Raw genomic sequence first — 458,894 nt, 5'->3', positions numbered from 1 at the left:
GACCGAACTTGGGGAAGGCTTCGAGCAGCGCACCTTCGGCACCGTTGTCGGACATGAACAGGATGAAGGTGTTGTCGAGTTGCCCCTGCTGGCGCAGATAGTCGACGACCCGGCCGATGTTCCAGTCCATGCGCTCGACCATCGCCGCGTAGACCTCCATCGCCCGCGCGGAAATCTGCCGCTGTTCAGCGCTCAGTGCGTCCCATTGCGCGGTCAACCGGATCAGCGGATGCGGCTCGACATCCGCCTCGATCAACCCCAGTGCCTTGAGTTTTTCCAGGCGCTCCAGACGCAGCACTTCCGGCCCCGCGTCGTAGCGGCCACGGTATTTTGCGACGACATCCGCTGGCGCCTGCAACGGCCAGTGCGGTGCGGAAAACGGCAGGTAAGCGAAGAACGGCCGGCTCTGGTCGCGCTCCTTGAGGTATTGCAGCAACTTGTCGCCGAAGGCGTCGGAGGAATAGAAATTCTTTGGCAATTCATCGAGAAACGTGTCGTCCTCGATGTACAGCGCCGGGGTGGACTTCAGCAGACCCGGCGTGTGTTCGTCGTAGGTCGGCTCGAAACCATAGTGGTTCGCCGCGCCCGGCAGCAGCGAGAACGAACGCTCGAAACCGCGCGCCTGGGGCGCCAGTTCAGCGGTCAGGCCCAAGTGCCATTTGCCGCTCATCAACGTCTGGTAACCGGCCTCGCGCAGCAGCTCTGGCAAAGCGACGACACGGTCGTTGAGGTAACCCTCGTAACCCGGTTTGCCGATCAGCTCCGGGGTCAATGCTTCGGCCATGGTGCCGATGCCGGCGATGTGGTGATCGGTGCCGGTGAGCAGCATCGAGCGGGTCGGTGAGCACGTCGGGGCGGTGTGGAAATCGGTCAGGCGCAGGCCGTTGCTGGCCAGTGCATCGAGGTTCGGCGTGGCGATCTCGCCGCCAAAAGCGCCGATGTCGGAGAAACCGAGATCATCGGCCAGGATCACCAGGAAATTGGGACGTTGCGGCATTCGCGGGAACTCCTGTTCAGCAGGCGATGAACGACAGCGGCAGATCGCGGATCTGCGCGGGTTGGTTCGGTTGATAGTGATCGTCACTGGTCAGTTCGTGCAGCAGCTCCTCGCGCAACTGATGGAAGTCAAAACTGCTGCGCTGGCGCGGATGGGGCAGGGCGATGTCGACCACTTGCTTGATCCGTCCCGGACGCGGCTCCATCACCACCACGCGATCGGCAAGGAAGATCGCTTCCTCGACGTCGTGGGTGACCAGAATCGTGGTGATCCTGGCCCGGTCACGAATCGCCAGCAGTTCGTCCTGCATCTGTTGGCGGGTCAGGGCGTCGAGGGCGCCGAAGGGCTCGTCGAGCAACAGGATTCGCGGGCTCGCCACCAGGCCGCGAGCGATCGCCACCCGCTGCGCCATGCCGCCGGAAAGTTGATGCGGATACGCGCGGGCGAAGTCGCGCAGGCCCACCAGATCGATGAAATCGTTGATCCGCTGCTGCTTTTCGGCGGCACTCAGCGGCTCGTTGACCAGCCCCAGGCCGATGTTGTCGGCCACCGTCAGCCACGGGAACAAGCGGTGTTCCTGAAACACGATGCCGCGCTCGCCGCCGATGCCGCTGACGGCTTTGCCGTCGACGCTGATCTGCCCGCGAAATTGCGTATCGAGGCCCACCAGCAAGCGCAGCAGGGTGGATTTGCCGCAGCCGCTGGAACCGACGATGGCGACGAATTCGCCCTCGGCGATGTCGAGGTTGAATTCGCGGATCGCCTCCAGTTCGAAACCGTCGACGTCGAAGGATTTGCCTACGTGGGTGAAGCTGACAATCGGTGCGTTCATGCGTGTCTCCAGCGGGTGGCGCGGATTTCCAGGCGTTGGCCAATGAGGTTGAGCAGGGCGCCGGTGAGGCCGACCAGGAGCATCCCGGCCATGATCAGGTCCATGCGCAGCAGTTGTTGCGCGCCGATCATCTGGCTGCCGATGCCGCCGTTGGACGGCATGAAATATTCGGCGCCGATGGTGCCGAGCCAGGCGTAGATCAGGCTCAGCCTGAGGCCGGCGAAGATCCCCGGCGCGGCGCCCGGCAGCACCAGGCGGCGCAGGCGTTGAGCTAGGTTCAGGCGCAATACCTGCGCGGCTTCGTTGAGTTGTGGCGACAGGTTGGCGACGCTGCGCTGGGTGGCGACAAACAGCGGAAAAAACGCGGCGAGGGCGACGAACACCCACTTCGCCAGTTCACCGAGACCGAACCATGCGGTGAGCAGCGGCACCCAGGCGAAAATCGCGATCTGCCGCAGCGCCGCGAGAGTCGGGCCGAGCAGGCGTTCGCTGGTGCGCGACAGGCCGAGCAACAGGCCCAGCGTGAGGCCGAGTCCGCCGCCGATCAGCAGGCCGCCAAGGGTGCGGCCGAGACTCAGGGCCATTGCGCTGATCAAGGTGCCGTCGAGCAATCCGTGGTACGTGGTTTCCAGCACCGTCAGCGGACTGACCAGAATGTTGGGGTCGACCCATTGTTGATCGGTCGCCAGTTGCCACAGCGCGAACAGCGCCAGCGGCAACAGCCAGGGTTGCAGACGCTGCCAGCCTTCATAACGCGGGCCGCGACGAATTTCAGCGGTGGCCGGATGCGGCCAGTACACCAGTTTCCTGTCCAGCAGACCGATGCCGCGATCCATCGCCACGCCGATCACGCCGATCAGCACAATGCACACGAAAACGATGTCGAGCATGAACAACTGCCGCGCCCAGACCATCAGGAAACCGATGCCTTCACTCGACGCCAGCAGTTCCACCGCCAGCAGCGACGTCCAGCCGGCGGCCAGGGCCAGGCGCACGCCGGCCATGAATGCAGGAAGGGCGGCGGGCAGCACCAGGCGCCGGATCAACAGCCGTGGTGGCAGGCGCAACACGGCGGCGGCTTCGCGCAATCTGGGTTGCGCATCGCGCACGCCGACCAGAGTGTGCAGGGTGACCGGCACCACGATCGCCTTGACCAGCACCACCAGTTTCAGCACTTCGCCGATGCCGAAGAACACCATGAACAAAGGAATCCATGCCAGCGTCGGCACTTGGGCCAGGCCGGCGAAGGTCGGGAAGATCAAGCGCTCCAGACGTCGACTGAAACCCAGCGTCGCGCCCAGTACGGCACCGGCGGTAATCCCCGCCAGCAGTCCCCAGAACAGCCGTTGCAGGCTGATCCACAAATGGCTCCAGATCTCGCCCCGGGACAATTCGACGGCGCTGTTCCACACCAGCGATGGCGCGGGCAGGATCTGCTCGCTCATCCATTGATGGCGCGCGGCGAGCCACCACAGAGCGAACAGGGCGATGGGCAGCAGCCACGGCAGCAGACGCTGGCTCAACGTCGGCCAGCCCCGTCGATTCAGCGGCGGGGCGGCGAGTGGCAGGCGGAGCAAGGATTCTCGGGCCATGGGTGACCTCCGTTGTCGGGTTGCGTGGCAGCCGCTCCCACGAGACAGAAACGGTGTATGCAAAATTGATCTATAAAAATTCAAATCAATACTATTGGGAGATAAGCCAGACCATTTAAGGCTTACAGCCCGATACGCATCCAATGCATTCGAAGAATATTTTCGATGCTCTCCATGCATATCGCTGTGGAAGTCCCGGTGCCGCTCGCTTAGCGTTAAAAGCTATAAAAATGTGCATTTATAGTATTTAAGCGCAGATGTACATTCCGCCTACTTTCGGCTCCTCAATGCCCGTCGTGACCCAAGGAGCCGCACCCATGAACCTTCCCTTCAAACGCGTCATCAGTCTGTTCGCCGCCCCGGCGCTGGCGGGCCTGCTGGCGTTCAGCGCCAGCGCCGAGGAACTCAAGGAAATCAGGATCGCCGTGCCCGACCTGAGCGCCGGTGCCCAGCACAGCGGCGGGGGCATCGTGGATGTCTTGCGCGATCAGCAGATTTTCGAAAAGGCGTTTGCCGAGCAGGGCATCAAGATTCAGTGGAGCTTCTTCAAGGGGGCGGGGCCGGTGATCAACGAGGCGTTCGCCAATGGCCAGGTAGATCTGGCTTATCTGGGTGACCTGGCGGCGATCATCGGCAAGTCCAACGGTCTGGACACGCGCCTGCTCAGCGCCACCGCCCGTGGGGTGAAACAGTATCTGGGCGTAGTGCCGGGATCGGGGATCAAGACCTTGCAGGATCTCAAAGGCAAGCGTGTGGCGATCTTCCGTGGCACCGCGACCCAGTTGTCGTTCGATGCGGCGCTGGCGAGCGCTGGCTTGAGCGAGAAGGACGTGAAGGTGATCAACCTCGATTTCAACGCGGCGGTCGCCGCACTGGCGGCGAAGCAGATCGATGCGTCGTGGGGCAGTTCGGGACTGACGGCATTGCAGGCCAAAGGGCTGGCCGAGCTGCCGCTTAATACCAAGGACCTCGATGGTGCCGGCAGCGTACAGGCGGTATTGCTGGGCACCGGCAAGTTCATCGATGCGCACCCGGAGGCGGTGGCGAAGCTGCTCAAGGCCCAGCAGCAAGCAGTGGACTGGCTGACTCAGGACAGCAACAAAGAGGCTTACGTACAACTGGTGTCGGGCCTGGCGAGTTATCCGTCGGTGATCCTGACGCAGGACCTCAAGGATCAGAATCTCAGCGAAGTGTTCCCGTCGACGCTTGATCCGCTGTTCCTTGAAGGCTTGCAGGGCAAGGTGGATCTGGCGGCGCAACAGAAACTGATTCGCAAGCCGTTCAAGGTGAGCGATTGGGTGGCGCCTGGCTTGGCGGCGGCCCAGCTCTGAATTTGCGGCGTTCTTGAGGGCCTCTTCGCGGGCTTGCCTGCGAAGAGGCCCTAAACCGCGACGCCGATGTCCTGCCGGTCTACCGCCACCAGCGTCTCGATCATCGCCCGTGCTGCCGGCGACAGGCGAAACCCGGTCCGGCTGACGATCCCGCACCGCGCATTCATGCTCTCCAGGTTCTGCGGCAGATTGCGCCAGTGCAGCAGCGCCAGCGAGCCCTGGGCGATGTCCTCGACAAACGCCTCTTCGGTGCCCACGCCAATCGCATTGGATTGCAGCACGACCTTGACCAGTGCCGGGAAATGCTCGGTTTCTATGGTTGGTGAAAAGTCGATCCGCCCGCTGAGGTTCGCCAGCAGTTTGCGAATGCCCGGCGGGATCAATGTGGTCGCCAGCGGGTAATCGAACATGTCGTTGGTCGACAGGCTTTCCTTGCTCAGCAACGGATGCCCCGGGCGGCAGAAAAACACCCCGCGCTTGGGTGTCAACGCACGGGTCTGAAAGTTCGGGTCGGACTCGAAATGGCGGATGTCGGCGATGAAGAATTCGATCTCTTCGCGGCTCAGGGCGCGGCTGAGTTTTTCCCAGTTATCCACCTGAAAACAGGTGCGTACTTTCGGGTGAGCGTTGATGAATTGCGCCACGGCGTCCGGCACCAGTTTCACGGCCGGTGCCGGGCCGCAACCGAAGTGCAGTTCGCCGGCGTCGAGCTTGGTCATCTGCGTCACTTCGGCGCTGAGCAATGCCGCGCCCTGGACCAGGGTCAGAGCGTGTTGCAACACCACCTGGCCTTCGGGCGTGGGGCGCAGATCCTTGTTGCCGCGATCCACCAACACGCAGCCGAACTCCTGCTCCAGCCCTTGAATACTGCGGCTGAACGCCGGTTGCGTGATGCCCATCGCGTCCGCCGCGCGGACAAAACTGCGGTGCTCGTTGAGGGCGATGAAGTAGCGCAGCTGGCGAAGATCCATATGCTTTTCCGGCATCCTAAAAATAGCTCGAAGGCATTTGCGACGAGGGTTGCCTGAGGTTTTAAATGCAAGCTCTTATTCCGTCAACGAAGCATGTGAATATCTATTAGATGTATATGGAATATAGATAGAGCGTTGTTTCGCTGCCGCCAACCGCAAGCAGTCGATGAGGGTCTACCCATGAGCAATGCCGCACTCGCTGTAAAACCCGCTGTCCATGCGCTGGACATTCATCCGGTGGCCGGTCGTATCGGTGCTGAAATCCGTGGTGTGCAGTTGTCCGGCGAGCTGGACGCCGCCACGGTCGAGGCGATCCAGCAGGCGCTGATCCAGTACAAGGTGGTGTTCTTCCGCGAGCAGATCCAGCTCGACGATCAGCGCCAGGAAGCCTTCGCTCACCTGCTTGGCGAGCCGGTGGCGCATCCGACCGTGCCGTCCCGCGAGGGCACCCGTTACTTGCTGGAACTGGACGGTGCCGAAGGCCAGCGCGCCAACTCATGGCACACCGACGTGACCTTCGTCGACGCCTATCCGAAGGCCTCGATCCTGCGTTCGGTGGTAGCCCCGGCCTTCGGCGGCGATACCCTGTGGGCCAACACCGCCACTGCGTATAACGGCCTGCCGACCGAGTTGCGTGAGCTGGCGGACAAACTGGTGGCCGTTCACAGCAACGAATACGACTACGCCTCCGCAAAGCCGGACGTCTCGGCGGAGAAGCTTGAGCGCTACCGCAAGGTCTTCACATCGACCGTCTACGAGACCGAGCATCCGGTGGTGCGCGTGCACCCGGTCAGCGGTGAGAAAAGCTTGCTCCTGGGGCATTTCGTCAAACGCATCAAGGGCTATTCCCAGGCCGATTCAGCGCACTTGTTCGGGTTGTTGCAGAGCCATGTGATCCGTCAGGAAAACACCGTGCGCTGGCGCTGGAAGGCCGGTGACGTGGCGATCTGGGATAACCGCTCGACCCAGCACTATGCGATCGATGATTACGGCACTCAGGATCGCGTGGTGCGTCGGGTGACGCTCAAGGGGGAAGTGCCGGTGGGGGTCAATGGGCAGCGGAGTCAGACCATCAAGGGGCGTGATTGAAGACCAGGAGCCCCTCACCCCGACGGGTGAGGGGCTTTTCTCTGCTACCAAACGCCAATCTGCACCACCTTCTCGCTCTCCGGCTCCCCATAACGAAACCGCTGCCCGCGCACATCGATCTCCTGATGGCTGATGGTGGTACGCCGCTTCAACCCGCGCACCCATTCAAACAGATACCCCGCATGCTCCTCGCGCACCGCCGCGCAGGCCGGGTCATCGCCCAAGTCATGTAATTCCTGCGGGTCATTCAGCAGGTCAAACAACTGCGGGCGAAAGCCGTCGTACGCCAGGTATTTCCAACGCTCGCTGCGCACCATGGTCATGCGGCAGCGGTCGATCGGCTGGCCCAGCCGCTCTCGCACAGGGGCTTGAAACGCATAGTCGTATTCACTGATGGCATAGCGGCGCCAATCGGGGTTTTCGCCGTGCAACAAGGCAATCAACGAACGGCCTTCGAGGCGATGCTCCGCCCCCGGCAATCCCAGCGCATCAAGAAACGTCGGCAGAGTGTCGATGGTTTCCACCAGCCTCTCATCCACCGAACCGCGAGTGACATCTGCCGCCGCACGCGGGTCGCGCACGATCAACGGCACGCCCACCGCCTGCTCCAGCAGAAACTCCTTCTCCCCCAGCCAGTGATCGCCCAGGAAGTCGCCGTGATCGCTGGTGAACACGATCAGCGTGTCATCCCAGCGCCCGCTGCTTTGCAGGAAATCGAACAGCCGCCCGAGCTGGTCATCGACCTGTTTGACCAGGCCCATGTAGGTCGGGATCACGTTGTTTCGTACTGAATCTTTGGAGAAGTTCAGGCTTTCCTCGTGCTGGCGAAAGGCCTTGTAGACCGGATGGTCGCTTGGAAGGTCCGATCGGACCGGTTTGAGAATCGATTTCGTACTGTACAAGGTGTGGTACGGCGCTGGTACGATGTAGGGCCAGTGCGGCTTGATGTACGAGAGGTGTAAACACCAGGGTTTTTCACCTTGCTCACCGATGAAGTCGATGGCGCGATTTGTAGTGTAGACGGTCTCTGAATGTTGCTCGGGAATCCGCGCCGGCAGGTGCGAATGGCGCATTTGCCAGCCGCTGAGGATTTCCCCGTGCTCGCCTTCGGCGGCGTTGGCCCAGTCGTGCCAGGGATTTCGTCCGTCGAAACCCTGTTTGCGCAGGTAATGGGTGTAAGGCGCGGATTCGCGTTTGTCATCGAACAGCGGGTCGTCGGGGAAGATGCCGTCGTGGCGAAAGTACGGCTCGAAACCGACCTCGTTTAGCACCTCGGCCTGTTCGCTCCGGGGATCGATCGCCAGCCGTTGCAAGGCATCCACATTGGCCGTGGCGTGGGTTTTGCCGACCAACGCAGTACGAATGCCGTGGGGCCGCAGGTAATCGCCGAGGGTCAGTTCTTCCAATGGCAGCGGCACCGCGTTCCATGCCACCTGATGGCTGCTGACATAGCGTCCGGTGTACGCCGACATCCGCGATGGCCCGCAGATCGTGCCCTGGGTGTAGGCACGGCTGAACCGGACGCCGGCAGCGGCCAGGCGATCGATGTTCGGCGTGTGCAGATGCGGATGGCCGTAACAGGACAGGTAATCGCGGCGCAGTTGGTCGCACATGATGTACAGCACGTTGCGCACGGGGTTTTGCGAGGTGGTCATGAGGTTCACCGGTCAGAAGGACAGGTGAGGGTTTTCGCTTTCGGCGGTGGTGTTCGGCAAGTGCATTCGGGGAATGGGTTTTATGCAGAAGGTGCATCGGTGCTGAATCAGACCGCCAGCCCCGCCAGTGAGCACACTTCCTCATCCTGCTGATCCATTTCCTTGATCTGTTCGATCATCGCCTCCGCCAGCGGCGACAAGCGATAGCCGGCCCGGCTGACGATCCCGTAGCGCGTGTACAACTCTTCCAGATCATCCGCCAGCCCCTCGATCTTCAGGCGCACCAGTTCGCCCCTGGCCTGATGCAGGGCATCGGAATACGTCCCGACGATCCCGATCGCATCCGAGTGCAGCACCACGCCGAGCAGGCTGGTGCTGTTTTCACATTCCACGTTCGGGGTGAAGTCCGGGCGGCCGCTGAGGTCGACGATGACCTTGCGCAGATTCGGCGGACGAATGCTCACCGCCAGCGGATAACTCATCAGTTGCGCCGCGCTCACCCGTTCGTGCGTCGCCAGCGGATGTCCGGCGCGGCAGCAGAAATGCCACTTTCGCGGGCGCAAGCGGTGGGTCAGATAGTCCGGATCGGCTTCGAAATAACGCGTGTCGGCAACGAAGAATTCGAACTCCTCGTTCAGCAACCGCTTGCTCAGACTCTGCCAGTCATCGACCTGAAACTGCACCCGCGCTTTCGGGTAGCGGCCGATGAAACTGCCGATCGCCCGAGGGATCAATCCCGCTGCGGGCGCCGGGCCGCAACCGAAGCGCAACTCCCCCGCCTCCAGGCCATTGAACTGGCTGATTTCGTTGGCCATCTGCTGCGCGCCGCTGACCAGTCGCCGCGCGTGTTCGAGCAGCACCTGGCCCTGTTTGGTCGGCGGCAGATCCTTGCGTCCGCGATCGACCAACTGGCAGCCGACGCTGTGCTCCAGCGCCTGGATGCTGCGGCTGAACGCCGACTGCGACAGATTCACCGCCTGCGCGCCGGCGACGAAGCTGCGTTGTTCGACGAGGGCTATGAAGTGGCGAAGCTGGCGCAAGTCGATATGCATTTTTCACATAAAAAATATCCGGGAAATGCATTGGATATGCATCAGGTCGACTCCTTATAAAGGCAATCTCTTATGCAGTAAATATTTGTAAATCCATAAATAAATAACTTTAAAGAATATGCAGCGCTGAAGATGTCTGTGTGTTTTTTGACCAGGAGCGTCTTATGAGTCCAGTGAAACGTGCGTCCCCGCTAACGCCCCGACGGCTCAAGCGCCTGCCTTTGGCCCTGCTGCTGGCGGGGAGCGCCAGTTGGACTCACAGCTACGCCGCCGACGCCGAAACCCCGGCACCGGCTCCCGCCGGCAAAACGGCTGCCGACAGCTCGCAGCTGGAAACCGTGACTGTCACCACCCGCCGCCGCGAAGAAAGCTCCCAGGACGTGCCGACCCCGATGAGCGTAGTCAGCGGCCAGACGCTGGAGACGCAGCGGGTCTATCGGATTCAGGATTTGCAGCAACTGGTGCCCAGCGTCAATGTCGCCTACATGCATGCGCGTCAGTCCAGTGTGTCGATTCGCGGTCTGGGCAATAACCCGGCCAGCGATGGTCTGGAAGGCAGCGTCGGCCTGTACATCGACAACGTTTATCTGGGTCGTCCGGGGATGGCGGTGTTCGACCTGATGGACATCGAGCAACTGGAGGTTCTGCGTGGGCCGCAGGGTACGTTGTTTGGCAAGAACACCACTGCCGGGGTCATCAACATCAGCACCCGTGCACCGAGTTTCACCCCGGAGCGCAGCATCGAAACCTCGGTCGGCGAGGACGGTTACTTCCAGACCAAGGGCACGATTTCCGGGCCGCTCAACGATCAGTTGGCCGGCCGTTTTTCTGCCTATCGCACCCGCAGCGACGGCGACATCAAGAACGAATTCGACGGCCACGACCTCAACGGCGGCTCGCGCGACGGCTTTCGCGCGCAACTGCTGTTCAAGCCCAACGAATCGTTCAACCTGCGCTGGATCGGCGACTACAACGAAGAAGATTCCAGTGCCGGCACGCGCGTGTTGTACAGCACCGGGCCGACCATCAACGGCGTCAATCTCTACTCGGCGCGGGCTGCCACGGCGGGGGCGACCCTGGTCAACGGCTCGCACCGCAAGGTCAATCTGGATGGCGACCAGCGCGTCACCGTGCATCAGGGCGGCACCTCGGTGGAGGCCAACTGGACGCTGCCCAGTGACTTCACCCTGACCTCGATCAGCTCCTACCGCTTCTGGAACTTCACCCCGCGCAACGACGAGGGGCTCAACGTGGCGGCGACCTACAATGCCGGGGTTTCGGCGCAAGACAAACAGTACTCCCAGGAATTTCGTCTGGCATCGCCCAAGGGTGAATTCTTCGATTACGTGTTGGGGGCGTACTACTTTGGTTCGGAACTAGATAACAGATCCTTCGCCTATTACGGCCCGCAGGCCGATATCTGGAATGGTACGTCCAGGGGTGCGTTGGCCAACGTAGACAGCGTCGGTCATGGCCACATCAAGACCGACAGCTTTGCGCTGTTCGCCCAGGGCACCTGGCATCTCACCCAGCGGCTGGATTTCACTGCCGGGGTGCGTGGCACCTATGAAGAGAAGAACGCCGATGTCACGCGTGACGCTCCGCGCGGCGGAGTGGCGGTGAGCGGTGCGGCGGCCACGGCGCGGCGCAATCGTGTCGGCGCCTACGATTCCGGCGATCTGAATCAGTACAGTTCCAGCCCCTCGGGCCTGCTGAACCTCAGTTATCGCATTACCGACGATTTGCTCGGTTACGCGACCCTGTCACACGGCGAAAAGTCCGGCGGAATCAACCTCGCGGTGGGCTCTGCGCCGACCGCTGGCACCGACTCGCTGCTGATTGGCACCGAGCGCGCCAACAACGCCGAACTCGGCTTCAAGAGCACACTTTGGGATCGCCGTTTGCAGCTCAACGCCAACGTGTTCTGGACTCAGGTCAATGCCTATCAGACCAACGCCTACGATGCCGCCAACCGCGTGCAATACCTGACCAACGCCGGTTCCGTGCGCTCGCGCGGGGTGGAGTTCGAAAGCACCGTGATCCCGCTGCGGGGCCTGACCCTGAACATCAACGGCTCCTACAACGACGTCCGCTATCTCTCGTACAAGGATGCGCCGTGCCCGCCGGAAGTCAGTCAGGCGCCGGGCGCCCCGGCGTCCTGCGACCTCAGCGGGCACCAGGTCGTCGGCGCTTCGAAATGGATCGGCAACGCCAACGGCGAATACAAATGGAACCTGGATAACGGCTTCGAACCCTACGTCACCGCCAGCTATGCGTTCCGCTCCAAAGCGGTGGGTACGGTGGAGGATTCCGATTTTGGCCAGATCCCGAGCTATGCGGTGGTCAACTTCTCCACCGGCCTGCGCGGCGATTTCAATCAGGGCCAGTGGGACGTCTCGCTGTGGCTGAAAAACGCCTTCGACAAGACCTACTACACGACCCTGTGGACCGGCGGCAACGGCGGCTATGAAGGTCTGCTCGGCACGCCGCGTACTCTTGGTGTCACCGGTCGTTATGATTTCTGATCGAAGCCAAATCACAGGGAAAGTTAATCTCGAGATGATTAGTGCTTATAGCAATTTCGTTGAAAAGTTGCGTGGACAATAAAGGAATCACCAACCATTCTGTGTCTCGTGAGTTTCCAGGAGGAAACTTGCTCTCATCGGAAGATACTTAACCAACGATTAAGGAAATCTTGTTATGTCGAGCATTAACGGAACTTATTTAAACGCTAACTCGGGCGCCAAGCTGGTAATCACCGATGGTAATGATTCCAACGGCAGCTTCAGCGGCACCCTGAGCCAAGGCGGCGTAAACTACGACATCCGCTACGGGAACTACCACTTCCAGAACAGCACCGGCAACCCGACCACGATCGCGGTCCTGGCTCAGAATGGTAATAGCGGTTATCAGACATGGACTCTGTTTTCCCCAGATCATAATTACGCGACACTCCGCGCCACAGGTTCTCGCGTAAACTTCGACGGTGAAGTAGTTAATTTGGGTGGTGAGTTTAAAAAGCAATAACGTAATTCCGTTACAGTCAGGCCGATGCGCATTTGTGCATCGGCCTTTTTATTTTTATATGAAAAAGCATGGCAACTATTCAATCGGTATTAGTTGTCCCTGTTTTCCGGATCATCAATCCATCCAATGCCTTGCACGAATATTTTCAATGCCGCAAAAGCATGCTTTTTCAGGCACCTCGCTGAACGCCTTGCGGGCCGTGGCTTTGCCGGAAATGATCATTTTTCATATTCCATAAATGTCTATCCATAACATCAAAGATTACTTTCGGAGATAAGCCGCACAGCCAATGATTGAGCCATCGATCACGCCGTGGGGGCTGCAAAAAACGGCGCATCGACCGCGTGTGCGAAACCGAACGAAAGAGACCGCAGGGAGTGAAGCAATGGGCAATGTCCAGACCGCCGCCAGTGCTCAGGAAGTGCTGTGGCGCCAGGCGCCGGGTGGCGAATTGGTCGATCTTGGCCGGCCCCATCGCGTGCCGTTGGGGCAGTTGCGTTTGCAGCGTGCGCCCAAGGGCATTCTGAGCCGGCGCGAAACGATTCTGCTCGGCGTACTGGCGCTGGTGGTGCATGGCGCGGTGATCTACTGGATCAACCAGCATCCGACACCGGCGCTGCCGATCGTGCCGCCGGAAATTCCACCGATGACCATCGAGTTTTCGCACCCCGCGCCGCCGGCTCCGCCCGTGGTGCAGCCGCCACCTCCTGCGCCGGTGGTCGAGCCGCCACCGCCGGTGGAAGACGAACTGGCCGTGAAGCCGCCGCCACCGAAACCGATTCCCAAGCCCAAACCGGTCGCCAAACCCATACCGAAACCGGCGCCCAAGGCTGTCGAGCAACCACCGGCACCGCCACAACCGGCCGCCCCGGTCGCGGCGCCGGCTCCACCCGCTCCGCCCGCGCCGGCACCGGTTACGCCAGCCTCGGCCAGCGCCGCGTACCTGAAAAACCCGGCGCCGGAGTATCCGTCGCTGGCCCAGCGTCGCGGTTGGGAAGGCAGCGTGCTGCTGCGGGTTCACGTACTGGCCAGCGGCAAACCGGGTGAGATCCAGATTCAGAAAAGCAGTGGCCGGCAGCAACTCGACGATGCGGCGCTGGCTGCGGTGAAGCGCTGGAGCTTTGTACCGGCCAAGCAGGGTGATGTCGCCCAGGACGGCTGGGTCAGCGTCCCCATCGATTTCAAGATTCATTAAACCGAAACCAATTTCGCGCTAAACGTTTACACGAGGGAACACATCATGACGTTACTGGCCTCTCCACTGGAATCCATCGAAAGCGCGGTGATCTGGCTGCTGGTGGTTTTTTCCGTCGCCACCTGGGGACTGGCGCTGCTCAAGGCTGTGCAGTTCGGTCGCCTGAAATCCCAGGATCGCAAATTTCACAAGCGCTTCTGGGCGGCGTCGAGTCTCGATTCCGCCGCCGAGTTGAGTGAAACCCAGCCCGGCGCCGCCGCGCGCGTGGCGCAGTCCGGTTACGCGGCAATCCAGGTCGGCGAGGCGCCGCAGGCGGCGGACCTGAGTCAGGCGATCAACCATCAGGATCGCCTCGAACGTGCGTTGCGCCAGCAGATAGTGCGCGAGCGGCGTTCGCTGGAAACCGGTCTGGCGGTGGTCGCGAGTATTGGCAGCACCTCGCCGTTCATCGGTCTGTTCGGCACGGTCTGGGGAATCATGGAAGCGCTGAAAGGCATCAGCGCGGCCGGTTCGGCAAGCCTGGAAACGGTCGCCGGCCCCATCGGTGCGGCACTGGTCGCCACCGGGGTGGGGATCGCGGTCGCGGTGCCGGCGGTGCTGGTTTACAACTACTTTTTACGTCGCCTGAAACTGACGGCGGCGGACCTGGACGACTTCGCCCACGACTTCTACAGCCTGGCGCAGAAGAGTGCGTTCCGCGTGCTGATCCACCCGACCGCGCACAAGGTCGCGGCCCAGGGCAACGGACAGAAAGTGAAGGAGGCGTCCTGATATGGCCTTCTCCACGCAAGACAGCGATGAGGTGCTGAGCGAGATCAACGTGACACCGCTGGTGGATGTGATGCTGGTGCTGCTGGTGGTGTTTATCGTCACCGCGCCGCTGCTGACCAACGCGATTCCGATCAACCTGCCCAAGACCGAGGCGGTAGCGCCGGTCGAGCAGAAAGACCCGTTGGTGGTGAGCATCGACGGGGCGGGAAAACTGTTTATCAACAAGGACGAAATCCAGCCGGACCTGCTGGAATTCAACCTCACGGCGGCCAAGGCCAAGGACCCGGAAGTGCGCGTGCAATTGCAGGCGGATGACGGGGTGAATTACGGCGAAGTGGCGCGAGCCATGGCGTCGATCGAGAGGGCAGGGATCACCAAGCTGTCGGTGATTACTGCGCGATAAGGGATTTTCGTTTTTCCGGGGCCGTCTCCTTGGCAGGGTGCGGCCCCTTTTTTTTGCCTCAAGTGAAATAAGCCACAAGCGTCCAGAAAACGTCCGTTTCGCTAGCAGCTTGAGGCTCGCAGATTGATGCTGCAATTCGGTTATTAATAAATAGCTTCTTATTCCTTAACGAATATAAATCCCGTCCCTATACTCGATCAGGAACAGACACGACGCAGGAGAGCTTCCCCCATGCGCAACGAATCAATCCGTTATCTGATTGTGCCGGGCTGGCAAGGATCGCCAGAAGATCATTGGCAAACCCACTGGCAGAACAGCCTGCCCAACAGCGCGCGGGTGGAGCAGGCCGACTGGCTGACGCCGCGCCGCGAGGACTGGGTGGCCGCGCTGGCCGAAGCAATTGCTGCCGATAGCTCGCCGGTGATCCTCATCGCGCACAGTCTCGGTTGCATTACCGTTGCCCATTGGGCGGCCACCGCGCCGTTGCATCATTTGCGTCAGGTTCGCGGAGCGTTGCTGGTCGCGCCGGCGGATGTCGAGCGTCCGGCCTGCGCTCCGGCGCTGCGCAATTTTGCGCCGATTCCGACCGACCTGCTGCCGTTCCCGAGCCAGGTGGTCAGCTCCGACAACGACGCTGCGGTCAGTGCGCCGCGCGCTCTGGAACTGGCGCGCAACTGGGGTGCCGAGGCGGGGATTCTCGCCGGTGCCGGGCACATCAACGTGAAGTCCGGGCATCAGCGCTGGGAGCAGGGATTCGCTTATCTGTATCGCCTGCAAAACCGCATGGAACACCACGCCCGGCGTCGCGCTTGAACACTATTTTTCTTCTATGAACGCCCCCGTCTCCCGGCGGTTCTGGGCGGGAGTCTGCCATGAGTTTCGAAACCTTCGGCCAGCCGTTGCTGACCTTTCCCGATGCGGAAAAAAGCCCCCTGAGCATTCGCGCCAAGGCGCTGGTGTTTGTCGATCTCCGCTCGCGCCAGTTGCGCGAGGAAATGAACCAACTGGCGCCGCGTTCGACATCGGTGCTGATTCGCGGCGAGACCGGCACCGGCAAGGAATTGCTCGCCCGCCACATCCACCGCGCCAGTGATCGCAGCGGCCTGTTCGTGTCGGTCAATTGCGGGGCGATCAGCCCGACCTACGCCGACGCCGAACTGTTCGGCTATGCCGCCGGCAGTTACAGCGGCTCGGCCAGCAGCCGTGCCGGATGGTTCGGTTCGGCCAATGGCGGCACCCTGTACCTGGATGAAATCGGCGACTTGCCGCTGCCGATCCAGATCAAATTGCTCGCTGCCCTGGAAAACCATGAGGTCACCCGCGTCGGTGCCCATCAGCCAAGCCCGGTGGATGTGCGCCTGGTGGCGGCAACCAGTATCGATCTGGCGCAAGCGGTGGCGGCGGGGAAATTTCACGAGCGCCTGTATCACTACCTCAGCGAAGGGCATCTGGAACTGCCGGCGCTGCGTGAGCGCATCGGCGACATTCTGTCGCTGGCCGAGTATTTCCTCGGTATCTACAGCCAGCGTCTGGATCTGCCCGTGCCGCTCATCAGTGAATCGGCGCAGCAGGTATTGGAACAACACAACTGGCCGGGCAATACCCGGGAGCTGGAAAACGTCATTCACTTTGCCTTGCTGGTGAGCACCGGCGACGAGATTCTGCCGGAGCACCTGAACCTGCCCGAGGTGTCTGGCCCGCTGGTTCAGATCGAGCGTCAGGTGGCGAGCATTAGCCTCAACGGCAGTGCCGCCGAACGTAAGGCATTGAAAGATTTACTGTTAAGCCTGAGCGAGGCGTTGTAACCCCTTTTGTGCAACATGAACAAAATGGAATATGAAGCTGAATAAACGTTATTGTCAGGGAATAAAAAATCCCGGTATTGTCCGACTCACGCCAGCGATAGCACTTCACTGGCACTCGTATTAAATGCCGTCGTCGATGACGACCGTGATTCTCGATAAGGACACTGCATGAAAAAGGTTCTGTTGTTTACCGCATTGGCGGCTGCTCTGAGCGCTTCTCTGGCCCAGGCCGGCGAGAAACTGGTGGTCGCGGCGACCCCGGTCCCACACGCCGAAATCCTCGAACTGATCAAGCCGACCCTCGCCAAAGAAGGCGTGGATCTGGAAGTCAAAGTCTTCACCGACTATGTACAGCCGAACGTGCAAGTGGGCGAGAAGCGTCTGGATGCCAACTACTTCCAGACCAAGCCATACCTGGACAGCTTCAACGCCGGCAAATACAAGGACGACAAGTCCAAGTACCTGGTGACCGTGCAAGGTGTTCACGTTGAACCGTTTGGCGGCTACTCGAGCAAGTACAAGACCCTGGCCGAACTGCCTGACGGCGCGACCATCGCCATTCCAAACGAAGGCAGCAACAGCGGTCGTGCGCTGATCCTGCTGCAGAAGGCTGGCCTGATCGAGCTGAAAGACCCGAAAAACGCCCTGGCCACCCCGAAAGACATCGCCAAGAACCCGCACAACTTCAAGTTCAAGGAACTGGAATCGGCCCTGCTGCCGCGTGTTCTGAAAGAAGTCGACCTGGACATGATCAACACCAACTACGCGCTGGAAGCCAAGTTGAACCCGACCAAGGATGCCTTGGTGATCGAAGGTGCCGACTCGCCTTACGTGAACTTCCTGGTGACCCGTGAGGACAACAAGAACAGCGACGCCATCCAGAAACTGGCCAAGGCGCTGACCAGCCCGGAAGTCAAAGCGTTCATCGAGAAGAAGTACAACGGCGCGGTATTGCCGGCGTTCTGATCTGACGCAGCAGCAAAACCCCTTCAAGGTTTGCAAAACGCCGATGGCCAGTGATGGTCATCGGCGTTTTTTTGTGTGCGGGGCAAAACGGCCCTCACGGCCGGGCATTGAGAGCCCTGCGCAACGCTACCAGCAATTTCACGATGTCCTGCGGATCCAGGCGCTGCGGAACTTTTACGTCCATGTTCTCTTCCTTGTTATGGGTTTGGCCGGGGGAGTCTGGCCAAAAGCTGCTCGTCCTTGGAGGGCTTTCCTGAAAAAAAGATCCTTCCTACAGCGCAAGGAAAAATAGCCTTCTTCTTCCTTCTCGGCAAACGCACAGGAATAGTTTTTTGAGTGATATCAATATGCTTTAACGGTATTTAAATTCTTCTTTTTATACCTTTAAAGTCGGTGCCTGCCGGACAGTTACCCGCTGTCCATGGACTGCACCACCGTCGCTTACCGAGCGGCGTCAGGACGTTTCATGACCTTCGATTACGCATTCATCCTCAGCACCCTGCCGGCGTTTCTCAAAGCCGTGGGCGTGACGCTGCAGGTCGGTTTGATCGCCATCGGCACTTCCCTGGTGGTGGCGCTGATCAACGCAACGATTCTGGTGTTTCGCACCCCCTACCTGCAAAAACTGGTGGGCCTGTACGTGGAGCTGGCGCGCAACACACCGCTGTTGATCCAGTTGTTTTTCGTCTACTTCGCGCTGCCGGCGCTGGGCATCAAGGTGTCCGGTTTTGCGGCGGCGATCATCACCATGACCTTCCTCGGCGGCGCCTACCTCACCGAAGTGCTGCGCGCCGGGGTCGACGCGGTGCCTCAGGCGCAACTGGAGTCGGGCCGCTCCATCGGTTTATCCCACGGCCAGTTGCTGCGCTACGTGATCCTGCCGCAAGCGGGGATCCTCAGCCTGCCGTCGCTGTTCGCCAATTTCATTTTCCTGCTCAAGGAAACCACCGTGGTGTCGGCGGTGGCGGTGCCGGAGATTCTCTACACCACCAAGAGCTACATCGCGCTCTATTACAAAACCTACGAAATGCTCGCCGTGCTGACGCTGATTTGCGTGCTGCTGTTCTTGCCGCTGTCGCTGTTGCTCAGCCGTCTGGAAAGGAGGCTCCAGCATGGCCAGTTCGGGTCTTGAACTGCTTTGGGTGTCGTTGCCGCAACTGGCGAAGGGCGCCGGGCAAACGCTGTCGATCTCGTTTTTGAGCATCGCCATCAGCACCGTCGGCGGTGTGCTCTACGGCGTGTTGCGCACGCTCAACGTGACGTGGCTGAACGCGGTGCTGCGGGTTTATCTGGAGCTGTTCCGGGCGATTCCGGTGCTGGTCTGGTTGTACCTGTTGTTTTTCGGTCTGCCGATTTTCTTTGGCCTGAGTCTGCCGAGCTTCTGGTGCGCGGTGCTGGTGCTGTCGCTGTGGGGCGCCAGCGAGGTCGGCGAAGTGGCGCGCGGCGCATTGCATTCGTTGCCGCGCGGGCAGCGTGAGGCGGGGCTGTCGATCGGCCTGAACGCGGCGCAGCTCTACGGCTACGTGTTGCTGCCCCAGGCGTTGAAACGCATGACGCCGCCGACCATCAACGTCTACACGCGGATCATCAAGACCAGTTCGCTGGCGGTGCTGATCGGTGTGGTGGACGTGATCAAGGTCGGCCAGCAGATCATCGAGCGTACCTACGAATCGGTGTTGATCTACGGCGCGCTGTTTCTGTTTTTCTTTTTCATCTGCTACCCGCTGTCGGCCGCGTCCCGCGTGCTGGAGCGGCGCTGGACGCAAGCATGAGCGCATTGATCGAGTTTCAGGGTTTCAACAAATTCTTCGGCGAGCAACAGGTGCTCAACGGCATCGACCTGCACGTGCAGGCCGGTGAGGTCATTGTGATCCTCGGCCCCAGCGGCTGCGGCAAAAGTACCTTGTTGCGTTGCCTCAACGGCCTGGAAAGCGCCCACAGCGGCCATCTGCGTTTTGCCGGGCGCGAGCTGCTGGACAAGGCCACCGACTGGCGCGAGATCCGCCAGCAGATCGGCATGGTGTTCCAGAGTTATCACCTGTTCCCGCACATGAGCGTGCTCGACAACCTGCTGCTCGGCCCGCTCAAGGTGCAAAAGCGCGAGCGTCGCGAGGCGCAGCAGCAAGCCGAAGCCTTGCTTGAGCGTGTAGGCCTTGCGGACAAGCGCGACGCCTTCCCGCGTCAGCTCTCCGGCGGCCAGCAGCAACGCATCGCCATCGTCCGTTCGTTGTGCATGAACCCTCGGGTCATGCTCTTCGATGAAGTCACCGCCGCCCTTGATCCGGAGATGGTCAAGGAGGTGCTGGAAGTGATTCAGGGCCTGGCCCGCGAAGGCATGACCCTGTTGATCGTCACCCACGAAATGGCCTTCGCCCGCGCGGTGGCCGACCGCATCGTGTTCATGGATGGCGGGCGCATCCTTGAACAGAACCCGCCCGAGCTTTTCTTTACGAACCCGCAAACCGCACGCGCGCAGCAGTTCCTGGAGAAGTTCTCCTACGTCGAGGCCCTGACCTCGACGGCTTCGCCCAAAACGACTCCAACAAAGGAACTGGAACTGCCATGAAAACTGCCAAATCACTGTTTGTCCTGCCACTGCTCGGCCTGGCCTTGCTGGCCGGCTGCAATAAGTCCGAAGAACCGGCCAAGCCGAAAGTCGCCAGCGAAAGCACTGCGCCGGCCGGTTACCTGAACAAGATCAAGGCCCGCGACAAACTCATCGTCGGCGTGTTCACCGACAAGCCGCCGTTCGGTTTCGTCAATGAAGCCGGGCGTTACGTCGGTTTCGATACCGACATCGGCCGGCAATTCGCCAAGGATCTGCTCGGCGACGAGAACAAGGTCGAATTCGTCGCGGTGGAGCCGGCCAGCCGGATTCCGTTCCTGCAAAGCGACAAGGTCGACCTGATTCTCGCCAACATGACCGTGACCCCGGAGCGCAAGGAAGCGGTGGAATTCACCAACCCCAATCTGAAGGTTGCGGTGCAGGCTTTGGTGCCGCAAAACAGCCCGGTGAAAAGCCTCGATGACCTGGCGAGCCGCACTACCATCGTCACCACCGGCACTACCGCCGATATCTGGCTGACCAAGAATCACCCGGACTGGAAACTGCTGAAGTTCGAGAAAAATTCCGAATCCCTGCAGGCACTGGCCAATGGTCGTGGCGATGCCTATGCGCAGGACAATCTGGTGCTGTTCAGCTGGGCCAAGCAGAACCCGGGCTACCGCGTGCTGGACGAGAAACTCGGCGCCGAAGCACCGATCGCACCGGCGGTGAAGAAGGGCAATATCGAACTGCGTGACTGGGTGAATGCCGAGTTGGCCAGACTGGGCGAGGAGAAGTATCTGCTCAAGCTGTATGACCAATATGTGCGTAAAGAACTGAGCGATGACACCAGACCTGAGAGCGTGATTGTCGAAGGTGGGAAGTGGCAAGGGTGATTTGATTGCCTGTTGGATTGGCGGTGAGGCTATTCCCTCACCCCAGCCCTCTCCCGGAGGGAGAGGGAGCCGATTCCTGGGTTTTGAAGATTTTTATCAGGCCCCGGCCCTCTGGGAGAGGGTCAGGGTGAGGGCCAATTCCACGCCGGCTCATCGAGCACCCGCTGGCCGACAATCCCGGTCTGCCCGAGGGTCTTCTCCAGCACGATGCAATTGCATTCCGGATCTTCCTGCAACGCCGAAATCAACCGCCGCGCATGGGACACCACCCACACCTGACACTCCTGCGAAGCCCGCATGATCAGCCGGGCCAGCGCCGGCAGCAGATCCGGGTGCAGGCTGGTTTCCGGTTCGTTCAGCACCATCAGCGACGGCGGGCGTGGCGTCAGCAGGGCGGCGACCAGCAGCAGATAACGCAGCGTGCCATCCGACAACTCCGCCGCCGACAACGGCCGCAGCAACCCTTCCTGATAAAACTCGATGGCGAACCGTCCGCCTGCCAGTGGCGCGATGTTCAGCCGGGCGCCGGGGAAGGCATCGCTGATCGCTGCCTGCAGCGCCTCGGGATCGCCGATTTCGCGGATGGTCTGCAACGCCGCCGCCAGATCACGCCCGTCGTGGTGCAGCACCGGCGTGCGCGTGCCCAGTTGCGGTTGGCGCACCGGGGCGTCGGCGTCGCTGCGAAAGTGGTCATAGAAGCGCCAGCGGCGGATGAACTCGCGCATCTGGAACACTTCCGGGGAGTTGCGCAGGCTGCCGACCTGATCGAACAGGCTGTCGAAGTTCGGCGTGTGCTGGGCCAGCACATCCCAGCCGCGACCTTCACGGGCGCGGATCATCGGGCCGTCGCGATCCACCAGCAGGCTGGCCGGGCGATACAGCGGCCCGGCCCAGATGCATTCCTTTTTGATTTCCGGATCGAGAGAGAAATACGAGCGGCTCGGTTCGGGCAGGCCCAGGGCAATCGCGTAGCTGAAATCCTCCCCGGCAAAACCCAGGCGCAGGCGGCGGACGCCCTGGCGCACCGTCGGCTCGATCGCCACTTCGCCGTTTCGCATCCGCCGGCTGATGGTTTCCGGTCCGGCCCAGAAGGTCGAATCCAGCCCGCCCTCGCGCGCCAGCGCATTGACCACGCCGCCCTGCGCGGTTTCCGCCAGCAGGCGCAAGGCCCGGTAGAGGTTGGACTTGCCGCTGCCGTTGGGGCCGGTGATCAGGTTCAGCCGACCCAGCGGAATCACCAGTTTATTGATCGAGCGGTAATTGGCGACCGCCAGGGTCTTGAGCATGAAAGTCCTTCTCTGATGAAACGCTGAATCCTTGTGTAGATTGATCATTCATTACGCAGAGCGTGGTAACGATCAATGTCCGGGAGGAAATACTACGTTCACGCGAGCGAAGCCGGAACCCTGTTCTAAGCTCACAGTCGTATCGTCACTTGCACGTTCGTACACAGGAAGGAGTCTGCATGGCGAGTCCCGGATTGAAAACAGTGGTCATGCTGAGCCTGCTCGCCCTCCTGGGAGCGTGCGGCAAAAAGGAGCAATCGGCAAAGGACTTGCCCCGTGTGTTCGTGCAAGAGGTCAAGCCTGCGGATTACGCGGCGTCGGTGACCCTCACCGGTGACGTCCAGGCACGGGTGCAGACCGAGCTGTCGTTTCGGGTCGGCGGCAAGATCATCCAGCGTATGGTCGATGTCGGTGACCGGGTTTCGGCCAAACAGGTGCTGGCCAAACTCGATCCCAAGGATCTGCAGACCAACGTCGATTCCGCCCAGGCCCAGGTGCTGGCCGAACAGGCGCGGGTCAAGCAGAGCGCGGCGGCGTTCGTCCGCCAGCAGAAGCTGCTGCCCAAGGGCTACACCAGCCAATCCGAATATGACGCCGCGCAGGCCGCCTTGCGTAGCAGTCAGAGCGCGCTGACGGCCGCCCAGGCGCAATTGGCCAACGCCCGTGAGCAATTGAGCTACACCTCGTTGATCGCCGATGCGCCGGGCATCATCACCGCGCGCCAGGCCGAAGTCGGCCAGGTGGTGCAGGCCACCGTGCCGATCTACAGCCTGGCGAAGGACGGCGAGCGTGACGCGGTGTTCAACGTCTATGAATCACTGCTGAGCAACCCGCCGTCGAATCGCACGGTGGTGGTCAGCCTGCTCGACAATCCGAACATCAAAACCAACGGCACCGTGCGCGAAATCACCCCGGCGGTGTCGGCGCAGACCGGCACGGTGCAGGTCAAAGTCTCCCTCGACGGCTTGCCGGATGGCATGCAGCTCGGCTCGGTGGTCAGCGCCACCGCCAAGACTGCCGGCAAATCCGCCGTCGAATTACCCTGGTCGGCCCTGACCAAAAACCTCAGCGAACCGGCGGTGTGGATCATCGACGGCGAAGGCCGGGCGCAGTTGCATAACGTCACGGTGAGCCGCTACCTGACCGGCAAGGTGATCGTCAGCGATGGCCTGCAGGCGGGCGATAAAGTCATCATCGCCGGCGGCCAGTTGCTGCATCCGGGGATCAAGGTCGAGGTCGCCGAAGGCGTCTACAAGGATCTGCAAGTAGGAGCCCAGCCATGAAGCGCGTGCTGTTGTTATCCGTGCTGCTGGCGCTGGGCGCCTGCTCGAAAAAGGAGCCGCCGCCAGAGCCGGTGCGTCCGGTGTTGTCGGTGGAGGTCCAGGCTCTCGACCAGGAAGACCTCGGCCGTTTCGCCGGGAGCATTCAGGCGCGCTATGAGAGCAACGTCGGTTTCCGCGTGCCGGGGCGTATTGCCAGCCGCAACGTCGATGTCGGCGCCGAAGTGCAGAAAGGCGCGTTGCTTGCCACCCTCGACCCGACCGACCAGCAGAACCAGTTGCGTGCCGCCGAGGGCGACCTGGCGCGCATTCAGGCGCAATACATCAACGCCCAGGCCAATGCCCGTCGTCAGCAGCAATTGTTCGACCGGGGCGTCGGCGCCCAGGCGCAACTGGACATTGCCCAGACCGACCTGAAAACCACCCAGGCCTCGCTGGATCAGGCCAAGGCTGCACTGAGCCAGGCCAAGGATCAGCTCGATTACGTGCAATTGCGCACCGACCACAAGGCGATCGTCACGGCCTGGAATGCCGAGGCCGGGCAGGTGGTCACCGCCGGCCAGCAAGTGGTGACCCTGGCGCAACCGGACATCAAGGAAGCGGTGATCGATCTGCCCGATACCCTGGTCGATCAACTGCCGGCGGATGTGGTGTTTCTGGTGGCCGCGCAACTCGATCCGAGCGTCAACACCACCGCGATCATTCGCGAAATCGAACCCCAGGCGCAGAGCGCCACCCGCACCCGTCGCGCGCGCCTGACCATGACCGACACGCCACCGGGTTTCCGCCTCGGCACGGCGGTCAGCGTGACCCTCAGTTCGGCGATCAAGCCGCGCCTGGAACTGCCGCTGAGCGTGTTGCAGGAAGTCGACGGCAAGACGCGGATCTGGGTCATCGACCCGCAGTCGCAAACCGTGTCGCCACGGGACGTCAGCCTGATCAGCCGCAACGACAGCACGGTGGTGCTGACCGCCGGGGTGAAGGCCGGTGAGCGGGTGGTGAGCGCAGGAGTGAACAGCCTCAAGCCGGGGCAGAAAGTCAAAATCGACGAGGACAGTCCACGATGAAAGGGCCTTTCAACTTATCCGAGTGGGCTCTCAAGCATCAGTCGTTCGTGTGGTATCTGATGTTCGTCGGGCTGCTGATGGGCGTGTTTTCGTACATGAACCTGGGCCGCGAGGAAGACCCTTCGTTCACCATTAAAACCATGGTGATCCAGACCCGCTGGCCCGGCGCGACCCAGGAAGAAACCCTCAAGCAGGTCACCGACCGCATCGAGAAAAAACTCGAGGAACTCGACTCCCTCGACTACGTGAAAAGCTACACGCGCCCCGGCGAATCCACTGTGTTCGTCAACCTGCGTGACACCACCAGTGCCAAGGACATCCCGGAAATCTGGTATCAGGTGCGCAAGAAGATCAACGATATTCGCGGCGACTTCCCCAAAGGCCTGCAAGGGCCGGGGTTCAACGACGAGTTCGGCGATGTGTTCGGTTCGGTGTATGCGTTCACCGCCGACGGCTTGTCGATGCGCCAGTTGCGCGACTATGTCGAGCAGGTGCGCGCCGAGATCCGCGATGTGCCGGGCCTGGGCAAGGTCGAGATGGTCGGCGAGCAGGACGAAGTCCTCTACCTGAATTTCTCCACGCGCAAGCTGGCGGCGCTGGGCATCGATCAGCGCCAGGTGGTGCAGAGCCTGCAATCGCAGAACGCGGTGACCCCGGCCGGGGTGATCGAGGCGGGGCCGGAACGGATTTCCGTGCGCACGTCCGGGCAGTTCGCTTCGGAAAAAGACCTGGCCGACGTCAACCTGCGTCTCAACGACCGCTTCTATCGGCTGGCCGACATCGCCAACATCAGCCGTGGTTACGTCGATCCGGCGAGCCCGGAGTTTCGCTTCAACGGCACCCCTGCCATCGGCCTGGCGATTGCCATGAAGAAGGGCGGCAATATCCAGGAGTTCGGCAAGGCCCTGCATACGCGCATGGACGAACTGACCGCCGACCTGCCGGTGGGCGTCGGCGTGCATAACGTTTCGGATCAGGCCGAGGTGGTGGAAAAAGCCGTCGGCGGTTTCACCAGTGCGTTGTTCGAGGCGGTGGTGATCGTGCTGATCGTCAGCTTCGTCAGCCTCGGGGTGCGTGCCGGGCTGGTGGTGGCGTGTTCGATCCCGCTGGTGCTGGCGATGGTCTTCGTGTTCATGGAGTACAGCGGCATCACCATGCAGCGGATTTCCCTCGGCGCGCTGATTATCGCCCTCGGCCTGCTGGTGGACGACGCGATGATTACCGTGGAGATGATGGTCACGCGTCTGGAAATGGGCGAGACCAAGGAGCAGGCCGCGACCTTCGCCTACACCTCGACTGCGTTCCCGATGCTCACCGGCACCCTGGTGACGGTCGCCGGGTTCGTGCCGATCGGCCTCAACGCCAGTTCGGCGGGGGAGTACACCTTCACCCTGTTCGCGGTGATCGCGGTAGCGATGCTGGTGTCGTGGATCGTCGCGGTGCTGTTCGCGCCGGTGATCGGCGTACACATCCTCAGCACCAACGTGAAACCTCACGATGCCGAGCCGGGGCGCACCGGCCGCGCGTTCAACGCGAGCATGCTGTGGGCCATGCGCAATCGCTGGTGGGCGATTGGCATCACCGTTGCGCTGTTCGTGGCGTCGGTGTTTTCCATGCAGTTCGTGCAGAACCAGTTCTTCCCGTCATCGGACCGGCCGGAAATCCTGGTTGACCTGAACCTGCCGCAAAACGCCTCGATGGCCGAGACCCGCAAAGCCGTGGACAAGCTCGAAGCCACGCTCAAGGGCGACCCGGACATCGTGCGCTGGAGCACCTATATCGGTGAGGGTGCGATCCGTTTCTACCTGCCTCTCGACCAGCAATTGCAGAACCCGTACTACGCGCAACTGGTGATCGTCAGCAAGGACTTCGAGTCCCGCGAGGCTCTGAGCCAGCGCTTGCGCGAGCGCCTGCGCAAGGACTTCGTTGGCATCGGCAGCTACGTGCAGGCGCTGGAAATGGGTCCACCGGTCGGGCGGCCGATCCAGTACCGGGTCAGCGGCAAGGACATCGATCAGGTGCGCAAGCATGCCATCGAACTGGCAACCGAACTGGACAAGAACTCGCACATCGGCGAGATCATTTACGACTGGAACGAACCGGGCAAGGTCCTGCGCATCGACATCGCCCAGGACCGGGTGCGGCAACTCGGGTTGTCCTCGGAAGATGTCGCCAACCTGATGAACAGCATCGTGGTCGGCGCGCCGGTGACTCAGGTCGATGACGACATCTACCTCATCAACGTGGTCGGCCGCGCCGAAGACGCCGAGCGTGGCACGCCGGAAACCTTGCAGAACCTGCAAATCGTCACGCCGAGCGGTACTTCGATTCCGTTGCTGGCGTTCGCCACCGTGCGCTATGAGCTGGAGCAGCCGCTGGTGTGGCGCCGCGACCGCAAGCCGACCATCACCATCAAGGCAGCGGTGCGCGACGAGATTCAGCCGACCGACCTGGTCAAGCAGTTGCAACCCGACATCGAGAAGTTCGCCGCCGGCCTGCCGGTGGGTTACAAGGTCGCCACCGGCGGTACGGTGGAGGAGAGCGGCAAGGCCCAGGGACCGATTGCCAAGGTCGTGCCGCTGATGCTGTTCCTGATGGCGACCTTCCTGATGATCCAGTTGCACAGCGTGCAGAAGCTGTTCCTGGTGGCGAGCGTCGCGCCGCTGGGGCTGATCGGCGTAGTGCTGGCGCTGATTCCCACCGGCACGCCGATGGGCTTCGTGGCGATCCTGGGGATTCTCGCGCTGATCGGCATCATCATCCGTAACTCGGTGATTCTGGTGACCCAGATCGATGATTACGAGAGCAAAGGCTATACGCCATGGGATGCGGTGGTGGAGGCCACGGAACACCGGCGCCGACCGATTCTGTTGACGGCCGCAGCCGCGAGCCTGGGGATGATTCCGATTGCCCGGGAAGTGTTCTGGGGGCCGATGGCCTACGCGATGATCGGCGGCATCATCATCGCCACGCTGCTGACGCTGCTGTTTCTGCCGGCGCTGTATGTGGCCTGGTACAAGATTCGTGAGCCGAAGAAGGACCGCGAATAAAAACCTGCGGGAGCGGGCACGCTCGCTCCCGCAGAGCCTCCGGATCTGGCGCTTCAGCGCCAGTCACCGGTCAAAAATGCACAGGCAATATCACCAGCGCCTGCAATCCGCCCTTCCAGCGATTGCGCAAGGTCAGTTCTCCACCGTGCTCCAGCACAATCGCCCGCGCTGCGGATAAGCCCAGACCGACACCCCCTGTGCTTTTGTTGCGCGAGCCTTCCAACCTGAAGAACGGCGCGAAGACGTGTTCGAGGCTGGCTTCCGGAATACCCGGCCCGCGATCCAGCACCTTGATCCGCACTTCCCCGGCGTCGGCCACCAGCTTCATCTCCGGTTCCGTGGCGTATTTGATCGCGTTATCCAGCAGATTGGTCATCACCCGCTTGAGCCCCAGCGGCCGGCCGAAATACACCAGCCGCTGCGGCCCGCTGAAGGCGATCTCGATGCCTTGATCGCGGTAATCATCCTCCAGTGTCTGCAACAGCTCCGCCAGATCGAACTGGGTGGCCGGTTCCAGCCGCGCATCATCGCGAAAGAACTCCAGCGCCGAATTGATCATGGCCTGCATTTCATCCACGTCGCGAAACAGCCGCTGCTGTTGCTCGACGTCGTCGATGAATTCGCCGCGCAAGCGCATGCGGGTCAGGGGCGCGCGCAGGTCGTGAGAGATGGCGGCGAGCATTTGCGTGCGGTCGCGGATGAAGTGCTGCAACTGGGCCTGCATGGCATTGAACGCGAGGATCGCCTGACGGATTTCCTGGGGGCCGAGGGGCTCGATGGGCGGCGCGCGGAAGTCCGTACCGAAACGTCGGGCGCCTTCGGTGAAGCGTTGCAGCGGGGTGGCCAGGCGGCGGGTGGCGACCAGAGCCACGAGGGCGGTGGAGATCAGCACCAGCAGGATGATGATCAGCACGCGCGGCGTTTCGTTGAGGCCCCAACTGCGCGACGGCGCCGAGAAGCTCAGCCATGAGCCATCCGACAACTGGATCACCAGCATGTATCGGGCCTGCTCCGGGGCTTCGGCCCAATCACTGGGTTCATAGGCTTCGATCCGCCGGCTCGTGGCGTGCAGCAATGGCAGCAGGATCTTCGAGCCTTCCTCGGAAACCGGATCGTCCACGGTCGGCAAATTGAGGTCCTGCCGATCAAGGTGCCAACTGACCGTGAAACCGTCCTCCGTCACCGAGCGCGCCAATTGCGCACGCACCGATGGCGGCGCCGCATCGACCAGGCGGGCGATGGTCGCCGCGTTTTCCAGAATGCCGGCCTCGGTCAATGACGGTCGCGCCCAAACCCCGGCCAACTGGATAAACAGGCCATTGAGCGCCAGTGAAATCAACATGGCCAGAATGATGGTCAAGGCGACCCAGCGGGCCACCGTGTCCCGGCGAATCCGCTTCAGCCAGTTCATCGGCGCGTCACGCCGGGGGTGAACAGATAGCCGCCATTGCGCACGGTGCGAATCATCGCCGGGCGCTTGGTGTCGGATTCCAGCTTGCGGCGCAGGCGGCTGACTTGCACGTCGATGCTGCGGTCATAGGCGTCGTGACGTTGACCGCGAGCCAAGTCCAGCAACTGTTCGCGCGTCAGGATGCGTTGCGGGTGCTCGACGAACACCAGCAGCAGGTCGAACTCGCCCGCCGACAGCGGAATCATCACGTTGTCCGGCGAGCGCAGTTCGCGGCGGGTGACGTCGAGGTGCCAACCGGCGAAATCGATCAGCGGCCGTGGCCGTTCCTCGGCCAGCGGGCGGCGTTCGTCGACCCGGCGCAACACGGCGCGCACCCGAGCCAGCAACTCGCGGGCGTCGAAGGGTTTGGTCAGGTAATCGTCGGCGCCCAGTTCCAGCCCGACCACGCGGTCGCTGAGTTCGCCCATGGCGGTGAGCATGATCACCGGCATGGCGTGGCGAACGCGCAGTTGCTGGCACAGGATCAATCCGCTGTCGCCCGGCAACATCACATCCAGAATGATCAGGTCTGGCGGCTGGCGTTCGATGGCCGCCCACAACGACGCGCCGTCGGTGGCGACGTCGACGCGGTAGCCGTGTTGCACGAAGAATTTTTTCAGCAGGTCGAGGACTTCAAGGTCGTCGTCGACAATCAGCAGGCTGTTCACCGAGGGTCACTTAGGGGCGTGAATGGAACCGCCATCTAAAACCATTCGTGGCGGCGCGTCATATATTTCAATCGTGCAACAAAGCGTCAGCGGCGCAATAAACCAGACATTTTTGCGCAAGACTCTGGGCTCAGCATCACGGCGAATTTCTCCCGAGACTTGCCCTATGCCGCGTTACACCTGTGCTCCCTGGCTGGCCCGCAACACCTCAATTGCCGTGCTGGCCGTCGGGCTGGCCGGTTGCAGCAGCCAGTCGTCGGCTCCGGCCGATGTGCGTTGCGCCGATATTGCCTATTCCGTGTACGACCCGGCGGAGCCGGTCAATCGCGGGATCTTCGCGTTCAACCGGGTGGTGGATGACTACGCCCTGGCACCGGTCGCCCGGGGCTATCGCTACCTGCCGGATGTCTTCCAGAGCGGTGTGCACAACTTCGTCGCCAACTTCGGCGAGCCCAAGGTGTTCATCAACGACCTGCTGCAAGGCAATCCACGGCGTTCGGCGAACACGCTGGGGCGTTTCGTGATCAACACCACGGCGGGGGTGGCCGGTCTGTTCGATGTGTCCGGCAAACTCGGCATCGCCCGCCATCAGGCAGACTTCGGCCAGACCTTCGGTGTGTGGGGCATCGGCAGCGGGCCGATTGTGGAGTTGCCGCTGCTCGGCACCTCCAACAGCCGCGACGCGGTCGGACGGGTGTTGAGTTTTGTGGTCGATCCGTTCGGCGACAGCAGCGACACCGTGGACACGCTGTCGACGATCAACACCGTTGGCGACATCGTCGATGGTCGCGCCGAAGCCCTGCCGCTGACCGACAGCCTGCAAAAACTGCCGGACTACTACAGTGCGTTGCGCAATGTGGTCGCCGAACATCGCGCCGGTTTCGTGATGGACGGCAAGCAGGGTTCCCCGCAGGCGACGCAAACGCAATGCACAGGAGCCGCGGCCGATGGTTTTTGAATTGCTTCAACAACAGGTCAGTCGCCACCCGGAAGCACCGCTGCACTGCCGGGAAATCACCCTGAGTTTTTCGCCCGACTGCCGGCAAGTGGTACTCAGCCGCTACAGCGAGCATTACGGCCCGGCGCTGGTGCGCTGGATCGAGCGCAGCCATACGGTTTCGGTCAGCGAGCTGTTTCGCTGGCTGGTGGCGAACGGTGAAACGGCTGTCAGATGTCACGAAGAACCTGCCCGTCATGCGGTTTGATCGAGCGACCGGGACTGTTCGGCAAAAACCTGGAAGCGAGATGCCCGCGAAAGTGCTCTACAAATTTCCAACATTTTGCTGACAGACATCCCGTTCCGGTTGCCCTTACCCTCCTTGCTCTCGACGCAGAAGGGCCATTCCCATGCAGCTTTTTCATCGCGTTTTGCGCTACGCCCTGTTCGCTTGCGCCGGGTTGTCATCGTCCTGGGTGTCGGCCGGCACTGTGCTGGAAAACCCGCTCTGGCGCGTCGAACTCGACCCGGCAACGTTGTCGATCCGCGTCACCCCCGCACAGGAAAAACCGGTGCAGGCCTCGGCCGGCGTCGATCCGCACACCGTCAGCCGCCTCACGCAGAGCGCCACGCACGCAGACTGGCAATGGGACGACGGCGCCTGGACGCTCAGCGCCCGTCTCGATCAGCGTGACCTGTCGCTGTCTATCCGCGCTCGCGATCCCGGTGAGCTGAGTTTCCTCAGGCAACCGGGCAGCGCCATGGGCAAAGGCCTGATCTGGGCGTTGGCGGAGGGGCATTACGTGCCTGCCGGGGATGCACGCTGGCAAGGCTTTCTGCTGGATCAGGGCGAGTTCAATACCACCCAGGACCTGAGCTTGCCGCTGTGGGGCGTCGATCATGGTCGCTTCACGCTGAACTGGATGCTGAGCAATTCCTATAACAACCGGTTGAGTTTCAGCGCCGATGGCAAGGCCCTGGCGCTGGCCGCCCGTCATCAATTCACCTCGCTGGATCCACGCGCAGCGCTGACGTTCACCCTGTCGCTGGGTGATGCCGACCCGCTGGCCGGTGCCAAACGCTATCGTCAGTGGCTGATCGACAATCGCCAATACGAACCCTTGAGCGACAAACTGCGGAAAACCCCTGAGGCGAAGAAACTGCTCGGTGCCAGTCATGTTTATCTGTGGGGCAATGACCTGCTCGGCCCCGCTGATGTGCGCAGTTGGCCGGCGTTGCTGAAACGGCTGGGGAGCACTGATGCTCTCGCCAGCGAGTTGCGTGGTAGCTTCGACGCTGAAACCTTGCAGATCCTCAGCCGCGCCAAAGCGCCGCTCGACCGCTATCAGCAAACCACGTTGCTGCGCGGCCTCAATGCGGCGCTCAATCAAAGGGCACGAAGTGGCTGGCAGGCAGTCGCCGAGCCGGACATGCAGGCACTGGCCGATGGTTACGGGCGGGTGCGCGGGGAAGTGGCGAAGACGTTTGCCGACGCGCTGATAACAACCCCGGAGCGCTGGGGCAGCACGCTGTCACCGGTAACGATCGAGCAGTTGCAGGCCGCTGGATTGACGCGTTTGTGGCTGGGCCTCGGCGAAGGCTGGGAGGGCGGTCTCTGGCATCCAGAAACGGTACGCCAGGGTGTGGCGGCCGGGTATCTGCTGGCGCCTTACGACTCATATGAAACCGCGTTGACCAGCACTGAAAACCCCGACTGGACCACCGCGCACCTCGGCGCCAGGGCCAACCTTGAATGTGCGGTGGTCTTGAGCAGCGGCGCGTTCAAGAGCGGCTTTCAACAATCGGGGCATTACACCCGGCCGCAGTGCGTGCGGCCATTGCTTGAGGCACGGATCAAAGCCGTTCAGGCCCGGGCCGGGTTCAATAGCTGGTTTCTCGATGCCTACGCCACCGGCATGCTGTTCGACAGTTATGGCCCCGGTGCGACCATGACCCAGGCGCAGAACGCCGAGGGCAATGTCGATGCCTCACGTTGGGTGAACGAGACCTTGCAGTTGCCGGCCGGCTCGGAGGACGGCAACGCCACCACGGCACGAGGCGTGCTGTTTGCCCATGGGATGCAGACCCCGGTGATCGGCTGGGGTGACCCCGACATGAGCAAGAACCCCAAGTCCCCGTATTACGTGGGCCGCTGGTTCCCCAACGAAAGGCCCGAGGTGTTCTTCAAAACGGTGCCGCTCAAGGAGCCTTACCGGACGGTGCATTTCGCCCCGCAGACCCGTTTGCCGCTGTATCAGGCGGTGTTCCACGGCTCGGTGATCACCACCCATCACTGGCTGTTCGACAGTCTCAAACTGAGCAATGTGCGGGTCGAAAACGAGCTCACCCAACTGCTCTACAACGTGCCGCCGCTCTATCACCTGAGCGCCGATACGTTGCAGCAGCGTTTGCCGCTGATCGCGCGCCAGGATGCTTTTTTCCGCCCGTTGCATGAACGCCTCGCAACTCAGGCGCTCACTGGTTTTCAGTGGCTGAGCGAGGATCGGCAGGTGCAGCAGACGACCTTTGCGGATGGCACGCGCCTGCTGGCCAATTTCGCGGCGCAGGCGCGTGAAGTTCAGGGGCTGACATTGCCGGGGCAGAGTATTACGGTGCGTTCCGCGCAGGGCAAGTCGAGTTATTTTCAGATCGGCGCGCAGCCCTGAAAAAAAGCGTCAGGCCTTGCGCCAGACGCTGGCGAGCCACGGTTGCTGCTCCCGAGGCAACCCCGCCGGCCGGTAGTAATGCTCAAGCTCCACGAACCCGGCGGCGTTCAGCAAACCGCGCCACGCCTCAAGATCGTGATAGGCGCCGTACCGAGGTCCGTTCCAGCCTTCACGGTTGTCCCCGCGCGGGTTGGAACTGAACAGCACGCCTCCCGGTTTCAGTGTCCCGTGCAGTTGCCTGAGCACCCGCGGCAATTCTTGCAACGGCACATGAAACAGCACCGCGTTGGCGAAGATTCCGTCGAAGCGCTCCGCCGGCAGATCGAGTTTCAGGAAGTCCTGCTGCCAGACCTCGCAACCGCTGTCCTCGCGGGCCATGCGGGCAAACTCCTGCGAGCCATCGAGGCCTACCGCGACGTGGCCCAGGCGGGTGAAGGTCTGCAAGTCGCGCCCCGGCCCGCAGCCGAAATCGAGAATGTGCCACGGCGCCGATCCCTGGAGATGTCGCAGCAGCGCATCGATGTTCTGGCTGACATCGTGATCGCGGGTGCCTTCGCGAAAGCTTTCGGCCACGGCGTTGTAATGGCCCAGGGTGGTCGTGGTGATCTGTTCGAGGTCGTCGGGACTTTGCTTCATGGGCAGGCTGCGCAGGCGATGGAGATTGGCCGAATATACGCCATGCGGCCGGCGGCTGCTGTGCAGTCCATCGCGAGCAGGTTCGCTCCCACATTGATCGGCTGGGAGCGAGAAGGGATCAGCGTGGCTTGATGTGCAGGCAATCGATCGAGCGATCGACCATCGCCTTGGCGATCTCCAGCAAGTGCCAGACCGAGAACACCATGGCGCGGTCCGCGCCATCGAGGTGGTCGCCACACTGATGCGCGGTGACCGAGGCGCAGCGCAGCAGATCGGCGATATACAGTTGGGCGTCCTCGAGTGTCACCTCGTCGCTGATGTTGTACATGTGCAGGTTCCCCGGAGCGGCGACCGGGTTGCCGGTCAGGTGGGAATCGACGGCACGGCACAGTGCGGAACGATCCTTGAGCAAGTCCTCGGTGAAACTCTTGTTGGACGCGAGGTTGAACGGCGGATCGGGAAGGCGTTTTTCCATGAGCAAACTCCTGGCGGTGATGGGAGCCGGCCCGTCCCGAGACTGGACGATCAGGGCAGCGGCTGCACGCAGGTCAGTCACTGACCGCCAGGCTGCGCACAGCCTCCCTGGAGCAGATGAGGTTGTGTGTCCTGCGAAATCCGTACGACTGAACCCGGTCACTGCAGGGCAGTGATAATCGGAGATTAGCCAGCGCAAATTTCAGGCACAAGCGCAGGAAACCATCTCGGAAGCGTCCTGCAAACGAACCTGATCCGGGCTGGCGAATCAGCCCTTTCCGTGTCGGAAAAGTCGGTTTTTCACCGAGGACATTGCCTGAAATTCCGGAGAATTCGCGTTGTGATCCGACCACGCCCAAGTCGCTCATCGGCAGGGTGTTTCAGCGCTTGTTCAACCCCCTCGCCAAGCGGTCGCCACCGAGCTGAATCACCGCCACCAGCGCCACCAGCAGCACGATCACCGTGAGCATGATCTGGCTGTCGAAGCGCTGGTAGCCGTAGCGATAGGCGATGTCGCCCAGTCCGCCGGCACCGATTGCGCCGGCCATTGCCGAGGAGTTGATCATCGTCACCAGCGTGATGGTGAAGCCGCCGACAATCCCCGGCAGTGCTTCGGGCAACAGCACATGCCAGACGATGTGCCAGCGCCGGCAGCCCATGGCTTGCGCGGCCTCGATCAAGCCATGATCGACTTCGCGCAGGCTCACTTCGGCGATCCGCGCAAAGAACGGCGTCGCGGCAATCGTCAGCGGCACAACAGCGGCCCAGACACCATAGGTGGTGCCGACGATCAGCCGGGTGAACGGGATCAGCGCCACCATCAGAATCAGAAACGGAATCGAGCGGAACAGATTGACGAAGGCGCCCAAGGCGCGGTTCAGCACCGGCGCTTCGTAGATACCGCCCTTGTCACTGGTGACCAGAATCACCGCCATGGGAATCCCGGCCAGCAACGCGATCAATGACGACACACCGACCATCAGGAACGTGTCGATGAAACCCTGCAGCAAGCGATCAAACCACATAACCCAGCACCTCCGTGCGTTGTGCCCATGGCGCGGCGCGCTGGCGCAATTGCTCGGCGCTCAAGCTTGAGCCGCTCACCGCCAGCAGCAGTTGCCCGAGGGCATGGCCCTGAATCCGTTCCACACCACCCTGAAGCAGTCTCACCCGGCCACCGAGGGCGCCGAACAGCGCCGCCAGATCCGGTTCGTCCTGGCTGCTGCCGGTGAACTGCAAGCGCAGCACCACGGCGGCGTCGGGGGAGGGCGATTGCGCCTGCAAACGGCTCTGCAACTCTTCGGGCAGGGCATGCTGCAGCGGCGCGAGCAGGGTCTGGCTGACTTCGTGCTGCGGGTTGCCGAACACTTCCCACACCGGGCCTTGCTCGACGATGCGTCCGTGTTCCAGCACCACCACCCGGTCGCAGATTTCGCGGATCACCGCCATCTCATGGGTAATCAGCACGATGGTCAGGCCCAGGCGCCGGTTGATCTCGCGCAGCAGGCCGAGGATCGATTGGGTGGTTTCCGGATCCAGCGCCGAGGTCGCCTCGTCGCACAGCAGAATGTCCGGGTCATGCACCAGCGCGCGGGCGATGCCGACGCGCTGTTTCTGTCCACCGGAAAGCTGTGCCGGATAGGCCTTGTGCTTGGCTTGCAGGCCAACCAGCTCCAGCAGTTCGCTGACTTTCCTGTCGCGTTGTTCCTTGGGCACGCCGGCGACTTTCAACGGCAGCTCGACGTTCTGCCAGACGGTCTTGGCCGACATCAGGTTGAAGTGCTGGAAGATCATGCCGATCCGCCGACGCAGGGCGACCAGGCGGTCCTCGTCGAACCCGCCGATGTCGACCTGATCGATCAGCACCCGGCCCGAGGTCGGCTGTTCCAGACGATTGATGGTGCGGATCAGCGACGACTTGCCGGCGCCGCTGCGGCCGATGATGCCGAACACTTCACCGCGCTGGATCGCCAGGTCGATGCCTTGCAGCGCCGCGACCGGGCCTTGGGCGCCGTTGTAGGTTTTGCCGAGGCCGATAAAGCGCACGTGGGCGCGGTTCAGCTCGGGGTGCAGTTCGGTGCTGTCGGCATGCCTCTCGGAAAGAGAGTGTGGCTCTGGATTCTCCAGTCGCCGTTGGATGGCGGCGCTCATGCTCAGCTTTCCCAACCGGCCTGGTACAGCTTGCCGTGGGCTTTATCCAGGGCGGCGCGCACCGCTGGCGAGTGCTGGTAGATGTCGACGAATTTGATCAGGCGCGGGTCGGTCTTGCTCTTCGGCTGGATCACGAACTGAATCACGTACTCCTTGTGATCGAGGCCGTCGAACAGCAACGCGGAGCCGGCATCGAAGGTCTTCGCCAGGCGAATATAGGCCGGGTAGCCCTGCACCAGATCGGCGTCATCGTAGGCGCGTACCAGTTGCACGGCTTCGACTTGCAGGATCTTGATCTTCTTCGGGTTGCTGACGATGTCGTCTTCGGTGGCCTTGTAGCCAACGCCGGGTTTCAACGTGATCAGGCCGGCCTTCGCCAGCAGTTGCAGGCCACGACCGCTGTTGATCGGATCGTTGGCGATGGCGACGCTGGCGCCTTCGGGCAACTCGTCGAAGCTCTTGTATTTCTTCGAGTACAGGCCGACGTTGTTGATGATTCCCGGCGCGAACGGCACCAGGTCGAAGCCGGAGGCCGCCTTGGCGTTTTCCAGGAAGGGAATGTGCTGGAAGTAGTTCACGTCAATGTCGCCGGCCGCGAGGCTGACGTTGGGCGCGATCCAGTCGGTGAACTCCACCAGCTCGACTTTCAGACCTTGCTTGGAGGCCTCTTCAACGGCGGCTTCCAGCGGAATGGCGAACGCGGCGGTGGTGCCGACTTTCAATGGGGCGTCGGCGGCGAATACCGCCGAGCTGAACAGGCCGAGGGCCAGGGCCAGTGCTTTGACTGGGTGGGTCAGGAGTTTCTTGGTCATGGTGGTTATCCAGTCAGTGCATGAATTTTTATGTCCGGGCAAGGCCCGTGGGAGCGGGCTTGCCCGCGAAACTTTCAGCGGCGCAACGCCGATCCCGTGTGTTGCGGCGGCAGATGCGCTGTGCCGTGGAACAGCTTTTCCCGCAGGCTGCCGTCGTCATAAGCGGTCTTGTACGACCCGCGCCGTTGCAGCTCCGGAATCACCAGGTCGATGAAGTCCACATAGCTTTCCGGGGTGACGATGCGGGTCAGGTTGAAGCCGTCGAGGCCGGTTTCGGCGATCCACGATTCCAGCTCATCCGCCACTTGCTGCGGCGAACCGACCACGGTGATGTAGCGACCGCCGAGGGCGTGCTGGTCGAGCAATTTGCGGCGGGTCCAGTCGTTGTTCTGCAGGTTCTTGGTGGCCGACTGGATCGCGTTGCTCTTCACGTACTGGATCGGTTCGTCGATCTCGTACTGGGAAAAATCGATCCCGGTGGACGCCGAAAAATGCGCCACGCCGGCTTCGGCGCTGGCGTAACTCAGGTACTCGGCGTGCTTGGCCCAGGCCGCTTCCTCGGTGGCGCCGACGATCACGTTCAGGCCCATGAACACCTTGATGTCCTCTGGATTGCGCCCCGCTTGGACGGCGCTGGCGCGTACCTTGTCCACCTGAATTTTGGTCGACGGCTTGTTCTGACCGCTGATGAACACGCACTCCGCGTGACGTCCGGCGAACAGCAGGCCGCGATCGGAACTGCCGGCCTGGAACAGCACGGGTGTGCGTTGCGGCGACGGCTCGCACAGGTGATAACCCTCGACCTGATAGAACTCGCCCTTGTGCTCGACCTTGTGGACTTTGTCCGGCAAGGCGTAGACCCGCTCTTGCGGGTCGTTGAGCACCGCGTCGTTTTCCCAGCTGCCTTCCCAAAGCTTGTAGAGGACTTCGAGGTACTCGTCGGCCTGGTCGTAACGCCGGTCATGCTCGACTTGTTCGCTGAGGCCCATGGCCTTGGCGGCGCTGTCCAGATAACCGGTGACAATGTTCCAGCCGACCCGTCCACGGCTCAGGTGATCGAGGGTCGACATGCGCCGGGCGAACAGGTACGGCGGCTCGTAGGTGAGGTTGGCGGTGAGGCCGAAACCGAGATTTTTCGTCACCGCCGCCATCGCCGAAACCAGCAGCAACGGATCGTTGACCGGCAACTGGATCGACTCCTTCAGCGTCACGTCCACCGCGTTCTGATAGACGTCGTACACGCCGACGATGTCAGCGATGAACAGGCCGTCGAACAGTCCGCGCTCCAGCAGTTGTGCCAGTTCGGTCCAGTACTCGATGGTCTTGTAGCGGGTCGAGGTATCGCGCGGATGCGTCCACAAACCATGGTTGATGTGGCCGATGCAGTTCATGTTGAACGCGTTGAGCAGGATCTTCTTTTTTGCCGCCGTCATCAGATGGTCCCCCGCAGCGGAGGGTTTTCATCGTTGAGGTAGTAGTTGCCGACCGCGTGGTATTTCCAGCGCACCGGGTCGTGGAGGGTATGCACCCGGGCGTTGCGCCAGTGCCGGTCGAGGCCGTGTTCAATCAGGGTGGCCTGGCTGCCGGCGAGTTCGAACAGGGTGCTGCCGGCAGCGAGGGAAATTTCGGTGCTGATCGCCCGGGCTTCGGCCACGGCAATCGATGCGGCGGCGACCGTCTCGGCATTGGACTCGGCCTGCGCCGCATCGACGAATTCGCCGGCACGCTCGAGCAACGCTTCGGTGGCGTGCAGGCGGATGCTCAAGTGGCCGAAGCTCTTGAGGGTCAGCGGGTCTTCGGTGGCGTTGTCGTTGCCCGAGTCGATCCATGGCCGGGTCTTGCTGCGCACGAAGTGCAACGCGTCCTCGAAGGCGGCGCGGGCGATGCCGGTGTCGATGGCGGCGTGGAGAATCTGCGCCAGCGGGCCGACCGTGGTCGGGCGCTCGAAAGCGCTCTGGAATGCAACCACGTCTTCGGCGGCGACGTACACATCCTCGAATACCACCGAGCCGCTGCCGGTGGTGCGCTGGCCGAAGCCGCTCCAGTCGTCGATCACCGTCAGGCCCTTGCTGTCGCGAGGGACGAAGGCCAATTGCTGCACGCCGTTTTCATCGACCACCAACGTCGGAATGCGCTGCGCGTAGATCGCACCGGTCGCGTAGAACTTACGCCCGTTGATGTGGAAGCCGTCGCCATGGCGAGTCAGGCGGGTGATGCGGTCGTGGGCGGTTTTGGTGCCCAGTTCCGCCAGCGCATTGCCGAAGCGTTGGCCGGCGAGTGCTTCGGCGTACAGGCGTTGTTTCTGCTCGTGGCTGCCGTTCACGCGCAGCACTTCGAGGGCATAGAAATGGTTCTGCGGAATCTGCCCGAGGGAACCGTCGGCCCGGGCGATCAGGGCGATGACTTTGGCCAGGGTCACGTTGGACACACCGGCGCCGCCATATTCCCTGGGGACGCTGATGCCCCACAGACCGGAGCGGGAAAACACCTCCAGTTCCGCCAGTGGCAGGCGTCGTTCGCGGTCACGCAGGTTGCTGTCGCGCTGGAAATCTTCGGCCAGGTCGCTGGCGACGATCAGGGCTTGCTCGTCGCTGGTGATGACCGCGACGGGATGAGAAAGAGTCATGTGTTTCTCCAGAGATCTGGTCAAAAGTGTTCTGGTCGTCAAATCCAGGAATGACGAGCCGGCAACGTGCCGTTCAAGCGATAGGCGCCGACCGCGTGATACTTCCAGCGCACCGGGTCGTGCAGGGTGTGGACCCGGGCATTGCGCCAGTGACGGTCGAGGTTGAATTCGGCGAGGGTGGCGCGGCTGCCGGCCAGCTCGAAGAGCTTTTCGCTGGCCAGCAACGAGATTTCGGTGGTCAGCACCTTGGCCTCGGCCACGGCAATCGAGGCGCGGGCGGCGGATTCGGCGGTGAGCGGCGCGGCATGTACCTGATCCAGCACTTGCCCGGCCTTGCGCAGCAGCGCTTCGGCGGCGTGCAGTTCGATTTTCAGTTTGCCGATATCGGCGATCACATAGAGGTCATCGCTGGCGCGTTCGACCTTGGCATCGATCCATGGCCGGGCGCGGGTCTTGACGAACTCGATGGCGTCATCGAGGGCACCACGGGCGATGCCGGCGTCAATTGCAGCCTGGATCAACTGCGACACGGCGCCCTGGGTGTTGGGCTTTTCGTTGATCTTCCAGTTGTCCACCACGAGGTTCGACTCGACCCGCACGTTGTTCAGCAGAATCGTGCCGCTGGCGGTGGTGCGCTGGCCGAAGCCCGACCAGTCGTCGACGATGCGCAGGCCCGGCGTGCCGCGCCTGACGAAGGCCAGCACCTGTTTGCCGTCATCGTTCAGCGCCTTGACCGCGACCCAGTGGGCAAAGAGGGCGCCGGTGGAATAGAACTTCTGGCCGTTGATCACGTAATCGTCGCCATCGGCGGTGATCCGCGCTTTCAGTTCCAGCGTGTTTTTGGTGCCGCGCTCCGGCCCCGCATTACCGATGCGCCAGCCTTCGAGCACGCTCTGGAACAGCTGGTGTTTCTGCGCTTCGGTGGCGCTGCCGAGCACCAGATTGATGATGCCGAACTGGTTTTGCGGAATCTGCCCCAGGGCCGGGTCCGCTGCGGAAATGATCGCGAACACCTCTGCCAGGGTGACGAAGGAGACCTGTGGCCCTCCGTATTCGCGGGGGATGGCGATGCTGCCGAGGCCGCTGCGGGTGAACTGTTCGATTTCCGACCACGGCAGCTTGCGCTGACGGTCGCGTTTGGCGGCCTGCACGCGGGCGACTTGCGCCAGATCATGGGCAGCCTTGATGGCTTGTGCGTCGTTGCGCAGGACTTGCGCGGGCAACAACAACGGGGCGATGTCCAGGTCACTCTGGACGTTTGCGTCTGCCAGACTGGACATCAGTGCCGCTCCTTGGCTGCACGCAATGCCCTGGCGATCTGCACTGGGGTGATTGGGTTCCGGACCATGTTACCTACCTCACATTTCATGAAAAACGCCGCAGGTTTGCGGCGAATGGAAGAATGTCCGGTGGTCCGGTTTATATACCCTAAGCTTGTGTAAAAATTAAATAAACTAACTTTTAGGAATATGTATAGAAGGGGGTATGGACGGGTTGGTTAGGGGGGAGTTGGCGGCCTCTGGGCCGACCATGCTCTTGTCTGGTTTGGGGGAATATCCGTTGCTTCGGGTGTTTTTGCTGGCGGTTTCGCCCTTACGGCGAGTCACCTTTTTCAGACGCCGGAATGCCGGCCCAGCAAAAAGGTAACCCAAAAGGCTTTGCCCCGGCGTTCGGCCCCTCGCTAAGGCTCGGGGTTCCTTCGTTACGGGATTCATCCGGGGGCATCGCCTACGGTTTGCTGCGCTGCACCTCCTCTCGATGTGTTTGGCTTCGCCAAACGGTCGCTGCGCTCCCACCCCCGGATAAATCCCTCCACTCAGCCTGCCGAAGGGGCCGGCACGGCAAGATCAAAAGCGGTACTCGAGCTAACGCTCATCGTGTTGAGTGGTGAGAGGCGGATGCGGACTTCGCGGGCTGCCTTTGCCTTTGCCTTTGCTTTTGCTTTGTTTTTGTGGGAGTGGGCTTGCTCACGAATGTGGCTTCGGGCCGACCTGGTTTTGGTGGATGTACATTTTTTTCTGCCACCTCGATCAGTTCCCTCTCCCTCCGGGCGGTCCGACGTTTCGGGAGGGCTAGGGTGAGGGCCGCGTCTTCGAGTCTGTTTGAAGATGTGCCTGAGTTCACAAACCTCGGCGGCCTGACAGCCGTCCTGCAAGGGCTGTGGTTATTCTCGGCGCGGTTCGGCAGCCTTGGGCAGGATTTTGAGCGGTACTTTCAGGTAGGGGTTCGTGCAACCGATTTTCAAGGTGCGCGGCGGCGCCCAGCGTGAGTTGTTGCCGACCCGGTCGAGGATGCAGTAGGTCACGTCCAGGCGCAGGTCTTCGCCGGCTTCGAGGATGATGGCCGGTGGCACCCAGACCTGGATCGGATGGCCGACATCCGTCTTGCCAATGGGGGGCAAGTCCATGCGTACGTCGCCCCAGCGCAGGGTGATGTCATCGCCTTCGGCCATGTTCAGGTAAGGCTCGATGGTCAGTGGCACGCCGCGTCGGATCTGATTTGTATTGACCCCGCGTCGGCAGATGACTTCGGGCAGGCTGACCGGCGGCAGATACTGATTTTCCTCTTCGCAGCTCGGCGCGAATGGGCCGCCGGGGCAATCCAGTTTGACCTGGACGCGGGTGGTGGCCGACAGCGCCGGTTTGCGGCCGACTTGCATGACCCGGTAGTGCAATCGGGGGGCGCCGTTGATGATGAAGCTCTCCGGCACCCGCAGGCTGATCGTCTTGCCGACGTCGGCGGCGCTCAGCAGGTGGGAGGCGACGTAGCAGCCGTCCCAGAACAGCTCGATCAGGTCGCCGCTGTCCATGCCGGGATAGGGCTCGACTTCAACCGACAGGTTGGCGGCCGCCAGAATGTTGATGCCGGCCCGGTGTGCTTGCGCAAGTGTCGGTGGCGCCAGTGGCGGGGTGTCAGAGATGCAGGTCATCGGTTTCTCTCCTTGAAAGTCTTGCAACGAAGTCCGTTTCTGAAAGAACGAATGGCGTGAATTACCAGGCAATAAAACAGTGGAGCGCTTTTGAAGTTTTATCGAGTCTGGTTGAAGTAGCGGGCGCCGGTTTACGACTAGATAAGAGTTCGCTGGAAGAGGTGTCAAGGCAGCGGATTAGTTAATTCGTGAATTACCGATTAATCAGAAAGCTCCTACGCCTTGCTGTTAATAGGCCTAGGATACGCGGGGAAAAGAGCCACGGATTACGCCGGTTTTTCGGCTGTTTTGCCATCCGTATCGATGAGGCAGAAAGTTATAAAGCGATAAGTCAAGGACACGAGGAAGATGTTGCAGGACATATATATGTGTCACGGCAATAGTGTTTGTATTGTGAATGCCGCAAGGTAATTTTTATCGAGTGAAACATCACTTCCATCCATGGAAGTGAGTGGTAGTACATCGAAAGTTCTCAGGGGTGGTTACGGAACTTGCTGAGGAACTGACGGGTACGTTCTTCTTTCGGATTGGCGAACAGTTCTTTGGCTTCACCTTGCTCGACGATCACGCCCTTGTCGAAAAACACCACGCGGTTGGCCACGTCACGGGCGAAGGCCATTTCGTGAGTGACGATGACCATGGTGCGTTTCTCTTCGGCGAGGCCGCGAATGGTTGCCAGTACTTCGCCCACCAGTTCCGGGTCGAGGGCCGAGGTCGGCTCGTCGAACAGGATCACTTCCGGCTCCATCGCCAGCGCCCGGGCGATTGCCACGCGCTGTTGCTGGCCGCCGGACAGGCGCCGTGGATAGGCGTCTTCCTTGCCCGCGAGGCCGACCTTCGCCAGCAGCTTCTTGCCCAGGGCAATGGCGTCGGTGCGGGGCGTCTTCTTGACCACGATCGGGCCTTCGATGACGTTTTCCAGGGCGGTGCGGTGGGGGAACAGGTTGAAGTTCTGGAACACGAAACCCACGTGCTGGCGCAGGTTGCGCACCAGGCCCTGCTGCTGGTTCAGCGGGCGGCTGGTATCGATCTCGATATCGCCGACCTTGATCCGGCCGCTGGTGGGTTGCTCGAGGAAGTTCAGGCAGCGCAGGAACGTGGTCTTGCCCGACCCGCTGGGGCCGATGATGGCCACGACCTCGCCTTCCTTCACTTGCAGATCGATGCCGTTGAGCACGACTTGACCCTTGAACTGCTTTGTCAGTTTTTCCACGACAATCATGGGGTCAGGACTCCTGGTCGTGCCGATTGACCCGCTCTTCCAACTTGTTCTGCAGGTGCGAGAGCACCGTGGCGAGAATCCAGTAGATCAGCGCGGCGGCAAGATACATGGTGAAGACTTCGAAAGTCCGGGCAGTGATCAGTTGCGCCTGGCGGAACAGCTCCGGCACCTGGATGGTGGCGGCCAGTGCGGTGTCCTTGACCAGTGAAATGAAGCTGTTGCCCAGCGGCGGCAAGGCCGTGCGCATCGCTTGCGGCAGGATGGCCCGGCGCAGGGTCTGCGCGCGGGTCATGCCGATGCTCGCAGCAGCTTCCCATTGGCCGCGTTCGATCGAACCGATCGCGGCACGCAGGATTTCACAGGCGTAGGCAGCCATGTTCAGCGAGAAGCCGATCAGGGCCGCCGGCAGCGGATCGAGTTCCAGACCCAATTGCGGCAAGCCGTAATAGATCACGAACAGTTGCACCAGCAACGGCGTGCCGCGAAAGAACGACACGTAGATGCGGGCCAGCCAGCTCACCGATTTGAAGCGCGACAGGCGCATCAGCGCCAGGCCGAAACCCAGCACCAGGCCGAAGAACATGCCGCCGAGGCTGAGGATCACCGTGTAGTACGCGCCCTTGAGCAGGAAGGGCGCGGAGTCCAGCGCGAGTTGGAAAGCCTCTTCCATTATTTCGTGACGTCAGCTTGGAAGTATTTTTCCGAGATCTTCGCCAGGGTGCCGTCGGCACGCAGCTCGTCGAGGGCCTTGTTCACGGCGGCCAGCAGTTCCGGCTCGCCTTTGCGCAGGGCGATACCGGATTCCTGACGGGAGAACGCCTGACCGGCAGCGACGGTTTTCGGGGCTTTCTTGGCGTATTCGAGGGCTGCCAGGCGGTCGATCAGAATGGCGTCGGTACGGCCGTTGTTCAGGTCGGCGAACTTGGTCGGATCATCGTCGTAGGTGCGCACGTCGGCGCCCGGAACGTTGGCGCGGACCCACTGTTCGTAGTTGGTGCCCAGGCCTACGCCGACTTTCTTGCCGGACAGGTCAGCGGCGGACTTGATGTTCAGCGCCGCTTCCTTGTCCTTCAGCACCAGCGCCTGAATCCCGGAGATGGTGTACGGTTCGGAGAAGTCATACTTCTTCTTGCGCTCGTCGGAGATGGTCACCTGGTTGACCACCACGTCCAGACGCTTGGATTCCAGCGCTGCAAGGATGCCATCCCATTTGGTCGGCTGGATCTTGGCCTTCACGCCCAGCTTTTGCGCCAGGGCTTCGGACAGCTCGACTTCGAAACCGGCCAGTTTGCCGTCGGCGTCAACGAAGGAGAACGGTGGATAAGTGCCTTCCAGGCCGACGTTGATAACGCCTTTGTCCTTGATCTGTTTCAACTGCTCACCGGCAACCGCGTTGCCGATCAGGCCGGCGCTCAGCGCCAGGCCCAGCGAACCTACCAGCAGATTGCGACGTAGTGCGGAAAAATTCATGACAAGCCCCTGTGTTTTCTTATGGAAGACGCTTAAGGAAAGGTGGCGAATCCGGGATTTGGACGACAGCGCTATCCTGCCTTAAAGCAGCTTATGCGTCTCTCGCGAAATTCGCCTGCGGCGAGACTATATGACTGCTTTCTTAGAATTGAAAATAATGAATTTTATTTTTGTTATTCGTTATTTGAATATGCGCAAGTTGAGTATTTGCTGAGCATTCCCACGTTCAGCCGTGGGAATGCCGCCCGAGACGCTCCGCGTCCCCCGCGAGTGGCGGACGCAGAGCGTTTCTTCAAAGAAAGTCTTTGTAGGCGAACAACGCCGGCGCTCCGCCGGTGTGCAGAAAGATGATCGGCCCTTCATCGAAGCGCCCGCGACCAATGCCGTCGAGCAACCCGGCCATGGCCTTGCCGGTGTAGACCGGATCGAGCAGCACGCCGTCCTGACCCGCCAGCAGCTTGACCGCCGCCAGGGTGCCGGCATTCGGTTCGCCATAACGCGGGCCGAAGTATTCGTCCCACAGTTCGACCTTGAAGCTGTCCGGCAGCGCCACGCCCAGCAGGTCGGCGGTGCGTTCGGCCAAGCCCTGGACTTTCGGGCGTTGATCTTCTTCGCTGCGCGACACGGTCACGCCGATCACCGGCAATTGCGGCAACGCTTCGCTCAGGGCCAGTGCCAGGCCGCTATGGGTGCCGGCGCTGCCCGAGGCCAGGACCACGGCGGCGAAGTCCAGGCCGGTGTCCTTGATCTGCTCGGCCAGCTCCAGGCCGGCGCGCACATACCCCAGGGCACCGAGGGCGTTGGAGCCACCGATCGGCACCAGATACGGTTTCTTGCCGTTGCTGCGCAGGCGCACGGCGAGGGCGGCCAGTTGTTCGTCAGCGTTGTCGAGGTTGTCGACCAGTTCGACCTTGGTGTCGAACAGATCCAGCAGCAGGCGGTTGCCGTTGCCGGTGTAATTGCCGTCGTCGGTGCCCAGCGGATTTTCCAGCAGCGCCACGCAGCCAAGACCCAGTCTGGCGGCGACTGCGGCGGTCTGGCGGACGTGGTTCGATTGCAGCGCGCCGGCGGTGATCAGGGTATCGGCGCCCTGGGCGAGCGCGTCGGCGGCGAGGTATTCGAGTTTGCGCAGCTTGTTGCCGCCCATCGCCAGCGGCGTCAGGTCATCGCGCTTGATGTACACCTCGCGGCCGAGCCAGGCGGAGAGGCGTTCGAGTTTTTCCAGGGCTGTGGGTTGGCCGAGCAGGTCGAGACGATTAAAGCGGTCCAGCTGTTGTTTGATCATGAGCCTGTACTGGCGGAGGAAGATCACAGGACTATAGGCACCCCGATTTACCGGGGCAACCGCCAATCGCTTATAGCCAAACGTGCTGAGGCCAGCACTATCGGTTCTTAATTCGCACCCTTTGCGTTGCCGTAAAGTAGTCGCCGTTGACGCGGCCAGACAGTCCGGCCGCCCGTGAGGAGTCTTTACCGTGAGCGAGCGTTCCAGCCATTGGCAATTGCAGACCATCGTCAGCCAACTGCGTACCGCGCGAGATCAGTGGCGTACGCAAAATGGCCGCGCCAGCGGCGAGCAGGGAGGCCGTGAGTTACCGTCCCGGGCGGCGATGGCGGAGATTCTCGAAGCCCTGTGTGGCGCGCTGTTTCCGATGCGGCTGGGGCCGGTGGACCTGCGTGAAGAGAGCGAGGATTTCTACGTCGGGCATACCCTCGATGTGGCGTTGAATGCGCTGTTGGCCCAGGCGCGTCTCGAACTGCGCTACGTCGCGCGGCACAGCGCCCAGGTCGACACCGAAGTCGAAGCTCAAGCGATCCGGATCATCCAGGACTTCGCCCTCGCCCTGCCGGGCCTGCGCAGTCTGCTCGACACCGATGTGCTGGCCGCTTATCACGGTGATCCGGCGGCGCGCAGCGTCGATGAGGTGTTGTTGTGCTATCCGGGAATTCTGGCGGTGATTCACCATCGCCTGGCCCATCATCTGTATCGCGCGGGTCTGCCGCTGCTGGCGCGGATCAGCGCGGAAATCGCGCATTCGGCCACCGGCATCGACATCCATCCGGGTGCGCAGATCGGCCGCAGCTTCTTCATCGACCATGGCACCGGTGTGGTGATCGGCGAGACCGCGATCATCGGCGAGCGGGTGCGGATTTATCAGGCGGTGACCCTGGGCGCCAAGCGCTTCCCGGCGGATGAGGACGGTCAGTTGCAGAAGGGCCATCCACGGCATCCGATCGTCGAGGACGATGTGGTGATCTATGCCGGGGCGACGATTCTGGGGCGCATCACCATCGGCAAGGGCTCGACCATCGGCGGCAACGTGTGGCTGACCCGCAGCGTGCCGGCGGGGTGCAATCTGACCCAGGCCAATCTGCAGCATGATGACGGGACGCAGAAGTAAAACATCAAAAGCCACCCTCACCCCAGCTCTCTCCCGGAGGGAGAGGGCGCCGACGGAGGTGTCTTGCGCTATACATCGACCTGAAAGAACCAGTTGATTATGGATTCGGTGCAGCAAGATCAGGTCGGCGTAACTCTTAAGCATCCCCCAATCAGTCCCCTCTCCCTCCGGGAGAGGGTTAGGGTGAGGGCGCTTTTGACTTTGATTTTTCCACTGAACGAATCCGCCCAAACCCCCGTCATACCCCTCCTCAAGCGGCCGTACGAAAACGACCGTCCAGCCCCGGGATTAGTCCTTAGCGTGCTATCCATGTTTAACTTGAACGTTCATTCAAGTTAAACCGGCGGTTCGCTGCCCGCTCACAACAGGAGGCTTGCCTTTGCTGAGTCCGATCATTTCAGCCACTTCCCAACGCCACGAGGTGCACGTTTCATGAGTGCATCGTCCACCCCCGCCAGCGGTCTGGTGCGGATGAATCCGCCGGTATTCTGGTTCGCCGCGACGGTGATCCTGTTGTTTGGTCTTGTCGTCATCGCCATGCCGGAACAGGCCGGTGCCTGGCTGCTGCAAGCGCAAAACTGGGCGGCCAACACGGTTGGCTGGTACTACATGCTGGCGATGACCCTGTATCTGGTCTTCGTGGTGGTCACCGCGTTATCGGGCTACGGCAAGATCAAACTCGGTGCCGACCACGACGAGCCCGAGTTCAGTTACCTGTCCTGGGCCGGCATGCTGTTCGCCGCCGGGATCAGCATCACGCTGTTTTTCTTCTGCGTGTCCGAACCGTTGACGCACATGATCCAGCCGCCTCAAGGCGAGGCCGGCACCGCCGCGGCAGCGCGTCAGGCGATGCAGATTCTGTTTCTGCACTGGGGCCTGCATGGCTGGGGCGTGTTCGCCTTTGTCGGCATGGCGCTGGCGTATTTCGCCTACCGGCACAACCTGCCGCTGGCCCTGCGGTCGGCGCTGTATCCGCTGATTGGCAAGCGCATAAACGGCCCGATCGGTTACGCGGTGGATGGTTTCGGCATCATCGCCACGGTGTTCGGTCTCGGTGCCGACATGGGCTTCGGCGTGCTCCATCTCAACTCGGGCCTGGACTACCTGTTCGGCATCGCCCACACCCAATGGATTCAGGTTGGCCTGATCACCTTGATGATGGGCGCGGCGATCATCGTCGCCGTCTCGGGGGTGGATAAAGGCGTGCGGGTGATGTCCGACATCAACATGCTGCTGGCCTGCGCGCTGCTGCTGTTCGTGTTGTTCGCCGGCCCCACCCAGCATTTGCTCAATACCCTGATCCAGAATCTGGGTGACTACCTGGGTGCCTTGCCGACCAAGAGTTTCGACCTCTACGCCTACGACAAACCGAGCGACTGGCTCGGTGGCTGGACGGTGTTCTACTGGGCCTGGTGGATCGCATGGTCACCGTTCGTGGGCCTGTTCATCGCGCGGATTTCCCGTGGCCGCACCATCCGCGAGTTCGTCTTTGGCGTGCTGTTGATTCCGCTCGGTTTCACCCTGGCGTGGATGTCGATCTTCGGCAACAGCGCTATCGATCAGGTGCTCAACCACGGCATGTCGGCGCTGGGCATGTCGGCCCTCGACAACCCGTCGATGACCCTTTACCTGCTGCTGGAAACCTATCCGTGGAGCAAGACCGTCATCGCCGTGACGGTGTTCATCAGCTTCGTGTTCTTCGTCACCTCCGCCGACTCCGGCACGGTGGTGCTCTCGACCTTGTCGGCCAAGGGCGGCAACCCGGATGAAGACGGGCCGAAATGGTTGCGGGTGTTCTGGGGCGCAATGACGGCGCTGATCACCAGCGCGTTGCTGTTCTCCGGCAGCATCGATGCGCTGAAGTCGGCGGTGGTGCTGACCTCGTTGCCGTTCTCGCTGATCCTGCTGCTGATGATGTGGGGCCTGCACAAAGCGTTCTATCTGGAGTCGCAGAAGCAGATCGCGCAGTTGCATTCGCTGGCGCCGGTGTCCGGTTCGAAGCGCGGCAAGGGCGGCTGGCGGCAGCGCCTGAGTCAGGCCGTGCACTTCCCGTCGCGCGATGAGGTGTACCGTTTCATGGATTCCACGGTGCGCCCGGCCATCGAAGAAGTGACGGCGGTCTTCGTCGAGAAGGGCCTGCACGTGGTCACCCAACCGGATCCGGCGCACGACAGCGTCAGTCTGGAAATCGGCCATGGCGAGTTGCATCCGTTCATCTATCAGGTGCAGATGCGCGGCTACTTCACGCCATCGTTCGCACGCGGAGGCATGGGTTCCAAGCAAATCAACAACCGCCGCTACTACCGCGCCGAAGTGCATCTGAGCGAGGGCAGTCAGGATTACGATCTGGTGGGCTACACCAAGGAGCAGATCATCAACGACATCCTCGACCAGTACGAACGGCACATGCAGTTCCTGCATCTGGTGCGTTGATCGGAGCAGGGCGCCGAGGTGATTTCAAGACTCGGCGCTCAGCACCATGAATAGCACCATCGCCGCCATCGGCACGCCGAACACCGCGCTGCCCACGGCGATTTCCGACCCGACCGATTGCCCGGCATGCACCACGCCGACCGCGCCGTTGATCACGGTCAGTGCCAGCCACAACGCCGCAAAACTGTAAGCCAGGGTCTGCCGACTGAAGCCAACCCGCTCGCCGATATACAGCATCAGGGCGAGCAGGATCAGGCCGAAGGTGATGATGATCGTGGTGTGCATGGACGCGCCTGTGGGGTATGCGGGGTCTGAGCGGCCGCTTTCGTGAGCAAACCCGCTCCCACGGGGAACGGGTGCTGCTCACGAGGTTATTTAGAGCATAGTCAAAGTGGCCTTTCAGGATCGCGCCAATTTATCTGAGGCCAAATGTACTTTTCCAGCCTGGTCCACATCCTTGTGGGAGTGGGCTTGCTCGCGAAAACGGTAGATTCCCTGCGTGAGCGACGACTGACACGGCGCCTTCAGGTGCTCTCGCGCGCGATCACCTGGCACTGCAGCAGGTTCAGCTGTTGCACATCGTCGCTCGGCAGCACGCCGAGGCTTTCCAGCACCCGTGTTGCCGCCAGTACGCCGATCTCCAGCGCCGGTGGTTTGATGGTGCTCAGACTGGGCAGGAGCATTTCGGCGAACGGGTAGTCGCCGAAGCCGAGGACGGCGCAGTCCCGGGGGATTTGCAGGCCGGCGCGCTGGCCGGCGAGCAGGCCACCGGCGGCGAGGTTGTCGTTGGCGAAGATGATCGCGTCGGGGCGCGGTGAGGCGTTCATCAGGGCTTGCATCGCCTGCTTGCCGGCCTCGAATGGCGCGCGGTCGGCGTCCGGGGCGAACACCCAGGGTTCAAGCCCCGACTCGCGCACGGTGGCGGCGTAACCATCGCGGCGCTCAAGGGCACTGAGGTCGCCGGGGGCGCTGTTCTGGACGAAGGCGATGCGCCGATAACCTTTGTCCAGCAGATACCGAGCAGCACTCACCCCAACCTCGAAATGCGAAAAACCGATCTGCATCGGTTGGCGTTGCGGTTGGTAATCCCAGGTTTCGATCACCGGGATATCGGCTTCGGCGATCATCTTTTCCGTGCCGGCGCTGTGGAAGTGGCTGGTCAGCACCAGCGCCGCCGGCGACCAGCCGAGAAACGCCCGCACCGCGTTTTCTTCCTGTTCGGCGCTGAAGTAACTGGACGCCAGCAACAGCTGATAACCATGACGACTGAGGGTGTCGCTGAAGCCCTGAATGGTATTGGCGAAGATCGGCCCGGAGATGTTCGGAATCACCATGCCGACGATTTTCCCCCGCGCCGAGGCCAGGCCGCCGGCCACCAGATTCGGCACATAACCCAACTCCGCCACCACCGCCGCAATCCGTTCGCGGCGCTCGGGTGAAACCTGATCTGGCTGATTGAAATAGCGCGATACGGTGATGGCCGATACACCGGCCTGACGCGCCACCGCGCTGAGGGTCACGCGCCCGGCGCCACGGCGTTTGCGGGGCTTTTCTTCGCTCAAGGCTTGATCCTTCCTAAAAACCAAAACGCATATAAAAGTAATTTTTCAGTATTGGACGCTCTATGTGCCGCTTGCCAATACTGGCGATGTTAGCGCTAACAATACGCGCTGTCTGCTACTCGCTCGAGCGAATGCCCAAGACACCGATACAGGCGCTGTCGTCGCAGAACGGCAGCGGTTCAGGGCCATTTTCGAGCGGGCAAGCATGCACAACATTCCTGGGGCGACACACAAACTGGCGCAATCGATTCGCGCTGCGGGCTGGCTGTTCACCGGGCTGGCGGCGCTGCCGCTGGCCGATGCACTGGCCGCCGACAGCAGCGATCAGGAGCCGACACTCAAGTCCGTGACGGTCACCGCCACCCGCCGTGAAGAGTCGCTGCAAAAGGTTCCGGTGGCGGTATCGGTGATCGACGGCGAGCAACTGGAACGCGACAACCGCAACGGCGTGGCGAGCATCGTCCAGCAAGTGCCGTCGCTGAATTTCCGTACCGGCGCGTCGAACAAGGACACCTCGTTGTTCGTGCGAGGCGTGGGAACGATTTCCACCTCGCCGGGCGTCGAGCCGACCGTGGCCACGGTGATCGATGGCGTGGTTTACGCCCGTCCCGGCCAGTCGACCCTCGACCTGCTGGATCTGGAGCGCGTCGAAGTCCTGCGCGGCCCGCAAGGCACGCTGTTCGGCAAGAACGCGTCGGCCGGCGTGCTCAACATCACCAGCAAGGCACCGACCAACGACACCCACGGCTACATCGACCAGTCGTACTACAGCGGCAATGAAAGCCGCACCCGCTTCGGCATTGGCGGCAGCCTGATTCCGGACACGCTCAAGGGTTCGATCAGCACCCTGTTCGGCACCTACGACGGCAACGTCGACAATCAGCACAACGGCCAGGAGGTCAACGGCTACAACCATCGCGGCGTGCGCGGCAAGCTGGAGTTCACCCCGAACGACGACGTCACCTTCACCCTGATTGCCGACTACATGCAGTCCCACGATGACGGTCCGAACGGTGTCGTCACCAAGGCCCTGACCCCGGCATTCGCCAACGCGCTGAGCCCGGTCGGCGCCACCAGCCACAATCGCGACATCAACACCGATACCCGCAGTCACGTCGAAGACATCAACAAAGGCCTGTCCGGTCAGCTTGACTGGCAACTGGGTGATTACACCCTGACTTCGATCACCGCCTGGCGCGGCTGGGACAACACCCAGTATCAGGATGGCGACCGTCTCGGCACCGTGACGGCGGCATTCCCCGGCACGGCGGACAAGGGCGACCTGGCGTTCGACCAGTATTCGCAGGAGCTTCGCCTGGCCTCGCCGAAAGGCGAATTCCTCGAATACGTCGGCGGCCTGTTCTACATGCACGGCAAGGACGAAGAGACCTACCGGCGCACGCTGACCACCACCACGCGCACTGATCGCGGCGTCGCCGACTACAGCACCACCAGCGACAGCTACGCAGTGTTCGGCGAAAGCACGCTGAATTTCACCCCGGATTTTCGTGGCATCGTCGGTCTGCGCTACACCCACGATGAGCTGGAATACGACCACCGTCGCGTCTCGACATCGGCGACCACAGTCAGCGGCATTCAACCGGCGACAAGTAGCTCAGGTTCGGTGGACGAGGACGGCTGGTCCGGGCGTCTCGGCGTGCAATACGACCTGAGCGACGCGGTCACCACCTACCTGACCTATTCGCGCGGCTACAAAGGTCCGGCCTACAACGTGTTCTTCAACATGCAGCCGCGCGACACCGAAGCGCTGAAACCGGAAACCTCCAACACCTGGGAGGCGGGGATCAAGGCGACGAGCTGGAACAATCGCCTGACCACCAATCTCGCGATTTTCCACAGCGACTACGACAACTATCAGGCGAACTTTTTCGACACCGTCGCCGGGCAAGTGGTGACGCGTCTGATCAACGCCGGCAGCGTCAGCACCGAAGGCGTCGAACTCGACTACGCCTTGCAGGCGACCCAGCAACTGAAACTGTCCGGCGCACTGGCCTACACCCGCGCGCGCATCGACGAATTCGCCTGCCCGGCGGGTGCGGCGGCGTCCTGCAACGTCAACGGCAAACCGCTGCCGTTCAGCCCGGACTGGAAAAGTTACGTGCGCGCCGACTACACCATCCCGCTGGATAACGGCCTGGATATCGAACTCGGCACCGATTACAGCTGGCAGAGCGAAGTGCAGTACGACATCAGCCAGAACGCCGACACCAAACAGGGTGCCTACGGCCTCTGGAATGCCAGCGTTGCGTTGGCCGATTACACCCATGGCTGGCGCGTGGCGCTGCTGGGCAAGAACCTCACCGACAAGTCCTACTCGCCATTGCTCGCCAGTGGTGGCAACTACATCTACCGCGCCGTGCCACGGGATGACGAACGCTACTTCGGCGTGCAACTGCGCAAGGATTTCTGAGATGAGCCGACAGCTGAAACTCGGCGCGTTCCTCATGGCCACCGGGCACCACGTCGCGGCGTGGCGCCATCCGGAGGTGCCGGCCAACGCGGGACTGGATTTCGCCCATTACAAACGCCTGGCGCAGATTGCCGAGGCCGCGAAGTTCGATGCGCTGTTCGTCGCCGACAGCGTCGCCGCGCCGACCCAGGACATCGCCAGTCGCATGGCGCGCTCGGATCATTTCGAACCGCTGACCCTGCTCTCGGCCCTGAGCGCCGTGACCGAACACATCGGCCTGATCGCCACCGCCACCACCAGCTACAACGAGCCCTACCACGTGGCGCGCAAATTTGCCTCGCTGGATCACCTGTCCGGCGGGCGCGCCGGATGGAATCTGGTGACCTCGGACAACGCCGCCGAAGCACTGAATTTCGGCCGCGACCAACACCTCGGCCATGCCGAGCGCTACAGCCGTGCCCGGGAGTTTCATCAGGTGGTGACCGGGCTCTGGGACAGTTGGCAGGACGACGCCTTCGTTCGTGACAAGGCCAGCGGCACGTATTACGACCCGGAAAAACTGCATGTGCTGGATCACGTCGGCGAGCACTTTCGGGTCAAGGGGCCGCTCAATGTCGCGCGCTCACCGCAAGGGCAACCGGTGATTGTCCAGGCCGGTTCCTCCGAAACCGGCCGCGAGCTGGCGGCGCAGACCGCTGAAGTGGTGTTCACCGCGCAGACTTCGCTGGCCAGTGCCCAGGCGTTCTACGCCGATCTCAAAGGGCGTCTGGGGCGGTACGGGCGCAGCGCCGATTCGTTGAAAATCATGCCGGGTGTGTTTGTCGTCGTCGGGCAATCGGAGGCCGACGCCCAGGAAAAATGTGAAACGTTTCAGCAATTGGTCGAACCCGAGGTTGGCGTCGCGCTGCTTGGGCGTATGCTGGGCAACTTCGATCTGTCGAAGTACCCGCTGGACGGGCCGTTGCCGCAGCTGCCGCTGACCGACAGCGGTCAGCAGAGCCGGCAGAAACTGCTGACCGAACTGGCCGGCCGCGACAACCTGACGCTCGCCGGACTTGGCCGGCGGATTGCCGGAGGTCGCGGGCATTACAGCCTGGTGGGCACCCCCGCGCAGATCGCCGACCGCTTGCAGGAGTGGTTCGAGCAGGGCGCGGCGGATGGCTTCAACGTGCTGGTGCCGCACCTGCCCGGCGGACTCGAAGACTTTGCCAACAACGTGGTCCCGGAACTGCAACGGCGCGGGCTGTTCAGAACGGAATACGAAGGCCGGACATTGCGCCAGAACCTTGGCCTCGCCCGGCCCGGCAATCGATTTGCGTAGCGCCCTTCGCGAGCCTGCCCGCGAAGCTATCGACACCATTTTCAAGACCGACAAGAGAGGATTCGATGACTTACACCGCTGCCGAAAACCGCTATGACTCCATTCCCTACCGTCGCGTCGGACGCAGCGGCCTGGTGCTGCCGGCGCTGTCTCTGGGCCTTTGGCACAACTTCGGCGACAGCACGCCGATCGACACCCAGCGCGCCTTGCTGCGCACGGCGTTCGACCTGGGGATCAACCACTTCGACCTGGCCAACAACTACGGCCCGCCCTACGGCAGCGCCGAGATCAATTTCGGTCGCCTGCTGCGTGAAGATTTCAAGCCGTATCGCGATGAGCTGATCATCTCCAGCAAGGCCGGCTGGGACATGTGGCCCGGCCCTTACGGCCAGGGCGGTGGCTCGCGCAAATACGTCCTCGCCAGCCTCGACCAGAGCCTGCAACGCCTCGGCCTGGACTACGTGGATATCTTCTATTCGCACCGCTTCGACCCGGACACCCCGCTCGAAGAAACCGCCAGCGCTCTTGCCACCGCCGTGCAGCAGGGCAAGGCGTTGTACATCGGCATCTCGTCGTACTCCGGGGTGAAAACCCGCGAAATCGCCGCGTTGCTCAAAGAGTGGAAAGTGCCGCTGCTGATTCACCAGCCGGCCTACAACCTGCTCAACCGTTGGGTGGAAAAGGATCTGCTCGACACCACCGATGAACTGGGCACCGGCGTGATTGCCTTCACCCCGCTGGCGCAAGGCCTGCTCACCGACAAATACCTCAACGGCGTGCCGGCGGATGCGCGGGTCAATCGTCCGGGCGGTGGTTCGTTGCTGCCTTCGCATCTGTCCGAGGCCAATATCGCCCATGTGCGAGCACTGAACGAGATCGCCAAGCGTCGCGGCCAGAGCCTGGCGCAACTGGCCCTGGCCTGGACCCTGCGCGACCCGCGGGTGACCTCGGCCCTGATCGGCGCGAGCCGGCCGGAGCAGATCATCGAGAACGTCGGGGCGTTGAAGAACCTGAGTTTCAGCGCCGAGGAGCTGGCGGAGATCGATCGGTTTGCCCAGGAGGGTGGGATCAATCTTTGGGAGAAGCCTTCGACGGCGGAGTAAGCGTTCGGCGCCGGATTATCCGGCGCCTGTTTCGGCCTCTTCGCGGGCTTGCCCGCGACAGGGTCTCACATTCAATCAAGAATCCGGGTTCAGCGAAAAAACGGCACATCCCCCAACACCGTCGCCCGCTGCATCACCCGCCGCGCCGGGCGGTAGTCGTCCACTGCGTAGTGCTGGGTCACGCGGTTGTCCCAGAATGCAATATCGTCTTTCTGCCAGCGCCAGCGAATGGTGAATTCCGGGCGGGTGGCGTGGGCGAACAGAAACTTCAGGATCGCCTCGCTCTCTGTCTCCGACAGTTCATTGATCTTCGAGGTGAAACCTTCATTGACGAACAGCGCGCGCCGGCCGCTCACCGGATGGGTGCGAATGACCGGGTGCGACAACGGTGGATTCTTGCGTCGTGCCTCTTCCCACTGCGTCAGCGCTTCGGGTGTGTTGCCGTAGCGTTCCAGCGGAAACGAGCGGGTGAAATCGTGCGTCGCGGTCAGCCCTTCGAGCAGGGCTTTCATCGGTGCCGACAGTGCTTCATACGCAGCAATTCCGCTGGCCCACAACGTATCGCCACCGAACTCGGGCAGGAGCTTGGCACTGAGCACCGCGCCCATGGCCGGGGTCGGCAGGAAGGTCACGTCGGTGTGCCAGATCGCGTTGTCGCGCACGTCGGTGACGGCGGTGTCGAGGATCAGCACCTCCGGTTGTTCCGGCACGTTCGGGTAGATCGGATGAATGTGCAGATCGCCGAAGTAATGGGCGAAGCGCGCCTGTTGCGCCGGCTCGATCGGCTGGTTGCGGAAGAACAGCACCTGATATTCGAGCAACGCCTGTTCGATGGCGTCGCGTTGTTCCAGGTTCAGCGGCTGGCTGATGTCGACGCCGCTGATCTGCGCGCCGAGGGCCGAGCTTAAAGGGACGATGTTCAGGCTGCTCATGGTGGTTCTCGTCAATTGCGTGGCCCCGAACTGTCGGGGTAGTCAGTGCAGAAAAATCAGTGAGCCTGGCCGTGCCACGGCACCAGTTTGCGTTGCAGGGCGCGCAGGCCCATTTCCATGGCGAAGGCGATCAGGGCGATGACCAGAATCCCCAGCACCACCACATCGGTGACCAGGAACTGCGCGGCCGACTGCACCATGAAGCCCAGGCCGCTGGTGGCCGCGATCAGTTCGGCGGCGACCAGCGTCGACCAGCCGACCCCCAGGCCAATCCGCACGCCAGTGAGGATGTCCGGCAGGGCACTCGGCAAAATCACGTGGCGGATCAGTTGTGCACGAGTGGCGCCCAGCGACTGCGCGGCACGCAACTTGGCCGGGTCGACGGTGCGCACGCCGGTGGCGGTGGCAATCGCGATCGGGGCGAAGATCGCCAGGTAGATCAGTAGCACTTTCGACAACTCGCCGATGCCGCACCAGATCACGATCAATGGCAGATAGGCCAGTGGCGGAATCGGCCGGTAGAACTCGATCAATGGGTCGAGCACTCCCCGGGCGATGCGGTTGGCGCCGATGGCGATGCCCACCGGCACGGCGGTGAGAATGGCAAAACCGAGGCCCAGGCCGATGCGGCCCAGGCTCGCGCCCAAGTGCTGCCATAGGGTCGAATCCATGTAGCCGCTGGTTGCCAGCAACCAGCCTTTTTGCAGCACGGCCGAAGGGGGTGGCAGGAACAGCGGCTCGATCAGACCGGTGGCAGTGATCGCCCACCAGCCCAGCAACAAGGCGAACAAGGTCAACACGCTGATCCAGCGGGTGCTGAGGCGGCGGCGCACAGGAATTGCCACCGATGGCACGGCGGATTTCACCGCCGCTGCGGAAACGTCGTAACTGCTCATGCGCGCTCCTGCCGCTGGGCGGCGCTGCGTTGCGAGAACACTTTGGCGAGCACGTGTTCGCGGGTTTCGATGAAACGCGGATCGGACTTGATCGCCCGCGCCGATTCGCCGGCGGCGTAACGCTGGCCAAAGTCCAGGTGCAGGCGTTCGACGATCTGCCCCGGATTGGGTGCCAGCAGAATCAGATCCGTGGCGAGGAACACGGCTTCTTCAATGTCGTGGGTAATCAGGAACACCGGTTTGGCGGTGCGTTGCCAGACTCGCAGCAACAGCTCCTGCATCTGTTCGCGGGTGAACGCATCAAGGGCGCCGAACGGTTCGTCCATCAGCAACACCCGTGGGTCGGCGGCGAGGGCGCGGGCCAGACCGACACGCTGTTTCTGTCCACCGGAGAGCTGCCAGATTCGACGTTTTTCGAAACCCGAGAGATCGACCAGCGCGAGCATTTCCCGGGCGCGCTGTTCGCGTTTGTCCTTGGCGACGCCGGCCAGTTCAAGGCCGAAGGCGACGTTGGCCAGGACGTCCTGCCACGGCAGCAGGGCATCGTCCTGGAACACCACGCCGCGTTCGGCGCTCGGGCCTTTGACGGGCACGTTGTCGAGGGTGATGCGCCCGGCGCTGGGTTCGACGAAGCCGGCGATCAGGTTCAACAGCGAGGTCTTGCCACTGCCGGACGGGCCGAGGGCCACCAGCAACTGCTGAGGACCGAGGCTCAGGGAAATATCCGACAACACCGGTTCCGGGCTGCCGGGGTACTGTGCGCTGATGCGCTCCAGCTGTAGCAAGGCCATCGCAGTCGCTCCCGATCAGTTGGTGATGTACTTGGCGCTGACGTACGGCGCGTAGTCCGGCAGCACCGCCTCGACCTTGCCTTGTTCCTTGAGGAACGCGGCGGTGTCGGTGATGGCTTTGGTGGTCGGCGCGCCGAGGTCAGTGACCTGATCCGCCGCCAGCGGGTAGACGTTGCCTTGCAGCAGCAGCGGAATATCGCTGGCCTTGGCGCCGGACAGTTTCACCAGTTTGTCGACGTTGCCCTTGTCGGCGAGCCAGGCTTGCGGGTCCTTGCGGTATTCGGCGTAAGCGTCGAGGGTGACCTTGGCGAACGCGGTGACGATTTCCGGGTGTTTCTCGGCGAAGTCCTTGCGCACGATCCAGGCATCGAAGGTCGGCGCACCGAACTTGGCCAGTTCGCCGGAAGTAATCAGCACCTTGCCGTTTTCCTTGGCCACGCCCAGCGCCGGATCCCAGACGTAGGTGGCGTCGATGTCACCGCGTTTCCAGGCGGCGATGATCGCGGGCGGAGCCAGGTTGAGGACGGTGACTTTCGACGGATCGATGTTCCAGTGCTTCAGTGCGGCGAGCAGGCTGTAGTGACCGGTGGACACGAACGGCACGGCGATTTTCTTGCCGAGCAGATCCTGTGGCGTCTTGATCCCGGAACCGTCGCGTGCGACCAGCGCTTCGGCAGCGCCGATCTGGGTCGCGATGAGGAAGGTTTCCACCGGGACTTTGCGGGTGATCGCCGCGGTCAGCGGGCTGGAACCGAGGTAGCCGATCTGCACGTCGCCGGAGGCGATGGCGGCAATGACGTCGGCCCCGTTATCGAATTTGCGCCAGTTGATGTCGGCCTTGGTGGCTTTTTCATAGGCGCCGTCGGCCTGGGCGACTTTCGCCGGGTCAACGGTGGTCTGGTAGGCGACGGTGAGGTCGGCGGCCTGAGCCAGGAAGCTCGCGGCAGCCAGGGAGGCCACGGCCAGCAGGCGAAGCGGGAATGTCAGTTTCATGGGAGAGCTCCATATCAGGCGACCGAGCGTCGGCGTGAAAGGAGACTAAATGATCTAAGAATCTAAAAATAAATAACTTTTTAGAATGAGCTTATTAGCGGAAAAATCTAAGCCGAGGGGGATATTTCGGATTCTTCGTTCGACGTGAGATCTTCTCCCCCTCACCTCAACCCTCTCCCCCAAGGGGGCGGGGGGGAAGGGGGCCGATCGGGGGCTTTTCAAAATTGGAGTTCGGCTCGGTATTTCAAGTCGGCGCACCTCGCACCCACAACTCGGTCAGTCCCCTCTCCCTCTTGGAGAGGGCAAGGGGAAAAGATCCAAAGCCGATCGATCAGTTGCTGATCGCCAGAATGCTCGCCTGGTACGCCCCGACAAACACGTCGAAATCGCCCACTTCGTTCTGCTCCAGCTCAGCCTGTTGTGCCAGCGACGAGCGCGCCAGTTCTTCGAACTTCGCCTGTTCATCAGCCGCCAGCGGCTCGCTGCGGAAGAACTCCGCGTGGGCCTTGCTCTGACGCAGGGAGAACTGCGCGAAGCTTTCCTTGTGTTCGGCCATTGCCGCCAGCACCTGGGCCGATGGCGTCAGGGACGGGTCGCTGACTTTCGCCAGTTGCGCATCGAGGGCCTTGCTGTGGGCATCACCGCCATGGCTCTGATCCAGCAGCGCGGCGAGCGGGGCGATCTGCTCCAGCAGTTCGCCGGCCCATTGCTTGAGGTCGACCGGTTGACCGTCGCGCTGCAATTGCAGGCCCGGACGGCGACCTTCCTTGACCACGCTGAGGAAGTTCGACGTGGCGTTGCCGCAACTGGTGTTGGTCAGCAGCGGGCTGTCGTTGAGCGCGCAGTACAGCAGGAACGCATCGAGGAAGCGCGATTCGGTGACGTCGATGCCCATCGGCAGGAACGGGTTGATGTCCAGGCAACGCACTTCGACGTACTGGATGCCACGGGCCATCAGGGCCTGGATCGGCCGCTCGCCGGTGTAGGTCACGCGTTTCGGGCGGATGTTGGAGTAGTACTCGTTTTCGATCTGCAGGATGTTGGTGTTGAGCTGCACCCACTCGCCATCCTGATGCGTGCCGACTTCGACGTACGGCGCGTAAGGCGTGGCGACGGCCTGGCGCAGGCTGTCGGTGTAGCTCGCCAGGTCGTTGTAGCACGGCGTCAGGCCGGCCTGGGCGTTGCTCTGGTAACCGAGGTCGCTCATGCGCAGGCTGGTGGCGTACGGCAGGTACAGGGTGTCCGGGTCCAGTTGTTCGAGTTGATGCGCACGGCCGCGCAGGAAACCCGCGTCCAGCGCCGGCGAGGCACCGAACAGGTACATCAGCAGCCAGCTGTAGCGACGGAAATTGCGGATCAGCGCGATATAGGACGACGACTGGAAGTCGCGGTCGGTGCCGACGAAGCCTTCGGTCTGCTTGAGCAGTGGCCAGAGCTTTTCCGGCAGGGAGAAGTTGTAGTGAATCCCGGCAATGCATTGCATGGTCTTGCCGTAACGCAGGGCCAGGCCCTTGCGGTAGACGTACTTGAGCTGACCGATGTTGGAGGTGCCGTAGTAGGCAATCGGGATGTCTTCCTCGGCCGGCAGCGGGCACGGCATCGACGGACTCCACAGGAATTCGCTGCCGAGCTTGCTGTAGGCAAAGCGATGAATCTTGTCCAGGCTCGCCAGCGTATCGGCCGGGTCGGGCAGGGCCGGGGTGATGAACTCCAGCAGCGACTCGGAATAGTCGGTGGTGATCTGTTCGTTGGTCAGTGCGGAACCCAGGCTTTCCGGGTGCGGCGTTTGCGCCAGACGACCCTCGCCGGTCACGCGCAGGCATTCACGTTCGATGCCGTGCAGGCACTGCTCAAGCAGGGAGAGGTTGGCGCGCTCACCGAGCAGAGCCAGGCGGCGGTTGAGAAGTTCGCTCAATTTGGATTCCTTCACGCGTCAGTCGCCCCAATATGGGGGTGGGCAGGACGGTCTACAAGGGTGAAGTTGAAACTGGCGTTTTCGCCTGGTTTTCGGGCCATGAAAGCCCCATTTGAAACGCCAACTTCAGTCCCTGAATCTGGCTGACGCAGGCGAATTGTGGGAGTTGGCTCCCACAGCAAATCCCGGCGCTGCGGTCACAGCGCCGAAATTAACTCAAAATGATGAACAACATCTACAGGACAGCGAACGTGCCTTGTGCTTTTGCGACCAGTTTGTCGCCCTGCATCACGTCGGCTTCGACCACCAGCGTGCGGCGGCCCGGGTGAATCACCCGCGCCGTACACATCACCTCACCGCCTTCGACGGCGCGGATGTAGTTGATCTTGCATTCGATGGTCGCGCTCTGCTGGTCAAAGCCGTGGGTGCTGGAACATGCCAGCCCCATGGCGATGTCCACCAGACTGAACAGCGCGCCGCCATGCAGCTTATTGCCGCGATTGCGCAATTGCGGTTCCAGCGCCAGAGCGACTTGCGCCACCCCGGTTTCCAGGTTGTGCAGGCGGCAGCCCAACAGCTTGAAGAACGCGCTCTCGACGAGCCCGGCCGGAATGTCCATCAACGTTTTTTCAACTGCTTGGCGTTGGCGAACAGAGAAGCCATGGCGTTGTTCGCCGGGGCAGCGGTCGCGGTTTCCTTGCGCGGGGCGTTGTTCGACGACTGACGCGGCGCCGAACCCGGACGCGAGCCACGGGCACCGTCGACTTTCTCGCCCGGCGTGTCGCTCATGCGCATCGACAGGCCGACGCGTTTGCGTGGAATGTCGACTTCCATGACCTTGACCTTCACCACGTCGCCGGCCTTCACCGCTTCACGCGGATCCTTGATAAATTTCTCCGACAGCGCCGAGATGTGTACCAGACCATCCTGATGCACGCCGATGTCGACGAATGCGCCGAACGCGGTCACGTTGGTCACCACGCCTTCGAGGATCATTCCCGGTTGCAGATCCTTCAAGTCCTCGACGCCTTCCTGGAACTCGGCGGTCTTGAACTCCGGACGCGGGTCGCGGCCCGGTTTTTCCAGTTCTTGCAAGATGTCGGTGACGGTGGGCAGACCGAAGGTCTCGTCGGTGAATTTCTTCGGATCCAGACGCTTGAGGAACCCGGCGTCACCGATCAGCGAGCGAATGTCGCGGTCGGTTTCGGCGGCGATGCGCTGCACCAGCGGATAGGCTTCCGGGTGGACCGCCGAGGAATCCAGCGGGTTCTCGCCGTTCATCACGCGCAGGAAGCCGGCCGCCTGCTCGAAGGTTTTCTCGCCCAGACGCGCGACTTTCTTCAACGCGGCGCGGGTCTTGAACGCACCGTGTTCGTCGCGGTGGGTGACGATGTTCTGTGCCAGGGTCGCATTGAGGCCGGAGATCCGCGCCAGCAGCGCCACCGACGCGGTGTTCACGTCCACACCCACGGCGTTCACGCAGTCCTCGACCACGGCATCCAGGCCGCGCGCCAGTTTCAGCTGCGAGACGTCGTGCTGGTACTGACCGACGCCGATGGATTTCGGATCGATCTTCACCAACTCCGCCAGTGGATCCTGCAGGCGACGGGCAATGGACACGGCGCCACGGATCGACACGTCCAGGTCCGGGAACTCCTTGGCTGCCAGTTCCGATGCCGAATACACCGATGCGCCGGCCTCGGAGACCATGACCTTGGTCATTTTCATCGCTGGGTATTTTTTGATCAGTTCGATCGCCAGCTTGTCGGTTTCACGGCTGGCGGTGCCGTTGCCGATGGCGATCAGGTCGACCGAATGCTTGGCGCACAGGGCGGCCAGAATGGCGATGGTCTGATCCCACTTGTTGTGCGGCACGTGCGGGTAAACGGTGGCGTGATCCAGCAGTTTGCCGGTGGAGTCGACCACGGCCACCTTGCAGCCGGTACGCAGGCCCGGGTCGAGGCCCAGGGTTGCGCGCGGGCCGGCCGGAGCGGCCAGCAGCAGGTCGTGCAGGTTGTGGGCGAAAACGTTGATCGCCTCGGTTTCGGCGCCGTCACGCAGCTCGCCGAGCAGGTCGGTTTCCAGGTGGGTGTAGAGCTTGACCTTCCAGGTCCAGCGCACCACTTCGCCGAGCCATTTGTCGGCGGCGCGGTTCTGGTTCTGGATGCCGACGTGCTGGCCGATCATGCCTTCGCAGGGGTGCAGGGTGCCCGGCAGTTCTTCGCCGACTTTCAGCGCGGAGCTGAGGATGCCTTCGTTGCGCCCGCGGAAGATCGCCAGGGCGCGGTGCGACGGCATGCTTTTGAGCGGTTCGTCGTGTTCGAAGTAATCGCGGAACTTGGCGCCTTCCTCTTCCTTGCCGGCGATCACGCGGGCGCTGAGGGTGGCTTCCTGTTTCAGGTAGTTACGCAGTTTATCCAGCAGGTTGGCGTCTTCGGCGAAGCGCTCCATGAGGATGTATTTGGCGCCTTCGAGGGCGGCCTTGACGTCGGCCACGCCTTTTTCGGCGTCGATGAAGCGCGCGGCCTCGGTTTCCGGGGCCAGGTTCGGGTCGTTGAACAAACCGTCGGCCAGCTCGCCGAGGCCGGCTTCCAGGGCGATCTGGCCCTTGGTGCGGCGCTTCTGCTTGTACGGCAGGTACAAGTCTTCGAGGCGGGTCTTGGTGTCGGCGAGTTTGATTTCGCGCTCCAGCTCGGGCGTGAGCTTGCCCTGCTCCTGGATGCTGGCGAGGATGCTGATACGCCGTTCGTCGAGTTCTCGCAGGTAGCGCAGACGTTCTTCCAGATGACGCAACTGAGTGTCATCGAGGCTGCCGGTCACTTCTTTCCGGTAACGGGCGATGAAGGGAACGGTAGAGCCTTCATCGAGTAGCGCGACGGCCGCTTCGACCTGTTGCGGGCGTACGCCGAGTTCCTCGGCGATGCGGCTGTTGATGCTGTCCATAAAACCACCTGACAAATTGTGAAAGCAGGCTCGCGGGCTCGTAAATAAAGGCCCGGAGTCTGGTTGAGCGGCTTGATGATTGCCGCTGCCTGGGCCAAGAGGCACCCCATTGACCCGTGAAATCGAACAATTACTGCGCGGACCATAAAAGAAAAAGCGGCCACCTGCGGTAACGATTCAGACGTTGCCTGACACAAAACGCCGCGCATTATAACCAGCGTTCTGTCATTCGGGGGCGACACAGTCTGTAGGCACAAACCCCTGTTTTCTGGCAGTGAAGGAAAAATCTGCTAACAATGCACACGGTGCGTATAACGGCAGCTACGCCATAATGCGCGCCGAGCTAAAAGGAGCATCCAATGAGCAGCACTGCACAAACTGCTGAAGGCGAAAAAATTCTCATCGTTGACGACGATCCGGGGCTGAGCAGCCTGCTGGAACGCTTTTTCGTCAGCAAGGGCTATCGTGCCCGTGCCGTACCGAACACCGAGCAGATGGATCGTCTGCTGTCGCGTGAAGTCTTCAATCTGGTCGTCCTCGACCTGATGCTGCCGGGCGAGGATGGCCTGACCGCCTGCCGTCGTCTGCGCAGCGCGAACAACCAGATTCCGATCATCATGCTCACCGCCAAGGGCGACGAGCTGAGCCGTATCAAGGGGCTGGAGCTGGGTGCCGACGACTACCTGGCCAAACCGTTCAACCCGGACGAGCTGATGGCCCGGGTCAAGGCTGTCCTGCGTCGTCAGGCCCCGCCGGTGCCGGGCGCACCGGGCAGCGAAGACGAAAACGTCACCTTCGGTGATTACGTGTTGTCCCTGGCGACCCGTGAACTGAAGCGCGGCGACGAAGTACACATGCTCACCACCGGCGAGTTTGCGGTACTCAAGGCGCTGGTGATGAACGCTCGCCAGCCGCTGACCCGCGACAAGCTGATGAATCTGGCCCGTGGTCGCGAGTGGGATGCCCTGGAGCGTTCCATCGACGTGCAGATTTCCCGTCTGCGCCGGATGATCGAGCCTGATCCGTCGAAACCGCGCTACATCCAGACTGTCTGGGGCGTGGGCTACGTGTTCGTACCGGATGGCAACTCCACCAAGTAATTGGTGATTTGTAGGAGCGGGTCTGGCTGGCCGTTGCGCAATGCCAGACTCGCAATCCGCAATATGCGAGCATTGCTCGCTCCTGCAAGTGTGTAGCGGTTATCCATGAAAACCCCCGTCTGGTTCCCCCAAAGTTTTTTCTCCCGCACCCTCTGGCTGGTGCTCATCGTCGTGCTGTTTTCCAAGGCGCTGACCCTGGTTTATCTGTTGATGAACGAGGACGTGCTGGTGGATCGCCAATACAGCCACGGCGTTGCCCTGACGCTGCGTGCCTATTGGGCCGCCGATGAAGAAAACCGCGCCAAGATCGCTGATGCCGCGACCCTGATCCGGGTGGTCGGCGCCGGCGTGCCGGAAGGCGAACAGCACTGGCCGTACAGCGAGATCTACCAGCGGCAGATGCAGGCGGAGCTGGGCGCCGATACGGAAGTCCGGTTGCGCATGCACTCGCCACCGGCGCTGTGGGTTCGCGCCCCGAGCCTGGGCGATGGCTGGCTGAAAGTGCCGCTGTATCCGCACCCGCTGCGCGGCCAGAAAATCTGGAACGTGCTCGGCTGGTTCCTCGCCATTGGCCTGCTGTCCACCGCGTCGGCGTGGATCTTCGTCAGCCAGCTCAACCAACCGTTGAAACGCCTGGTGTACGCCGCACGGCAACTCGGCCAGGGCCGCAGCGTGCGTCTGCCGATCAGCGACACCCCCAGTGAAATGACCGAGGTTTACCGCGCGTTCAACCAGATGGCCGAGGACGTCGAGCAGGCCGGGCGGGAACGTGAACTGATGCTCGCCGGGGTTTCCCACGACCTGCGCACACCGCTGACCCGCTTGCGCTTGTCGCTGGAGCTGATGGGCGATCGCACCGACCTGACCGACGACATGGTCCGCGACATCGAGGACATGGACGCGATTCTCGACCAGTTCCTGGCGTTCATTCGCGACGGTCGTGATGAGTCGGTAGAAGAGGTGGACCTCAGCGATCTGGTGCGTGAAGTCGCGGCGCCGTACAACCAGAGCGAAGAAAAGGTGCGCCTGCGTCTGGAGCCGATCCAGCCGTTTCCGCTGCGGCGGGTGTCCATGAAACGCCTGCTGAACAACCTGATCGGCAACGCCTTGCACCATGCGGGCAGCGGCGTCGAGGTGGCGGCTTATGTGTCCGGTGATACCAGTGCGCCGTATGTGGTGCTGAGCGTGATGGACCGTGGCGCCGGGATCGACCCTTCGGAACTGGAGGCGATTTTCAACCCGTTCACCCGTGGCGACCGTGCCCGGGGCGGCAAGGGCACCGGGCTGGGACTGGCCATCGTGAAGCGGATCGCTTCGATGCATGGCGGCAATGTCGAGTTGCGTAACCGCTCGGGCGGTGGGCTGGAAGCGCGGGTGAGATTGCCGCTTGGGTTGATGCTTCCTCGGGATGCGGTGTAACCCCCTCCCTCATCGGAGCGCCGCCCTCTCCCTGCGGGAGAGGGTCAGGGTGAGGCGGCTCTTAGCCTTTGCCTTTGGTCCGGGTCATATTCGGGCCGCCATTCTTCTCAAGGTGTTCGATGATGATCCCCGCCACATTCTTCCCGGTGGTGGTCTCGATCCCTTCCAGACCCGGTGACGAGTTCACCTCCATCACCAGCGGCCCGTGGTTGGAGCGCAGGATATCCACGCCCGCTACCGTCAGCCCCATCACCTTGGCCGCGCGCAACGCGGTCATGCGTTCCTCCGGGGTGATCTTGATCAGGCTGGCGCTGCCGCCACGGTGCAGGTTGGAGCGGAATTCACCCGGTTTGGCCTGGCGTTTCATCGCCGCGATCACCTTGTCGCCGACCACGAAGCAGCGGATGTCCGCACCACCCGCTTCCTTGATGTATTCCTGAACCATGATGTTCTGCTTCAGGCCCATGAACGCCTCGATCACCGACTCCGCCGCCGTCGCGGTTTCGCACAGCACCACGCCGATGCCCTGGGTGCCTTCCAGCACCTTGATCACCAGCGGTGCGCCGTTGACCATGTCGATCAGGTCGGGAATGTCGTCCGGCGAGTGGGCGAAACCGGTCACCGGCAGGCCGATGCCCCGGCGCGACAGCAGTTGCAGCGAACGCAGTTTGTCCCGCGAACGGGCGATGGCCACCGATTCGTTGAGCGGAAAAACCCCCATCATTTCGAACTGGCGCAACACCGCGCAGCCATAAAACGTCACCGACGCGCCGATCCGCGGAATCACCGCATCGAAACCCTCCAGCGGCTTGCCCCGGTAGTGGATCTGCGGCTTGTGGCTGGCGATGTTCATATAGGCGCGCAAGGTGTCGATCACCACCATTTCATGCCCGCGTTCGGTGCCGGCTTCGACCAGACGACGGGTGGAATACAGACGCGGATTGCGCGACAGCACAGCGATCTTCATGCAACACCTGTGGAGGAGGTAGATACCGGGAACACCGGCTTGTCTTGTACATATTTGATGCCCGGATTGACCACCAACTGGCCGTCGATCAGGGCTTTGGAGCCGAGCAGCAGGCGATAGCGCATGGACTTGCGGCAGGCGAGGGTGAACTCGACCGGCCAGACCCGATCACCGAGGGCCAGGGTGGTGCTGATCACATAGCGCACCTGGGCCTGGCCGTTGGAACTCTTGATGGTTTTGCGCGTGACCAGCGGTGCTTCGCAACGCCGGTGACGCAACTGCACCACGGTGCCCAGGTGCGCGGTGAAACGCACCCACTTCTCGCCATCGCGCTCGAACGGCTCGATGTCGGTGGCGTGGAGGCTGGAGGTGCTGGCGCCGGTGTCGATTTTCGCCCGAAGGCCCGCGACTCCCAGATCCGGAAGCGCCACCCACTCGCGCAGACCGACAACGGTCAAATGGTCAAATGTCTTCAAAAAAATGCTCAACCGTGACAACCGCTCAGCCCGCACGGGGCCGGATTTGCGGTATTCACGCAGAATAATGGTTAAAAGGCGAACGATATCTACAGCCCGGATGACCCGCCTCTGAGGCTGGCGCCGGAATGCACGCATTGTAATCCGGGACGGCGCAATTCATGGCACGACAGAAACGGTAGTACAGTTCACCAATATTTCAGAATGAGGAAATTCCATGGCACAAAAAAGCGAAGAGGACGACAAGGTCCGTCTCGATAAATGGCTGTGGGCTGCGCGTTTTTATAAAACACGCGCATTGGCCAAAGCCGCGATCGAGAGTGGCAAGGTGCATTGTCGAGGGGAGCGCTGCAAGCCTGGCAAAGAGCCACGGGTTGGCGATGAATTCGAAATTCGTACCGGTTTCGACGTGCGCACGGTGAGAGTCGAAGCCTTGTCGATCGTGCGTCGTGGCGCGCCGGAAGCGCAGACGTTGTACGCAGAAACTGAAGCCAGCATCACCAAGCGCGAAGCAGCCGCGGCGATGCGCAAGGCGGGCGCGTTGGGCGTCAGCACCGATGGCAAGCCGAGCAAGAAGCAGCGGCGGGACCTGTTTAAATTTCGTGGGAACAGCAGCGGCGAGTAGAGCGGTTGTCTCTGCGTTGTCAGTGCCAATGCTTTTGCGGGCAGGCCCACTGGCTTGCCCGCAAGCAGCGCTGGATCAGAGGCTACGCACCACACTCATGCGCGAAACCAGCGGAAACTTGCCCAGCAATCCGAAAATTGGTGCGGTCGCCTTCAGCCAGAAATTCGCCGCGTGAAAGGCAAACGGCGTGTAGTAACCCCAGCCTAACGCCCACACCGCCAGCAGCATGCCGCCGATGTAATCGTCCTGACCCCAGTGCGCGCCCGCCACCAGGCGCGGCAGCATGAACAGCAACGCCAGGCCCCAGACCGTGAGGAACTGGCCCAGGGTACGGCTGAAAACCCCCATGAACAGCGCCCAGATCAACAGCACCGAAGCGTGATCGCCGGGGAAGCTCTGGCTCGAGCGGTCTTTCAGCTCCCAGGTTTTCTCCAGATGCGGGAAATAGTCACTGATATGCACCGCACCTTCGAGCACCATCGACGGGCTGCTGTGCTGCCAGTTCATGTAGTCGGAAAATTTGGAAAACAGCGCGCGGATCACCACCATCAGCAGCAGGATCGACAGAAAACCGAAAAAGGCGCGGCGTACATCGATCGCCTTGAAGACCCAGTCACCCTTGATCAGCAGTGTCAGCAGGATCAGCCCGACCACGATGTCGAACGGGCGCAGACTTGCAATTGCCCAGATGTGGAGCCATATGGGGTTGCTGGCCAGAGGCGCATTGAGTGAGCGGAACAGCCACTCGTCGAAAATCACACACAGCATCTGGCCCGTAGGCCATAACCAGAAGGCCAGCAGTGCCAATGGCACCACGTTGCAGAGAACCAGCCGGCCGAGGTTCCACCTTGATTGGAACAAACCCGGATTGTTCATAAAATGCCTCCCATGGCTAAACATCGGCACCAAAAAGAGTGCCAAGAACCGCAAATTTTCATGCTTTGTAACCATTTTGTCATCAAATTCAGATACCCAGACCTATGACCGATTTCCCGGATACCGATTACACCCAACGCTTCATCTTCGATGACAGCGACACTCGCGGCGAACTCGTGGCGCTGGAACGCAGCTACGCCGAAGTCCTCGCCAAGCACCCGTACCCGGAGCCGGTCGCGCAGTTGCTCGGCGAGTTGATGGCCGCCGCTGCGTTGCTGGTCGGCACCCTGAAGTTCGACGGCTTGCTGATTCTGCAGGCGCGTTCCGAAGGCCCGGTGCCGCTGCTGATGATCGAGTGCTCCAGCGAGCGCGAGATCCGTGGCCTGGCGCGTTACCACGCCGACCAGATCAGCCCGGATGCGACGCTCGGTGACCTGATGCCGAACGGCGTGCTGGCCCTGACCGTCGACCCGACTGCCGGCCAGCGCTACCAGGGCATCGTCGACCTCGACGGCGAAAACCTGTCCGAGTGCTTCACCAACTATTTCGTCATGTCGCAGCAGGTCGGCACCCGCTTCAAGCTCTTCGCCGACGGCCGTCGCGCTCGTGGTTTGCTGTTGCAGCAACTGCCTGCCGATCGCCTGAAAGATGAAGAAGAACGCGCCGCAAGCTGGCAGCACATCACTGCGCTGGGCAGCACCCTGACCGCCGATGAATTGTTGAGCCTGGACAACGAAACCGTGCTCCATCGCCTCTACCACGAAGAGCAGGTACGTCTGTTCGACGTGCAGAAATTGCGCTTCCGTTGCAGTTGCTCGCGGGAGCGTTCGGGTAATGCGCTGGTCAGTCTGGGTCTGGAAGATGCTCAGGCGCTGGTGGCCGAGCACGGTGGAAAAGTCGAGATCGATTGCCAGTTCTGCAACGAACGCTACCTGTTCGATGCGGCCGATATCGCCCAATTGTTCGCTGGCGCGGGTGTCGACACGCCGTCAGTTACCCGGCACTAAAACGGTTCAGCGCAGGTAAATTCACTGCTCAACGACGGAATTACGCCGTTACGACGGGAGGACCCTACTCTTTTTGGGCTTTTCTGGCATAATCCGGCCCACTTTTTTCGCGGTAGTAGTGCGGGACTTTCTACTACAAAACGTTTGGAGCACACTCGGCCACTGGCCGACGGGGAACCTCATGACGCAAGCCAATAACGCCGTGTACACCGATCTGAGTGTTGATGATCTGGTTAAAGAAGCCCTGAACCGCGGTGAGGGCGAGCTTGCCGATACCGGCGCTCTGGTTGTTCGCACCGGTCATCGCACCGGCCGTTCGCCAGTCGATCGTTTCATCGTTGAAGAGCCTTCCACCCAGGCCTCTATCGCCTGGGGCCCGATCAACCGCAAGTTCCCGGCCGACAAGTTCGACGCGCTGTGGGCTCGTGTCGAAGCCTTCAACAACGCGCAAGAGCATTTCGTTTCCCACGTGCATGTAGGCGCGGCGGCGGATCACTACCTGGCCGTGAAAATGACCACCCAGACTGCCTGGCAGAACCTGTTCGGTCGTTGCCTGTTCATCAACCCGGCCCAGTACAACCCGGCCGGTCGTGAAGAGTGGCAAGTGCTCAACGTTGCCAACTTCGAGTGCGTCCCAGAGCGTGACGGCACCAACTCCGACGGTTGCGTGATCCTCAACTTCGCACAGAAGAAAGTGCTGATCGCCGGCATGCGTTACGCCGGTGAAATGAAGAAAGCCATGTTCTCCGTGCAGAACTTCCTGCTGCCAGCCGCCGACGTACTGCCGATGCACTGCGCAGCCAACATCGGTGAAGAAGGCGACGTGACCCTGTTCTTCGGTCTGTCGGGCACCGGCAAGACCACCCTGTCCGCCGACGAAAGCCGTTACCTGATCGGTGACGACGAACACGGTTGGGGCGAAGGCGTGGTGTTCAACATCGAAGGCGGTTGCTATGCCAAGTGCATCGACCTGTCCGAGAAGAACGAGCCGGTGATCTGGAAAGCCATCAAGCACGGCGCCGTACTGGAAAACGTCGTGATCGACGACGCCAAGCACGCCGACTACGCCGATGTCAGCCTGACCCAGAACAGCCGCGCAGCCTACCCGCTGGAGCACGTTGCCAAGCGTTCCGAGAAGAACCTGGGCGGCGAGCCGAACGCGGTAATCTTCCTGACCTGCGACCTGACCGGCGTACTGCCACCAGTGTCGATCCTGAACAACGAGCAGGCGGCCTACCACTTCCTGTCCGGCTACACCGCACTGGTGGGCTCGACTGAAATGGGTTCGGGCAGCGGCATCAAGTCGACCTTCTCCACCTGCTTCGGCGCGCCGTTCTTCCCGCGTCCGGCTGGCGAATACGCTGAGCTGCTGATCAAGCGCATCAAAGGCTTCGGCTCCAAGGTCTACCTGGTCAATACCGGCTGGACCGGCGGCGGCTACGGCGTCGGCAAACGCTTCAACATCCCGACCACCCGTGCGGTGATCGCAGCGATCCAGAGCGGTGCGCTGATCGGTGCCGAAACCGAACACCTGGACACCATCAACCTGGACGTGCCACTGACCGTACCGGGCGTCGAAACCAACCTGCTCAACCCACGCAATACCTGGGCTGACAAGGCTGCCTACGACGAAGCTGCCAAAGCACTGGCCGGTCTGTTCATCGAGAACTTCAAGAAGTTCGAAGTGAGCGACGCGATCAAGGCTGCCGGGCCTAAGTTGTAAGACTTAGTTCTGGTGAATGAAAAAGCCGCCTCTTGAGGGCGGCTTTTTTGTGGGCGACAGGACGTCGCCGTCATAGCACTTAAGGCTGAGAGGATTATTCGGCAAGACAAGTGGAGGCTGAAACCTCTGTTTTTCAGGTGACCAAACCTGAATCGCTGATTGGGTAGCGACAGTCACAACTATAGAGTTGAGCTAACTAGTGCCGATAGAAGACAAGGCGCCGCTGCATGTAGGAACGGGATGCGGATCTATGCAGTCCGTTCCTACAGATCAATCACGGTTTTCAACGAATAACCCGATACCCCTCAACATCCAGCACGCTCGTCGTCAGTCCGGTCGCCGGGGTGTAGATCGTGCCCTTCACCGTCGAGAACGGGACGCCTTTGCTGCCCAGCGACACGTAGCGTTCGCCCTGATCCAGTTCGGTGAAGTAGGTGTACGAGCATTTTTCCATGGCTTTGTATTTCGCGGCGGCGTTGACCAGGGCGTCGGCGTGTTTGCGCAGGTCGGCGTCGGTCAGGTTTAGGGTTTTGCTCAGCGAGGTGCCCCAGCGTCGCAGACAGGCTTCGGCGAAGTGGCGCACCATCAGGCCGGGTTCTGCCAGCAGTTTCGGGCCGCTGACGCCGTCGGCGGAGGCGTTGCCGACGAGGGTGGCGTGGCGGCCGGGCATCGGGAAGATGTGGGTACGTGTGCCGGTGGCCGTTTGTGGGATGACGCAACTGAAGCCTTTCGAACGCTCGTCCCGGGCATAGAAACCGACGTACTCCTTGACGTTGGCATTGAGCCGGACACGATGCTCTTGAAAGTTGCCGATGCCGGGTACGGGATCTATCGCAAAGATATTTACCGGAATGTTTTTCAACACGCTGTCATTGAACAGGGCATTGGCCAACATATGGCAACTGATACCGCCACGACTCCAGCCCACCAGATTGACCTGAGTCGGAATAACACCGTCCTTGCGGAAAGTTTTAATGATCTGCTCCTGTAACTTCTGTTGGGTGATACTGCGTTCACCATAGTTGTACTTGCGCCAGAACCAGGAGCCTTCGGCTTTCACATCTTCGATGGGAATACCGGCGGCTTTGAGGCGGTTGTATTCCGCTTCGGTCAGTTGTTCGCGTTGCCAGTCGCACTTGCCGCGAATGATGTTCATCGCGTGCAGCACGTTCTCCTCCCAGCCCTTGCCGAACAGCGTGCCGCTGAGGCCGTAGTCCTTGGATTTGGCGAACAGCTCGTCGGCCTGCAGATTGCTGGTGCCGGGGCCGTCAACCACGATCCATTCGGCGAACTCGCGACCGGTGTGGTGCGAGGCGAGGGTGGAAACCAGTTCGCCGTCCCAATAGCTGGCGTGGCTGGTATCAAACTTGGTGGAGCCAGTGCCGCAAAAGAAAATAGTCAAGGTGGTCATGATATTGCTCTTGGTTGATGTAAGAGCAGTCAGGCTAGTTTTGACTATTTGCTTAATAAAGCAGTTAGTTGTTGCCGGATTTTTGGCTTTGTTATTTTAAATTTAATTGGCTATTTGCTGTTTCGCTGTTTCAAGTAGTTCGCAGCCGTCTTGCGTCAGCAAATAAAGCGCATTGACGATACTCGGGATGTCTTTGACGTCCGCCTGTTTGAAACACAAGCAGTAAAGAGTTTCCAGCAAGTCGCTGGCCGCGCGGATGCGTTGTTGGGCGGCGTCGAGCAGGTCGATGTGGCTGGCGTCGGTGTCGATGACCAGTACCGCGTTGTCACTGCTCTTGAGGGGGCGATAGCGGGTATTCATGGGGCAGGCATGTCCTTTAAAAATCTCTTTTCAGCCGCGATGGTCACTATAGAAGGGCCAAACACGGTGGGACAAGACAGCCGGAATCGACAGAATTCGTAGGGGTTTTACCGGCACTCGGGCATTTGCCCTACACGGTTTGCCGGCGTTTTCACGGCGAAACCCCTACGCAGGCAAATTCCTACGGGATTCTCAGGCGCTTCTACTCAAAGCGCTGTAAGGTGCGCGCCAGAATCCGTAGGGCGCTTGCGTGCGTCCGACACGCGCTTAAAGGGAATTGGGTATGCAGTGGCTACGAATGGCCTCGATCATTTTGCTGTGGGCCAGTGGTTGCCGTTTGACGGGAGCCGCCGATGGGGGCGATGCGCTGGTGCTGGGCAACCTCGATCGCACCGGTTGGCCTGATGCGCTGACCAGTCAGGCCAGCGTCGACACAGCGTCTCGCGCTGAAGCGCTGATGTTCGGCAAGGCCCTGCTGGCCAGTGAGGCGCTCGACGAACCGGGACTCAAGCAACGGCTGGGCGTGGCGCAGGTGCAACTCAAGTCGATCAGACAAGTGCGCGACGGTCTGTGGGATCGCTTGCTCGACACCTATCGCACCGCCAGCCGGAACTGCGACGAGCAAATGTTTTGCCCGCGCGTGCGCAGCGTCGCCGACCTGCGCCAGTTGGCAGCGGGGTTCACGGGCGATATCAGCCCGGCCCATGCACTGTGGGCCAGCAAGAGCCTGGACGTGCATGAGCAGGTACTGAACGAGCAATTGCGAGTGGCAGTGTTGCAGCCGTAGGTTGCCGTCAACCCGTGGCGGTAGCGTCTGTCGTCGTCACCACTGACAGCGGTGGAAGGTCTTCCGGAACCTGCATGCAGCCGCCCGACAGCAGCGACGCGATGATGAGGGCGAGGGGCAGTTTCAATCGGTTCGACATGTTCAGTCCTTGGTGGGAGTCCACGCGCGTCGACCGTCCTGGTGCGACGCTGGTTTCGTGGATAGCGGGAGCACGTTAGCCGCTGGGTCAATGGAGTGGCGATGAACAAAGTGTTTCCGTTTTTGACCCGGTAGGGCCGTACACGGCGCTGTATCATCCGGTATCGTTTTACCCCCAAAACCTTTCTCGACTCGCTGCGATCGCCCGCTAGGCTGTTGGCATGGCAGCGGTCAAAGGAGTGACAGCGAATGCACAACACCCTGGAACAGGTTTTCGGTTATCCACAGTTTCGTCCCGGTCAGGAGGCCACCATCGGCGCGGTGCTGGCTGGGCGCTCGGCGGCGGCGATTTTCCCCACCGGCTCCGGCAAGTCCTTGTGTTATCAACTGCCGGCGTTGTTGCTGCCGCACCTGACGCTGGTGGTCTCGCCGCTGCTGGCGCTGATGCAGGATCAGCTTGAGTTTTTGCGGCGCCGTGGCATTTCGGCGGGCAGCATCGATTCGGCGCAGAGCCGTGACGATGCCAGCGACGTGATGGCCCGTGCCCGTTCCGGCGAGTTGAAGATCCTGATGATTTCCGTGGAGCGTCTGAAAAACGAACGCTTCCGCAATTTCCTGCAGCAGGTGCCGATCTCGCTGCTGGTGGTCGACGAAGCGCACTGCATCTCGGAGTGGGGGCACAATTTTCGTCCCGACTACCTGAAGCTGCCGGACTACCAGCGCCAGTTCAATATCCCGCAGACCTTGCTGCTGACGGCCACGGCGACGCCGAAGGTCATCGCCGACATGCAGGCGAAATTCGCCATCGCCCCGGAGGATGTCGTCACCACCGGTTTCTATCGGCCCAACCTCAATCTGCTGGTGGAGCCGGTACGCGGCCCGGACAAGCGCCGACGCCTGGTGGAGTGGATGGCCGACCGTCGGGGCCTGCCGAGCATCGTCTACGTCACCTTGCAGAAAACCGCCGAGCACATTGCTGAGCACCTCGATCGCAACGGCATTCAGGCCGAGGCGTATCACGCCGGTCTGCCCAACGAACAGCGTGAGGCGATTCAACAGCGCTTCATGAGCGGGCAGTCCAATTGCATTGTCGCCACCATCGCCTTCGGCATGGGTATCGACAAGAGCGACATCCGCAACGTGGTGCATTTCGACCTGCCCAAGTCCATCGAAAACTACAGCCAGGAAATCGGTCGCGCCGGGCGTGACGGGCAGCCCTCGGACTGCCTGGTGCTGGCCAATCGTGACAGCCTCAACGTGCTGGAAAACTTCGTCTACGGCGATACGCCCGAGCGCGACGGCATTCGTCATGTGCTCGATGAATTGCAGGCCGCCGTGCCCGAAGGCCAGTGGGAGTTCTTGCTCGGGCCGCTGGCGGATCAGAGCAATATCCGTCAGTTGCCGCTCAAGACCTTGCTGGTGCAACTGGAGCTCAGAGGCGTTATCGCGCCGCGTTATGCCTATTACGCCGAGTACCGGTTCAAATACCTGCTCGAACCCGAAGCGTTGCTTGAGCGCTTTGACGGCGAGCGCAGGGATTTTGTCGCGGCGCTCATCCAGACATCGTACCTGGGCCACGGTGAACTTCGAGGCGATGTACACGCAGTATTCCGCCGAGCGCAACCGGGTGGTGAAGGCGCTGGATTTCTTTCAGGAGAAGGGCTGGGTCGAGCTAGAGAGCAAGCAGATGACCGAGGTCTACAGTCTGCTGGCAACGGATTTCGACAGTGGCGGGTTGAGCGCCGAGCTTCACGGGTACTTCACTCGGCATGAGCAGACCGAGGTGGCGCGGATTCACGCAATGCTGGAGATGTTCGCCACCGAACGCTGCCTGGGTTATCGACTGGCGGAGTATTTCGGTGATCGCAATGCGCCTGAGCGCTGCGGACACTGCTCGGTGTGTCATGGGCATGTCGCTAGACTTCCGGCGCCACCGGAATTACCGGCGCTTGTGGATAAAAACTTCGAGGCGCTGTGCAGTGACTTTATCCACAGGCATCAGCAGCACACCGGCAATGCGCCGTCGGCTGAACGGCTGACACGATTCCTGTGCGGCATCAGCGTGCCGCTGTTTACCAGGCTCAAGGCGCGGGCGATTTCCGGGTATGCGGCGCTGGAAGACTATCCCTATCTCGATGTTCGCACCTGGACCCAACAGCATTTGCCCGGTTAGATCCCCAAAAGGAACGCTGAACCGGGCCGCATCCATCCGCTGAATGTCGATCATCACGGTAATGAACTTCAAAAACCGCCAGTGGCTGACTATGGTGAGGGCTGTCTTCGGATCGCCAACAAGAGAACAACAATGAGCCAGACATCCTTCGCTATTCAGCAGGCTGCCGTGATCGGCGCGGGCACCATGGGCCGGGGCATCGTCATGTGCCTGGCCAACGCTGGTGTGACCGTGCAGTGGGTCGACAACAATCCACAGATGCTCGAACAGGCACTGACCACGGTGGCAGACACCTACGCCCATAACGTACGGCAGGGTCGTATCGATCAGGCCGAGGCCGATGCGCGTCTCGCCCGGATAACGTCGGCGGCGGATTATGCGGCGATCCGCAATGTCGATCTGGTGATCGAAGCGGTGTACGAAAACCTTGAACTCAAGCAGAAAATCTTCCGTGAGCTTGATGGATTGCTGAAACCCGAAGCGTTGCTGGCAAGTAACACGTCGGCGCTGGACATCGATGCGATTGCCGCGGCGACCAAACGTCCGCAGCAAGTGCTGGGCCTGCACTTCTTCAGCCCGGCGCACATCATGAAACTGCTGGAAATCGTTCGCGGTGCGCAAACCTCGCCAGCGGTGCTGGACGCAGCACTGGCGTTGGGCAAGCGCATGGGCAAGGTCAGCGTGGTGTCGGGAAACTGCCACGGTTTCATCGGCAATCGCATGTTGCACCCATACGTGCTCGAGGCTCGCAAGATGTTGCTCGAGGGCGCTTATCCACAGCAGGTCGATGCGGCGTTGCAGGGTTTCGGTTTCGCCATGGGGCCGTTCCGCATGTACGACGTGGTCGGTATCGATCTGGAGTGGCGTGCCCGGGAGCTGGCCGGCAAAGGGCAGGATGCGCCTGAGATTCAAGTGGATAACCGGTTGTGCGAGATGGGCCGGTTCGGTCAGAAGTCCGGCAACGGTTATTACCACTATGAGCCGGGTAGCCGGCAGGCTGAGCATGATCCCGAGGTCGATGCGCTGGTGCTGCGGGTCAGTGAAGGATTGGGTTTTCAGCGTCGCGAGATCGGCCCGGAAGAGATTCTGGAGCGCTGCTTGCTGGCGCTGGTCAACGAAGGCGCGAAGATCCTTCAGGAAGGCATTGCCGAGTCGGCCCATGACATCGATCTGGTGTACCTCAATGGCTACGGTTTCCCGGCGGACAAGGGTGGGCCGATGGCCTGGGCGGATCAGCAGGGGCTGGCGGATATTCATCAGCGGCTGTTGGCGCTGGATACGCGGCAGGGCGATCAGTGGAAACCGGCGCGGGTGATTGGCGAGCTGGCGGCGCAAGGCAAGGGGTTTGCCGATTATTGAGTGGGTGGCGGTTCTGGCACCTTCGCCGCCAAACCCGTTCCCATGCCGTAGACTTCGTCACTTATCTTCAGGAGTCGACATTGATGTCCAACCCGATGCCGCAACGCAGTGACTACCCGCACTTCCAACCGATCACCACCCGTTGGCATGACAACGACGCCTATGGTCACGTCAACAACGTCACCTACTACAGCTTCTTCGATACGGCCGTGAACACCTATCTGATCCAGGTGGGTGGGCTGGACATTCATGATGGCGAGGTGGTGGGTTTCGTGGTCAGTTCGGCGTGCGATTACTTCGCTTCGATTGCCTTTCCGGACTTGATCGAGATCGGTCTGCGGGTTGGCAAGTTGGGTAACAGCTCGGTGCAGTACGAATTGGCGGTGTTCAAGGCGGGTGAAGACGAGGCCTGCGCGGCCGGGCGTTTTGTCCATGTGTTCGTGGATCGGGCGAGCAATCAGCCAGTGCCGATTCCGGCCGGATTGCGCGGGGCGCTGGAGCGTCTGGTGGTTTGACAGGCAAAAAAAATCGCAGCCCTCGGGCTGCGATTTTTGTTTCACCGGGCAACGGGGCGTTTCACGCCTCAGTCGCGGTAGTACCGGTGATGCTTGCGGTGGCCGTAGGCATGGCCGCGACCCCGGTGGTCGTCGCGGTAGTAGCGACGATGGTCACGATCGCGATCGTAATGACGATCTTCATCGTTGCTCTTGTTGCCCATGTAGTTGCCCAGCGCGCCACCGGCGCCACCGCCTGCTGCGGCGCCGATCAGGCTGCCGGTGGTGCCGCCCATGCTGCGGCCGACCACGTTACCGCCGGCTGCGCCCAACGCACCGCCAATGGCGGCTTCGCCACGGCTGTGTTTGTTGGCGCCGACCGCACTGCCACCCGCGCCGCCCAGGGCTGCGCCGATAGTGGAGCCGGTGCTGCCGCCTAAAGACTGACCGACGACCGAGCCAAGAACCCCGCCCAATGCGCCGCCCACACCTGCTTCGGTGGTGCCTCCGGCAGAAGCGAAACCACTGACCAGGCCGAGGGACAACAAGAGAATCGAGGAGAACTTCATACATGAGCCTCAAAGGGATGACGGCGCGATCCTGAGGCTGTGGATGGGGCGTGACAATCGAAATCCGACGAATAGCACGACCTGTATACAATTATGCAAGTTACTGTTTTATCTACGGAACTTAACCGATTTTCGCCGGTCTTTAGCTACTTCGGACAAGGCCGTTTTCATAGGAAAACGGCCTTTTTTGTGGGCGATTGAAAAGTGAAGCGGGCAAGAAATGTGTTGGTTGAGGCGGTGTTTTCGCGGGTAAGCCCGCCCCCACAGGTACGGCGGTATCCTGTGGGAGCGGGCTTGCTCGCGAAGGGGTTACTGCAGACGCTCGATCAAGCCGTCTGAGCCATGATCAAACCTGTTTCACTCGCTGCTTCCAGGCGGATCGCAATGAACTTCGACGTCGGTGTATGGCTGCCATCGCCGACACTTTCCAGTGGCACCAGCGGGTTCACTTCCGGGTAGTAAGCCGCTGCCTGACCCGCCGGAATATCAAATGCGAGCAGGGTGAAGCCCTTCACCCGACGCTCGCGGCCATCGTCCCACAGCGACACGATGTCGGCCTTCTGCCCGGGGCGGAAGCCCAGACGGATGATGTCGGCCTCGTTGGCGAACAACACGTCGCGCTGACCCTTCACCCCGCGATAACGGTCGTCGAGGCCATAGATCGTGGTGTTGTACTGGTCGTGGGAGCGCATCGATTGCAGGATCAGGTCCGGCAGTTTGCCGGTGGCGCGGGTGCGCTCGTGCAGCAGATCCCGTGGCAGGGCGTTGGCCTTGAAGTTGGCGCGGCCCGAGGTGGTGTTCCACTTGCGCGCACCGGCGGTGTTGCCGAGGTAGAAGCCGCCCGGATTCTTGACCTTCTCGTTGAAGTCCTTGAAGGCCGGAATGGTGTCGGCGATCAGCTCGCGGATGCGGCGGTAGTCGGCCACCAGCCAGTTCCAGTCCACCGGTTGGCTGCCCAGGGTCGCGGCAGCAATGCCGGCCAGGATCGCCGGTTCCGAGCGCATCTGGTTCGACAGCGGCTGCAACTGGCCATTGGAGGCGTGCACCATGCTGAACGAGTCTTCCACCGTGACGGCCTGCGGGCCTTCGCTCTGGACGTCGATGTCGGTACGACCCAGGCACGGCAGGATCAGCGCGTCCTTGCCATGGGCCAGGTGACTGCGGTTGAGCTTGGTGCTGATCTGCACGGTCAGGTCGCAGTTCTGCAGAGCCTGGAACGTGCGCGGGCTGTCCGGCGTGGCCTGGGCGAAGTTGCCGCCCAGTCCGATGAAGACTTTGGCGCGCCCTTCGGCCATCGCGTGAATCGCTTCGACCACGTTGTGGCCGTTGTGGCGCGGCACCTTGAACTGGAAACGGCGTTCCAGGGCGTCGAGGAACGCCACCGGTGGACGCTCGTTGATGCCCATGGTGCGGTCGCCCTGCACGTTACTGTGGCCGCGCACCGGGCACAGACCGGCGCCGGGTTTGCCGATGTTGCCGCGCAGCAGCATCAGGTTGGCGATTTCCTGAATGGTCGGCACCGAATGCCGATGCTGGGTGATGCCCATGGCCCAGCACATGATCACGTTCTTGCCTTTGGCGTACATGCGCGCCGCTTGCTCGATTTCCACCAGGCTCAGGCCGGATTGCGAGACGATCTGCTCCCATGGGGTGTCGTCGACCACGCCCAGGTATTCCAGCACGTTGACGCTGTGCTCATTGAGGAAGTCGTGATCGAACACCGCGGGGGCACCGGCCTTCTGCGCATCGCGTTCCCATTGCAGCAGGAGCTTGGCCATGCCGCGCAACACCGCCATGTCGCCGCCCAGCGCCGGGCGGAAATACGCGGTGTTGGTCGGCTTGTCGCCGTTGGTGAGCATTTCGATCGGGTGCTGCGGGTGCTGGAAGCGTTCCAGGCCGCGCTCCTTGAGCGGGTTGATGCAGACCACCTGAGCGCCGCGCTTCACTGCTTCACGCAGCGGTTCGAGCATCCGTGGGTGGTTGGTGCCGGGGTTCTGGCCCCAGACGAAAATGGCGTCGGCGTGCTCGAAATCGTCGAAGGTCACGGTGCCTTTGCCCACGCCGACACTCTGCGCCAGCGCCACACCGCTGGCCTCGTGGCACATGTTCGAGCAGTCGGGGAAGTTGTTGGTGCCGTAGGCGCGCACGAATAACTGATAGAGATACGCCGCTTCGTTGCTGGCACGACCGGAGGTATAGAACTCGGCCTGATCCGGGCTCGACAGACCTTTGAGATGCTTGCCGATCATGGCGAACGCGTCTTCCCAGCTGATCGGCTTGTAGCGATCGGTTTCGGCGTCATAGACCATCGGCTCGGTCAGGCGACCCTGATATTCGAGCCAGTAGTCGCTCTGTTCCAGCAGCGAGGTGACGCTGTGTCTGGCAAAGAATCTGGCATCCACCCGCCGCTTGGTCGCTTCCCAGTTCACCGCTTTGGCGCCGTTCTCGCAGAACTTGACCATGCCGCTTTCCGGCGAGTCGCCCCAGGCGCAACCAGGGCAGTCGAAGCCGCCGTTCTGGTTGGTCTTGAGCATCATGCGCAGGTTTTTCAGCGCGTTGTCGCTGGTCAACCAGGCCTGGGCCACGCTGATCAGGGCGCCCCAGCCACCGGCTGCGCCTTTATAAGGCTTGTAGCGCGGGACGGGAGTCTGGTCGGCTTGATTGTGTTGGCTCACGAGTGTTTCTCCATCGCTGGGCTATACACCCGCGGCGCGTTCTTTTGCGGCAGGTGAATGAGATTGAGGTTGTGACGACGAGCCCACTGCACGGCAAGGCCGGTGGGCGCGGACAGGCTGACCAGGGTCTGGATGCCGGCGCGCAGGACTTTCTGGATCAATTCGAGGCTGCAACGGCTGGTGACAATCGCCAGGCCGCCGTGGGTGGAAATCTTCTGCCGGATCAGCCCGCCGATCAGTTTGTCGAGGGCGTTGTGCCGGCCGATGTCTTCGCGACCCAGCCGCAGTTCGCCGCTGGCGTCCATGAACACTGCCGCGTGTACTGCACCGCAATGCTGGCCCAGTGGCTGGAACGCGCCGATGCGCTGGCGCAGGCCGTCGAGCCATTGCGCGGGCGGCAAAGGCGCGCCGGGCAGTACCTTGAGATCGGGTAGCGCCTGTTCCACTGCTTCCACGCCGCACAACCCGCAACCGCTGGTGCCGGCCAATTGTCGACGTTGTTGCTTGAGGTTCCAGAAGGCGCGGTTGGCGATGGTCACTTGCGCATATTGCGCCGAGCCGGCACCGGTCAGTTGCAGGTCGTAGATATCCGATGCGTCTTCGATGATGCCGCTGCCGAGGCTGAAGCCGACGATGAAGTCTTCCAGGTCGGTCGGGGTCACCAGCATCACGGCCTGGCTGATGCCGTTGTAGGCGATCGCCAGCGCAACTTCCTCGGCGAGCGCGGTGCTGGCCGATTCTTCAAGGGGAAGATCGCTGTAACTGTAGGTCTGGCTGGCGACGGGCGCGGCCGTTTCAACAGCAGGCGCCGCGCAGACAGGGTGCTTGGCGTTCATGGCATCACCGACGGACTGATCAGCTATAAGCCTAGGCGCGGCAAGTTGTCGCGTCTAATCGCTAATCTCGATCTTCCGATAGATGCTGTCGATCAAGACTCGGCTGGTGATTTCTGATACAGCGCGAAGCAGGCTTCGGCCAGTGCCGAGCGCGGTGCGCCACGACGCATGATCAGACCCAGTCTGGCGAGGGTCTGGGCATGTTCGATCGGTTGCAGGCGCAAATTGTCGGTGAGGGTTTCCAGCCCACCGTCCAGCGGCATCACCGCGCAACACAGCCCGCCATGCACCGCTTGCAGCAATTGATGAACGGCATCGGTTTGCAGCAACGGCTGCGGTGTCAGGCCACGGCTGTGGAAGTTGTGGTCGATGGACTGGCGAAAGTGCATGCCGCTGGTGAGCATGCCCAGCGGCAGTTCGATCAGCGACTCCCAACTCAGCGGCGCCTCACCAAAACTGAAGAAGCGCTGGTCATAGAGCAGGCCCATGCGGGTTTCGCTGAACGCCAGGGACTCGAAGCGTTCGCCGTCGAGACGATCCAGATAAGACACTCCAAGGTCGATGCGGTTGTTTGCCAGTTGCTCCAGCATCTGGTCCGAACTCAGTGATGACAGTTCGAAGCGCAGATTCGGGTGCTGGGCATGCAGGCGCTGCATCAGCGGCAGCGCATCGAAACTCGACAGTGGCACCACCCCCAGACGCAACGTACCGATCAGGTTGCCGCGACACGCCGCCGCTTCCGCCTGCAAGCCGTCGTAGGCCGCCAGCACCGTGCGCGCCCAGGCCAGCACCCGCTCACCCGGCGCAGTGAACCCTTCGAAGCGCTGGCCACGGTTGACCAGCGGCAGATCCAGTTCTTCTTCAAGGCTGCGCAAACGCATCGACAGCGTCGGCTGGGTGATGTGGCAGCGCGCGGCGGCCTGGCCGAAATGGCGGGTTTCGTCGAGGGCGATGAGGAATTTCAGCTGCTTGATGTCCATCTTCGCTCCGGGGCGCAGGCAAGGGGTGGACGATTCTAACGCCTGTGTGGGGGCAGGGTCATTGGTCGGGCTGGAACCGGGAGCGTGCAGCGTGGTCTAGGCTTGGGCGTCTGGAACCCAAATCAAGGAGTGTGCGCCATGAGTCTTTTGAGCTTTGTGAAAGAAGCCGGTGAAAAACTGATCGATCTGCTGACCCCCGGCAACGCCAATGCTGGCGAGCAATTGAAGGAACATATCGCCAAGGTCGGCCTGGGCAATCCGAACGTCCAGGCGACGGTGGATGGCGACAAGGTGACGGTCACCGGTGAAGTGGCGAGCCAGGAAGAGAAAGAGAAGATTCTGCTGGCGGTGGGCAACATTGCCGGGGTTGGCAGCGTTGACGATCAGATCACCGTGACCGGTCCGGTGGCGGCCGCCGCGCGTTTTGTCACGGTGAAGAAGGGCGACACCCTCAGCGCGATCTCCAAAGAGGTGTATGGCGACGCCAACAAGTACAACAAGATTTTCGAGGCCAACAAACCGCTGTTGTCGCACCCGGACAAGATCTATCCGGGTCAGGTGTTGCGCATTCCCGAGTAACGCATGACCGCTGTGGCGCGGGGACAGGTCCCTGCGCCACAGCATTCAGAGACCGGCGATCAGTTCCCGGTAATCCTCGACCGCCGCAAACTCGGCGGTGTCCTTTGGCCCTTTGCGGCTGTCCGGTTCCTTTACGGCCAACAGATGCGCCACACCGAAATTCCGCGCGCTGCGCAGGATCGGCAACGTGTCGTCGATGAACAGGCTGCGCGCCGGATCGAAACCGATGTCGGCCTGCAGGGCGTCCCAGAATTGCGGGTTTTCCTTGGGGAAACCGTAGTCATGTGAGCTGATCAGCCGTTCGAAGTACGGCGCCAGCTCGACCCGTTCCAGTTTCAGCGACAATGAATCACGGTGCGCATTGGTGATCATGATGACCCGTTTGCCGGCGCGCTTGATCGCTTCCAGAAACGTATCGGCATCCGCGCGCAGGGCGATCAGGTGCGCGGTTTCCAGCTTCAGCTTGCGCACCGACAGCTTCAGTTCAGTACTCCAGAAGTCCAGGCAATACCATTGCAACTGGCCGGCGTGGCGCTCGAACAGCGGCTGCAATTCCATTTCCGCCATGGCCCGACTGACACCGTGCAGTTCGGCGTAGCGCTGGGGCAGGTGTTCCAGCCAGAAGTGGTTGTCGAAGTGCAGATCCAGCAGCGTGCCGTCCATGTCCAGCAGAACGGTATCGATGTCGGACCATGGTAATGAAGGCATGGCAACGTCTCGAGCGGTAGAAGGATATCCGACGCAAACAATCGGAAAAGCCGCGTTATAGTAGCGCGTTCACGCCAAGGAGCTTTGCATGCGCCAGAAACCCACCGTACTCGCCCGGGAAATCGTCGCCACCAGTCGTCTGTTCTGTGTCGAGGAACTGAAACTGCGTTTTTCCAACGGCGTGGAGCGTACTTACGAGCGGCTGGTCGGCAAGGGTGCCGGTTACGGCGCGGTGATGATCGTGGCGATGCTTGATGCCGAGCATGCGGTATTGGTCGAGGAGTACTGCGGCGGTACTGATGAGTACGAAATGTCGCTGCCCAAGGGTTTGATCGAACCCGGCGAAGATGTGCTGGCGGCGGCCGAGCGCGAGCTCAAGGAAGAGGCCGGTTACGGCGCCCGACAACTGGAGCACCTGACCGAGTTGTCGTTGTCCCCGGGCTACATGAGCCAGAAGATCCAGGTGGTGCTGGCCACCGATCTGTATGAGGAACGCCTGGAAGGCGACGAGCCCGAGCCGATGCGGGTCGACAAGGTCAACCTGCGCGATCTTTCGGCGTTGGCGCAAAATCCGCAATTTTCCGAAGGCCGCGCCCTGGCGGCGTTGTATCTGACCCGCGATCTGCTGACCCAGCGTGGTTTTTTTCAATGATGAGTGAGATGTCGATGAATTTTCCCCATTCGATGATGGCGCCAGTGGTTGAGCTGGCATTGCAGGCTGGCGAAGTGATTTTGCCGTTCTGGCGTTCCGGGGTTGAAGTCACGGCCAAGTCCGACGATTCGCCGGTGACCGCAGCGGATCTGGCCGCGCATCATGTGATTGTGGCGGGATTGAAAACGCTGGATCCGAGCATTCCGGTGCTGTCCGAGGAAGACGCCGACATTCCCCAGGCTGTGCGCGCCGGATGGCAGCGCTGGTGGCTGGTGGACCCGCTGGATGGCACCAAGGAGTTCATCAACGGCAGCGAAGAGTTCACCGTCAACATTGCCCTGATCGAAAACGGTCATGTGGTGTTTGGCGTGGTATCGATGCCGACCAGTGGACGCTTCTACGTCGGCGGCGCCGGGTTGGGTGCCTGGCGTGGCGACAAGGGCGCGACGCCGGTGGCGATTCAGGTACGTGACGTGCCAGCACCGGGCGAGGCGTTCACCGTGGTTGCCAGCCGTCGCCATTCGAGTCCGGAGCAGGAGCGTCTGTTGGCGGGGTTGAGCGCCAGTCTGGGCGAGCTGCAACTGGCGAACATCGGCAGTTCGTTGAAGTTTTGTCTGTTGGCCGAAGGTGCGGCGGATTGCTACCCGCGACTGGCGCCGACCTCGCAGTGGGACACTGCTGCCGCGCAGGGCGTGCTGGAGGGGGCAGGCGGTGAGGTGCTGGACCTGAGTGGCGATGCGTTCTGCTATCCGGCGCGGGAGTCGTTGTTGAACACGTACTTCCTGGCGCTGCCGGCGAAGGCGGCGTGGCGTTCGAGATTGCTGGAACTGGCCCGGGGTTAAGAGGCTTTTGATGTCAGCGGTGCAAGACGTACTGCCCGCTGAACGTCACTGCTTCCTCATCACTTCCCGCGTTGACAATCCGCGTATGCAGCGTCAACCGCGCCCGTCCATAACGCTGGTACATCGCCAGAAACTTCTTCCACACCGCTGCATTCGGTGCCGGGCAAATTGCTGTGGCATCACCGGTCACGGGCAACGGGTAACTGATCTGCCCCTCCTGGATCACGATATGCCCGTCTTCGATGCCTTCTTCCTTCAGGCGCAAATGCAGCCAGCCCCAGCCCGCCAGCACCGCGCCGCAGTACAGACTGCCGCCGAACATGGTGCTCTTGTGGTTGACGTTGGCCTCGAGCGGCAAGTGCAGGCTCAGTTGCTGTGCATGCCAGTCGAGCACCTTGAGGCCCATGTCCCGGGTGAGGGGAATGTCGTGATGCAGGACGGATTCCAGATAACGACTGTCGTGCTTCATGCCCGGGCCTCTTGTTGAAGAAGGTTGAATTGACCGTGGTTCATTCGGATTCGTCGGCATGACTGCCGCTGTCGGCGAAGTTCAAGCCGTGTTTGCGCAGTTTGTCGTGCAGGGTCTTGCGCGGAATGCCCAGAGCCTCGGCGAGGCTGCGAACCGAGCTGTGCGGACGCGCCAGTTCGGCGGCGATCAGCGATTTCTCGAAGTTCTCCACCTGTTCGCTGAGGCCACCGCCGCTGACTTCGACCGTGGCGCCGCCATGGCTGTCGGGTTCAGTGTTGTCCAGCGCCAGCTCCAGACCGAGGGCGAAACGCTCTGCCGCGTTTTGCAATTCACGCACATTGCCCGGCCAGCTGTGGCGCAACAGTAACGCCCGTTGCGCCGGTTGCAGCGAGTTGGGCAGCAAGCCGTGGCGCTCGCTGGCTTCATCGGCGTAATGCTGGAACAGCACCAGTGCATCCTCGCCACGTTCGCGCAACGGCGGAATGCGTAGCGGTGCGACGTTGAGGCGGTAGTACAAGTCGGCACGGAACCGGCCCTGATCGGCTGCCTGACGCAGGTCTTCCTTGGTGGCGGCGATGACGCGGATGTCCAGCGGGATCAACTGATTGCCGCCGAGCCGCTCGACTACCCGCTCTTGCAACATGCGCAGCAGCTTCACCTGCACATCGAGGCTCATGCTCTCGATTTCATCGAGGAACAGCGTGCCGCCGTTGGCGAATTCGAACTTGCCGATCCGGCGTTTCTGCGCGCCGGTGAACGCGCCGGGTTCGTGACCGAACAACTCGCTTTCCACCACCGATTCGGCCAGTGCCCCGGCGTTGATCGCCACGAACGGGCCGTTGCGGCGGCTCGACAGATCGTGCAGGGCACGCGCGACCACCTCTTTGCCAGCACCGGTTTCGCCGAGGATCAGCACGTCAGCCTTGGTCGCCGCCAGTGCGCCGATTTGTTCACGCAGGCGCAGCATCGGGGCCGATTGCCCGACCAGTCGCGCGCTCAGTTCATTGCGATCGCTGAGGGCCATGCGCAGGCTGCGGTTGTCCAGCACCAGACGGCGCAGGGCAAGCGCCCGGCGTACGCTGTCGAGTAGGGCGTCACTGGCAAATGGTTTTTCCAGGAAGTCATAGGCACCGGCGCGCATCGCCTGCACCGCGAGGGGCACGTCGCCGTGGCCGGTGATCAGCAGCACCGGAAGTTCCGGATCCTGGGCGTGCAGTTGACCGAGCAGCTCCAGGCCGTCCATGCCCGGCATGCGGATATCGCTGACCACCACGCCCGGCCAGTCGCGCTCCAGTTGCCCGGCCAGCCCGGTGGCTTCGGACAACTGAAGGATTTTCAGGCCCGCCAGATCCAGGGTCTGACCGAGGGCCTGTCGCAGGTGCGGATCGTCGTCGATCAACACCACCTGAATGCGATTGTCGATGGTCATGCACTTCGATCCTCGGACGGTTGCAGGCTGACCCCGGGCGCGCCGGCGCGCAGCCGCAGGGTGATCAAGGCGCCACCTTGCTTGTGGTTGGCGAACGACAGTTCACCACCGAAGGCGCGCATCAGGGTTTCACAGATTGCCAGCCCCAGGCCAAGGCCCTGGGTGCGGGTCTTGGTGGTGTAGAAGGGTTCGCTGGCGCGACCCAGGGCTTCCATGCAGAAACCCGGGCCGTTGTCGCGAATGTACAGGTTGACGCCTTCGCCGGTGGATTCGGCACTCAGCCACAGTTTTCGCGGCGGGCCTTTCTCGGTCAGGGCATCGAGGGCGTTGGCGAGCAGGTTGCCAAGCACCTGGCGCAGGCGGGTTTCCCCGGCCTCGACCCACAGGGTCGCGGCAGGCAGATCGCGGATCAGCTCGACATCCATGCTTCGCCGGCGTTTCGCCAGCAGCGCCAGGGCATCGTCCAGCGCCGGTTGCAGGGCCACGCTTTCCGGGGCATGACGATCACGTCGGGCGAACGCGCGCAGGTGGGCGATGATCGAGGCCATGCGCCCGGTCAGCTCGCTGATCAGCTTGAGGTTGCCACGGGCATCCTCTGTGCGCTGGTGATCGAGCAGTACTTCGGCGTTTTCGGCGTAGCTGCGAATGGCCGCCAGCGGCTGGTTGAGTTCGTGGCTGATGCTCGCCGACATGGTGCCCAACGCCGACAGTTTGCCGGCCTGTACCAGATCGTCCTGGGCACGTACCAGTTCCTGTTGGGCCTGTTCGCGCTCCAGCACTTCCTGTTTCAGGCGCCGGTTGAGTCCTTCCAGGTCGCTGGTGCGTTCGGCGACCCGACCTTCGAGCTCCCGCCGCGCCTTGGCTTCGAAAGCGATCCGTTCCAGGTAATGACGACGGCGCTGCATCATCAGACCCAGCAACAACATGACCACCAGCAACGTGGCACCGCCGATCGCCACCACCGTGCGTACCGGACGGTCGATCAGGGTGCGGGGGGCGAGAATGCTGACACTCCAGCCGGTTTCATCGATGTCCCGGGTCTGGGTCAGCCAGGCGCTGGAGCCGAGGTTCAGCGGGCGCGGGTTGCGGGTCGGGTAAGGCTGGATCGCGGTGATCGCCGCGCGTTCGGTGTCGCTCAGGGTACGGGTCGAGCGGAAACGCCATTCCGGACGCGAGGTGAGGATGACCACGCCGTTGTGATCGGTCACCAGCAGTTGTTCCGGGGTCTTGCCCCACAGGCTTTCGGTGTGGTCGAGGTCGACCTTGATCACCAGTACGCCGATTATCTTTTCGCCGTCGCGCACGGCGGCGGCGAAGAAGTACCCGCGCTTGGCAGAGGTGGTGCCGAGGCCGAAAAAACGCCCCAGGCGTCCGGCCATGGCCTCACTGAAATAGGGTCTGAACGAGAAATTGCGTCCGACGAAACTGTCATGTTTATCCCAGTTCGAGGCCGCGAGTGTCTGGCCGGACGTGGCCATCAGGTACATGACTTCGGCACCGGTCTGCGCCGCGATGTTTTTCAGCAGCAGGTTGGCGTTGGCCTGGGTGACGCCGTCGTCCGGTGCGCGAAGGACAGCGCGCAGCGCCGGCAGGTCGCCGAGTATCTGCGGCAGCACTTCGTAGCGATGCAGGGTGCCCAGCAGGTTGGCGACGTACAGATCGAGGGTCTGGCGGTTCTGGCCGACCAGTTCGCTGCGGTAATAGCGCTCTGCCAGATGTTCCAGCGGCCACAGCAGCGGGGCCAGGCACAGGGCCAGCAGGGCAAGGCTGCGCCAGCGGGGGCGACGGGGAAGGGTCGGTGTCATGAGCATCAAGCGCCTGTGGGTACAGGCGCATTATGCCTAGGCTTGCAGACGCAGTCTGCGCACCCGTTGCCGGGCTCGCAGCGGCGTTGAATATTCATACAAGACTTCAGGAAAAGACGTCGGCGTCCTTGAAGAAGGCTGCTGCCTGATCCTTGCCCGACAGTTTTGGCGCTTCGTCCAGCTGCCAGTCGATGCCCAGGTCCGGGTCATCCCAACGAATGCTGCGCTCGGCGGACGGGGTGTAGTAATCGGTGGTCTTGTAGAGGAACTCGGCGAACTCGCTGAGCACCACGAAACCGTGAGCGAAACCTTCCGGCACCCAGAGCTGGCGATTATTTTCGGCGGACAGGCGCACGGCGACCCATTTGCCGAAGTGCGGCGAGCTACGACGGATATCCACTGCCACGTCCAGTACTTCACCAGCGATAACACGAACCAGTTTGCCCTGGGTGTTTTCCAGTTGGTAATGCAGGCCGCGCAGTACGCCTTTCTGCGAGCGTGAATGGTTGTCCTGGACGAATTGGGTATCCAGGCCGGTGGCTTGCTGAAAAGCCTTGGCGTTGAAACTCTCGTAGAAGAAACCGCGCTCGTCACCGAACACCTTGGGTTCGATGATCAGAACACCGGGCAGATCGGTGTTGATGACATTCATGGGGTATTTCCAGTTACAGGTGAGAATGGCCGCCATTCTTGCTCAAAGTGCCGATGAGCGCGAGTGTCAGGCAATATTTCGCTTCAACCTCGTGGCCCGTTCGACGGAGCGGGGGTTGCAGATCGCTGCCGGCAATGGCGATATAAGCGCCTGATAATAATTCCAGGGGTCGTTCATGTCGTTCGCCACGCTGATTCATCGCGCCAGTTTGCCCAGCCCTCAGGTTTCTGCGCAGCAGGCCCTGCAAGTGCTGGCAGAGCATTACGGCCTCAGCGGCAGGCTGCATCCCCTGGGCAGTCAGCAGGATCTCAACTATCGGGTCGACAGCGAGCGCAACCGTTATGTGCTGAAAATCTGTCGGGGCGACTACTCGCTGGTCGAACTGCAAGCCCAGCATGCCGGCCTCAAATACCTTGCCGAGCATTCGGCTGTCCATGTACCTCGGGTGATCGCGGCCAGTAACGGCGAAGATCTGCTGTCGCTGGAAATCGGCGGTGAAGCGGTGCATGTGCGCCTTCTGGATTACATCGAAGGCCAGTCGCTGACGCATCTCGATCATCTTGGTCATGAAGTGGTGGCCGGGTTTGGCCGGCTCTGCGGCGAAATGGATCTGGCGCTGGCCGGGTTCGATCATCCGGGCCTCGAGCGCACCTTGCAGTGGGACGCCCGTCACGCCCATGCGTTGATCCGTCATTTGCTGCCGGTGATCGAGGACCAGGGCCAGCGTGATTTGATCGGCGAAGCCGCCGCCCAGGCCGAGCACCGTTTGCAGCCGTTGCTGGAAAAACTGCCGGTGCAGGCGATCCACATGGACATCACCGATGACAACGTGGTCTGGCAGCGCGACGCTCGCCGTCACTGGCGACTGCAAGGGGTGATCGATTTCGGGGATCTGATCCGCACCTGGCGTATCACCGATCTGTCGGTGACCTGCGCGGCGCTGTTGCACCATGCCGCAGGCGATCCATTCGTCATCCTTCCCGCCGTGCGGGCCTACCATGCGGTCAATCCACTGCAACACGAGGAGCTGCTGGCGCTGTGGCCGTTGATCGTTGCCCGCGCTGCGGTGCTGGTGCTCAGCGGCGAACAGCAGGTCAGCATCGACCCCGGCAACGCCTACAGCCGTGACAATCTCACTCACGAGTGGGAAATCTTCCGGGTCGCCACGTCGGTGCCGCTGGCGCTGATGGAAGCGGCGATTCTGGCGGCGGTCGGCCAGGCGTTGCCATCCATCGACAGCGCAGGCTTTGCGCCGCTGCTACCGGGTCTGGTCGGACGTGAGTTCGCCCTGATCGATCTGGGCGTGCTGAGCGCGCACTTCGAGGCCGGTAACTGGGAGCAGGCCGGCATCGATCAACGCCTGTTGAGCGAAGCCGCCGCCGTTCATGGCCTGGCGGCCAGCCGTTATGGGCAATACCGGTTGTCTCGTACGCGGCCCGACAGCGCCGACGAACCGGAAACATTCCCGCTGCACGTCGAACTGCGTGTGCCCCAAGGCACAACGGTGGAAGCGCCGTTTGCCGGCGTGCTTCATCAGGCCGCCGAGGGCACGTTGCGACTCGATGGTCCGCAACTGAGCGTGCGCTTGTCGGGAGTGGCGGCGTCGCTGCATGGCGGTGCGGCGCTGGTCAAAGGGCAGGTCCTGGGCACGGTCGATGGCCCGTTGATCGTGCAACTGAGCCGTGGCGCGCAGCTTGATGCGCCGCTGTTTTGCACGCCGACCCGCGCGTTGGCGTGGCAGGCGTTGTGTCCGTCACCGGCGGCATTGCTGGGGCTGGCGTGTGACGCCGAACCGGAGCTGGACGCGCAAACCCTGCTTCAACGCCGCGACGCCAGTTTCGCCCGCACGCAAAAGCACTACTACGTCGATCCGCCACGGATCGAACGCGGCTGGCGCAATCACCTGATCGACATGCAGGGCCGCTCCTACCTCGACATGCTCAACAACGTCGCCGTGCTGGGTCATGGCCATCCGCGCATGGCGGCGGTCGCCAGTCGCCAGTGGTCGCTGCTCAATACCAACTCGCGGTTCAACTACGCGGCGGTGGCGGAGTTCTCCGAGCGTTTGCTGAAGCTGGCGCCGGCGGGCATGGACCGGGTGTTCCTGGTCAACAGCGGCAGCGAGGCCAACGATCTGGCGATCCGCCTGGCGTGGGCCTACAGCAGCGGGCGTGACATCGTCAGCGTGCTGGAGGCTTACCACGGCTGGACGGTGGGCGCCGATGCGGTGTCGACGTCGATTGCCGACAATCCGAAAGCGCTTGAAAGCCGTCCGGACTGGGTGCATCCGGTGACCGCGCCGAACATGTATCGCGGTGAGTTCCGTGGCCTCGATTCGGCGCCCGACTACGTACGCAGTGTCGAGCATCATCTGGCGAGACTCGACGAGCAAAAACGCCAACTGGCCGGATTCATCTGCGAACCGGTGTATGGCAACGCCGGTGGTATCTCGCTGCCGCCGGGGTATCTGCAACAGGTTTACGAGCGGGTTCGTGCCCGGGGCGGTGTGTGTATCGCCGACGAAGTGCAGGTCGGTTACGGGCGCATGGGCAAGTTCTTCTGGGGCTTCGAAGACCAGGGTGTGGTGCCGGACATCATCACCATGGCCAAGGGCATGGGCAACGGCCAGCCGCTGGGTGCGGTGATCACCCGCCGGGAAATCGCCGAGGCGCTGGAGGCCGAGGGTTACTTCTTCTCGTCGGCTGGTGGCAGCCCGGTGAGCTGCCAGATCGGCATGGCGGTGCTGGATGTCATGGAAGAAGAAAAACTCTGGCAGAACGCTCGGGTGGTCGGCGGTCACTTCAAGGCGCGGCTGGAGGCGTTGATCGATAAACATCCGCTGGTGGGCGCGGTGCATGGTTCCGGTTTCTACCTGGGCCTGGAGCTGATCCGTAACCGCGAAACCCTGGAACCGGCAACCGAAGAAACCATGCTGTTGTGCGATCGCCTGCGCGAGCTGGGGATCTTCATGCAGCCGACCGGCGATGACCTGAACATCCTCAAGATCAAGCCACCGATGGTCACTTCGCGCCAGAGCGTGGATTTCTTTGTCGACAGGCTGGATCAGGTGCTCGGAGAAGGCCTGTAAACATCGATCACCGGATTTATATCGATAATTCTCGATGATTTTTTGGTTGGTAGATTTTTTATTGCTTCTAAAGCCGATTTTTATCGGCTATAAAGGCTGTAAATCCTAGACGGTTCCCTGGAGTCCTGATCGCCATGACCACACTGAAAAGTACCCCCCGCGCCGATGGCTTCCACATGCCGGCCGAATGGGCACCGCAAACCCAGACCTGGATGATCTGGCCCGAGCGTCCGGACAACTGGCGTCTGGGCGGCAAGCCTGCGCAGGCCGCACATGCAGCGGTAGCCAAGGCCATCGCCCGTTTCGAACCGGTTACCGTGGCGGTGTCCGCCGGCCAGTACGAAAATGCCCGCGCCCGCCTCGACGTACCGAATATCCGCGTGGTCGAGATGTCCAGCGATGACGCCTGGGTACGCGACAGCGGCCCGACCTTCGTCATCAACAACAGCGGCGAAGTGCGCGGCGTGAACTGGGATTTCAATGCCTGGGGCGGTTTTGACGGTGGTCTGTACTCGCCTTGGAACCGTGACTCGCAGGTGGGCGGCAAGATCCTCGAGATCGAGCGCAGCCCGCGTTATCGCACCGAAGGCTTCGTGCTCGAAGGCGGTTCGATCCACGTCGACGGCGAAGGCACGCTGATCACCACTGAAGAGTGCCTGCTCAACCGCAATCGCAACCCGCATCTGGAACGCGGTGAAATTGAAGCGGTACTGCGTGACAACCTGTCGGTGGAAAAAATCATCTGGCTGCCGGATGGCCTGTTCAACGACGAAACCGATGGTCATGTGGATAACTTCTGCTGCTACGTGCGTCCGGGCGAAGTGTTGCTGGCGTGGACTGACGATCCGCAGGATCCGAATTACCCGCGCTGCCAGGCGGCGATGAACGTGCTGCAAGGCAGCACTGACGCCAAGGGGCGCCCGTTTACGGTGCACAAAATGCCGATTCCGGGGCCGCTGTTCGCGACCGAGGAAGAGTGCGCGGGCGTGGACCCGGTGGACGGCACCCAGGAGCGTAATCCTTCGGTACGTCTGGCCGGTTCCTACGTGAATTTCCTGATCGTCAACGGCGGCATCATCGCCCCGAGTTTCGACGACCCAATGGACGGCCCGGCCAGGGAAATCCTGCAGAACCTGTTCCCGCAACATGAAGTGGTAATGGTGCCGGGGCGCGAACTGTTACTGGGCGGCGGCAATATTCACTGCCTTACCCAACAGCAGCCTGCGCCGCACAAAGAGTGAGTGGAGACGTAACAGCTTGAGTTGACTAAACATTCGCTCGGGCCGTTGCTCGTCAGCGCCGCTTGAAGAGAAACCCGCAGCCCGTCAGGACTGCGGGTTTCTTTATATCCGCTGGTCGGCAAAAAACAGGCTTTGGCATAGCTCTTGTATCCGACAGGTAGCACTAGGGAGGGGGGAGAACTTCAATAGTTCTGTCATAAACCTTGGATAACTTAGCCGCTCACGAACGGGGAGAGAGCGCTGACATGAACGCCGAAGTGAACGTAATCAGCGAGCGGACGATGCATCCCATGGCTGTTAACAGTGAGTCGCTCCAGATTGTCGCGCACTGGTTGAAATCCAATGGAACGCGTCAGATCAGGGAACCTGATCCGCGCCGGATGATGATCGAGCGTTACCCCGCTGACCTGTTCAGCGAGGCCGAACTGGATGCCTTGTGGGATGTGATGGCAGGATAAGAAAAACAAACAGGGATTGGTAAAAGCGCTGCCGGGATGGCGGCGCTTTTTTATGGGCGCGGGAAAAATCTGTGGGAGCAAGTCGCTCCCACAATTTTTTGGGAAAGGGTCAGAAGCTGTAGGTCCCGCTCATCACCACGCTGCGCGGCGCGCCCGGCATGATCTGCGCGGCGCTGGTGGCTGACGAGTAGTACTCGCGATCGGTGATGTTGTTCAGCGCGGCGCTGATATCCCAATCCTTGTGACGATACCCGGCCAGCGCGTCCCAGCGGCCGTAGCCTGGCAGTACGGTGGTGTTGGCGTTGTCGGCATAGCGCTGGCCGACCAGGGTCAGGCCGGTTTCGGCGTACCAGCCCAGCTCCGGTTTCCAGGTCAGGAACAGGCTGCCGTTGTGTTTGGCCACGTTGTTCACGCGCTTGCCTTCCAGGCCGTTGTTGTCCTTCTCGATCTTGGTGTCCTGCACGCCGACACCGCCGCGCACGTACCAGTTGCCGGCAATCTTGCCGGTGCCGGTCAGCTCGATCCCGCGTGAACGTTGAAGGCCGGTCAGTACGGTGATGGTCGGGTCATGCGGGTCGCTGGTGCGACGGTTGTAGAGTTCCAGATCGTAGACGGCCAGGGTGGTGCTCAGGCGATCGTCGAGCCAGTCGCTCTTCACACCGATCTCTTTCTGCTTGGTCAGCTCCGGACTCAAGTCGTTGCTGTTGCCGGCGGCACCCGGGGTAATGCCGATCAGACCGCCGCCCACCGGGGAAAAGGTCTTGGTCCACGAGGCATAGAACGAATGATTTTGCAGTGGCGTCCAGACCACGCCGACCCGTGGGCTGGTGCTATGGCTGTCACGATCTTCGGAAATGTTGCGCAGTTTGTTGGTCGACTCGATGTCGAAAGTGTCGTAGCGCAGACCGGCCAGCAATTGCCATTGATCGTTCAGGCGCAGTTGATCCTGGACGTAGATCGCACGGCTTTCGACTTCGGTGTGGCTGTCGCTCGACACCTGCATGCGCCCGGTGTGGCGCAGGTCGCGATTGGGGTTGTACAGATCCAGGGCTGGCACTGGCGAGCTGCCGCGCCCGGAAGTGGCGGCGTTGTACAGCTTCGGGTCACGGCGCTGGCTGCCGGTTTCCAGGCCGGTCAGCAGACGATGCTCAAGACCGAATGTCTCGAATCCGCCTTCAAGCTCGACGTTGTTGTAAACGTTGCGAGTGGTCAGGTCCTGCTGCCAGTGCTGGCGCGTGACCTTGTTGGTCGCGGGCGTGAAGCCGGTGAGGTAGGTGTTGTCGAAATCGCTGTCGAGCTTGAACACCCCGAGGGTGTGGCGCAGTTGCCAGTTGTCGTTGATTTCATAGCTGAGTTTGGAGCGCAGGGATTGCGTCTTGTCGTCGATGAAATCGTGATCGTTGCCGTAGGTCGTATCGCTGCCGACGTTGGCCGGGCGTCCGTTCACGCCGGGAACGCCACGATCCGGGGTGCGGTTGTAGCGGCTGTATTCGTACTGCACCAGCCAGTTCAGATCAGGCGTCAGTTGCCAGCTCATTGACGGTGCGAACAACTGGCGGTTGCCGCTGACGCCATCGCGGTAGCTGTTCTGATCCATGTTGCCCATGTTCAGGCGCAGGCTGATGTTCTCGCTCGGGTCGGTGCTGAGGTCCGCGTAGAGGCTGCGCAGGTCATCGCTGCCACCCTGGGCTTCGATGGTCGAGCGGCGGCCGAACTCGGGCGCCTTGCTGACGCGGTTGACAATCCCGCCCTGGCTGCCACGGCCGTAGAGCACGGCAGCCGGGCCTTTGAGCACTTCGACGCGCTCGATGTTGTGCATGTCGCGCTTGTATTGGCTATCGTCGCGAATACCGTCCAGATAGAAATCGTTGCTGGCGTCGAAACCACGGATGCGCAGGCTGTCGAAGCGGGTGTCGGCGCCGCTGCTGACGTTGGGGATGCCGCTCAAGGCGTCGCCGATGTCATTGATGCCGTAGCTCGCGACGTTGCTGGTCTTGATCGAGTCGATGGCCTGCGGCACGTAGCGTACCGGCGTCGAGGTGCGGGTGGCGGTGTTGCTGACCTTCACGCGCGGGTCATCGGCTTGCGCTTCGGCACTGATCGCGGTGGCGGGCAATTCGGTCGCAGAGTAGGCGAAGCCGCTGGAGAGAAAGGCAGAAAGCCCAAGGGTGACGGGCGTAAGGCTGAACGGGGCAGGCATTGAAAAGCGCATCCGAAAGGGTGGAAGAATTCGAGCGCGCGAATGGTAATGCTTTGCATTTACTGCCGTTAATTATTCGTGAAAAGTACATCGATTCTATTGTTTCAATTTATGTCATGGTTGTTACAAAGCGGATTTGCAGCGCATTCGTCCGATTCGCGAAACAGTCTGAGAGCCAATCCGGCGTTTTTCCGCCGCTGTTGCAGGACTACTCTGCCGCCATTGTTTTCTGCCGGAGTTGCTCCCGATGATTCTTCATTACATTTACGACCCGCTGTGTGGCTGGTGCTACGGCGCCAAACCGCTGGTGCAAGCCGCACAGCAAGCACTTGCGGTCGTCGCCCATGGCGGCGGCATGATGACCGGCGCCAACCGCCAGAACGTTTCGCCGCAGTTGCGCAATTACGTCATGCCTCACGACCGCCGAATCGCCGAGTACACCGGCCAGCCCTTTGGCGAGGCCTATTTCGAGGGGCTGCTGCGCGATCACACGGCGGTATTCGATTCTGCGCCGCCGATTGCCGCTGTGCTGGCAGCCGAGCAGATTGATGGCCGTGGTCTGCACTTGCTTGGCCGTTTGCAGACCGCGCATTACGTGGAAGGCCGACGGATTGCCGACAAGGCGGTATTGCTGGAACTCGCCGGCGCCGAAGGCTATGACCATAAAACCTTTCTCGACGCCTTCTTGCGCGCGGATACCGACAGGCACGTCCAGGCCAGCCGCCGATTGCTTGCCGAGGTCGGCGGGCAAGGTTTTCCGACGTTCGTCCTTGAGCAGGACGGTCAGTTCACCTTGATCGACATCAGCCCGTGGCTAGGCAAACCCGAGGCGTTCGCAGAGTGGCTACGTGAGACGAACCCGGATACCCCATCAGCCGATGGCGTTGCGGTGTGTAATCTCGACGGTTGTGTCTGATCGACATCAAAATCCCTGAACCCTGGCGGTTTTGTGCAAGCGGCTATCGCGATGAAGTCATTTCTTAGACGTTTTTCGCCTATTTAAAGACGATTCTTGAAATTGACACATTGTTAAGGGCGCGGCTACGATTCGGCCCAACGCCTGTGGCTAACCGCCATGACTCAAAATAATAAGAAGGCCCGCCACGGTTTTGTCGTGGGCGGGCCTTTTTTTTTTCGGGGTGAAAAAAGAGTGCATCAGCGCCGTTTCAGCCGTTCGACACAGCGCGTTTCAACCCGTAATAAGGAAAACAAAATGTTGAACAAGCGAATCAGCCTGATCGCGCTGGGGATGTTGAGCGCCACACAGGCCATGGCTAATGACCAGGCCGAATCCAAGGGTTTTGTAGAAGACAGCAGCCTCAAAGTGCTGCTGCGCAACGCCTACATCAACCGTGACTATAAAGACGGCAACGCGGATAAAGCCGAGTGGGGCCAGGCGGCCATCGGTACGTTCTCGTCCGGTTTCACCCAGGGCACCATTGGTGTGGGTGTGGACGCCTTCGGTCTGTACGCACTGCGTCTGGACGGCGGCAAAGGCCGCAGCGGCGCCGGCGGTATCGATTTCTTCAAGCAGGGCGACAGCGGCAACGCGGCTGATGACCTGTCCAAGGGCGGCGCGGCGGTCAAGTTCCGTCTCTCCAACACCGTGCTGACCTACGGCGACCAGATGCCGGCCCTGCCGGTGCTGAACTACGACAACTCGCGTTTGCTGCCGGAAAGCTACACCGGTACTTTGATCACTTCCAAAGAGATCAAAGGCCTGGAACTGAACGCCGGTCGCTTCACCGCCGAATCGCGCAAGAGCGCTGAAGGCCGTGACAGCGGTGGCCTGAAGTCGATCAACGTGTTGGGCGGCAGCTATCAGTTCACCGAGCGCTTCAAGGGTGCTCTGTACGCTTCCGACGTCGAAGACGTGCTGAAGAAACAATACGTGAACGCCAACTACGTGTTGCCGATCGACAAGGATCAGTCCCTGACCCTGGACTTCAACGGCTACCGCACCAAGCTGGACAATTCCTATGTCCGCGAAAACGGTGTAACCGGCGACGACAACAAGATCTGGAGCCTGGCAGCGACCTTCGCCACCGGCCCGCACTCGTTCACCGTGGCGCACCAGCGCTCCACCGGCGACAGCAACCTGGGCTATGCCTATGGCGGCTACCAGAAAGGTCAGGGTCGTGTCGGCGATGGCGGCAATACCATCTACCTGGCGAACTCCTACTGGTCGGACTTCAACGCTGAAGACGAGCGCAGCTGGCAGTTGGGCTACGGCCTGGACTTCGGCGCATTCGGCGTACCGGGTCTGAGCTACAACTTCGCTTACGTGCGTGGCGACAACATCACCACCTCCACCAGCGAAGGCGGCACCGAGCGCGAGATCTTCAACCAGTTCAAGTACGTCGTGCAGAGTGGCCCGGCCAAAGACCTGAGCGTGAAACTGCGTAGCTCGATCCTGCGTGTTTCGCAGAAGTCCAGCGAGTACAACATCAGCGGCAACGAGCTGCGAGTGTTCGTGGATTACCCGATCAACATCTTCTGATGATCGTTTGAGTTGAAAGACTCATGAGAAAAACCCCGATTTGGTTCGGGGTTTTTTTTGACGTTTTTCTGAAAAAAACCGAAAAAACCTGTGTTTTTGTCATTTAAAAGTTCATTTACGGGCACTTCAACAGGCGTTTCAAACAACGCTTCACATGCCTGAAATTCTTTCTCATGGACGCAAATTCTCCACCTAATAAATTAGGTCGCTCAACGCATCGGAGAATTTGGTAATGATCGTTTTAAACAAAGAAGTGGGCGAATCCCTACGGCGCGACAAATATGCCAACGTGCAGGGCGCCGACTTCAACCTGTACGGTCATTTCACCGACTTCACCCGACTGACCCGCAGTTGGGAAAACATGGAGCCTGACAGCTACTACGGTCAGGCAGACGCGGGCATGCGCTACCGCCGTTACAGCGACTTCGAATACAACCCCAAGACCCGCGAGCTGAAGCAGCTCGAGCACCGCGCCTATGTGCAGTCCAAGGAAAACAATGCTTACGTGGGCGGGGTAGTACGGCACTTTCAGGACTTCTCCGACGAAGTCCTGCACTCGCCGGTGATGCGCAGCCTGATCGACACCGATTTCGAAGTGTACAAAAGTGTGCTGCCGGAAGAGCTGCACGATGAAATCTGGCAGTGCCAGATCCATCAGATCCGCATCGAGATCAAACCCGGCAAGCAATTGGAGATCACCCCTGAAGGCATTCACTGCGACGGTTATCCGTTCAGCGGCGTGCATTTCTGGGGGCGCAACAACGTCGAGGGCGCGGAGAGCCGGCTGTACGACATTCACGAGCATCAGTTGGCGTCGACCACCTACCAGGAAATTCTCGACACCACCTACTTCCTCGACCGTGACATGCGTCACTACGTGACGCCTGCGCGCAACACCCACTCTCATGCCATGGCGTACCGGCAGATTCTGGCGATTTCCTTCTCGCGGCCCGGGACCGCTTTCGACATTGTTCGCTAATCAGATCACCCCAGTCGACGGCGTCGAGTGCTCGACGCCGGTGGTGCTGCGACGCGCCACCGCCAAGGACGCGCAGCGCATGGAGCGCTTCTTCCGCCAGTTCGACGAAGTCTCCTTCTGCGAATGGCAGGACGCCAAATGCCTGCGCGGTGTGCTGATCCAGAAAACCACCACCGCCTACCTGGCCCTCGACGTGACCGGCGAAATCGTCGGCGCGGTGCTCGGTGGCATGCTCGGCAGTCGCGGCACCATCAACCATCTGGCGGTCGGCCTGCGCTATCGCAGCCAGGGCGTTGGCCAGCGACTGGTGGAAGCGGCGTCGGCCGAGATGAAACGGGTCGGTGTGTTGCGGATGTTTCTGTTCGTCGACGATGCTAACCTCGCGGGCAAGCGATTCTGGGCTGCCCAGGGTTTTTGCGAGCCTCACGGCGAACGGACATTTGAGAGGGATCTATGAATGAAACGTCCGGCAGTGCGCCGCTGATGGCTGAGCGTCAGCCGTCGCGCACGTTTGCCGAAGCCAGCCCGGTAGTGGCGGGTTACTTTACGGTGTCGTTCGTGTTCGGGCTGATGGCGGTCAACGCCGGGTTGCCCCTGTGGCTGCCGGTGGCGATGTGTCTGTTCGTCTACGCCGGGGCTTCGCAATTCGCGGCGCTGGCGCTGATCAGCAGCGGAGCGTCGCTGACCACCATCGTGCTGACCACCTTCCTGATCAACGCTCGGCACATGCTGATGTCGGTGTACATGGCCAAGGCCCTGCGGGTGCTCGGCCTCAGTCGCATGGAGCGCTGGTGCTATGCCGGCGGGCTGACCGACGAATCGTTCGCCTTCCACAGCGTCAAACTGGGCAACGGCGCGCCGGTGAACGTGCGTTATCTGATCGGCTTCAATCTGTTCTGCCACACCTCATGGGTACTCGGCGGATTGCTCGGCGCGCTCTGCGCGCAGTACGCGTCGCACCTGATCAAGTACCAGCTCGACTACGCGCTGACCGCGATGATGCTCTACGTGCTGGTGTCGCTGTGCAACACCCGGAAAAAACTCGTCGCCGCCCTGGCTGCTGTTCTGTGCATGGGAGCGCTGAGCCTGGTCGGCACTTCGCCGTTCAACGTATTCATCGCCACGTTCGTGGGTTGCGGAGTGGGTGTATGCCTGACCAAACGTTCCTGATCCTGGTGGTCGCGCTGATGATGGCCGTGACCTTCCTGCCGCGTGCGTTGCCATTGCAGGTCAACACCGAGCACTGGCCACCGTTCATCGCGCGGGCGCTGGAGTACCTGCCGGTGGCGATCGTCGCTGCGATCAGCCTGACACCCTTGTTGATCAAGGATCAGCACATACAGCTCGATCGCCCGGAATTTTATGCAGCGATCCCGACGTTGCTATGTGCGTATTTCAGCAAAAACCTCTTTCTCAGTGTGGCGGTTGGGACGGCCGCGTACATTGCGCTCGGCTCGTTCATGTAGCGGCAGGTCGACCACATCGTTCAACGCCTGGCCGGGCAGGTCCGGGTTGTTCACCGCCAGGCGTACTTCGAGGAAGTCCTCGAAGCCCGGGAAAATCGTCAGGCCGTTCTTCTGCGCTGCTTCACGAGAGACCATGCCGACGCCATCCATTTGCGTGATCAACGACAGCGTCAGGGTTTCACTGCAGGAGTAGACCATGCGCTGGCCGTTCTCGTGATTGCCCAGCCCTGCGTCGAGAAAACGCAAAAAGCTGTGGGAATACGGACAATCTTCCGCAGGACGCACCTGAAACTTGTTACCGAGCAAGGTCAGCGGGTCGTTCTCCTGACCGCAATGCGCACCGACCACCTGCACCTGCACTTCCGGCAGGACAATGCTCGGCAGCCCCGGACGCTGCGGGCCGATCAGCACCGCCAGGTCGAAGTCCTCGTTCTTCAGCTTGCTGAGGTTTTCCATCGACTCGGCGTAGCTGAATTCCAACTGATAATCGGGAAACACCTCGATCAGGCGTCCGATCATTCGCCGGTTGAAGTCAGGCGCCAGCGTGGTGTTCAGCGCCACCTTCAACGTGCGTTGTCCCGGCACTTTCAGCGCCTCGACTTTCTCTTCCATCTGACGCGTGGCGATCAGCACTCTGTCCATATAGGGCGTCAGCTCGGTGCCCTGCGGCGTCAGCGTCAGCCCTTTGTTGGAACGGCGAAACAAGCGGAAACCGAACTGCTCTTCGACCTTGTTCAACTGCGCGGCCAACGCCTGCACCGTCAGACAGGAATGTTCGGCTGCGGCCGACAACGAGCCGGTCTGCACGATGCGCATGAGGTTGCGTAAGGTTCTGCTATCCATGGGTAATGCCCTCTGAAGTGGGCTGGGTATTGTTGTGTACGTAACTGCCGATCCGGCGCCATCTGCTGGCTATATTCCTGCACCTGAGCATAGTTGTCGCGGATTTAGTAGCCAATTGATGTCCCCGCCGATGGCTGGAGGCTGACACAGGATCGGGTTTTTTGGTGACGCGGGGGTGATGGGGGTCAAAAAAAGTGCCTTGTTTTGGGGCGCAAAGGCACTTTTTCGCGGGAAAGGTTGAACCTGCCCCATGACAACAGGCGCGCGAGTTCCGTCCGAGAAAACCGCGCGAGCGATGATGGAGGCGCGGGAAATCCGCAGGCATTTCCACGCAGTGCGCAATGAACCAAGGAAGTACGGCCGCTAATTCATTACACCGCATCATAAATGAAGTACCCCGGCCCTACTTTTTCCCCTCCCGCCACACGCCTAAATTGAGCTCCAACACCTGACCATCATCCCGAGGCCAGGTCACTGGAGTCATCGTCATGCCATTTGTCAGCGTACGTATTACCCGCGATGGTGTTACCTCCGAGCAGAAGGCTCAGGTGATCGCCGAGATCACGGAAACCCTGGAGCGCGTCCTCAATAAACGTCCGGACCTGACCCACATCGTCATCGAAGAAATCGACACCGATAACTGGGGTTACGCCGGAATGACCACCACCGAATACCGCCGGCAACTGGCGGAACGGGGCCAGTCATGACCGCCACTGTCACCATCGACTTCGTCTCCGACGTGGTGTGCCCCTGGTGCGCGCTCGGCGCGACAGCCCTGGAGCAAGCGATCGGCAATCTGGCCGGCGAAATTTCGGTAGAGCTGACCTACAAGCCCTTCGAGCTCAACCCGGACATGCCCGCCGAAGGCGAGCCGGCGGTGCAGCACCTGATGCGCAAATACGGTCGCAGTGCCGCCGATGTCGCCGCCGGCAAGAAGATGCAGATCGAACGCGGCAAGGCCATTGGTTTCGAGTTCGACCTGGAGAAGCGCACGCACTTCTACAACACCTTCGACGCCCATCGCCTGCTGTTGTGGGCGGCGCAGGAAGGCAAGCAAGTCGCGCTGAAGAAGATCCTCCTGCGTGCTTACTTCCGCGACGGCGAAAACCCGAGTGACCGTCCGACCCTGGCGCGGCTGGCCAGCGAAGCCGGCCTCGATGCGGTGCGAGCCCGCAAGGTACTGGCCAGCGACGAATTCGCCAGCGAAGTGCGGCAACTGCAAGCGCTCTACCGCCAGCACGGCATCAACTCGGTGCCGGCACTGATTCTGAACGGCACGCATCTGGTGTCCGGTTCGCAATCGGTCGAGTACTACGAACAAATGCTGAGGCAACTGGCTGCGGCCTGATCCAACACCCATTTATTGATTGAGGAATTCATCATGAGCAACTTTAAAAAAACCGTCGTCATCACCGGTGCATCCCAAGGTCTGGGCGAAGGCATGGTCAAAGCCTTCCGTGAACTGGGCTACAACATCGTCGCCACTTCACGCTCGATCAAGCCATCGAGCGACCCACAGATCCTGACCATCGCTGGCGACATCGGCGACCCGGCCACCGCCCAGCGCGTCATCAGCGAAGGCCTGGCCCGCTTCGGTCGCATCGACACGCTGGTCAACAACGCCGGCATCTTCGTCGCCAAACCGTTCACCGCCTACACCCCGGAAGACTACGCGGCGGTGCTGTCGGTCAACCTCAACGGCTTCTTCTACATCACCCAACTCGCCATCACCGAGATGGAAAAACAAGGCAAGGGCCACGTGGTCAACATCACCACCAGCCTGGTCGACCACGCCGTCGACGGCGTGCCATCGGTCCTCGCCTCCCTGACCAAGGGCGGCCTCAACGCGGCAACCAAATCCCTGGCGATTGAATACGCCAAACGTGGAATCCGGGTGAATGCGGTATCGCCGGGCATCATCAAGACGCCGATGCATGGCGAAGAAACCCACGCGGCACTGGGCGCTCTGCACCCGGTTGGGCACATGGGCGAGGTCGAGGATATTGCGCAGGCCGTGGTGTATCTCGACAACGCCGGGTTTGTGACCGGGGAGATTCTGCATGTGGATGGTGGGCAGAGTGCCGGGCACTGATAACGGCTGAAACACAAAGCCCTCGCGGAGATGCGAGGGCTTTTTTATGGGCGACAGATATGGATCTGGAGTCAGCACTTTGACCGCAGTCGATCATCCCTTCCGCAGAGAACACGCAGGAATCCGCCAAAAGCCGCCGTGGTGGCAGGCAGCAGACCCATCGCCGGAACAATGGGGCTGCTTCACCCAAACCCTTCTCGTATCATCAGCGCCTTCGCCTCTGGAACGAACTGTGTGAAATCGCCAACTGGAAAAGCTCCGGCTACCCCTGACGGGACGAAGTGGGACGTAGGCGAGGCTGTCAATCAGCTCTCGTGGGACGACTTGCGCATCATCAAGACGCTCAGTGATTGCGGCAATCGTTCGGCTACGGCCAAGAAGCTTGGCATCAATGTATCCACCGTTTCGCGCCGCGTTGCTCAGGTTGAGCGAACGCTCGGCATCGCGTTGTTCGATCATCGCAAATCAGGGTATCTGCTCACCGCCGAGGGGGCTGAACTGCGAGCACTCGCCGAGCGAGTGGAGCTGGATATCGTCAGCGTCACGCGGCGTGTTTCACGTTCAGGCCAAGGCCCCCTCGGGAAACTTCGAATTACCACCAGCGACTCGCTGCTGCTGTACTTCTTCACCCCCATCATTGCAGACTTCAAGGCCCTGAACGAGGGGATCACCATCGAGGTGCTGGTGGGCAATGAAACCCTCAGCCTTGCCCGGGATGAATCGGATATCGCGATTCGAGCGACGAGAAAACCTGCAGAAAGCCTGGTGGGACGCAAACTGGCGAACATTGCCTGGGCACCTTACTGCTGCGCCAGGCAGGTGACGGCCTTGCCCCTTTTCGAAGAGGGCCAGGCATGGGTGTCATACTCCGCAGCGCTCTGCGGTTTGAAGGCGACAAGCTATGTCGAAAGCCGAGTTGCTGCCGAGCGCATAGCGTACCGCACCGATTCTGTTGCAGCGGCAAGCGCTGCAATCGCGGCGGGCCTGGGATTTGGATTTCTTCCCTGCATGCTGGGCGACATAACCCCAGGGTTGGTACGCGCCGGCCCGGTGGTGCCGGAGCTTCAGGATGAGTTGTGGCTGCTGACTCACCAGGACATTCGAAAATCGTGGCGAGTCAAAGCATTCATGACCTTCTGCGCCGCTGCCGTGGCCAGTCAAAAGCCCTTGGTCGAGGGGCAATTGATACTCCCGGCCACTTAGATCGAAACCGGGAGTGCGGCTCAGATGTCTCGGGCGCCAATCACGGCCTTGCACACGATCTCAATCAGCTGCGGACGCTGGGCAAGTCTCGACACCCCAATGATATTGCTCGCGCACTGAGGCCGCTCAGTGCCATAGGCTGCCTTGCGCACTTTGCCGACCACCGCGAACGCAGCGTCCATGTCCAGTACATAAAGCGTTTCCTCGACAACGTCTTGCATGGTTGCGCCATACAGGGCGAGCAGCTTCGAAATGTTGTCGTAAGAGACCCGCATCTGTTCTCCCATCGAAGAGAAATCACTAGGCTTGCCGTCGGCGTCCAGCGGCGCCGGGGCCACCAGATTACCTTCCTCATCATGGTTGAATTGACCTGATACGTAGATCTCGTTTCCTACCCGCCGTGCCTGGGGATAACCATAAGCCTCTTCCCAGGAAACACCCCAGTAGGCGGTCTGCTTGTTGAACGGTTGTGAAGCTGCCATTGCATTCTCCTGCACATGACGGATCGGCTTGATCCGAATGGATGGGCCGAATGCTAGCAGCGCGACCGTGTATTTGATGGCTCATAAATGAGCCGACAGGGGCGCAAATATGCGCCACCGAGAGGCGTCTTGATTCGTTATCTTTTGCTCGTCCTCAAGCAACGACGCTGAGGAGTGCGCTCGTGGCTACGGTAATGCCCGCAAGGTGCGGGACCCGAGACTTGTGCGATTGAACTTCATCAAGCTGAAAGGAAACAAAAATGAGCAATCCTAAAACTGAAGTCCTGACTCCGCTCAATAGCCAACTGATCTTCATCGATCAGCAGCCACAGATGGCCTTCGGCGTTCAGAGCATTGACCGCCAAACGCTGAAAAACAATACCGTTGCCTTGGCCAAGGCAGCGAAGATTTTTAATGTCCCCACCACCTTCACCACGGTTGAGACAGAAAGCTTCTCAGGTCACACCTACCCCGAGCTACTCGCTGTGTTCCCGGACGCGCCACTGCTGGAGCGCACCTCCATGAACTCCTGGGATGATCAGAAGGTACGTGACGCACTCAAGAGAAATGGTCGCAACAAGATCATCGTCTCCGGCTTGTGGACCGAGGTATGCAACGCCACCTTCGCCCTGTCGGCAATGAACGATGCCGGCTATGAAATCTACATGGTTGCAGACGCTTCCGGCGGCACCACCAAAGAAGCCCACGATTACGCCATGCAGCGCATGATCCAGGCCGGTGTAGTACCGGTGACCTGGCAACAGGTGCTGCTGGAATGGCAACGGGACTGGAAGAACCGCGACACCTACGACGCCGTAATGGAACTGGTAAAGGAACATTCCGGTGCCTATGGCATGGGCGTCGACTACGCCTACACCATGGTGCACAAGGCGCCTGAGCGCGTTCAGCATGGCCCGACCCTGGCGCCTGTCGCTGCATCTGTCTGAACCCTCGCCAGCCCCAGCCCTGGGGGCTGTTCACAGACTTGCGAAGGGTGCGCAGTCGACTGAACCGAGTCAACGAGCCTGGCCTGGAACCACTGGGGACTTCCAAGGCCCGGCGCTGTTCGAGTCAGGCGCTCGCATCCCGTTACCTGGACTAACGGGTGTGTATGAACAAGGACAAATCTACCGTGCTGGCGACTCTCACACTGTCTTCGACAGGGCAGCTCAAACCCTGGCAGATAAGAACTGCCAAACAACTGATGCTGGACAGGCTGGATACCGGCATTTCAGTGACTGAACTCGCCGAAGCTTGCGCATTGTCGCGCAGTCACTTCTCACGCATGTTCAAGGAGAGCACCCGGATGCCCCCGCAGCAATGGCTGCGTGAACAGCGGGTCATGAAGAGCAGAAAGTTATTGAAGACTTCCACGATGTTGCTCACAGAGATCGCACTGGAATGCGGCTTCAGCGATCAATCTCACTTCTGCCGTACGTTCGTGAAGGCTGAAGGCATGACACCGAAGGCTTGGCAGCAACAAGCAATCCGCCCGATTGCTGTTGTTGCTTGAGACGGTAAGGCACCCTCAACGCGTGGGCGAGCCAAACGGACTGAGGTGTGAAAAAGATGACAGATCTATTTTTCCCGGCCAGCTAGTTACGGGAAGTACGAAATCGTCTTGGTGGAGATCAAAACGGGAGACGTGAAATTTTTGGAGGTGGACGTTTTCGCGTTTTGACGTGAGGTTTTTTCAAACCCCGGAAACAACAAAGCCCCTGCATTTCTGCAGGGGCTTTGTTTTGTATGGTGCCGGCACCAGACGAACGGTTGTTGGCTGTGAGGCCCCGATTTTGGCGGGACTGGAATTTGGTGGATTTTCTGACTTGCCTCAAAGGGTATCTATAAAAAATCAGCTAGTTATGGCTTTCTGTGGAATCGAATCGGGAATTTTTTGGCCCTATCGATTGCTGCTATGCGAGAGGACGTCTGCTGCTAAAGACATCTTGAAAGCTTCGGTGAGATCTGAGAACACAGGTTTCGAATACTAGCTAGGAAGGGGCACAAAATATCTCGAAGCAGCCTTTTACAGACGACCGCTATCGACCCAAAGGCGCCTCTGGCTAACGGCTGCTAATGGATAAGAGCAGAAATGCGCTTATTTACTGTTAGGTTTCGTCACATGTTTGTTCTACTTCTTTTAGCTCAATCCAGGTTTGAAAGCTTTCGAGAATTGGCAGCTTCTTCTGATCAAGAATAACCTCTCCCAAAGCTTGATAGAAATTTCGCCTTTCCGAAACTATGTCTTGTAGAACTGACTCGAATACATGCGAGAAGTCCCATGGATAGCTATCAAATCCACTTTTGAGTAAAACCTTCAGTTCAGCCAGCTGAGCCTCTGCGGAAGATGTCTGCAATTCAGAGTATAGGCAGCTGTAAAACAGAACCTCTGCCTTCACTTGCGAGGGGCTTTTCGATAGCAGCAAGATTGCACGATTTAATAGCTCTGGGACCTCGTCGAGTGCACCAGGCTGATTCTTGCAAAATTTCATGGAGGCGAGATTCGCAATGTTGTCACTGCTGTCCGGTTCAATCTCAAGAACTTTATTGTGAAGCGCCTCCGCTTGTTTGTAGTCCTTACGCTTGGTGTTTAGAAATTCCGCATATGATTGCAGTGCAAGAGTATTATCTGGTTCTAGCTCTACAGCGCTTTTATATGCCGCTTCGGCCTTATCATAGTCTTTATGGGAATTTTCAAAAACCATTGCGCGGCAAACAAGAAGCTCTGCGCTGTCTGGATTATTTTCGGCAAACTTATTTATGGTGGCTTCGGCCTTGGTATAATTTTTGCGCTTTATTATTAAGAAATTAATATAGTTGGTAATGTTGTTGGTAGAGTTGGGGTCAAGCTTAAGAGCTCTTTCGTACATTGCTTCAGCTTTGTCGGGGTTATCACGCTTATTTGCTAGTAAGGTTGCGTAGTTTCCGGTTGCTGTCGCATCGCTGGGGTCTAGCTCGATCGCTTTTACATACATGCTCTCAGCAAAATCGTAGTCCTTGATGTGGTCCAAGAGCAGGTTCGCATAATTAACTAGAACAAAAGTGTTAGTCGGATCTGATTCAAGAGCCTTTTGGTAGAGGTCGGAGGCTTTCTCATAGTCTTTTTTGTGCTCTGCGAGGTAAAGTGCTAAGCCACAAATTACATCGGAGTCTTTCGGGTCTATTTCGAGAGCTTTAGTGAACATGATTTCAGCTTCTTCATGCTTCTTAAGTTGCTCTGTCAGAAAAGTCGCATAGCTCCCCATGAGCGGCGCACTGTTTGGGAATTGTTTCAATCCTTGACGATAGATCGAGTCTTTCGCTTCGGTATTAGATTCGTCCCGAGCTTTCAGTTCCCATGCCCACCACGACTTTCCTGCCTCAGCAGATCGAATAAGCACCTCTCCAGTTTTCTGCTGTTCAATTGAACCCCGCGCAGAAGCCTTTCGAAGATTTTCGGACTGTTCTCTATATTGTTTGGATCTTTGAGAGCCAAGCCTTTCAATGTTGTCAGCGATGGCGGTCACGTCAAAATTTTTTATTAATTTCTCCGCGAGCCTGAGCAGAAGGTCATCGAATCCCGGTATCTTAACCAGAATGCCATGATGCTTCTTTAATACTCGCAATGCATTTTCATTTGGCAGATCATCTCGGTAGCACCAGATCATGCGTCCTGAAATCTCTCCAAAATTCAAGCTGTCCAACAGCCCCATAAGACTACCATCATTACCGCCGTAGCCAATCACAATGGGCGTGTAGTATTGAAAGAGCTTTCTTAATGCGGTAGCCCAGGCTTTATCGAGTGTTCCTACGCCAACCTCATCATTTTGAGGTTCAAGAAAAAGATCTCGATGAATTTTGGCAATGAGTGGTCTTCGTAAATGCGGGCGAACAAAATTTGCCAAGGATTCGTGAGCTACGACTAATGGAGACTTGTGAGCATGCATTGCGAGCGCGTCAGCGACGAGGTTGTCGAAGTTTGTCGTAACTACAACTTTATGACGAGAGCTCTGAATTATTTCTGCTAGTAATGAATATCCAAGGCTTGGGGACTTGCTATCCATGGCTTGCTCTAGGGCAGCATAGCCAGCCTCCCGATCATGCCTGAAGCGTCGATCAAATATTTTCGGATAATGTTCTGCTGCAGACTCAAATGTGAGGTCGTTGATGCCGTGTGCCGGACTGTTTGCCCAGATGTCAAAAGTCGTTCCGTCATGGCATTCACGACGATGAAGCTCCTTGAGCCAACCTTCAGCCAAAGTTTTTCCCGTTGGGATGCCAGATGTAAATGATGCGCCAGCACCTAGGATAAAGGCAAACTGGCGATCCGGCATGGTACTGTCAATCAGGGAAACTTCGTCCAAGACTCCGTCCAAGGTCCACTCATCAATATGCTCATCTATCAAAAGGTTACTCCTTGTATCGACAGGTATGAGATGCAGAAACCGTTAGCACTAAGCTCATAAATTTATTTTGATTCCGCATCAGCCCGAGATGAAAAATGCTCAAGAGCGGTCAGTCGCTTTACCAGATCTAGACAGCTTCGCTGTGTTGATCATTCCGTACTCGTCCCACTATTCAACTTGTAGACTTGAAAGTCATTTGCGAGCTCGAGCAGCACAACCGCACTAGATGCAATTTCAACATCAGTAAGCCTGTTACCAGACTTCCTTGAGAATCGGTAAAGCGCGAGCTTACCGCACGTGAAGGCTAAGTGCTATTGCTTGATCCTTTCGGTCAACCTTTAACACCGTTTGAGCGGCCTCCTTCAGCTCATAACGCCACCCGCGACACATATTTATCACCATGAACCACCTGAATGCTAAGACTTCGAATTCAGGCAGTTCTCGGAAGCTGGGCTATGTCACTTCCTATATAAACAACGAGACGAAAGTCCGAAATGGGTCGGTTGCGGTCGGTCGTGATTATCAAAGTCAGACCTTCTTAGCACTTGAAGACCCAAGCTCTTTCTAAACGACGAGCCAGCAGCCGCACGGTCAGCGGGTAGTAATATCGAGTTGCCTTGCATCTCCTCGCTAGTCGGTGGTCGAGAAACCAAGCAACATGTTTTTTCTTCCAAGCCCAAGGTGTTTCTAGCTGCCAGCGTTCAGATATCTCAGCTTGGATGAGCTTTGCTTGTCGTAAATGGCGCTGTCGCGTTGCGTACGATCCCATCAGCACCGCGTCCAAGAAACAGTTCAATATCGAATGGCTTAGTCATGTGCGTCCTCCAATGTAGGCCGCGACCACATCGATCCGACCGTGCCCCAACTCATAGCTGATTTGCCTTCGGGCCTCTCGATCTAGGTTCCTGTCTGCCAGGCAACATTGGCCGCCGTTGATAGGCGCCAGGTGTTGGGTGATTTGCTCATAGCGTTCACATGCATACGCCGTTCGTAGCTCATGGAAGCCTTTGAGCCTGTGTGCATGCATCACGTCCCGCGCTGGGCGGATGATTTCCTGCAGAACATTCAGATAGCTTTCGTCTGGCGCAATCAGGTTGCGGCTACTCGCAGGCGACACCTGTCGTGCAAACCCAAGTGCGTCTTGAACATGGTGGTCCGCCGCAATCCATCGTGGCGCTGAGGCGCCAGCTCGGCCGCCTTTGGTGCCATCCTGGATGTTGATCCTGCCTAGGTCGTTAGCCTCGCGGCTTAACCGTGGCAGATCAGCCAAGATAGCCTCACGCACGCGCATGCCGGTGGCTCGCGCCAACAGAACGATCGCGGCGGCCCGTTGCTGATGATTTCGGCAAAGCGCATTGACGATCTCTTCAATCTGATCACGGTCTTGGCCCTGCGGCACCGACTGCCGAACCCCGGTGCGCTGCATTCCCAGCGCCGTGCTCGGGCTGGGCAATTTCACGTACTGGTCACCGCGAAGTGCTGCCATGGTCCTGTTAACGCTGGATAGCCGGTTCTGTGCGGTGCTGACGGCGAGATCACCGCGCTTAATCATGTCGCGCAGATACGCTGCGTAAGAGGCCAACACCTTTCGATCAATCTGCCGCGCATCATTGATACCTGGCCCTTGTTCGGAGCGGCACCACTTCACGAATGCTTGCCATCGATCACAGTGCGCCTTGACCGTGCCGTAGTGGCCACCGCCGAACATGTCTTTCAGCGCCTGCGGCCCTGCATAGCTCAATTGCCTGCCATAGCCGAAATTACGACCATCACGTCTACCCACCAATGTCATATCGGCCACCTCATCTGCCGTTCTCCAATCCTCGCCCCACGTCATCCCGCCAAGAATGCTGAGTGTTATCAGGGATCAAGGCCCCTGCGACCTGTGGGGTGTCCTCTAGCGCGGGACTAGCGGCTCCTTACGACCGGGAGCAAGGGCATCTCATGATCTGGCCCCCTGAGCACCGTTGCCGGTGGGCGGGTGGGGCTGCATTGGTTGACGAGACCAGTGCCGCAAGATCCTGAGCCGGGTGGAAGCAGCAATGCGATGACCGGGGCATGCCTGACTGTCAGTCAGGTGCAGTCCATTTCCTGGTCTGCGGCACCATCATCTGCATCGCTGTTGCTGGTGACATCGGCGTTTGTCGCGAGGGGAATTGCCGCAAAGCCATGTGCGATGAGGGCTGCAGCCGTATTAGAAGCGCCCGTCTCTTTCCGGGAAAAAGAGACGGGCGCAGGTTGGCACAATGAAATGGCCAACCGGATAGGTTGCTGCAGGGCAGCTATGAAAGGGGATGAGTTGCCGCAGTGGGCACACTGGTAAAAGTAGGCATCCATCACATCGCTGTGACCGTGCGAGCCGCCGGACGTTAATCGCACTTTGGGAGAACCACCACGATGTGGCGTAGCCTTAAAGGTTCTGGCTACCTGGGTTGCTGTCAACGACAGCGCTTTGCCCGATCTTTTCTACGCCTGTGGATAATTCGGGTCAGGCTCTAATTTTCGGGGAACTCTTTGGCTGTGGATGAAATTATCCGCCGGTGGAAATCTGTGGCTTTCCACAGACAGTTGCGTGGGTTTTAGATTTTTTAAGTGAAGTCCATCCAAACAGGGCGGCTTTGCAGCCCTGTTTGGATGGACCCGTGTGGAAGGACGGACTGCGGTGATCTCATTGGCTTACCCACGTTTGGATGCGCCACGGCTATTTTTAGGGCGGTAATGTTCTCACCGACTGGGTGAGCGAATTCATGGACTCGTTGGGAACAGACCACGATTTTTGGCTTGAGTGATCAAGCAGGAAATTAATCGTGGTCTATTTCTGGCTTCCTTACTCCAAACACCATTGCTGTTGACGTTTCCAATCATTTGGAAATCCCATGAGTCTCAAATAACCCAGTTCCTGCTGATCCATGATTTCGGCCAGGCGAAATTTCCACTGGCTGTCTGGACTGATCAAGTCGGTTAGATAGGCCAGCATCGTCAATACGATGTATATCCGCTGTTTGGGTTGAGGCCAGGTGTCAGGCGCATTTTGGATGACCCATTCTTTGGGTAAGGATGGTCGAATCGAGAGTTCTCGGTTCCATAGTCGTGAGTGGTGGGCGCAGCAGTTTCGAATGAAGGTCAGGGTGTGGAGCCAAGAGGCCAGTACTTCGAAGGGCAGATTGAATCTGCTAGCGATTGCTTTCTTGTCGACGCTTTTGCCTATGGCATTGAAGAGGGTAGATACCGTTCCAAGGCTAAGCTCCTCCAGAACAGCCCAGGCGGGCGGCAACTCAGGATGGGCATAAGTCGATCCGTAGAATCGAAAATAGTTATCGCGCATACGGTTTTCAATCCGCTGTTGCTGGACACTATCAACCTGACGGCTCTTTTTTATGCGATCAATCTCACGTCCAAGCTTATTTCGTTCCTTGCTCAGTTGATCTCGCATGGGACGCAGTAGATCAGAATGTGAATATGACGATGAGAAGATTGACGCGTCAGCTATCCAGTCAGGCCCATACTTAGGGCACATGTGATTGCTGATAGTCGCTCGTATGGCGACTTCGACACGTTCGATGGCATCCATGGTTATGCGTCGCAATGAACCATCGAAGCGGTAGATGTCGACGACTGCTTTCAGGGTGCTGCCGGGCTTGAAGGTGTGTTCAGGGTCTGGCTCTTGGAAGGGGCGCATGTAGGGGCTCAGGCGAAACAGCGTGACCACTTCAAGAAAGCGCATAGCCCGATCGTCGTTGGCGACGTGCAGGCCTCGTTGCTTTAGCAGTTCCAATTGCTGTTCTACGCTGAGGGCCGGCTTGTCGAAGGGCCTCATGTAGTTTTCTCCAGGCAAAAAAAACCCGCACGATTTGAGCTTGCTGACTGGGTCAACCTAGGCTTGGCGGGTGTGTTGGGGTGCATTATAGGTAGGTGTAAGAGCCCGTCAACGTCGCGCTGATGTGAAATTGTAACGGCTATGCGCGCGGGCAATGTTTGATCTGTCGATGAAAATAAGGCGTTGTTGGTCTTATCGCAGCAATGTGGTCGCTTCCAGGGGAGTTTCCAAACCCCGGAAACAACAAAGCCCCTGCATTTCTGCAGGGGCTTCGTTTTGTATGGTGCCGGCACCAGGAATCGAACCCGGGACCTACTGATTACAAGTCAGTTGCTCTACCAACTGAGCTATACCGGCGTGTGGGCGACGATTATAGCGATTGGGCGGGTTCTGTAAACCCCTGAATTCAGACTATTTTTGCGCGGGCGTGGAATCAGGCCCGGCGCAGGAGGTTGCGCAGTTTTTGTACGGCTCGCCAGGCGCGGCTGTTTTGCATGGCGCGCAGTTGGGCTTCGGCGTGTTCGGCGCGTTGCAGGGCGTTTTCCAGGTGGGGGTTTAGCGGGTGGGCGAAGTTGTGGCCCTTGCAGAGCTGGAAGTCGTCGAGGGCGCAGGGCTGGACGTCGAAGGCCGGTTTGAGGTTGAGGTGTTCGTTGGCGAGGAAGTAGCTGTTGAGGCCGTCGAACAGGAAGTTTTGGTAGCCGGCGTCGGTGACCAGGTGTTCCCAGGTGTGGTCGCGATTCCATGGGGTTTCGATGAGGATGACCCACGGGCGGAAGCGGCTGAAGTCCATGCCGCGCAGTACGGTTTCTTCATGGCCTTCGACGTCGATTTTCAGGAAGTGGATCGGGCGGTTGGCGGCGTGTTCTTCGCAAATTGAGGTCAACGTCCGGGCTTTGACTGTCAGGCTCTGTACCTGCAGACCGGCGGCTTTTCGCTCTTGGGCAACGATGGGGTCGGCGGTGGAGAGGCCGGTATCGGCGATACCGTAGAAGGTCAGTTCGCCGGCCTGGTCGCTGGCGACGCATTGCAGGGTGGTGTCGCGGGGACGCTGTTGGCGCAGGACGTCGTGGAAGTTTTGCATCGGTTCGATGTTAATGCCGCTCCAGCCGCGATCATAGAAAGCCTTGGTCACCGAGTCGTGGGTCGGGTGGTTGGCGCCGACATCGATGTAGAAGCCGCTTTCGAAGAATTTGAGGGCGCGCCACAGGCGGATGTCTTCGAAATTCTGTGCATAAGAGATGAACGTCACGGTTGCTCCCTGGCGGTCGGGTTCTTCTTATTGGCGTGTACTGCCGGAACTGCGCGAACTTGTATAGCAACGGTGGCGGACGGGCGCAATTTTCCGCCGGGGGCGTCCGTGATTCGGCGGTTATGTCGTTTTGATCTGGGGCTTATGCACAACGGGTTGCGACGAGAGGCTGCTCAGGCAGTATTTTGTGGAAGGGTTCGCATTTGAGGCGCAAATCCCTGTTTTACCGGTTTTTTATGAATGTGAACAAAAAATGACCAGCGCTGTAGGCGGGCCGAAAAGGCCGTGGATATTGGATCCAGGATAATTCCATCAACAGAGTTATCCACAGGCTGTCAAGGTTTAGCGACGCTCAGCCAGCAGCAGGAAATTACGCGGAGTGAGAAGGGCGTCACAGAAGGTTCCAAGGCGTACGACGTAGCCCTGTTCACTAAGGAAAAGTGCCCGGTCAAGATTCAGCCAAAGCTCCAGCGGACGTCGGAACAATCCGCGCAGCAATTCCAGGTTGCGAACTTCGGCTAACCGCTGCCAACCCGCCGCTTCCCATTGCCCGAAATCCGTCTGTCCGATTGTGGATAACTCTTTCAGCGCTGCCAGGTCGCAGCAGTAGTCGGCAAACGGCTTGTCCAGCCAGGCGCTGGGCAGGGACGGCGTTGGAAGGTATTCGTCGATGCCGCGTACTTGCCGTTGCAGCAGGTCGAACGCCAGGCGTCGGGCCATGGAGATATCGCGCTGGCGTCGGACCCGCGCACCGGCGGTGACGGTTTCGCTCATCGGCAAGGCCAGATCTTCCAGCGAAAGCTGTAGGGCGGATCCCGATCCGGCCGAGGACAACGGCAGATATTCGCTGCGATTGATCCGGTTGTAGCAGCACGGTGCGATGGCCAGTTGTTGGCAACCGGCGGCGCTGGCGAGTTGCATCAGGCGCACATGCAGATCACCACAGGCGTGCAGGGCGACGGGGGTGTGCTGAGCGCTCAACACGGCCGCTGCGTCTGGCGCCAGGACATCCTGTTCGACATGCAAGGCATGCAGATGATGGCGCTGACTCAAGGCCTGGCCGCTGGCGACCAGCAACGGATCGTATTCCACGCAGGTCAGTTGCTGCCCTGCACCCAGCAAGCGCCGTCCCAAATGCCCTTTGCCGGAACACCAGTCCAGCCAATGCCGGGGTTGTGAGCTGAATGATAAACGGCGGGCGAACGCTTCGATTTGCTGCCACTTGCGTCCCGGCACATCGACATTCAGTCGGTGCCCCGCGGCTTCCAGCGCATGGCTGGGCAATTCACCGACCGCACTCAGCTCAAGCGAAAGTGCCGCCAATGAAGCGAACGGCTCCGGTGCATCGGCGAGATTGGCGGGATGGTTGTGGGCGTTTTCCGCGTCGTCCAGCGAGCGTCCGCGCAGCCATGCGGCCAATTGCGGATGGGACGTTTCCCAGGGAAGTTGCAGATGAGTGAACGGGCGGGGTTTCCACAGCGCCTGATGGGCTGTGAGAAAGGTATCCAGTGCCGTGAAACGGGCGAGCAGGGCCTCGCCCGTCAGCACGTCGGACGTTTCAGCGCCCCTGGCAGGCATCGACGCGCAACCAGCGTTCCAGCAGCTTGAAGCCGCGAACCAGCACGTAGGACATCAGCAGGTAGAACACGCCGGCCGCGAAGAAAATCTCCACCGGCAGGTAGGTGCGGGCAATGATCGTGCGGGCCATGCCGGTCAGTTCCAGCAAGGTCACGGTGCTGGCCAGGGCGCTGGCCTTGAGCATCAGGATCACTTCGTTGCTGTAGGCCGGCAGGCCGATGCGCGCGGCACGCGGCAGGATGATGTAGAACAGCGCCTTCGGCCTGGACATGCCCAAGGCTCGTGCGGCTTCGATTTCCCCCGGCGGAATCGCCTGGATCGCACCGCGCAGGATCTCGGCAATATACGCCGCCGTATGCAGGGTCATGGTCGCGGTGGCGCACCAGAACGGATCGCGCAGGTACGGCCACATCGAGCTGTTGCGAATCACGTCGAACTGCGCCAGGCCGTAGTAGACCAGGAACAGTTGCACCAGCAGCGGCGTGCCACGGAAAAAGAAGATGTAGGCGTAGGGCAGAGAACGCACATACCACAGCTTCGAGGAGCGGGCGATGCCCAGCGGAATCGCCAGCAGCAACCCGGCGATCACGGCGATGGCGACCAGTTCCAGCGTCAGGGTCGCGCCCTGCGCCAGTTTCGGCAGCCACTTGATGATGACTTCCCAGTTCATGAAGCGCTCCTCGCAAAGCCGCGAGCGGCGCGTTTTTCCAGGAAGTACATGCCGATCATCGCCAGAACCGTCAGGCCCAGGTACATGAATGCGGCGACCATATAGAAGGTGAACGGTTGCTTGGACACGGTCACGCCGATCTGCGCGTGACGCATGATTTCTTCCAGGCCGATCACCGACACCAGCGCGGTGTCTTTCATCAGGATCATGAACAGGTTGCCCAGGCCGGGCAGGGCGATGCGCCACATCTGCGGCATGATCAGCTTGGTGAAGATCCGCCATTTCGACAGGCCCAGGGCCACGCCGGCCTCACGGTGACCTTTGGGAATGGCGAGGATCGCGCCACGAAACACTTCCGTGGCGTACGCGCCGAAGCACAGGCCCAGCGCAATGACGCCGGCAGCAAAGGCGCTGAGTTCCAGGTCGGGATTGCCGAAGAACTCACCGAGGGCGCGCATCGCGTTGACCGTACCGAAGTAGATCAACAGCACCCAGAGCAACTCCGGGACGCCGCGCACCAGTGTCGAATAAAAGCCGCCAAGCCATTGCAGCGGCTTGTACGGGGAAGTCTTGGCCAGGGCGCCGAGCAGACCGAGCACCAGCCCCAGGCACAAGGCCGACAGTGCCAGTTTGACGGTCATCAGCGCGCCGGCGGCGAGCGCCGGGCCGAATCCGTAGAGGTCGATAATCATGGATTTCTTTTCAAATCGCGGCAGGCAAGGCCGGGGATCGGCGCCGTTGTCGAACGGTGCCGATCCGGCCGGTCAGGATCAGTAGATGCTGAACGGGAAGTACTTGTCGTTGATCTTCTTGTAGGTACCGTCAGCGACGATTTCCTTCAGCGCGGCGTTCAGCTTCTCGCGGATCGGGTCGCCTTTGCGCACGGCGATACCGATCTTGTCGCTTTCTTCCACCGGATCACCCTTGAATTCGTAAGACTTGCCGGCGTCGCTTTTCAGCCACTCGTAGTTGACGTACTTGTCGGCGAGGATGGCGTCCAGGCGACCGGAAGTCAGGTCGAGGTAGGCGTTTTCCTGGGTGTCGTAGAGCTTGATGGTGATGTCGTCACCGAAGTTGTCTTCCAGGAAGGTGCCGGCCAGGGTCGCGCGCTGGGCGCCGATCACTTTGCCTTTCAGCGCAGCCTTGTCGGTCTTGAAGTCGACGTTTTTCGGCGCGATGAATTGCAGCTTGTTGGAGTAGTACGGGTCGGTGAAGTCCACCGCTTGCTTGCGCTCGTCGGTGATCGACATCGAGGAGATCAGGAAGTCGAACTTCTTGGCGTTCAGGGCCGGGATGATGCCGTCCCAGTCGGAAGTGACTACCGAGCACTCGGTTTTCATCTTGGCGCACAGGGCGTCGCCGATGTCCTTGTCGAAGCCGACCACGTTGCCGCTGGCGTCTTTGTTGTTGAACGGCGGGTAAGCCGCTTCGATGCCCATCTTCAGGGTCTCGGCCATGGCACCGGCGCTGAAGGCCAGGGTGACGGCGGCGGCCAGGAAGACCTTTTTGTAGTTCTGCATGCGGGTAGCTCCGTTAGCGGTTGCTGGACATGAATTGTTTGCAGCGCGCCGAAAGCGGGTTTTCGAACACCTGCTGTGGCGATCCTTGCTCTTCTACCAGGCCCTGGTGGAGGAACACCACTTCGCTGGAAACCTGACGGGCAAAGCCCATCTCGTGGGTCACGAGCAGCATGGTGCGGCCTTCTTCGGCCAATGCGCGGATGACATTAAGTACTTCCTGGACCATTTCCGGGTCAAGGGCGGAGGTGGGCTCGTCGAACAGGATCACCTTGGGCTGCATCGCCAGCGTGCGGGCGATCGCCGCGCGTTGTTGCTGGCCACCGGACAATTGTGCCGGGTAGGAATGGCGCTTGTCGGCGATGCCGACCTTGGCCAGCAGCGCTTCGGCGACTTCGATGGCTTCGGCCTTGCTCTGGCCGAGGACGCGACGCGGGGCTTCGATGATGTTGTCGAGCACGCTCATGTGCGGCCACAGATTAAAGTTTTGAAACACAAAACCAATCTCGGAGCGCAGGCGATTGATCTGCTTGCCATCGGCGGCAACCAGTTCGCCATTCTTGGCGGCCTTGAGTTTGAGTTCTTCCCCGGCAACCAGGATCTGGCCCTGATGCGGGTTTTCCAACAGGTTGATGCAACGCAGGAACGTGGACTTGCCGGAACCGGAGGAGCCCAGGATCGAGATCACGTCGCCGTCGCGGGCGGTCAACGAGATGCCTTTGAGCACCTCAAGCTGTCCGTAGCGTTTGTGCAAGTTGCGGATTTCAAGCGCGGGCGTGGCCTCAGCCATGTGCGTTCCTCATATATGTTGCGCTCCTGCTGTTGGTTGGCCTTCCTGGCGAGGCGGCCAAGCTAGCATAGCGTTTCAATGGCAGCCAACAGCGCTACGGGCGGTAAACGGATGGCGTGTGGCAGGTTGTCGCATCGGCACAGCAGACTGTCGCCCCATCAACAACCGAACGGGTGTTTGAACGTTGATTTCCGTGGGTGTCGCGTAAAAAAAGGCGCGATGTTGCCACCTTTGGCGGGGTGTTGGAAGCGCTATCCGGCCGAACGTTCCGGATTCGCCCTTTTATTGTGCATCCCACACTTTTTCCGTGTGTTTCTGGTGCGCCGAATCGTTTAGAAAGTGAGTCGCAGGGTAACGTTCTGGCGAATAGCCATTAATCTCAATGACTTGCGATGACTGTCCGGTCGCGCCCAAAACCGCGGGCCAGAAGACTTTGAAACATTTTGGCGCATTTATTGCGTGCAGAATCTGGAACGCCCCGTTGGTTTCTTTTTACGAGAAGGAAAACCAGACGGGACGGACTGAATCGCTTTCCTCGCAAAGGTAGTTTCAATGAGCAGTACCCAAAGCTCCAATGGCCTCGAACAGGGGCTCAAACCGCGTCATGTGACCATGCTGTCGATCGCCGGTGTGATCGGTGCAGGTCTGTTTGTCGGCTCCGGCCACGCAATCGCCGCCGCCGGTCCTGCCGTGCTGCTGGCCTACGCTGCCGCCGGCCTGTTGGTGGTGCTGGTGATGCGCATGCTCGGTGAAATGGCCGTTGCCTCGCCTGACACCGGCTCCTTTTCGACTTACGCCGATCGCGCCATCGGCCATTGGGCCGGTTTCACCATCGGCTGGCTGTACTGGTGGTTCTGGGTTCTGGTGATCCCGCTGGAAGCCAACGCCGCTGCAACCATCCTGCACGCGTGGTTCCCGGGTGTGGAAATCTGGGCCTTTGCCTTGATCATCACCCTGCTGCTGACGGTGACCAACCTGTTCAGCGTGAAGAACTACGGTGAGTTCGAATTCTGGTTCGCCCTGCTCAAAGTCGTGGCGATCATTGGTTTCATCATTGTTGGCGTCATGGCGATTTTCGGCTTCCTGCCGAACAGCCAGGTCAGCGGTGTTTCGCATATTTTCGACACTCAGGGCTTCCTGCCGAACGGCATGGGCGCGGTGTTGGGCGCGATCCTCACCACCATGTTCTCCTTCATGGGGACCGAGATCGTGACCATCGCGGCTGCGGAATCGAAGAACCCTGGCAAGCAGATTTCCAAGGCCACCAACTCGGTGATCTGGCGGATCGGCTTGTTCTATCTCGTTTCGATTTTCATCGTTGTGGCACTGGTGCCGTGGAATGACCCGATGCTGGCAAGCCTCGGCTCCTACCAGACTGTGCTGGATCGCATGGGCATCCCGAACGCCAAGATGATCGTCGACATCGTGGTTCTGGTCGCTGTGACCAGCTGCCTGAACTCGGCCCTGTACACCTCTTCGCGCATGCTGTTCTCCCTGGGCAAGCGCGGTGATGCGCCGGCCATGTCGACCCGCACCAACAAGAGCGGCACCCCGTACTGGGCCGTCATGCTGTCCACCGGTGCGGCGTTCCTGTGCACCTTCGCCAACTACGTGGCTCCGGCGGCGGTGTTCGAGTTCCTGCTCGCCAGCTCCGGCGCCATCGCGTTGCTGGTGTACCTGGTGATCGCGCTCTCGCAACTGCGCATGCGTAAACAGCGCATGGCTCGTGGCGAAAAAATCGTCTTCAGCATGTGGCTGTTCCCAGGCCTGACCTACGCCGTGATCGCTTTCATCATCGCGGCCCTGACCATCATGCTGTTCCAGGACGCCCACCGCGTGGAAATCCTCGCGACCGGCCTGCTGAGTCTGCTGGTGGTGGCTACCGGGTTGCTGGTGGCGCGTCGTCGCAAGCTGCAAAAGAATGGCGCGGTGGTGTTGAACTGATTCGTACCGCGTGATGCAAAAACGGCCGCTGTCAGCGATGACAAACGGCCGTTTTTGTTTGTGCTTGCGGGTCAGTCGTTCTTGTCTTCCGATGCTTCCAGCGATTGCCGGTAAGTATCCAGCGCATTCCCGAAGTCGGTGATGAACTGCGGCTCGCTCAGCCACGCCTGGGCGGTTTCGCGATCCATGCCATCGGCCCACATGCGGTAGTCGATCAGCATGTCGGCGGCCAGGTGAGTGGCGGCCATGGCTTCGTTTTCGGCGTTTTCCATGTCCAGCAGTTCCGGGTGATCGTTGATGATCCCGGACAGCTCGGACAGCAGGATTTGCAGCATGTCCTGGCGTGCGATGGCTTCGGCTTCGCGCATTTTGCTGAACATCGCCAGGGTGTATTCCGGGATCGGCTCGGCGAGGTGGCCGAGGTCATCGTCCAGGGCCAGGGGTTTGCGCCCGACCATGCGGATCTGCTTGGCTTTGGCCTTGGCGCGTTTGGCGCGTTTCTGTTGCTTGTTCAGGGATGCCATGGGAACTCAGTTCGATTGCTGTTGGGATTGCGCGGCGATCGCGTCGGACGCCGCCACATAGTCTTTCTGGAAGTCCGCCGATTCGATCCACGCCAGGGCGCTGGCCTCGTCGGTCTCCTTCGACCACTGGCGATATTCGATCAGCGCGGCGAGGATGAAATCCATCGCGCCTTCTTCGCCTTCCTGCTCGTATACCAGCTCCAGCAGCGGGTCTTCGAGGAATGCGGTACACATCGCCTGCTGGCTGATTTTCTCGGCGTCGATCATTTTCTTGAACAGCTCGGTGAGGTCCACCGACTCGAAATCGATGCGGTCGTCGTTCGGGTCCAGCTCGACCGGCGCTTCGGCACGCTTGGTACGGTTCTGCTTGGCCTTGGTCTTGGCCCGGGCGGCGCGTTTTTGCTGCTTGTTGGCGGAGGCCATGGGTGTTGTTCCGTGCTGCGTTAAAGGGTTTGGCTGCGCGGGACATGCCGCCCCGGTGTGTCGGGGGCCAGTTCGCCGGTTTGCAGCCAGGTCAGAGCGATGGGCCATAGTGTGGCTTGGTATGCGCTGCGAAAAAAGGCGAAATGTCCGACTTCTTCTTCGCCAATGTCCTGCGGCTCGATTCGCAGGTGGGTCTTTTGCGCATGGCTGAAGTAATCGAGCAGGCGTTCGATGGCGGCAATCGTGCCGTAGGGATCGTCGCTGATGCTGATCGCCAGGGCCTTTGCACGGACGTTGGCGAAGGGCAGGACACCGGTTTTTTCCATCAATGCGCGACCGCTTGGGCGCCGCTCGTAACGCGCGGCAGGCGTGCTCCAGTCGCGCACAACGCCTGTCGGCGTATCTTCAAGCCAGCCGAACCGCTTGCCGGGGAAGAAGCCGCAGAACAGCGTGATCAAAGGCATCACAACATGCCATTTGCCGAACATGCGCCAGCGATGTTCGGCGGCGTAATCGCGCCAGTAAGCGAACTGCGCGCCGACCGTCAGCAGTCGCCGAATCAAATGCCCGGATGCGGCCAATCCTGCCGCACATCCGCCGAAGCTGTGGCCGACCACATCGATCGACTGGCTGGGAAACTCCCGTTGCGCACGGCTGAGCATCGCCTCGAAGTCCAGCGCGCCCCAATCGCTCCACGAGGCCTTGAGTCCCTTCATGACCGCCGGACGGGACTCACCGATGCCCCGGTAGTCGTAGGTGATGACATCGAAACCGTTGCCGAACAGATAAGCGGCGAAGCGCGAGTAATGACGACAGCGCACGGAAGTGGCGGCGTTGATGATCACCACCGGACGTTGCGCGTCGGGCAGGGTGTGGCGCCAGGTGAAGCCGCCCAAGAGGTAGCCGTCGGCGGCGGGTTCTTCGAACGGCTCGCCGTGCATTTGCATCGCTGCCGTCGACGTCGGCTCAATCTCTTCCAGTGCAGACATGTTCTGAACACTCACGGGTTTCGAACGTTGCGGTAGCCAACGATAGTCTCGACGACGCCAGCGAACAATCGGCCGGTTCTACTCCGTGGATTGATTGAGCAGGCGATCCTCGATCAATGCCTGTTCTCGATTGAGTTCTGCGCGCAGTTCTTCCTCGGTCGGCAGCACAGTCTTGTAGCTGCTGGCTAACAGTTGTTCATTGCCTTTGAGCATCGAATACCGGGCGACGGAGTCGTTACCCTCGGAGCACAGGATGATCCCGACCGTCGGTTTATCACCCTCGCTGCGTTTGAGCTCGTCGTACATGCGTACGTACATGTCCATCTGCCCGACATCACGGGCGCTGAGCCGGCCGCGCTTGAGGTCGATAATGACGAAGCATTTGAGCAGGTAGTTGTAGAACACCAGATCGATGTACAGATCCGCGCCATCGGTGCTGATGCGCTGCTGGCGGGCGACGAACGAGAAGCCTTTGCCCAGTTCCAGCATGAAGCTTTGCAGGTGATCGATGAGGGCTTGTTCGAGTTTTGACTCCTTGACCCTTCCCGGTGAGGGCAAACCGAGAAACTCCAGAATGACCGGGTCGCGGATAAATTCTCGGGGGCTGTTTTTCATTGACTGAGTGTTGGTGGTGGCTTCCTCCGTTGCTGGTGTTTTATCTCGGCTCTGTAGCAGGCGCTCGTAGTGGAGGGTGAGGATCTGACGATCTAGGGCGCGGCTTGACCAGTTCTGGGTGGCGGCTTCGTTCATGTACCACTGGCGGGCCTTTTCGTTTTGGACGCCCAGTAGTCGGCGATAGTGGGTCCAGCTCAATTCGTGACGCAGTGCGTCACGAATTGGAAATGCCTGATAGAACAGGCGCATATAGCGAAGGTTGGAGGCATCAAAGCCCTTCCCGAACTTGACCGTCAGCTCCTTCGCCAGCAAGGCCAGCAATTGCTTGCCATACCCTGCTCGCTGGGCGCCTTGCTGTTCGAACTCCACGATATGCCGGCCGATCTGCCAACTGGTCTGCACCTGGATGGTATCGACCGCACGCAGTGCCTTGTGTCGAGCTTCGCGTATCAGCTCGCCCAGGTTATCCAGCAGTGAATTGATTTTCGGGTCTTGCGCGTCAACGGGTTCCAGTTGGCTCATCGGTATTCCATGTTGTGAGATGCGGAAGGTGAGCATGCCAACAGAACATGGGGCGGCGATGTCGGGAGCTACCGATAGAACAGAAGGAAGACGGGATAGGGTTTGCAGGAAGTCGCCAGCGAAAAGCGTGTTTGATGTTTTGGTCTGTAGTCCATTTCGTACCTGTCCAAAGTCCCAATCAATCTAAAACCCACTGCGCCACACAAAATCTAAACAAGGGTAACGATTGGGTTCTGCGAGAACCCGGGAGTACCCATCATGAAACGCGTTCTTTCCATCGTGCTGCCTGTCGCCGCCATTGCTGTGCTGATGTTCCCGCTGATGGCACAGGCCACTAGCCTGGAGCCGATCGACAGCGCCGGCGTGCAAGTCCAGCAAGAGCAGCAAAACGGTATCCGCTACCTGTCCGGCGGCATCGGTCTGGATGAGTCCAGATCCATTCAGCAAACCGCCGGTTACAACCTGCACATGACCTTCGCCATTGGCGTGGATAACAAATACACGTCTGATGTCGATGTTGCGATTTCAAAGGCTCAGGGCCAGAACGTGCTCAGTCTGAATCAGGCCGGCCCTCTGGTTTATGTGCAACTGCCGCCGGGCAAATACGCGGTGACGGCGACCCGCAATGGCGTGACGCGGCATGACGTCGCCGATATCGGCGGTGGGGCGGCGCGCAATCTGGTGTTTCATTGGGATGGGGATCAATAGCGGCCGGTGCACTTGCCAGGGATGGCGAGATAAGCGGGTACAATCCCGCGCTTCATGTTTTGTGACGTAAGGAAGCGCGGGTTTGAAAGGGATTTTTCGTTTGGGTTCGGTGGCGGGTGTTGTGTTGATGTTGGCTGGTTGCGGGACGATGATCGGTCGGGTGAGCCAGGGCATGTCCGATGTGGATTACTACAAGAGCGTGGATGGCGGGTTGCAACTGCTCGGTGTGACTGGGAAAGAAAGCAAACCGGCCGCGATCATGTGCTACTTCATGATCATCTGCCCGCTGGTCACGGTTGTATCACTGCCGGTGGATGCCGCAGTCGACACTGTTCTGCTCCCGGTTGATTACGTAAACACCCTCTGAGGTCACGGGGCTGCGCGCTTGCCCTTCGACTTGTCCTTGGGCGCGCGCCCTTTGCGAGAAATCCACCACGCGACCATCAGGATCGCCATCAGCAGTAAGGTGGTGAGGCTTTGCCAGGCGATCTGAAACCAATAAAGCCGGGGTTGCAAGGCGAGGGTGTAGGTCTTGCTCGGGCCGCCCCGGCTCATCGTGCTGATAGAGCCGCTGAGCAGGCTTTGGACAATCAGGTAAACGGACGCGCCAATGGCGATGGTCAGCAGCAGGCCGACGAGTATGTGCAGCCAGAATGAAACGCGGCTCTCGCGATAGGGCGGTGGATGGGGCAGGGGAATGCGGGTGCGTTTCTGGTTCATCGCGGGATGACCCTCTTCCGTAAGGGGTGGCCAAAGTAGCGCGGATCCTGCGGCTGAAACCAGCGCTCATCAAATCCCGGGCATAAAAAAACCCTGAATCTTGCGATTCAGGGTTTTCGGTATTTGGTGCCCAGAGACGGAATCGAACCGCCGACACGGGGATTTTCAATCCCCTGCTCTACCGACTGAGCTATCTGGGCAACGGGGCGCATTAAAAGCGTTTTTCAGGGTTCCGTCAACGAATTTTTTAAAATTTCTTAAATTAATTCCGTCGCTTACGATCCGACCCCCGATTTTGCGGGTTTACTCTGCGGGCGGAACGTAGCCTTCGGCCTGGGCGTATTCCTCGCCGGAGAAGAACTTGTCCATTTCGCCCTGAATGAATTTGCGGTCTTCGGCGTTCATCATGTTCAGGCGTTTTTCGTTGATCAGCAGGGTCTGGTGTTTCTGCCAGTCGGCCCAGGCCTTGGCGGAGACATGCTCGAAGATGTCCTGTCCCTTGGGACCTGGGTATGGAGGACGCTCCAGGCCTTCGAGTTGTTCTTTGTATTTGCGGCACATTACGGTACGGGTCATGACGACACTCCTGCATTCAATACGGCGGCCGCGCGTTCGAGCAAGGTCTTGACCGGGGCGGCGAGGCCCAGGCGCGGCGGGGTGGCGAGGTTATACCAGAGCCAGTCGGCCTCGGCCATGTGATGGCCGGCCTCCTGCACCTGAACCAGCCAGGGTTCGATGGACAACTGGAAATGGCTGAACGTGTGGACAAGGCTCGGCAGCGCCTGCTGCTCGCCTAGCTCCAGCGAGTGCTGCGCGGCAAGATGTTGCAGGTCGTCGAGGTCGTCGAGTTCCGGCAGGCTCCACAAACCGCCCCAGAGGCCGGTGGACGGGCGACGATAAAGCAGGATCGCGCCATCCTCGTTGGCCAGCAGCGGCATCAGCGTGCGCTTCTGCGGGATCGCCTTGCGCGGCTTGGGAATCGGGTAGCGGGTTTCCTGGCCGAGCATGTGCGCTTCGCAGCCCTTTTCCAGCGGGCACAGCAGACAGCTCGGCTTGCTGCGGGTGCAGAGCGTGGCACCCAGATCCATCATTGCCTGGGTGTAGGCGTTGACCCGGTCATGGGGTGTGAAGCGTTCGGCGTTGGCCCACAGCTGTCTGGCGACCTTCGGCTCACCGGGGTAGCCCTCTTGCGCGGTAAAGCGCGCCAGCACCCGTTTGACGTTGCCGTCGAGGATCGGCGCGCGCAGGCCCATGCTGATACTGGCGATCGCTCCGGCGGTGGACAGGCCGATCCCCGGCAAGTCCGTGAGCTTCTCGACATCGCGTGGAAATTCGCCGCCGTACTGGCTGACGACGATCTTCGCGGTCTTCTGCAAATTGCGCGCGCGGGTGTAGTAACCCAGGCCCGTCCACAGGTGCAGTACTTCGTCCTCCGGCGCTTCGGCCAGCGCTTCGACTGTCGGCAGCGCGGCCATGAAACGGTCGAAATAGTTGAGCACGGTGCTGACCTGAGTCTGCTGCAACATGATCTCCGAGACCCACACCCGATACGGGTTGATGCCCTGCTGCCAAGGCAAATCGTGGCGGCCATGGCGGTCGAACCATTCCAGCACCGCCGTGGAAAACTGCTCCGCTCTCATCGTTTGAACAGACCTTTCAATGCGTTTTTCAATTCCGGGCTGACCTTGTCGCCCAGTTTTTCGTCGATTTTTTCACTGAGCTTGTCGCCAGCCATTTTGGTCGCGACCTGGCCGAGACGTTCGTTATCCACACGGCAGGCTTTGGCGCCCAGTTCCAGCGGGCCACGGCAGCGCAGCGGCCACTCGATGCCGACGAATTTCTCGCCGACCTGGCAGGCCGGATCCGGCATGGCGCTGGTGTCGCCTTCGACAATGATGCCGACGCGATAGTCCATGCCCAGCACCCGCAGGTCGATGTCGCCATCGCCGTTGACGGTCATGCCGGGGATGCGCACTTTCAGATCCGGGTTGCTGGCCACGCCGTTACGGAAGGTCAGGTTGCCCTTGAGTTCCTGGAAGGGGGTGTCCTTGCCGCGCGGTTCGCCGCTCAGGGTTTTGCGGTTGAGAGTGGCGATGCCTTTGCACAGTTGCTGTTCAAGGTTGGCGTTGAGCAGCACGCCGTTGTTGATCACGAAACTGGCATTGCCGTTGAGGCTGTCGATCAGCGCCTGCTGGCTGTTGCCGCTGCCGGTGATGGTGCTGGTGAGGTTGACCAGACCCTTGACCGGCGGGTTCTTGCCCTGGCTTTCGAGGATTTTTTCCACCGGCACCCGGTTGATCCGGGTTTGCAGGTTCAGCACCGGTGCGGTCGGACGCACGTCGAGGGTGCCCTTGGCTTCGAAGTCGCCGTTGTACAGCTCGCCGCGCAGGTTCTCCAGGGTCAGCAGGCCGCCCTGGCCGCTGGCCTTGAGCGCGGCGTTCTGGATCGGCAGTTTGTCGAGGGTCAACTGGCCGAAGGTCAGGTCGGCGTTCACATCGAGTTTGCTCAGGCGCTCCACCGGCAGCAGGCGTTCGGTGCTCCAGGCACTTTTGCTCGGCTTTTCCGGCAACGGCGTGCTGCCGGCGCCGGCCATGGCATCGGCTTCGGTGCTGGCGACTTCGGCCTGACGTACTTGCGCGGCGCTGCTGGCCTGGGCGGATTTCGGCGGCAGGTAGCGGTCGACGTTGAAGGTGTCGGCCTTGAGGATCGCGCGCAGCGATTGTTTGGCGAAGTCATCGACGGCGATGCGGCCGCTGAAGCTGCTGTCGTCGAGTTTCAGGTTGATGTTGTCGAACGCCACGCTGGTCGGCGTCGCCGCGATACGGCTGACCAGTTCGACCTTGCTCAGGCTGCCTTCGGCCATGGCCGGCAGGGTCTGGCCGATGCTGTCGACGAATTTCGCCAGGTCGAATTGAGCGATCGAAATAGCGCCGTTGATCTGTGGGGTCTTGTCCAGATCGTTGACCTTCAGCTCACCCAGGGCGCGCAGCTGGTTGGCGGAAATCTTGATGCCGGTCCACTCGGCCACGTTGGCCGCCTTGTCCAGCAGCAACTGGCCCTGGGCGGAAAAGGTCATGGTCTTGCCTTGCAGCGGATCGCCGGCCACTTCGCCGCTGAGTTTCAGATCCTCGAACTTGTAACGTTGCACCGCACGTTCGAAACGCAGCTCGCCATTGAGTTCGGTGCGCACCCGTAGCACCGGCTGATTGGTGCCGAGGAACGCGGTGGCTTTCACCGGGATGTTGGTCGAATCGTGAACCGGGCCGGTGCTCAGCTGGATGCTTTCGGCGCTGAATTGCTTGCCGGTCAACTCGTCGTTGTACTCCACGCGTGCGTTGTTGACGGTCAGGCTGTCGATGTCGAGGCGGATCGGCTGGGCCGGTTTCTCCACGGGCGGGGCGGGAGCCGGGGCTGGCTCGCCAGCAACCACGGGCGGCGTGCTTCCGGCCGGCGCCGGCACCTTGCCGATGTCTTCCCAGTTGCCGTGACCGTTCTTGTCGCGGTTCAGACGCAGGTTCAGGCCTTCGACGCGCACGTCGCTCATCTGCACTTCGCGGCGCAGCAGTGGCAGCACGCGCACGGACAGGCCGAGCATCTGCAGGTCGGCGAACGGTTCGGCAGGCTTGGCCAGGGTCGCGATGCTGGCTTCGTGCAATTCCAGGCCGAGCCACGGGAACAGGCTCCAGCCGATATCGCCATTGAGCGTCAGCTCGATGTGGGCCTTGTCGCGGGCAATCTGGCGAATCTCGTCTTTGTAGTCGTTGGGGTCAAACAGGTGGGTCAGGGCAAAGCCCAGCGCCACGATGACCAGCAACAGCCCGAGAAGCACCAGACCCAGGATTTTGCCGAACGCTTTCATGGGCGAGTCCTTGTAGTTAGTCGAATTCGTAATTTAGCCGGGGAGTATAGCGCTGCATGACTGCCCCCTGCTGCGGCTTGCGCTGAGGCCTGTCCGGCCGCGCCTTGCAGCGGTTCGACAACGGTCGACGGGAGGGTTCCCCGGGGCCATGAGATCAGATGACTCGAAAAAGGTGATATCAGTTTGGTTTTTCTGTCACCTGCAAATGGTAACCTTCGCTCGTTCGTCCGCCCATCTGCGACTTAACGTCGCGCATCCAAGGAGCTTCACCCACACAATACGGCCATGCCTGCGTGCATCAAGGTCGAGGGTGAGCAGTGGCTGGCGAACCATTCTAATAATTGGGGGAAACACCATGAGTACGAGCATCACGGCGGACGGCCTGCGCGCCGATCAGCCCGGGTTCCTGTCCAAGGAACGCATCATCGCCAAGCCCGGTTTCAACCGCTGGCTGGTTCCACCGGCCGCCCTGGCCATCCACTTGTGCATCGGCATGGCCTACGGCTTCTCGGTGTTCTGGCTGCCGTTGTCCAAGGCGCTGGGTGTTACTGCTCCAGTGGCCTGCGCACCGGACATGAGCTTCATCGCACAAGTCTTCTCGTCGCAATGCGACTGGCCGATCTCCATGCTCGGCTGGATCTACACCCTGTTCTTCATCTTCCTCGGTTGCTCGGCAGCCATCTGGGGTGGCTGGCTCGAACACGCCGGGCCGCGCAAGGCCGGTGTGGTGTCGGCACTGTGCTGGTGCGGCGGTCTGCTGATCTCGGCGCTGGGTATCTATACCCACCAGATCTGGCTGATGTGGATCGGCTCCGGCGTGATCGGCGGTATCGGTCTGGGCCTGGGCTACATTTCGCCGGTTTCGACCCTGATCAAGTGGTTCCCGGACAAGCGCGGCATGGCGACCGGCATGGCGATCATGGGCTTCGGCGGCGGCGCGATGGTGGGTGCTCCACTGGCGACCGCGCTGATGAGCCATTTCGCTTCGCCGGCCGGTGTCGGCGTGTGGCAGAGCTTCGTGGCCATGGCTGCGATCTACTTCGTGTTCATGATCGGTGGTGCCCTGGCCTACCGCGTGCCGCCAACCGGCTGGAAGCCTGAAGGCTGGACCGCTCCGGCGAAAAAGGCCTCGAACGCGATGATCACCAACCGCCACGTACATGTGAATGTGGCCTGGAAAACTCCGCAATTCCGTCTGGTGTGGCTGGTGCTGTGCCTGAACGTGTCCGCCGGTATCGGCATCCTCGGCATGGCTTCGCCGCTGTTGCAGGAAGTGTTCGGTGGCAAGTTGCTGGGTAACGATCTGCCGTTCGGTCAGCTCGACGCCGGTCAACTGGCTTCGATCGCCGCGATCGCTGCTGGCTTCACCGGTCTGCTGAGCCTGTTCAACATCGGTGGCCGCTTCTTCTGGGCATCGTTCTCCGACTACCTGGGTCGCAAAAACACCTACTTCGTGTTCTTCGCCCTCGGTTTTGCCCTGTATGCGCTGATTCCGAACCTCGGCCACCTGGGCAACGTCGCGCTGTTCGTGGCGGCGTTCTGCATCATCCTGTCGATGTACGGCGGTGGTTTCGCCACCGTTCCGGCGTATCTGGCCGACCTGTTCGGTACGCAGATGGTCGGCGCGATCCACGGTCGTCTGCTGACCGCCTGGGCGGCGGCCGGCGTTCTCGGCCCGGTGCTGGTGAACTACCTGCGTGAGTATCAGTTGAGCATCGGCGTGGAACGCGCCGCCGCTTACGACATCACCCTGTACATCCTCGCCGGTCTGCTGGTGCTGGGCTTCCTGTGCAACCTGCTGGTCCGTCCGGTGGCCGACAAGTACTTCATGACCGACGCCGAACTGGCTGCCGAACAGGCGCTGGGCCACGACAAGGGTGCTGACGCCAGCACCGTGCTGGAGTGGAAAGCCGCGCCAGGCACCAAGCCACTGGCAATCGCCGCATGGCTGGTGGTGGGTATTCCGTTGGCGTGGGGTGTGTGGGTGACCCTGCAGAAGACGGCGGTACTGTTTCATTAAGATAAAGGCCTGAAAACCTTCAGGCCGACATCGAACCCGTGGGAGCGGGCTTGCCCGCGAAGGCATCGGATCAGTCGATATCGATAGTGGCTGATCCGATGCCTTCGCGAGCAGGTCCGCTCCCTTTTCGTTTGCGGGCGTGTCCGAAATGGCTTGTATGGACATGTCTATCCCCGACAGGACGGGGTTCTATCCGTCTGCCATATCACGTCTCGTGTTTCTGTTTCCCGCCCGCGCCCCTATAATGGCTGCCTTTTTCGCCCAATGATTTTGCGGAGCTGGTGATGGCCGAACGTAAGGCGTCTGTCGAGCGCGACACTCTGGAAACCCAGATCAAAGCCTCGATCAACCTTGATGGCACCGGAAAGGCCCGATTCGATATCGGTGTTCCTTTTCTTGAGCACATGCTGGATCAGATTGCCCGTCACGGGTTGATCGACCTGGATATTGAATGCAAGGGCGATCTGCATATCGACGACCACCATACCGTGGAAGACGTCGGTATCACCCTCGGCCAGGCCTTTGCCAAAGCAATCGGCGACAAGAAAGGCATCCGCCGTTACGGCCACGCCTACGTGCCGCTGGATGAAGCGCTGTCGCGCGTGGTGATCGACTTCTCCGGGCGCCCGGGCCTGCAGATGCATGTGCCGTATACCCGCGCCACCGTGGGCGGTTTCGACGTCGACCTGTTCCAGGAGTTCTTCCAGGGCTTCGTCAACCACGCACTGGTCAGCCTGCACATCGACAACCTGCGCGGCACCAACACCCACCACCAGATCGAAACCGTGTTCAAGGCTTTCGGCCGCGCGCTGCGCATGGCCGTCGAGCTCGACGAGCGCATGGCCGGGCAAATGCCATCGACCAAGGGCGTCCTGTAATGCAGACAGTCGCGGTAATCGATTACGGCATGGGCAACCTGCACTCGGTGGCCAAGGCCCTTGAGCACGTGGGTGCCGGCAAGGTGCTGATCACCAGCGATGCGGACGTGATTCGTGAAGCCGACCGGGTGGTTTTCCCCGGCGTCGGCGCGATTCGCGACTGCATGGCGGAGATCCGTCGCTTGGGCTTTGATTCGCTGGTGCGTGAAGTCAGCCAGGATCGTCCGTTCCTCGGCATCTGCGTCGGCATGCAGGCGTTGCTCGACAGCAGTGAAGAGAACGCCGGCGTCGACTGCATCGGCCTGTTCCCGGGCGCGGTGAAGTTCTTCGGCCAGAACCTGCATGAAGACGGCGAACATCTGAAAGTCCCGCACATGGGCTGGAACGAAGTGAAGCAGACGGTGAGTCATCCGCTGTGGCACAACATTCCGGACATGGCGCGTTTCTACTTCGTACACAGCTACTACATCGAGGCCGGCAACGCGCGTCAGGTGGTTGGTGGCGGTCACTACGGGGTCGATTTCGCCGCTGCGCTGGCCGATGGTTCGCGTTTCGCCACCCAGTTCCACCCGGAGAAAAGCCATACCCATGGCCTGCAATTGCTGCAGAACTTCGCCGCGTGGGACGGTCGCTGGTAAATGGCCGTCAAGAAGTCCAAACCGCCGATCCTGACCCTCACTCCCGAGCAGGAGAGCGAGGCCAATCGCAAGATCCAGCGGTTCATGGAGGATCGTTTCGAACTGGACCTCGGTTCGTTCGAAGCGGCGGAAATTCTTGAGCTGTTTACCCGCGAAATTGCTCCGCACTATTACAACAGGGCGATTTTCGATGTGCAGACCCAGCTCAAGGAGCGGTTTGAGAGCATCGAAAGCGACCTGTGGGCGCTCGAGAAAAACTGATTTCCGAGCCAAGCTGAACATTCAAATTTGAAGGTTTGCCAGATGCTGATTATTCCCGCTATCGATCTCAAGGACGGTGCCTGCGTACGTCTGCGCCAGGGCCGCATGGAAGATTCCACAGTGTTCTCCGATGACCCGGTGAGCATGGCTGCCAAGTGGGTGGAGGGCGGTTGCCGTCGTCTGCATCTGGTCGACCTGAACGGCGCGTTCGAAGGCCAGCCGGTCAACGGCGAGGTGGTGACCGCCATCGCCAAACGCTACCCGACCCTGCCGATCCAGATCGGCGGCGGCATCCGTTCGCTGGAAACCATCGAGCACTACGTCAAGGCCGGTGTCAGCTACGTGATCATCGGCACCAAGGCGGTGAAAGAGCCGGAGTTCGTCGCCGAAGCCTGCCGCGCCTTCCCGGGCAAAGTCATTGTCGGCCTCGATGCCAAAGACGGGTTTGTCGCCACCGACGGCTGGGCTGAAATCAGCAAGGTGCAGGTCATCGATCTGGCCAAACAATTTGAAGCCGACGGCGTGTCCGCGATCGTTTATACCGACATCGCCAAAGACGGCATGATGCAGGGCTGCAACGTACCGTTCACCGCTGCTCTGGCCGCCGCAACGAAGATTCCGGTCATCGCGTCCGGCGGCATCCACAATCTGGGTGACATCAAGTCGCTGCTCGACGCCAAGGCGCCGGGCATCATCGGCGCGATCACTGGCCGGGCGATCTACGAAGGCACTCTCGACGTCGCCGAAGCGCAAGCTTTCTGCGACTCGTACAAAGGCTGAGGACTGACCATGGCGCTGGCCAAACGCATCATCCCTTGCCTGGACGTGGACAACGGTCGCGTCGTCAAAGGTGTGAAGTTCGAAAACATCCGCGACGCCGGCGACCCGGTGGAAATCGCCCGTCGGTATGACGAGCAGGGTGCCGACGAGATTACCTTTCTCGACATCACCGCCAGCGTCGATGGCCGCGACACCACGCTGCATACCGTCGAGCGCATGGCGAGCCAGGTGTTCATCCCGCTGACCGTCGGCGGTGGCGTGCGTACCGTGCAGGACATCCGTAACCTGCTCAATGCCGGGGCCGACAAGGTCTCGATCAACACCGCCGCAGTGTTCAATCCGGAGTTCGTCGGCGAAGCGGCGCAGCATTTCGGCTCGCAGTGCATCGTCGTCGCCATCGACGCGAAGAAGGTTTCGGGACCTGGCGAAACCCCGCGCTGGGAAATCTTCACCCACGGCGGGCGCAAGCCGACCGGCCTCGACGCGGTCGAGTGGGCGAAGAAGATGGAAGGCCTCGGTGCCGGTGAGATCCTGCTGACCAGCATGGATCAGGACGGCATGAAAAACGGCTTCGACCTCGGCGTGACCCGCGCCATCAGTGATGCGCTGGGCATTCCGGTGATCGCTTCCGGCGGTGTCGGCAATCTGCAGCATCTGGCCGATGGCATCCTCGAAGGCCACGCCAGTGCGGTGCTGGCGGCGAGTATCTTCCACTTCGGTGAATACACCGTGCAGGAAGCCAAGGCCTACATGGCCCATCGCGGAATCACCATGCGCTGAAATGGCAGATTTCCTCCGGCGCGAATGCTCCGGAGGGGATCGCTTGCGTGGCGGCGTTGCAATCAAAAGGCCAGTAGACAGCGCAACAGCCTCAAGGCACTCTGGTGCACGCCATGGATTCCGGTAGCCCGACATGATCAAACGCCTGCTTCTCGCTCTCGCCAGCGCTTCTGTGTTGCTGGTCAACGGTGCCCATGCCGAGGGCAATCCTGACACCGACCTGGTGCTCCTCACCGAAAACTTCCCGCCGTACAACATGGCGAAGAACGGCAAGAATTTCGCCCAGGACGAGAACATCAACGGCATCGCCACGGACATCGTCCGCGAAATGTTCAAGCGTGCCGAAGTCACTTACAGCCTGACCCTGCGCTTCCCCTGGGAGCGAGTCTACAAACTCGCCCTGGAAAACCCCGGTTATGGCGCGTTCGTGATGGCGCGTTTGCCGGATCGCGAGAAGCTGTTCAAGTGGGTCGGCCCGATCGGCCCGGACGATTGGGTCATGCTCGCCAGGGCCGACAGCAAGATCACCCTCGAAAACCTTAATGACGCACGCAAATACAAGATCGGCGCCTACAAGGGCGATGCCATTGCCGAGACCCTGACCAAGCAGGGCCTGAAACCGGTGGTGGTGCTGCGCGATCAGGATAACGCGAAGAAACTGATCAACGGTCAGATCGATCTATGGGCTACCGGTGACCCGGCCGGGCGCTATCTGGCGCGCCAGGACGGGGTGACCGGGCTCAAGACCGTGCTGCGTTTCAACAGCGCCGAACTCTATCTGGCGCTGAACAAGGATGTGCCGGATGCGACCGTCGCCAGGTTGCAGGCCGCCCTCGATCAGTTGCGCAAAGAGGGTGTCGTCGACGAAATCATGGGGCGCTATCTGTAGCGATGGGTAGCTCCGCCAGCGGTTGGGGTTCGGCGCTGGTATCCGCTTTCGACTCCGGCAGTGGCACGGCTGCAACGCTGACGGGGGCTTCCTCTTGCGGCGGATACTCGGTCAGGTGCAGGTTTTCGTCATCGGTGTAACCGATGCTGATGGCGACCGGTGTGCCGTCTGCGCGCAACAGCGTGTAGTGGCTTTGCGCTTGATACACCGCCACGCTTCTGTTTTTCCCCGCCATGGCGATAACGTCCAGCGGCCCCGTGCTGCTCCAGCCCTGTGCCGATGTTTCGGTGTGGACGAAATCCTTGGGCAGGTTGGCTGAAAACTTCAGTGCCTGGGCGCCACTCGGTGCATCGAGAGGCCATGGCGCATCGACCTCGATCGACGTGAGGCGGTTGAACACTTGCAGCATCTGCGCGTTCTGCGCCCGGGTCACTTGCCATTTGAACGAGCGGGCTTTGTCACGGGTGTTGTGACCATGGCCGACGAGGACATAGCGGTCCGTTCGCTCCAGACGATAGAACGGCGTGCTGCGCAACTGTTCGCTGGGAGCCAGGTGGTCGGTGACCGTGAACCACGGCAGGCTGATGCTCTGCGTGGTGTTGGCGGTCTCGGCCGCCTCAGGGGGGGCGTGTCCGGCAAGCTCCGGAGGAGCGGGCGGCTGGCTGACCTGGCGAGGGATCTGCATTCGCAATGCGTAGGCAACGGGTGCCGCCGGCCGGTTATGGCTTTGAGTGCCGAAAAAGGTGCCGGGGCTGAAGCAGATTTCTCCCGCAGCCGCACGCGGCGGATCAATGCGCCAGGCGCTGAAATTCTGCCGGGCGCCGCTGCCCTTGTCGTTCCAGATCAAGTCGCTGACGTCCGCCGCGATGAGCAGATCCGCGCGCACGCAGCGAATCGCGTTGAGCAGCGGTTTATCGCGGCCATTGGAGCAGACCAGCCCCAGTGCCACGTAGCCGGTCGGCGGGAGCGGGCGCCACACCGTACAGTCGGCGGCGGCGCCGGAATCCGAGTCTTTCCAGACCCTTTCGTAGTCCTCGGGCGGGCTGAGTGCCCGGTCCCGGGAGCTGTCCTCGGGCTGTGGCTCGGCCTCGCGGACCACCGCCACGATCTGGTTGCCGTTGACGTTGTCGTAGCCGGGAATCGCGAGATCGCCCAGTGGGAAATATCCCGGCAGCGCGTCGGGCGCCGGAGCGGGGCGCCAGAAACTCACGGCCGAGGCGTCCGAGCCCCGGCTGTCCCAGATACGGTGGAATTCCGTGGTGAAGCTGATCAGCAGATTGCCGAACCGGATCGGTTCCGTTGGCCTCGCAGGCGCGGTGCCATTTTCTTCAGTGGTCATGGTCAGTCCTGATGATTGCAAGGCGACTCGGGTGAGTCGCTGACAGTTGCGGGACTGACTATCGGGATCAGCAAGGGATGGCGGGCGGTAATTATGTATTGCCCGGGTTTATCGGTAAGCGCCGTCCCGGCCATGGGCTGCCATCGCCCGATTGCTGCGCACGCTGATCATCTGGCGGATGTCGATCCAGTCGATGCCCTGGGCCTTGAGCTTCGGCAACTCGCGCTCCAGTACCGCCAGGGTCTGTGGATAGGGATGGCCGATCATGACCGCCGACCCCTGCTTGCGCGCCAGGCTGATCGCCGTTTGCAACTGGGTCAGGATCGCCGCTTCGGTGCGTTCGTCATCGAGGAACACATCCCGCGAGACGCTCGCCAGATCGATCTTCTGTGCCTGCTGCGCCGCCACGGTCTGCGCGCTGGTGCGGCTATCGACGAAGAACTTGTGCCGACGTTGCAATTCGCCCATTAGCCAGGCCATCGCTACCGGTTGCGCGGTCATGCGGCTGCCCATGTGGTTATTGATGCCGGCGGTGTAGGGGACCATTTTGAACGCGGCGTCGAGGCGTTTTTCCAGCTCTTCGATGGGCAGTTCCGGATGCCAGGCGAAGGGGCCGGTGGCCGGGTCCATCGGCATGTGGAGGATCACGATCTTGCCGGCGCGGTGGGCTTCGCGGGCGAATTCGGTGGCGTGCGGGGTGTCGGGCATGATCGCCGTGGTCACCGGGCCGGGCAGCGCCAGCACACGGCGATCCCGGGGCAGGTTTTGCCCCAGGTCATCGATGATCAGGCTCAGGTAGGCCTTGTGCGGGGGCGAGCCGGCGGGTTCTGCGTGAGCAACACCCGCCAGCAGGCACAACAGGACGAGGATGAAGCGCAGGCCCATCCTCAACGGCCAGAGGTGATGCTCAGGCCTTTAAGCAGGCTCAGGGCCTGGGCCAACTGGTAATCGTCATCCTGCGGCATTGCCTTGGCCTTGCCACCGGAACCGGTCGGACGATCGGCCCCGCCGTTGCCGTTGCCCAGGTGACCTTGCAGGTCGGCTTCCTTGAAGTAGTCGCCGTCCGCCTCGCTGGTGATCTTGGCCTTGCGCACCTCAATGTCCGGGACAATGCCCTGGGCCTGGATCGAGCGGCCGTTCGGGGTGAAGTACAGCGCGGTGGTGATCTTCAGCGCGCGGTCGTTGTTCAGCGGCAGCACGGTTTGCACCGAGCCCTTGCCGAAACTGGTGGTGCCCATGACCACGGCGCGTTTCTGATCCTGCAGGGCGCCGGCGACGATTTCCGAGGCCGAGGCGCTGCCGCCGTTGATCAGCACCACCATCGGCACGGCTTCGCTTTCGTCCTTGCCGGTGGCGGAGAAGCGCAGCTCGGAGTTGGCGATCCGGCCCTTGGTGTAGACGATCAGGCCTTTGGTGATGAAGTGGTCGACCACTTCCACCGCCGCTTGCAGCACGCCGCCGGGGTTGTTGCGCAGGTCGAGGATGATGCCGTTGAGCTTCTTGCCGTTGTCCTTGCGCAGCTTGGCCAGGGCCTTGGAGACTTCCTCGCCGGTCTTGACCTGGAACTGGGTGATGCGGATCAGGCCGTAGCCGGATTCGAGCAACTGCGCCTTGACGCTCTTGACCTGAATCACCGCGCGGGCGAGGGTCACGTCGAACGGCGTGCCGCCGTCGCGCACCAGGGTCAGGGTGATTTTCTGGCCGATCTTGCCGCGCATCTTGTCCACGGCTTCGGTCATGCTCTGGCCGCGAGTCGGCTGGCCGTTGATCTTGACGATGAAGTCGCCGGCCTGAATGCCGGCCTTGGATGCCGGGGTGTCGTCGATGGGCGAAACCACCTTGATGAAGCCGTCTTCGGCGCCGACTTCGATGCCCAGGCCGCCGAATTCGCCGCTGGTGCTTTCCTGCAGTTCAGCGAAGTCTTCCGGGCCGAGGTAGGCGGAGTGCGGATCGAGGTTGCTGAGCATGCCCTTGATGGCATTTTCCAGCAGGGTCTTGTCGTCCACCGGCTCGACATAGGCCGCCTTGATCCGGTCCATGACCTCGGCGAAGGTGCGCAGCTCTTCCAGCGGCAGCGGGGCCTTGCTGGTGGCGGCGGTGCCTGCCGGTGCGACAGCCGGGGCCGGTTGCGCGGCGAACGCCAGAGGCGCGCCGATCACCAGGGCGATCGTCAGGGCCAGCGAGGTAAGGCGGGACAAATGCAGCATGTCGAACGAACTCCTGAATTAGGCGGCACGCTTATCCTTGCGCGCGGCACCATTGCGCCGGATCACTCGGGTGACCCTGCTGACGAATTGCGAAATACAGCGCTGGTGTGTCCTGCCCGCCACTGTTGCCGACAGTGGAGATGGACTCACCGGCTTTTACCACGTCACCGGCCGACTTGAGCAGCGTCTGGTTGTGACCGTAAAGACTCAGAAAACCGTTGCCATGGTCGAGAATCACCAGCAGCCCGGCGCCGCGCAACCAGTCGGCGAACACCACGCGCCCACCGTGTACGGCATGCACCTGGCTGCCGGCGGAGGCGCTGATCATCACGCCGTCCCACTTGGTACGGGCATCGTCGCCACGGGTTTCACCGAAGCGTGCCAGCAGTCGACCATCGACCGGCCATGGAAGTTTTCCCCGACTTGACGCAAATGGCCCGCCAAACGTCTCGCCGCCGCTGGACACCAGGGCGCCGGGAGTGGATCGGACGGGTTTGCGTGGGGCGTCGCTGTTCTCAGCCTCGGCCTCACGCAAGCGCTTTTTTTCGGCTTCCTGCTGGGCGATGAGCGCTTTCTGTCGCGCTTCTTCTGCCTCACGGGCCTGGCGGGCCAGGGTTTCTTCAATGGTTTTAAGGACTTTAGACAGGTCTGCCTGATCCTGCTCGCGGGCGGCGATTTTCTGATCGCGGGCCTTCACGTCGTCGTTGAGTCTGGCGAGGGCCTGCTGGCGTTCCTTGCGCACCTTCTCAAGGTCTGCACGCTGAGTGTCGAGGCTGCTTTGCTGGGTGAGCAATTGCGCCTGCTGCGCGGAGATGTCTTTTTCGACATTGGCCAGTTGGCGCAGGGTTTCGTTGAAGTTCTTCAACTGCTCCATGCGGGCCTGGCTCAGGTAGTCGTAATAGGTGAGGGTGCGGGCGAATTTCTCGGGATTCTGCTGGTTGAGCAGCAGTTTGAGGTATTCCTGACGGCCGTTCTGATAGGCGGCGCGGGCCTGGATGGCGATCAGTCGCTGTTGTTCAGTGCGCGCGCTCTGGAGTTTTTTTTTCTCCGCATCGAGTCGCTGCAGCTCGGCTTCGCTTTTCTTCAGCTCTTTTTGCAGGGCTTCGACCTGCTTCTCGAGCTTGCCCATCTCGGTTTCAGTGCCTTTGAGTTCCTTTTGCACACCGGATTTTTCTTCCTGCACCTTGCTCAGCAGTTTTTTCAGCTCGGCAATGTCCTGACGCGTGGCATCCAACTGCTGTTGGGTTTGCGCGCGCTCGTCAGCGAAGGCCGGTTGGAGCAGGCAGGTCAGAGCGAGGGCGATCAGGAGGCGAAGCATAGAGGCGGGCGGCACCAGGGTAAGGGACGGCCTAGTATGCCCGCCCCACGCGGCAAAAAAAACGCCTCAAAGCCAACTGCTTTGAGGCGTTCGTCATAAAAAGCCGTTTCAGGCTGATTACAGGGCGTTTTTGATATCAGACCAGAATCGAAGTGCCAGTCATTTCCGCCGGTTTTTCCAGGCCCAGCAGCTTGAGCATGGTCGGCGCCACGTCCGCCAGCACGCCGCCTTCGCGAACCTTGAGGTCACGCTTGCCGACATAGATGAACGGCACCGGCTCGGTGGTGTGCGCGGTATGCGCCTGACCGGTGGATTCGTCGGCCATTTGCTCGACATTGCCGTGGTCGGCGGTGATCAGCGCTTCGCCGCCGACCTTTTCCAGGGCATCGACGATCCGGCCGACGCAGGTGTCCAGGCATTCCACGGCTTTCACCGCCGCCTCGAACACGCCGCTGTGGCCGACCATGTCGCCGTTGGCGTAGTTGACCACGATCACGTCGTAACGCAGGTTTTCGATGGCGTCGACGATGCGGTCGGTGACTTCCGGCGCGCTCATTTCCGGCTGCAAGTCATAGGTGGCGACTTTTGGCGACGGGATCAGGATGCGCTCTTCGCCCGGGAACGGTTCTTCCCGGCCGCCGGAGAAGAAGAAGGTGACGTGGGCGTATTTTTCGGTTTCGGCGATGCGCAGCTGGGTCTTGCCGTTCTTCGCCAGGTAGTCACCGAGCACGTTTTCCAGACTGCCGGGGGCGAAAGCCGAAGGTGCCGGGATGCTCGCGGCGTATTGGGTCAGCATCACGTAGCCGGCCAGTTTCGGCTGGCGGGTGCGTTCGAAGTCCTTGAAATCGTCTTCGACGAACACGCGGGTCAGCTCGCGGGCACGGTCGGCGCGGAAGTTCATGAACACCATGGCGTCGCCGTCTTCGACTTTTACCGGCTCGCCAATGGTGGTGGCTTTGACGAATTCGTCGCTCTCGCCACGCTCGTAAGCGGCTTCCAGGCCTTCCTGGGCGGTGGCAGCGTGGAATTCAGCCTGGCCGTCGACAATCAGGTTGTAGGCCTGGGCGACGCGGTCCCAACGGTTGTCGCGATCCATGGCGAAATAGCGGCCGACGAGGCTGGCGATGCGGCCCTTGCCCAGCGCCTTGAAGGTCGCGTCGAGCAGTTCGATGGACGATGCGGCGCTTTTCGGCGGGGTATCACGGCCGTCGAGGAAGGCGTGCAGGTAGATTTTCTCGGCGCCGCGCTTGAAGGCCAGTTCGGCCATGGCGATCAAGTGGTCCTGGTGGCTGTGTACGCCGCCATCCGACAGCAGGCCCATGAAATGCACGGCCTTGCCGGCGGCCACGGCTTTGTCCACGGCGGCGCAGATGGTCGGGTTCTCGAAGAACTCGCCGTCGCGGATTGCTTTGGTCACGCGGGTGAAGTCCTGGTAAACCACGCGGCCGGCGCCGAGGTTCATGTGGCCGACTTCGGAGTTGCCCATCTGGCCGTCCGGCAGGCCGACGTCCATGCCGCTGCCCGAGATCAGACCGTTCGGCACCGTGGCCCAGAGGCGATCCAGCACCGGCTTCTTGGCCGCAAACACGGCGTTGGATTCAGGGCTGTCGCTGTGACCGAAGCCGTCGAGAATCATCAGGACCAAAGGTTTAGGCGTAGTAGTCATGGAATCGGCTCTGGCTGGAGTTAAAAGAGGGCGCTGGAAAAAGGAGTAGGAGTTTAAAGCGAAGTTCCGACCGCGTCACCGCCGGACGGGGTTTGGCCGACCATAGTGGCTGTGTATACTGGCCGACATTTTAATGCCCTGGAACCTCCTTCGATGGTTGCTCACCTGATTGAATTTGCCACTAACCACTACATTCTTGTCGGTATCTTCGTCGTACTGCTGGCTTTGCTGCTGGCCCACACAGTACAGGGCGGCGGCAAGAGCCTGAGCACCGGCGAACTGACCGCACTGGTCAACAAGGACGCCGGCGTGGTGGTGGATATCCGTCCGAGCAAGGAATACGCGACCGGCCACATCGTTGGCGCGGTGAACATTCCCCAGGACAAACTGGCCGCGCGCGTCGGCGAGCTGGAAAAACACAAGGCCAAGACCATCATTCTGGTCGATGCCCTGGGCCAGACCGCCGGTACTCACGCTCGCGAACTGATGAAGTCCGGCTTCACCGCCGCCAAGCTGTCCGGCGGGATCTCCAGCTGGAAAAGCGACAACCTGCCGCTGGTGAAGTGAAATGACTGAAGTCGTCGTTTATTCCAGCGATTACTGCCCTTATTGCTCGCGCGCCAAGTACCTGCTCGCGAACAAAGGCGTGGCCTTCGAAGAAATCAAGGTCGATGGCAAGCCGCAGGTGCGCGCGGCCATGGCTCAGAAGGCCGGGCGCACCTCGGTGCCGCAGATCTGGATCGGCGGCACTCACGTCGGCGGATGTGATGATTTGTTTGCCCTGGAGCGTGCCGGCAAGCTCGACGCGCTGCTCAAGGCCTGACACACCAAGAACCCTAAAAGACCCAAGATCAAGGACCCGAGATGACTGACCAACAGAACACTGCAGCCAGCGAAGAAGAAACCGCACCGCAATTCTCCTTGCAGCGCATCTACGTACGCGACCTGTCCTTCGAAGCCCCGAAAAGCCCGGCCATCTTCCGCCAGCAGTGGGAGCCAGCGGTTTCCCTGGATCTGAACACCCGTCAGAAGCAACTGGAAGGCGACTTCTTCGAAGTCGTGCTGACCCTGTCGGTAACCGTCAAGAACGGTGAAGAAGTGGCCTTCATCGCTGAAGTGCAACAGGCCGGTATCTTCCTGATCAAGAACCTGGATGCGGGCTCGATGAGCCACACCCTGGGTGCTTTCTGCCCGAACATCCTGTTCCCGTACGCTCGCGAAACCCTGGACAGCCTGGTGACCCGTGGTTCGTTCCCGGCCCTGATGCTGGCTCCGGTGAACTTCGACGCGCTGTACGCGCAAGAGCTGCAGCGCATGCAGGAAAGCGGCGAGGCGCCGACCGTTCAGTAAGAGCTGAACGACGACGCAAGTCCAATGTGGGAGCGGGCTTGCTCGCGAAGGCGAGTGTCAGGCGACATTGATGTCATCTGACTCTCCCGCTTCGCGAGCAAGCCCGCTCCCATTTTTGTTATGCGCGGTTACTTGAAGCCGTTCTGCCGCCATGCTTCGTAAACGGCCACCGCCACGGTGTTGGACAGGTTCAGGCTGCGACAGCCTTCGCGCATCGGCAGGCGCAGGCGCTGACCGGCGGGCAGGGCGTCGAGCACCTCTGCCGGCAGGCCTCGGCTTTCCGGGCCGAACACGAAGGCGTCGCCCGGCTGGAACGCGACGTCATGAAACGGTTGCGAACCCTTGGTGGTGAAGGCGAACACGCGCGGATGACCGAGGCTTTCCAGGCAGCTGGCGAGGTCGGCATGGCGTTGCAGGGTGGCATACTCGTGGTAGTCGAGACCGGCGCGGCGCAGGCGCTTGTCGTCCATCTCGAAGCCTAGCGGTTCGATCAAATGCAGGTGGCAGCCGCTGTTGGCGCACAGCCTGATAACGTTGCCGGTGTTCGGCGGAATTTCCGGTTGAAAAAGGATGACGTGAAACATGCACGGCTCCGAAGGTAAAGATGACGCGCATTCTACGCCGCAAGCGGATCCGCGTTCGAAACTATTCCCGCGTGTGATGGGTTCTCTGGCGATTTTCGGCCTGATGGTCGGGCTGATGATCGGTCGCCTGACCACGCCTGACCCCAGCGTGTTGCAGCAGGTTGAAGTCGCCGATGGCGGGTTGGTGGTGTGGTTCAACAACGAGCCCAAACTGCATGGCGAGATCGTCGATGGCAGCGTCGCGCTGTTGTTCGGCGCCGAGGGCAAGGCGCAGAAAGGCCAGCTCAAGCTCAACGGCAAGGACGTGAACTGGCGCACGCGAGTGAGTGATGGAGGCTTGTTGCTGACGCTGGTGGCGGCCCGTCCGCTGCAAGGCGACTGGGCCGGCAAGGCGGTCGATGACCGCTGGCGACTGGAGATTCATCTCCGGGAGCAATAAAAGAGGGAATCCCCGGCCTGCCTGTACCAAGGTTCCCGAAACGGGCGGGCGGATCGCGGCGATCCGCCCGGTGTAAAGAAGGAACCCCTGACCTGCCTGTATCAGAGGCCCCAAAACGGGGTGGCTCATCGCTGGAGCGTGAAGCCCGGTGTAAAGAGGGGAATCCCCGGCCTGCCTGTACCAAGGCCCCCGAAAGGGTGGGTGAATCGAATCACCTGATCGTGTTATTGCAGGGGACGTGCCAGGTTTTGCATTTGGACACAGAAAAATTATTCAAAAGCGTGAAAGCCCCGGATTTCGGGGCTTTCGGTTTTTTGCTCTGTGGAAGTCAGAGGGCTTTACTGCGCGGATTTGATCGGACAGTTATGCGCGATTACGGGTCATCGTGCTTTGGGGCGGTGCACGGCAGTCCCTGGTGTGCCTGAGTCTGGGGTAGATCCGAGGCTGGCCTTCACCCTAACCCTCATCCCCCTCGTCATCATCCCCACCATCAACCTTCATCCCCAATTCCTTGATCTTGCGGGTCAGGGTATTGCGGCCCCAGCCCAGCAACACCGCCGCATCACGCCGCCGTCCGGCGGTATGTTTCAGCGCGGTCTCGATCATGATCCGCTCGAACGCCGGCACCGCGCTGTCGAGCAGGCTCGACTGGCCACGCGCCAGCGCCTGATCCGCCCACTGGCGCAGCGCCTGTTCCCAATTGGTCACCGGCGCCGAGTCCTGCGGCAGGCTCAGCAGTTCCGGTGGCAGGTCGCCGATATGCACTTCGCGCCCGGACGCCATCACGGTGATCCAGCGGCAGGTGTTCTCCAGTTGGCGCACGTTGCCTGGCCATGGCAGGTTCTTCAGGTATTCCTCGGTTTCGCTTTTCAGCAGCTTCGGCTCCACCGCCAGTTCTTGCGCGGCGCGGCTGAGGAAGTGCCTGGCGAGGGTCGGGATGTCTTCGCGACGGTCCGACAGGCGCGGAATGTGGATACGGATCACATTGAGGCGGTGGAACAAGTCCTCACGGAATTTCCCGGCGTGGACCAGGGTTTCCAGATTCTGGTGGGTCGCGGCGATGATCCGCACATCGACCTTGACCGGCACATGCCCGCCGACGCGATAGAACTCGCCATCGGCCAGCACGCGCAGCAGGCGGGTCTGGGTGTCTGCCGGCATGTCGCCGATTTCATCGAGGAACAGCGTGCCGCCGTCGGCCTGTTCGAAGCGTCCGCGCCGCAGGTTGGCCGCGCCGGTGAATGCGCCTTTCTCGTGGCCGAACAGCTCGGACTCCATCAGATCCTTGGGGATCGCCGCCATGTTCAGCGCAATGAACGGCGAGGCCGCGCGCGGGCTGTGGCGGTGCAGGGCGTGGGCCACCAGTTCTTTACCGGTGCCCGATTCGCCGTTGATCAGCACGGTGATGTTGGAGTGGCTCAGGCGGCCGATGGCGCGAAACACTTCCTGCATCGCCGGCGCTTCGCCGATGATTTCAGGGGTGCGGGTCAGCGCCGGCGGCACTTCCAGGCCTTGCTGCTCCTGAGCGTGCTGGTTGGCACGCTTGACCAGCGAAACCGCTTCATCGACGTCGAACGGCTTGGGCAGGTACTCGAACGCGCCGCCCTGATATGAAGCGACAGCGCTGTCCAGATCGGAGTGAGCGGTCATGATGATGACTGGCAGCCGGGGGTGCTGTTCGCGAATCCGCGCCAGCAGATCCAGGCCACTGGCGCCCGGCATGCGAATGTCGGAGATGATTACGTCGGGCTGTTGGCGGGCCAGGCGGCTCATCACACCATCGGCGCTGTCGAAACTCTGGGTGGTCATGCCTTCCTGTTGCAGGGCTTTTTCCAGAACCCAACGGATTGAACGGTCGTCATCGACGATCCACACGGTTTCACTACGGCTCATGTCGATGTGGCTCCTTGTTCCAGTGGCAGAAAGATCGAGAACGTGGTGTGGCCTGGGTGGCTGTCACATTCGATCAGGCCCTGGTGCTGGCTGATGATGTTCTGGGTGATGGACAGGCCCAGCCCGGTACCGTCCGGACGGCCGCTGACCATGGGAAAGAAAATGGTTTCCTGGAGTTCCGCCGGGATCCCCGGGCCGTTGTCGATGATCTCGATCTTGGTCACCAGGCGATGGCGGATGTGGCCGATGGTGAACTGGCGCATGGCGCGGGTGCGCAGGCTGATGCGGCCCAGGCGCAGCTCGTTCTGGCTGCTGATGGCCTGCATCGCGTTACGCACGATGTTCAGTACCGCCTGAATCATTTGCTCGCGGTCGATCAGAACGTCGGGAATGCTCGGGTCGTAATCGCGCACCAGGGTGATGCAGCCCTGGCTCTCGGCCTCGACCAGTTGGCAGACGCGCTCCAGCACTTCATGGACATTGCACATGGCCAGCGAGGGCAGTTTGTTCGAGCCGAGCATGCGGTCGACCAGATTGCGCAGGCGGTCGGCCTCTTCGATGATCACGTTGGTGTAGTCGCGCAGGCTGTCTTCCGGCAGCTCGCGAGCGAGCAATTGCGCGGCGCCACGGATGCCGCCGAGGGGGTTCTTGATCTCGTGGGCGAGGCCGCGCACCAGCATCTTGCTGGTTTCCTGTTTCGACAGTTGCGCCTCTTCCTTGGTGATCCGCAGCAGACGGTCACGCGGGTGGACTTCCAGCAGGAGCAGGGTCGCGCCGTTGCTCAGGATCGGTGTTACCGCGTAGTCCACGGTCAGGGTCTGGCCGGTGAGGGCGGTGAGCATCGCTTCGCGCTTGGTGAACGGGTGCGCCTGTTCCACCGCCTGGCGCAACGAATTGAGCGCTTCGGTGGACTCGGTGAACAGCTCGCTGATGAACTGCCCATGGCTGCGCTGGCCGCTGATGGCCAGGAGCATTTCCGCCGCCGGGTTCATGTACTCGAGGCGTAATTCGGCATCGAGCAGGATGGTCGCGGTGGTCAGGTTGTCGAGCAACAAACGATGCAGTGCGTCACTGATGGTCATGAGGACCTCTTTTGGAGCATGGCGCGCGCATGGATAAAGCGCTGATGCGAGGAAAATGCAAAAACCAAACCAAGGCTCAAAAAAGATGCGTTCGACGCCTGAAACGGGCGTTTGACGCTCGTTTGCGTGGCGTTCTGCCAGCTTTTGCGGGTAGTTTCGAACCAAAATGGGTTGGAATGTGAGTACGGTGCAGCCTATTGCACCAATATAGTGCGCAAAGCTGAATGGCGTTAGAAGAAACGCAGGAAGGGATTTTTCGGCTCTTCAGGTTTGTCTTTCAGCGGGCATTCCGGGCGCACACCGTAGTCATCGGCGACGCAAGGTTTGATCTGGCGCTTCTGCGCCAGGGAAATGCGCTGCATATGAAACGGCTGATTGGCGGTGCGCTCGACCGTGCGTCCCTCGGCATCGAGTATTTCCACCGACAGGTTGTGGCTGCCGCGATCAATGTTGCTCAGTGGGAACACCGGGCTCGGGCCGGGCTCGCCGGTTGGCTGGCCGTCCAGCAGCAAACGGTAGAGGTGGCCCTTTTGCAGGCCAGGCTCGCTGGTGACGCTGACGATCAACTCGCCAGCGCTGCTGCGGATGGTCGCATCTGGCTCGGGGACCAGTACCCGCAACATGTCGTAGCGAAACAGCGGGGTTTGCACGGATGGCTTCGCCGCCGTCATCGGCGCGGCGACGCTCGAGTGGGCCGGCATACGGTTGCTGGTGGTCAGTTGCACGCGCCTGGCGTTGCCGGGGCGCGGTTGATCGGTGTAGACCCGATTGCCCTGGGCATCGACATAAGTGAAGACCTCGGCCGCTGCACTGAAAGCGATCAGGCCAAGGCACACGCCGATGAGCCAGCGAATCATGGCTTGTGTACCCGCTGCACGCTCAGCGCCACCGCCGGGCTTTGCTGGATGACGGTCTGACCGTCGATCACCTGCACCGCGAGCCGATGCTCGCCCCGGTCGACATTCACCAGTTGCAGGCTCGGCACGTTGCTGGGCTGGCCGTAGGGTTCATCGTCCAGCAGCAGCCGCAACAGGTGCGGCGGTTGCAGGCGCGGCTTGATCAGTACGTTGACGGTGAAGGTGCCGTTGTTGGCGCGCAGGGCTTCTTCGGTGGGCAGGCCGGCCAGTTCAAGGATTTCGTAGGCGTTGCGCGGTGGCTCGCGGGAGTTCGACCCGGCGGATGGTGCGGGGCTGACCGGCGCTTGCGGCACGACGCTGTTGAGCGGCGGCAAATCCACCGGCTGCGCCTGTACACCCTCCGGGGGCTGGTTGCTGTAGGCGGTGTTGCCCTCGGCGTCGGTGTACTTGTAGATCTGCGCGCTGGCGGGCAGGGCGATCAGCAGCAAGATGAGACAGATGAAGGTGCGACCCATGAAATCGACCGGTTTCGAAAGCGATGGGATGCAGCATAGGTCAGGGTGGGCGGTTGGCCCAACTCAGGACATATCTGAATATTTCGATATTCCCCCATCGGCCCTCTTCCTTTGGGAGAGGGCTGACCGTTCACCCACAAAAAAGGCCTCCCGAAGGAGGCCTCTCTTTTGTCACGCCGCGTAGCGCGGCGCTACCGGATCAGCAGCTGTAGTACAGCTCATATTCCAGTGGGTGTACGAAGGTGCGAACCTTGATTTCTTCTTCGGATTTCAGCGCGATGTAAGCGTCGATGAAGTCGTCGGAGAACACGCCGCCCTTGGTCAGGAACGCACGGCCCTTGTCCAGCTCTTCCAGGGCTTCTTTCAGGCTGCCGCAAACTTGTGGGATCTCTTTCGCCTCTTCTGGCGGCAGGTCGTACAGGTTTTTGTCAGCGGCATCGCCTGGGTGGATCTTGTTCTGGATACCGTCCAGGCCGGCCATCAGCAGTGCTGCGAAGGCCAGGTACGGGTTGGCAGCCGGATCCGGGAAGCGCGCTTCGATACGACGGCCGCGTGGGCTGTTGACGTAAGGAATACGGATCGAGGCGGAACGGTTGCGAGCCGAGTAGGCCAGCATCACCGGCGCTTCGAAGCCTGGCACCAGACGCTTGTAGGAGTTGGTGGCCGGGTTGGTGAAGCCGTTCAGGGCCTTACCGTGCTTGATGATGCCGCCGATGAAGTACAGAGCGGTTTCGGACAGACCGGCATAGCCTTCGCCGGCGAAGGTGTTCTTGCCATCTTTGGCGATGGACATGTGAACGTGCATACCCGAACCGTTATCGCCGTACAGAGGCTTCGGCATGAAGGTCGCGGTGCGGCCGTAGGCATCGGCAACGTTGTGTACAACGTATTTCAGAGTCTGAACTTCGTCAGCTTTCTTCACCAGGGTGTTGAACTTGACACCGATTTCGTTCTGACCGGCAGTCGCCACTTCGTGGTGGTGAACTTCAACGGTCTGACCCATTTCTTCCAGTGCGTTGCACATGGCGGTACGGATTTCGTGGTCGTGGTCGAACGGCGGAACCGGGAAGTAGCCGCCTTTCACGCCTGGACGGTGGCCCTTGTTGCCGCCTTCCACGTCCTGGTCGGACATCCACGAGCCTTGCTCGGAGTAGATCTTGAACATCGAGCCGGAGATGTCGGACTTGAACTTCACTTCGTCGAAGATGAAGAACTCAGGCTCTGGACCTGCGAATACGGTGTCACCGATACCGGTGGTTTTCAGGTATTCCTCGGCGCGGTGAGCGATGGCGCGCGGGTCGCGATCGTAACCTTGCATGGTCGAAGGTTCGATGATGTCGCAGACCAGGATCAGGGTCGGCTCTTCGGTGAACGGGTCCAGAACGGCAGTTTCGTCGTCCGGCAGCAGGATCATGTCGGAGGCTTCGATGCCTTTCCAGCCAGCGATGGAGGAACCGTCGAACATCTTGCCAACTTCGAAGAAGTCGTCTTCCAGCGCATCGCGAGCCGGCATGGTCACGTGGTGCTGAGTGCCTTTGGTGTCCGTGAAGCGCAGATCAATCCACTTGACGTCATGATCTTTGATGAGTTGAACCGACTTCGACATAGTGTCCTCCGGGTGGCTTAGGGCTGGTAGTGGATGCCCTTAAATGTTGGTGATGCCGGCGCGAATACTCGACCAAGGCAACCTGCCTCACAAGGGAGCAAATTGCATGCCAGTGCCCCAGCATGGGTTTTTTGCCCCAAATTCACGCTTATAAAGGTCAAAGGCGCCGCAATGGTGAAAATCCCGCCCTTTAATGTAGCGCCGGAAATGAAAAATGACCCGTTTTGGTGCATGCAAAACCTTCTGCACATTAACTGGTTAAACCTTGAGCAATTTCCGCTATAATCCGCGCCCCCCTTTTTCGGCTGGCCCAGCGCGCGCTGTTTTCATGAAACTAATCGTAAAAGTCTTCCCCGAGATCACCATCAAAAGCCGACCTGTCCGGACGAAATTCATCCGCCAGTTGGCCAAGAACATCCGCACCGTGCTCCGCGACCTGGACCCGGCCGTGGTGGTGAACGGTGTGTGGGACAACCTCGAGCTGGAAACCCGCGTTACCGACCCTAAGGCCTTGAAAGAAATGGGCGAGCGCCTGACCTGCATGCCGGGCATCGCGCACTTCCTGCAGATCGACGAATACCCGCTGGGCGACTTCGACGACATCACCGAGAAGTGCAAGCAGCACTACGGCGATGCACTGGCCGGGAAGATTTTTTCGGTGCGCTGCAAGCGTGCGGGCAAGCACCTGTTCAGCTCGATGGACGTCGAAAAATACGTCGGCAGCAAATTGCGTCGTGAGTGCGGTGCTGCCGGCATCGACCTGAAATCGCCGGAAATCGAAGTCCGTATCGAAGTTCGCGACCAACGGTTGTTCGTGATCCACGGCCAGCACAATGGCATCGGCGGTTACCCGCTCGGCGCCCTCGAGCAGACGCTTGTTCTGATGTCCGGCGGCTTTGACTCGACGGTTGCGGCTTATCAGATCCTGCGCCGTGGCCTGATGACGCACTTCTGCTTCTTCAACCTGGGCGGGCGTGCCCATGAATTGGGCGTGATGGAAGTCGCGCATTTCATCTGGAAGAAGTACGGCAGCTCGCAACGCGTGTTATTTGTCAGTGTGCCGTTCGAGGAAGTGCTGGGCGAAATTCTCGGCAAGGTCGACGACAGTCATATGGGTGTCGTATTGAAGCGTATGATGTTGCGCGCCGCGTCGAGCATTGCCGAGCGCCTGCACATCGACGCGCTGGTCACCGGCGAAGCGATCTCCCAGGTGTCGAGCCAGACGTTGCCGAACCTGTCGGTGATCGACTGCGTGACCGACAAACTGGTGCTGCGTCCGCTGATCGTTGCACACAAACAGGACATCATCGACACGGCCAACGAGATCGGCACGGCCGATTTCGCCCGGCACATGCCGGAATACTGCGGCGTCATTTCGGTCAATCCGAAGACGGCCGCCAAGCGCGGTCGTGTTGAGCACGAAGAGCAGGAATTCGACATGGCGGTTCTCGAGCGTGCACTCGAAAACGCCAAACTGGTGCCGATCGATCGGGTGATCGACGAGCTCGGCCAGGACGTACAGATTGAAGAAGTCAGTGAAGCACTGGCCGGTCAGATCGTCATCGACATCCGCCACCCGGATGCTGCCGAGGATGACCCGCTGGAACTCGCCGGCGTAGAAGTACAGACGATGCCGTTCTATGCAGTGAACGCTCGTTTCAAGGAACTGGACCCTACGCGCCAGTACCTGCTGTATTGCGACAAAGGCGTGATGAGTCGCCTGCATGCCCACCATCTGCTCAGTGAGGGGCATGCCAATGTGCGCGTTTATCGACCGAGCTAAGTGCCCGGGGCTGTTTGCCTGTGGCCTGCGTCACCGGCCCCCCGACACCGCCGTCAAGCTGTAACGGCCATGCCGGACACTACTGCTAATCGCTGCCAAGACTTGTCAGCAAACCGAATCCTCTGATCGAGATACACAAGTGATCGAAAATCTACGCAACATCGCCATCATTGCCCACGTTGACCATGGTAAAACCACCCTGGTAGACAAACTCCTGCGTCAATCCGGCACCCTGGAGCGCAACGAGCTCAACGACGAGCGCGTGATGGACTCCAACGACCAGGAAAAAGAGCGCGGCATTACCATTCTGGCGAAAAACACCGCCATCAACTGGAACGGCTACCACATCAACATCGTGGACACCCCGGGCCACGCCGACTTCGGCGGCGAAGTCGAGCGCGTAATGTCCATGGTTGACTCCGTGCTGCTGCTGGTCGACGCTCAAGACGGCCCTATGCCGCAAACCCGTTTCGTGACCAAGAAGGCTTTCGAAGCCGGCCTGCGTCCAATCGTGGTCATCAACAAGGTCGACCGTCCGGGCGCGCGTCCTGACTGGGTTCTGGACCAGATCTTCGATCTGTTCGACAACCTGGGCGCCACCGAAGAACAACTGGACTTCCAGGTTGTTTACGCCTCGGCCCTGAACGGCATCGCCGGTCTGGACCACACCGCCATGGGCGAAGACATGACCGCGCTGTACCAAGCGGTAGTCGACCACGTTCCGCCTCCGGCTGTTGACCGTGACGGTCCGTTCCAGATGCAGATCTCCGCTCTGGACTACAACAGCTTCCTGGGTGTTATCGGTGTTGGCCGTATCGCTCGTGGTCGCGTCAAGCCGAACACCCCGGTTGTCGCTATCAGCGCCGACGGCAAGCGCCGCAACGGTCGTATCCTGAAGCTGATGGGTCACCACGGTCTGCACCGCGTTGACGTTGAAGAAGCAGCGGCCGGCGACATCGTCTGCATCAGCGGTTTCGACGAGCTGTTCATCTCCGACACCCTGTGCGACATCAACACCGTCGAGGCGATGAAGCCGCTGACCGTTGACGAGCCAACCGTTTCCATGACCTTCCAGGTAAACGACTCGCCATTCTGCGGTAAAGAAGGCAAGTTCGTGACCTCCCGTAACATCAAGGATCGTCTGGACAAAGAGCTGCTGTACAACGTTGCACTGCGCGTTGAAGAAGGCGACTCGGCTGACAAGTTCAAGGTTTCCGGCCGTGGTGAGCTGCACCTCTCGGTACTGATCGAAACCATGCGTCGTGAAGGCTTCGAGCTGGCCCTGGGCCGTCCTGAAGTGATCATCCGTGAAGTTGACGGCGTGAAGCAGGAACCGTTCGAAAACGTGACCATCGACATCCCTGAAGAATCCCAGGGCAAGGTGATGGAAGAGATGGGTCTGCGTAAAGGCGACCTGAGCAACATGGTGCCGGATGGCAAGGGCCGTGTGCGTCTGGAATACAACATCCCTGCTCGTGGTCTGATCGGTTTCCGTAACCAGTTCCTGACCCTGACCAACGGTGCTGGCATCCTGACCTCGATCTTCGATCGCTACGCTCCAGTGAAGTCCGGTCACATGTCCGGCCGTCAGAACGGCGTACTGGTTTCGGTTGAAACCGGCAAGGCGCTGACCTACTCCCTGGAAACCCTGCAGGCTCGTGGCAAGCTGTTCGTAGAACACGGCCAGGAGATCTACAACGGTCAGATCGTTGGTCAGAACAGCCGCGACAACGACCTGGGTGTGAACCCAACCAAAGGCAAGAAGCTCGACAACATGCGTGCTTCGGGTAAAGACGAAACCATCGCTCTGGTTCCACCTGTTCGCTTCACCCTGGAACAGGCTCTGGAATACATCCAGGAAGACGAGCTGTGCGAAGTCACTCCTAAGTCCATCCGTCTTCGCAAGAAGATCCTGGACGAAAGCGAGCGTACCCGCGCTGCCAAGAAAGCCAAGGCGTAATTTAGCCCTGGTATGAAAAACGCCCCCGGTCGCAAGACCGGGGGCGTTTTTGTTTGTCTGGGGAAATTTGTGGAGTCTAAAAGCCCCTCACCCTCGGGAGAGGGCTGGGTGAGGGGCCGCTGTATCAGAAGCGCTCGATACCCCGCGAACTGCGCTCGCGCTCCACTTCCTTCGGCTTGTACGCACAATACCCCGGACGCGGGCCGATTTTCGGGTGGTTGCGGCAGGTGTCCGGGCGTTTGTCATAAATGGTGCACAAGCGGCTCTTACGATCCAGGTAGTAGCAATCGTTGTTGCTCATGCGTTGCAGGGTGAAGATGCCGGACTTCTGGTTGAAGCGCTCGACCAGGCCTTCCTTTTGCAGGCGCTTGGCGATGTTCTTCGGCGGATCGCCCAGCTCGAATTCATCGACCACGCCGATGCGCACCAGGTCCTTGATCTTGACCTCGACGGGCAGCGTGCAGCAGCTGGAAATGCACGAGCCGCACATCGGGGCCGAATATTTGGCCCAGGTATCGAGACGGTCGATCTCGGCTGCGGCGATCAGGTTGGGCTTCATCATCGGGAATTACCAGGCGTGTGCATCAGGGCGCGCGATCATACCGGGACTGGTGGATTTTTGAACAACCTTTCGCCAGATTTTTTCTCCACGCATCGACACGTTCGACGGTTCGGCACGGCCCCTGCATTCATTGAGGCAATCGCCAGGGCATTGCCGGACGATCGCTCACTCTCAGGAAAAACTGCAGAACCTGCGCTTCTACGGTCGGTCAGACCGTCTAGGCTCTGACAATTCCCCGTTCGCTCGAGGTCCTATCGATGACTCAAGAACCACTAGTTCGCGAAGCAGAGGTGGCCGCATTCCGCGACGCCGTCCTGACCAAACTCACCTACGCGGTGGGTAAAGACCCGGATCACGCCTTCGACCATGACTGGTTCGAAGCCATCGCCCTGGCGGCGCGCGATCACATGGTCGAGCACTGGATGGACCACACCCGGCAGATTTACCGCAAGGGCCAGAAGCGGGTGTATTACCTCTCGCTGGAGTTCCTCATCGGCCGCCTGCTGTACGACAGCCTGAGCAACCTTGGCCTGCTCGATGTCGCCCGTGAAGCGTTGACCGAACTCGGCGTCGATCTGGAGCGTATCCGCCTGCTGGAGCCGGATGCGGCGCTCGGCAACGGCGGCCTCGGCCGATTGGCGGCGTGCTTCATGGAAAGCATGTCGACCCTCGGCATCGCCGGTCATGGTTATGGCATCCGCTACGAGCATGGGCTGTTCCGCCAGGCCATCGTCGATGGCTGGCAGCAGGAGCAGACCGAGCACTGGCTGGATTTCGGCAACCCATGGGAGTTCGAGCGGCCGGAAGTGGTCTACCCGATCGGTTTTGGCGGCAGTGTCGAAACCGTCACCGATGCCAGCGGCAAGACCCGGCAAGTCTGGTCGCCGGCAGAAACCGTACGGGCGATCGCCTACGACACGCCGGTGGTCGGCTGGCGCGGGGCGAGCGTCAACACCTTGCGTCTGTGGCGCGCGCGTGCCATGGAAGACCTGCATCTGGAGCGCTTCAACGCCGGTGACCACCTCGGCGCTGTCGCCGAAGTGGCCCGCGCCGAGAGCATCTCCAGGGTGCTTTACCCGGCGGACAGCACCGAAGCGGGGCAGGAATTGCGCCTGCGCCAGGAATACTTCTTCGTCGCGGCCTCGCTGCAGGATCTGCTGCGCCGGCATCGCAACATGCACACCTCGGTGCTGACCCTGGGCGAGCATGCGGCGATCCAGCTCAACGACACCCACCCCTCGATTGCCGTGGCCGAACTGATGCGCCAACTGGTCGACGTCTACGACGTGGAGTGGAATGCCGCGTGGGAGGTGACGGTCAACACGTTGTCGTACACCAACCACACGCTGCTGCCCGAAGCGCTGGAAACCTGGCCGGTAGGGCTGATGGAGCGCATGCTGCCCCGGCACATGCAGATCATTTACCTGATCAACGCCCAGCACATCGATTCATTGCGGGCCAAGGACATTCACGACTTCGACGTGCTGCGCGCGGTTTCGCTGATCGAAGAAGACAACGGCCGCCGGGTACGCATGGGCAACCTCGCGTTTCTCGGCTCCCATAGCGTCAACGGTGTGTCCGCGCTGCACACGCAGTTGATGCGCAAAACCGTGTTCGCCGAACTGCACAAGCTCTATCCGGAGCGGATCAACAACAAAACTAACGGCATCACCTTCCGCCGCTGGTTGTATCAGGCCAACTCCGAACTGACCTCGATGCTGGTCGACGCCCTCGGCCCGCAAGTGCTGGATAACCCTGAAAAGCTGCTGGTGGGCCTGGAACCGTTCGCCGAGAAACCGGCCTTCCGCAAGGCCTTCGCCGAACAACGCCTGCACAGCAAAAAGGCCTTGGCGTATCTGATTCACGAGCGGCTGGGGATCGCGGTCAACCCGGCGGCGATGTTCGACGTGCAGGTCAAACGGATCCACGAGTACAAGCGCCAGTTGCTCAACCTGATGCACACGGTCGCCCTGTACCAGGCGATTCGCGCCGAGCCGGAAACCGACTGGGTGCCACGGGTGAAAATCTTCGCCGGTAAAGCGGCGGCCAGTTATCACCAGGCCAAGCTCATCATCAAGTTGACCAACGACATCGCCCGGGTGGTGAACAACGATCCGACGGTGCGTGGCCTGCTGAAAGTGGTGTTCCTGCCCAACTACAACGTCAGCCTGGCGGAGAGCATCATTCCGGCGGCGGACCTGTCCGAGCAGATTTCCACCGCCGGTTTCGAGGCCTCGGGCACCAGCAACATGAAGTTCGGCCTCAACGGCGCGCTGACCATCGGCACCCTCGATGGCGCCAACGTGGAAATGTGCGAGAACATCGGAGCCGAGCACATGTTCATTTTCGGCCTGAGCGCCCAGCAGGTCGAAGCACGCAAGCAGAACCACGAGTTCAGCGCGGCGCCGGACATTGCCGCGTCGCATCGCCTGAACGACGTGTTGCAGGCGATCCGCAGCGGCGTGTTCTCTCCGGACGACACCTCGCGCTACACCGGGTTGATCGATTCTCTGGTGGACTACGACCGCTTCTTCGTCTGCGCCGACTTCGACTCGTACTGGGAGGCTCAGCGGCGCGTCGATGCGCTCTGGCACGACGCCAACAACTGGTGGCGTTCGGCGGTGCTGAATACTGCGCGAATGGGCTGGTTCTCGTCCGACCGGACAATCCGTGAATACGCCACGGATATCTGGAAGGCGCTGGAGTGATTTTTAGCGACAAATGTGCGCAAGGGCCAACGTTTGTTGGGCCGGATCGATATACTGAGCGCCGGATTACGGGCAGTCTCAGGCACCGTTGTGCTCATGTGGGAGTGGATAAGCCCGCTCCCACATTTGGGTTTGTGCCTAGACTGACAGGATTGCCGCATTGCCCCGACTTGGGGCTGCTCAGAGATATCGACCATGCAATGGATGTTCATGTTGATCGGGCTGGTGCTCGGCTGGCTGCTCGACGAGTCGTTCAGCGACGCGCTGCTGGGCGCGCTGCTGGGACTCGCCATCGGGCAGACGCTGCGTATCGCGCGGCTCGGCTCGCAGGTGACGGAGCAACAGCGGCAACTTGAACAGACGAAGGAGGCTTTGCAGGGCGTCGCGCAGCGCCTGTATCGGCTGGAGGGATCGCCTTCTCACGCGGAGCCAGCGCCAAGCGTAGAACCGGTCGCCGAGCCGGTCGCTGAATCTGTCGATGTCGTCGAAGAAGCTCCGGCCCCCGAACTGGTCTGGGAGCTGCCACCCGAACTCGAACCCCTCTCTGCCGTCGCCAGCGAAACCCGTCAGCCACTGCCGGCCGATGTCTGGCGTCTCGACGCTGTTACCGAGCAAGCCCAACCACCTGCCGAACCCCGTGGCCCGAACCTCATCGAGCGCGGCATCAGTGCCGCGCGCAACTGGCTGTTCGGCGGCAACACCGTGCTGCGGGTCGGCGTGGTGCTGTTGTTCTTCGGTCTGGCGTTCCTGTTGCGGTATGCCACCGAGGGCGTGGTGGTGCCGATCGAATTGCGTTACGCCGGGGTCGCGGCGGCGGCGCTGGGTCTGCTGGCGCTGGGTTGGTGGTTGCGTGGGCGCAACAGCAACTATGCGCTGATTCTGCAAGGCACCGGGATTGCGGTGCTGTACCTGACGGTGTTTGCGGCGATGCGTTTGCATCCGCTGCTCGATCCGTCCGCCGCGCTGGGGCTGCTGGTTGCGGTGACGGTGTTCTCGGCCATCCTTGCCATCACCCAGGATGCGCTCGGGTTGGCCGCCGCGGCGGCCCTCGGTGGTTTCGCCGCACCGATCCTGACCTCCACCGGCGCCGGCAACCATGTCGCGCTGTTCAGCTATTTCGCCCTGCTCAACGCCGGCATTCTCGCGATTGCCTGGTTCAAGGCCTGGCGCCTGCTCAACCTGATCGGTTTCGTCGGCACCTTCGGCATCGGTTTCGCCTGGGGCCTGCGCTCTTATGCACCGGAACTGCTGTGGAGCACCGAGCCGTTCCTGATTCTGTTCTTCCTGATGTACCTCGCCATCGGTCTGTTGTTCGCCCGGCGCAAGTTGCGGGACATGCCCGACGCGCCGCAGGCGGGCGATCGTCAGGCGCTGCTGCAATGGTCGGCGCGCAAGGGTGATTACGTCGATGGCACGATGCTGTTCGGCCCGCCGATCGTGGGTTTCGGCTTGCAGTTCGCGCTGGTGCAACACCTGGAGTTTGCCGCCGCATTCAGCGCCCTGGCGCTGGGCATGATCTACATGGCGCTGGCCAAAGTGCTGATGGGTGGCCGGGCGTTGTTGCTGGGGGAAACCTGTCTGGCGCTGGGGGTGATTTTCGCCAGCCTGGCGATTCCGCTGGGACTGGATGCGCGCTGGACCTCGGCGGCCTGGGCGGTGGAGGGCGCAGGAATTTTCTGGCTCGGCCTGCGTCAGCAGCGGCCCTTTGCCCGGGCGTTCGCGTTGTTGCTGCAACTGGGGTCGGCGCTGGCGTTTCTCAGTCAGTTGCGGGTCGGCGAAAGCAGCCTGCTCGACGGCGCGCCGCTGGGCGCGCTGATGCTCGGCGTGGCGCTGTTGTTCAGCTTCTATCAATTGCGCAAGGCGCCGCCGCAGCAGACCTCGCCTTGGGAGCGTCAAGGCCTGCCGGTGCTGGCGTGCCTGGGCCTGACGTTCCTGTACCTGCTGGCGCCGCTGTTTTTCTTCACCCACGGCACGGCGATCAGTTGGGCATTGGCCGGGTTGCTGACGTTGTTTGTCGGCCTGCGCCTGCAATCGCGCACGTTCCTGTTCACCGCGTTTGCCGTGCAGTTGCTCGGTGGCGCGTTGTTCCTGCTGCGGCTGCAAGGCGCCGGGGACGATTCGACAGCGGTGTTCAGCGCCGGCTGGAGCGGTCTGCTCAGCGCTTCGCTGATCGGTCTGGCGCTGATCGCCGGGATGTTGCTGGCGGCCCGCGATGAGATGGTGCGCGGTGACGTGCGTCTGCTGCGCGGCTTGTCGGTGGTGCTGCTGGCGGGTCTGGTGCTGATCAATCTGGCGGTGCTGTTCGTCCTGCCGTGGCAGGCCGCGAGCGCGGTGTGGGCGGCGAGTGGCTTGCTGATTATCTGGCTGAGCCTGTACCTCCGGCAGCGCCTGAGTTTCGTCTTCGGCCTGTTGTTGCAGGTGATCGGCGGTGCGGCGTTTCTGCTGGCCGGGCCGCAACTGCTCGGGCCGTTGTCTGGCGAAGGCCTGACGCCGCTGGGCCATGGCGGATTCTGGACGCCGCTGGTGCTGGGCTTGGCGGCACTGGTCGGCGCCTGGCGCCTGCAACTGGGCAATCACGCGTCGGCGTTTGATGTGCTGAGTCTGCAACGTCTGTCCGAAGTGCTGCTGGTGTGGGGTGCCGGTTGGTGGGCCTTGGCCTGGGTCAGCGAGGTATTGCGCTTTGCGCCGCTGCCACTGCAAGGCTCGTTGTTGCTGCTGGTCGCAGCGCTGAGTGTGGCGTTGTGGACGCTGCTGGCGCTGCGCCTGAAATGGCCGGCACTGGGGCTGCTCTGCACGTTGCTGATCCCGGCGTCTGCGCTGGTGCTGTTGGCAGCGTGGCATTCGCGCTATCACCCGGCGGCGGATTTCGGCTGGCTGGCGTGGGTGGCGGTGTTCGCCGTGCATTTCTTCAGCCTGCGCCGGTTGGCGCCGATGCTGCCGGCGCGAGCCTTGAGTGCCGCCCATGTGCTCGGTTGCTGGCTGCTGATCGGTGTGCTGGCGCTGGAACTGCGTTATGGCCTGTTGCTGTTGTCCGAGCAATACAACGCCTGGCGCTGGCTGGGCTGGGCGATTCTGCCAAGCCTGTATCTGCTGCTGATGGCCGCGCCGCGCAACTGGCCGTGGCCGGTGGCGGCGTATGCCCGCGAGTACCGGTTCTATGCTGCCGCGCCGCTGGCGGTGCTGATGCTCGGCTGGTTCTGGCTGGCGAATGCGGTGAGCGACGGCAACGCCGAACCGCTGCCCTACGTGCCGCTGGTCAACCCGTTGGAGCTGGGCCTGCTGTTCGCGTTGTTCGGCGTTTACGTCTGGTCGCGCAGCGCCGTCGAGCAGTGGTCGATACGCCGGGATTACGCCGATTACGCCACGCAACTGGTCGCCGGTGTTTCGCTGTTCGCTTTCTGCACCGTGCTGGTGATGCGCGCCGCCCATCATTGGGCCGGGGTGCCGTTCGAGCTGGATCTGTTGCTTGAATCGATGCTGGTGCAGGCCGGGTTGTCCATCGTCTGGACGCTGATGGCCCTGGGACTGATGATCGGCGGGCATCTGCGCCATCGCCGCGAAGTGTGGCTGATCGGCGCGGCGCTGATTGCGCTGGTGGTGGCCAAACTGATCTTTGTCGAGTTGAGCAACCGTGGCGGACTGGCGCGGATCGTCTCGTTTATCGGCGTCGGCGTGTTGCTGCTGGTGGTGGGTTATTTCGCGCCGCTGCCGCCCAAACGCGTCGAAGCTGCACCGGCGGCTGACAAACCGGCGCCGGATACCGAAGGAGTGTCGTCTTGAGTCGCATGCTTAATCTGGGGTGGCTGATGCTGGGCGTGGCCATGACGGTCGGCGCCCAGGAAAAACCGGCGGACTTCGCCACGCAGATCCCGCTGGCGGTCAGCGGCAGCGGCCCGTGGTATCGCCTCGAACTGCCGTTGAGCGCGCAATTGCAGGCGCGTCAGACCGATCTCGGCGATCTGCGGGTGTTCAACGCCGCCGGTGAGCCGCAAGCCTACGCCCTGGCCCGTGAATCGGCGCAGACCCGCGACGACGGCCAGATGCACGACGTGAAGTGGTTCCCGCTGTACGACGCGGCCGACGCCACGGGGCATGCGCCGAACGTACGCATCCAGTCCACCACCAGCGGCACGTTGGTGGAGGTGCAGCCGTCCAGTCAGTTAGAGGCGGGCGAGGAAACCCTGCGCGGCTGGCTGCTCGACGCCAGCGCCATCAAGGCACCGTTGCAGCAGCTGATTCTCGACTGGACCAGCGAGCGCGACGGTTTTCAGCGTTTCAGCATCGAGGCCAGCGACGACTTGCAGCACTGGCAAGCGTGGGGCGAAGGGCAGGTCGCGCGCCTGAGCTTTTCCGAAGAGCGCGTCGAACAGCATGAAGTGGCCTTGCCGGGGCAGACCGCGCGTTACCTGCGGCTGCTGTGGGATTCGCCCTCCTCGGCGCCGGTGCTGACCTCGGTCCAGCTCAAGAGCAGCGATCCGCGCCATGTGCCGCTGCCGTTGGTCTGGTCGCAGGCGCTGGCCGGCAGCAGCGCCAAGGCCGGGGAATATACCTGGCAGTTGCCGATGGGGCTGAATGTCGAGCGGGTCCAGGTCGAGTTGAAACAGGCCAACAGTCTGGCGCCGGTCACCCTGGCCGGGCGCCGGGAAAGCAGCCTGCCGTGGCAGGTCGTGGGCAGCGGTCTGCTCTATCGGCTGAGCCAGAACGGCCAGGACGTGGTGCAGAACGAGTTGCAGCTCTACGGGCAAACCGTTCAGCAACTGAAACTGACCGTCGACGAGCGCGGCGGTGGCCTCGGTGAGCAGGCGCCGACGTTGAAATACGCGGTGCGGGCGACGCAGGTGATCTTTCTCGCGCGGGGCGACGGGCCGTACAGCCTGGCCCTGGGCAGCGCCCTCGCCAAACCGGCGAACCTGCCGCTGGCGACGCTGATTCCCGATTTCACCCCGGCGAAACTGGCGACCTTGGGCAAGGCAACGGTGCAGGGCGAGGCGGTTGTCACTCAGACGACGACAACCACGACCACCACCGTGGCGGAGACGAACTGGAAGAAAATCGGTCTGTGGGCGGTGCTGTTGCTCAGTGTGCTGTTTCTCGCCGCGATGGCGTTCAGCCTGCTGCGCAAGCCGCCCACCCATTCCTGAGCCTGGCTGGCGCGGGGCGCCCTTCGCGGGCATGCCCGCTTCCACAGGTTCAGTGTGGGAGGGGGCTTGCCGATGAAGACGATGGGTCAGTCGCTGAAAAGGCTTGATCTATCCCTCTCTCCAGCCACCATCCGTCCCATTTCAAACTACGCTGAACGCCGTGCCTGAACTCTCTTCGGCCGATCCCGTCTGATGGCAGGCATTGCACTGACGCACGTTACCGGGCGTCACCGCTCGCTAGGTTTCCAGACTCCCTGTAAACTGCGCGGGTTTTTAGCCCCCCATTCCACCGGAGCCGTCCATGTCCCGCGTTACCCTGAGTCGCTATTTGATTGAGCAGACCCGCAGCAACAACACTCCTGCCGATCTGCGCTTCCTGATCGAAGTGGTGGCGCGTGCCTGCAAGGAAATCAGCCACGCCGTGTCCAAAGGCGCCCTGGGCGGTGTTCTGGGCAGCATGGGCACCGAAAACGTCCAAGGCGAAGTGCAGAAGAAACTGGACGTGCTGTCCAACGAAATCCTGCTTGAAGCCAACGAGTGGGGCGGTCACCTGGCCGGCATGGCGTCCGAAGAAATGGACAACGCCTACCAGATCCCGGGCAAATACCCGAAAGGCGCCTATCTGCTGGTATTCGACCCGCTGGACGGCTCGTCCAACATCGACATCAACGCACCGGTCGGCACCATCTTCTCGGTACTGCGTTGCCCGAACGAATACCTGAGCCAGAACGAAAGCCTGAACGAAAAGGCCTTCCTGCAACCGGGCACCCAGCAGGTGGCCGCCGGTTACGCGATCTACGGCCCGCAGACCATGCTGGTGCTGACCCTGGGCGACGGTGTCAAGGGCTTCACCCTGGACCGCGAGATGGGCAGCTTCGTGCTGACCCACGAAGACATCAAAATTCCTGCCAGCACCCAGGAATTCGCCATCAACATGTCCAACCAGCGTCACTGGGAAGCCCCGGTCCAGCGCTACGTTGAAGAACTGCTGGCCGGCGAAGAAGGTCCGCTGAAGAAGAACTACAACATGCGCTGGGTGGCCGCGATGGTGGCGGACGTTCACCGCATCCTGACCCGTGGCGGTCTGTTCATGTACCCGCGCGACAGCCGCGAGCCGTCCAAGCCGGGCAAACTGCGTCTGATGTACGAAGCCAACCCGATGTCGTTCCTGGTGGAACAGGCCGGCGGCGCTTCCACCGACGGCCACCAGCGCATCCTCGACATCAAGCCTGAGGGCCTGCACCAGCGCGTAGCGGTGTTCCTCGGCTCGAAAGAAGAAGTCGAGCGCGTCACCAGCTACCACAAGGCTTGAGTCATGAACGCGCCTTGGCAGCCGTTGCTCGACTGGTGGTTCGGTCACTCCGAATCAGCCAGCGCGGTATCGGCTGAAAAGGGCACGTTGTGGTTTGGCAAACGCGACAGCCAGGACCTCGAAGCGCGAGAGCGTTTCGGGGTCTTTGTCGATCAGGCCCTGGCCGGCGGATTGACCGAGTGGACGCAACGTCCCGAAGGTTGGCTGGCCGTGGTGCTGCTGCTCGATCAACTCCCGCGAATGATCTTTCGCGACAGCCCCAAAGCGTTCTCTGGTGACCTGCGCGCGCAACAACTGGTCGCTCAGGGCATCGCCGCCGATTTCGACCGGCAATTGCGACCGGTTCAACGACTGTTTATCTATCTGGTGTTCGAACACTGCGAAAACCTCGCGGTGCAGAACGAGGCGGTTTCCCGGTTTATCGACCTGGTGGCTGAACAGCCGGAAGCGGAGCGGGCGGTGTTTGCCGACAACCTGGATTATGCCGAGCGGCATCAACGGGTGATTGCCCGGTTCGGGCGGTTTCCGCATCGCAATGCGGTGTTGGGAAGGGAGTCCACGGCTGAGGAGCTGGCGTTTCTTTCGCAACCGGGCTCAAGCTTTTAAGTCTTCGCTGCGTTCGCTGATGCCTTCGCGGGCAAGCCCGCTCCCACAGTGTTTTGTGGTGATACACAGATTGTGTGAACACCGAAGATCGCTGTGGGAGCGGGCTTGCCCGCGAAGAGGTCAGTCAGGGCGCCTCAGATTCTGAAGCTGCCTACCAACTGCTTCAACCGGGCCGCCTGCTGCTCAAGATCCGAACACGCGCGCAACGTCGCCTGCAGGTTTTCCACCCCTTCCTGGTTCAGCGTGTTGATCTCGTTGATGTCGACATTGATCGACTCGACCACGGCTGTCTGCTCTTCGGTAGCGGTCGCCACCGACTGGTTCATGCCGTCGATCTCGCCAATACGCTGGGTCACGCTGCCCAGCCGCTCGCCTGCCTGGTTGGCGATGCCGACGCTGCTTTCGCTCTCACGCTGGCTCTCGGTCATGATGCCGACCGCCTGACGCGCGCCGACTTGCAGCTCTTCAATCATCTTCTGCACTTGCTGCGCCGAATCCTGGGTGCGGTGCGCCAGGTTGCGCACTTCGTCGGCCACCACCGCGAAACCGCGACCGGCCTCACCGGCGCGGGCCGCTTCGATGGCGGCGTTCAGGGCCAGCAGGTTGGTCTGCTGGGAGATGCTGGTAATCACTTCCAGAATCTGCCCGATGTTCACGGTGTTGCTGTTCAGGGTTTCGATGTTGCCGCAGGAGTCGCTGATCTTCGCCGACAGTTGCTGCATCGCGTGGATGGTTTTATCCACCACCTGCTGACCGTCTTCGGCCAGGCTGCGCGCATCGCTGGAATGCTGCGAGGCGAGGGCGGCGTTCTGGGCGATTTCCTGGGCGGCGGCGCCGAGTTGGTTGATCGCCGCCGCGACGCTGTTGGTACGCGAGGCCTGCTGGTCGGAGTTGTACATCGAGGAGTTCGAGGCCGCGACCACCCGCAGAGCCACTTCGTTGACCTGGCCGGTAGCCGAGGACACTTCGCGGATCGAGGTGTGGATACGTTCCACGAACTGGTTGAACGACATCCCCAGCGCGCCGAATTCGTCGTGGCCGTGGATGGTCAGGCGTTTGGTCAGATCGCCTTCGCCTTCGGCGATGTCATGCATGGCGCGGCCCATGGTCAGCAGCGGCTGCATCAGCACGCGGATCAGCATGCCGAGCAGGGCGATGATGATGACCACGGCAATCACCATGGCGATCAGCGCCGAGGTACGGAATTCGCTGAGCATCGAGAACGCGGTGTCTTTGTCCAGCACCAGCGCCACGTACCAGTCGGCCGATGGCACGCCGTTGACGCGGGTGAAGGAAATCAGCTGGGTCTTGCCGTCGAACTCGACTTCCTTCAGGCCCGGGCTGACTTTCGGCGCGCCGTTGGGGTAGGCCTCGGCGAGGGTCTTGAGCACCAGTTTGCTGTCCGGGTGGATCAGGATCTTGCCATCGGCGCTGACGATGAATGCGTGGCCGTGGCCGCCGAAATTCAGCGAGTTGATGATCGCGCTGACGCTGCTCAGGTCGATGTCCGCACCGGCCACGCCGATCATCGAACCCTGGCGCTGCACCGGGGTGGCGACGGTGATCACCAGTTTGCCCGACGAGGCAGCGATGTACGGTTCGGTGACGATGGTCTGCTGAGCGCTGTTGGCGGCCTTGTACCAGCCACGCGCGCGCGGATCGTAGTCAGCCGCGCGGTTGCCGGCCGGCACCGAGAACATCACGCCGTCGGCGCCGCCGAAGTAGCTGAGCTGGAAATTGCCGGTGTAGGCGGGCAGGTCGATGATGCGTTTCAGGCTGGCGGTGGCGCTGCCGTCGGCGACGATCTGCTGGGACAGCGATTGCAGCAACTGGATGCGGCTTTCCAGCCAGGTCTGGATGTTGCTGGTGGTCAGGCTGCCGAGTTCCTGCATCGAGGATTCAGTGCTCGATTGCAGGGCCTGGCGCTGTCGGTAGTCGTTGAACAGGATGAAACAGGCGAACGCGACGGCCACCACGAGCGCGGCTGCCAGCAAGATCTTGTGGCTGAATTTCATGTTTCTGGTCATTAAGGGAGCTACCGCGAAGGGGCTGGTCAAGAAAGGGCGGCAATTTGCCACACTCGAAGGCTTTGCGCTGCTCTTATTTCGACCGCCGCGCGCCAAAGATTAGGCGGCTTTGGCGAAAAACGACGAAATGCGTAATAGCCCTACAAAGTGTCTGATTTAGCGATGAAAGCCAGACGAGCGGGCGGATAAATAGCCAGGTGCCCAGGGAACCAGACAGGGGTTTTCTCTTCTAAGCTTCTGGTTGGCGCCAGGCCAACCCCCTTCCGCTCCAGGAGTTACACCATGTCGCTGCGATCTATCGCCCTGCTGTCGTTTTGCGTGCTGTTGGTCGCATGCAGCAAGGTCAACCAGGAAAACTACTCGAAGCTGTCGGCCGGGATGGCCAAGGCGGAGGTCGAAAACCTGCTCGGTAAACCCACCGATTGTGCGGGCGCGCTCGGCATGTCCAGCTGCACCTGGGGCGACCAGAAAAGCTTTATCAGCGTGCAGTACGCCGGTGACAAAGTGTTGATGTTTTCCGGCCAAGGCCTGAAGTAAACCGGGGCTACGCGCCCACGGAGAAGAAAAATGAAGCGGTTATTGCTTATCCTTTTCGCCGGCCTGGTATTGGCCGGCTGCGCCACGACCGGTGAAGATCCGCTGGCGCCGAAGACTGTCAACAGCGTCAATCTCAAGCGTTACCAGGGCACCTGGTACGAGCTGGCGCGTCTGCCGATGTATTTCCAGCGCAACTGCGCCCAGTCCGAAGCCCGCTACAGCCTTCAGCCCGATGGCAACCTCGGGGTTTTCAACCGCTGCCTGACCACGGATTGGCAGTGGGAAGAAGTCAAAGGCACGGCTTATCCACAGGTGCCGGGCAAGACCGACAAATTGTGGGTCGAGTTCGACACGTGGTTCTCGCGGCTGATTCCGGGGTCGGCGAAGGGGCAGTACTGGGTGCTGTATGTCAGCGATGACTACAAGACCGCCATCGTCGGCGACCCGAGCCGCCGCTATCTGTGGCTGCTGTCGCGCACGCCGACCGTCAACGGTGTGGTACGCGAGGAACTGCTGAGCAAGGCGCGTCAGCAGGGTTACGACACCACGCGGCTGATCTGGCGGGCATCGGATCGGCAGATGGCCAAGACGTCCAACTGACGCACAACAAAAAACCTGTGGAGGGTGCCCTCCACAGGTTTTTTTGTATCAGCCCAACAGCTCTCGCAGAACCTGGGTGAACGCGCGGCTGCTGTCCTCTTCTGCGGCATGGTGGCCGTCGCGTACCACCCACTGACCGTTGACCAGCACATCACGCACCTGACGATCACCGCCGGCAAACAACCAGCGGTTCAGGATCCCGTCGCCGCTGGCCGTCGCCAGATACGGATCGTTGCCGTCGAGCACGATCCAGTCGGCGCGCTTGCCGACTTCCAGTGCGCCGATCGGTTGTCCCAGCGCCTGGGCGCCGCCGTCCAGTGCCGCGTCATATAGCGTGCGGCCGACCATTGGCTGATCCGCCCCGTACAAGCGATTGCGCCGCTGGTCGCGCAGACGCTGACCGTATTCCAGCCAACGCAATTCTTCCACCACGCTCAGCGACACATGACTGTCGGAACCGATACCCATGCGTCCGCCCTGGGCGAGGAAATCCACCGCCGGGAAAATCCCGTCGCCGAGGTTGGCTTCGGTGGTCAGGCACAGGCCGGCGATGGCGCGACTCCTGGCCATCAGCGTAACTTCTTCCGGGTTGGCGTGGGTGGCATGTACCAGGCACCAGCGCTGGTCGACTTCGGTGTTTTCGTACAGCCATTGCAGCGGACGCCGGCCGCTCCAGCTCAGGCAGTCATCGACTTCCTTCTGCTGTTCGGCGATGTGGATGTGAACCGGGCATTGTTTGTCGCTGGCCGCCAGCACTTCGCTGATCTGCTGCGGCGTGACCGCGCGCAGCGAGTGGAAACACAGCCCCAGCGACTGGGCTTTCTGCTGCGCCAGCAACGGTCGCAGGCGCGATTGCAGGTTCAGGTAGTTTTCGGTGCTGTTGATGAAGCGGCGCTGACCGTCATTGGGTGTCTGCCCGCCGAATCCCGAGTGACTGTAGAGCACCGGCAGCAGGGTCAGGCCGATCCCGGCGGAGCTGGCGGCCTGGCTGATGCGCAGCGCCAGTTCGGCAGGGTCCGCATAAGGCTGGCCGTTGTTGTCGTGGTGAACGTAATGGAACTCGGCGACCGAGGTGTAACCGGCCTTGAGCATTTCGATGTACAGCTGGCGGGCGATGACGCCCAGTTGCTCCGGGCTGATTTTTCCGACGAGCCGATACATCAGATCGCGCCAGGTCCAGAAACTGTCGTTGGGATTGCCGGCCACTTCCGCCAGTCCCGCCATCGCCCGTTGAAAGGCGTGGGAGTGCAGGTTCGGCATTCCCGGCAGCAGCGGACCGCTCAGCCGTTCGGCGCCGTCTGCGGTGGAATCGGCCTGGATACGGGTCAATACGCCCTCGGCGCTGACCTCAAGACGTACATTATTGGCCCATCCGTTAGGCAGCAGTGCGCGTTCGGCAAAGAAGGCGGACATGGTTCAGCACCCCATCGTGTGTTATTTGTATATACATATACAGACGTTTGCCTGCCCGGTAAACTCCGGCAAGCTAGCAACTTTCATCAAATGAACAGGGATCAACCGTGCCGACTCCGCCTCCAGTCTCCCCGTTGGCCGCGAACATGGGCGAAAGTCCGGCGCCCTTGTACGCCCGCGTCAAACAGATGATCACGCAACAGATCGACAGCGGTAACTGGCCGCCGCACTACCGCGTTCCGTCGGAAAGCGAGCTGGTCAGCCAGTTGGGTTTCAGCCGGATGACCATCAATCGCGCGCTGCGGGAAATGACCGCCGACGGTCTGCTGGTGCGCATGCAGGGTGTCGGTACTTTTGTCGCCGAGCCGAAGAGCCAGTCCGCGCTGTTCGAAGTGCACAACATCGCCGACGAAATCGCTTCCCGTGGCCATCGCCACACCTGCCAGGTCATCACCCTGGAAGAGGAGGCTGCCGGTTCCGAACGCGCCCTGGCCCTGGACATGCGTGAAGGGCAGAAGGTGTTCCACTCGTTGATCGTGCATTTCGAAAACGACATTCCGGTGCAAATCGAAGACCGTTTCGTCAACGCGCTGGTCGCCCCGGAATACCTCAAGCAGGATTTCACCCTGCAAACGCCTTACGCCTATCTCAACCAGGTCGCGCCGCTGACCGAGGGCGAGCATGTGGTCGAAGCGATCCTCGCCGAACCGTCCGAGTGCAAATTGCTGCAGATTGAAAAGGGCGAGCCGTGCTTGCTGATCCGTCGTCGTACGTGGTCGGGGCGTCAGCCGGTGACGGCGGCGCGCCTGATTCACCCCGGTTCTCGTCATAGTCTGGAAGGACGGTTTCATAAATGAGTGGTTTGAAGGTTTTACGCGCCGAAGGCTACCCGCGCATGCCGTGGAAAAACGGCAGCGGCAGCACCGAGGAAATCACCCGCGACGCCGGCGCGGGTCTTGATGGCTTTGGCTGGCGCCTGTCGATTGCCGACATCGGCGAGTCGGGCGGCTTCTCGACCTTCACCGGTTATCAGCGGGTTATCACCGTATTGCAGGGCGACGGCATGACCTTGTGCGTCGACGGTGACGACACTCGCCCGCTGTTACCTCTCGACCCGTTCGCTTTCAGCGGCGAGAGCCAGGTGTCCTGCACGTTGCTCGGCGGCGCGATCCGCGACTTCAACCTGATCTATGCGCCCCAGCGTTACAGCGCACGTTTGCAATGGCTGGAGGGCGAAGAGCGGTTGTTCAGCTCGGCGGCGACGGTGCTGGTGTTCAGTGTCAGCGAACGGCTGGAAGTGAAGGTCGCTGACCGTGTTTCGCAGCTTGGGCGCCATGATTGCCTGCAACTGGACGGTAACACTGGCCTGGTGGAAATCGCCGTCAATGCTGCGTGCTGCGTGATTGAGCTGACGGCACGCTGATCCAATACTCAAGCGACACCTTTGCGGGCAAGCCCGCTTCCACAGGATCTGTGGGAGCAGACTTGCCCGCGATGCTTTTCGTCGCCACCAATCCGTTTCCCATCGCGCACCAACTTGTTACCGAACGCCCCAGCGTGGCGCAAAATCACGCTCACGTAACAACCTTGCACCTTCGCCAAATGTCCTCCGGAAAAATTTCATACACGCCAGAACCCTTGATTCAGGCGCTCTCCAACCCTGTCCGCGATTTTTCTTGAACGCCTCTCCAGCAAGTTGGCCGCTTGATTGCATATGCTTGTATGTACAAGTAAAGACGTATGCATATGAGTTGATCGAGACTCGAAGCAGCGTCCACTGATTCGCTTGTCGCGCAGAGAAGCGCACAGGCTGCTTGCCCACTGCCAGGGTTGGTTTGAATTGATCGCTGAGGAGTCTTTTTCGTGACTGACAACAATCGCACCAAATTCCGTGACGTCGAAATCCGTGCCCCACGCGGCAACAAGCTGACCGCCAAGAGCTGGCTGACCGAAGCGCCGCTGCGCATGCTGATGAACAACCTCGACCCGGAAGTGGCCGAAAACCCGAAAGAGCTGGTGGTCTACGGTGGTATCGGCCGGGCGGCGCGCAACTGGGAGTGCTACGACAAGATCGTTGAAACCCTGACCAACCTGAACGACGACGAAACCCTGCTGGTGCAGTCGGGCAAACCGGTCGGCGTATTCAAGACTCACAGCAACGCCCCGCGCGTGCTGATCGCCAACTCCAACCTGGTGCCACACTGGGCCACCTGGGAACACTTCAACGAACTCGACGCCAAAGGCCTGGCCATGTACGGCCAGATGACCGCCGGCAGCTGGATCTATATCGGCAGCCAGGGCATTGTTCAGGGCACCTACGAAACCTTCGTTGAGGCCGGTCGTCAGCACTACAACGACAACCTCACCGGCAAGTGGGTCCTGACCGCCGGCCTCGGCGGCATGGGTGGCGCCCAGCCACTGGCCGCGACCCTGGCCGGTGCCTGCTCGCTGAACATCGAATGCCAGCAGATCAGCATCGATTTCCGCCTGAAAACCCGCTACGTCGACGAGCAAGCCACCGACCTCGACGACGCGCTGGCCCGTATCGCCAAGTACACCGCCGAAGGCAAGGCAGTCTCCATCGCCCTGTGCGGCAACGCCGCTGAAATCCTCCCGGAACTGGTCAAGCGCGGCGTGCGTCCGGACATGGTCACCGACCAGACCAGCGCCCACGACCCGCTCAACGGTTACCTGCCGGCCGGCTGGACCTGGGACGAATACCGTGCCCGCGCCAAGACCGAACCTGCCGCCGTGGTGAAAGCCGCCAAGCAGTCGATGGCCGTCCACGTCAAAGCCATGCTCGCTTTCCAGAAAATGGGCGTGCCGACCTTCGACTACGGCAACAACATCCGTCAGATGGCCCAGGAAGAAGGCGTCGAGAACGCATTCGACTTCCCGGGCTTCGTACCGGCCTACATCCGTCCGCTGTTCTGCCGTGGCATCGGCCCGTTCCGCTGGGCGGCGCTGTCGGGCAACGCTGAAGACATCTACAAGACCGACGCCAAGGTCAAGGAACTGATCCCGGACGACGCCCACCTGCACAACTGGCTGGACATGGCGCGCGAGCGCATCAGCTTCCAGGGTCTGCCGGCACGTATCTGCTGGGTCGGCCTGGGTCTGCGCGCCAAGCTCGGTCTGGCGTTCAACGAAATGGTCCGTAGCGGTGAGCTGTCGGCGCCGATCGTTATCGGTCGCGACCACCTCGACTCCGGCTCGGTCTCCAGCCCGAACCGCGAAACCGAATCGATGCAGGACGGTTCCGATGCCGTGTCCGACTGGCCGCTGCTCAACGCTCTGCTGAACACCGCGAGCGGCGCGACCTGGGTTTCCCTGCACCACGGCGGCGGCGTCGGCATGGGCTTCTCCCAGCACTCGGGCATGGTGATCGTCTGCGACGGTACTGACGAAGCGGCCGAGCGTATCGCTCGTGTCCTGCACAACGACCCGGGCACCGGTGTCATGCGTCACGCCGATGCCGGTTACCAGATCGCCATCGACTGCGCCAAGGAGCAAGGCCTGAACCTGCCGATGATTACCGGCAAGTAATGCAAGCTCTGCTGGTTGTGGGAGCGGGCTTGCCCGCTCCCTCGCAAGCCAAAACAAAAACAACACCCAGAACAATCCACAGAGGTTGAATCATGGCAGGCAACACCGATCGTGCAGGCAACAAACCGTTGATCGAAAGGCGTTCGATCGACTACATCCCGGAAGTGGAAAGACACGGTCGTCTGTTGAGTCAGTTCACCCTCTGGTTGGGTGCCAACCTGCAAATCACCGCGATTGTTACCGGGGCGTTGGCCGTGGTGCTGGGCGGTGATGTGTTCTGGTCGTTGATCGGGCTGCTGATCGGGCAACTGCTCGGCGGTGGGGTGATGGCGCTGCACGCGGCGCAAGGACCGAAACTGGGCCTGCCGCAGATGATCTCCAGCCGGGTGCAGTTCGGGGTTTATGGCGCGGCCATCCCGATCGTGCTGGTGTGCCTGATGTACCTGGGTTTCACCGCGACCGGCACCGTGCTGTCCGGACAGGCGCTGGGTCAGCTGTTTGGTGTCAGTGACACCGTCGGCATCCTGATCTTCGCCAGCGTTATCGTGCTGGTCACGGTGCTCGGCTATCGAGTGATCCATTGGATCGGCCGTGTCGCCAGTGTCATTGGCGTCATCGCTTTCGTGTACCTGTTCAGTCGGCTGATGAGCCAGACCGATGTCGGCGCGCTGCTGGAAATCCGTCACTTTAGCTGGAGCAGCTTCCTGCTGGCGGTGTCGCTCGCGGCCTCCTGGCAGATCGCTTTCGGTCCGTATGTGGCGGACTACTCGCGTTACCTGCCGAGCAAGACGTCGTCGGTGAAAACCTTTTTCGCCGCCGGTGCAGGTTCGGTGGTGGGCGCGCAGGTGGCGATGATTCTGGGTGTGTTTGCCGCTGCGTCGGCCAACGGCCAGTTCGCCGGTCATGAAGTGGCTTACATCGTCGGTTTGAGCGGCAGTGGTGCCGTCGCTGCGCTGCTGTACTTCAGCATCGCGTTCGGCAAGGTGACCATTTCCACGCTGAACTCCTACGGCAGCTTCATGTGCATCGCCACCATCATCAGCGGTTTCCGTGGCCACTTGCAGGTTTCGCGCATGCAACGTCTGGTGTTCGTGCTGGTGATCGTCGGCGCGGCCACCCTGATCGCGTTGCTCGGCCAGCATTCGTTCCTCGGTGCCTTCAAGTCCTTCATCCTGTTCCTGCTGGCGTTCTTCACGCCCTGGAGCGCGATCAACCTGGTGGACTACTACTGCATCACCCGCGAGCGCTATGACGTGCCGGCGCTGGCAGATCCGAACGGTCGCTACGGCCGCTGGAACCTCCTCGGCATCAGCGTCTATGTGTTCGGTGTGCTGGTGCAGTTGCCGTTCATCTCCACCAAGTTCTACACCGGTCCGCTGGTGGCAGCGCTGGGTGACGTGGATATTTCCTGGATTATCGGTCTGGTGCTGCCCGCCGCGCTGTATTACGTGTGTGCCAGAAAGTGGCACGGCACAGTACCCGATCAACTGATTCTGCCGGTCGAGCAGAGCAGCGTTGCACAACCTAAAACAAGCGGGGCCGGTCGCGCTGCGGCGCAGGCCTGATTTGGACGTGGACAGGGCTGGATGCCTCTTGACTGCCGTAAGCCAACTCATGATTAGGAGCGTCACAACAATGAAATCGAACAAGACCCTGCTGACCACTTTGCTTTCCATGGGCCTGCTGGCCAGCGCTGGCGCCACCCAGGCCGCCGGCTGGTGCGAGTCCGGCAAACCGGTGAAGTTCGCCGGCCTCAACTGGGAAAGCGGCATGCTGCTGACCGACGTCCTGCAAGTGGTGCTGGAGAAAGGTTACGACTGCAAGACCGACAGCCTGCCGGGCAACTCCATCACCATGGAAAACGCCCTGAGCACCAACGACATTCAAGTCTTCGCCGAAGAGTGGGTCGGTCGCAGCGAGGTCTGGAACAAGGCCGAGAAGGCCGGCAAGGTTGTCGGTGTCGGTGCGCCGATCGTCGGCGCCATCGAGGGCTGGTACGTGCCGCGCTATGTGGTTGAGGGCGATGCCAAGCGCAAGCTTGAAGCCAAGGCTCCTGACCTGAAGCACATCTCCGACCTGGGCAAATACTCGGCGATCTTCAAGGATGCCGAAGAGCCGTCCAAGGGCCGTTTCTACAACTGCCCGGCCGGCTGGACCTGCGAGCTGGACAACACCGAAATGCTCAAGAGCTACGGCCTGGAAAACAGCTACACCAACTTCCGTCCGGGCACCGGCCCGGCACTGGATGCGGCGGTGCTGTCGAGCTACAAGCGTGGCGAGCCGATCCTGTTCTACTACTGGTCGCCAACCCCGCTGATGGGCCAGGTCGACGTGATCAAGCTTGAAGAAAAGGCCGGCGTCGACAAGTCCGTGAGCATCAAGGTCGGTCTGTCCAAGACCTTCCACGAGCAGGCTCCGGAGCTGGTGACCGTGCTGGAAAAGGTCAACCTGCCGATCGATCTGCTGAACCAGAACCTGGGCCGTATGGCGAAGGAACGTATCGAGTCGCCAAAACTGGCGAAAATCTTCCTCAAGGAACATCCTGAGGTCTGGCACGCGTGGGTAAGTGAAGACGCTGCCAAGAAAATCGACGCGGCGCTGTAGGTCGAATTCCTCCCGGCCAACCGAGAGGCTGGCCGGGGTGTTCGCCGCAATCGCTTGATTGAGTTTCCTGATTGAGAGCCGCTTATGTTTCCCGAAAGCTTTACCTTTTCCATCGCCGACTGGGTCAACGGTTGGGTCGATGCGCTGGTCACCAACTACGGCGATGTGTTCCGCCACATCTCCGACACCCTGTTGTGGGCCATCGTCAATCTTGAAGGCCTGCTGCGCGCCGTGCCGTGGTGGCTGATGCTGGCCGTGGTCGCTGGGATCGCCTGGCACGCCACCCGTAAAGTGGTCACCACCGCCGTGATCGTCGGTCTGCTGTTCCTGGTCGGCGCCGTCGGCCTGTGGGACAAACTCATGCAAACCCTGGCGCTGATGCTGGTGGCGACGCTGATCTCGGTGCTGATCGGCATACCGCTGGGGATTCTCTCGGCGCGCAGCAATCGCCTGCGTTCGGTACTGATGCCGCTGCTCGACATCATGCAGACCATGCCGAGTTTCGTGTACCTGATCCCGGTGTTGATGCTGTTCGGCCTGGGCAAGGTGCCGGCGATTTTCGCCACCGTGATCTACGCCGCCCCGCCGCTGATCCGTCTGACCGATCTGGGTATCCGCCAGGTCGACGGCGAAGTGATGGAAGCGATCAACGCCTTCGGTGCCAACCGCTGGCAGCAACTGTTCGGCGTGCAACTGCCGCTGGCCCTGCCAAGCATCATGGCCGGGATCAACCAGACCACCATGATGGCCCTGTCGATGGTGGTGATCGCCTCGATGATCGGTGCCCGTGGCCTGGGTGAAGATGTACTCGTGGGGATTCAGACCCTCAACGTCGGGCGTGGCCTCGAGGCCGGCCTGGCGATCGTGATTCTCGCAGTGGTCATCGACCGCATTACCCAGGCGTATGGTCGGCCACGGCATGAGGTGAGCAAATGAACAACGCAACCGTGAGCAAGATCGAAGTCAAAAACGTCTTCAAGATTTTCGGCAACCGCGCCAAGGATGCGCTGGCGATGGTCGGCCAGGGCAAGACCAAGGATCAGGTGCTGAACGAAACCGGTTGCGTGGTCGGGGTCAACGATTTGTCCCTGAGCATCGGCACCGGCGAAATCTTCGTGATCATGGGCCTGTCCGGCTCCGGCAAATCGACCCTGGTGCGCCACTTCAACCGCCTGATCGACCCGACCAGCGGGGCGATCCTGGTGGACGGCGTGGACATCCTGCAATACGACATGGAAGCCCTGCGCGAATTTCGCCGGCACAAGATCAGCATGGTGTTCCAGAGCTTCGGCCTGCTGCCGCACAAGACCGTGCTGGACAACGTCGCCTACGGCCTGAAAGTGCGCGGCGAGAGCAAGCAACTGTGCGCCGAACGCGCGCTGCACTGGATCAACACCGTGGGCCTCAAGGGCTACGAAAACAAATACCCGCATCAGCTCTCCGGCGGCATGCGTCAGCGTGTCGGCCTGGCCCGCGCCCTGGCGGCGGACACCGACATCATCCTGATGGACGAAGCCTTCAGCGCCCTCGATCCGCTGATCCGCGCGGAAATGCAGGATCAGTTGCTGGAGCTGCAAAAGACCCTGCACAAGACCATCGTCTTCATCACCCACGACCTCGACGAGGCCGTGCGCATCGGCAACCGCATCGCGATCCTCAAGGATGGCCGCCTGATCCAGGTCGGCACCCCGCGCGAGATCCTGCATTCGCCGGCGGATGAGTACGTCGACCGGTTCGTGCAGCGGCGGGCGGCGGTGGTCTGATGATCGTTCTCACGCAGAGCGTGGGAACGCTCAAGTCAATGTTCGGATGAGGTTAATGATGTCCCAGGCTGAAAAAATCGTGATCGCCGATGCCCCGATGCGTTGGCAGGATGTGGTCGCCGTCGCCCGTCATGGCGCGCAGCTCGAGCTGTCGGCCCAGGCCTGGGCGCGCATCGAAAACGCCCAGGCGATCGTCCAGCGCATCGTCGCCAGCGGCGAGCGTGCCTATGGCGTGAACACCGGGCTCGGCGCCTTGTGCAACGTCTCGCTGAAAGACGAGCAACTCAGCCAGTTGTCCCGCAACACCTTGCTCAGCCACGCCTGTGGCGTCGGTCCGGTTCTGAGCGATGAGCAGACCCGGGCAATCATGTGCGCGGCGATCCGCAATTTCAGCCAGGGTAAATCCGGCGTTCATCCGCAGGTTGTCGAAGCGTTGCTGGCGTTGCTCAATCGCGGCATCACGCCGCAAGTGCCGTCCCAGGGCTCGGTGGGTTACCTGACCCACATGGCGCACATCGGCATCGCGCTACTGGGCGTGGGCAATGTCAGCTATCGCGGGCAAGTCGTCGCGGCGCAACAGGCGCTGGCCGAAGAAGGCCTGCAACCGGTGCAACTGGGGGCGAAGGACGGTCTGTGCCTGGTCAACGGTACGCCGTGCATGACCGGCCTGAGTTGCCTGGCGCTGGCCGATGCCTCGCGTCTGGTGCAGTGGGCCGACGTGATTAGCGCCATGAGTTTCGAGGCCCAGCGTGGCCAGATCGCGGCATTCGACGCCGAGATCATCGCGCTCAAGCCGCATCCGGGCATGCAACGGGTCGGCGTCAACCTGCGCGCCTTGCTCGACGGCAGTGAAGTGATCGCTTCGAGCAAAGGCATTCGCACTCAGGACGCGCTGAGCATCCGTTCGATCCCGCAGGTGCATGGCGCCGCGCGCGATCAACTGGAGCATGCGACCCGACAGATCGAAACCGAACTCAACGGCTGCACCGACAACCCGCTGCTGCTGGGCACTCCGGACGACTTCCGGGTCATGTCCCAGGCCAACCCGCACGGTCAATCGGTGGCGCTGGCGGCCGATCTGCTGGCGATCGCCATGGCCGAAATCGGCTCGATTGCCGAGCGGCGCCTGGATCGTCTGATCAACCCGCACGTCAGCGGTCTGCCGGCGTTCCTGGTGGCCAATCCGGGGGTGAACTCCGGGATGATGATCGTGCAATACGTCGCCGCGTCGTTGTGCGCGGAAAACCGTCAACTGGCGCAACCGGCGGTGCTCGACAACTACGTCACCTCAGGCTTGCAGGAAGACCATCTGAGCATGGGCACCAACGCCGCGCTGAAGCTGCACCGTGCGCTGGAAAACTGCACGCAGATCCTCGCCATCGAGTACCTGCTGGCGGCACAGGCTTTCGAGTTCCTCAAGGAACAGCGTTTCGGCGCCGGCACCGATGTCGCCTGGCGACTGCTGCGCGAAACCGTTCCGGCCTACGATCAGGATCGCTGGCTGGCGCCGGATATCGCCGCGGCCGCGCGCGTGCTGAAAGATTCGAATCTGCTGTACAACGCTTTACCGGATTTGCACTGACAAGACCCCATACCAGCGTGCCAAGGCGCGGATCGCCCAGAAGGCGGGAAGCGACGGATAACGGAATGCTCCGGAGCGACTGGTAGTTAATAACAATCTCTCAAAAGGAGCATTTAAATGACTGCGCTGAACCTGATTCCCGGCCAACTGAGCCTGGCCCAACTGCGTGACGTCTACCAGAACCCGGTCAAGCTGACCCTCGACAACAGTGCTTCAAAGCAGATCGAAGCCAGCGTGGCCTGCGTCGAGCAGATCCTCGCCGAGAATCGCACCGCGTACGGCATCAACACCGGTTTCGGTCTGCTGGCGTCGACCCGCATCGCCAGCGAAGACCTGGAAAACCTCCAGCGCTCGCTGGTGCTGTCCCACGCCGCCGGTGTCGGCGAGCCGATCAGCGATGCGCTGGTACGCCTGGTCATGGTGCTCAAGGTCAACAGCCTCAGCCGTGGTTTCTCCGGCATCCGTCGCGTGGTGATCGATGCGCTGATCGCGCTGATCAACGCCGAGGTTTATCCGCACATTCCGCTGAAAGGTTCGGTCGGTGCTTCCGGCGACCTCGCGCCGCTGGCGCATATGTCGCTGGTGCTGCTGGGCGAGGGCAAGGCGCGCTACAAGGGCGAATGGATGGAGGCCACCGAAGCGCTGAAAGTCGCCGGCCTCACGCCGCTGACCCTGGCGGCGAAAGAAGGTCTGGCGCTGCTCAATGGCACTCAGGTGTCCACCGCGTTTGCGCTGCGGGGTTTGTTCGAAGGTGAAGACCTGTTTGCCGGTGCGCTGGCGGTCGGTGGCCTGACGGTTGAAGCGGTGCTCGGTTCGCGCTCGCCGTTCGACGCCCGTATTCACTCGGCTCGTGGGCAGAAAGGCCAGATCGACGCCGCTGCCGCTTATCGCGATCTGCTGGGCGAGCGCAGTGAAGTGTCTGACTCGCATCAGAATTGCGAGAAGGTTCAGGACCCGTATTCGCTGCGCTGCCAGCCGCAAGTCATGGGCGCCTGCCTGACCCAGTTCCGTCAGGCCGCCGAAGTGCTGGCGATCGAAGCCAACGCCGTGTCGGATAACCCGCTGGTGTTCGCCGCCGAAGGCGATGTGATTTCCGGCGGCAACTTCCACGCTGAGCCAGTGGCCATGGCCGCTGACAACATGGCGTTGGCCATCGCCGAAATCGGCTCCCTGAGCGAGCGCCGTATCTCGCTGATGATGGACAAGCACATGTCGCAACTGCCGCCGTTCCTGGTGGCCAATGGCGGGGTCAACTCCGGGTTCATGATCGCCCAGGTGACCGCAGCGGCACTGGCGAGCGAGAACAAGGCGCTGGCGCATCCGCATTCGGTGGACAGCCTGCCGACTTCGGCCAACCAGGAAGACCATGTGTCGATGGCTCCGGCTGCCGGCAAGCGCCTGTGGGAGATGGCCGAGAACACTCGCGGGATTCTCGCGGTGGAATGGCTGGCGGCGGCGCAGGGGCTGGATCTGCGTGAAGGCCTGAAGACCTCGGTGAAACTGGAAAAGGCGCGCGGGATTCTGCGTCGTGAGGTGCCGTTCTACGAGAAGGACCGGTTCTTCGCGCCGGACATCGAGGCGGCGACCGAGTTGCTGGCTTCGCGCAGTCTGACCGAGCTGGTGCCGGCGAAGTTGCTGCCGAGCCTGTAAGGACGCCACCCCCTCACCCCAGCCCTCTCCCCCAAGGGGGAGAGGGGAAAGGGAGCCGATATTTGTGCTTTTCAGAACTTGAGTTCAACTCGAAATCTCAGGTCGGTGCACATCGAACAAACACCTCGGTCAGTCCCAGGGTGAGGGGCTTTCAAGGTTTTTTCGAACTGGAGTTCGGCCCGGAATTTCAGGTCGGCGTGCCTCGAAAGAACAACCCGGTCAGTCCCCTCTCCCTCCGGGAGAGGGTTAGGGTGAGGGGGCTCTTGCGGGCTCCCCGCCAAACAGCATTCCAACGGAGGCCAACAGTGAAAACCCTCTGGCAACACTGCCACGTCGCAACCATGGCGCAGGGCGTCTACTCGATCATCGAGGATGCGGCCATCGTGACGTCCGGTGCACTCATCGAGTGGATCGGTCCGCGTCATCAATTGCCTGCCGGCGAATACCCGGCGGTCAACGACTTGCAAGGCGCGTGGGTCACTCCGGGCCTGATCGACTGCCATACCCATACGGTGTTCGGCGGTAACCGCAGCGGTGAGTTCGAGAAGCGCCTGCAAGGGGTCAGCTACGCGGAAATCGCTGCCCAGGGCGGCGGCATCGCCAGCACCGTGCGCGCCACCCGCGAGGCCTCGGAAGACGAGCTGTTCGCCAGCGCCGCCAAGCGTCTGAAAAGCCTGATGCGTGACGGCGTGACTACGGTCGAGATGAAGTCCGGCTACGGCCTGGACCTGGCCAGCGAGCGCAAGATCCTGCGGGTGATCCGTCGGCTTGCCGACGAACTGCCGATCAGCGTGCGCAGCACCTGCCTGGCCGCTCACGCGCTGCCGCCGGAGTACGTCGATCGCGCCGACGCTTACATCGATCACATCTGCACCGAAATGCTCCCGGCCCTGGCCGCCGAAGGGCTGGTGGATGCGGTGGATGCGTTCTGCGAATACCTGGCGTTTTCCCCGGAGCAGGTCGAGCGGGTCTTCGTCGCCGCGCAAAAACTCGGCCTGCCGGTCAAGCTGCACGCCGAACAACTGTCGTCGCTGCATGGCTCCAGCCTGGCCGCGCGTTATCACGCGTTGTCCGCCGATCACCTGGAGTTCATGGACGAGTCCGACGCCATCGCGATGGCCGAGTCCGACACCGTCGCGGTGCTGCTGCCGGGGGCGTTCTATTTCCTGCGGGAAACCCAATTGCCACCGATGGAGGCCTTGCGCAAACACAAGGTAAAGATCGCCATCGCCAGCGACCTCAACCCCGGCACCTCGCCAGCGCTGTCGCTGCGTCTGATGCTGAACATGGCCTGCACCTGTTTCCGCATGACCCCGGAAGAAGCCCTGGCCGGCGCGACCATTCACGCTGCGCAGGCGCTGGGCATGGCCGCGACCCACGGTTCGCTGGAAGTCGGCAAGGTCGCGGACTTCGTCGCCTGGCAGATCGACCGGCCGGCGGATCTGGCGTACTGGCTGGGTGGTGAGCTGGACAAACGCGTCGTGCGTCATGGCGTTGAATCAAGTCTGTAGGAGAGCGGTTGTGGATAAGGTTCTGAATTTCAAACAAGGTCGCGTGCCGTTGCTGATCAGCATGCCCCACGCCGGTGTGCGTCTGACGCCAGCGGTCGAGGCCGGGTTGATCCCGGACGCGAAAAGCCTGCCGGACACTGACTGGCATATTCCCCAGCTCTACGACTTCGCCGCTGAACTGGGTGCCAGCACCCTGGCCGCCGAATACTCGCGCTTCGTCATCGACCTGAACCGGCCGTCCGACGACAAACCGCTGTACGCGGGCGCCACCACCGGGCTGTACCCGGCGACGCTGTTCGATGGCATTCCGCTGTTCAAGGAAGGGCTGGAACCGTCGAAAGCCGAGCGCGCGACCTATCTGGAGCAGATCTGGACGCCGTACCACAGCACTCTGCAGCAAGAGCTGGCGCGACTGAAAGCCGAGTTCGGCTACGCGCTGCTGTTCGATGCGCACTCGATCCGCTCGATCATTCCGCACCTGTTCGACGGCAAGCTGCCGGACTTCAACCTCGGCACCTTCAATGGCGCCAGCTGCGATCCACAACTGGCGACGCAACTGGAAGCGATCTGCGCCCGTCACGGCGATTACAGTCATGTGCTGAACGGACGTTTCAAGGGTGGCCACATCACCCGTCATTACGGCAACCCGGCGCAAAACATTCATGCGGTGCAACTGGAACTGGGCCAGTGCACGTACATGGAAGAGTTCGAACCGTTCCGCTATCGCGCCGATCTGGCCGAGCCGACGCGGGTGGTGCTCAAGGAGTTGCTGCAAGGCTTACTGGCCTGGGGCGAGCGTTACTACCCGTCCTGAGCCTGCCACCCGCCCTGTGGGAGCGAGCAACGCCGCTCCCACAGGGCGGGTAAACAGTCGCCACCGTGCAAGTCCCGGTCGCCACAGTTCGCTTTTCCCCCTCGATGCCTGCGTAATGTTTCGGCCACGGTGCACAAAGACACCGCTCCGACAATAATCCGCTGCCGCTCGAGACGAACCCCGATGAAAAAACTGTTCACTCGTTGTGCGTTAATCCTCACGAGCAGTGTCCTGCTCAGTTCCCCTGTTCTGGCCAGTGACGACGCGTCCTGCAAGGCTGTGCGCATGGGTGTGGTCAACTGGACCGATGTGATCGCCACCAGCGGCATGGCCGATGTGCTGCTCAATGGCCTGGGCTACGAAAGCAAACAGACCAGCGCGGTGCAGCAAATCATCTTCGCCGGCATCCGCGACAAGCGCCTGGACATCTTTCTCGGCTACTGGAAACCGGCGATGGACAAGAACATCGCGCCGTTCCTCGCCGCCAATCAAGTCAAGGTCATGGACAAGCCGAGCCTGGCCGACGCGCAAGCGACCCTGGCGGTTCCGGATTACGTTGCGGCGGCGGGCCTCAAGACCTTTGCCGACATCGCCCGCTTCAAGGATCAACTGGGCGGCAAGATCTACGGCATCGAACCCGGCAGCGGCGCCAACACCACGATCAAGACCATGATCGAAACCAACCACTTCGGCCTCAAGGATTTCAAGATCATCGAGTCCGGTGAGGCCGGGATGCTCGCCGCCGTCCAGCGCGCGGTGAACCGCAAGGAGTTCGTGGTGTTCGTCGGCTGGACCCCGCACCCGATGAACATCAACATGAAGATCACCTACCTGACCGGCAGCGAGGACGTCTACGGCCCCAACGAAGGCGCCGCCACCGTGTCCACGGTGACTTCGCCGGATTACGCCGAGCGTTGCCCGAACGTCCATCGACTGCTGGAAAACCTGACGTTCACCGCCGCCCTCGAAAGCCAGTTGATGGTGCCTATCATGGAGCGCAAGACCCCGCAGGATGTGGCCAAGAGCTGGCTGCGTGACCACCCCGAAGACTTGCAGCGCTGGCTGGCCGGTGTCAGCAGTTTCGACGGCAAGGACGGCGTGGCCACGGTTCAGGCCAGCCTGAAAAACTGATGGGCACTTATCCGCTGTCTGCAGCGATGTCGGCGTTCGTCGCCAAAACCCTCGGCTACGCCAGCGATGACAGCAGCCTCGACGGCCTGCGCAAGGCATACGACGACATGTGCCGGGCGTTCACCCCCGAGCGCCCGGTCGGACTTGAGGTGGTGGACTTCCAGTTGAACGGCGTAGCGGTGCGTTCCTATCGCCCGCCGGTGAAACCACCGTCCAGCGGCTGGCCCTGCGTGTTGTACCTGCACGGCGGCGGCTGGGTGGTGGGCGGGCTCGATTCCCATGACTTCATGTGTTTCGAACTGGCCATGGCGCTGGGCGCGATGGTGGTGGCGGTGGATTATCGGCTGGCGCCGGAGCACCCGTTTCCGGCCGGTTTCGAGGATTGCCTGAGCGTCTGGCGCGCGTTGCGTGGCGGGCCGTTCTGGTTCGATCCGCAGCGGATGCTGGTGGCGGGGGACAGCGCTGGCGGTAATCTCGCCGCCGCGTTGTGCCTGGCATTGCGCGATGCCGATGAACGGCTGCCGAGTGCTCAGGTGTTGATCTACCCGGGCCTCGGGGGCGACGAACATCTGCCGTCACGCCGTGAATGCGCCGATGCGCCGTTGCTCGGCAGCAGTGATGTCGACTGTTATCACGCGTTGTATCTGCGCGGCACCCGTCAGCCCGGCGCCTACGCGATGCCGCTGCTCGCTGGCGATCTCAGTGATCTGCCGCCGGCCTGGATCGCCGTGGCGCAATTCGATCCCTTGCGTGACGATGGGGTGCGTTACGCCGAGCGCCTGAACGCCGCCGGTGGCGATGCGGTGCTGTATGACGGCGAAGGTCTGGTTCACGGTTGCCTGCGCGCTCGCGGCCAGGTCGCCGAGGTCGACCGTCTCTACGAAAAGCTGCTGGGGTTTATGGCTGACAAATTGTGACAGCGTGCGGGCATGCTCATTGACGTAAATCGGGTTTATGATGCCGGACGGCAGAATAATAGAAGTCCCCCCAGGGATGAACTCGACCCCTTACGGAGCGCGCAATGCAGACATTGTTTCCGCAGATCAAACCTCACGCCCGGCACGATCTGGCTGTCGATGACACCCACACGCTGTACGTCGATGAAAGCGGCTCGCCGGAAGGTTTGCCCGTGGTGTTCATCCATGGCGGCCCCGGCGCCGGATGCGATGCGCAGAGCCGTCGCTACTTCGATCCGAACCTGTATCGCATTGTCACCTTCGACCAGCGCGGCTGCGGACGCTCCACCCCGCACGCCAGCCTGGAAAACAACACCACCTGGGATCTGGTCGCCGACCTCGAGCGGATCCGCAAGCACCTGGGCATCGAGAAATGGGTGCTGTTCGGTGGTTCCTGGGGTTCGACCCTGGCCCTGGCCTACGCCCAGACCCATCCGGAGCGGGTGCATGGCCTGATCCTGCGCGGGATCTTTCTCTGCCGTCCGCAGGAAATCGAATGGTTCTACCAGGCCGGCGCCAGCCGTCTGTTCCCGGATTATTGGCAGGACTACATCGCGCCGATCCCGCTGGACGAGCGCGACGACCTGCTCAACGCCTTCCACAAACGCCTGACCGGCAACGATCAGATTGCGCAGATGCACGCCGCCAAGGCCTGGTCGATCTGGGAGGGGCGCACGGCGACCCTGCGGCCGAACCCGCTGGTGGTCGATCGTTTCTCCGAGCCGCAGCGCGCGCTGTCGATTGCGCGGATCGAATGCCACTACTTCACCAACAACGCGTTCCTCGAGCCGAATCAGCTGATTCGCGACATGGGCAAGATCGCCCACCTGCCGGGCGTGATCATCCACGGCCGTTACGACGTGATCTGCCCGCTCGATAACGCGTGGGAACTGCACCAGGCCTGGCCGAACAGCGAGTTGCAGGTGATCCGCGACGCCGGTCACGCCGCCTCCGAGCCAGGTATCACCGATGCCCTGGTGCGCGCCGCCAGCAAAATGGCCCGGCGTCTGCTCGACCTGCCGCCCGAAGAAGCATGAAGGGGCTTCTGCAACGCGTGAGAAGCGCGCGGGTCGAGGTGGCAGGGGAGGTGGTCGGCGCGGTCGACCAGGGTTTACTGGTGCTGGTGGCGGTCGAACCCGACGACACGCGGGCCAGCGCCGACAAACTTCTGCATAAGCTGCTTAACTATCGGGTATTCAGCGATGCCGAGGGCAAGATGAATCTTTCCCTCGCGGACGTTGGCGGCGGGTTGCTGCTGGTCTCTCAGTTCACCCTCGCCGCCGACACCAAAAGCGGGTTGCGTCCGAGTTTCTCGACCGCCGCCCCTCCGGCCCTGGGTGAGGAACTGTTCGACTATCTATCAGGCAAAGCGAAACAGGTGCATGGCACTGTGGCATCAGGTAGATTCGGCGCGGATATGCAGGTGCATCTGGTCAACGATGGCCCGGTAACCTTTCTGTTACAGACGTAAAAACCCTTGAAACATCTTTTTAAGGGCTTTTCGACTGAAAACAGGGATTTTTCGCGATAAATACTTTGTTACCCCTGATGCGTTGTAACGCGGGCTGCTAGATAATCGCGCGCTACGGGGATCAGCGTTCGTTGGTCCATTTTGACTTAGGTAGAGACTTGTCCGGATCCGATTGGGGAATCATTTTGCCCCAGCGGAGTCGGAACAATGCTCGCCAACTTGGCAAGGGTGCTCTGGAAAGGTCGGTTTTCGTGTACCGAAGACCTCACAGACACTTCATCTGGCCGTTGGTTTTTTGATCTGTTTTCGGCGAGGGTTGCTCGTGATTGTTAGTCCCTGTAATGCAGCAAAATTGTCTGCCAAACGCTTGCGAAGCGCTCTGGTAGCGGGCTCGGCACTCGTGTGCCTGCTCAGCGCCGGCCAGCTTTGGGCATTCAATCTTGACGATGTATCGGCCAAGGCTAAAGAGCTGGCCGGGCAGAAGTTCGAAGCCCCGCGCAGCAACCTGCCGAACGAATTCCGTGACATGAAGTTCGCGGACTACCAGAAAATTCGTTTCCGCACTGAAAAAGCCGAATGGGCCGACCAGAAAACCCCGTTCAAGCTGTCCTTCTATCACCAGGGCATGCACTTCGATACGCCGGTGAAAATCAACGAAATCACGGCGAACACCGTCGAAGAGATCAAATACGATCCGTCGCGTTTCGATTTCGGCGATCTGCAGTTCGATCCTAAAGCCACCGAGCAACTGGGTTATGCCGGTTTCCGTGTGCTGTACCCGATCAACAAGGCCGACAAGCAAGATGAAATCATGACCCTGCTGGGCGCGAGCTACTTCCGCGTCGTCGGCAAGGGCCACACCTATGGTCTGTCGGCCCGTGGCCTGGCGATCGATACCGCCCTGCCGTCCGGTGAAGAATTCCCGCGTTTCCGCGAATTCTGGGTGCAGCAGCCGAAACCGGGCGACAAGCATCTGGTGATCTTCGCCCTGCTGGATTCGCCGCGCGCCACCGGTGCCTACCGCCTGATCGTGCGTCCGGGCAGCGACACCATCGTCGACGTCAAGGCGCAGATGTTCCTGCGTGACAAGGTCGGCAAACTGGGCATCGCGCCGCTGACCAGCATGTTCCTGTTCGGCGCCAACCAGCCGTCGAAAGTGCTCAACTACCGTCGTGAACTGCACGACTCCAGCGGCCTGTCGATCCATGCCGGCAACGGCGAGTGGATCTGGCGTCCGCTGAATAACCCGAAACACCTGGCCGTGAGCAACTTCAGCGTCGAGAACCCGCGCGGTTTCGGCCTGCTGCAACGTGGTCGTGATTTCAGCCACTACGAAGACCTCGACGACCGCTACGACAAGCGTCCAAGCGCCTGGATCGAGCCGAAGGGCGAGTGGGGCAAGGGCACCGTCGACCTGGTGGAAATTCCGACCGCCGACGAAACCAACGACAACATCGTTGCGTTCTGGAGCCCGGAAAAAATGCCGGAGCCGGGCCAGCCGCTGGACTTCGCCTACCGCATGCACTGGACCAACAACGAGTCGAACATCCATGCGATCGACAGCGCCTGGGTCGAGCAGACCCTGCGTTCGACCGGTGACGTCAAGCAGTCGAACCTGATCCGCCAACCGGACGGCACCGTTGCCTATCTGATCGACTTCACCGGCCCGTCCCTGGCGGCATTGCCGGCGGATGCGGACGTGCGCAGCCAGGTCAGCGTCGGCGACAACGCCGAACTGGTCGAGAACAACGTGCGCTACAACCCGGAAACCAAAGGCTGGCGCCTGACCCTGCGGTTGAAGGTCAAGGATGCGAGCAAGGCCACCGAAATGCGTGCTGCCCTGGTGCAGAACGTGGTGCCTACCGACCTGGCGAAGCTCTCGCTGCCGGCGTCGAACTCCTCCGTCGCCAAGGCCGACAAGGTTGCCGCCAAGCAACAAGAGAAAGCCGACAAGGAAGCCAAGGCAGCCGAGGCCAAACAGGCCGACGCCAAGCCAGCGGCAGAAGCCAAGGACAAGGCCAACAAAGACGCCAAGCAGCCTGCCGCTGCCGACGCGGCCCCAGCCACACCGGAATCGGCCTCGACTGAGCAAGTCCTGACCGAGACCTGGAGCTATCAGTTGCCTGCCGATGAGTAACTCTCAAGTACAGCCGGAGACTCTTTCCGAGTATCTGGCGCATTTGCCGATGACCGACGAGCAGCGCGCGGAACTCGCGGGCTGCCAGTCCTTCAGCGAACTGCATCAACGCCTGTCGTCCAGCACGTTCGACGCCCCTGCCGAAGCCGCCCAGGCTTCGGTGGGCAAGCGCCTGACCCTGAGCACCGCCGAAGAGCTGGAAGAGGCGGAAATGCTGGTGCTCGACGCCAATGGCCGGGTCAGCCTCAAGGCCACGCCGCCGATCCGCCGGACCAAGGTCGTGCCGGAGCCGTGGCGCACCAACATTCTGGTGCGTGGCTGGCGCCGCCTGACCGGCCGGACCAATCCGCCGCAGCCACCGAAAGACGAGAACGTGCTGCCCGCCGCGCGCTGGCGCACCGTCGGCTCGATCCGCCGCTACATTCTGTTGCTGCTGATGATCGGCCAGACCATCGTCGCCGGCTGGTACATGAAAGGCATCATGCCGTACCAGGGCTGGTCGTTCGTCGATCTCGAAGAGGTCATGCACCAGCCGTTGCTGCAAACCGCCACGCAAGTGCTGCCGTATGCGCTGCAAACCAGCATCCTGATCATGTTCGGGATTCTGTTCTGCTGGGTGTCGGCCGGTTTCTGGACTGCGCTGATGGGCTTCCTCGAGTTGCTCACCGGTCACGATAAATACCGCATCTCCGGGAAAAGCGCCGGCAACGAGCCGATTCCGAAAGACGCGCGTACCGCGCTGGTGATGCCGATCTGCAACGAAGACGTGCCTCGGGTGTTCGCCGGTCTGCGCGCGACTTTCGAGTCGGTCGCGGCCACCGGTGATCTGGATCGCTTCGACTTCTTCGTCCTCAGCGACAGTAACGACACCGACATCTGTGTGGCCGAGCAGCAGGCCTGGCTGGACGTCTGCCGCGAAGCCAAGGGCTTCGGCAAGATCTTCTATCGCCGCCGCCGTCGCCGCGTCAAACGCAAGAGCGGCAACCTCGACGACTTCTGCCGTCGCTGGGGCGGTGACTACAAGTACATGGTCGTGCTCGACGCCGACTCGGTGATGAGTGGCGAGTGCCTGACCAGTCTGGTGCGCCTGATGGAAGCCACGCCGGACGCGGGGATCATCCAGACCGCGCCACGTGCCTCGGGCATGGACACGCTGTATGCACGCATGCAGCAGTTCGCCACCCGCGTATACGGCCCGCTGTTCACCGCCGGCCTGCACTTCTGGCAGTTGGGTGAATCCCACTACTGGGGGCACAACGCGATCATCCGCATGAAGCCGTTCATCGACCACTGCGCCCTCGCGCCGTTGCCGGGCAAAGGTGCGTTCTCCGGTGCGATCCTGTCCCACGACTTCGTTGAAGCGGCGCTGATGCGTCGTGCCGGCTGGGGCGTGTGGATTGCCTACGACCTGCCGGGCAGCTACGAAGAACTGCCGCCGAACCTGCTCGACGAACTCAAGCGTGACCGGCGCTGGTGCCACGGCAACCTGATGAACTTCCGCCTGTTCCTGGTGAAGGGCATGCACCCGGTACACCGTGCGGTGTTCCTGACCGGCGTGATGTCTTACCTGTCGGCGCCGTTGTGGTTCTTCTTCCTGGTGCTGTCGACCGCGCTGTTGGCGGTGAACACCCTGATGGAGCCGCAGTACTTCCTCGAACCGCGCCAGCTCTATCCGCTGTGGCCGCAATGGCACCCGGACAAGGCGATCGCGCTGTTCTCGACGACGATCGTGCTGCTGTTCCTGCCGAAACTGCTGAGCATCATCCTGATCTGGGCCAAGGGCGCGAAAGAGTTCGGCGGCAAGTTCAAGGTGACCCTGTCGATGCTGCTGGAGATGCTGTTCTCCATGCTGCTGGCGCCGGTGCGGATGATTTTCCACACCCGTTTCGTCCTTGCCGCGTTCCTCGGCTGGGCTGCGACCTGGAATTCGCCGCAACGTGACGACGACTCCACGCCATGGAGCGAAGCGGTCAAGCGTCACGGTCCACAGACCGTGCTGGGCTTCTTCTGGGCGCTGCTGGTGATCTGGCTGAACCCGAGCTTCCTGTGGTGGCTGGTGCCGATCGTCGGTTCCCTGATGCTGTCGATCCCGGTATCGGTGATTTCCAGCCGTGTCGGTCTGGGCCTCAAGTCCCGTGACGAGAGCCTGTTCCTCATCCCTGAGGAATACAACCCGCCGCAGGCGCTGCTGGCGACCGATCAGTACACCCACGAAAACCGCTGGCATGCCCTGAACGACGGCTTTGTCCGCGCGGTGGTCGATCCTCAGCAGAACGCCCTGGCGTGCTCGCTGGCGACCTCCCGTCACGGCCAGGCCGAGCCGATCGAGTGGCTGCGCCAGGAGCGCGTGCGTCACGCGATCAAGGTCGGCCCGGCGGCGCTGAGCAACCATGATCGCCTGCAACTGCTGAGCGATCCGGTAGCCCTGGCGCGCCTGCACGAGCAGGTGTGGGCCGAAGGTCACGCCGAGTGGCTGGATGCATGGCGGGCTTCGGTGAAAGCCGATCCCCATGCGCCGTTGCTGCCGTTGCGACCGGTGAGTCTGCAGGCTCAGCCGGCCTGACAAAAAGCCCCGCTAATTTAGCGGGGCTTTTTATTGGTGGCTGAACAGCCCCTCACCCTAGCCCTCTCCCGGAGGGAGAGGGGATTGATTTGGGGGATGTTCCAGCGCTACGCCGACCTGAAAGCGTGATATTGAATCCAATGCCCCAAACAGAGATGTCGAGTCGAACTCAGAATTGGAAACTGACGGAGATCGGCTCCCTTTCCCCCTCGCCCCCTTGGGGGAGAGGGCTGGGGTGAGAGGGTAATTCTTGAATGTTAAACAAATCGTCCATTGACCCTTGTGCAAACGAGCAAGTGCGTTAGCATCCGTCCCCGAATTGGTGCGCCCGGGCTTTTTGGCCCGTTTCTGCTTATTTGCGTGCCGCAAACGCAATGGTTTTGGGGACTTGAAGATGAAGAAGTATCTGTCGATGCTGCTGGTCGGCGTCACGGCACTGGTTGCAGTCAATGCGGCGCAGGCCGGTGCCATCGATGACGCGGTCAAGCGCGGTTCGTTGAAAGTCGGCATGGATCCGACCTACATGCCGTTCGAAATGACCAACAAGCGCGGCGAAATCATCGGTTTCGAAGTCGACATCCTCAAAGCCATGACCAAGGCCATGGGCGTCAAGCTGGAGCTGGTGTCCACCGGCTACGACGGGATCATCCCGGCGCTGATGACCGACAAGTTCGACATGATCGGCAGCGGCATGACCCTGACCCAGGAACGCAACCTGCGCCTGAACTTCAGCGAACCGTTCATCGTGGTCGGCCAGACCCTGCTGATCCGCAAGGAACTGGAAGGCACCATCAAGTCCTACAAAGACCTGAACACCGCCGACTACCGCATCACTTCCAAGCTCGGCACCACCGGCGAAATGGTCGCCAGGAAACTGATCTCCAAGGCCAAGTACCACGGCTACGACAACGAGCAGGAAGCCGTGCTCGACGTGGTCAACGGCAAGGCCGACGCCTTCATCTACGACGCGCCGTACAACGTGGTGGCGGTCAACAAGGTCGGAGCCGGCAAACTGGTGTTCCTCGACAAGCCGTTCACCTACGAGCCACTGGCCTTCGGTCTGAAGAAGGGTGACTACGACAGCATCAACTTCATCAACAACTTCCTGCACCAGATCCACGAAGACGGCACCTACGATCGCATCCATGACAAGTGGTTCAAGAGCACCGAGTGGCTCAAGGACATGGAATAAGGCCGATCGGATAGCGGCCGGTCGGCAAGACCGGGTCGCTCCATTCACGGGCAAACCCGCTTCCACAGTGGATCGCGTACTGCTGTGGGAGCGGGCTTGCTCGCGAAGAGGCCATTCAAGGCAATACGAATTCCGGAACCTGCAATGAAACAGAAAAAAGCCCAATGGCCCTGGCACGTCCTGACCGTGCTGGTGCTGATCGGCCTGGCTGGCGCGTTGTATTACGCCACGTCGCTGATGTCCTACGAATGGCGCTGGAACCGCGTGCCGCAGTACTTCGCCTATCAGGCCGAGGAAACCCAGCGCGCCGCCGACATTTCCACCGTCAGTGAGCTGGTTCGCAAGGGCGGCAGCGCGCAAGTCACGCTGCGCAACGAGGCCGGCGACGAGCAACACCTGACGGTCGACGAGAACAGCCTGCAATTCGCTCAGGGCGACGATGTGGCTGAAGGCGACGTGGTGGGCGTCACCCGTCATTGGGCGGCGGGACCGCTGCTGTGGGGCCTGTGGACGACGCTTTGGCTGTCGGTGGTGTCCGGCGTCCTGGGGTTGTTGATCGGCCTGGCGACCGGCCTGTGCCGCTTGTCGAGCAATCCGACCCTGCGTGACCTGTCGTCGATCTATGTCGAGCTGGTACGCGGCACGCCGCTGCTGGTGCAGATTTTCATTTTCTACTTCTTCATCGGCACGGTGATGAACCTGTCCCGGGAGTTCGCCGGGATCGCGGCGCTGTCGCTGTTTACCGGTGCCTACGTGGCGGAAATCATCCGCTCCGGCGTGCAGTCGATTGCCCGTGGACAAAACGAAGCTGCGCGTTCGCTGGGCCTCAGCGCCGGTCAGTCGATGCGCCATGTGGTGCTGCCGCAAGCCTTCAAACGCGTGCTGCCGCCGCTGGCCGGGCAGTTCATCAGTCTGGTCAAGGACACCTCGCTGGTGTCGGTGATCGCGATTACCGAGCTGCTGAAAAGCGGCCGAGAAGTGATCACCACCTCGTTCTCGCCGTTCGAGATCCTGTTCTGCGTGGCCGGCCTGTACCTGTTGATCAACCTGCCGCTGTCGAAAATCGCCAGTCGGCTTGAGCGGAGGCTCGCGCAAAGTGATTGAAGTCCGCGATCTGGTAAAAGTCTTCGACACCCGTGGCCAGGTGGTGCGCGCGGTGGATAACGTCAGCACCCAAGTCGCCAAGGGCGAAGTGCTGGTTGTGATCGGTCCGTCCGGTTCCGGCAAGTCGACCTTCCTGCGTTGCCTCAACGGCCTGGAAGCATTCGATTCGGGTTCGGTGAGCATCGACGGTCTGCAACTGGCCGATCCGAAAACCGACATCAATGCGTACCGCCGCGAAGTCGGCATGGTGTTCCAGCATTTCAATCTGTTCCCGCACATGACCGTGCTGGAAAACCTCTGCCTGGCGCAGAAAGTCGTGCGCAAGCGTGGCCAGAAGGAAAGCGAGGCCAAGGCCCTGGCGCTGCTGGAAAAGGTCGGCATCGCGCAGAAGGCCCGTGAATACCCGTCGCGCCTGTCCGGCGGTCAGCAGCAGCGTGTGGCAATTGCCCGGGCACTGGCGATGGATCCGAAAGTGATGCTGTTCGACGAGCCGACTTCGGCCCTCGATCCGGAAATGGTCGGTGAAGTGCTGGACGTGATGAAGAACCTGGCCGTGGAAGGCATGACCATGGTCTGCGTGACCCACGAAATGGGTTTTGCCCGTGAAGTGGCGGATCGCGTGCTGTTCTTCGATCACGGCAAACTGCTGGAAGACGCCTCGCCAGCGGAATTCTTCGATGCGCCGAAGGATCCGCGGGCCCAGGCTTTCCTGCGTCAGGTTCTCTAAGCGTAGGGCAAAAAAAATCGCAGCCATTGGCTGCGATTTTTTTGTTTGCGCGGTTTAAACCTTGAAGCGGCCTACCAGCGTTTGCAGGTGAGTGCCCAGGCGCGCCAGCTCGACGCTGGAGGCGGCCGTCTCTTCACTCGCCGCCGACGTCTGGTCCGAGACATCCCGCACGTTCAGCACGCTGCGGTTGATCTCTTCGGCCACGGCACTCTGCTGCTCGGCGGCCGCTGCGATCTGCTGGTTCATCGCCTGAATCGCCGACACGGTGCGCGTGATGTTTTCCAGCGAACCACCGGCACGGCGGGTCAGCTCCACGCTGCTCTGGGTCAACGTGCGGCTGTTGTCCATGATCGTTGCCACTTGCTGAGTACCGTTCTGCAGGCCGACGATCAGCTCTTCGATTTCTTCGGTGGACTTCTGGGTGCGTTGCGCAAGGCTGCGCACTTCGTCAGCAACCACCGCGAAACCACGTCCGGCTTCACCGGCACGGGCCGCTTCGATGGCAGCGTTGAGGGCCAGCAGGTTGGTTTGCTGGGCCACGGACTTGATCACGTCGAGCACGCTGCCGATCTTGTCGCTTTCGCGCTTGAGTTCGCCCATGGCTTCGGTGGAGTGGCCGACTTCAGTGGCCAGGCGCTCGATCTGGGTGATGGCTTCGCCGACCACTTTGTCGCCTTCGCGGGCCTGTTGGTCAGCCGCGACGGCTGCCTCCGAAGCTTCCTCGGCGTTGCGCGCGACTTCCTGCACGGTGGCGGCCATTTCGTTCATGGCGGTGGCGACCTGATCGGTCTCGACCTTCTGATTGTTCACTCCGGCGCTGGTCTGTTCGGTCACTGCCGACAGTTCCTCGGCAGCGCTGGCGATCTGGGTGACGCCGTCGCTGATGCCACCGATCAGTTCGCGCAGACCCTGGGTCATGCTCTGCATCGAGCGTTGCAACTGACCGAGTTCGTCGCGGCGCTGGGAAATCAGGTTGTGGGTCAGGTCGCCGGCGGCCACGCGCTCGGCGACTTTGAGAGTCTGATTCAGCGGAATGATGATCTGCCGGGTGATCGCCCAGGCCGCCAGCATGCCGAATGCCAGGGCCAGCAGGGTGGCGATCAGCAGCAGGTTTTTCGCGTGAGCGGCGTCGGTGTCGCGCACGATGGTCTGGGAGTCGGTGAGCTTCTTGCTGATGTCGATCAGGGTGTCACCCTGAATCGACATGCGCGCCAGGGCCTTGGCATTGTTGACCTGGGAGTCGCGGAACTGGCTGACCGCTGCGCGATAGGCCTTGAGGGAGTCGGTGGCCTGTTGCAGGTTGGCGATGTGCTGCTCCGGCAGCTTGCCAGGCAGGGTCTCAAGGTTTTTCAGGGCGTTGTCGATGGCATCGAGGGCCGGTTGCTCGGCTTCGGCCTTGGCGCTGTAGGTGTAGCCGCGTACCTGGAAGCGCGCCTGCTGGATCAGTTTGCTCAGGTCGATCACCGCGTTGAACTGGCTGACGCTGTCGCCCTGGAGCATGGATTTCTCGACTTCGGCAACACGGGCCACGGCGTTGTCGGCGGTGGCGCCGAGTTTGCTGCGGGCGTCTTCGCGCAGGGCGGTGGCCTGGGTCATGTCGGCGAACGCGCGCTTGTACTCGGCGACGGCCGCCAGTTGCTGGTCGATCATCGCGACGTCGGACGGTTGTTCGATCAGGCCGCGAGCGGTCTGCAAACCGCTGTCGAGCTTGCCCAGCAGGTCGTTGACCGCGCCGGGGCCTTGTTCGCCGCGCCGCGCTTCATAGTCCAGGCGCGCCAGGCGCAGGTCCTTGGTCAGCTCGTTGAGGCTGGAGATGAAGCCGAGTTTGTCACCACGGCTGATGATGCCGCTCATGCCGGTCCAGCCAGTGAAGGTGATCAGCAGTGTCAGCAACAGCACCAGGCCGAAACCGATTCCCAGCTTGCGTTTGACGCTGACGTTTCCAAGATTCTCGGCTAACCAACGGTACATGCGACGACTCCCCTCGGACCACTAAATTGGACTTATGGGGACTGTATCGGCTGAGTGATGGCAATCTGTAACGCAATTCGTCCGGCCATCACCGGACAAAGAGCGGGGGCGTCAGAACAGGCGGGCGAGCAGGGCGGTGACGGCGGTTTCGACCCGCAGAATGCGTTCGCCCAGTTGCACCGGTTGCAGGCCGGCCTTGGCCAGCAGGTCGATTTCGTAGGGAATCCAGCCGCCCTCGGGGCCGATGGCCAGGGTCACCGGCTCGCTCAGGGCGCGAGGGCAGGGTGGATGATTGCCGGGATGGCCGACCAGGCCGAGGGTGCCGTCGGTGATGGCCGGCAGCCGGTCTTCAACGAAGGGCTTGAAGCGCTTCTCGATGATGATTTCCGGCAACACCGTGTCCCGGGCCTGTTCGAGGCCAAGGATCAGTTGTTCGCGGATCGCTTCCGGCTCCAGGAACGGCGTCTGCCAGAAGCTCTTCTCGACGCGGTAGCTGTTGACCAGCACCACCTTCGGCACGCCCATGGTCGCCACGGTCTGGAACACCCGGCGCAGCATCTTCGGTCGTGGCAGGGCCAGCACCAGGGTCAGCGGCAGCTTGGCCGGTGGCGGCTGATTGAGGGACACGCGCAGTTCAGCCTCCCCAGCCTCCAGTCGCAACACTTCGGCCGAGCCCATCAGCCCGTCGATGCGCCCGACCCGCAGGCTATCACCGACTTCCGAGCGGTGGACTTCCTGCATGTGGGTCAGGCGCCGGTCACGCAGCACGACGCGGTCGGCCGCGATGAAATCGGCTTCTTCGAGCAGCAGCAGGTTCATGGCTGGGTCGCTGGCGGCTGGTCGTTGTGATCGTCGACGGTTTCGTCCGGGCGCTCGCGTTTGCTGACCAAGCTGCCGAACAGGATGCCGACTTCAAACAGCATCCACATCGGCACGGCCAACAGGGTCTGGGAGAAGATGTCCGGCGGGGTCAGGATCATACCGACCACGAAGCAGCCGATGATCACGTACGGGCGGATCTTCTTCAGGTATTTGACGTCGACCACGCCGATCCACACCAGCAGCACCACGGCCACCGGGATCTCGAACGCCACGCCGAAGGCGAAGAACAGCGTCATGACGAAATCGAGGTAACTGGTGATGTCGGTCATCATTTCCACGCCGGCCGGGGTGGCCGAAGCGAAGAACTTGAAGATCAGCGGGAACACGAAGAAATACGCGAACGCCATGCCGGTGTAGAACAGCAGAATGCTGGAAATCAGCAGCGGCACCGCGACGCGCTTCTCGTGCTTGTACAGGCCGGGGGCGATGAAGCCCCAGATCTGATGCAGGATCACCGGGATCGCGAGGAACAGCGAGACCATCATCGTCAGCTTCAGCGGCGTCAGGAACGGCGACGACACGTCGGTGGCGATCATCGTCGCGCCGGCCGGCAGGTACTGGCGCAGCGGCGTCGAGACGAAGGTGTAGATCTGCTGGGTGAACGCGAACAGCCCGGCGAAGATGATGAAGATCGCCGCGACGCAACGCAGCAGGCGGGTGCGCAACTCGGTGAGGTGCGAAACCAGCGGCATGTGCTGGTCGTTTTCGGGGAGGCTAGGGCCTGTCATCGGTCATTTCCTGTGTCGCGCCGAGCCCGTATTTGCGCAGGGCAAGGCGCGAGGCGCGTAATTTGGCGTTTCAAATAAGCAACGAGTAACGCAGCCCTGCGCAAATACGGGCCGGCCCTTCGGGTTGTGCCTGAAAGCGGGCCTGGCTGCGTTGTAGTCCTTGGAAAGGTAAAACACATTCCCTGCGGACTACGCCTTGCCTGGCCCGCTTTCAGGCGACAACGCGACACAGGAAATGACCGATGACAGGCCCTTGTCATGGGGCTCGCGGCGGCAAAGTGGAGTCGTGAGGCGCTGGTGTAGTCGGCGCGGCGGTTGGAGCTACGTGTTCAACCGAGTTTTCTGCAACGGCGGGCACAGGCTCGGTTGGCACTGCAACGGAAGCAGGTGCAGTGGTTGCGGCTGACGGATGAATCGTCTGCTCACCCACATGCTCAACCGGTGTCGGCTCCTGCTGAACCGGTGGCGTGAAGATCTTCCGCGCCTCCTGCTCCAGCGACAGAATGTGCTCGTTGTGCAGTTGCCGACGAATTTCGTCGGCGCCGATTTCACGTTCAACTTCCTGTTTGATCGCGTTGAAGCTGCGCTTCAGGCGCCCGACCCACAGGCCGGCGGTGCGCGCAGCGCCCGGCAGACGCTCGGGACCCAGCACCAGCAGGGCGACGAGGCCGACCAGCAGCAGTTCAGAGAAGCTGATACCAAACATTAGTCAGTGCTCACACGTCTTTGCGGATCGGCTCTTCGACTTTCTGCGCCTGCACGTCGATGGTGTGCGGCGGGTTGGCCTGAGCGGTGGCTTGCGGCTGAACCGGTGGCACCGGCTGCGCAGGCGTTACGGTCGGATCGGCCGGCTTCTCGTCGTCGTTCATGGCCTTGCGAAAGCCCTTGATCGACTCACCGACGTCGGTGCCGAGGTTTTTCAGTTTCTTGGTGCCGAACACCAGCACCACGACAACCAGAATGACGATCCAGTGTTTCCAGTCAAAAATGCCCATGTTGCTGTTCCTCTCTAAAAGTTGTTCAGGCGGACGGACGCGAGGCTTTCTCGACGTGTCCGGACAGGCCGAAGCGACGATCCAGCTCGTCGAGTACCGCCTGCGGATGCTGACCCAGTTGGGCGAGCATGACCATGCTGTGGAACCACAGGTCGGCGGTCTCGTAGATCACGTCGCTGCAATCGCCGCTGACGGCGGCGTCCTTGGCGGCAATGATGGTTTCGACCGACTCTTCGCCGACTTTCTCCAGAATCTTGTTCAGACCCTTGTGGTACAGGCTGGCGACATACGAGCTGTCGGCGGCTGCGCCTTTGCGCTCTTCAAGCACCTGAGCGAGGCGGGTCAGGGTGTCACTCATGTTTGTGTCCTGCGGAATAAATGGCGTGCGGGTCTTTGAGTACCGGGTCGACCGTTTTCCAGTCGCCGTTTTCGAAGACGCGGTAGAAGCAGCTTTGACGGCCGGTATGGCAGGCGATGCCGCCGATCTGTTCGACCATCAGGATGATCACGTCGGCGTCACAGTCCAGACGCATTTCATGCAGAGTCTGCACATGACCGGACTCCTCTCCCTTGCGCCACAGCTTGCCACGGGAACGTGACCAGTAGATGGCACGGTTCTCCGCTGCGGTAAGCGCCAGGGCTTCGCGGTTCATCCAGGCCATCATCAGCACGCGTCCGGTCTTGTGATCCTGGGCAATCGCCGGCACCAGGCCATCAGCGTCCCACTTGATCTCGTCCAGCCAGTTTTTCATCTTCGACTCCGACAGCGAACCCCACACTCGAATGGTCGGGCTCAGGCGTTGAAACAGTGTGCCAGCCGATCGCGGAACTGGCTATCGGCGAACGACCAGATACAAGCCGACTGCCACCATGATTCCCGCGGGCCAATGCCCCAGTTCATGCAGCGGGCCACCGGCGGCGAGGATCGTGCCGCCGGCCAGGTGCGCGCTGCCGAGCAGGCGCAGGAACCAGTCGTCCTTGCGTTTTTTCCACGGCGGCGGAGGGTCGCTGGCGTGGGGCTGGGACATGCGTTCGAGCAGATCGCGGGCCATGTTCGACAGGTGCGGAATCTGCTCCAGCTGGCTCTGCACGTTGCCGATCAAGGCTTTCGGGCTGACGCGCTCGCGCATCCAGCGTTCGAGGAACGGCTGCGCGGTGTTCCACAGATCCAGCTCCGGGTACAGCTGGCGACCGAGGCCTTCGATGTTCAGCAAGGTCTTCTGCAACAGCACCAGTTGCGGCTGCACTTCCATGTTGAAGCGGCGGGCGGTCTGGAACAGGCGCATCAGCACCTGGCCAAATGAAATATCTTTTAACGGTTTTTCGAAGATCGGTTCGCACACGGTACGGATCGCCGCTTCGAACTCGTTGAGCTTGGTTTCCGCCGGCACCCAGCCCGAATCGATGTGCAATTGCGCCACGCGGCGGTAGTCACGCTTGAAGAAGGCGAACAGGTTGCGCGCCAGGTAGTCCTGGTCTTCCGGGGTCAGGCTGCCGACGATGCCGCAGTCGATCGCGATGTACTGCGGGCTCCACGGATTGACGGTGCTGACGAAGATGTTGCCCGGGTGCATGTCGGCGTGGAAGAAGCTGTCGCGGAACACTTGAGTGAAGAAGATCTCCACGCCGCGTTCGGCGAGCATTTTCATGTCGGTGCGCTGGTCGGCGAGGGTCGCCAGATCCGTGACCTGAATCCCGTAGATGCGCTCCATCACCAGCACTTTTGGCCGGCACCAGTCCCAATAGATTTGCGGTACGTAGAGCAGCGGCGAACCGTCGAAGTTGCGTTTCAGCTGGCTGGCGTTGGCCGCCTCGCGCAGCAGGTCGAGCTCGTCGTAGATGGTTTTTTCGTAGTCGCTGACCACGTCGACCGGATGCAGCAGGCGCGCGTCGGCAGACACCTTTTCGGCGGCGCGGGCGAGGATGAACAGCCAGGCCAGATCCTGGGCAATCACCGGTTTGAGGCCCGGGCGGATCACCTTGACCACCACTTCTTCACCGGTTTTCAACTGCGCGGCGTGCACCTGCGCCACCGAGGCCGAGGCCAGCGGTTCGACGTCGAAACGGCTGAACACCTCGCCGATCTTCTTGCCGAGCTGTTCTTCGATCAGTCTGACCGACAGCTGCGAATCGAATGGCGGCACCCGATCCTGCAACAGCATCAGCTCATCGGCGATGTCTTCCGGCAGCAGGTCGCGGCGGGTCGAGAGAATCTGCCCGAACTTGATGAAGATCGGCCCCAGATCCTGCAAGGCCAGACGCAGGCGCGCGCCCCGGCTCAGGTCCAGCGGCTTGCGCGGGAACCAGCGCCACGGCAGCACATAGCGCAGCGCCAGGAGAAACCAGGGCAGCGGCAGATCGAACAGCAGGTCATCGAGGCGGTAGCGGATCACGACGCGCTGGATGCGCAACAGACGGCGGACGGCAAGCAGCTTCATGCGTTATCGCTTGGGTCGAGGGATCGGGAAAGGCGCTCGAAACGCGCCTCGAGACGTTCCAGATCAAGTTTGATCCGGTCCAGTTCGCTGAACCGGGCTTCGGCTTCGCGCTGCCCGACGAGGGTGCGCGATTCTTCGGCCAGGTATTCGGCGAGGTTCTGGTTGAGGCTGGCAAATCCTTGTTGATACCAGCGTGCGCGACTGCGCAGGTGGCCGCCGACCAGTTGCGTGGCGACCGGGCCGAGCCAGCGCGAGAGTTCGTACTCCCAGTCCAGCTCGAGGTCTTGCAGGACACCCGCCAGCTCCAGCAGCACGCCGCTGTCGCCGTCGAGCTCGACTTCCGGTGCGTGCAGCACGGCGGTCTTGTCTTTGCTCAGGGCCAGTTTCACCAGGCTCGAGGCCGGGGCACGCAGGGTGCAGTCGACGCCGGTTTCCCAACGGGACGCCAGCATCAGGCCTTCATCGCTCGGCAGGATGAACAGTTGCAGCGCCGGGCTGCGGCAGTCGACGGCAATCACCTTGCCGGTCAGATGCGCCAGGCGTGGCAGCGCCGTGCTGTCGAGACGCAGCACCCGGTTCAGGCCGAGTTCAACGCTGGCGAGCAGCCCGGTGAGCAGCATCAGGGCTTGATGCCGCGATGCAGGGCGACGATGCCTGCGGTCATGTTGTGGTAGGTCACGCGGTCGAAACCGGCATCGACCATCATCGACTTCAGGGTTTCCTGATTCGGGTGCATGCGGATCGATTCGGCCAGGTAGCGATAGCTTTCCGAGTCATTGGTGATCAGCTTGCCCATCAGCGGCATGAAGGCGAACGAGTAGGCGTCGTAGGCCTTGGACATCAGCGCGTTGGTCGGCTTGGAGAACTCCAGCACCAGCAGGCGGCCGCCAGGCTTGAGCACGCGCAGCATCGAGCGCAGGGCGTCTTCCTTGTGCGTCACGTTGCGCAGGCCGAAGGCGATGGTCACGCAGTCGAAATGGTTGTCCGGGAACGGCAGTTTTTCCGCGTCGGCCTGGACGAACTCGACGTTGCCCGACACGCCGACATCCAGCAGGCGGTCACGACCGACCTTGAGCATGGATTCGTTGATGTCGGCCAGCACCACCTGGCCGGTCGGGCCGACGAGGTGCGAGAATTTTTTGGTCAGGTCACCGGTGCCGCCGGCGATGTCCAGCACGCGGTTGCCGGCACGTACACCCGACAGTTCGATCGCGAAGCGCTTCCACAGACGGTGCATGCCGCCCGACAGAAGGTCGTTCATCAGGTCGTACTTGGCGGCTACGGAATGGAAAACTTCAGCGACTTTTTCCGCTTTCTGGCTTTCCGGAACGTTTTTGAAGCCGAAGTGAGTGGTGGGTTCGGCATCGCTGCCTTTGCGCTGATCAGTCATATCGCTGTCACCAAAAGAGAATGCGCGACATTCTAATCCCCAAGACATGCTTTGTCTTGGAATGGCTAAAGGTAAGATGAGCAACCTTCGGGACGATTTGCCGCAGTGGCGGTCAAGATTCCTCGAGCAAGCATTCATAGTCCTATTAAAAAAGCAGGAGTCATCCAATGGCCCGTATTAGTGTTGAGCGTGCCCACAGCCTGGGCAAGGAAGCCGCCCGCGAGAAGGCCGACAAGCTGGCGCAGAAACTTTCCGATCAGTATGGCCTGGAGCCGCAGTGGTCGGGCGATACCCTGAACCTCAAGCGCTCGGGTGTGAAAGGCGCGGTGCATGTGGCCGAGGATTCGATCCGGGTCGATGTGGAGCTGGGGATCATGATGTCGGCCATGAGCGGCATGATCAAAGCCGAGATCGAAAAGGCGCTGGACAAGGCGCTGGTCTGATCCGCTGGAACTGTAAACACCTGCCCTGTGGGAGCAAGCCTGCTCCCACATTCTTTTGGTGCCCCTGGTTTTATGTCAGTTGTTAGGGTGCCGTTTCTAATTTTTCTCCCTACTTTGTGCACGAGCCCGACACTTTTGCGGGCAGTTCCTCAAACCTTCTGCGCGTGAGGTGCACCATGGCCAAAGTCATTTTGAAGAAAAAAATCGACGCTTCGACTTCTGCTCTGAGCGACGTCAAATCCTATGCCCGCAAGATCTGGCTGGCAGGCCTGGGTGCCTACGCCAAGGTCGGCCAAGAGGGTAGCGAGTACTTTCAGGAGTTGATCAAGGCTGGTCAAACTGTTGAAAAGAAAGGCAAAAAAGCCGTCACCGAAAAACTCGAAGCGGCCAACGCCGAGATCGATGAAGCCAAGAACGAAGTGAGCTCGTTCAAAGGTCGTGTCGAAGTTCAGCTCGACAAGGTCGAGAAAGCGTTCGACACCCGTGTGGCCAGCGCCTTGAATCGTATCGGCATTCCGTCTAAACATGACGTTGAGGCACTCTCTGCTAAGCTCGATGAGCTGACGGCATTGCTCGAACGCGTCGCGCGTAAATCTTAAGGAGAACGGGATGGCTGGTAAAAAGAACACCGATAAAGAAAGCAGCTCCTGGATTGGGAAGGTTGAAGACTACTCCCGCAAAATCTGGCTGGCTGGTTTAGGCGTGTATTCGAAGATCGACACTGACGGCAGCAAACTCTTCGATGCATTGGTCAAAGACGGCGAGAAAGCCGAGAAGCTCACCAAGTCCGCAGTCGGCAAGAAAGTCGACGCTGCCAAGGACTCCGCTTCTTCGGCCAAATCGCGCATCAGCGGCGTGAAAGATCGCGCACTGGGCAAGTGGGACGAGCTGGAAGGTGCTTTCGACAAGCGCCTGAACAGCGCGATTTCGCGCCTGGGCGTACCTAGCCGCAATGAAGTGAAAGCGCTGCACAGCAAGGTCGAGACGCTGACCAAGCAGATCGAAAAACTCACCGGCCTGAAAACTCAGCCTGTAGCGGCGAAAACCGCTGCGGCGAAACCGGCAGCCAAACCTGCCGCCAAGCCTCTGGCCAAGGCCGCTGCAAAACCGGCCGCCAAAGCCGCCGCCAAACCTGCCGCGAAAACCGCTGCGGCCAAGCCGGCAGCCAAGCCAGCGGCCAAACCGGTCGCCGCCAAGGCCGTCGCGAAACCCGCCGCAAAACCTGCGGCGAAACCAGCAGCCAAGCCAGCCGCGAAAACCGCTGCCGCCAAACCTGCTGCCAAGCCAGCGGCCAAGCCGGCTGCTGCGAAAAAACCTGCTGTGAAGAAGCCGGCTGCACCGAAAGCAGCTGCGCCGAAGCCGGTCGCAACGCCGGCAGCACTGGCGAGCACGTCGAACTCTGCCGCGGCGCCTGCCCCGGTGGCGACTCCGACTGCTGCATCGACGCCGTCGACGCCAACCAGTCAGTCCTGATCTTCAGGACTCAAGAAAACGCCCGGCCTGTGAAGGTCGGGCGTTTTTGTTTGGGCTTTTGCTTTATTCGTGATCCTCAAGGTATTGCAAAGCCATCCTTTCCGTCGCCACCTTCACCGGTGGCAACAGATGCGGCGCCACCAGCATCATGATCTGGTACACCACCAGCCGAACCTCGCCCTCGCGATCAAGAATCCGCTGGTAGTCCAGGGAAAACAGCAGGGTCATGGTGATCTGCTCCACCAGTTGCCCCAGGGCCTGGGTGTCGCTGACCAGTTGCCCGGAGGCCTTCAGCCGCGCCAGCAACGACGCCAGTGTGCGCTTCAGGGCGTTGAGCAGATTGCGAATGCCCTTGGCCAGTTTCGGCAGGCGTCCGGCCAGGTTCGACAGGTCCTGGAACAGGAACCGGTACTGCGCCAGGCGCTCGACGATCAGGTGCAGGAACAGCCAGTAATCTTCCGGTGCCAGTTCGACATCGGCGGGCGGGTCGAGCAGGGGCGTCAGTTCGCTCTGGAAGCGCTCGAACAGCCCAAGAATCAGCGGTTCCTTGCCGTGAAAGTGGTAGTAGAGGTTGCCCGGGCTGATCCCCATTTCATTGGCAACCTCCATGGTGGAGACGTTGGGTTCGCCCTTCTCGTTGAACAGTTGCAGGGCACATTCGAGAATCCGGTCGCGGGTTTTCATCCAGTCTTCTTAACGGGTTCGAGGCAGGTGGAACGTCAGCGCACACGCACGTAGGTGCCGGGTGCCGCCTCCATCGGTGGATAGTTGGAACTGCCGAGGGTCATCCGGGTTTCCTGCAGGGCGCCGGAGCGTTGCTGCACCCACTCCAGCCACTGCGGCCACCAGCTGCCGTCGACCTTTTTCGCGTCGTAGTACCAGGCGCGGGGGTCGCTGCTCAGTTTGCCGTTCTCGACGTAGTTGGCTTTCGGGTTGCTCGGCGGGTTGAGAATACTCTGCACATGGCCGCTGCTGGACAGCACGAAACGCCGTTCGCCGCCCAGCAGCAGGGTCGAGCGATACACCGCGTCCCAGGGTGTGATGTGGTCGTTCATGCCGGCCACGCTGAAGCTGTCGACCGTGACTTTTTGCAGGTCGATCGGCGTGCCGCACACCTCCAGGCCTCCCGGATGGGTCAGCGGGTTGTGTTTGAAGAAATCCAGCAGATCACCGTGGAAGGCGGCCGGCAGGCGCGTGCTGTCGTTGTTCCAGTAAAGGATGTCGAAGGCCGGTGGCTCCTTGCCCAACAGGTAGTTGTTGATGAAGTAGCTCCAGATCAAATCGTTGGGCCGCATCCAGGCGAAGACCTTGGCCATGTCGCGGCCATCCAGTACGCCCTTCTGGTAGGAGCGACGCTTGGCCGCTTCGAGCGTCTGCTCGTCGGCGAACAGCGTCGCCGGGCTGTCGATCTGACTGTCGAGCAGGCTCACCAGGTACGTCGCGCTGGACACCCGGCGCAGTTGCCGCTTGGCCTGCAAATGCCCTTGCAGCGCGGCAATTGTCAGCCCGCCGGCGCAGGCACCCATCAGGTTGACTTCGCGGGCGCCGGTGATCGCCCGGCAAATGTTCATCGCCTCTTCAACCGCTTCGACGTAGGTCGACAGGCCCCATTCGCGATGGCGAACATCCGGGTTGCGCCAACTGATCATGAACGTTTGCAAGCCGTTCTTCAGGGCGTACTGGACGAAGCTGTTGGCCGGGCTGAGGTCGAAAATGTAGTACTTGTTGATTTGCGGCGGCACCACCAGCAGTGGCTTGGCATACTGTTTTTCGCTCATCGGCCGGTACTGGATCAGCTCGAGCATTTCGTTGCGAAACACCACCGAGCCGGCGGTGGTGGCAACGGTCTTGCCGACCTCGAACGCCTGCTTGGTGACCTGGCGCGGCAGGCCGTCGTTGTGCAGCAGGTCGTCGAACAGATGGCTCAGGCCACGCACCAGGCTGTGACCGCCGGAGTTGAACAGCTCCTTGACCGCCAGCGGATTGAGCAGGGTGTTGGATGGCGCCACGGCGTCGTTGAGCAGGGCGAAGGCGAACTGCGCGCGGGCGCGGTCGTCCTCGCTCATGCTGCTTTCGTCGATCCAGCTCTTGACCTGTTTCTGCCAGCTCAGATAGGCCTGCAGGCTGCGCCGGTAGAACGGATTGAGGCTCCAGGCCGGGTCGGCGAAGCGGTTGTCCTGGGGATTGATCGGGTGCAGGGTTTCACCCAGCAACACACGTCCGAGCTGGCCGCCGAGCTTCAGGGCGTGCTTCGCGCTGTGGACGGGATTGCGCAGGCCATGGGCCGCGACGTTGCGCAGGGTCGAGATCAGGTCCCGACCGCGCAGACCGGTCATCGCACTCTGCGCATTGATGAACACGGCGGGGCTTGGGACCACGCCGGTCGCTGGTTTGTCGCGCATGACTCAACACTCCTTCGTCTACAGGCCAAAAGCAAACTCACCGAACCAGAACACCATAGACGCTGTTACGGGTTGTTGCCTGCGCAGCGTCCTGCCGCGCCTATTTCGGAGCACTTACCGTGCCGGTTATCCGCCCAGCGGTGTCGGATGCGGATGCATCACCGCCCGTTGCCGTTCCTCCTGGAGGAATTTCATGATGATCGGCGCCACCGCTTCGGCCCGGGTAATCAGGAACAGGTGACCGTCGTCGATGATGTGCAGCTGCGCGTTGGGAATGCGCCAGGCGAGCATGCGCATGTTGATCAGCGGGATCAGCGGATCGTCGTCGCCGGCCAGCACCAGGGTCGGCTGATGGATCTTGTGCAGCCAGTGAATGCTGGTCCAGCCCAGGCCCGCGAACAGTTGCCAGTAGTAACCGAGCTTGCCCGCCGAACGCACCTTGGCCGCGTGGCTGGCGGCCAGGGTCGGGTCGCGGCGGAACGAGCCGCCGTAGATCATCGGCGCGATGCGGATCACATGGGACGGCTGGATGTAGCGCCGGGGACTGGCCATCATCCACAGCACTTTCGGCTTGCCCGGCACCATTACCGCGCCCGCCGCCGTGGCCGCCAGCACCAGTTTCTTGCAGCGCTCGGGGTAGTCATGGGCGAACTGCTGCGCCAGCGCGCCGCCCCAGGACACACCGATGACGTTGACCTGGCCGTAGTCGAGGTAATCGAGCATCCGTGCGGTGAGCTTCGCCAGCCCCGGAAAGCGGTACGGCCGGTTTGGCGTCGAAGAACCGCCGACACCGGGCACGTCGAAGGCGATCACTTCCAGGTCCGGATCCAGCGCCGCGACAAAAGGAAACACCAGCTCCAGGTTGGCGCCGATGCCGTTGAAAATCAGCAAGGGCGTCAAGTGAGGCTTGCCGGGGCGTACTGCGGTCCGGATGGTCTGGCCATCCAGCTCGACGGTACGAAAGATGAACGGGTGCGGCATGCTCAAGCCCTGTTGGGTCACACATTTCATAGTCCACTTCACCCGAGTGGGCGCGGGATTGCTCGCGAATGCGGCTTTTCAGTCACCCTTGATATCGGCTGACCGGACGCTTTCGCGAGCAAGTCCCACGCCCACGCTCCGGGGCGAGGTGTGTCAGTTACCGCTCGTGTACATAAGTGCCCGGCGAGGCTTCGCCGGCCGGGTATGCCTTGTTGCCCAGTTTGGTCGGGGCCTTTTTCAGTTCGCCCGAGCGCTCGGCCTGCCAGGCCTGCCAGTGCAGCCACCAGGAGTCGGCATGCTTGGTCGAGTTTTCCTGCCAGTCGTCAGCGTTGTCGGCCATTTCGGTGCTGGTCATGTAGCGCGACTTCGGGTTGCCCGGCGGGTTGAGGATGCTCTGGATATGCCCGCTGCTCGACAGCACGAATTCGACCTTGCCACCGAACAGTTGCGCCGACTTGTAGCAGGACTTCCACGGCGTGATGTGGTCGTTGGTGCCGGCCAGCGAATAGATGTCGGCGGTGACGTTCTTGAGGTTGATCGGTGTGCCGCACACTTCCAGTGCATCGGGGCGGATCAACGGGTTGTTTTTGAACATCTCGATCAGGTCGCCGTGGAATGCCGCCGGCAACCGGGTGGTGTCGTTGTTCCAGAACAGGATGTCGAACACCGGCGGCTCGTTGCCGAGCAGGTAGTTGTTGACCCAGTAGTTCCAGATCAGATCATTCGGGCGCATCCACGCGAAGACCTTGGCCATGTCCTTGCCTTCGAGCACACCGGCCTGATACGAGTGCCGCTTGGCGGTCTCCAGGGTCTGCTCGTCGACGAACAGCGCAACGTCGGTGTCCAGGGTGGTGTCGAGCACGCTGACCAGCAGGGTCAGGGCGTTGACCTTGTTCTCGCCGATCGCCGCGTAATGGCCGAGCAGGGCGGTGCAGGTGATGCCGCCGGAGCAGGCGCCGAGCATGTTCACGTCTTTGCTGCCGGTGATCGCCGTGACCACGTCCACCGCTTCCTTGAGGGCTTCGATGTAGGTCGACAGTCCCCACTCGCGCTGTTCCTTGGTCGGGTTGCGCCAGCTGACGATGAAGGTCTGCACATTGCTGCGCAGGCAGAAGCGCGCCAGGCTCTTGTCCGGGCTCAGGTCGAATACGTAGAACTTGTTGATCTGCGGCGGGACCACCAGCAGCGGGCGTTCGTGGACCTGCTCGGTGATCGGCTTGTACTGGATCAGCTCCAGTACGTCGTTGCGAAACACCACCGCGCCTTCGGTCACGCCCAGGGTCTTGCCGACCTCGAACGCGCCCATGTTGACCTGGCTCGGCATGCCGCCGTTGTGGACCAGATCCTTGGCCAGGTGCGAAAGACCATCGAGCAGGCTTTTGCCGCCGGTCTCGAAGAAGCGTTTGACCGCCGCCGGGTTGGCCATGCTGTTGGTCGGGGCCATGGCTTCGGTCATCAGGTTGATGACGAAGTGGCCGCGCGCGATGTCTTTGGCCGACAGGTTGCTGTCGTCGATCCAGGCATGAAGCTCCTTGCGCCATGCCAGATAGGTTTGCAGATAACGTTTGTAGAGCGGGTTCTGGCCCCAGGCCGGATCGACGAAGCGACGGTCATCGCCAGCGGGTTGCAAGTCGGATTTGCCGAACAGCACATTCTTCAATTCAAGGCCGAAGTGAGTGACGTGCTTGACGCTATGGATCGGTTGTTTGATGGCCTGGGTCAGCACCATTCGAGCAGAGGCCAGCAGATCCTTTCCGCGAAGCCCAACGACAGGATTCAGCCCCAGGGTGTTTTCCGAGGCTTGGTACTTCAAATCATCGTTATTCTTGTTACTCATCTACGACGCTCCATTGTCCTGAGACGAGTACCCGGTTTTCTGCTGTCAGTTCCACAGCCAATGCCAGGTACTACTGCTCGGGTGACCGTTGATTCTGCATAGCTGCTTTACAGTCGTAGAGCACTGCAGGGAACTTGCCAGCTCCATTGGTTACCCGAGTTTAATTTTTTTCGCAAGCGGGCCGCTCCTCGGCGCCGAAGCGGAGCATTCAAACAGATGAATTTAGAAAATGCCCTCTAAACAGTCCGAGGTGCGGACTAGAGCATCAGCTTGACGACGGACTCGTCCGGGTCGCGGGTTTTGCCGGCAGCCTTGAGTTCGGCCAGATAATCGGCCCACAGTGCGTCATAACGTCGCCCCAGCTCGTAGAGATATTCCCAGGTGAACAAGCCGCTGTCGTGGCCGTCATCGAAGGTCAATTTCAGGGCGTAGTTGCCGGCCGGTTCCAGCTTGCTCAGGCCGACATGCAGCTTGCCGAATTGCAGGATCGGTTTGCCGTGGCCCTGGACCTCGGCGGAAGGGGAATGCACCCGCAGGAATTCGGCGGGCAGGGTGAACTCCTCGCCGGACGCGTATTTGAGCGTCAGGGTTTTCGAGGCTTTGTGCAGTTTGATGTCGGTGGGAAGTTGGGTCATGGCCTGGCGTCCAGTTTGTGAGCGACCCGTTCGAATGCGGGAGCGGGCCTGCTCGCGAAAGCGGTGTGTCAGCAACCATCATGTCGGCTGACACGGCCTTCGCGAGCAAGCCCGCTCTCACAGGGTTCGCGCTACCGCTGTAAGAGTTGCTTACAGGATATAACGGGACAGGTCTTCGTTCTGCGCCAATTCACCCAAGTGGCTGTTGACGTACTCGGCGTCGATCTGGATCGCCTTGTCGTCATGGGCGCTGGCCAGGTCTCCGGCGCTGAACGACACCTCTTCCAGCAGGCGCTCGAGCAGCGTGTGCAGGCGACGGGCACCGATGTTCTCGGTCTTCTCGTTGACCTGCCAGGCGATCTCCGCCAGACGCTTGATGCCTTCGGGCTGGAACTCGATGTTCAGGCCTTCGGTTTTCAGCAGCGCGCAGTATTGCTCGGTGAGCGAGGCGTGCGGTTCGCTGAGGATGCGCTCGAAGTCTTCCGGGCTCAGGGCCTTGAGTTCGACACGGATCGGCAGACGGCCTTGCAGCTCCGGCACCAGGTCGCTCGGCTTGCTCAGGTGGAACGCACCGGAGGCGATGAACAGGATGTGGTCGGTCTTGACCATGCCCAGTTTGGTGTTGACGGTGCAGCCCTCGATCAGCGGCAGCAGGTCGCGCTGCACACCTTCGCGGGACACATCGGCACCGCCGACGTTGCCGCGCTTGGCGACCTTGTCGATTTCGTCGATGAACACGATACCGTGCTGCTCGACCGCTTCCAGGGCCTTGGTTTTCAATTCTTCTTCGTTGACCAGGCGTCCGGCTTCTTCGTCACGCACCAGTTTCAGCGCTTCCTTGACCTTGAGCTTGCGGGCCTTCTTCTTGCCCTTGCCCATGTTGGCGAACAGGCTCTGCAACTGGTTGGTCATCTCTTCCATGCCCGGAGGCGCGGAGATATCGACGCCGGACACTTCAGCGACTTCGATTTCGATTTCCTTGTCGTCCAGCTGACCTTCGCGCAGGCGCTTGCGGAACAGTTGGCGCGTGTTGGAATCCTGGGTCGGTGCTTCGTCATTGTTGAAGCCCATGCGTGCCGGCGGCAGCAAGGCGTCGAGGATGCGGTCTTCGGCGGCGTCTTCGGCGCGGTGACGAACGCGGGTCATTTCCTGCTCGCGCAGCATCTTGATCGCGGCGTCGGCCAGGTCACGGATGATCGACTCGACGTCACGGCCGACATAACCGACTTCGGTGAATTTGGTCGCTTCGACCTTGATGAACGGCGCGTTGGCGAGTTTGGCCAGGCGACGGGCGATTTCGGTCTTGCCGACACCGGTCGGGCCGATCATCAGGATGTTTTTCGGGGTCACTTCAACGCGCAGTTCTTCAGGCAACTGCATCCGGCGCCAGCGGTTGCGCAGGGCAATCGCGACGGCGCGCTTGGCATCGTCCTGGCCGATGATATGGCGGTTGAGTTCGTGGACGATTTCGCGGGGAGTCATGGACATAGTAATTGACGGTCCTCAAGCAGAAACAAGCCGTGGCACACGGGCCGCAACAGGCTTATTCAGCGAGATCCTGCTCCTCAATGGTCTGGGTGTGGTTGGTGAATACACAGATGTCGCCGGCGATGCCGAGAGCAGTCTCGACGATTTCCCGGGCCGACAGGTCAGTCTTTTTCAGCAGGGCGCTGGCTGCAGCTTGCGCGTAGGCACCGCCGGAACCCATGGCGATCAGGCCATCTTCGGGTTCGACCACGTCACCGTTGCCGGTGATGATCAGCGAGGCGTCCTTGTTGGCGACCGCGAGCATGGCTTCGAGGCGGCTCAGGGAGCGGTCGGTGCGCCACTCTTTGGCGAGTTCGACGGCGGCGCGGATCAGGTGGCCCTGATGTTTCTCGAGCTGGCCTTCGAAGCGTTCGAAGAGGGTAAAGGCGTCAGCGGTGGCACCGGCAAAACCGGCGATGACCTGGCCGTGGTACAGGCGACGGACTTTTTTCGCGTTGCCTTTCATCACGGTGTTGCCGAGGGAAACCTGGCCGTCGCCGCCCATGACGACTTTGCCGTGGCGGCGGACTGAAACGATGGTGGTCAAGGGAAGAGTCTCCACGCTGCGGGGCGAAAATGCCTTATGCAAACCCATATGGGGGTGGTGGAGGGTTTTTCAACTGCGGGGTCAGTAAGGGGACGAGCGGTGGGCAAGTATCGGAAGACGTAGCGTCTGTGCCGGCGCCTTCGCGTGAAGGCCCGATGCCACAGGGTTTGTGCTGATCCCCATGGCACCGGGTTTGCTCCGGGCAACCGGTGTTTCTGACGCTGTCAGCGGCTCTGGCGTTGTTGTAACAACAGGTTGCTGAAGCCGGCGCCGGCCAGTTGTTTCTGTGCGGTGGTCAGTTGTTCGCGGTTGCTGAACGGGCCGACCAGCACGCGATACCAGGTTTCATCCTTCACCGTGCCGGACTCCACCGCCACCGCCTGCCCCAGCAGAATGATCTGCGCACGGACCTTGTCGGCGTCAGCCTCTTTGCGGAACGAACCGGCCTGGAGGAAGAACTTGGTCACGGGCGCAGCCTTGGTCACCGGCGGTGCGGGTGGCGGGGTGATCCCGGCCAGTGCCGCCTGAGCCCGCGCAGTGTCGATCTTCGCCGCTTCCGCCGGGGTCACCGGCGTTGTCGGGATGGCCGGCACTTGCGGGGTCGGCAGAGTCTTCTCCGGCACCGCATCCGGCGGCACGATCACTTCCGATTCCGGCAGCAGGGTGTAGAAGTCGTACTTCGGCTTCACCGGTTGCGTCGGGCTCGGCGGGGTCTTGTTGGCCTCGGCGATCTTGGTGGCTTTCTGTTGTTGCTGTTGCTCGACCTTCTCGCGCTTGACCGTGTCGCTGCCCTTGCCCGGCTCCAGTTTCATCAGAAACACGATGAACGCGCCGACCGTCAGGCCGATGGCCATCCACAGCCAACCCGGAATCGGTTGCTTCGCTGGAGCTTGATAACGGCTGGCGCCACGCTTGGGTGCAGGTTTTTTCTTGGCAGCCAACTTACATGCGCTCCAGGGTTTCCAGGCCCAACAGCTCCAGGCCTTGCTTGAGGGTACGGCCGGTCAGCGCGGCGAGGCGCAGGCGGCTTTGCATTTGCGCCGGGGTTTCGGCGGCGAGGATCGGGCAGTTCTCGTAGAAGCTGGAGAACAGGCCGGCGACGTCGTACAGGTAGGTGCAGAGGATGTGCGGCGTACCTTTGTCGGACACGTTGTTCAGCACTTCGCCGAACTGCGCCAGTTTGGCCGCCAGTTCCTGTTCGTGGGCGGCTTCGAGGACGATCTGGCCGTCGACTTCGCTGAAATCCTTGCCCAGCTTGCGGAACACACCGGCCACGCGGGTGTAGGCGTACAGCAGGTATGGCGCGGTGTTGCCTTCGAAGTTGAGCATCAGGTCGAAGTTGAAGCTGTAGTCGCTGGTGCGGTGCTTGGACAGGTCGGCGTATTTCACCGCGCCGATGCCGACGACCTTGGCGATTTTGCGCAGTTCGTCCTCGGCCAGCTCCGGGTTTTTCTCTTTGACCAGGTTGTAGGCGCGCTCCTGAGCTTCGGTCAGCAGATCGATCAGCTTCACGGTGCCGCCGTCACGGGTCTTGAACGGGCGGCCGTCGGCGCCGTTCATGGTGCCGAAGCCCATGTGCTCCATGTCCATCGGATGGGTCACGAAACCGGCCTTGCGTGCCACGGCGAACACTTGCTGGAAGTGCAGGGCCTGACGCTGGTCGACGAAATACAGCGCGCGGTCGGCCTTGAGCTTGCCGCTGCGATAGCGCACGGCCGCCAGGTCAGTGGTGGCGTACAGGTAGCCGCCGTCAGCCTTGACGATGATCACCGGCAACGGCTCGCCTTCGGCATTCTTGAACTCGTCGAGGAACACGCACTGGGCGCCGTTGCTCTCGACCAGCATGCCGGCGGCCTTCAGGTCGTTGACCACGTTGATCAGGTCGTCGTTGTAGGCGCTTTCGCCCATCACGTCGGCCATGGTCAGTTTGACGTTGAGCAGTTCGTAGATTTTCTGGCAATGCGACAGCGAGATGTCCTTGAACCGGGTCCACAGCGCCAGGCACTCGGCGTCGCCGGCCTGCAGCTTGACCACCAGGCCACGGGCGCGGTCGGCGAACTCGGGCGATTCGTCGAAACGTTGCTTGGCGGCGCGGTAGAAGTTTTCCAGGTCCGACAGCTCGTCGCTGGTGATCGGGTTTTCCTGCAGGTAGGCCATCAGCATGCCGAACTGCGTGCCCCAGTCGCCCACGTGGTTCTGGCGGATCACTTCGTCGCCGAGGAATTCGAGGACGCGGGCCACGCCGTCGCCAATGATGGTCGAACGCAGGTGGCCGACGTGCATTTCCTTGGCCAGGTTCGGTGCCGACAGGTCGACCACGGTGCGTTGCGCAGGACCGGCCTTGCGCACGCCGATACGCTCATCGGCCAGGGCGGCGTCGAGGCGGTTGGCCAGCGCCTGGGTGTTCTGGAAGAAATTGATGAAGCCCGGGCCGGCGATTTCCGCCTTGCTGACGTTTTCGTCGGCCGGCAGGGCGGCGATGAGTTTTTCCGCCAGATCACGCGGCTTCATGCCGGCCGGCTTGGCGAGCATCATCGCGATGTTGCTGGCGAAGTCGCCGTGGGTCTTGTCCCGGGCGTTTTCCACCTGGATCGCCGGCGTCAGGCCTTCAGGCAACACACCTTCGTTGACGAGTTGGGTGAGGGCTTGTTGGATCAGCTGGCGAATGGTGTCTTTCATGGTCTTCTCTTTCGACCGCTGGCGCGGCGGCGCATCGATGCGCGGGTGGAAAAACTGGGCATTATCCGTTGCGAAGACGGGCTTGCCAACCTTAGCAGGCAGGATGTGGATGTGTGGTGACAAATAGCGCGCTTTCGCGAGCCGGCAATCTTCAGATCAATACAAATCGACCGGGTCCACGTCCAGCGACCAGCGCACCGCCCGCCCGCTCGGCATCTGCTCCAGCGCCAGCAACCAACGGGCGAGCAACCGATGCAGCGGCGCCCGGGCCGTGGCCTGCAACAGAAGCTGGGCGCGGAAACGCCCGGCCCGTCGCTCCATCGGTGCCGGCACCGGCCCCAGCAGCTCGATGCCGCTCAGGCTCTGCTCGGCCAGCAAGCGCTCGGCCTCGCTGCAGGCCTCATCCAGAAAGCCTTCGGCCTGTCCCGGCTTGTGCGCTTCGGCGCGCAACAGCGCCAGATGAGCGAACGGTGGCAGGCCGGCGGCGCGGCGCTCGCTCAGGGCTTGTTCGGCGAAGGCGAAGTAACCCTGCTCGGTCAGTTGCACCAATAAAGGATGGTCGGCCAGGTGCGTCTGGATAATCACTTTGCCCGGTTCTTCCGCCCGTCCGGCGCGCCCGGCGACCTGGACGATCAGTTGCGCCATGCGTTCGCTGGCGCGGAAGTCGCCGGAAAACAGCCCGCCGTCGGCATCGAGGATCGACACCAGGGTCACCCGTGGAAAGTGGTGACCCTTGGCCAGCATCTGCGTGCCGACCAGAATGCACGGCTGGCCTTTCTGGATCGTCGCGAACAACTGGTTCATCGCGTCCTTGCGCGAGGTGCTGTCGCGGTCGACCCGCAGCACCGGGTAGTCCGGGAACAGAATCGCCAGCCGCTCCTCGGCGCGTTCGGTGCCGGCGCCCACCGGGCGCAGATCGACCTTGTTGCACTTCGGGCACTGGCGCGGCACGCGCTCGACGTAACCGCAGTGATGGCAGCGCAGTTCGCCGTAACGCTGGTGTACCGTCATCCGTGCGTCGCAGCGCTGACACTCGGACATCCAGCCGCAGTCGTGGCACTGCAGGGTCGGGGCAAACCCCCGGCGGTTGAGGAATACCAGCACTTGTTGGCCGGCGGCGAGGGTCTGGCCGATGGCTTGTTGCATCGGCCCCGAAATGCCGCTGTCCAGTGGCCGGCTTTTTACATCCAGCCGCAGGAATCGGGGTGGCTTGGCGCCGCCGGCACGCTCGTTCATGTGCAGCAGGCCATACCGGCCGGTGTAGGCGTTGTGCAGGCTTTCCAGCGATGGCGTCGCGGAGCCGAGGACGATCGGGATGTTTTCCTGCCGCGCACGCACCAGCGCCAGGTCCCGGGCGTGATAACGCAGGCCTTCCTGCTGTTTATAAGAACCGTCGTGTTCTTCATCGATGATGATCAGCCCCGGATTTTTCATCGGGGTGAATAGCGCCGAGCGGGTGCCGATAATAATGTCGGCCTCGCCGTCCCGGGCGGCGAGCCAGGCGTCGAGACGCTCGCGATCATTGACCGCCGAATGCAGCAGGGCGATGCGCGCGTTGAAACGCTGCTCGAAGCGCGCCAGGGTCTGTGGGCCGAGGTTGATCTCCGGGATCAGCACCAGTGCCTGCTTGCCGGCTTCAAGGGTTTCGCGGATCAACTGCAAATAGACTTCGGTCTTGCCGCTGCCGGTGACCCCGGCAAGCAGGAACGCGTGGTAGCTGTCGAACCCGGCGCGGATCGCTTCATAAGCGGCGCGTTGCTCGGGGTTGAGCGGCAGTTCCGGCTGGGCCAGCCAGTGTTCGTGGCGCGCACCGGGGGCGTGCCGGCGCACCTCGACCTGGACCAGATTCTTGGCCAGCAACAAATCGAGGCTGTCCTTGCTCAGCATCAGTTTGCTCAACAGCTGATGGGCGACGCCATGGGGGTGCTGGGCCAGGGTCGCCAAGGCTTCACGCTGGCGCGGCGCGCGGGCGATGCGCGGATCGTCGAGGCTGGCGCCGGGGGCGACCGACCAGAAGCGTTCCTGGCGAGCCTCGGCCAGTTCACCCTGGCGCAGCAGCACCGGCAGCGCCCAGTTCAGGGTGTCGCCGAGGCTGTGCTGATAATACTGGGCCGTCCACAGGCACAGCCTGAACAGCGCTGGCGGCAGCGGCGCGGTGGCGTCGAGCAGGGCCAGCGCCGGTTTGAGTTTTTCCGCCGGCACTTCGCTGGTGTCGCTGACCTCGACCAGAATCCCGATCATTTCCCGCCGACCGAACGGCACTCGCAAACGCATGCCCGGTTGCAACTGGGCGCGTTTGATCCCGGCCGGGGCTCGATAATCGAACAGGCGGCGCAAAGGCGAAGGCAGGGCGAGGCGCAGAATGGCGTCGGGCACGCAGGGGGATCTCGATCGGCGGGGAAGGGTGATGCATGGCGTATTGGGCCGGGAGCCTAGCAGACGACCGGTTTGAGGGACAGCTTGCGCGATTGACATTGTCTGGTAGAATCCGCGGCCTAATTACGTGCGGTATTCAACAATAGTGTTGGGTGGCGGCACGCTAGCCTGAGGAATACATCATGAAAGCTGATATCCACCCGAATTACCCAGCAGTTGAAGTTACCTGCAGCTGCGGCAACAAATTCGAAACGCGTTCGACCTTCGGCAAAGCCCTGGCGATCGACGTTTGCAACGAATGCCACCCGTTCTACACCGGTAAGCAGAAGACTCTGGACACCGGTGGTCGCGTTCAGAAGTTCGCCGACCGTTTCGGTGCTTTCGGCGCGAAAAAGGCCTAAGGCCTCTCATTCTGGAAAACCTCAACGGCTTTTCCGGTCTGATGAAAAAGGCGTCCCTTGCGGGCGCCTTTTTTGTGTCCGCGATTTGGCTGTCCGGCGCCCAGGCCTTGTGTCCGACGCCTTCGGGACTGAGCAGCGTCGCCGTGCAACGGGTGGTGGATGGCGACACCTTGCGCCTGAGCGACGGTCGCAGCGTGCGGATGATCGGGCTCAACACGCCCGAACTGGGCAAGCAGGGCCGCAGCGATGAGCCGTTCGCCGTCGCGGCGCGCAAACGTCTTGAGGCGCTGGTGGCCGACAGCGGCGGGCGGGTCGGATTGCTGCCTGGCAAAGAGGCAAAAGATCATTATGGCCGCACCCTTGCCCACCTCTACAGCGCCAGTGGCGTCAATCTTGAAGCGCAAATGCTCGCCGATGGCCTCGGTTTTCAGGTCGCGGTGGCGCCGAATGTCGATCTCGTCGCGTGTCAGCAAGCGGCCGAGCGTGAGGCGCGGCGTGCGGGTCGAGGTATCTGGCGTCAGTCTCCTGTACTGAAATCGGAGCAGATTCAGCGCTCGGGTTTCGCCGTGGTCGGCGGGCGTGTGAGCAAGATTCAGCGCAATCGTGGCGGAATTTTCATCGAATTGCAGGGCGATCTGGTGCTGCGTGTTGCGCCCAATCTGGTCGAACAATTCGACAACGCACGTTTGCTGGCCATGCAGGGCAGGCAGATCGAGGCGCGTGGCTGGATCGTTGACCGCTCACGACGTGGCGGACTCAAAACAGGTCAGGCGCGCTGGCTGCTGCCATTAACCGATTCGTCCATGCTTGAGTTGTCCCGCTGAATAAAATTGTAGACATTTTTTCTGATGATTGTGAACAGTTAAGCCCTTGTGCGCCGTGGCTCTTGGCCCAAAGTCGTAGGGCAGGGCGCTTGACAGGGGTGACCGGGCAGTCTTGTGGGGACTTTGCGAGGCGCGTATCCTCGCTGACCAGTCTGTCCAACAGTAAAAGCGGAATGCCCACATGTCTGATCTGAAAACTGCCGCTCTCGAATATCATGCCAATCCTCGTCCAGGAAAGCTGAGTGTCGAGCTCACCAAGGCCACTGCTACCGCTCGCGACCTGTCGCTGGCCTACAGCCCCGGCGTAGCCGAACCCGTGCGCGAGATCGCCCGCGATCCGGAACTGGCTTACAAGTACACCGGCAAAGGCAACCTGGTTGCAGTCATTTCCGATGGCACCGCGATTCTCGGCCTGGGCAACCTCGGCCCACTGGCTTCCAAGCCTGTGATGGAAGGTAAAGGCGTGCTGTTCAAGCGCTTTGCCGGTATCGACGTGTTCGACATCGAAGTCGACTCCGAAAGCCCGCAAGCCTTCATCGACACCGTCAAGCGCATCTCCATCACCTTCGGTGGCATCAACCTGGAAGACATCAAGGCACCTGAGTGCTTCGAGATCGAACGCGCTCTGATCGAGCAGTGCGACATTCCGGTGTTCCACGATGACCAGCACGGCACCGCGATCGTGACCGCCGCCGGCATGATCAACGCCCTGGAAATCGCTGGCAAAACCCTGGGTGAGGCGAAGATCGTCTGCCTGGGCGCCGGCGCTGCCGCCATCTCCTGCATGAAGCTGCTGGTGAGCATGGGGGCCAAGGTCGAGAACATCTACATGATCGACCGTACCGGCGTGATCCACGCTGGCCGTGACGATCTGAACCAGTACAAGGCGGTGTTCGCTCACGCTACCGACAAGCGCACGCTGGACGACGCCATCGAAGGCGCCGACGTGTTCGTGGGTCTGTCCGGTCCAAACCTGCTGACTGCCGAGCAGCTCAAGCGCATGGCGGCCAACCCGATCGTGTTCGCGTGCTCCAACCCGGATCCGGAAATCGCCCCGGAACTGGCCCACGCCACCCGCAACGACGTGATCATGGCCACCGGCCGTTCGGACTACCCGAACCAGGTCAACAACGTGCTGGGCTTCCCGTTCATCTTCCGCGGTGCCCTGGACGTTCGCGCCAAGCGCATCAACGAAGAAATGAAGATCGCCGCCGCCAACGCCCTGCGCGAACTGGCCAAGCTGCCAGTGCCGCAGGAAGTCTGCGACGCCTACGGTGGTATCTCCCTGGAATTCGGCCGTGAGTACATCATTCCGAAGCCAATGGACAAGCGCCTGATCACCGTGATCTCCGATGCTGTGGCCAAAGCGGCAATCGAGACCGGTGTGGCGACCCTGCCGTATCCGAAGAACTACCCGCTGAAAAGCGTGGATGACGTGTTCAACGGCTGAGTCGTTGTAACGCTTCAACCGAAAGCCCCGGCTCTTTGAGTCGGGGCTTTTTGTTTTGTGTCGGTCGCGATAATGCATTCCAGTTTCAAGACCGGCCCTGACCCTCTCCCGGAGGGAGAGGGGACTGGCTGCAGTGCATGGTCAATCTGCACTGACCTGAAAGTGCCGGGTTGAACTTGCAATCGACTCGATCACTCAGGTCGATGCATCACGCAAGACCACTCGGTCGGCGCCCTCTCGCCGGGCTGGCTTGAAGTGCAATGCGTTTTCCGGAACAACAAAAAGCCCCGCGCTTCTTTGGAAGGCGGGGCTTTTCTGTGCTCGGGATCAGAACAGGTCGATCGGCGCCTGCTCATCCGCCGGCAGCGGACTGCCCGGCACGGCGCCATTGCCAATCTCGTTCACCGACGGTGGGGTGTCCTCAGCCTTGAACAGCTCGAAATACGCGCCAGGCGTGCTCGGCGTTGCCGCACGGCCGCTCACCGGGTCCACGCGCAGGCTCAGGATGCCTTCCGGCTCGGCCTGGGTGTGCGGTGGCTTGTCCTTGAGCGCGGCGGACATGTAGTTCATCCAGATCGGCAGCGCCACGGTGCCACCGAACTCGCGGCGACCAAGGCTTTCCGGCTGGTCGAAACCGGTCCACACGGTGGTCACGTAATCGGCGTTGTAGCCGGAGAACCACGCATCCTTGGATTCGTTGGTCGTACCGGTCTTGCCGGCAATATCACCGCGACCCATGGCCAGCGCGCGACGACCGGTGCCGAGCTTGATCACGTCCTCGAGCATGCTGTTGAGGATATAGGTCGTACGGCCATCGACAATCCGCTCGGCCACCGCAGGTGCCTGCGGCACCGCCGCACTGCCCGGCGCCTCGCCCGGCGTCGCATTGACTGTGAATGCCGGTGTGGCCGGCGCTGCGATGCCATCGGTGGCCGCGCCGCCCTGAGGCACGCTTGGCGGGTTGGCAACGAACAGGGTGTCGCCGTTGCGGCTTTCGATCTTGTCGATGATGTACGGCGTGATCTTGTAGCCGCCGTTGGCGAAGGTGCTCCAGCCGGTAGCGATCTCCATCGGGGTCAGCGTCGCGGTGCCCAGCGCCAGCGAAAGGTTAGGCGGCAGGTCCTGCTTGTTGAAACCGAAGCGGGTGATGTAGTCGATGGTCTTGCCTACGCCCATCGCCTGCAACAGACGGATCGAAACCAGGTTGCGCGACTTGTACAGCGCCTCGCGCAGACGGATCGGGCCGAGGAAGGTGTTGGTGTCGTTCTTCGGACGCCAGACCTTGTCCAGGTACTCGTCGACGAACACGATCGGCGCATCGTTGACCAGGCTGGCGGCGGTGTAGCCGTTATCCAGCGCGGCACTGTAGACGAATGGCTTGAAGCTCGAACCCGGCTGACGCTTGGCCTGCATCGCACGGTTGTAGTTGCTCTGTTCGAAGGCGAAGCCGCCGACCAGCGAGCGGATCGCGCCGTTCTGCGGGTCCAGTGACACCAGCGCACCCTGCGCCTGAGGAATCTGGCTGAACTTGAGCGAATTGTCCTTCTGACGTTGCACGCGGATCAGGTCGCCGACCTGCGCCACATCCGACGGCTGGCGCGGTGCGGCGCCCATGCTGTTGGTGTTGAGGAACGGCCGTGCCCATTTCATGGTGTCCCACGCCACATGCTCTTCGCCGGTGCGGGTCAGCACTTGCACGCCGTTCTTGTCGACCTGGGTGACGATCGCCGGTTCGAGGCTGCTGATGGTGCGTTGCTTGGTCAGTTCGGTGGCCCAGGCTTCGCGGGTCTTGCCCGGCAGGCGCGACTCGGGGCCGCGGTAGCCGTGGCGCTGGTCGTAGGTCATCAGGCCTTCGTGCAGCGCGGTGTTGGCCATTTCCTGCAGGTTGCTCGGCACCGTGGTGGTGACGCGGAAACCTTCGGTGTAGGCATCGCTGCCATAGCGACCGACCATTTCCGCGCGGGCCATTTCGGCGATATACGGCGCGTTCACTTCCGGCGTCGGTACGTGATAGCTGGCGTTGAGGGGTTCGTTGACTGCGGCGGTGTAGTCCGCTTCGCTGATCTTGCCGAGCTTGTACATGCGGCCGAGGATCCAGTCACGACGCTCCTTGCTGCGCGCCGGGTTGGCCAGCGGGTTGAAGCGCGACGGGGCTTTCGGCAGGCCGGCGATCATCGCCATCTGCGCCAGGCTGATCTCGCGGATCGACTTGCCGTAGTACACCTGCGCCGCCGCCTCGATGCCGTAGGCGCGGTTGCCCAGGTAGATCTTGTTCACGTACAGCTCAAGGATTTCGTCCTTGGTCAGCTGCCGCTCGATCTGCAGCGCCAGAAGGATTTCCGTGGTCTTGCGCGAGAAGCTGCGTTCGCTGGTCAGGAAGAAGTTCTTCGCCACCTGCATGGTGATCGTGCTGCCGCCGGACTGGATGTGCCCGCTTTTCACCAGTTGGGTCGCGGCACGCATCAGGCTGCTTGGATCGACGCCATAGTGGTTGGCGAAGTTGTCGTCTTCAGCACTTAGTAAAGCATTGATGAAATTGGGGGGAATGTCGGCGAAACGGATCGGTGTGCGGCGCATTTCGCCAAATTCTGCGATCAACTTGTTGTCGCTGCTGTAGACCCGGAGCGGAATCTGCAACTGAATGCTTCTCAGCGCCTCCACAGATGGCAAACCCGGACTAAGGTAAAGAAACGCGCCGCTGAGACCTAAAAGCAGTCCGCAGAAAACGGCGACGATGGACCAACCGAAAAATTTCAGCAGACGAATCAAGGCTTTTGGACATCCAGGGCAAAGAATGAATTTGGCGACAGGGTTCCGGGAACACACAGAACGGCCTGCGCGGGCAGTAAAAAGCGGAAAAAAACGCTGGGCATTATAAGCACTTTTCCGCCGGGGGCGTCATTTGCGCTTCTGTCAAGACGGGGCGAGGGAACGCAATGCTCATTACAGAGTCCGTAACTCACGGAAAGTCATAGGGAATTGGTAGTGCTAGGACTCTTCAATAAAAAAGCCAATACGTTACTGGGGATCGACATCAGCTCCACTTCGGTGAAGCTGCTGGAGTTGAGCCGTCAGGGCGACCGCTACCGGGTCGAGGCCTACGCGGTGGAGCCGTTGCCGGCGAACGCCGTGGTCGAGAAAAACATCGCCGAACTCGAAGGCGTGGGCCAGGCGCTGTCACGGGTGCTGCTCAAGGCGCGCACCGGGCTCAAGACCGTTGCGGTGGCGGTGGCCGGCTCGGCGGTGATCACCAAGGTTATCGAGATGGACGCCGGGCTGTCCGACGACGAGCTGGAAAACCAGCTCAAGATCGAGGCCGATCAATACATTCCCTATCCGCTGGACGAGGTCGCCATCGACTTCGAAGTCCAGGGCGCTTCACCGCGCAATCCCGAGCGAGTCAATGTGCTGCTCGCTGCCTGCCGCAAGGAAAACGTCGAGGTTCGCGAAGCGGCGCTGGCCCTTGCCGGGCTGACTGCGCGGGTGGTCGATGTCGAGGCCTATGCGCTGGAGCGCTCGTTCGGCCTGCTCGCCACGCAACTGGCAGCCTCCCAGGAGCGCCTGACCGTGGCGGTGGTCGACATCGGCGCGACCATGACCACCCTCAGCGTTCTGCACAACGGGCGGATCATCTATACCCGCGAACAACTGTTCGGCGGTCGCCAGCTGACCGAGGAAATCCAGCGGCGTTATGGCCTGACCGTCGAGCAGGCGGGGCTGGCGAAGAAACAGGGCGGTCTGCCGGACGACTATGTCGGCGAAGTCCTGCAGCCGTTTCGCGAGGCGCTGGTGCAACAGGTGTCGCGCTCCTTGCAGTTTTTCTTTGCCTCGGGCCAGTACAACGCGGTCGATCACATCCTGCTGGCCGGCGGCACGGCGTCGGTGCCGGGGCTGGATCGCCTGATCGAGCAACGCCTGAGCACCCCGACCCAGGTCGCCAACCCCTTTTCCGACATGGCCTTGAGCAGCAAGGTCAACGCCGGGGCCTTGGCGAGCGATGCGCCGGCCCTGATGATTGCCTGCGGGCTCGCGCTCAGGAGCTTCGACTGATGGCGCGGATCAACCTTTTACCCTGGCGTGAAGAGCGTCGCGAAGAGCGGCGCAAACGCTTTCTGCTGTCATTGATCGGCGTGGTGGTCGGCTCGGTCGGTGCGGTGTTCATCGCCGACCAGATCATCGGCAACGCCATCGCCCGCCAGGTGGCGCGCAATGATTACATCGGCAAGCAGATCACCGTGGTCGATGAACGGATCAAGCAGATCAGCGACCTCAAGGCCCATCGCCAGCAATTGGTGGAGCGCATGCGCATCATCCAGGACTTGCAGGGCAACCGACAGATCAGCGGGCGGATCTTCGATCAGCTGGCGCGCACCCTGCCTGACGGGGTGTATTTCACCGAGGTGAAAATGGTCGGCAACACCCTGTCGATCAACGGTGCGGCGGAATCGAACAATCGGGTGTCCGACCTGATGCGCAATCTCGATGCGTCCGACTGGTTCGACGCGCCGAGCCTGAATGAAGTGAAGGCGACCACGGCCGGGCAACTGGATCAGGCCAACGTGTTTCAACTGACCGTGCGCCAGACCCGGCCCAAGACCCTGGAGGACGACCAATGAAACCGTCCGAATGGCTCAGCAGTCTGCGCAGTGTCGACTTCAACGATCTGGACACCAGCAACATAGGTTCCTGGCCGTCGGCGGTGAAAGGCCTGGCCGGGGCGCTGTTGATGATCCTGGTGCTGGCGCTGGGCTATAACTTTTTCATCAGCGACATGGAAAGCCAGCTCGAACTCAAGCGCGATGAGGAGCGCACACTCAAGGAGCAGTTCGCCAGCAAGGCGCATATGGCGGCCAATCTGGAGCTGTACATCCAGCAGATGAAGGAAATGGAAAACTCGTTCGGTGTGCTGCTGCGCCAGTTGCCCAGCGACACCGAAGTGCCGGGCCTGCTGGAGGACATCACCCGCACCGGGCTGGGCAGCGGTCTGGAGTTCGAGGAGATCAAGCTGTTGCCGGAGGTGACCCAGCAGTTCTATATCGAGCTGCCGATCCAGATCACCGTCACCGGCGCCTATCACGACCTTGCCACGTTCGTCAGCGGCGTCGCCGGGTTGCCGAGGATCGTCACCCTGCACGATTTCGAACTGGCACCGGCCAATCCCGAGGGCGGGCCGAAGTTGCGCATGAGCATCCTCGCCAAGACCTATCGCTACAACGACAAGGGGCTGCAAAAATGAGCCCGATCCGTTTTCTCATCCTGTCGATATTGATGCTTGCGCTGAGCGGCTGTGGCGATGACGACTTCCAGGACCTCGACGCCTACATGAACGAGGTTCGCCTGCGCCCGCCGGGCAAGATCGAACCCACCCCGACATTCCGCTCGTACCCGACGTTCACCTACAGCGCTGCCAACCTGCGCAGTCCGTTTTCACGCCAGGTGCGGGTCGACCTGGCGGGCCAGCAGCGGGGCTCGCGCAACGTCAAGCCGGATCCCAACCGGGTCAAGCAATACCTCGAAGGTTTTAACATCGAGCAATTCGAGATGGTCGGCACGATCGCCAATGCCTCCGGTTCCTTTGCGCTGCTGCGCGGAGCGGGCGGGGTGCATCGGTTGAAGGTCGGCGACTACCTGGGGCGCAACGACGGCCGCATCGTCGCGATCAGCGCCAGCCAGGTCGATGTGGTCGAAATCGTTCCCGATGGCGAAGGCGCCTGGCTGGAACGACCGCGCACCATTCCTTTGAAAGAGCACTCATAGTGGAAGTCGAACAATGAACAGGATTTTCTCCACCCTCGGTTTTTCGCTATGGATAGCGCTGCTTTCGCCGATGGTACAGGCGGCCAGTCTCAAGGCGCTGGATGTCGCGGCGCTGCCGGGTGACCGCGTCGAACTCAAGCTGTCGTTCGATGGCACGCCGCCGCAGCCCAAGGGCTACACCACCGAATCGCCCGCACGGATCGCCCTCGATCTGCCCGGCGTTGCCAGTCAGTTGGCAGTCAAGACGCGCGATCTGGGCAGCGGTAATGCCCGCAGCGCCACGGTGGTCGAGGCCAAGGATCGCACGCGGCTGATCATCAACCTGACCCAGTTGACGCCTTACGACGCCCGGGTCGAGGGCAACACGCTGTTCGTGGTGGTCGGGCAGGGCACCAAGGCCACCGTGCCACGGCCGGTGACCGCTGCTCAGCGGGCAACCCCCGCGCCGGCGCCGGCCAGAACCTTCGCGCCGACGGCCAGGGCGATTCGCGGCGTGGACTTCCAGCGCGGTACGGACGGTGAGGGCAATGTCGTCATCGATCTGTCGGATCCCGCCATCGCCCCGGACATTCAGGAGCATGACGGCAAGATCATCCTCAACTTCGCCCGCACCCAACTGCCCGAAAAACTGCGGGTGCGGCTGGACGTCAAAGACTTCGCCACTCCGGTGCAATTCGTCAGTTCCAGCGTCAGCGGTGATCGGGCGACGATCGCCGTCGAGCCCAGCGGTGCCTTTGACTACTCGACGTTCCAGACCGACAACAAGCTGACCGTCAGCATTCGGCCGATGACCGTCGACGATTTGCGCAAGCGCAACGTTGACCGCAACAGCTACAGCGGCGAAAAGCTCTCGCTTAACTTCCAGGACATCGACGTGCGCTCGGTGCTGCAACTGATCGCCGACTTCACCAATCTCAATCTGGTGGCCAGCGATACGGTTCAGGGCGGTATCACGTTGCGTCTGCAAAACGTGCCGTGGGATCAGGCACTGGATCTGGTGCTGAAAACCAAAGGCCTGGATAAACGCAAGATCGGCAACGTGCTGCTGGTGGCTCCGGCGGATGAAATCGCCGCCCGGGAGCGCCAGGAGCTGGAGTCGCAGAAACAGATTGCTGAACTCGCGCCGTTGCGTCGGGAGCTGTTGCAGGTCAACTACGCCAAGGCCACGGACATCGCCAAGCTGTTCCAGTCGGTGACCAGCGCCGAGGCGAAGGTCGACGAACGCGGCTCGATCACCGTCGATGAACGCACCAACAACATCATTGCCTACCAGACCCAGGATCGCCTCGACGAGTTGCGGCGGATCGTGGCGCAACTGGATATTCCGGTGCGCCAAGTGATGATCGAAGCGCGGATCGTCGAGGCCAACGTCGATTACGACAAGAGCCTGGGCGTGCGCTGGGGCGGTTCGATCCAGAACAAGGGCAACTGGAATACCTCCGGGGTCAGCAACGGCTCATCGACCACCATCGGGACGCCGGGCAGTACCAGCACCAACTCGCCGTTCGTCGACATGGGCACGGTCAACAACACCTCCGGGATCGGCATCGCTTTCATCACCGACAACGTATTGCTCGATCTTGAGCTGACCGCGATGGAGAAGACCGGCAACGGCGAAATCGTCTCGCAGCCCAAGGTCGTCACCTCCGACAAGGAAACCGCGAAAATCCTCAAGGGCACCGAGATTCCCTATCAGGAAGCCAGCTCCAGCGGCGCCACGTCGGTGTCCTTCAAGGAGGCTTCGCTGTCGCTGGAAGTGACGCCGCAGATCACCCCCGACAACCGCATCATCATGGAGGTCAAGGTCACCAAGGACGAACCGGACTACCTGAACAAAGTGCAGGATGTACCGCCGATCAAGAAAAACGAGGTCAACGCCAAGGTGCTGGTAAATGACGGCGAGACCATCGTGATTGGTGGGGTTTTCTCAAATACTCAAAGCAAAGTCGTAGATAAGGTGCCATTTCTTGGCGATGTGCCGTATCTTGGCCGCCTTTTCCGGCGTGATGTGGTTTCGGAGAAAAAATCCGAGCTGTTGGTCTTCCTCACTCCGCGTATCATGAATAACCAGGCGATTGCTGTGAGTCGTTGATTCTGTGCGAAATTTGATTCTTGTAGGACCGATGGGCGCTGGAAAAAGCACCATCGGCCGGTTGCTGGCCAAAGAGCTGCGCCTGCCGTTCAAAGATTCCGACAAGGAAATTGAACTGCGCACGGGCGCCAATATCCCGTGGATCTTCGACAAGGAAGGCGAACCCGGCTTCCGCGACCGCGAAGAGGCGATGATCGCCGAACTGTGCGCATTCGACGGCGTGGTGCTGGCGACCGGCGGCGGCGCGGTGATGCGCGATGCCAACCGCAAGGCCCTGCATGCGGGCGGGCGGGTGGTGTACCTGCACGCCTCCGTCGAGCAGCAGGTCGGTCGCACCTCCCGTGATCGCAATCGCCCGCTGCTGCGCACCGCTGATCCGGCGAAAACCCTGCGCGATCTGCTGGCGCTGCGCGATCCGCTGTATCGGGAAATCGCCGACCTCGTCGTGGAAACCGACGAGCGGCCGCCACGCATGGTGGTGCTCGATATCCTGGAACGCCTGCAGCAGCTTCCGCCCCGTTAAAGTGCCGTCGCAAATGCGCTATCCTCGGCGTCCTGTCGAGGGTTGTGGCGGATGGCAGGCGAGCGGCGTCATACCGGCACATGCCGTGAACATTCGATAATTCCAGGCAGGACGCCTGCTTCATCTTCATCGTGGGGACTCATGCAGACACTCAAGGTCGATCTAGGCGAGCGTAGCTACCCGATCCATATTGGCGAAGGCCTGTTGGACCGTCCCGAATTGCTGGCTCCGCACATCCATGGGCGGCAAGTGGCAATCATCTCCAACGAGACCGTTGCGCCGCTCTATCTCGAGCGTCTGACCCGCAGCCTGGCGCAGTTTTCGGTGATTTCCGTCGTCCTGCCGGACGGCGAAGCCTTCAAGAACTGGGAAACCCTGCAACTGATCTTCGACGGCCTGCTGACCGCCCGTCATGACCGCCGCACCACGGTGATCGCCCTGGGCGGCGGTGTGATCGGCGACATGGCCGGTTTTGCGGCCGCCTGCTATCAGCGTGGCGTCGACTTCATCCAGATCCCCACCACACTGCTGTCTCAGGTCGATTCGTCGGTGGGCGGCAAGACCGGGATCAACCATCCGCTGGGCAAGAACATGGTCGGCGCGTTCTATCAGCCGAACGTGGTGCTGATCGATACGGCATCCCTCAATACGCTGCCGGCGCGTGAGCTGTCCGCCGGTCTGGCGGAAGTCATCAAATACGGGCTGATCTGCGACGAGCCGTTCCTGACCTGGCTCGAAGACAACGTCGACAAGCTGCGCAATCTGGATCAGCAAGCGCTGACCTACGCCATCGAGCGCTCCTGCGCGGCCAAGGCTGCGGTGGTCGGTGCCGATGAGCGCGAGTCCGGCGTGCGCGCTACCCTCAACCTCGGCCACACCTTTGGCCACGCCATCGAAACCCACATGGGCTATGGTGTCTGGTTGCATGGTGAGGCGGTCGCGGCTGGCACGGTGATGGCGCTGGAGATGTCCGCGCGTCTGGGCTGGATCAGCGACGCAGAGCGTGATCGCGGCATCCGCCTGTTCCAGCGGGCCGGTCTGCCGGTGATTCCGCCGGAAGAGATGACCGAAGCCGATTTTCTCGAACATATGGCAATTGATAAAAAAGTGATCGACGGTCGCCTGCGCCTGGTGCTGCTGCGCCGGATGGGCGAAGCAGTGGTGACCGACGATTATCCGAAAGAGGTTCTACAGGCCACGCTGGGAGCGGATTACCGCGCCCTGGCTCAGCTTAAAGGTTAATAAGATTCCGATGACTAGTTTGCATGCCGACGAGGCGTTTCTCGGCCATTACCAGTTAAGTCACGACCCTTTCGCTCCACGGGTGCCGGGCTTCAAGTTCTTCCCGGCCCAGCGCAAACCGGTGCTGGGGCAGTTGCATCACCTGGCCCGCTACAGCCAGTTGCTGCTGGTGGTCACCGGCCCGCAGGGCAGTGGCAAGACGTTGCTGCGCCAGGCGCTGGTGGCCAGTACCAACAAACAATCGGTGCAGAGCGTCGTTGTCTCCGCCCGTGGTGCGGGCGATGCGGCCGGCGTGTTGCGACAGGTGGCCCAGGCACTGAACGTGGCACAGGCCGAAGTTAACGCCATCCTCGATCAAGTGGTGCAACTGGCGCTGACCGGTCAGGAAGTCTATCTGCTGGTGGACGATGCCGAACAACTCGACGAGTCCGCCCTTGAAGCCTTGATGGCGTTGGGGGCCGGCGCACCGGAAGGTCGCCCGCATGTGTTCCTGTTCGGCGAGTCGTCGCTGATCGCTCAGCTTGAGGCCTTGCACCTTGAGGAAGAGCGCTTCCACGTCATCGAATTGCAGCCATACACCGAGGAAGAAACCCGCGAATACCTCGACCAGCGGCTCGAAGGCGCCGGCCGTGGTATCGAACTTTTCACCGCGGATCAGATCTCTGATATTCACGAAAGCTCCGAGGGCTGGCCTGGCAACATCAACCAGGTCGCTCGCGATGCGATGATCGAAGCCATGATTGCCAGCCGCTCTGCGGTCAAGCGTCCAAGTATGGGGTTCAACATGCCGAAGAAACACGTATTGGCGATTTCCGCCGTCGTTGTGGTCGCGGTCGCTGCCGCCTGGCTGATGCCGGGCCGCAACAAGGCGCCGACCACCGGCGCGCCGGCCAACGAACAGGCGCAACTGCCATTGGGTCAGGGCACGCCTCAGGCCGGCGGCGCGCCGTCCGTCGAGTTCAATGGCAACACCCAGCCGATGCCGTTGCCGCTGGTCGGCAACTCGCAACCGGTGATGCGCGGCCCGTTGGCCGAGGCGGCGGGTGGAATCACCGAAGGTGACGATGGTGTGCCGCTCGAAGGCTCCAGCAATACGCCGCCGACCGTGACCACCACTGCGCCGCCGGCAGGTGTTCCGGCAGGCCCGGCACCTACGCCGGTCCCGGTTCCGGTTCCAGCCGCCAAGCCGACCCCGGCACCGACCCAGGTGGCGACCGCCAAGCCTGCTCCAGCGGCGCCAGTGGCCAAACCGGCTCCAGCGCCGGCCAAGCCTGTCGCCGCCGCCAAACCGGCGGAGAAGCCTGCCGAGAAGCCTGTGACCGTTGCCAAGGCTGCCGGTGGCAGCTGGTACGCCGGCCAGGCACCGGGTAACTACGTGGTGCAGATCCTCGGCACCAGCTCCGAAGCGACCGCGCAGAACTTCGTCAAGGAGCAGGGCGGCGAGTACCGTTATTTCAAGAAAGTCCTCAACGGCAAGCCTCTCTACGTGATCACCTATGGCAGTTTTGCCAACCGTGATGCGGCTGTTTCTGCCATCAAGGCCTTGCCAGCGAAGGTTCAGGCTGGTAAACCTTGGCCTCGCACTGTCGCCAGCGTCCAACAGGAACTGGCTACAACTCGCTGAAGATTCGGCGGCCTTACCCAGGCCGCCTCTCCCGGCACCTCAAAATCTCCACGAGTGCGCGCCGTCTCCACAGACTGCGTGCCTTGTGGTGTCTGCGTCACAGTAGTCTTTGAGTCGTTGCGGTCAAAATTAAAAAAGTTTTGACTAGCACAGCAGATCGCTTTAAACCTTTCACAAATGCGACATGAATTTGCGACATTTCGTCGTCAAATTTGTGGGCGTCTGTGTCGCTGTGTACAATGACCACCCTTTTGCCCCCGCTAAGCCGGCGTACGTTCGGCGTGGAGCGCAAGTGGTTGAATTGAAAAGAAATTTGCCTCGAAAAGAGGCAGCCTGGTGAGAAAGTGTCTATGAAAGCAGGTCTGTACCAACCAGATGAATTCAAGGATAACTGCGGTTTCGGCCTGATAGCCCATATGCAGGGCGAGCCCAGTCATACCCTTTTGACCACGGCCATCGAGGCCCTGACCTGCATGACCCACCGCGGTGGGATTAATGCCGACGGCAAGACCGGTGACGGTTGCGGTCTGCTGATTCAAAAGCCCGACGCGTTCCTGCGTGCCATTGCCCAGGAAACCTTCAACGTCGCGCTGCCCAAGCAATATGCCGTGGGCATGGTCTTCTTCAATCAGGATCCGGCCAAGGCCGAAGCCGCTCGCGAGAACATGAACCGCGAGATCCTCGCCGAAGGCCTGCAACTGATCGGCTGGCGCAAAGTGCCTATCGACACCAGCGTCCTTGGCCGCCTGGCCCTCGAGCGCCTGCCGCAGATCGAGCAGGTGTACATCGGCGGCGAAGGCCTGAGCGATCAGGACATGGCGGTCAAGCTGTTCAGCGCCCGTCGTCGCTCGTCGGTGGCGAATGCCGTCGACAGCGACCACTACATCTGCAGCTTTTCCCACAAGACCATCATCTATAAAGGCCTGATGATGCCGGCCGACCTGGCCGCGTTCTATCCGGACCTGAGCGACGAGCGCCTGCAAACCGCGATCTGCGTGTTCCACCAGCGCTTCTCCACCAACACCCTGCCGAAATGGCCGCTGGCCCAGCCATTCCGCTTCCTCGCCCACAACGGCGAGATCAACACCATCACCGGCAACCGCAACTGGGCCCAGGCCCGTCGCACCAAGTTCACCAACGATCTGATGGATCTGGAAGAACTCGGCCCGCTGGTCAACCGTGTCGGTTCTGACTCTTCGAGCATGGACAACATGCTCGAACTGATGGTCACCGGCGGCATCGACCTGTTCCGTGGCGTGCGGATGATCATCCCGCCGGCGTGGCAGAACGTCGAAACCATGGACCCGGATCTGCGTGCGTTCTACGAGTACAACTCGATGCACATGGAACCGTGGGACGGCCCGGCCGGCGTGGTGATGACCGATGGTCGCTACGCGGTGTGCCTGCTCGACCGTAACGGTCTGCGCCCGGCGCGCTGGGTCACCACCACCAACGGTTTCATCACTGTCGCTTCGGAAATCGGCGTCTGGAACTACCAGCCGCAGGACGTGATCGCCAAAGGCCGCGTGGGTCCTGGCCAGATCCTCGCCGTGGACACCGAAACCGGTCAGATCCTCGATACCGATGCGATCGACAACCGCCTGAAATCCCGTCATCCGTACAAGCAATGGCTGCGTAAGAACGCCCTGCGTATCCAGGCGACCATGGAAGACAACGACCACGGTTCGGCGTTCTACGACGTCGATCAGCTCAAGCAATACATGAAGATGTACCAGGTCACGTTCGAAGAGCGTGATCAGGTGCTGCGTCCGCTCGGCGAACAAGGCTATGAAGCCGTTGGCTCGATGGGCGACGACACGCCGATGGCCGTGCTGTCCCAGCGCGTGCGCACGCCGTACGACTATTTCCGCCAGCAGTTCGCCCAGGTGACCAACCCGCCGATCGACCCGCTGCGCGAAGCGATCGTGATGTCGCTGGAAATCTGTCTCGGTGCCGAGCGCAACATCTTCCAGGAGTCGCCGGAACATGCCTCGCGCGTGATCCTCAGCTCGCCGGTGATTTCTCCGGCCAAGTGGCGCTCGCTGATGAACCTCGACCGCCCGGGTTTCGAGCGGCAGATCATCGACCTCAACTACGACGAAAGCGTCGGTCTGGAAGCCGCGATCCGCAATGTCGCCGATCAGGCTGAAGAAGCCGTGCGCGCCGGTCGTACCCAGATCGTCCTGAGCGACCGCCATATCGCCCCGGGCAAGCTGCCGATCCACGCTTCGCTGGCGACCGGTGCGGTGCATCACCGTCTGACCGAAAAAGGCCTGCGTTGCGACTCCAACATCCTCGTTGAAACCGCGACCGCCCGCGATCCGCATCACTTTGCGGTGCTGATCGGTTTCGGCGCCTCGGCGGTCTATCCGTTCCTGGCCTACGAAGTGCTGGGTGACCTGATCCGTACCGGTGAAGTGCTGGGCGACCTCTACGAGGTGTTCAAGAACTACCGTAAAGGCATCACCAAAGGCCTGCTGAAGATCCTGTCGAAGATGGGCATCTCGACCATCGCCTCGTACCGTGGCGCCCAGTTGTTCGAAGCCATCGGCCTGTCCGAAGAGGTTTGCGACCTGAGCTTCCGTGGCGTTCCGAGCCGTATCAAGGGTGCGCGTTTCGTCGACATCGAAGCCGAACAGAAAGCCCTGGCGACCGAAGCCTGGAGTCCGCGCAAGCCGATCCAGCAGGGCGGCCTGCTGAAGTTCGTCCACGGTGGCGAATACCACGCGTACAACCCGGACGTGGTCAACACCCTGCAAGCCGCCGTGCAGCAGGGCGACTACGCCAAGTTCAAGGAATACACCACGCTGGTGGACAACCGTCCGGTGTCGATGATCCGCGACCTGTTCAAGGTCAAGACCCTCGCCACACCGCTGGACATCAGTGAAGTGGAACCGCTGGAATCGGTGCTCAAGCGCTTCGACTCCGCCGGTATTTCCCTCGGCGCGCTGTCGCCGGAAGCTCACGAAGCCCTGGCCGAAGCCATGAACCGCCTCGGCGCGCGCTCCAACTCCGGCGAAGGCGGTGAAGACCCGGCGCGTTACGGCACCATCAAGAGCTCGAAAATCAAGCAAGTCGCCACCGGCCGTTTCGGTGTGACCCCGGAGTACCTGGTCAACGCCGAAGTGCTGCAGATCAAGGTCGCCCAGGGCGCCAAGCCGGGCGAGGGTGGTCAACTGCCGGGCGGTAAAGTGAACGGGCTGATCGCCAAGCTGCGTTACGCGGTGCCGGGCGTGACCCTGATTTCGCCACCGCCGCACCACGACATCTATTCCATCGAAGATTTGTCGCAGCTGATTTTCGACCTGAAACAGGTCAACCCGAGCGCACTGGTTTCGGTGAAGCTGGTGGCGGAAGCGGGCGTCGGCACCATCGCGGCCGGTGTGGCCAAGGCCTACGCGGACCTGATCACCATCTCCGGTTACGACGGTGGCACCGGCGCGTCGCCGCTGACTTCGATCAAGTACGCGGGCGCGCCATGGGAACTCGGCCTGGCCGAAACCCACCAGACCCTGCGCGGCAACGACCTGCGCGGCAAGGTCCGGGTGCAGACCGACGGCGGCCTGAAAACCGGCCTCGACGTGATCAAGGCAGCGATCCTCGGCGCCGAAAGTTTCGGCTTCGGCACCGCGCCGATGATCGCGCTGGGCTGCAAATACCTGCGTATCTGCCACCTGAACAACTGCGCCACCGGCGTCGCGACCCAGAACGACAAGCTGCGCAAGGATCACTACATCGGCACCGTCGACATGGTGGTGAACTTCTTCACCTACGTCGCCGAAGAAACCCGTGAGTGGCTGGCCAAGCTCGGCGTGCGCTCCCTCGAAGAGCTGATCGGCCGCACCGATCTGCTGGAAGTCCTCGAAGGCCAGACCGCCAAACAGCATCACCTGGATCTGACCCCGCTGCTGGGCAGCGATCACATCCCGGCGGACAAGCCACAGTTCTGCGGCGTCGAGCGCAACCCGCCGTTCGACCAGGGCCTGCTGGCCGAGAAAATGGTCGAGATGGCGACATCGGCGATCAATGACCTCAGCGGCGCCGAGTTCGATCTGGATATCTGCAACTGCGACCGTTCGATCGGCGCGCGGATCTCCGGCGAAATCGCCCGCAAGCACGGCAACCAGGGCATGGCCAAGGCGCCGATCACCTTCCGCTTCAAGGGCACTGCGGGTCAGAGCTTCGGCGTGTGGAACGCCGGCGGTCTGAACCTGTACCTGGAAGGCGACGCCAACGACTACGTCGGCAAGGGCATGACCGGCGGCAAACTGGTCATCGTGCCGCCGAAGGGCAGCGTTTATCAGACTCAGAACAGCGCCATCATCGGCAACACCTGCCTGTACGGCGCAACCGGCGGCAAGCTGTTCGCCGCCGGCACCGCAGGCGAGCGTTTCGCCGTGCGCAACTCCGGTGCCCACACGGTCGTGGAAGGCACTGGCGATCACTGCTGCGAGTACATGACCGGTGGTTTTGTCTGCGTCCTGGGCAAGACCGGTTACAACTTCGGCTCTGGCATGACCGGCGGTTTCGCCTACGTGCTCGATCAGGACAACACCTTCGTTGACCGGGTCAACCACGAACTGGTGGAAATCCAGAGGATCAGCGGCGAAGCGATGGAAGCCTATCGCAGCCACCTGCAAAACGTGCTGAACGAGTACGTCGCGGAAACCGACAGCGAGTGGGGTCGTGAACTCGCCGAGAACCTCGATGATTACTTGCGCCGTTTCTGGCTGGTCAAGCCGAAGGCTGCCAACCTGAAGTCGTTGCTTTCCAGCACCCGTGCCAACCCGCAGTGATGCGCCTGAAGAGTTTGATGAGGTTTTAACAATGGCTGAACGTCTGAATAACGACTTCCAGTTCATCGATGTCGGGCGCAAGGATCCGAAGAAGAAACTGTTGCGTCAGCGCAAGAAAGAATTCGTCGAGATCTACGAACCGTTCAAACCCCAGCAGTCGGCCGACCAGGCCCACCGCTGCCTGGGTTGCGGCAACCCGTACTGCGAATGGAAGTGCCCGGTGCACAACTTCATTCCCAACTGGCTGAAACTGGTGGCCGAGGGCAACATCCTCCAGGCCGCCGAGCTGTCGCACCAGACCAACACCCTGCCGGAAGTCTGCGGCCGGGTGTGCCCGCAGGACCGTCTGTGCGAGGGTGCCTGCACCCTCAACGACGGTTTCGGCGCGGTGACCATCGGTTCGGTCGAGAAGTACATCACCGATACCGCATTCGCCATGGGCTGGCGCCCGGACATGTCCAAGGTCAAGCCGACCGGCAAACGTGTCGCGATCATCGGCGCAGGCCCGGCGGGCCTCGGTTGTGCCGACGTGCTGGTGCGTGGCGGCGTGACCCCGGTGGTGTTCGACAAGAACCCGGAAATCGGCGGTCTGCTGACCTTCGGCATTCCCGAGTTCAAGCTTGAGAAGACCGTGCTGAGCAATCGCCGCGAAGTCTTCACCGGTATGGGCATCGAGTTCCGCCTCAATACCGAGGTCGGCAAGGACGTGACCATGGAGCAACTGCTCGCCGAATACGATGCCGTGTTCATGGGCATGGGCACCTACACCTACATGAAGGGCGGCTTTGCCGGTGAGGATCTGCCGGGCGTCTACGACGCGCTGGACTTCCTGATCGCCAACGTCAACCGCAACCTGGGCTTTGAAAAGTCGCCGGAAGATTTCGTCGACATGAAGGGCAAGAAGGTCGTGGTGCTCGGCGGTGGTGACACGGCGATGGACTGCAACCGTACTTCGATTCGCCAAGGCGCCAAGTCGGTGACCTGTGCCTATCGTCGTGACGAAGCGAACATGCCGGGCTCGCGCAAAGAGGTGAAGAACGCCAAGGAAGAAGGCGTGAAATTCCTCTACAACCGCCAGCCGATCGCCATTGTGGGCGAAGACAAGGTTGAAGGCGTGAAAGTGGTCGAGACCCGTCTCGGCGAGCCGGACGCCCGTGGCCGTCGCAGCCCTGAGCCGATTCCGGGTTCCGAAGAGATCATCCCGGCCGACGCTGTGGTCATCGCTTTCGGTTTCCGTCCGAGCCCGGCGCCGTGGTTCGAGCAATTCGAGATCCAGACCGACAGCCAGGGCCGCGTTGTTGCGCCTGAGCAAGGTCAGTACAAGCACCAGACCAGCAACCCGAAAATCTTCGCCGGTGGCGACATGGTGCGTGGTTCCGACCTGGTGGTGACCGCGATCTTCGAAGGCCGCAATGCGGCGGAAGGGATTCTGGATTACCTGGGCGTCTGAACCCGGTTCGAAACTGCACCGCAATACCTGTGGGAGCTGGCTTGCCAGCGATAGCATCACCTCGGTCAGTCTGACATTTCGAGGTGCCTGCATCGCTGGCGAGCCAGCTCCCACATTGGTTTCCAGGTGTTGCTGAAATCAGCGAAATTATTGCGACAAATTGACCCGATAGACAAAAGGCTGACCTGCATCCGTGCCTTTTGCGTCGCGCTCTGAGAAAATGCCCGCACTTTTTTTCCGGATGCCGACATGACTGCCCTGAAGAACGACCGTTTCCTTCGCGCCCTGCTCAAGCAACCCGTAGACGTCACCCCTGTGTGGATGATGCGCCAGGCCGGCCGCTACCTGCCGGAATACCGCGCCAGCCGCGCCCAGGCCGGTGATTTCATGAGCCTGTGCATGAATCCGGAATTCGCCTGCGAAGTCACGCTGCAACCCCTCGACCGCTATCCGCAACTGGACGCGGCGATCCTGTTCTCCGACATCCTCACCATCCCCGATGCCATGGGCCAGGGCCTGTACTTCGAGACCGGTGAAGGTCCACGCTTCAAGAAAGTCGTCAGCACCCTGGCAGACATCGAAGCCCTGCCGATCCCGGATCCGCACAAAGACCTCGGCTACGTGATGAACGCGGTCAGTACCATCCGCCGCGAACTGAATGGCCGTGTGCCGCTGATCGGTTTCTCCGGCAGCCCGTGGACCCTGGCGACCTACATGGTCGAAGGCGGTTCGTCGAAGGACTTCCGCAAGACCAAGGCAATGCTCTACGACAACCCGCAAGCCATGCACCTGCTGCTGGATAAACTGGCGCAGTCGGTGACCTCGTACCTCAACGGCCAGATCATGGCCGGCGCGCAAGCGGTGCAGATCTTCGACACCTGGGGCGGCAACCTGTCGGCGGCGGCGTATCAGGAATTCTCCCTGGCCTACATGAAGAAAATCGTCAGCGGCCTGATCCGCGAGCACGAAGGGCGCAAGGTGCCGGTGATCCTGTTCACCAAGAACGGCGGCCTGTGGCTGGAAAGCATCGCTGACGCTGGCGCCGACGCGCTGGGTCTGGACTGGACCTGCGACCTGGGCAACGCCCGCGCCCGCGTCGGCGACAAGGTCGCGCTGCAAGGCAACATGGACCCGACCGTGCTCTACGCGAAACCGGAAGCGATCCGCACCGAAGTCGGGCGCATCCTCGCCAGCTACGGCAAGGGCAGCGGCCACGTGTTCAACCTCGGCCACGGCATCACCCCGGAAGTCGATCCGGAACACGCCGGCGCGTTCTTGCGCGCGGTGCATGAGTTGTCGGCGCAGTATCACGAGTGATCGCGCGTCAATAAAAAACGCCCGGCTTGTGCCGGGCGTTTTTGTTTGCGCGATCCAATGTCAGACATGGATCAGAGATGAGAGGGAAGCAAGCTCTCTACAGGGATTTGGTCAGGCCTTAACGCCACCGAGAGGCGGCAACTTCGCCAGTTTCAACGCCACGATCAGCGCCACCAGCAGCAACGCGCCGATGAACAGGCCGATCCCGTTCCATCCGCCCCAATGCCAGAACACGCCGCCCGCTGTGCCGGCGATGCTCGACCCGGCGTAATAGCTGAACAGGTACAACGATGACGCCTGGCCCTTGGCCTTGGTTGCGCGGCGGCCGATCCAGCTGCTGGCGACGGAGTGCGCGCCGAAGAAGCCGAAGGTGAAGATCAGCATGCCGATGATGACCAGCGACAGGGGCGTGAACATCGTCAGGGCGAGGCCGGCGAACATCAGGGCGATGGTCGCCCACAGCACTTTGCGGCGCCCCAGTTTGTCGGCCAGCGAACCGATTTTCGCCGAGCTGTAGATGCCCGACAGGTACACCACCGACAGCAGGCCGACGAACGCCTGTTCCAGATGATACGGCTCGGCCAGCAGGCGGTAGCCGATGTAGTTGAACAGGGTGACGAACGCACCCATCAACACGAAGGCCTCGAGAAACAACAGCGGCAGGCCGGCATCGCGAAAGTGCATGGTGAAGCCGTCGAGCAGGCTGCGCGGGTGTAGCGAACGAGAGCGGAAGTTGCGCGACTCCGGGAGGATTTTCCAGAACACTGCCGCCGCGATCAACGCCAGGCCACCGATCACCAGCATCGCCGTGTGCCAGCTGACGAAATCGATCAGTACCCCGGTGATCAAGCGTCCGCTCATCCCGCCGATGGCGTTACCGGCGATATACAGGCCCATCGCCAGACCGATGTGCTGCGGATGGATTTCTTCGCTCAGGTAAGTCATGGCGACCGCCGCCAGCCCGCTCAACGACAAGCCGATCAGCGCGCGCATCAGCAGCACGCCGTGCCAGCTCGGCATCACCGAACTGGCGATGGTGCACAGCGCGGCCGCGAACAGCGCGGTGACCATCACCGGTTTGCGCCCGATCCGATCGGAGATTGGCCCGGTAATCAGCAGACCGAACGCCAGCATGCCGGTCGCCACCGACAGGATCAGGCTGCTCTGCGCCGCGTTGATCGAGTACTCATGGGACAGCAGCGGCATCATCGGTTGCACGCAGTACAGCAGGGCGAACGTCGCGAAACCGCCGCTGAACAGCGCCAGCACCGTGCGCATGAACATCGGCGTGCCTTTTTCGATGTAGATCTCTTGCAGCTCGGTCATCACATCATCCGCAGCAGCGGGCGGGACTTCATGGGCAAGGGGGGCAACGGCGGTTTTCACATCAGACCTCGGAGGAGCACGGCCAGGCAGGCAATGAAAAAATCATATAGCTGGCTAATGTTTCTATCCAATATATTGTTCGACCTGTTTGATAGCTTTAACGACCTAATGGGGCTTCCATGGAATTGCGTCATCTGCGCTACTTCATCGCTGTCGCCGAAGAGCTGCATTTCGGCCGCGCCGCACAGGCACTGGGCATCTCCCAGCCGCCACTGAGCCAGCAGATTCAGGCGCTGGAGCAAGAGGTCGGCGCACGGCTTTTCGAGCGGACCAATCGTCGGGTTGAGCTGAGCGAGGCGGGCCGATTGTTTCTGGAGGAGGCGCGGCTGGTGCTGGCGCAGGTCGATAAGGCCGCGGATGTGGCCCGGCGCGCGCAGCTTGGTGAACTCGGTGAGTTGAAGATCGGCTTCACCTCGTCGGCGCCGTTCAACTCGACCATTCCCCAGGCGATCTTTTCCTTTCGCCAGCGCTTCCCGGCGGTGCATCTGAATCTGCGGGAGATGAGCAGCACTCAAGTGGCGGATGCGTTGGTCGAAGAGTCGATTGAAGTCGGGATCATGCGCCCGCTTGGCCTGCCGGATTCGTTGAGTGTCGTGGAGCTGATGCGCGAACCGTTGGTGGCGGTGCTCAGCTCCAAACATCCGCTGGTGCAGGGTCCCGAGGAAGGGCTGTTTCTTTCGGCGCTGGCGCTCGAACCGTTCGTGTTTTTCCCACGCAGCTATGGCAGCGGTCTGTACGCGCAGTTGCTCAGCCTGGCCCGAGACGCCGGCTTCAGTCCGCATTTTGCCCAAGAGGCTGGCGAGGCGATGACCATTATCGGTCTGGTGGCGGCGGGGCTGGGTGTCTCGGTGTTGCCGGCGTCCTATCAACGGATGCGCATCGACGGTGTGGTCTATCGGCCACTGCTGGATCCGGCGGCGGTTTCGGCGGTGTGGCTGGTACAGCGCAAGGACCAGAAGTCACCGATGGCCAAAGCCTTCGTCGACCTGCTCACGCGCAAGGTTGAACCCTTGATCGGCTAATGGCCGCTGGCCTCTTCGCGGGCAAGCCCGCTCCCACAGGGGGAACGCGTTCCAAATGTGCGGGCTTGCCCGCAATGGCTAAGGCAACCGCACCAGATCCCCCTTCAACGCCACCCGCGCGACGAAAATCCCCACCCGGCACTCATACGTATTCAGATCCTTGCGTACATGCTGGTCGTAGTAGCTGACGATATTGGTCACCGCATTCGCCCCGATCCGCTTGGCATCGGCCTGCAGCTTGATCAGGTTCGACTGCAGCACCCACTCGCAGGCATCGCGATCACTCTTGTTGAAACCGTTGGTGCCCAGATCACTGATCACATCCCTGCGCAACAACTGCTGAGTGCCCTGCGGCCCGTTACCGGCCAGATAAAACTTCACACTGCCATCGATCCGCCCGGCGCGCAGCGCGTCCGCCAATACGGTTTCGAACGGCATGTACATGAGGTTGGTGGCGTGGCTGGCGCCGGGGAGCAGGCTGAACAGTGTGGCGGCGATCAGGGCTTTCACTTGCATGGTCATCTCCTTGACGTAGCGAGTGGGGAATTCATCCAGTGTAGACAGTGAATGTTGGCCGTAAAAATATGCTCTGAAATGACAAAGGGCGCCGAACGGCGCCCTTTGTCATTCCTGGCGATTACTTCACGGTCGCCAGATCACCCTTCAACGCAACCCCGGCCATGATCGCGCCCGCGTGGCACTCGTAGGTCGTCGGGTCTTTGCGTTCGTTGCTCTTGTAGAAGCTGACGATGTTGGTCACGGCGTTGGCACCGGCGTTTTTGGCGGCCTGGTGCAGGCTGATGATTGCCGACTGCACCACCCATTCGCAGGCTTCGGTGTCGGACTTGTTGAACGCATTGGTTTTCTTGTTGGTCACGGCGCCGGGACTGATGACGCTGACTTTGCCGGCCGGGGTGTTGCCGGCCAGGTAGAACTTCACGCTGCCGTCGATCTTGCCGGTGCGGGTCGCTTCGGCGACGGCTTTGTCGAACGGCAGGAACACCGGCGTGTCGCGGGCCTGGCTGACGGCCGGCAAGGCGCAGATCAGCAGGGTGGCGGCGGCAGCGAGTTTGTTGAAGCGCATGTGAGGTCTCCTTGACCTGGATTACGACGGTTATGACCAGCGGCGGAAGATCAGCGAAGTGTTGACCCCGCCAAAGGCGAAATTGTTGTTCATCACGTAGTCGTGGTGCATCTGGCGGAATTCGCCGCGCAGGTAATCGAGTTTGCCGCAGTGCGGGTCGACTTCGTCGAGGTTGAGCGTGTGCACATACAGGTCGCGGTTGAGCATTTCGATGCTGAACCACGACTCCAGCGCACCGCAGGCACCGAGGGTGTGGCCAAGGAAGCTTTTCTGCGAGCTGATCGGCATGCGTTCGCCGAACAGGCTGCTGGTGGCCAGGGTTTCGGCGATGTCGCCTTGTTCGGTGGCGGTGCCGTGACCGTTCACGTAGCCGATGACGTCGGGCGTGAGGCCGGCGTCTTCCAGCGCGAGTTCCATGGCGCGGCGCATGGTGACCTGTTCGGGACGAGTGGTGTGCTGGCCGTCGGCGTTGCTGCCGAAACCGACGATTTCGGCGTGGATCCGCGCGCCACGGGCGAGGGCGTGTTCCAGCTCTTCGAGGACCAGCATGCCGCCGCCTTCGCCGATCACCAGACCGTCGCGGCCCTTGTCATACGGACGCGGACTGGTGTGCGGCGCATCGTTTTTCAGGCTGGTGGCATACAGCGCGTCGAAGACCATGGCTTCGGTCGGGCAGAGCTCTTCGGCACCGCCAGCGAGCATCAATGGCAGGCGACCGAACTTGATCGCCTCGTAGGCATAGCCGATGCCCTGGCTGCCGCTGGTGCAGGCGCTGGACGTCGGGATCAGGCGACCGGTGAGACCGAAGAAGATGCTGATGTTCGCCGCCGTGGTGTGCGGCATCATCCGCACGTAGGAGTTGGCGTTGAGACCTTCGGCGACCGAGTTGAGCAGCATGTTGCCGAACGCCTTGATCTCGTCGGTGCTGCCGGTGGACGAGCCACAGGCCACGCCCATGCGCCCGTCCTTGATCGATTCGTCGCCGAGCAATCCGGCGTCGGCCAGGGCCTGTTCCGCCGCCCCGACCGCCAGGCGCGAAACCCGGCCCATGCTGCGCAATTGCTTGCGCGTCCAGTGCGCCGGCACCAGGAAGTCGTCGATCGGCCCGGCCAGCCGGGTGTTGAGCTCGCTGAAACGATCCCACTCGTCCATCCGGCGGATGCCGCTGCGGTTGGCCGCGAAGTTGCCGGCGATGGTTTCCCAGTCGCTGCCCAGCGAGGTGATGCCGGCCATGCCGGTGACGACAACGCGCTTCATCAGCACAAGCCTCCGTTGACCGCCAGCACCTGGCGGGTGATGTACGAGGCTTCCGCCGACATCAGGAAATTCACCGCGCCGGCCACTTCTTCGGGCGTGCCCATGCGTTGTGCGGGGATCATTTTCATCAGCTCTTCGACCGGCACGTTTTCGTCGAGCATCGCGGTGTCGATCAAACCCGGCGCGACGCAATTGACTGTGATTTTGCGCTTGGCCAGCTCGATCGCCAACGCTTTCGCCGCGCCGATCACCCCGGCCTTCGAAGCGCTGTAATTGACCTGGCCACGGTTGCCGATCAGCCCCGAAACCGAGGTGATGCACACGATGCGCCCGGCGGCACGGCGCCGGATCATCGGCATCATGACCGGGTGCAGGACGTTGTAGAAACCGTCGAGGTTGGTGCGCAGCACCACGTCCCAGTCGTCATCGCCCAGGGCCGGAAACGCGCCGTCACGGGTCAGCCCGGCGTTGAGCACCACGCCATAGTACGCGCCGTGGGTGTCGACATCGGCTTCGAGAATGCGTTTGCAGGCTTCGCGGTCGGCGACGTCGAATTGCAGGACGCGGGCCTTGCGCCCCAGTGCTTCGATTTCGCCTTGCACCGCATGCGCCTCGGCCACGCCGCTGCGGCAATGCACGACGATGTCATGGCCGGCCTCGGCCAGGCGCAAGGCGATGGCGCGGCCGATGCCACGGCTGGAGCCGGTGACCAGGATGGATTCAGTCATCGTGCGACTCCTTGTTCTGTTCAAGATACTGCGCTGCTTGGGGCGGACGGAAAACGTTGAGCCGGGCGCTGGCCTCGATGCCGGGTGCATTGATATGGCATTCGAACACACCCATGCCATTGTCATCCTCCAGCGAGCGGATGCCATGAATGGTCAGTTCGCTGCCCGCCGGGAAGGACTCGACGTTGCACTCGAACTTGCGGGTGCCGAGCAGGAAACCCAGCGCCACCGGATTGCCTTTCTGCCGCGCGTGGCAACCGGCGAAGGCCGCGACGCTTTGCGCCATCAGTTCGATGCCGACCCATGCCGGCAGGCTGCCGTCGGGCAGGTTGAACAGGCCGTCGGGTTTGACCGTGAGGCGGGTGTGGATCTGTTCTTCGTCGAAGCTCAGGATCCGGTCGATCAGAATCATGTCGCCAGCGTGGGGCAGCAGTTCGGCGAGCGGCCAGTCGGTCATGGGGCGTCTCCGATAATCAGGCTGACGTTATTGCCACCGAAGGCAAACGAGTTGCTCATCAGGTAGCGGGGTGCAATGGACGACAGGCGTTCGCTCGCGGTCACCCACTTGAGCGGCGGCAGGGCCGGATCGGCCTGGCCGTCCCAGACATGGGGCGGCAAGGCGTGGTCGGGATTGTCGTCGCTCAGGCTCAGCCAGCAGAACGCCGCTTCCAGCGCACCGGCGGCACCGAGGGTGTGGCCGGTCATCGGCTTGCTCGAAGAACACGCCACGCCCTGGGGGAACAGCGTGGCGACGGCGAGGCTTTCCATGGCGTCGTTGTGCTGGGTGGCGGTGCCGTGCAGGTTCAGATAGTTGATCTGCGTGGCTTGCAGTTGCGCCCGGTCGAGGGCCTTCTGCATCGCTTGCAGGGCACCACGGCCCGACGGCTCCGGAGCGGAAATATGGTGGGCGTCGGAACTGGCCCCGGCGCCCAGCAGGGCGATGGCCGGGCCGCTGCCGCGCTGCTTGCTCATCACGAACAGCACCGCCGCTTCGCCGATGTTGATGCCGTTGCGATTGGCCGAGAACGGATTACAGCGCTCACCGGACACTGCTTCCAGCGCGGAAAAGCCGTTGAGGGTCAGTTTGCACAGGCTGTCGACGCCACCGCACAGCACCGCGTCGCACAGGCCGAGATCGAGCAACCGCCGGGCGCTCATCAAGGCCCGGGCGCTGGAGGTACAGGCGGTGGAAATCACATACGCCGGGCCGCTCAGTTGCAGCCACTCGGCGAGGAAGTTCGCCGGAGCGCCAAGCTCCTGTTGCCGGTAGTCGTAGTCGGCGGGGAACTGCCCGTCGCGGATGTACCGGGCCAGACCCTGGCTGGCCTCGTCGATACCCGAGGTGCTGGTGCCGAGCACCACGGCGATGCGCTCGCGGCCGTAGGCCTGGATCGCCTGTTCGATGTCGGCGCGGATCTGCAACGCGGCTTCCAGCAGCAATCGATTGTTGCGGCTGTTGTGTTGCGTGCAGTGCGCTGGGATCGGCGCCAGTTCGCCCTGTACGCCGGCCACTGGCAGCTCGCGCTCGGGCACCCAGCCGGATTCGTGGCGCATGCCCGAGCAGTCGCCGGCGAACAGGTTGCGCGCGACTTCCTGCTTGTCGCGGCCGAGGGCGCAGATCACGCCGAGGGCATTCAGATAGGCGGTCATGGTGTCGGTTCACCGAGTGGAGAAACGCGATACTGCGGGCCTTGGGGCAGGTTCAATTCGAAGCTCAACGGTTGTGAATAACGGATGTCCCAGCGCGCCGGCAGGGAGCGTTGCCCGCCCTGCTGCTGCGCGGCGGGATAATTGAGTGCCAGTTCACCGGCCGGCGTCAGGGCGAACAGCAGGGCGGCGAACAGCTCTCGCGCTTCCGGGTTGGGCGGCAGCAAGCCATCGGCCTGCCAGCGTCCGTCGATCAGCTGCTGACGGGCCTGGGGAATGCCCAGCGGATCCATCATCGACCAGCGAATGCCCGGGCCTTCGCGCTGGATCACCAGCAGCCAGTCCTGCCGCTGTTCGGCCTGCACGCGTTCGATGTGCAGTTGCAGCGGCAGAGGCAACGTCGGGTTGCCGGCCGGCAGCGGGGCCTGGCTGGCGCAGGCGCTCAACAGCAAGGTGAAGGCGAGCACCATGAGTCGCCACACTGCCGTCCTTGTGGGAGCGTGCTTGCCCGCGAATGCAGACGACCATCCAGCGTGGCAAGCGATAGATCCAGCGCTTTTGCGAGCAAGCCCGCCCCCACAGGTTATGTGCGACATCAGGAAGCCTCTTCCAGCGGCTTGCGGGCCACGACATTGACCAGCGTCTCTTCCCGCTGTCCGAACGGCTTCGGCTGGCGCAAGCCAAGGCGCTCCAGCAAACCGAAATCCTTCGAACGGCTCCACCACAGATACGGGTAAGAAACGTTGCACTCGCTGAACGCGAAACCCTGCTGGCGAATCATCTGCAGATACTGCGCCGCACTCTTCTGCACATGCATCGGGTGGCGAAACAGCCAGCGGATCACCCAGGTATCAATGTAGGCCTCGGTGGACTCGGCGAACAGCAGGTAACCGCCCGGTTTCAGCACCCGGTAAAACTCGGCCAGGGCTTTTTCCTGTTCCACCAGATGATGGAAGGTCTGGTGACAGAACAGCAGATCGACGCTGGCGTCCGGCACGTTGAGGGTCGCGCAGTCGCTGCCGATCAACTCCACTTCAAAGCCCTGGCGCGCGGCTTCTTCAGCGCTCAGTTCGAGGCTGTGCGGGTCGGCGTCGACGCCGATCAAGCGCTGCGGAGTGAAGGTCTGACGCAGATGGCGGAACGACTTGCCCTGGCCGCAACCGGCATCCAGCAGCACCGGATTGACGGGCAACGACTCGCCGAACAGCCCGCGCAGATCATTGATCGCGACGCGCAATACGTGGTGCTGCCAGGTGTGGCTGCGCAGGAACCAGAAGCCGAAACGGGTTTCCTCGACGTAGCTGTCGCTCAAGTAATTCATGGGGCGTCCTTTGCACAGAGTTCGGAAATCATCTTCAGCCGGCGGCGCGCTTCGCTGACGAACGGGTTGCGTTCATCCCAGGCGTAACCGGCGAGGATCGAGCAGATCATGCGACGGATGTCCGCCGAGCCTTGCTCGTGGAAAATCACGTCCTGGAAGGTCCCGGCGTACCAGCCTTCGACGTAGCAGCGGAAAGTGTCGACGCCGCGTTTCAGCGGCTCGGCGAATTCGCGTTGCCAGTCGACGGCCTCGCCTTGCAACTGCCGATGCAGCACAGCGACGGCCATGCTGGCCGAGCGCATGGCGATGGTGACGCCGGAAGAGAACACCGGATCGAGAAACTCCGCCGCGTTGCCCAGCAGCGCGAAACCCAGACCGTGCAGGGTCTTGACGTTGGCCGCGTAGCCGCCGAGGGCGCGCGCCGGGGTGTCCCATACGGCGTTGCGCAGTACCCCGGCGAGGCTTGGAGTTTGCTCGACGAAACCGCGCAGGCAGGCATCCAGATCGGCGTCGCGGCCGTTGAAGTGTTCGGCTGCGGCGACCACGCCCACCGAGCAACGGCCGTTGCTGAACGGGATCGTCCAGAACCAGATGTCGCGATGCTGCGGATGGATGCTGACGAGAATTTTCTCGCGGTCGAACGCCGGGTTGTCGATGTGATCTTCGACGTGGGTGAACACCGCCTGGCGCAGCGGGAAATTCGATGGTGCTTCGAGGTCGAGCAGACGTGACAACACCCGCCCGTAGCCGCTGGCATCGAGCACGAATTGCGCTTCGACGCGGTATTCGCTGCCGTCCTCACGGCGTACATCGAGTTGCGGTCGCGTCTGGGCGAAATCGACGCGGACGATGGCCTCGCCATAGCGGATTTGCGCGCCTTGCAACGCCGCCTGATCGGCCAGCAACTGGTCGAAGTCGGCGCGTTGCACCTGGAAGGTCGTCGGTTTGCCGGCGGTGAAGGTGTCACTGAAATCGAACGCGCTGTAGCGCTCGCCCCAGGCGAAGGCCGCACCGGTCTTGCGCTGGAATCCGGCGGCATATACGGCGTCGAGCATGCCGGCTTCTTCAACGAAATCCAGGCAATGGCAGAGCAGGCTTTCGCCGATGGAAAACCTTGGGAAATGCTCGCGCTCGAGCACCAGCACATCATGGCCCTTGCGCTTGAGCAGGGCGGCGGCGATGGCGCCGGACGGGCCGGCGCCGATGATGACCACCTGACGGGATTCCATTTCAGCGATTGGCACGCGAACTCCTTGCCGGGACGGCGACGTGATGCAGCGATGCACGGTGCAGACCGATCAGGGCCGGCAGCAGCGTCGCGATCAAACCCATCAGCATCAGCGCGAAATACAGCGCCGGGCTGATGAGCTGCTGGTGCAGCAAGAGATTGAGAAAGACGATTTCGCTCAAGCCGCGAATGTTCAGCAGCACGCTTTCGCGCCAGCGGCTGGCGCCTTCGAACGACGCGCCGGCCCAGCCGAGGCCGAGCCAGTTGCCCAGCAGTTTGCTGATGATCGGCAACAGCAGCAGTGCCGCCCATTGACCGAGGCTCAGGCTGGACAGCGCACTGTGAACGTCGATCTGGACGATGCCGAAGGTGAGGATCAGCGGAATCGCGATCCACGTCTGCAAGCGGCTCATCCAGCGTGTCGGCAGCGGCAATACCAGCGGCACTTTGAGCAGCGCCATGCACAACAGGTAGCCGATGCCGAAGATCAGTGCGTTGAGTTTGAAATGCTCGGCGACCACCAGCAACGCGAAGAAACCGATGCTGAAAGTCAGTGGCTTGCGCAGCCCCAATACGCGCAGCAGCAACGGTGTACAGGCCAGCCCCAGCGGCAGCAGCAGGCTGCTCAGATGCAGGCTGCCCTGGGCGAGGCCGAACAGGGTCCAGCAGGTCAGGTCGATCAGGATCGCGGTCTGCACCAGACGCCGGGTGGCGGCGGGCGGGTAGTCGATGTGGCGCAGATACAGATAAAGCACCGGGATTGCCGTGATCGCGAACACCAGACCTACGGCCAGCGAATTGATCCATGGCTGCGCCGGCAAAAACCAATAAGCCACTGCGAGGCCGCAGGCGAACGGCACGGCGAAACTCGGTACGGCGATTTTCACGCTCTGGCGATCCAGGCGCAGGTCGATCACGTCACTGAGGATGTGCCCGAGCAACAGCGCGAAGGCCAGGCTGTAGAGGTTTTTCAGCCACGCCGGGGCGATCAGTTCGGCGCCGCTGAGCTGCCAGCCCGGCTCGATCCAGAAGTACATCAACAGCGGCAGACCGAAGCTGGCGAGCAGCAACTGGCTGACAATCGGGATCAGGCCGACATGCCGACCGGCGCGGGTCGCCACGGCGAACAACGCCAGCGCCATCAGCCAGAACCCGATGACCATCATGCTGCCGGCTCCGTGACCGCGACGGCATGGGCGTGGCGCCCGGCCCACGGCGCGAGCATGAAACTGAACGCCAGCCCGAGACTGACCGACAGACCGAAGTTGCTCACCGCCGGGGTGCTCGACACCGCCAGCAGACCGAACGACAGCCAGGTCGTCAGCGCCGCCAGCAGGGTGCCAAGCAGGCTGACGGCCGCGCCGCCGACCTGCTCGCGCATGAGGATCGCGTAATCGACGCTGATCGCCGTCACCAGCAACAGGCCGAACAGGCTGAACAGCGTCAGCGGCTGCCCCAGCCAGCCGAGACTGGCGAGGCTGCACAGCGCGGCGAGCAGCGGCAGGGCGACGATGCGCAGCGCGCCACCGAGGCCGAACGGCAGCATCAGCACCAGCACAATCAGCGCGCAGGAAGCGAGTTTCAGTTCGGCGGCGCTGACCTGCGTCTGGGCGAAAACCTTGTTCAGGTCGCCGAGGCGATCGACCAGCATCACCCCTGGCAAATCCAGCGCCTGCACCCGCAACAGCGCCGGGTTGTTCAGGCCTTGCAGGCTGACCATCGCCGCCACGCCGTCGTCGGTCGGGCCGAGCCACAGGGTGCGGTACGGCTCACCCAGCGGGCCGGCCAGCGCGGCGTCGATGTCCTCGACCGGCAGCGCCTGCAACTGCTTGAGTTCCGCTTGCAGGGCCGCCTCGGGGACGCCGAGGTCGAGCAACGGCTGCCAGAACTGCGGCAACCTGTTCAGTGCGTCGCGCACCTGCTGTTGCTGGTTGGCCGGGCTGAGCAACAGATCGAGGGCCAGATAGCCTTGCAGTTTGTCGAGGTTGACCAGTTGGTCCAGGCGTTCGCTCAGCGCGGCCTGGCGTTCGAGCAACTGCTGCTGATCGGCGGCGCGCACCAGGAAAAACTGGCTGGTCGGCTGATAGCCGGTGATGCGGGCGATGGTTTGCGCTTCATCGGTCAGATGCTGCGGCGCGCCGATCCACTGGCGGATGTCGTTTCTGGTTTCCAGTTGCAGCAGGCCACCGACGCAGAAGGCGATCAGCAGGGCCAGCAACGTTGGGGTTTGCGCATGCTCCAGCAGCTTTTCCCGCAGGTTGACCAGTCGTTCGGCCAGGCGCAGCGGCCATTGCGCCGGGGTCAATTGGAGGTTGTTCAGCAGCGCCGGCAACAGGCACACCGCCGACAGGTAGGCGCCGAGCAGGCCGGCGGCAGAGAACACGGCGATCTGGGTCAGGGCCGGGAACGGCGTCCAGGCCAGCGCGAGGTAGCCGATGGCGCTGGTGATCAGACTCAGGGTCAGGCCCGCGAGGGTCACACGCAGAGCTGGCCAACTGCGCCACGGCTTGAGGCTCCAGCTCTTGGACAGATAGTGCAGCGGGTAATCCACCGCCACGCCGATCAGGCTCGAACCCAGCACCAGGGTCATCACATGCAGGTGGCCGAACAGCGCCACGCAGGCGACCATGCCGAACAGCATGCCCACCAGCACCGGCACGAACGCCAGCAACACCCGCCAGCGACGAAAGGCGAGCAACAACAGCAGCAGGATGCCGAGGGTGGCGCCGCCGCCGACCCAGGTCATCTCGCGGGTGGCTTGCTGCTGACCATTGGCGGCGTACAACAGGCCGCTGGCGGCCAGCAGTTGTACGCCGGATTGCGCGGCCTGCTCGCGGCTGTGTTGCAGCAGGTTTGCGACTTGCAGCGGCAGGTTCATGTCGAAGGCGTTGCCGGTGGTGCGCGCCCGCAGCAGTACCCAGCTCTTGCCGTCGGCGTCGGCGATCAATGCGCCGCTGCCAATGTCCAGTTGCACCGAACCGTGCTGCGGCTGGTTGTTCTGGATGCGTCCGGTCAGGCCGAGCCAGTCGTCCTGGCTCGGCACCAGCGTGAAGCCGGCGAACGGATCGAACAGCGCCTGCACCCGTTGCTGGATGAACGTGTCGGGGTGTTCGATCAGCAGTTGCCGGTCATCGGCCGAGAGCATCGCCAGCCGTCCGTGCAGCAGTTGCGTGCGCAGCGCCGGCAGGTCCGCCTGCAGGTTCCATTGCACTTTCTCAAACAGCCCGCTGGCCTGCCATTGCTCGCCGAGGGTCTGGGCCATGGCGACGGCTTGCTGGCGGTCGGTGTGGCCGACCAGCACCAGCATTTCCCGGTTCAACGGCTCCTGCATGCGCTGTTCGGCACGCAGTTCGAGCGCGTCCGGGTGGGTGCCGGGTACAAGTTCCATCAGGTTGGCCGACAGCGGCGCGCCGTTGCGCCACTGCCAGGCGCCCAGTGCGACGACTGCCAGCAGCAGGATCAGGAATAGCCACGGCAGCCTGCGTTCACTCGGCAAAGTCATGTTGCTCCGCGTCGCTCAAGGGTTGGCTGGCGATGCTGTCCAGCATGCGCAGAACGGTGCTGTCGCCCTGGGTTTCCTGCAGCTCGATGGTTTTTACCAGCGCGCCGCCGTCGATGTTGATTCGGTTGAACACTTGTTTGAGCAGCACCGAGCGTGGCGTCAGGGTCAATTTCCACTGCTGCGCGTCGCCGCTCAGGGCCAGCTCGAAATCCCGTTGCAGGCCGCTGCTGTCGCCTTGCAGCACGGCGAGGAACAAACGGTTCTGCTCGGCACCGGCGCTCTTGTTCGGCAGCAATCCCCAGCCGTTGGCGTCACGCCGGGCGATGCCCTTGGCGGTGATGCGGTAGTCCTGCTGCAGCGGGGTTTTCAGCAGCCAGAGCAGGCCGTGGTTTTTCGCCAGGACGAAACTGCCCTTGCTGAGCAGCGGCTGGGGCAGGGCGCGCAGGTGTTTTTCCTGGATGAACTGGCCGTGGATCACGTCCGGTTTCGCCAGTTGTTCGCTCAACTGTTGCAGGTCGAAGGCGCTGGCCAGCGACGACACCAGCAACAGCGCCAGGGCACTCAGGGATTTCGTAAACAGGTTCATCGCAGCATCCTTTCCACGGCGTCGGTAAAGACTTTCGGTGACGCCAGTTGCATCTCGCGACTGCTGACTTCGACCGCCACCTGCACGGAGCTGGCGCGGGTCAGGCGTTCGCCGGTCCCGGCGTCGGTGATCAGGTAGTGAATCTTCAGGCGGTTTTCCCATTCCACCAGACTCGCGCGCACGTTCAGCCGCTGGCCGAACACCGCGCCGCGCACGTAGCGCAGTTGCAGGTCGATCACCGGCCAGGCGTAACCCGAGTCGACCATCTGGTTGTAGTTGTGGCCGATCTTGTCGAGCAATGCACAGCGCGCCACTTCCAGGTATTTGACGTAATGGCCGTGCCAGACGACGTGCATGGTGTCGACGTCGAAGAACGGCACGAGGACTTCCGTATCGGCGTGAAGCACTCCGGCGCTACGCATGCAGCCTCCAGTGCTGGTCGGCGATGCGTTGCAGGCACAGGCGCAGTTCGCCTTCCAGGGCGCGGTCTTCGATCACCGGCGGGAAGTCCCTGGCGAGGGCTTCGTGCATGGCCGCCAGCGACGGCGGCAGTGGCCGGGCATCCTCGGCCTGGCTGCGCAGCCACACGCCCTGATTGGCGGCGAGCAGCGTGGCGGCGGCGACCTGTTCGGTCAGCTCCAGCACGCGGATCGCGTCACGGGCGGCGATGGTGCCCATGCTCACCTTGTCCTGGTTGTGGCACTCGGTCGAGCGCGAGAACACACTGGCCGGCATGGTGTTTTTCAGGGCTTCGGCGGTCCAGGCGCTGGCGCCGATCTGCACGGCCTTGAAACCGTGGTTGAGCATCGCCCGCTCGGCGCTGGCGCCGGACAGGTTGCTCGGCAGGCCGTGGTTGTAACGCTCGTCCACCAGCAGCGCGAGTTGCCTGTCGAGCAGGTCGGCGACGTTGGCCACGAGGTTTTTCAGGCTGTCCATGGCGAACGCGATGTGCCCGCCGTAGAAGTGGCCGCCGTGGAGTACGCGCTCGGCTTCGGCGTCGATGATCGGGTTGTCGTTGGCGCTGTTGAGTTCGGTCTCGATGAACGAGCGCAGCCAGTTCAGGCTGTCGGCCAACACGCCAAGTACGTGCGGGGCGCAACGCAGCGAGTAGCGATCCTGCAAGCGATGCAGCGGCGCGGTCGGTTCGTCGATCGCCAGATCCTTGCGCAGCCACGCGGCCACCTGCATCTGCCCCGGATGAGGTTTGGCGGCGAACAGACGCTCGTCGAAATGCTCCGGATTGCCCTGCAACGCCACCACGTTCAACGCGGTGATGCGGGTCGCCAGTTGCAGCAGGTAATCGGCACGGGCATAGGCCAGGCAGGCGAGGCCGGTCATCACGGCGGTGCCGTTCATCAACGCCAGCGCTTCTTTCGGGCGCAGCACCAGTGGCGTCCAGCCGAGTTCACGATGCACGTCGGCGGATGCACGGCGCTCGCCACGGAACATCACCTCGCGCTCGCCGGAAAGGGTCGCGGCCACGTAGGACAGCGGTGTCAGGTCGCCGCTGGCGCCCACCGAGCCTTCCTCCGGAATCAGCGGCAGGATGTCGTGTTCGAGAAACGCCTGCAGACGCTCCAGCAGTTCCACCCGTACCCCGGAGACGCCGTGGCACAGCGACTGCAAGCGTGCCGCCAGTACCGCGCGGGTGGCCTGGGCGTCGAGCAGTTTGCCCAGGCCGCAACCGTGGAAGGTGAACAGGTGCTGGGGCAGCGCCTCGACGTGATGCAGCGGCACCGCGACCACGCAGGAATCGCCGTAACCGGTGGTCACGCCGTAGATCACGCCTTCCTTGTCCAGCAGCGAATCGAGGAACCGAGCGCCCTTGGCGATGCGTTCGCGGTAGTCGGCGTCGCTCTGCAACTGCACGGGCGCCTGACGGTTGGCCAGGGTCAGCACGTCTTCGATGCGCAAAGGGCGTTCGCCGAAGGTTACCGGCTCATGGGTTGGCGTCGTCATCGGTCTTCCAGAAAGGGTAAAAGTTGAACCATTGTCGCGGCGCTTCGAGGCAATAGTGACTCAGCCGCAGGGCATAGCGGGTTGCCCACTGATGAATGACCTGTTCGCGTTCGCTGCGCTTCCATTCCACGGCGTCGGCGAACGGTTCGATGGTCAGGCGATAATGGCCGTCGGGCTTCTTCAGGCACATCAGCAGATTGACCGGACATTTCAGCAGCCCGGCCAGCAGCCACGGCCCTTGCGGGAACGGTGCGGGATGGCCGAGGAAGTCGACGGTGACGCTGCGCCCGCCATGCAGCGGTACGCGGTCGCCGGCAATCGCCAGCCACTCGCCGCGCTCCAGGCGTTCGTGCAGTTGCAGCATGATCACCGGGTCGAGTTCGCTGACCTGGATCAGCCGCAGATTGGTTGCCCCGGCCTCACCCAGCAGGCGATTGAATTGCTCGGCGTGCTTGGTGTGGACCAGCACGTTCATCGTGACCTTTTCGCCGATCTCCGCCAGCGCCCGGCACACTTCGAGATTGCCCAGGTGCGCGCCGACCAGCAGTTGCCCGCGACTGCCGCGCAACTGGTTGCGCAGCAGCGCCGGGTCGATGATTTCGATTTGCTCAATGCGCAGCTTGCCGTTCCACACGTCGAGCTTGTCGAGCATCGAGTCGGCGAACGTCATGAACTGGCTGAACACCCGCCAATGGCTCGGGCGCAGGTCTTCACGGCCGCTCCAGTCCGCCAGGCGCTGCTGGTACTGCCAGGCACTCCGGCGCGCGGTGCGGCCGAACAGGAAGAAGTACAGGACGATGCCGTACAGCAGCGGGCTGAGCAGGCGTCGGCCGAGGACCTTGGCGGCAAACGCGGTGAATTTCATCAGCAGGAAACTGCCGCGTTCTTCGCGGTCGGCCCAATGCTTGTTGTCGGACTCGACGCTCATGGGCGCCACCGTCGCCAGAGAATCAGCGGCGAGCGCAGCAACATGCCGAAGAACAACCGGGTGTGCATGCTCGAGATCAGCACGTTGTCGTGGAACAGGCGAAAGTGCGAAACCCCGTCCAGCGGGTAATGCACGCTGGTTTGCAGCCAGCGCATTGGCTGGTTGCGCCACGACAGGCGCACCAGAATGTCCGAATCGAAATCCATGCGCTTGCCGATCCGCGCCGAGTCGATGACCGCCAGCGTCGGTGGCAGCGGATACACGCGAAAACCGCACATCGAATCGCGGATCTGCAGCGACAGGCTGTTGATCCACACCATGACGTGGGTCAGGTAGCGGGCATAGAGCCGGCCTTTAGGCACGCTGTCGTCGTACAGCGGGTAGCCGCAGATCAGCGCTTGCGGATGGGCGCGGGACGCTTCGATGAAGCGGCTGACGTCCTGCAAGTCGTGCTGGCCGTCGGCGTCGACCTGCAAGGCATGGCTGAACCCCAGCCGTGCCGCTTCGCGCAAACCGGTCATCACCGCGCCGCCCTTGCCCTGATTGACCGTGAGCCGCACCAGATACACCCGCTCGCGTTCGGCCAGCCCGTCCAGCACCCGCGCGCAGGATTGGCTGCTGGCATCGTCCACCAGAATGCACGGCAGGCCCTGGGCGAGCAGCGCATCGATCACCGTGGTGATCGCGCTTTCGTGGTTGTAGACCGGAATGACCGCACAGGGATTATGCATCGCCAGCCCCCAGCAGAATCCGCCCGCTGGAGCAGGTGGCCGTGTCATTGCGGTAGGCGAAATACAACTTGCCGCGCTCGGGGTCGAAGCGCAGGTGCAACTGGATTTCGTCACCGGGACGCACCAGTTGCTGGAATTTCAGTACTTCCATGCCGGCGAACGCGCCGCGCAGATTCAGCAGCTGCCGACCGAGGTTCAGCGCCCATTCGACCTGCACCACGCCGGGCAGTACGGGGGCCTTGGGGAAGTGGCCGCTGAAGTAGGCCAGGTCCGGCGGTACGCTCAGTTGCAGGCTCCATTCGCCGTCGGTTTCGACCTGTTCCAGCACTTCGGGCGCCTTCGGGCGGGGTGCCAGCAGCAACGCTTCGACTTCGGCCTGAGGCAGTTTGCCCTGGGTGTTCAGCGGCAGTTGCCGCAGCAGCCGCCAGCGCCGGGGCAAGGCCAGGGCTTCGCAATGCTCGCCGAGATGCCGGCGCAGGGTTTCGGTCAGGCTGCGCCGGCCGTGTTCGCGCAGGGCGTACAGGCCCGACTCGCTGAGCACCAGCAAGGCGCCGAGGGAGGCGCGGTTCTCCTGCACCACGCCCAGACGCGCTTCGGCGACCCAGGCGTGGGCGACCAAGGCCTGTTCGAGCATCGGCAGGGAGATGCGTTTCTCTTCCAGCTTGACGATCCGGTCCAGCCGCCCGAGCAATTCGAAGCGGCCATCGGCGCCGATGCGCGCGGCGTCGGCGGTGTGTTCGACATGCCCGGCCGGCAGATACGGCGAGGCGATCAGCAGGGCGCCGTCGGCGTCCTGGCTTAGCTCGACAGCGGCGAACGGTTGCCACGGTTGTTCGCCCTGACGCCAGGCGATACCGCCGGTTTCCGAGCTGCCGAGGATTTCCGTCGGCCATTGCTGCAAGCGTTGCTGCAGGCTTTGCGCGGCGTCGAGGGGCAGCGCGCCACCGGAGGAAAACACCCGGCGCACGGCGCTCAGGGCCGGCCAGTCGAGGTTGTCGCCCATGCGTTTGAGCAGCGCCGGGCTGGCGACCCAGGCGAAGGCCGGATGCTCGCGGCTGGCCCGTTGCATATCTTCAGGGAACGCCAGTTGCCGGCGCAGGAACGGACGCCCGGCGCACAACGGCCACAGCACCCGGAACAGCAAGCCGTAGATGTGCTGAGTGGCGACGCTGCCGATGATGCAAGCCGCGCCCAGATCCGCGCCCCACAGTTGCTCCAGGGCTTCGACTTCGTTGGCCAGCTGGCGCAGGGTCTTGTCGATGCGCTTGGGCTCGCCGCTGGAGCCGGAGGTACACAGGCTCAGTCGGCACTGGTCGAGATCCAGTTCGGCGCCGCTCAAGGGCGCATGCTGGAAGTGGCTTGGATGCGTGTCGTCGGACTGATCGGTCAGCCACAGATCGACCTCCGTCGCCCAGCGCTGGCGGGTCTGCACTTGCAGGTCCGCCGGCAGCAGCACGCTGACACCGGCGCGCCAGGCACCGAGCAGGGCGATCGCCAGCTCGGCGGCGTCTTCCAGATGCACGGCCAGACGCCGCACGCCTCGAGCTTGCAGGCCGGCGGCCAGGCTCAGGGCGCATTCGCGCAGGTGTGCATGATCCAGTGCCGGTGCGTCGGTGACCGCGCGATCCGGCAGAGCCTTGAGCAACAATTGCTCAAGTTTTATCCAATTCATGGGCGTCCTCTTACCCGTTGTCGTATCAGCCATTCAATGGCAAACATCAGGCCGATCAATCCGTAGGAGATCAGACCGGTGTACAACATCCACCAGTGCAGCGGCGCCCACAGGGTCAGCAGGGCGGCGCACAAACCGTTGCAGAAGAAAAACACGCTCCAGGCCACGGTGACCTGACGGGTGTAGCGGATCGCCTCGGGCGGTAGCTGCGGCTCGCGTAGACGGGCCAGGCGCTCGACCATCGGCGGACCGTATTTCAGGCTCACGCCGAACAGCACCAGCATGAAGCCGCTGATCAGCACCGGATACCAGCGCAGCAGCAACGGGCTGTCGAACGCCGCCAGCAGCAGGCAGAACGCGATGGCGACACAGGCCATCCACAGGCTGCCGGGCTTGCGCTCGCCGGTCAGCGCGCGGGCCAGCCACAGGCTGCCCAGCAGCAGGCCGAACTGCCATGGCGCGAAATGCTCCATGCCGAAATACACCGCAAAGGGGTACAGCAGGCCGGCCAGCAGCAGGACGAGGCCGATCAGTCGGCTCATGCGGCCGGCTGAACCAGACGGTAGACCGCCTCGACCACGTCGCTGACGGTGCGCACCGATTTGAATTCCTCGGCGGCGATTTTCTTGCCGGTCTGGCGCTTGATGTGATCGATCAGGTCGACGGCGTCGATGCTGTCGATTTCCAGGTCCTGATACAGATTCGATTCCAGGCTCACGCGGGCCGGGTCCAGTTCGAACAGCTCGACCAGGGCATCGCGCAGGGTGTTGAAAATGTCGTCACGAGTTTGCATGGTCCGGTCTCAAGCTGCCTGTTTTGCCGTGACGAAAGCCGCGAGGCTTGCCACGTTGGTGAAATGGTTGCGGGTGTCCTTGGCGTCGGCGTCGATCTTGATGCCGTACTTTTTCTGGATCGCCAGGCCAAGCTCCAGGGCGTCGACGGAGTCCAGGCCCAGGCCTTCGCCGAAGAGCGTCTGGTCGTCGCCGATGTCGTTGACGCTGATGTCTTCCAGGCCGAGGGCGTCGATGATCAGCAGTTTTATGTCACGCATCAGGTTAGGGGTGTTCAGATCGCTCATCTTCGGCGAGCTCCTTGGTAAAGAGTTGATGCAAATAATCGTTGAGCTTGCGCGAGGCTTGCGGCGCAGGGCCTTGCGTGGCGAAAGTCTGTGGGTCTATATCGGCCCCGACGCGAAAACTGAAATGCACGCGGCGACGCGGGATCCGATACCAGGGTTCGGCCTTGGTCAAGGTGGTCGGGCTGACCTTGATCATCACCGGGGTAAGAATTTTCGCACCGCGCAGGGCAATCGCCGCCGCACCCCGATGAAAGGCCGGCGCCTGGCCGGGCTGGGTGCGGGTGCCCTCGGGGAAAATGATCAGGGTCTGGCCACCCTGCAAGGCTTCGGCGGCGGTATCGAGCATGTCCATGCTGCCGTCGTTGCTGATGTAGCCGGTGCTGCCCAGCGGACCACGGGTGAAAGGGTTTTCCCACAGGCTTTTCTTCACCACGCAATTGGCGTGGGGCACCAGGCCGATCAGGAACACCACGTCGATCAGCGACGGGTGGTTGGCGATAATCATCTGCCCCGGCCGGCCGAGGCGCTCGGAGCCCTGGATGTCATAGGTCAGCACCCCGGTGCGGGCCATGAACCGGACGAAAAACCAGAACAGCCGACTGACGGTCTGCCGCGCCCGTTGCCGATGCGCGAGGGCATCACCGGGCAGCCATGAAAGCAGCGGAAACACCAGCAGGCGCAGGCACAGCCCGCCCAACCCGAACAGGGCGAAGCTCACGGCGGTGGCCAGCAGGCGCCAGTAGTAGGCGTCGCGGTTTTTCTCGGTCACAGGTTGCGTTGCCAGGTCCATACACGATTTTTCCAGGCATGTTGGCAATAGGGTTGCTGGCCGAGCAGGGTTTGCAACAGATTCAGCGCATGGGGCCAGTGCGCTTTGGACAGTGATTCGGTGGTGCTGTTCAGGGTCAGCCGCCAGTCGGTACCGGGCGTCAGCAACAGGCCCACCGCGTAAGGAAACGGCACGTCGTCGATCCACGTCGAATAGGCGGCGGGCGGCTGTTCCTCGGTGATCACCAGCAGCACCGCCGGCGCACCTTCGTCGAGCAGGGCGGCGGCTTCGAGCATGCCGTGTTCCAGGCCATCGCTTGCGGCGGCAAGGGCGGTCATTTCGCTGGTTTCGCCGCGCATGATCGACCACAGCCCGATGATCGCGTTGTGTACCGACAGGCTGAACTGGGTCGGTGACAGCGGTTGTTCGCCGGCCAGATCACTAAGGATGTCGAAGGTGCGCGGGGTCTCGCCGTGCCGGGAGACGAACACCAGTGGCAGGTTTTCCCGGCCTTCGGCCAACGGCCAGCCGACACTGAACGCCATGCGGGCCAGTCGACTGAGGCGTCGGCGCTGCATGGCCGGCAGGAACGACACATCGGGCGCGGCATCGCTGCTGGCGGGCACGACCGGTTGTCGGCTCCAGGCCTGCCAGGCCTCCACGCTGTCGAGCCCGGGAGCCCACGCGCGCCATTGGGCGATGTTGAAGTTGATCACGAAGATTCATCCCGCCCCTGCGGGCTTCATTGCTGCTCTGGTTCACCAGCCTGTGGCAGGCCTGGCGTGGCGCTTGGCATTGAGTGGCGCGCATTATCCCGGTGCTACGGGTGTGTAGCAAATGTTGGTTACATTTTGCGCAACGAAATGTACCGGTTGGACCGTGATAAAAATGTCACTTGGCCATTATGCAGATCGGCGCTGGGCTGTCTGTCGGGCTGATCGGCGATCAATGGCAGCCTTTGCCCTGATTGCGCGCAGATATTTGCCTCAGACCTTGTAGTCCGTGTCCGTGAAGGTAGCGAAGCGGGGCTGCGCACCACTACACTCGGTCATTCTTTGATACACGGAGGTTTTGTCATGCGGCGCGTGGTGTTCAATCAGAAAGGTGGCGTGGGCAAATCCAGTATTGCCTGCAATCTGGCGGCCGTCAGCGCGAGCGAGGGTTATCGCACGCTGCTGGTGGATCTCGATGCCCAGGCCAACTCCACTCAGTATCTGACGGGGCTCACCGGTGACGACATTCCGATGGGCATTGCCGATTTCTTCAAACAGACCCTATCCTCGGGGCCGTTTGCCAAGAAAAACCAGGCGGATATCTACGAAACCCCGTTCGACAACCTGCACATCATCACCGCCACGGCGGAGTTGGCCGACTTGCAGCCCAAGCTCGAGGCCAAGCACAAGATCAACAAGCTGCGTAAGTTGCTCGATGAATTGAGTGAAGAGTACGACCGCATCTACCTCGATACGCCGCCAGCGTTGAATTTCTATGCGGTATCGGCGCTGATTGCCGCCGATCGGGTGCTGATTCCCTTCGATTGCGACAGCTTCTCGCGTCAGGCGCTGTATGGGCTGATGGCGGAAATCGAAGAACTGAAGGACGACCACAACGAAGGCCTGGAAGTCGAAGGCATCGTGGTCAACCAGTTCCAGGCACGAGCCAGCCTGCCGCAGCAGATGCTCGACGAGTTGATCGCCGAAGGATTGCCGGTGCTGCCGGTTTACCTCACCAGCTCAGTGAAGATGCGCGAATCCCACCAGGCCAGCACGCCGCTGATTCACTTTGATCCCCGGCACAAACTGACCCAGCAGTTTGTCGAGTTGCACAACCTGCTCGAAGACGCCTGAACCTTCAGGGCACGCGGTTTTTCCTGTGGGAGCGAGCCTGCCCCCACAGAGGGATCAGATGCCCTGGCTACGCAGCCACGCCATCAATTGCTGCAGCGGAAACGCCCCGCTCTGCCGCGCCACTTCCTGGCCGTTCCTGAATAGAATCAGACTCGGAATCGAGCGAATCCCCAATTGCGCCGACAACTGCTGATTGGCATCGCTGTCGAGCTTGGCCAGCCGGCACTTGCCCGCCAGTTGCGCAGCCGCCTGTTCGAACACCGGCGCAAACGACTTGCACGGCCCGCACCAGTCCGCCCACACATCCACCAGCAACGGCAGGTCGCCCTTGATCTGGCTGGCGTAGTCGCCTTGCTTGAGTTCGAACGGTTTGCTCAACAACACCCCGGATTTGCACCGCCCGCACTTGGGCTGATCACCGAGGCGTTCGGCGGGGATGCGGTTGAGGCCGTTGCAGGCGGGGCAGGGGATGAGGAGTGGGGTGGTCATGAGCGAGATCCAATGGAGAGCTGATAAAAAGCTAAGTGGAGACGTTTGCTCATATTTTCAATCGCGCAGCCTTTGAGGTCTTGCCTAGGCTGAGTTGCACCGGTCGAGGCCGTTGGTCTGCCTGGCTGTATCGCAACTTGCGATAATTTTGATCTATGATTAACTCCCCATAGCAGAATGCGATAAGGATATTGCATGCATGTGTTCAGTGAAAAACCCATTCGAGAGGCCAAGGAACAATGGCCACAAGCAGCCAGTGCGTTGGCGCAGTGGTTTCGTCTGGCAAGCAGGAGTTATCCAAAGGATTTCTCTGCGATGAAGTCGATATTTCCCGTGATCGACAAGGTTGGCGAGCTTCATGTTTTCGATATTGGTGGCAACAAACTGAGGTTGATTGCTTTTGTCAGCTACCGATCTCAACGGCTCTACATAAAGCATGTAATGGATCACCGCGAATATGATCGCGGAAAGTGGAAGGAGGGAAAGGTATGAGTGCTTTGATCAAAACGGTTGCCGAGCACTGGCAGTTTGTCTCTCCATTGCTTCGCAAACCGAAGAGCGAAGAGGATTACGACGACTTGGTACGGGCAGTCGACGAGTTGTTGGAAATTACTGGCGAAGATGAGTCACATCCGCTGATGAGTCTGGTCGACATCATCGGTGACTGGATCGCAGAGTGGGATCGTACCCATCACCCTATGGCTCAAGCGAGTGGCGAAGAGGTTCTCGGTTACATGATGCGCGAACACGGCCTGACTCAGAGCGACCTTCCGGGTGTCGGTACTCAATCGGTCGTTTCGGAAATTCTGAATGGCAAGCGCAAGCTCAACTTGCGCCAGGTTCGCTGGTTGGCAGAACGCTTCAATGTTCCGATCGATGTGTTTATCTGATCTTGCTCACGACGAACAACTGATCTCCAGATGTTTCCCCCACTCGGGCGGTCGCTGGGCATAACTCTCCATCCCCGGCTGTTCCTCGAACGGTTTGCTCAGCACCGCATGCAGCCGGCGAACCTCGGAGTAATCCCCGCCTTGCGCCGCTTCGATCGCCCTCTGCGCCAGGTAGTTGCGCAAGATGTACAGCGGATTGACCGCATGCATTCGCGCGCGACGTTGCGCTTGATCGGCATCGCCGTCACGAGCGGCTCGGGCGATGTAGCGTTCGCCCCAGGCATCGAAGCCTTTGATGTCGACGAAGTCGTCACGCAGGCGGGCGATCGCCTGTTGCGGTGATTGCTCGCCCAGGTGGCGGAAGAACAGGGTGTAGTCGACGCCGCTGTTCTGCATCAGTTGCAGCAATTGCTCCAGCAGTTGCTGATCGTCGTCCTCGGCGCTGGTGAAGCCGAAGCGGCGGCGCATCAGGTCGAGGTAGTGAGCCTGGAACAGCGGCAGGTACAGGCCCAGGGTTTCGCGCAGGGCCTCGACGCTGATGAACGGTGTCAGGGCCTGGGCCAGGGCGCTGAGGTTCCATTGGCCGACGGGCACTTGATTGCTGAACGAGTAGCGGCCCTGGTCGTCGGAGTGGTTGCAGATGAAGCTCGCGTCGAAGTCGTCGAGGAAGGCGAACGGGCCGAAGTCGAAGGTGATGCCGAGGATCGACATGTTGTCGGTGTTCATCACGCCGTGGCAGAAACCATAGGCCTGCCATTTTGCGATCAGTTCGGCGTTGCGCTCGACGATTTCGCGGAACATCGCCAGATACGGTTCCGGCTGCTCCAGACACTCGGGGAAGTGCAGCGCCAACACATGTTCGCCGAGCAACTTCTGCTGTTCGGGACGCTTGGTGTAATAGAAATATTCGAAGTGGCCGAAACGGATATGGCTCGGCGCCAGACGCAGCACCATCGCCGCGCGTTCCTGCTTCTCGCGCCATACCGGGGTGTCGGAGCCAATGACACAAGCGGCGCGCGACGTCGGGATGTTCAGTGCATGCAGCGCTTCGGACGCGAGGAATTCGCGGATCGACGAGCGCAACACCGCGCGACCGTCGCCCATGCGCGAGAACGGCGTCTGCCCGGCGCCCTTGAGGTGCAGGTCCCAATGTTCGCCGGCGTTGTTGTACACCTCGCCGAGCAGCAGGCCACGGCCATCACCGAGTTGCGGGGTGTAGCCGCCGAACTGATGCCCGGAATAGACCATCGCCCGAGGCTCGGCATCGGCCCAGAGCTTGTGGCCGCTGAACAGCTCGGCGAATTCCTGGGTGTCGGCCACCGCCGGGTCGAGATCCAGCAGCGCCATGGCTGCGGGACTGGCAACCACCAGTCGCGGGTTGTCGATCGGTTCGGGCAGGACATGGGCCGAGAACGCATCGCCCAGGCGGGCGAAGCGGTTGTCGAAGGTCAGTTCGTCGAGGGCTTTCAAGGGCCGGCTCCAGCAGAATGTCCGAACATTCTGCTGGGTACAGGCCGGTTAGTCGAGTTTGGCGGGCGGTGGTTCTTGCAGCGGCTTCTGGCCGTCGACCGGCACGATGGTTTTCGTTTCCGGCTCGATCGGCACCATCTTGTATTCCTGGCCGTGGAGGTTCTTCAGGTAGACCTCCATCTGGCGGAACGAGATGTTGATGTGCTGCTTCTTGAACTCGCGGTTGATGAAGCGGTTGACCTCGTCGATCACCGGGTTGCGGTCACCGAGGTCGCGAACATGCATGCGCAATTCGTGGTCGAGGGTGCTTTCGCCGAAATTCAGGAAGTACACGTGCGGCTCGGGTTCTTTGAGCACCCGTGGGTTTTCCCGGGCGGCCTTGAGCAGCAGTTCCTTGACCAGATCCAGATCCGAACCGTAGTCGACACCCAGCTTGAGCGTGACCCGGGTGATGGTGTCGGTCAGCGACCAGTTGATCAGTTGCCCGGTGATGAACGTCTTGTTCGGGACAATGATGTCCTTGCGGTCGAAATCGGTGATGGTCGTGGCGCGGATGCGGATCTTGCTCACCGTGCCCGACAGGTTGCCGATGGTGATGGTGTCGCCGATCCGCACCGGGCGTTCGAACAGGATCATGATGCCGGAGATGAAGTTGGCGAAGATCTCCTGCATGCCGAAACCGAGGCCGACCGACAGCGCCGCCACCAGCCACTGCAACTTGTCCCAGCTCACGCCGAGGGTCGACAGGGTCGAGACGAAGCCGACCCCGGCGATCACGTAGGACAGCAGTGTGGTCGTGGCGTAGGCGCTGCCCTGGGCCAGATTGAGTTTCGACAGCACGAACACTTCCAGCAGGCCCGGCAGGTTGCGCGCCAGGGCGAAGGTGATGCCGATGATGATCAGCGCACCGAGCATGTCGCCGATGCTGATCGGCACCATGCTCATGTTGGCGCCGGTGCCGCTGGTGTATTCGTAGAGGGTGATGTTGTCCAGGTACGAGAACACTGAAATCAGGTCCGACCAGACCCAGTACAGCGCGGCGATGAAACCGCCGAGCAGCGCCAGGCGAATCAGGCGCAGGGACTGCTCGTTGACCTTCTCGATGTCTAGCGCCGGCTCTTCGATCACCGCTTCGCCATCACCGGCCTCTTTCGCGGCCTGACGTTTCGCCAGGGCGCGCTGATAGGCCAGGCGCCGCGCGGCGACGGCGAGGCCACGGACGAAGGTGGCTTCGATCACCAGCCAGAACATCAGCAGGTACAGGGTGTTGATCAAGCGGTCGCTGAGTTTCAGCGCGGTGTAGTAGTAGCCGAAGCACACCGCGACGAACAACGCGATCGGCAGCAGGGTGAACATCACCGCGACGGCCTTGCGGAACAGCGAAGCGTTTTCGTGGGTCGGGCTGCTGATCAGCAGGCGGCTGAGCAGCCAGGCCATCAGCGCGTAGCAGGTCAGCACCACCGGCATGCCCAGCACGTCATCGGCCAGCCCCGCCGGTTGCAGCTCGGCAACCGCCACCACGGACACCAGCGCCATCACGACCAGGCCGAGTCGACGTACCCAGCCTTGCAGGAATTCGACTTGCGGTTTTTCCCAGCGGAAGTGCAGTTCGGCCACGCCGCCCGGCGCAAGAATCCGGTAAGCGGTGTAGAACACCAGCCACGCCTGGGCCATTTGCAGCAGCGCCGCGCCCATGTTGGCGTTCTGGCCTCGGGCGTCGATCTGCAACGCGAGGCCGCACAGCGCTAGGCCAAGGGCTACCGGCAGTGCCAGCAGAATGTTGATCAGGATCGCCTGCGGGGTGTGCAACTGGCTGTCGCGCTTGAAGTGGCCGATGTCCAGGTGAACCTTGTTCAGGCGCGCATACAGTTGCTTGCGGCGCCACAGCAGCGCGCCGATCAGCAGGGCCAGTGGCAGGAACAGCAGCGGTCGCTGGGTCAGGCCGTCGGTCAGCTCGCTCAGGCTCGAGGCCAGCGGCAGGGTGTCGACCTGACGTTGCAGGCGCTCCGGCACGCCACGCATCCATTCCAGATCCAGCGGCTTGTTGCTCGGAATCCAGAACATCTGTTCATCGAGGGTCGCGCGCAGACTCTGCGCGGTGCTCAGCAGTTGTTTCTGGTTCAGTTGCAGGGTGATCGATTCATTGAGCACCGCACTCAGTTCGCGATTCAGCCGTTCCAGCAGGTCGGCGCGGGTGTTGGCCAGTTCCAGCAGGCTTTTGCGCAACTGCGGCGTGACTTGCTCCGGCGGCTGGGTGGAGAGCAGGTTGTCGACGTAGGTCGCCGGGTTGCTCAGCAGTTCGCGTTGCTGGCTGACTTCGAACTGATACAGGCGAATGTCGGCGATCTGATCCGCCAGGTCGCGATCGACCTTGAGCCGTGGCAGCGACTGTTTCTGTTTATAAAGAATCTTCGACAGCAGCAGGCTGCCCTTGAGCACGTTGATCTGCTCGTCGAGGGCCGAGTCACTCTGGGTCACGCTGTCCAGTTGCTGCTTGGTCTGCAGGTTCTGTTGGGTGACTTCGTTGAGGCGGTCGGTGCTTTTGAGCAGGTAGTCGGAGAGCTTGAGGTTGGCCGCGCTCTCGGTGGCGAGCAGGCTGCTGCCGCCGGCCTTCTGCGCTTCGATGGATTGCTGGGTGACGGTTTCCTGGGACAGCGCCAGACGCTTCTGGTTGATCAGGGTTTGCAGCTCCTGGATCTCGCGGTCCAGGCGATCGGATTTTTCCGAGAGCAGGTCATGCTGGCTGTTGCCCAGATCCTGCAAGGTGCTGTTGCCGGCCAGTTCCTGGCGGCGCAGCGGCATCAGTGCATTGAGCGCCGCCAGCTCGGCGTTGAGCAGGTCGCGCTGCTCGCCGCTGAGGGTCTTGCCGCTGTCCTTGCCGGTCTTGAGGATGTTGTTGATCTGCTGGATGCGCGTCTGGCTGCTGGCGATCTCGGCCTGGGCACGTTCGGGACGGGTCTGGGCGGTGATGATCAGGCTGTTGGCGTCGGCCAGGCTCTTTTGCAGATCGCTTTGCTGGGTCGAACGCTCCGTGAGCATCTGCTCCAGCTGCTGGATGGTCTCCTTGGGGAAACGCTGCGCTACCGGCACCACTGCGCTGGCCTTGAGGCGTGTCAGCTCGCGGGCATTTTCGACGGTCTGCTTCGGCGCGGTCGCCAGTTGCTGCTTGAGATCCGTCAGCTTCTGCTCGTAGTCACGCCGGTTGCCGAGCTGGGTCAGCGTGTTTTGCAGGACAGTTTGCAGGGCTTTCTGATCGGCTTCCGGCAGTTTGCGGTCGGCGATCTTGTCCAGGCTGGCCTGCACGGCTTCGCTGGACGGCGGTTCGGCGGCTTGCAGCGGGCCGACAGAAAGACTCAGGCCCAGCAGGGCCGCGACGAAAAAGGAGCGCAGGGTAGGCATAGAGACCGGGCAAGCAAGTGAGAGTGGACGCAGTTTAGAGGAAGAGCCCGGGGCCGGGGCGACTTCCTTCGGGGAATCTGACGCCCACTTTGGCGATCTTGTTCCCTTCCATGACCGCAACAGTCCAGTGGGTGTTGTTCCACTCCACCTGGTCGCCAACGATCGGCGCGCCCCCGACTTTGTGGGCAATGAAGTGGCCCAGGGTCATGTCCGGATCGATGCCCTCGGCCGACAACCCGTAGAGGGCGGCAACCGCTTTGAGCTGGGCGTCTCCTTCGAGTACGAAGTCGCCGAAGAAGCGCAGATCGAGGCCTCGTTGCGGCGCCTGGCTGAACAGTTTTCCGAGGGCCGGCAAGTTGTGTTCATGGCCGATAACACACAGCAAATCATCGACTTCCAGCACCGTACTACCCGACGGATGGAGCAGTTGCTGGCCACGAAACAGGGCAGCGATACGCGTGCCTTCGGGCATTTTCAGTTCACGCAGGGGCGAACCGATGCACCATTTTTCCGCGCCGAGGCGATAAACGAACAGTTCCCACTCGCTGGTGACGTGGACTTCCAGCGCCGCCCGGGAAATCGGCGCGGGCTCCGGCGGAACCGTTACCTTCAACAACTTGGCGACCCACGGCAGGCTCGTGCCCTGCACCAGCAGCGACACCAGCACGATAAAGAACGCCAGATTGAAATACAGCTGCGCATTCGGCAGTCCGGCCATCAGCGGGAACACCGCCAGAATGATCGGCACCGCGCCGCGCAGGCCGACCCAGGAAATGAACGCTTTCTCCCGGCCGTGGAAGGCCTTGAACGGCAGCAGCCCGACCAGCACCGACAGTGGCCGCGCGAACAGAATCATCCACAACGCCAGGCCGAGGGCGGGCAGGGCGATCGGCAGCAGATCATGCGGGGTGACCAGCAGCCCCAGCACCAGGAACATGCCGATCTGCGCCAGCCAGGCCATGCCGTCGAGCATGTGCAGGATGCCGTGGCGGCTGCGCACCGGGCGGTTGCCGATCACCAGACCGCACAGGTACACGGCGAGGAAGCCGCTGCCGTGCAGGGCGTTGGTCAGGGCGAACACCACCAGACCGCCGGCGATCACCAGAATCGGATACAGGCCGGCGGCAAGGTTGATCCGGTTGACCAGTTGCAGCATCAGCCAGCCACCGCCGAGGCCGATCACCCCGCCGATGCCGAACTCGCGGATCAGGTGCGTCAGCAGGCTCCAGTGCAGGCCGGTCTGGCCGCTGGCGAGCATGTCGATCAGGGTTACGGTGAGAAACACCGCCATCGGGTCGTTACTGCCGGACTCGATTTCCAGGCTGGCCGTCACCCGTTCGTTCAGGCCCTTGCCGCCGAGCAGCGAGAACACCGCTGCGGCGTCGGTGGAGCCGACGATGGCGCCGATCAGCAGGCCCTGGATCAGATTCAGGTCGAACAGCCACGCCGCGGCCATGCCGGTCAGCCCGGTGGTGATCAACACCCCGACCGTCGCCAGCGACAGCGCCGGCCACAAGGCCACGCGGAAACTCGAGACCCGGGTGCGCAAGCCACCGTCGAGCAGGATCACCGCCAGGGCGAGGTTGCCGACCAGATAGGCCGTGGGGTAGTTGTCGAAAATGATGCCGCCGCCATCGACCCCGGCGGTCATACCGACCGCAAGGATGATCACCAGAATCGGGATGCCGAGGCGTGAAGAAAGTGAGCTCACCAGAATGCTTGCACCTACCAGCAACGCGCCGATCAAGAACAGGCTGTTGATGGTCGTCGCATTCAAAGGCAGTACTCCGGAAAGCGTTAAGACGGGCGCAAACTGACCATGCAGTCTGCGTGCCAGCGATTCTAACCTGTTGAAATGTGATGCTGTCAAAAAGGTTTTTGCGCAGGCGTTCTCGGGTGTCGGGTTCGGCTGGCGATTACTGCCCTCGCCCTGACCCTCTCCCGGAGGGAGAGGGGACTGATCGGGGCGCTTTTGCGAAATGCATCGACCTGAAATATCGAGCCGAACTCAAGATCTGAAAGTCCCCCGATCTGCGCCCTCTCCCTCCGGGAGAGGGCTGGGGTGAGGGGGCTCTTGATCTTGCCTCTTACAGGCTGAACCGCCCAACCATGTTGTTCAGATCCAGCGCCAGACGCGACAGCTCATTGCTCGCTGCACTGGTCTGATTCGCCCCGGTCGCCGATTGCACCGACAGGTCGCGGATGTTCACCAGGTTGCGATCCACTTCCCGCGCTACCTGCGCCTGCTCTTCGGCCGCGCTGGCGATCACCAGGTTGCGCTCGTTGATCTCGACGATGGCGGTGTTGATGGTGTCCAGCGACAGGCCGGCGCCACGGGCGATGTTCAGGGTCGACTCCGCGCGTTCGGTGCTGTTGCGCATCGAATCCACGGCGTGTTCGGTGCCGCTCTGGATGCTGCCGATCATCCGCTCGATCTCGCTGGTCGACTGCTGCGTGCGGTGAGCCAGGGCGCGAACTTCATCGGCGACCACGGCAAACCCGCGACCGGCTTCACCGGCACGGGCCGCTTCGATCGCGGCGTTGAGGGCCAGCAGGTTGGTCTGGTCAGCCAGCCCGCGAATCACATCCAGCACCTTGCCGATGTCGCGGGATTCGTTGGCCAGATCACCAATCAGGGTCGCGGTGCTCTGCACGTCGGCGCTCATGCGTTCGATGGCGCTGACGGTTTCCTGCACCAGATCACGGCCGTCACCGGCAGAGGTGGTGGCGTTTTTCGAGGCTTCCGAGGTGCTGACGGCGTTGCGCGCGACTTCTTCCACGGCGCTGGTCATCTCGTTCACCGCCGTGGCGGCCTGCTCGATTTCGTTGTTCTGCTGGGTCAGGCCACGGGCGCTTTCGTCGGTGACGCTGTTCAGCTCTTCGGCGGCGGACGCCAGTTGCGTGGCCGAGCCGGAAATCCGCTGCAAGGTATCGCGCAGCTTCGACTGCATCTTCGCCATGGCCGCCAGCAGGCGCCCGGCTTCGTCGGTGCCATCGACGTGGATCGGCTGGGTCAGGTTGCCCTCGGCGATGGTTTCCGCCGCATCCAGCGCTTTCGAAATCGGCTTGGTGATGCTCAGGGTCAGCAGCCAGGCGAACAGGATCGTCAGACCGGTAGCGATCACCAGCAGCGTCACCACCAGGTTGAAGGCCGAAGAGTACTGGTCGGCGGCCTGCTGGTTGGTGTCGAGGGTCTGCTGGGTGTTGATCTCCAGCAAGCGGTTGAGCACGGTATTGACCGCTTCGGAATTGGTCAGCAGATCGGTGTTGAGCAGGTTGCGCAGTTCATCCACCTGATTGTTGCGCGACAGGGTTTTCATCCGGTCTTCGATCTGGCGGTACTGGCCCAGCAACTGCACGTATTGATCGTAGGCCGCGCGCTCCTGCGCACTGGTGATCAGCGGCTCATAAATGGCCTGGGCCTTGCGGATCTGCTGGTTGCGCGTCTCCAGCAGTTCGATGGTTTTCTGTTGGACATCCGGCTCACGGTTCACCAGCAAGCGGTAGGACAGCACGCGCAGACGCAGGGTCAGTTGCGTGAATTCGTCGAGGCTCTTGATGCTCGGCACGCTGCTGGTGGTGATGTCCTCGGCGGCGCCGCGGATCTTGCTCATCTGGTTCAGGGCGAACACCCCGAGGATCAGCATCAGGCCGCCGATCAGGGCGAAACCGGTGAACGCGCGAGGCGCGATATTCATGTTGCGAAGGGACATGGCGGGATACCAGGAAGGGCCGCATCCATGCGGGCTGAAACGGCTGTTGAGTGACTTATCGGTCATACGACTAAAGTCTTGAGTACCCGTGCGGATTTGTCGCATGCGGCGCCCGGCGACGAAGTGCAGGAACAAGATCGGCAAATCGCAGTCTCTAACACTCGCGAGAACGGTCGACCGCCAGGAAAATCAAGGTCTTGCGCCGGTTTAACCCTGGCATCCACGACGACTTTTCTTTATCGTACGCGCCCTTTGAAAAACGCTTGGAAAATCAAAATGTTGGAAGCATCCCTCAGCCAATTGGAACAGCTCGTCAGCGACCTGGTGCAACAGAACCAGACCTTGACGCAAACCAACCAGACCCTGTCCACGGAACTGGCCCAGGCCAAGGATGAAAACGAAAGCCTGCAACTGAGCCTGATGGAACAGGAAGAGAAACACGGTGCCACCGCCGCGCGCATTCAGGCGCTGGTTGATCGTGTCAGCGCAGGTCCTGTCGGCGCATGAACCACGGAGCAGGGGTAAAGGTCATCTCCATCCTCGGGGAGGACTATTCGATCAAGGCGCCGGCCGGGGAAGAACAGACCCTGCTGGACGCGGCATTGATGCTCAAGGCTGCGCTGGCCGACACCAAGAAGAAGTACCCGACCCTGATCGGCGACCGGCTGCTGGTGCTGGCGGCGATGAATCTGTGTTCGCAGCAGATTGAGATGAAGAAGCAGCATCAGGAAGAACTCGAACGTTACCAAGAGCAAGTCAGCGCCACGGTCGAGACCATCGCCAAGACCATCAATCAGGGTTGATGGAATTGTTGGGCACAACCAAAGAATAAATTGTCGACGATCGTTGTATACAATCGGCACGGCTGTTGCAGTGTTTCAGCCTCTTATTCTTTGGGGGTGCTCCATGCAGTTCTGGCGTCGCAGTATTCAGTGGCAGTTGATCCTCGGCATGGGCACCGCCCTGCTGGTGAGCATTCTGATCGTGGTTGGCATTTATACCCTGGTGGTCAACCGCCTCGCCCAGAGCTATCTGGTCGAGCAGGCGCTGCCGTCGAGCATCGAAGCGACGCGCAACGACATCGAACGCATCCTTATCCAGCCGCTGACGGCCGCCAAGGACATCGCCAGCAACTCGATGGTGCGCGACTGGCTCGCCAGCGGTGAAGACAGCAGCAAAACCGCAGCCTTCGTGCAGTATCTGGAAGGCATTCGCGCCGAACACAAAGCCTTTACCGCACTCATCATCGGCACTCAAACCAGCCACTATTTCACCGAAAAGGGCCTGGATCGCACTCTCAGTCGCTCCAACCCGGCTGACGCCTGGTTCTATTCGTTCCTCGACAGCGGTCAGCACCGCACCTTGAATATCGACAATGACGCGGCCACCGGAGAGCTGGCGCTGTTCCTCGATTTGAAAGTGGAGCAGGCCGGCAAAGTGGTCGGTGTCGCGGGGCTCGGCCTGAGCATGAAAGAGCTGTCGGAGCTGATCCACAACTTCAGCTTCGGCGAGCGCGGCAAGGTCTATCTCGTGCGTTCCGACGGTTTGATCCAGGTGCATCCCGAAGCGCAATTCAGCGGCAAGCGCACCTTGAGCGAGCAGATCGGCGCGACGGCCGCGCAAGCGGTGATGGGTCAAAAAACCGCTGTGAACTCCGTCTTCCAGCGCGATGGCGAAGACTTCCTCGCCTTCAGCCTGCCCCTGCGTGATCTGGGCTGGACCCTGGTGGCCGAAGTGCCACAGTCGCAGATCTACGCCGAAGCCCGGCGGGCGATGTGGATGAGCAGCGGCATTGGTCTGGCGGTGGCGCTGGTATGCCTGGCGCTGGTGGTGTGGCTGGCCCAGGGGCTGGTGCGGCCGATTCGTCAGGTAACAGCCGCGCTGGTAGCGATCGGTAGCGGTGGTGGAGATTTGACCCACCGGTTAGATTCCAGCCGCGCCGACGAGCTGGGCGACCTCGCTCGCGGCTTCAACCGGTTCCTCGACAGCCAGCGCGCCATGATCGGTGAAGTGCTGACCACCAGCGAACGCTTGCGTGTCGCGGTCGGCCAGGTCGCCAGGGTTGTGGATAACACCGCCGAGCGCTCCGGACGTCAGCAGGAAATGACCGACATGGTCGCCACCGCTGTCCACGAAATGGGCCTCACCGTGCAGGAAATCGCGCAGAACGCCGGCAACGCCGCCGTCGCCTCGCAAACGGCCCGCGATGAAGCCTTGCAGGCGCGAGAAGTGGTGGGCGGTTCGATTCGCCATATAGAAAGCATGTCCGATGAAATCGGTGTCGCGGCGGGGGCGGTCGGTGAGCTGGCGCATCAAGTGGCGTCGATCGATCAGGTGCTGGCGGTGATTCGCGGGGTTTCCGAACAGACCAACCTGCTGGCCCTCAATGCCGCCATCGAAGCGGCGCGCGCCGGAGACATGGGCCGTGGTTTTGCGGTGGTGGCGGACGAAGTGCGCACCCTGGCGCGGCGTACCCAGGCCTCCACCGACGAAATCCAGCAGATGATCGGCAGCCTCAAGCAGGGCGCGGAAAACGCGGTTTCGTCGATGCGCACCGGCCAGGCTGCGACGGGCACCGGGGTGGAGTCGAGCCAGCGTACCGGGGCGTCGCTGACGGCGATTACCGGGCAGGTCGAGCGCATCAGCGACATGAACCATCAGGTGGCGACGGCCACCGAAGAGCAGTCGGCGGTGACCGAGGAAATCAACCGCAACGTGCAGGGCATATCCGATCTGGCCCGGGCGACGGCGGGGGAGGTCAGGGCCTGTCGCGAGGACTGCCAGATGTTGCAGCGGCTGGCGGATGATCTGGCGCGGCAGATGGGTGGGTTCAGGTTGAGCTGAAGCTGAAAGTCAAAAGCCCCTCTCCCGGAGGGAGAGGGGACTGATCGATGTGGCTTTGAGGAGTGTGTGCACCCGTCAGAACTGGGTTGGCTGCCAGACCGAGTCGATTATGGGGTCGCCGAAGACCTTTCAGGTCGGCGTATCTCTACAGCATCCCCCGGTTGGCTCCCTCTCCCTCTGGGAGAGGGTTGGGGTGAGGGTCTGGGGCACTCTGCGGTTTAAGATCAGAACCACTCATCCCGCATCCCCAGGCACGTATCATCCCGCGCCTCCAGCAACGCCAGCTCCTGATGACACCCTGGCACTTCCCATGTCAGGAAATACCGCGCCGCCTGCAACTTGCCCTTGTAGAAATCCACATCCGCCGTATTCCCCGCGGCCAAGCCTTCCTCGGCCCGGATCGCCTGCTCCAGCCAGCGCCAGCCGATCACCGTATGCCCGAACACTTTCAGGTACAGCGCCGAATTCGCCAGGCTGCTGTTGACCTTGCCCTGCGCCAGGTCGGTCAGCAGGCCGAGGGTCACGCTTTGCAGGCGCGCCACCAGTTTCTCCAGTGGCTCACGCAGGGCGTCCAGCGATTCGAACGTGCGTGCGCGCTCGGCGGTTTCGGCGATCAGGCGGATCAGTTGCTTGAGTCCCGCGCCGCCGTTCTGCGCCAGTTTGCGCCCGAGCAGATCCAGCGACTGAATGCCGTGGGTGCCTTCATGGATCGGGTTCAAGCGGTTGTCGCGGTAGTACTGCTCCACCGGGTATTCGCGGGTATAGCCGTGGCCGCCGAGAATCTGGATCGCCAGTTCGTTGGCCTTCAGGCAGAACTCCGACGGCCAGGATTTGACGATCGGTGTCAGCAGATCCAGCAACTCATGGGCTTGTTTGCGCTCGGCTTCGCTGTCCAGGGTCGTGGTGTCGTCGAACAGCCGCGCCGCGTACAAACCGAGGTCGAACGCCCCTTCAACGTAGGATTTCTGCGTCAGCAGCATGCGTCTGACATCCGCGTGCTGAATGATTGCCACCGGCGCGGTGGTCGGGTCCTTGCTGTCGGGCACCCGGCCCTGCGGGCGTTCGCGGGCGTACTCCAGCGAGTACAGATAGCCGGCGTAGCCGAGCATCACCGCACCCATGCCGACACCGATCCGTGCCTCGTTCATCATCTGGAACATGTAGCTCAAACCGTGATGCGGTTTGCCCACCAGATAGCCGACACACTCACCGTTATCGCCGAAGTTCAGCGCCGTCGAGGTGGTGCCGCGCCAGCCCATCTTGTGGAACAGCCCGGCCAGCAGCACGTCGTTGCGCTGGCCGAGGCTGCCGTCATCGTTGACCAGGAACTTGGGCACGATAAACAGCGAAATGCCTTTTACGCCGGGCGGTGCGTCCGGCAGCTTCGCCAGCACCATATGGACGATGTTTTCCGACAGCGGGTGATCGCCGCCGGAGATGAAGATCTTGTTGCCCTTGAGGCGATAAGTGCCGTCCGGCGCAGGCTCGGCGCGGGTACGAATATCCGACAGCGAGGAACCGGCATGGGGTTCGGTCAGGGCCATGGTGCCGAAGAAACGCCCGTCGATCATCGGTTGCAGGAAGCGGCGTTTCTGCTCTTCGCTGCCAAAGCTTTCGATCAGGTTGGCCGCGCCCATGGTCAGGAACGGGTACGACGTCGAGGCCGCGTTGGCTGACTGAAAATGCGCGAAGCAGGCCTGGGACAGCAGCGTAGGAAGTTGCATCCCGCCGGCGTCGAAGCTGCGTGCGGCGTTGAGGAAACCGGCCTCGAGAAACGCATCCACCGCCGGTTTCACCTCGGGAATCAGAATCGCCTGACCGTTCTCGTAGCGCGGCTCGTTCTCGTCACCCTTGCGGTTGTGCGGCGCGAAATACTTCTCGGCGATGCTGCGGGCGGTGCCGATGGCCGCATCGAAGGTTTCGCGGTTGTGCTCGGCAAACCGCTCGCGCCGGGTCAGGCCTTCGGCATCGAGGACTTCATATAGCTCGAAAGCCAGATTGCGGGAACTGAGCAGCGTCTCGGACATGGCGGCTTACCTTTTTTTGGAATGGGCCGAGTCTAGGTGTGCGAATAAAGGTTGAACAGGAAGATTGATAACGGTGATGGAGAGGCCAAAAAAATGGGCGCCGGTGAGGGCGCCCATTTTTATTTTGCTGACCGGGTCGTTGATTAACCGATGGTCATCAGACTGGCATTACCACCCGCCGCTGCGGTGTTGACGCTCAACGCCCGCTCGATCACCAGGCGCTCCAGCGCCACGTTGGTCTCGCCCTGGGACAAGCCCTGAACGCCAACGATGGCACCGGCGCGTTTGGCGACCTGCTGGCAGACCGCGCGCAACTGGTCGGAATGGCCGTGATGCAGAACGGCATCGAACACCACATCGTCCTTGTTCCAGTCGGAAACCCGTTTGATCCGCGCCTGAATGTCCTTTGGCAGGCGTGCGAACAGGGCCTTGCCGGCGTCGGATTCCGGCCAGACTGCCGAACCACCCACGGCCAGTACCGCCGCCAGTTGCGTCAGCAGGTCACCTTCGACTTCCGCCAGGCACAGCACATGTTCGCGCGGCAGGATCGCATAGCTGTTGCGTTCGCCGGTCGGGCCGGCCAGCACGCGGGTGATGCCGCTCTGGGACTGCGCCGCGAACTGCACGCACAGAGTGCTCAGGTCGGCGAACTTGTTGCTGTCGGCCCAGGCTTTCAGGGCGGTCAGCGGTTTGCTCATGGCGTCGCGCAGACGCACATCCGGCGCCACGGCAGCATCAACGCGAGCGAAGGATTGTTCGATGGCGTCGGTAGGACGTGTCGACAGCAGACGGTACAGGTACAGCGGGCCACCGGCCTTCGGACCCGTCCCCGACAGGCCTTCGCCACCGAACGGCTGGACGCCGACCACGGCACCGACGATGTTGCGGTTGACGTAGACGTTACCGGCATTGACGGTGTCGATGACCTTGGCGATGGTCTCGTCGATGCGGGTATGCACGCCGAGGGTCAGGCCGTAGCCGGAAGCGTTGATCTGGCCGATCAGTTGATCGATCTCTTTACGCTTGTAGCGCACCACGTGCAGCACCGGGCCGAAGATCTCGCGCTGCAACTCGTCGAAGCTTTCCAGTTCGATCAGGGTCGGCATGACGAAGGTGCCGCGTTTGACTTCTTCGCTGTCGGCGATTGCCACCTGGTACACGTTGCGACCTTTGTCGCGCATGCCCTGGATGTGCTTCTCGATGCCGGCCTTGGCTTCGGCGTCGATCACCGGGCCGATGTCCACGGCCAGACGCTCCGGGTTGCCGAGGCGCGATTCGGCCATGGCGCCCTTGAGCATTTCGATCACACGATCGGCGGAATCTTCCTGCAGGCACAGGACGCGCAGGGCCGAGCAACGCTGGCCGGCGCTGTCGAAGGCCGAGGACACCACGTCGATCACCACTTGTTCGGTCAGAGCCGAAGAGTCGACGATCATGGCGTTCTGGCCGCCGGTTTCCGCGATCAGCGGAATCGGCCGGCCCTGGTTGTCCAGGCGTCCGGCGATGTTGCGTTGCAGCAGCCGTGCAACTTCGGTGGAACCGGTGAACATCACGCCTTTGACGCGCTCGTCGCCCACCAGACCGGCGCCGACGGTTTCACCGCGACCCGGCAGCAGCTGTAACACGCCTTCCGGAATCCCGGCTTCGAGCAGCAGGCGCACAGCTTGCGCGGCGACCAGCGGGGTCTGTTCGGCCGGTTTGGCCAGCACCGGGTTACCGGCGGCCAGTGCGGCGGCGACCTGACCGCTGAAGATCGCCAGCGGGAAGTTCCACGGGCTGATGCACACCACCGGACCCAACGGGCGGTGAGCGTCGTTGCTGAAATCGTTGCGTGCCTGCACCGCGTAGTAACGCAGGAAATCGACGGCTTCGCGGACTTCGGCGATGGCGTTGGCGAAGGTTTTGCCGGCTTCGCGAGCCAGCAGGCCCATCAGCGGCTGGATCTCGCCTTCCATCAAGTCGGCGGCGCGTTCCAGAATCGCGGCGCGTTCGGCGGGCGGTGTGGCCTGCCAGATCGGCGCGGCGTTCAGGGCGCACTGGATGGCGTTGTCGACGTCTTCGACGGTGGCTTCTTGCACATGGCCGACCACGTCGCGGTGATCCGACGGGTTCAGCACCGGCGCCGGCGTTTCGCTGCTGGACGCGCAACCGAGCATCGGTGCGGCTTTCCAGTTGTTGTGAGCGGTTGCCAGCAGGGCACAGGACAGCGACGCCAGACGATGTTCGTTGGCCATGTCGATGCCGCTGGAGTTGGCGCGTTCGGACCCATACAGGTCACGCGGCAGCGGAATGCGCGGGTGCGGCAGGCCGAAACCCCCTTCCACGGTCGCCATCTGCTCGATGCTCGCCACCGGATCGGCCACCAGTTCCTGAATCGAAATCGACTGGTCGGCAATGCGGTTGACGAACGAGGTGTTGGCGCCGTTTTCCAGCAGGCGACGTACCAGATACGCCAGCAGGGTTTCGTGGGTGCCGACCGGAGCGTACACGCGGCACGGACGGTTCAGCTTGCCTTCGGAGACTTTGCCTACGACTTGTTCGTAAAGCGGCTCGCCCATGCCGTGCAGGCACTGGAATTCGTACTGGCCCGGGTAATAGTTCTGACCGGCAATGTGATAAATCGCCGACAGGGTGTGGGCGTTGTGCGTGGCGAACTGCGGGTAGATGACTTCCGGCACCGACAGCAATTTGCGGGCGCAGGCGATGTAGGAAACGTCGGTGTACACCTTGCGGGTGTAGACCGGATAGCCTTCCAGGCCTTCGACCTGGGCACGCTTGATTTCGCTGTCCCAGTACGCGCCTTTCACCAGACGGATCATCAGGCGATGACGGCTGCGGCGCGCCAGGTCGATCACGTAGTCGATCACGTACGGGCAACGCTTCTGGTAGGCCTGGATCACGAAACCGATGCCGTTCCAGCCCGTCAGTTGCGGTTCGAAACACAGGCGCTCGAGCAGATCCAGCGACAGCTCGAGGCGGTCGGCTTCTTCGGCGTCGATGTTCAGGCCGATGTCGTATTGCTTGGCCAGCAGGGTCAGCGACAGCAGGCGCGGGTACAGCTCTTCCATCACGCGCTCGTACTGGGCGCGGCTGTAGCGCGGGTGCAGGGCCGACAGCTTGATGGAAATGCCCGGGCCTTCATAAATCCCGCGACCGTGGGAGGCTTTGCCGATCGAGTGGATCGCTTGTTCGTACGAGGCCAGGTACTTCTGTGCGTCGTGTTCGGTGAGCGCGGCTTCACCGAGCATGTCGTAGGAATAGCGGAAACCCTTGGCTTCGAACTTGCTCGCGTTGGCCAGGGCTTCGGCGATGGTTTCTCCGGTGACGAACTGCTCGCCCATCAGGCGCATGGCCATGTCGACGCCCTTGCGGATCATCGGCTCGCCGCTCTTGCCGATGATCCGGCTCAGGGACGAAGTCAGGCCGGCTTCATTGTGGGTCGACACTAGTTTGCCGGTCAGCAGCAGGCCCCAGGTCGCGGCGTTGACGAACAGCGAAGGGCTGTTGCCCAGATGCGGCTGCCAGTTGCCGGTGCTGATCTTGTCGCGGATCAGCGCATCGCGGGTGCCCTTGTCCGGGATCCGCAGCAGCGCTTCGGCCAGGCACATCAGCGCCACGCCTTCCTGGGACGACAGGGAAAATTCCTGCAGCAGCCCCTGAACAATGCCTGCACGACCGCCGGCACTTTTCTGGTTACGCAGTTTTTCCGCGATGTTTGCTGCGAGTTTGTTGGTGGCTTCGGCCATCGGTGCCGGCAGGCGCGCCTGCTCGATCAGCATCGGCACCACTTCCGGCTCGGGACGGCGGTAAGCGGCGGTGATGGAGGCGCGCAGCACCGATTGCGGGAGGATGCTTTCGGCAAATTCGAGGAAGCATTGATGGGCGTGGTCGGTATGGACGTCGCCGGCATCGTCGCTGTCTTTTGCGGTCAAACCGCTCAGCTCGGTCAGGATTGCACCACCCTCGAGTTTTTCCAGGTAATTGAAAATTGCCTGCTTGATCAGCCAGTGCGGTGTGCGATCAATCGAGGTCGCGGCAGCCTTCAGGCGCTCGCGGGTCGGGTCATCGAGTTTGACCCCAAGGGTGGTGGTAGCCATATTTTTATCCTCATGGTTGCCACAGTTGCGTGGCATCAGCTGGCGGCAAGATTAGCCGTGAGCCGAAAGAGGTGCAACCGGGTGCAACCCTTTTTTTGTCGGAATAATCCGCAGCTTGTCAGGAATTAAATTCTGGAACGAAAGTACCGCTCCTGTTTGGTGCTTTTGCTTCTAGCCAAGCGTTTTTACTGCATCAAAAGGGAGCAAAAACCGCTGCTTTTGCGCTTTATCGGACTAGGTGCAACTAATTCTCAAGAAACTGGTTGCACCACTTTTGCATTGTTGAATAGGATTCGCGGCCAAGGTGCAACCGAGGATAACCCGGTGCGCCGGCCGATGGCTTTCCTGGGGAAACATCGGTCATAAATGCGCGGGGCCAGCAATCGTCTGTCAGGCAACAGTCTGCGAACGGTTCAACCACCGCCGCTACATAAAAACAAAGCCAGGGCCGTAACGTAATGAGCGCAAGCAATCCAACCCTGATCACGTTCGTGATCTACATCGCAGCAATGGTGCTGATCGGCTTCATGGCCTATCGCTCCACGAAAAACCTCTCTGACTACATTCTTGGCGGCCGCAGCCTGGGCAGCGTCGTCACGGCCCTGTCCGCCGGTGCTTCCGACATGAGCGGCTGGCTGTTGATGGGCCTGCCGGGCGCCATCTACATGTCCGGTCTGTCCGAAAGCTGGATCGCCATCGGCCTGATCGTCGGCGCCTACCTGAACTGGCTGTTCGTCGCCGGCCGTCTGCGGGTGCAGACCGAGCACAACGGCGATGCGCTGACTCTGCCGGACTATTTCTCCAGCCGTTTCGAAGACCACAGCGGCCTGCTGCGGATCATTTCCGCGGTGGTGATTCTGGTGTTCTTCACCATTTACTGCGCCTCCGGCATCGTGGCCGGCGCCCGCCTGTTCGAAAGTACCTTCGGCATGTCCTACGAGACAGCGCTGTGGGCCGGTGCGGCGGCGACCATTGCCTACACCTTCGTCGGCGGTTTCCTCGCGGTGAGCTGGACCGATACCGTACAGGCCGGCCTGATGATCTTCGCCCTGTTGCTGACGCCGATCATCGTGCTGCTGGCGACCGGTGGCGTCGATACCACGTTCCTGGCTATTGAAGCCAAGGATCCGGCGCACTTCGACATGCTCAAGAACACCACCTTCATCGGCATCATCTCGCTGATGGGCTGGGGCCTGGGCTACTTCGGTCAGCCGCACATCCTGGCGCGTTTCATGGCCGCCGACTCGGTGAAGTCGATCGCCAACGCCCGTCGCATTTCCATGACCTGGATGATCCTGTGCCTGGCCGGCACCGTGGCCGTGGGCTTCTTCGGTATCGCCTACTTCTCGGCGCATCCGGATGTTGCCGGCCCGGTCAGCGACAACCACGAGCGCGTGTTCATCGAACTGGCGAAAATCCTCTTCAACCCATGGGTTGCCGGTGTGCTGCTGTCGGCCATTCTGGCGGCGGTCATGAGTACCCTGAGCTGCCAGTTGCTGGTGTGCTCGAGCGCCCTGACCGAAGACTTCTACAAGACCTTCCTGCGTAAATCCGCTTCGCAACTGGAGCTGGTCTGGGTCGGTCGCGCCATGGTACTGGTGGTTGCGCTGATCGCCATCGCGATGGCCGCCAACCCGGAAAACCGCGTGCTGGGCCTGGTGTCCTACGCCTGGGCCGGTTTCGGTGCAGCGTTCGGTCCGGTGGTGCTGATCTCGGTGATCTGGAAAGACATGACCCGCAACGGCGCGCTGGCCGGCATCCTGGTCGGTGCGATCACCGTGGTGCTGTGGAAACATTTCGAACTGCTGGGCCTGTACGAAATCATCCCGGGCTTCATCTTCGCCAGCCTGGCGATCTACTTCGTCAGCAAAATGGGCGAGCCGAGCACTGGCATGGTCCAGCGCTTCGAAGCCGCCGAAAGGGACTTCCACCTGAACAAGTGATTGCGCTGAGCGTTCACTGACAGGAAAACGGCCCGTCTCCTACAGGAGGCGGGCCGTTTTTTTATGCTCACAATCTCCAGCCGCTTTATGGGGTGGGCCTGGCGATATTTCTGAAGGGTGTGTCTGTAGTTCCGATTGCAAATTTCGGAAGGTTTTTTCGACAGTGAAAGTAGGGCAAATCTGTTTTTTCTGTCACTGGGTCTGCACCCCTTGCCCCTCATGCAGAATCGCCCGCCTTCATTCTGCAGAGAGACACCGGATGTTCGCGCCTGCCAATCAACCGCGTTTCACGTTGACCCTCGAAGGCGCCCAATCTGACCTCAAAGTCCTTGAGTTCACGGGCAAGGAAGCCATCAGCCAACCCTATCGTTTCGAACTGGAACTGGTCAGCGAAAGGCCGGATCTGGACCTCGAAAGCCTGCTGCACTGTCAGGCGTTTCTGAATCTGGATGCTGAAGGATCCGGTATCCACGGTCAGATCTATCAGGTCGGACAGGGCGATTCCGGCAAGCGTCTGACCCGTTACCACGTCAGCCTTGTTCCGCGTCTGGCCTACCTCGGTCATCGAATCAACCAGCGGATTTTCCAGCACCTGAGCGTGCCGCAGATCGTTGTGCAGATCCTCAAGGATCACGCGATCCTGCGTGATGCCTACGAATTTCGCCTGGGCGGCGATTACCCTGCGCGGGAATATTGCGTGCAGTACGCCGAAAGCGATTTGGCGTTTATCCAGCGTCTGTGCGCCGAAGTCGGCATTCATTACCACTTTCAACACAGCCCGGACGGACACCTGCTGGTGTTCGGCGACGATCAGACGGTGTTCCTGCGTCTGCCCGAGCCCACCCTGTACCTGCCGGGCAGCGGCATGGCGGCCGGGGCGCCAGCGATCAAGCGCTTCAACGTGCGTGTTGAAACCCGTACCAGCGTGGTCACCCGGCGTGACTACAACTTCGAAAAACCGCGCCTGCAACTGGACAGCCGCGCTGAAGCCGAGCGACGACCGGTGCTGGAAGACTATCGCTTCCCCGGCCAATTCAACGAGCGTGAGTCCGGCAGGCAACTGGCCCGGCGCAGCCTTGAGCGATACGGCGCCGATTACCGTCAGGCCGAGGGCCGCAGCGATCAATCCGCACTGTCCAGCGGACATTTCCTGCAACTGGTCGAGCATCCGCGTACAGACTGGAACGATCTTTGGCTACTCACTGCCGTCGAGCACCATGGGCGACAGCCGCAAGTGCTGGAGGAATCAGTTACCAGCGATGGCGAAGAATTCCAGGGTTACCGTAATACCTTTCTCGCCACGCCGTGGGAGGTGTTCTTTCGTCCGCCACTGGATTCGGCAAAACCACGGATGCTCGGCTATCAACCGGCCGTCGTGACCGGGCCGAAGGACAGCGAAATCCATTGCGACGAGTACGGTCGGGTCAAGGTGCAACTCGCCTGGGACCGTGACGGCGAACTCAATGAGCATTCCAGTTGCTGGCTGCGAGTCGCCACCGGTTGGGCGCACGACCGTTACGGCAGCGTGCTGATTCCACGGGTTGGCATGGAGGTGCTGGTCGGGTTCATCGACTCGGATGCCGACAAACCGCTGGTCATGGGCTGCCTGCCCAACGCTGCGACCCCGGTGCCGCTCGATCTGCCGGCCGACAAGACCCGCAGTATTTTCCGTAGCCAGAGTAGTCCGGGCGGCGGGGGCTACAACGAATTGCGCATCGAGGATCGCCAGGGTGCCGAGGAAATCTACCTGCGCGCCCAGCGAAACTGGACGCAGCATGTGCTGCACGATCAACAGGTGCAGGTCGACAATCAGCGCAGCATCGTGGTCACCGGTCTGGCCAGGCATGAACTGAAGGCCGACGAACAGCGCATCACCCACGGCCAGCGCCAGACCGAAGTGAAGCAGGACGACCACTTGTCGGTGGCCGGCGACCGGCATATCCGCGTTAACAACCAGGCGCTGACCGCCAGTGGGCAATTTCATGTCAGCGCCGGTCAGCAAGTGGTCATTGATGGCGGCGCGAGCGCGACGATTCAGGCCGGTGGCCAGTGGATCAACATCGGTCCCGGCGGCATTTTCAGCAGTGTGCCGATCCAGGTCGGCGGCGCGCCGATGGCGGCGATGAGTGCTGCGCCGCAGGTGCCAGGGTTGCCGGAGAAGTTGCTGGCGGCGCCTGCGGCCATGCTGACTGCTGCGCAAATCATGAGCCTGAAAGGCAATGCGCCGTTCTGCGAAGAGTGTGAGCGCTGCAAGGACGGTGTCTGTGCCGCCTGATCTTCAGCCGCGCGAATGGCTGGCACGCCAACCGCTGAAATCCTCGGAGCAATTGTTTGCGATCTTCAGCAATGCCAGCGCTGCCGAGCCGTTCAAGGCCTGGCAACGTTCGGAAGTTGCCCAGGCGCCCAGCGCTGTGTGGGCTGAGACGATCTATGCCGAGTGGGATGCGGTCATGCCCTATGTGGGAATTGTCAGCGCAGACAGTGAGTTTCTCGATTGGGTGGCGACCACGGAATCCCGCGATTGGGGTTGGCTGGCGGTGTCGTCGGCAAGCCTTGAAGTGCTGATCGAACATTTGCGCAGCTTGACCCAAGTGCGGATGCCGGACGGCAAAGCGGTGTTCTTCCGTTTTTGGGATGGGCGTTTTTTGCTGCCGATCCTGCAATCGGAAGCCGTGGAGGCGGCGCGGTTGTTGTCGGTGATCGGGCGTGGTTGGATCAACGGGCAGGCCGTTGAGATCGGGGGCAGGGCGCTGGCGTCGGGGCGGGTTTTCCCTTGGTGGCAGGTGCCTGAGGCGCTGCTGGCGCAGGCGGGGAATGAGGTCCGGATTGCCAATGCCTTGCAGTGGTTGAGCGAAGAGCATCCGCTGTTGTTCGAGGCGTTTCCCGAGGCGGTCCTGTATCGCAAGGTCGGGCGGTTTTTTCGGGTTTCGGCGTCGGAAGAGTCGTCGCAATCGTCGTTGTTGGCTTACTTGCTGGACGAGGCGGAGTGAAATTTCCGGGCGAAGCCTTCGGACATTTCCTTCGAGTTGCGGCGGTTTTCATGAACTGGTGGGCGATGGGGCGCAGGGATAGTCTTTTCGTTGTCACTGCGAGAGTGGTGGCAGGGTGTAGGAACCCTTTACCTATGGTGCATCAGTGCTGTTGTTGATTTGCTGCGCGCAATTTGTGTCAGCAATGTCGTTAGCGGCAGCTGTGTGCGGGGCACGCTTCGGCGTGGCCGAAATCCCATGGGTCGGTTCCTACCCTCGCGCACGGCTGCCACCCAATCCCGTAGGAAGGAGCGTGGCGGTTTATTTTCACATTCCATGGAAGATAGGCATGACGACACTGAAATCCGATCCACCCTACGAAAAAATCCTCCCCCATCCGAGCAACCGCTTCATGGCCCTGACCAGCAATTGCAGCGATATGCCCACCCTGTTCATCGACACCCACGCCCCGCTCGACATCCTGATGGACGCCGCCAACTACCGAATTCGCGCGGTTATCCAGGTACTGGAAAACATGTGCATGCGCGGCTCGGTCGAATGCGACTCGGTGATCCTCAGCGACTTTGCCCAACTCTGCGCGATTCCACTGCGTGATGGCTGTGATGTGCTAGACGTGATTGGAAAACGCTTGCGCACGCATCCTTAGCGCAAGTCTTGCCGTAGATCCTTCCAGCATCGGTTTTTGGAAGGATCATTCAGTCAGGCGAGAAGATTTCAGTTTTGCAAATACTGAACTGCGGCTCCCGTTATCAGACTTCTTTTCTCCAGGCTGACAGGGTAATGACGACGCCGTCTTCCTCCTTGTTTTTTATTTCAACTTTGTAGGTGCCGCCGCCGGTATAGCCTTCAACCAGCGCTCCTGACTCATCGCCGCTGATTTCGGCATCCTTGGCCCGTGCCTTGTAAAAGTCGATGACATCGTAATAGTCGGAGTAAGTGCGCAGGATGACCTCAAAGTCATGCCGTGGACGTCCGGCAATCTCATCCAGATCCCCGTAAATAGGCGCCCCCTTAAGACCTGGCGTGGTGAATACACCGTCCGCACCGGCACCAACCAGATGAGCACGCTGAGGAAGCACGGCGAGCATCGCTTTCGGAAACGTCGCGGGGAGCTGCTTTGGGGTCCAGCCTTCTTTACCTGGGGTTGTAGTGACGTATTCCACCTTCGCGATCTTTTGCGCGCCAGCCCGTGTTTCGGGATCTTCGCTTTCTGCCATGATCGACATCATCGGTGGTAGTTCATTACTCCAGCGCGTCAGCGGCTCTGCATCGTGATGATTTGCCCCTTCAGGCTGAAAAATCGTGAGCACCGTATCCGGCAGCTCATTGCAAGTTAATGGCTCCTCACGGGACTTGACCGTGCAATGTCCATTGACCAAACCCACAGCCAGTACCTGACCTTTCTCATCCAGCATCAACGCCGCGCGTTCACGGCCATTGTTGCCGTCGTCCATAGCGGTAATGACTTTCCGACCCGCAGGCACGTTGTCGGTAAATACCGAAAATTCGGAATCAAGTGCTTCAAGGACTTGCTGGACGATCAGGGTATCGTCGTTGGTGTAACTGCCGGTGGAGTAACCCAGGAAGTCGACCAGTGCAGAGCGGATGGCCGGATCTTCATTAAGTCGCGGAGGGCGTGGAGGAGCGGGATCGTTAGTGAGCAACAGCACTGTCGTGCCATCCGGTCGTTTTTCTGAGCGGAGAGACAGGGCTGTAGCGTCTAGGGTGAAGGCTAAAGCAAAGAGAAATGCGAGGGAGCGGGTGATGGTTTTCAAGTTACAGTCCTTTGTTTGGGCGGAGCGAGTACTAATTGCAGGTGGTAGGTTAGTTTTTTGCGGTGGTATCTAAAAATGGATGGTTATGATTTTATTGGCTAATAACATGGGACTAATGAATTTAATGCACTGCAAATGTATTAATTAAAGATTTTCAGTTCGCCGTGATGTGAGGCTATCCAAAATTAAGCTGGTTTTTTGCGATTTCTGTTTGTCATGCATTAAAGATTTTCTAATTCCACCGGGTAGCCATTTTTTTAATTCTGTTGAGCTCAGCCTCAAATTAAAATTTTGAGGTGCTCTCGTTATTTTTTTCGTGGTTTTTTTCTTAAAGCAAAAAGCCAGATTGGCGAGAACTGAAAGCTTATTAAAAAGCAGTGTCCGCGATCAGAGATTCGCTACATCATCGGCTTAGGCACTCTTTAAATGTCAGAGCTATTTAATTCATTTAGCATAACTTCTTCACTTATTTTTATGTCATCCAAGTTGCTGGGATCTACAGAGCCCCAGTCTTCGTCATCGCCAATTTCAATTATTGTCAGTGGGATATTCTTGCTTTGAAAAAATTTAATTATCGCCCTTATTTTTTTGTCATGCTCCATATGGTCGCTCAGATAGAGTTGACATGTGTAAAAAAAACCCTTTTCACCCATTGCTAGCATGTTTGATGCGCTGCCAACAGCCCATCCAAGTGTTTTGTGCAAGAATTTCGTTGCTTCTACATCTTTTATAGGGTTGCTGCACGAAATGCTTATCTTAGGCATGTCAAAATTCCTCTGGAACTAGGGGGTTGAGTGGCTTACCCATTGTGTCATTTTGAAAGTTGCCACCATGCCAGCGATACAGATGTTCGCTTTTTGTAGCTGGGTAGATGTTTAGTTTGCTGTCGGCCAGTTGTGGGTAATCGAGAGCATTATACATGTGATGTCCCTCTATTGGCTTGTCGTTAAACTTTGGAGTCTTGCTGTTTAGAATGTCTTCTTTTTGTTCATCTGACCAATCCCTTGTTCCAGGCTCGCCTCTCTTGAGCCTATTTTTTTCATCAACCCAAAAGCTTCTAACACCTTTCCGTCTTCTCAAGCTGAAGCGTCTATCCCAGTCATAATGAGCCATCTCATCTTGAGTTGCCGTTCTGTTTGCAATTTTACCTTCTATCGCTTTTTTATTCGGTCCGCTTAACGGTTTATAAGGGGTATCGTAACTTGGTACTTCCGGCGCGCCCTCATCGACAGCTGCTTTAGCACTGGCGTCCTTGGCCCCAATCGCTGGATCATCCCCACCAGATCCCAGGCACTCCAACCCCAGCGGATCCACCCATCCCGTAGGGTTAGGCACGTATTGGTAGTTGTTCAACCCACCCGCCAGCTTGATCGGATCCGGCGTCAGGAACCGTCCAGTGCCCGGATTGTAGTAGCGGTGCCGGTTGTAATGTAACCCTGTCTCCGCATCGAAATACTGCCCCTGAAAGCGCAGCGGGTTATCGATCTCGTTGACGTCGAGCGCTGCCAGGTTGCCATACGCTCTGTACTTGACCGACCACATGATCTCGCCGCTGTAGTCGGTGAGTTCTTGCGGCGTGCCGAGGTGGTCGAGTTGGTAGTAGAACGGCGTGGCTTTCAGTGGGCCTTCGCCATCCAGCATCGCCAACGGGCGGAAGCTGCCGGGTTCGTAGATGTAGCTGCGATAGCGGTTGTCGGCGCTTTCGGCGATCAGGCGTTCACCTTGCCACAGGAATTCGGTGGTGTGGCCGTCGACGGTTTTTTCGATGCGACGGCCAAAGGCGTCGTATGTGTAGCTGGCGTTGCTGCCGCCCGGCAGGCTGACGCCGATCAGGCGGTGTTGGCAGTCGTAGCGGTATTCGGTGACGAGTTTCTGCCCGGCGCCGCGACGTTCGCGGATCAGGTTGCCATAGGCGTCGTAGTCGTAATGACGGTCGCCCTGCATTAGCAGGCGGTTGCCTTTGACGTTGGCCTGGTTGGCGACGGGCAGGTCGTTCTGGCCAAGGAGGTTACCGGCCGGGTCGTGGGCGAAACTCTCTGGGGTGGCGCCGCGAACGCTGATCAGACGATCAAGCGGGTCGTAGTGGTAGCTGCGATTGCCCTTGCGGCTGTCGTCGATACCGGCGAGATTGCCATTGGCGTCGTAGGCGTAGCGGCGCTGGAACAGGTTCTTGTCGCGTTGATCGACGCTGTGCGCTTGCAGGCGCCCCTGGTCGTCGTACTGATACTGGCTGAGCAGCGAGCCCTGCTGACGCTGTTGTTCGCGACCGGCGCTGAACCGGTGGCTGGTCAGGCGCGAGCCGTTGAGGTCGATGCTGGCGAGCTGACCACCGGGCAGGTGACGGTAGTCGAGTTTGCTGCCGTCGGGGAGGCGGCAGTGGCTCAGCTGACCGATGTTGTCGTATTCGTAGCGCAGAGTGCCCCAGCCCTGATGTTCGGTAATAAGGCGATCTTGCAGATCGTATTCGTAGGCGAGGGGCCAGTGGCCGTCGTCGACATTGACGAGGCGGCCAAGCGCGTCGTAGCTGTAGTGGACCTCCTCACCGTCAGCCAGTGTCTTCACCAGCAGTCGGCCGGCGGCATCGCGCTGGTATTCGGTCACCAGTTCGCTGCCTTCGTCGCCGAATTCGGTTTTCTTCAGCAGCTGACCGTTGAGGTCGTATTCATAGGCTGTGCGGCGGCCATCGAAACCGGTTTCCTGTTGGATCAGGCCGTTCGGGTGATAGGCGAGTGAGTAGTGTTCGCCGCGCTCGTTTTCGATCTCGGTGAGCAACAGGCGCGAGTTGTCATAGCGGTAGCGCAACTGGCTGCCATCCGGGTTGATGCGGCGGCTGACCAGATGCAGGTTGTCGGTGTATTCGTAGCGGGTGACGCGGCCGAGTTCGTCGCGTTCGGCGGTGACTTTGCCGTACGCGTTATAGGCGAACGCTCGGGTCGCCCCACCCGGCAGGGTGATCTGGGTCAGGCGATCGACCGCATCCCATTGGTAATGGGTGATGGCACCGGTTTCGTCCTGGCGGGTGATTTGCCGGCCCTGGGCGTCGTAACGATACTTGCGTTGACCGCCATCGGGCAGATGTTCCTCCAGCAATTGACCGAGATTGTTCCAGCCCAATTGGTGACGGCTGCCATCGGGGTGGCGAATTTCTAGTAATTGGCCCTGACGGTTGTAGCGGTAGGATGTTTCGTTACCGAGAGGGTCGATTTGTTGCGTGATATCGCCTTGGAGATTGCGCTGATATTTCCAAGTCGCACTGCCTCGCTTGGCTGTGCGTAGGAAACCATTATGGTATTGGTAGCTGATCGGCTTGTCCTCGGGTGGGATGACCGCGATCAGGCGTCCGGCTTCGCTGTATTGATATTCGGTAATTGCGCCGAGTGGATCCTTCTCGGCAATCAATCGGCCTTGTTCGTCATATGCTTTTTTTGTTTCTGCACCGTTTGGATCAGTCTGGCTGATCAGACGGGCGTTTTTGTCGTGAACATAAACCTGCTCGCAGCCATCGGCATCGACGACAGTGACGATACCGTTGTCGTCCCACACATACCGGGAGTCGATTTGCGCAATGTTGGACCACTGGCGGACGCAGCGGGCGGCTTTGCCTTCGCGTTCCCACTCCCAGTGAAAGCTTGCGCCGCCGGCGAGTTGGCGTTGCTGAATGACGTGTTGATCGTTGTAGCGGTAATGCTCGGTTTCGCCGGCAGCGTTGGTCGAGGCGACCAATTGGTTCTGCGAGTTGTAGCGATAGGTGACCAATGTCTGAATGGTCAGCCATGGGTCCTGGCGTTCGCCGCGATCGTTGTACTCCGAGCGCTGTTGCTGGTAATCCACTGCGACGACATGCCGGTTGTCGTAACGCAGCAGCAGGGAGCGACCAGCTCCGTTGTCAATGCGTTGAATACGGTCGACTAGATCATGGCTGATGTGCAGCCGGTTGTCGTAGGCATCACTAATGGTGGTCAAGCGACCGGCGCGAAAGTGATAGAAACGTGGACTTGATCCTGCTTGGGTTAGGATTAGTTCGCCGGGTGCATCTCCTAGGTATATCGCCGCTTCAGCGAGACTATTGGTGATGCTTGGCAGTTGCTTCGTCGGCAATGGAAACCGGGTCTGTCGGTTTTCGTTGTCGATCCACAATACACCTTCATCGTCTATTTGCAGGTGATGAGACAGGGAATGGCTCCAGCCAAATCCCAGACGATTGTCGTTTTCTACTGCGCTGGTACGGTACAGCCGGGTCCAACTCAAGGGCAACAAGCCGTCGAGTTCGCCGTCGGTGAGAGTCAGCAGTTCTTCACCGGTCACCATCGAGATGGGGTCGCCTTCGCAACGAGTGTTCTTCGTGCATTGCGACGGTTGATTTGCTGGATTCTTGGATTGATTGGGTACGTCATTGACTGGTTCTTGTTTGACCAGCAGGCTTTGCGGTTCTGTTTTTTTCCGAGTAAATACTGAAGCGTTTGGCTCTTTCAGCGTAGGGGTGTCGGCTGTTTTGGGAAGAGGTGCAGGTGCGGGGCCACCACCAGCATCGGGACTGATGGACAGAGGAGCTTTTTTGCTTGCGTCCAGTGGCGCGTTCTTGGCCTTTAGCATCACCGGCTTGGACAGTTCCGTATGGGCCGGGAGGCTATGCTTGCCGCTTGCCTTCATTAACTGCTCAGCCAACTCTTGTAGATATTTGAGTGCTCCGCCAGGTTTTATTTTACTAATGGCTTTAGTTCCCAAGCGAACGGCCAGGCCAGCACCGCCGGTAAGGCAGATGCCGATGACCACGTTGATCAGGAACTCTATGCCAATGCTTGAAATCACGTTAGCGATCACCTGTGGCGGCAACATGCCTACCCAGGCAACAATCGCGGAGATGTAAATGAACATCAGTGGTTCGTCATTGAGTATCAACAAAGCACACGCGATGGCTTCTTTAGAAGTGGCGTACAGCTTTTCGAGTTCGATGCTTGATAAATAGCCACCAAGCTTCTTGGCATTACCTATCGGATCCGCCAGAAGACCAACAAGGTCTTTCAAGTCATCCCATAAGCCAAGCAGCGCCTGTTCGAGGCTATCGAGCGCTTCTTGCAGCAGAATCATTGCGCGCCCTGTGCGATCCGCTACGGAATAAGCATTCCATTGAGGTTGGAACTTGCTCGTCCATTCGCTTTTCAACCAGCTTTCGAGATCGCTAATTACACCTTTGTAAGAGCTATAAAGCGCTTTGACATCGCTCTCCGAGACATCTGGAAAAAAGGTGATGCGATAGAGTTTGCCCGGCATGCAGTTTTCGATGACTTCGATACCACTAGGGCCAATCTTTTTATTGATTGGCGCCCCTACCACGGAATACCCAATCATCGCTTTCTCTACCTGTTCGAGGCGAACCGGAGTATTCCCGATGGGCACGTAGCGTGCAGTTTCGAATGCATGGATCAAGGTGAATTTACCGTCTTTTGGACACACGGCAAATGTTTCGACAGCACCCTTCTTGGTCTTGCGTTGAGTTACGCTGACCTCGTTTCCGACCTTAAATTTCTGGTCGACGTCCATGGCCCAGCCTGTCCAGAAACCGTCGGCCCAATTCTGGTAGTCACTCAGGCAGTTTTTGAAATCCTTGAGAATCACGTTCACGTCAGGCGCCTTGGCATCCAGTACCTGAAGAACCAGGGTTCCAAATGGGCTGCTAATCATGCGTTGACTTCCTTTGTCAGCTGGGCAGCGAGTTGCTCTGCCATATCGTCTGTATTCGGGTTTTGGCGGACGAAGCGCTCGACCTTTCTGCGCAGGTTGGCTTCGGGAAATTCGAAATACAGTTCCGGGCAATCCTCTGCCAGCCACTGCATCAGGTTCTCGACAACGGTGGTGTTGTCCTTTTTAGCGAGCAGGTCCAGGAGTGACTGGGGCACCTCCCACCAGGGCCACTCTTTTGCGGGCGGCACCATTCTTCGCCCGACTTCCAGGCTATGACCATTGACCAGGTAGCGTTCGAACACCGGCAGGACTTCGCCGGCGGCCGCGCCCAGCGCCTCGATGATCGGACAGATATGCCGGCCGTCCCAGAAGCGAAAAAACACCTCGGTAGCATCCGGCATGCGGACTTGGGTCAAGCTGCGCAGGTGCTCCAGAACCAGATCCGGCGCACTGGTAGAGACGGCCAGCCAGCCCCAATCCAATGCGTCGGTTTGCGCGATCCACTGCAGAAACTCCGTATTGGGAGAAATTTCCGCGAGATAGGGCATCACCGGTTGCCAGTCGGCGTAGGGCGTTCCGCCCCAGATGGGCAGCAGCTGTGGCGCCGTATCCTGCTGGTAAAAGGGTTTGAGAGGCTCGGCATCACTCGCCGCACTGATGACCAGATACAACCGCTCGCCGCTTTGCAGCGGCTGTTGTGCCAACCATTTCTGGGGTGTCAGTCGATCAGATGGCACAGGCACCTGCCTTGCATTTCTCGCATTCTTCGCAGAACGGCGCGTTGCGTTTGAGGGTGTTGATCTGGGCCGGGGTGAGGACCTGGCCGGCCTTGTCGGCGTCGGCCTGTTTCAGCACGCCGGGCATCAGCGGGGCGGCGGGGGTGCCGCTGCCGGGACCGCCGCCGGAGTTCATCTTGATCGCCGGGCCGCTCAGGGTGACGCCGCTGGCGTCGATCTTGATGAAGCTGCCGCCGCCGATCAGGGTCAGTTCGCTGCCGGCTTCGAGCACGACTTTCATGCCGCTGCTCAGGTGGATTTCCTGGCCGGCGTCGATGAACTGGCCGGTGCCGATCTTGATGTGCTGGTTGACGCCGACGGTCAGGTGGTCGTTGGCGCGGGCCTCGACCTTGCGGTCGGCGTAGACGGTGCGGTGTTCCTCGGCCTTGAACTCGCTGTAGCTGTTCTTTTCGACGGTGTCGTGGCGTTCGTTGCCGACGCGGATCTTCTGGTCGTGCTCGACGTTCTCGTCCCAGTCGCGCTGGGCGTGCAGGAAGATCTGCTCCTGACCTTTCTTGTCCTCGATGCGCAGCTCGTTGTAGCCGCCACCGCCCATCGAACTCAGGGTCTTGAAGGTGCTGCGGGTCTTGTTCGCCGGCAGCTCGTAGGGGACGGTGTTTTCCTTGTGGTACAGGCAGCCGCTGATCAGCGGCTGGTCGGGATCGCCCTCAAGGAAGGTCACCAGCACTTCCATGCCGATGCGCGGGATGGCGATGCCACCGTACTGGGCGCCGGCCCAGGCGCTGGAGACGCGCAGCCAGCAACTGGTCTTGTCGTCGGCCTGGCCTTCTCGGTCCCAGTGGAACTGGACTTTCACCCGACCGTATTCGTCGCAGTGGATTTCCTCGCCCTTCGGCCCGGTGACCACGGCGCTCTGGCTGCCGAGGATGCGCGGTTTCGGGTGGCGCAGCGGTGGGCGATTGGGCACGTCCCACGGCGTGGCCTGGAAGCGGTTGCGGTAGCCCTGGTGGAAATCGTCCTTGAGCGCCGTGGTGTCGCTGGACACCGACTCCTCCAGCACTTGCGGCTGCTTGCCTTCGTGGAGGACTTCGGTGAGCAGCCACAGGTCGTTCCATTTGGCCTTCGGGTGTTCGCTCAGGGCGAGAAAGTGCCCGCTGACCAGCAGCGGCTGATCGCTCTTGCCCTCGGCGAGCTGGAAGTCGCTGCGGTGACGTTCGAGGGCACGCTTGGCCAGGTGCTTGCCGCGCTCGCGGTCCACGAAGCGGCCTGGGTAGTCGTAGTCCTCGAGGTCGGGCAGGGCGTCGCCACGGTTTTCGCTTTCGAGGGTGATGCGCGGTTTTTCGAAGTCGTAGTCGCGGCGGGTAGTGCGGCTGGTGCGGGTTTCCAGGCGCAGGTCGAAGCGCTTGATCACCGGGTTGCTGGCGACCATGCCGGAGTCTTGCTGGTAGGCCACGGGCGCCAGTTTCGGGAACACCGTCTGGTCATCGCCGAACACCAGCTTGTGCGCCGTGGCGCTGTGCTGGAAGTGGTAGTGGATCCCTTCTTCCTCGCACAGGCGCTGGATGAAATGCAGGTCCGATTCATCGTATTGCACGCAGTAGATGTGCTCGGGATAAACCGAACCGGTCTTGAATGCGTAGGCGTTGCTCTGGATGCCGTGCTCTTCCAGGACCATGCCGATGATTTTCGGCACGCTGAGGTTCTGGAAAATACGCTGGTTGACCCGATGCGCCAGGTACGCCAGTTGCGGGCGCAGGGTCACCGAATAGCGCGTCAGGCGCTTGCCGGAATCGCCTTGCGCGGCGCGGTAGATCAGGCCATGGATGCCGCTGCCGTCAGGCGACAGTTGCAGGAAGGCCGGTTTGTGCAGGAGGGTTTCGAGATCCAGCGACGGCTGCTCACTGACCAGCTCCACCTCGAAGACGAACGGCTGGCTGACGGCTTCCCGACCTTGCAGGGATAACACCTGAAAGTCGCTGGAAAGCCCTTCGATGGTCAGGGCAAAGTGGGTTTCATTGGCCGGCGCGAACATCCCTTGTTCCTCGTGCGTACATGCTGCGCTCGTCGACCACCGCAAGGTGCCAACGCACGCGAAATTCTGGAGGGGCGTAAACAACATCGACCAGCAGGGCTGGTCGATGCTTGTAACGATCAGCCGTAATTAAACGACTGGAGCACGCCAGTCATCGGAACCCGAAGTACCGGATACTTCGTGGGTCCAGGTGATTTTGCGGTAGGTGAACTGCACTTCTTCCAGGTGAGTGAAGTGCGCGTTGCCTGGATCCTGGCAGTTGTGCATTTTGTTGTTGATGGCGACGATGATCGCGTCTTCCAGTTTGGTGGTGTAGTAGTGCTCTTGGGTGCCTTGCGCCGAAGTGCGATACCACTGGATAACGATTTCGCTCATGCGCTCGCCGGAGGTCAGAGCGGCTTGCAGCAGAGGCGAAGCCTTGTCGTAGACCTTGGTGATCACGACTGGCTTGTGCACGCGCTGACCGGTTGGCTGACCGGATTGCGGGTCACGCGGGATGATCACGTCGTGGGTGAAAGCCTGAACCATGACCTGGTCTTCGTGACCTTCCTGGTAGGTGTTGCCCACGGAGTCGGCGGTGAAGGCGCCGGCAGTGATCAGACCTTGTTTTTCGCCGGTAACCGACATGTACGCTGGTGTTGCCATGGGGTGCTCTCCTTGCGGAATAAAGTTAAGGGCCCGGAGGCGATATCGCCCGGTGGGTGCCTGACGGTTATCAAGGAGCGTGCCAGGTTTTGTGCGGGTGCCGGAATCCGGGGCTATAACGCGCTCTGACAGGCGTTTTCCGCCGTTTCGGGTAGTGACTCAGGAAGAAAGTGCGCAAGAAGTTGCGCAGTACTGCGCAACTTCTTGCGCACTTGGCTGGAGGCCACGTGGTACATGGGATCCAGCGGTTTTCAGGGGTGTTTTATTACGTGCAACTGCGCAACTTCTTGCGCACTGCTGTTCCAGGGCAGCGAAACGCTGAAAGCAATAGGGGCGACGCATCCACTCAGTCGCCAACCCCTGACTTGCCGCCCGGTAAAAGGTAAACTTTGCGGCCCTCGCAGGAGCAGCCATGAATTATCGTCACGCCTTCCATGCCGGCAATCACGCCGATGTGTTCAAACACCTGACCTTGACCCGCCTTATCGCCCTGATGGCGCGCAAGGAACAGCCGTTTGCCTATCTCGACAGCCACGCCGGCATCGGTCTGTACGACTTGCAGGGCGATCAGGCCAATCGCACCGGCGAGTATCTGGAAGGCATCGCGCGGTTGTGGGATCAACCGGACCTGCCGGCGCTGACCGCCGATTACATGAAGGTCCTGCACGAGATGAACCCGGATGGCCAGTTGCGCTACTACCCGGGCTCGCCCGAGCTGGCGCGGCGTCTGACCCGTTCGCAGGATCGCGTGTTGCTCAACGAGAAACACCCGGAAGACGGCGTGCTGCTCAAGGACAACATGAAGGGCGACCGCCGCGTCGCGGTGCATCTGGGCGAGGGCTGGCACGTGGCGCGGGCGTTGCTGCCGGTGGCCGAGAAGCGTGCGGTGATGCTGATCGACCCGCCGTTCGAGAAACTCGACGAGATGCAGCGTTGCGCGGCGTCGCTGAAAGAGGCGATCGCGCGGATGCGCCAGACCGTGGCGGCGATCTGGTATCCGGTCAAGGACCAGCGCGCGCTGCGTCGCTTCTATCAGGATCTGGCCGGCACCGGCGCGCCGAAACTGCTGCGGGTGGAGCTGCTGGTGCATCCGCTGGATACGCCGAACAGCCTGAACGGCTCCGGGCTGGCGATCGCCAATCCGCCGTGGGGGCTGGAGGAAGAGTTGCGTGAGCTGCTGCCGTGGCTGTCCAAGAAGCTTGGGCAGACCCAGGGTGGGTGGCAGATGGATTGGTTGATTGCCGAGTAGCAGCGACAAGCTGCGAGCATATTGATGTGATCGTTCCCACGCAGGGTGTGGGAACGATCAGGTGTCGGCTTAGTTGCCCGCCAGGCTCGGCGGCATGCACACGCCGGTGCCGCCAATCCCGCAGTAGCCTTCCGGGTTTTTCGCCAGGTATTGCTGGTGATACGCCTCGGCGAAGTACACGGTCGGGGCCTGTTCGATCTCGGTGGTGATTTCCCCCAGGCCAGCCTTGTTCAGTTCGGCCTGATAGGTTTCCTTGCTCTTGAGCGCCGTGTCCAGTTGTTCCGGGGTGGTGGCGTAGATCACCGAGCGGTACTGGGTGCCGATGTCATTGCCCTGGCGCATGCCCTGCGTCGGGTTGTGCAGTTCCCAGAACATGGCCAGCAACTCTTCGTATTTGACTTTGGCCTTGTCGAACACCACCAGCACCACTTCCGAATGGCCGGTCAGGCCCGAGCAGACTTCTTCGTAGGTCGGGTTCGGCGTGAAGCCGCCGGCATAGCCGACCACGGTGCTGACCACGCCTTCACGCTGCCAGAAACGGCGCTCCGCCCCCCAGAAGCAACCGAGGCCGAAGATCGCGAAGTCGACGTCTTCGAAGAACGGGCCGAGCAGCGGAGTCTCTTCGAACACGAAGTGTTTTTCCGGCAGGGTCATCGGGGTTTCGCGGCCAGGCAGGGCTTGTTCTTTAGTCGGTAGCACGTTTTTGTTCACCAGAATTTCCGAGCGCAGAACCATGATCGTTCCTCTCAGTCAGGATGGGATGTCAATCAACAGACAGCCAGTGTGCCCAATGATGCCAAGTTAATCACTAGCCAAAATGTGGGGGTACTGGCCGGCTTCCACAAGGGGCTTGTGGTTTACAGCGACAACGGGCCGCGCGGGTAGCGCTTGAGGGTGGGGATCAGTTCGGCGCCGGGGATCGGCCGGTCGAACAGGTAGCCCTGGCCGACGTCGCAGCGGTGGCGGCGCAGGAAGGCCAGTTGCTCGGCGGTTTCGATGCCTTCGGCCACGACCTTCAGCTTCAGGTTGTGGGCCATGGCGATCACTGCCGAGGTGATTTCCATGTCGTCCTGGTTGTCCGGGATTTCGTGGATGAAGCTGCGATCGATCTTGATGATGTCGATCGGGAATTTTTTCAGGTAGCTGAGCGACGAGTAACCGGTGCCGAAGTCGTCCATCGCCAGGGTCAGGCCCAGACGCTTGAGCTGATCGAGCTGCAAGTGGGTGTCTTCGGTGGCCTCCAGCAGCAGGCCTTCGGTCAGCTCCAGCTCCAGCAGATTGGCCGGCAACGCTTCTTCCTTGAGGATATTGGCGATGGAGGCGACCAGATCCGGGTCGGAGAACTGCTTGGGTGACAGGTTGATCGCCACTTGCAGATTGCCCATGCCGGCGGCGGTCAGGGCTTTGCTCATGCGGCAGGCCTGGCGCGCAATCCACTTGCCGATCGGGATGATCAGGCCGGTTTCCTCGGCGACGCTGATGAACTGGTCCGGGCGGATCATGCCGCGTTCCGGGTGGTTCCAGCGCAACAGCGCTTCCATGCCCAGCAAGCGACCGCTGCGCAGGCACAGCTTGGGCTGATAGAACACGTCCAGCTCGTTCTGGGTCAGGGCGCGGCGCAGGTTGTTTTCGACGAACAGCTTGTAACTGGCCTCGGCGTTCAGCGCTTCGGTGAACACCTGCACCTGATGTTTGCCATTGGCCTTGGCCTTGTGCAGGGCCAGGCCGGCGTTGCGCATCAGGGTCTGCGGATCACGGCCATGCAGCGGCGCACAGGCCAAGCCCACGGAGCCGGTGACGCTGATCAGCTGGTTATCGACGAACATCGGTTTGTCGAGGGTCATCAGCAACTGGCTGGCGATCTGCTGGCCGGCTTCGAGGTCGGTGTCGTCCAGCAGCACGGCGAATTCGTTACTGGCGAAGCGGGCGAGGCTGCCGCTCGGGCTGAGGCTGTTGCGCAGGCGTCGGGCCAGGCTGATCAACAGTTTGTCGCCGGTCTGGTGGCCGAGGCTGTCGTTGATCCGCTTGAAATTGTCGATATCCACCAGCAGCAGGCTGATCGGGGTATCGCTATCTCGGGCGAAGCGTTCATCCAGATTGCGGATGAACGCAGGGCGGTTGCCGAGGTTGGTCAGGTTGTCGGTGTAGGCCAGGCGCTCGATGCGCTGCTGCGCCAGTTTGGTCTGGGTGATGTCTTCGTAGATGCCGATGTAATGCGTCAGCTCGCGGTTGTCGCCGTAGACCTTGGAGATCGACAACTGGCCCCAGTAGGGTTCGAGGTTCTTGCGGCGGCTCTTGAATTCGCCCTGCCAGCTGTTGCTCTTGGCCAGCGCCGAGGGCGCGTCGAACAGCAATTCGCTGAGGTTCTCCAGGGCCGGCAGTTCCGACAGGCGCTGGCCGTGGACTTCCTCGGTGCTGTACTGAGTGATCGCGGTGAAGCTCGGGTTGACGTACTCGACCACGCCGTCGCAGTTGACCAGCAGAAAGGCGTTGGCGCTTTGCTCGACCGCGCGCTGGAACAGGTGCAGGGCGCTGGTGGCGGTGCGGCGGTTGTGATTGTTGATGACCTGCGCGAACTGGTCGGCCAGTTCACCGGCAAAGGCGATTTCGTCGGACTGCCAGGCGCGGGTGACGCCGGTCTGTTCCAGACACAGCACGCCGACCACCTGGCCGTCGACGCGGATGCTGGCGTCGAGCATGGCGTTGACATCGCGCGGGCGCAGGGCTTCGGCCATCTCGCGGGTGCGCGGGTCGCGCATGGCGTTGTGGGCGTCGATGGCACGGCTGCTGTGCAGGGCTTCCATGTAGTCGGGGAAGCTGCTGACGTCGATCACGTCCGGCAGGATGTATTCCTGGGTCGCGCGGTGATAGGCGGAAATCGGCACCAGTTGCTGGCCTTCGAGGTTCCACAGGCTGGCGCAGTCGATCTCATAGATGTCGCAGGCGCAGCGGGTAATCAGTTCGGCGGCTTCCTGCAGCGAGTTATGGCTGCTGTAGCGCTGGCGGGCCAGCAGCAGGATCAGGTCCTGCTGGGCGCGCACCCGCTCCAGATGCTGGAGTTGTTCCTGCTGGGCGCGCTGATTGAGTTCAAGGGCGATTTGCAGGCGGGAGTTCTGGGTTTCGAGGTCGAGGGACGGCAGCGATGGCGCTTCGGCGAACACGTTGTCGACCGCCAGCAGATAACCGCGCAGCAGGTGACGATTGTGTTGTTTATAGGCTTCGCCCAGTTCCAGGATGCTCAACACGCCGGCAGCGGTGTGCAGCGTGTAGCGCACCAGATAATGGGGGCTGTCGCTCAGTTGCTGCTGGATCGTGTCATGCAACTGATAACGCGCTTCCGGCTCCATCAGGCTGGCGTAGGGCGAGCCGACCAGGGCGCAGAGTTCGACGGCCGGCTGGCCGAACTGGCGTTCGCAGTTGGGATCGAGAAACAGCATCGCCCAACTGGCTTCATTCAAGCGCTCGAAACGCAGCATGCCGAGCCGCGAGGGCACAGGCAACTGCGTCACTACCTCGGCCGCCATACGGCTGGCGGCATCGGGTTGGCTCTTCATGAAGGGAACTCGCTTGGAAATATGCTGAACGCGCCGGGCTCTCGCCCTCTTTACTGTTGCCTGCGGCAAGGTTGCATCATTGCGGCACCGACTGACAAGAGACATGAAGGCCAAGTGCTATAAGAATATGTCGGCTGCTTTCCACATTTCTCCAGCGCGGGCTTGAAAAGAGCTCAGGATCGCCGTCTGCGGCTGTTTCTACAGGAAATGTAAACGTTTGTAGGCGCCACCGAAGACCGCGATTTTTTCTGTTTCAGCGCAGTTTCAGACTGACCGATTGCAGGGGTTTGCCATCCCGGTCGTGATAGCTGATTAAAATTTGACCAGCATCGACCCGCACATGGGCGAAGTTGTCCTCACTGATGACCTCGCTGGTCAGCTCATGTCGATAATCACCGCTGGTCGTTTGCGCCAACGGCTGGTCGAGGATGAAGCTGGATGCCTTGGCATAGGGCAACAGCGCGCTGTTGTGCAGCGGTGAAGAGACGAGGGTGTGGACTTCGAAGTCCGGGTCGTCGCTGTGCGTCAGGCGCGCCGTGAGCGAGCCATGCACATCGCCGGAGACAAACACGACGTTGCTGATCCTGTGCGTGCGAATCAGCTCCAGCAGCCGCAGGCGCTGTTCCGGGAAGGCTTTCCAGGCATCGTCGCCCTGGGTTTTGCGATCCGGATAGAACATCACGCTGGTGACTACGAATTTGACCCGTGCCTGACTGTCGATCAGCCAGTCGCACAAGGCTTGCTCCTGTTGTTCATCGAGAATGCGTCGGTCGCTGGTCGACAAGTTGCGCCGGGTGCGGCTGTCGGTGACAAACCATTCAATATCGCCGTCGCTGAATTGATACCAGTAGTGTTTCAGCGATGAGCGATCAACTTGTCCGTTAGTTGTCAGCGAATACGCTGGACTGTGACTGGCTTGATATAACTCATAGGCGGCCATGGCATTTCGATATAAGTGCTCGTCCGCCTCTATGGCATTGGCCGGCCAGTTATCTTCGATTTCATGGTCGTCGAGAATCATGTAAGTCGAAGTGCCGGACATCAACCGTCGAATATTCGGTTGCGAGAATGCCGTGCGGTACTTCTTGAGAATATCCTGATATTCGCGATCCGGGGCAATCACATTCAAATCGTCGACGTAGATTTGATCGCCGGTCATGACCGTGGCGCTGACTGGCGGTTGTGTGCCTTCGATCAACTGATTGATCGAGGCGAAAATCCGGTCGCTGCGCTGGGGCAGTTCGGCGATTCCGGCGGTCAGGCGCAGGTAGCGGCACGAGCCGACGATGTAGGCCCGTGGCTGCAAGGCCCGGCTGGCGCGGGTGCGCAGGCGATGGATGTCCCGTGGCCATTGCAGCGGCAACTCCGCCACGCTTTCCTCGGTGTGTACCGGGCTCATCGGGCTGAAGCAGCCGGTCTGATATTCATACTCGGTGTCGGCGCTCAAGTGGCCGAGGACGAACACATGTGACATGTCGCGCGATGCGCCCAGTCGGGCAAAGAGGGCTTTCGACCAGACTTGTGTGTCGGCAAGGCGATAACGAATTGCGGCAAATACCGTTGCGTTGTCCTGAAGTTCTCCACGGATGAATATCCTGGTCTGGTTAGTTGTGGTGTGGCCAATGATCGGGCCGACAGTAGGGTTCAGCATGTTCGAATCCGTTCGAATAAGTGTTGATTGATAGGCAGGTTGTTGAAAGTTATTGGCGATAACTTTGTTGTGCCAAGGTTAGTTGCTGGTTAATAAAAAACATTGGCGTGAAGTGGACCAGAGTCGTGGCTGATATCGGCATCCTTTGTGGGAAAAGTGCGAACCAGTGGTTTTTCAGGCAAAAAAAAGCCCCGTCAATTGACGGGGTTGAGGTACGAGCGTGTGGCGCTCGAAAACGTAGAGCCATCGGCCCTCCGTTGCCGGAGGGCCGAGTGGTTTACAGCAGGATGGTGCGGATGTCCGCCAGCAGATCGCTCAGACGCTTGGTGAAGCGTGCAGCAGCGGCGCCGTTGATCACGCGGTGATCGTAGGACAGCGACAGCGGCAGCATCAGTTTCGGCTGGAAGGCTTTGCCGTCCCAGACTGGCTGGATGGTTGCCTTGGAAACACCGAGGATCGCCACTTCCGGCGCGTTGACGATCGGCGTGAAGCCGGTGCCGCCAATGTGGCCGAGGCTGGAAATGGTGAAGCACGCGCCTTGCATTTCGTCCGACGAGAGCTTCTTGGTCCGGGCCTTTTCAGCCAGGGAAGCGGCCTCGGCGGCCAGTTGCAGCAGGCTCTTCTGGTCGACGTTCTTGATGACCGGTACGAGCAGGCCATCCGGGGTGTCGACGGCGAAGCCGATGTTCACGTATTTCTTGCGGATGATTGCCTTGCCGCTCGGGGCCAGCGAACTGTTGAAGTCCGGCAGTTCCTTGAGCAGGTGGGCGCACGACTTGAGCAGCAGCGGCAGGATGGTCAGCTTGACGCCAGCCTTCTCGGCCACGGCCTTCTGCGCGTTACGGAACGCCTCCAGCTCGGTGATATCCGCCGAGTCGAATTGCGTCACGTGTGGCACGTTCAGCCAGCTGCGGTGCAGGTTGGCGGCGCCGACCTGCATCAGGCGGGTCATCGGCACTTCTTCGATTTCGCCGAAGCGGCTGAAGTCCACGACCGGGATCGGCGGGATGCCCGCGCCACCGGTTGCGCCGGCAGCGGCGGCCGGTGCTTCCTTGGCCTTCTGCATCATGGCCTTGACGTACGCCTGCACGTCTTCCTTCAGGATGCGACCGTGCGGGCCGGTGGCGCCGACAGCGCTCAGCTCCACACCGAATTCGCGAGCCAGTTGACGCACGGCCGGGCCGGCGTGAACTTTGGCGCCTGGCTTGGCTGGTGCGGCGGCAGGAGCAGCAACCGGAGCGGCAGCGGCAGGTGCGGCAGCAGCAGGGGCAGCAGCGGCTGGCGTCGCAGCGGCGGCCGCTGCTGGAGCGGCCGCAGGCGCAGCGCCTTTGACTTTCAGCTTGAGGATCAGGTCGCCAGTGCCGACTTCGTCATCCAGCTTGATGGAAATGCTTTCCACCACGCCGGCGGCAGGCGATGGAATCTCCATGCTCGCCTTGTCGGATTCCAGGGTGATCAGCGACTGGTCGGCTTCGACGCTGTCGCCGGCCTTGACCAGCACTTCGATGATCTTGGCCTTGCCGGCCGAGCCGATGTCCGGGACGTGGATGTCCTGAACGCTGTCAGCCACCGGAGCAGCAGGTGCGGCAGCCGGAGCCGGTGCAGCGGCAGGTGCCGGAGCAGCCGCCTGGGCCGGAGCGGCAGCAGGGGCCGCAGCACCCGCCACTTCCAGATCCAGGATCAGGTCGCCCGTGCCGACTTCGTCGTTGAGCTTGACGCTGATGGCCTTGACCACGCCAGCGGCAGGCGACGGGATTTCCATGCTCGCCTTGTCGGATTCCAGGGTGATCAGCGACTGATCGGCGGCGACGGTGTCACCGACCTTGACCTGGATTTCGATGATCTGAGCCTTGCCCGACGAACCGATGTCCGGCACGTGTACTTGCTGAACCGAAGCGGCAGCAGGTGCAGCGGCTGGCGCAGCAGCGGCAGGAGCGGCAGCCGGAGCCGGCGCAGCTTTCGCAGCCGGGGCGGCGGCAGGCGCAGGAGCCGCTTGCGCGGCGCCCTCGACTTCCAGCTCCAGCAGTTCGTCGCCTTCTTTCAGGCGATCGCCCAGCTTCACTTTCAGGCTCTTGATGACGCCGGCCTTCGGGGCCGGCACTTCCATGCTGGCCTTGTCCGATTCCAGGGTCAGGATGCTCTGGTCGGCTTCGATACGGTCGCCGACTTTCACAAACAGTTCGATTACTTCACCTTCACCGCTGCCGATGTCAGGTACGCGAATGAGTTCGCTCACAGAGTTTCTCCTCAGCAGTCCAGTGGGTTGCGTTTTTCCGGGTCGATGCCGAACTTGACGATGGCCTCGGCCACGACTTTAGGTTCGATATCACCACGGTCAGCCAGTGCTTCCAGGGCTGCCAACACCACGAAATGACGGTCGACTTCGAAGAAATGACGCAGTTTCTTGCGGCTGTCGCTGCGGCCGAAACCGTCGGTGCCCAGGACTTTGAATTCCTTGGACGGTACCCACTGACGGATCTGCTCGGCGAACAGTTTCATGTAGTCGGTGGAGGCGATGACTGGACCCTTACGGCCGTTCAGGCACTCTTCGACGTAGCTCCGCTTAGGCTTCTGGCCAGGCTTGAGACGGTTGCTGCGCTCTACGGCGAGGCCGTCGCGACGCAGTTCGTTGAAGCTGGTAACGCTCCACACGTCGGCGCCGATGTTGAACTCTTCACGCAGGATCTTCGCCGCTTCACGCACTTCACGCAGGATGGTGCCGGAGCCCATCAGTTGTACGTGGTGTGCCGCTTCGCGGGTGTCTTCTTCGAGCAGGTACATGCCTTTCTTGATGCCTTCTTCGGCACCGGCCGGCATGGCTGGCTGCTGGTACGATTCGTTCATCACGGTGATGTAGTAGAAGATGTCCTGTTGCTCTTCGGTCATCTTCTTCATGCCGTCCTGGATGATCACCGCCAGCTCGTAGCCGTAGGTCGGATCATAGGTGCGGCAGTTCGGGATGGTGGCAGCCAGCATGTGGCTGTGACCGTCTTCGTGCTGCAGGCCTTCACCGTTCAGGGTGGTGCGGCCGGCGGTGCCGCCGATCAGGAAACCACGGGTACGGCTGTCGCCAGCGGCCCAGGCCAGGTCACCGATACGCTGGAAGCCGAACATCGAGTAGAAGATGTAGAACGGCAGCATCGGCTGGTTGTGGCTGGAGTACGAAGTACCGGCGGCGATGAAGGAGCTCATGGCGCCCGCTTCGTTGATGCCTTCTTCAAGGATCTGACCTTTCTGGTCTTCCTTGTAGAACATCACCTGGTCTTTATCGACTGGCTCGTAGAGCTGGCCGACGGACGAGTAGATGCCCAGCTGACGGAACATGCCTTCCATACCAAAGGTACGGGCTTCGTCCGGGATGATCGGAACGATGCGCGGGCCGATTTCCTTGTCCTTGACCAGTTGCGCGAGGATCCGCACGAAGGCCATGGTGGTGGAAATTTCACGGTCGCCCGAACCGTCGAGGATTGCCTTGAGGGTATCCAGATCAGGAGTCGGCACGCTGAAGCTTTGCGCGCGACGCTGTGGCACGAAACCGCCCAGCGCATTGCGGCGCTCGGCCAGGTAACGGGCTTCGGCACTGTTCGGCTCTGGCTTGAAGAACGGCAGGTTCTCCAGCTCTTCGTCCTTGACCGGAATGTCGAAGCGGTCGCGGAACAGCTTCAGGCTGTCGACGTCGACTTTCTTGGTGTTGTGCGCGGTGTTCTTCGCTTCACCGGCGCCGGTGCCATAACCCTTGATGGTCTTGGCCAGGACAACGGTCGGCTGGTCTTTGTGATTGACCGCTTCGTGGTACGCCGCGTAGACCTTGTACGGGTCGTGGCCGCCACGGTTGAGTTTCCAGATCTCGTCGTCGGACAGATCGGCAACCATCGCCTTGAGTTCAGGCGTGTTGAAGAAGTGCTCGCGAACGAACGCGCCGTCTTTGGCCTTGTAGTTCTGGTACTCGCCGTCGATGACTTCGTCCATGCGGCGTTGCAGGATGCCGTCGACGTCTTTGGCCAGCAGCGGGTCCCAGAAACGGCCCCAGATGACTTTGGTCACGTTCCACTGGGCGCCACGGAACACGCCTTCGAGTTCCTGGATGATCTTGCCGTTGCCGCGAACCGGGCCGTCGAGGCGCTGCAGGTTGCAGTTGATGACGAAGATCAGGTTGTCCAGCTTCTCGCGGCCGGCCAGGGAGATTGCGCCCAGGGATTCCGGCTCGTCGCACTCGCCGTCGCCCAGGAAGCACCAGACTTTCTGTTTGCCCGGCTGGATGAAGCCACGGTGCTCCAGGTACTTCATGAAGCGTGCCTGGTAGATCGCCTGGATCGGACCCAGACCCATGGATACGGTCGGGAACTGCCAGAAGTCAGGCATCAGCCAAGGGTGCGGGTAGGACGACAGGCCCTGACCGTCGACTTCCTGGCGGAAGTTGTTCATCTGGTCCTCGGTGATGCGGCCTTCCATGAATGCACGGGCGTAGACGCCCGGGGAGGTGTGGCCCTGGAAGTAGATCAGGTCGCCGCCGTGTTCTTCGGTCGGGGCCTGGAAGAAGTAGTTGAAGCCGATGTCGTACAGGGTCGCGCTGGAAGCGAAGCTGGAGATGTGACCACCCAGGTCAGAATCTTTCAGGTTCGTACGCATTACCATGGCCATCGCGTTCCAGCGTACCAACGAGCGAATGCGGCGTTCCATGAACAGGTCGCCAGGCATGCGTGCTTCGTGGGTGACGGGGATCGTGTTGCGGTAAGGCGTGGTGATGGCGTAAGGCAGTTGCGAGCCGCTGCGGGTCGCGAGTTCGCCCATACGGGTCATCAGATAGTGAGCACGGTCTTCGCCTTCTTTGTCGAGAACCGATTCCAGGGCGTCCAGCCATTCCTGGGTTTCGACGGGATCGAGGTCTTGCATGGCTTGCTCCAGGGCGGAAAGGCTTCCAGAATCGGTTGCCTGAGTTTGCGACTGGCCTTGTGGGCAGACGTTTAAAATTCTTGGATTGCCGCGAGGTTGTTCCGGCGGCGTGTAGTTTTACTACAAATCTTCTGGCATTTCAGCCTTTCGAATGTATAGACGAGTAGTAAAACTACAGATGAAAGGCTTATGGCCTCCAAAAGCGTTGTGAGAATAATCGTTAAGGTTGGTCGTTTACCATCCGAAAAAGGTGAAAGTTTGATGCTGACTGCCAAGATGAACGAAATTTCAGCTATTTCTCACTTTTGTTCGACAGTCCATCGCGTAGCGGGTTTTCACCATTCACTACAAGCGGCGGTTAATACGCCGATCAAGGATAGACCATGACCCTGCCTGTGCTTGCCGAACTGCCCGCCATTCTCCTGCCGTTGGTCAGCCGATCCGAGCAGTCGTTCCGTTCGGCCGTCGCCGCGCTGGAGGACGATCATGGTCTTTCGACGTGGACGCCGGAACGCTGGGCGCAGTTCGCCCGGGTCAGCGCCGCCAGCGAGTTCGTCATTGAACAGAGCGTTCGTGACCCTTTGATGTTGCTCGCGCTGGTGCAGTCCGGCGAACTCGACCGGGCGTTCGCCCCCGGCGAGCTGTGCGCGCAGATCGCCGCCGCCGTCGATGCCGCACAGAGCGAAGATGAACTCGGCCGCGTCCTGCGCCGTCAGCGCGCCCGGCATCAGGTGCGGATCATCTGGCGCGACCTGACCCGCCAGGCCGATCTGGTGCAGACCTGCCGCGATCTGTCGGACATGGCCGACGCCTGCATCGACCAGGCTTATCAATGGTTGTACAGCCGCCACTGCGTGCAATTCGGCACGCCCACCGGCCGGCGCAGCGGCCTGCCGCAACAAATGGTCATTCTCGGCATGGGCAAGCTCGGCGCGGTGGAGCTGAACCTGTCGTCGGACATCGACCTGATCTTCGCCTACCCCGAGGGTGGCGAAACCGTCGGCGTGAAGCGTCCGCTGGACAACCAGGAGTTTTTCATCCGCCTCGGCCAGCGTCTGATCAAGGCGCTGGACCCGATGACCGTTGACGGCTTCGTGTTCCGCGTCGACATGCGCCTGCGTCCTTATGGCTCGTCCGGCGCGCTGGTACTGAGCTTCAACGCGCTGGAGCAGTATTACCAGGATCAGGGCCGCGACTGGGAACGCTACGCGATGATCAAGGCGCGGGTGGTGGCGGGCGACCAGGTGGCCGGTGCGCAACTGCTCGACATGCTGCGCCCGTTCGTCTATCGGCGGTATCTGGACTTCTCGGCGATCGAAGCGCTGCGCACCATGAAGCAGCTGATCCAGCAGGAAGTGCGGCGCAAGGGCATGGCCGACAACATCAAGCTCGGCTCCGGCGGCATCCGCGAAGTCGAGTTCATCGCCCAGGCCTTTCAACTGATTCACGGCGGTCGCGACCTGAGCCTTCAGCAACGGCCTCTATTAAAGGTGTTGGGGACGCTGGAAGGGCAGGGGTATCTGCCGCCGGCAGTGGTCAGCGAGTTGCGCGAGGGTTATGAGTTTCTGCGTTACACCGAACACGCGATCCAGGCGATCGCCGACCGCCAGACCCAGATGCTTCCGGACAGCCCTCAGGATCAGGCGCGTATTGCGCTCATGCTTGGTTTCGCCGACTGGAACGCCTTCCATGAACAACTGATGTTCTGGCGCGGCCGGGTGGCCTGGCATTTTGCGCAGGTGATTGCCGATCCGGACGAAGACGAAGGCGCGCAAAGCGAGGTCGTGGTTGGCGGCGAGTGGTTGCCGCTGTGGGAAGAGGCGCAGGACGAAGAGGCCGCTTGCCGCCAGTTGGAAGAGGGCGGTTTTGCCGACGCGAGCAAAGCGTTGAAAGCCTTGGCGAGCCTGCGTGGCAGCCCGCAATTGCGGGCGATGCAGCGACTGGGTCGGGAGCGCCTCGATGCCTTTATTCCGCGCCTGTTGGCTCAGGCGGTGGAGCATGACAATCCTGACTTGGTGCTGGAACGGGTGCTGCCGCTGGTCGAGGCTGTCGCCCGGCGTTCGGCGTATCTGGTGCTGCTGACGGAAAACCCCGGCGCGTTGCGGCGGTTGTTGACCCTGTGCGCCGCCAGTCCGTGGATCGCCGAGCAGATTACCCGTTTCCCGTTGCTGCTCGATGAATTGCTCAACGAAGGCCGGCTGTTCAAGCCGCCGCTGGCGCCGGAGTTGGCGGCCGAGTTGCGCGAGCGCCTGACGCGGATCCCGGAAGACGATCTCGAGCAACAGATGGAAGCCCTGCGGCACTTCAAACTGGCGCACCGTCTGCGTGTCGCCGCTTCGGAAATCGCCGGCAGCCTGCCGTTGATGAAAGTCAGTGATTACCTGACCTGGCTGGCCGAGGCGATTCTCGAGCAGGTGCTGGCCCTGGCCTGGCGCCAGACCGTGGCCAAGTACGGCACGCCGTTGCGCACCGACGGTACGTTGTGCGATCCCGGCTTCATCATTGTCGGTTACGGGAAAGTCGGCGGTCTGGAACTCGGGCATGGTTCGGATCTGGATCTGGTGTTCATTCACGACGGCGACCCGCAGGCCGAGACCGATGGGCCGAAACCGATCGACGGCGCGCAGTTCTTCACCCGGCTCGGTCAGCGGATCATTCACCTGCTGACGGCGCAGACCAACTCCGGCCAGTTGTATGAAGTGGATATGCGGCTGCGGCCGTCCGGGGCGTCCGGTCTGCTGGTGAGTTCGCTGGGGGCGTTCGAGCGCTATCAGGAAAATGAAGCCTGGACCTGGGAACATCAGGCGCTGGTGCGGGCGCGGGTGCTGGTCGGCAGCCAGGATGTCGGGCAGGCGTTCGAGAAGGTTCGCGCGCAAGTGTTGGGTAAAGGACGGGATCTGGCGAAGCTGCAACAGGAAGTCAGCGAGATGCGCGCCAAGATGCGTGACAACCTCGGCAGCAAGAGCACAGCCGCCGGCACCGGGGCAAATGCCTTCGAGGCCACGGCGCCGTTCGACCTCAAGCAGGACGCCGGAGGTATCGTCGATATTGAATTTATGGTGCAATACGCGGCCCTGGCGTGGTCGCAAAGCCACCCGCCATTGCTGCGCTGGACCGACAATATCCGCATTCTGGAAGAGCTGGAGCAGGCAGGGCTGATGCCGGTCGAAGACGCCGCCCTGTTGCGCGAGGCCTATAAAGCCTACCGCTCTGCCGCTCACCGTCAGGCCTTGCAGAAACAGGCCGGGGTGATACCGGGCGACCAGTTCGCGGACGAACGTCGGCAGGTGATGCGGATCTGGCGTGAACTGGGGCTAAGCTGATTCTCGAGACGGGGAGGCGTAAAGCCTCCCCGGTTCGTTTTTGGAAACCACATGAATATTCTGATCGTTGGGCCCAGTTGGGTCGGTGACATGGTGATGGCGCAGACACTGTTTCAGTGTCTCAAGCAACGCCACCCGCAATGCGAAATCGACGTGCTGGCCCCTGAGTGGAGCCGGCCGATCCTCGAGCGCATGCCCGAAGTGCGCAAGGCCTTGAACTTTCCGCTCGGCCACGGCGCGCTGGAGCTGGCGACCCGTCGGCGCATCGGCAAATCCCTGGCCGGCCAGTACGACCAGGCGATTCTTTTGCCCAACTCGCTGAAGTCGGCGCTGGTGCCGTTCTTTGCCGGCATCCCGAAACGCACCGGCTGGCGCGGCGAGTTCCGCTACGGCCTGCTCAATGACGTGCGCCGCCTCGATAAAGAGCGCTATCCGCTGATGATCGAGCGCTTCATGGCGCTGGCCTATGAGCCGAACGCCGAGCTGCCGAAACCTTACCCGCGCCCGAGCCTGCAAATCGACCCGGTAACCCGCGAAGCGGCGCTCGCCAAGTTCGGCCTGACCCTCGATCGCCCGGTGTTGGCCCTGTGCCCCGGTGCCGAGTTCGGCGAGTCCAAGCGCTGGCCGTCCGAGCACTACGCCAAAGTCGCTGAAGCGCGCATTCGCGAAGGCTGGCAGGTCTGGCTGTTCGGCTCGAAGAATGACCACGCGGTCGGCGAAGACATCCGCGCGCGGTTGATTCCCGGCCTGCGCGAAGAATCGGTGAACCTCAGCGGCGGTACTTCCCTGGCCGAGGCCATCGACCTGCTGTCCTGCGCCGAAGCTGTCGTCTCCAACGATTCCGGTCTGATGCATGTGGCCGCCGCGCTGAATCGCCCATTGGTGGCGGTCTACGGTTCGACCTCGCCGGGCTTCACCCCACCGCTGGCCGAGCACGTCGAAATTGTCCGCCTGGGCCTCGATTGCAGCCCGTGCTTCGACCGTACCTGCCGTTTCGGCCATTACAACTGCCTGCGCCAGCTGATGCCGGATGCGGTCAACGATGCCTTGCAGAAGTTGCAGGGCTCTGTGGTCGAGGTTCATTAACTTGCGGGTATTGCTGATCAAGACTTCATCGCTGGGCGACGTGATTCACGCGTTGCCGGCGCTGACCGACGCGGCCCGGGCCATCCCCGGCATCAAGTTCGACTGGGTGGTGGAAGAAGGCTTCGCCGAAATCCCGACCTGGCACCCGGCCGTGGGCAAGGTGATTCCGGTGGCGATCCGCCGCTGGCGCAAGAACCTCTGGCAGACCATCAAGAGTGGCGAGTGGAAACGCTTCAAGCAAAGCGTGCGCGCAGCCAAATACGATCTGGTGATCGATGCCCAGGGCCTGCTGAAAAGCGCCTGGCTGACCCGTTACGTCAAGGCGCCGGTGGCCGGCCTCGACAAAGGCTCGGCCCGTGAGCCGATCGCCTCGCGTTTCTACGATCGCAAACTGGCGGTGGCCCGTGGGCAGCATGCTGTCGAGCGCGTGCGTCAGTTGTTCGCCATCGCCCTCGGTTACGATTTGCCCAAGGGGCTGGGCGATTACGGCCTCAACGTCGAGCGTCTGGTGGAGCTGCCGCGCAAGAACGCCTACGTGGTGTTCCTCCACGGCACCACCTGGGACACCAAACACTGGCCGGAAGCCTACTGGCGTGAGCTGACCGAGCGTGTCGGTTACCTCGGCGTGGGGGTGAAGCTGCCATGGGGCAACCCGCTGGAGAAGGCCCGCGCCGAGCGCATCGCCGCCGGTTTCAAGCACGCCGAAGTGCTGCCGAAACTGAACCTGGCCGGCGTCGGCAAGGTGCTGGCCGGCGCCCAGGCCTGCGTGGCGGTGGACACCGGTCTTGGCCATCTCGCCGCCGCGCTGGACGTGCCGACCCTGTCGCTGTTCGGGCCGACCAATCCGGGCCTGACCGGCGCCTACGGCAAAGTGCAGATTCACCTCGCCAGCGACTTCCCGTGTGCGCCGTGCCTGCAAAAGAAATGTACTTACCAACCGACCGCGCAGGATGCCAGTCAGTTTGACCTGAAACGCGAGTGGCCCCTGTGCTTCACGCGTCTGAACCCCGAGCGTGTCGCCAGCAGACTGAGCACGTTGTTGATGGCTGAGGAGCTGCGCTGATGCAATTGGCTTTTGTCCTGTACAAATATTTCCCGTTCGGTGGCTTGCAGCGCGATTTCATGCGCATCGCCCTCGAATGCCAGAAGCGCGGCCACCAGATCCGTGTCTACACCCTGATCTGGGAAGGCGACGTGCCGCCCGGTTTCGAAGTGTTGGTGGCGCCGGTCAAGGCGTTCTTCAACCATCGGCGCAACGAAAAACTCAGCGCGTGGATGGAAGCGGACCTGGCCAAGCGTCCGGTGGACCGGCTGATCGGCTTCAACAAGATGCCGGGCCTGGACGTCTATTACGCCGCCGACGGCTGCTTCGAAGACAAGGCGCAGAACCTGCGCAACTCGCTGTACCGGCGCTGGGGTCGCTACCGCCACTTCGCCGAATACGAGCGTGCGGTGTTCGCCAGGGACGCGAAGACCGAAGTGCTGATGATTTCCGAAGTGCAGCAGCCGCTGTTCATCAAGCATTACGACACGCCGCTGGAACGCTTCCATTTGCTGCCGCCGGGCATTGCCCAGGATCGTCGGCGTCCGGCGGATGCTGACGAGATTCGCGCCGGGTTCCGTGCTGAATTCAGCCTCAAGGACGATGAGTTGCTGCTGGTGCAGATCGGTTCCGGGTTCAAGACCAAGGGTGTCGATCGCAGCCTGAAAGCGCTGGCGGCGCTGCCGGCCGAACTGAAAAAACGCACCCGGCTGTTTGTAATCGGCCAGGATGACCCCAAATTGTTCCAGATGCAGAGCGCTACGCTCGGTCTCGGCGACAATGTCACGTTCCTCAAGGGGCGCAGCGATATCCCGCGCTTCCTGCTGGGTGCCGATCTGTTGATCCACCCGGCATACAACGAAAACACCGGCACGGTGTTGCTCGAAGCGCTGGTCGCCGGGCTGCCGGTGCTGGTCAGCGCGGTCTGTGGCTACGCCCACTACATTGCCGAGGCGGACGCCGGACGTGTGCTGGACGAGCCGTTCGACCAGGCGCAACTGACCCAGTACCTGACGGAAATGTTGACCGACGCCTCTGCACGCGCGGCCTGGAGCCGCAACGGTGTGGCCTTCGCCGAGACGGCCGACCTCTACAGCATGCCGCAGCACGCGGCCGATGTGATTCTGGCGGAGCACGCTTAAATGAAGTTGATGCTGGCTGAACCGTTCAAGAGCCTTTGGGCCGGACGCGACCCGTTCGCCGAAGTCGAGGGCTTGCAGGGCGAGGTGTATCGCGAGCTGGAAGCGCGCCGCACCCTGCGCACGGAAGTCGACGGCAATGGTTTTTTCGTCAAGATCCACCGGGGCATCGGCTGGGGCGAGATTTTCAAGAATCTGCTGACCGCCAAGCTGCCGGTGCTCGGCGCGGGCCAGGAATGGCAGGCCATTCAACGCTTGCAGGAAGTCGGCGTGCCGACCATGACCGCCGTCGCCTACGGTGAACGAGGCAGCAACCCGGCGGATCAGCATTCGTTCATCGTCACCGAAGAACTGGCTCCGACCATCAGCCTGGAAGACTTCAGCATCGACTGGGTCAGGCAGCCGCCCGAGCCAAAGCTCAAGCGTGCGCTGATCGCCGAAGTCGCGCGCATGACCGGCATGATGCACCGCGCCGGGGTCAACCACCGCGACTGCTATATCTGCCACTTCCTGCTGCACACCGACAAACCGGTCACGCCCGACGACTTCAAACTCTCGGTGATCGACCTGCACCGCGCCCAGACCCGCCCGGCCATCACCCGGCGCTGGCGCAACAAGGATCTGGCGGCACTGTATTTTTCCGCGTTGGACATCGGTCTGACCCGCCGCGACAAGCTGCGCTTTCTCAAGGGCTACTTCCAGCAGCCGCTGCGCCAGATCCTGGCTGAAGAAGCGCCGCTGCTGAACTGGCTCGAAGGCAAGGCCAACAAGCTCTATGAGCGCAAGCAACGTTATGGGGATGCGCTCTGATGGCGGGTTGGAATCTTGAACCCGAGTACAGCGACCTCGCCGCCGACTTCGGCAGCCTCGAGGCAGTCTTTGCCTTGCAGGGTGAGCGTCTGACGCGCGATCCGCTGTCCGAGGTCATCCGCGTGCAGCGCAACGGCGTCAACTATTACGTCAAGCGCTACTCCGGTGCCGGCAAGGGCCTGCGCCGTTATCTGGGCAAGCCTCGGGTAAAAATGGAGTGGCAGAACCTCAAGCGCTTCGCCAAGTGGGGCATCCCCACCGCCGAAGTGGTGGCCTGGGGTCTTGAACGGCGCGGGGCGGCGTATGCCCGTGGGGCGATGATTACCCGCGAGCTGCCGCGTACCGAAGACCTTTCGGCGCTGGCCGACCGCAAGGACCCGAAGCTCCAGGATCGTGCCTGGGTCGATGGCATCAGTCGGCAGTTGGCGGTTTACACCCGAACCATGCACGACCACCGCTTCACCCATAACGATCTGAAGTGGCGCAATCTGCTGATCGACGATCAGGCGCAACTGTTTCTGATCGACTGCCCGAACGGCGATTTCTGGCGCGGCTTCTGGCTCAAGTACCGGATCACCAAGGATCTGGCCTGTCTCGACAAGGTCGCCAAATATCACCTGTCGAACACCCAGCGCCTGCGCTTTTACCTGCAATACCGCCAGCGTGACCGGCTCAACCGCGCCGACAAGCAACGCATCCGGCATGTGGTGAGATTTTTCGAGGGACGCGAATGACTGATTTTCTCGCCGCTGAAGACCGTGCGCTGCTGGAGCGCCACGGTCTCGGCACTTTCGATGCGCTGTGGGCCAAGCAGCTCGACGCGGTGGACGAGCCGAACACCGACGGCGGCGGCTGGAGCAGCGTGTTCCGCCTGGAGCTGGAAGGGCGCGGCTATTACCTCAAGCGCCAGAGCAACTACCTGACCCGCACCTTGCACGCGCCGTTCGGCGAGCCGACGTTCGCCCGGGAGTTTCGCAACATCAGTCGCTACAGCAAGCTCGGCATTCCGGCGCTGCAAGCGGCGTTTTTCGGCGAGCGCAAGGTCAAGGGCGAAGTGCATGCGCTCCTGCTGACCCGCGCTCTGGATGGTTGGGATGACCTCGATTCGCTGTTGCAGCGCTGGTCGACCCTGAGCGCCGGACAGCATTCGGCGATTCTCCAGGCCTGTGGACAACTGGCCCGCCGCCTGCACGGCCTGCGTCAGGTTCACGGCTGCTTTTATCCCAAGCATATTTTTCTCCAGGCCGATGGCGACGCTTATCGCGCGCAACTGATCGACCTGGAAAAGACCCGGCCATTGCTGTTCGGTCAGCGCGACCGGGTCAAGGATCTGGAACCGCTGCTGCGGCGCGCCCCGGAGTGGAGCGAGGCACAGTTGCGCGAATTGCTCGCGGCCTACCTCGATCAGCCCGGCGACAGCTCGCTGGTCGATAGCTGGGTCACGCGTCTGACCGCGCGGCGCAGCCACAAGGAGACGCGCTGATGCAGTTGTCCGACCTGAAAAGCGCCGGGCGTACGCCGAGCCTGCCGCTGACGGTTTCCCTGGCTGACGCGGCCGGTCCTGCGGATCTGCAATTGCTGAGTCTGTTGCGGGTGTTGCCGGGGCAGCGTTATGTCGGTGCCGGTGTGTGGCGCGGGCGTCCGGTGCTGGCCAAGTTGTTGGTCGGCAGCAAAGCGGCACGGCATTTTCAGCGCGAACTGGAAGGCGTGAAGTTGCTCGCCGCCCAAGGCATGACCACACCGTTGCTGCTGGCCGATGGCCTGAAGGACGGCGAGGGCGGCTGGTTGTTGTTCGAATTTCTCGAAGGCGCCGAGAGCCTGGGCGATGCCTGGCAGCAGGTCGAGCCGCTGCCGGCGTTGGCGGACGAGCAGTCGGCGGTGCTGGCCGAAGCCCTCGGTGCGATCGGTCAGTTGCACGGCAAAGGCCTGTGGCAGGAAGACCTGCACCTGGACAATCTGCTGCGCCATGGCGGCCAGTTGTATTTGATCGACGGCGCCGGTATCTGCGTGGAAACCGCCGGCCAGCCGTTGTCCCGGCAAAAGGTCCTGGAAAACCTCGGGGTGTTTTTCGCCCAGTTGCCCAAGTCGCTGGAGCCGTTCACCGAAGAACTGCTGGTGTATTACCTGCTGAGCAACAGCGAGCACGCGTTGCCGCTGGAAGCCTTGCAGAAACAGATCGACAAGGTTCGCGCCTGGCGGCTGCGGGACTATCTGATCAAGGTCGGTCGCGAATGCACGCTGTTCAGCGTGGTGCGCGGTGCGTTCGGTCTGCGGGCGATTCGCCGCGAAGAGGAACCGGCCATGCTGCCGGTGCTGGAGCAGGCCGATGCCTTGCTCGATCAGGGCCATCTGTACAAGACCGGTGGTGCGGCCAGTGTCGGCAAGGTCGAGGTGGCCGGGCGTGCGCTGGTGATCAAGCGCTACAACATCAAGGGTTTTGCGCATTGGCTCAAACGCTTCTGGCGCCCGAGCCGCGCCTGGCATTCGTGGCGCGAAGGCAATCGCCTGGCATTCCTCGGCATCGCCACGCCGAAACCGCTGGCGGTGCTGGAAAAACGTTTTCTGTGGCTGCGCAGCCGGGCTTACCTGATTACCGAATATCTGGCGGGGCCGGACATCATCGAGCGCTTCGCTCCGTATGTTGAAAGCGGCGCGGCGCCGGAGTCGGAGTTGCAGGCGCTGGATCAACTGTTTGCGCGGTTGATCGCCGAGCGCATCAGCCATGGCGATTTCAAAGGGCACAACCTGTTCTGGCAGGAAGATCGCTGGGCGCTGATCGATCTCGACTCGATGTGCCAGCACGGCTCCCTGGGCAGTTTCGCCCCGGCCTATGCCAGGGATCGTGCGCGGTTCATGCGCAACTGGCCGCAGGGCAGTGCGTTGTATCAGGTAATCGATCAGCGGTTGCCCAAGGATATTTCCGGCGCAGCCTGAAACCTGTCGCGAACAAGCCCGCTCCCACACTGGATCTGTGGGAGCGGGCCTGCTCGCGAAAAGGCCCGTGAAACCGGCAAAAAACACCAAACGAGCAGCGGAGGACAAACTCCTCTGACTTGTCCTACAGCTTCTCCAGAAGCCATGAACTGCCCCGCCAGCAACCCCGATGCTAGTTTGCCCGGACGTACACGGAGGGCAAATCTTGACCATCAAAATGGCGCTGACCATCGGTTTTTTTTCATGGGCGCTCAGCGGCTGCGGCAGCACTGTCACGGTGTTGCAGGACGAAGCCGACGTCGCCCGCGATCTCAGAAAACTGAAAACCTACTGCCAGACCCTTCCCCGGGTCTACAGCGGCCTGGCCTACGATTTCTGCGCAATGAATGCCCCCCCGGACCCGACCGGCATCCTGCTGCCGTTCGTGCTGGTGGACCTGCCGCTGTCCGGGGTGCTGGATACGGTGGTGCTGCCGTATACGGTTTATCGGCAGGTCATGGAGGGGAATATCAGTATTTATTGGCGTGCGGGGCGTGGATGACAGTGCGATTCCCTTGATGACATTGGCACGATGAATCAGGCCGGGAAGTTCAGCGACTTCATTGTCTATGTTGATGAGAGCGGCGACCAGGGAATGCAAACGCTCGATGCCCACTACCCAATCTTCGTACTCGCTTTTTGTGCCTTCCATAAACGGCACTACTGCGAGCAGGTCATACCTGCGCTTCAAAAGTTCAAGTTTGACCATATGGGCCACGACCTGGTTGGTCTGCATGAGCTGGACATTCGAAAAGAGAAGGGGGCGCTCTCGGGCCTTTTCGCTTCAAGGCAGCACAAAACGGCTTTTCTTGATGAGTTGACGGACATTATCAATGCCAGCAACTTCATCTTGATCAGTTGCGTTATCGACAAAGCTTCACTACGTGAAAAACAAGGGTTTGCTCAAAACCCTTATCACTTGGCGCTCGGTTGTTGTCTGGAAACGCTTTATGAGTTCTTGCAGGAAAAGAATCAGCAAAGTGCATTAACTCATGTGATCTTCGAGCGTCGAGGGAAACGAGAGGATAACGAACTCGAGTTTGAGTTTCGTCAGATGTGCGAGGGCATGAATCGGTGGGGAATTCAGTTGCCGTTTGACATCATCTTTGCCACTAAACAGGTCAATTCCACGGGATTGCAATTCGCTGATCTTGTCGCCAGACCCATCGGGATGAGCGTATTGAGGCCGGGTCAGGAAAACCGCGCCTTTGACGTGCTAAAGCGCAAGTTCTATTGCAGTGGTGGGCGGAGTAGAGCGGGTGAGGGGGTTGAAAACTGGGGGCTGAAACTTTTCCCGTCTCCAGAAAGCGAAAAACCCCAGTGATACTCACTGAGGCTGCGACGCCGACCGGGATCCCCCAGCCCATTTGCGTCAAAGTCTACGTCTGGGCTCTTCCGCGTGTCAACGCAATGCCTTGCCAGTTCCGCTAGCGGCCTGCCGGCGCTTTTACGCTATAATCCCGCCCTTTAGCTGTCTCTCGCCCGGTGCGAGGGGCACATTACTTTTCGAGGCGCATCGCGCCTGCATGCAGACTAAAGAGGCTAGACCCTGTGGCATTGACGATTCTTGGCCTGTCCGGCGCCCTTAGCCATGACCCTTCAGCCGCCTTGTACATCGACGGCAAGCTGGTGGCGGCAGCTGAGGAAGAGCGCTTCGTACGCGATAAGCATGCAAAGAACCGCATGCCCTACGAATCGGCGAAGTTCTGCCTGGAGCAGGCCGGCATCAAGCCGTCCGACGTTGACGTGGTCGCGATTCCCTTCGCTCCGATCAGCATTTTCGGCAAGGCTCGCTGGCAGTACGCCAAGCGCTACTGGTACGCCCCGGACCGTGCACTCGACGCGATCCTGATGGGCAACCGTCGCTACAAGCGCTATCGCAACAAGATCGTCTGGTGCCTGGAGCAACTGGGCTTCGATCCGAAGAAAATCAAGATCGAGCCGGTTGAACACCACCTGGCCCACGCTTCCAGTGCCTACCACTGCTCGGGTTTCAAAGAGAAAACCGCAATCCTCGGCATCGACGGCAAGGGTGAGTACGCCACGACCTTCTTCGGTTATGGCGAAAACGGCAAGATCCACAAGCTCAAGGAGTTCTTCGATCCGGACTCCCTCGGCGGGCTGTATGGCGCGATCACCGAGTTTCTCGGTTTCGACATGCTGGACGGCGAGTTCAAGGTCATGGGCATGGCGCCGTATGGCGACGCCAGCAAATACGATTTCTCGCGTCTGGCCTCGTTCGAGAACGGCGAACTGGTGATCAACACCGACTACGCCAACGTCATCGGCCTGCGTCGCTATAAAGAGAAAGGCAAGGGTTACTACTTCTCGCCGAAGCTGATCGAGTGGCTGGGTCCGAAGCGCGAAGGCGACATCGCCGACGAGCCGTACATCCACTACGCCGCCAGCATTCAGGCGCTGTTTGAAAAAATTGCGCTGCAGATGATCGATTACTACCTGGGCGACGTGCTCAAGGAAACCGGCAAACTGGCCTACGCCGGTGGCTGTGCGCTGAACGTCAAGCTCAACCAGAAAATCATCGCCCGCGACGACGTCAAAGAGCTGTTCGTGCAACCTGCATCCGGCGATGCCGGCACTGCGGTCGGTGCCGCCGCTTATGTGTCCAACGCCCGTGGCGTGCCGGTCGAGAAGATGGAACACGTCTACCTCGGCCCGTCGTACAGCAACGAAGACGTGATCGCCGCGTGCGCCCGTCACGAGAACAAGCCGACCTGGCGCAAACTCGACAACATGCCGGAGCAGATCGCCAAGATCATGGTCGACGGCAACCCGGTGGCCTGGTTCCAGGGCCGCATGGAGTTCGGTCCGCGTGCACTGGGCGGTCGTTCGATCATCGGCTGCCCGAGCGTGGCCGGTGTGGCCGACCGTATCAACCACCAGATCAAGTTCCGCGAGCGCTGGAGGCCTTTCTGCCCGTCGATGCTCGACACCGTTGCACCGCAGATGATCAAGATCGATCACCCGGCGCCGTTCATGACCTTCACCTTCGAAGTTGCGGAAGAGTGGAAAACCCGCGTGCCGGAAGTCGTCCACGAAGACGGCACCTCCCGTGCCCAGGTGCTCAAGCGCGAATACAACCCGCGCTACTACGACATGATGAAGGCCCTGGAAAACCTGACCGGCAACGGCGTTTCCCTGAACACTTCGCTCAACCGTCGTGGTGAACCGATGATCTGCTCGCCGACCGATGCCCTGAACATGTTCTTCGGCTCCGATCTGCAATACCTGATCATGGAAGACATCCTGGTGGTCAAAGAGGGCGCAGACGCTTATGACACGCTCGGCTGAACGCCATGTGCTGCAGTTCTGCCACGGCTATGACGGGCCGTTTCTGGACTGCGCGCGGCAGTACGCCAGCCTGTTCGCGGGCACCGGTTATCGGGTGACCACGGTCTTTCTGACCGGGGCCGCCGATAGCGAGGTGGCCGCCGCCTGCGCCTCCGACGAAGTGTTGTTCATGGAGTACAGCTCCAAGGCCATTCGTGGCCTGAAGCTGGGCGCCATCGGCGATCTGCGCAAGATCGCCGCTTCGCGCAATTTCAGTTTCTGCATCGCCCATCGCTTCAAGCCGATCTATATCGCCTTGCTCGGCACGTCGCTGCCGGTGATTGGCGTGCATCACGCGTTTGACGATTACAAACGCGGCTCGCGCAAACTGTTCGCACAGATTTTCCGCAAGCGCCTGAGCCTGCTCGGCGTGTCCGACGCGGTGCGCGACGACATGCGCCGTTGCCTGCCGAAATGGCCGGCGGCGCGGATCCAGACGCTTTATAACCGCATCGACGTGCCAGCCTTGCAAGCCAGCCAGGTGTCCGCCCGGGAGGCCCGGGAAATCCTCGGTCTGGCGCCGGACGCGTGGATTGTCGGCAACGTCGGCCGTCTGCACCCGGACAAGGATCAGGCCACCCTGCTGCACGGTTTTGCCAAGGCGTTGCCGGGGTTGCCGGGCAACAGTCAGTTGGTGATTCTCGGCAAGGGCCGTCTGGAACAGGACCTCAAGGAACTGGCCCGGGAACTGGGCGTCGGCGACCGGGTGCTGTTTCTCGGCCAGGTGCCGGACGCGCGCAATTACTTCCGCGCCTTCGATGTGTTCGCCCTGAGCTCCGATCACGAACCGTTCGGCATGGTGCTGCTGGAGGCCATGGCGGCCGGCGTGCCGTTGCTGGCCACCGCCTGTGGCGGGGCGAAGGAAGTGGTCGAAGGCGTGGGTATTCTGTTCCCGCTCGGCGATGCCGAACACCTGGCCCAGGGCCTGCACCATCTGGCCGGCATGGACGAGCAACAGCGGCGCCAATGCGCGGAACTGATGCTCGACCGTCTGCGCGAGCGCTTCTCCGACCGCGCGGTGCGTGACACCTTCTGGCGTTTGCCGCAAGTCATCGATCTGGCACCGAGGGGCTGATGCTCAACCGATTTCAAGGCTGGCGCGAACGTGGCTGGTCGCCCGTCGACGCCTCAACTTATGCACAGGCCTGGCAGCGTTTCGGCGGCAGCGTCGCGACCCATCCCATGGTGGTCGAGCGTCTGGCGGATCTGGCCGGCATCCCGGTACGTTATCTGGCCTGGGAGCAGCAGGGCGAAGTCAAAGCCGCAATCCCCACCTGGGGGCGTGATCTGGCATTGTCCAAGGACGTGCTCAAGCGCAGTGGCAAGAAAGGCCTGTTCGACCTCGGCAACGCCGAGCTGATCCTGCCCGCCGCCGTTGACGCCCAGGCTGCGCTGCGGCATCGCGGGCGTTACCTGTCGGCGCTCAACGAAAACCGCTTCAGCGGTCTCAAGTTGCAGACCGAACAACTGGCCATGGCCCGTACCCCCGAAGAACTGTCGAAAAAATTTCGCTACAACCAGCGCCGCGAGCTGCGTCTGCTGGAAGAGGCGGGCGGGGTGGTGCGTCCGGTCGGCGAGTTCTCCAGCACGGAACTGGCGGCGATCTACTGCGATCTGTTCCAGCGCCGCTGGGGTTTCCCCGCCACCGGCGCGGCACGGATGGCCGAGGTCATTGAGCTGTTGCGCGAGCTGTTGATCGGTTCGGTGATCTTCCTCAACGATGCACCGATCGCGATCCAGCTGGTGTACCGCGTCGAAGCGCCGCAGTGGATCAGCGTCGAGTACATCAACGGTGGCGTCGATCCTGAAACCCGCGAATTCAGTCCCGGCAGCGTGCTCAGCTTCCTCAATACGCAAAGTGCCTGGGAACACGCGCGGGCGCTGGATAAGCCGCTGCGTTTTTCCTTCGGTCGCGCCGACCGTGAATACAAGGATCGCTGGTGCAATCCTGTGCCGGTCTTCACCGTATGAGTCAGCCCATGAGCCGCAAACAGCAATTGCTCAAGCGTCACCGGCGCAACAAACGAATCGGCCTGCTGATCGCGCTGGCCGTGCTGATCGCTCTTGGCGTGCTGGTGGCCTGGTGGCTGCCGCTGGTGCTGGCGGTCGTCGGCTGGGTCGCCCATGAGGCGTGGTTCGCCGATCACCTGTTCTACTCGCCCAAAGACGATTACCAATACAGTTTTCCGCCGTTCACGCCGCAGCCGAAGGTGCATCTGAACGGCGGACATCTGCGCCTGGACGAAGGCGTGATGCTGGTGGACGACGCGACGCTGATCCTCGCCGTGCGGGTCAAAAGTACCTGGCTTGGGCGTTTCTTCGATCCTCGGGTCGAGTTGGCCGGCGGCACGAATCCCGACGCGCAGACCTTCGAACGCGGCGTCAACGGCCTGCGCTACCTCAACCTCAGCGGACAGGCGCAAACCCTGTCCCAGGGCCAGTTGCACCTGCGCGGGCGTTTCTGCCGGGTCTCCGGCGAGCCGCTGCTATGGGCGCTGGAGCAGCCAGACTACCGTCGTCAGCGGGTGATGGTCATCGCTCCCCACGCCGACGATGCGGAACTGGCCGCCTACGGTTTGTACAGTCAGGCCGACGAGGCGTGGATCGTCACCCTGACCGCCGGCGAGATCGAAGCCGAACACTATCAGCAGATGGGCATGAACAAGGTCGAGGCGGCGCGGCTCAAGGGGCGTCTGCGTGCCTGGGACAGTCTCACCGTGCCGCGCTGGGCCGGAGTCGCGCAGGAACGCTGCGTGCAGCTGGGTTATTTCTGCCTGCAACTGGCGGCCATGCAGGCTGCACCGAATCAGGCGGTGGCCTCGCGGGAAGCCGATCTGAGCGACACCCGGCTGTTTCGTCAGTTGAATCCGTTCACGCTGCCTGGCGATGCCGATGGCGCGCCGACCTGGAACAATCTGTTGGCCGACCTGCGCGAGGTGCTGTTACGGGCGCGCCCGGACGTCATCGTGCTGCCGCATCCGACGCTTGATCCACATCCCGACCATCTCTGTGCCCAGCAAGCGGTGCTGGAAGCCTTGAACGGCCTCGACTGGCAGCCGACCCTGCTCGGCTACGCCAACCACCTGCACGATAACGACCGCTGGCCGATGGGCAACTCGGGGCAGGGCATTGCGCTGCCGCCCGCGTTCGATTCGGGCGTACCGATGCAGCCGTGCTGTCTGCCCTTGTCCGTCGAGCAGCAGCGCGACAAGGCCATGGCCCTGGGCATGATGCATGATCTGCAACCCCCGGCGCCGTTCAAGCGACGTCTGCGGCGATTGATCCAGAGAGTGCTCGTCAGTAGAGTGCCATCGGTCTACGGTGAGAACGAATTCTTCCGCAAAGCGGTCAGGCGCCAGGAGTTGTTCTGGCTTCTGAAGCATGGTGAAACATCTGTGAAGCAGAATTGAAGTCATTCGCGGCCTAGCATGGCGCCATGTTCGATAACCGAGTGAATTTCTGTGATCAATCCACGTCCACGGATTCTGTTTCTGATTCCGTATTTTGGCCAATGGCCGTTCTGGATGCCTTTTTTCCTGGAGAGTTGCCGGCGCAACGCGGACATCGACTGGCTGCTGTTCAGTGACTGCGGTACACCGGCGGATCTGCCGCCCAATGTCACGGTCGAGGCCATGACGTTTTGCGATTACTGTGCGCTGGTGTCGCAACGATTGCAGATCGACTTTGCGCCGAAGGCGGCATACAAGCTCTGCGATATCAAGCCGGCCCTTGGGCACATCCACGCCGATCGCCTGCAAGGCTACGATTTCTGGGCGTTCGGCGATATTGACCTGGTGTACGGTGACCTGCGAAGTTACTTCACCCCGGATCGCCTGGCAGGCTACGACCTGTTTTCGACGCACGAGCGTCGGGTCGCCGGCCATCTGTGCCTGATGCGCAATACCGCGCGCAAGCGCGAGCTGTTCATGCAGATGAAGGACTGGCGGTTGCGGTTTACCGATCAGGCGCACCATGCGCTGGATGAGGGTGCGTTCAGCCGCATCTTCATGTGGCGCAAGAATTTTCCCGAGCCGCTGTTCACCCTGGTGGGCAAGCTCAACCCGTGGCGCCGCCGCAGCGAATTCACCGAGGCTTTCAGTACGCCGGGTGGCTGCATCAAGTGGCACGACGGCACGAACGATTTTCCGCGCCAGTGGTTTTGGCGCGATGGCAATTTGAGCAATGATCGCGATGGCGATCGCCGGTTTCCGTATTTCCATTTCGTTTGCTGGAAACGCAACGAATGGTCTCGGTTGCCTCAACCCGATCCGGCTGAGATCAGGCGCATTGCCGCCGGTCCGGGGTGGATCATCGATGCAACGGGTTTCCACGGGGAGTCATATGAGTCAACGGTCAAAGGTTCTGCAACTGCAGCCTGACTACAACATCAAAGCCCATGATTTTGCCGACCTCTCCGAGCAGATCGTCAAGGCGCTGCCGGCGGATCGCTATGAGGTGACCGCAGCGTTTCTGCGCGGCAAACCCGGGCCGGGCGAACCTGTGAGCCGGTCCGATCGTTCGGTGTATTTCGAGTTTTCCGACAAGTCCCTCAAAGGCATGCGCCTGCGTGCCATGTGGCAGCTCTACAAGTTCTGCCGCCGGGAAAAGTTCGATGTGGTGATCTGCAATCGCTTCAAACCGGTGAACATGATGCTGGCGCTCAACCGCTGGCTGAAGGTGCCACTGTGCATCGGGATTTCCCACGGCTTCGGCGAGTACGACCGGTTTTACCGGCGTCGCCAGACCCAGCGCCTGATCGATCGGCACTGGCGTTTTGTCGGGGTCTCGCCGGCCGTCAAGCAGTACCTGCTGGATTGCGACTGCGGTTTCACCGACGCCAACACCTGGGCGATCACCAACGCCATCGACATCGAGCAGGCCGAGGGTTTGCAGCACAGTCGCGAGCGCGCCCGGGAAATGCTCGGCATCGACCCGAACGTGCGCCTGATCGGCGCACTGGGGCGGCTGGTGTCGGTCAAGGGCCATACCTATCTGTTGCAGGCGTTTGCCGCGCTGAAGGACAAGTATCCGAACACGCAATTGGCGATCATCGGCGCCGGGCGTCTGGAGTCGTCGCTGGCGGCCGAGATCGAGCAATTGGGCCTGACCGGCCGTGCGCACCTGTTGGGTTTCAAGGAAAACGCCCTGCAATATGTGCGTGCGTTCGATATCTGGACCATGCCTTCGCTGGCCGAAGGGCTGGGCCTGGCGTTGCTCGAAGGCATGAGCGGGCACTTGCCGGTCATCGCGTCCAACGTACCGGCAATGCTGCCGTTGATCGAAGGTGCCGGTGGACTGACCATCACGCCGAAGGACGTTCCGAGCCTGGTCGCGGCGCTCGACACCTACCTGGCGCTGTCCGATGACGAGCTCAGGGCCAAGGGCGAGCAGGCGTACCGGTATCTCCAGGAACACCACGACATCGAGGTATTCCGTCAGGAGTACTTCAACCTGATCGACTCTGGCCTGGAACTGGCCCGCAAGGAGCAGCAACAGCCGTGAGCGAAGAAAACAACGTGACCGAAGAAACATCCCGGAGCGGTGCGCAGCCGATCGTCACCGTCATCATTGCGTCGTACAACCACGGCCCGTACATCGAAGAAAGCATTCTCAGCGTCATCAACCAGAGCTACCAGAACATCGAGCTGCTGGTGGTCGATGACGGTTCGAAGGACGACAGCGTCGCGCGCATCAACGCCTTGCAGGCGCAGCACGGTTTTGATTTTCGTGTGCAGCAGAACCAGGGCCTGACCAGCACGCTCAACGGGGCGATCACCCGAGCCAAGGGTAGCCTGATCGTGCCGTTCGGCTCCGACGACATCATGTTGCCGGAGCGTATCGCCACGCAGGTCGCCTACATGGACGGCAAGCCGGAAGTCGGCATCTGCGCCGGCAACATCGAGCTGATGGACGCCGAGGGCAAGCCGTATCCGGAAAAGCGCCAGCGCCGTGATGTGCCGTTCCGCCGTCTGGATTTCGAGGACATGTTGCTGGAGCGCAAGCCGTATCCGCCAGCGCCGACCCTGATGATCCGCCGCGAGGCACTGGACAAGGTCGGCGGGTTCGATCCGCAGATTCGCCTGGAAGACCTGGCGATCGAGCTGAAGGTCACCCATGCGGGTTACTTCATCGACGGTCTGAACGTGCTGATGGCGCGCTATCGCAAGCACGCCACCAACTCCTACAAGAACCACCGGTTCATGATCGACAACATCCTGCGCACCTACGCGTTGTTCAGCGATCATCCGCTGTACGACGAGGTGCGCTACAAGGCGCTCAACTCGATGTTCCTGAAGACCGCCAACCGCGATCGCAAGCTGGCGCGCGAGCTGCTGGCGCAGATTCCGTTCAAGGCGTGGAACAAGAAGACCTGGCGTGGATTGGGCCGTCTGCTGTTTTCGCCGCTGGAAAAAGACTGAGGTGCGGGTCGCTCGCGGTCAGCGAGCGACCTTTTCCGCCACAGGCCTGTTGTCCTTCTGGCGCAGGCGCAGCCATTGCACGATTCTCTTGCCCGCGTTCATGCCCGGCTGCTCGATGTACAGGAAGGTGGCGCTGCTGACCAGAATCAGCAGGCAGGTGCATACCGCCATCAACGGCAGGTAGACCCAGGTTTCCCGGGCATCCAGATGCAGCGCCAGCGGCAAGCGCTGGACCATCAGCCAGAGCACGAAGCCGTGCAGCAGATACGTGCTGTAGCTGATCTCGCCGAGCCAGCGAATGCTGCGCGGTTTCAGCGCGCCGAACAGCGTGTTGCCGGATGCCACGATCACGAAAAACAGTGACAGCAGAAACAGCGGCGTCGTCTTGAATGCCCGGTTGAATGCCGTGAAGGCAACGACCAGGGCCACGATGGCGATTACGCTCGCCAGCCGTGTCCGGCCCCACGCCACCAGTTGTGGCCGGCGAACCCAGTACGCTGCTGCAATCCCGCCGAGAAAACTGGCAATGAAGTGCTTCTTCAGCGAATGCTCCCAGCCGACCAGTTGATACAGCGCATAGATCCCGATCAGGCACAGCAGAATCTGCCGCCAGTTGCTGCGGAAGATGAACGCCGTCGCGGCCAGGGGCAGTGCCAGATAGAAAAACACTTCGTAGGCCAGCGTCCAGGTGACGTTGGAGATCAGCATGCCGGTCTGCGGGTATTGATTGATGTCTGGCCGGTCAAAGCTCAGCCAGGCCAGAATCTGTTTCAACAGCTGGATGCCCGGTTCCTTCAGCTCCCAGCCTTGCAAATGGAACACTGTCGCGAAGACGACCAGCATCAGCGGCAGATACAACGGATACAGGCGGAACACCCGCGACACGCCGAACGCCAGCCAGTCGTGCTGTCGGCCCTGGGCCAGCAGACGGCCCCAGAACAGAAAACCGGTGATCATGAAGAACAGGGCCACGCTGCCCTGGCCGAGCATCGAGTAGAAGTTGCTCGGCGGAAACTCGAACACACCGGTGCGCAAAAAGATCCAGGTGATGATCGAGTGGTGTACGAACACACCGAACGCCAGGTAGCCGCGCAGTCCATCGATGCTGGCATAGCGGCTTTCGCCGGAATGCTGCAGGTGACGGGCGATCTTCGGCACGGCACGCAGCAACAGTGCGGCGGATACGATGGCCAGTGAATAAGCGCCCAGCGCAATCAGGGGATTGGTTACGTTCATCATTGAACCTGCGCCGGTGTATTGGCGGCCAGCACTTGCCTGTGCAGATTGTCCACGGCGGATTTCGACGCGGTGACGGCGTACCCCTGGAGCAGGGCGTCAAGGTGTTCTTCGAACAGCCAGCGCTTGTCCACGGTGTAGCGTTGCATGTGGCGCAGATTACGCTGACGCAACGCGAGGCTGAGGGGCGACGGGTAGACCCGCAGGTCGGCCAGATCGATCAGCCCGAATTCGCCATCTTCCAGCACCAGTACATTGCCCAGATGGAGCGAGCGGAAATACACCCCCTGTTCATGCAGCTGGGCCATGAATTTGCCGAAACGCTCGACCAGCGCCTGGCGCACTGCCGGCGCGGTGATGCCCTGCAGCACCTGACGCAAGGTGTGGCCCGGCAGTGGCGCGTAATGCACCGCGCTGCTGCCATCGCTCAGTCGATACAGGTTGAGTACTTGCGGGGTGGGGATGCCCATCTGGCGCAATTGCTCGCTGTTGACGGCGAAACGCTCGGAATACGGATTGAAACTGCCCGAGGTATACCAGCGGCGAGGTCGGAACAGCTTGAGGAAGCTGCCATCGGACAGGCGCAGGACTTTCGGACCGAGGCCGTCTTCTTCGATGACCTGGGCGTCGCTGCTCAGTTGCTGCAAACCGGCCACCGACAGAGGTTGCACCGGCAGGGTCAGCAGGCGCCGGGCTCGCTGGTTGATGCTCAAGGCCGCGATCAGCGCCAGAGGAATCCACAACAGGAACCAGTGCTCCTTGGGTCGCGAAATGATTCCGCCACCTTCGGTCAGCCCGGCGCCGATGCCGAACACCAGCCAGGTCGAGGCGACGATCAGCAGCGGTTGCACACGCTGGCGCCAACTGCTCGACAGCGCCCATGCCTGAAAGAACAGCCAGGGAATCAGGCCGAGGATGCCCACGTAATAGAGCACGCCGAGGGCAAAGCTGTGCGGTTCCTGGAAGTTGTAACCGACCCCCGGATCGATCGCCAGGCTGGCGCTGTAGCCATGACCGAGCCAGGGGTGGTCGGCGATCTTGTGCAGGACCATTTGCCAGATTTCCAGGCGGTACGAGTCGCCGCGCTCGAAAATCATCTGTGCGAACAGCACGAAAACCGTAAGGCCACTCACGGCCATTGCCGTCAGAAGTGCAATCGAGCGGCGATTCCAGCAGATGAAGCTCAGCCACAAGGCTGCCATGGTGAGGGCCACCAGCGGAGTTCGGGAGCCGGTGCCGATGACCGCCATGAACATGATCGCCATCGCCGGCACGCTCAGCCACATCATTCGCTGGCGCTTGCAGGTCATGGTCACGCTCAGCCAGTAGGCGCAGAAAAAACCGAACAGGTGCGAGCTGAGCAGCGGGTTGTCGAAGGCACCGCCACCGATCAGGCGCATGCCCGGTTCATAGACCCGGGCGAACATGAACAGGTAGCAAGTCGTGGCAATCAGCGCCACCAGGGCGGCGAGAAACAGCAGGGGTTGCAGGATGTCACTGCGATAACGCACCAGCAGATAGCAGCCGGCAAACAGCAGCAGGGTATGCAGCGGCGGTTTGAACATCCCGCCGACCGGTTCGTCATGCGGCCCCCAGCACAGGCTTAGCAACGCCCAGACGACAAACAGCAGGATCGCGATGAAAATCGGCTCGCGCAGCAACTCCTTGAGTTCGCGCGGGCGCAGGCAGAGGGCGATCAGCGTCGGAATACTGAACAAGCCATAAAACAGTTTGTGATGAAGGCTGCGGCCCGGCAGAAAAAACAGCGCGCACAAGAGCAAGAAATAGCCGGTGGGTAGAATCCACAGGCTGATGAAATCGAAAACTCGATTGGACGTACTGCTGAAGCTGCGAAGTTGCATGCTGTGAGATTCAATCCTGAAGTTGATCGACCATTCGGATGATGGCTATTTGATGCTGGAAAACATGCCTAACAATACCAGCCTTTCGCCGATTGCCAGAACCCCGAACAAGCTGTGCTAAAGTCAGCGTCCTTTTTATCGACTTTCGCGTGATATGACCGACTCCAGTCCCGCCGCAAGCCCTTCGAGCCTTAAAATCTACTTCCGACTGCTCGGTTACGTCCGGCCGTATATCAGTCTGTTCCTGATCAGCATCGTCGGTTTCCTGATTTTCGCCTCGACCCAGCCGATGCTCGGCTACATCCTCAAGTACTTTGTCGACGGCCTGTCCAACCCTGAGGCGGTGCTGTTTCCGACCGTGCCGTACCTGCGTGACCTGCAACTGCTGCAGGCGGTTCCGCTGCTGATCATCCTGATCGCCGCGTGGCAGGGGCTGGGGTCGTATCTGGGCAACTACTTTCTGGCCAAGGTTTCCCTCGGCCTGGTACACGACCTGCGGATCCAGCTGTTCAACAACCTGCTGACCCTGCCCAATCGCTACTTCGACAAGCATAACTCCGGTCATCTGATTTCGCGTATCACCTTCAACGTGACAATGGTCACGGGGGCGGCAACAGATGCGATCAAGGTCGTAATCCGTGAAGGCATGACGGTGATCTTCCTGTTCGCCTCGCTGCTGTTCATGAACTGGAAGCTGACGTTGGTGATGGTGGCGATCCTGCCGCTCATCGCCGTGATGGTGCGTACCGCCAGCAAGAAATTCCGCAAGCAGAGCAAGAAGATCCAGGCGGCCATGGGCGACGTCACCCACGTCGCTTCGGAAACCATCCAGGGTTATCGCGTGGTACGCAGCTTCGGTGGCGAGACCTACGAAGAACAACGCTTCCTGAACGCCAGCCAGAGCAATACCGACAAGCAACTGCGCATGACCCGCACCGGCGCGATCTATACGCCGATGCTGCAACTGGTGATCTACAGCGCCATGGCGGTGCTGATGTTCCTGGTGCTGTTCCTGCGTGGCGATGCCTCGGCCGGTGACATGGTGGCCTACATCACCCTGGCCGGTCTGTTACCGAAACCGATCCGTCAGTTGTCTGAGGTCAGCTCGACCATCCAGAAAGGCGTGGCGGGCGCCGAAAGCATTTTCGAACAGCTGGACGTCGCGCCGGAAGTCGATACCGGTACGGTCGAGCGCGACTCGGTCAGCGGTCGCCTGGACGTGCGCAATCTGAGCTTCACCTATCCGGGCACCGATCGCCAGGTGCTCGACGACATCAGCTTCTCGGCCGAGCCGGGGCAGATGGTGGCTTTGGTCGGGCGCTCGGGCAGCGGCAAGTCGACCCTGGCGAACCTGATTCCGCGTTTCTACCACCACGACAAGGGCGAAATTCTCATCGATGGCGTGGAAGTGGAGCAATACAAGCTGTTGAACCTGCGTCGTCACATCGCCCAGGTGACCCAGCACGTCACGCTGTTCAGCGACACCGTGGCCAACAACATCGCCTACGGCGACCTGGCCGGTGCGCCGCGCGAAGATATCGAGAAGGCTGCGCGTGATGCCTACGCGATGGACTTCATCTCGCAACTGCCCAATGGCCTGGACACCCAGGTCGGCGAGAACGGCGTGCTGCTCTCCGGCGGTCAGCGCCAGCGCCTGGCGATTGCCCGCGCCTTGCTCAAGAACGCGCCGCTGCTGATTCTCGACGAGGCCACCTCGGCCCTCGACACCGAATCCGAACGGCACATCCAGGCCGCGCTGGACCAGGTGATGAAGGGCCGTACCACGCTGGTGATCGCCCACCGTCTGTCGACCATCGAGAAAGCCGATCTGATCCTGGTCATGGACCAAGGGCGGATCGTCGAGCGCGGCACCCATGATGCGCTGCTCGCGCAGAACGGTTACTACGCACGCCTGAATGCGCTGGGCCTCGACGCCCCGGCCGAAGACATCGCCTGACCCCCGAGCAACCGATGAGGGCGCCGTCCCGCGCCCTCATCGGTTTGTATCCAGACCTTTACGCTTCTTGACCAAACCGGAATAAAACCCGGCACCGCGCTTGTTAAGGTTCCTGAACGAACTCTGACTTTCATCGAGGGGGCCATCCCCGTCGCGCGGGTACTCTCATGCTGCAACGCTATCTCTGGAAACTGCTGCCCAAGCCGCAGCGGGCCTTTCTGTTGGGGCGCCTGTCGGTGGTCGACCGGCAAGTGGTGAACAAGTCGATGTCAGCCAACCTGACCTTTCCCAAGGCGTTCGAGCGGCGCGCCTGCCTGTTCATCCATGTGCCCAAATGTGCCGGCAGCAGCGTGTGTACGGCAATGTTCGATGGCTGGCGTCCCGGCCATCTGCCGTTGTACTGGTACGAAGAACAGTTTCCCGAGCAGTTCGCGGCCGTCTACAAATTCGCCTTCGTGCGCGACCCGTTGGAGCGCGCTTATTCGGCCTACGCCTTTTTGCGCGGCAACGAGCTGAGCGGGCGCGATCATGCCGCGCAGCAACTGGTACGCAATTACCGTGATTTCGACGAGTTTGTCGCTCGCTGGCTGCATGCCGAAACCATCCCGCGCCAATTGCACTTTGCTGCGCAGACCGACTTTCTCACCGACTCGCTGGGGCATCTGGCGCTGGATTTCATCGGTTATCAGGAACATCTGGAGCGGGATTTCGGCCTGGTCTGCGAGCAGTTGGGGCTGGCGAGCCAACTGCCCCGCATCAACGTCTCCCGGCAACGGCGCCCGATGCTGGCGCGGGAGTTCTGCACGCTGCGTACCCGGCGTCTGGTGCGGCGGGTCTATCAACGTGACTACGAGCTGCTCGGCTATGAATGAAGCGCTTTGCTTGACGACAAATGCATCGGCCATCCGGCCCTATGAACTGGCGCTGTCGAATCAGGCCCGTGCGGCGCTCAAGAAGCAACGACCGCGCTGCGTGTGGCTGACAGGGTTGTCGGGGGCCGGCAAATCGACCCTGGCCAATGCCCTTGAACTGCACCTGCATCAATACGGCCTGCACACCTTCCTGCTGGATGGCGACAATGTGCGCAACGGCTTGTGCCGCGATCTGGGCATGGGCGACGGGTGTCGGCGCGAGAACATCCGGCGTATGGGTGAAGTGGCACGCCTGATGTTCGATGCCGGACTGATTGTGATCGTCGCGGCCATTTCGCCGTTCCGCGCAGAGCGGGAGGCGGCGCGTCAGCTGTTTGCTGCGGGTGACTTTATCGAAGTGCATGTCAGCACCTCCCTTGAAGTCTGCGCCCGACGCGATCCCAAAGGCCTGTACCGCGCCGTGCGTGAAGGGCGGATCAAGGATTTCACAGGCATCGACAGCCCGTACGAAGCGCCGCTGGCGGCCGAGTGCCGGATTGATACCGACGCACTCGAGCTGACGACGGCCTGCCGCTGCCTTGCAGCCATTCTGCTCAAAAAATGAGCAAAAAAACCCGTTGTTTCATCCTGTTGCAGCCGTCGCACAAGCCTTCGCCAACCCTGTGCTAATATCGCGCCCCTGTTCATTTTGTATGTGGGTTGCTCCATGAAGTTGTCCATGCCGCGATTCGATCAAGCCCCTGTCTTGGTGGTCGGCGATGTCATGCTCGACCGTTACTGGCATGGTGGGACCTCACGGATTTCCCCTGAGGCGCCGGTTCCCGTGGTGAAGGTCGAGCAAATCGAAGACCGTCCGGGCGGTGCCGCCAACGTTGCCTTGAACATTGCCGCGCTGGGTGCGCCGGCGTCGCTGGTCGGTGTGACCGGTGACGACGAGGCCGCCGACAGCCTGAGCAACAGCCTCAAGGGTGCCGGCGTAAAGGCCTTGTTCCAGCGCATCGCGCACCAGCCGACCATCGTCAAGCTGCGAGTCATGAGCCGGCACCAGCAATTGCTGCGTATCGACTTCGAAGAACCGTTTGCCACCGACGCCCTCGCGCTTGCCTCCCAGGTTGACGATCTGCTGGAAGGTATCAAGGTGCTGGTGCTGTCCGACTACGGCAAAGGCGCGCTGAAAAACCATCAGGCGCTGATCCAGGCCGCCCGTGCCAAAGGCATTCCGGTGCTGGCCGATCCGAAAGGGAAGGATTTTTCGATCTACCGTGGCGCGAGCCTGATCACCCCGAACCTCAGCGAGTTCGAAACCATCGTCGGCGGTTGCGCCGATGAGCACGAACTGGTGAGCAAGGGCGCGAAGCTGATGCACGACCTGGAACTCGGCGCATTGCTGGTGACCCGTGGCGAGCACGGCATGACCCTGCTGCGTCCGGAGCACCCGGCGCTGCACCTGCCGGCCCGTGCCCGTGAAGTGTTCGACGTGACCGGTGCCGGCGATACGGTGATTTCCACTCTGGCGGCGGCAATTGCCGCTGGCGAAGAACTGCCGCACGCGGTGGCGCTGGCCAACCTGGCGGCCGGCATCGTGGTCGGCAAGCTCGGTACGGCAGCGATCAGCGCCCCGGAACTGCGCCGTGCGATTCAGCGCGAGGAAGGTTCCGAGCGCGGCGTGCTGGGGCTGGAGCAACTGCTGCTGGCGGTTGACGATGCCCGGGCGCACAACGAGAAGATCGTTTTCACCAACGGTTGCTTCGACATCCTCCACGCCGGCCACGTGACCTACCTCGAGCAGGCGCGGGCGCAGGGCGATCGGTTGATTGTCGCGATCAACGACGACGCCTCGGTCAGCCGTCTGAAAGGCCCGGGGCGGCCGATCAACAGCGTCGACCGACGCATGGCGGTGCTCGCCGGCCTGGGCGCGGTGGACTGGGTGATCAGTTTTGCCGAGGGCACCCCGGAGAACCTGCTGCGGGAGGTCAAGCCGGACGTGCTGGTCAAGGGTGGCGACTATGGCATCGATCAGGTGGTCGGCGCCGATATCGTCAAGGCCTACGGCGGCACCGTGAAGGTGCTGGGGCTGGTGGAAAACAGCTCGACCACCGCGATTGTGGAAAAAATCCGCAAGTCCGAGTGACCTGTACTTGATTGCTCCCGCGCGCTGCGTGGGAGCAATCAGGATCAAGCCGTCTTGCGCGGCACGATCTTCTTCAGCAATTGCTTCGCCTTGCCACGCAAGCGCGCCAATCCGGTGTCCTTGTCTGGCGCTGTCAAACCCTGCTGACGCAGCCAGTCCTTCCAGCGAATCCGCTCGTCGCGCACCAGCCAGCCGTCCTGTCTGGCGAAACTCTCCGCCAGATACAGCCCACGGGTGCCCGCCGGGGACAACTGACCCTTCTTGAGCGTATACAGCTCGGCCAGCGGTTCGCCGTCCTGCAACGGCATCAGATACAGGTCCGGACGTTTGCGGTCGAGCCGCGCGACCAGTTGATCGCCCTCAAGACGTTCGTCGACATGGAACAGACTCAAGGTCTTGGCTTCCTTCGGCACCTCCAGGCGCAAATCGTAGATCAACTGCAAGGAGGCGGTCGGCAGATGCACATAGGCCCGTGGCCGCTCGAGCAATTGCAGATTGGCGCAGCGCACCGGGCGCGCCGAGCCGGACAGCGGCGTCAGGCGAAACGGCAACGCTTCGCGGTAATGCAGCGCGGCAGCGTAGGGCGCCGGCAGCCAGGTGTCGTTGAAGCGCCCGCCGAGCCAGCCTTCCGGGGTTTCCAGCAGGCATTCTTCGGCGATCTCCTGAATCGCTGTGTGCAGCGGAATATTCAGCTCATGGGCCGGCACGTAGCCGGATATCAGTTTCAGTACCACATCGCCACGATCCTGCCGGCGCTGGCGCACCAGCACCCAATAGTCGCGGTTCTGCCAATGCAGGGTCAGTCGCACCGATACACCGAGGTTGGCCAGCTCCAGTGCGAAACGCTCGGCGTCCGGCACCGTGACCGGCTTTCGCCGTTGCAGGGTCTGGGCGAAATTCAGCGGCATGCCGACGCTCTGGTAGGCCAGACCTTCGGGGGTCGCTTCGACGAACAGCGGCAGCGTCTTGAAGTTGCTCGGGTTCTTGCGGATGAGCGTGCGCGGCATGTCGGCTCCTGCTTAAGGCCGCGAGGCGGCGTCAGTGACCACGAATGACCTGGGCAACGGTCGCAACGTTGTGGGCGAGGTGCAGCGGATTGATCGTGCCGACGATAGCACTGGCCACGCCGGGCTGGGCGAACAACAACTCGAAGCTGGCGCGTACCGGGTCGACGCCGGGACTCAGGCACACATGACCGCTGGCCAGGGCTTTTTTCACCAGAATGGCTTTGCCGTGGTCAGCAGCATAGTCAATGACGGCCTTCTCGTTTTGTTCGTTCAGATTGTAGGTGACCATCGCGCAATCGCCTTGCTCCAGCGCCTTGAGGCCGCCGTCGACGGTTTTCCCGGAAAAGCCGAAACCGCGAATCTTGCCTTCGGCCTTGAGCGCCGCGAGGGTGGCGTAGACTTCGCAGTCGTTGAGGATCGCCAGGTCGTTGCCGTCCGAATGCACCAGCACCAGATCGATGAAGTCGGTTTCCAGGCGTTGCAGGCTGCGCTCCACCGACATGCGCGTGTGGGCCGCGCTGAAGTCGTGGCGTGACAGGCCGTCGGCAAACTCTTCGCCGACCTTGCTGACAATCACCCAGTCCTGGCGTTGGCCGCGCAGCAGCGGGCCGAGGCGCTCTTCGCTGCGGCCGTAGGCCGGGGCGGTGTCGATCAGGTTAATGCCCAGATCCCGAGCCTGACGCAGGAGCATGCGCGCCGCGTCATCGTCGGGGATCTGAAAGCCGTTGGGATATTTCACGCCTTGGTCGCGGCCCAGCTTCACGGTGCCCAGGCCAAGAGGAGAAACCATCAGACCGATGCTGCCCAATGGGCGGTGCAGTTCGTGCAGGGTTGGCAGGCTCATGGCAGCAATTGCTCCCAGGCCGGAACGCCCATCGGTGGTTTCGGCAGGTCCGACGGCAGGGCGGCGTGGCTTGGCTGGATGCCGTCGCGCTGCAGCGCAGCGAGCACCCGGTCGGCGAAGTCCGGGGCCAGTGCCAGTTTGGTCGGCCAGCCCACCAGCAGCCGATCCTGCTCGGCGAGGAAGGCGTTGTCCGGGCGGGTCAGGCCGGTTTGCAGCGGCTCGGCGCGGTCGACCCGCAGGGTCGCCCATTGCGCGCTGCCCAGGTCGATCCACGGCAGCAACTGACCGAGTTCCTTCTGCGCTGTGGCGATCTGCTCGGCTGGCTCGCGGGCCACGCCCTCGGCCTCGGCGATGTCGCCGCCCAGATACCAGACCCACTGGCCGTTCGCGGCCGGATGGGTGGTTACGGTGATGCGCGGCTTGGTGCCGCCGCCCAGGCAGTGCGCGTACAGCGGCTTCAGGCCCGGTCCCTTGACGAGAATCATGTGCAGCGGCCGGCGTTGCATGGCCGGCTGGCTCAGGCCGAGGACCTTGAGCAGGTCTTCGGTGCCGGCGCCGGCGCTGAGCACGATGCGCTGGGCACGGATCTCGCGCTCGTCGACTTTCAGGCCGACCAGTTGGCCGTTTTCCAGCAGTGGTTGAATATCTCGCCCGGCGAGCAGACCGTCGCCGGCCAGATCCGCCAGACGCTGAACCAGGCTCGGCACATCGATCACCAGTTCGGCGAGACGGTAGACCTTGCCCTTGAAACGCTTGTCCTGCAGGGCCGGCGGCAGTTGCTCGCCCTTGACCTGATCGACCCGGCCGCGCACGGCCTTGCTGGCGAAGAAACTGGTGAGGTTGCCGGCCAGGGTGCCCGGCGACCACAGGTAATGGGCTTCGGACAGCAGGCGCACGCCGCGCAGATCCAGCTCGCCGTCACCGGCCAGCGCTTCACGCCAGCGGCGCGGCATGTCGGCGATGGCTTCCGAGGCGCCGGTCAGCGCACCATGCAGCGCGTACTTGGCGCCGCCGTGGATGATTCCCTGGGATTTCACGCTCTGCCCGCCACCGAGGCTGGCGCTCTCCACCAGCACGGTCGAAAAGCCCTGGCGGCGCAGGCGCGCGTTCAGCCAGAGGCCGGCGACACCAGCGCCGACAATCAGAACGTCGGTGGAAATAACGGATGGCATGCAACGACCTCAGGGCTTAAAGAAGCTGCAAGTTTCAAGCTTCGAGCTGCAAGCTGCAACCCGGAGCCGAAAACTTGCAGCTTTGCTGCTTGAGGCTTGTCGCTGCCGTCAGTGCCCGGCGGTTTTCGAGAAGAGCTGGATGACCACCACGCCCAGCACGATCAACGCCATTCCCAGCATCGCCGGTACATCGAGCTTCTGCCCGTAGATGAAGAGTGCGGCGACGCTGACCATCACGATGCCCATGCCCGCCCACACCGCGTAGGCGACGCCCACCGGCACGCTGCGCACCACCAGGGTCAGCATCCAGAACGCGATCCCGTAGCCGACGATGACCAGCAGCAAAGGCAGGGGCGTGCTGAAACCCTTGACCGCTTTCATCGAAACAGTGGCGATCACTTCGGCGCAGATGGCAATGGCCAGGTAGGCGTAGGCGGTCATGGTTCAATCCTCATGTAAATGTTGCTTGCTGAGGTCGGCATTCTAGGGATTCGCCAGATGGGGTAAAGTCATTACCTATCTGTTTTGGAGATGGGTTGCCCATGAGCATGCAATGGAATCTGGAGCAGTTGCAGGTGTTCGTCAGCGTCGCTGAGCATCGTTCGTTTTCGGCCGTCGCCCGCCAGCAGCGCAAGGCGCAATCGGCGATCAGCAGTGCCATTGCGCTGCTGGAAGATGATCTTGGGGTCAGTCTGTTCGAGCGTAGCAGCGGTCGTCAGCCGAGTCTTACCGAGGCCGGCGAGGCGTTGCTCGAAGAGGCGCGGGAAGTGCTGCGCCAGTGCGAGCGCCTGAATGGTCGGGCCATGGCGATGATGCGCGGCCAGGAAGCGCAATTGCGTGTGGCCCAGGACGAGGCAATGCCCTATCAGGCGCTGGTGGAAAGTTTCGGCGCGCTGGCCGAGCAGTTTCCCAGCCTGGAAGTGCAACTGACCAGCGCCGCCCAAGGCGAGGTGTCGCGCAAACTGGTGGAGCGCAAGGCTGACCTCGGTCTGCTGTTCTACCACGATGAAATCCCCGAAGCGCTGGAGCGCCGCGTACTCGGCAGCGTGGAAATGGTCACGGTCTGCGGCGTCAACCATCCACTGGCGACGCAGCCCTACGTCACCTGTCAGCAACTGGCGCAACACCGGCAATTGCTGATGTCGACGCAAACCAGCGTCTATCCCGGCAACGAACCCGCCAGCCCGCAGGTTTGGCGGGCCGACAGCTTCTACGTGATGGCGGAATGGCTGGTGCGCGACCTCGGCTGGGCCTGGCTGCCGCGCCATGTGGTGCAGTACTCGGCGTATCAGGGGTTGATGGTCGAACTCGACAGCGAATGGACACCCCCGGCGCTGGTGGTGGAACTGGTCTGGCGCCGTGACGAACCGCTCGGCCCGGCCGCCCGCTGGCTGGCGGAGCGATTTGCCATACACCTGCGGGCGATCGGCGGCAAAAGTCGATAAACTCCGCCGCCATGAATAGAACTCTCTACACCGCGCTGTTTTACCTGGGGCTGCCATTGGTGGCGATTCGGCTATGGCTGCGTTCGCGCAAGGCGCCGGCCTATGCCAAGCGGATTGGCGAACGTTTCAGCTACGCCATGCCCGCGCTGCAACCCGGCGGCATCTGGGTGCATGCGGTGTCGGTGGGCGAAAGCATCGCGGCGGCGCCGATGATCCGTGCGCTGCTGCAACGTTATCCACAGTTGCCGATCACCGTGACCTGCATGACCCCGACCGGTTCGGAGCGCATTCATGCGATGTTTGCCGATGAACCGCGGATTCAGCATTGCTACCTGCCTTACGACTTGCCGTGTGCGGCGGCGCGGTTTCTCGATCGCGTGCAACCGAAGCTCGCGGTCATCATGGAAACCGAATTGTGGCCCAACCACATTCACCAGTGCGCCAAACGCGGGATTCCGGTGGCGCTGGCCAACGGCCGGTTGTCCGAGCGTTCGGCCAAGGGCTATGGCCGGTTCAGCAAACTGACCGCGCCGATGCTCGCCGAAATGAGCCTGTTCGCCGTGCAGAGCGACGCCGAGGCCCAGCGCTTCCGTGAGTTGGGCGCGCGTGCGGAGACGGTCGAAGTCACCGGCTCGATCAAGTTCGACCTGACCATCGATCCGCAACTGCTGCAACGCGCCGCCGATCTGCGCGGGCAATGGCAGGCGCTGGAACGACCGGTGTGGATCGCCGCGAGTACCCATGAAGGCGAGGACGAAGTGGTGTTGAATGCCCATCGTCGGTTGCTGGCGAACCATCCCGATGCGCTGCTGATTCTGGTGCCGCGTCACCCGGAGCGCTTCAACTCCGTGTTCGAGTTGTGTCAGCGCGAAGGTTTTGCCACGGTGCGCCGTTCCGGCGGCGCCCATGTCGAGGCTGGAACGTCGGTGCTGCTCGGCGACACCATGGGCGAGTTGCTGTTTCTGTATGCACTGGCCGACAGCGCCTTCGTCGGCGGTAGCCTGGTGTCGAACGGCGGACACAACTTGCTGGAACCGGCAGCCCTTGCGAAACCGGTGATCAGCGGCCCGCACCTGTTCAACTTCCTCGACATCGCCGCGCAACTGCGCAGCGCCGGGGCGTTGGTCGAGGTCGATGATGCCGAAGGTCTGGCGGTAGAGATTCAGCGTCTGTTCGAGTTGCCACGGGATGCGCAACGCATGGCCGACGCCGGGTTGAGCGTGATGCGGCGCAATCAGGGCGCGTTGCAGCGCCTGCTGGATGGCTTGGGCCGACTGATCAAATAATCGGCCATCGAGATGCAAAAAAAGATCGCAGCCTGGTGCAGGCTGCGATCTTTTTTGGTTTTTACGGGCGGGCTTTGAGCTGTTCTTCTGCCGCCTTCGCCAGATCCGGTGGCAGGAAGTCCTTGTCCGGGTTGTAGTCGGCTTTCAGGTAGCGGGTCAGGTCCTGCAAGTCGCCCGGATTCAACGTGCCGGCCGCCTGCTTCAGGCGCAGGTTGTCGAGGATGTAGTCGTAGCGGGTGTTGTTGTAGTTGCGCACCGAGGTGTAGAGCTGGCGCTGGGCGTCCAGCACGTCGACGATGTTGCGCGTACCGACCTGATAACCGATTTCCGTGGCTTCCACCGCGCTCTGGTTGGAGATGATCGACTGCCGGCGCGCCTGCACCTGCTCGACATCGGTGTTCACCGCGCGGTGCAGGTTGCGGGTGTTTTCCACCACTTGCCGGCGCAGGCCTTCGCGTTGCTGTTCGGTCTGGTCGAGTCGCGAGTAGGACTCACGGACCTGGGAACTGGTGAGGCCGCCGCTGTAGATCGGAATGTTCAGTTGCAGGCCCAGGGTGCGCTGTTCGACGTTGCCGCTGTAGGGCGTGCCGAAGGCATTCGGGTTGCTGAAGCCGAGGGCGTCGTTGTCGCCCTTCTCGTATTTGGCCACGGCATCGAGGGTCGGTAAGTGGCCGGCCTTGCGCTGCTTGAGCGTCTGTTCGGCGGAGCTGACCGCGTAGTTGCTCGCCAACAGATTGAGGTTCTGCCTGGCGGCGGTGTCGACCCAGGCCTTGGCGTCATTGGGTGCCGGCGGCAGGATCGGCAGCGTATGCACGATGCCCTGGATCGAGTTGTACTGACGGTTGGTCAGGGTGATCAGCGCTTCGAACGCATCGTCCACCTGGCGCTGGGCAACGATCCGGTTGGCGCGCGCGGTGTCGTAGCTGGCTTGCGATTGCAGCACGTCGGTCTTGTCCGACAGGCCCACGTCGAAGCGCTCGTTGGACTGGTCGAGCTGGCGTTTGAACGCCGCTTCCTCAGCCTTGGTCGAGGCCAGGTTGTCCTGGCTGCGCAGCACGTTGAAGTAGCTCTCGGCGCTTTGCAGGATCAGGTTCTGCTCGGTGGCCGAGAGTTGCAGCGCCGCCTGTTCGTTGACGTCCTTGGCCGCCTGGTACTGGAACCAGCGGTCGGCGCGGAACAACGGTTGGGCCAGGGTCGCCTGATAGGAATGGGCGCTGCGGTTGGCGATGGCCGAAGGCTGGTCGATCGAGGTGCGCACGTCGGCGACTTCGGCACCGCCGGACAGGTTCGGCAGCAACCCGGCGCGGGCCTGGGGCACGACTTCTTTCTGGGCGCCGTACTGGGCGCGGGCGGCGGCGAGGTCGGCGTTGTTGTCGACCGCTTCCTGATAAACGCTGACCAGATCGGTTTTGGTCGACAAGGGCGCTTCGGCTGCCCAGGCCATTGCGTTGGACGCACAAGACACGGCAACAGCCAGTGAAAGTTTGCGCAGCATGAGGCGATCCCTAGCATGAATATTATGGAAATAATCCGGGCGCCCAAGTTAGGGCGCGGACACTGCGGCGTCAAGGCGCAGCAGGGCACAGCGAGTGTAGTTGCGCATTGCAGCGGCAACAATCCTGCAAGCCGCCGCAATTGCGCCATTCATCATGGTGTTTGCCACGGTGTTGGCGTTCTTTGCCGGTTGTGTCTAGACTGGCCGGGTTCTTGTCGGGGTGCCTTGCTATGAGGCTGAGATCGAATAATTTCGGATCCCGTTGAACCTGATCAGGTTAGCGCCTGCGTAGGGAACAAGATTTCTCGTCCACCCGGCGAGTCCTCTTGTGCTTCGTCCGGGAAATTGTTCGACAATCGAACGCTCGACGACGATGCACAGCACCAGTCCTGGTGCGTCCGTGCCTTTCAGGTTCTGCTCCGACAATCCATGCCTGGATGCTGTCTGGAGAGCCCGTGATGACGACAAAATCAAAAAACGCGATCAACCTGAGTGACTCGGCCAAGGTCGATGAGCAGTCGGTTCAACCGTTCACCCGTTCGCAAAAAGTCTACGTTCAGGGCTCCCGCCCGGACATCCGCGTGCCGATGCGCGAAATCACCCTCGATGTGACCCCGACCGACTTCGGCGGCGAAATCAACGCCCCGGTGACCGTCTACGACACCTCTGGCCCGTACACCGATCCGAACGTGGTGATCGACGTGCGCAAAGGCCTGGGCGATGTGCGCTCGGCGTGGATCGACGACCGTGGCGACACCGAGCGCCTGAGCGGCCTGAGCTCGAACTTCGGCCAGGAGCGTCTGGCCGATCCGGAGCTGACCAAGCTGCGTTTCGCCCACGTCAACAATCCACGCCGCGCCAAGGCCGGGGTCAACGTCAGCCAGATGCACTACGCGCGCAAAGGCATCATCACCGCCGAGATGGAATACGTCGCCATCCGCGAGAACATGAAACTGCAAGAGGCCCGCGCCGCCGGCCTACTGAAGCAGCAACATGCCGGCCACAGTTTCGGCGCGAGCATCCCGAAAGAAATCACTGCCGAGTTCGTCCGCGAGGAAATCGCCCGTGGTCGCGCGATCATTCCGGCCAACATCAACCACACCGAACTGGAACCGATGATCATCGGCCGTAACTTCCTGGTGAAGATCAACGGCAACATCGGCAACAGCGCTCTGGGTTCGTCCATCGAAGAAGAAGTGGCGAAACTGACCTGGGGCATCCGCTGGGGTTCGGACACGGTCATGGACTTGTCCACCGGCAAGCACATTCACGAAACCCGCGAGTGGATCATCCGCAACTCGCCGGTGCCGATCGGCACGGTGCCGATCTATCAGGCGCTGGAAAAGGTCAACGGCGTGGCCGAAGACCTGACCTGGGAGCTGTTCCGCGACACGCTGATCGAGCAGGCCGAGCAGGGCGTCGACTACTTCACCATTCACGCCGGTGTGTTGCTGCGCTACGTGCCGCTGACCGCCAAGCGCGTGACCGGCATCGTGTCCCGGGGCGGATCGATCATGGCCAAGTGGTGCCTGGCGCACCACAAAGAGAACTTCCTCTACACCCACTTCGACGAAATCTGCGAAATCATGAAGGCCTACGACGTCAGCTTCTCGCTGGGCGATGGCCTGCGTCCGGGCTCGATTGCCGACGCCAACGACGAAGCGCAGTTCGGTGAACTGGAAACCCTCGGCGAGCTGACCAAGATCGCCTGGAAACATGACGTGCAATGCATGATCGAAGGCCCGGGCCACGTGCCGATGCAGTTGATCAAGGAGAACATGGACAAGCAGCTGGAGTGCTGCGACGAGGCGCCGTTCTACACCCTCGGCCCGCTGACCACCGACATTGCTCCGGGTTATGACCACATCACCTCCGGCATCGGTGCGGCGATGATCGGCTGGTTCGGTTGCGCGATGCTCTGCTACGTGACGCCGAAGGAACACCTGGGCCTGCCGAACAAGGATGACGTGAAGACCGGGATCATCACCTACAAGATCGCCGCTCACGCAGCGGACCTTGCCAAGGGCCATCCGGGCGCGCAGATCCGCGACAATGCCTTGAGCAAGGCGCGGTTCGAATTCCGTTGGGAAGACCAGTTCAACCTCGGCCTGGATCCGGACACCGCCCGTTCGTATCACGATGAAACCCTGCCGAAAGACTCGGCCAAGGTCGCGCATTTCTGTTCGATGTGCGGGCCGAAGTTCTGCTCGATGAAGATCACCCAGGAAGTCCGCGAATATGCGGCCAACCAGCGGATCGACGCGGTCGACGTGGACGTCGCCCAAGGCCTGGCGGAACAGGCCGAGCGCTTCAAGAAGGAAGGCAGTCAGCTGTACAAGAAAGTTTGATCTGACCTGAGACCGGCGGCGCCGGTACGGGCCTCTTCGCGAGCAAGCCCGCTCCCACGGGGAATCTGTGTGGGAGCGGGCTTTCGCGTGAGGGCGGCAGAACCGGCGCCGACCATCTCAATGACAAAAATATTCCTCTGAGATAACACCCTTGAGCATTCAACCCGGCACCTATTCCCCCGATCTCGCCGTACCCGCTGACAAGCGCGTGTTCGGTGGTCGTGATCTGTTTTCCCTGTGGTTCTCCCTCGGTATCGGCCTGATGGTGTTGCAGACCGGTGCGCTGCTGGCGCCGGGACTGGGCCTGTCCGGCGCGTTGCTGGCGATTTTTCTTGGCACGCTGGTCGGCGTGCTGCTGCTGGCGGCCGTGGGCGTGATCGGCAGCGACACTGGTCTGTCGTCGATGGCCGCGCTCAAACTCAGCCTCGGCAGCAAGGGCGCGAGCCTGCCGGCGCTGCTCAACCTGCTGCAACTGGTCGGTTGGGGCTCATTCGAAATCATCGTCATGCGTGACGCCGCCAGCCTGCTTGGCACCCGTGCGTTCAGCGAAGGTTCGCTGTGGGCGAACCCGGTGTTGTGGACGCTGTTTTTCGGCGCACTGGCGACCTTGCTCGCGGTCAGTGGACCGCTGACGTTCGTGCGCAAGATCCTGCGCAAATGGGGCATCTGGCTGCTGCTTGCGGCGTGCCTCTGGCTGACCTGGAACCTGTTCGCCAAGGCTGATCTCGCTGCCCTGTGGGCGCAGGCCGGTGACGGGTCGATGCCGTTTGCCGTGGGCTTCGACATCGCAATCGCCATGCCGCTGTCGTGGCTGCCGCTGATCGCCGACTACTCGCGTTTCGGCAAGCGGGCGAGAAACGTGTTCGGTGGCACCGCCGTCGGCTTCTTTATCGGCAACTTCTGGCTGATGAGCCTTGGCGTGGCCTACACCCTGGCGTTCGCGCCGAGCGGGGAAGTCAACGCGCTGCTGCTGGCACTGGCCGGTGCGGGGTTGGGGATTCCACTGTTGCTGATCCTGCTGGACGAGTCGGAAAACGCCTTCGCCGACATTCACTCGGCAGCGGTTTCCAGCGGGATTCTGTTGCGTCTGAAAGTCGAGCATCTGGCCCTGATCATTGGTGTGGTCTGCACCCTGATCGCGTTGCTCGCGCCATTGGCGCAGTACCAGAATTTCCTGTTGCTGATCGGCTCGGTGTTCGCGCCGCTGTTCGGCGTGGTGCTGGTGGATCACTTCATCCTGCGCAAGCGCAGTGGCCAGGTGGCGTCAGCCGCGTTGCGCTGGCCGGCGCTGCTGGCCTGGCTGGGTGGCATCAGCGCCTATCATTTGCTGGCGAATCTGTATCCGGACGTCGGCGCAACCCTGCCGGCGCTGGTGCTGGCAGGGCTGCTGCAACTCGTTCTCGGCCGGGCCTTCAGTTACGGCCGGGAAACAGCTCGGGCTTGAGGATGCCATTCAGGCGCGGGTAAGGGATTTTCAGTTCGACGTGGCCCAGCGCATAAGGCGCGATGGTGCTCACGTCGTACTTGAGGATCACGCCGCCGTAGGTCAGCGCCACGTGCGGGGTTTTCTTGAACGGCCAGTTCGCCACGAACTCCGCTTCCTGATCAAGCTTGGTGCTGATCAGCCAGCTGTTGTGCGCCACTTGCCCGGCCTTCCAGAACGCGTCTTCCTGACCCGGCAGCAACATGTCCGCCAGGGTCAGCACCTTGTGCTGCTGACGCGAATAGTTGATGAAGCCGCGACCCGGTGTGCCATGGGCGCCGCCGGTGTCGAGGTAGCTCGACACCTCGACGATCACCAGTCCGTCATGCTGCTCGCGTACCTTGGCCTGCAAATAGCTGCTGTTGCGCGGGCCGGCGGTGCGCAGGAACTGCTCGCGATAGGCCGCCAGGGTCGGCGCTACCGGGTCGCTGGCTTCGGTGCGGGTCATTTGCAGCAGGCGTTTTTCGATGATGCCGTCCAGCGCCGGTTCTGCCGGGAAATGTACGGTGTCGATGTTCACCAGCGGGCAGTCAGGGTTGGAGCAGCCGGGTTTCAGTTGTTCCGAAGCATCGCGGGTGGTTTCCAGCGGCGTGCGGTAATTGGGCTGGAACAGGCTGGCGCAGGCGCCCAGGGTCAGGGCGATGGCGGCCACGGAGGCGATTTTGAAAAGCGACATGGGCGTCCTTTCTGAAGCAGGGGAAGGCAAAAAGTTACCGCTTCGACTCTCAACGAAGCAGTCAGTTCGCCACTAAGCTAATTAGAGTGGGTTTCGCCTCCACCGTCCATCCCGCAGACGGTAAAGGGGCTGCATCAAACGGCGCGGGCGCGTTAGGATGCGCGAAATCGAGGTCGCAAGTCACAAAAGGCACCTCGTAACGGATTTGCAGTAGACGAGGATGCTCATGACTGATTTTGCCAATGCCACGCCGACCGCCATCGATATCGTGCGTCGCGAAAATTGCTACAAGGGCTTCTACAAGCTCGACCGGGTGAACCTGCGCCATGAATTGTTCGCCGGTGGCATGAGCCGCGAAATCAACCGTGAAGTGTTCGTGCGTCACGACGCCGTGTGCATGCTGCCCTACGATCCGCAGCGCGATGAAGTGGTGCTGATTGAGCAGTTTCGCGTCGGCGCCATGGGCAAGACCGATAACCCGTGGCTGGTGGAACTGGTCGCTGGTCTGATCGACAAGGATGAACAGCCGGAAGAAGTTGCTCACCGCGAAGCGCAGGAGGAAGCTGGACTGGACATCAAGGCCCTGTGGCCGATGACCAAATATTTCCCGTCGCCGGGCGGCAGCAACGAGTTCGTGCATCTGTATCTGGGGCGTTGCGAGACAACCGGCGTCGGCGGCCTGTATGGGCTGGAGGAAGAAGCAGAAGATATCCGCGTCACGGTCTGGGCTTTTGAAGATGCTCTGCAGGCCGTACGCGACGGACGGATTGCCAATGCGGCGAGCATCATCGCCTTGCAGTGGCTGGCGCTCAATCGCGCCGAAGTGAGGGGGCTATGGTCGTAAACAAGTTGCGCGATCGCTACCGGGTCGACCTCGTGGGGCTGCAAGCCGCCTGCGAGGCCAACTATGCGCGCCTGATGCGACTGCTGCCGGACATGCGCAACGATCCCGAGGCGCGGCGCATCGCCGTGACCCAGGGCGAGCAGATGCTCGGCGTGCTGGCCCTCGAAGTGCTGCAGACCTGCCCGTATACCACCACCCTGCAGGTGCGTCAGGAACACAGCCTGCCGTGGCTGCCGGTGCCGCAACTGGAGGTGCAGGTCTATCACGATGCGCGCATGGCCGAAGTGATCAGCGCCGAACATGCGCGACGCTTTCGCGGCATCTATCCTTACCCGAACGCGGCCATGCATCAGCCCGATGAAAAGGCCCAGCTCAATCTGTTCCTGGGGGAATGGCTGAGCCATTGCCTGGCCTGCGGTCACGAGTACGCGGTGGTTCGATAACCGCCGCAAGTTGTGAACTGCGTCCGGTTCACCGGTTTCCTCTTTGAACAATCCCCCAGCATAATTGCGCCACCTATCCGATCCCGCGATTCAGCCCTGGGAGAACGCCTTGCCGAGCGTATCGACTCTGACCACCGCCGACGCGGCGTTGCTGGTGCAAATCTCCGACAGTCATTTGTTCGCCGAAGCGGACGGCACGCTGCTGGGCATGAACACCCGCGAGAGCCTGCAAAAGGTCATCGAACTGGTGCTCGAACAGCAGCCGAAGATCGATCTGGTGGTTGCCTCCGGGGATTTGTCCCAGGACGGCACGCTGGAGTCGTATCAACAGTTTCGCAGCCTGACCGCGCAGCTCGATGCGCCGGCGCGCTGGATTCCCGGCAACCACGACGAGCCGCAGATCATGGCCGAAGCCGCCGTGCAAAGTGCGTTGCTCGAGTCGGTGGTCGACATCGGCAACTGGCGGGTGACCCTGCTGGATTCGGCGGTGCCGGGTTCGGTGCCGGGGTATTTGCAGGACGATCAGTTGCAGTTGCTGGCGCGCGCGTTGAGCGAGGCGCCGCAGCGGCATCATCTGGTGTGCTTCCATCATCATCCGGTGTCGATCGGGTGTGCCTGGATGGAGCCGATCGGGTTACGTAATCCTGAGGCGTTTTTCGAGGTGCTGGATCGGTTTCCTCAGGTGCGTGCGGTGTTGTGGGGGCATGTGCATCAGGAGATTGATCGGGAGCGAAATGGCGTGCGGTTGATTGCTTCGCCTTCGACTTGTATTCAGTTCGAGCCGGGGAGTGAGGATTTCAAGGTCGGGGAGCAGGCGCCGGGGTATCGGTGGTTGCGGTTGTTGCCTGACGGGCGGTTGGAGACTGGGGTGGAGCGGGTTACCGGGTTTGAGTTTACGGTTGATTATGGGTCTGATGGGTACTAGGTTGATCGGACTACCGGGTACATATCCGTTGCTGCGGTAACGGCTGCTTTCGGTTCCGCCCTGACGGTCGGGTCACTTTTGGCAAACGCCCCAAAAGTAACCAAAAAGTCTTGCCCCAACGTTCGGCCCCTCGCCTAGGCTCGGGGTTCCTTCGTTCCGGGATCCATCCGGGGGCATCGCCTACGGTTTGCTTCGCTGCACCTCCTCTCGATGTGTTCGACTTCGTCGAACGGTCGCTGCGCTCCCACCCCCGGATAAATCCCTCCACTCAGCCTGCCGAAGGGGCCGGCACGGCAAGATCAAAAGCGGTACTCGAGCTAGCGCTCATTGTGTTGAGTGGTGAGAAGCGGATGCGGACTTCGCGGGCTGCTTTTGCCTTTGCCTTTGCCTTTGCCTTTGCCTTTGCCTTTGCCTTTGCCTTTGCCTTTGCTTTTGCTTTTGCTTTTGTGGGAGTGGGCTTGCCTATGAAGGCGGCCTGGAGCAGACCTGGTTCTGGTGGATGTACATATTCTTCACTGCTGCCTCGATCAGTCCCCTCTATCCCCGGGCGGTCCGACGTTTCGGGAGGGTTAGGGTGAGGGGCTTTTTTAACCACAAGCCGAGCCTTTCTCCCTGTAAACTCCGTTTTCCTTAACCGACGCCCAGGGAGCTCCAATGTCCGGTTCGATCCTCTATATCCACGGTTTCAACAGCGCACCCGCCTCGAAAAAGGCCTGCCAACTGGTCGCCGTGATGGAGCAATTGGGCCTGAGCGATCGGCGGGTTCCTGCGCTGCATCACCATCCGCGCGAGGCCATCGGTCAGTTGGAGCGGGCGATTGCCGAACTCGGCCGGCCGTTGCTGGTGGGAAGTTCGCTCGGCGGCTACTATGCGACTCACCTGGCCGAGCGTCATGGGCTGAAAGCCCTGCTGGTCAACCCGGCCGTGAGTCCGCACCGGATGTTCGACGGCTATCTGGGCACGCAGAAAAACCTGTATACCGACGAAACCTGGGAATTGACCCACGACCACGTGACGGCCCTGGCCGGGCTGGAAGTGCCGGCGCCCCAGGATCCGCAGCGTTATCAGGTGTGGTTGCAGACCGGGGACGAAACGCTGGACTATCGCCATGCCCAGCTGTATTACCGGGCCTGTGCCTTGCGCATTCAGGCCGGCGGCGACCACAGTTTCCAGGGGTTTGCCGGGCAATTGCCGGCGTTGCTGAGTTTTGCCGGCATTGGCGCCGATTTGTATCAGGCAATCGATTTCACCGCGTTGTGATCGCTTGCCCCATTTTTCATTGAATCACTGACGACGAGACCCTATGGCCACTCCCAGCGCTAGCTCCTATAACGCAGACGCCATCGAAGTCCTCTCGGGCCTCGACCCGGTGCGCAAACGCCCGGGCATGTACACCGACACCAGTCGGCCGAACCACCTTGCCCAGGAAGTCATCGACAACAGCGTCGACGAAGCCCTGGCCGGCCACGCCAAATCGATCCAGGTCATCCTTCACGCCGACCACTCGCTGGAAGTCTGCGACGACGGTCGCGGCATGCCGGTCGACATTCACCCGGAAGAGGGCGTGTCGGGTGTCGAGCTGATCCTGACCAAGCTCCATGCGGGCGGCAAGTTTTCCAACAAGAACTACCAGTTCTCCGGCGGTCTGCACGGGGTCGGTATTTCCGTGGTCAACGCCTTGTCGACCCAGGTGCGGGTGCGGGTCAAACGTGACGGCAACGAATACCAGATGACCTTCGCCGACGGCTTCAAGGCGACCGATCTGGAAGTGATCGGCACTGTCGGCAAGCGCAACACCGGGACCAGCGTGTATTTCTCGCCGGACCCGAAATATTTCGACTCGCCGAAATTCTCCATCAGTCGCCTCAAGCATGTGCTCAAGGCCAAGGCCGTGCTGTGTCCGGGGCTGTTGATCAGCTTCGAAGACAAAGGCACCGGCGAAAAGGTCGAGTGGCATTACGAAGATGGCCTGCGCTCCTATCTGGTGGACGCGGTCAGCGAGTTCGAGCGTCTGCCGGATGCGCCGTTCTGCGGCAACCTGGCCGGCACCAAGGAAGCGGTCGAGTGGGCGTTGCTGTGGCTGCCGGAAGGCGGCACTTCGGTCACTGAAAGCTACGTCAACCTGATCCCGACGGAGCAGGGCGGCACCCACGTCAACGGTTTGCGCCAGGGACTGCTCGACGCGATGCGCGAGTTCTGCGAATTCCGCAGTCTGCTGCCGCGCGGCGTGAAGCTGGCGCCGGAAGACGTCTGGGAGCGCATCGCGTTCGTCCTGTCGATGAAAATGCAGGAACCGCAATTCTCCGGCCAGACCAAGGAGCGTCTGTCGTCCCGCGAAGCGGCGGCGTTCGTGTCCGGTGTGGTCAAGGACGCGTTCAGCCTGTGGCTCAATGCCAACCCGGAAACCGGCCTGGCTCTGGCGGAGCTGGCGATCAGCAACGCCGGTCGTCGTCTGAAGGCGAGCAAGAAAGTCGAGCGCAAGCGCATCACCCAAGGGCCGGCGCTGCCGGGCAAACTGGCGGACTGCGCAGGGCAGGACCCGATGCGTTCCGAACTGTTCCTGGTCGAAGGTGATTCCGCCGGCGGCTCGGCCAAGCAGGCGCGGGACAAGGAATTCCAGGCGATCCTGCCGTTGCGCGGCAAGATCCTCAACACCTGGGAAGTCGACGGCAGCGAAGTACTGGCGAGCCAGGAAGTCCACAACATCGCCGTCGCCATCGGGGTCGATCCGGGCGCCGAAGACATGAGCCAGTTGCGCTACGGCAAGATCTGCATCCTCGCCGACGCCGACTCCGACGGTCTGCACATCGCGACGCTGCTCTGCGCCTTGTTCGTCCAGCATTTCCGCCCGCTGGTGGATGCCGGTCATGTCTACGTGGCGATGCCGCCGCTGTACCGCATCGACCTCGGCAAAGAGATTTTCTACGCCCTGGACGACGCCGAGCGCGACGGGATTCTTGATCGCCTGGTGGCCGAGAAGAAACGGGGCAAGCCGCAGGTCACTCGATTCAAGGGCCTGGGTGAAATGAACCCGCCGCAACTGCGTGAAACCACCATGGACCCGAACACCCGGCGTCTGGTGCAGTTGACCCTCGGGGACGACTTCGCCGAAACCTCGGAAATGATGGACATGCTGCTGGCGAAGAAGCGCGCCGGTGACCGCAAGACCTGGCTCGAATCCAAGGGCAACCTCGCCGAGGTGCTGGCCTGATGCGGTTTGGCTGGGCCTTGGCGGGTGCGTTGCTGCTGGGTTCGATGGGGGTGTCGGCGGAGCCTGTGCAAGAGCTGCGCGTGCTCGCCGAGCACCCGGTCGAAGGCATGCGCGGCGGCAATCTGTCGGGGCTGGCCCTGTGCGGCAACGAGCTGTGGACGGTTTCGGATCGCGACGATGACCAGATCTACCGTCTCGATACCCGTGACCCGGTCTGGCAGGCGACTGCCGTGCGCATCGAGCCGCCGCCAGTACCCGACAGCGGCTTGCCGTGGGGCATCAAATCGCGGACCTGGGCGGCGTCGTTCGTCCGTGGTGGCGATCTGGACTTCGAAGGGATCACCTGCGACAGCGCCGGTAATCGCTACATTGTCAGTGAAGGCCACGCCGCGGTGTTGCAAGTGCCGCCGCAGGGGCCGTCGTCGTGGCTGAAAATCTCTCCGATGATGGTTCGCGAGGCGCGCGCCAGCGGCATGTTGCTGCAATTCAATGCGATCTTCGAGGGCCTGGCGATCAATCCGGCGGGCGATCAGATGTGGCTGGCCGCCGAGCGGCAAAGCCGGGGTTTGTTGCTGATCAAGCGCCAACAGACGGTGTGGGATTGTGACGGTCGCTGTGTGCTGCTCAGTGAAGGCGGGATGGAAATGCAACCGCCGCAGTTTCCCAAAGCCAGGCCGGTCAACCGGGATTTTTCCGACCTGTCATTGTTCAACGGCAAACTGTTTACCCTTGAGCGCAACGCCTACCAGATCTGTCGTCGCGATGCGCAGACGGCCAAGGTCGAGCTTTGCTGGTCTTACGCGGCCGAGTTGTTGCAGGGAAATCGTCGCTATTCGCAGAACTTTGGGCTGGAAGAGGCGCTGGTTATCGATGCTCAGGGTGCCTGGATCGGCGTCGACAACAATTTTGGTCCTCGCGCCGATGGCGAGGTTCGCCCGATCGTCTGGCGTTTCGCCGCGCCAGACGGCGGCTGGAGCGCCAAGCCATGAGCCAGCAACCGCCGGGCAAGCGTGCCGGTCGGGTGTTGATGATTCTGGCGTGGTGCGCGGCGCTGTTTCTGGCGACGCGGTTTTTCGGCCAATGGGAAGATCGCCAGCAGAATCCGAACGTGGTGGTCAGTTCGCAGCAGGGCGACGGTTTTATTGAAGTGAAGCTGGCCGGCAACGCCCAAGGGCATTTTGTCGCCAGCGGCCAGATCAACGGTCAGCCGGTGGAGTTCATGCTCGACACCGGCGCGACCGACGTGGCCATCCCGGCCGACGTGGCGAAAAGCCTGAAGCTGGAAGAAGGTTTCGGTGTGACCCTGAGCACGGCCAATGGCCTGAGCCAGGGCTATCGGACCCGGATCGACCGCCTGCAACTGGGCGACATCGTGCTGCGGGACGTCCGCGCGCTGGTGGCGCCGGGCCTGCATGGCGATCAGGTGTTGCTCGGCATGAGCGCCCTGAACAAACTTGAATTTACTCAGCGCGGCGGCACCATGCTGCTGCGCCAGACAACGAACCGATGAGGCCCGCATGAGCGACAACCTTGCAGACAGCTTAGATGGCGTAGAACGCCGGTCGCTGGCTGACTTCACCGAAAATGCCTACCTCAACTACTCCATGTACGTGATCATGGACCGTGCCCTGCCGCATATCGGCGACGGTCTGAAACCGGTACAGCGGCGTATCGTCTACGCCATGAGCGAGCTGGGGCTGGACGCCGATTCCAAGCACAAGAAGTCGGCGCGTACCGTCGGCGACGTGCTCGGCAAGTTCCACCCCCACGGCGACTCGGCGTGCTACGAAGCGATGGTGCTGATGGCCCAGCCGTTCAGCTATCGCTACACGCTGGTGGACGGCCAGGGCAACTGGGGTGCGCCGGACGATCCGAAGTCCTTCGCCGCCATGCGTTACACCGAGGCGCGGCTGTCGCGTTATTCCGAAGTGCTGCTCAGCGAGCTGGGCCAGGGCACGGCGGACTGGGGGCCGAACTTCGACGGCACCCTGCAGGAGCCGCTGGTGCTGCCGGCGCGTCTGCCGAACATTCTGCTCAACGGCACCACCGGTATCGCCGTGGGCATGGCCACCGACGTGCCGCCGCATAACCTGCGTGAGGTCGCCAGCGCCTGCGTGCGTCTGCTCGATGAGCCGAAAGCCACGGTCGAGCAGCTTTGCGAACACATTCAGGGGCCGGATTATCCGACCGAAGCGGAAATCATCACCCCGCGTGCCGACCTGCTGAAAATGTACGAAACCGGCAAGGGTTCGGTGCGCATGCGCGCCGTGTACCACGTCGAGGATGGCGACATCATCGTCACCGCGCTGCCGCATCAAGTCTCCGGGGCCAAAGTGCTGGAGCAGATCGCCGCGCTGATGCAGGCCAAACCGTCGAAAGCCCCGCAGATCGCTGACCTGCGCGACGAATCCGACCACGAAAACCCGTGCCGCATCGTGATCATCCCGGTCAACAGCCGCGTCGACCACGAAGCGCTGATGCAGCACCTGTTCGCCAGCACCGAGCTGGAGTCGACCTACCGGGTCAACGTCAACATCATCGGTCTGGACGGCAAGCCGCAGCTGAAAAACCTGCGGGCGCTGCTGGTCGAGTGGCTGGAATTCCGCGTGCTGACCGTGCGTCGCCGCCTGCAATTCCGCCTCGACAAGGTCGAGCGTCGCCTGCACCTGTTGGACGGTTTGCTGATCGCTTACCTCAACCTGGATGAAGTGATTCACATCATCCGCACCGAGGATCAACCGAAGGCCAAACTGATCGAGCGTTTCGCCCTCAGCGAAATCCAGGCCGACTACATCCTCGACACCCGTCTGCGTCAGTTGGCGCGACTGGAAGAGATGAAGCTGCGCGACGAGCAGGACGAACTGCTCAAGGAGCAGGCCAAGCTGCAGGCGCTGCTGAGCAGCGAAACCAAGCTGAAGAAGCTGGTGCGCAGCGAGTTGATCAAGGATGCCGAAACCTACGGCGATGACCGCCGCTCGCCAATCGTCGAGCGTGCCGAAGCCAAGGCACTGACCGAGCACGATCTGCTGCCGAATGAGAAAGTCACCGTCGTGCTGTCGGAAAAAGGCTGGATTCGTTCGGCCAAGGGGCACGAGATCGATGCCACCGGCCTGTCGTACAAGGCGGGTGATGGCTTCAAGACTTCGGCGGCGGGGCGTTCCAACCAGTCGGCCGTGGTCATCGACTCCACGGGGCGCAGCTACTCGCTGGCTACCCACACACTGCCATCGGCCCGGGGCCAGGGCGAGCCGCTGACCGGCCGTCTGACCCCACCGCCGGGGGCGACGTTCGAATGCGTGCTGATGCCGGAAGACGACGGCCTGTACGTGATCGCATCCGATGCCGGCTATGGTTTCGTGGTCAAGGGTGAAGACCTGCAAGCCAAGAACAAGGCCGGCAAGGCCCTGCTAAGCCTGCCGAACAACGCCAAGGTGATCGCGCCGCGTCCGGTGCCCGACCGCGAGCAGAACTGGCTGGCCTCGGTCACGACCGAGGGTCGCCTGCTGATCTTCAAAATCAGCGATCTGCCACAATTAGGAAAGGGCAAAGGCAACAAGATCATCGGGATTTCCGGTGAACGTGTCGCCAGTCGCGAAGAATATGTCACGGACATCGCCGTCATTCCGGATGGCGCCACACTGGTGTTGCAGGCCGGAAAACGTACCCTGTCGCTGAAAGCCGACGACCTCGAACACTACAAGGGTGAGCGTGGGCGGCGTGGTAACAAGTTGCCTCGTGGCTTCCAGCGGGTGGATGCGCTGCTCGTCGAAAACCTCAATTAAGCGTCCTAGAGCGCCAGATCTACGATTTAACCCGTAGATCGGCGCTTTGGCGCTGGAGTCGGAACGCATATTCACGGATGATATGGCCTTTCCATCGCCGGCGTGGCCGAGCGTTCTTCATATTTATTGAGTATTTTCACTGTGGTCAGCCTTGTGGCAACCACCTGGACGGGATGATGACTTCTCTGCGCCCCCTTATTTTCCTGCTCGCCGGCGTTCTTGGCCTGGCGGGTTGCAGCGTTCACCAGCCGGTGTCGCTGTATCAGCTGGACAGCGGAAGTCCGGCTCAGCCTGCGCAAAGCGCGGGCATGGCGGTATTGTTAGGCCCTGTGGTCGTGGCCGATTACCTGCAACGCGAGACGCTGCTGCAGCGTCAACCGGATGGCAGCCTGCAAGCTTCGGCCGATGGTCGGTGGGCCGGCAGCCTTTCGTCGGATATCGATCAACTGCTGTTGCGTCAGGTTGCCGGTCATCTGGACAGCCAGCGTGTAGTGCTGGCACCCGCCACGTTGGGCTTCAGCCCGGACGTGCAGGTCTTGCTGACCATCACTCGCCTGGATTCGGGCAAGGCGCAACCGGCGATTCTCGATGCCCAATGGCGCCTGATCGACCGTCGTGGTCAGGTCCGTGACAACCGCATTGTGCATCTGCAAGAGCAGCATGCCGGGACCACTGCTGCGCAGGTTCAGGCCCAGGGCGTGCTGTTGCAGCGTCTGGCCGAGCAGTTGTCGGTGGCGCTCAAGCCACTGGCCAACCAGCCACCGGTCGCCGAGGCACCGCGCAAACCGGCGCCGAAACCGGCGGCGCCAGCAGCGGAAACCGAGAAGCAGCCGAAGATTCCAATGGCTTCACCGATCCGCACGGACATGGAAGTGTTCCGCTTCTAAGCCTGGACTGCTTGAAAACAGAGCCCGCCTTGTGCGGGCTTTGTTGTGTCTGGGGAACGGGTAGAAGATCAAAAGCCCCTCACCCCAGCCCTCTCTCAGGGTGAGAGGGAGCCGACCGTGGTGTCTGACGCTGTCCATCGACCTGGAGGATCGTGTCGATTATAGAGCTGCTAGCGATGGGGCGAAGTGCTGATTCCGGATTCGGCACGGCGCGCTCAGGTCGGTGTGACGCCTGAGCATCCCTCAATCGGTTCCCTTTCCCTCAGGGAGAGGGCTAGGGTGAAGGGGCTTTCACTGCCAACAAAAAGCCCGCAGACAATCACTCATCTGCGGGCTTCGTTTACAACCGTATCAGGCCTCAGGCCCGGCGCTCATGCATCCGCGCCAGTTGCCGCTCCAGCATCGACGGATAAGGCTCCATCAACCGCTCCACGCAGCAAGCGCCCTCGGGGCTGGCGATCGGGCGGATCCGCGCACGCTGGCGGATCAGCGCGTCGTCGCTGATCTTGCGCTCCACCAGCAGCAGGTTGCGGCTGTGTTGCGACAGCGCGAGTGCGTCCTGGGCGGAGTCGGTCAGCAGCAGGTCGATCTGGCTCAGGCCGAACAGTTCGTCGCCGAGGGTCAGGCCCAGCTGCAATTGCAGGGTGATGCCGCTGTCGGCGACTTCGATCTGCAACTGATGGCCCAGCGCTCGCAGCAGTTCGCCGCAGCAGATGGCGTTGGTCAGGTAGTCGTCGCCGCTGTCTTCGCTGTGGAACAGCATCAGGGTGCTGCCGTCGTTCAGCGTCTCGATTTCGCCCTGATACAGCGAAGCGGCCTGATCGAGGCAGTCGCGATAGCGCTCCAGCAGTTCTTCCAGGCGTGCGCGCGGCAGGCGTCGCAGTTGCTCCTGGGAACCCAGTTGCACCGCCAGCACCGCCGTGTGTTGCGGCACGTTCGGGGTTGGCTGGCGAACGGCCGGTGGCGCGGTTTCGTTCAGCGATTCGTCGCGCAGGTCGGCGAACGCGTCGTCATCTTCGTCGTCCTCGACGGTGCTGACCACATGGCGTGGCGCCGGCTTTTGCGCGGCCATCGGCCGGCTCTCGTCGAAACTCGGGTCGCGCAGGTTGCGCACTTCGAATTCCGGCTCGTCGTCTTCGAGTTCCGGTTCCGGCTCAGGCTCGGGTTCGGCCGGTTCCGGAGCGTAGCTGGCGTGCAGTTGACGGGCGAGGTCGCCGATTTCGTCCTGACGCTCGATGCCCGGGGTGAATTCGTCAATCCGGCGCAGCCACACCCGCAGTTGCAGCAGCGGCGTGGAAATGTGCCGGCCCAGACGCAGGCTCAGAGCCAGGGCGAGCGCCAACAGGATTGCACTCAGAATGCCCATGCTTTGCAGGCTGATGGTCATCGGCTGCTGGAACTGATCCATGTCCAGGCTGATGCGCAGTTGCCCGGCGGTCACGTCCTGGAAGGTGATCTTGCTCTCGTACATGCCTTCGGCTTCGCCCAGCAGACCGTGCTTGGGACGCTGACCGGACTCGGCGAGGATGCGGTTGTCCACGCTGTAGATGGCCGCGTGGGCCACCAGTTTGTTCTTGGTCAGGTTGTTCAGCAGCACGTTGAGACTGAGGATGTCGTTGGACACCAGCAGTTCGGTGGCGGAGGTGGCGGTCTGCGTGGTCAGGCTTTCACCCAGCGCATCGGCCTGCTCGTGCATGGCCTGCTTGAACTGCAAACCCATCACGCAGGCGTAGATCACCAGGGCCAGAGCGACCAGGATCACGTTATGGCTGGCGATGCGCAATGCAATCGGTACACGGCGGTGGCGCAGTGCACGGAAGATCAGCAGGAAGAAGTTATCGGTTTTAACTGGCGTGGGCCGGTTCACTGAGCTCGGCTCTTTTGTCCGTGAAGTTGACGCGCAGTATAGCGACAGGCCCTAGACCGGCAAAGCGCTGGCGGTGCCCGATGGTCACTGAAAGTGGGTAGAATGCGGTTTTTTTCCAGTTGCGGGGGTGCGCGTTGCGCGAAATCGTCCTGATTAACATCACCGGATCCGATCGTCCGGGTCTGACTGCGGCCATTACCGGCGTTCTGGCCCAGGGTGGTGTGAACATTCTCGACATCGGTCAGGCGGTGATCCACGACACCCTGTCGTTCGGCATCCTGGTTGAAATTCCCGACACCGAGCAAGGCCAGTCGGTGCTCAAGGACATCCTGTTCAAGGGCTATGAACTCGAGCAGCAGGTGCGTTTCACCCCGGTGTCCGAAGAGGATTACCAGCAGTGGGTGGGCAACCAGGGCAAGAAGCGCCACATCGTCACCCTGCTGACCCGCAAAGTGACTGCCGGCCAGTTGCAGGCCGTGAGCTCGATCACCGCCAAATACGGCCTGAACATCGATCACATCGACCGTCTGTCGGGACGCATGCCGCTGGACACGCCGGCCGACAAGGGCAAGGGCTGCATCGAGTTCTCCGTACGTGGCGAAGCGGCGGATCCGCAGGCCCTGCGCGCCGAATTCCTCAGCGTCGCCCAGGAGCTGAACGTTGACATCGCCTTCCAGGAAGATTCGCTGTTCCGCCGCAATCGCCGTCTGGCGGTGTTCGACATGGACTCGACCCTGATCGAGGCCGAAGTCATCGACGAGCTGGCGAAGGCGGCCGGCGTGGGTGACAAGGTTTCGGAAATCACCGAACGGGCAATGGCCGGCGAGCTGGATTTCCGCGCCAGCTTCAAGGAGCGCCTGGCGTTGCTCAAGGGCCTGGACGTCAGCGTGCTGGACTCCATCGGCGCTTCGCTGCGTCTGACCGAAGGCGCGGAAACCCTGTTCGCCGAACTCAAGCGTCTGGGTTACAAGACCGCGATCCTGTCCGGCGGCTTCACCTACTTCGCCAAGCAGTTGCAGGCCAAGCTCGGCATCGACTACGTGTTCGCCAACGAACTGCAAGTGGTCGATGGCAAATGCACGGGCGTGGCGGTCGAGCCGATCGTTGATGCCCAGCGCAAGGCTGACCTGTTGAAGGAGCTGGCGCAGAAGGAAGGCTTGCGTCTGGAGCAGACCATTGCGGTCGGCGACGGCGCCAACGATCTGCCGATGCTGGCGATTGCCGGCCTGGGCGTGGCGTTCCGCGCCAAGCCGCTGGTCAAGCAGTCGGCCAAACAGGCGATTTCCACCCTGGGGCTGGATGGCGTGCTGTATCTGCTGGGCTTCCGGGATCGCGACGGGCAACTCTGAGTTGTATGCGGACTCTTCGCGGGCAAGCCCGCGAAGGGGGCGCCTCGATTTGGCTGATGCCGCTCAAAGCGACTTCCACAACGAATCGAAATCCTCTTCGCTGCCGCCATTCTGTGCGCTATCCAGCGACCGATAAGCAAACTGATTGAAACTGTGAGTGCTCGCCACCCGCCGGTCCAGCCCGGCGCGGTGCTCTTCGCCGTGGGTGTTGATCAGCACTTTGCTGCCCTCCTGGAACGGCAGGCGCGGTGCGAGCAATGTGGCGGGCAGGTCGATGGCGCTGATCTCCGGCAGCAGCAGACCGCGCAGATAGTGGCTGTGATCGTCCCGCGAGCGCACCAGTTGCAACCCGCATGGCTGCGCGTGAGGGGCCACCAGTTCGATGCCCATTTGCGTGCCGGCACCGCGTACCTGGCGGATCCAGCGCACCACGGCAATGCTCCAGCCCTGGCTTGCGGTGTCCTGAATGCCGACCATTTCCCCGGCCTGCAATTCGGCGGGCACTTCTTTCGGCCAGGCCAGGCAATAACCGCCGGGGCTGTGGTTGATCACTGGCAAAGCGTAGGTCGGGTAGTGCGGTGGACTGTCAGTGTTGTCTTCGTCTTCGATCAGCGGTTCGTAGAGGATTTCCTCGTAGGGCAGGAATTCGTCGCTCTTGCTTTGCGGCGCGGCGTCGAAGGCCTGGCTCCAACTGTCCTTTTCGCCCTTGGCCACTGCACTGTTGAAGTTGGCAGTGCGGGCGCCGGGGTGCTTGAGCATTTCGCTGAACGAGCGTTCGCCGCCGAGATAGAAGTGCAGGGCGCTCATGCCGACGCACACGGTCAGGTTGCCCTGGCCGACGGTGCGCTGGAAACTGCGCTCGGCCGCCTGACCCCAGGTGGCGTGCAGATGCTGCAGGGTATCCAGGCTCAGCCCCGCCGGAATCGGCAGCGGCGTCGAAGTGGGGTGGTGCAGCAGGTGGGCTTCGATGGCCTCCACCAGGGGCTGCGGATCGAAACCGAGCATCCCGGCCTGTTGCTCACTGCGAAACATGCTGCGGTAGCGCGGCCCGGCGTCGAGTTCGGCGGATATCGCGAACAAGCCGTCGGTGGCTGCATCCGGGGGCAATTTCAGCCACGCGCTCCACGGTTCCAGCACCTCCGCCAGTCGCGCGATCTGGTTCTGGCGCAGTTGATTGCAGCGAGCGCTGCCCAGCAGCAGGGCAGCGAGGTAGGTCTGTTCGACGCTCAATTCACGGGTGAGGCTGGCCAGGTCATCGCGCACGCCCCGATGTTGCAACTGCAACTGGCTGGCCGTGCGATACAACTGATGCAACTCGAACCACAGATGCTCCGGCGCCGGGCTGTAAAGCTGCGTCGCCCGTAGCAATTGCCCCTTGAGCGCATGGGTGGCCCGTTGCAGGGACAGGCTGACCAGCTCCGCTCGCGCCTTGGTGTACTTCGGCGCGATCCGCAGAACGATCTGTTTGTAGCCGTTGGCCAGCTGGCTTTGCAGGGCCTGGCAGAGGTTGACGATTTTGCGCGAGCGGTCATCGAGCATGATGGCCTGATGGAGGAAGTGTCGCTCCAGATGCTGGCAGACGAAGTACACCTCGGGGCGCAACAGTTCCAGCAATTGCAGACGATTGTCGCTGGGGGTCAGCAGTTGGTTGAGTTCGCCCAGGCCTTGATACAGCTGACGGGCCGTCTCGCCGATATTGGCCTTGGGCAGGCCGGCGATCCAGCGTCTGAGGTCGCGCGGGTTGGCCTCACAGAAGGACAGGCGCAACTGTGTCGGGGTCGGGGCGCGCAGCTGAGGTGGGGGGATGGTCTGGCTCATGCCAAAAACCATAGCAGCAAATGGGCCGTTGCGTTGGTGCGGGGAGGGGCCGGAGTTGCCCGGTGACGCCAGGCTGCGCTCTCGATTTTCGGCAAATCAGGAGCGCAGCCTGCACGGGGATGGTCAGGCGTTCGGCAGGGCCAGGGCCTGGCCCATTTGCACCGGCGAACCAGCCGCCAGTTCCTCGGCCCACTTCACTTGATCAGGCCCGAACAGCACGATGGCGGTGGATCCCAGCTTGAAGCGCCCCAGTTCCGCACCTTTTTCCAGATGAATCGGCGCGCGGGCGGCTTCGTCGTAGCGGAAGGTCTTCAGTTCGCGTTTCGGCGGCGTGACCAGACCGGCCCAGACGGTTTCGATCGAGGCCACGATCATCGCGCCCACCAGCACCACGGCCATTGGCCCGCGCTCGGTGTCGAAGATGCACGCCACGCGCTCGTTACGGGCGAACAGCTCTGGCACGTTTTCAGCGGTAGTCTGGTTGACCGAGAAGATCCGGCCCGGGATGTAGACCATTTCGCGCAGGGTGCCGGCCAGCGGCATGTGTACGCGGTGGTAGTCCTTCGGCGACAGGTAAATGGTGGCGAAGTCGCCGCCCATGAAAGGCGCGGCGTTCGCGGTATCGCCGCCCAGCAGTTCGAGCACGCTGAAACTGTGGCCCTTGGCCTGGAATACGCGACCGTGTTCGATCGGGCCGAGCTGGCTGACCGCGCCGTCGGCCGGGCTGAGGATCGCCCCCGGCGTCTGATCCAGCGGACGTGCGCCGTCTTTCAGGGCGCGGGTGAAGAAGGCGTTGAAATGCTCGTAGGCGGTCACGTCTTCAACCAGTGCTTGCGACATGTCCACCTGATAACGCTTGGCGAACCAGGTGGTGAACGCATTCTTGAACCAGCGCACGCGGCACTCGGCGATGCAGCCGGCCAGGCGCGACAGCAAGTGGTGAGGCAGCAGGTACTGGCTGAGGATAAACAAACGCTCTTTCATTGACTGTCCTTAAAAACCTTAAAGCTCGACGGGCGTGTCGGGGTGGTTGCCCCATTCGCCCCAGGAACCGGCGTAGCCCTTGACTCGCGGATAACCGAGGGCCTTGGCCACCAGATAAGTGAAACCGGACCGGTGATGGGTCTGGCAGTGGGTAATGATTTCCTTGTCGGGCGTGATGCCCAGTTGTTCGAGGATCTGCGGCATGTCGCTGCGAATGCGCAAGTGACGGGCCTGATCCATGCCCGCCGTCCATTCGAAATTGACCGCGCCGGGAATGTGTCCGCCCTTGGCCGCCAGGACTTTTTCGCCGGAGTATTCCAGTGGCCCGCGCGCATCCCAGATCGCCAGGTCGGCGGCGCCCAGACGGCTTTGCAGGTATTCGCGGGTGGCGGTCGGCTCGTCGCGCAGGGTCAGGGCCACCGGGCCGCCGACCGCCGGCGGGATCTGGATCGACATCGGCGAGCCTTCTGCCAGCCAGGCCGGCAGACCGCCATCGAGGTAGTGGTACTTGTCGTGGCCGATCACGTCGAGCAGCCAGATGAAGCGCCCGGCCCAACCGCCGCCTTCGTCGTCATAGACCACGTAGACCGCGTCCGGGCGATGGCCCAGTTCGCCGAACAGTTCTTCGAGTTTTTCCCGGGTCGGCAGCAGGCCCGGGGCCGGCGCCTGACCCAATTGGGTGCGTTTGGGGTCGACAAAGCGTGCGCCGGGAATATGACCCTCGGCATAACGGGCGGCACTGGTCAGATCCACCAGAATCAGATCGCGGGATTCGAGGCGCGGGAGCAGGTCGCTCGGCTCGATCACCAGCGCCAGGCCAGAGAAATCAGACATGTGAGGTCTCCAGAGCACAAAGGGGAAGGATTGTAGCTGTCATTGGCCGCGCTGGCTAAAACTGTGCAGCGCTTTCTCGATGCACTGCGCGGTTTTGCCGAAGGCTTGTACGGTGATGTCGGCGAACGGCCCGCCACCCTGGTCGGCCACCACAATCATGATGACCCGGCCGTTGTTCACCAGCGAGCGCAAAAACAGGTGCTCGCCACGGAACAGGCTGCGCAGGGAGGCCGGCAACAGGGCGGAGAACTGGGCGTTGTTGTCCGGGGTGATCCGCACCTGCGCCTGTTGCGCGAGCAGCCGTTGCAGCACGCTGCTCTGGCTGACGACGAAGTTCAGCGCGGCTGCCTCTTTCGGCAATCCGGCAATTTGGTGGACGCGCAGGTTGGCGTGGGTGCGGTCGGCCATCAGGATCATCACCCGGCGCATGCCACTGGCGGCCAGGGCGTCGCGGGCGGCGATGGTCAGGTGCATGGCATTGGTGAAGCGGCTTGGCGTCGCCAGCAGTTCGGCGCATTGCTGGCGCCACTTGGCGAGATCCTCGGCCGTCGGCGCGGCGGCAGGCAGCATCCCGGCGGGCAGACGGCGGGTGCCCCAGGGCCACAGCAAGGAAATCGCCGGGTGCCACAGATCGGGCATGCCATGCAGGCGCGCGCTGTTGGCCGCCTGCTGGTGCAGCTGTTGCTGGACTTCGTCCATCGAAATTTGCAGGTAAAGGCTGGTCAGGTATTGCCAGCGCTCGCTGTGCGGACTGTCCCAGGCCTGTTGCGCCGAGAGCGCCAGACCGTTCGCCAGCAGCACGGTATTGGCCGGCTGATTGAGCCAGCGGCGCAGGGTCGGATCGTCATCCAGGCGATTCTGCTGGCGCAGCGGATGTTCGCTGTCGCGGGCGATGCGCAGGACCTTGACCAGTTCCCGTTGCTCGGTGAGCAGCAGCCGATAACCCTGCTGCACCCAGATCGGCAGGCGCCAGGCCTCAACCAGCGCTTCGCCGATTTTCAGCAGGCGTACGCCGAACAGCTGTTTTTCTACCTCGCGAGCGGATTCGCCCTTGTGGATCACCCGCAGTTCCCACTCTTCGAGCAGCTTCGGGAAGGTCAGCGCCAGCGGCCATAACGGCGCCAGAAACAGCAGGCTGCCCCAATGGATGTCCTGCCACAGTCGCGCCAGGCGCCCGGCGAAAAAGCCGTTGGCCTGTTGCGTGGCGTGCTGGCTGATCATCTGCAACTGGCGCAGGGGCAACGGGATCTGCGCGCCGGGTTCGGCAGGCAGGCGTGCAAGCAATTCTTCAGTGCGGGCGAGGCCGAGGCGGTTGATCGCGATTTCGAGGTTTTCCGCCGGGGCGGCCATGCTGCCGTGGGTGTGGCGGTTGGCTTCGCGGATGATGCTCAGCGCCAGGGCCGGGCTGTCCTGCATCAGTTCGGCGATGTCGCGCAGCGAGCTGCGGTTGTCGCGGATCGCCCGGCAAACGCGGTCATGGGCTTCTTGGGGAACTGGCAGGCGGACGCTATCGAGCAGTTTCACCCAGCCATCGAGCGTGGTCGGTTTCGCGTGTGGAACGTTCGTTTCATTAGCCATGTCTGGACGGGATCTTCATCAGCTGTAGACGCGCCCGGCACGGGCTAAATTGGCTTTTCGCCTGAACTGCCTATAGTCTGGCGCAGTTTTGCCGATAAGTAGAAGAAGAGATTTTTTAACTTCCGAATATGACCTTGAACCCGACTTAAGTAAGTACCTTCTATCTATGGCTAAAATTATCGGCATCATCGTCGTATTCGCGAGCGTGCTCGGCGGATACGTGCTCTCCCACGGCAAGATTGCCGCCCTGATCCAGCCTTTCGAGGTGATGATCATCGGTGGTGCGGCCCTCGGCGCATTCCTCCAGGCCAACCCCGGCTACATGACGATGCACGTGCTCAAGAAGTCCCTGGGCATGTTCAGTTCGCGCTTTAGCCACACCTTCTATCTTGAAGTGCTCGGCCTGATCTACGAGATCCTCAACAAGAGCCGCCGCGAAGGCATGATGGCCATCGAAGGCGACATCGAAGACGCCGCCGCGAGCCCGATCTTCGCCAAGTACCCGGCGGTGTTGAAGGACGAGCGCATGACCGCGTTCATCTGCGATTACCTGCGCATCATGTCTTCCGGCAACATGGCTCCCCACGAGCTCGAAGGCCTGTTCGACATGGAACTGTTCAGCCTCAAGGAAGACCTCGAGCATCCATCCCACGCGGTCAACGGCATTGCCGACGCCATGCCGGGTTTCGGTATCGTCGCGGCAGTACTGGGGATCGTGGTGACCATGGCGTCGCTGGGTGAAGGCGACCAGAAGTCCATCGGTCTGCACGTGGGTGCGGCACTGGTCGGTACATTCTTCGGTATTCTCGCCGCCTACGGCTTCTTCGGCCCGCTGGCGCACTCCCTGGCCCACGACGCCAAGGAAGAACTCAACGTCTACGAAGCCATCAAGGCCTCGCTGGTGGCTTCGGCTTCCGGCATGCCGCCGTCGCTGGCCGTCGAGTTCGGCCGCAAGGTTCTGTACCCGGCTCACCGTCCTAGCTTCGCCGAGCTGGAACAAGCGGTTCGCGGTCGCTAAGTCATGGAAAATAACCAGCCGATAATCATCAAGCGCGTCAAGCGCTACGGTGGCGGGCATCACGGCGGGGCGTGGAAAATCGCCTTCGCCGACTTCGCCACGGCGATGATGGCGTTCTTCCTGGTGCTGTGGCTGCTGTCCACCGCCACCCCGGAGCAGAAGATCGCCATCGCCGGTTACTTCAAGGATCCGGTCGGCTTCTCCGAGAGCGGCACGCCATACATCATCGACCTGGGCGGTACGCCGACCCTGGCCCCGGAAAACACCCTCAACCCGGAAGTGAAGTCCCAGCCGCAGCCGGACAAGGTCACGGTCGACACCGAGCAGGTTGAAGGCATGGCCGAGCAGGTCGAGAAAGAGCGTCTGGAACTGCTGCTGCAAGAACTGCAGAACAAGGTCGAAGAGAATCCGCAACTGCAGAAGTTCAAGGATCAGATCCTGTTCGAGATCACTCCGAACGGTTTGCGCATCCAGATCATGGACGCCGAGAACCGGCCGATGTTCGACTCGGGTTCCGCGCGTCTGAAACCGTACTTCGAAGACATCCTGCTGGCCATGGCTGACACCATCAAGGCAGTGCCGAACAAGATCAGCATCAGCGGTCACACCGATGCCAAGCCTTACGTTGGCAACGGCGATTTCGGCAACTGGGAGCTCTCGGCCAACCGTGCCAACGCGGCCCGTCGTGCGCTGGTGGCCGGCAGCTATCCGGACTCGCAAGTGGCGCGGGTGGTGGGTTACGCCTCGTCGGCGCTGTTCGACAAGGAAAACCCGTTCAACCCGGTCAACCGCCGCATCGACATCGTGGTGCTGACCAAGAAGGCCCAGGCGGCCATCGAAGGTTCGCAAGGTGCTGACCCGGACAAGCCGGCGGCTGACAGTCAGAACGGTGGCGCGGCGGCTCCGGTCGATCCGAACGCGCTGCCGACCGACCAGCAACCGGTGGCCCCGCACGAGTTGCGCGAGCGGCTGAACCTGTTCGACGACCCGCTGCCGAAGCCGGCCGAACCGGGAAGTGCGGCGTCTGCACCGCCTGCACCGGCCGCTCCGCCAGCCACTGCGCCGGCTCCAGCGCCGAAGCCGTGAGGCACAAAAAAACCGACAGCGATGTCGGTTTTTTTGTGGGCGGAAGGTATGGCAGGGGACTCGGTGGTGAGGGGGACTTTGCTTTTGATTCCGCTCAGTAACCGTTCTCAGGCAGGCTGGCAATGATCGAGCGGTAGCTGTTCATCCGCTGTTGCTGCACCCGGCCATCTTCCAATGCCTTGAGCAATGCACAGCCCGGTTCACGATCATGCTTGCAGTCACGGAAGCGGCAGGTGCCGAGCAGGTCGTTGAACTCGATGAAACCGGCTTCCACATCGGCACGGCTGACATGGCCGAGGCCGAATTCACGGATGCCCGGGGAGTCGATCAGCTCACCGCCACCGGGGAAGTGGAACAGCCGCGCGGTGGTGGTCGTGTGCGTGCCCTGGCCGGACCATTCCGACAGCGGCCCGACACGGGTTTCGACATCCGGCAGCAGGCTGTTGACCAACGATGACTTGCCAACCCCGGACTGGCCGACGAACACGCTGATGCGTCCGTCGAGCTGCTTCTGCAACAGCTCCATGCCATTGCCGTGATGGGCGGATACTTCCAGCACCGGATAACCCAGGGTGCGGTAGACCGCCAGCAGCGCATTCAGCGCCGGGGCGTTCTGCTCGTCGATCAGGTCGAATTTGTTCAGCAGCAGCAACGGGCGAATGCCGGCGTGCTCGGCCGCCACCAGATAGCGGTCGATCAGGTTGGCGTGGGGCTCGGGCAGCGGGGCGAAGACAATGACGATCATGTCGACGTTGGCGGCCACCGGCTTGAGCTGGCCACGGCTGTCCGGGCGGCACAGTTCGGTGGTGCGCGGCAGTTGCGCGACGATCACCCCGATGCCCTGGTTGCCGGCGCGCCATACCACGCGATCGCCGGTCACCAGTGCAGGCAGGTTGGCGCGCAAGTGGCAGCGGAACACCTGGCCGGCCTGATCGCCGTCAACGGCCTCGACTTCGACCTGCACACCGAAGTGAGCGATCACCAGGCCGTGTTGTTCCGGGCCAAGGTCGCCACCCTCGAGCGCCTCGACAGCCGAGGACTCGCGTTTGGCGGCGCGGGCGGCGCGCTCGCCCTGAATCTTTTCGATGCGCCAGTTCTGGCGGCGATTGAGTTGGCGTTTGGCCATGGGTGTTCCGTAATAAAAGAATGCAGCGATTAGGTAAAACGGCGGCGAGTTTAGCACGCCCGGCCACCGGCCTAGGCTAAACTGCGCAGCATTGCCTAGGAGTCGAAATATGCAAAACCCGCAGAATCTGATCTGGATCGACCTGGAAATGACCGGTCTGGATCCGGAAAACGACGTCATCATCGAGATGGCCACCATCGTCACCGACAGTGACCTCAACACCCTGGCCGAAGGCCCGGTGATCGCCATCCACCACAGCGACGAAGTCCTCGCCCGCATGGACGAGTGGAACACCCGCACCCACGGCAACTCGGGCCTGACCCAGCGTGTGCGCGACAGCCGCATCAGCATGGCTGAAGCCGAAGCCCAGACCATCGCCTTCCTCGAACAATGGGTGCCGAAGGGCAAGTCGCCGATCTGCGGCAACAGCATCTGCCAGGATCGGCGCTTCCTTTATACCCACATGAAGGCGCTGGAAAGCTACTTCCACTACCGCAACCTCGACGTCTCCACGCTCAAGGAACTGGCCGCACGCTGGGCGCCGGACGTGCGCGACAGCTTCAAGAAGGGCAGCACCCACCTGGCGCTGGACGACATCCGCGAATCCATCGCCGAGCTGCAGCACTACCGCCAGCACTTCATCAAGGCCTGAGTAAGTTCCGGCGCTCCCACAAGGTCGCGCGGCTTTTGTGGGAGCGGGCTTGCCCGCGAATGGAGCGCCCGGTTCCTGAAGACTCAACGCCAGACAACATTCCTCGACGCCCCCTTCTGGTGCGACGTTGAAATGGCTAGACTGCGCGCCTTCCTGCCTGGATCGCCACCATGTTGCTGATGCTCTACCTGATCGCCATTACCGCCGAAGCCATGACCGGCGCCCTGTCTGCGGGACGGCGCGGCATGGACTGGTTCGGCGTGGTGCTGATCGCCTGCGTCACGGCACTGGGCGGCGGTTCGGTGCGCGACATGTTGCTCGGGCACTACCCGCTGACCTGGGTCAAACACCCGGAATACCTGGTGCTGACCTCCGCCGCCGCGATGATCACGGTGTTCACCGCGCGCTGGATGCGGCACCTGCGTTCGCTGTTTCTGGTGCTCGACGCGGTCGGCCTGGTGGCGTTCACCCTGATCGGCTGCATGACCGCTCTGGAAATGGGCCATGGCATGCTGGTGGCCTCGGTCAGCGGGGTGATTACCGGGGTTTTCGGCGGCATCCTGCGCGACATCTTCTGCAACGACATCCCGCTGATTTTCCGCCGTGAACTCTACGCCAGCGTCTCGTTCGCCGCCGCCTGGTGCTACATGCTGTGCCTGTATCTGAATGTGCCGAGTGAGCAGGCGATCCTGATCACCCTGTTCGGCGGGTTCCTGCTGCGGCTGCTGGCGATTCGGTTCCATTGGGAAATGCCCAAGTTCGTTTATAACGACGAGCATTGATGCGGTTTACGCGAGTCCGTGGCGTTTCAGCGCCCACTCGACATGCTCGCGCACCAGTTCCGACGGATAGTCCCGGCGTGCCTTGAGCGCTTCCAGTACCGGAATGCTCGACGGCGCATTGCCCAGTCCCACTGCCAGATTGCGCAGCCAGCGTTCGTAACCGGCGCGGCGCAGCGGTGAGCCTTCGGTGCTGCTGAGGAATTTATCCTCATCCCACAGGAACAGTTCGGCCAGTTCGGCGTTGTCGAGGTTGTGTCGTGGCTTGAAGTCGCTTTCCCCGGATGGCCGGGCGAAACGGTTCCACGGGCAGACGATCTGGCAGTCGTCGCAGCCGAACACCCGATTGCCGATCAGCGGTCGCAGGTCTTCGGGGATGGCGTTCTTCAGTTCGATGGTCAGGTAGGAAATGCAGCGACGGGCGTCCAGCACATACGGGCCGACGAAGGCGTTGGTCGGGCAGATGTCGAGGCACGCAGTGCAGCGGCCGCAATGTTCGGTGCTGTGCGGTTCGTCCACCGGCAGCGCCAGGTCGACAAACAGTTCGCTGAGGAAAAAATAACTGCCGGCCTTGCGGTTCAGAACCAGGGTGTTTTTGCCGATCCAGCCCAGGCCGGCCTGTTCGGCAATGGCCTTTTCCAGCACCGGGGCACTGTCGACGAAGGCGCGAAAACCGAACGGGCCGATGTGTGCCTGAATTTTATCTGCCAGTTGTTGCACGCGTTTACGGATCAATTTGTGGTAATCGCGGCCCAAGGCATAACGCGAGATGTAGGCTTTCTCCGGTTTCGCCAGCATTTGCGCCATTTGCGTGTCGCCAGGCAGGTAGTCCATGCGCAGGGAAACCACCCGCAGCGTGCCGGGCACCAGTTCCTCGGGGTGCGAGCGTTTGCTGCCGTGGGCGCCCATGTAGTCCATTTCGCCGTGGTAGCCGGCCTCGAGCCAGCGTTGCAGGTGCTGTTCATGCTCGGCCAGGTCCAGACCGCTGATGCCGACTTGCTGAAAGCCCAGCTCGCGGCCCCAGTCCTTGATGGATTGGGCGAGGGCGGGGAGGTCTGTGGTGATGGCGGACATGAGGCGAGAGAAACCGGAGCTGAGGTGCGTATAATTCTGCCAGACATCGGAGCCCGAAGACGCATGCCGCACACTAAAGATGAATTACCCGACGCGCTGTACCGCGCCGCGCAGGTGCGAGCACTCGATGCACGGCTGATCGCCGCCGGCACGCCGGGCTTCGAATTGATGCAGCGAGCGGCCTATGCGACTTGGCGCGCGCTGGTGCGCAAATGGCCGGCGGCGAGCGAGCTGACGGTGCTGGCCGGGCATGGCAACAATGCCGGTGACGGTTATCGGGTGGCCGCGCTGGCGCAGCGCGCCGGTTGGCGTGTGCGAGTCCTGGCTGTCGGCGATCCGCAGCGTTTGCAGGGCGATGCCGCGCGGGCTCACGCCGAGGCCGTGAGCGAAAACGTCGTGGTGACGGCCTGGAGTGCCGCGAGCGAACTGCGCGGTGTTGTCCTCGACGCGCTGCTGGGCATCGGATTGAACGGCGAGGTACGTGAGCCTTACGCCTCGGCCATCGCGGCGATCAATGCCAGTGGCCTGCCGGTGGTGGCGGTCGATATTCCTTCCGGGTTGTGCGCCGATACCGGCCGTGTGCTGGGGGATTCGGTTCGTGCAGATCTCACCGTGACCTTCATCGGACTCAAGCTTGGGTTGTTCACCGCTGACGCGGCGGATCACGTCGGCGAGCTGGTGTTTAACGATCTGCAAGCCTCTGCCGAAACCTTCAGTGACATTGCCGCCGCCGCGCGCCGTCTCAACGTGGCTAATCTGCGGCGTCTGGCGGCCCGGCCGCCAACGGCGCACAAGGGGCGATTCGGTCATGTGTTGCTGATCGGTGGCGATCACGGTTTTGGCGGGGCGATCCTGCTCAGCAGCGAGAGCGCGTTGCGCAGCGGGGCCGGCATGGTTTCGCTGGCCACCCGGGCCGAGCACGTGCCGGCGGCGTTGAACCGGGTGCCTGAAGTCATGGTGCTTGGCACTTCTTCGGCGAATCAGTTGATGGGCCTGCTGGAAAAGGTCTCCACGCTGGTGGTCGGGCCTGGGCTTGGGCAGGCCGGTTGGGGGCGGGCGTTGTTGTCGGCGGCGGCGAATGCGCCATTGCCGCAAGTGTGGGATGCCGACGCGTTGAATCTGCTGGCGAGCGGTGCGGTGAGCCTGCCCAAGGATTGCGTGATCACCCCGCATCCGGGCGAGGCGGCGCGGTTGCTGGGCATCAGCACCGCCGAGGTGCAGGCCGACCGTCCGGCGGCAGCCCTGGCCTTGAGCAAAAAATATACAGCGGTTGTGGTGCTCAAGGGCGCCGGCAGCCTGGTCGCACACCCGGACGGGCGTCTGGCCCTGTGTCATCAAGGGCATCCGGCAATGGCCACCGCCGGCCTCGGCGACGTGCTCGCCGGGTTGATCGGCGCGCTGCTGGCACAGGGCATGGACGGTTTTGACGCCGCTTGCCTGGGTGTCTGGCTGCACGCGAATGCGGGGCAGCAACAAGGTGAATTCGGCCGTGGGCTGGCGGCCAGTGATCTGATTCCAGCCATTCGTCAGTTGTTGGAGGAGCATGCACCGTGTCTGAAGTAACCCTGTACCTGGCCGATGAACAGGCTATGAGCGACTTTGGCGCACGGATCGCCCGCGTTACCCAGGGGCATGGGCTGATTTTTCTCGAAGGCAACCTCGGTATGGGCAAGACCACCCTGTCGCGGGGCATCATTCGCGGGCTGGGACATGTCGGCGCGGTGAAAAGTCCGACCTTCACCCTGGTCGAGCCCTACGAGATCGGTGATGTCCGTGCCTTTCACTTCGACCTGTATCGCCTGGTCGATCCGGAAGAACTGGAGTTTCTCGGTATCCGCGACTATTTCGAAGATGACGCGTTGTGCCTGATCGAGTGGCCGGATAAAGGTGCAGGCTTTTTGCCAAAGCCTGACCTGACCATTACCATTAGCCCGCAAGACAGCGGGCGTTCGCTGAACATTTTGTCCCAGGGTTCGCGTGGCGAGGCCTGGTGTGCCGCTTTGGCATTGGAATCCAATTAAATGATGGGGTTAGGTATGCGCTTTCGCGCGTTGGTGGCTGCCGCTGGACTGATGTTGATGGCAGTAACCGTCAACGCTGTGGCCGAGACGAAGGTCAACAGCGTGCGCCTGTGGCGGGCGCCGGATAACACGCGTCTGGTCTTTGACCTGACCGGTCCGGTGCAGCACAGCGTTTTCACCCTGACCGCACCGGACCGGCTGGTGATCGATATCAACGGCGCCACCCTCGGCGCGCCGCTGAATGTCCAGACCGCCAACACGCCGATCACCGCGATGCGCTCGGCGCAGCGCACGCCGACCGATCTGCGGGTGGTCATCGACCTGAAAAAAGCCGTCACCCCGAAAAGCTTCTCGCTGGCGCCGAACGCGCAGTATGGCAACCGTCTGGTGGTCGACCTGTTCGATAACCCGGCTGATGCCGCACCGCCACCTGCGCCGACCCCTTCGGTGGCCACCGTGCCGGCGGTGCCGGTCACTCCGACGGAGCCGGCGATCAAACTGCCACCTGCCCCGGCCGGCAAGCGCGACATCATTGTGGTGATCGACGCCGGCCACGGTGGCGAAGACCCGGGCGCCTCCGGCTCACGCGGCCAGCGCGAGAAAGACGTGGTGCTGCAGATCGCCCGCGAACTGCAACGCCAGGTCAACGGCATGAAAGGCTTCCGCGCCGAATTGACCCGTACCGGCGATTACTTCATCCCGTTGCGTGGCCGTACCGAAATCGCCCGCAAGAAGGGCGCCGACCTGTTCGTATCGATTCACGCCGACGCCGCGCCGTCTGCGGCAGCGTTCGGTGCTTCGGTGTTTGCCCTGTCTGACCGTGGCGCCACGTCCGAGACCGCCCGTTGGCTGGCCGACAGCGAAAACCGTTCCGACCTGATCGGCGGTGCCGGCAACGTCAGCCTCGACGACAAGGACCGGATGCTTGCCGGGGTGCTGCTCGACCTGTCGATGACCGCCTCGCTGACCTCCAGCCTCAACGTTGGCCAGAAGGTCCTGACCAACATCGGCCGGGTCACGCCACTGCACAAACAGCGCGTGGAACAGGCCGGATTCATGGTGCTGAAGTCGCCGGACATTCCGTCGATCCTGGTGGAAACCGGCTTCATCTCCAACGCCAACGAGGCCTCGAAACTCTCCGCGTCGAGCCACCAGCAAGCGCTGGCCCGCTCGATCAGCAGCGGCGTGCGCCAGTTCTTCCAGCAGAACCCGCCACCGGGCACTTACATTGCCTGGCTGCGTGACTCCGGCAAGATCGCTCAGGGGCCACGGGATCACCGAGTGAGCCCGGGGGAAACCCTGGCGATGATCGCCGTGCGCTACCAGGTTTCGCCAGCGACGCTGCGCAGCGCCAACAACCTGAGCAGCGATGAGTTGAAGGTCGGTCAGCACTTGACCATTCCCGGCACCGAACTGGCGTCCAAAGAATGAATCAGGTGTTGAGCGCTGCCCGTATCGAACTGCTCAGCCCACGGCTGGCGAACCAGATCGCCGCCGGCGAGGTGGTTGAGCGCCCGGCCTCGGTGATCAAGGAGTTGCTGGAAAACAGCCTCGACTCCGGCGCCCGGCGCATCGATGTCGATGTCGAGCAGGGCGGCGTCAAGCTGCTGCGGGTGCGCGACGATGGCAGCGGCATTTCCGCCGACGACCTGCCGCTGGCCCTGGCCCGTCACGCCACCAGCAAGATCCGCAATCTGGAAGACCTCGAACAGGTGATGAGCCTGGGGTTCCGTGGCGAGGCGCTGGCGTCGATCAGCTCCGTGGCACGCCTGACCCTGACTTCGCGCACTCGCGATGCCGATCAGGCCTGGCAAGTCGAGACTGAAGGCCGCGACATGGCGCCCAGGGTTCAGCCCGCTGCGCACCCGGTCGGCACCTCGGTGGAAGTTCGCGACCTGTTCTTCAACACCCCGGCGCGGCGCAAGTTTCTCAAGACTGAAAAAACCGAATTCGATCACTTGCAAGAAGTGATCAAGCGTCTGGCGCTGGCGCGCTTCGACGTGGCCTTCCATTTGCGCCACAACGGCAAGACCATCCTCAGCCTGCATGAAGCCCACGATGATGCGGCCCGCGCCCGGCGCGTGGCGGCGATCTGTGGCTCGGGCTTCCTCGAACAGGCGCTGCCGATCGAGATCGAGCGCAACGGTCTGCATCTGTGGGGCTGGGTCGGTCTGCCGACGTTCAACCGCAGTCAGGCCGACTTGCAGTATTTCTTCGTCAATGGCCGGGCGGTGCGCGACAAACTGGTGGCCCACGCGGTGCGCCAGGCCTATCGCGACGTTCTGTTCAATGGTCGGCATCCGACGTTTGCGCTGTTTTTCGAGGTCGATCCGGCGGCGGTGGACGTCAACGTCCACCCGACCAAGCACGAAGTCCGTTTCCGTGACGGACGCATGGTGCATGACTTCCTTTATGGCACCCTGCATCGGGCCTTGGGTGACGTGCGGCCAGAAGATCAACTCGGCGCGCCTGCCCCGACCACTGCCATCGTCCGCCCGACCGGGCTTGAGGCCGGTGAGTTCGGCCCGCAGGGCGAAATGCGTCTGGCGGCCAATGCACTGCTGGAACAACCGCAGGCGCAACCGGCGTTCAATACCTCGTCGGGCACCAGCAGTGGCGGCGGTTATCAGTACCAGTACACGCCGCGCCCGCAATCGGCAGTGCCGGCCGCCGAGGCGCAGGCCGCTTATCGCGAGTTCTTCGCGCCGCTGCCGGAAGCCAATGCCAATGCGCTGCCGGCCGGTCAGGACGACATTCCGCCCCTTGGCTACGCGCTGGCACAGCTCAAGGGCATCTACATTCTTTCCGAAAATGCCCAGGGGCTGGTGCTGGTGGACATGCACGCCGCCCACGAGCGGATCATGTATGAACGGCTGAAGATCGCCATGGCCAGCGAAGGCCTGAGCGGCCAGCCGCTGCTGGTGCCGGAGTCGCTGGCGGTCAGTCAGCGCGAGGCCGACTGCGCCGAGGAACATGCGGCCTGGTTCCAGCGCCTGGGCTTCGAGCTGCAACGTCTTGGCCCGGAAACCCTGGCGATCCGGCAGATCCCGGCCCTGCTCAAGCAGGCCGAGGCCAACCGGCTGGTCGGCGATGTACTCGCCGATCTGATGGAATATGGCACCAGCGACCGGATCCAGGCACACCTGAACGAACTGCTCGGCACCATGGCCTGCCACGGCGCGATCCGCGCCAACCGGCGGCTGGCCCTGCCGGAAATGAACGGCTTGCTGCGCGACATGGAAAACACCGAGCGCAGCGGTCAATGCAACCATGGCCGACCGACCTGGACCCAACTGGGCCTGGACGATCTGGACAAACTGTTCCTGCGCGGTCGTTGATGAGCCAGCTTCCTCCAGCGATTTTCCTGATGGGCCCGACCGCTGCGGGCAAGACCGATCTGGCCATCGAGCTGACCAAGGTGCTGCCGTGCGAGCTGATCAGCGTCGATTCGGCGCTGGTCTATCGCGGCATGGACATCGGCACCGCGAAGCCTTCCAAAGAGCTGCTGGCCGAATTTCCCCATCGCCTGATCGATATTCTCGATCCGGCAGAGAGCTATTCGGCCGCCGACTTCCGTCGTGATGCCCTGCAAGCCATGGCGGAAATCACCGTACGCGGAAAAATTCCCCTGCTGGTGGGCGGCACGATGCTCTATTACAAGGCTTTGGTCGAAGGTCTGGCGGACATGCCGGCGGCCGATCCCGAAGTCCGCGCGCAGATCGAAGAAGAGGCTGAGCGCCTTGGCTGGCAAGCCCTGCACGAGCAGTTGGCGGTGATCGATCCGGAGTCAGCGGCGCGCATTCATCCGAACGATCCGCAACGCCTGAGTCGCGCGCTGGAAGTTTATCGGGTCAGTGGTCAGAGCATGACCGAGCTGCGCCTGAAACAATCTGCGCAAAGTACTGAAGCAGCCGCATCGGGACTGCAACAATTGCCCTATACTGTCGCGAACTTGGCCATTGCCCCGGCAAACCGTCAGGTACTGCACGAGCGCATTAAACAAAGATTCACAATTATGTTGGAACAGGGATTTATCGACGAGGTCGTAGCCCTGCGTAAAAGAAGTGACCTGCATGCCGGGTTACCGTCTATACGTGCGGTAGGCTACCGCCAAGTCTGGGATTACCTGGATGGCAAGCTGACAAAGGCCGAAATGCAGGAGCGCGGCATCATTGCCACGCGCCAGTTGGCCAAGCGTCAGTTCACCTGGCTGCGCAGCTGGGAAGATTTACACTGGCTCGACAGTCTGGATTGCGACAATCTGCCACGCGCCTTGAAATACCTTGGGACCATCTCCATATTGAGCTGAGTCCTTGCAATTGCCGTCTATCCTTGGGGGTGTGGCGGCAAAAGCCATCTGAATTACCTATTTTTTATATTGAATCCTTAAAGGAGTGCGGCACATGTCAAAAGGGCATTCGCTACAAGACCCTTACTTGAATACTTTACGTAAAGAGAAAGTGGGGGTTTCCATCTATCTGGTTAACGGGATCAAGCTGCAAGGCACGATCGAGTCGTTCGACCAGTTCGTTATCCTGCTGAAAAACACCGTCAGCCAGATGGTTTACAAGCACGCCATCTCTACAGTCGTACCGGTTCGCCCGATTCGTCTGCCTAGCGCAACCGACGACGGTGCTGACGCTGAGCCAGGTAACGCCTGATAGGAGTCTCCTTTGTTCTTTGAGCGCCACGGTGGTGGTGAACGAGTCATCCTCGTTCACTTGGATGGACAGGACCCTGAGGCGCGCGAAGATCCGCAGGAGTTTCAGGAGCTGGCAAATTCGGCTGGCGCCGAGACCGTTGCGTTTTTTAACGTGCCGCGTCATCGGCCAACCGCCAAATACCTGATTGGCAGTGGCAAGGTCGAGGAACTGCGCGACCTGGTTCACGCCGAAGAAGCCGATCTGGTGATCTTCAATCATGTCCTCACGCCCAGTCAGGAACGTAACCTCGAACGTGTTTTCGAGTGTCGCGTGATCGACCGCACGGGCCTGATTCTCGATATTTTCGCCCAACGCGCCCGTACCCATGAAGGCAAGCTCCAGGTCGAACTGGCCCAGCTTGACCACATGAGTACCCGGCTGGTTCGTGGCTGGACTCACCTTGAGCGTCAGGGTGGCGGTATCGGCATGCGCGGCCCGGGTGAAACCCAGCTCGAAACCGACCGCCGTCTGCTGCGGGTGCGCCTGCGCCAGATCAAGGGTCGCCTGGAAAAAGTGCGCAGCCAGCGCGAACAGTCGCGACGCGGCCGCTCGCGTGCGGACATCCCTACCGTATCGCTGGTGGGATATACCAACGCCGGCAAATCCACGCTCTTCAACAACGTGACGAAGTCCGAGGTGTACGCGGCTGACCAGTTGTTTGCCACGCTGGACCCGACCTTGCGCCGTCTGGAACTGGACGACCTGGGGCCGATTGTCCTGGCCGACACCGTGGGTTTCATTCGTCACTTGCCGCACAAGCTGGTCGAGGCATTTCGGTCTACGCTCGAAGAGTCGAGCAACTCCGACCTGTTGTTGCATGTGATCGACGCGGCCGAGCCGGATCGCATGTTGCAGATCGAGCAGGTGATGGTGGTGCTGGGCGAGATTGGCGCCCAGGACTTGCCGATCCTCGAGGTCTATAACAAACTCGATTTGCTTGAAGGCGTTGAGCCACAAATCCAGCGCGACGAAAACGGCAGGCCTCAACGGGTCTGGCTGTCGGCGCGTGATGGCACGGGTCTGGAATTGCTTGAACAAGCCATTGCCGAGTTGCTGGGCAGTGACTTGTTTGTCGGTACGTTGCGCTTGCCTCAGCGGTTTGCGCGCCTGCGTGCGCAGTTCTTCGAACTGGGCGCGGTGCAGAAAGAAGAATACGACGAAGAAGGTGTCAGCTTGCTGGCCGTTCGATTGCCACGCTCGGAGCTCAATCGACTGGTCAGCCGTGAAGGCGTTGTGCCGACGGAGTTCATCGAGCAACACACTTTGCAATAAAAGCCTGAAAAAGCGGTTGTGCCGCAACGGCAGGCATTCTGTAGCATTGGTCGGCGCGCCGTGGGTGCGTCTTTGCTTTATCAGATGGAGAGCGCTATGGCTTGGAATGAGCCGGGTGGCAACTCGAACAATCAGGATCCCTGGGGTGGCAAGCGTCGCAACAATGGCGACCGCAAGGGGCCGCCGGATCTCGACGAAGCCTTCCGAAAGCTGCAGGAAAGCCTGAACGGGTTATTCGGTGGTGGAAAAAAACGCGGTGATGACGGTGGTGGTCCAGGCAAGAGTGGCGGCTTCGGCGGCCTGCTCGGCATTGGCCTTGTCGTGCTTGCGGCGGTATGGCTGTACAGCGCGGTATACGTCGTGGACGAGCAGGAGCAGGCCGTGGTGCTGCGCTTCGGCAAGTACTACGAAACCGTCGGCCCGGGCCTGAACATCTACTTCCCGCCGATCGACAAGAAGTACATGGAAAACGTCACGCGTGAGCGTGCCTACACCAAGCAGGGCCAGATGCTGACCGAAGACGAGAACATCGTCGAAGTGCCGCTGACCGTGCAGTACAAGATCAGCAACCTGCAGGACTTCGTGCTGAACGTCGACCAGCCGGAAATCAGCCTGCAGCATGCGACCGACAGTGCGCTGCGCCATGTGGTGGGTTCCACCGCCATGGACCAGGTGCTGACCGAAGGTCGTGAGCAGATGGCCAGCGAAATCAAGGAGCGTCTGCAACGCTTCCTCGATACCTACCGCACCGGCATCACCGTCACTCAGGTCAACGTACAGAGCGCAGCCGCACCGCGCGAAGTGCAGGAAGCCTTCGATGACGTGATCCGCGCCCGTGAAGACGAGCAGCGTTCGCGCAACCAGGCTGAAACCTACGCCAACGGCGTCGTGCCGGAAGCCCGTGGTCAGGCCCAGCGCATCATCGAGGATGCCAACGGTTACCGTGACGAAACGATCTCCCGCGCCAAGGGTGAGGCCGATCGCTTCACCAAACTGGTCGCCGAGTATCGCAAGGCACCTGAAGTCACTCGCGAGCGTCTGTACCTGGACACCATGCAGGAAGTCTTCAGCAGCACCAGCAAGGTACTCGTGACCGGCAACAAGAACGGCCAGAGCAACCTGCTTTACCTGCCGCTGGACAAAATGGTCGAAAGTGGTCGCAGCACCAGCGCTCCGGTGAGCGGCAGTGCGGCAACCACCAGCAATGAAGCAAATGCGCGTGCCGCAGCCGATCTGCAGCAACAGCAGGCACGTACCAGGGAGAGTCGCTGATGAGCAATAAATCGCTGATCGCCCTTATTGTCGGCGTTGTCGTGGCGATCGCTGCCTGGAACTGCTTCTACATCGTGGCTCAGACCGAGCGTGCGGTGCTGCTGCAGTTCGGTCGCGTGGTTCAGGCGGATGTCCAGCCAGGTCTGCATGTGAAAGTGCCTTACGTCAACCAGGTGCGTAAATTCGACGCCCGCCTGATGACGCTCGATGCACCGACGCAGCGCTTCCTGACCCTGGAAAAGAAAGCCGTGATGGTCGATGCCTATGCCAAGTGGCGCGTGAAGGACGCCGAGCGTTTCTACACCGCGACGTCCGGCCTCAAGCAGATCGCCGACGAGCGTCTGTCCCGCCGTCTGGAGTCGGGCCTGCGTGACCAGTTCGGTAAACGCACCCTGCACGAAGTGGTGTCCGGCGAGCGCGATGCGCTGATGGCCGATATCACGGCGTCGCTGAACAAGATGGCGGAAAAAGAGCTGGGGATCGAAGTGGTCGATGTCCGGGTCAAGGCCATCGATCTGCCGAAGGAAGTCAACCGCAGCGTGTTCGAGCGGATGAGCACCGAGCGTGAGCGTGAAGCTCGCGAGCACCGCGCCAAGGGTAACGAGCTGGCAGAAGGCATCCGTGCCGACGCCGATCGCCAACGCCGCGTGCTGCTGGCTGAAGCCTATCGTGAATCGGAAGAGGTTCGCGGTGATGGCGACGCTCAGGCGGCTGCGATCTACTCCAAGGCCTACGGCCAGGACCAGGAGTTCTACGGTTTCTACCGTAGCCTGCGTGCCTACCGTGAAAGCTTCGCGAACAAATCCGACGTCATGGTTCTCGACCCAAGCAGCGACTTCTTCCGTTACCTGGAAAAGGTCAAGCCTTGATACGACGTTGACCTGAATCACTCCGCCTGGCGGCTAAAGCGTCTGGCGGGGTGATCCTTTGGGAAAACGTGTGTATGATGCGGCAGCCGGGAAATTCCCGGCTTTTTTGCGTCTGCACGTTTGATTGCTGTTTTTGCTGCAGAACATCGGGTTGAATGGCCCGACAGTTTTTCGAGGAAAGTGGTTGGCGAGGCCGGTAACCGGCGTGTCGCTGCGTCGTTCTTGCGCGTGTGTTTTGAACGGCCCGATCATTTTCTGCTTCACTCAAGGCTCGCCCTAGGGTTGGCCGCCCGGATCAAAGGGGAATGGCGTAATGGCAACGGTAGACCGCTGGCTGCTGCCAGATGGCATCGAAGAAGTACTGCCACCGGAAGCGGCGCGCATTGAAGTTGCGCGTCGCCAGGTGTTGGATCTGTTCCAGAGCTGGGGTTACGAGTTTGTCGTGACTCCCCATATCGAGTACCTGGAATCCCTGCTGACCGGCGCGGGCCAGGACCTGGATTTGCGTACCTTCAAGGTCATCGATCCGCAATCGGGCCGGCAGATGGGTTTCCGTGCCGACATCACGCCGCAAGTGGCGCGCATCGATGCGCACACCCTGCGTCGCGAGGGTCCGAGTCGTCTGTGCTACGCCGGCAGCGTGCTGCACGCCCAGCCGCGTGCGTTGTCGTCTTCGCGCAGCCCGATCCAGTTGGGCGCCGAGCTGTACGGCGATGCCAGTCCGAGCAGCGACGTCGAAGTCATCAGCCTGATGCTCGCCATGCTGCAACTGGCGGATGTGCCGGATGTGCACATGGACCTGGGGCATGTCGGCATCTACCGTGGCCTGGCCCAGGCGGCCGGGTTGTCGGGCGAAGTCGAGCAGCAGCTGTTTGATGCGTTGCAACGCAAGGCGATCGATGAGGTCATTACCTTGACCGAAGGCCTGCCAGCCGATTTGTCCGGCATGCTGCGTGCGCTGGTCGACCTGTGCGGTGGCCGTGAAGTGCTGAGCGCTGCCCGTGAACGTCTGGCCAATGCGCCGGCACCGGTACTGGCTGCACTGGAAGATCTGCTGGCGATCGCCGAGCGGTTGTCGGTGCGCTTCCCGGAGCTGCCGTTGTACTTCGACCTCGGCGAGTTGCGCGGTTATCACTACCACACCGGCGTGGTGTTTGCGGTGTTCGTGCCGGGTGTTGGTCAGTCCATCGCCCAGGGCGGTCGCTACGACGACATCGGCGCCGACTTCGGTCGCGCCCGTCCGGCCACCGGCTTCTCCACCGATTTGAAAACCCTGGTGACCCTGGGGCGTGCTGAGATCGAGCTACCGTCTGGCGGTATCTGGATGCCTGACAGTACGGATGCGGCACTCTGGCAGCAGGTTTGCCAGTTGCGCAGTGAGGGTCAGCGTGTCGTTCAGGCGTTGCCTGGACAGCCATTGGCCGCCGCCCGTGATGCGGACTGCGACCGGCAATTGATCCAGCAGAACGGGCTTTGGCAAGTATCGCCACTGGCTTCTTGAGTTTTCCCGCCGGCCATCGCCGGCACCAAGTTTGCGCGAATGAGGACAAGTGTTATGGGTAAGAATGTCGTAGTCCTGGGCACCCAGTGGGGTGATGAGGGCAAAGGCAAGATCGTTGATCTGCTGACCGAACATGCTGCCGCCGTAGTGCGCTACCAGGGTGGCCACAACGCTGGTCACACCCTGGTGATCGACGGCGAAAAAACCGTCTTGCACCTGATCCCGTCGGGCGTGCTGCGCGAAGGCGTGCAGTGCCTGATCGGCAACGGCGTGGTGGTTGCACCTGACGCCCTGCTGCGGGAAATCAACAAGCTGGAAGAGAAAGGCGTACCGGTGCGCGAGCGCCTGCGCATCAGCCCTTCCTGCCCGCTGATCCTGTCCTTCCACGTGGCGCTGGACCAGGCCCGCGAAAAGGCCCGTGGCGAGCTGAAGATCGGTACTACCGGTCGCGGCATCGGCCCGGCGTACGAAGACAAGGTTGCGCGTCGTGGCCTGCGTGTTGGCGACCTGCTCAACATGCCGCGCTTTGAAGACAAGCTGCGTGAACTGGTGGACTACCACAACTTCACGCTGGTCGGTTACTACAAAGAGCCTGCCATCGACTTCGAAAAGACCCTGGCCGAGTGCAAGGAATACGCTGAACTGCTCAAGCCGCTGATGCTGGACGTAACGGCCGAGCTGCATGACCTGCGTCGTGCCGGCAAAGACATCATGTTCGAAGGTGCCCAAGGCTCGTTGCTCGACATCGACCATGGGACCTACCCGTACGTGACCAGCTCCAACACCACCGCAGGTGGCGTGGCTACCGGTTCGGGTGTTGGCCCGATGTTCCTGGACTATATCCTGGGCATCACCAAGGCTTACACCACTCGCGTGGGTTCGGGTCCATTCCCGACTGAGCTGTTTGACGAAGTAGGTGCGCACCTGGCCAAACAAGGTCACGAGTTCGGCGCTACCACCGGCCGTGCCCGTCGTTGCGGCTGGTTCGACGCCGTCATCCTGCGTCGCGCTATCGATGTGAACAGCATCTCGGGCATCTGCCTGACCAAGCTGGACGTACTCGACGGCCTGGAAACCATCAACATCTGCACCGGCTACAAAGATGCGCAAGGCAATGCCGTTGCTCCGACTGATGCTGACAGCTACGTAGGCCTTCAGCCTGTGTACGAAGAAGTACCGGGCTGGACCGAATCGACCGTGGGTGCCAAAACCCTGGAAGAGCTGCCGGCTAACGCTTGTGCCTACATCAAGCGCGTTGAAGAGTTGATTGGCGCGCCGATCGACATTATTTCGACAGGCCCGGATCGCAACGAAACCATCGTTCTGCGTCATCCGTTTGCTTGATAAGTCGTTGATGTAAAAAACAAAGGCCCCTTGATCGGGGCCTTTGTCGTTTATGCCTGTTGGACGGCACGACCTTTGCTGTAAATATCCCGACAAGAATGCCATCAAATTAATGGCGTCAGAAGTAGAGGGATTCACAGTGTCGGCCGTTCTCTCGCTGTTACAAAGCCGTTTATTGCGGCCCGTGTTCGTTACCCTTGGTATCGCCCTTTTGGTGCAAGTGCTGGTGGCCGTCGCCCTGACGCGAAGCACCGTCACGGCGCTGGAAGCCGACCTCGGCACTCGTCTGGGCGCCGACAGCCAGAAGCTGTCCGGCGAGCTGGAACAGGCCGGGCGCGAAGTCACGTCGAGCCTCGACAGCCTTTCCTCCAGTACCCGTCAGCGTCTCACCGCCGGCCTGTCCTCGCGTCTGAAGGACGAGCAGGCGCAACTGCGTGCGACCCTGGAAAAAGACCTGAAGGACTCGGCCAATGACATGGCTCAGTTGCTGGCTTCCGTCGCGCCTCGCGCCATGTGGGACAGCGACGTTCCGACCCTGTCCGAATTCGCCCGGCGTGCCCAGCGTAATCCCAACGTGCTGTTCGTGGTTTACGACGACGCCACGGGCCAGCATCTGACGCGCTACCTCAACCGCGAAAACCCGATCAACAAGGCCCTGCTGGAAAAAGGCCAGGGCGAGCGGGCGCTGGACAAGTTGCTGGATGCGGCGAAGAACGATCCGTCGGTTTTCTATATCGAAGCGTCGATCAATCCGAACGGCGTGGAAATCGGCAAGGTGTTGATGGGCGTTTCCACCGCGTCGGTGGAAACCGACCTGGCGGCGCTCGATCAGCGTTTCTCGGCGTTGATTGCCAGCAGCGATCAACTGGTCGGCGACAGCCTCAAGGGGGCGGCGGCCGACAGTGCCACGGCGATGCGTGCGCGCCTGCAATCGGCACAATCCACCGCCGGCGAAATGAAAGCCAACACCACCAGCACCGTGCAGGACGCCGCCGCGACGCTGCGCTGGCGCATCGGCATGGGCCTGGCACTGGTAGGCGCCGGTGTGCTGTTGCTGCTGGCGGTGGTGCTGGGTCATCGCGTGGTCAATCGGCTGAAGATGCTCAACGCCGCAATGGATGACCTCGCCGCCGGCGAAGGCGATCTGACCAAGCGCGTGCAGATCAACAGCAAGGACGAGATCGGCGACATGGCGTCGGCGGTCAACCGCTTTGTGGATAAGTTGCAGCCGATCGTGCGCGAGGCCGGGGATGTGGCCCAACGCACCGGCGTGGAAATCGGCGCCATGACCTTGCGCAATGCCGGCGCCGACGCGGCGGCCGGTATGCAGCGTGATGAAGTGGCGGAAAGTCTGCGGGCGCTTTCGCAAATGGCCGACGAGGCGCAATCGGAAAGCCATGCCATGCAGGCCGCGTTGAAGCAAGTGGTCGATATCCGTCAGGCCACCGACGAAAACACCCGCACGTCGGCCAAGGTCGGCAGCCTGATCGAGGCGCTGGCGGGGCAGGTCGACACCGGGGCGAAAGTCATCGAACGCCTGGCGCAGCAGAGCGAGCAGATCGAAGTGGTGCTGACCGTGATTCACGGTATCGCCGAGCAGACCAACCTGCTGGCGCTCAACGCGGCGATCGAAGCGGCGCGGGCCGGCGAAACCGGTCGTGGCTTTGCTGTGGTAGCGGACGAAGTGCGTGCGCTGGCGAGCAAGACACAAAGCTCGACCGGCGACATTCAGGCGCACATCGTCGCCTTGCAGCAGGGCGCTCGTGAGGCGGTGGAAGCGATCGGTCAGGCCGGGCGCCAGGCCAGCGAAGGTTTGCTGGTGCTGCGCGACAGCGCGCGGTTGCAGCAATCGGTACAGGCTTCGGTCGAGCAGGTGCATGCGGCGATTGGCCTGGCGACTCAGGCGGCGGCACATCAGGCGCAAGGTGCGCAGGCGGTACGCGGACGAGTCGAAACGATTCATGCCCAGGCCGAGAAGGCCGCGCAGGCGGTGGTGGAAACCACGGCCAGCGGCAAGGTCCTGGATGGCCTGGCCGCGCAGCTCAAGGCGAGTCTGGGGCAATTCCGGGCCTGATATGCCGGCAAAAAAAATCGCAGCTTCGGCTGCGATTTTTTATCGGCTCAAGTACATCCGGGTCGTCAGCAGATACACAGGCAGTCCCGACACCACGATCAGCAATGCCGCATAAGGCGCTGCGGCTGCGAACTCGACATTCGCGGTGTGCGCCCACACCTCGGTCGCCAACGTGTTCAGCCCTGTAGGGCTGAGCAGCAACGTCGCCGTCAGTTCCTTCATGGCATCCAGAAACACCAGCGCAAACGCCGCACCCAATGCCGGGAAGATGATCGGCAGGGTCACCCGGCAAAATGCCGTGAACGACGATGCGCCCAGCGTGCGCGCGGCCTCTTCCAGTTGTGGTGCTGCCTTGTTCAGTGCCGTGCGGATCGGCGCCTGTGCCAATGGCAGAAACAGCAAGGCATAGGCAATCAGCAGCAAGGTCGAAGTCTGATACAGCACCGGCACGTAATGCAGGGCGAAATACACCAGTGTCAGCGCAATCACCAGCCCCGGCAGGGCGTGCAGCAGGTAGGGCAGGCGCTCGGCCCAGATCGCCAGTTGGCCTTTGTAGCGCACCACCAGCAATCCGACCGGCACTGCCAGCAGCAGACACAATCCCGCGCCGCCGAGAGACAGTGCCAGCGACGACAACAGGGCTTCGGTGATGGCTGCGACCGGAAACGCTGCCGACGATCCGACCGCCAGCCAGTAGGCCAGCATGCCTAATGGAATCCCGCTGCCGACAAGTGCCAGCAGCAGGCAGTACAACTGACCGGCAATGGCCCAGGATCCGAGTCGGACCTGTTCCGCCTGGCGTGCCGCACCTTGTCCGGTGCGCACATGTCGGCCCTTGCCGCGCACGCGCAACTCCAGCCACAGCAGCAACAGGCACAGCACCAGCAACACTGCGGAAAGCATCGCCGCGTTGGCGTTGCTGAATTCCAGCTCGAATTGCTGATAGATCGCGGTGGTGAAGGTTTGCAGACCGATGATCGACAACGCGCCGAACTCCACCAGCATGTGCAGGGCAATCAGCAGCGAACCGGCCAGCAGCGACGGCCAGAGCAGGGGCAGGGTGACGCGGAAGAACACGCCCCAGCGATTCTGTCCCAGTGTGCGGGCCGACTCTTCAAGAGACGGATCGAGGTTGCGCAGCGTCGCCGCCACCGGCAGGAAGATCAGCGGGTATTTCGACAGGCTCATCACCAGAATCGCTCCGCCAAGGCCTTCGAACTGCGCACTCAGGGAAACCCAGGTGAAACTGCTGACGAAGGCCGGCACTGCGAACGGCAGGCACAGAATCACCCCCCACAGACGTCGTCCTGGCAGGTTGCTGCGTTCCAGCAACCAGGCCAGCGACAGGCCGATCACACCGCAAGCCAGCGTCACGCCGACCATCAGCGCCAGAGTGTTGCGCAGCAGGCCGAACACGTAAGGGCGCCACAGCAAATGCAGCGCCTGTGCCCAGCCGGCCTGCCAGGCTTTCAGCCCGACATAGGCCAGCGGCAACAGGCTCAAGACCACCAGCAGCAATACCGGCAGAATCAACCAGATCGACGGCCGTTTGCGCCGTGGCACGTATTCCCTGCGCGTGACGGATAGCGATGCGGCCATCAGTTCAGGCCAACTTCGCGTTCCAGATCCAGCGCTTCTTCGGCATTGCCCAGATCCGCCGGGGTGACGTCCGGCGCTTCCAGTTCGCTGAACGGCTTGAGGCCGCGATCCGATTCCATGCCTTTATGCAGCGGGTATTCGGCGGTGGTCTGGGTGATCACGCGCTGGCCTTCTTCGCTGGCCATGTAGGCGAGAAATTGCTGCGCTTCTTTTGGATGTTTGCTGGATTTGAGTACGGCGGCGCTGGATACGGTGATCAGCCCGCCGACGTCGCCGCCGGTGAAGTAATGCAGTTTCGAATCCAGCTTGCCTTTCTCCCGTTGCAGGGCGAACCAGTAATAGTTGTTCACCAGAACGGTGGCGACTTCGCCGTTTTCCACGGCTTTGAGGGCGACCATGTTGTTGCTGTAGGTCTTGCCGAAGGCGCGCAGGCCGGTCAGCCATTCTTCGGCGGCATCGCGTCCGTGCTTCTTGATGATGGCGACGGCCTGTTCCTGGAACGCGCCGCTGGTGGGAACGAAACCGACTTTGCCTTGCCATTGCGGGTCGGCGAAATCCAGCACCGATTTGGGCAGGTCTTTTTCATCGATCAGTTTCGGGTTGAAGGCGACCACGCGAACCCGGGCGGTCACGCCGATCCAGGTGCCATTGCCGGCGACGTACTTTTTCGGCAGAACGGCCAGGGTGGCGTCGTCGGCCTTGGCCAGCAGGCCTTGTTCACCGAGGTTGTTCAGCGGTGGGGATTCTTCGGTGTAAATGACGTCGGCGGGGGAGCGGTCGCCTTCTTCGATGATCTGGCTGGCGAGCTGATTGCTGCTGCCCTTGCGTACATTGACGTGAATGCCGGTCTTGGCTTCGAAGGCCTTGGCGATCGCGTCGCCGACTTCCTTGTGCTGGCCGTTGTAGAGAGTCAGGGAAACCGCGTCGGCAGCCTGGGTGAGGGGAGTGGCGAGTGCCAGGCCGAGGAGGGTGAAGGTCAGGCCTCGGCGCAGGGTATTTCGAAACATCATTCGCAGGGTTCCTCACTGTCGCATTGCAAAAACTTGCAACAATGATAAACGATATTGTTTCTCAGATGCGCTTCGCGGCCGGTGGATGTGCCGCCAGATGATTTCTGAACGCCAGAAACGCAAAAACCCGCTTTCGCGGGTTTTTGTGAAACTCAAGGTCGTAACCTTGAATTTGAATTGGTGCCCAGAAGAAGACTCGAACTTCCACGACCGTAAGGTCACCAGCACCTGAAGCTGGCGTGTCTACCAATTTCACCATCTGGGCATTCATCGCGAGCGTTGCCGCTGTTGATGTGGCGCACTATACGGAGCGTCCTTTGATCTGTAAACCCCTGATTTGATTTTAATAAATCAGTTTTTCAGAAACGGCTCCGCAGAATGCAAAAAACCCGCTTTCGCGGGTTTTTGTGTGAGTCTTGAAACTGATCTAGTCTCAAACTCGAAATTGGTGCCCAGGAGAAGACTCGAACTTCCACGACCGTAAGGTCACCAGCACCTGAAGCTGGCGTGTCTACCAATTTCACCACCTGGGCATCATCGACAGCGTCTACGTCGTCGATGGCGCGCACTATACGGAGCGCCTTTTTAACTGTAAACCCCTGCCGGCAAAAAAAATGATTTTTTTTACCGGCGGTGTTGAAAACGGCTTTCGAGCGTCGATACAAGGCTTCAGATGGGCCTTATATAGTCTGAAATTTCCCGTTTCAGGGCGCCTATGCCAAACTAGCCCGCATATAGACAAGGTGAAAACTCTCTAATGGCCGATTGGCAGTCCCTCGATCCCGAGGCCGCTCGTGAAGCGGAAAAATACGAAAACCCTATTCCCAGCCGCGAACTGATCCTTCAGCACCTTGCTGATCGGGGTTCGCCTGCTGCCCGTGAGCAACTGGTCGAAGAGTTCGGTCTGACCACGGAAGACCAGATCGAAGCCCTGCGCCGCCGCCTGCGCGCCATGGAACGCGATGCTCAACTGATCTACACCCGCCGTGGCACGTACGCGCCGGTGGACAAGCTCGATCTGATCCTGGGTCGCATCAGCGGCCACCGTGACGGCTTCGGCTTCCTGGTGCCGGATGATGGCTCCGACGATCTGTTCATGAGTCCGGCGCAGATGCGTCTGGTGTTCGACGGTGACCGCGCCCTGGCGCGGGTTTCCGGCCTGGACCGTCGCGGTCGTCGTGAAGGCGTGATCGTCGAAGTGGTTTCCCGTGCCCACGAAAGCATCGTCGGTCGCTACTTCGAGGAAGGTGGCATCGGTTTCGTCGTCGCGGACAACCCGAAGATCCAGCAGGAAGTGCTGGTCACGCCGGGTCGCAACGCCAACGCGCAGATCGGTCAGTTCGTCGAGGTGAAGATCACCCACTGGCCGACGCCGCGCTTCCAGCCGCAAGGCGACGTGATCGAAGTGGTCGGCAACTACATGGCGCCGGGCATGGAAATCGATGTTGCCCTGCGTACCTACGACATTCCGCACGTCTGGCCTGAGGCTGTTCTGAAGGAAGCCGCCAAGCTAAAGCCGGAAGTCGAGGAAAAGGACAAAGAGAAGCGCGTCGACCTGCGCCATCTTCCGTTCGTCACCATCGATGGCGAAGATGCCCGTGACTTCGACGACGCGGTCTATTGCGAAGCCAAACCGGGCAAGCTGCGCCTGTTCTCCGGCGGCTGGAAGCTATACGTGGCGATTGCCGACGTTTCCAGTTACGTGAAGATCGGCTCGGCCCTGGACAACGAAGCCCAGGTGCGCGGCAACTCGGTGTACTTCCCCGAGCGCGTGGTGCCGATGCTTCCTGAGCAACTGTCCAACGGTCTGTGCTCGCTGAACCCGCACGTCGACCGTCTGGCGATGGTCTGCGAGATGACCATCTCCAAATCCGGTGAGATGACCGACTACTGCTTCTATGAGGCGGTGATCCACTCCCACGCCCGCCTGACCTACAACAAGGTCAGCGCGATGCTGGAAACGCCGAAAGCCACCGAGGCGCGCAAGCTGCGCGGCGAATACACCGACATCGTGCCGCACCTCAAGCAGCTCTATTCGCTGTACAAGGTGCTGCTGGCTGCCCGCCATGTGCGTGGCGCGATCGATTTCGAGACCCAGGAAACCCGGATCATCTTCGGTTCCGAGCGCAAGATCGCCGAAATCCGTCCGACGACCCGTAACGATGCGCACAAGCTGATCGAGGAATGCATGCTGGCGGCCAACGTGGCCACCGCCGAATTCCTGCAGAAGCATGAAATCCCGGCGCTGTACCGCGTTCACGACGGCCCGCCGCCGGAGCGTCTGGAAAAACTGCGCGCGTTCCTCGGCGAGCTCGGTCTGTCCCTGCACAAAGGCAAGGACGGCCCGACGCCGAAGGACTACCAGGCCCTGCTGGCGAGCATCAAGGATCGTCCGGATTTCCACCTGATCCAGACCGTGATGCTGCGCTCCCTGAGCCAGGCGGTGTACAGCGCCGAAAACGACGGCCACTTCGGCCTGAACTACGAAGCCTACACCCACTTCACTTCGCCGATCCGTCGTTACCCGGACTTGCTCACGCACCGGGCGATCCGCAGCGTGATCCACTCCAAACAGAACACCCCGCACGTTCGCCGTGCCGGTGCGATGACCATTCCGAAGGCGCGTATCTACCCGTACGACGAGGCGGCGCTGGAGCAACTCGGCGAGCAGTGCTCGATGAGCGAGCGCCGTGCCGACGAAGCGACCCGCGATGTCGTGAACTGGCTCAAGTGCGAGTTCATGAAGGACCGCGTGGGCGAGTCTTTCCCGGGCGTGATCACCGCCGTGACAGGTTTCGGTCTGTTCGTCGAGCTGACCGACATCTATGTCGAAGGCCTGGTGCACGTCACCGCGCTGCCGGGCGACTACTACCACTTCGATCCTGTACACCACCGCCTGGCGGGTGAGCGTACCGGTCGCAGCTTCCGTCTCGGCGATACCGTCGAAGTGCGCGTCATGCGCGTCGACCTCGACGAGCGCAAGATCGACTTCGAAATGGCGGAAAAAACCATCAGCGCGCCGATCGGTCGCAAAAAACGTGGCACCGAAACCGCTGCGCCTGCCGCGAAGGCCGCCGCCGAACCGGCACCGGCGAAAACCGCCAGCCGCCGTCCAGCCAAGGAAAAAGCGTCCGAAGCCTACCGTCCAAGCGATGCCGTGGCGAAAAACGCCGAGCTGCGCAAAAGCCGGGAGATGAAGAAGGCCTTGCTGGCCGATGCCAAAACCGGCGGTAAGGCGCCATCGGGCGGCAAGACCGGGCGTTCTGCGCCTGACAAGTCTGCCGGCGGTAAGCCAGCCAAGCCGAGCAAACACCGTAAAGGCCCGCCAAAAGCGGGTTCGGCTCCAGCCAAAAGCGGCGGGGCACGTAAACCGAAGGCGAAGTCATGAGTCAGTTGGAAAAAATCTACGGCGTTCACGCGGTAGAAGCGTTGCTGCGTCACCACCCAAAACGCGTCAAGCAGATCTGGTTGGCGGAAAGCCGCAACGATCCGCGCGTACAGCCGCTGATCGAACTGGCCAACGAAAACCGTGTCCAGATCGGTCAGGCCGAGCGCCGCGAGATGGATGCCTGGGTTGAAGGTGTGCATCAGGGCGTCGTCGCCGAGGTCAGCCCGAGCCAGGTCTGGGGTGAGGCGATGCTCGACGAGCTGCTCGATCGCACCGAAGGCGCGCCGCTGTTGCTGGTGCTCGACGGCGTGACCGATCCGCATAACCTCGGTGCCTGCCTGCGTTCGGCGGATGCCGCCGGTGCGCTGGCGGTGATCGTGCCGAAAGACAAATCGGCGACCCTGACCCCGGTGGTGCGTAAAGTCGCTTGCGGCGCGGCGGAAGTGATTCCGCTGGTGGCTGTGACCAACCTTGCGCGCACCCTGGAGAAACTCCAGCAGCGTGGTCTGTGGATCGTCGGTACGGCGGGGGAGGCCGAGGTCAGCCTTTACGACCAGGACCTGACCGGCCCGACCATCCTGATCATGGGCGCCGAAGGCAAAGGCATGCGTCGCCTGACCCGCGAGCATTGCGACTATCTGGTGCATTTGCCGATGGCCGGCAGCGTCAGTAGTCTCAACGTGTCCGTGGCGACCGGTGTCTGTCTGTTCGAGGCTCAGCGCCAGCGCGGTGCAAAAGCCAGGGCTGCCGCCAAAAAAGCCTGATTCGAACCTGTGGGAGCGAGCGTGTTCGCGAAAAGTGGGGTGTCAGTCGACATGAAAGTGTTGCCTGATGTATCCCGTTCGCGAGCAAGCCCGCTCCCTCAGTGCTTTTGTCTCAGGGCGAGGATGAGTGGTTGTTCAAATAATCACCAATTGCCTTGCACCGCTCCAATCCCTTCTCTACAATTGCGCCCCTTGCTGTGACGGCAGGCACCGATGTGCCCCGCGCCGGCAAGTCCACAAGTGTCATTCACTCCTTGTCTGACCGTTTTTGAGCGGCAGGCTACAACCCGTAAGGAGCATTCATGCGTCATTACGAAATCATCTTTCTGGTCCACCCTGACCAGAGCGAGCAAGTCGGCGGCATGGTTGAGCGTTACACCAAGCTGATCGAAGAAGACGGCGGCAAAATCCACCGTCTGGAAGACTGGGGCCGTCGTCAACTGGCCTACGCAATCAACAATGTTCACAAGGCTCACTACGTGATGCTGAACGTTGAGTGCACCGGCAAGGCCCTGGCCGAGCTGGAAGACAACTTCCGCTACAACGATGCAGTGATCCGTAACCTGGTCATCCGTCGCGACGAAGCCGTTACCGGCCAGTCCGAGATGCTCAAGGCTGAAGAAAACCGCAGTGAGCGCCGTGAGCGTCGCGATCGTCCAGAGCACTCCGACGTCGAAGGCGTTGATGGTGATGAAGGCGATTCCAGCGATAACGCTGACGAGTAATCCACGGACCTTTTAAGGAGCCTATTAAATGGCACGTTTCTTCCGTCGTCGTAAATTCTGCCGCTTCACCGCTGAAGACGTGAAAGAGATCGATTACAAAGATCTCAACACTCTGAAAGCCTACGTATCCGAGACCGGCAAAATCGTTCCAAGCCGTATCACCGGTACCAAAGCTCGTTATCAGCGTCAGCTGGCCACCGCTATCAAGCGCGCCCGCTTCCTGGCCCTGCTGGCCTACACCGACAGCCACGGCCGCTGAGACCGGGTAGTCGACAAGTAGCAAAGGATTGAATGCATGCGTGCCTTAGCTGAGTTCATCATGCGCGGCCGTATGCAGGCCACTCTTGTAGTGGCCGGGTGTGCAACATTGCCGTTGTTGTATTGGTTGGGTGCTGCCGCCGGGAGCTTGGTGCTCCTGCGGCGCGGATTGACGGACGCCCTTGGCGTTCTGTTCCTGGGAATGCTGCCGGCCTTGATCTGGTGGCTGTATGCCGACGACCCACGGGCACTTTTGGTGCTGCTGGGGTCTTCGAGCCTTGCGCTGGTGTTGCGCGCAAGTGAATCCTGGGTCCGCGTGCTGCTGGTCAGCGTAGCAGCGGGATTGGTGTTTTCAGTTGTGCTCGGGGCGGCATTCGCGGCCCAGATCGAGATGCTGGCGCAGGCCTTGATAAAGGTCATGCCGTCGCTTCTCGGTGACGCCTACCAACGATTGTCGGTAGACGAGCAGGCGCGTTTCGCGTCGCTGATTGCACCGGTCCTTACCGGACTGATTGCGGCCCTGTTGCAGATCGTCAGCGTGCTGAGCCTGATTGTCGGGCGTTACTGGCAGGCGTTGTTGTACAACCCGGGTGGTTTTGGTCGCGAGTTTCGCGCCATCCGGATCCCGCTGGGACCAGCGATGTTGCTGCTGGCGTTGATGCTTCTGGGCCCCAATCTGGGCGCACAGATGGCCATGTTGACGCCGTTGTGCAGCGTACCGCTGGTGTTCGCCGGGCTGGCCCTGATTCACGGGCTGGTGGCGCAAAGGCGACTGGCCGGTTTCTGGCTGGTGGGGTTGTACGTGACGCTGTTGCTGTTCATGCAGCTGATCTATCCGTTGCTCGTGGTTCTGGCCATTGTCGACAGCCTGATTGATTTTCGCGGTCGTCACGTGTCGAAAGACGCCGATAACGCGAACGGTGAAGGTTAAAAGTTAAGAGGATTTCCACATGCAACTGATCCTTCTGGAAAAAATCGCCAACCTGGGCAACCTGGGCGACAAAGTAAACGTTAAGGCTGGTTACGGCCGTAACTACCTGCTGCCTTTCGGCAAAGCTACCGCTGCGACCGCTGCCAACCTGGCTGCGTTCGAAGAGCGTCGTGCTGAGCTGGAAAAAGCTGCCGCAGACCGTAAAGCATCGGCTGAAAGCCGCGCTGCTCACCTGGCCGAGCTGGAAGTGACCATCACTGCCACCGCTGGTGACGAAGGCAAGCTGTTCGGTTCGATCGGTACTCACGACATCGCTGACGCACTGACCGCCTCCGGCGTTGAAGTTGCGAAAAGCGAAGTTCGTCTGCCGAACGGCACCATCCGCAACGTGGGTGAATTCGACGTGGCCGTGCACCTGCACGCCGAAGTTGAAGCCACCGTACGCGTTGTCGTGGTAGCAGCCTAAGCAACACCTGATCGGCTGGCGGCTTGTCCGTCAGGCGGTTAACATCGGGCACGATCCTGTTTACAGGTCGTGCCCTTTGTCTTTCTGTGACTCCTGCTTTTAACCAAACTCAAGTGGCCATGAACGATATCTCCGCTCCCGAGCAGTACGATCTGCAAACCGCCGCCCTGAAGGTGCCACCGCATTCCATCGAGGCCGAACAGGCCGTGCTCGGTGGTCTGATGCTGGACAACAACGCCTGGGAACGCGTGCTCGATCAAGTCTCCGACGGCGATTTCTATCGACATGACCACCGCCTGATCTTCCGTGCGATCGCCAAACTGGCCGATCAGAACATGCCGATCGACGTCGTGACCCTGGCCGAGCAATTGGACAAGGAAGGGCAGACCTCGCAAGTCGGCGGCCTCGGTTACCTGGGCGAGCTGGCGAAAAACACGCCGTCCGTCGCCAACATCAAGGCCTATGCGCAGATCGTCCGCCAGCGTGCGACGTTGCGCCAATTAATCGGCATCAGCACGGAAATCGCCGACGCGGCCTTCAACCCTGAAGGTCGCACCGCCGAAGAAATCCTTGATGAAGCCGAACGGCAGATCTTCCAGATTGCCGAGGCGCGCCCCAAGACTACCGGCCCGGTCGGTGTCAACGAATTGCTGACCAAGGCCATCGACCGCATCGACACGCTGTTCAACACCGGTGAGGGGATCACTGGCCTGTCGACCGGCTACACCGACCTCGACGACAAAACCAGCGGCCTGCAGCCGGCCGACCTGATCATCGTCGCCGGCCGTCCGTCGATGGGCAAGACCACCTTCGCGATGAACCTGGTGGAAAACGCGGTGCTGCGCAGCGACAAGGTGGTGCTGGTGTACTCCCTCGAGATGCCAGGCGAATCGTTGATGATGCGTATGCTGTCTTCCCTCGGCCGTATCGACCAGACCAAGGTGCGTTCCGGCCAGCTGGAAGACGACGACTGGCCGCGCCTGACGTCGGCGGTCAACCTGCTCAACGACCGCAAGCTGTTCATCGATGACACCGCCGGTATCAGCCCCTCGGAAATGCGTGCGCGAACCCGGCGTCTGGTGCGTGAACATGGCGAAATCGGCCTGATCATGATCGACTACCTGCAGTTGATGCAGATTCCAGGCTCCAGCGGTGACAACCGGACCAACGAGATTTCCGAGATCTCGCGATCCCTCAAGGCTCTGGCCAAGGAATTCAACTGCCCGGTGGTCGCGCTGTCGCAGCTCAACCGCTCCCTGGAACAACGCCCGAACAAGCGCCCGGTGAACTCCGACTTGCGGGAATCCGGAGCGATCGAGCAGGACGCCGACGTCATCATGTTCGTGTACCGGGACGAGGTGTATCACCCGGAGACCGAACACAAAGGCATCGCCGAGATCATCATCGGCAAGCAGCGGAACGGCCCGATCGGCTTTATCCGCCTGGCGTTCATCGGTAAATACACACGTTTCGAGAACCTGGCGCCGGGTAGCTACAACTTCGACGACGATGAGTAAGATTTTCAGCGTCTGACCGGCCTCTACGCGGGCAAGCCTGCTCACGCAGGGAGCATCACCCGCCTGCGAAGGGGATGCGGTAATTTCCGACCACAGCCGTCGGAATTGGTCAAAATTTGTGCTATATTCCGCGCCCGCGAAATTCCATGAAAGCCAACACCGGTTATCGACATGCAAGCAGCCAAGCCGTTATTTGACTATCCGAAGTACTGGGCCGAATGTTTCGGGCCGGCGCCATTCCTGCCGATGAGCAGGGAGGAGATGGATCAGCTCGGCTGGGATTCCTGCGACATCATCATCGTCACCGGTGATGCCTATGTCGATCACCCGTCGTTCGGCATGGCGATCATCGGCCGGCTGCTGGAGTCCCAGGGCTTCCGCGTCGGGATCATCGCCCAGCCGAACTGGCAGTCCAAAGACGATTTCATGAAGCTCGGCGAGCCGAACCTGTTCTTCGGTGTCGCGGCCGGCAACATGGACTCGATGATCAACCGCTACACCGCCGACAAGAAAATCCGCTCCGACGACGCCTACACCCCGGGCGGCATGGCCGGCAAGCGTCCGGATCGCGCGAGCCTGGTCTACAGCCAGCGCTGCAAGGAAGCCTACAAGCACGTGCCGATCGTGCTCGGGGGCATCGAAGCGTCGCTGCGCCGGATTGCCCACTACGACTACTGGCAGGATCGCGTGCGCAACTCGATCCTGATCGACGCCAGCGCCGACATCCTGCTGTACGGCAACGCCGAGCGGGCCATTGTCGAAGTCGCCCAGCGTCTGTCCTACGGGCACAAGATCGAAGACATCACCGATGTGCGCGGTACTGCGTTCATTCGTCGTGACACGCCGCAAGGCTGGTACGAAGTCGACTCCACGCGTATCGACCGTCCGGGCAAGATCGACAAGATCATCAACCCGTACGTCAACACCCAGGACACCGCCGCCTGCGCCATCGAACAAGAGAAGGGCCCGGTCGAAGATCCACAGGAAGCCAAGGTCGTGCAGATCCTGGCCAGCCCGAAGATGACGCGTGACAAAACCGTCATCCGCCTGCCGTCCGTGGAAAAAGTGCGCAACGACCCGGTTCTGTACGCTCACGCCAACCGCGTGCTGCACCTGGAAACCAACCCGGGCAACGCCCGCGCGCTGGTGCAGAAGCATGGTGAAGTCGATGTCTGGTTCAACCCGCCGCCGATTCCGATGACCACCGAGGAAATGGACTACGTGTTCGGCATGCCGTACACCCGTATTCCGCATCCTGCCTACGGCCAGGAAAAGATCCCGGCCTACGACATGATCCGTTTCTCGGTGAACATCATGCGCGGCTGCTTCGGTGGCTGCACCTTCTGCTCGATCACCGAGCACGAAGGCCGGATCATCCAGAACCGTTCCGAAGAGTCGATCATTCGCGAAATCGAAGAGATCCGCGACAAGGTGCCGGGCTTCACCGGTGTCATTTCCGACCTCGGCGGCCCGACCGCGAACATGTACCGCATCGCCTGCAAGAGCCCGGAAATCGAATCCGCGTGCCGCAAGCCATCCTGCGTGTTCCCGGGGATCTGTCCGAACCTGAACACCGACCACTCGTCGCTGATTCAGCTGTACCGCAGCGCCCGTGCATTGCCGGGTGTGAAGAAGATCCTGATTGCTTCCGGCCTGCGCTACGACCTCGCGGTCGAGTCGCCGGAGTACGTCAAAGAGCTGGTGACCCACCACGTTGGCGGTTACCTGAAGATCGCCCCGGAACACACCGAGGAAGGTCCGCTCAACCAGATGATGAAACCGGGCATCGGCACCTATGACCGGTTCAAGCGCATGTTCGAGAAGTTCTCCAAGGAAGCAGGCAAGGAGCAATACCTGATTCCGTACTTCATCGCCGCGCATCCGGGCACCACCGATGAAGACATGATGAACCTGGCCCTGTGGCTCAAGGGCAACGGCTTCCGTGCCGACCAGGTGCAGGCGTTCTACCCGTCGCCGATGGCGTCCGCCACCGCGATGTATCACTCGGGCAAGAACCCGCTGCGCAAGGTGACATACAAGAGCGACGGCGTGACCATCGTCAAGAGCGAAGAGCAGCGTCGCCTGCACAAGGCGTTCTTGCGTTATCACGATCCGAAAGGCTGGCCGATGCTGCGTGAAGCGCTGATCCGCATGGGTCGCGGCGATCTGATCGGGCCGGGCAAGAACCAATTGATCCCGCTGCATCAGCCGTCCACCGACAGCTACCAGAGCGCCCGTCGCAAGAACTCGACGCCGGCCGGCAGCCATAAAGTGGCGAAAGAGAAGACCACCAAGATCCTCACCCAGCACAACGGCCTGCCGCCGCGTGCCAGTGATGGCGGTAATCCGTGGGACAAGCGTGAACAGGCCAAGGCGGCGGCATTCGCCCGCAACCAGCAGGCGGCCAAGGAGCGCAAGGGCGCGGCCAAAGGCAAAGGGCCGAAGCCGACACGCAAGCCGGTCGTACCGCGCTGAGTTTTGATTGAGCTGAACAGAACGCCAACCTTCGGGTTGGCGTTTTGCATTTCTGGTTTCGGGATTTTGGGTGGCAGTGAGATTTACCCCCCCAGCCCTCTCCCCCAAGGGGGCGAGGGGGAAAGGGAGCCGATCTTCATGCTTTTCAAAACTTGAGTCCGATTCGGTATTTCATGTCGGCGCAGGGCTGATAATCACCACGGTCAGTCCCTCTCCCTCCGGGGAGGGTTAGGGCGCTCTCGCAACATTTGCGTGCAATGACGTGCGCCCGTTTTCCTCCGTCGCCCGATTTTGGTGCTGTACTGCCCTGAGCATTTCCGGGAAAGTGCCCAGGTCCCTGCATGGCATAAGTCTTGCGCGCTTTCGAAAACGCTCAGGCTCGCAGGAGGCACGCCGTGTCGATCCATGTCGCATTGCACCACGTCACGCATTATCGCTATGAACGCGCGGTCGAACTCGGCCCGCAGATCGTTCGTCTGCGCCCGGCCGCCCACAGCCGCACGCGGATTCTGTCCTATGCGCTGAAAGTCGCGCCCGAGCAGCATTTCATCAACTGGCAGCAGGACCCCCAGGGCAACTATCTGGCACGGCTGGTGTTTCCCGAGAAGACGCAAGAACTGCGGATCGAAGTCGATCTGCTGGCCGAGATGGCGGTGTTCAATCCGTTCGACTTTTTCCTCGAACCCTATGCCGAGAAAATCCCCTTCGCCTACGCCGCCGATGAGCGCAAGGAACTGGCGCCATACCTCGAAACCTTGCCCCTGACGCCGAAGTTCAAAGCCTATCTGGACGCCATCGAGCGTACGCCGTTGCCGGCCGTGGACTTCCTGGTGGCGCTCAATCAGCGCCTGAGTGAGGACATCAACTACCTGATCCGCATGGAGCCCGGGGTGCAAACCCCGGAGCACACCCTTGAGCACGCCTCGGGATCCTGCCGCGATTCGGCGTGGCTGCTGGTGCAACTGCTGCGCAATCTCGGACTGGCGGCGCGCTTCGTCTCTGGATATCTGATTCAACTGACGTCGGATGTGAAAAGCCTCGACGGCCCGTCCGGCACCGAAGTGGACTTCACCGATCTGCATGCCTGGTGCGAGGTTTACCTGCCCGGCGCCGGATGGATTGGCCTCGATGCCACGTCCGGACTGTTCGCCGGTGAAGGGCATATTCCCTTGGCCTGTAGTCCCGATCCGTCGTCGGCGGCGCCGATCAGTGGGCTGGTGGAGCCTTGCGAGTGCGAATTCAGCCATGAGATGTCGGTGGAGCGGATCTGGGAAGCGCCACGGGTCACCAAGCCCTACACCGACGAGCAATGGCTGGCGATCCAGGCGCTGGGCCGGCAGATCGATGCCGACCTGCTGGAGGGCGACGTGCGCCTGACCATGGGCGGTGAGCCGACTTTTGTGTCCATCGACGACCCGGACGGCGCCGAGTGGAACACCGCCGCCCTGGGCGCGGACAAGCGCCGGCTTTCCGCCGAACTGTTCCAGCGCCTGCGCAAACACTACGCGCCGCAGGGGCTGGTGCATTTCGGGCAGGGCAAGTGGTATCCCGGCGAACAACTGCCGCGCTGGTCGTTGAACAGTTACTGGCGCCGCGATGGCGTGCCGATCTGGCACAACAGCGCGCTGATCGCCGACGAGCAGCAGGACTACGGCGCCGATGGCCAACTGGCCGGGCGTTTTCTGGCGAGTGTCGCCGAACGCCTGAAATTGCCTGAGCGGTTTGTCTTCCCGGCCTACGAGGACAACTTCTATTACCTGTGGCGCGAGGGCGCATTGCCGAGCAACGTCAGTGCCGAAGACTCACGCCTGGAAGACCCACTGGAGCGCGCACGCCTGCGCAAGGTGTTCAGCCAGGGGCTCGGTAAAGTGATCGGTCAGGTACTGCCGCTGGCGCGCACCGCCAGGGGCGATCAATGGCAGAGCGGGCGCTGGTATCTGCGTGACGAGCATTGTCGTCTGGTGCCGGGGGATTCACCGCTGGGCTATCGCCTGCCATTGGCTTCACAGCCTTGGGTGAGGGCCGCCGAGTATCCGTTCATCCATCCCAATGACCCGAATCAGGACTTCCCGGATCTGCCCGACACCGCGCAGCTCAGCAATCCTGGCGAGGCCGCCAGGCCTGAGGAGCGCCGACCGGCCATCGATCAGTCCGCTGACTGGCTGACCCGCACCGCCCTCTGCGCGGAGGCTCGCGAGGGCCGGTTGTACCTGTTCATGCCGCCGCTGGAGCGGGTCGAGGATTATCTGGAACTGGTCACGGCCATCGAGGCCACCGCCGAAGAACTGCATTGCCCGGTGCTGCTGGAGGGCTACGAGCCGCCGAGCGATCCGCGCCTGAGCAATTTGCGCATCACACCGGATCCGGGGGTGATCGAAGTCAACGTGCAACCGTCCGCGACCTGGGATGAACTGGTCGAGCGCACCGAATTTCTTTACGAACAGGCACGACAGACCCGACTCACCACCGAGAAGTTTCTGATCGATGGCCGGCATACCGGCACCGGCGGCGGCAACCATTTCGTACTGGGTGGCGCGACACCGGCCGATTCACCGTTTCTCCGCCGCCCGGATCTGCTGCGCAGCCTGATCAGTTACTGGCATAACCATCCGTCGTTGTCCTACCTGTTTTCCGGATTGTTCATCGGCCCGACTTCCCAGGCGCCACGGGTTGATGAAGCGCGCAATGACGCGTTGTATGAGCTGGAAATCGCCTTCGCGCAAATGCCCGCGCCGGGTGAGGCATGTCCGCCGTGGCGGGTGGACCGGTTGCTGCGCAATTTGCTGATCGATGTCACCGGCAACACCCATCGCGCCGAATTCTGTATCGACAAACTCTATTCGCCGGATGGCGCCACCGGGCGTCTGGGCCTGTTGGAGTTACGGGCGTTCGAGATGCCGCCCCATGCGCGCATGAGCCTGGCTCAGCAGTTGCTGTTGCGAGCGCTGGTGGCGCGGTTCTGGCGTGAGCCTTACGCGCCGTCGAAACTGGCGCGCTGGGGCACGGAACTGCATGACCGCTTTCTGTTGCCGCACTTTATCGAACAGGATTTCGCCGACGTCATCGTTGAGCTCAACAACGCCGGTTATCCGCTGCGCGCCGAGTGGTTCGCTGCGCATCGGGAGTTCCGCTTTCCCAAGGTCGGCGATTACGCGGTCAACGGCATCGAACTGGAAGTGCGCCAGGCCCTCGAGCCTTGGCATGTGCTGGGCGAGGAGGGTACGGCGGGCGGCACGGTGCGCTACGTCGACTCCTCGCTGGAGCGCTTGCAGGTCAGGCTCACCGGGCTGGCGCCGCAGCGCTATATGCTGACTTGCAACGGCATTCCAGTACCGCTGCAACCGAGCGGGCGGGTCGGCGAGTTTGTCGCCGGGGTGCGTTTTCGCGCCTGGCAACCGGCCAACTGCCTGCAACCTGGCATCCCGGTGCATGCGCCGCTGGTGTTCGACCTGCTCGACACCTGGATGCAGCGCTCGCTGGGCGGTTGCCAGTACCACGTCGCGCATCCGGGCGGACGCAATTACGAGACGTTGCCGGTCAATGCCAACGAAGCGGAGAGTCGGCGCATGGCGCGGTTTTTCCGCATCGGCCACACGCCGGGGAAACTTCCTGTACCGAATCTGACCATGACTGACGAGTTGCCGATGACGCTCGATTTGCGACGTTTCTAAAGCGTCTCCCTTTTCAGGCACGACGCGCGGATTTTTCGTATATCCGGGCGTCATGTGCCTGCGTTAGTCTGACCTTTCCTTGCTGGCTGCCGAGCTTTCCATGCCTGACCTGCTTGACCGCTACCCGCTCACGGCGGGCACCTATCACGAACTGCTCGACGCCAGCGGGGCGGTGCGTCCGCATTGGCGGCGGCTGTTCGACCAATTGCAGCGCAGCACGCCGGCGCAACTGGGGCAGCGTCAGGCACTGCTGGCGCGACAGATACAGGAAAACGGCGTCACCTATAACGTCTACGCCGATCCCAAGGGCGCCGATCGTCCATGGGAGCTGGACCTGCTGCCCCATGTCATTGCCGATGACGAATGGCAGCAGCTGTCGGCCGGGATCGCCCAGCGTGCTCGACTGCTCAATGCGGTGCTGGCGGATCTGTACGGGCCGCAACGCCTGATCCGCGAGGGCCTGCTGCCGGCGGAACTGGTGTTCGGCCACAACAATTTCCTCTGGCCGTGTCAGGGCCTCGCGCTGCCGGACGAGGCCTTTCTGCATCTGTATGCCGTGGACCTGGCGCGTACGCCGGACGGCCGCTGGTGGGTGACGGCGGATCGCACCCAGGCGCCGTCCGGTGCCGGTTATGCGCTGGAAAATCGCACCATCGTGTCCCGGGCCTTTCCCGAGTTGTATCGGGATTTGAAAGTGCAGCATCTGGCCGGGTTCTTCCGCACCTTGCAGGAAACCCTGGCCCGCCAGGCACCCTGCGTCGATGAGGCGCCGCTGGTGGTGTTGCTGACGCCGGGGCGATTCAACGAAAGCTATTTCGAGCATCTGTATCTGGCGCGTCAGCTCGGCTATCCGCTGGTAGAGGGCGGCGACCTGACGGTGCGCGACGCCACGGTCTACCTGAAAACCCTCAGCGGTTTGCGCCGGGTTCACGCGATCATGCGGCGGCTCGACGATGACTTCTGCGACCCGCTGGAGCTGCGTACCGACTCGGCGCTGGGCGTTCCCGGACTGCTTGAGGCCGTGCGTCAGGGCCGGGTGCTGGTGGCGAATGCGCTGGGCAGCGGAGTCCTGGAATCGCCGGGGCTGCTGGGCTTTCTGCCGAAGATCAATCAGTACCTGTTCGGCGAAGAACTGATCCTGCCGTCCATCGCGACCTGGTGGTGCGGTGAGGCGCCAGTGTTGGCCCAGGCCCTGGAAAAACTCCCGGAACTGCTGATCAAACCGGTGTTTCCGTCGCAGAGTTTCACGCCGGTTTTCGGTCGCGACCTGAGCGAAAAGCAGCGCCAGGCACTGGCCGCGCGTATGCAGGCCCGGCCCTATGCCTACGTCGCGCAGGAGTTGGCGCAACTGTCCCACGCGCCGGTCTGGCAGCCCGAGAACGGTCAACTGCAACCCCGGGCGATCGGCATGCGCATGTACGCGGTGGCCAGCCGCGACGGTTACCGGGTGTTGCCGGGTGGCCTGACCCGTGTTGCGGCGGACGCCGATGCCGAAGTGGTGTCCATGCAGCGCGGTGGTGCGAGCAAGGACACCTGGGTACTCGGTGACCTGCCGCCGAGCGGTGAGCAGTGGAAGGCCCAGCGCACTATCGGCGTGCATGATCTGGTACGGCGCGATCCCTATCTGCCGTCACGGGTGGTGGAAAACCTGTTCTGGTTCGGCCGCTACTGTGAGCGTTGCGACGGCAGTGCGCGGCTGTTGCGGATCATGCTTGCGCGCTACGTCGACGGTGATGACCCGCAGGCGTTGCAGGCCGCCGTGGCCCTGGGCGAGAGGCTGATGCTGTTGCCGGACGAGGGCGAGTTGCCGCAGCGACTGCTCGCGGCGCTGCTGGGGGACGATTGGTCGTTCAGCCTGCGCTCCAATCTGCAACGCCTGCAGTGGGCGGCATCGCAGGTGCGCGGCAAGCTCTCGCGGGAAAACTGGCAGGCGCTGGTGGAGTTGCAACGCGAGGCAGCGGAGCTGGACACCGACGCGCCGGACTTCGGCGAGTTGCTGGACTTCCTCAACCGGCTGGTGATGTCGCTGGCGGCGCTGTCCGGGTTTGCCCTGGACGACATGACCCGGGACGAGGGCTGGCGCTTTCTGATGATCGGCCGGCGCATCGAACGCCTGCAGTTTCTCAGCAGCAGTCTGGCGGGGTTTCTGCGCGGTGCCGCTTTCGATCAGGCGGGGCTGGAATGGTTGCTGGAGCTGGGCAACAGCAGCATCACCTATCGCTCGCGCTATCTGGCGGTAGCGCAGCTGATTCCGGTGCTCGACCTGTTGCTGCTGGATGAACAGAACCCCCATGCGGTGCTGTTCCAGCTGAAGCTGGTGACCCGCACCCTCAAACGGCTGAGCGACGATTTCGGCGTGCCACGGGAGGCGGGCCTGCCGGCCCTGGTCGAGCGCCTGGCGCGCTTCGATCTCGGTTGTCTGGAGAATCCGCTGTTTGGTGAATCCAGCCTCCGCGCGGCGCTCGAAGGGCTGGCGGATCTGTTGCAGGACATCGCCGATGCCAGCGGCCAGGTGTCCGATCGCCTGGCCCTGCGCCATTTCGCCCACGTCGATGATGTCAGCCAGCGCACGGTGTCCGTCTGATGAATGCCCGTTACCAGATCCTCCACGACACCTGTTATCACTACGACAGCCCGGTTTCCCTGGCGCAGCAACTGGCGCATCTGTGGCCCCGGGAATGCGCCTGGCAGCGCTGGACCGAGCGGCAATTGCTGATCAGTCCGGAGCCGACGACCCGTCGTGATGAGCAGGATGTGTTCGGCAATCCGCTGACACGCCTGGCCTTCGAGCGGCCCCATGATGAGTTGCAGGTCAACGCACGTCTGACGGTCGAAGTGCTGGCGCGGCCGGCGCTGGATTTCAATCTGTCTGTGGCCTGGGAAGTGGCGCGCAATGAGCTGACCTACAACAGCCAGCCGTTGTCCGCTGAACGGCTGGAGGCCTGCCGCTATCGTTTCCAGTCGCCTTACGTTCACCTGAAGCGCAGCTTCGTCGAGTTCTCCGAAAGCTGTTTCCCGGCGGGACGTCCCCTGTTGCTGGGTGTGCGTGCCTTGATGGAAAAAATCTTCAGCGAATTCACCTTCGACGCCGAAGCGACCCAGGTAGCGACGCCATTGCTGGAAGTGCTGGAGCGTCGACGTGGCGTCTGTCAGGACTTCGCTCACCTGATGCTGGCCTGCCTGCGCTCCCGTGGGCTGGCGGCGCGCTACATCAGCGGCTACCTGCTGACCCGGCCACCGCCGGGGCAACCCCGGTTGATCGGCGCCGATGCGTCCCACGCCTGGGTTTCAGTGTTTTGCCCGGTGCTGGGCTGGGTCGATTTTGATCCGACCAACAACGTGCAACCGGCGCTGGAACACATCACCCTGGCCTGGGGCCGGGACTTTTCCGATGTGTCGCCGTTGCGCGGGGTGATTCTGGGCGGCGGGAGCCATGACCCGGAGGTGCGGGTCACGGTGCTGCCGCTGGATCAATGAGGCCCGGGATCAACTCCTGGCGGGATCAGCCAGGTTTCTGGTCCACCCACTTCGGGGCGACGGTTGGTTTCCAGTTATCCAGTGCATCGAGCAAGGTCTGTGGCGATTCGCTGACTTGCAGCATCTCGCGGTGCGGTGTGCGGACGAAACCTTCGTCGACGATGTGGTCGAGAAACGCGGTGAGCTTGCTGTAGAAGCCGTTCACTTCCAGCAGGCCCAACGGTTTGCCGTGATAGCCGAGCTGGCCCCAGGTCCAGACTTCGAACAGCTCTTCGAGGGTGCCGAGGCCGCCGGGCAGGGCGATGAAGGCATCGCTCAGTTCAGCCATCCGCGCCTTGCGGGCGTGCATGCCATCGACCACTTCCAGGCGGGTCAGGCTCTTGTGACCGATTTCCTTGTCCATCAGGCTCTGCGGAATGATGCCGATCACTTCGCCACCGGCCGCCAGCGCCGCGTCGGCGACGATCCCCATCAAACCCACGGCGCCCCCGCCGTAGACCAGAGTCAGTTTACGTTCGGCCAATGCCCGGCCAAGGGCTTTGGCGGCCTCGGTGTACGCCGGGGTGGTGCCGGCGTTGGCGCCGCAAAATACACAAACGGAAGTGAGAGACATGCCTTGCTCCTGTGTCGATCAGTCGCACAGGGTAATGGCTGGCAGGCCTCGCTCCAAGGGCTAGACTTCGCGGCGAGGCATTTCACAGGTGCCGCTGGCGCCGCAGGCATAGGCGGCGAGCAGGCTGCGCAACAGGTCGTTAAAGATCATGACGGGCACTCCGTATCAGTTGGATGGGCCGATCATAGAGCTGGCCGGGAAATCTGGCCGGTAGATTGTTTCGATGGATGTCATAGCCTGAAAGTTGTATACAATTTTTGACTCAAGTCATATGAACTTGCGAAGATTTCAGGCAGTCTTCCTACCACTCGTGTTTTTGTTAACCCTGCCTTGGAGATTCACCATGTTTTCCAAAGTTGTTGCGGTATCCCTGCTGGCGCTGGCCAGCAGCCAATTGATGGCTGCCGAGTGCAAAACCACCGTTGACTCCACCGACCAGATGTCCTTCAACACCAAGGCCATCGAAATCGACAAGAGCTGCAAGACCTTCACCGTCGAACTGACCCACTCCGGCAGCCTGCCGAAGAACGTGATGGGCCATAACCTGGTGATCAGTAAAGAAGCCGACATGCAGCCGATCGCCACCGCGGGCCTGGCCGCAGGCATCGACAAGAACTACCTGCCGGAAGGCGACGCTCGCGTCATCGCCCACACCAAGATCATCGGCGCCGGCGAAAAAGATTCGCTGACCATCGACGTGTCCAAGCTGACCGCCGGCGAAGCCTACGGCTTCTTCTGCTCGTTCCCGGGCCACATCTCGATGATGAAAGGCACTGTGACCGTCAAGTAAACGCACAGTCCCGGCAATACAAAAAACGCCGTTGCGGTAGTACCGCAACGGCGTTTTTGCGTCTGGGGCATTGCTCGGACGGGGGAGGCCGCTGGTCGGAAAAGGGCCGCCACCTGTAATTTCTGACAGTAGACGAAGATTTTGATCGCGCGTCAGATGGCATGGCGCTCAGATCGCTTTGCGCGTTCATTTTTCGAAAAAGGAGTTTTCGCATGACCGATCAAGAGAAATTCCCCGGAGCACACGCTTTGACTCAGTCGCCCAATAAACAATCCCGGGAGATGGAGCCAAGAATCTCGTCCGTTAGAAACGGTGATGGGGTTGAGATTGAACCCGGAGGTATCAGTAAAAATGCTTATCTGAGGATTAGAGGCGAGGCTGAACCGGGTCAATCTGTAGAACTATTCGATGGTGGCCATTTTCTAGAAAGGTCCATTGTGTACGAAGACGGCCACTTCGAGTTCCATATGACCAAGCAAAAACGCGGTGAACGCCACTACAAAGTACTAACTGGCAATGGCACGGAATCAGAAACATGGGTTGTCTTCATGGACGTGGCGGCTGCACGCATTCTCTGGGTGACGGGGCCTGACGGCGTTCCCATCGAGGATGGCAGTCTCACTCGTTTCAATGCTCTGAACTTTGTTGGCGAGGGGGAGCCGAGTACGCAAGTAGAGCTTTGGGATAATGATGAACTGCTGCAAACACTCAATGTTGATCCCAGCGGGCATTGGAGTGCTTTCGTCGAGTACGTAGCACCCGGTAATCATGCGTTCACGGCTGTCGAACGAAACGGCGATGCATCGCTGCCGCACCATATTAGAGTCGTCGCGGTTAAGCTCACGCTTCAGTTTGTTTATGGGGAAAGCTTTCGACTGATCGGCAATCACGAGACGACCGCTGATACATCGGTGACGATTGCGGGGACGGCCGGCTTCAAGGCGAAAGGGCATATTGTTGATTACGACGGTGAGCTGGCGCCATTCGAGGCCGATGAGAACGGCATTTTTACCGTCAGGCTTCGTAATCTGCAGCCCAAGGTCCATACCTTCAGAGCCAAGTCCGGCGACCAACTGTCATCCACACTAGTCATCAGGGTGATATCGCCAACGCAACGATGACTCAGTATTACGCGGCCAAAGCCAAAAGGCCCACCGGGTCAAACCTCGGTGGGCCTTTGCATGTCGCGATCAGAACTTACGGCGCAAACGGCATCACGCGTTTGTGATGGGTCTTGTTGTACGTGTTGACGATGATCTTGAACGCTTCCTCACGCACCGGCTCGCCGTGCAGGAACGCATCGATTTCGGTGTAGGTCACGCCGTGGGAGGCTTCGTCGGGTTTGCCCGGCGACAGGTCTTCGAGGTCCGCCGTCGGGATTTTTTCCACCAGCGATTCTGGCGCGCCGAAGCTGCGGGCGATCGCGCGTACCTGATTTTTCACCAGGCCGCTGAGCGGCGCGAGGTCGCAGGCGCCGTCGCCGAACTTGGTGAAAAAGCCCATCACCGCTTCCGCCGCGTGGTCGGTGCCGATCACCAGCCCGTGCGCCGCGCCGGCGATGGTGTACTGGGCGACCATGCGCATCCGCGCCTTGGTGTTGCCGAGGACGAAGTCCACCGACACCGCATGCTTGCCTTCGAACGCCGCGACTTCGCCGGCCAGGGATTTCACCGCCGGGCCGATGTTGACGGTGTGGCGTTCGTCCGGGGCGATGAAGTCCACCGAGGCCTGGGCCTCGTGTTCGTCGAACTGCACTTCGTACGGCAGACGCACGGCGATGAACTTGTAGGCGTTGTCGCTGGTACGTTCGCGCAATTCGCGCATGGCGCGCTGGGCGAGCAGGCCGGCGGTCAGCGAGTCGACGCCGCCGCTGATGCCCAGCACCAGGGTCTTGAGGCCGGAATTGACCAGGCAATCCTGAATGAAGGTGATGCGTCGGGCGACTTCGGCCTCAAGGGCCTTGTCGTCGGCGAACGGCGGCTGGACCTTGAGCTGTTCAGCAATCTCACGCTGTACGGCTTGCATGAATTCACTCCTTGCTAGATAGGCTGGAAACGGCAGGAATCTGGAAAACGTGTCGCAAATAGGCGACGAAATTCGGGTCTTTGCAGTGAGTCTTGCCGGGCTCGTCGGAGACTTTCGCCACTGGCTGGCCGTTGCAGGCGGTCATTTTAAGCACGATGCTCATCGGTTCGACACCCGGAATGTCGCAGGTGAGGTTGGTGCCGATGCCGAAGCTGACGTTGATCCGTCCACGCAGCGCGCGGAAGATTTCCAGCGACTTGGGCAGGGTCAGGCTGTCGGAGAACACCAGCGTCTTGCTCATCGGGTCGATGCCGAGCTTGTGATAGTGGGCGATGCATTTTTCGCCCCACAGCACCGGATCCCCGGAGTCGTGGCGCAGTCCGTCGAAGAGCTTGGCGAAGTACAGATCGAAATCGCCGAGGAAGGCATCGGTGGTGATGCAGTCGGTCAGGGCGATCCCCAGCAGGCCGCGATACTCGCGAACCCAGCAATCGAGGGCGGCGCTCTGGCTGTCGATCAGCCGTGGGCCGAGTTGCTGGTGGGCCATGATCCATTCGTGGGCCATGGTGCCCAGGGGTTTCATGTCCAGCTCGCGGGACAGATGCACGTTGCTGGTGCCGACGAAGCGTCCGGGGAAATCATGCTTGAGCACGTTCACCACTTCTTCCTGCACGCGGTAGGAGAACCGGCGGCGGGTGCCGAAATCGGCGACCTGCAATTGCGACAGTTCCTCGGCCGAGGCGTTGGCGGTCAGCCAGTCGAATTTGCGGTAGAGCTGCTCGCGGGCCTGGCCCAGAACGATTTCACGGTAGCGATAGCGGTTGCGCACTTCGCTGACGATCGCCAGCAGCGGTACTTCGAACAGAATCACATGCAGCCACGGCCCGCGCAGGCGGATGAACAATTCGCCATTCTCGATCCCGGTGTGCAGATAACGCAGGTTGAAGCGGAACAACCCCAGAAAGCGCAGAAAGTCCGGTTTCAGGAAGGAGATGCGCTCGAGAAAACTCAACTGATCGGCGCTCAGGCTCAACTCCGCCAGACGCTCGATCTGGAAGCGGATCTCGGCCAGATACGGGCGCAGATCTTCGCTGTTGCGGCAACGGAACTCCCATTCGACTTCGACGTTGGGGTAGTTGTGCAGCACCGCCTGCATCATCGTCAGTTTGTAGAAGTCGGTGTCGAGCAGGTTCTGCACGATGCGATCGGCAAACACACTCTCGCTCATAAACGGATCTCCAGGTACACCGCGCCGATGCGCGGGATCAATCAATGGCGCTAGTGGCGCATATCAGCGATAGGGATTGCCAGCATTTTTTGACACGGCTGCGGGCGCGGGCTCACGGCATTTGCGGGCTGTCGATCTGCTCCAGCATCCATTTCACGAAATCCCGCACCTTGGGCACTTCCACGGCGTGCTCCGGATAGGCCAGGTAGTAGGCGTCGTTGCTGGGCATCGCATGCTGCCAGGGAATGACCAGTTTGCCGTCGGCCAATTCCTCTTCCACCAGGAATTTCGGCAATAGGGCTACACCGCAACCGACCTGCGCCGCACGGATGCACATATAAAAGGTTTCGAAACGCGGGCCATGGTAGCTGTGCTCGGTCTGGTAGCCCTGGCTGTCGAACCAATCGTGCCAGGCCTGCGGGCGCGAGGCGTTTTGCAGCAGCACCAGATCGGTGAGTTGGGTCGGGTCGGTAAACGGTGTGTCGGGCAGGCTGCCGGGGGCGCACACCGGCACCAATTCTTCGCCGAACAATTTCAGGCATTCGGTGCCGGGGCGCGATCCCTGGCCGAAATAGAACGCCAGATCGCTGCGCCCTTGCAGCAGGTCATCGGCCTCCTGCTCGTTGCACAGATCCAGATGAATCGATGGATGACGCAGACGCCAGCCCTTGAGCCGTGGCACCAGCCAGCGGGCGCCGAAGGTCGAGGGCGTGGAGACGCGCAGGACTTCGGTTTCGCCGCCGTAGGAACGCAGGTAATGAGTCGACATCTCGACCTGGGTCAGGATTTTTCGGACTTCCACCAGGTACAGATCCCCGGCCGGGGTCATCTGCAAACGGCGCCGTACCCGACGAAACAACAAGTGCTGCAACAATTCCTCAAGCTGCGCCACCTGCTTGCTGACGGCGCTCTGGGTCAGGTTCAGTTCCTCGGCGGCCCGGGTGAAACTCAGGTGCCGGGTCACGGCCTCGAAGCACTGCAACGCGGTGATCGATGGCAGGTGGCGTTTGTTGAGCATGGGTGATCCCTTTTTCTTGTCTCTCAAACTTTGCATGAATAAACGGAATGATATCTCGCGTAATGGTCGTTTGTTGCCTTGCGTGATGAAGGCTACAACTAAAGGCCTGCCCGGACGTGAAATCCGCGTCCGCACCTATTCCGTTTTTCGTTTGAGGAGTGACCCATGGTTGCCGCATTGCTTGATCGTCTTGGCGTGAACCCGGCCCTGTACCAGAACGGCAAAGTGCCGGTGCATTCGCCCATCGACGGCAGTCGCATCGCGGCTGTGAACTGGGAAGGCCCGGCCGAAGTCGAGCAGCACATCAGTCGCGCCGATCATGCGTTCGAACAATGGCGCAAGGTGCCGGCCCCGCGTCGCGGCGAGCTGGTGCGTCAGTTCGGCGAAGTGCTGCGCGAATACAAGGCCGACCTCGGCGAACTGGTGTCGTGGGAGGCGGGCAAGATCACCCAGGAAGGCCTGGGGGAAGTGCAGGAGATGATCGACATCTGCGACTTCGCCGTCGGCCTGTCGCGCCAGTTGTACGGCCTGACCATTGCCTCCGAGCGTCCGGGCCACCACATGCGTGAAACCTGGCATCCGCTGGGCGTGGTCGGCGTCATCAGCGCCTTCAACTTCCCGGTCGCGGTGTGGGCGTGGAACACCACGCTGGCGCTGGTTTGCGGCAACCCGGTGGTGTGGAAACCGTCGGAGAAAACCCCGCTGACCGCACTGGCCTGCCAGGCGTTGTTCGAGCGTGTGCTGAAGAATTTCAGCGAAGCCCCGGCGCATTTGAGCCAGGTGATCATTGGTGGCCGCGATGCCGGTGAAGCGCTGGTCGATGATCCACGCGTGGCGTTGATCAGCGCTACCGGCAGCACCCGCATGGGTCGCGAAGTCGCGCCGAAAATCGCTGCGCGTTTCGCCCGCAGCATTCTGGAACTGGGCGGCAACAACGCGATGATCCTCGGCCCGAGTGCTGACCTGGACATGGCCGTACGGGCGATCCTGTTCAGCGCCGTCGGCACCGCCGGTCAGCGTTGCACCACCCTGCGCCGTCTGATCGCCCACGAGTCGGTGAAAGAAGAGATCGTCACCCGCCTGAAGGCCGCGTATTCCAAAGTGCGCATCGGTCATCCGCTGGAAGGCAATCTGGTCGGCCCGCTGATCGACAAGCACAGTTTCGAAAACATGCAGGACGCGCTGGAGCAAGCGCTGAGCGAGGGCGGCCGGGTGTTCGGCGGCCAGCGCCAGTTGCAAGAGCAATTTCCCAATGCCTACTACGTCTCGCCGGCCATCGTCGAGATGCCGGAGCAGAGCGACGTGGTCTGCCACGAAACCTTCGCGCCGATCCTCTACGTGGTGGGCTACACCGATTTCGCCGAGGCGCTGCGCTTGAACAACGCTGTGCCGCAGGGCCTGTCGTCGTGCATTTTCACCACCGATGTGCGTGAGGCCGAACAGTTCATGTCGGCGGTCGGCAGCGATTGCGGTATCGCCAACGTCAACATCGGCCCGAGCGGCGCGGAAATCGGCGGCGCATTCGGCGGCGAGAAAGAAACCGGTGGCGGTCGTGAGTCCGGTTCGGACGCATGGCGCGCCTACATGCGCCGCCAGACCAACACCGTGAACTACTCGCTGGAGTTGCCACTGGCTCAGGGCATCACGTTCGACTGAGGTCTGAACCGTACGCAAATTCCCTGGGAAGCGAATTCGCTCGCGAAGGCGCTGTGCCAGTCGACGTAGAGGTTGGCTGATACACCGCTTTCGCGAGCGAGTCTGCTCCCACAAGGTAAAAAGCCGTGTTTGTTAGGTTTCTGTTGGAGTCTGGCAATGCCGTTACGCGAAGAATGTCTATGGGAACAACTCACGCCACACAGGCCCGATAACGCGGCGCTGCGGGGCGAGGTCAAGGTCGATGTCTGCGTGATCGGCGCCGGGTTCACCGGGTTGTCGGCGGCGCTGCATCTGCTGGAAAAGGGCAAGAGCGTTTGCGTGCTCGAAGCCCATCGCGCCGGGCAGGGCGGCTCCGGGCGTAACGTCGGGTTGGTCAATGCCGGGCTGTGGATTCCACCGGACGAGATCGAGGCCGGGTTCGGCGAAGCGGTCGGCAGTCAGCTCAACCGCATGCTCGGCGCGGCGCCGGCGCTGGTGTTCAGCCTGGTGGACAAGTACCACATCGATTGCCAGTTGCGCCGCGAAGGCACCCTGCACATGGCGCACAACGCCAAGGGGGAGGCGGATCTGCGCAGCCGCGAGCAGCAATGGAAGCGTCGCGGTGCGCCCGTGGAGTTGTTGACCGGTCAGGCCTGCCAGCAAGCCACCGGCACCAAAAAGATTGCCGCCGCACTGCTTGATCGCCGCGCCGGCACGCTCAATCCGATGGCCTATGTCACCGGGTTGGCCAATGCCGTGGCCGGGCTCGGCGGGCAGATGTTCGACCATTCGCCGGTGACTCGTCTGGAGCGCCAGGGCCAGAAGTGGTCGGTGCAGACCGCTCAGGGTTCGGTGCTGGCCGAACAGGTGGTGATCGCCTCCAACGCCTACACCGAAGGCGACTGGACCGAACTCAAGCGCAATTTCTTCCCCGGTTATTACTATCAGGTCGCTTCGGTGCCGCTTACCGAAGACGCCGCCCGGGAAATCCTGCCGGGCGGGCAGGGCTCCTGGGATACCCGTCAGGTGCTGAGCAGCATTCGCCGTGACAAGGACGGTCGCCTGTTGCTGGGCAGCCTCGGCAACGGTAATCAGAAGCCGACCTGGTTTCTCAAGGCCTGGGCTGACCGGGTACAGCAGCATTACTTCCCCGGTCTCAAACCGGTTGAGTGGGAATGCACCTGGACCGGGCGCATCGCGTTTACCCCCGATCACTTGATGCGCCTGTTCGAACCGGCTCCCGGACTGGTGGCCGTCACCGGTTACAACGGTCGCGGCGTCACCACCGGTACGGTGGTCGGCAAAGCTTTCGCCGACTATCTGTGTAACGGAAATCCTCAAGCCCTGCCGATTCCCTTCGCACCGATGCAGCCCTTGGCGGGCGTGGGCCTGCGCAGCTGTTTATATGAGGCCGGATTCTCGCTGTATCACGCGGGCCAGTGCTTGCGCATCGTGATTTGAGTGTTGAAATTTGTTGCATGAAGCGGCGCTTTTCGGCGTTGCGACTAGCCTGTAATGGTGCGGGTTGTAGCAGTCCCGCACCAGCAGTGTGCAGTTCGGTGACGCGGGCTGTTACAGGCTGGTTGCACGTCGTTTGCTGACGCGGTTGCAATGATGGCGTGGGCGGGTTGCGCCTGAAAAGGAATGTGGTTTTACCTTCCGCGGTTTAGACGGTTGCACGCCCAATGAAAATGGGAACGAAACAGTCGAAATAACAAGAAAGCAGCGACTTTTTGAAGAATAAAAAACCGATGGCACGGCCCTTGCTCTGAGCATTCAGTGAAGTGAAGTCGCAGTGCCAACTAAAAAAAACCTTGGAGCACCACCTCATGTCCCAGACGTTTTACAAGAAAGGCTTTCTGGCCCTCGCAGTGGCTACTGCGCTGGGTGTTTCTGCGTTTGCACAAGCTGATGTGAAAATCGGTGTGGCGGGCCCGATGACTGGCGCCAACGCGGCATTTGGCGAGCAGTACATGAAGGGGGCACAAGCGGCGGCCGATGCGGTCAACGCGGCGGGCGGTGTCAACGGGGAAAAAATCGTACTGGTCAAGGGCGATGACGCCTGCGAGCCGAAACAGGCCGTGACGGTCGCCAAGGACCTCACCAACCAGAAAGTCGCCGGTGTGGTCGGTCACTTCTGCTCTTCCTCCACCATTCCGGCGTCGGAGATCTACGACGAAGCCGGCATCATTGCGATCACGCCGGGTTCCACCAACCCGCAGGTGACCGAACGCGGCTTGAGCGCCATGTTCCGTATGTGCGGACGTGACGACCAGCAGGGCATCGTTGCCGGCGACTACATCGTCGACGTGCTCAAGGGCAAGAAGGTTGCCGTGCTGCACGACAAGGACACCTACGGTCAGGGCCTGGCCGATGCGACCAAGGCTCAGCTGACCAAGCGTGGCGTGACGCCCGTGCTGTATGAAGGCTTGACCCGTGGCGAGAAAGACTTCAGCGCCGTGGTCACCAAGATCCGTGCGGCCGGCGTCGATGTGGTCTATTTCGGCGGTCTGCACCCGGAAGCCGGTCCTCTGGTCAAGCAACTGCGCACCGAAGGCCTGAAAGACGTGAAGTTCATGTCCGACGACGGCATCGTGACCGACGAACTGGTGACCACCGCCGGTGGCCCGCAGTATGTTGACGGCGTGTACATGACCTTCGGCGCCGACCCACGCCTGCTGCCGGACAGCAAGACCGTGGTGGACGCGTTCCGCAAGGCCGGCACCGAGCCTGAAGGCTACACCCTCTACGCCTACGCCTCGGTTCAGGCCCTGGCCGCCGGTTTCAACGGCGCCAAGTCCAACAAGGGTGAAGACGCTGCCAAGTGGCTGAAAGCCAACCCGGTCAAAACCGTGATGGGCGAGAAGACCTGGGACGCCAAGGGCGACCTGAAAATCTCCGACTACGTGGTTTACCAGTGGGACGCCACCGGCAAATACCACCAGCTGGAAAAACAGAAATAAGGCCTGACCCGATCAGCTGAGCCCCACCTATCACCGTGGGAGCGGGCTGCCCGCGAAGGCGCCGGATCGGTCGACACCCCTGTCGGCTGACCCATCGCCTTCGCCGGTTCGCCAGTTCCCACAGGTTCGGCGGGGCCCCGGCTGATCGTGGCTGACCTTGCTCCGGCGTATATCTGTATTTTCCTAGAAGAACCGCACACCCCGGGTGTACAGGTTCTCACTGCGTGAGATTGCGTTATGGATGGTATTTTCCTGCAGCAACTGGTCAACGGCCTGACCCTCGGGTCGGTCTATGGCCTGATCGCCATCGGCTACACAATGGTCTACGGCATCATCGGCATGATCAACTTCGCCCACGGCGAGGTTTACATGATTTCCGCTTACCTCGCGGCAATCAGTCTGGCTCTGCTGGCTTACTTCGGTATCGAATCCTTCCCGCTGCTGATGCTCGGCACACTGGTCTTCACCATCGTCGTGACCGGGGTGTATGGCTGGGTCATCGAACGCATTGCCTACAAACCCCTGCGCAACTCCACCCGACTGGCACCGCTGATCAGCGCCATCGGTATCTCCCTGATCCTGCAAAACTATGCCCAGATCAGCCAGGGCGCCCGGCAACAGGGTGTTCCGACGCTGCTCACCGGTGCCTGGCGGATCGACGTCGGTTCAGGCTTCGTCCAGCTGACCTACACCAAGATCTTCATTCTGGTCGCTGCTTTCGTCGGCATGGGCCTGCTGACCTACGTGATCAAGTACACCAAGCTCGGCCGCATGTGCCGCGCTACCCAGCAAGACCGCAAGATGGCGTCGATCCTCGGGATCAACACCGACCGGGTGATTTCCTACGTGTTCATCATCGGTGCAGCGATGGCGGCCCTGGCCGGCGTACTGATCACCATGAACTACGGCACGTTCGACTTCTACGCAGGCTTCGTGATCGGCATCAAGGCGTTCACCGCCGCGGTGCTTGGCGGGATCGGTTCGTTGCCCGGCGCGATGCTCGGCGGGATCATCCTCGGGATCTCCGAGTCGCTGTTCTCGGGCCTGGTCAACTCCGACTACAAAGACGTGTTCAGCTTCTCGCTGCTCGTACTTGTTCTGGTCTTCCGGCCGCAGGGTCTGTTGGGCCGTCCTCTTGTGTCGAAGGTGTAAGCGATGTCTTCAACCACTCCTAAAAAAATCGATGTGAAAAAAAGCCTGGTTGAGGCGATCCTTGCCGGCCTGATTGCCCTGATCGTGTTCGGCCCGATTGTCGGTGTCGTGCTCGAAGGCTACAGCTTCAACCTGGAATCGACCCGCGTGGCGTGGATCATCGCCATTGTCATGGCCGGTCGCTTCGCCCTCAGCCTGTTCCTGCAGACGCCCAGGGGCCTGCGCATTCTCGAAGGGTTCGAAAGCACCGGTTCCGGGGTGCATGTGCTGCCACCGGACTACAAGTCGCGGCTGCGCTGGATCATCCCGCTGATGATCGCCATCGCGGTGGCGCTGCCGTTCTTCTCCAACTCCTATCTGCTGGGCGTGGTCATCCTCGGGCTGATCTACGTGCTGCTGGGGCTGGGGCTGAACATTGTGGTGGGCCTGGCCGGTCTGCTCGACCTCGGTTACGTGGCGTTCTACGCCATCGGGGCCTACGGTCTGGCGCTCGGTTATCAGTATCTGGGGCTGGGTTTCTGGACCGTGCTGCCGCTGGCGGCGATCACCGCCGGGCTGGCCGGGTGCATCCTCGGTTTCCCGGTGCTGCGCCTGCATGGCGACTATCTGGCGATCGTGACCCTGGGCTTCGGTGAAATCATTCGCCTGATCCTCAACAACTGGCTGTCCCTGACCGGCGGTCCGAACGGCATGCCGGCGCCGCTGCCGACGTTCTTCGGCCTGGAATTCGGCAAGCGGGCGAAGGATGGCGGGGTGCCGTTCCACGAGTTCTTCGGCATCGCCTACAACCCGGACGTGAAGTATTACTTCATTTACGCGGTGTTGTTCCTGGTGGTGCTGGCCGTGCTGTACATCAAGCATCGTCTGGTGAAGATGCCGGTGGGTCGCGCCTGGGAAGCCCTGCGTGAGGACGAAATTGCCTGCCGCTCGATGGGCCTGAACCACGTGCTGGTCAAGCTCTCGGCGTTCACCATCGGTGCGTCGACCGCTGGCTTGGCCGGGGTGTTTTTCGCCACCTACCAGGGTTTCGTCAACCCGACCTCGTTCACCTTCTTCGAATCGGCCCTGATCCTCGCCATCGTGGTACTCGGCGGCATGGGGTCGACCATCGGTGTGGTGATCGCTGCGTTCGTGCTGACCGTCGCCCCGGAACTGCTGCGCGGTTTCGCCGAATACCGGGTGCTGCTGTTCGGCATCCTGATGGTGTTGATGATGATCTGGCGACCACGGGGACTGATCCGCATCAGCCGTACCGGGGTCACTCCACGCAAGGGTGCCATTCACTATGAGAGGACTGCGCCATGAGTGAAGTCGTACTCTCGGTGGAAAAACTGATGATGCACTTCGGTGGCATCAAGGCGTTGAGCGACGTCAGCCTGAAGGTCAAGCGCAACTCGATCTTCGCCCTGATCGGCCCCAACGGTGCCGGCAAGACCACGGTGTTCAACTGCCTGACCGGGTTCTACAAGGCCTCGGGCGGCAAGATCGAACTCAACGTGCGCGGCCAGCAGACCAACGTCATCAAGCTGCTGGGCGAATCGTTCAAACCTAGCGATTTCGTCTCGCCGAAAACCTTCGCCAGTCGCCTGTACTACAAGATGTTCGGCGGCACCCATCTGGTGAACCGCGCAGGGCTGGCCCGCACCTTCCAGAACATTCGTCTGTTCAAGGAAATGTCGGTGCTGGAGAACCTGCTGGTGGCCCAGCACATGTGGGTCAACCGCAACATGCTGGCCGGCATCCTCAACACCAAGGGCTACCGCAAGGCTGAAAGCGATGCGCTGGACTGCGCGTTCTACTGGCTGGAAGTGGTGGATCTGGTGGACTGCGCCAACCGTCTGGCCGGCGAGCTGTCCTACGGCCAGCAACGCCGTCTGGAGATCGCCCGGGCCATGTGTACGCGGCCGCAGATCATCTGCCTCGACGAACCGGCCGCCGGCCTCAACCCTCAGGAAACCGAAGCGCTGAGCGCGATGATCCGGCTGCTGCGCGACGAGCATGATCTGACCGTGGTGCTGATCGAACACGACATGGGCATGGTAATGAGCATTTCCGACCACATCGTGGTGCTGGACCACGGCATCGTCATCGCCGAGGGCGGACCGGACGATATCCGCCACGATCCGAAAGTGATTGCCGCGTACCTGGGCGCCGATGAAGAGGAAGTGGCATGACCCGACCGATCATCGAACTCAAGGACCTGGACGTGTTCTACGGCCCGATCCAGGCGCTCAAAGGTGTTTCGCTGCACATCAACGAAGGGGAAACCGTCAGCCTGATCGGCTCCAACGGGGCCGGCAAGTCGACCCTGCTGATGTCGATCTTCGGCCAGCCACGGGCAGCGGGCGGGCAAATCCTCTATCAAGGCGTGGACATCACCCACAAGTCATCGCACTACATTGCCTCCAACGGCATCGCGCAGTCGCCGGAAGGGCGGCGGGTGTTCCCCGACATGACCGTCGAGGAAAACCTGCTGATGGGCACCATTCCGATCGGCGACAAACATGCCAAGGAAGACATGCAGCGCATGTTCGAGCTGTTCCCGCGGCTCGAGGAGCGGCGCAACCAGCGGGCGATGACCATGTCCGGCGGCGAGCAACAGATGCTCGCCATCGCCCGGGCGCTGATGAGCCGGCCCAAACTGTTGCTGCTCGACGAGCCGAGCCTGGGCCTGGCGCCGATCGTGGTGAAACAGATCTTCGCGACCCTGCGCGAACTGGCGAAAACCGGCATGACCATTTTCCTCGTCGAACAGAACGCCAACCACGCGTTGAAACTGTCCGACCGGGCCTATGTGATGGTCAACGGCGAGATCCGCCTGACGGGCACCGGCAAGGAATTGCTGGTCAACGAGGAGGTGCGTAACGCCTATCTGGGCGGGCACTGATTCCCGGCAAGTTGTCCACAAGCCCCGGCGCGCAAACGCCGGGGCTTTTTGCTTCTCAAGACCCCAAAAGCCCCTGTCGGAGCGGGATTGCCCGCGAAGAGGCCGGCACGGCCACTGTCATCGCTGAATAAGTCTTGACAGCCCATTCGCCGAATTGTGGAAAACAAATCCCCCAACCTGCCAAAGCGCGACATAAAGCCGCTGCAAAACCCTGTTTTTGCACAGTTTTGACTTGTCCCCGTTTGCTGTGGAGCGGGCTGTGCATAACGTGGTGGTAGCTGGTTGTAAGCCTTGTAAACCGTGGCTTGCAGGCTGGTGGTTGTTTTTTGATCAGGCGTTTTTCCTACGCGCCGGGAGCGGTTTGTCAACCTTTTTATGGGCGGGGAAAAGTGGTCGGTGTCTTGTGGGAAATCCTGTGGATAAGTCTGTGATTAAACTCTGGAAAGACCGCGCTGAGGGCCGGGATTACTGGCCTCGCGCAATCATCGTCCTGACCGGGCGGTCGTGCAAAATGCCCCGCCCGGCACAACCGGCGGATCAGGGTCAAGCAAAAAACTTTGTATTTCGCCCGCAAAGCCTTGTGTGGCGCGGCTTTGCGCTGTTCCAGCTGTCCCCGGAAACTGTGGAAGGGCTTGTGGATAAGGTGCGTGCATGTGGCTACAGGCCACGAAATGCAAGGCGTTGCGCCGATTGATCGTTTTTTGTACAGGCTTCCGGTCTTGGCCAGTGGTTGCTCGTGCATGCAGGGCCGGGCATGCTGCCTGCTGATTTTCTATCCCCATGGCTGCCCCGGTAGCCGACGCAAGGAGAACACGATGTCCAAGACCCTGTTTATCACCGGCGCAACCTCCGGTTTTGGTGAAGCCTGTGCCCGCCGTTTCGCCCGGGACGGCTGGAAGCTGGTGCTGACCGGTCGTCGTGAAGAACGCCTCAATGCCCTCTGCGCCGAGCTGTCGAAGCAGACCGAAGTACATGGCCTGGTGCTGGACGTGCGTGACCGCAAGGCAATGGAAGAGGCGATCGCCAGCCTGCCGCCGTCGTTCGCCACGCTGCATGGCCTGATCAACAACGCCGGCCTGGCGCTGGGCGTGGATCCGGCGCCCAAGTGCGACCTCGACGATTGGGACACCATGGTCGACACCAACATCAAAGGCCTGATGTACAGCACCCGCCTGCTGCTGCCGCGTCTGATCGCCCATGGTCGCGGTGCGAGCATCGTCAACCTCGGCTCCATCGCCGGCAACTACCCGTATCCGGGCAGCCACGTGTATGGCGCGACCAAGGCGTTCGTCAAACAGTTCTCGTTGAACCTGCGCTGCGACTTGCAGGGCACGGGCGTGCGGGTCAGCAACATTGAGCCGGGGCTATGTGAGAGTGAGTTCTCGCTGGTGCGTTTCGCTGGCGATCAGGCGCGCTACGACGCCACCTACGCGGGCGCCGAGCCGATCCAGCCCGAGGACATCGCCGAAACCATTTTCTGGGTGCTGAACGCGCCTGCGCACATCAACATCAACAGCCTGGAGCTGATGCCGGTGAGCCAGACCTGGGCCGGTTTTGCCATCGAGCGGAACAAGGCGTAAGACCGCATCAGCGTTCTTCGCGAGCCAGCCCGTTCCCACATTGGTGAGCGCGGGCTGGCAGTCAGTTCAGATAGTCGGCCAAGCCGCGATAGCAGGTCGCCAAGTGATAAGGCGTGGTCGACGGCATGTCCTTGCGGCTGACCTCGCCCTGTTCGTCACGGCACTCGTGCCAGCCGCCGGCATGCAGGAAGCGTTGCTGCAACGCCTGCAATTGACGCAATACCACGGCCTCGCTGCCCGGACGCAAGGTCAGGGCGCGCAGGTATTCCGCTTGCGCCCAGATGCGCTGGGTCGAATCCAGCGGCCGGCCATCCATCTCCAGATCCAGCGATGCCCGCACCGCGCCGGAGGCGCTCACCACGCCGTATTGCTCGGTAAAGGCAAAGGCCCGATCCAGTGCCGCGTGCAGTCTGGAGCCACGCAGTAGCGGCGAGGACTCGAGCAGGAAGTACCACTCGAACTGATGCCCCGGCTCATACCAGTTATCCACAGCCCCCAGCGGTTTCTCCATCAGCACGCCGTGTTGCGGATCGACGAAGCGTTTGTGCATGGCTGTGCATAACTCGATCAGCGCTTGCTGTACCGCTGCGTCTTCACGCACGGCCAGGGTGGCGAGGAACGCTTCGGCCAGGTGCATCAACGGGTTTTGCAGCGGGCCGGTTTCCAGGGTCAGCCAGTCGCGCTCGAGGCAGGCCTCGTAGAGACCATCACCGGTGGCGAAGCGTCGGGAAATGACCTCCAGCGCGGCGTCGAGGGTCGATTCCACCAGCGGCTCGCGGGACTTTTCCCAGTAATGGGCGCAGGCAAACAGGATGAACGCGTGGGTGTAGAGATCCTTGCGCGAGTCCAGCGGTTTGCCCTGTGGATCGATGCTGTAGAACCAGCCGCCATGCTCGGCATCGTGAAAGTGCCGTTGCAGGGAACGGAACAGCGCGGCCGCACGGGTTGCGGCGCCGTCCACCACGCCGATCAGGCTGGAAAACAGATACAGCTGCCGTGCGCAGGCCATCGCCCGATAGCGTTGCGGCGGCAGTGGCTGATGGCTGGCGTCCAGCGCTTCGTAGGGCAGCGCCATCTCGGCATTCCAGCCCGGGCCTTGCCAGAGCGGTACGATCACGTTCAGAAAGTGCTGTTGCACAGCGCCGAACAGGGCGGTCAATTCAGGCAGGGAAGCGGAGCGGGAAGCGTGGGGCATGGGCGGACGTCGTCACGGCTGGGGCGATTGCGCGACATGGTAGCAGAGAGGACGGATGAGAGAGGCGGTGTCTGTCAGACCGCCTTCGCGGGCACGCCTGCTCCCACACGGACGACACAGTCCAATGTGGGAGCGGGCTGGCCCGCGAAGGGGCCGTGGCCGTCGCTAAAGCATCAACCCGCCAAAAACCAGACTCCGGTCGCAGCGGACGCCGCGCCCGCCAGTCGCACCAGCGGTGCCGCCGCCTGTGGCAATACCCGCACCACGCCGTAACCCGCCGCATGTAGCACCGCCGTCGCCAGCACGAAGCCTGCCGCGTACGCCCAGGGGCTCGACATGTCCGGCAGTTCCAGACCATGGGCCACGCCATGGAACAACGCAAACAGCGCCGTCGCCGCCACTGCCATCACCAGCGGTGGACGCACCGCCAGCGCCACCGCCAGACCCAGCGCCAGGACCGACGCGGCAATCCCGCTTTCCAGCGCCGGCAGCTCCAGCCCTTCAAAACCCAACAGGCCGCCGATCAGCATGGTGCCGATGAACGTGCAGGGCAGCGCCCAGCGCGCCGCGCCTTGCTGTTGCGCGGCCCACAGACCCACCGCAACCATCGCCAGCAAATGGTCGAGGCCGCCGATCGGATGACTGATGCCGGCGATCAGGCCGCTGTCGCCGTGTCCCGGATGGGCGAAGGCCAGGGCCGGGGTCAGCAGCAGGGCTGCGGCGGCGAAAATGCGTTTGAGTGTCATGGCGAAGCTTCCTTGTTGATAAGTGATTTAGGCAGCGCTCAGCAGGCCCTGGCGTTCGATGAAGGCGATGATGTCTTCCAGGCCCTGGCCGGTTTTCTGGTTGCTGAACACGAACGGCTTGCCGTTGCGCATGCGCTGGGTGTCGCTGTTCATCATCTCCAGCGAGGCGCCGACCAGTGGCGCCAGGTCGATCTTGTTGATCACCAGCAGGTCGGATTTGCAGATCCCCGGCCCGCCCTTGCGCGGCAACTTGTCGCCGGCGGACACGTCGATCACGTAGATGGTCAGGTCGGACAGTTCCGGGCTGAAGGTCGCCGACAGGTTGTCACCGCCGGACTCCACCAGAATCAGGTCCAGCCCCGGAAAGCGCCGGTTCAGTTGATCCACCGCTTCGAGGTTGATCGAGGCGTCCTCGCGAATCGCCGTGTGCGGGCAGCCGCCGGTTTCCACGCCGATGATGCGTTCCGGCGCCAGGGCTTCGTTGCGTACCAGAAAATCGGCGTCTTCGCGGGTGTAGATGTCGTTGGTGACGACCGCCAGGTTGTAGCGCTCGCGCAGAGCCAGGCACAGGGCCAGGGTCAATGCGGTTTTGCCGGAGCCGACCGGGCCGCCGATACCGACGCGCAGAGGTTGGGTGTTCATGTGCTTCTCTCCTAGGAACGGAACAGGCGGCTGTACTGGCGCTCATGGGCCATGCACGCCAGAGACAGGCCGAAAGCGGCGCTGCCGATGTGTTCGGGGTTGATGCGGGACGCGTCCTGCTGGGCCTGTTGCAGCAGCGGCAGCAGTTCGCTGGTCAGGCGCTGGGCGGCCTGCTGGCCCAGCGGCAGGGTTTTCATCAGCACGGCGAGCTGATTTTCCAGCCAGCTCCACAGCCACGCGGCGAGGGCGTCCTGCGGGCTGATGTGCCAGGCGCGGGCGGCCAGCGCCCAGCCGAGGGCCAGGTGCGGCTCGTCGATGTGTTCGAGAAAGGTACGGGCGGGCGCGTCGAGTTCCGGCAGGCCGTTGAGCAGTTGTTGCAGCGAGTAGCCCATTTGCCGGCTCTCCAGATGCAACTCACGGGTTTCACGGCTGGCGCGGTGGGCTGCGCAGCGTTGCCGCAGTTCGCTCCAGTTTTCCTCGGCCGCCGCCTGGCAATGGGCGAGCAACAGCGGCGCTTCGAAGCGCGCGAGGTTCAACAGCAATTGATCGCTGATCCAGCGACGGGCGCTGTCCGGGTTGTGGACCTGGCCGTTATCCACCGCCATTTCCAGACCCTGGGAATAGCTGTAGCCGCCGATCGGCAGTTGCGGACTGGCCAGGCGCAACAGCGCCCAGGCCGGATTCACAGGCGGACGCCGAACTGATGGAGTTTCGGCGCGTAGTTGAAATCCTCGTCGCCATGCCGCGAATGGTGATGGCCGCCGCCGTAGGCACCGTGTTCCGGCTGGAACGGCGCTTCGAGGGCTTCGACCTGTGCGCCGAGCTGCTCGAGCATCGCCTTGAGCACGTAGTCATCGAGCAAACGCAGCCAGCCGTCGCCGACTTGCAGGGCGACGTGGCGGTTGCCCAGGTGATAGGCGGCGCGGGTCAGTTCGAAGGCGTTGGCGCAGGTGACGTGCAGCAGTTGTTCGGGACGGGCGCAGACCCGGACGATCCGGCCGTCTTCGGCCTGGAGACATTCGCCGTCGTGGAGCGGCGGCTGGCCGCGCTCCAGAAACAACCCGACGTCTTCGCCTTCGGCACTGAAACAGCGCAGGCGGCTTTTGCTGCGTGCTTCGAAGGTCAGGTGCAACTCGGCGGCCCAGAGGGGCTGAGGCTCGATTCTGCGATGAATCACCAACATCGGAATGCTTCCAGCAAATGGTCGATGCTCAGGCTAGAGCAAGGGGCTTGCCAATCGGCCAAGGCGTAGGAAAACCCTGTCGGAGCGTAGCGGATGTTTCAAGATGTTGCGGAGTTTTGCGGTGTTTTGGTGCATGAAGATTTTTACACGCACCAAATCAAGGCTGAGGGTGGTGATCCATTGGGGGAGGGGAATTACTCGGTACTGCCCAGCCCCTGCCAGTGCTTGAGGCCGATGAAGATGAAGCGCAATTGCTGCGTGATCTTCGCCTGGGGCGTCAGGTGATCGGGCAAGGCTTCGGCGGGCGGGTCGATGATGTCCGGCAGGGTGGCGAACACCGATTTGACGATCAGGTCGGCGATCACGCCCAGGCCTTCGCGACTCAGGTGCTGGAGTTTGGGCATCAAGGCCAGGTCCGCCGCCAGGTCGGCGCTGATGTTCTCCCGCAGGCGGCCGATCGCCTGACGCACCGGCAGCGAGCCGCCGTACTGCTCGCGGGCGAGAAACAGGAATTGCGACCGGTTGGCACTGACCACGTCGAGAAAGATCCGCACCGAGGCATCGATGATGCCGCCCATGACGAATTCGTTGTGGCGCACCAGGCGAATGGTTTCGCGGAAGGTCTGGCCGACTTCGCTGACCAGCACCAGGCCCAGTTCGTCCATGTCGGCGAAATGACGGTAGAAACCGGTGGGCACGATGCCGGCGGTCTTGGTCACTTCGCGCAGGCTCAGGCTGCCGAATCCTCGGCCGCTCTCCATCAGATGGCGGGCAGCGTCCATCAGGGCGTTACGGGTCTGTTGTTTCTGTTCGGCGCGGGGCAGCATCGCAAGGCGTGTTCTGGACAAGACAAGCGCCGCACTCTAGCAAATCGGCTTTACCGGCGTCGAACGGCAGCGGGGGGCATTCACGGAGGGAGTGGCAACTTCTATCTGCAAGCGTCGAAAAGTCAAAAGCCCAATCCGTGGATTGGGCTTTTTTTCGAGGCCTTCATGGGCTTAGCTCAAAGCGCTGTTGCGTTCGATCACGCGGTCACCACCACCTTCGGCGAGGGTCTGGCCTTGTGGAGTGCGGTCGGAACCGTCAGCAGCAAGGGTCTGGCCTTGTGGGGTGCGGTCGGAACCGTCAGCAGCAAGGGTCTGGCCTTGTGGAGTACGGTCGGAACCGTCAGCGGCAAGAGTCTGGCCCTGTGGCGTGCGATCGGAACCATCAGCGGCAAGGGTCTGACCTTGTGGGGTGCGATCGGAACCGTCTTGAACCAGGCCTTTCTCTTCCAGGCGATCACGGCCGCCTTCTGCTACGAATTGACCTTGTGGGGTTTTGTCGTAGCCATCTTGTACCAGGCCTTTTTCTTCGAGGCGGTTACGGCCGTTTTCAGCCAGGGTCTGGCCCTGTGGAGTGCGGTCGGAGCCATCGGCGGCAACGGTCTGGCTGAACACCGAGTGGCTGGTTTTGACTTGAGGGGTGGCCTGATCGGCAGCGGGCAGGGCAAAAGCGGTGCTGGCTAACATCGACAGGGCAAAGCTGAACAGGACTTGGCGTTTCATGATGGGTTGCTCCTTGGGAGGGCGATAAAGTGGGTACGAGGGCAATGCTACTCTCGATAAGTCGATATAAAAGTTCATAAACACAATGGTAATAATCAACAGAATTGATTGTTCTGCGGAGAGGCTCTAGAACGGGCCTTTCAGGCGAGCGGTTTTGCACCGGGGTGGGTATTTTCCACCCACTTGTGCCGCACAAAAGTGCGGGGCCGGTAACGCTGCTTCGACCAATCAGTCAGAATCGCAGCGGTTTTTTCCGTCCCGACCGGTCTTTCGATTAAACCTGCGAGCCGTTTGTCAGTCGTAGACTTCATGAGGGCCACAAGCGGCCCGCCGTTTCAGCTGCGTTGCGATGTCGGCACGCAGTCGTCTTCAGGAGCTTTGTGCAATGACGCGCACGCGTAAAATTCTTGGCTGGACCTTCGCCACCCTGGTGCTGCTTCTCGCGGTGCTGGTGTTGATCATCGTGTTCTTCGACTGGAACCGGATCAAACCGCCGCTCAATGCCAAAGTCTCGGAAGAACTGCACCGGGCGTTTGCCATCAACGGCAACCTGGCGGTGATCTGGCAGCGCGAGCCGGACGAGGGTGGCTGGCGCGCCTGGGTGCCGTGGCCGCATGTGGTCGCGGAGGATCTGAGCCTGGGCAACCCGGACTGGTCGAAGCAACCGCAGATGGTCACCCTCAAGCGCGTCGAGCTGCGCATTTCTCCGTTGGCGTTGCTGGCGCAGCGGGTGGTGATCCCGCGTATCGACCTGACCGAGCCCAATGCGCAACTGCAACGGCTGGCCGACGGTCGCGCCAACTGGACGTTCAAGTTCGATCCCAAGGACCCGAATGCCGAACCTTCGAACTGGGTGGTGGACATCGGCGCGGTCGGCTTCGACAAAGGCCATGTCACGCTGGACGACCAGACCCTGAAGACCAACCTGGATGTGCTGATCGATCCGCTGGGCAAGCCGATTCCGTTCAGCGAAATCGTTGGCGACAAAGCGGCGAAAACCGCGCAGGACAAGGGCGGTGCGCCGCAGGATTACGCCTTTGGCCTGAAAGTCGGCGGCCAGTACCACGGTCAGAAACTCGCCGGCCAGGGCAAGATCGGCGGGTTGCTGGCCTTGCAGGATGCGAGCAAGCCATTCCCGTTGCAGGCCCAGGCGAAGATCGGCGATACCAGCGTCGAACTCGCCGGCACCCTGACCGACCCGCGCAATCTCGGTGCCCTCGATCTGCGCCTGAAACTGGCCGGTGCCAGCCTCGGCAACCTGTATCCGCTGACCGGCGTGACCCTGCCGGATACGCCACCTTATTCCACCGACGGCCACCTGATCGCCAAGCTGCATGAGCCGGGCGGCGCGCAGTTCCGCTACGAACAGTTCAACGGCAAGATCGGCAACAGCGACATCCACGGCGACCTGGCCTTCGTCGCCAGTCAGCCACGGCCCAAGCTCAGTGGCGCGTTGCTGTCCAATCAACTGTTGTTCGCTGATCTCGCGCCGCTGATCGGTGCCGATTCCAATGAAAAGCAAAAGGCTCGTGGCGGCGACAGCAAGCAACCGACGGACAAGGTGCTGCCGGTCGAGGAGTTCAAGACCGACCGCTGGCGGACCATGGACGCCGACGTCGAATTCACCGGCAAACGTATCGTCCACAGCGAGAAGCTGCCGTTCACCGACCTCTATACCCACCTGAAACTCAACGACGGCGAACTCAGTCTCGAACCGCTGCGCTTCGGCGTGGCCGGTGGCAACCTCGATGCGCAGATTCGCCTCAATGGCCGCACCGAACCGCTGGAAGGCCGGGCGAAACTGACGGCGCGCAAGTTCAAACTCAAGGAGCTGTTCCCGACCTTCGAGCCGATGAAAACCAGTTTCGGCGAACTCAATGGCGACGCCGATATCAGCGGTCGCGGCAACTCGGTGGCGAAGCTGTTGGGCGGCGCCAACGGCAAGTTGAAAGTGCTGATCAACGACGGCGCGATCAGTCGCGAGCTGATGGAACTGGCCGGGCTGAATGTCGGTAACTACGTGGTCGGCAAGATCTTTGGCGACAAGGAAGTGAAGATCAACTGCGCGGCGGCGGACTTCGATATCAAGACGGGCCTGGCGACCACCCGGTTGTTCGTGTTCGATACCGAGAACGCGATCATCTACATCGACGGCACGGCGAACATGGCGACGGAGCAACTGGACCTGACGATCACGCCGGAGTCGAAAGGCTGGCGTCTGATTTCCCTGCGTTCGCCGCTGTATGTGCGCGGCAAGTTCATCAAGCCGGATGCCGGGGTCAAGGCGGTGCCGCTGATGCTGCGCGGCGCGGGGATGGTGGCGCTGGGGGTGATTGCGGCACCGGCGGCGGGACTGCTGGCGCTGGTGGCGCCGAGTGGTGGCGAGCCCAATCAGTGTGCGCCGTTGCTGGAGCAGATGAAGGCGGGCAAGGCGCCGGTGACGGTGAAACCGACCAAATAGTCGGCGGTTGTGCCGGGCCCTTTCGCGAGCAAGCCCGCTTCCCAGGCTCTCGGTGAATAGCAGAGATCCTGGGGAAGCGGGCTTGCTCGTAAAGCGGATTTACAGGTCTTTCAGGATGTCGGCCATGTCATCGGCATGCTCTTCTTCCTGGGCCAGGATGTCTTCGAAGATGCGCCGGGTGGTCGGGTCTTTTTCGCCGATGTATTGAATGATTTCGCGATAGCTGTCGATGGCGATCCGCTCGGCCACCAGGTCTTCGTAGACCATTTCCTTCAAGGTGTTCCCGGCCACGTACTGGGCGTGGGACATCTTCGACAACTGGTCGGGGTTGAACTCCGGTTCGCCGCCCAGTTGCACGATGCGCTCGGCGAGGCGGTCGGCGTGATCGGCTTCCTGGGTGGCGTGTTCGAGAAACTCGTCGGCGGCCACGTTGGCTTTCAGCCCGTTGGCCATGAAGTAGTGGCGCTTGTAGCGCAGGACGCAGACCAGTTCGGTGGCCAGCGACTCGTTGAGCAAGCGCAGCACTTCTTCGCGGTCGGCGCTGTAGGTTTCGGTCACCGCGCCGTTTTCCACGTGCTGGCGGGCGCGCTCGCGCAGGGTTTGTACATCAGATAAATGCATGTCGCTCATTTCGATCTCCTGGAGGCTAATCCGAAGGGCGTCACGTTCTGTCGAGGTGATCGCCTCTTTCTGTGTGAGTCTTGAGCGCAGCAAAAAGTTTTATGGGATTTCTCGCGATCTGGGCGTGAGCCCGGACAACTGCGCTTCCTCGCGCAACCAGGCAAAAAACGCCCGCACCGGCGGATGCCGCTCCCTGCCCGGCACGCACAGCGCGCTGTACCCGGCGCCATCGACTTGCACCGGCGCCTTGTAAGGCTGCAGCAAACCATTGGCGACGCTCTCCGACACCAGAATGTTGCTCGCCAGCACCAGCCCCTGGCCGGCGATGGCCGCTTGCAGCGCGTAATGCTCCTCGTCGTACTCGCGAATCGCCGGGTGCTGGTTCAGCCAGTTTTCCCCGGACTTGCCGCACCACGCTTCCCAGCCATGGGCGTACAGCTTCGAGTTGTGCCAGCGCACGCTGATCAGTGTCGGCGTGCGCCGCGCGGCCAGCGCCACTTGCTCCGGCGAGCCATACACCCCGAACGATTCGTCGAACAGGCACAGGCCATACAGGTTCGGGTAGTCGTCGAGGCTGTAGCGCAGCACCAGATCGACGCTGGCGTCCTGGTGCAGATCGATTACCTCGCAATGGGTGTCCAGGCGCAGGTTGATGTTCGGATGCCGCGCATAAAACCGCCCGAGACGCGGCACCAGCCACAGCGCGGCGAACGCGGCGGTGGTCGACAGCGTCAGGCTGCTGCCGCTGCGTTGCGGGCGCAGGGTATCGACGCTTTGCGAAACTTCGAGCAAGGCGCCGTGCAGGCTGCGAAACAGCCGCTCGCCACCTTCGGTCAGGCGTACCTGGCGCGGCAGGCGTTCGAACAGCGCCACGCCGAGCCAGTCTTCCAGTGAGCGAATCTGGTGGGAAATCGCCGTCGGCGTCACCGCCAGTTCTTCGGCGGCGGCCTTGAAGCTGAGCAGCCGCGAGGCGGATTCAAAGGCGCGCAGGGCGGTCAACGGCAACGAAGCGAACATGGACACTCCATGGATGAAATCAATTCATCCAGACTGATTTTTGCTCATTTGAGACACGACGGCAGTCAGCGGCAAGCTGCAAAACACAAGCAGTTTGATTCTAGTCCGGAGGAAGTACAGATGAGCAAGATTCTTGTGATCCACGCCAGCCCACGGGGCGAGCGCTCCCATTCGCGGTGTCTGGCCGAGGGGTTTCTGAGTGCCTGGCAGGCGCGCCATCCGCAGGCACAGGTGACGCGCCGTGAAGTGGGGCGGGCGTTGATTCCGGCGGTCAACGAGGCGTTTGTCGCGGCAGCGTTCTATCCAGAACCCGAGGCGCGACCGCTGTCGATGCAGGCGGATCTGGCGCTCAGCGATCAACTGGTCAACGAGTTGTTCGAACACGACCTGCTGCTGATTTCCACGCCGATGTACAACTTCAATGTGCCCAGCGGTCTCAAGGCCTGGGTCGATCAGATCGTGCGTCTGGGCCTGACTTTCGACCACACCCTGGACAACGGCGTGGCCCAGTACACACCGCTGTTGCAGGGCAAGAAGGCGCTGATCGTCACCAGTCGCGGCGGTTTCGGTTTTGGTCCCGGCGGCGAACTGGAAGCCCTCAACCATGCCGATCCGTGGCTGCGCACGGCGCTGGGATTCATCGGCATCAACGATGTCACGGTGGTCGCGGCCGAAGGCGAAGAGTCCGCCGAACGCACCTTCGCGGTGTCGGTGGCCGAGGCTGAGCAGCGTTTGCTCGGTCTGGCCCGGGAGTTTTAGGTGGCCTGGCTGTTTCTCTTTATCGCCGCCGGGTTTGAAGTCACCTTCGCCATGGGCATGAAGTACGCCGAGGGCTTCACCCGGCTGTGGCCGTCGCTGATCACCGTGGTCGCGGCGGTGGGCGGGGTGTATTTCCTGACGCTGGCGATGCGCGAATTGCCGGTGAGCATCGCTTATCCGATCTGGACCGCGATCGGTTCGCTGGGCACGGTGTTCCTCGGATTCGCCTTGCTGGGCGAGAGCCTGACGCTGGTGAAACTGCTGTCGGTGGGGCTGATTGTGGCGGGGGTGGTGGGGCTGAAGTAGGCTGCTCATTGAGTTGTCATGTTCAGCGCGGATGCTGGGCGGGCGTGTTGCACGCCTTGCGTCCACTCACTGACCACAAGGAAGTCTGCCCATGTCGCAAGGTTCCGCTACGCGTTATCCACTGGTGCTGGTGCCGGGCATGCTCGGGTTTATCCGGCTGGTGCTGTACCCGTACTGGTACGGGATCATTGCCGCGTTGCGCCGGGGCGGGGCGACGGTGATAGCGGTGCAGGTGTCGCCGCTCAATTCCACCGAGGTGCGCGGCGAGCAGTTGCTGGCGCGGATCGACGAGATCCTGCGCGAGACCAGCGCCGGCAAGGTCAACCTGATCGGCCACAGCCAGGGTTCATTGACGGCCCGTTATGCCGCCGCCAGACGTCCGGATCTCGTGGCCTCGGTAACCTCGGTGGCCGGCCCCAATCACGGCTCGGAGCTGGCGGATTACCTGGCGCTCCATTACCCGGCGGACAGCGCCAGAGGGCGCATCCTCGAAGCGCTGCTGCGCTTTGTCGGCTGGTTGATGGCGCTGCTGGAAACCGGTTATCACGGGCCGAAACTGCCGGTGGACATCCACGCTTCGCATCACTCCCTGACGACGGCCGGCGTGGCGCTGTTCAACCAGCGTTATCCACAGGGCCTGCCTGAAACCTGGGGCGGGCAGGGGCCGGAAGAGGTCGGCGGGGTGCGCTATTACTCATGGTCGGGGACCTTGCAGCCGGGCAAGACCGATCGTGGCGGCAACCGCTTCGACGGCACCCACCGCAGTTGCCGGTTGTTCGCCGCAACCTTCGTCCGTGAGCGAGGGCAGTGCGACGGCATGGTCGGGCGCTACAGCTCGCACCTGGGCACGGTGATTGGCGATGACTACCCGATGGATCACTTCGACATCGTCAACCAGTCGCTGGGACTGGTGGGCGAGGGGGCGGATCCGGTGCGGCTGTTTGTCGAGCATGCGGCGCGGTTGAAGGTGGCCGGGCTGTGAGGCTTGAGACTGCGTCGCTTCATTGGCGAGTCAGCCCGCTCCCACAGGTTCACCATCGCCCTTTGCGGGAGTGGGCTTGCCCACGAAGAGGCCAGCTCAGGCAACGCTGACCTTGCGTCCCAACACGGTCGTCCAGCGTTCGGAAAGCACCACCCCACCCAGCGTCAGCACCCCGCCCACCAGGTGATACAGCGCCAACTGTTCATGCAACACCACCGCCGCGATCAGCGCGGTAATCAGCGGCAGCAGATTGAAAAACAGCGTCGTGCGGCTCGGTCCCAGCCGCGTCACGGCCTGCATCCAGGCCAGTGGCGCGAGCATCGAGGCCAGCAGGCAGGCATACAGCACCAGCGGAACGTTGTGCAGCGTCAGTCCGGTTTTCGGCGAGACGGCGAACAGCGGAAACAGCACCACCACCGCCACCAGCACCTGCAAATACAGCAACACCAGCGGCGGCAGGCGCAACTGCCACTTCTTCAACAGGGTGCTGTAGATCGCATAGGCCAGGGTGGCGACCAGCATCATCGCGTCCCCCAGGTTGACCCCGTGTTGCAGCAGCGCGCCGAGGCTGCCGGATGACACCACCACCAGCACGCCGGCAAACGACAGCACGGCGCCGAACAAGGCCCCGGCGGTCAGGCGCTGACCGAGGCTGATGATTGCCATGGCCAGCGACATCAGCGGCATCAGCGACAGAATGATGCCCATGTTGGTGGCGCTGGTCAGGGTCGCGGCGAAGTAGGCCAGGCTCTGATAGACCGCCATCCCCAATACGCCGAGTACGAAAATCCGCCCCAGGTTCGGGCGGATCTGCGGCCAGTGGGCGATGACTTTTTTCAGCATGAACGGCGTGAACAACAGCGCCGCCAGCAGCCAGCGGTAGAAGCCGATCTCGGCGGGAAAGATCGCGCCGACCGCGAGTTTGTTGATCACGGTGTTGCCGGCCCAGATGAAAATCGCCAGCAGGGGAAACGCGTATTGCATGGGGGAGAAACCAGTACGTTGATGAAGGGTAATTATCCCTTGTCCGGTTCCAGCTCTATACTGCGAACCAGACAACTCGCCCCTGATTCCGGACAGCATGAACAGCAAACATATCGATCTGCTGGATTTCAGCGAACTGCCGTCGGCGGTGTATTTCCGCTATGCCGACTTCAACACGCATGAATACGCGGCTCCGCACCGCCATCCCTGGGGCACCCTGGAATACGCGGCGCACGGCGTGTTGCACATGGACGTCGACGGCAGCCGCTTCATGTCGCCGCCGCAATACGCGGTGTGGGTGCCGCCGCAGGTCGAGCACAGTTTCTACAGTCATCAACCGGTCAACTACCGCTCCGTATGCCTGGCGCCGCTGGTGTGCGCCGAGCTGCCGGAGCAGGCGTGCACCCTGGCGATCAGCGACATCCTCAAGGCGATTCTCAAGGACTTCGCCGCCCGTGACGTGAAGATCCCCGAATTCGAGGCCGACCAGCGTCTGGCCCAGGTGCTGGTCGATCAATTGCGCCAGGCGCCGGTGCATGAATGCTACTTGCCTTACGCGAGCAGCCCCGGTCTGCTGGCGATTCTCGAAGCCTTGCAGGTTGATCCCGGCAACACCCTGCCGCTGGCGCACTGGGCGGCGCAGGTGCATGTCAGCGAGCGCACCCTGGCCCGGCAATTCGTGCGTGAGCTGGGGATGAGTTTCGGCGAATGGCGCCAGCGTCTGCGTTATCTGGCGGCGATCGAGGCGCTGGAGAGTGCACGCAGCGTCCAGGAAATCGCCTTCGATCTGGGTTACAGCAGCGGCTCGGCATTCATCGCGATGTTTGCCCGTCAGGCCGGCTGTACGCCGGAACAATACCGGCGTAGCCATTGGGAGGGTAGGAAGGTGTAACAAGCTTTGACTACACTGCAGCGCAGGCCGTATCCATCGATGCGGCAACAAGGAGAAAACTCCATGAAGATGTTGCGTGTCCCTTTGTTGATGATCGGTCTGCTGCTGTGTTCCCAGGGTTTCGCCGCCACGGCGCAACAGAACAAGATGACCACCTGCAACGCCGACGCCACGGCCAAGAGCCTCAAGGGCGACGAGCGCAAAGCCTTCATGAGTACGTGCCTCAAGGCGGCGCCTGCGGCGAACGACGGCAAGGCCCTGACCCCGCAGCAGGAAAAAATGAAGACCTGTAATGCCGACGCGAAAACCAAGGCGCTGACCGGCGATGCGCGCAAGACGTTCATGAGTACCTGTTTGAAGAAGTAAGCCGGGAATGGGTGGTGGCCGCTCCCCCACCCCAACCCTCTCTCTTCGGGAGAGAGTGAGGGCTGGGCCTCAAGTCGGGCTTCAAATCCGAAGCACCGCATATCCCTAGTGCTCACCCCGGATCGCTGGCAGACTGCCAATCCTTTTACGCCGTTCGTTTTGAGGCTGTATGCCAACGTTTTCTGAGCGTCATGTTGTGTTCTGGGTCAGTTGCATCATCATTTTCGGCGGGTTGTTGCTGGTGCTTCCCCTGCGTTTGCTGCCCAGTCTGCTGGCCGGGTTGCTGGTATTCGAGCTGGTCAACATGCTCACCCCGCAACTGCAACGCCTGATCGAAGGCCGGCGCGCGCGCTGGCTGGCGGTGGCGTTGCTCGGCACGCTGGTGGTGAGCGTGCTGGCGCTGATCTTTGCCGGAGCCATCAGTTTCCTGCTGCACGAGGCGGAAAACCCCGGGGCGTCCCTCGACAAGTTCATGGGCGTGGTCGACCGCGCGCGCGGTCAGTTGCCGCCGTTCATCGACGCCTATCTGCCGGCCAGCGCCGCCGAATTCCGGGTCGCCATCGGCGACTGGCTGAGCAAACACCTGGCCGACCTGCAACTGGTGGGCAAGGACGCGGCGCACATGTTCGTGACCCTGCTGATCGGCATGGTGCTCGGCGCGATCATCGCCTTGCAGCGGATTCCTGACGTGACCAAGCGCAAACCGCTGGCCGCCGCGCTGTTCGACCGTCTGCACCTGCTGGTGCAGGCGTTTCGCAACATCGTTTTCGCGCAGATCAAGATTTCCCTGCTCAACACCTTTTTCACCGGGATCTTCCTGGCGCTGATCCTGCCGATGTTCGGCATCAAGCTGCCGCTGACCAAGACCCTGATCGTCCTGACGTTCCTGCTCGGCCTGCTGCCGGTGATCGGCAACCTGATGTCCAACACCCTGATCACCATCGTCGGCCTGTCGCTGTCGATCTGGGTGGCGATTGCCGCGCTGGGTTACCTGATCTTTATCCACAAGCTCGAATACTTCCTCAACGCGCGCATCGTCGGCGGGCAGATCAGTGCCAAGTCGTGGGAGCTGCTGTTGGCGATGCTGGTGTTCGAGGCCGCGTTCGGCCTGCCGGGGGTAGTGGCGGGGCCGATTTATTACGCGTATCTGAAGAGTGAGCTGAAGCTGGGCGGGATGGTCTGATCCAATGGATCGGTGTTGCCTGAGCTGACACCTTCATGAGCAAGCCCGCTCCCACACGATCCGGTTTGATCCTGTGGGAGCGGGCTTGCTCGCGAAAGGGGCGCCGCTGATGCGCAATCAGGCTTCGGCGCCGTAGCGCTTCATCGCCTCGATCGCGAGGCCGCTGCCAATGCTGCCGAAGATGTTGCCTTCGACATGCCGCGCATTCGGCAGCATCGCCGAGACGCTGTTGCGCAGCGCCGGGATGCCGCTGGAGCCGCCGGTGAAGAACACCGTGTCGACCTGACCGACCGTTACATTGGCATCGCTCAGCAACTGGGTGACGCTGGCACGGACCCGCTCCAGTTGTGCGTCGATGGCCGATTCGAACAGATTCCGGGTCAGCTCCACATTCAGCCCGGCCTCGATCCGGTCCAGCGCTACGTGGCGGCTGTCGGTGTGGGTCAGCTGGATCTTGGTTTCTTCCACTTCCATCGCCAGCCAGTGGCCGGCGCGCTGTTCGATCAGCTTGAACAGACGGTCGATGCCGCCGGTGTCCTCGATGTCGTAGCGCATGCTGCCCAGGGCCAGGGTGGATTTCTGCGAATACACCGAGTTGATCGTGTGCCAGGTCGCCAGGTTCATGTGGTGGCTGGTCGGCATGAAGGCGCCGCTTTTCATCCGGCTGCCATAGCCGAACAGCGGCATCAGGCCTTGCAGGCTCAGTTGTTTGTCGAAGTCGGTTCCGCCGATGTGTACGCCGCCGGTGGCGAGGATGTCGTCGTGACGGTTATCCACACCGCGACGCTCGGGCGACAGGCGCACCAGGGAGAAGTCGGACGTACCCCCGCCGATGTCGACGATCAGGACCAGTTCTTCTTTCTCGATGGTCGACTCGTAGTCGAAGGCCGCGGCAATCGGCTCGTACTGGAACGACACGTCCTTGAAGCCGAGCTTTTTCGCCACGTCCACCAGGGTGTCTTCGGCTTCCTGGTCGGCCAGCGGATCGTCATCGACGAAGAACACCGGACGGCCCAGCACCACGTGTTCGAACTCACGACCGGCGGCGGCTTCGGCGCGGCTCTTGAGCTGGCCGATGAACAGCCCGAGCAAGTCCTTGAACGGCATCGCGGTGCCAAGAACGCTGGTGTCGTGCTTGATCAGCTTGGAGCCGAGCAGGCTCTTGAGCGAGCGCATCAGCCGGCCTTCGTAGCCTTCCAGGTATTCGTGCAGCGCCAGGCGACCGTAGACCGGGCGGCGCTCCTCGATATTGAAGAAGACCACCGACGGCAGGGTGATCTTGTCGTCTTCCAGCGCGATCATCGTTTCCACGCCGGGGCGCAGCCAGCCGACAGTGGAGTTGGACGTGCCGAAGTCGATACCGAGGGCACGGGCTGGAGAGGCGTCTTTCATGTCTTACAGGTTCCGGTCAAAAAAACGGCCGCGCAGTGTATGTCAGTGCGCGCCAGATTCGAAGGCCGGTCATCTGCTATTTCGCCACTAAACTGCCTTGAAACCCCGCGCATCGCCCCAAACTTGCTGGCATGGGTCGGCAGACATACCGGCGGTCGCAAGAACCGCCGTCCACTGCCGATAAACTTCTGCTGCGCCACCCGGTCACAACCTTGAGATCGGTCAACCCCGCCTGCGCGAATCGGCGCAGGCTGCCGGCGGCGCGAAATCGATAACGGATGGTGACTCCTTCGATGGACTTCAAAGACTATTACAAGATACTCGGCGTGGAGCCGACGGCTGACGACAAGGCAATCAAGGCGGCCTATCGCAAGCTCGCGCGCAAATACCACCCCGATGTCAGCAAGGAAAAGGACGCCGAGGCCAAGTTCAAGGACGCCTCGGAAGCCTATGAAGCGCTGAAAAGCGCCGACAAGCGCGCCGAATACGACGACCTGCGCCGCTACGGCCAGCACGGTCAGCCGTTCCAGGGGCCGCCGGGCTGGCAGAGCCGTGGCGGCTTTGGCGGTGACCAGGGCGGCGGTGACTTCTCGGACTTCTTCAGTTCGATCTTCGGCAATCGCGGCCCCGGTTTCGGTGGCGGCAATGGCCGGCAATCCCGCAGCGCCGGGCGCCGAGGACAAGACGTGGAAATGGAACTGCCGATCTTCCTCGAAGAGACCCTGGCGAACGAGTCGAAGAAGGTCACCTTCCAGGTGCCGCAACACAACGCCAACGGCCAGCACGTCAGCAACACCAGCAAGAGCCTGAACGTGAAGATCCCGGCGGGCGTGACCGACGGCGAGCGCATCCGCCTCAAGGGCCAGGGCGCACCGGGTGTCGGCGGCGGGGCCAATGGCGATCTGTACCTGACCATTCGTTTTGCGCCGCACCCGAAATTCGATGTCGAAGGCGAAAACCTGATCATCACCTTGCCGCTGGCACCGTGGGAACTGGCGCTGGGCGCCGAAGTGGCCGTGCCGACCCTGACCGGCAAGATCAACCTCAAGGTGCCGGCCGGCAGCCAGAACGGCCAGCGCATGCGCGCCAAGGGCCACGGTCTGAAGAACAAGGCCGGCGAGCGCGGTTATCTGTTCGTGCAGCTCAAGGCCGTGATGCCGAAAGCCGCGGGCGATGACGTCAAGGCGCTGTGGCAGGAACTGGCGAAGAAAGCCGCTTTCAACCCGCGAGAGAACTTCTGAACCCGACGACGGAGTAGCCCACTCATGAGCAGCCCCCTGATCGTTCAACTGGACATGGCAGAATTCTGTGAGGCGGCCGATTTGTCGGACGTCTACGTGATCGAAATCGTCGAGCACGGCATCCTCGAACCTCAGGGCGCGCAGCCCCGGGAATGGCGCTTCACCGACTACGAACTGGCCCTGGCCAAACGCGCCGCGAAGCTGCGGCGCGACCTGGAGCTGGAATGGGAAGGCGTCGCCCTGGCGCTGGACCTGCTGGAAGAGGTGCAGGAGTTGCGGGCCGAGAACCGGATGCTGCGCCAGCGATTGGGACGGCTGGTCGTCGAATAGTCAGTTTTTCTGAGGATTTGCGGTTGCCCGCTCCGGGCTCCTCGCAGTTTCGTGCCTAAATCTTTTTCGGCAGCACCACGGTAAACACCGTCCCCTCCGCTGCGCTCGAACTGACCTCGATCGTGCCGCCATGGGCGGTTACCACTTCCTTGACGATAAACAAGCCTAACCCGAGGCTGGTCGATGGCTGGCCAAGTTCTTCGTCGGCGCTGCGCACCAGCGGATCGAAGATGGTCCCGATGGCTTCTTCCGGAATCGGCGTGCCGTCGTTATGCACGGTGAGGCGGATCGTTTCACTGTCGCCGCGCAGATCGAGTTTCAGCTCACGCGGGTCTTCACCATGCTGCAAAGCGTTGCCGATCAGATTCTGCAATAACTGATCGAGGCGTCCGGCATCCCAGGTGCCCCGGGTGTCGCCACTGACGGTCAGGGTCGGATCGCATTGCGGATTGCCGGCGCAGGCTTCGGCCATGGCCGCGCGGGTGGCATCGGCCAGGTCCATCGGTTCGGGGCTGATCGGCAGGCTCTTGCCCAAGCGGCTGCGCACCAGTTCGAGCAAATCGCTGACCATCGCCGCCATGTGCCGCGAGCCCTGCTGGATATTGCGTGCACAGTTCAGCGCATCGTCGGTGAGGCTGGCCTTGCGCATCAGCAGTTCGATGGACATGGTCACCGCCTGCAACGGCGCGCGCAGGTCGTGGCCGAGGATCGCCAGGAAGATATCCCTGGAGTGATCGACCTGCTCGGCGTAGGCGGCGGTGGATTCGGCCAGGGCTTCGTCGATGGCTTCGTTGAAACGGATCATGTCCTGCAGATACGCCATGTCCGGTGCTTCCAGGCTGTTGACCCACAGGCGAATGACACAGGCGCGCAGATGGCGGAATTCGGAGGTCATCTGCACCAGATCGAAACCCACGGTATGCCGCAGTTCGCCGTGGCTGGCGCCGGCCCGGTCGAGGCTCGGGGTCTTCTCCGGGCCTTCGCCCTTGGCTTTGGCGAGTTGTTCGCTGGCGGTCTGCTCGCTGCTCATGTCCCGGGCGGCGGCGAGCAAAATGGCCCTGGCGTGATCGCGCAGCGCTGTGCGGTCGAGGTTTTCCGCCGCCGGGGTCAGGGTGCGGGCGAATTGCTCCCATTCTTCGACGATGCGATCCACGTGTTGCCTGATGAATTCGGGTAAACGCATGGCCACCGTTCCTGAATATTCGCCCTGGACGAATCGAATAGTAGTCCCTTTGGCGGATATAACTATGTACCGCCGACCGGTCGCCCGGACATGGTGTTCTGACGCTCCATTTCAAAGGAGCGACGCGATGTCCAACGACCCTGATTCCACCCCGACGGCGAGCGCGGAGCGCAAACCGGCGGCCACCCGCAGCATCCATGGCGACCTGCTGGAGAAGGCCATTCCCGGCTGGCTGACCGACGCCACCCCGGAGCGCCGCGCGGCACTCAAACGGGCCGCCGCGCCGTTACCGCCCTGGTATCTGCAAGCCTCGGCGAGCCGACGCCAGGCCTTCAACGAAGCCCTCACCGCCAGCTTCAGCGCCCAGACCCGGCTGGACAAGGCCATGAGCTGGCTGCAAGACATCGACACCTTCGCCGCGCCGCTGTTGAGCAAGGCTCTGAAGGAGCGTTTCAACGTCGAACTGGATATTCACAAGACCTTCCTGCAACTGCGCAAACCCCTGGAGCTGGGCATCCTCGGCATCGACATCAGCAGCTTCGAAGTCCTCAAGTTGCCGCTGTTGCAGGCCGCGCTGCACAACTTCGAGGAATCGGAGTGCGAGCGCGGCGCGTTTCACCAGTCCTCCGGGTTTCAGGTCCAAGGCGCCAGGGCGGGGCTGATGGAGGCGGTCAGCACCTCGTTGACCGTCGAGCAGTTCACCGGCCTGTGCCGCACGCTGGATATCGGCGCGAAGTATCAGGCCTACCTCAAGGAACACCTGCATCCCGAAGACAGCGTCAGCGAGGCGGTGCTGCGGGAAAAATTCTCCCGCGCACAGAAAACCGCCCTGCGTGCGGCGGCCGAACGGGCGCTGCTGCAAAAGGACATCGAACCAAAGGATTACGCCTCGATCCTGGAAATCATCGACGGCAATCTGCAGCCGTACCAGGGCAAGAAGCAGATCTGGTTTCGCGACCTGAACCTGATGAACCGGCGAATGACCGGCTGCATGTGGTTCACCATCAGCGAGAAGTACCGCTACACCGACGAGTGGCTGATCTACATCCCCCATGACCCGGATCATCCACTCAAACGCTATGACCCGACCCAGACCCGCGAGCTGTTCAAGCAGCGCTTCACCGCGGGTGCGCAGGGCGCGGGGCCGACGCCTTATCAGCGCTTCTTCAGCCAGTTCGTGGCCTACGCCGACCTTCCTTACTATTTCAGCCAGTTCACCCAGGACACCCCGGAGCAGAGCTTCGACGAAAAACTTGCGCCCTATGCCTCGTTGCTCAATGAGCTGCTCAAGGGTGCCAACCCGTTCGGGCTGCTGTTCGGGGTAGACGAATTGCCGCCGACGCCAGCCGTTCGCCAGGTGCCCAACGATGATCCCTATCTCCGGCCGGGAAGCCAGACCCGTCGGGGCGACGGGCCGGGGTTGTGGGCGGAAAACGTCGATCCGTTTCAGTACCTGTTCGATGAGCACCGCCGAAAACTGATCGACGACGCCCGCCATCACGCGGTGCCGACTGCGGATGTCGACGCGAGGGTGCGTTCGCAGAAATTCGCCACGTTGCTCAACGCCGGGATGCTGGTGCTGACGACCGCTTCGATGTTCGTGCCGGTGCTGGGCGAAGTGATGATGGGCGTGATGACTTATCCGATCCTGCAAGAGGCGTTTGCCGGGGTCATCGAGTGGAGCGAGGGCGATCGCAAGGCCGCGCGGGAGCATCTGCTGGATGTCGCGCAGAACCTGGCATTGATCGCGCTCACGGCCGGGGCGGGCAAGGCGCTGGCGAAGTGGGTAGCGGTCAGGCCCGAGCCGCTGATCGAGGACCTGCATCAAGTGACGCTGCCCGATGGCAAGACCCGCTTGTGGAAAGCCGACTTGCAAGGCTATGAGTCCGCCGTGGGCTTCACCGCCGACTTCACGCCCGATGCTCGCGGCCAGTACCTCCTTAATGGCAAGCATTACATCCGCATGGGCGGCAAGACCTACGAGCAGTTCTACGACACGACAGCCGGCAAATGGCGGATCAGGCACCCCAGCGACGCACAGGCCTGTCAACCGCTGCTGACCCACAACCACGCCGGTGCCTGGCGCCTGGCCCAGGAACGGCCACTGGCCTGGGACCGGCTGACCTTGCTGCGCCGCATCGGGCACAGCGTCGAGGCCTGGTCCGACGAGGAGCTGCTGCGGATCGGCGAGATCAGCGGATTGAGCGACAGCGCGTTGCGCAAGATGCACATGGATAACGCCCTGCCACCGCCGCAACTGGCGGAGGCCATGCGCCTGTTCGACGCCGACCGTGGGGTCGGGCAATTGATCGAGCAAGTGGCGAGCGGGCAATCCGCCGGCAGCCACTATCTGAGCATCCTGCCGTTGATGAGCAAGATGCCGCGCTGGCCCCAGGGCCGGGTGCTGGAAGTGTTCGAGCAGGCCGACCTGTCGGGCGCCTCGGTCAAGTACGGCAGCGAGCGCCTGGTGCCGACTGCGCCGATCAAACCGTCGATCCGTATCAGCCGTGCCGATGTTCGCAGCGGCGAATTACTGGCGCGGATTCTGGCGGCGCTCGATGAGTCGGAGATTGTCCGCCTGCTCGGTGGCGAGGGTGCGCGGGTCTACGACCTGCGGCCAGAAGAGTTCAGAAAGCAGATTGCCGATTACGTGCGGACTCGTCGTCCGGTGCTGTTCGAAAGCCTTTACCAGGGCACGGGGCCGCTGGATGCGCGGGTCGGCAAATTGCAGCGGGTCTGTCCGGGACTCAGCGAGCCGGCGGCGCAAGCCGTTCTGGCGCAGAGCGATGGCGCAACGCTCGCGCGGCTGGACAGCGGCCAGCGGGTGCCGTTGCCCCTGCAGGAAATGGCGCGCTGGTATGCCCGTGAAGGGCGCCTGACCCGCGCATTCGGCGGCCTTTATCGGCAAAGCATGGTGCTGCCCGACAGCGCCCGCCTGGCCCTGCACTCGCTGGAAAAACTGCCGGGCTGGCCGGACAACCTGCGTCTGGAAATCCGTGACGGCGGTATCGAAGGGCGACTGATCGACGGCATCGGCAGCGAGACGGCTGGTGAACGCAAATATCTGGTCAAGCGCGGGCCGTCTTATCAGGCGTTCAACGAACGTGGCGAAAGCCTGAACTCCACGTCCCGCTACGAGGACAATTTCTACGCCTCGATCATGCATGCCCTGCCGGACAACGCCCGCCGTTCCCTGGGCGTCGCTGAAGTCGGCAGAAGCGCCGACCTGCAGCGAGCAATCATCGATTACGCCACGGCTCATCGCGAAGCGTCCTTGCAAGTGCTGGACGAGGCTGCTGGCCGCAAGCGCTGGTTCAAGCCACCGCAGCGGATCTCCGCCACCCAGGTCGGTTACCCGGCCAGCGGCGAGTTTACCGGGATGGTCGCGGCACTGGTGCCACGGGTGCGTGACGTCTACCCGGGTCTGCTGGACGAACAGGCCTCGCAGTTTGTGCTCTCACACTTGCGCTCGGGCAAGACCGAGCAGCAGATCCTGCATCTGCTCAACAACCGGATGCGCGAGTGGGAGGCCATGGAAACCACGCTGAACCAATGGGTGGCAGAGGTCTCCGGGGCGCACGTATCGACCGTGGCCGGGCGCGAGTTCATTGCCCAGAGCTTCAAGACCAGCTGGCGCATGTCGCCGCTGGCCGACGAGTTTGTGCAGTTTCGCGGACTCAACGTTGTCTCGGGACAAGCCCTGCCGGCCTTGACCGCCGACTTCTCGCATGTGCGCGAGCTGATCCTGATGGGGCCGGGGGCAAGTCAATTGCTGCCGTGTTTCCCCAATGTCGAAGTGCTGAATTTTGCCGCACCCGAAATCGCGGCAAATGAACTGTTTGATGCCTTGGCACCGCTGAAAAATCTCAAGGAGCTGAATCTCGGCCTGCACTCCCTGCACGGCATATCGGAGCATTGGGGGCGGTTGCCGAATCTCCAGGCTCTGGAGTTGTTGGTGCAGCGCGGCGGCGTGGCGGCCGAGGCCTCTGAACGGCTCGATCTCAGTGCCCTGCGCCAGTTGCGTCACCTTGAGGTAAACGATGAGCAGATGCGTGAATGGCCCGACGGTTTACTGAGCCTGCCGCATCTGGAGCTGCTGGATCTGCGCCACACCGGAATCGCCCATCTGCCTGCCGACATTCATGTCGGCCACGAGCGACTGCTGAGCGGCCTGTCGCTGGACTGGTCGAGGTTCTCCCGTGAAGCCTTCCGTCCGGTGTACGAGCAATTCAGCCAGCAACCCCAGCGGGCCGGCGATCTGGACGGCATGCTCAAGAGCTACTGTCGCGGGCAATTCATGGGGTTTGGCGGGGATTTGCCCAGTTTCTATGAAGATCTGACCCAGCCATTCGTCGAGAGCTGGCCGGACAACCAGGCGCGTTACGCCGCCATCGAAAAACTCGCGGACCAGTACGCTCAGCTCAAGCAGATGGAGGCATGGGTCGCCGATCCGTTCGATCTTCAGGATGGCGGCTATGTGCGAGCGTCGATGGCCAATGTCCTGAAAACCAACTGGCGCGCCGGGCTGTTGCAACGCTACGGCTCAGCCATGAGTGGACGGCTCAACCTGTTTGCCGCCGGTCAGGCCGCGGTTCTCGAGCTGGGGGCTGTCGGGGTGGAAACGTTACCGCTGTTGCCGGCCGAGGGGTTCACCCATGTGACCTCGCTGCGGATCAAGGGCCTGCGAGCGCCAGTGGCGCCGCTGCGCGAATTCCTCAGGACGTTCAGCAACGTCAAGGCGCTGGAGTTGAAGGATTGCGGCCTGTCCGAACTGCCGTTGCAGGCAGGCGATATTGCCGGCCTCGAACATTTGAACCTGCAGGGCAACCCGCTCGCTACCGTGGACGTCAGCGCGCTGACGGGACTTCAGTCCCTCGACCTGACCCGCACACCGCTCTCGCAATGGCCGACCGGCGCGGAAAACCTGTCGCAACTGACGTCGCTGGACCTGCGCGGCAGCCGGATCAGTTCGATCCCGCCCACGGCGCTCGCGCGGGATGAGCTGGTGATCGCAGCCAATCTGACCGACGCCGTCCTGACTCCACAGGCCCGCACCGGGCTGGCAGCAGCCAGGTTGCGGATCGAACAGGCCAGGGGCATGGAAGAAGGCACGCTGCTGCGGTTTGCCCACCAGGCGGTGCCTTCTGAGTTCCCGCCCAGGGAAAACGCCATGACCCTCCTGCGCAGGCTGTTGCCGCTGCCGCCGACCATCGAGCCCGGTTCCGGCACCCCCTGGCTGGTCAGGCGCCTGCAAGGCCTGGACCCGGGAATTTCCAGCACATGGGGCGAAGAGATCCTTGAGCGGATGCGCGGCGGTGGCACGACCGATGTGCAGATCGCCGAGCGGCTGGACAATTGGCAGCGCGAACTCGAAGCCCTGACCCGCCGCTTGAACGACTGGCTGTACATCCGCGAAGTCAGCGGCGAGGGCTGGCTCGTGTCGTCCCACACCCGACGTCTGGCGGCGCAACGTATCGTGCGTTGCTGGCGCGATCGGTTGAGCGGCGTAGCGGGGCCTGTCGGCCACGAACTGGGCCTGGACGGTTTGCAACTCGGTGACCTGCCGCGCCTGCCGGTGAGCTTCAACGATGTGAATGAGCTGAACCTCACCGGCACACGAATCTCCGAGCAGGGCTCCAATGACTTCCTGCGCGCATTCCCCAACCTGCGCACGCTCAATCTCAGCGGTCAGGCCCTGGAAGCATTGCCCGGTGCGGTCACACAGATGAACGCTTTGCAGCGTCTGGAGCTTTCCAGTACAGGCATCCAGGATCCGGCGTCGCTGTACTTTTCCCTGGCAACCCATGAAAACCTGCGCTGGCTGGATCTGAGCCATAACCTGCTGGAAACCTTCAGCGTCGAGAACTTCGAGCACCTGCAAGGCCTGGATCTGCGCAACAACCGCCTGAGCGACTGGCCTGACGGCGTGCTGGAATCCACCTCGCTGACCACGCTGAACCTCAGCGGCAACGACATCGTGTCGATTCCCGATCAGGCACTGGACGGTACGCACGAAGCACTGATGGCCGGCACCGATCTGTCGGACAACCACAACCTGTCGCTGGAGTCGTTGCAGCGCTTGTTCGTCTACACGCAGGAGGAGGATCGCGGTCCGGTGCTGGGTATTCCCTTCGCCGACATCGAGCGGATGATGGACGACTACGTCAGCGAGTCCGGATCGATCTCTTATGACGGCAACGACACCGATACCCTGAATGTCAGCGAAGACGATTTTTCGGCCCCCCGCGAGGAGGACGAGTTCATCCCCGAACTGCTCGCTCAGGCATTGTCCCGGCAAATGGAACCCTGGTTGCGGGACGTTTTGCCCGAGGACATCGAGCATTACCGTGCGGTCTGGGAGCGTGTCGCGGCCGAGCCGGACAACGGCAACTTCTTCAATTTGCTGAGCGAGATGCGCGATACCCAGGAGTTCAAGCTGCATCGCTCGGATCTGACCCGGCGAATCTGGAGTGTCATGGAGGCGGCGGACAGCTTCGCCGATCTGCGCCAGAGCCTGTTCGACCTGGCGCGCACCCACACCACGTGTGTGGACGGTCGCACGCTGGCGCTCAGCGAGATCGAGGTCAAGGTCTACGTACACAACGCCTTGTTGCAGGTCGAGCCGGGCCTGGAGCAGAAGGGCCGTGCGCTGCTGGCGTTGTCGCGACGGTTGTTTCGTCTGGATGAAGTGGAAAGCCTGGCCCGTCAGGCGGCAACCCACGACCTCGATCCCGCCGAAGTACGCTTGCAGTACCGCATCGGCATGACCGATGGCTGGCCCGACGGGCTGACTTTACCGGGGCAACCGAGGGCCATGAAGTTCCGCCGTCCCCTGGATGGCAGTCATCTGATCGATGCCCGTCAGCAGGTGCTGAATGCCGAGCAGTCGGAGCGCTTCTTCGAGGTGTTGATCGGTCGCGGTTACTGGGTCGACTACCTCAAGGAGAAATACCCGCAGGCCTTCGCCGAACTCAAGCAGCGCGCCGATGCCAATCTGGAACGCCTCGAGGATGAACACGACGATCTGGCCAGCGACGCCTACAGCGAGCGTCTGCAGATGCTGGAGATCGAGCGCTCGACCGAGCTGAATCTGAAACTGCTCGAGCTGTCACGCCAGGAGGTGCAGGACAACGCCTGACCGGCGTTAACCAGGGAATACGGCAGAGGGGCCGACGTGCATGGCATGTCGGCCCCGCTGCTTTTTTCAGAAGAGGAAATAGCGCTGGGCCATCGGCAGGGTTTCTGCCGGCTCGCACCACAGCAGCACGCCGTCGGCCTTGACCTGATAGGTCTGTGGATCGACATCGATGTCCGGCAGGTAATCGTTGTGGATCAGATCGGTTTTCTGCACCTCGCGGCAACCTTTGACCACGGCGATTTTCTTCTTCAGGCCCAGTGCTTCGGGCAAACCCGCCGCCTGCGCGGCCTGGCTGATGAACGTCAGGCTGGTGGCGTGCAACGAGCCGCCGTAACTGGCGAACATCGGGCGGTAATGCACCGGCTGCGGGGTCGGGATCGAGGCGTTGGCGTCGCCCATCAGGCTGGCGGCGATGGCGCCGCCCTTGAGAATCAGCGTCGGTTTTACCCCGAAAAACGCCGGACGCCAAAGCACCAGATCGGCCCACTTGCCCACTTCCACCGAACCCACTTCATGGCTGATGCCATGGGTGATCGCCGGGTTGATCGTGTATTTGGCGATGTAGCGTTTGGCGCGGAAGTTGTCGTTGCCCTCGCCATCCAGCGGCAGCGGGCCACGCTGCTTTTTCATCTTGTCGGCGGTCTGCCAGGTGCGCGTGATGACTTCGCCGACCCGGCCCATGGCCTGGCTGTCGGAGCTGATCATCGAGAAGGCACCGAGGTCGTGGAGGATGTCTTCGGCGGCAATCGTTTCGCGGCGGATGCGGCTTTCGGCGAACGCCACGTCTTCGGCTATGCTCGGGTCGAGGTGGTGGCAGACCATCAGCATGTCGAGGTGTTCGTCGATGGTGTTGCGGGTGAACGGCCGGGTCGGATTGGTCGAACTCGGCAGCACGTTGGCGAAACCGCAGGCCTTGATGATGTCCGGCGCATGACCGCCGCCGGCACCTTCTGTGTGGTAGGTGTGGATGGTGCGGCCCTTGAATGCGCCGAGGGTGGTTTCGACGAAACCGGACTCGTTGAGGGTGTCGGTGTGGATTGCCACCTGGACGTCGTACTGGTCGGCGACGCTCAGGCAGTTGTCGATGCTCGCCGGGGTGGTGCCCCAGTCTTCGTGCAGCTTGAGGCCGATGGCGCCGGCCTTGACCTGCTCGATCAAAGGCTCGGGCAGGCTGGCGTTGCCCTTGCCGGTGAGGCCGATGTTCATCGGGAACGCATCGGCGGCCTGGAGCATGCGCGCCAGATGCCATGGCCCGGACGTGCAGGTGGTGGCGTTGGTGCCGGTGGCCGGCCCTGTGCCGCCGCCGATCATGGTGGTGACGCCGCTCATCAGCGCCTCTTCGATCTGTTGCGGGCAGATGAAGTGAATGTGGGTATCGATGCCGCCGGCAGTGAGGATCATGCCTTCGCCGGCGATCACTTCAGTGCTGGCGCCGATGGCGATGGTCACGTTCGGCTGGATGTCCGGATTGCCGGCCTTGCCGATGGCAGCGATACGCCCGTCCTTGAGGCCGACGTCAGCCTTGACGATGCCCCAGTGGTCGACGATCAGCGCGTTGGTGATCAGGGTGTCGACCACTTCGGCGGCGAGCAACTGGCTCTGGCCCTGACCGTCGCGGATCACTTTGCCGCCACCGAATTTCACTTCTTCGCCGTAGGTGGTGAAGTCCTGCTCGACTTCGATCCACAGCTCGGTGTCGGCCAGGCGCACCTTGTCGCCGACCGTGGGGCCGAACATGTCGGCGTAGGCTTGTCTCGAGATTTTCATGTGCGTCCTTCAGGAAAATAGGGGTGAGCCATCGACCCTCACCCTGACCCTCTCCCGGAGGGAGAGGGGACTGATCGCGTGTTTCTTTCGACATACTTCGACCTGAATTGTCGAGTCGAACTCAGGGGGCTGAAACACCCCCAATCGGCGCCCTCTCCCGCCGGGAGAGGCTGGGGTGAGGGGCAGCGGTACACGCGGACTCAGAGGTCACCCATGACGCGCCCGGCAAACCCGAACACCCGGCGCCTGCCGGCCAGTTCGACCAACTCCACCTCGCGGCTCTGCCCCGGTTCGAAGCGCACCGCAGTCCCCGCGGGAATGTTCAAGCGCATGCCACGGCTGGCGGCACGATCGAAGGTCAGGGCGTCGTTGGTTTCGAAGAAGTGGTAGTGCGAGCCGACCTGAATCGGCCGGTCGCCGCTGTTCGCCACCTTCAGGCTGACGGTGCGGCGGCCGGCGTTGAGTTCGATGTCGCCGGGCTGAATCTGGTACTCACCGGGAATCATCAATGGGCTCCTTGCAGGATCTTGTAATAGAGGGCCGTCGGGCGGTATGTGCCGTTCGGGTCGCAGGCGTAATCGGGGATTTCCCCGGCGCGGGTATAGCCCTGGGCTTTGTAGAAATCTTCGGCGGGGGAGCCGGCCTCGGTGTCGAGGTAGAGCATGCCGCGTTTGTGCTGACTGGCCGCCAACTCCAGGGCCTGCATCAGTTGCTGGCCCAGACCGCGCCGCCGCGCGTGCTCGCGCACCAACAGTTTCTGCACCTCGGCGCGGTTCAGGCCATTAGCCTTCTGACACAGGCTCAGTTGCACGCTGGCCTGCACCTGTTCGTCCTTGACCACCACCCACAGCAACACGCTGCCCTTGCCGAGGTTGTCCTGAACCTCGTCGAAATAGGCGCGGGCCTGTGCCGCATCGAGGTCGGCCATGAAGCCGACACTGGCGCCGTAACCCACCGCATCGAGCAGCAGGTCGATCAGGCCCTGACGATAGTGCGCAAAACTTTCGGCATTGACGCGTCGCAGTTGGGCGGGGTTCATCGGGTGTCACTCCTTGTTGGCGGGCGGCGGTTCCGCGCCAGGATTGAGGGTCAGTTGCATGAAGGTCAGGTCGAGCCAGCGGCCGAACTTGGTGCCGACCTGCGGCATCTGCCCGGTGGTGATGAACCCGACGCGCTCGTGCAGACGAATCGACGCCGCATTGCCGCTCTCGATGGCGGCGACCATCACATGTTTGTCGCAGGTTTTCGCCCGCTCGATCAGCGCGCTCATCAGGCGCGGGCCGAGGCCGTTGCCGCGTTGGTCGCTGCGCACGTAGACCGAGTGCTCGACGGTGTGGCGGAAGCCGTCGAACGGCCGCCAGTCACCGAACGAAGCGTAGCCGAGGGTGGCGTCATCGGCGTCGACGATCACCAGGATCGGATAACCCTGGGCCTGGCGGGCGGCGAACCATGCCTGGCGGTTGCCGAGGTCGACCGGGTTTTCGTTCCAGATCGCCGTGGTGTTGAGCACGGCGTCGTTGTAGATGTCGCGGATCGCCGGCAGATCGGCGTGTATGGCATCGCGGATGGTGTAAGTCATGACGCGCCTCAGACGATCGGTTGGTGAACGGTGACCAGTTTGGTGCCGTCGGGGAAGGTGGCTTCGACCTGGATCTCCGGGATCATTTCCGGGATGCCTTCCATCACCTGGTCGCGGTTGAGCAGGGTGGTGCCGTAGTGCATCAGCTCGGCCACGGTCTGGCCGTCACGGGCGCCTTCGAGCAGCGCGGCGGAGATGTAGGCCATGGCTTCCGGGTAATTGAGCTTCACGCCACGGGCCAGTCGCCGCTCGGCGACGAGGCCGGCAGTGAAGATCAACAGCTTGTCTTTTTCGCGTGGGGTCAGGTCCATCGTAGAAATCCATTGTCGGGAGTTGAAGAAAATCAGGTGTTCCAGATTCGGGGTGGCAAGGCTTCGCGGCTAAGCAGAGCAGGTCTGAGCAGGCGCCAGAGTTCGATCAGCCACGCCCGTGCCTGCAACGCCTCACCCGCCAGGCAACGCGCAACCAGCAAACCCGGCAACTGCGTCAGATCCCCGCGCACCGCATGCCCCAGTGAGCGGCAGCGCTCCAGCAGTTCAGCATCGATTTCACCGCTCACCAGCAAGGTCGCAAACACCGGATGGCCATCCAGTCCGATCGGCGAATCGAGCAAACCGTCGTTGCCGACAATGCGCTGGCGTTCATGCCAGAGCAATCGACCGTCGCGGCGAATATCCAGGTGCGCCTGGAAATGCCCGAGATCGAAACGCTCGCCGCTGGCCGGGCGACCGAGGGCCACCACGTCCCAGTAGAACAGCCGCGCATCACCCTCAAGCTCAATCGAGGTGCTGAGTTCGGCCTGGGCGGCGCTGTAGACGATGGTTTCCTGGGGCAGCCACTCCAGTGTCGCGCCCGCTGCCACGTTCAGTTCGAGTTTCTGATAGGCCGGCCCGGCCGCGCGATACCACTTGGCGGCGCCGGGGCTGGTGATCTGCGCCCAGGCGTCGGGCTCGACGCGGGCGCTGATGTCCAATCGATCACCGCCGGCAATCCCGCCCGGCGGATGGACGATGATGTGCTGGCAGACCTGCGGCCCTTCGGCGTACAGATGCTTCTGCACCCGCAGCGGACCGAGATGCCGGCGCCGGACCGGGCGCGTGCAATCGCCGAAGCGCGCGTAGGCCAGTTCCAGCTCGGCGTGCCAGCTCGGGGTAAACAGGGCAGTGGTCAAAGGTAAATTCATGGTTCGTGGTTATCGTTAGGAAGCTACAGATTAGACCGTTGCCTTAAATAGTGACTAGCCCGCGCACACCTTCGGCTTCCATATTTTCGCCGCGCCCCTGCTGCACGATCTCGCCCCGGGACATCACCAGATACTGATCGGCCAGTTCGGCGGCGAAATCGTAGAACTGTTCCACCAGCAGAATCGCCATGTCGCCGCGCGCCGCGAGCTTCTTGATCACGGCGCCGATCTCCTTGATCACCGACGGCTGGATGCCTTCGGTGGGTTCGTCGAGGATCAGCAGCCGTGGACGACTGGCCAGGGCGCGGCCGATGGCCAGTTGTTGTTGCTGGCCGCCGGACAGGTCGCCGCCGCGCCGTTGTTTCATTTGCAGCAGCACCGGGAACAATTCGTAGATGAACGCCGGCACCTCTTTGGCTTCGCTGCCGGGAAACCGCGACAGGCCCATCAGCAGGTTTTCCTCGACGGTCAGCCGGCCGAAGATCTCCCGGCCCTGGGGCACGTAGGCGATCCCGGCGTGAACCCGCTGGTGCGGCTTGAACGTGGTGATCGGCTTGCCTTCCCAGTTCACCGCGCCTTCTTTCGCTGGCAGCAGACCCATCAGGCACTTGAGCAGGGTGGTCTTGCCCACGCCGTTGCGTCCGAGCAGGCAGGTGACTTCGCCGACCTTCACGTCAAACGTCAGGCCGCGCAGGATGTGGCTACCGCCGTAGTATTGGTGCAGCTTGTCGACTTGCAGCATTTGCAGTGTCTCCTCAAATCCCCACCGATCCGGTGAGCTTCAGCGGCCGAGATAGACCTCGATCACCCGCTCATTGTCCTGCACCTGTTCCAGCGATCCTTCGGCCAGCACACTGCCCTGGTGCAACACCGTGACGTGGTCGGCGATCGAGCCGACGAAGCCCATGTCGTGCTCCACCACCATCAGCGAATGCTTGCCGGCGAGGCTTTTGAACAGTTCGGCGGTGAATTCGGTTTCGGCGTCGGTCATGCCCGCCACCGGTTCGTCGAGCAGCAGCAGTTGCGGGTCCTGCATCAGCAACATGCCGATTTCCAGAAACTGCTTCTGGCCGTGGGACAACAGTCCTGCCGGACGATTGACCGA

General features: G+C 61.6%; 388 protein-coding genes, 4 tRNA genes, 2 pseudogenes and 1 riboswitch (2 of these 395 running past the window's edge). Of the genes and pseudogenes, 206 read left to right on the top strand and 188 right to left on the bottom strand.

The features are described 5' to 3' along the window. The 3 genes in view from N8H74_RS09160 to N8H74_RS09150 are tightly spaced (at most 16 nt apart) and all read right to left on the bottom strand, a layout consistent with a single transcriptional unit that may run on beyond the window. Positions 1-997, bottom strand: the 5' portion of a protein-coding gene (locus N8H74_RS09160) for an arylsulfatase (RefSeq protein ID WP_262147009.1). The gene continues 614 nt to the left of window position 1, outside the view; only the first 997 of its 1,611 coding nucleotides appear in the window; the start codon lies at positions 995-997; the stop codon falls past the left edge of the window. 16 nt (positions 998-1,013) lie between these two features. Then, on the bottom strand, positions 1,014-1,829 hold the full coding sequence (locus tag N8H74_RS09155; RefSeq protein WP_262147007.1) for an ABC transporter ATP-binding protein: 816 nt from the start codon (positions 1,827-1,829) through the stop codon (positions 1,014-1,016). Next, a complete protein-coding gene (locus N8H74_RS09150; RefSeq protein WP_262147005.1) occupies positions 1,826-3,421 on the bottom strand; it encodes an ABC transporter permease in 1,596 nt (531 codons plus the stop codon). Before N8H74_RS09150 ends, N8H74_RS09155 begins: the two co-directional genes overlap by 4 nt. 317 nt (positions 3,422-3,738) lie before the next feature. On the opposite strand from N8H74_RS09150, the gene N8H74_RS09145 reads away from it, so the two are divergent. Further along, complete coding sequence (locus N8H74_RS09145) at positions 3,739-4,752, top strand: ABC transporter substrate-binding protein (RefSeq protein WP_262147004.1); 1,014 nt, start codon at positions 3,739-3,741, stop codon at positions 4,750-4,752. A gap of 50 nt (positions 4,753-4,802) precedes the next feature. Here N8H74_RS09145 and N8H74_RS09140 read toward each other — a convergent pair whose 3' ends face one another. Then, complete coding sequence (locus N8H74_RS09140) at positions 4,803-5,723, bottom strand: LysR family transcriptional regulator (RefSeq protein ID WP_262147002.1); 921 nt, start codon at positions 5,721-5,723, stop codon at positions 4,803-4,805. A gap of 180 nt (positions 5,724-5,903) precedes the next feature. On the opposite strand from N8H74_RS09140, the gene N8H74_RS09135 reads away from it, so the two are divergent. Further along, positions 5,904-6,812, top strand: a complete 909-nt coding sequence (locus N8H74_RS09135; RefSeq protein WP_262147000.1) for a TauD/TfdA family dioxygenase — start codon at positions 5,904-5,906, stop codon at positions 6,810-6,812. A gap of 44 nt (positions 6,813-6,856) precedes the next feature. Here the strand turns inward: N8H74_RS09135 and N8H74_RS09130 are convergent, their stop codons facing one another. After that, positions 6,857-8,467: an alkaline phosphatase family protein gene (locus N8H74_RS09130; protein ID WP_262146998.1), complete on the bottom strand. Its 1,611-nt coding sequence runs from the start codon at positions 8,465-8,467 to the stop codon at positions 6,857-6,859. A 107-nt stretch (positions 8,468-8,574) separates the two neighbouring features. Beyond that, positions 8,575-9,519 (bottom strand): LysR family transcriptional regulator, encoded by a 945-nt coding sequence (locus N8H74_RS09125; RefSeq protein ID WP_262146996.1) that lies wholly within the window; start codon positions 9,517-9,519, stop codon positions 8,575-8,577. Positions 9,520-9,683: 164 nt separating this feature from the next. Between N8H74_RS09125 and N8H74_RS09120 the strand changes: the two genes are divergently transcribed. From N8H74_RS09120 to N8H74_RS09065, 12 genes are all read left to right on the top strand, one after another. After that, entirely contained in the window at positions 9,684-12,044 is a 2,361-nt protein-coding gene (locus N8H74_RS09120) for a TonB-dependent receptor (RefSeq protein ID WP_262146994.1), read from the top strand. A 175-nt stretch (positions 12,045-12,219) separates the two neighbouring features. Continuing rightward, complete coding sequence (locus tag N8H74_RS09115) at positions 12,220-12,546, top strand: hypothetical protein (protein ID WP_262146992.1); 327 nt, start codon at positions 12,220-12,222, stop codon at positions 12,544-12,546. A gap of 385 nt (positions 12,547-12,931) precedes the next feature. Then, entirely contained in the window at positions 12,932-13,741 is an 810-nt protein-coding gene (locus N8H74_RS09110; RefSeq protein WP_262146990.1) for an energy transducer TonB, read from the top strand. A gap of 45 nt (positions 13,742-13,786) precedes the next feature. Beyond that, the gene (locus N8H74_RS09105; RefSeq protein ID WP_262146988.1) at positions 13,787-14,512 is read left to right on the top strand and encodes a MotA/TolQ/ExbB proton channel family protein; all 726 of its coding nucleotides are present in this window, start codon (positions 13,787-13,789) and stop codon (positions 14,510-14,512) included. Between the two features lies 1 nt (position 14,513). Beyond that, positions 14,514-14,915: a biopolymer transporter ExbD gene (locus N8H74_RS09100; RefSeq protein ID WP_217832991.1), complete on the top strand. Its 402-nt coding sequence runs from the start codon at positions 14,514-14,516 to the stop codon at positions 14,913-14,915. Between the two features lie 231 nt (positions 14,916-15,146). After that, positions 15,147-15,728, top strand: coding sequence for an alpha/beta hydrolase (locus tag N8H74_RS09095; protein ID WP_085702757.1), 582 nt, complete (start codon positions 15,147-15,149; stop codon positions 15,726-15,728). 59 nt (positions 15,729-15,787) lie between these two features. Further along, positions 15,788-16,720 carry a sigma 54-interacting transcriptional regulator gene (locus tag N8H74_RS09090; protein WP_262146984.1) on the top strand — a complete coding sequence of 311 codons (933 nt, stop codon included), beginning with the start codon at positions 15,788-15,790 and terminating at the stop codon, positions 16,718-16,720. A 168-nt stretch (positions 16,721-16,888) separates the two neighbouring features. Then, the gene (locus N8H74_RS09085; protein ID WP_217832988.1) at positions 16,889-17,686 is read left to right on the top strand and encodes a MetQ/NlpA family ABC transporter substrate-binding protein; all 798 of its coding nucleotides are present in this window, start codon (positions 16,889-16,891) and stop codon (positions 17,684-17,686) included. Between the two features lie 466 nt (positions 17,687-18,152). Continuing rightward, positions 18,153-18,818 carry an amino acid ABC transporter permease gene (locus N8H74_RS09080; protein WP_217832987.1) on the top strand — a complete coding sequence of 222 codons (666 nt, stop codon included), beginning with the start codon at positions 18,153-18,155 and terminating at the stop codon, positions 18,816-18,818. Then, positions 18,799-19,458 carry an amino acid ABC transporter permease gene (locus tag N8H74_RS09075; RefSeq protein WP_207866824.1) on the top strand — a complete coding sequence of 220 codons (660 nt, stop codon included), beginning with the start codon at positions 18,799-18,801 and terminating at the stop codon, positions 19,456-19,458. Before N8H74_RS09080 ends, N8H74_RS09075 begins: the two co-directional genes overlap by 20 nt. Further along, entirely contained in the window at positions 19,455-20,252 is a 798-nt protein-coding gene (locus N8H74_RS09070) for an amino acid ABC transporter ATP-binding protein (protein ID WP_262146977.1), read from the top strand. Before N8H74_RS09075 ends, N8H74_RS09070 begins: the two co-directional genes overlap by 4 nt. Further along, the gene (locus N8H74_RS09065; protein ID WP_262146974.1) at positions 20,249-21,127 is read left to right on the top strand and encodes a transporter substrate-binding domain-containing protein; all 879 of its coding nucleotides are present in this window, start codon (positions 20,249-20,251) and stop codon (positions 21,125-21,127) included. The genes N8H74_RS09070 and N8H74_RS09065 overlap by 4 nt, the downstream gene beginning before the upstream one ends. Before the next feature lie 122 nt (positions 21,128-21,249). Here N8H74_RS09065 and N8H74_RS09060 read toward each other — a convergent pair whose 3' ends face one another. Then, positions 21,250-22,413: an AAA family ATPase gene (locus N8H74_RS09060; RefSeq protein ID WP_262146972.1), complete on the bottom strand. Its 1,164-nt coding sequence runs from the start codon at positions 22,411-22,413 to the stop codon at positions 21,250-21,252. Positions 22,414-22,592: 179 nt separating this feature from the next. Here N8H74_RS09060 and N8H74_RS09055 point away from each other — a divergent pair, with 179 nt between their 5' ends. From N8H74_RS09055 to N8H74_RS09045, 3 genes are read left to right on the top strand one after another with little or no spacing between them, the layout of a single operon-like run. Beyond that, positions 22,593-23,696, top strand: a complete 1,104-nt coding sequence (locus tag N8H74_RS09055) for an efflux RND transporter periplasmic adaptor subunit (RefSeq protein ID WP_262146970.1) — start codon at positions 22,593-22,595, stop codon at positions 23,694-23,696. Beyond that, positions 23,693-24,760 (top strand): efflux RND transporter periplasmic adaptor subunit, encoded by a 1,068-nt coding sequence (locus N8H74_RS09050; RefSeq protein WP_262146968.1) that lies wholly within the window; start codon positions 23,693-23,695, stop codon positions 24,758-24,760. Before N8H74_RS09055 ends, N8H74_RS09050 begins: the two co-directional genes overlap by 4 nt. Then, positions 24,757-27,810, top strand: a complete 3,054-nt coding sequence (locus N8H74_RS09045; protein ID WP_262146966.1) for an efflux RND transporter permease subunit — start codon at positions 24,757-24,759, stop codon at positions 27,808-27,810. Before N8H74_RS09050 ends, N8H74_RS09045 begins: the two co-directional genes overlap by 4 nt. 70 nt (positions 27,811-27,880) lie before the next feature. On the opposite strand, the gene N8H74_RS09040 is transcribed toward N8H74_RS09045, so the two are convergent. Beyond that, on the bottom strand, positions 27,881-29,221 hold the full coding sequence (locus N8H74_RS09040; RefSeq protein WP_262146964.1) for an ATP-binding protein: 1,341 nt from the start codon (positions 29,219-29,221) through the stop codon (positions 27,881-27,883). Further along, positions 29,218-29,928, bottom strand: a complete 711-nt coding sequence (locus tag N8H74_RS09035) for a response regulator transcription factor (RefSeq protein WP_262146962.1) — start codon at positions 29,926-29,928, stop codon at positions 29,218-29,220. Before N8H74_RS09035 ends, N8H74_RS09040 begins: the two co-directional genes overlap by 4 nt. Positions 29,929-30,094: 166 nt before the next feature. Between N8H74_RS09035 and N8H74_RS09030 the strand changes: the two genes are divergently transcribed. The 3 genes from N8H74_RS09030 (at position 30,095) to N8H74_RS09020 (ending at position 33,531) form a co-directional block, all read left to right on the top strand. Then, positions 30,095-30,886, top strand: a complete 792-nt coding sequence (locus tag N8H74_RS09030; protein WP_262146960.1) for a VacJ family lipoprotein — start codon at positions 30,095-30,097, stop codon at positions 30,884-30,886. Continuing rightward, positions 30,876-31,133 carry a hypothetical protein gene (locus N8H74_RS09025; protein WP_262146958.1) on the top strand — a complete coding sequence of 86 codons (258 nt, stop codon included), beginning with the start codon at positions 30,876-30,878 and terminating at the stop codon, positions 31,131-31,133. The genes N8H74_RS09030 and N8H74_RS09025 overlap by 11 nt, the downstream gene beginning before the upstream one ends. Before the next feature lie 142 nt (positions 31,134-31,275). Beyond that, positions 31,276-33,531, top strand: coding sequence for a glycoside hydrolase (locus tag N8H74_RS09020; RefSeq protein ID WP_262146956.1), 2,256 nt, complete (start codon positions 31,276-31,278; stop codon positions 33,529-33,531). 9 nt (positions 33,532-33,540) lie between these two features. Here the strand turns inward: N8H74_RS09020 and N8H74_RS09015 are convergent, their stop codons facing one another. From N8H74_RS09015 to N8H74_RS08955, 13 genes are all read right to left on the bottom strand, one after another. Further along, entirely contained in the window at positions 33,541-34,167 is a 627-nt protein-coding gene (locus N8H74_RS09015) for a class I SAM-dependent methyltransferase (RefSeq protein WP_262146954.1), read from the bottom strand. Between the two features lie 118 nt (positions 34,168-34,285). Then, positions 34,286-34,642, bottom strand: coding sequence for a hypothetical protein (locus N8H74_RS09010; protein ID WP_217832973.1), 357 nt, complete (start codon positions 34,640-34,642; stop codon positions 34,286-34,288). A 379-nt stretch (positions 34,643-35,021) separates the two neighbouring features. Then, positions 35,022-35,666, bottom strand: coding sequence for a methionine ABC transporter permease (locus N8H74_RS09005; RefSeq protein ID WP_065261159.1), 645 nt, complete (start codon positions 35,664-35,666; stop codon positions 35,022-35,024). Next, positions 35,656-36,792, bottom strand: a complete 1,137-nt coding sequence (locus tag N8H74_RS09000) for an ATP-binding cassette domain-containing protein (protein ID WP_262146952.1) — start codon at positions 36,790-36,792, stop codon at positions 35,656-35,658. Before N8H74_RS09000 ends, N8H74_RS09005 begins: the two co-directional genes overlap by 11 nt. Positions 36,793-36,794: 2 nt before the next feature. Next, complete coding sequence (locus tag N8H74_RS08995; RefSeq protein ID WP_262146951.1) at positions 36,795-37,604, bottom strand: MetQ/NlpA family ABC transporter substrate-binding protein; 810 nt, start codon at positions 37,602-37,604, stop codon at positions 36,795-36,797. A 74-nt stretch (positions 37,605-37,678) separates the two neighbouring features. Further along, positions 37,679-39,037 (bottom strand): LLM class flavin-dependent oxidoreductase, encoded by a 1,359-nt coding sequence (locus N8H74_RS08990; protein WP_262146950.1) that lies wholly within the window; start codon positions 39,035-39,037, stop codon positions 37,679-37,681. Beyond that, positions 39,037-40,230 carry an SfnB family sulfur acquisition oxidoreductase gene (locus tag N8H74_RS08985; protein WP_262146949.1) on the bottom strand — a complete coding sequence of 398 codons (1,194 nt, stop codon included), beginning with the start codon at positions 40,228-40,230 and terminating at the stop codon, positions 39,037-39,039. Before N8H74_RS08985 ends, N8H74_RS08990 begins: the two co-directional genes overlap by 1 nt. Positions 40,231-40,268: 38 nt before the next feature. Beyond that, positions 40,269-41,510, bottom strand: coding sequence for an SfnB family sulfur acquisition oxidoreductase (locus N8H74_RS08980; RefSeq protein ID WP_262146948.1), 1,242 nt, complete (start codon positions 41,508-41,510; stop codon positions 40,269-40,271). An 884-nt stretch (positions 41,511-42,394) separates the two neighbouring features. Further along, positions 42,395-43,159, bottom strand: coding sequence for a hypothetical protein (locus N8H74_RS08975; RefSeq protein WP_262146947.1), 765 nt, complete (start codon positions 43,157-43,159; stop codon positions 42,395-42,397). A gap of 472 nt (positions 43,160-43,631) precedes the next feature. Further along, on the bottom strand, positions 43,632-44,381 hold the full coding sequence (gene tcyN, locus N8H74_RS08970; RefSeq protein ID WP_262146946.1) for an L-cystine ABC transporter ATP-binding protein TcyN: 750 nt from the start codon (positions 44,379-44,381) through the stop codon (positions 43,632-43,634). A gap of 4 nt (positions 44,382-44,385) precedes the next feature. Continuing rightward, positions 44,386-45,051: a cystine ABC transporter permease gene (gene tcyL, locus N8H74_RS08965; RefSeq protein ID WP_217831765.1), complete on the bottom strand. Its 666-nt coding sequence runs from the start codon at positions 45,049-45,051 to the stop codon at positions 44,386-44,388. Further along, a complete protein-coding gene (tcyJ, locus tag N8H74_RS08960) occupies positions 45,051-45,851 on the bottom strand; it encodes a cystine ABC transporter substrate-binding protein (RefSeq protein ID WP_217831766.1) in 801 nt (266 codons plus the stop codon). Before tcyJ ends, tcyL begins: the two co-directional genes overlap by 1 nt. 292 nt (positions 45,852-46,143) lie before the next feature. Continuing rightward, on the bottom strand, positions 46,144-47,136 hold the full coding sequence (locus N8H74_RS08955) for a D-cysteine desulfhydrase (RefSeq protein WP_262146945.1): 993 nt from the start codon (positions 47,134-47,136) through the stop codon (positions 46,144-46,146). Between the two features lie 190 nt (positions 47,137-47,326). Here N8H74_RS08955 and epsC point away from each other — a divergent pair, with 190 nt between their 5' ends. Then, positions 47,327-48,253: a serine O-acetyltransferase EpsC gene (epsC, locus tag N8H74_RS08950; protein ID WP_262146944.1), complete on the top strand. Its 927-nt coding sequence runs from the start codon at positions 47,327-47,329 to the stop codon at positions 48,251-48,253. A gap of 471 nt (positions 48,254-48,724) precedes the next feature. Further along, positions 48,725-50,686, top strand: a complete 1,962-nt coding sequence (gene betT / locus N8H74_RS08945; protein ID WP_262147113.1) for a choline transporter BetT — start codon at positions 48,725-48,727, stop codon at positions 50,684-50,686. 24 nt (positions 50,687-50,710) lie between these two features. On the opposite strand, the gene N8H74_RS08940 is transcribed toward betT, so the two are convergent. Together N8H74_RS08940 and N8H74_RS08935 are read right to left on the bottom strand one after the other, a co-directional pair. After that, on the bottom strand, positions 50,711-50,971 hold the full coding sequence (locus N8H74_RS08940; protein ID WP_262146943.1) for a hypothetical protein: 261 nt from the start codon (positions 50,969-50,971) through the stop codon (positions 50,711-50,713). 239 nt (positions 50,972-51,210) lie between these two features. Next, on the bottom strand, positions 51,211-52,248 hold the full coding sequence (locus tag N8H74_RS08935; RefSeq protein ID WP_262146942.1) for a LacI family DNA-binding transcriptional regulator: 1,038 nt from the start codon (positions 52,246-52,248) through the stop codon (positions 51,211-51,213). 205 nt (positions 52,249-52,453) lie between these two features. Between N8H74_RS08935 and N8H74_RS08930 the strand changes: the two genes are divergently transcribed. The 3 genes from N8H74_RS08930 to mgrA all read left to right on the top strand — a co-directional run bounded on the left by N8H74_RS08930 (position 52,454) and on the right by mgrA (position 57,103). Beyond that, entirely contained in the window at positions 52,454-54,679 is a 2,226-nt protein-coding gene (locus N8H74_RS08930; protein ID WP_262146941.1) for a TonB-dependent receptor, read from the top strand. Position 54,680: 1 nt separating this feature from the next. Next, positions 54,681-56,000: an LLM class flavin-dependent oxidoreductase gene (locus tag N8H74_RS08925; protein WP_262146940.1), complete on the top strand. Its 1,320-nt coding sequence runs from the start codon at positions 54,681-54,683 to the stop codon at positions 55,998-56,000. A gap of 65 nt (positions 56,001-56,065) precedes the next feature. Then, a complete protein-coding gene (gene mgrA, locus N8H74_RS08920) occupies positions 56,066-57,103 on the top strand; it encodes an L-glyceraldehyde 3-phosphate reductase (RefSeq protein ID WP_262146939.1) in 1,038 nt (345 codons plus the stop codon). An 89-nt stretch (positions 57,104-57,192) separates the two neighbouring features. On the opposite strand, the gene tauD is transcribed toward mgrA, so the two are convergent. From tauD to N8H74_RS08885, 7 genes are all read right to left on the bottom strand, one after another. Further along, positions 57,193-58,035 (bottom strand): taurine dioxygenase, encoded by an 843-nt coding sequence (tauD, locus tag N8H74_RS08915; RefSeq protein WP_217831774.1) that lies wholly within the window; start codon positions 58,033-58,035, stop codon positions 57,193-57,195. A 56-nt stretch (positions 58,036-58,091) separates the two neighbouring features. Further along, the gene (gene tauC / locus N8H74_RS08910; RefSeq protein ID WP_262146938.1) at positions 58,092-58,931 is read right to left on the bottom strand and encodes a taurine ABC transporter permease TauC; all 840 of its coding nucleotides are present in this window, start codon (positions 58,929-58,931) and stop codon (positions 58,092-58,094) included. Continuing rightward, entirely contained in the window at positions 58,928-59,722 is a 795-nt protein-coding gene (tauB, locus tag N8H74_RS08905) for a taurine ABC transporter ATP-binding subunit (RefSeq protein ID WP_262146937.1), read from the bottom strand. The genes tauC and tauB overlap by 4 nt, the downstream gene beginning before the upstream one ends. Positions 59,723-59,737: 15 nt before the next feature. Further along, positions 59,738-60,715, bottom strand: coding sequence for a taurine ABC transporter substrate-binding protein (gene tauA / locus N8H74_RS08900; protein ID WP_262146936.1), 978 nt, complete (start codon positions 60,713-60,715; stop codon positions 59,738-59,740). A gap of 331 nt (positions 60,716-61,046) precedes the next feature. Next, entirely contained in the window at positions 61,047-62,630 is a 1,584-nt protein-coding gene (gene gshA, locus N8H74_RS08895) for a glutamate--cysteine ligase (RefSeq protein WP_262146935.1), read from the bottom strand. 235 nt (positions 62,631-62,865) lie between these two features. After that, positions 62,866-63,249 carry a PaaI family thioesterase gene (locus N8H74_RS08890; RefSeq protein ID WP_262146934.1) on the bottom strand — a complete coding sequence of 128 codons (384 nt, stop codon included), beginning with the start codon at positions 63,247-63,249 and terminating at the stop codon, positions 62,866-62,868. Beyond that, a complete protein-coding gene (locus N8H74_RS08885; protein ID WP_262146933.1) occupies positions 63,249-65,573 on the bottom strand; it encodes a Tex family protein in 2,325 nt (774 codons plus the stop codon). Before N8H74_RS08885 ends, N8H74_RS08890 begins: the two co-directional genes overlap by 1 nt. A 359-nt stretch (positions 65,574-65,932) precedes the next feature. Between N8H74_RS08885 and ompR the strand changes: the two genes are divergently transcribed. Both ompR and N8H74_RS08875 read left to right on the top strand, forming a co-directional pair. Then, positions 65,933-66,673: a two-component system response regulator OmpR gene (ompR, locus tag N8H74_RS08880; RefSeq protein WP_217831781.1), complete on the top strand. Its 741-nt coding sequence runs from the start codon at positions 65,933-65,935 to the stop codon at positions 66,671-66,673. 105 nt (positions 66,674-66,778) lie between these two features. Further along, positions 66,779-68,092, top strand: a complete 1,314-nt coding sequence (locus N8H74_RS08875; RefSeq protein WP_027922236.1) for an ATP-binding protein — start codon at positions 66,779-66,781, stop codon at positions 68,090-68,092. Positions 68,093-68,153: 61 nt separating this feature from the next. Here the strand turns inward: N8H74_RS08875 and rimK are convergent, their stop codons facing one another. Both rimK and N8H74_RS08865 read right to left on the bottom strand, forming a co-directional pair. Next, positions 68,154-69,059, bottom strand: coding sequence for a 30S ribosomal protein S6--L-glutamate ligase (gene rimK, locus N8H74_RS08870; RefSeq protein ID WP_065257794.1), 906 nt, complete (start codon positions 69,057-69,059; stop codon positions 68,154-68,156). After that, on the bottom strand, positions 69,056-69,502 hold the full coding sequence (locus N8H74_RS08865; RefSeq protein ID WP_169432582.1) for an ATP-dependent zinc protease: 447 nt from the start codon (positions 69,500-69,502) through the stop codon (positions 69,056-69,058). The genes rimK and N8H74_RS08865 overlap by 4 nt, the downstream gene beginning before the upstream one ends. A gap of 250 nt (positions 69,503-69,752) precedes the next feature. Here N8H74_RS08865 and N8H74_RS08860 point away from each other — a divergent pair, with 250 nt between their 5' ends. Continuing rightward, positions 69,753-70,160 (top strand): RNA-binding S4 domain-containing protein, encoded by a 408-nt coding sequence (locus N8H74_RS08860; RefSeq protein ID WP_217831782.1) that lies wholly within the window; start codon positions 69,753-69,755, stop codon positions 70,158-70,160. Between the two features lie 75 nt (positions 70,161-70,235). Here the strand turns inward: N8H74_RS08860 and N8H74_RS08855 are convergent, their stop codons facing one another. Then, a complete protein-coding gene (locus N8H74_RS08855) occupies positions 70,236-71,036 on the bottom strand; it encodes a phosphatase PAP2 family protein (protein ID WP_262146932.1) in 801 nt (266 codons plus the stop codon). Positions 71,037-71,140: 104 nt separating this feature from the next. On the opposite strand from N8H74_RS08855, the gene hslO reads away from it, so the two are divergent. Further along, positions 71,141-72,043: an Hsp33 family molecular chaperone HslO gene (gene hslO / locus N8H74_RS08850; protein WP_262146931.1), complete on the top strand. Its 903-nt coding sequence runs from the start codon at positions 71,141-71,143 to the stop codon at positions 72,041-72,043. A 181-nt stretch (positions 72,044-72,224) separates the two neighbouring features. Then, positions 72,225-73,766, top strand: a complete 1,542-nt coding sequence (locus tag N8H74_RS08845; protein ID WP_217831785.1) for a phosphoenolpyruvate carboxykinase — start codon at positions 72,225-72,227, stop codon at positions 73,764-73,766. Positions 73,767-74,049: 283 nt separating this feature from the next. Here N8H74_RS08845 and N8H74_RS08840 read toward each other — a convergent pair whose 3' ends face one another. Both N8H74_RS08840 and N8H74_RS08835 read right to left on the bottom strand, forming a co-directional pair. After that, positions 74,050-75,177 carry a hypothetical protein gene (locus N8H74_RS08840; RefSeq protein ID WP_262146930.1) on the bottom strand — a complete coding sequence of 376 codons (1,128 nt, stop codon included), beginning with the start codon at positions 75,175-75,177 and terminating at the stop codon, positions 74,050-74,052. Between the two features lie 102 nt (positions 75,178-75,279). Then, entirely contained in the window at positions 75,280-75,537 is a 258-nt protein-coding gene (locus N8H74_RS08835) for a hypothetical protein (RefSeq protein ID WP_217831787.1), read from the bottom strand. A 283-nt stretch (positions 75,538-75,820) separates the two neighbouring features. On the opposite strand from N8H74_RS08835, the gene N8H74_RS08830 reads away from it, so the two are divergent. Further along, positions 75,821-76,324, top strand: coding sequence for a polysaccharide deacetylase (locus N8H74_RS08830; RefSeq protein WP_262146929.1), 504 nt, complete (start codon positions 75,821-75,823; stop codon positions 76,322-76,324). Positions 76,325-76,331: 7 nt separating this feature from the next. Here N8H74_RS08830 and N8H74_RS08825 read toward each other — a convergent pair whose 3' ends face one another. Next, complete coding sequence (locus tag N8H74_RS08825) at positions 76,332-76,463, bottom strand: hypothetical protein (RefSeq protein WP_262146928.1); 132 nt, start codon at positions 76,461-76,463, stop codon at positions 76,332-76,334. A gap of 248 nt (positions 76,464-76,711) precedes the next feature. Between N8H74_RS08825 and N8H74_RS08820 the strand changes: the two are divergent. The 3 genes and pseudogenes from N8H74_RS08820 (at position 76,712) to N8H74_RS08810 (ending at position 80,509) form a co-directional block, all read left to right on the top strand. Next, positions 76,712-78,635 (top strand): annotated as a pseudogene (locus N8H74_RS08820) (ATP-dependent DNA helicase RecQ). 132 nt (positions 78,636-78,767) lie between these two features. Then, complete coding sequence (locus N8H74_RS08815) at positions 78,768-79,994, top strand: 3-hydroxyacyl-CoA dehydrogenase (protein ID WP_262146927.1); 1,227 nt, start codon at positions 78,768-78,770, stop codon at positions 79,992-79,994. Positions 79,995-80,077: 83 nt separating this feature from the next. Further along, a complete protein-coding gene (locus N8H74_RS08810; RefSeq protein ID WP_217831791.1) occupies positions 80,078-80,509 on the top strand; it encodes a thioesterase family protein in 432 nt (143 codons plus the stop codon). A gap of 68 nt (positions 80,510-80,577) precedes the next feature. On the opposite strand, the gene N8H74_RS08805 is transcribed toward N8H74_RS08810, so the two are convergent. The 4 genes from N8H74_RS08805 to N8H74_RS08790 all read right to left on the bottom strand — a co-directional run bounded on the left by N8H74_RS08805 (position 80,578) and on the right by N8H74_RS08790 (position 85,548). After that, a complete protein-coding gene (locus N8H74_RS08805) occupies positions 80,578-81,057 on the bottom strand; it encodes a glycine zipper domain-containing protein (protein ID WP_217831792.1) in 480 nt (159 codons plus the stop codon). A 326-nt stretch (positions 81,058-81,383) separates the two neighbouring features. Further along, entirely contained in the window at positions 81,384-83,732 is a 2,349-nt protein-coding gene (locus tag N8H74_RS08800; RefSeq protein WP_262146926.1) for an FdhF/YdeP family oxidoreductase, read from the bottom strand. Further along, the gene (fdhD, locus tag N8H74_RS08795; protein ID WP_262146925.1) at positions 83,729-84,568 is read right to left on the bottom strand and encodes a formate dehydrogenase accessory sulfurtransferase FdhD; all 840 of its coding nucleotides are present in this window, start codon (positions 84,566-84,568) and stop codon (positions 83,729-83,731) included. The genes N8H74_RS08800 and fdhD overlap by 4 nt, the downstream gene beginning before the upstream one ends. Positions 84,569-84,660: 92 nt before the next feature. Beyond that, positions 84,661-85,548 carry a LysR family transcriptional regulator gene (locus tag N8H74_RS08790; RefSeq protein WP_217831795.1) on the bottom strand — a complete coding sequence of 296 codons (888 nt, stop codon included), beginning with the start codon at positions 85,546-85,548 and terminating at the stop codon, positions 84,661-84,663. Between the two features lie 138 nt (positions 85,549-85,686). Between N8H74_RS08790 and lysM the strand changes: the two genes are divergently transcribed. Next, a complete protein-coding gene (lysM, locus tag N8H74_RS08785; protein ID WP_217831796.1) occupies positions 85,687-86,127 on the top strand; it encodes a peptidoglycan-binding protein LysM in 441 nt (146 codons plus the stop codon). Between the two features lie 45 nt (positions 86,128-86,172). Here lysM and yrfG read toward each other — a convergent pair whose 3' ends face one another. After that, complete coding sequence (gene yrfG, locus N8H74_RS08780) at positions 86,173-86,835, bottom strand: GMP/IMP nucleotidase (RefSeq protein ID WP_262146924.1); 663 nt, start codon at positions 86,833-86,835, stop codon at positions 86,173-86,175. 88 nt (positions 86,836-86,923) lie between these two features. On the opposite strand from yrfG, the gene nudE reads away from it, so the two are divergent. After that, positions 86,924-87,487 (top strand): ADP compounds hydrolase NudE, encoded by a 564-nt coding sequence (nudE, locus tag N8H74_RS08775; protein WP_217831798.1) that lies wholly within the window; start codon positions 86,924-86,926, stop codon positions 87,485-87,487. Between the two features lie 8 nt (positions 87,488-87,495). Further along, a complete protein-coding gene (cysQ, locus tag N8H74_RS08770) occupies positions 87,496-88,329 on the top strand; it encodes a 3'(2'),5'-bisphosphate nucleotidase CysQ (RefSeq protein ID WP_262146923.1) in 834 nt (277 codons plus the stop codon). A 13-nt stretch (positions 88,330-88,342) separates the two neighbouring features. Here the strand turns inward: cysQ and N8H74_RS08765 are convergent, their stop codons facing one another. From N8H74_RS08765 to rfbC, 4 genes are all read right to left on the bottom strand, one after another. After that, positions 88,343-88,798: a thioesterase domain-containing protein gene (locus N8H74_RS08765; RefSeq protein WP_262146922.1), complete on the bottom strand. Its 456-nt coding sequence runs from the start codon at positions 88,796-88,798 to the stop codon at positions 88,343-88,345. 40 nt (positions 88,799-88,838) lie between these two features. Further along, entirely contained in the window at positions 88,839-90,227 is a 1,389-nt protein-coding gene (locus N8H74_RS08760; RefSeq protein WP_217831801.1) for a sigma-54 dependent transcriptional regulator, read from the bottom strand. Further along, entirely contained in the window at positions 90,224-92,032 is a 1,809-nt protein-coding gene (locus N8H74_RS08755) for an ATP-binding protein (protein WP_217831802.1), read from the bottom strand. Before N8H74_RS08755 ends, N8H74_RS08760 begins: the two co-directional genes overlap by 4 nt. Positions 92,033-92,138: 106 nt before the next feature. After that, positions 92,139-92,684, bottom strand: coding sequence for a dTDP-4-dehydrorhamnose 3,5-epimerase (rfbC, locus tag N8H74_RS08750; protein WP_262146921.1), 546 nt, complete (start codon positions 92,682-92,684; stop codon positions 92,139-92,141). Between the two features lie 175 nt (positions 92,685-92,859). Between rfbC and N8H74_RS08745 the strand changes: the two genes are divergently transcribed. The 3 genes from N8H74_RS08745 (at position 92,860) to N8H74_RS08735 (ending at position 97,471) form a co-directional block, all read left to right on the top strand. Continuing rightward, the gene (locus N8H74_RS08745) at positions 92,860-95,772 is read left to right on the top strand and encodes an aminotransferase (RefSeq protein WP_262146920.1); all 2,913 of its coding nucleotides are present in this window, start codon (positions 92,860-92,862) and stop codon (positions 95,770-95,772) included. Positions 95,773-95,906: 134 nt separating this feature from the next. Beyond that, entirely contained in the window at positions 95,907-97,013 is a 1,107-nt protein-coding gene (gene aguA / locus N8H74_RS08740) for an agmatine deiminase (protein ID WP_262146919.1), read from the top strand. 245 nt (positions 97,014-97,258) lie between these two features. Continuing rightward, positions 97,259-97,471 carry a hypothetical protein gene (locus N8H74_RS08735; RefSeq protein WP_217831806.1) on the top strand — a complete coding sequence of 71 codons (213 nt, stop codon included), beginning with the start codon at positions 97,259-97,261 and terminating at the stop codon, positions 97,469-97,471. Positions 97,472-97,580: 109 nt separating this feature from the next. Here the strand turns inward: N8H74_RS08735 and N8H74_RS08730 are convergent, their stop codons facing one another. After that, complete coding sequence (locus N8H74_RS08730; RefSeq protein WP_262146918.1) at positions 97,581-99,671, bottom strand: TonB-dependent siderophore receptor; 2,091 nt, start codon at positions 99,669-99,671, stop codon at positions 97,581-97,583. Positions 99,672-99,918: 247 nt separating this feature from the next. Here N8H74_RS08730 and N8H74_RS08725 point away from each other — a divergent pair, with 247 nt between their 5' ends. From N8H74_RS08725 to N8H74_RS08700, 6 genes are all read left to right on the top strand, one after another. Continuing rightward, complete coding sequence (locus tag N8H74_RS08725; protein WP_262146917.1) at positions 99,919-100,587, top strand: DsbA family protein; 669 nt, start codon at positions 99,919-99,921, stop codon at positions 100,585-100,587. Between the two features lie 297 nt (positions 100,588-100,884). After that, positions 100,885-102,171 carry an OprD family porin gene (locus N8H74_RS08720; protein WP_217831809.1) on the top strand — a complete coding sequence of 429 codons (1,287 nt, stop codon included), beginning with the start codon at positions 100,885-100,887 and terminating at the stop codon, positions 102,169-102,171. A 232-nt stretch (positions 102,172-102,403) separates the two neighbouring features. Beyond that, positions 102,404-103,150, top strand: a complete 747-nt coding sequence (locus N8H74_RS08715; RefSeq protein ID WP_217831810.1) for a 2OG-Fe dioxygenase family protein — start codon at positions 102,404-102,406, stop codon at positions 103,148-103,150. Positions 103,151-103,229: 79 nt separating this feature from the next. Further along, positions 103,230-103,607, top strand: a complete 378-nt coding sequence (locus N8H74_RS08710) for a GNAT family N-acetyltransferase (RefSeq protein ID WP_217832039.1) — start codon at positions 103,230-103,232, stop codon at positions 103,605-103,607. Next, positions 103,604-104,320, top strand: coding sequence for an AzlC family ABC transporter permease (locus N8H74_RS08705; protein ID WP_217831811.1), 717 nt, complete (start codon positions 103,604-103,606; stop codon positions 104,318-104,320). The genes N8H74_RS08710 and N8H74_RS08705 overlap by 4 nt, the downstream gene beginning before the upstream one ends. Continuing rightward, positions 104,299-104,616 (top strand): AzlD domain-containing protein, encoded by a 318-nt coding sequence (locus tag N8H74_RS08700; RefSeq protein ID WP_007909127.1) that lies wholly within the window; start codon positions 104,299-104,301, stop codon positions 104,614-104,616. The genes N8H74_RS08705 and N8H74_RS08700 overlap by 22 nt, the downstream gene beginning before the upstream one ends. Here N8H74_RS08700 and N8H74_RS08695 read toward each other — a convergent pair. Continuing rightward, positions 104,533-105,459: a LysR family transcriptional regulator gene (locus N8H74_RS08695; RefSeq protein WP_217831813.1), complete on the bottom strand. Its 927-nt coding sequence runs from the start codon at positions 105,457-105,459 to the stop codon at positions 104,533-104,535. The genes N8H74_RS08700 and N8H74_RS08695 overlap by 84 nt on opposite strands. Positions 105,460-105,947: 488 nt before the next feature. Between N8H74_RS08695 and N8H74_RS08690 the strand changes: the two genes are divergently transcribed. From N8H74_RS08690 to N8H74_RS08675, 4 genes are all read left to right on the top strand, one after another. After that, positions 105,948-106,166, top strand: a complete 219-nt coding sequence (locus tag N8H74_RS08690; RefSeq protein ID WP_262146916.1) for a 4-oxalocrotonate tautomerase family protein — start codon at positions 105,948-105,950, stop codon at positions 106,164-106,166. Then, positions 106,163-106,807 (top strand): DsbA family oxidoreductase, encoded by a 645-nt coding sequence (locus tag N8H74_RS08685; RefSeq protein ID WP_262146915.1) that lies wholly within the window; start codon positions 106,163-106,165, stop codon positions 106,805-106,807. The genes N8H74_RS08690 and N8H74_RS08685 overlap by 4 nt, the downstream gene beginning before the upstream one ends. A 33-nt stretch (positions 106,808-106,840) precedes the next feature. Beyond that, positions 106,841-107,551, top strand: a complete 711-nt coding sequence (locus N8H74_RS08680) for an SDR family NAD(P)-dependent oxidoreductase (RefSeq protein WP_262146914.1) — start codon at positions 106,841-106,843, stop codon at positions 107,549-107,551. Between the two features lie 324 nt (positions 107,552-107,875). After that, entirely contained in the window at positions 107,876-108,754 is an 879-nt protein-coding gene (locus N8H74_RS08675; protein WP_225930020.1) for a LysR family transcriptional regulator, read from the top strand. A 20-nt stretch (positions 108,755-108,774) separates the two neighbouring features. Here N8H74_RS08675 and N8H74_RS08670 read toward each other — a convergent pair whose 3' ends face one another. Beyond that, positions 108,775-109,236 (bottom strand): Rid family hydrolase, encoded by a 462-nt coding sequence (locus N8H74_RS08670; RefSeq protein ID WP_085728611.1) that lies wholly within the window; start codon positions 109,234-109,236, stop codon positions 108,775-108,777. A gap of 260 nt (positions 109,237-109,496) precedes the next feature. Between N8H74_RS08670 and N8H74_RS08665 the strand changes: the two genes are divergently transcribed. Further along, positions 109,497-110,183 (top strand): hydrolase, encoded by a 687-nt coding sequence (locus tag N8H74_RS08665; protein ID WP_008020170.1) that lies wholly within the window; start codon positions 109,497-109,499, stop codon positions 110,181-110,183. Positions 110,184-110,347: 164 nt separating this feature from the next. Then, positions 110,348-110,749, top strand: coding sequence for an AraC family transcriptional regulator (locus tag N8H74_RS08660; RefSeq protein ID WP_262146913.1), 402 nt, complete (start codon positions 110,348-110,350; stop codon positions 110,747-110,749). A gap of 595 nt (positions 110,750-111,344) precedes the next feature. On the opposite strand, the gene N8H74_RS08655 is transcribed toward N8H74_RS08660, so the two are convergent. From N8H74_RS08655 to N8H74_RS08605, 11 genes and pseudogenes are all read right to left on the bottom strand, one after another. Next, positions 111,345-113,621: a tetratricopeptide repeat protein gene (locus N8H74_RS08655; RefSeq protein ID WP_262146912.1), complete on the bottom strand. Its 2,277-nt coding sequence runs from the start codon at positions 113,619-113,621 to the stop codon at positions 111,345-111,347. A 538-nt stretch (positions 113,622-114,159) separates the two neighbouring features. After that, positions 114,160-114,436 (bottom strand): annotated as a pseudogene (locus tag N8H74_RS08650) (hypothetical protein). Further along, on the bottom strand, positions 114,433-115,413 hold the full coding sequence (locus N8H74_RS08645) for an integrase domain-containing protein (RefSeq protein ID WP_262146911.1): 981 nt from the start codon (positions 115,411-115,413) through the stop codon (positions 114,433-114,435). The pseudogene N8H74_RS08650 and the gene N8H74_RS08645 overlap by 4 nt, the downstream one beginning before the upstream one ends. A gap of 1,035 nt (positions 115,414-116,448) precedes the next feature. Continuing rightward, on the bottom strand, positions 116,449-117,438 hold the full coding sequence (locus N8H74_RS08640; RefSeq protein ID WP_262146910.1) for an Abi family protein: 990 nt from the start codon (positions 117,436-117,438) through the stop codon (positions 116,449-116,451). Positions 117,439-117,719: 281 nt separating this feature from the next. After that, positions 117,720-117,795: transfer RNA gene (locus N8H74_RS08635), tRNA-Thr, on the bottom strand. 76 nt (positions 117,796-117,871) lie between these two features. Further along, positions 117,872-118,687 (bottom strand): FkbM family methyltransferase, encoded by an 816-nt coding sequence (locus N8H74_RS08630; protein WP_262146909.1) that lies wholly within the window; start codon positions 118,685-118,687, stop codon positions 117,872-117,874. A gap of 342 nt (positions 118,688-119,029) precedes the next feature. Further along, positions 119,030-120,265: an SAM-dependent methyltransferase gene (locus tag N8H74_RS08625; protein ID WP_262146908.1), complete on the bottom strand. Its 1,236-nt coding sequence runs from the start codon at positions 120,263-120,265 to the stop codon at positions 119,030-119,032. Further along, positions 120,246-120,935: an ABC transporter permease gene (locus tag N8H74_RS08620; RefSeq protein ID WP_217831827.1), complete on the bottom strand. Its 690-nt coding sequence runs from the start codon at positions 120,933-120,935 to the stop codon at positions 120,246-120,248. The genes N8H74_RS08625 and N8H74_RS08620 overlap by 20 nt, the downstream gene beginning before the upstream one ends. Beyond that, complete coding sequence (locus N8H74_RS08615) at positions 120,932-121,627, bottom strand: ABC transporter permease (RefSeq protein WP_217831828.1); 696 nt, start codon at positions 121,625-121,627, stop codon at positions 120,932-120,934. The genes N8H74_RS08620 and N8H74_RS08615 overlap by 4 nt, the downstream gene beginning before the upstream one ends. Positions 121,628-121,705: 78 nt before the next feature. Continuing rightward, on the bottom strand, positions 121,706-122,455 hold the full coding sequence (locus tag N8H74_RS08610; protein ID WP_217831829.1) for an ABC transporter substrate-binding protein: 750 nt from the start codon (positions 122,453-122,455) through the stop codon (positions 121,706-121,708). A gap of 13 nt (positions 122,456-122,468) precedes the next feature. Continuing rightward, on the bottom strand, positions 122,469-123,242 hold the full coding sequence (locus N8H74_RS08605; protein WP_217831830.1) for an ABC transporter ATP-binding protein: 774 nt from the start codon (positions 123,240-123,242) through the stop codon (positions 122,469-122,471). Between the two features lie 552 nt (positions 123,243-123,794). Here N8H74_RS08605 and gabP point away from each other — a divergent pair. After that, complete coding sequence (gene gabP / locus N8H74_RS08600) at positions 123,795-125,186, top strand: GABA permease (protein WP_262146907.1); 1,392 nt, start codon at positions 123,795-123,797, stop codon at positions 125,184-125,186. 71 nt (positions 125,187-125,257) lie between these two features. Here the strand turns inward: gabP and N8H74_RS08595 are convergent, their stop codons facing one another. The 4 genes from N8H74_RS08595 to N8H74_RS08580 form a co-directional block, all read right to left on the bottom strand. Further along, complete coding sequence (locus N8H74_RS08595; RefSeq protein WP_262146906.1) at positions 125,258-125,710, bottom strand: hypothetical protein; 453 nt, start codon at positions 125,708-125,710, stop codon at positions 125,258-125,260. A gap of 6 nt (positions 125,711-125,716) precedes the next feature. After that, a complete protein-coding gene (locus tag N8H74_RS08590; protein WP_262146905.1) occupies positions 125,717-126,133 on the bottom strand; it encodes a hypothetical protein in 417 nt (138 codons plus the stop codon). A 20-nt stretch (positions 126,134-126,153) separates the two neighbouring features. Further along, positions 126,154-127,122, bottom strand: coding sequence for an alpha/beta fold hydrolase (locus N8H74_RS08585; protein WP_262146904.1), 969 nt, complete (start codon positions 127,120-127,122; stop codon positions 126,154-126,156). Positions 127,123-127,200: 78 nt separating this feature from the next. Continuing rightward, positions 127,201-128,259: a PDDEXK nuclease domain-containing protein gene (locus N8H74_RS08580; RefSeq protein WP_262147110.1), complete on the bottom strand. Its 1,059-nt coding sequence runs from the start codon at positions 128,257-128,259 to the stop codon at positions 127,201-127,203. 258 nt (positions 128,260-128,517) lie between these two features. Between N8H74_RS08580 and N8H74_RS08575 the strand changes: the two genes are divergently transcribed. Next, complete coding sequence (locus N8H74_RS08575) at positions 128,518-128,967, top strand: carboxypeptidase regulatory-like domain-containing protein (protein WP_262146903.1); 450 nt, start codon at positions 128,518-128,520, stop codon at positions 128,965-128,967. An 82-nt stretch (positions 128,968-129,049) separates the two neighbouring features. Next, positions 129,050-129,334, top strand: coding sequence for a YceK/YidQ family lipoprotein (locus tag N8H74_RS08570; protein WP_262146902.1), 285 nt, complete (start codon positions 129,050-129,052; stop codon positions 129,332-129,334). Between the two features lie 2 nt (positions 129,335-129,336). Here N8H74_RS08570 and N8H74_RS08565 read toward each other — a convergent pair whose 3' ends face one another. The 5 genes from N8H74_RS08565 to N8H74_RS08545 form a co-directional block, all read right to left on the bottom strand. Beyond that, entirely contained in the window at positions 129,337-129,687 is a 351-nt protein-coding gene (locus tag N8H74_RS08565) for a hypothetical protein (protein ID WP_262146901.1), read from the bottom strand. 124 nt (positions 129,688-129,811) lie between these two features. After that, positions 129,812-129,887: transfer RNA gene (locus N8H74_RS08560), tRNA-Phe, on the bottom strand. Between the two features lie 103 nt (positions 129,888-129,990). Continuing rightward, a complete protein-coding gene (locus N8H74_RS08555) occupies positions 129,991-130,263 on the bottom strand; it encodes an oxidative damage protection protein (RefSeq protein WP_217831840.1) in 273 nt (90 codons plus the stop codon). Further along, positions 130,260-131,327 carry an A/G-specific adenine glycosylase gene (mutY, locus tag N8H74_RS08550; protein WP_217831841.1) on the bottom strand — a complete coding sequence of 356 codons (1,068 nt, stop codon included), beginning with the start codon at positions 131,325-131,327 and terminating at the stop codon, positions 130,260-130,262. The genes N8H74_RS08555 and mutY overlap by 4 nt, the downstream gene beginning before the upstream one ends. After that, the gene (locus N8H74_RS08545) at positions 131,324-133,546 is read right to left on the bottom strand and encodes an AsmA family protein (RefSeq protein WP_262146900.1); all 2,223 of its coding nucleotides are present in this window, start codon (positions 133,544-133,546) and stop codon (positions 131,324-131,326) included. Before N8H74_RS08545 ends, mutY begins: the two co-directional genes overlap by 4 nt. 355 nt (positions 133,547-133,901) lie before the next feature. Between N8H74_RS08545 and N8H74_RS08540 the strand changes: the two genes are divergently transcribed. From N8H74_RS08540 to N8H74_RS08510, 7 genes are all read left to right on the top strand, one after another. Beyond that, positions 133,902-135,566 (top strand): OFA family MFS transporter, encoded by a 1,665-nt coding sequence (locus N8H74_RS08540; protein ID WP_217831843.1) that lies wholly within the window; start codon positions 133,902-133,904, stop codon positions 135,564-135,566. A 284-nt stretch (positions 135,567-135,850) separates the two neighbouring features. Continuing rightward, positions 135,851-136,444 (top strand): imidazoleglycerol-phosphate dehydratase HisB, encoded by a 594-nt coding sequence (hisB, locus tag N8H74_RS08535; protein ID WP_007909204.1) that lies wholly within the window; start codon positions 135,851-135,853, stop codon positions 136,442-136,444. Next, entirely contained in the window at positions 136,444-137,082 is a 639-nt protein-coding gene (hisH, locus tag N8H74_RS08530) for an imidazole glycerol phosphate synthase subunit HisH (protein WP_217831844.1), read from the top strand. Before hisB ends, hisH begins: the two co-directional genes overlap by 1 nt. After that, on the top strand, positions 137,083-137,343 hold the full coding sequence (locus N8H74_RS08525; RefSeq protein WP_217831845.1) for a DUF2164 domain-containing protein: 261 nt from the start codon (positions 137,083-137,085) through the stop codon (positions 137,341-137,343). 42 nt (positions 137,344-137,385) lie between these two features. Continuing rightward, a complete protein-coding gene (hisA, locus tag N8H74_RS08520) occupies positions 137,386-138,123 on the top strand; it encodes a 1-(5-phosphoribosyl)-5-[(5-phosphoribosylamino)methylideneamino]imidazole-4-carboxamide isomerase (RefSeq protein ID WP_217831846.1) in 738 nt (245 codons plus the stop codon). 9 nt (positions 138,124-138,132) lie between these two features. Continuing rightward, positions 138,133-138,903, top strand: coding sequence for an imidazole glycerol phosphate synthase subunit HisF (gene hisF / locus N8H74_RS08515; protein WP_217831847.1), 771 nt, complete (start codon positions 138,133-138,135; stop codon positions 138,901-138,903). Between the two features lie 133 nt (positions 138,904-139,036). After that, a complete protein-coding gene (locus tag N8H74_RS08510; RefSeq protein ID WP_262146899.1) occupies positions 139,037-139,792 on the top strand; it encodes an ABC transporter substrate-binding protein in 756 nt (251 codons plus the stop codon). Here N8H74_RS08510 and N8H74_RS08505 read toward each other — a convergent pair. From N8H74_RS08505 to gpmI, 5 genes are all read right to left on the bottom strand, one after another. After that, positions 139,773-141,131 (bottom strand): Vps62-related protein, encoded by a 1,359-nt coding sequence (locus N8H74_RS08505; protein ID WP_262146898.1) that lies wholly within the window; start codon positions 141,129-141,131, stop codon positions 139,773-139,775. The two genes, N8H74_RS08510 and N8H74_RS08505, sit on opposite strands and share 20 nt — an antisense overlap. Before the next feature lie 108 nt (positions 141,132-141,239). Continuing rightward, positions 141,240-142,016, bottom strand: coding sequence for a divergent polysaccharide deacetylase family protein (locus N8H74_RS08500; RefSeq protein WP_262146897.1), 777 nt, complete (start codon positions 142,014-142,016; stop codon positions 141,240-141,242). A gap of 2 nt (positions 142,017-142,018) precedes the next feature. After that, a complete protein-coding gene (locus tag N8H74_RS08495) occupies positions 142,019-143,338 on the bottom strand; it encodes a S41 family peptidase (RefSeq protein ID WP_217831851.1) in 1,320 nt (439 codons plus the stop codon). A gap of 31 nt (positions 143,339-143,369) precedes the next feature. Then, positions 143,370-144,656, bottom strand: a complete 1,287-nt coding sequence (locus N8H74_RS08490; protein ID WP_217831852.1) for a murein hydrolase activator EnvC — start codon at positions 144,654-144,656, stop codon at positions 143,370-143,372. A gap of 136 nt (positions 144,657-144,792) precedes the next feature. Further along, positions 144,793-146,322: a 2,3-bisphosphoglycerate-independent phosphoglycerate mutase gene (gene gpmI, locus N8H74_RS08485; RefSeq protein WP_217831853.1), complete on the bottom strand. Its 1,530-nt coding sequence runs from the start codon at positions 146,320-146,322 to the stop codon at positions 144,793-144,795. A gap of 153 nt (positions 146,323-146,475) precedes the next feature. Here gpmI and N8H74_RS08480 point away from each other — a divergent pair, with 153 nt between their 5' ends. The 3 genes from N8H74_RS08480 to secB are packed head-to-tail and all read left to right on the top strand — an operon-like array spanning position 146,476 to position 147,672. Further along, positions 146,476-146,889, top strand: a complete 414-nt coding sequence (locus N8H74_RS08480; RefSeq protein WP_217831854.1) for a rhodanese-like domain-containing protein — start codon at positions 146,476-146,478, stop codon at positions 146,887-146,889. A 1-nt stretch (position 146,890) separates the two neighbouring features. After that, complete coding sequence (gene grxC / locus N8H74_RS08475) at positions 146,891-147,145, top strand: glutaredoxin 3 (RefSeq protein WP_217831855.1); 255 nt, start codon at positions 146,891-146,893, stop codon at positions 147,143-147,145. Between the two features lie 41 nt (positions 147,146-147,186). Continuing rightward, the gene (gene secB, locus N8H74_RS08470) at positions 147,187-147,672 is read left to right on the top strand and encodes a protein-export chaperone SecB (protein WP_217831856.1); all 486 of its coding nucleotides are present in this window, start codon (positions 147,187-147,189) and stop codon (positions 147,670-147,672) included. Between the two features lie 128 nt (positions 147,673-147,800). Here secB and trmL read toward each other — a convergent pair whose 3' ends face one another. Then, positions 147,801-148,256 (bottom strand): tRNA (uridine(34)/cytosine(34)/5-carboxymethylaminomethyluridine(34)-2'-O)-methyltransferase TrmL, encoded by a 456-nt coding sequence (trmL, locus tag N8H74_RS08465; RefSeq protein WP_217831857.1) that lies wholly within the window; start codon positions 148,254-148,256, stop codon positions 147,801-147,803. Between trmL and N8H74_RS08460 the strand changes: the two genes are divergently transcribed. Then, the gene (locus tag N8H74_RS08460; protein ID WP_262146896.1) at positions 148,255-148,695 is read left to right on the top strand and encodes a hypothetical protein; all 441 of its coding nucleotides are present in this window, start codon (positions 148,255-148,257) and stop codon (positions 148,693-148,695) included. The genes trmL and N8H74_RS08460 overlap by 2 nt on opposite strands. 456 nt (positions 148,696-149,151) lie before the next feature. Here N8H74_RS08460 and ntrC read toward each other — a convergent pair whose 3' ends face one another. The 5 genes from ntrC to glnA form a co-directional block, all read right to left on the bottom strand. Further along, on the bottom strand, positions 149,152-150,588 hold the full coding sequence (gene ntrC / locus N8H74_RS08455) for a nitrogen regulation protein NR(I) (protein ID WP_217831859.1): 1,437 nt from the start codon (positions 150,586-150,588) through the stop codon (positions 149,152-149,154). Beyond that, the gene (gene glnL, locus N8H74_RS08450) at positions 150,585-151,670 is read right to left on the bottom strand and encodes a nitrogen regulation protein NR(II) (protein WP_217831860.1); all 1,086 of its coding nucleotides are present in this window, start codon (positions 151,668-151,670) and stop codon (positions 150,585-150,587) included. The genes ntrC and glnL overlap by 4 nt, the downstream gene beginning before the upstream one ends. A gap of 230 nt (positions 151,671-151,900) precedes the next feature. Continuing rightward, positions 151,901-152,527 carry a DUF4124 domain-containing protein gene (locus N8H74_RS08445; protein WP_262146895.1) on the bottom strand — a complete coding sequence of 209 codons (627 nt, stop codon included), beginning with the start codon at positions 152,525-152,527 and terminating at the stop codon, positions 151,901-151,903. Next, positions 152,524-153,042: a DUF4124 domain-containing protein gene (locus tag N8H74_RS08440; protein WP_262146894.1), complete on the bottom strand. Its 519-nt coding sequence runs from the start codon at positions 153,040-153,042 to the stop codon at positions 152,524-152,526. The genes N8H74_RS08445 and N8H74_RS08440 overlap by 4 nt, the downstream gene beginning before the upstream one ends. Before the next feature lie 199 nt (positions 153,043-153,241). Beyond that, positions 153,242-154,648 (bottom strand): glutamate--ammonia ligase, encoded by a 1,407-nt coding sequence (glnA, locus tag N8H74_RS08435; protein WP_085712782.1) that lies wholly within the window; start codon positions 154,646-154,648, stop codon positions 153,242-153,244. 328 nt (positions 154,649-154,976) lie between these two features. Between glnA and thiI the strand changes: the two genes are divergently transcribed. Together thiI and typA are read left to right on the top strand one after the other, a co-directional pair. After that, positions 154,977-156,431 carry a tRNA uracil 4-sulfurtransferase ThiI gene (gene thiI / locus N8H74_RS08430; RefSeq protein WP_262146893.1) on the top strand — a complete coding sequence of 485 codons (1,455 nt, stop codon included), beginning with the start codon at positions 154,977-154,979 and terminating at the stop codon, positions 156,429-156,431. Between the two features lie 139 nt (positions 156,432-156,570). After that, positions 156,571-158,391 carry a translational GTPase TypA gene (typA, locus tag N8H74_RS08425; protein WP_127648587.1) on the top strand — a complete coding sequence of 607 codons (1,821 nt, stop codon included), beginning with the start codon at positions 156,571-156,573 and terminating at the stop codon, positions 158,389-158,391. A gap of 124 nt (positions 158,392-158,515) precedes the next feature. Here the strand turns inward: typA and N8H74_RS08420 are convergent, their stop codons facing one another. Next, positions 158,516-158,953 carry a YkgJ family cysteine cluster protein gene (locus N8H74_RS08420; protein ID WP_217831865.1) on the bottom strand — a complete coding sequence of 146 codons (438 nt, stop codon included), beginning with the start codon at positions 158,951-158,953 and terminating at the stop codon, positions 158,516-158,518. 257 nt (positions 158,954-159,210) lie between these two features. On the opposite strand from N8H74_RS08420, the gene N8H74_RS08415 reads away from it, so the two are divergent. The 5 genes from N8H74_RS08415 (at position 159,211) to N8H74_RS08395 (ending at position 168,720) form a co-directional block, all read left to right on the top strand. Further along, positions 159,211-161,661, top strand: coding sequence for a glycogen/starch/alpha-glucan phosphorylase (locus tag N8H74_RS08415; protein WP_262146892.1), 2,451 nt, complete (start codon positions 159,211-159,213; stop codon positions 161,659-161,661). A 195-nt stretch (positions 161,662-161,856) separates the two neighbouring features. Next, positions 161,857-165,441 (top strand): DUF2339 domain-containing protein, encoded by a 3,585-nt coding sequence (locus N8H74_RS08410; protein ID WP_262146891.1) that lies wholly within the window; start codon positions 161,857-161,859, stop codon positions 165,439-165,441. After that, entirely contained in the window at positions 165,438-166,802 is a 1,365-nt protein-coding gene (locus tag N8H74_RS08405; protein ID WP_262146890.1) for a DUF3999 domain-containing protein, read from the top strand. Before N8H74_RS08410 ends, N8H74_RS08405 begins: the two co-directional genes overlap by 4 nt. Before the next feature lie 301 nt (positions 166,803-167,103). Then, positions 167,104-168,114 (top strand): class 1 fructose-bisphosphatase, encoded by a 1,011-nt coding sequence (locus tag N8H74_RS08400; protein WP_217831874.1) that lies wholly within the window; start codon positions 167,104-167,106, stop codon positions 168,112-168,114. A gap of 3 nt (positions 168,115-168,117) precedes the next feature. Beyond that, the gene (locus N8H74_RS08395) at positions 168,118-168,720 is read left to right on the top strand and encodes a DUF924 family protein (RefSeq protein WP_262146889.1); all 603 of its coding nucleotides are present in this window, start codon (positions 168,118-168,120) and stop codon (positions 168,718-168,720) included. A gap of 134 nt (positions 168,721-168,854) precedes the next feature. Here the strand turns inward: N8H74_RS08395 and N8H74_RS08390 are convergent, their stop codons facing one another. After that, on the bottom strand, positions 168,855-170,747 hold the full coding sequence (locus tag N8H74_RS08390) for a methyl-accepting chemotaxis protein (protein WP_217831878.1): 1,893 nt from the start codon (positions 170,745-170,747) through the stop codon (positions 168,855-168,857). A 282-nt stretch (positions 170,748-171,029) separates the two neighbouring features. Here N8H74_RS08390 and N8H74_RS08385 point away from each other — a divergent pair, with 282 nt between their 5' ends. After that, positions 171,030-171,284: an outer membrane protein assembly factor BamE gene (locus tag N8H74_RS08385; protein ID WP_217831880.1), complete on the top strand. Its 255-nt coding sequence runs from the start codon at positions 171,030-171,032 to the stop codon at positions 171,282-171,284. A gap of 30 nt (positions 171,285-171,314) precedes the next feature. Continuing rightward, positions 171,315-171,884 carry a lipocalin family protein gene (locus N8H74_RS08380; RefSeq protein ID WP_262146888.1) on the top strand — a complete coding sequence of 190 codons (570 nt, stop codon included), beginning with the start codon at positions 171,315-171,317 and terminating at the stop codon, positions 171,882-171,884. Between the two features lie 48 nt (positions 171,885-171,932). Here N8H74_RS08380 and N8H74_RS08375 read toward each other — a convergent pair whose 3' ends face one another. Then, a complete protein-coding gene (locus tag N8H74_RS08375) occupies positions 171,933-173,297 on the bottom strand; it encodes a formimidoylglutamate deiminase (RefSeq protein WP_262146887.1) in 1,365 nt (454 codons plus the stop codon). Between the two features lie 146 nt (positions 173,298-173,443). Between N8H74_RS08375 and hutC the strand changes: the two genes are divergently transcribed. From hutC to N8H74_RS08275, 20 genes are all read left to right on the top strand, one after another. Beyond that, the gene (gene hutC, locus N8H74_RS08370; protein ID WP_217832043.1) at positions 173,444-174,154 is read left to right on the top strand and encodes a histidine utilization repressor; all 711 of its coding nucleotides are present in this window, start codon (positions 173,444-173,446) and stop codon (positions 174,152-174,154) included. Beyond that, on the top strand, positions 174,151-174,720 hold the full coding sequence (locus N8H74_RS08365) for a HutD family protein (protein ID WP_262146886.1): 570 nt from the start codon (positions 174,151-174,153) through the stop codon (positions 174,718-174,720). The genes hutC and N8H74_RS08365 overlap by 4 nt, the downstream gene beginning before the upstream one ends. Before the next feature lie 440 nt (positions 174,721-175,160). Next, positions 175,161-176,843 carry a urocanate hydratase gene (gene hutU, locus N8H74_RS08360; RefSeq protein WP_217831888.1) on the top strand — a complete coding sequence of 561 codons (1,683 nt, stop codon included), beginning with the start codon at positions 175,161-175,163 and terminating at the stop codon, positions 176,841-176,843. Between the two features lie 92 nt (positions 176,844-176,935). Continuing rightward, entirely contained in the window at positions 176,936-178,408 is a 1,473-nt protein-coding gene (locus N8H74_RS08355; protein WP_217831890.1) for a cytosine permease, read from the top strand. 70 nt (positions 178,409-178,478) lie between these two features. Further along, positions 178,479-179,447: an ABC transporter substrate-binding protein gene (locus N8H74_RS08350; protein ID WP_262146885.1), complete on the top strand. Its 969-nt coding sequence runs from the start codon at positions 178,479-178,481 to the stop codon at positions 179,445-179,447. 84 nt (positions 179,448-179,531) lie between these two features. Next, the gene (locus tag N8H74_RS08345; RefSeq protein ID WP_217831894.1) at positions 179,532-180,383 is read left to right on the top strand and encodes a proline/glycine betaine ABC transporter permease; all 852 of its coding nucleotides are present in this window, start codon (positions 179,532-179,534) and stop codon (positions 180,381-180,383) included. Continuing rightward, a complete protein-coding gene (locus tag N8H74_RS08340) occupies positions 180,380-181,210 on the top strand; it encodes a glycine betaine/L-proline ABC transporter ATP-binding protein (protein WP_262146884.1) in 831 nt (276 codons plus the stop codon). Before N8H74_RS08345 ends, N8H74_RS08340 begins: the two co-directional genes overlap by 4 nt. A 58-nt stretch (positions 181,211-181,268) precedes the next feature. Then, on the top strand, positions 181,269-182,792 hold the full coding sequence (gene hutH, locus N8H74_RS08335; protein WP_262146883.1) for a histidine ammonia-lyase: 1,524 nt from the start codon (positions 181,269-181,271) through the stop codon (positions 182,790-182,792). A 117-nt stretch (positions 182,793-182,909) separates the two neighbouring features. Then, a complete protein-coding gene (gene hutH / locus N8H74_RS08330) occupies positions 182,910-184,442 on the top strand; it encodes a histidine ammonia-lyase (RefSeq protein WP_217831900.1) in 1,533 nt (510 codons plus the stop codon). 305 nt (positions 184,443-184,747) lie between these two features. Continuing rightward, complete coding sequence (gene hutI / locus N8H74_RS08325; RefSeq protein WP_262146882.1) at positions 184,748-185,953, top strand: imidazolonepropionase; 1,206 nt, start codon at positions 184,748-184,750, stop codon at positions 185,951-185,953. 10 nt (positions 185,954-185,963) lie between these two features. Further along, positions 185,964-186,767, top strand: a complete 804-nt coding sequence (hutG, locus tag N8H74_RS08320; protein WP_262146881.1) for an N-formylglutamate deformylase — start codon at positions 185,964-185,966, stop codon at positions 186,765-186,767. Positions 186,768-186,950: 183 nt separating this feature from the next. Continuing rightward, on the top strand, positions 186,951-187,898 hold the full coding sequence (locus tag N8H74_RS08315; protein WP_262146880.1) for a choline ABC transporter substrate-binding protein: 948 nt from the start codon (positions 186,951-186,953) through the stop codon (positions 187,896-187,898). Beyond that, a complete protein-coding gene (locus tag N8H74_RS08310; RefSeq protein ID WP_262146879.1) occupies positions 187,898-188,815 on the top strand; it encodes an alpha/beta hydrolase in 918 nt (305 codons plus the stop codon). The genes N8H74_RS08315 and N8H74_RS08310 overlap by 1 nt, the downstream gene beginning before the upstream one ends. Positions 188,816-188,919: 104 nt before the next feature. Continuing rightward, positions 188,920-189,891, top strand: coding sequence for a prolyl aminopeptidase (gene pip / locus N8H74_RS08305; RefSeq protein WP_217831905.1), 972 nt, complete (start codon positions 188,920-188,922; stop codon positions 189,889-189,891). After that, complete coding sequence (gene dtd, locus N8H74_RS08300) at positions 189,888-190,325, top strand: D-aminoacyl-tRNA deacylase (RefSeq protein WP_217831908.1); 438 nt, start codon at positions 189,888-189,890, stop codon at positions 190,323-190,325. Before pip ends, dtd begins: the two co-directional genes overlap by 4 nt. A 322-nt stretch (positions 190,326-190,647) precedes the next feature. Next, positions 190,648-192,462, top strand: a complete 1,815-nt coding sequence (locus N8H74_RS08295) for a glucan biosynthesis protein G (RefSeq protein WP_217831910.1) — start codon at positions 190,648-190,650, stop codon at positions 192,460-192,462. After that, the gene (gene mdoH, locus N8H74_RS08290) at positions 192,455-195,025 is read left to right on the top strand and encodes a glucans biosynthesis glucosyltransferase MdoH (RefSeq protein WP_262146878.1); all 2,571 of its coding nucleotides are present in this window, start codon (positions 192,455-192,457) and stop codon (positions 195,023-195,025) included. The genes N8H74_RS08295 and mdoH overlap by 8 nt, the downstream gene beginning before the upstream one ends. 394 nt (positions 195,026-195,419) lie before the next feature. Then, positions 195,420-196,217 carry a transporter substrate-binding domain-containing protein gene (locus N8H74_RS08285; protein ID WP_217831914.1) on the top strand — a complete coding sequence of 266 codons (798 nt, stop codon included), beginning with the start codon at positions 195,420-195,422 and terminating at the stop codon, positions 196,215-196,217. A gap of 144 nt (positions 196,218-196,361) precedes the next feature. Continuing rightward, positions 196,362-197,321 carry an amino acid ABC transporter permease gene (locus tag N8H74_RS08280; RefSeq protein WP_262146877.1) on the top strand — a complete coding sequence of 320 codons (960 nt, stop codon included), beginning with the start codon at positions 196,362-196,364 and terminating at the stop codon, positions 197,319-197,321. Then, entirely contained in the window at positions 197,314-198,048 is a 735-nt protein-coding gene (locus tag N8H74_RS08275; protein ID WP_217831918.1) for an amino acid ABC transporter ATP-binding protein, read from the top strand. The genes N8H74_RS08280 and N8H74_RS08275 overlap by 8 nt, the downstream gene beginning before the upstream one ends. Before the next feature lie 54 nt (positions 198,049-198,102). Here the strand turns inward: N8H74_RS08275 and N8H74_RS08270 are convergent, their stop codons facing one another. The 10 genes from N8H74_RS08270 to ubiE form a co-directional block, all read right to left on the bottom strand. Continuing rightward, on the bottom strand, positions 198,103-200,019 hold the full coding sequence (locus N8H74_RS08270; RefSeq protein ID WP_262146876.1) for a methyl-accepting chemotaxis protein: 1,917 nt from the start codon (positions 200,017-200,019) through the stop codon (positions 198,103-198,105). A gap of 111 nt (positions 200,020-200,130) precedes the next feature. Further along, positions 200,131-200,838 (bottom strand): 16S rRNA (uracil(1498)-N(3))-methyltransferase, encoded by a 708-nt coding sequence (locus N8H74_RS08265; protein WP_262146875.1) that lies wholly within the window; start codon positions 200,836-200,838, stop codon positions 200,131-200,133. Next, entirely contained in the window at positions 200,835-201,629 is a 795-nt protein-coding gene (gene tatC, locus N8H74_RS08260) for a twin-arginine translocase subunit TatC (RefSeq protein WP_217831921.1), read from the bottom strand. Before tatC ends, N8H74_RS08265 begins: the two co-directional genes overlap by 4 nt. Before the next feature lie 256 nt (positions 201,630-201,885). Continuing rightward, positions 201,886-202,335, bottom strand: coding sequence for a Sec-independent protein translocase protein TatB (tatB, locus tag N8H74_RS08255; RefSeq protein ID WP_262146874.1), 450 nt, complete (start codon positions 202,333-202,335; stop codon positions 201,886-201,888). Between the two features lie 10 nt (positions 202,336-202,345). Further along, complete coding sequence (locus tag N8H74_RS08250; protein WP_007952423.1) at positions 202,346-202,624, bottom strand: twin-arginine translocase TatA/TatE family subunit; 279 nt, start codon at positions 202,622-202,624, stop codon at positions 202,346-202,348. Between the two features lie 25 nt (positions 202,625-202,649). Continuing rightward, the gene (locus N8H74_RS08245; RefSeq protein ID WP_007952422.1) at positions 202,650-202,982 is read right to left on the bottom strand and encodes a phosphoribosyl-ATP diphosphatase; all 333 of its coding nucleotides are present in this window, start codon (positions 202,980-202,982) and stop codon (positions 202,650-202,652) included. Then, positions 202,975-203,376, bottom strand: coding sequence for a phosphoribosyl-AMP cyclohydrolase (hisI, locus tag N8H74_RS08240; protein WP_262146873.1), 402 nt, complete (start codon positions 203,374-203,376; stop codon positions 202,975-202,977). The genes N8H74_RS08245 and hisI overlap by 8 nt, the downstream gene beginning before the upstream one ends. Before the next feature lie 81 nt (positions 203,377-203,457). Next, positions 203,458-205,062, bottom strand: a complete 1,605-nt coding sequence (gene ubiB / locus N8H74_RS08235) for a ubiquinone biosynthesis regulatory protein kinase UbiB (RefSeq protein WP_217831927.1) — start codon at positions 205,060-205,062, stop codon at positions 203,458-203,460. Beyond that, positions 205,059-205,682, bottom strand: coding sequence for an SCP2 domain-containing protein (locus N8H74_RS08230; protein WP_039772453.1), 624 nt, complete (start codon positions 205,680-205,682; stop codon positions 205,059-205,061). Before N8H74_RS08230 ends, ubiB begins: the two co-directional genes overlap by 4 nt. Beyond that, positions 205,682-206,452 (bottom strand): bifunctional demethylmenaquinone methyltransferase/2-methoxy-6-polyprenyl-1,4-benzoquinol methylase UbiE, encoded by a 771-nt coding sequence (ubiE, locus tag N8H74_RS08225; RefSeq protein ID WP_007952418.1) that lies wholly within the window; start codon positions 206,450-206,452, stop codon positions 205,682-205,684. Before ubiE ends, N8H74_RS08230 begins: the two co-directional genes overlap by 1 nt. A gap of 167 nt (positions 206,453-206,619) precedes the next feature. On the opposite strand from ubiE, the gene N8H74_RS08220 reads away from it, so the two are divergent. The 3 genes from N8H74_RS08220 (at position 206,620) to N8H74_RS08210 (ending at position 208,368) form a co-directional block, all read left to right on the top strand. Further along, on the top strand, positions 206,620-206,895 hold the full coding sequence (locus N8H74_RS08220; protein WP_217831929.1) for a polyhydroxyalkanoic acid system family protein: 276 nt from the start codon (positions 206,620-206,622) through the stop codon (positions 206,893-206,895). Between the two features lie 176 nt (positions 206,896-207,071). Then, the gene (locus N8H74_RS08215) at positions 207,072-207,494 is read left to right on the top strand and encodes a phasin family protein (protein ID WP_262146872.1); all 423 of its coding nucleotides are present in this window, start codon (positions 207,072-207,074) and stop codon (positions 207,492-207,494) included. 10 nt (positions 207,495-207,504) lie between these two features. After that, positions 207,505-208,368: a phasin family protein gene (locus tag N8H74_RS08210; RefSeq protein ID WP_217831933.1), complete on the top strand. Its 864-nt coding sequence runs from the start codon at positions 207,505-207,507 to the stop codon at positions 208,366-208,368. 63 nt (positions 208,369-208,431) lie between these two features. Here N8H74_RS08210 and N8H74_RS08205 read toward each other — a convergent pair whose 3' ends face one another. From N8H74_RS08205 to N8H74_RS08160, 10 genes are all read right to left on the bottom strand, one after another. Beyond that, positions 208,432-209,052 carry a TetR/AcrR family transcriptional regulator gene (locus N8H74_RS08205; RefSeq protein WP_217831934.1) on the bottom strand — a complete coding sequence of 207 codons (621 nt, stop codon included), beginning with the start codon at positions 209,050-209,052 and terminating at the stop codon, positions 208,432-208,434. A gap of 35 nt (positions 209,053-209,087) precedes the next feature. Beyond that, positions 209,088-210,770, bottom strand: a complete 1,683-nt coding sequence (phaC, locus tag N8H74_RS08200) for a class II poly(R)-hydroxyalkanoic acid synthase (protein ID WP_262146871.1) — start codon at positions 210,768-210,770, stop codon at positions 209,088-209,090. A 126-nt stretch (positions 210,771-210,896) separates the two neighbouring features. Then, on the bottom strand, positions 210,897-211,751 hold the full coding sequence (phaZ, locus tag N8H74_RS08195) for a poly(3-hydroxyalkanoate) depolymerase (protein ID WP_217832045.1): 855 nt from the start codon (positions 211,749-211,751) through the stop codon (positions 210,897-210,899). Positions 211,752-211,908: 157 nt separating this feature from the next. Then, positions 211,909-213,588, bottom strand: a complete 1,680-nt coding sequence (gene phaC, locus N8H74_RS08190) for a class II poly(R)-hydroxyalkanoic acid synthase (RefSeq protein ID WP_217831936.1) — start codon at positions 213,586-213,588, stop codon at positions 211,909-211,911. Between the two features lie 257 nt (positions 213,589-213,845). Further along, complete coding sequence (locus N8H74_RS08185; RefSeq protein WP_217831939.1) at positions 213,846-214,223, bottom strand: DUF971 domain-containing protein; 378 nt, start codon at positions 214,221-214,223, stop codon at positions 213,846-213,848. 150 nt (positions 214,224-214,373) lie between these two features. Further along, positions 214,374-215,711 (bottom strand): ATP-dependent protease ATPase subunit HslU, encoded by a 1,338-nt coding sequence (gene hslU, locus N8H74_RS08180; protein ID WP_217831941.1) that lies wholly within the window; start codon positions 215,709-215,711, stop codon positions 214,374-214,376. A gap of 55 nt (positions 215,712-215,766) precedes the next feature. Then, positions 215,767-216,297: an ATP-dependent protease subunit HslV gene (gene hslV, locus N8H74_RS08175; RefSeq protein ID WP_007968352.1), complete on the bottom strand. Its 531-nt coding sequence runs from the start codon at positions 216,295-216,297 to the stop codon at positions 215,767-215,769. Positions 216,298-216,521: 224 nt separating this feature from the next. Next, positions 216,522-217,238, bottom strand: a complete 717-nt coding sequence (locus N8H74_RS08170) for an SPOR domain-containing protein (protein WP_085732564.1) — start codon at positions 217,236-217,238, stop codon at positions 216,522-216,524. Position 217,239: 1 nt separating this feature from the next. Then, the gene (gene argS, locus N8H74_RS08165; protein ID WP_217831943.1) at positions 217,240-218,976 is read right to left on the bottom strand and encodes an arginine--tRNA ligase; all 1,737 of its coding nucleotides are present in this window, start codon (positions 218,974-218,976) and stop codon (positions 217,240-217,242) included. A 156-nt stretch (positions 218,977-219,132) separates the two neighbouring features. Further along, entirely contained in the window at positions 219,133-221,352 is a 2,220-nt protein-coding gene (locus N8H74_RS08160; RefSeq protein ID WP_262146870.1) for a primosomal protein N', read from the bottom strand. A gap of 182 nt (positions 221,353-221,534) precedes the next feature. Here N8H74_RS08160 and rpmE point away from each other — a divergent pair, with 182 nt between their 5' ends. From rpmE to N8H74_RS08145, 3 genes are all read left to right on the top strand, one after another. Then, complete coding sequence (gene rpmE / locus N8H74_RS08155) at positions 221,535-221,753, top strand: 50S ribosomal protein L31 (protein WP_217831947.1); 219 nt, start codon at positions 221,535-221,537, stop codon at positions 221,751-221,753. A 41-nt stretch (positions 221,754-221,794) separates the two neighbouring features. Continuing rightward, on the top strand, positions 221,795-222,577 hold the full coding sequence (locus N8H74_RS08150) for a thermonuclease family protein (RefSeq protein ID WP_262146869.1): 783 nt from the start codon (positions 221,795-221,797) through the stop codon (positions 222,575-222,577). A gap of 181 nt (positions 222,578-222,758) precedes the next feature. Continuing rightward, positions 222,759-224,027: a malic enzyme-like NAD(P)-binding protein gene (locus N8H74_RS08145; RefSeq protein WP_217831951.1), complete on the top strand. Its 1,269-nt coding sequence runs from the start codon at positions 222,759-222,761 to the stop codon at positions 224,025-224,027. Positions 224,028-224,354: 327 nt separating this feature from the next. Here N8H74_RS08145 and N8H74_RS08140 read toward each other — a convergent pair whose 3' ends face one another. After that, a complete protein-coding gene (locus N8H74_RS08140; protein WP_217831953.1) occupies positions 224,355-226,796 on the bottom strand; it encodes a penicillin-binding protein 1A in 2,442 nt (813 codons plus the stop codon). A 216-nt stretch (positions 226,797-227,012) separates the two neighbouring features. Between N8H74_RS08140 and N8H74_RS08135 the strand changes: the two genes are divergently transcribed. The 11 genes from N8H74_RS08135 (at position 227,013) to hemE (ending at position 242,828) form a co-directional block, all read left to right on the top strand. Beyond that, positions 227,013-228,077, top strand: a complete 1,065-nt coding sequence (locus N8H74_RS08135) for a pilus assembly protein PilM (RefSeq protein ID WP_217831955.1) — start codon at positions 227,013-227,015, stop codon at positions 228,075-228,077. Beyond that, the gene (locus tag N8H74_RS08130) at positions 228,077-228,643 is read left to right on the top strand and encodes a PilN domain-containing protein (RefSeq protein WP_262146868.1); all 567 of its coding nucleotides are present in this window, start codon (positions 228,077-228,079) and stop codon (positions 228,641-228,643) included. Before N8H74_RS08135 ends, N8H74_RS08130 begins: the two co-directional genes overlap by 1 nt. Continuing rightward, positions 228,640-229,263: a type 4a pilus biogenesis protein PilO gene (gene pilO / locus N8H74_RS08125; RefSeq protein WP_217831959.1), complete on the top strand. Its 624-nt coding sequence runs from the start codon at positions 228,640-228,642 to the stop codon at positions 229,261-229,263. Before N8H74_RS08130 ends, pilO begins: the two co-directional genes overlap by 4 nt. After that, complete coding sequence (locus N8H74_RS08120; RefSeq protein ID WP_217831961.1) at positions 229,260-229,784, top strand: pilus assembly protein PilP; 525 nt, start codon at positions 229,260-229,262, stop codon at positions 229,782-229,784. The genes pilO and N8H74_RS08120 overlap by 4 nt, the downstream gene beginning before the upstream one ends. A gap of 13 nt (positions 229,785-229,797) precedes the next feature. Beyond that, a complete protein-coding gene (gene pilQ, locus N8H74_RS08115; protein ID WP_217831962.1) occupies positions 229,798-231,876 on the top strand; it encodes a type IV pilus secretin PilQ in 2,079 nt (692 codons plus the stop codon). A gap of 4 nt (positions 231,877-231,880) precedes the next feature. Then, positions 231,881-232,399, top strand: a complete 519-nt coding sequence (gene aroK, locus N8H74_RS08110; RefSeq protein ID WP_217831963.1) for a shikimate kinase AroK — start codon at positions 231,881-231,883, stop codon at positions 232,397-232,399. A 141-nt stretch (positions 232,400-232,540) separates the two neighbouring features. Next, entirely contained in the window at positions 232,541-233,641 is a 1,101-nt protein-coding gene (gene aroB, locus N8H74_RS08105) for a 3-dehydroquinate synthase (RefSeq protein WP_217831965.1), read from the top strand. Between the two features lie 10 nt (positions 233,642-233,651). Next, positions 233,652-235,265, top strand: a complete 1,614-nt coding sequence (locus tag N8H74_RS08100) for an AAA family ATPase (RefSeq protein ID WP_217831967.1) — start codon at positions 233,652-233,654, stop codon at positions 235,263-235,265. Between the two features lie 350 nt (positions 235,266-235,615). Further along, positions 235,616-240,061, top strand: a complete 4,446-nt coding sequence (gene gltB / locus N8H74_RS08095; RefSeq protein ID WP_262146867.1) for a glutamate synthase large subunit — start codon at positions 235,616-235,618, stop codon at positions 240,059-240,061. 31 nt (positions 240,062-240,092) lie between these two features. Continuing rightward, a complete protein-coding gene (locus tag N8H74_RS08090; RefSeq protein WP_007909438.1) occupies positions 240,093-241,511 on the top strand; it encodes an FAD-dependent oxidoreductase in 1,419 nt (472 codons plus the stop codon). A gap of 249 nt (positions 241,512-241,760) precedes the next feature. Further along, positions 241,761-242,828 carry a uroporphyrinogen decarboxylase gene (gene hemE / locus N8H74_RS08085; RefSeq protein ID WP_217831971.1) on the top strand — a complete coding sequence of 356 codons (1,068 nt, stop codon included), beginning with the start codon at positions 241,761-241,763 and terminating at the stop codon, positions 242,826-242,828. Positions 242,829-242,939: 111 nt separating this feature from the next. Here hemE and N8H74_RS08080 read toward each other — a convergent pair whose 3' ends face one another. Then, complete coding sequence (locus tag N8H74_RS08080) at positions 242,940-244,214, bottom strand: MFS transporter (protein WP_217831972.1); 1,275 nt, start codon at positions 244,212-244,214, stop codon at positions 242,940-242,942. A 119-nt stretch (positions 244,215-244,333) separates the two neighbouring features. Here N8H74_RS08080 and N8H74_RS08075 point away from each other — a divergent pair, with 119 nt between their 5' ends. Next, the gene (locus N8H74_RS08075) at positions 244,334-245,236 is read left to right on the top strand and encodes a LysR family transcriptional regulator (RefSeq protein WP_217831973.1); all 903 of its coding nucleotides are present in this window, start codon (positions 244,334-244,336) and stop codon (positions 245,234-245,236) included. A gap of 78 nt (positions 245,237-245,314) precedes the next feature. Here N8H74_RS08075 and N8H74_RS08070 read toward each other — a convergent pair whose 3' ends face one another. The 22 genes from N8H74_RS08070 to N8H74_RS07965 all read right to left on the bottom strand — a co-directional run bounded on the left by N8H74_RS08070 (position 245,315) and on the right by N8H74_RS07965 (position 264,448). Then, positions 245,315-245,752 carry an excinuclease gene (locus N8H74_RS08070; protein ID WP_217831974.1) on the bottom strand — a complete coding sequence of 146 codons (438 nt, stop codon included), beginning with the start codon at positions 245,750-245,752 and terminating at the stop codon, positions 245,315-245,317. A 121-nt stretch (positions 245,753-245,873) separates the two neighbouring features. Continuing rightward, positions 245,874-246,320 carry an excinuclease gene (locus N8H74_RS08065; RefSeq protein ID WP_217831976.1) on the bottom strand — a complete coding sequence of 149 codons (447 nt, stop codon included), beginning with the start codon at positions 246,318-246,320 and terminating at the stop codon, positions 245,874-245,876. A gap of 30 nt (positions 246,321-246,350) precedes the next feature. Beyond that, the gene (locus tag N8H74_RS08060; protein ID WP_262146866.1) at positions 246,351-247,577 is read right to left on the bottom strand and encodes a beta-ketoacyl-ACP synthase; all 1,227 of its coding nucleotides are present in this window, start codon (positions 247,575-247,577) and stop codon (positions 246,351-246,353) included. After that, a complete protein-coding gene (gene fabG, locus N8H74_RS08055; RefSeq protein WP_217831979.1) occupies positions 247,577-248,305 on the bottom strand; it encodes a 3-oxoacyl-ACP reductase FabG in 729 nt (242 codons plus the stop codon). The genes N8H74_RS08060 and fabG overlap by 1 nt, the downstream gene beginning before the upstream one ends. Beyond that, the gene (locus N8H74_RS08050) at positions 248,298-248,762 is read right to left on the bottom strand and encodes a hotdog family protein (protein ID WP_262146865.1); all 465 of its coding nucleotides are present in this window, start codon (positions 248,760-248,762) and stop codon (positions 248,298-248,300) included. The genes fabG and N8H74_RS08050 overlap by 8 nt, the downstream gene beginning before the upstream one ends. Beyond that, positions 248,759-249,955: a beta-ketoacyl-[acyl-carrier-protein] synthase family protein gene (locus tag N8H74_RS08045; protein ID WP_262146864.1), complete on the bottom strand. Its 1,197-nt coding sequence runs from the start codon at positions 249,953-249,955 to the stop codon at positions 248,759-248,761. The genes N8H74_RS08050 and N8H74_RS08045 overlap by 4 nt, the downstream gene beginning before the upstream one ends. Continuing rightward, positions 249,952-250,434, bottom strand: a complete 483-nt coding sequence (locus tag N8H74_RS08040) for a hypothetical protein (protein ID WP_347710401.1) — start codon at positions 250,432-250,434, stop codon at positions 249,952-249,954. The genes N8H74_RS08045 and N8H74_RS08040 overlap by 4 nt, the downstream gene beginning before the upstream one ends. Before the next feature lie 113 nt (positions 250,435-250,547). Continuing rightward, positions 250,548-251,273: a class I SAM-dependent methyltransferase gene (locus tag N8H74_RS08035; protein WP_262146862.1), complete on the bottom strand. Its 726-nt coding sequence runs from the start codon at positions 251,271-251,273 to the stop codon at positions 250,548-250,550. Beyond that, positions 251,270-252,517: an NAD(P)/FAD-dependent oxidoreductase gene (locus N8H74_RS08030; protein ID WP_262146861.1), complete on the bottom strand. Its 1,248-nt coding sequence runs from the start codon at positions 252,515-252,517 to the stop codon at positions 251,270-251,272. Before N8H74_RS08030 ends, N8H74_RS08035 begins: the two co-directional genes overlap by 4 nt. After that, positions 252,504-253,667: a sodium:proton antiporter gene (locus N8H74_RS08025; protein WP_262146860.1), complete on the bottom strand. Its 1,164-nt coding sequence runs from the start codon at positions 253,665-253,667 to the stop codon at positions 252,504-252,506. Before N8H74_RS08025 ends, N8H74_RS08030 begins: the two co-directional genes overlap by 14 nt. Beyond that, on the bottom strand, positions 253,664-256,003 hold the full coding sequence (locus N8H74_RS08020; protein ID WP_262146859.1) for an MMPL family transporter: 2,340 nt from the start codon (positions 256,001-256,003) through the stop codon (positions 253,664-253,666). Before N8H74_RS08020 ends, N8H74_RS08025 begins: the two co-directional genes overlap by 4 nt. Then, positions 255,987-256,589 (bottom strand): outer membrane lipoprotein carrier protein LolA, encoded by a 603-nt coding sequence (locus N8H74_RS08015; RefSeq protein WP_262146858.1) that lies wholly within the window; start codon positions 256,587-256,589, stop codon positions 255,987-255,989. Before N8H74_RS08015 ends, N8H74_RS08020 begins: the two co-directional genes overlap by 17 nt. Next, positions 256,586-257,011, bottom strand: a complete 426-nt coding sequence (locus tag N8H74_RS08010; protein ID WP_217831994.1) for an acyl-CoA thioesterase — start codon at positions 257,009-257,011, stop codon at positions 256,586-256,588. The genes N8H74_RS08015 and N8H74_RS08010 overlap by 4 nt, the downstream gene beginning before the upstream one ends. After that, the gene (locus tag N8H74_RS08005) at positions 257,004-258,548 is read right to left on the bottom strand and encodes an aromatic amino acid ammonia-lyase (RefSeq protein ID WP_262146857.1); all 1,545 of its coding nucleotides are present in this window, start codon (positions 258,546-258,548) and stop codon (positions 257,004-257,006) included. The genes N8H74_RS08010 and N8H74_RS08005 overlap by 8 nt, the downstream gene beginning before the upstream one ends. After that, complete coding sequence (locus tag N8H74_RS08000; RefSeq protein ID WP_262146856.1) at positions 258,529-259,476, bottom strand: glycosyl transferase; 948 nt, start codon at positions 259,474-259,476, stop codon at positions 258,529-258,531. The genes N8H74_RS08005 and N8H74_RS08000 overlap by 20 nt, the downstream gene beginning before the upstream one ends. After that, entirely contained in the window at positions 259,473-260,207 is a 735-nt protein-coding gene (locus N8H74_RS07995) for a glycosyltransferase family 2 protein (protein WP_262146855.1), read from the bottom strand. Before N8H74_RS07995 ends, N8H74_RS08000 begins: the two co-directional genes overlap by 4 nt. Beyond that, positions 260,200-261,879, bottom strand: a complete 1,680-nt coding sequence (locus N8H74_RS07990; RefSeq protein WP_262146854.1) for an acyl-CoA synthetase family protein — start codon at positions 261,877-261,879, stop codon at positions 260,200-260,202. Before N8H74_RS07990 ends, N8H74_RS07995 begins: the two co-directional genes overlap by 8 nt. Continuing rightward, complete coding sequence (locus N8H74_RS07985) at positions 261,876-262,421, bottom strand: hypothetical protein (RefSeq protein WP_217832003.1); 546 nt, start codon at positions 262,419-262,421, stop codon at positions 261,876-261,878. Before N8H74_RS07985 ends, N8H74_RS07990 begins: the two co-directional genes overlap by 4 nt. Continuing rightward, positions 262,418-262,672, bottom strand: a complete 255-nt coding sequence (locus tag N8H74_RS07980) for an acyl carrier protein (RefSeq protein WP_007947135.1) — start codon at positions 262,670-262,672, stop codon at positions 262,418-262,420. Before N8H74_RS07980 ends, N8H74_RS07985 begins: the two co-directional genes overlap by 4 nt. A 9-nt stretch (positions 262,673-262,681) precedes the next feature. Further along, complete coding sequence (locus tag N8H74_RS07975) at positions 262,682-262,957, bottom strand: phosphopantetheine-binding protein (RefSeq protein ID WP_217832004.1); 276 nt, start codon at positions 262,955-262,957, stop codon at positions 262,682-262,684. Further along, a complete protein-coding gene (locus tag N8H74_RS07970; RefSeq protein ID WP_262146853.1) occupies positions 262,935-263,747 on the bottom strand; it encodes a lysophospholipid acyltransferase family protein in 813 nt (270 codons plus the stop codon). The genes N8H74_RS07975 and N8H74_RS07970 overlap by 23 nt, the downstream gene beginning before the upstream one ends. Next, complete coding sequence (locus tag N8H74_RS07965) at positions 263,723-264,448, bottom strand: beta-ketoacyl synthase chain length factor (protein WP_262147107.1); 726 nt, start codon at positions 264,446-264,448, stop codon at positions 263,723-263,725. Before N8H74_RS07965 ends, N8H74_RS07970 begins: the two co-directional genes overlap by 25 nt. Before the next feature lie 354 nt (positions 264,449-264,802). Here N8H74_RS07965 and N8H74_RS07960 point away from each other — a divergent pair, with 354 nt between their 5' ends. Next, on the top strand, positions 264,803-265,573 hold the full coding sequence (locus N8H74_RS07960; protein WP_217832006.1) for a ParA family protein: 771 nt from the start codon (positions 264,803-264,805) through the stop codon (positions 265,571-265,573). 54 nt (positions 265,574-265,627) lie between these two features. Here N8H74_RS07960 and trxC read toward each other — a convergent pair whose 3' ends face one another. Then, complete coding sequence (trxC, locus tag N8H74_RS07955) at positions 265,628-266,062, bottom strand: thioredoxin TrxC (protein ID WP_217832008.1); 435 nt, start codon at positions 266,060-266,062, stop codon at positions 265,628-265,630. Positions 266,063-266,257: 195 nt separating this feature from the next. On the opposite strand from trxC, the gene N8H74_RS07950 reads away from it, so the two are divergent. Both N8H74_RS07950 and N8H74_RS07945 read left to right on the top strand, forming a co-directional pair. Further along, complete coding sequence (locus N8H74_RS07950; RefSeq protein ID WP_262146852.1) at positions 266,258-266,554, top strand: type II toxin-antitoxin system HigB family toxin; 297 nt, start codon at positions 266,258-266,260, stop codon at positions 266,552-266,554. Then, positions 266,551-266,952, top strand: coding sequence for a transcriptional regulator (locus tag N8H74_RS07945; protein ID WP_262146851.1), 402 nt, complete (start codon positions 266,551-266,553; stop codon positions 266,950-266,952). The genes N8H74_RS07950 and N8H74_RS07945 overlap by 4 nt, the downstream gene beginning before the upstream one ends. Before the next feature lie 6 nt (positions 266,953-266,958). Here N8H74_RS07945 and selO read toward each other — a convergent pair whose 3' ends face one another. From selO to N8H74_RS07925, 4 genes are all read right to left on the bottom strand, one after another. Further along, positions 266,959-268,422, bottom strand: a complete 1,464-nt coding sequence (selO, locus tag N8H74_RS07940; RefSeq protein ID WP_262146850.1) for a protein adenylyltransferase SelO — start codon at positions 268,420-268,422, stop codon at positions 266,959-266,961. Positions 268,423-268,470: 48 nt separating this feature from the next. Then, entirely contained in the window at positions 268,471-271,821 is a 3,351-nt protein-coding gene (mscK, locus tag N8H74_RS07935) for a mechanosensitive channel MscK (protein WP_262146849.1), read from the bottom strand. A gap of 34 nt (positions 271,822-271,855) precedes the next feature. Continuing rightward, positions 271,856-273,598, bottom strand: coding sequence for a potassium/proton antiporter (locus N8H74_RS07930; protein WP_262146848.1), 1,743 nt, complete (start codon positions 273,596-273,598; stop codon positions 271,856-271,858). Between the two features lie 310 nt (positions 273,599-273,908). After that, a complete protein-coding gene (locus N8H74_RS07925; protein WP_217832015.1) occupies positions 273,909-275,534 on the bottom strand; it encodes a methyl-accepting chemotaxis protein in 1,626 nt (541 codons plus the stop codon). 276 nt (positions 275,535-275,810) lie between these two features. Here N8H74_RS07925 and N8H74_RS07920 point away from each other — a divergent pair, with 276 nt between their 5' ends. The 3 genes from N8H74_RS07920 to N8H74_RS07910 all read left to right on the top strand — a co-directional run bounded on the left by N8H74_RS07920 (position 275,811) and on the right by N8H74_RS07910 (position 278,378). Continuing rightward, complete coding sequence (locus N8H74_RS07920; RefSeq protein ID WP_217832017.1) at positions 275,811-276,041, top strand: hypothetical protein; 231 nt, start codon at positions 275,811-275,813, stop codon at positions 276,039-276,041. Next, complete coding sequence (locus tag N8H74_RS07915) at positions 276,038-276,337, top strand: cell division protein ZapA (protein WP_217832018.1); 300 nt, start codon at positions 276,038-276,040, stop codon at positions 276,335-276,337. The genes N8H74_RS07920 and N8H74_RS07915 overlap by 4 nt, the downstream gene beginning before the upstream one ends. 103 nt (positions 276,338-276,440) lie before the next feature. Beyond that, positions 276,441-278,378: a methyl-accepting chemotaxis protein gene (locus tag N8H74_RS07910; protein WP_262146847.1), complete on the top strand. Its 1,938-nt coding sequence runs from the start codon at positions 276,441-276,443 to the stop codon at positions 278,376-278,378. Between the two features lie 224 nt (positions 278,379-278,602). Here N8H74_RS07910 and N8H74_RS07905 read toward each other — a convergent pair whose 3' ends face one another. Both N8H74_RS07905 and putA read right to left on the bottom strand, forming a co-directional pair. After that, positions 278,603-280,405, bottom strand: coding sequence for an acyl-CoA dehydrogenase (locus tag N8H74_RS07905; protein WP_262146846.1), 1,803 nt, complete (start codon positions 280,403-280,405; stop codon positions 278,603-278,605). Between the two features lie 143 nt (positions 280,406-280,548). Then, a complete protein-coding gene (putA, locus tag N8H74_RS07900) occupies positions 280,549-284,502 on the bottom strand; it encodes a trifunctional transcriptional regulator/proline dehydrogenase/L-glutamate gamma-semialdehyde dehydrogenase (RefSeq protein ID WP_262146845.1) in 3,954 nt (1,317 codons plus the stop codon). Positions 284,503-284,960: 458 nt separating this feature from the next. Between putA and putP the strand changes: the two genes are divergently transcribed. The 4 genes from putP (at position 284,961) to N8H74_RS07880 (ending at position 290,081) form a co-directional block, all read left to right on the top strand. Continuing rightward, positions 284,961-286,445: a sodium/proline symporter PutP gene (gene putP / locus N8H74_RS07895; protein WP_217832024.1), complete on the top strand. Its 1,485-nt coding sequence runs from the start codon at positions 284,961-284,963 to the stop codon at positions 286,443-286,445. 259 nt (positions 286,446-286,704) lie between these two features. Further along, positions 286,705-288,720: a type VI secretion system tip protein VgrG gene (locus tag N8H74_RS07890; protein WP_262146844.1), complete on the top strand. Its 2,016-nt coding sequence runs from the start codon at positions 286,705-286,707 to the stop codon at positions 288,718-288,720. Then, positions 288,710-289,435: a DUF4123 domain-containing protein gene (locus N8H74_RS07885; protein ID WP_262146843.1), complete on the top strand. Its 726-nt coding sequence runs from the start codon at positions 288,710-288,712 to the stop codon at positions 289,433-289,435. The genes N8H74_RS07890 and N8H74_RS07885 overlap by 11 nt, the downstream gene beginning before the upstream one ends. Before the next feature lie 328 nt (positions 289,436-289,763). After that, positions 289,764-290,081, top strand: coding sequence for a hypothetical protein (locus tag N8H74_RS07880; protein ID WP_262146842.1), 318 nt, complete (start codon positions 289,764-289,766; stop codon positions 290,079-290,081). 103 nt (positions 290,082-290,184) lie between these two features. Here N8H74_RS07880 and N8H74_RS07875 read toward each other — a convergent pair whose 3' ends face one another. From N8H74_RS07875 to N8H74_RS07850, 6 genes are all read right to left on the bottom strand, one after another. Beyond that, positions 290,185-291,210: a hypothetical protein gene (locus tag N8H74_RS07875; RefSeq protein WP_262146841.1), complete on the bottom strand. Its 1,026-nt coding sequence runs from the start codon at positions 291,208-291,210 to the stop codon at positions 290,185-290,187. Between the two features lie 422 nt (positions 291,211-291,632). Beyond that, a complete protein-coding gene (locus N8H74_RS07870) occupies positions 291,633-291,974 on the bottom strand; it encodes a hypothetical protein (protein ID WP_262146840.1) in 342 nt (113 codons plus the stop codon). A gap of 1 nt (position 291,975) precedes the next feature. Further along, positions 291,976-296,892 carry an RHS repeat-associated core domain-containing protein gene (locus N8H74_RS07865; RefSeq protein WP_262146839.1) on the bottom strand — a complete coding sequence of 1,639 codons (4,917 nt, stop codon included), beginning with the start codon at positions 296,890-296,892 and terminating at the stop codon, positions 291,976-291,978. Continuing rightward, entirely contained in the window at positions 296,889-297,629 is a 741-nt protein-coding gene (locus N8H74_RS07860; RefSeq protein WP_262146838.1) for a DUF4123 domain-containing protein, read from the bottom strand. Before N8H74_RS07860 ends, N8H74_RS07865 begins: the two co-directional genes overlap by 4 nt. Further along, positions 297,619-299,661: a type VI secretion system tip protein TssI/VgrG gene (gene tssI / locus N8H74_RS07855; RefSeq protein WP_262146837.1), complete on the bottom strand. Its 2,043-nt coding sequence runs from the start codon at positions 299,659-299,661 to the stop codon at positions 297,619-297,621. The genes N8H74_RS07860 and tssI overlap by 11 nt, the downstream gene beginning before the upstream one ends. A gap of 129 nt (positions 299,662-299,790) precedes the next feature. Continuing rightward, positions 299,791-300,306, bottom strand: coding sequence for an Hcp family type VI secretion system effector (locus N8H74_RS07850; RefSeq protein WP_007949952.1), 516 nt, complete (start codon positions 300,304-300,306; stop codon positions 299,791-299,793). Positions 300,307-300,718: 412 nt separating this feature from the next. Between N8H74_RS07850 and rlmJ the strand changes: the two genes are divergently transcribed. Then, positions 300,719-301,555 (top strand): 23S rRNA (adenine(2030)-N(6))-methyltransferase RlmJ, encoded by an 837-nt coding sequence (gene rlmJ / locus N8H74_RS07845; RefSeq protein WP_217834665.1) that lies wholly within the window; start codon positions 300,719-300,721, stop codon positions 301,553-301,555. Positions 301,556-301,624: 69 nt separating this feature from the next. On the opposite strand, the gene msrA is transcribed toward rlmJ, so the two are convergent. The 5 genes from msrA to aceE form a co-directional block, all read right to left on the bottom strand. Beyond that, complete coding sequence (gene msrA / locus N8H74_RS07840) at positions 301,625-302,290, bottom strand: peptide-methionine (S)-S-oxide reductase MsrA (protein WP_262146836.1); 666 nt, start codon at positions 302,288-302,290, stop codon at positions 301,625-301,627. A 122-nt stretch (positions 302,291-302,412) separates the two neighbouring features. Beyond that, positions 302,413-305,109, bottom strand: coding sequence for a GGDEF and EAL domain-containing protein (locus tag N8H74_RS07835; protein ID WP_262146835.1), 2,697 nt, complete (start codon positions 305,107-305,109; stop codon positions 302,413-302,415). Positions 305,110-305,362: 253 nt separating this feature from the next. Next, on the bottom strand, positions 305,363-306,760 hold the full coding sequence (locus N8H74_RS07830) for an alkaline phosphatase D family protein (protein ID WP_262146834.1): 1,398 nt from the start codon (positions 306,758-306,760) through the stop codon (positions 305,363-305,365). A gap of 277 nt (positions 306,761-307,037) precedes the next feature. Further along, positions 307,038-308,996: a dihydrolipoyllysine-residue acetyltransferase gene (gene aceF / locus N8H74_RS07825; RefSeq protein WP_262146833.1), complete on the bottom strand. Its 1,959-nt coding sequence runs from the start codon at positions 308,994-308,996 to the stop codon at positions 307,038-307,040. A gap of 11 nt (positions 308,997-309,007) precedes the next feature. After that, entirely contained in the window at positions 309,008-311,653 is a 2,646-nt protein-coding gene (gene aceE / locus N8H74_RS07820) for a pyruvate dehydrogenase (acetyl-transferring), homodimeric type (protein ID WP_262146832.1), read from the bottom strand. 383 nt (positions 311,654-312,036) lie between these two features. On the opposite strand from aceE, the gene glnE reads away from it, so the two are divergent. The 17 genes from glnE to N8H74_RS07735 all read left to right on the top strand — a co-directional run bounded on the left by glnE (position 312,037) and on the right by N8H74_RS07735 (position 331,793). Then, positions 312,037-314,976 (top strand): bifunctional [glutamate--ammonia ligase]-adenylyl-L-tyrosine phosphorylase/[glutamate--ammonia-ligase] adenylyltransferase, encoded by a 2,940-nt coding sequence (gene glnE, locus N8H74_RS07815; protein WP_262146831.1) that lies wholly within the window; start codon positions 312,037-312,039, stop codon positions 314,974-314,976. 51 nt (positions 314,977-315,027) lie between these two features. Continuing rightward, positions 315,028-316,062 carry a lipopolysaccharide heptosyltransferase II gene (gene waaF / locus N8H74_RS07810; RefSeq protein WP_262146830.1) on the top strand — a complete coding sequence of 345 codons (1,035 nt, stop codon included), beginning with the start codon at positions 315,028-315,030 and terminating at the stop codon, positions 316,060-316,062. Between the two features lies 1 nt (position 316,063). Beyond that, positions 316,064-317,125 (top strand): lipopolysaccharide heptosyltransferase I, encoded by a 1,062-nt coding sequence (gene waaC, locus N8H74_RS07805; protein WP_217834673.1) that lies wholly within the window; start codon positions 316,064-316,066, stop codon positions 317,123-317,125. Then, positions 317,125-318,246, top strand: coding sequence for a glycosyltransferase family 4 protein (locus tag N8H74_RS07800; RefSeq protein ID WP_262146829.1), 1,122 nt, complete (start codon positions 317,125-317,127; stop codon positions 318,244-318,246). Before waaC ends, N8H74_RS07800 begins: the two co-directional genes overlap by 1 nt. Further along, on the top strand, positions 318,247-319,053 hold the full coding sequence (gene rfaP, locus N8H74_RS07795; protein WP_262146828.1) for a lipopolysaccharide core heptose(I) kinase RfaP: 807 nt from the start codon (positions 318,247-318,249) through the stop codon (positions 319,051-319,053). Beyond that, positions 319,053-319,787, top strand: a complete 735-nt coding sequence (locus tag N8H74_RS07790) for a lipopolysaccharide kinase InaA family protein (protein ID WP_217834676.1) — start codon at positions 319,053-319,055, stop codon at positions 319,785-319,787. Before rfaP ends, N8H74_RS07790 begins: the two co-directional genes overlap by 1 nt. Continuing rightward, positions 319,784-320,536: a lipopolysaccharide kinase InaA family protein gene (locus tag N8H74_RS07785; RefSeq protein ID WP_262146827.1), complete on the top strand. Its 753-nt coding sequence runs from the start codon at positions 319,784-319,786 to the stop codon at positions 320,534-320,536. Before N8H74_RS07790 ends, N8H74_RS07785 begins: the two co-directional genes overlap by 4 nt. Beyond that, positions 320,536-321,987 (top strand): lipopolysaccharide kinase InaA family protein, encoded by a 1,452-nt coding sequence (locus N8H74_RS07780; RefSeq protein ID WP_262146826.1) that lies wholly within the window; start codon positions 320,536-320,538, stop codon positions 321,985-321,987. The genes N8H74_RS07785 and N8H74_RS07780 overlap by 1 nt, the downstream gene beginning before the upstream one ends. Before the next feature lie 205 nt (positions 321,988-322,192). Then, positions 322,193-322,528 carry a YceK/YidQ family lipoprotein gene (locus tag N8H74_RS07775; protein ID WP_262146825.1) on the top strand — a complete coding sequence of 112 codons (336 nt, stop codon included), beginning with the start codon at positions 322,193-322,195 and terminating at the stop codon, positions 322,526-322,528. A gap of 30 nt (positions 322,529-322,558) precedes the next feature. Next, the gene (locus N8H74_RS07770) at positions 322,559-323,350 is read left to right on the top strand and encodes a DUF3800 domain-containing protein (RefSeq protein WP_262146824.1); all 792 of its coding nucleotides are present in this window, start codon (positions 322,559-322,561) and stop codon (positions 323,348-323,350) included. A gap of 227 nt (positions 323,351-323,577) precedes the next feature. Then, positions 323,578-325,335 (top strand): carbamoyltransferase, encoded by a 1,758-nt coding sequence (locus tag N8H74_RS07765; RefSeq protein ID WP_217834680.1) that lies wholly within the window; start codon positions 323,578-323,580, stop codon positions 325,333-325,335. Next, positions 325,319-326,449, top strand: a complete 1,131-nt coding sequence (locus N8H74_RS07760; RefSeq protein ID WP_262146823.1) for a glycosyltransferase — start codon at positions 325,319-325,321, stop codon at positions 326,447-326,449. Before N8H74_RS07765 ends, N8H74_RS07760 begins: the two co-directional genes overlap by 17 nt. Continuing rightward, positions 326,449-327,345: an antimicrobial resistance protein Mig-14 gene (locus tag N8H74_RS07755; RefSeq protein ID WP_262146822.1), complete on the top strand. Its 897-nt coding sequence runs from the start codon at positions 326,449-326,451 to the stop codon at positions 327,343-327,345. Before N8H74_RS07760 ends, N8H74_RS07755 begins: the two co-directional genes overlap by 1 nt. Positions 327,346-327,353: 8 nt before the next feature. Beyond that, positions 327,354-328,784 carry a PIG-L family deacetylase gene (locus tag N8H74_RS07750; protein WP_262146821.1) on the top strand — a complete coding sequence of 477 codons (1,431 nt, stop codon included), beginning with the start codon at positions 327,354-327,356 and terminating at the stop codon, positions 328,782-328,784. Positions 328,785-328,835: 51 nt separating this feature from the next. Beyond that, a complete protein-coding gene (locus tag N8H74_RS07745; RefSeq protein WP_217834684.1) occupies positions 328,836-329,753 on the top strand; it encodes a DUF6625 family protein in 918 nt (305 codons plus the stop codon). Next, positions 329,716-330,876 (top strand): glycosyltransferase family 4 protein, encoded by a 1,161-nt coding sequence (locus tag N8H74_RS07740; protein ID WP_262146820.1) that lies wholly within the window; start codon positions 329,716-329,718, stop codon positions 330,874-330,876. The genes N8H74_RS07745 and N8H74_RS07740 overlap by 38 nt, the downstream gene beginning before the upstream one ends. Continuing rightward, positions 330,873-331,793 carry a glycosyltransferase gene (locus N8H74_RS07735; RefSeq protein ID WP_347710400.1) on the top strand — a complete coding sequence of 307 codons (921 nt, stop codon included), beginning with the start codon at positions 330,873-330,875 and terminating at the stop codon, positions 331,791-331,793. Before N8H74_RS07740 ends, N8H74_RS07735 begins: the two co-directional genes overlap by 4 nt. An 18-nt stretch (positions 331,794-331,811) precedes the next feature. Here the strand turns inward: N8H74_RS07735 and N8H74_RS07730 are convergent, their stop codons facing one another. Together N8H74_RS07730 and N8H74_RS07725 are read right to left on the bottom strand one after the other, a co-directional pair. Continuing rightward, positions 331,812-333,029: an acyltransferase gene (locus N8H74_RS07730; RefSeq protein WP_262146819.1), complete on the bottom strand. Its 1,218-nt coding sequence runs from the start codon at positions 333,027-333,029 to the stop codon at positions 331,812-331,814. Beyond that, a complete protein-coding gene (locus tag N8H74_RS07725; protein ID WP_262146818.1) occupies positions 333,029-334,891 on the bottom strand; it encodes a bifunctional O-antigen ligase/aminoglycoside phosphotransferase family protein in 1,863 nt (620 codons plus the stop codon). Before N8H74_RS07725 ends, N8H74_RS07730 begins: the two co-directional genes overlap by 1 nt. Positions 334,892-335,045: 154 nt before the next feature. Between N8H74_RS07725 and msbA the strand changes: the two genes are divergently transcribed. The 4 genes from msbA to hldE all read left to right on the top strand — a co-directional run bounded on the left by msbA (position 335,046) and on the right by hldE (position 339,851). Further along, positions 335,046-336,848 (top strand): lipid A export permease/ATP-binding protein MsbA, encoded by a 1,803-nt coding sequence (gene msbA, locus N8H74_RS07720; protein ID WP_217834688.1) that lies wholly within the window; start codon positions 335,046-335,048, stop codon positions 336,846-336,848. A 167-nt stretch (positions 336,849-337,015) separates the two neighbouring features. Further along, positions 337,016-337,720 (top strand): sulfotransferase family protein, encoded by a 705-nt coding sequence (locus tag N8H74_RS07715; RefSeq protein WP_262146817.1) that lies wholly within the window; start codon positions 337,016-337,018, stop codon positions 337,718-337,720. Then, entirely contained in the window at positions 337,713-338,324 is a 612-nt protein-coding gene (cysC, locus tag N8H74_RS07710) for an adenylyl-sulfate kinase (protein WP_217834690.1), read from the top strand. Before N8H74_RS07715 ends, cysC begins: the two co-directional genes overlap by 8 nt. 102 nt (positions 338,325-338,426) lie before the next feature. Beyond that, positions 338,427-339,851, top strand: a complete 1,425-nt coding sequence (gene hldE, locus N8H74_RS07705; protein WP_217834691.1) for a bifunctional D-glycero-beta-D-manno-heptose-7-phosphate kinase/D-glycero-beta-D-manno-heptose 1-phosphate adenylyltransferase HldE — start codon at positions 338,427-338,429, stop codon at positions 339,849-339,851. Between the two features lie 44 nt (positions 339,852-339,895). Here hldE and N8H74_RS07700 read toward each other — a convergent pair whose 3' ends face one another. The 4 genes from N8H74_RS07700 to N8H74_RS07685 form a co-directional block, all read right to left on the bottom strand. Continuing rightward, complete coding sequence (locus N8H74_RS07700; protein ID WP_217834692.1) at positions 339,896-340,858, bottom strand: metal ABC transporter ATPase; 963 nt, start codon at positions 340,856-340,858, stop codon at positions 339,896-339,898. A gap of 31 nt (positions 340,859-340,889) precedes the next feature. Further along, positions 340,890-341,702: an aldo/keto reductase gene (locus N8H74_RS07695; RefSeq protein ID WP_262146816.1), complete on the bottom strand. Its 813-nt coding sequence runs from the start codon at positions 341,700-341,702 to the stop codon at positions 340,890-340,892. Continuing rightward, positions 341,699-342,874 carry an FAD-dependent oxidoreductase gene (locus N8H74_RS07690; RefSeq protein WP_262146815.1) on the bottom strand — a complete coding sequence of 392 codons (1,176 nt, stop codon included), beginning with the start codon at positions 342,872-342,874 and terminating at the stop codon, positions 341,699-341,701. Before N8H74_RS07690 ends, N8H74_RS07695 begins: the two co-directional genes overlap by 4 nt. Before the next feature lie 108 nt (positions 342,875-342,982). Beyond that, complete coding sequence (locus N8H74_RS07685; protein WP_085685269.1) at positions 342,983-343,315, bottom strand: multidrug efflux SMR transporter; 333 nt, start codon at positions 343,313-343,315, stop codon at positions 342,983-342,985. A gap of 101 nt (positions 343,316-343,416) precedes the next feature. Here N8H74_RS07685 and N8H74_RS07680 point away from each other — a divergent pair, with 101 nt between their 5' ends. Together N8H74_RS07680 and waaA are read left to right on the top strand one after the other, a co-directional pair. Beyond that, positions 343,417-344,319, top strand: a complete 903-nt coding sequence (locus N8H74_RS07680) for a LysR family transcriptional regulator (protein ID WP_217834695.1) — start codon at positions 343,417-343,419, stop codon at positions 344,317-344,319. An 11-nt stretch (positions 344,320-344,330) separates the two neighbouring features. Continuing rightward, positions 344,331-345,605 carry a lipid IV(A) 3-deoxy-D-manno-octulosonic acid transferase gene (gene waaA / locus N8H74_RS07675; RefSeq protein WP_262146814.1) on the top strand — a complete coding sequence of 425 codons (1,275 nt, stop codon included), beginning with the start codon at positions 344,331-344,333 and terminating at the stop codon, positions 345,603-345,605. A gap of 61 nt (positions 345,606-345,666) precedes the next feature. Here waaA and N8H74_RS07670 read toward each other — a convergent pair whose 3' ends face one another. Next, positions 345,667-347,100 carry a TolC family outer membrane protein gene (locus tag N8H74_RS07670; RefSeq protein WP_217834697.1) on the bottom strand — a complete coding sequence of 478 codons (1,434 nt, stop codon included), beginning with the start codon at positions 347,098-347,100 and terminating at the stop codon, positions 345,667-345,669. A 206-nt stretch (positions 347,101-347,306) separates the two neighbouring features. Further along, positions 347,307-347,412: riboswitch (TPP riboswitch) on the top strand. Between the two features lie 146 nt (positions 347,413-347,558). On the opposite strand from N8H74_RS07670, the gene thiC reads away from it, so the two are divergent. Together thiC and cytX are read left to right on the top strand one after the other, a co-directional pair. Beyond that, complete coding sequence (thiC, locus tag N8H74_RS07665) at positions 347,559-349,448, top strand: phosphomethylpyrimidine synthase ThiC (protein ID WP_217834698.1); 1,890 nt, start codon at positions 347,559-347,561, stop codon at positions 349,446-349,448. Positions 349,449-349,599: 151 nt separating this feature from the next. Continuing rightward, a complete protein-coding gene (gene cytX, locus N8H74_RS07660) occupies positions 349,600-350,892 on the top strand; it encodes a putative hydroxymethylpyrimidine transporter CytX (RefSeq protein ID WP_262146813.1) in 1,293 nt (430 codons plus the stop codon). Here cytX and N8H74_RS07655 read toward each other — a convergent pair. Next, positions 350,861-351,607, bottom strand: a complete 747-nt coding sequence (locus N8H74_RS07655) for an RsiV family protein (protein ID WP_217834700.1) — start codon at positions 351,605-351,607, stop codon at positions 350,861-350,863. The two genes, cytX and N8H74_RS07655, sit on opposite strands and share 32 nt — an antisense overlap. A 226-nt stretch (positions 351,608-351,833) precedes the next feature. Between N8H74_RS07655 and N8H74_RS07650 the strand changes: the two genes are divergently transcribed. The 9 genes from N8H74_RS07650 to N8H74_RS07610 all read left to right on the top strand — a co-directional run bounded on the left by N8H74_RS07650 (position 351,834) and on the right by N8H74_RS07610 (position 361,699). Further along, the gene (locus N8H74_RS07650) at positions 351,834-352,451 is read left to right on the top strand and encodes an NUDIX domain-containing protein (protein ID WP_217834701.1); all 618 of its coding nucleotides are present in this window, start codon (positions 351,834-351,836) and stop codon (positions 352,449-352,451) included. Beyond that, complete coding sequence (locus N8H74_RS07645; RefSeq protein ID WP_217834702.1) at positions 352,442-352,894, top strand: DUF1249 domain-containing protein; 453 nt, start codon at positions 352,442-352,444, stop codon at positions 352,892-352,894. Before N8H74_RS07650 ends, N8H74_RS07645 begins: the two co-directional genes overlap by 10 nt. A gap of 109 nt (positions 352,895-353,003) precedes the next feature. Further along, positions 353,004-353,819, top strand: coding sequence for a 3',5'-cyclic-AMP phosphodiesterase (gene cpdA / locus N8H74_RS07640; protein ID WP_262146812.1), 816 nt, complete (start codon positions 353,004-353,006; stop codon positions 353,817-353,819). 654 nt (positions 353,820-354,473) lie between these two features. Further along, positions 354,474-355,079 carry a YqiA/YcfP family alpha/beta fold hydrolase gene (locus N8H74_RS07635; RefSeq protein ID WP_262146811.1) on the top strand — a complete coding sequence of 202 codons (606 nt, stop codon included), beginning with the start codon at positions 354,474-354,476 and terminating at the stop codon, positions 355,077-355,079. A gap of 43 nt (positions 355,080-355,122) precedes the next feature. Next, positions 355,123-357,030 (top strand): DNA topoisomerase IV subunit B, encoded by a 1,908-nt coding sequence (parE, locus tag N8H74_RS07630; protein ID WP_217832757.1) that lies wholly within the window; start codon positions 355,123-355,125, stop codon positions 357,028-357,030. Further along, entirely contained in the window at positions 357,030-358,019 is a 990-nt protein-coding gene (locus tag N8H74_RS07625) for an esterase-like activity of phytase family protein (RefSeq protein WP_217832756.1), read from the top strand. Before parE ends, N8H74_RS07625 begins: the two co-directional genes overlap by 1 nt. Further along, positions 358,016-358,540: a TIGR02281 family clan AA aspartic protease gene (locus tag N8H74_RS07620; protein ID WP_217832755.1), complete on the top strand. Its 525-nt coding sequence runs from the start codon at positions 358,016-358,018 to the stop codon at positions 358,538-358,540. The genes N8H74_RS07625 and N8H74_RS07620 overlap by 4 nt, the downstream gene beginning before the upstream one ends. A gap of 7 nt (positions 358,541-358,547) precedes the next feature. Then, entirely contained in the window at positions 358,548-360,812 is a 2,265-nt protein-coding gene (parC, locus tag N8H74_RS07615) for a DNA topoisomerase IV subunit A (protein ID WP_217832754.1), read from the top strand. A gap of 176 nt (positions 360,813-360,988) precedes the next feature. Continuing rightward, on the top strand, positions 360,989-361,699 hold the full coding sequence (locus tag N8H74_RS07610) for an ABC-type transport auxiliary lipoprotein family protein (RefSeq protein WP_217832753.1): 711 nt from the start codon (positions 360,989-360,991) through the stop codon (positions 361,697-361,699). A gap of 358 nt (positions 361,700-362,057) precedes the next feature. Here the strand turns inward: N8H74_RS07610 and N8H74_RS07605 are convergent, their stop codons facing one another. Continuing rightward, positions 362,058-363,566, bottom strand: a complete 1,509-nt coding sequence (locus tag N8H74_RS07605; RefSeq protein ID WP_217832752.1) for an AhpA/YtjB family protein — start codon at positions 363,564-363,566, stop codon at positions 362,058-362,060. A gap of 134 nt (positions 363,567-363,700) precedes the next feature. On the opposite strand from N8H74_RS07605, the gene serB reads away from it, so the two are divergent. Further along, complete coding sequence (serB, locus tag N8H74_RS07600) at positions 363,701-364,915, top strand: phosphoserine phosphatase SerB (protein WP_262146810.1); 1,215 nt, start codon at positions 363,701-363,703, stop codon at positions 364,913-364,915. A 63-nt stretch (positions 364,916-364,978) separates the two neighbouring features. On the opposite strand, the gene N8H74_RS07595 is transcribed toward serB, so the two are convergent. From N8H74_RS07595 to N8H74_RS07580, 4 genes are all read right to left on the bottom strand, one after another. After that, positions 364,979-366,733: a molecular chaperone gene (locus N8H74_RS07595; protein WP_262146809.1), complete on the bottom strand. Its 1,755-nt coding sequence runs from the start codon at positions 366,731-366,733 to the stop codon at positions 364,979-364,981. Positions 366,734-366,856: 123 nt separating this feature from the next. Next, entirely contained in the window at positions 366,857-367,717 is an 861-nt protein-coding gene (gene asd, locus N8H74_RS07590; RefSeq protein ID WP_217832749.1) for an archaetidylserine decarboxylase, read from the bottom strand. Between the two features lie 18 nt (positions 367,718-367,735). Beyond that, positions 367,736-368,551, bottom strand: coding sequence for a rhodanese-like domain-containing protein (locus tag N8H74_RS07585; protein WP_262146808.1), 816 nt, complete (start codon positions 368,549-368,551; stop codon positions 367,736-367,738). A 39-nt stretch (positions 368,552-368,590) separates the two neighbouring features. After that, the gene (locus N8H74_RS07580) at positions 368,591-370,129 is read right to left on the bottom strand and encodes an HDOD domain-containing protein (protein ID WP_262146807.1); all 1,539 of its coding nucleotides are present in this window, start codon (positions 370,127-370,129) and stop codon (positions 368,591-368,593) included. 166 nt (positions 370,130-370,295) lie between these two features. Here N8H74_RS07580 and motA point away from each other — a divergent pair, with 166 nt between their 5' ends. After that, on the top strand, positions 370,296-371,147 hold the full coding sequence (motA, locus tag N8H74_RS07575) for a flagellar motor stator protein MotA (protein ID WP_217832746.1): 852 nt from the start codon (positions 370,296-370,298) through the stop codon (positions 371,145-371,147). 3 nt (positions 371,148-371,150) lie between these two features. Next, the gene (gene motB / locus N8H74_RS07570; RefSeq protein ID WP_262146806.1) at positions 371,151-372,233 is read left to right on the top strand and encodes a flagellar motor protein MotB; all 1,083 of its coding nucleotides are present in this window, start codon (positions 371,151-371,153) and stop codon (positions 372,231-372,233) included. Positions 372,234-372,327: 94 nt separating this feature from the next. Here the strand turns inward: motB and rsgA are convergent, their stop codons facing one another. Further along, the gene (rsgA, locus tag N8H74_RS07565) at positions 372,328-373,359 is read right to left on the bottom strand and encodes a small ribosomal subunit biogenesis GTPase RsgA (protein WP_217832744.1); all 1,032 of its coding nucleotides are present in this window, start codon (positions 373,357-373,359) and stop codon (positions 372,328-372,330) included. A 109-nt stretch (positions 373,360-373,468) separates the two neighbouring features. Here rsgA and orn point away from each other — a divergent pair, with 109 nt between their 5' ends. Both orn and N8H74_RS07555 read left to right on the top strand, forming a co-directional pair. Next, positions 373,469-374,011 (top strand): oligoribonuclease, encoded by a 543-nt coding sequence (gene orn / locus N8H74_RS07560; RefSeq protein ID WP_217832743.1) that lies wholly within the window; start codon positions 373,469-373,471, stop codon positions 374,009-374,011. Between the two features lie 170 nt (positions 374,012-374,181). Further along, positions 374,182-374,793: a trimeric intracellular cation channel family protein gene (locus tag N8H74_RS07555; protein WP_217832742.1), complete on the top strand. Its 612-nt coding sequence runs from the start codon at positions 374,182-374,184 to the stop codon at positions 374,791-374,793. 6 nt (positions 374,794-374,799) lie between these two features. Here N8H74_RS07555 and queG read toward each other — a convergent pair whose 3' ends face one another. Next, on the bottom strand, positions 374,800-375,864 hold the full coding sequence (gene queG / locus N8H74_RS07550) for a tRNA epoxyqueuosine(34) reductase QueG (RefSeq protein WP_262146805.1): 1,065 nt from the start codon (positions 375,862-375,864) through the stop codon (positions 374,800-374,802). Between the two features lie 63 nt (positions 375,865-375,927). Between queG and N8H74_RS07545 the strand changes: the two genes are divergently transcribed. The 12 genes from N8H74_RS07545 to N8H74_RS07490 all read left to right on the top strand — a co-directional run bounded on the left by N8H74_RS07545 (position 375,928) and on the right by N8H74_RS07490 (position 390,920). Further along, on the top strand, positions 375,928-377,427 hold the full coding sequence (locus N8H74_RS07545) for an NAD(P)H-hydrate dehydratase (RefSeq protein ID WP_262146804.1): 1,500 nt from the start codon (positions 375,928-375,930) through the stop codon (positions 377,425-377,427). Beyond that, the gene (gene tsaE, locus N8H74_RS07540) at positions 377,415-377,885 is read left to right on the top strand and encodes a tRNA (adenosine(37)-N6)-threonylcarbamoyltransferase complex ATPase subunit type 1 TsaE (RefSeq protein ID WP_217832739.1); all 471 of its coding nucleotides are present in this window, start codon (positions 377,415-377,417) and stop codon (positions 377,883-377,885) included. The genes N8H74_RS07545 and tsaE overlap by 13 nt, the downstream gene beginning before the upstream one ends. A gap of 3 nt (positions 377,886-377,888) precedes the next feature. Further along, positions 377,889-379,316, top strand: coding sequence for an N-acetylmuramoyl-L-alanine amidase (locus N8H74_RS07535; protein ID WP_217832762.1), 1,428 nt, complete (start codon positions 377,889-377,891; stop codon positions 379,314-379,316). Positions 379,317-379,321: 5 nt separating this feature from the next. Then, the gene (gene mutL, locus N8H74_RS07530; RefSeq protein ID WP_262147102.1) at positions 379,322-381,223 is read left to right on the top strand and encodes a DNA mismatch repair endonuclease MutL; all 1,902 of its coding nucleotides are present in this window, start codon (positions 379,322-379,324) and stop codon (positions 381,221-381,223) included. Next, complete coding sequence (gene miaA / locus N8H74_RS07525; RefSeq protein WP_262146803.1) at positions 381,223-382,194, top strand: tRNA (adenosine(37)-N6)-dimethylallyltransferase MiaA; 972 nt, start codon at positions 381,223-381,225, stop codon at positions 382,192-382,194. Before mutL ends, miaA begins: the two co-directional genes overlap by 1 nt. A gap of 94 nt (positions 382,195-382,288) precedes the next feature. Further along, positions 382,289-382,546, top strand: a complete 258-nt coding sequence (gene hfq, locus N8H74_RS07520) for an RNA chaperone Hfq (RefSeq protein ID WP_217832737.1) — start codon at positions 382,289-382,291, stop codon at positions 382,544-382,546. Between the two features lie 12 nt (positions 382,547-382,558). Next, positions 382,559-383,860 carry a ribosome rescue GTPase HflX gene (hflX, locus tag N8H74_RS07515; protein ID WP_217832736.1) on the top strand — a complete coding sequence of 434 codons (1,302 nt, stop codon included), beginning with the start codon at positions 382,559-382,561 and terminating at the stop codon, positions 383,858-383,860. Positions 383,861-383,956: 96 nt separating this feature from the next. Then, the gene (gene hflK, locus N8H74_RS07510) at positions 383,957-385,132 is read left to right on the top strand and encodes an FtsH protease activity modulator HflK (RefSeq protein ID WP_217832735.1); all 1,176 of its coding nucleotides are present in this window, start codon (positions 383,957-383,959) and stop codon (positions 385,130-385,132) included. Next, on the top strand, positions 385,132-386,001 hold the full coding sequence (gene hflC / locus N8H74_RS07505; RefSeq protein WP_217832734.1) for a protease modulator HflC: 870 nt from the start codon (positions 385,132-385,134) through the stop codon (positions 385,999-386,001). The genes hflK and hflC overlap by 1 nt, the downstream gene beginning before the upstream one ends. Before the next feature lie 313 nt (positions 386,002-386,314). Beyond that, a complete protein-coding gene (locus tag N8H74_RS07500) occupies positions 386,315-387,502 on the top strand; it encodes an ATP phosphoribosyltransferase regulatory subunit (protein ID WP_011332186.1) in 1,188 nt (395 codons plus the stop codon). Positions 387,503-387,556: 54 nt separating this feature from the next. Then, entirely contained in the window at positions 387,557-388,846 is a 1,290-nt protein-coding gene (locus N8H74_RS07495; protein ID WP_262146802.1) for an adenylosuccinate synthase, read from the top strand. A gap of 139 nt (positions 388,847-388,985) precedes the next feature. Continuing rightward, positions 388,986-390,920, top strand: a complete 1,935-nt coding sequence (locus N8H74_RS07490) for a methyl-accepting chemotaxis protein (protein WP_217832731.1) — start codon at positions 388,986-388,988, stop codon at positions 390,918-390,920. Positions 390,921-390,959: 39 nt separating this feature from the next. On the opposite strand, the gene N8H74_RS07485 is transcribed toward N8H74_RS07490, so the two are convergent. The 4 genes from N8H74_RS07485 to N8H74_RS07470 form a co-directional block, all read right to left on the bottom strand. Continuing rightward, positions 390,960-392,519, bottom strand: a complete 1,560-nt coding sequence (locus N8H74_RS07485; protein ID WP_262146801.1) for an iron ABC transporter permease — start codon at positions 392,517-392,519, stop codon at positions 390,960-390,962. Then, positions 392,519-393,529: an iron ABC transporter substrate-binding protein gene (locus N8H74_RS07480; RefSeq protein WP_262146800.1), complete on the bottom strand. Its 1,011-nt coding sequence runs from the start codon at positions 393,527-393,529 to the stop codon at positions 392,519-392,521. The genes N8H74_RS07485 and N8H74_RS07480 overlap by 1 nt, the downstream gene beginning before the upstream one ends. A gap of 178 nt (positions 393,530-393,707) precedes the next feature. Then, positions 393,708-393,794 (bottom strand) — tRNA-Leu (locus tag N8H74_RS07475). A gap of 181 nt (positions 393,795-393,975) precedes the next feature. Then, positions 393,976-394,062, bottom strand: a tRNA-Leu gene (locus N8H74_RS07470). 224 nt (positions 394,063-394,286) lie between these two features. On the opposite strand from N8H74_RS07470, the gene rnr reads away from it, so the two are divergent. The 11 genes from rnr (at position 394,287) to N8H74_RS07415 (ending at position 411,201) form a co-directional block, all read left to right on the top strand. After that, on the top strand, positions 394,287-396,917 hold the full coding sequence (gene rnr / locus N8H74_RS07465; protein WP_262146799.1) for a ribonuclease R: 2,631 nt from the start codon (positions 394,287-394,289) through the stop codon (positions 396,915-396,917). Beyond that, complete coding sequence (gene rlmB / locus N8H74_RS07460; protein ID WP_217832727.1) at positions 396,914-397,681, top strand: 23S rRNA (guanosine(2251)-2'-O)-methyltransferase RlmB; 768 nt, start codon at positions 396,914-396,916, stop codon at positions 397,679-397,681. Before rnr ends, rlmB begins: the two co-directional genes overlap by 4 nt. 302 nt (positions 397,682-397,983) lie before the next feature. Then, complete coding sequence (gene rpsF / locus N8H74_RS07455; RefSeq protein WP_217832726.1) at positions 397,984-398,406, top strand: 30S ribosomal protein S6; 423 nt, start codon at positions 397,984-397,986, stop codon at positions 398,404-398,406. Positions 398,407-398,434: 28 nt separating this feature from the next. Next, positions 398,435-398,665, top strand: a complete 231-nt coding sequence (rpsR, locus tag N8H74_RS07450) for a 30S ribosomal protein S18 (protein ID WP_002551829.1) — start codon at positions 398,435-398,437, stop codon at positions 398,663-398,665. 36 nt (positions 398,666-398,701) lie between these two features. Then, positions 398,702-399,595: a hypothetical protein gene (locus N8H74_RS07445; protein ID WP_262146798.1), complete on the top strand. Its 894-nt coding sequence runs from the start codon at positions 398,702-398,704 to the stop codon at positions 399,593-399,595. Between the two features lie 19 nt (positions 399,596-399,614). After that, the gene (gene rplI, locus N8H74_RS07440; RefSeq protein ID WP_169428620.1) at positions 399,615-400,061 is read left to right on the top strand and encodes a 50S ribosomal protein L9; all 447 of its coding nucleotides are present in this window, start codon (positions 399,615-399,617) and stop codon (positions 400,059-400,061) included. A gap of 119 nt (positions 400,062-400,180) precedes the next feature. Then, entirely contained in the window at positions 400,181-401,578 is a 1,398-nt protein-coding gene (gene dnaB / locus N8H74_RS07435; protein WP_217832724.1) for a replicative DNA helicase, read from the top strand. Between the two features lie 171 nt (positions 401,579-401,749). Further along, positions 401,750-404,053, top strand: coding sequence for a YgiQ family radical SAM protein (locus tag N8H74_RS07430; protein ID WP_262146797.1), 2,304 nt, complete (start codon positions 401,750-401,752; stop codon positions 404,051-404,053). Between the two features lie 395 nt (positions 404,054-404,448). Further along, a complete protein-coding gene (locus N8H74_RS07425) occupies positions 404,449-407,724 on the top strand; it encodes a transglutaminase family protein (protein ID WP_262146796.1) in 3,276 nt (1,091 codons plus the stop codon). 100 nt (positions 407,725-407,824) lie between these two features. Further along, a complete protein-coding gene (locus N8H74_RS07420) occupies positions 407,825-410,308 on the top strand; it encodes a circularly permuted type 2 ATP-grasp protein (RefSeq protein WP_262146795.1) in 2,484 nt (827 codons plus the stop codon). After that, complete coding sequence (locus N8H74_RS07415; protein WP_262146794.1) at positions 410,308-411,201, top strand: transglutaminase family protein; 894 nt, start codon at positions 410,308-410,310, stop codon at positions 411,199-411,201. Before N8H74_RS07420 ends, N8H74_RS07415 begins: the two co-directional genes overlap by 1 nt. Before the next feature lie 25 nt (positions 411,202-411,226). On the opposite strand, the gene N8H74_RS07410 is transcribed toward N8H74_RS07415, so the two are convergent. Continuing rightward, positions 411,227-411,814 (bottom strand): TIGR00730 family Rossman fold protein, encoded by a 588-nt coding sequence (locus N8H74_RS07410; protein ID WP_262146793.1) that lies wholly within the window; start codon positions 411,812-411,814, stop codon positions 411,227-411,229. Positions 411,815-412,157: 343 nt separating this feature from the next. Here N8H74_RS07410 and azu point away from each other — a divergent pair, with 343 nt between their 5' ends. Continuing rightward, the gene (azu, locus tag N8H74_RS07405; protein ID WP_217832718.1) at positions 412,158-412,604 is read left to right on the top strand and encodes an azurin; all 447 of its coding nucleotides are present in this window, start codon (positions 412,158-412,160) and stop codon (positions 412,602-412,604) included. A gap of 212 nt (positions 412,605-412,816) precedes the next feature. Beyond that, positions 412,817-413,725 (top strand): hypothetical protein, encoded by a 909-nt coding sequence (locus N8H74_RS07400; RefSeq protein ID WP_262146792.1) that lies wholly within the window; start codon positions 412,817-412,819, stop codon positions 413,723-413,725. A 76-nt stretch (positions 413,726-413,801) separates the two neighbouring features. On the opposite strand, the gene nadE is transcribed toward N8H74_RS07400, so the two are convergent. The 3 genes from nadE to N8H74_RS07385 all read right to left on the bottom strand — a co-directional run bounded on the left by nadE (position 413,802) and on the right by N8H74_RS07385 (position 416,875). Continuing rightward, complete coding sequence (gene nadE / locus N8H74_RS07395; RefSeq protein WP_262146791.1) at positions 413,802-414,629, bottom strand: ammonia-dependent NAD(+) synthetase; 828 nt, start codon at positions 414,627-414,629, stop codon at positions 413,802-413,804. A 4-nt stretch (positions 414,630-414,633) separates the two neighbouring features. Continuing rightward, on the bottom strand, positions 414,634-415,857 hold the full coding sequence (pncB, locus tag N8H74_RS07390; RefSeq protein WP_217832715.1) for a nicotinate phosphoribosyltransferase: 1,224 nt from the start codon (positions 415,855-415,857) through the stop codon (positions 414,634-414,636). 112 nt (positions 415,858-415,969) lie between these two features. Then, positions 415,970-416,875 (bottom strand): LysR family transcriptional regulator, encoded by a 906-nt coding sequence (locus N8H74_RS07385; protein WP_217832714.1) that lies wholly within the window; start codon positions 416,873-416,875, stop codon positions 415,970-415,972. A gap of 165 nt (positions 416,876-417,040) precedes the next feature. Between N8H74_RS07385 and N8H74_RS07380 the strand changes: the two genes are divergently transcribed. The 8 genes from N8H74_RS07380 to N8H74_RS07345 all read left to right on the top strand — a co-directional run bounded on the left by N8H74_RS07380 (position 417,041) and on the right by N8H74_RS07345 (position 427,092). Then, complete coding sequence (locus tag N8H74_RS07380) at positions 417,041-418,531, top strand: aldehyde dehydrogenase family protein (RefSeq protein WP_262146790.1); 1,491 nt, start codon at positions 417,041-417,043, stop codon at positions 418,529-418,531. Between the two features lie 156 nt (positions 418,532-418,687). Then, positions 418,688-419,971, top strand: a complete 1,284-nt coding sequence (locus N8H74_RS07375) for an FAD-binding oxidoreductase (RefSeq protein ID WP_217832712.1) — start codon at positions 418,688-418,690, stop codon at positions 419,969-419,971. 368 nt (positions 419,972-420,339) lie between these two features. Beyond that, positions 420,340-421,473, top strand: coding sequence for an ABC transporter substrate-binding protein (locus N8H74_RS07370; RefSeq protein ID WP_217832711.1), 1,134 nt, complete (start codon positions 420,340-420,342; stop codon positions 421,471-421,473). Between the two features lie 237 nt (positions 421,474-421,710). Continuing rightward, complete coding sequence (locus N8H74_RS07365; protein ID WP_007950661.1) at positions 421,711-422,625, top strand: branched-chain amino acid ABC transporter permease; 915 nt, start codon at positions 421,711-421,713, stop codon at positions 422,623-422,625. 3 nt (positions 422,626-422,628) lie between these two features. Continuing rightward, complete coding sequence (gene livM / locus N8H74_RS07360; protein ID WP_217832710.1) at positions 422,629-423,930, top strand: high-affinity branched-chain amino acid ABC transporter permease LivM; 1,302 nt, start codon at positions 422,629-422,631, stop codon at positions 423,928-423,930. Then, positions 423,927-424,799: an ATP-binding cassette domain-containing protein gene (locus N8H74_RS07355; RefSeq protein ID WP_217832709.1), complete on the top strand. Its 873-nt coding sequence runs from the start codon at positions 423,927-423,929 to the stop codon at positions 424,797-424,799. Before livM ends, N8H74_RS07355 begins: the two co-directional genes overlap by 4 nt. Beyond that, a complete protein-coding gene (locus N8H74_RS07350) occupies positions 424,796-425,512 on the top strand; it encodes an ABC transporter ATP-binding protein (protein WP_217832708.1) in 717 nt (238 codons plus the stop codon). The genes N8H74_RS07355 and N8H74_RS07350 overlap by 4 nt, the downstream gene beginning before the upstream one ends. Before the next feature lie 815 nt (positions 425,513-426,327). Beyond that, positions 426,328-427,092 (top strand): SDR family oxidoreductase, encoded by a 765-nt coding sequence (locus tag N8H74_RS07345; RefSeq protein WP_262146789.1) that lies wholly within the window; start codon positions 426,328-426,330, stop codon positions 427,090-427,092. Positions 427,093-427,153: 61 nt separating this feature from the next. Here the strand turns inward: N8H74_RS07345 and N8H74_RS07340 are convergent, their stop codons facing one another. The 7 genes from N8H74_RS07340 to N8H74_RS07310 all read right to left on the bottom strand — a co-directional run bounded on the left by N8H74_RS07340 (position 427,154) and on the right by N8H74_RS07310 (position 432,405). Then, positions 427,154-428,287, bottom strand: coding sequence for an AGE family epimerase/isomerase (locus tag N8H74_RS07340; RefSeq protein WP_217832706.1), 1,134 nt, complete (start codon positions 428,285-428,287; stop codon positions 427,154-427,156). A gap of 173 nt (positions 428,288-428,460) precedes the next feature. Then, positions 428,461-429,033 carry a HupE/UreJ family protein gene (locus N8H74_RS07335; protein WP_262146788.1) on the bottom strand — a complete coding sequence of 191 codons (573 nt, stop codon included), beginning with the start codon at positions 429,031-429,033 and terminating at the stop codon, positions 428,461-428,463. Between the two features lie 27 nt (positions 429,034-429,060). After that, the gene (ureG, locus tag N8H74_RS07330) at positions 429,061-429,675 is read right to left on the bottom strand and encodes an urease accessory protein UreG (protein WP_217832704.1); all 615 of its coding nucleotides are present in this window, start codon (positions 429,673-429,675) and stop codon (positions 429,061-429,063) included. 11 nt (positions 429,676-429,686) lie between these two features. After that, the gene (locus tag N8H74_RS07325; RefSeq protein ID WP_262146787.1) at positions 429,687-430,361 is read right to left on the bottom strand and encodes an urease accessory protein UreF; all 675 of its coding nucleotides are present in this window, start codon (positions 430,359-430,361) and stop codon (positions 429,687-429,689) included. Further along, positions 430,358-430,858 carry an urease accessory protein UreE gene (gene ureE, locus N8H74_RS07320; protein ID WP_262146786.1) on the bottom strand — a complete coding sequence of 167 codons (501 nt, stop codon included), beginning with the start codon at positions 430,856-430,858 and terminating at the stop codon, positions 430,358-430,360. The genes N8H74_RS07325 and ureE overlap by 4 nt, the downstream gene beginning before the upstream one ends. Before the next feature lie 194 nt (positions 430,859-431,052). Next, positions 431,053-431,685: a TetR family transcriptional regulator gene (locus N8H74_RS07315; RefSeq protein WP_217832760.1), complete on the bottom strand. Its 633-nt coding sequence runs from the start codon at positions 431,683-431,685 to the stop codon at positions 431,053-431,055. Positions 431,686-431,856: 171 nt separating this feature from the next. Further along, the gene (locus tag N8H74_RS07310; RefSeq protein WP_262146785.1) at positions 431,857-432,405 is read right to left on the bottom strand and encodes a hypothetical protein; all 549 of its coding nucleotides are present in this window, start codon (positions 432,403-432,405) and stop codon (positions 431,857-431,859) included. A gap of 385 nt (positions 432,406-432,790) precedes the next feature. On the opposite strand from N8H74_RS07310, the gene N8H74_RS07305 reads away from it, so the two are divergent. Beyond that, complete coding sequence (locus tag N8H74_RS07305; RefSeq protein ID WP_262146784.1) at positions 432,791-434,866, top strand: AsmA family protein; 2,076 nt, start codon at positions 432,791-432,793, stop codon at positions 434,864-434,866. 99 nt (positions 434,867-434,965) lie between these two features. On the opposite strand, the gene N8H74_RS07300 is transcribed toward N8H74_RS07305, so the two are convergent. Both N8H74_RS07300 and N8H74_RS07295 read right to left on the bottom strand, forming a co-directional pair. After that, on the bottom strand, positions 434,966-435,496 hold the full coding sequence (locus N8H74_RS07300; protein WP_217832699.1) for a ferritin-like domain-containing protein: 531 nt from the start codon (positions 435,494-435,496) through the stop codon (positions 434,966-434,968). 90 nt (positions 435,497-435,586) lie between these two features. Beyond that, positions 435,587-436,504: a LysR substrate-binding domain-containing protein gene (locus N8H74_RS07295; protein WP_262146783.1), complete on the bottom strand. Its 918-nt coding sequence runs from the start codon at positions 436,502-436,504 to the stop codon at positions 435,587-435,589. A 120-nt stretch (positions 436,505-436,624) separates the two neighbouring features. Between N8H74_RS07295 and N8H74_RS07290 the strand changes: the two genes are divergently transcribed. The 3 genes from N8H74_RS07290 (at position 436,625) to N8H74_RS07280 (ending at position 438,551) form a co-directional block, all read left to right on the top strand. Continuing rightward, positions 436,625-437,263: an NAD(P)H-dependent oxidoreductase gene (locus tag N8H74_RS07290; RefSeq protein ID WP_262146782.1), complete on the top strand. Its 639-nt coding sequence runs from the start codon at positions 436,625-436,627 to the stop codon at positions 437,261-437,263. Beyond that, positions 437,264-437,569, top strand: a complete 306-nt coding sequence (locus N8H74_RS07285) for a multidrug efflux SMR transporter (protein WP_217832696.1) — start codon at positions 437,264-437,266, stop codon at positions 437,567-437,569. It abuts the gene before it with no gap. A gap of 91 nt (positions 437,570-437,660) precedes the next feature. Next, on the top strand, positions 437,661-438,551 hold the full coding sequence (locus tag N8H74_RS07280; RefSeq protein WP_262146781.1) for a triacylglycerol lipase: 891 nt from the start codon (positions 437,661-437,663) through the stop codon (positions 438,549-438,551). Positions 438,552-438,647: 96 nt separating this feature from the next. On the opposite strand, the gene N8H74_RS07275 is transcribed toward N8H74_RS07280, so the two are convergent. Next, positions 438,648-439,535, bottom strand: a complete 888-nt coding sequence (locus tag N8H74_RS07275; protein ID WP_262146780.1) for a DMT family transporter — start codon at positions 439,533-439,535, stop codon at positions 438,648-438,650. Between the two features lie 97 nt (positions 439,536-439,632). On the opposite strand from N8H74_RS07275, the gene N8H74_RS07270 reads away from it, so the two are divergent. The 3 genes from N8H74_RS07270 (at position 439,633) to N8H74_RS07260 (ending at position 441,976) form a co-directional block, all read left to right on the top strand. Beyond that, complete coding sequence (locus N8H74_RS07270; RefSeq protein WP_262146779.1) at positions 439,633-440,427, top strand: helix-turn-helix transcriptional regulator; 795 nt, start codon at positions 439,633-439,635, stop codon at positions 440,425-440,427. A 63-nt stretch (positions 440,428-440,490) separates the two neighbouring features. After that, on the top strand, positions 440,491-440,793 hold the full coding sequence (locus N8H74_RS07265; protein ID WP_262146778.1) for a PsiF family protein: 303 nt from the start codon (positions 440,491-440,493) through the stop codon (positions 440,791-440,793). A gap of 169 nt (positions 440,794-440,962) precedes the next feature. Next, the gene (locus N8H74_RS07260) at positions 440,963-441,976 is read left to right on the top strand and encodes a hypothetical protein (protein ID WP_217832691.1); all 1,014 of its coding nucleotides are present in this window, start codon (positions 440,963-440,965) and stop codon (positions 441,974-441,976) included. Between the two features lie 117 nt (positions 441,977-442,093). Here N8H74_RS07260 and N8H74_RS07255 read toward each other — a convergent pair whose 3' ends face one another. Next, the gene (locus N8H74_RS07255) at positions 442,094-443,368 is read right to left on the bottom strand and encodes an Hsp70 family protein (protein ID WP_262146777.1); all 1,275 of its coding nucleotides are present in this window, start codon (positions 443,366-443,368) and stop codon (positions 442,094-442,096) included. A 293-nt stretch (positions 443,369-443,661) separates the two neighbouring features. Here N8H74_RS07255 and N8H74_RS07250 point away from each other — a divergent pair, with 293 nt between their 5' ends. Next, a complete protein-coding gene (locus N8H74_RS07250; RefSeq protein ID WP_217832689.1) occupies positions 443,662-444,609 on the top strand; it encodes a DnaJ C-terminal domain-containing protein in 948 nt (315 codons plus the stop codon). A gap of 24 nt (positions 444,610-444,633) precedes the next feature. Next, positions 444,634-444,939: a chaperone modulator CbpM gene (locus N8H74_RS07245; RefSeq protein ID WP_119429418.1), complete on the top strand. Its 306-nt coding sequence runs from the start codon at positions 444,634-444,636 to the stop codon at positions 444,937-444,939. A 55-nt stretch (positions 444,940-444,994) separates the two neighbouring features. Here the strand turns inward: N8H74_RS07245 and N8H74_RS07240 are convergent, their stop codons facing one another. After that, entirely contained in the window at positions 444,995-446,122 is a 1,128-nt protein-coding gene (locus tag N8H74_RS07240; protein ID WP_217832688.1) for a HAMP domain-containing sensor histidine kinase, read from the bottom strand. A gap of 127 nt (positions 446,123-446,249) precedes the next feature. Here N8H74_RS07240 and N8H74_RS07235 point away from each other — a divergent pair, with 127 nt between their 5' ends. Next, complete coding sequence (locus tag N8H74_RS07235; RefSeq protein ID WP_262146776.1) at positions 446,250-453,260, top strand: NEL-type E3 ubiquitin ligase domain-containing protein; 7,011 nt, start codon at positions 446,250-446,252, stop codon at positions 453,258-453,260. Positions 453,261-453,326: 66 nt separating this feature from the next. Here N8H74_RS07235 and ureC read toward each other — a convergent pair whose 3' ends face one another. The 8 genes from ureC to urtD form a co-directional block, all read right to left on the bottom strand. After that, positions 453,327-455,027, bottom strand: coding sequence for an urease subunit alpha (ureC, locus tag N8H74_RS07230; protein WP_217832685.1), 1,701 nt, complete (start codon positions 455,025-455,027; stop codon positions 453,327-453,329). 200 nt (positions 455,028-455,227) lie between these two features. Next, complete coding sequence (locus N8H74_RS07225) at positions 455,228-455,533, bottom strand: urease subunit beta (protein WP_262146775.1); 306 nt, start codon at positions 455,531-455,533, stop codon at positions 455,228-455,230. Beyond that, positions 455,533-456,066 carry a GNAT family N-acetyltransferase gene (locus tag N8H74_RS07220; RefSeq protein ID WP_262146774.1) on the bottom strand — a complete coding sequence of 178 codons (534 nt, stop codon included), beginning with the start codon at positions 456,064-456,066 and terminating at the stop codon, positions 455,533-455,535. Before N8H74_RS07220 ends, N8H74_RS07225 begins: the two co-directional genes overlap by 1 nt. Positions 456,067-456,072: 6 nt before the next feature. Next, on the bottom strand, positions 456,073-456,606 hold the full coding sequence (locus N8H74_RS07215) for a GNAT family N-acetyltransferase (RefSeq protein WP_262146773.1): 534 nt from the start codon (positions 456,604-456,606) through the stop codon (positions 456,073-456,075). Between the two features lie 8 nt (positions 456,607-456,614). Beyond that, entirely contained in the window at positions 456,615-456,917 is a 303-nt protein-coding gene (ureA, locus tag N8H74_RS07210; RefSeq protein WP_217832681.1) for an urease subunit gamma, read from the bottom strand. Between the two features lie 32 nt (positions 456,918-456,949). Next, positions 456,950-457,789, bottom strand: coding sequence for an urease accessory protein UreD (locus N8H74_RS07205; RefSeq protein WP_262146772.1), 840 nt, complete (start codon positions 457,787-457,789; stop codon positions 456,950-456,952). Positions 457,790-457,832: 43 nt separating this feature from the next. Continuing rightward, a complete protein-coding gene (urtE, locus tag N8H74_RS07200) occupies positions 457,833-458,531 on the bottom strand; it encodes an urea ABC transporter ATP-binding subunit UrtE (RefSeq protein ID WP_008031204.1) in 699 nt (232 codons plus the stop codon). A gap of 39 nt (positions 458,532-458,570) precedes the next feature. Beyond that, positions 458,571-458,894, bottom strand: the 3' end of a protein-coding gene (gene urtD / locus N8H74_RS07195; protein ID WP_217832678.1) for an urea ABC transporter ATP-binding protein UrtD. The gene runs 549 nt beyond the window's last position; the window shows 324 of its 873 coding nt (coding positions 550-873); its start codon lies off the right edge, out of view; it ends in the stop codon at positions 458,571-458,573.

Source organism: Pseudomonas sp. B2M1-30 (assembly GCF_025447575.1).
Lineage (GTDB): Bacteria > Pseudomonadota > Gammaproteobacteria > Pseudomonadales > Pseudomonadaceae > Aquipseudomonas > Aquipseudomonas botevensis.
This window is presented reverse-complemented; position numbering and strand designations above follow the sequence as displayed.

What these genes read in the sequence shown, in the direction of transcription:
- N8H74_RS08725 (WP_262146917.1), top strand. Translation starts at nt 99,919, where the DNA reads ATGATTCTTCATTACATTTACGACCCGCTGTGTGGCTGGTGCTACGGC.
- N8H74_RS08060 (WP_262146866.1), bottom strand. Translation starts at nt 247,577, where the DNA reads ATGAAGCGCGTTGTCGTCACCGGCATGGCCGGCATCACCTCGCTGGGC.
- N8H74_RS08685 (WP_262146915.1), top strand. Translation starts at nt 106,163, where the DNA reads ATGACCGCCACTGTCACCATCGACTTCGTCTCCGACGTGGTGTGCCCC.
- tssI (WP_262146837.1), bottom strand. Translation starts at nt 299,661, where the DNA reads ATGTTCGCGCCGGCCAATGAAACCCACTTTGCCCTGACCATCGAAGGG.
- N8H74_RS08265 (WP_262146875.1), bottom strand. Translation starts at nt 200,838, where the DNA reads ATGAACCTGCTGCTGCTCGAAGAAGCCGATTTCATCGCGGCCGACCGC.
- N8H74_RS08980 (WP_262146948.1), bottom strand. Translation starts at nt 41,510, where the DNA reads ATGTCCAGTCTGGCAGACGCAAACGTCCAGAGTGACCTGGACATCGCC.
- N8H74_RS07225 (WP_262146775.1), bottom strand. Translation starts at nt 455,533, where the DNA reads ATGATTCCCGGTGAGTACCAGATTCAGCCCGGCGACATCGAACTCAAC.
- N8H74_RS08890 (WP_262146934.1), bottom strand. Translation starts at nt 63,249, where the DNA reads ATGGACATTCCGGCCGGGCTCGTCGAGAGCGCGTTCTTCAAGCTGTTG.
- tcyN (WP_262146946.1), bottom strand. Translation starts at nt 44,381, where the DNA reads ATGATTGTCGTGGAAAAACTGACAAAGCAGTTCAAGGGTCAAGTCGTG.
- N8H74_RS07240 (WP_217832688.1), bottom strand. Translation starts at nt 446,122, where the DNA reads ATGCGTTTACCCGAATTCATCAGGCAACACGTGGATCGCATCGTCGAA.
- hisB (WP_007909204.1), top strand. Translation starts at nt 135,851, where the DNA reads ATGGCCGAACGTAAGGCGTCTGTCGAGCGCGACACTCTGGAAACCCAG.
- N8H74_RS08930 (WP_262146941.1), top strand. Translation starts at nt 52,454, where the DNA reads ATGCACAACATTCCTGGGGCGACACACAAACTGGCGCAATCGATTCGC.
- N8H74_RS08315 (WP_262146880.1), top strand. Translation starts at nt 186,951, where the DNA reads ATGAAAAAACTGTTCACTCGTTGTGCGTTAATCCTCACGAGCAGTGTC.
- N8H74_RS07770 (WP_262146824.1), top strand. Translation starts at nt 322,559, where the DNA reads ATGAATCAGGCCGGGAAGTTCAGCGACTTCATTGTCTATGTTGATGAG.
- secB (WP_217831856.1), top strand. Translation starts at nt 147,187, where the DNA reads ATGACTGACCAACAGAACACTGCAGCCAGCGAAGAAGAAACCGCACCG.
- N8H74_RS08925 (WP_262146940.1), top strand. Translation starts at nt 54,681, where the DNA reads ATGAGCCGACAGCTGAAACTCGGCGCGTTCCTCATGGCCACCGGGCAC.
- N8H74_RS08660 (WP_262146913.1), top strand. Translation starts at nt 110,348, where the DNA reads ATGAACAAGGACAAATCTACCGTGCTGGCGACTCTCACACTGTCTTCG.
- N8H74_RS08830 (WP_262146929.1), top strand. Translation starts at nt 75,821, where the DNA reads ATGCAGTGGCTACGAATGGCCTCGATCATTTTGCTGTGGGCCAGTGGT.
- N8H74_RS08035 (WP_262146862.1), bottom strand. Translation starts at nt 251,273, where the DNA reads ATGAATTACTTGAGCGACAGCTACGTCGAGGAAACCCGTTTCGGCTTC.
- N8H74_RS07205 (WP_262146772.1), bottom strand. Translation starts at nt 457,789, where the DNA reads ATGAATTTACCTTTGACCACTGCCCTGTTTACCCCGAGCTGGCACGCC.
- miaA (WP_262146803.1), top strand. Translation starts at nt 381,223, where the DNA reads ATGAGCCAGCTTCCTCCAGCGATTTTCCTGATGGGCCCGACCGCTGCG.
- N8H74_RS08045 (WP_262146864.1), bottom strand. Translation starts at nt 249,955, where the DNA reads ATGACCGCCTATCTGAATGCCCTCGGCGTGATCTGCGCCCTCGGCCGC.
- N8H74_RS08365 (WP_262146886.1), top strand. Translation starts at nt 174,151, where the DNA reads ATGAGTGGTTTGAAGGTTTTACGCGCCGAAGGCTACCCGCGCATGCCG.
- N8H74_RS07880 (WP_262146842.1), top strand. Translation starts at nt 289,764, where the DNA reads ATGACGACACTGAAATCCGATCCACCCTACGAAAAAATCCTCCCCCAT.
- N8H74_RS07500 (WP_011332186.1), top strand. Translation starts at nt 386,315, where the DNA reads ATGGCAACGGTAGACCGCTGGCTGCTGCCAGATGGCATCGAAGAAGTA.
- N8H74_RS08005 (WP_262146857.1), bottom strand. Translation starts at nt 258,548, where the DNA reads ATGACGACGCCAACCCATGAGCCGGTAACCTTCGGCGAACGCCCTTTG.
- aceE (WP_262146832.1), bottom strand. Translation starts at nt 311,653, where the DNA reads ATGCAAGACCTCGATCCCGTCGAAACCCAGGAATGGCTGGACGCCCTG.
- hslO (WP_262146931.1), top strand. Translation starts at nt 71,141, where the DNA reads ATGACCGATTTCCCGGATACCGATTACACCCAACGCTTCATCTTCGAT.
- N8H74_RS08120 (WP_217831961.1), top strand. Translation starts at nt 229,260, where the DNA reads ATGAGCCCGATCCGTTTTCTCATCCTGTCGATATTGATGCTTGCGCTG.
- N8H74_RS09005 (WP_065261159.1), bottom strand. Translation starts at nt 35,666, where the DNA reads ATGTGGTTTGATCGCTTGCTGCAGGGTTTCATCGACACGTTCCTGATG.
- N8H74_RS08130 (WP_262146868.1), top strand. Translation starts at nt 228,077, where the DNA reads ATGGCGCGGATCAACCTTTTACCCTGGCGTGAAGAGCGTCGCGAAGAG.
- N8H74_RS08565 (WP_262146901.1), bottom strand. Translation starts at nt 129,687, where the DNA reads ATGAACCAGAAACGCACCCGCATTCCCCTGCCCCATCCACCGCCCTAT.
- N8H74_RS07420 (WP_262146795.1), top strand. Translation starts at nt 407,825, where the DNA reads ATGCCTGACCTGCTTGACCGCTACCCGCTCACGGCGGGCACCTATCAC.
- N8H74_RS08000 (WP_262146856.1), bottom strand. Translation starts at nt 259,476, where the DNA reads ATGAGCGTCGAGTCCGACAACAAGCATTGGGCCGACCGCGAAGAACGC.
- N8H74_RS07555 (WP_217832742.1), top strand. Translation starts at nt 374,182, where the DNA reads ATGTTGCTGATGCTCTACCTGATCGCCATTACCGCCGAAGCCATGACC.
- hutH (WP_262146883.1), top strand. Translation starts at nt 181,269, where the DNA reads ATGTCCCAGGCTGAAAAAATCGTGATCGCCGATGCCCCGATGCGTTGG.
- N8H74_RS08735 (WP_217831806.1), top strand. Translation starts at nt 97,259, where the DNA reads ATGAACGCCGAAGTGAACGTAATCAGCGAGCGGACGATGCATCCCATG.
- N8H74_RS08380 (WP_262146888.1), top strand. Translation starts at nt 171,315, where the DNA reads ATGAAGCGGTTATTGCTTATCCTTTTCGCCGGCCTGGTATTGGCCGGC.
- mutY (WP_217831841.1), bottom strand. Translation starts at nt 131,327, where the DNA reads ATGAGAGCGGAGCAGTTTTCCACGGCGGTGCTGGAATGGTTCGACCGC.
- parE (WP_217832757.1), top strand. Translation starts at nt 355,123, where the DNA reads ATGGCCACTCCCAGCGCTAGCTCCTATAACGCAGACGCCATCGAAGTC.
- N8H74_RS07310 (WP_262146785.1), bottom strand. Translation starts at nt 432,405, where the DNA reads ATGAAACGCCAAGTCCTGTTCAGCTTTGCCCTGTCGATGTTAGCCAGC.
- N8H74_RS08070 (WP_217831974.1), bottom strand. Translation starts at nt 245,752, where the DNA reads ATGCAAGTGAAAGCCCTGATCGCCGCCACACTGTTCAGCCTGCTCCCC.
- N8H74_RS08010 (WP_217831994.1), bottom strand. Translation starts at nt 257,011, where the DNA reads ATGCGTAGCGCCGGAGTGCTTCACGCCGATACGGAAGTCCTCGTGCCG.
- gltB (WP_262146867.1), top strand. Translation starts at nt 235,616, where the DNA reads ATGAAAGCAGGTCTGTACCAACCAGATGAATTCAAGGATAACTGCGGT.
- N8H74_RS07315 (WP_217832760.1), bottom strand. Translation starts at nt 431,685, where the DNA reads ATGCTGCCCCGCGCCGAACAGAAACAACAGACCCGTAACGCCCTGATG.
- argS (WP_217831943.1), bottom strand. Translation starts at nt 218,976, where the DNA reads ATGAAAGACACCATTCGCCAGCTGATCCAACAAGCCCTCACCCAACTC.
- N8H74_RS08705 (WP_217831811.1), top strand. Translation starts at nt 103,604, where the DNA reads ATGAATGAAACGTCCGGCAGTGCGCCGCTGATGGCTGAGCGTCAGCCG.
- N8H74_RS07300 (WP_217832699.1), bottom strand. Translation starts at nt 435,496, where the DNA reads ATGAGCGACATGCATTTATCTGATGTACAAACCCTGCGCGAGCGCGCC.
- N8H74_RS09055 (WP_262146970.1), top strand. Translation starts at nt 22,593, where the DNA reads ATGGCGAGTCCCGGATTGAAAACAGTGGTCATGCTGAGCCTGCTCGCC.
- N8H74_RS08975 (WP_262146947.1), bottom strand. Translation starts at nt 43,159, where the DNA reads ATGACCTGCATCTCTGACACCCCGCCACTGGCGCCACCGACACTTGCG.
- N8H74_RS08495 (WP_217831851.1), bottom strand. Translation starts at nt 143,338, where the DNA reads ATGCTGCATTTGTCCCGCCTTACCTCGCTGGCCCTGACGATCGCCCTG.
- N8H74_RS07850 (WP_007949952.1), bottom strand. Translation starts at nt 300,306, where the DNA reads ATGGCAACACCAGCGTACATGTCGGTTACCGGCGAAAAACAAGGTCTG.
- N8H74_RS08355 (WP_217831890.1), top strand. Translation starts at nt 176,936, where the DNA reads ATGGCAGGCAACACCGATCGTGCAGGCAACAAACCGTTGATCGAAAGG.
- hslU (WP_217831941.1), bottom strand. Translation starts at nt 215,711, where the DNA reads ATGTCCATGACTCCCCGCGAAATCGTCCACGAACTCAACCGCCATATC.
- N8H74_RS07625 (WP_217832756.1), top strand. Translation starts at nt 357,030, where the DNA reads ATGCGGTTTGGCTGGGCCTTGGCGGGTGCGTTGCTGCTGGGTTCGATG.
- N8H74_RS08715 (WP_217831810.1), top strand. Translation starts at nt 102,404, where the DNA reads ATGATCGTTTTAAACAAAGAAGTGGGCGAATCCCTACGGCGCGACAAA.
- N8H74_RS07260 (WP_217832691.1), top strand. Translation starts at nt 440,963, where the DNA reads ATGCCAACGTTTTCTGAGCGTCATGTTGTGTTCTGGGTCAGTTGCATC.
- hisA (WP_217831846.1), top strand. Translation starts at nt 137,386, where the DNA reads ATGCTGATTATTCCCGCTATCGATCTCAAGGACGGTGCCTGCGTACGT.
- aroB (WP_217831965.1), top strand. Translation starts at nt 232,541, where the DNA reads ATGCAGACACTCAAGGTCGATCTAGGCGAGCGTAGCTACCCGATCCAT.
- N8H74_RS08645 (WP_262146911.1), bottom strand. Translation starts at nt 115,413, where the DNA reads ATGACATTGGTGGGTAGACGTGATGGTCGTAATTTCGGCTATGGCAGG.
- cysQ (WP_262146923.1), top strand. Translation starts at nt 87,496, where the DNA reads ATGTCGATGAATTTTCCCCATTCGATGATGGCGCCAGTGGTTGAGCTG.
- N8H74_RS08540 (WP_217831843.1), top strand. Translation starts at nt 133,902, where the DNA reads ATGAGTACGAGCATCACGGCGGACGGCCTGCGCGCCGATCAGCCCGGG.
- ureE (WP_262146786.1), bottom strand. Translation starts at nt 430,858, where the DNA reads ATGTTGGTGATTCATCGCAGAATCGAGCCTCAGCCCCTCTGGGCCGCC.
- N8H74_RS08505 (WP_262146898.1), bottom strand. Translation starts at nt 141,131, where the DNA reads ATGACCACTGAAGAAAATGGCACCGCGCCTGCGAGGCCAACGGAACCG.
- hutH (WP_217831900.1), top strand. Translation starts at nt 182,910, where the DNA reads ATGACTGCGCTGAACCTGATTCCCGGCCAACTGAGCCTGGCCCAACTG.
- hflK (WP_217832735.1), top strand. Translation starts at nt 383,957, where the DNA reads ATGGCTTGGAATGAGCCGGGTGGCAACTCGAACAATCAGGATCCCTGG.
- glnL (WP_217831860.1), bottom strand. Translation starts at nt 151,670, where the DNA reads ATGACCATCAGTGACGCACTGCATCGTTTGTTGCTCGACAACCTGACC.
- N8H74_RS07340 (WP_217832706.1), bottom strand. Translation starts at nt 428,287, where the DNA reads ATGCCCCACGCTTCCCGCTCCGCTTCCCTGCCTGAATTGACCGCCCTG.
- N8H74_RS08350 (WP_262146885.1), top strand. Translation starts at nt 178,479, where the DNA reads ATGAAATCGAACAAGACCCTGCTGACCACTTTGCTTTCCATGGGCCTG.
- N8H74_RS08015 (WP_262146858.1), bottom strand. Translation starts at nt 256,589, where the DNA reads ATGAACCTGTTTACGAAATCCCTGAGTGCCCTGGCGCTGTTGCTGGTG.
- hisF (WP_217831847.1), top strand. Translation starts at nt 138,133, where the DNA reads ATGGCGCTGGCCAAACGCATCATCCCTTGCCTGGACGTGGACAACGGT.
- pilO (WP_217831959.1), top strand. Translation starts at nt 228,640, where the DNA reads ATGAAACCGTCCGAATGGCTCAGCAGTCTGCGCAGTGTCGACTTCAAC.
- N8H74_RS07255 (WP_262146777.1), bottom strand. Translation starts at nt 443,368, where the DNA reads ATGAAAGACGCCTCTCCAGCCCGTGCCCTCGGTATCGACTTCGGCACG.
- phaC (WP_262146871.1), bottom strand. Translation starts at nt 210,770, where the DNA reads ATGCGCGACAAACCAGCGACCGGCGTGGTCCCAAGCCCCGCCGTGTTC.
- N8H74_RS08585 (WP_262146904.1), bottom strand. Translation starts at nt 127,122, where the DNA reads ATGTCTGCACTGGAAGAGATTGAGCCGACGTCGACGGCAGCGATGCAA.
- N8H74_RS09080 (WP_217832987.1), top strand. Translation starts at nt 18,153, where the DNA reads ATGACCTTCGATTACGCATTCATCCTCAGCACCCTGCCGGCGTTTCTC.
- N8H74_RS08050 (WP_262146865.1), bottom strand. Translation starts at nt 248,762, where the DNA reads ATGACCGACTGGCCGCTCGCCGAACTGCTGCCCCACGCTGGCGACATG.
- N8H74_RS08345 (WP_217831894.1), top strand. Translation starts at nt 179,532, where the DNA reads ATGTTTCCCGAAAGCTTTACCTTTTCCATCGCCGACTGGGTCAACGGT.
- N8H74_RS08720 (WP_217831809.1), top strand. Translation starts at nt 100,885, where the DNA reads ATGTTGAACAAGCGAATCAGCCTGATCGCGCTGGGGATGTTGAGCGCC.
- pip (WP_217831905.1), top strand. Translation starts at nt 188,920, where the DNA reads ATGCAGACATTGTTTCCGCAGATCAAACCTCACGCCCGGCACGATCTG.
- N8H74_RS09085 (WP_217832988.1), top strand. Translation starts at nt 16,889, where the DNA reads ATGAAAAAGGTTCTGTTGTTTACCGCATTGGCGGCTGCTCTGAGCGCT.
- N8H74_RS08285 (WP_217831914.1), top strand. Translation starts at nt 195,420, where the DNA reads ATGAAGAAGTATCTGTCGATGCTGCTGGTCGGCGTCACGGCACTGGTT.
- ntrC (WP_217831859.1), bottom strand. Translation starts at nt 150,588, where the DNA reads ATGAGCCGTAGTGAAACCGTGTGGATCGTCGATGACGACCGTTCAATC.
- N8H74_RS09115 (WP_262146992.1), top strand. Translation starts at nt 12,220, where the DNA reads ATGTCGAGCATTAACGGAACTTATTTAAACGCTAACTCGGGCGCCAAG.
- N8H74_RS09095 (WP_085702757.1), top strand. Translation starts at nt 15,147, where the DNA reads ATGCGCAACGAATCAATCCGTTATCTGATTGTGCCGGGCTGGCAAGGA.
- N8H74_RS09130 (WP_262146998.1), bottom strand. Translation starts at nt 8,467, where the DNA reads ATGACCACCTCGCAAAACCCCGTGCGCAACGTGCTGTACATCATGTGC.
- N8H74_RS07385 (WP_217832714.1), bottom strand. Translation starts at nt 416,875, where the DNA reads ATGCTCAACAAACGCCACCTGCCATCGATCACCGCGTTGCAGTGCTTC.
- N8H74_RS09140 (WP_262147002.1), bottom strand. Translation starts at nt 5,723, where the DNA reads ATGGATCTTCGCCAGCTGCGCTACTTCATCGCCCTCAACGAGCACCGC.
- N8H74_RS07670 (WP_217834697.1), bottom strand. Translation starts at nt 347,100, where the DNA reads ATGCTGCGCAAACTTTCACTGGCTGTTGCCGTGTCTTGTGCGTCCAAC.
- cysC (WP_217834690.1), top strand. Translation starts at nt 337,713, where the DNA reads ATGAATGAAGCGCTTTGCTTGACGACAAATGCATCGGCCATCCGGCCC.
- N8H74_RS08625 (WP_262146908.1), bottom strand. Translation starts at nt 120,265, where the DNA reads ATGCCTGCCAGGGGCGCTGAAACGTCCGACGTGCTGACGGGCGAGGCC.
- N8H74_RS07730 (WP_262146819.1), bottom strand. Translation starts at nt 333,029, where the DNA reads ATGAACGTAACCAATCCCCTGATTGCGCTGGGCGCTTATTCACTGGCC.
- N8H74_RS08220 (WP_217831929.1), top strand. Translation starts at nt 206,620, where the DNA reads ATGGCCCGTATTAGTGTTGAGCGTGCCCACAGCCTGGGCAAGGAAGCC.
- N8H74_RS09110 (WP_262146990.1), top strand. Translation starts at nt 12,932, where the DNA reads ATGGGCAATGTCCAGACCGCCGCCAGTGCTCAGGAAGTGCTGTGGCGC.
- N8H74_RS08490 (WP_217831852.1), bottom strand. Translation starts at nt 144,656, where the DNA reads ATGCTTCGCCTCCTGATCGCCCTCGCTCTGACCTGCCTGCTCCAACCG.
- trmL (WP_217831857.1), bottom strand. Translation starts at nt 148,256, where the DNA reads ATGTTTCACGTCATCCTTTTTCAACCGGAAATTCCGCCGAACACCGGC.
- N8H74_RS07915 (WP_217832018.1), top strand. Translation starts at nt 276,038, where the DNA reads ATGAACCACGGAGCAGGGGTAAAGGTCATCTCCATCCTCGGGGAGGAC.
- N8H74_RS08765 (WP_262146922.1), bottom strand. Translation starts at nt 88,798, where the DNA reads ATGAAGCACGACAGTCGTTATCTGGAATCCGTCCTGCATCACGACATT.
- ureC (WP_217832685.1), bottom strand. Translation starts at nt 455,027, where the DNA reads ATGAAAATCTCGAGACAAGCCTACGCCGACATGTTCGGCCCCACGGTC.
- N8H74_RS07715 (WP_262146817.1), top strand. Translation starts at nt 337,016, where the DNA reads ATGCTGCAACGCTATCTCTGGAAACTGCTGCCCAAGCCGCAGCGGGCC.
- N8H74_RS07335 (WP_262146788.1), bottom strand. Translation starts at nt 429,033, where the DNA reads ATGACACTCAAACGCATTTTCGCCGCCGCAGCCCTGCTGCTGACCCCG.
- putA (WP_262146845.1), bottom strand. Translation starts at nt 284,502, where the DNA reads ATGGCTACCACCACCCTTGGGGTCAAACTCGATGACCCGACCCGCGAG.
- N8H74_RS09090 (WP_262146984.1), top strand. Translation starts at nt 15,788, where the DNA reads ATGAGTTTCGAAACCTTCGGCCAGCCGTTGCTGACCTTTCCCGATGCG.
- N8H74_RS09030 (WP_262146960.1), top strand. Translation starts at nt 30,095, where the DNA reads ATGCCGCGTTACACCTGTGCTCCCTGGCTGGCCCGCAACACCTCAATT.
- gabP (WP_262146907.1), top strand. Translation starts at nt 123,795, where the DNA reads ATGAGCAGTACCCAAAGCTCCAATGGCCTCGAACAGGGGCTCAAACCG.
- ureA (WP_217832681.1), bottom strand. Translation starts at nt 456,917, where the DNA reads ATGGACCTGACCCCACGCGAAAAAGACAAGCTGTTGATCTTCACTGCC.
- N8H74_RS08440 (WP_262146894.1), bottom strand. Translation starts at nt 153,042, where the DNA reads ATGGGTCGCACCTTCATCTGTCTCATCTTGCTGCTGATCGCCCTGCCC.
- tauB (WP_262146937.1), bottom strand. Translation starts at nt 59,722, where the DNA reads ATGGCCTTGCTACAGCTGGAGCGCATCAGCGCACAGTACCCCGGCAGC.
- N8H74_RS07700 (WP_217834692.1), bottom strand. Translation starts at nt 340,858, where the DNA reads ATGCCGCGCACGCTCATCCGCAAGAACCCGAGCAACTTCAAGACGCTG.
- phaC (WP_217831936.1), bottom strand. Translation starts at nt 213,588, where the DNA reads ATGAGTAACAAGAATAACGATGATTTGAAGTACCAAGCCTCGGAAAAC.
- N8H74_RS07585 (WP_262146808.1), bottom strand. Translation starts at nt 368,551, where the DNA reads ATGTCTGATTTCTCTGGCCTGGCGCTGGTGATCGAGCCGAGCGACCTG.
- N8H74_RS07725 (WP_262146818.1), bottom strand. Translation starts at nt 334,891, where the DNA reads ATGCAACTTCGCAGCTTCAGCAGTACGTCCAATCGAGTTTTCGATTTC.
- N8H74_RS07835 (WP_262146835.1), bottom strand. Translation starts at nt 305,109, where the DNA reads ATGAAGAGCCAACCCGATGCCGCCAGCCGTATGGCGGCCGAGGTAGTG.
- thiI (WP_262146893.1), top strand. Translation starts at nt 154,977, where the DNA reads ATGAAACTAATCGTAAAAGTCTTCCCCGAGATCACCATCAAAAGCCGA.
- N8H74_RS07865 (WP_262146839.1), bottom strand. Translation starts at nt 296,892, where the DNA reads ATGATTAGCAGCCCATTTGGAACCCTGGTTCTTCAGGTACTGGATGCC.
- hldE (WP_217834691.1), top strand. Translation starts at nt 338,427, where the DNA reads ATGAAGTTGTCCATGCCGCGATTCGATCAAGCCCCTGTCTTGGTGGTC.
- mscK (WP_262146849.1), bottom strand. Translation starts at nt 271,821, where the DNA reads ATGCCTACCCTGCGCTCCTTTTTCGTCGCGGCCCTGCTGGGCCTGAGT.
- N8H74_RS07960 (WP_217832006.1), top strand. Translation starts at nt 264,803, where the DNA reads ATGCGGCGCGTGGTGTTCAATCAGAAAGGTGGCGTGGGCAAATCCAGT.
- N8H74_RS07370 (WP_217832711.1), top strand. Translation starts at nt 420,340, where the DNA reads ATGTCCCAGACGTTTTACAAGAAAGGCTTTCTGGCCCTCGCAGTGGCT.
- N8H74_RS09120 (WP_262146994.1), top strand. Translation starts at nt 9,684, where the DNA reads ATGAGTCCAGTGAAACGTGCGTCCCCGCTAACGCCCCGACGGCTCAAG.
- N8H74_RS09100 (WP_217832991.1), top strand. Translation starts at nt 14,514, where the DNA reads ATGGCCTTCTCCACGCAAGACAGCGATGAGGTGCTGAGCGAGATCAAC.
- N8H74_RS08510 (WP_262146899.1), top strand. Translation starts at nt 139,037, where the DNA reads ATGATCAAACGCCTGCTTCTCGCTCTCGCCAGCGCTTCTGTGTTGCTG.
- N8H74_RS09075 (WP_207866824.1), top strand. Translation starts at nt 18,799, where the DNA reads ATGGCCAGTTCGGGTCTTGAACTGCTTTGGGTGTCGTTGCCGCAACTG.
- phaZ (WP_217832045.1), bottom strand. Translation starts at nt 211,751, where the DNA reads ATGCCGCACCCGTTCATCTTTCGTACCGTCGAGCTGGATGGCCAGACC.
- N8H74_RS08280 (WP_262146877.1), top strand. Translation starts at nt 196,362, where the DNA reads ATGAAACAGAAAAAAGCCCAATGGCCCTGGCACGTCCTGACCGTGCTG.
- N8H74_RS07365 (WP_007950661.1), top strand. Translation starts at nt 421,711, where the DNA reads ATGGATGGTATTTTCCTGCAGCAACTGGTCAACGGCCTGACCCTCGGG.
- N8H74_RS07635 (WP_262146811.1), top strand. Translation starts at nt 354,474, where the DNA reads ATGTCCGGTTCGATCCTCTATATCCACGGTTTCAACAGCGCACCCGCC.
- rpsR (WP_002551829.1), top strand. Translation starts at nt 398,435, where the DNA reads ATGGCACGTTTCTTCCGTCGTCGTAAATTCTGCCGCTTCACCGCTGAA.
- rimK (WP_065257794.1), bottom strand. Translation starts at nt 69,059, where the DNA reads ATGAAGATCGCTGTGCTGTCGCGCAATCCGCGTCTGTATTCCACCCGT.
- N8H74_RS08580 (WP_262147110.1), bottom strand. Translation starts at nt 128,259, where the DNA reads ATGAGCCAACTGGAACCCGTTGACGCGCAAGACCCGAAAATCAATTCA.
- tatC (WP_217831921.1), bottom strand. Translation starts at nt 201,629, where the DNA reads ATGACAGGCCCTAGCCTCCCCGAAAACGACCAGCACATGCCGCTGGTT.
- livM (WP_217832710.1), top strand. Translation starts at nt 422,629, where the DNA reads ATGTCTTCAACCACTCCTAAAAAAATCGATGTGAAAAAAAGCCTGGTT.
- N8H74_RS08860 (WP_217831782.1), top strand. Translation starts at nt 69,753, where the DNA reads ATGGCACAAAAAAGCGAAGAGGACGACAAGGTCCGTCTCGATAAATGG.
- N8H74_RS07485 (WP_262146801.1), bottom strand. Translation starts at nt 392,519, where the DNA reads ATGGCCGCATCGCTATCCGTCACGCGCAGGGAATACGTGCCACGGCGC.
- N8H74_RS07995 (WP_262146855.1), bottom strand. Translation starts at nt 260,207, where the DNA reads ATGCATAATCCCTGTGCGGTCATTCCGGTCTACAACCACGAAAGCGCG.
- N8H74_RS08250 (WP_007952423.1), bottom strand. Translation starts at nt 202,624, where the DNA reads ATGGGCATTTTTGACTGGAAACACTGGATCGTCATTCTGGTTGTCGTG.
- fabG (WP_217831979.1), bottom strand. Translation starts at nt 248,305, where the DNA reads ATGACTGAATCCATCCTGGTCACCGGCTCCAGCCGTGGCATCGGCCGC.
- N8H74_RS07375 (WP_217832712.1), top strand. Translation starts at nt 418,688, where the DNA reads ATGCCGTTACGCGAAGAATGTCTATGGGAACAACTCACGCCACACAGG.
- N8H74_RS07545 (WP_262146804.1), top strand. Translation starts at nt 375,928, where the DNA reads ATGCCGCACACTAAAGATGAATTACCCGACGCGCTGTACCGCGCCGCG.
- N8H74_RS08790 (WP_217831795.1), bottom strand. Translation starts at nt 85,548, where the DNA reads ATGGACATCAAGCAGCTGAAATTCCTCATCGCCCTCGACGAAACCCGC.
- N8H74_RS07800 (WP_262146829.1), top strand. Translation starts at nt 317,125, where the DNA reads ATGCAATTGGCTTTTGTCCTGTACAAATATTTCCCGTTCGGTGGCTTG.
- rpsF (WP_217832726.1), top strand. Translation starts at nt 397,984, where the DNA reads ATGCGTCATTACGAAATCATCTTTCTGGTCCACCCTGACCAGAGCGAG.
- N8H74_RS08590 (WP_262146905.1), bottom strand. Translation starts at nt 126,133, where the DNA reads ATGGCCTCCGCCAACAAGCAGCAAAAACGCGCCGCCCGGGCCAAGACC.
- N8H74_RS08575 (WP_262146903.1), top strand. Translation starts at nt 128,518, where the DNA reads ATGAAACGCGTTCTTTCCATCGTGCTGCCTGTCGCCGCCATTGCTGTG.
- N8H74_RS09155 (WP_262147007.1), bottom strand. Translation starts at nt 1,829, where the DNA reads ATGAACGCACCGATTGTCAGCTTCACCCACGTAGGCAAATCCTTCGAC.
- ompR (WP_217831781.1), top strand. Translation starts at nt 65,933, where the DNA reads ATGAGCAGCACTGCACAAACTGCTGAAGGCGAAAAAATTCTCATCGTT.
- N8H74_RS07645 (WP_217834702.1), top strand. Translation starts at nt 352,442, where the DNA reads ATGGTCGTAAACAAGTTGCGCGATCGCTACCGGGTCGACCTCGTGGGG.
- N8H74_RS08065 (WP_217831976.1), bottom strand. Translation starts at nt 246,320, where the DNA reads ATGCGCTTCAACAAACTCGCTGCCGCCGCCACCCTGCTGATCTGCGCC.
- N8H74_RS08835 (WP_217831787.1), bottom strand. Translation starts at nt 75,537, where the DNA reads ATGAATACCCGCTATCGCCCCCTCAAGAGCAGTGACAACGCGGTACTG.
- N8H74_RS09045 (WP_262146966.1), top strand. Translation starts at nt 24,757, where the DNA reads ATGAAAGGGCCTTTCAACTTATCCGAGTGGGCTCTCAAGCATCAGTCG.
- N8H74_RS08805 (WP_217831792.1), bottom strand. Translation starts at nt 81,057, where the DNA reads ATGAAGTTCTCCTCGATTCTCTTGTTGTCCCTCGGCCTGGTCAGTGGT.
- N8H74_RS08690 (WP_262146916.1), top strand. Translation starts at nt 105,948, where the DNA reads ATGCCATTTGTCAGCGTACGTATTACCCGCGATGGTGTTACCTCCGAG.
- N8H74_RS08995 (WP_262146951.1), bottom strand. Translation starts at nt 37,604, where the DNA reads ATGACCAAGAAACTCCTGACCCACCCAGTCAAAGCACTGGCCCTGGCC.
- N8H74_RS07610 (WP_217832753.1), top strand. Translation starts at nt 360,989, where the DNA reads ATGACTTCTCTGCGCCCCCTTATTTTCCTGCTCGCCGGCGTTCTTGGC.
- N8H74_RS07655 (WP_217834700.1), bottom strand. Translation starts at nt 351,607, where the DNA reads ATGTCGCTTTTCAAAATCGCCTCCGTGGCCGCCATCGCCCTGACCCTG.
- N8H74_RS08100 (WP_217831967.1), top strand. Translation starts at nt 233,652, where the DNA reads ATGACTAGTTTGCATGCCGACGAGGCGTTTCTCGGCCATTACCAGTTA.
- N8H74_RS08215 (WP_262146872.1), top strand. Translation starts at nt 207,072, where the DNA reads ATGGCCAAAGTCATTTTGAAGAAAAAAATCGACGCTTCGACTTCTGCT.
- N8H74_RS09025 (WP_262146958.1), top strand. Translation starts at nt 30,876, where the DNA reads ATGGTTTTTGAATTGCTTCAACAACAGGTCAGTCGCCACCCGGAAGCA.
- N8H74_RS07945 (WP_262146851.1), top strand. Translation starts at nt 266,551, where the DNA reads ATGAGTGCTTTGATCAAAACGGTTGCCGAGCACTGGCAGTTTGTCTCT.
- msrA (WP_262146836.1), bottom strand. Translation starts at nt 302,290, where the DNA reads ATGGTTCTGCGCTCGGAAATTCTGGTGAACAAAAACGTGCTACCGACT.
- nadE (WP_262146791.1), bottom strand. Translation starts at nt 414,629, where the DNA reads ATGCAAGCCGTACAGCGTGAGATTGCTGAACAGCTCAAGGTCCAGCCG.
- N8H74_RS07245 (WP_119429418.1), top strand. Translation starts at nt 444,634, where the DNA reads ATGAGCAGCCCCCTGATCGTTCAACTGGACATGGCAGAATTCTGTGAG.
- N8H74_RS09040 (WP_262146964.1), bottom strand. Translation starts at nt 29,221, where the DNA reads ATGAACTGGCTGAAGCGGATTCGCCGGGACACGGTGGCCCGCTGGGTC.
- N8H74_RS08210 (WP_217831933.1), top strand. Translation starts at nt 207,505, where the DNA reads ATGGCTGGTAAAAAGAACACCGATAAAGAAAGCAGCTCCTGGATTGGG.
- asd (WP_217832749.1), bottom strand. Translation starts at nt 367,717, where the DNA reads ATGAAAGAGCGTTTGTTTATCCTCAGCCAGTACCTGCTGCCTCACCAC.
- N8H74_RS07950 (WP_262146852.1), top strand. Translation starts at nt 266,258, where the DNA reads ATGCATGTGTTCAGTGAAAAACCCATTCGAGAGGCCAAGGAACAATGG.
- N8H74_RS08640 (WP_262146910.1), bottom strand. Translation starts at nt 117,438, where the DNA reads ATGAGGCCCTTCGACAAGCCGGCCCTCAGCGTAGAACAGCAATTGGAA.
- msbA (WP_217834688.1), top strand. Translation starts at nt 335,046, where the DNA reads ATGACCGACTCCAGTCCCGCCGCAAGCCCTTCGAGCCTTAAAATCTAC.
- mdoH (WP_262146878.1), top strand. Translation starts at nt 192,455, where the DNA reads ATGAGTAACTCTCAAGTACAGCCGGAGACTCTTTCCGAGTATCTGGCG.
- N8H74_RS07740 (WP_262146820.1), top strand. Translation starts at nt 329,716, where the DNA reads ATGAGTCAACGGTCAAAGGTTCTGCAACTGCAGCCTGACTACAACATC.
- hfq (WP_217832737.1), top strand. Translation starts at nt 382,289, where the DNA reads ATGTCAAAAGGGCATTCGCTACAAGACCCTTACTTGAATACTTTACGT.
- waaA (WP_262146814.1), top strand. Translation starts at nt 344,331, where the DNA reads ATGAATAGAACTCTCTACACCGCGCTGTTTTACCTGGGGCTGCCATTG.
- N8H74_RS07305 (WP_262146784.1), top strand. Translation starts at nt 432,791, where the DNA reads ATGACGCGCACGCGTAAAATTCTTGGCTGGACCTTCGCCACCCTGGTG.
- N8H74_RS08840 (WP_262146930.1), bottom strand. Translation starts at nt 75,177, where the DNA reads ATGACCACCTTGACTATTTTCTTTTGCGGCACTGGCTCCACCAAGTTT.
- N8H74_RS07920 (WP_217832017.1), top strand. Translation starts at nt 275,811, where the DNA reads ATGTTGGAAGCATCCCTCAGCCAATTGGAACAGCTCGTCAGCGACCTG.
- N8H74_RS08665 (WP_008020170.1), top strand. Translation starts at nt 109,497, where the DNA reads ATGAGCAATCCTAAAACTGAAGTCCTGACTCCGCTCAATAGCCAACTG.
- N8H74_RS07430 (WP_262146797.1), top strand. Translation starts at nt 401,750, where the DNA reads ATGCAAGCAGCCAAGCCGTTATTTGACTATCCGAAGTACTGGGCCGAA.
- N8H74_RS07215 (WP_262146773.1), bottom strand. Translation starts at nt 456,606, where the DNA reads ATGACTTACACCATCCGCGATGCCATACACGCCGATCTGCCGGCGATC.
- N8H74_RS08985 (WP_262146949.1), bottom strand. Translation starts at nt 40,230, where the DNA reads ATGACTCTTTCTCATCCCGTCGCGGTCATCACCAGCGACGAGCAAGCC.
- N8H74_RS08760 (WP_217831801.1), bottom strand. Translation starts at nt 90,227, where the DNA reads ATGACCATCGACAATCGCATTCAGGTGGTGTTGATCGACGACGATCCG.
- N8H74_RS07690 (WP_262146815.1), bottom strand. Translation starts at nt 342,874, where the DNA reads ATGCCATCCGTTATTTCCACCGACGTTCTGATTGTCGGCGCTGGTGTC.
- N8H74_RS07250 (WP_217832689.1), top strand. Translation starts at nt 443,662, where the DNA reads ATGGACTTCAAAGACTATTACAAGATACTCGGCGTGGAGCCGACGGCT.
- N8H74_RS08185 (WP_217831939.1), bottom strand. Translation starts at nt 214,223, where the DNA reads ATGACCCAACTTCCCACCGACATCAAACTGCACAAAGCCTCGAAAACC.
- N8H74_RS07380 (WP_262146790.1), top strand. Translation starts at nt 417,041, where the DNA reads ATGGTTGCCGCATTGCTTGATCGTCTTGGCGTGAACCCGGCCCTGTAC.
- pncB (WP_217832715.1), bottom strand. Translation starts at nt 415,857, where the DNA reads ATGAGCGAGAGTGTGTTTGCCGATCGCATCGTGCAGAACCTGCTCGAC.
- glnE (WP_262146831.1), top strand. Translation starts at nt 312,037, where the DNA reads ATGACCCTGCCTGTGCTTGCCGAACTGCCCGCCATTCTCCTGCCGTTG.
- N8H74_RS08390 (WP_217831878.1), bottom strand. Translation starts at nt 170,747, where the DNA reads ATGACCAGAAACATGAAATTCAGCCACAAGATCTTGCTGGCAGCCGCG.
- waaF (WP_262146830.1), top strand. Translation starts at nt 315,028, where the DNA reads ATGAATATTCTGATCGTTGGGCCCAGTTGGGTCGGTGACATGGTGATG.
- N8H74_RS08990 (WP_262146950.1), bottom strand. Translation starts at nt 39,037, where the DNA reads ATGACGGCGGCAAAAAAGAAGATCCTGCTCAACGCGTTCAACATGAAC.
- N8H74_RS08730 (WP_262146918.1), bottom strand. Translation starts at nt 99,671, where the DNA reads ATGCCTGCCCCGTTCAGCCTTACGCCCGTCACCCTTGGGCTTTCTGCC.
- rlmJ (WP_217834665.1), top strand. Translation starts at nt 300,719, where the DNA reads ATGAATTATCGTCACGCCTTCCATGCCGGCAATCACGCCGATGTGTTC.
- N8H74_RS07925 (WP_217832015.1), bottom strand. Translation starts at nt 275,534, where the DNA reads ATGTCCCTTCGCAACATGAATATCGCGCCTCGCGCGTTCACCGGTTTC.
- urtE (WP_008031204.1), bottom strand. Translation starts at nt 458,531, where the DNA reads ATGCTGCAAGTCGACAAGCTGCACCAATACTACGGCGGTAGCCACATC.
- N8H74_RS08695 (WP_217831813.1), bottom strand. Translation starts at nt 105,459, where the DNA reads ATGGATAGCAGAACCTTACGCAACCTCATGCGCATCGTGCAGACCGGC.
- nudE (WP_217831798.1), top strand. Translation starts at nt 86,924, where the DNA reads ATGCGCCAGAAACCCACCGTACTCGCCCGGGAAATCGTCGCCACCAGT.
- hemE (WP_217831971.1), top strand. Translation starts at nt 241,761, where the DNA reads ATGACTGCCCTGAAGAACGACCGTTTCCTTCGCGCCCTGCTCAAGCAA.
- N8H74_RS08445 (WP_262146895.1), bottom strand. Translation starts at nt 152,527, where the DNA reads ATGATTCGCTGGCTCATCGGCGTGTGCCTTGGCCTGATCGCTTTCAGT.
- N8H74_RS08525 (WP_217831845.1), top strand. Translation starts at nt 137,083, where the DNA reads ATGGCCGTCAAGAAGTCCAAACCGCCGATCCTGACCCTCACTCCCGAG.
- N8H74_RS07275 (WP_262146780.1), bottom strand. Translation starts at nt 439,535, where the DNA reads ATGCAATACGCGTTTCCCCTGCTGGCGATTTTCATCTGGGCCGGCAAC.
- N8H74_RS08230 (WP_039772453.1), bottom strand. Translation starts at nt 205,682, where the DNA reads ATGCTGCTCACCGGGCTGCTCGCCAGCGTTGAACTCGGCCTGAACCGG.
- N8H74_RS09070 (WP_262146977.1), top strand. Translation starts at nt 19,455, where the DNA reads ATGAGCGCATTGATCGAGTTTCAGGGTTTCAACAAATTCTTCGGCGAG.
- N8H74_RS07785 (WP_262146827.1), top strand. Translation starts at nt 319,784, where the DNA reads ATGACTGATTTTCTCGCCGCTGAAGACCGTGCGCTGCTGGAGCGCCAC.
- N8H74_RS07985 (WP_217832003.1), bottom strand. Translation starts at nt 262,421, where the DNA reads ATGAGCCGACTGATCGGCCTCGTCCTGCTGCTGGCCGGCCTGCTGTAC.
- N8H74_RS07695 (WP_262146816.1), bottom strand. Translation starts at nt 341,702, where the DNA reads ATGAGCCTGCCAACCCTGCACGAACTGCACCGCCCATTGGGCAGCATC.
- N8H74_RS07990 (WP_262146854.1), bottom strand. Translation starts at nt 261,879, where the DNA reads ATGAATTGGATAAAACTTGAGCAATTGTTGCTCAAGGCTCTGCCGGAT.
- rnr (WP_262146799.1), top strand. Translation starts at nt 394,287, where the DNA reads ATGGCCGATTGGCAGTCCCTCGATCCCGAGGCCGCTCGTGAAGCGGAA.
- N8H74_RS08415 (WP_262146892.1), top strand. Translation starts at nt 159,211, where the DNA reads ATGACTCAAGAACCACTAGTTCGCGAAGCAGAGGTGGCCGCATTCCGC.
- N8H74_RS08480 (WP_217831854.1), top strand. Translation starts at nt 146,476, where the DNA reads ATGGTTGCTCACCTGATTGAATTTGCCACTAACCACTACATTCTTGTC.
- yrfG (WP_262146924.1), bottom strand. Translation starts at nt 86,835, where the DNA reads ATGCCTTCATTACCATGGTCCGACATCGATACCGTTCTGCTGGACATG.
- N8H74_RS07480 (WP_262146800.1), bottom strand. Translation starts at nt 393,529, where the DNA reads ATGATGTTTCGAAATACCCTGCGCCGAGGCCTGACCTTCACCCTCCTC.
- parC (WP_217832754.1), top strand. Translation starts at nt 358,548, where the DNA reads ATGAGCGACAACCTTGCAGACAGCTTAGATGGCGTAGAACGCCGGTCG.
- N8H74_RS08020 (WP_262146859.1), bottom strand. Translation starts at nt 256,003, where the DNA reads ATGACTTTGCCGAGTGAACGCAGGCTGCCGTGGCTATTCCTGATCCTG.
- tcyL (WP_217831765.1), bottom strand. Translation starts at nt 45,051, where the DNA reads ATGGAAGAGGCTTTCCAACTCGCGCTGGACTCCGCGCCCTTCCTGCTC.
- N8H74_RS07890 (WP_262146844.1), top strand. Translation starts at nt 286,705, where the DNA reads ATGTTCGCGCCTGCCAATCAACCGCGTTTCACGTTGACCCTCGAAGGC.
- tcyJ (WP_217831766.1), bottom strand. Translation starts at nt 45,851, where the DNA reads ATGAATTTTTCCGCACTACGTCGCAATCTGCTGGTAGGTTCGCTGGGC.
- N8H74_RS07580 (WP_262146807.1), bottom strand. Translation starts at nt 370,129, where the DNA reads ATGGCTAATGAAACGAACGTTCCACACGCGAAACCGACCACGCTCGAT.
- hisI (WP_262146873.1), bottom strand. Translation starts at nt 203,376, where the DNA reads ATGAAAAACTGGCTGGACGAGATCAAGTGGGACGCTGATGGCCTGGTG.
- hisH (WP_217831844.1), top strand. Translation starts at nt 136,444, where the DNA reads ATGCAGACAGTCGCGGTAATCGATTACGGCATGGGCAACCTGCACTCG.
- N8H74_RS07410 (WP_262146793.1), bottom strand. Translation starts at nt 411,814, where the DNA reads ATGTCTCTCACTTCCGTTTGTGTATTTTGCGGCGCCAACGCCGGCACC.
- N8H74_RS08855 (WP_262146932.1), bottom strand. Translation starts at nt 71,036, where the DNA reads ATGAACAATCCGGGTTTGTTCCAATCAAGGTGGAACCTCGGCCGGCTG.
- N8H74_RS07650 (WP_217834701.1), top strand. Translation starts at nt 351,834, where the DNA reads ATGACTGATTTTGCCAATGCCACGCCGACCGCCATCGATATCGTGCGT.
- N8H74_RS08460 (WP_262146896.1), top strand. Translation starts at nt 148,255, where the DNA reads ATGCACGGCTCCGAAGGTAAAGATGACGCGCATTCTACGCCGCAAGCG.
- rsgA (WP_217832744.1), bottom strand. Translation starts at nt 373,359, where the DNA reads ATGGCCAAACGCCAACTCAATCGCCGCCAGAACTGGCGCATCGAAAAG.
- rfbC (WP_262146921.1), bottom strand. Translation starts at nt 92,684, where the DNA reads ATGAATGTCATCAACACCGATCTGCCCGGTGTTCTGATCATCGAACCC.
- N8H74_RS07685 (WP_085685269.1), bottom strand. Translation starts at nt 343,315, where the DNA reads ATGACCGCCTACGCCTACCTGGCCATTGCCATCTGCGCCGAAGTGATC.
- rlmB (WP_217832727.1), top strand. Translation starts at nt 396,914, where the DNA reads ATGAGTCAGTTGGAAAAAATCTACGGCGTTCACGCGGTAGAAGCGTTG.
- N8H74_RS07910 (WP_262146847.1), top strand. Translation starts at nt 276,441, where the DNA reads ATGCAGTTCTGGCGTCGCAGTATTCAGTGGCAGTTGATCCTCGGCATG.
- N8H74_RS08400 (WP_217831874.1), top strand. Translation starts at nt 167,104, where the DNA reads ATGTCCCGCGTTACCCTGAGTCGCTATTTGATTGAGCAGACCCGCAGC.
- N8H74_RS07780 (WP_262146826.1), top strand. Translation starts at nt 320,536, where the DNA reads ATGCAGTTGTCCGACCTGAAAAGCGCCGGGCGTACGCCGAGCCTGCCG.
- N8H74_RS08810 (WP_217831791.1), top strand. Translation starts at nt 80,078, where the DNA reads ATGTCCAACCCGATGCCGCAACGCAGTGACTACCCGCACTTCCAACCG.
- N8H74_RS09135 (WP_262147000.1), top strand. Translation starts at nt 5,904, where the DNA reads ATGAGCAATGCCGCACTCGCTGTAAAACCCGCTGTCCATGCGCTGGAC.
- N8H74_RS08605 (WP_217831830.1), bottom strand. Translation starts at nt 123,242, where the DNA reads ATGGCTGAGGCCACGCCCGCGCTTGAAATCCGCAACTTGCACAAACGC.
- N8H74_RS07290 (WP_262146782.1), top strand. Translation starts at nt 436,625, where the DNA reads ATGAGCAAGATTCTTGTGATCCACGCCAGCCCACGGGGCGAGCGCTCC.
- N8H74_RS07415 (WP_262146794.1), top strand. Translation starts at nt 410,308, where the DNA reads ATGAATGCCCGTTACCAGATCCTCCACGACACCTGTTATCACTACGAC.
- N8H74_RS08615 (WP_217831828.1), bottom strand. Translation starts at nt 121,627, where the DNA reads ATGATTATCGACCTCTACGGATTCGGCCCGGCGCTCGCCGCCGGCGCG.
- fdhD (WP_262146925.1), bottom strand. Translation starts at nt 84,568, where the DNA reads ATGAACGCCAAGCACCCTGTCTGCGCGGCGCCTGCTGTTGAAACGGCC.
- N8H74_RS07620 (WP_217832755.1), top strand. Translation starts at nt 358,016, where the DNA reads ATGAGCCAGCAACCGCCGGGCAAGCGTGCCGGTCGGGTGTTGATGATT.
- hutC (WP_217832043.1), top strand. Translation starts at nt 173,444, where the DNA reads ATGGGCGAAAGTCCGGCGCCCTTGTACGCCCGCGTCAAACAGATGATC.
- N8H74_RS08555 (WP_217831840.1), bottom strand. Translation starts at nt 130,263, where the DNA reads ATGACCCGTACCGTAATGTGCCGCAAATACAAAGAACAACTCGAAGGC.
- N8H74_RS07980 (WP_007947135.1), bottom strand. Translation starts at nt 262,672, where the DNA reads ATGCAAACTCGTGACGACATTTTCAACACCCTGCGCGATGCCCTGGTC.
- N8H74_RS09060 (WP_262146972.1), bottom strand. Translation starts at nt 22,413, where the DNA reads ATGCTCAAGACCCTGGCGGTCGCCAATTACCGCTCGATCAATAAACTG.
- tauC (WP_262146938.1), bottom strand. Translation starts at nt 58,931, where the DNA reads ATGAGCAGTTACGACGTTTCCGCAGCGGCGGTGAAATCCGCCGTGCCA.
- rplI (WP_169428620.1), top strand. Translation starts at nt 399,615, where the DNA reads ATGCAACTGATCCTTCTGGAAAAAATCGCCAACCTGGGCAACCTGGGC.
- N8H74_RS08245 (WP_007952422.1), bottom strand. Translation starts at nt 202,982, where the DNA reads ATGAGTGACACCCTGACCCGCCTCGCTCAGGTGCTTGAAGAGCGCAAA.
- motA (WP_217832746.1), top strand. Translation starts at nt 370,296, where the DNA reads ATGGCTAAAATTATCGGCATCATCGTCGTATTCGCGAGCGTGCTCGGC.
- N8H74_RS08340 (WP_262146884.1), top strand. Translation starts at nt 180,380, where the DNA reads ATGAACAACGCAACCGTGAGCAAGATCGAAGTCAAAAACGTCTTCAAG.
- N8H74_RS08620 (WP_217831827.1), bottom strand. Translation starts at nt 120,935, where the DNA reads ATGAACTGGGAAGTCATCATCAAGTGGCTGCCGAAACTGGCGCAGGGC.
- N8H74_RS07755 (WP_262146822.1), top strand. Translation starts at nt 326,449, where the DNA reads ATGCTCAACCGATTTCAAGGCTGGCGCGAACGTGGCTGGTCGCCCGTC.
- thiC (WP_217834698.1), top strand. Translation starts at nt 347,559, where the DNA reads ATGACGACAAAATCAAAAAACGCGATCAACCTGAGTGACTCGGCCAAG.
- N8H74_RS08745 (WP_262146920.1), top strand. Translation starts at nt 92,860, where the DNA reads ATGTCGTTCGCCACGCTGATTCATCGCGCCAGTTTGCCCAGCCCTCAG.
- N8H74_RS08310 (WP_262146879.1), top strand. Translation starts at nt 187,898, where the DNA reads ATGGGCACTTATCCGCTGTCTGCAGCGATGTCGGCGTTCGTCGCCAAA.
- N8H74_RS09020 (WP_262146956.1), top strand. Translation starts at nt 31,276, where the DNA reads ATGCAGCTTTTTCATCGCGTTTTGCGCTACGCCCTGTTCGCTTGCGCC.
- N8H74_RS08090 (WP_007909438.1), top strand. Translation starts at nt 240,093, where the DNA reads ATGGCTGAACGTCTGAATAACGACTTCCAGTTCATCGATGTCGGGCGC.
- N8H74_RS09000 (WP_262146952.1), bottom strand. Translation starts at nt 36,792, where the DNA reads ATGAGCGCCGCCATCCAACGGCGACTGGAGAATCCAGAGCCACACTCT.
- N8H74_RS08885 (WP_262146933.1), bottom strand. Translation starts at nt 65,573, where the DNA reads ATGGACAGCATCAACAGCCGCATCGCCGAGGAACTCGGCGTACGCCCG.
- N8H74_RS08610 (WP_217831829.1), bottom strand. Translation starts at nt 122,455, where the DNA reads ATGCAGAACTACAAAAAGGTCTTCCTGGCCGCCGCCGTCACCCTGGCC.
- N8H74_RS07975 (WP_217832004.1), bottom strand. Translation starts at nt 262,957, where the DNA reads ATGAGCGATCTGAACACCCCTAACCTGATGCGTGACATAAAACTGCTG.
- dnaB (WP_217832724.1), top strand. Translation starts at nt 400,181, where the DNA reads ATGAACGATATCTCCGCTCCCGAGCAGTACGATCTGCAAACCGCCGCC.
- rpmE (WP_217831947.1), top strand. Translation starts at nt 221,535, where the DNA reads ATGAAAGCTGATATCCACCCGAATTACCCAGCAGTTGAAGTTACCTGC.
- N8H74_RS08420 (WP_217831865.1), bottom strand. Translation starts at nt 158,953, where the DNA reads ATGATGAAGCCCAACCTGATCGCCGCAGCCGAGATCGACCGTCTCGAT.
- N8H74_RS07220 (WP_262146774.1), bottom strand. Translation starts at nt 456,066, where the DNA reads ATGAACCCCGCCCAACTGCGACGCGTCAATGCCGAAAGTTTTGCGCAC.
- N8H74_RS08595 (WP_262146906.1), bottom strand. Translation starts at nt 125,710, where the DNA reads ATGGCATCCCTGAACAAGCAACAGAAACGCGCCAAACGCGCCAAGGCC.
- N8H74_RS08875 (WP_027922236.1), top strand. Translation starts at nt 66,779, where the DNA reads ATGAAAACCCCCGTCTGGTTCCCCCAAAGTTTTTTCTCCCGCACCCTC.
- mgrA (WP_262146939.1), top strand. Translation starts at nt 56,066, where the DNA reads ATGACTTACACCGCTGCCGAAAACCGCTATGACTCCATTCCCTACCGT.
- azu (WP_217832718.1), top strand. Translation starts at nt 412,158, where the DNA reads ATGTTTTCCAAAGTTGTTGCGGTATCCCTGCTGGCGCTGGCCAGCAGC.
- N8H74_RS07970 (WP_262146853.1), bottom strand. Translation starts at nt 263,747, where the DNA reads ATGGACCTGGCAACGCAACCTGTGACCGAGAAAAACCGCGACGCCTAC.
- ubiB (WP_217831927.1), bottom strand. Translation starts at nt 205,062, where the DNA reads ATGAAGCTGCTTGCCGTCCGCCGTCTGTTGCGCATCCAGCGCGTCGTG.
- N8H74_RS08375 (WP_262146887.1), bottom strand. Translation starts at nt 173,297, where the DNA reads ATGTCCGCCTTCTTTGCCGAACGCGCACTGCTGCCTAACGGATGGGCC.
- N8H74_RS08940 (WP_262146943.1), bottom strand. Translation starts at nt 50,971, where the DNA reads ATGCACACCACGATCATCATCACCTTCGGCCTGATCCTGCTCGCCCTG.
- N8H74_RS09050 (WP_262146968.1), top strand. Translation starts at nt 23,693, where the DNA reads ATGAAGCGCGTGCTGTTGTTATCCGTGCTGCTGGCGCTGGGCGCCTGC.
- N8H74_RS07535 (WP_217832762.1), top strand. Translation starts at nt 377,889, where the DNA reads ATGGGGTTAGGTATGCGCTTTCGCGCGTTGGTGGCTGCCGCTGGACTG.
- betT (WP_262147113.1), top strand. Translation starts at nt 48,725, where the DNA reads ATGAATCCGCCGGTATTCTGGTTCGCCGCGACGGTGATCCTGTTGTTT.
- tauD (WP_217831774.1), bottom strand. Translation starts at nt 58,035, where the DNA reads ATGAGCAGCCTGAACATCGTCCCTTTAAGCTCGGCCCTCGGCGCGCAG.
- trxC (WP_217832008.1), bottom strand. Translation starts at nt 266,062, where the DNA reads ATGACCACCCCACTCCTCATCCCCTGCCCCGCCTGCAACGGCCTCAAC.
- N8H74_RS08410 (WP_262146891.1), top strand. Translation starts at nt 161,857, where the DNA reads ATGCAATGGATGTTCATGTTGATCGGGCTGGTGCTCGGCTGGCTGCTC.
- N8H74_RS07400 (WP_262146792.1), top strand. Translation starts at nt 412,817, where the DNA reads ATGACCGATCAAGAGAAATTCCCCGGAGCACACGCTTTGACTCAGTCG.
- N8H74_RS08025 (WP_262146860.1), bottom strand. Translation starts at nt 253,667, where the DNA reads ATGATGGTCATCGGGTTCTGGCTGATGGCGCTGGCGTTGTTCGCCGTG.
- N8H74_RS07345 (WP_262146789.1), top strand. Translation starts at nt 426,328, where the DNA reads ATGTCCAAGACCCTGTTTATCACCGGCGCAACCTCCGGTTTTGGTGAA.
- glnA (WP_085712782.1), bottom strand. Translation starts at nt 154,648, where the DNA reads ATGTCGAAGTCGGTTCAACTCATCAAAGATCATGACGTCAAGTGGATT.
- N8H74_RS08955 (WP_262146945.1), bottom strand. Translation starts at nt 47,136, where the DNA reads ATGATCAAACAACAGCTGGACCGCTTTAATCGTCTCGACCTGCTCGGC.
- tatB (WP_262146874.1), bottom strand. Translation starts at nt 202,335, where the DNA reads ATGTTTGGTATCAGCTTCTCTGAACTGCTGCTGGTCGGCCTCGTCGCC.
- N8H74_RS09145 (WP_262147004.1), top strand. Translation starts at nt 3,739, where the DNA reads ATGAACCTTCCCTTCAAACGCGTCATCAGTCTGTTCGCCGCCCCGGCG.
- N8H74_RS08205 (WP_217831934.1), bottom strand. Translation starts at nt 209,052, where the DNA reads ATGAAAACCCGCGACCGGATTCTCGAATGTGCCCTGCAACTGTTCAAC.
- N8H74_RS08150 (WP_262146869.1), top strand. Translation starts at nt 221,795, where the DNA reads ATGAAAAAGGCGTCCCTTGCGGGCGCCTTTTTTGTGTCCGCGATTTGG.
- N8H74_RS07280 (WP_262146781.1), top strand. Translation starts at nt 437,661, where the DNA reads ATGTCGCAAGGTTCCGCTACGCGTTATCCACTGGTGCTGGTGCCGGGC.
- ureG (WP_217832704.1), bottom strand. Translation starts at nt 429,675, where the DNA reads ATGAACACCCAACCTCTGCGCGTCGGTATCGGCGGCCCGGTCGGCTCC.
- pilQ (WP_217831962.1), top strand. Translation starts at nt 229,798, where the DNA reads ATGAACAGGATTTTCTCCACCCTCGGTTTTTCGCTATGGATAGCGCTG.
- tauA (WP_262146936.1), bottom strand. Translation starts at nt 60,715, where the DNA reads ATGAAACTGACATTCCCGCTTCGCCTGCTGGCCGTGGCCTCCCTGGCT.
- N8H74_RS08845 (WP_217831785.1), top strand. Translation starts at nt 72,225, where the DNA reads ATGACGCAAGCCAATAACGCCGTGTACACCGATCTGAGTGTTGATGAT.
- N8H74_RS07595 (WP_262146809.1), bottom strand. Translation starts at nt 366,733, where the DNA reads ATGAGCCAGACCATCCCCCCACCTCAGCTGCGCGCCCCGACCCCGACA.
- gpmI (WP_217831853.1), bottom strand. Translation starts at nt 146,322, where the DNA reads ATGACTACTACGCCTAAACCTTTGGTCCTGATGATTCTCGACGGCTTC.
- queG (WP_262146805.1), bottom strand. Translation starts at nt 375,864, where the DNA reads ATGTCCGCCATCACCACAGACCTCCCCGCCCTCGCCCAATCCATCAAG.
- N8H74_RS07750 (WP_262146821.1), top strand. Translation starts at nt 327,354, where the DNA reads ATGAGCCGCAAACAGCAATTGCTCAAGCGTCACCGGCGCAACAAACGA.
- grxC (WP_217831855.1), top strand. Translation starts at nt 146,891, where the DNA reads ATGACTGAAGTCGTCGTTTATTCCAGCGATTACTGCCCTTATTGCTCG.
- N8H74_RS07870 (WP_262146840.1), bottom strand. Translation starts at nt 291,974, where the DNA reads ATGCCTAAGATAAGCATTTCGTGCAGCAACCCTATAAAAGATGTAGAA.
- N8H74_RS07760 (WP_262146823.1), top strand. Translation starts at nt 325,319, where the DNA reads ATGACACGCTCGGCTGAACGCCATGTGCTGCAGTTCTGCCACGGCTAT.
- motB (WP_262146806.1), top strand. Translation starts at nt 371,151, where the DNA reads ATGGAAAATAACCAGCCGATAATCATCAAGCGCGTCAAGCGCTACGGT.
- N8H74_RS08815 (WP_262146927.1), top strand. Translation starts at nt 78,768, where the DNA reads ATGAGCCAGACATCCTTCGCTATTCAGCAGGCTGCCGTGATCGGCGCG.
- N8H74_RS08755 (WP_217831802.1), bottom strand. Translation starts at nt 92,032, where the DNA reads ATGACACCGACCCTTCCCCGTCGCCCCCGCTGGCGCAGCCTTGCCCTG.
- N8H74_RS07295 (WP_262146783.1), bottom strand. Translation starts at nt 436,504, where the DNA reads ATGTTCGCTTCGTTGCCGTTGACCGCCCTGCGCGCCTTTGAATCCGCC.
- N8H74_RS08825 (WP_262146928.1), bottom strand. Translation starts at nt 76,463, where the DNA reads ATGTCGAACCGATTGAAACTGCCCCTCGCCCTCATCATCGCGTCGCTG.
- N8H74_RS07235 (WP_262146776.1), top strand. Translation starts at nt 446,250, where the DNA reads ATGTCCAACGACCCTGATTCCACCCCGACGGCGAGCGCGGAGCGCAAA.
- N8H74_RS08075 (WP_217831973.1), top strand. Translation starts at nt 244,334, where the DNA reads ATGGAATTGCGTCATCTGCGCTACTTCATCGCTGTCGCCGAAGAGCTG.
- N8H74_RS07265 (WP_262146778.1), top strand. Translation starts at nt 440,491, where the DNA reads ATGAAGATGTTGCGTGTCCCTTTGTTGATGATCGGTCTGCTGCTGTGT.
- N8H74_RS09125 (WP_262146996.1), bottom strand. Translation starts at nt 9,519, where the DNA reads ATGCATATCGACTTGCGCCAGCTTCGCCACTTCATAGCCCTCGTCGAA.
- N8H74_RS07445 (WP_262146798.1), top strand. Translation starts at nt 398,702, where the DNA reads ATGCGTGCCTTAGCTGAGTTCATCATGCGCGGCCGTATGCAGGCCACT.
- N8H74_RS07495 (WP_262146802.1), top strand. Translation starts at nt 387,557, where the DNA reads ATGGGTAAGAATGTCGTAGTCCTGGGCACCCAGTGGGGTGATGAGGGC.
- N8H74_RS08670 (WP_085728611.1), bottom strand. Translation starts at nt 109,236, where the DNA reads ATGGCAGCTTCACAACCGTTCAACAAGCAGACCGCCTACTGGGGTGTT.
- N8H74_RS07270 (WP_262146779.1), top strand. Translation starts at nt 439,633, where the DNA reads ATGAACAGCAAACATATCGATCTGCTGGATTTCAGCGAACTGCCGTCG.
- aguA (WP_262146919.1), top strand. Translation starts at nt 95,907, where the DNA reads ATGACCACACTGAAAAGTACCCCCCGCGCCGATGGCTTCCACATGCCG.
- N8H74_RS08145 (WP_217831951.1), top strand. Translation starts at nt 222,759, where the DNA reads ATGTCTGATCTGAAAACTGCCGCTCTCGAATATCATGCCAATCCTCGT.
- N8H74_RS08395 (WP_262146889.1), top strand. Translation starts at nt 168,118, where the DNA reads ATGAACGCGCCTTGGCAGCCGTTGCTCGACTGGTGGTTCGGTCACTCC.
- N8H74_RS09065 (WP_262146974.1), top strand. Translation starts at nt 20,249, where the DNA reads ATGAAAACTGCCAAATCACTGTTTGTCCTGCCACTGCTCGGCCTGGCC.
- N8H74_RS08700 (WP_007909127.1), top strand. Translation starts at nt 104,299, where the DNA reads ATGCCTGACCAAACGTTCCTGATCCTGGTGGTCGCGCTGATGATGGCC.
- N8H74_RS09015 (WP_262146954.1), bottom strand. Translation starts at nt 34,167, where the DNA reads ATGAAGCAAAGTCCCGACGACCTCGAACAGATCACCACGACCACCCTG.
- N8H74_RS08500 (WP_262146897.1), bottom strand. Translation starts at nt 142,016, where the DNA reads ATGGGCCTGCGCTTCATCCTCGTCCTGTTGTGCCTGCTGGCGGGTGTT.
- N8H74_RS08270 (WP_262146876.1), bottom strand. Translation starts at nt 200,019, where the DNA reads ATGTACCGTTGGTTAGCCGAGAATCTTGGAAACGTCAGCGTCAAACGC.
- N8H74_RS07680 (WP_217834695.1), top strand. Translation starts at nt 343,417, where the DNA reads ATGAGCATGCAATGGAATCTGGAGCAGTTGCAGGTGTTCGTCAGCGTC.
- N8H74_RS07355 (WP_217832709.1), top strand. Translation starts at nt 423,927, where the DNA reads ATGAGTGAAGTCGTACTCTCGGTGGAAAAACTGATGATGCACTTCGGT.
- N8H74_RS07790 (WP_217834676.1), top strand. Translation starts at nt 319,053, where the DNA reads ATGGCGGGTTGGAATCTTGAACCCGAGTACAGCGACCTCGCCGCCGAC.
- N8H74_RS09010 (WP_217832973.1), bottom strand. Translation starts at nt 34,642, where the DNA reads ATGGAAAAACGCCTTCCCGATCCGCCGTTCAACCTCGCGTCCAACAAG.
- N8H74_RS07905 (WP_262146846.1), bottom strand. Translation starts at nt 280,405, where the DNA reads ATGTCCGAGACGCTGCTCAGTTCCCGCAATCTGGCTTTCGAGCTATAT.
- orn (WP_217832743.1), top strand. Translation starts at nt 373,469, where the DNA reads ATGCAAAACCCGCAGAATCTGATCTGGATCGACCTGGAAATGACCGGT.
- putP (WP_217832024.1), top strand. Translation starts at nt 284,961, where the DNA reads ATGAGCGCAAGCAATCCAACCCTGATCACGTTCGTGATCTACATCGCA.
- N8H74_RS08710 (WP_217832039.1), top strand. Translation starts at nt 103,230, where the DNA reads ATGGAGCGCTTCTTCCGCCAGTTCGACGAAGTCTCCTTCTGCGAATGG.
- rfaP (WP_262146828.1), top strand. Translation starts at nt 318,247, where the DNA reads ATGAAGTTGATGCTGGCTGAACCGTTCAAGAGCCTTTGGGCCGGACGC.
- dtd (WP_217831908.1), top strand. Translation starts at nt 189,888, where the DNA reads ATGAAGGGGCTTCTGCAACGCGTGAGAAGCGCGCGGGTCGAGGTGGCA.
- ubiE (WP_007952418.1), bottom strand. Translation starts at nt 206,452, where the DNA reads ATGACTGATCAGCGCAAAGGCAGCGATGCCGAACCCACCACTCACTTC.
- N8H74_RS08385 (WP_217831880.1), top strand. Translation starts at nt 171,030, where the DNA reads ATGTCGCTGCGATCTATCGCCCTGCTGTCGTTTTGCGTGCTGTTGGTC.
- N8H74_RS08680 (WP_262146914.1), top strand. Translation starts at nt 106,841, where the DNA reads ATGAGCAACTTTAAAAAAACCGTCGTCATCACCGGTGCATCCCAAGGT.
- N8H74_RS09105 (WP_262146988.1), top strand. Translation starts at nt 13,787, where the DNA reads ATGACGTTACTGGCCTCTCCACTGGAATCCATCGAAAGCGCGGTGATC.
- N8H74_RS07830 (WP_262146834.1), bottom strand. Translation starts at nt 306,760, where the DNA reads ATGCTGAACCCTACTGTCGGCCCGATCATTGGCCACACCACAACTAAC.
- N8H74_RS07350 (WP_217832708.1), top strand. Translation starts at nt 424,796, where the DNA reads ATGACCCGACCGATCATCGAACTCAAGGACCTGGACGTGTTCTACGGC.
- hflC (WP_217832734.1), top strand. Translation starts at nt 385,132, where the DNA reads ATGAGCAATAAATCGCTGATCGCCCTTATTGTCGGCGTTGTCGTGGCG.
- lysM (WP_217831796.1), top strand. Translation starts at nt 85,687, where the DNA reads ATGAGTCTTTTGAGCTTTGTGAAAGAAGCCGGTGAAAAACTGATCGAT.
- N8H74_RS08545 (WP_262146900.1), bottom strand. Translation starts at nt 133,546, where the DNA reads ATGAAAGCGTTCGGCAAAATCCTGGGTCTGGTGCTTCTCGGGCTGTTG.
- N8H74_RS09150 (WP_262147005.1), bottom strand. Translation starts at nt 3,421, where the DNA reads ATGGCCCGAGAATCCTTGCTCCGCCTGCCACTCGCCGCCCCGCCGCTG.